The sequence below is a fragment of the Micromonospora jinlongensis genome (assembly GCF_013410645.1).
GTDB classification, from domain to species: Bacteria; Actinomycetota; Actinomycetes; order Mycobacteriales; family Micromonosporaceae; genus Micromonospora; species Micromonospora zamorensis.
The window spans coordinates 1,823,836-2,285,208 of sequence record NZ_JACCHK010000001.1 but is presented as its reverse complement, the minus strand read 5'-3'; the positions used below and the strand labels follow the sequence as shown (position 1 = coordinate 2,285,208).

The 461,373-nt window shown below is 70.2% G+C and carries 363 protein-coding genes, 4 tRNA genes and 8 pseudogenes (2 of these 375 cut by a window edge); 195 read left to right on the top strand and 180 right to left on the bottom strand.

Translation table 11 applies throughout. The annotated features are described in order from the left end of the window. On the bottom strand, positions 1-281 hold the 5' end (the start) of the coding sequence (locus HNR22_RS09660) for a TIGR04222 domain-containing membrane protein (protein ID WP_179780077.1). Its footprint begins 643 nt before the window's first position; the window shows 281 of its 924 coding nt (coding positions 1-281); the start codon lies at positions 279-281; its stop codon lies beyond the left edge, outside the window. Between the two features lie 81 nt (positions 282-362). Next, complete coding sequence (locus tag HNR22_RS09655) at positions 363-935, bottom strand: TetR/AcrR family transcriptional regulator (protein WP_088949222.1); 573 nt, start codon at positions 933-935, stop codon at positions 363-365. A 77-nt stretch (positions 936-1,012) separates the two neighbouring features. On the opposite strand from HNR22_RS09655, the gene HNR22_RS09650 reads away from it, so the two are divergent. The 3 genes from HNR22_RS09650 (at position 1,013) to HNR22_RS09640 (ending at position 3,714) form a co-directional block, all read left to right on the top strand. Next, on the top strand, positions 1,013-1,873 hold the full coding sequence (locus HNR22_RS09650; RefSeq protein WP_343059762.1) for a carbon-nitrogen hydrolase family protein: 861 nt from the start codon (positions 1,013-1,015) through the stop codon (positions 1,871-1,873). Between the two features lie 65 nt (positions 1,874-1,938). Further along, positions 1,939-2,583, top strand: a complete 645-nt coding sequence (locus HNR22_RS09645) for an HAD family hydrolase (RefSeq protein WP_179780075.1) — start codon at positions 1,939-1,941, stop codon at positions 2,581-2,583. Between the two features lie 198 nt (positions 2,584-2,781). After that, entirely contained in the window at positions 2,782-3,714 is a 933-nt protein-coding gene (locus HNR22_RS09640; protein ID WP_179780074.1) for an RIO1 family regulatory kinase/ATPase domain-containing protein, read from the top strand. Between the two features lie 44 nt (positions 3,715-3,758). Here the strand turns inward: HNR22_RS09640 and HNR22_RS09635 are convergent, their stop codons facing one another. Beyond that, on the bottom strand, positions 3,759-4,007 hold the full coding sequence (locus HNR22_RS09635) for a DUF2630 family protein (protein WP_179780073.1): 249 nt from the start codon (positions 4,005-4,007) through the stop codon (positions 3,759-3,761). Between the two features lie 371 nt (positions 4,008-4,378). On the opposite strand from HNR22_RS09635, the gene HNR22_RS09630 reads away from it, so the two are divergent. The 9 genes from HNR22_RS09630 (at position 4,379) to HNR22_RS09595 (ending at position 14,104) form a co-directional block, all read left to right on the top strand. Next, complete coding sequence (locus tag HNR22_RS09630; RefSeq protein ID WP_179780072.1) at positions 4,379-5,761, top strand: cytochrome P450; 1,383 nt, start codon at positions 4,379-4,381, stop codon at positions 5,759-5,761. A gap of 3 nt (positions 5,762-5,764) precedes the next feature. Continuing rightward, on the top strand, positions 5,765-6,667 hold the full coding sequence (locus tag HNR22_RS31305; protein WP_343059761.1) for a terpene synthase family protein: 903 nt from the start codon (positions 5,765-5,767) through the stop codon (positions 6,665-6,667). Then, a complete protein-coding gene (locus tag HNR22_RS31300) occupies positions 6,664-8,277 on the top strand; it encodes a prenyltransferase/squalene oxidase repeat-containing protein (protein WP_343059760.1) in 1,614 nt (537 codons plus the stop codon). The genes HNR22_RS31305 and HNR22_RS31300 overlap by 4 nt, the downstream gene beginning before the upstream one ends. Before the next feature lie 79 nt (positions 8,278-8,356). After that, positions 8,357-10,915, top strand: coding sequence for a nitrate- and nitrite sensing domain-containing protein (locus HNR22_RS09620; RefSeq protein WP_179780071.1), 2,559 nt, complete (start codon positions 8,357-8,359; stop codon positions 10,913-10,915). Positions 10,916-11,004: 89 nt separating this feature from the next. Next, positions 11,005-11,427 carry a roadblock/LC7 domain-containing protein gene (locus HNR22_RS09615; protein WP_179780070.1) on the top strand — a complete coding sequence of 141 codons (423 nt, stop codon included), beginning with the start codon at positions 11,005-11,007 and terminating at the stop codon, positions 11,425-11,427. Positions 11,428-11,431: 4 nt separating this feature from the next. Continuing rightward, on the top strand, positions 11,432-11,818 hold the full coding sequence (locus HNR22_RS09610; protein ID WP_179780069.1) for a DUF742 domain-containing protein: 387 nt from the start codon (positions 11,432-11,434) through the stop codon (positions 11,816-11,818). Further along, positions 11,799-12,410, top strand: a complete 612-nt coding sequence (locus HNR22_RS09605) for a GTP-binding protein (RefSeq protein ID WP_088949211.1) — start codon at positions 11,799-11,801, stop codon at positions 12,408-12,410. Before HNR22_RS09610 ends, HNR22_RS09605 begins: the two co-directional genes overlap by 20 nt. Positions 12,411-12,495: 85 nt before the next feature. After that, the gene (locus HNR22_RS09600) at positions 12,496-12,831 is read left to right on the top strand and encodes a YciI family protein (RefSeq protein WP_179780068.1); all 336 of its coding nucleotides are present in this window, start codon (positions 12,496-12,498) and stop codon (positions 12,829-12,831) included. 4 nt (positions 12,832-12,835) lie between these two features. Further along, positions 12,836-14,104, top strand: a complete 1,269-nt coding sequence (locus tag HNR22_RS09595; RefSeq protein WP_218906268.1) for an RNA polymerase sigma factor — start codon at positions 12,836-12,838, stop codon at positions 14,102-14,104. 10 nt (positions 14,105-14,114) lie between these two features. Here HNR22_RS09595 and HNR22_RS09590 read toward each other — a convergent pair whose 3' ends face one another. Together HNR22_RS09590 and HNR22_RS09585 are read right to left on the bottom strand one after the other, a co-directional pair. Further along, positions 14,115-14,303, bottom strand: coding sequence for a DUF397 domain-containing protein (locus HNR22_RS09590; RefSeq protein ID WP_179780067.1), 189 nt, complete (start codon positions 14,301-14,303; stop codon positions 14,115-14,117). Then, positions 14,294-15,061, bottom strand: coding sequence for a DUF5753 domain-containing protein (locus HNR22_RS09585; RefSeq protein ID WP_179780066.1), 768 nt, complete (start codon positions 15,059-15,061; stop codon positions 14,294-14,296). The genes HNR22_RS09590 and HNR22_RS09585 overlap by 10 nt, the downstream gene beginning before the upstream one ends. A 113-nt stretch (positions 15,062-15,174) precedes the next feature. Here HNR22_RS09585 and HNR22_RS31295 point away from each other — a divergent pair, with 113 nt between their 5' ends. Together HNR22_RS31295 and HNR22_RS09575 are read left to right on the top strand one after the other, a co-directional pair. Beyond that, positions 15,175-15,606, top strand: coding sequence for a hypothetical protein (locus HNR22_RS31295; protein WP_246380774.1), 432 nt, complete (start codon positions 15,175-15,177; stop codon positions 15,604-15,606). 59 nt (positions 15,607-15,665) lie between these two features. Further along, positions 15,666-15,911, top strand: coding sequence for a hypothetical protein (locus HNR22_RS09575; protein WP_179780065.1), 246 nt, complete (start codon positions 15,666-15,668; stop codon positions 15,909-15,911). Between the two features lie 121 nt (positions 15,912-16,032). On the opposite strand, the gene HNR22_RS09570 is transcribed toward HNR22_RS09575, so the two are convergent. Next, entirely contained in the window at positions 16,033-18,885 is a 2,853-nt protein-coding gene (locus HNR22_RS09570) for an aconitate hydratase AcnA (protein ID WP_179780064.1), read from the bottom strand. 277 nt (positions 18,886-19,162) lie between these two features. Between HNR22_RS09570 and HNR22_RS09565 the strand changes: the two genes are divergently transcribed. After that, entirely contained in the window at positions 19,163-19,822 is a 660-nt protein-coding gene (locus HNR22_RS09565) for a VTT domain-containing protein (protein WP_179780063.1), read from the top strand. Positions 19,823-19,883: 61 nt separating this feature from the next. Here HNR22_RS09565 and HNR22_RS09560 read toward each other — a convergent pair whose 3' ends face one another. From HNR22_RS09560 to HNR22_RS09550, 3 genes are all read right to left on the bottom strand, one after another. After that, the gene (locus tag HNR22_RS09560) at positions 19,884-20,546 is read right to left on the bottom strand and encodes a C39 family peptidase (protein ID WP_179780062.1); all 663 of its coding nucleotides are present in this window, start codon (positions 20,544-20,546) and stop codon (positions 19,884-19,886) included. Between the two features lie 1,230 nt (positions 20,547-21,776). Beyond that, positions 21,777-22,499 carry a dienelactone hydrolase family protein gene (locus HNR22_RS09555; RefSeq protein ID WP_179780061.1) on the bottom strand — a complete coding sequence of 241 codons (723 nt, stop codon included), beginning with the start codon at positions 22,497-22,499 and terminating at the stop codon, positions 21,777-21,779. Positions 22,500-22,563: 64 nt separating this feature from the next. Beyond that, positions 22,564-22,752: a hypothetical protein gene (locus HNR22_RS09550; protein ID WP_179778425.1), complete on the bottom strand. Its 189-nt coding sequence runs from the start codon at positions 22,750-22,752 to the stop codon at positions 22,564-22,566. A 19-nt stretch (positions 22,753-22,771) separates the two neighbouring features. On the opposite strand from HNR22_RS09550, the gene HNR22_RS09545 reads away from it, so the two are divergent. The 5 genes from HNR22_RS09545 (at position 22,772) to pulA (ending at position 31,107) form a co-directional block, all read left to right on the top strand. After that, positions 22,772-23,479, top strand: coding sequence for a hypothetical protein (locus HNR22_RS09545; RefSeq protein ID WP_179780060.1), 708 nt, complete (start codon positions 22,772-22,774; stop codon positions 23,477-23,479). Positions 23,480-23,516: 37 nt separating this feature from the next. Further along, entirely contained in the window at positions 23,517-23,906 is a 390-nt protein-coding gene (locus tag HNR22_RS09540; protein ID WP_179780059.1) for a hypothetical protein, read from the top strand. 135 nt (positions 23,907-24,041) lie between these two features. Further along, entirely contained in the window at positions 24,042-24,722 is a 681-nt protein-coding gene (locus HNR22_RS09535; protein WP_179780058.1) for a hypothetical protein, read from the top strand. 89 nt (positions 24,723-24,811) lie between these two features. Further along, positions 24,812-25,501: a cellulose binding domain-containing protein gene (locus HNR22_RS09530; protein ID WP_179780057.1), complete on the top strand. Its 690-nt coding sequence runs from the start codon at positions 24,812-24,814 to the stop codon at positions 25,499-25,501. A 110-nt stretch (positions 25,502-25,611) separates the two neighbouring features. Continuing rightward, a complete protein-coding gene (pulA, locus tag HNR22_RS09525; RefSeq protein WP_179780056.1) occupies positions 25,612-31,107 on the top strand; it encodes a pullulanase-type alpha-1,6-glucosidase in 5,496 nt (1,831 codons plus the stop codon). A gap of 81 nt (positions 31,108-31,188) precedes the next feature. On the opposite strand, the gene HNR22_RS09520 is transcribed toward pulA, so the two are convergent. The 3 genes from HNR22_RS09520 to HNR22_RS09510 all read right to left on the bottom strand — a co-directional run bounded on the left by HNR22_RS09520 (position 31,189) and on the right by HNR22_RS09510 (position 37,004). After that, complete coding sequence (locus HNR22_RS09520) at positions 31,189-32,835, bottom strand: hypothetical protein (protein WP_179780055.1); 1,647 nt, start codon at positions 32,833-32,835, stop codon at positions 31,189-31,191. A gap of 303 nt (positions 32,836-33,138) precedes the next feature. Then, entirely contained in the window at positions 33,139-34,992 is a 1,854-nt protein-coding gene (locus HNR22_RS09515; protein WP_179780054.1) for a right-handed parallel beta-helix repeat-containing protein, read from the bottom strand. Between the two features lie 530 nt (positions 34,993-35,522). Further along, complete coding sequence (locus HNR22_RS09510; protein ID WP_179780053.1) at positions 35,523-37,004, bottom strand: aminopeptidase P family protein; 1,482 nt, start codon at positions 37,002-37,004, stop codon at positions 35,523-35,525. 128 nt (positions 37,005-37,132) lie between these two features. On the opposite strand from HNR22_RS09510, the gene asnB reads away from it, so the two are divergent. Further along, complete coding sequence (gene asnB, locus HNR22_RS09505) at positions 37,133-39,094, top strand: asparagine synthase (glutamine-hydrolyzing) (protein ID WP_179780052.1); 1,962 nt, start codon at positions 37,133-37,135, stop codon at positions 39,092-39,094. Positions 39,095-39,184: 90 nt separating this feature from the next. On the opposite strand, the gene HNR22_RS09500 is transcribed toward asnB, so the two are convergent. Next, positions 39,185-40,282, bottom strand: coding sequence for a lytic polysaccharide monooxygenase (locus HNR22_RS09500; protein ID WP_179780051.1), 1,098 nt, complete (start codon positions 40,280-40,282; stop codon positions 39,185-39,187). A gap of 330 nt (positions 40,283-40,612) precedes the next feature. On the opposite strand from HNR22_RS09500, the gene HNR22_RS09495 reads away from it, so the two are divergent. Together HNR22_RS09495 and HNR22_RS09490 are read left to right on the top strand one after the other, a co-directional pair. Beyond that, on the top strand, positions 40,613-41,830 hold the full coding sequence (locus tag HNR22_RS09495; RefSeq protein ID WP_343059759.1) for an XdhC family protein: 1,218 nt from the start codon (positions 40,613-40,615) through the stop codon (positions 41,828-41,830). A gap of 113 nt (positions 41,831-41,943) precedes the next feature. Further along, positions 41,944-42,879, top strand: a complete 936-nt coding sequence (locus tag HNR22_RS09490) for a PfkB family carbohydrate kinase (RefSeq protein WP_179780050.1) — start codon at positions 41,944-41,946, stop codon at positions 42,877-42,879. Positions 42,880-42,901: 22 nt separating this feature from the next. Here the strand turns inward: HNR22_RS09490 and HNR22_RS09485 are convergent, their stop codons facing one another. Then, the gene (locus HNR22_RS09485; RefSeq protein WP_179780049.1) at positions 42,902-43,732 is read right to left on the bottom strand and encodes an MBL fold metallo-hydrolase; all 831 of its coding nucleotides are present in this window, start codon (positions 43,730-43,732) and stop codon (positions 42,902-42,904) included. After that, positions 43,729-44,133 (bottom strand): thioesterase family protein, encoded by a 405-nt coding sequence (locus tag HNR22_RS09480; RefSeq protein WP_179780048.1) that lies wholly within the window; start codon positions 44,131-44,133, stop codon positions 43,729-43,731. Before HNR22_RS09480 ends, HNR22_RS09485 begins: the two co-directional genes overlap by 4 nt. 138 nt (positions 44,134-44,271) lie before the next feature. Between HNR22_RS09480 and HNR22_RS09475 the strand changes: the two genes are divergently transcribed. Then, complete coding sequence (locus HNR22_RS09475; RefSeq protein ID WP_246380773.1) at positions 44,272-45,342, top strand: phosphatase PAP2 family protein; 1,071 nt, start codon at positions 44,272-44,274, stop codon at positions 45,340-45,342. 159 nt (positions 45,343-45,501) lie between these two features. Here HNR22_RS09475 and HNR22_RS09470 read toward each other — a convergent pair whose 3' ends face one another. From HNR22_RS09470 to HNR22_RS09460, 3 genes are all read right to left on the bottom strand, one after another. Continuing rightward, positions 45,502-46,983, bottom strand: a complete 1,482-nt coding sequence (locus HNR22_RS09470; RefSeq protein ID WP_179780047.1) for a PH domain-containing protein — start codon at positions 46,981-46,983, stop codon at positions 45,502-45,504. A 42-nt stretch (positions 46,984-47,025) separates the two neighbouring features. Then, positions 47,026-47,580 carry a PH domain-containing protein gene (locus HNR22_RS09465; RefSeq protein WP_425488097.1) on the bottom strand — a complete coding sequence of 185 codons (555 nt, stop codon included), beginning with the start codon at positions 47,578-47,580 and terminating at the stop codon, positions 47,026-47,028. 221 nt (positions 47,581-47,801) lie between these two features. Next, positions 47,802-48,032, bottom strand: a complete 231-nt coding sequence (locus tag HNR22_RS09460; protein ID WP_088949188.1) for a hypothetical protein — start codon at positions 48,030-48,032, stop codon at positions 47,802-47,804. A 240-nt stretch (positions 48,033-48,272) separates the two neighbouring features. On the opposite strand from HNR22_RS09460, the gene HNR22_RS09455 reads away from it, so the two are divergent. Genes HNR22_RS09455 through HNR22_RS09445 form a run of 3 tightly spaced genes read left to right on the top strand, consistent with a single transcriptional unit; the run spans position 48,273 to position 51,306 of the window. After that, complete coding sequence (locus tag HNR22_RS09455) at positions 48,273-49,379, top strand: AAA family ATPase (protein WP_179780046.1); 1,107 nt, start codon at positions 48,273-48,275, stop codon at positions 49,377-49,379. Beyond that, on the top strand, positions 49,358-50,359 hold the full coding sequence (locus HNR22_RS09450) for a DUF58 domain-containing protein (protein WP_179783477.1): 1,002 nt from the start codon (positions 49,358-49,360) through the stop codon (positions 50,357-50,359). Before HNR22_RS09455 ends, HNR22_RS09450 begins: the two co-directional genes overlap by 22 nt. Further along, positions 50,356-51,306 carry a VWA domain-containing protein gene (locus HNR22_RS09445; protein WP_179780045.1) on the top strand — a complete coding sequence of 317 codons (951 nt, stop codon included), beginning with the start codon at positions 50,356-50,358 and terminating at the stop codon, positions 51,304-51,306. Before HNR22_RS09450 ends, HNR22_RS09445 begins: the two co-directional genes overlap by 4 nt. A 376-nt stretch (positions 51,307-51,682) precedes the next feature. Here HNR22_RS09445 and HNR22_RS09440 read toward each other — a convergent pair whose 3' ends face one another. The 4 genes from HNR22_RS09440 to HNR22_RS31645 form a co-directional block, all read right to left on the bottom strand. Beyond that, positions 51,683-52,915, bottom strand: coding sequence for an acyltransferase family protein (locus tag HNR22_RS09440; protein ID WP_179780044.1), 1,233 nt, complete (start codon positions 52,913-52,915; stop codon positions 51,683-51,685). Next, the gene (locus tag HNR22_RS09435; RefSeq protein WP_179780043.1) at positions 52,912-53,814 is read right to left on the bottom strand and encodes an alpha/beta hydrolase; all 903 of its coding nucleotides are present in this window, start codon (positions 53,812-53,814) and stop codon (positions 52,912-52,914) included. Before HNR22_RS09435 ends, HNR22_RS09440 begins: the two co-directional genes overlap by 4 nt. 100 nt (positions 53,815-53,914) lie before the next feature. Continuing rightward, positions 53,915-54,577, bottom strand: coding sequence for a response regulator (locus tag HNR22_RS09430; RefSeq protein ID WP_179780042.1), 663 nt, complete (start codon positions 54,575-54,577; stop codon positions 53,915-53,917). Next, complete coding sequence (locus tag HNR22_RS31645; protein WP_179780041.1) at positions 54,574-55,803, bottom strand: histidine kinase; 1,230 nt, start codon at positions 55,801-55,803, stop codon at positions 54,574-54,576. Before HNR22_RS31645 ends, HNR22_RS09430 begins: the two co-directional genes overlap by 4 nt. A gap of 154 nt (positions 55,804-55,957) precedes the next feature. Between HNR22_RS31645 and fabG the strand changes: the two genes are divergently transcribed. The 4 genes from fabG to HNR22_RS09405 all read left to right on the top strand — a co-directional run bounded on the left by fabG (position 55,958) and on the right by HNR22_RS09405 (position 59,406). Next, a complete protein-coding gene (fabG, locus tag HNR22_RS09420) occupies positions 55,958-56,662 on the top strand; it encodes a 3-oxoacyl-ACP reductase FabG (RefSeq protein ID WP_179780040.1) in 705 nt (234 codons plus the stop codon). Positions 56,663-56,691: 29 nt separating this feature from the next. Beyond that, positions 56,692-57,459: an enoyl-ACP reductase FabI gene (gene fabI / locus HNR22_RS09415; RefSeq protein ID WP_179780039.1), complete on the top strand. Its 768-nt coding sequence runs from the start codon at positions 56,692-56,694 to the stop codon at positions 57,457-57,459. Between the two features lie 123 nt (positions 57,460-57,582). After that, on the top strand, positions 57,583-58,611 hold the full coding sequence (locus HNR22_RS09410; protein ID WP_179780038.1) for a ferrochelatase: 1,029 nt from the start codon (positions 57,583-57,585) through the stop codon (positions 58,609-58,611). 15 nt (positions 58,612-58,626) lie between these two features. Next, positions 58,627-59,406 carry an HAD-IIA family hydrolase gene (locus HNR22_RS09405; RefSeq protein WP_099855682.1) on the top strand — a complete coding sequence of 260 codons (780 nt, stop codon included), beginning with the start codon at positions 58,627-58,629 and terminating at the stop codon, positions 59,404-59,406. 38 nt (positions 59,407-59,444) lie between these two features. On the opposite strand, the gene HNR22_RS09400 is transcribed toward HNR22_RS09405, so the two are convergent. After that, positions 59,445-60,239 (bottom strand): hypothetical protein, encoded by a 795-nt coding sequence (locus tag HNR22_RS09400; protein WP_179780037.1) that lies wholly within the window; start codon positions 60,237-60,239, stop codon positions 59,445-59,447. Positions 60,240-60,366: 127 nt separating this feature from the next. After that, complete coding sequence (locus HNR22_RS09395) at positions 60,367-60,942, bottom strand: TetR/AcrR family transcriptional regulator (protein WP_343059758.1); 576 nt, start codon at positions 60,940-60,942, stop codon at positions 60,367-60,369. A gap of 122 nt (positions 60,943-61,064) precedes the next feature. On the opposite strand from HNR22_RS09395, the gene HNR22_RS09390 reads away from it, so the two are divergent. After that, positions 61,065-61,967, top strand: coding sequence for an alpha/beta hydrolase family protein (locus HNR22_RS09390; protein WP_179780035.1), 903 nt, complete (start codon positions 61,065-61,067; stop codon positions 61,965-61,967). Between the two features lie 75 nt (positions 61,968-62,042). Further along, positions 62,043-62,855 carry a DUF3097 domain-containing protein gene (locus HNR22_RS09385; RefSeq protein ID WP_099857766.1) on the top strand — a complete coding sequence of 271 codons (813 nt, stop codon included), beginning with the start codon at positions 62,043-62,045 and terminating at the stop codon, positions 62,853-62,855. Positions 62,856-62,877: 22 nt separating this feature from the next. On the opposite strand, the gene HNR22_RS09380 is transcribed toward HNR22_RS09385, so the two are convergent. Next, positions 62,878-64,179: a serine hydrolase domain-containing protein gene (locus HNR22_RS09380; protein WP_179780034.1), complete on the bottom strand. Its 1,302-nt coding sequence runs from the start codon at positions 64,177-64,179 to the stop codon at positions 62,878-62,880. Between the two features lie 132 nt (positions 64,180-64,311). Here HNR22_RS09380 and HNR22_RS09375 point away from each other — a divergent pair, with 132 nt between their 5' ends. From HNR22_RS09375 to HNR22_RS09360, 4 genes are all read left to right on the top strand, one after another. Next, positions 64,312-64,785, top strand: coding sequence for an NfeD family protein (locus tag HNR22_RS09375; RefSeq protein WP_088949171.1), 474 nt, complete (start codon positions 64,312-64,314; stop codon positions 64,783-64,785). A gap of 5 nt (positions 64,786-64,790) precedes the next feature. Further along, the gene (locus HNR22_RS09370) at positions 64,791-65,897 is read left to right on the top strand and encodes an SPFH domain-containing protein (RefSeq protein ID WP_099855674.1); all 1,107 of its coding nucleotides are present in this window, start codon (positions 64,791-64,793) and stop codon (positions 65,895-65,897) included. A gap of 133 nt (positions 65,898-66,030) precedes the next feature. Next, positions 66,031-66,798 carry a hypothetical protein gene (locus HNR22_RS09365; protein WP_179780033.1) on the top strand — a complete coding sequence of 256 codons (768 nt, stop codon included), beginning with the start codon at positions 66,031-66,033 and terminating at the stop codon, positions 66,796-66,798. A gap of 217 nt (positions 66,799-67,015) precedes the next feature. Continuing rightward, on the top strand, positions 67,016-69,214 hold the full coding sequence (locus HNR22_RS09360) for a transglycosylase domain-containing protein (RefSeq protein ID WP_246380772.1): 2,199 nt from the start codon (positions 67,016-67,018) through the stop codon (positions 69,212-69,214). Positions 69,215-69,284: 70 nt separating this feature from the next. On the opposite strand, the gene HNR22_RS09355 is transcribed toward HNR22_RS09360, so the two are convergent. Next, a complete protein-coding gene (locus tag HNR22_RS09355; protein ID WP_246380771.1) occupies positions 69,285-71,174 on the bottom strand; it encodes a thiamine pyrophosphate-requiring protein in 1,890 nt (629 codons plus the stop codon). Positions 71,175-71,251: 77 nt separating this feature from the next. Between HNR22_RS09355 and HNR22_RS09350 the strand changes: the two genes are divergently transcribed. The 3 genes from HNR22_RS09350 to HNR22_RS09340 all read left to right on the top strand — a co-directional run bounded on the left by HNR22_RS09350 (position 71,252) and on the right by HNR22_RS09340 (position 75,431). Beyond that, a complete protein-coding gene (locus HNR22_RS09350; protein ID WP_179780030.1) occupies positions 71,252-72,073 on the top strand; it encodes a TrmH family RNA methyltransferase in 822 nt (273 codons plus the stop codon). A gap of 47 nt (positions 72,074-72,120) precedes the next feature. After that, positions 72,121-73,572, top strand: coding sequence for an argininosuccinate synthase (gene argG, locus HNR22_RS09345; RefSeq protein ID WP_179780029.1), 1,452 nt, complete (start codon positions 72,121-72,123; stop codon positions 73,570-73,572). Positions 73,573-73,661: 89 nt separating this feature from the next. Next, positions 73,662-75,431 carry a PucR family transcriptional regulator gene (locus HNR22_RS09340; protein WP_484502652.1) on the top strand — a complete coding sequence of 590 codons (1,770 nt, stop codon included), beginning with the start codon at positions 73,662-73,664 and terminating at the stop codon, positions 75,429-75,431. A 111-nt stretch (positions 75,432-75,542) separates the two neighbouring features. On the opposite strand, the gene HNR22_RS09335 is transcribed toward HNR22_RS09340, so the two are convergent. Further along, positions 75,543-76,886, bottom strand: coding sequence for a MurL-like N-terminal domain-containing (locus HNR22_RS09335; RefSeq protein WP_179780027.1), 1,344 nt, complete (start codon positions 76,884-76,886; stop codon positions 75,543-75,545). Between the two features lie 82 nt (positions 76,887-76,968). Between HNR22_RS09335 and murD the strand changes: the two genes are divergently transcribed. Then, positions 76,969-78,315, top strand: coding sequence for a UDP-N-acetylmuramoyl-L-alanine--D-glutamate ligase (gene murD / locus HNR22_RS09330; RefSeq protein ID WP_179780026.1), 1,347 nt, complete (start codon positions 76,969-76,971; stop codon positions 78,313-78,315). 1 nt (position 78,316) lies between these two features. Here murD and HNR22_RS31285 read toward each other — a convergent pair whose 3' ends face one another. From HNR22_RS31285 to HNR22_RS09315, 3 genes are all read right to left on the bottom strand, one after another. Next, positions 78,317-78,895: a DUF6114 domain-containing protein gene (locus tag HNR22_RS31285; RefSeq protein WP_343059757.1), complete on the bottom strand. Its 579-nt coding sequence runs from the start codon at positions 78,893-78,895 to the stop codon at positions 78,317-78,319. Position 78,896: 1 nt separating this feature from the next. Next, positions 78,897-79,526, bottom strand: coding sequence for a DUF6230 family protein (locus HNR22_RS09320; protein ID WP_179780025.1), 630 nt, complete (start codon positions 79,524-79,526; stop codon positions 78,897-78,899). Between the two features lie 185 nt (positions 79,527-79,711). Further along, positions 79,712-80,362, bottom strand: a complete 651-nt coding sequence (locus HNR22_RS09315; RefSeq protein WP_343059756.1) for a TetR/AcrR family transcriptional regulator — start codon at positions 80,360-80,362, stop codon at positions 79,712-79,714. 539 nt (positions 80,363-80,901) lie between these two features. On the opposite strand from HNR22_RS09315, the gene HNR22_RS09310 reads away from it, so the two are divergent. Beyond that, on the top strand, positions 80,902-81,585 hold the full coding sequence (locus HNR22_RS09310) for a Tat pathway signal sequence domain protein (protein WP_179780023.1): 684 nt from the start codon (positions 80,902-80,904) through the stop codon (positions 81,583-81,585). A 62-nt stretch (positions 81,586-81,647) separates the two neighbouring features. Here the strand turns inward: HNR22_RS09310 and HNR22_RS09305 are convergent, their stop codons facing one another. Then, entirely contained in the window at positions 81,648-82,616 is a 969-nt protein-coding gene (locus HNR22_RS09305; protein ID WP_179780022.1) for a hypothetical protein, read from the bottom strand. Between the two features lie 86 nt (positions 82,617-82,702). Between HNR22_RS09305 and HNR22_RS09300 the strand changes: the two genes are divergently transcribed. Together HNR22_RS09300 and HNR22_RS09295 are read left to right on the top strand one after the other, a co-directional pair. Next, positions 82,703-83,578 (top strand): hypothetical protein, encoded by an 876-nt coding sequence (locus HNR22_RS09300; protein ID WP_179780021.1) that lies wholly within the window; start codon positions 82,703-82,705, stop codon positions 83,576-83,578. Positions 83,579-83,608: 30 nt separating this feature from the next. After that, the gene (locus tag HNR22_RS09295) at positions 83,609-84,586 is read left to right on the top strand and encodes a hypothetical protein (protein ID WP_179780020.1); all 978 of its coding nucleotides are present in this window, start codon (positions 83,609-83,611) and stop codon (positions 84,584-84,586) included. Positions 84,587-84,592: 6 nt separating this feature from the next. Here the strand turns inward: HNR22_RS09295 and HNR22_RS09290 are convergent, their stop codons facing one another. After that, positions 84,593-85,489 carry a glutamate cyclase domain-containing protein gene (locus HNR22_RS09290; protein WP_179780019.1) on the bottom strand — a complete coding sequence of 299 codons (897 nt, stop codon included), beginning with the start codon at positions 85,487-85,489 and terminating at the stop codon, positions 84,593-84,595. Positions 85,490-85,567: 78 nt separating this feature from the next. After that, on the bottom strand, positions 85,568-86,986 hold the full coding sequence (locus tag HNR22_RS09285) for an acyltransferase family protein (protein ID WP_179780018.1): 1,419 nt from the start codon (positions 86,984-86,986) through the stop codon (positions 85,568-85,570). 193 nt (positions 86,987-87,179) lie between these two features. On the opposite strand from HNR22_RS09285, the gene ngcE (HNR22_RS09280) reads away from it, so the two are divergent. The 3 genes from ngcE (HNR22_RS09280) to HNR22_RS09270 all read left to right on the top strand — a co-directional run bounded on the left by ngcE (HNR22_RS09280) (position 87,180) and on the right by HNR22_RS09270 (position 90,464). Next, positions 87,180-88,595: an N-acetylglucosamine/diacetylchitobiose ABC transporter substrate-binding protein gene (gene ngcE / locus HNR22_RS09280; RefSeq protein WP_179780017.1), complete on the top strand. Its 1,416-nt coding sequence runs from the start codon at positions 87,180-87,182 to the stop codon at positions 88,593-88,595. A 64-nt stretch (positions 88,596-88,659) separates the two neighbouring features. Next, positions 88,660-89,568, top strand: a complete 909-nt coding sequence (locus HNR22_RS09275) for an ABC transporter permease subunit (protein WP_179780016.1) — start codon at positions 88,660-88,662, stop codon at positions 89,566-89,568. Further along, positions 89,565-90,464: an ABC transporter permease subunit gene (locus HNR22_RS09270; RefSeq protein ID WP_179780015.1), complete on the top strand. Its 900-nt coding sequence runs from the start codon at positions 89,565-89,567 to the stop codon at positions 90,462-90,464. Before HNR22_RS09275 ends, HNR22_RS09270 begins: the two co-directional genes overlap by 4 nt. Positions 90,465-90,795: 331 nt before the next feature. Here the strand turns inward: HNR22_RS09270 and HNR22_RS09265 are convergent, their stop codons facing one another. Beyond that, complete coding sequence (locus HNR22_RS09265; RefSeq protein WP_343059755.1) at positions 90,796-91,788, bottom strand: N-acetylglucosamine kinase; 993 nt, start codon at positions 91,786-91,788, stop codon at positions 90,796-90,798. Between the two features lie 198 nt (positions 91,789-91,986). Here HNR22_RS09265 and HNR22_RS09260 point away from each other — a divergent pair, with 198 nt between their 5' ends. From HNR22_RS09260 to HNR22_RS09240, 5 genes are read left to right on the top strand one after another with little or no spacing between them, the layout of a single operon-like run. After that, positions 91,987-92,949 carry a MurR/RpiR family transcriptional regulator gene (locus tag HNR22_RS09260; protein ID WP_179780013.1) on the top strand — a complete coding sequence of 321 codons (963 nt, stop codon included), beginning with the start codon at positions 91,987-91,989 and terminating at the stop codon, positions 92,947-92,949. Next, positions 92,946-93,695, top strand: coding sequence for a sugar isomerase domain-containing protein (locus HNR22_RS09255; RefSeq protein ID WP_091403970.1), 750 nt, complete (start codon positions 92,946-92,948; stop codon positions 93,693-93,695). Before HNR22_RS09260 ends, HNR22_RS09255 begins: the two co-directional genes overlap by 4 nt. 26 nt (positions 93,696-93,721) lie before the next feature. Beyond that, on the top strand, positions 93,722-95,158 hold the full coding sequence (gene ngcE, locus HNR22_RS09250; RefSeq protein WP_179780012.1) for an N-acetylglucosamine/diacetylchitobiose ABC transporter substrate-binding protein: 1,437 nt from the start codon (positions 93,722-93,724) through the stop codon (positions 95,156-95,158). An 18-nt stretch (positions 95,159-95,176) separates the two neighbouring features. Further along, entirely contained in the window at positions 95,177-96,085 is a 909-nt protein-coding gene (locus tag HNR22_RS09245) for a carbohydrate ABC transporter permease (protein WP_088949149.1), read from the top strand. Beyond that, positions 96,085-97,014 carry a carbohydrate ABC transporter permease gene (locus HNR22_RS09240; protein WP_179780011.1) on the top strand — a complete coding sequence of 310 codons (930 nt, stop codon included), beginning with the start codon at positions 96,085-96,087 and terminating at the stop codon, positions 97,012-97,014. Before HNR22_RS09245 ends, HNR22_RS09240 begins: the two co-directional genes overlap by 1 nt. A 4-nt stretch (positions 97,015-97,018) precedes the next feature. Here HNR22_RS09240 and HNR22_RS09235 read toward each other — a convergent pair whose 3' ends face one another. Beyond that, positions 97,019-98,716 carry an ABC transporter ATP-binding protein gene (locus HNR22_RS09235; protein WP_246381813.1) on the bottom strand — a complete coding sequence of 566 codons (1,698 nt, stop codon included), beginning with the start codon at positions 98,714-98,716 and terminating at the stop codon, positions 97,019-97,021. Positions 98,717-98,766: 50 nt separating this feature from the next. Further along, the gene (locus HNR22_RS09230) at positions 98,767-100,503 is read right to left on the bottom strand and encodes an ABC transporter ATP-binding protein (protein WP_218906262.1); all 1,737 of its coding nucleotides are present in this window, start codon (positions 100,501-100,503) and stop codon (positions 98,767-98,769) included. A 150-nt stretch (positions 100,504-100,653) separates the two neighbouring features. On the opposite strand from HNR22_RS09230, the gene HNR22_RS09225 reads away from it, so the two are divergent. The 3 genes from HNR22_RS09225 to HNR22_RS09215 all read left to right on the top strand — a co-directional run bounded on the left by HNR22_RS09225 (position 100,654) and on the right by HNR22_RS09215 (position 104,757). Beyond that, positions 100,654-102,333 carry a bifunctional 3'-5' exonuclease/DNA polymerase gene (locus HNR22_RS09225; RefSeq protein WP_425488044.1) on the top strand — a complete coding sequence of 560 codons (1,680 nt, stop codon included), beginning with the start codon at positions 100,654-100,656 and terminating at the stop codon, positions 102,331-102,333. Positions 102,334-102,504: 171 nt separating this feature from the next. Continuing rightward, positions 102,505-103,098 carry a nucleotidyltransferase family protein gene (locus HNR22_RS09220; protein ID WP_179783475.1) on the top strand — a complete coding sequence of 198 codons (594 nt, stop codon included), beginning with the start codon at positions 102,505-102,507 and terminating at the stop codon, positions 103,096-103,098. Positions 103,099-103,320: 222 nt separating this feature from the next. Further along, the gene (locus HNR22_RS09215; protein ID WP_179780008.1) at positions 103,321-104,757 is read left to right on the top strand and encodes a S1 family peptidase; all 1,437 of its coding nucleotides are present in this window, start codon (positions 103,321-103,323) and stop codon (positions 104,755-104,757) included. Between the two features lie 84 nt (positions 104,758-104,841). On the opposite strand, the gene HNR22_RS09210 is transcribed toward HNR22_RS09215, so the two are convergent. The 12 genes and pseudogenes from HNR22_RS09210 to HNR22_RS09155 all read right to left on the bottom strand — a co-directional run bounded on the left by HNR22_RS09210 (position 104,842) and on the right by HNR22_RS09155 (position 121,855). Then, entirely contained in the window at positions 104,842-106,245 is a 1,404-nt protein-coding gene (locus HNR22_RS09210; RefSeq protein ID WP_179780007.1) for a GH1 family beta-glucosidase, read from the bottom strand. Continuing rightward, on the bottom strand, positions 106,242-108,473 hold the full coding sequence (gene yicI / locus HNR22_RS09205) for an alpha-xylosidase (protein ID WP_179780006.1): 2,232 nt from the start codon (positions 108,471-108,473) through the stop codon (positions 106,242-106,244). The genes HNR22_RS09210 and yicI overlap by 4 nt, the downstream gene beginning before the upstream one ends. Further along, the gene (locus tag HNR22_RS09200; protein WP_179780005.1) at positions 108,470-109,351 is read right to left on the bottom strand and encodes a carbohydrate ABC transporter permease; all 882 of its coding nucleotides are present in this window, start codon (positions 109,349-109,351) and stop codon (positions 108,470-108,472) included. Before HNR22_RS09200 ends, yicI begins: the two co-directional genes overlap by 4 nt. Position 109,352: 1 nt before the next feature. Next, positions 109,353-110,318: a carbohydrate ABC transporter permease gene (locus tag HNR22_RS09195; protein WP_179780004.1), complete on the bottom strand. Its 966-nt coding sequence runs from the start codon at positions 110,316-110,318 to the stop codon at positions 109,353-109,355. A 67-nt stretch (positions 110,319-110,385) separates the two neighbouring features. Then, positions 110,386-111,690, bottom strand: coding sequence for an ABC transporter substrate-binding protein (locus HNR22_RS09190; protein ID WP_179780003.1), 1,305 nt, complete (start codon positions 111,688-111,690; stop codon positions 110,386-110,388). 78 nt (positions 111,691-111,768) lie between these two features. Further along, a complete protein-coding gene (locus tag HNR22_RS09185; RefSeq protein ID WP_218907475.1) occupies positions 111,769-112,800 on the bottom strand; it encodes a LacI family DNA-binding transcriptional regulator in 1,032 nt (343 codons plus the stop codon). Positions 112,801-113,168: 368 nt separating this feature from the next. Continuing rightward, a pseudogene (locus HNR22_RS09180) lies at positions 113,169-114,076 on the bottom strand (amidohydrolase family protein). Beyond that, positions 114,073-114,882, bottom strand: a complete 810-nt coding sequence (locus HNR22_RS09175; protein WP_179780001.1) for a metal-dependent hydrolase — start codon at positions 114,880-114,882, stop codon at positions 114,073-114,075. Before HNR22_RS09175 ends, HNR22_RS09180 begins: the two are co-directional and overlap by 4 nt. A gap of 103 nt (positions 114,883-114,985) precedes the next feature. After that, on the bottom strand, positions 114,986-116,623 hold the full coding sequence (locus HNR22_RS30970; RefSeq protein WP_343059753.1) for a serine/threonine-protein kinase: 1,638 nt from the start codon (positions 116,621-116,623) through the stop codon (positions 114,986-114,988). Between the two features lie 119 nt (positions 116,624-116,742). Continuing rightward, the gene (locus HNR22_RS09165; RefSeq protein ID WP_343059752.1) at positions 116,743-118,356 is read right to left on the bottom strand and encodes a serine/threonine-protein kinase; all 1,614 of its coding nucleotides are present in this window, start codon (positions 118,354-118,356) and stop codon (positions 116,743-116,745) included. 83 nt (positions 118,357-118,439) lie between these two features. Then, complete coding sequence (locus HNR22_RS09160) at positions 118,440-119,774, bottom strand: glycosyltransferase family 4 protein (RefSeq protein ID WP_179780000.1); 1,335 nt, start codon at positions 119,772-119,774, stop codon at positions 118,440-118,442. A gap of 137 nt (positions 119,775-119,911) precedes the next feature. Then, positions 119,912-121,855, bottom strand: a complete 1,944-nt coding sequence (locus tag HNR22_RS09155) for an amylo-alpha-1,6-glucosidase (RefSeq protein ID WP_179779999.1) — start codon at positions 121,853-121,855, stop codon at positions 119,912-119,914. 42 nt (positions 121,856-121,897) lie between these two features. On the opposite strand from HNR22_RS09155, the gene HNR22_RS09150 reads away from it, so the two are divergent. Together HNR22_RS09150 and HNR22_RS09145 are read left to right on the top strand one after the other, a co-directional pair. Beyond that, positions 121,898-124,606, top strand: a complete 2,709-nt coding sequence (locus HNR22_RS09150) for an MGH1-like glycoside hydrolase domain-containing protein (RefSeq protein WP_179779998.1) — start codon at positions 121,898-121,900, stop codon at positions 124,604-124,606. Positions 124,607-124,934: 328 nt separating this feature from the next. Further along, a complete protein-coding gene (locus tag HNR22_RS09145; RefSeq protein WP_179779997.1) occupies positions 124,935-125,381 on the top strand; it encodes a hypothetical protein in 447 nt (148 codons plus the stop codon). A 21-nt stretch (positions 125,382-125,402) separates the two neighbouring features. Here the strand turns inward: HNR22_RS09145 and HNR22_RS09140 are convergent, their stop codons facing one another. Genes HNR22_RS09140 through HNR22_RS09130 form a run of 3 tightly spaced genes read right to left on the bottom strand, consistent with a single transcriptional unit; the run spans position 125,403 to position 126,870 of the window. Further along, positions 125,403-125,795, bottom strand: coding sequence for a hypothetical protein (locus HNR22_RS09140; RefSeq protein WP_179779996.1), 393 nt, complete (start codon positions 125,793-125,795; stop codon positions 125,403-125,405). A 38-nt stretch (positions 125,796-125,833) separates the two neighbouring features. Then, a complete protein-coding gene (locus HNR22_RS09135; protein ID WP_179779995.1) occupies positions 125,834-126,451 on the bottom strand; it encodes a DUF4291 family protein in 618 nt (205 codons plus the stop codon). Positions 126,452-126,492: 41 nt separating this feature from the next. Then, positions 126,493-126,870 (bottom strand): DoxX family protein, encoded by a 378-nt coding sequence (locus HNR22_RS09130; protein WP_179779994.1) that lies wholly within the window; start codon positions 126,868-126,870, stop codon positions 126,493-126,495. Between the two features lie 179 nt (positions 126,871-127,049). Here HNR22_RS09130 and HNR22_RS09125 point away from each other — a divergent pair. From HNR22_RS09125 to HNR22_RS09110, 4 genes and pseudogenes are all read left to right on the top strand, one after another. After that, positions 127,050-127,933, top strand: a pseudogene (locus HNR22_RS09125) (RNA polymerase sigma-70 factor). A gap of 175 nt (positions 127,934-128,108) precedes the next feature. Further along, positions 128,109-128,732 (top strand): TetR/AcrR family transcriptional regulator, encoded by a 624-nt coding sequence (locus HNR22_RS31640; protein WP_343059751.1) that lies wholly within the window; start codon positions 128,109-128,111, stop codon positions 128,730-128,732. A 43-nt stretch (positions 128,733-128,775) separates the two neighbouring features. Continuing rightward, positions 128,776-129,486, top strand: a complete 711-nt coding sequence (locus tag HNR22_RS09115; protein WP_088949128.1) for an HAD family hydrolase — start codon at positions 128,776-128,778, stop codon at positions 129,484-129,486. Between the two features lie 409 nt (positions 129,487-129,895). Then, the gene (locus HNR22_RS09110) at positions 129,896-130,681 is read left to right on the top strand and encodes a L,D-transpeptidase family protein (protein ID WP_179779992.1); all 786 of its coding nucleotides are present in this window, start codon (positions 129,896-129,898) and stop codon (positions 130,679-130,681) included. 134 nt (positions 130,682-130,815) lie between these two features. On the opposite strand, the gene HNR22_RS09105 is transcribed toward HNR22_RS09110, so the two are convergent. The 3 genes from HNR22_RS09105 to HNR22_RS31830 all read right to left on the bottom strand — a co-directional run bounded on the left by HNR22_RS09105 (position 130,816) and on the right by HNR22_RS31830 (position 132,464). Further along, positions 130,816-131,094 (bottom strand): hypothetical protein, encoded by a 279-nt coding sequence (locus HNR22_RS09105; protein ID WP_179779991.1) that lies wholly within the window; start codon positions 131,092-131,094, stop codon positions 130,816-130,818. 47 nt (positions 131,095-131,141) lie between these two features. Then, positions 131,142-131,573, bottom strand: a complete 432-nt coding sequence (locus HNR22_RS09100; protein WP_099855598.1) for a RusA family crossover junction endodeoxyribonuclease — start codon at positions 131,571-131,573, stop codon at positions 131,142-131,144. 186 nt (positions 131,574-131,759) lie between these two features. Then, positions 131,760-132,464: a VOC family protein gene (locus HNR22_RS31830; protein ID WP_179779990.1), complete on the bottom strand. Its 705-nt coding sequence runs from the start codon at positions 132,462-132,464 to the stop codon at positions 131,760-131,762. Positions 132,465-133,136: 672 nt separating this feature from the next. Between HNR22_RS31830 and HNR22_RS09090 the strand changes: the two genes are divergently transcribed. The 5 genes from HNR22_RS09090 (at position 133,137) to malQ (ending at position 139,604) form a co-directional block, all read left to right on the top strand. Next, a complete protein-coding gene (locus HNR22_RS09090) occupies positions 133,137-134,423 on the top strand; it encodes an extracellular solute-binding protein (protein ID WP_179779989.1) in 1,287 nt (428 codons plus the stop codon). Further along, a complete protein-coding gene (locus HNR22_RS09085) occupies positions 134,420-135,415 on the top strand; it encodes a carbohydrate ABC transporter permease (RefSeq protein WP_343059749.1) in 996 nt (331 codons plus the stop codon). Before HNR22_RS09090 ends, HNR22_RS09085 begins: the two co-directional genes overlap by 4 nt. A 1-nt stretch (position 135,416) precedes the next feature. Further along, on the top strand, positions 135,417-136,259 hold the full coding sequence (locus HNR22_RS09080; protein WP_099855591.1) for a carbohydrate ABC transporter permease: 843 nt from the start codon (positions 135,417-135,419) through the stop codon (positions 136,257-136,259). A gap of 10 nt (positions 136,260-136,269) precedes the next feature. After that, the gene (locus HNR22_RS09075) at positions 136,270-137,478 is read left to right on the top strand and encodes an ABC transporter ATP-binding protein (RefSeq protein ID WP_179779988.1); all 1,209 of its coding nucleotides are present in this window, start codon (positions 136,270-136,272) and stop codon (positions 137,476-137,478) included. A 119-nt stretch (positions 137,479-137,597) separates the two neighbouring features. Then, positions 137,598-139,604, top strand: coding sequence for a 4-alpha-glucanotransferase (gene malQ / locus HNR22_RS09070; protein ID WP_179779987.1), 2,007 nt, complete (start codon positions 137,598-137,600; stop codon positions 139,602-139,604). 10 nt (positions 139,605-139,614) lie between these two features. Here malQ and HNR22_RS09065 read toward each other — a convergent pair whose 3' ends face one another. Continuing rightward, positions 139,615-140,724 carry a winged helix DNA-binding domain-containing protein gene (locus tag HNR22_RS09065; RefSeq protein ID WP_179779986.1) on the bottom strand — a complete coding sequence of 370 codons (1,110 nt, stop codon included), beginning with the start codon at positions 140,722-140,724 and terminating at the stop codon, positions 139,615-139,617. A gap of 141 nt (positions 140,725-140,865) precedes the next feature. Between HNR22_RS09065 and HNR22_RS09060 the strand changes: the two genes are divergently transcribed. The 4 genes from HNR22_RS09060 (at position 140,866) to wrbA (ending at position 143,429) form a co-directional block, all read left to right on the top strand. After that, positions 140,866-141,258 (top strand): hypothetical protein, encoded by a 393-nt coding sequence (locus HNR22_RS09060; protein ID WP_179779985.1) that lies wholly within the window; start codon positions 140,866-140,868, stop codon positions 141,256-141,258. Between the two features lie 131 nt (positions 141,259-141,389). Next, a complete protein-coding gene (locus HNR22_RS09055; protein WP_179779984.1) occupies positions 141,390-142,148 on the top strand; it encodes a HipA family kinase in 759 nt (252 codons plus the stop codon). Continuing rightward, a complete protein-coding gene (locus HNR22_RS09050) occupies positions 142,145-142,513 on the top strand; it encodes a DUF3037 domain-containing protein (protein ID WP_179779983.1) in 369 nt (122 codons plus the stop codon). The genes HNR22_RS09055 and HNR22_RS09050 overlap by 4 nt, the downstream gene beginning before the upstream one ends. Positions 142,514-142,811: 298 nt before the next feature. Beyond that, entirely contained in the window at positions 142,812-143,429 is a 618-nt protein-coding gene (gene wrbA, locus HNR22_RS09045; RefSeq protein ID WP_179779982.1) for an NAD(P)H:quinone oxidoreductase, read from the top strand. Positions 143,430-143,514: 85 nt separating this feature from the next. Here the strand turns inward: wrbA and HNR22_RS09040 are convergent, their stop codons facing one another. Then, positions 143,515-145,437, bottom strand: coding sequence for an anthranilate synthase family protein (locus HNR22_RS09040; RefSeq protein WP_179779981.1), 1,923 nt, complete (start codon positions 145,435-145,437; stop codon positions 143,515-143,517). 205 nt (positions 145,438-145,642) lie between these two features. Between HNR22_RS09040 and HNR22_RS09035 the strand changes: the two genes are divergently transcribed. The 3 genes from HNR22_RS09035 (at position 145,643) to HNR22_RS09025 (ending at position 150,111) form a co-directional block, all read left to right on the top strand. Then, positions 145,643-147,055, top strand: a complete 1,413-nt coding sequence (locus HNR22_RS09035) for an FGGY family carbohydrate kinase (protein ID WP_179779980.1) — start codon at positions 145,643-145,645, stop codon at positions 147,053-147,055. Positions 147,056-147,154: 99 nt separating this feature from the next. Further along, complete coding sequence (locus HNR22_RS09030) at positions 147,155-149,692, top strand: nitrate- and nitrite sensing domain-containing protein (protein ID WP_179779979.1); 2,538 nt, start codon at positions 147,155-147,157, stop codon at positions 149,690-149,692. Further along, a complete protein-coding gene (locus HNR22_RS09025; RefSeq protein ID WP_039906528.1) occupies positions 149,689-150,111 on the top strand; it encodes a roadblock/LC7 domain-containing protein in 423 nt (140 codons plus the stop codon). Before HNR22_RS09030 ends, HNR22_RS09025 begins: the two co-directional genes overlap by 4 nt. A gap of 79 nt (positions 150,112-150,190) precedes the next feature. Here the strand turns inward: HNR22_RS09025 and HNR22_RS09020 are convergent, their stop codons facing one another. Further along, positions 150,191-151,534: a GH1 family beta-glucosidase gene (locus HNR22_RS09020; protein ID WP_179779978.1), complete on the bottom strand. Its 1,344-nt coding sequence runs from the start codon at positions 151,532-151,534 to the stop codon at positions 150,191-150,193. Positions 151,535-152,379: 845 nt separating this feature from the next. Here HNR22_RS09020 and HNR22_RS09015 point away from each other — a divergent pair. Next, on the top strand, positions 152,380-155,286 hold the full coding sequence (locus HNR22_RS09015) for a glycoside hydrolase family 48 protein (RefSeq protein WP_179779977.1): 2,907 nt from the start codon (positions 152,380-152,382) through the stop codon (positions 155,284-155,286). 334 nt (positions 155,287-155,620) lie between these two features. Here HNR22_RS09015 and HNR22_RS09010 read toward each other — a convergent pair whose 3' ends face one another. Next, on the bottom strand, positions 155,621-156,244 hold the full coding sequence (locus tag HNR22_RS09010; RefSeq protein ID WP_425488096.1) for a DUF3159 domain-containing protein: 624 nt from the start codon (positions 156,242-156,244) through the stop codon (positions 155,621-155,623). Positions 156,245-156,429: 185 nt separating this feature from the next. On the opposite strand from HNR22_RS09010, the gene HNR22_RS09005 reads away from it, so the two are divergent. Continuing rightward, positions 156,430-157,317 (top strand): phosphatase PAP2 family protein, encoded by an 888-nt coding sequence (locus HNR22_RS09005; protein WP_179779975.1) that lies wholly within the window; start codon positions 156,430-156,432, stop codon positions 157,315-157,317. 106 nt (positions 157,318-157,423) lie between these two features. Here the strand turns inward: HNR22_RS09005 and HNR22_RS09000 are convergent, their stop codons facing one another. From HNR22_RS09000 to HNR22_RS08985, 4 genes are all read right to left on the bottom strand, one after another. Further along, entirely contained in the window at positions 157,424-158,230 is an 807-nt protein-coding gene (locus HNR22_RS09000) for an SAM-dependent methyltransferase (protein WP_343059748.1), read from the bottom strand. Between the two features lie 112 nt (positions 158,231-158,342). Continuing rightward, on the bottom strand, positions 158,343-161,114 hold the full coding sequence (locus tag HNR22_RS08995; RefSeq protein WP_179779974.1) for a matrixin family metalloprotease: 2,772 nt from the start codon (positions 161,112-161,114) through the stop codon (positions 158,343-158,345). A gap of 266 nt (positions 161,115-161,380) precedes the next feature. Then, complete coding sequence (locus HNR22_RS08990; RefSeq protein WP_179779973.1) at positions 161,381-162,244, bottom strand: DUF1028 domain-containing protein; 864 nt, start codon at positions 162,242-162,244, stop codon at positions 161,381-161,383. A 51-nt stretch (positions 162,245-162,295) separates the two neighbouring features. Beyond that, a complete protein-coding gene (locus tag HNR22_RS08985; protein WP_179779972.1) occupies positions 162,296-163,516 on the bottom strand; it encodes a low temperature requirement protein A in 1,221 nt (406 codons plus the stop codon). Between the two features lie 154 nt (positions 163,517-163,670). Between HNR22_RS08985 and HNR22_RS08980 the strand changes: the two genes are divergently transcribed. Both HNR22_RS08980 and HNR22_RS08975 read left to right on the top strand, forming a co-directional pair. After that, positions 163,671-164,654 (top strand): LLM class F420-dependent oxidoreductase, encoded by a 984-nt coding sequence (locus tag HNR22_RS08980; protein ID WP_179779971.1) that lies wholly within the window; start codon positions 163,671-163,673, stop codon positions 164,652-164,654. Next, positions 164,651-165,442, top strand: coding sequence for an SDR family NAD(P)-dependent oxidoreductase (locus HNR22_RS08975; protein WP_179779970.1), 792 nt, complete (start codon positions 164,651-164,653; stop codon positions 165,440-165,442). Before HNR22_RS08980 ends, HNR22_RS08975 begins: the two co-directional genes overlap by 4 nt. Here the strand turns inward: HNR22_RS08975 and HNR22_RS08970 are convergent. Further along, positions 165,420-165,995 carry a methyltransferase domain-containing protein gene (locus HNR22_RS08970; RefSeq protein WP_343059747.1) on the bottom strand — a complete coding sequence of 192 codons (576 nt, stop codon included), beginning with the start codon at positions 165,993-165,995 and terminating at the stop codon, positions 165,420-165,422. The two genes, HNR22_RS08975 and HNR22_RS08970, sit on opposite strands and share 23 nt — an antisense overlap. A gap of 203 nt (positions 165,996-166,198) precedes the next feature. On the opposite strand from HNR22_RS08970, the gene HNR22_RS08965 reads away from it, so the two are divergent. Continuing rightward, positions 166,199-167,290 carry a hypothetical protein gene (locus HNR22_RS08965; RefSeq protein ID WP_179779969.1) on the top strand — a complete coding sequence of 364 codons (1,092 nt, stop codon included), beginning with the start codon at positions 166,199-166,201 and terminating at the stop codon, positions 167,288-167,290. Then, entirely contained in the window at positions 167,277-167,855 is a 579-nt protein-coding gene (locus HNR22_RS08960) for a hypothetical protein (RefSeq protein WP_179779968.1), read from the top strand. Before HNR22_RS08965 ends, HNR22_RS08960 begins: the two co-directional genes overlap by 14 nt. Positions 167,856-167,900: 45 nt before the next feature. On the opposite strand, the gene HNR22_RS08955 is transcribed toward HNR22_RS08960, so the two are convergent. The 5 genes from HNR22_RS08955 to HNR22_RS31825 form a co-directional block, all read right to left on the bottom strand. Next, a complete protein-coding gene (locus tag HNR22_RS08955; protein ID WP_179779967.1) occupies positions 167,901-170,309 on the bottom strand; it encodes a transglutaminase TgpA family protein in 2,409 nt (802 codons plus the stop codon). Continuing rightward, a complete protein-coding gene (locus tag HNR22_RS08950; RefSeq protein WP_179779966.1) occupies positions 170,285-171,454 on the bottom strand; it encodes a DUF58 domain-containing protein in 1,170 nt (389 codons plus the stop codon). The genes HNR22_RS08955 and HNR22_RS08950 overlap by 25 nt, the downstream gene beginning before the upstream one ends. 14 nt (positions 171,455-171,468) lie before the next feature. Beyond that, a complete protein-coding gene (locus HNR22_RS08945; protein WP_179779965.1) occupies positions 171,469-172,464 on the bottom strand; it encodes an AAA family ATPase in 996 nt (331 codons plus the stop codon). A gap of 27 nt (positions 172,465-172,491) precedes the next feature. Beyond that, positions 172,492-175,119 carry a fibronectin type III domain-containing protein gene (locus HNR22_RS08940; RefSeq protein ID WP_425488043.1) on the bottom strand — a complete coding sequence of 876 codons (2,628 nt, stop codon included), beginning with the start codon at positions 175,117-175,119 and terminating at the stop codon, positions 172,492-172,494. 161 nt (positions 175,120-175,280) lie between these two features. Further along, on the bottom strand, positions 175,281-177,941 hold the full coding sequence (locus tag HNR22_RS31825; protein ID WP_179779964.1) for a hypothetical protein: 2,661 nt from the start codon (positions 177,939-177,941) through the stop codon (positions 175,281-175,283). A gap of 230 nt (positions 177,942-178,171) precedes the next feature. Between HNR22_RS31825 and HNR22_RS08930 the strand changes: the two genes are divergently transcribed. Next, a tRNA-Leu gene (locus HNR22_RS08930) sits at positions 178,172-178,255 on the top strand. Here the strand turns inward: HNR22_RS08930 and HNR22_RS08925 are convergent. The 4 genes from HNR22_RS08925 to HNR22_RS08910 form a co-directional block, all read right to left on the bottom strand. Further along, the gene (locus HNR22_RS08925) at positions 178,237-179,979 is read right to left on the bottom strand and encodes a recombinase family protein (protein ID WP_343059745.1); all 1,743 of its coding nucleotides are present in this window, start codon (positions 179,977-179,979) and stop codon (positions 178,237-178,239) included. The genes HNR22_RS08930 and HNR22_RS08925 overlap by 19 nt on opposite strands. 109 nt (positions 179,980-180,088) lie before the next feature. After that, positions 180,089-180,265 (bottom strand): hypothetical protein, encoded by a 177-nt coding sequence (locus HNR22_RS08920; protein ID WP_179779962.1) that lies wholly within the window; start codon positions 180,263-180,265, stop codon positions 180,089-180,091. Next, a complete protein-coding gene (locus tag HNR22_RS08915) occupies positions 180,262-181,194 on the bottom strand; it encodes a TRM11 family SAM-dependent methyltransferase (RefSeq protein ID WP_179779961.1) in 933 nt (310 codons plus the stop codon). The genes HNR22_RS08920 and HNR22_RS08915 overlap by 4 nt, the downstream gene beginning before the upstream one ends. After that, positions 181,187-181,735: a hypothetical protein gene (locus HNR22_RS08910; protein ID WP_425488042.1), complete on the bottom strand. Its 549-nt coding sequence runs from the start codon at positions 181,733-181,735 to the stop codon at positions 181,187-181,189. Before HNR22_RS08910 ends, HNR22_RS08915 begins: the two co-directional genes overlap by 8 nt. A gap of 120 nt (positions 181,736-181,855) precedes the next feature. Here HNR22_RS08910 and HNR22_RS08905 point away from each other — a divergent pair, with 120 nt between their 5' ends. After that, positions 181,856-182,563, top strand: coding sequence for a hypothetical protein (locus tag HNR22_RS08905; protein ID WP_179779960.1), 708 nt, complete (start codon positions 181,856-181,858; stop codon positions 182,561-182,563). Positions 182,564-183,180: 617 nt separating this feature from the next. After that, positions 183,181-186,345 carry a hypothetical protein gene (locus tag HNR22_RS08900; protein ID WP_179779959.1) on the top strand — a complete coding sequence of 1,055 codons (3,165 nt, stop codon included), beginning with the start codon at positions 183,181-183,183 and terminating at the stop codon, positions 186,343-186,345. 707 nt (positions 186,346-187,052) lie between these two features. Here the strand turns inward: HNR22_RS08900 and HNR22_RS08895 are convergent. The 3 genes and pseudogenes from HNR22_RS08895 to HNR22_RS08885 form a co-directional block, all read right to left on the bottom strand. Then, positions 187,053-187,917 (bottom strand): annotated as a pseudogene (locus HNR22_RS08895) (IS5 family transposase). Between the two features lie 366 nt (positions 187,918-188,283). Then, on the bottom strand, positions 188,284-188,991 hold the full coding sequence (locus tag HNR22_RS08890) for an SDR family oxidoreductase (protein WP_179779958.1): 708 nt from the start codon (positions 188,989-188,991) through the stop codon (positions 188,284-188,286). Then, positions 188,988-190,295 (bottom strand): NsdA family TPR-like regulatory protein, encoded by a 1,308-nt coding sequence (locus HNR22_RS08885; RefSeq protein WP_343060033.1) that lies wholly within the window; start codon positions 190,293-190,295, stop codon positions 188,988-188,990. The genes HNR22_RS08890 and HNR22_RS08885 overlap by 4 nt, the downstream gene beginning before the upstream one ends. A 527-nt stretch (positions 190,296-190,822) precedes the next feature. Between HNR22_RS08885 and HNR22_RS08880 the strand changes: the two genes are divergently transcribed. Together HNR22_RS08880 and HNR22_RS08875 are read left to right on the top strand one after the other, a co-directional pair. Further along, positions 190,823-192,076, top strand: a complete 1,254-nt coding sequence (locus tag HNR22_RS08880) for an FAD-binding oxidoreductase (RefSeq protein WP_179779956.1) — start codon at positions 190,823-190,825, stop codon at positions 192,074-192,076. Then, entirely contained in the window at positions 192,021-192,734 is a 714-nt protein-coding gene (locus tag HNR22_RS08875; protein ID WP_246380767.1) for an N-acetyltransferase, read from the top strand. The genes HNR22_RS08880 and HNR22_RS08875 overlap by 56 nt, the downstream gene beginning before the upstream one ends. Before the next feature lie 605 nt (positions 192,735-193,339). Here the strand turns inward: HNR22_RS08875 and HNR22_RS08870 are convergent. Further along, positions 193,340-193,672 carry a hypothetical protein gene (locus HNR22_RS08870; RefSeq protein ID WP_179779955.1) on the bottom strand — a complete coding sequence of 111 codons (333 nt, stop codon included), beginning with the start codon at positions 193,670-193,672 and terminating at the stop codon, positions 193,340-193,342. Continuing rightward, a complete protein-coding gene (locus HNR22_RS08865; protein ID WP_179779954.1) occupies positions 193,669-194,565 on the bottom strand; it encodes a helix-turn-helix domain-containing protein in 897 nt (298 codons plus the stop codon). The genes HNR22_RS08870 and HNR22_RS08865 overlap by 4 nt, the downstream gene beginning before the upstream one ends. A 1,113-nt stretch (positions 194,566-195,678) precedes the next feature. Between HNR22_RS08865 and HNR22_RS08860 the strand changes: the two genes are divergently transcribed. Beyond that, entirely contained in the window at positions 195,679-198,885 is a 3,207-nt protein-coding gene (locus HNR22_RS08860; protein WP_179779953.1) for a hypothetical protein, read from the top strand. Positions 198,886-198,887: 2 nt separating this feature from the next. Next, positions 198,888-199,964: a 5'-methylthioadenosine/S-adenosylhomocysteine nucleosidase family protein gene (locus tag HNR22_RS08855; RefSeq protein WP_179779952.1), complete on the top strand. Its 1,077-nt coding sequence runs from the start codon at positions 198,888-198,890 to the stop codon at positions 199,962-199,964. A gap of 4 nt (positions 199,965-199,968) precedes the next feature. Here the strand turns inward: HNR22_RS08855 and HNR22_RS08850 are convergent. After that, positions 199,969-200,052 (bottom strand) — tRNA-Cys (locus HNR22_RS08850). A gap of 118 nt (positions 200,053-200,170) precedes the next feature. Here HNR22_RS08850 and HNR22_RS32000 point away from each other — a divergent pair. Together HNR22_RS32000 and HNR22_RS08840 are read left to right on the top strand one after the other, a co-directional pair. Then, entirely contained in the window at positions 200,171-200,455 is a 285-nt protein-coding gene (locus HNR22_RS32000; protein WP_179779951.1) for a transposase, read from the top strand. Between the two features lie 275 nt (positions 200,456-200,730). Next, on the top strand, positions 200,731-201,288 hold the full coding sequence (locus tag HNR22_RS08840; protein ID WP_179779950.1) for a hypothetical protein: 558 nt from the start codon (positions 200,731-200,733) through the stop codon (positions 201,286-201,288). Positions 201,289-201,861: 573 nt separating this feature from the next. On the opposite strand, the gene HNR22_RS31275 is transcribed toward HNR22_RS08840, so the two are convergent. From HNR22_RS31275 to HNR22_RS08820, 6 genes are all read right to left on the bottom strand, one after another. Further along, positions 201,862-202,644: a recombinase family protein gene (locus HNR22_RS31275; RefSeq protein ID WP_343059744.1), complete on the bottom strand. Its 783-nt coding sequence runs from the start codon at positions 202,642-202,644 to the stop codon at positions 201,862-201,864. Continuing rightward, positions 202,620-202,940: a hypothetical protein gene (locus HNR22_RS31270; protein ID WP_246380766.1), complete on the bottom strand. Its 321-nt coding sequence runs from the start codon at positions 202,938-202,940 to the stop codon at positions 202,620-202,622. The genes HNR22_RS31275 and HNR22_RS31270 overlap by 25 nt, the downstream gene beginning before the upstream one ends. Before the next feature lie 27 nt (positions 202,941-202,967). Then, on the bottom strand, positions 202,968-203,252 hold the full coding sequence (locus HNR22_RS31265) for a recombinase family protein (RefSeq protein ID WP_246380765.1): 285 nt from the start codon (positions 203,250-203,252) through the stop codon (positions 202,968-202,970). 125 nt (positions 203,253-203,377) lie between these two features. Beyond that, positions 203,378-203,698, bottom strand: a complete 321-nt coding sequence (locus HNR22_RS08830) for a hypothetical protein (RefSeq protein ID WP_179779949.1) — start codon at positions 203,696-203,698, stop codon at positions 203,378-203,380. A gap of 151 nt (positions 203,699-203,849) precedes the next feature. Next, positions 203,850-207,407 (bottom strand): P-loop domain-containing protein, encoded by a 3,558-nt coding sequence (locus HNR22_RS08825; protein ID WP_179779948.1) that lies wholly within the window; start codon positions 207,405-207,407, stop codon positions 203,850-203,852. A 12-nt stretch (positions 207,408-207,419) separates the two neighbouring features. Continuing rightward, a complete protein-coding gene (locus tag HNR22_RS08820) occupies positions 207,420-207,797 on the bottom strand; it encodes a hypothetical protein (protein ID WP_179779947.1) in 378 nt (125 codons plus the stop codon). A 335-nt stretch (positions 207,798-208,132) separates the two neighbouring features. Between HNR22_RS08820 and HNR22_RS31630 the strand changes: the two genes are divergently transcribed. From HNR22_RS31630 to HNR22_RS08790, 6 genes are all read left to right on the top strand, one after another. Further along, a complete protein-coding gene (locus HNR22_RS31630; RefSeq protein ID WP_179779946.1) occupies positions 208,133-208,570 on the top strand; it encodes an FtsX-like permease family protein in 438 nt (145 codons plus the stop codon). A 110-nt stretch (positions 208,571-208,680) separates the two neighbouring features. Continuing rightward, on the top strand, positions 208,681-209,352 hold the full coding sequence (locus HNR22_RS08810) for a cyclic nucleotide-binding domain-containing protein (RefSeq protein ID WP_179779945.1): 672 nt from the start codon (positions 208,681-208,683) through the stop codon (positions 209,350-209,352). A gap of 110 nt (positions 209,353-209,462) precedes the next feature. Continuing rightward, positions 209,463-210,284: a hypothetical protein gene (locus tag HNR22_RS08805; RefSeq protein ID WP_179779944.1), complete on the top strand. Its 822-nt coding sequence runs from the start codon at positions 209,463-209,465 to the stop codon at positions 210,282-210,284. Next, positions 210,281-212,335: a hypothetical protein gene (locus HNR22_RS08800; protein WP_179779943.1), complete on the top strand. Its 2,055-nt coding sequence runs from the start codon at positions 210,281-210,283 to the stop codon at positions 212,333-212,335. The genes HNR22_RS08805 and HNR22_RS08800 overlap by 4 nt, the downstream gene beginning before the upstream one ends. An 82-nt stretch (positions 212,336-212,417) precedes the next feature. Next, the gene (locus tag HNR22_RS08795) at positions 212,418-213,095 is read left to right on the top strand and encodes a hypothetical protein (protein ID WP_246380764.1); all 678 of its coding nucleotides are present in this window, start codon (positions 212,418-212,420) and stop codon (positions 213,093-213,095) included. Continuing rightward, entirely contained in the window at positions 213,092-213,601 is a 510-nt protein-coding gene (locus tag HNR22_RS08790) for a Pycsar system effector family protein (RefSeq protein WP_179779941.1), read from the top strand. Before HNR22_RS08795 ends, HNR22_RS08790 begins: the two co-directional genes overlap by 4 nt. Positions 213,602-213,701: 100 nt before the next feature. Here the strand turns inward: HNR22_RS08790 and HNR22_RS08785 are convergent, their stop codons facing one another. Beyond that, positions 213,702-213,983, bottom strand: a complete 282-nt coding sequence (locus tag HNR22_RS08785; protein ID WP_179779940.1) for a hypothetical protein — start codon at positions 213,981-213,983, stop codon at positions 213,702-213,704. 352 nt (positions 213,984-214,335) lie between these two features. On the opposite strand from HNR22_RS08785, the gene HNR22_RS08780 reads away from it, so the two are divergent. Next, a complete protein-coding gene (locus HNR22_RS08780) occupies positions 214,336-217,905 on the top strand; it encodes an NACHT and WD repeat domain-containing protein (protein ID WP_179779939.1) in 3,570 nt (1,189 codons plus the stop codon). 735 nt (positions 217,906-218,640) lie between these two features. Here the strand turns inward: HNR22_RS08780 and HNR22_RS08775 are convergent. Then, complete coding sequence (locus HNR22_RS08775) at positions 218,641-219,501, bottom strand: SDR family NAD(P)-dependent oxidoreductase (protein ID WP_179779938.1); 861 nt, start codon at positions 219,499-219,501, stop codon at positions 218,641-218,643. Positions 219,502-219,673: 172 nt separating this feature from the next. Here HNR22_RS08775 and HNR22_RS08770 point away from each other — a divergent pair, with 172 nt between their 5' ends. Both HNR22_RS08770 and HNR22_RS08765 read left to right on the top strand, forming a co-directional pair. Continuing rightward, positions 219,674-220,588: a helix-turn-helix transcriptional regulator gene (locus HNR22_RS08770; protein WP_179779937.1), complete on the top strand. Its 915-nt coding sequence runs from the start codon at positions 219,674-219,676 to the stop codon at positions 220,586-220,588. 756 nt (positions 220,589-221,344) lie between these two features. After that, on the top strand, positions 221,345-223,486 hold the full coding sequence (locus tag HNR22_RS08765; protein ID WP_179779936.1) for an MMPL family transporter: 2,142 nt from the start codon (positions 221,345-221,347) through the stop codon (positions 223,484-223,486). A 163-nt stretch (positions 223,487-223,649) separates the two neighbouring features. On the opposite strand, the gene HNR22_RS08760 is transcribed toward HNR22_RS08765, so the two are convergent. Next, complete coding sequence (locus HNR22_RS08760; RefSeq protein WP_343059743.1) at positions 223,650-225,023, bottom strand: HAMP domain-containing sensor histidine kinase; 1,374 nt, start codon at positions 225,021-225,023, stop codon at positions 223,650-223,652. Positions 225,024-225,097: 74 nt separating this feature from the next. After that, a complete protein-coding gene (locus HNR22_RS08755; protein ID WP_179783469.1) occupies positions 225,098-225,772 on the bottom strand; it encodes a response regulator transcription factor in 675 nt (224 codons plus the stop codon). A gap of 95 nt (positions 225,773-225,867) precedes the next feature. Here HNR22_RS08755 and HNR22_RS08750 point away from each other — a divergent pair, with 95 nt between their 5' ends. Continuing rightward, on the top strand, positions 225,868-226,404 hold the full coding sequence (locus HNR22_RS08750) for a hypothetical protein (protein WP_179779934.1): 537 nt from the start codon (positions 225,868-225,870) through the stop codon (positions 226,402-226,404). Between the two features lie 382 nt (positions 226,405-226,786). Here the strand turns inward: HNR22_RS08750 and HNR22_RS08745 are convergent, their stop codons facing one another. Continuing rightward, positions 226,787-226,966, bottom strand: coding sequence for a recombinase family protein (locus HNR22_RS08745; RefSeq protein WP_179779933.1), 180 nt, complete (start codon positions 226,964-226,966; stop codon positions 226,787-226,789). A 94-nt stretch (positions 226,967-227,060) separates the two neighbouring features. After that, on the bottom strand, positions 227,061-227,690 hold the full coding sequence (locus HNR22_RS08740) for a TetR/AcrR family transcriptional regulator (protein ID WP_179779932.1): 630 nt from the start codon (positions 227,688-227,690) through the stop codon (positions 227,061-227,063). A gap of 109 nt (positions 227,691-227,799) precedes the next feature. Between HNR22_RS08740 and HNR22_RS08735 the strand changes: the two genes are divergently transcribed. Together HNR22_RS08735 and HNR22_RS08730 are read left to right on the top strand one after the other, a co-directional pair. Next, positions 227,800-228,444 carry an O-methyltransferase gene (locus HNR22_RS08735; protein WP_179779931.1) on the top strand — a complete coding sequence of 215 codons (645 nt, stop codon included), beginning with the start codon at positions 227,800-227,802 and terminating at the stop codon, positions 228,442-228,444. A 196-nt stretch (positions 228,445-228,640) separates the two neighbouring features. After that, positions 228,641-229,186 carry a GNAT family N-acetyltransferase gene (locus tag HNR22_RS08730; RefSeq protein WP_179779930.1) on the top strand — a complete coding sequence of 182 codons (546 nt, stop codon included), beginning with the start codon at positions 228,641-228,643 and terminating at the stop codon, positions 229,184-229,186. Positions 229,187-229,245: 59 nt separating this feature from the next. Here HNR22_RS08730 and HNR22_RS08725 read toward each other — a convergent pair whose 3' ends face one another. From HNR22_RS08725 to HNR22_RS08700, 5 genes are all read right to left on the bottom strand, one after another. Further along, a complete protein-coding gene (locus tag HNR22_RS08725; protein ID WP_179779929.1) occupies positions 229,246-229,707 on the bottom strand; it encodes a barstar family protein in 462 nt (153 codons plus the stop codon). A 169-nt stretch (positions 229,708-229,876) separates the two neighbouring features. Further along, positions 229,877-231,139: a Gfo/Idh/MocA family protein gene (locus HNR22_RS08715; RefSeq protein ID WP_179779927.1), complete on the bottom strand. Its 1,263-nt coding sequence runs from the start codon at positions 231,137-231,139 to the stop codon at positions 229,877-229,879. Between the two features lie 10 nt (positions 231,140-231,149). Beyond that, positions 231,150-231,944, bottom strand: a complete 795-nt coding sequence (locus HNR22_RS08710) for a carbohydrate ABC transporter permease (protein ID WP_246380763.1) — start codon at positions 231,942-231,944, stop codon at positions 231,150-231,152. An 8-nt stretch (positions 231,945-231,952) separates the two neighbouring features. Continuing rightward, positions 231,953-232,870 (bottom strand): carbohydrate ABC transporter permease, encoded by a 918-nt coding sequence (locus HNR22_RS08705; protein WP_343059741.1) that lies wholly within the window; start codon positions 232,868-232,870, stop codon positions 231,953-231,955. A 16-nt stretch (positions 232,871-232,886) separates the two neighbouring features. Continuing rightward, positions 232,887-234,194: an ABC transporter substrate-binding protein gene (locus HNR22_RS08700; protein WP_179779924.1), complete on the bottom strand. Its 1,308-nt coding sequence runs from the start codon at positions 234,192-234,194 to the stop codon at positions 232,887-232,889. 96 nt (positions 234,195-234,290) lie between these two features. Between HNR22_RS08700 and HNR22_RS08695 the strand changes: the two genes are divergently transcribed. Both HNR22_RS08695 and HNR22_RS08690 read left to right on the top strand, forming a co-directional pair. Beyond that, positions 234,291-235,415 (top strand): ROK family transcriptional regulator, encoded by a 1,125-nt coding sequence (locus tag HNR22_RS08695; protein ID WP_179779923.1) that lies wholly within the window; start codon positions 234,291-234,293, stop codon positions 235,413-235,415. 64 nt (positions 235,416-235,479) lie between these two features. Further along, on the top strand, positions 235,480-236,766 hold the full coding sequence (locus tag HNR22_RS08690; RefSeq protein WP_179779922.1) for a family 16 glycosylhydrolase: 1,287 nt from the start codon (positions 235,480-235,482) through the stop codon (positions 236,764-236,766). A 185-nt stretch (positions 236,767-236,951) separates the two neighbouring features. On the opposite strand, the gene HNR22_RS08685 is transcribed toward HNR22_RS08690, so the two are convergent. Continuing rightward, a complete protein-coding gene (locus HNR22_RS08685; RefSeq protein ID WP_179779921.1) occupies positions 236,952-238,271 on the bottom strand; it encodes a hypothetical protein in 1,320 nt (439 codons plus the stop codon). 673 nt (positions 238,272-238,944) lie between these two features. Here HNR22_RS08685 and HNR22_RS08680 point away from each other — a divergent pair. The 10 genes and pseudogenes from HNR22_RS08680 to ptsP form a co-directional block, all read left to right on the top strand. Continuing rightward, the gene (locus tag HNR22_RS08680; RefSeq protein WP_179779920.1) at positions 238,945-239,982 is read left to right on the top strand and encodes a DUF808 domain-containing protein; all 1,038 of its coding nucleotides are present in this window, start codon (positions 238,945-238,947) and stop codon (positions 239,980-239,982) included. Between the two features lie 278 nt (positions 239,983-240,260). Then, entirely contained in the window at positions 240,261-241,022 is a 762-nt protein-coding gene (locus tag HNR22_RS08675) for a DUF4185 domain-containing protein (RefSeq protein ID WP_246380762.1), read from the top strand. A 265-nt stretch (positions 241,023-241,287) separates the two neighbouring features. Further along, entirely contained in the window at positions 241,288-242,049 is a 762-nt protein-coding gene (locus tag HNR22_RS08670) for a DeoR/GlpR family DNA-binding transcription regulator (RefSeq protein WP_179779919.1), read from the top strand. Positions 242,050-242,062: 13 nt separating this feature from the next. Beyond that, positions 242,063-242,971 carry a 1-phosphofructokinase gene (gene pfkB, locus HNR22_RS08665; protein ID WP_179783468.1) on the top strand — a complete coding sequence of 303 codons (909 nt, stop codon included), beginning with the start codon at positions 242,063-242,065 and terminating at the stop codon, positions 242,969-242,971. Positions 242,972-243,030: 59 nt separating this feature from the next. Continuing rightward, positions 243,031-244,191 carry a mannitol-specific PTS transporter subunit IIC gene (gene mtlA / locus HNR22_RS08660; protein ID WP_179779918.1) on the top strand — a complete coding sequence of 387 codons (1,161 nt, stop codon included), beginning with the start codon at positions 243,031-243,033 and terminating at the stop codon, positions 244,189-244,191. Positions 244,192-244,195: 4 nt separating this feature from the next. Then, on the top strand, positions 244,196-244,504 hold the full coding sequence (locus HNR22_RS08655) for a PTS sugar transporter subunit IIBC family protein (protein WP_179779917.1): 309 nt from the start codon (positions 244,196-244,198) through the stop codon (positions 244,502-244,504). Then, positions 244,497-244,931 carry a PTS sugar transporter subunit IIA gene (locus HNR22_RS08650; protein ID WP_179779916.1) on the top strand — a complete coding sequence of 145 codons (435 nt, stop codon included), beginning with the start codon at positions 244,497-244,499 and terminating at the stop codon, positions 244,929-244,931. Before HNR22_RS08655 ends, HNR22_RS08650 begins: the two co-directional genes overlap by 8 nt. After that, positions 244,928-245,968 (top strand): alcohol dehydrogenase catalytic domain-containing protein, encoded by a 1,041-nt coding sequence (locus HNR22_RS08645; RefSeq protein ID WP_179779915.1) that lies wholly within the window; start codon positions 244,928-244,930, stop codon positions 245,966-245,968. The genes HNR22_RS08650 and HNR22_RS08645 overlap by 4 nt, the downstream gene beginning before the upstream one ends. Positions 245,969-245,977: 9 nt before the next feature. Next, positions 245,978-246,253 carry an HPr family phosphocarrier protein gene (locus HNR22_RS08640; RefSeq protein ID WP_179779914.1) on the top strand — a complete coding sequence of 92 codons (276 nt, stop codon included), beginning with the start codon at positions 245,978-245,980 and terminating at the stop codon, positions 246,251-246,253. Continuing rightward, a pseudogene (gene ptsP, locus HNR22_RS08635) lies at positions 246,246-247,865 on the top strand (phosphoenolpyruvate--protein phosphotransferase); the annotation flags it as partial. The gene HNR22_RS08640 and the pseudogene ptsP, both read left to right, overlap by 8 nt. Positions 247,866-248,187: 322 nt before the next feature. On the opposite strand, the gene HNR22_RS08630 reads toward ptsP, so the two are convergent. The 3 genes from HNR22_RS08630 to HNR22_RS08620 form a co-directional block, all read right to left on the bottom strand. Continuing rightward, a complete protein-coding gene (locus HNR22_RS08630; protein WP_179779912.1) occupies positions 248,188-248,550 on the bottom strand; it encodes a cyclic-phosphate processing receiver domain-containing protein in 363 nt (120 codons plus the stop codon). Positions 248,551-248,765: 215 nt separating this feature from the next. Continuing rightward, positions 248,766-250,085 (bottom strand): glycoside hydrolase domain-containing protein, encoded by a 1,320-nt coding sequence (locus tag HNR22_RS08625; protein WP_343059740.1) that lies wholly within the window; start codon positions 250,083-250,085, stop codon positions 248,766-248,768. A gap of 449 nt (positions 250,086-250,534) precedes the next feature. Next, complete coding sequence (locus tag HNR22_RS08620) at positions 250,535-251,050, bottom strand: 2-thiouracil desulfurase family protein (RefSeq protein ID WP_246380761.1); 516 nt, start codon at positions 251,048-251,050, stop codon at positions 250,535-250,537. A 299-nt stretch (positions 251,051-251,349) separates the two neighbouring features. Here HNR22_RS08620 and HNR22_RS08615 point away from each other — a divergent pair, with 299 nt between their 5' ends. From HNR22_RS08615 to HNR22_RS08585, 7 genes are all read left to right on the top strand, one after another. Continuing rightward, positions 251,350-251,577 carry a hypothetical protein gene (locus HNR22_RS08615; RefSeq protein ID WP_179779911.1) on the top strand — a complete coding sequence of 76 codons (228 nt, stop codon included), beginning with the start codon at positions 251,350-251,352 and terminating at the stop codon, positions 251,575-251,577. 361 nt (positions 251,578-251,938) lie between these two features. Continuing rightward, positions 251,939-254,998 carry a M20/M25/M40 family metallo-hydrolase gene (locus tag HNR22_RS08610; protein ID WP_179779910.1) on the top strand — a complete coding sequence of 1,020 codons (3,060 nt, stop codon included), beginning with the start codon at positions 251,939-251,941 and terminating at the stop codon, positions 254,996-254,998. Positions 254,999-255,253: 255 nt separating this feature from the next. After that, positions 255,254-255,610 carry a nuclear transport factor 2 family protein gene (locus tag HNR22_RS08605; protein WP_179779909.1) on the top strand — a complete coding sequence of 119 codons (357 nt, stop codon included), beginning with the start codon at positions 255,254-255,256 and terminating at the stop codon, positions 255,608-255,610. Positions 255,611-255,750: 140 nt separating this feature from the next. Further along, positions 255,751-256,524 (top strand): golvesin C-terminal-like domain-containing protein, encoded by a 774-nt coding sequence (locus tag HNR22_RS08600; protein ID WP_179779908.1) that lies wholly within the window; start codon positions 255,751-255,753, stop codon positions 256,522-256,524. Further along, the gene (locus HNR22_RS31820) at positions 256,514-259,204 is read left to right on the top strand and encodes a right-handed parallel beta-helix repeat-containing protein (RefSeq protein WP_179779907.1); all 2,691 of its coding nucleotides are present in this window, start codon (positions 256,514-256,516) and stop codon (positions 259,202-259,204) included. The genes HNR22_RS08600 and HNR22_RS31820 overlap by 11 nt, the downstream gene beginning before the upstream one ends. A gap of 8 nt (positions 259,205-259,212) precedes the next feature. After that, positions 259,213-263,199 carry a type VII secretion protein EccCa gene (eccCa, locus tag HNR22_RS08590; RefSeq protein WP_179779906.1) on the top strand — a complete coding sequence of 1,329 codons (3,987 nt, stop codon included), beginning with the start codon at positions 259,213-259,215 and terminating at the stop codon, positions 263,197-263,199. Between the two features lie 11 nt (positions 263,200-263,210). Continuing rightward, positions 263,211-264,551, top strand: coding sequence for an EsaB/YukD family protein (locus tag HNR22_RS08585; protein WP_179779905.1), 1,341 nt, complete (start codon positions 263,211-263,213; stop codon positions 264,549-264,551). 5 nt (positions 264,552-264,556) lie between these two features. On the opposite strand, the gene HNR22_RS08580 is transcribed toward HNR22_RS08585, so the two are convergent. Further along, positions 264,557-265,180 (bottom strand): response regulator transcription factor, encoded by a 624-nt coding sequence (locus tag HNR22_RS08580; RefSeq protein WP_179779904.1) that lies wholly within the window; start codon positions 265,178-265,180, stop codon positions 264,557-264,559. A 177-nt stretch (positions 265,181-265,357) separates the two neighbouring features. Between HNR22_RS08580 and HNR22_RS08575 the strand changes: the two genes are divergently transcribed. The 5 genes from HNR22_RS08575 (at position 265,358) to HNR22_RS08555 (ending at position 273,629) form a co-directional block, all read left to right on the top strand. Further along, on the top strand, positions 265,358-271,849 hold the full coding sequence (locus tag HNR22_RS08575) for a beta strand repeat-containing protein (RefSeq protein WP_179779903.1): 6,492 nt from the start codon (positions 265,358-265,360) through the stop codon (positions 271,847-271,849). Between the two features lie 114 nt (positions 271,850-271,963). Then, entirely contained in the window at positions 271,964-272,284 is a 321-nt protein-coding gene (locus HNR22_RS08570) for a WXG100 family type VII secretion target (RefSeq protein ID WP_179779902.1), read from the top strand. A 27-nt stretch (positions 272,285-272,311) separates the two neighbouring features. Then, positions 272,312-272,626 carry a WXG100 family type VII secretion target gene (locus HNR22_RS08565; protein WP_179779901.1) on the top strand — a complete coding sequence of 105 codons (315 nt, stop codon included), beginning with the start codon at positions 272,312-272,314 and terminating at the stop codon, positions 272,624-272,626. A gap of 11 nt (positions 272,627-272,637) precedes the next feature. Continuing rightward, positions 272,638-272,946, top strand: coding sequence for a YbaB/EbfC family nucleoid-associated protein (locus tag HNR22_RS08560; protein ID WP_179779900.1), 309 nt, complete (start codon positions 272,638-272,640; stop codon positions 272,944-272,946). Between the two features lie 356 nt (positions 272,947-273,302). Further along, on the top strand, positions 273,303-273,629 hold the full coding sequence (locus tag HNR22_RS08555) for a hypothetical protein (RefSeq protein ID WP_179779899.1): 327 nt from the start codon (positions 273,303-273,305) through the stop codon (positions 273,627-273,629). Between the two features lie 90 nt (positions 273,630-273,719). Here HNR22_RS08555 and HNR22_RS08550 read toward each other — a convergent pair whose 3' ends face one another. Both HNR22_RS08550 and HNR22_RS08545 read right to left on the bottom strand, forming a co-directional pair. After that, on the bottom strand, positions 273,720-280,100 hold the full coding sequence (locus HNR22_RS08550; protein ID WP_179779898.1) for a hypothetical protein: 6,381 nt from the start codon (positions 280,098-280,100) through the stop codon (positions 273,720-273,722). A gap of 9 nt (positions 280,101-280,109) precedes the next feature. Further along, a complete protein-coding gene (locus HNR22_RS08545) occupies positions 280,110-280,598 on the bottom strand; it encodes a hypothetical protein (RefSeq protein WP_179779897.1) in 489 nt (162 codons plus the stop codon). A gap of 140 nt (positions 280,599-280,738) precedes the next feature. On the opposite strand from HNR22_RS08545, the gene HNR22_RS08540 reads away from it, so the two are divergent. Beyond that, a complete protein-coding gene (locus HNR22_RS08540) occupies positions 280,739-281,383 on the top strand; it encodes a hypothetical protein (protein ID WP_179779896.1) in 645 nt (214 codons plus the stop codon). Positions 281,384-281,386: 3 nt separating this feature from the next. Here the strand turns inward: HNR22_RS08540 and HNR22_RS08535 are convergent, their stop codons facing one another. After that, positions 281,387-282,625 (bottom strand): zf-HC2 domain-containing protein, encoded by a 1,239-nt coding sequence (locus HNR22_RS08535; protein ID WP_179779895.1) that lies wholly within the window; start codon positions 282,623-282,625, stop codon positions 281,387-281,389. Between the two features lie 259 nt (positions 282,626-282,884). Here HNR22_RS08535 and HNR22_RS08530 point away from each other — a divergent pair, with 259 nt between their 5' ends. From HNR22_RS08530 to HNR22_RS08520, 3 genes are all read left to right on the top strand, one after another. After that, a complete protein-coding gene (locus HNR22_RS08530; protein ID WP_179779894.1) occupies positions 282,885-283,517 on the top strand; it encodes a LuxR C-terminal-related transcriptional regulator in 633 nt (210 codons plus the stop codon). Between the two features lie 222 nt (positions 283,518-283,739). Continuing rightward, positions 283,740-285,980: a hypothetical protein gene (locus HNR22_RS08525; RefSeq protein WP_179779893.1), complete on the top strand. Its 2,241-nt coding sequence runs from the start codon at positions 283,740-283,742 to the stop codon at positions 285,978-285,980. After that, on the top strand, positions 285,980-295,108 hold the full coding sequence (locus tag HNR22_RS08520) for a hypothetical protein (protein ID WP_179779892.1): 9,129 nt from the start codon (positions 285,980-285,982) through the stop codon (positions 295,106-295,108). The genes HNR22_RS08525 and HNR22_RS08520 overlap by 1 nt, the downstream gene beginning before the upstream one ends. A 51-nt stretch (positions 295,109-295,159) precedes the next feature. Here the strand turns inward: HNR22_RS08520 and HNR22_RS08515 are convergent, their stop codons facing one another. The 6 genes from HNR22_RS08515 to HNR22_RS08490 all read right to left on the bottom strand — a co-directional run bounded on the left by HNR22_RS08515 (position 295,160) and on the right by HNR22_RS08490 (position 302,553). Continuing rightward, the gene (locus HNR22_RS08515; RefSeq protein ID WP_179779891.1) at positions 295,160-296,188 is read right to left on the bottom strand and encodes a CE1758 family FMN-dependent luciferase-like monooxygenase; all 1,029 of its coding nucleotides are present in this window, start codon (positions 296,186-296,188) and stop codon (positions 295,160-295,162) included. Positions 296,189-296,236: 48 nt separating this feature from the next. After that, positions 296,237-297,379 (bottom strand): hypothetical protein, encoded by a 1,143-nt coding sequence (locus HNR22_RS08510; RefSeq protein WP_179779890.1) that lies wholly within the window; start codon positions 297,377-297,379, stop codon positions 296,237-296,239. 107 nt (positions 297,380-297,486) lie between these two features. Continuing rightward, positions 297,487-299,292, bottom strand: a complete 1,806-nt coding sequence (locus HNR22_RS08505; RefSeq protein WP_179779889.1) for a S8 family serine peptidase — start codon at positions 299,290-299,292, stop codon at positions 297,487-297,489. Positions 299,293-299,447: 155 nt separating this feature from the next. Then, positions 299,448-300,197, bottom strand: a complete 750-nt coding sequence (locus HNR22_RS08500; RefSeq protein ID WP_179779888.1) for a zf-HC2 domain-containing protein — start codon at positions 300,195-300,197, stop codon at positions 299,448-299,450. A 37-nt stretch (positions 300,198-300,234) separates the two neighbouring features. Then, positions 300,235-301,890, bottom strand: coding sequence for an RICIN domain-containing protein (locus HNR22_RS08495; protein WP_179779887.1), 1,656 nt, complete (start codon positions 301,888-301,890; stop codon positions 300,235-300,237). Positions 301,891-301,959: 69 nt separating this feature from the next. Next, positions 301,960-302,553 carry a sigma-70 family RNA polymerase sigma factor gene (locus HNR22_RS08490; RefSeq protein ID WP_179779886.1) on the bottom strand — a complete coding sequence of 198 codons (594 nt, stop codon included), beginning with the start codon at positions 302,551-302,553 and terminating at the stop codon, positions 301,960-301,962. Positions 302,554-302,987: 434 nt separating this feature from the next. On the opposite strand from HNR22_RS08490, the gene HNR22_RS08485 reads away from it, so the two are divergent. From HNR22_RS08485 to HNR22_RS08465, 5 genes are all read left to right on the top strand, one after another. Continuing rightward, entirely contained in the window at positions 302,988-303,794 is an 807-nt protein-coding gene (locus HNR22_RS08485; RefSeq protein ID WP_179779885.1) for a sensor histidine kinase, read from the top strand. After that, positions 303,791-304,531: a response regulator transcription factor gene (locus HNR22_RS08480; protein WP_343059739.1), complete on the top strand. Its 741-nt coding sequence runs from the start codon at positions 303,791-303,793 to the stop codon at positions 304,529-304,531. Before HNR22_RS08485 ends, HNR22_RS08480 begins: the two co-directional genes overlap by 4 nt. A 114-nt stretch (positions 304,532-304,645) precedes the next feature. Beyond that, positions 304,646-305,713, top strand: a complete 1,068-nt coding sequence (locus tag HNR22_RS08475; protein WP_179779883.1) for an ABC transporter substrate-binding protein — start codon at positions 304,646-304,648, stop codon at positions 305,711-305,713. After that, positions 305,710-307,464, top strand: a complete 1,755-nt coding sequence (locus HNR22_RS08470; RefSeq protein WP_218906254.1) for an ABC transporter permease — start codon at positions 305,710-305,712, stop codon at positions 307,462-307,464. The genes HNR22_RS08475 and HNR22_RS08470 overlap by 4 nt, the downstream gene beginning before the upstream one ends. Next, a complete protein-coding gene (locus HNR22_RS08465) occupies positions 307,461-308,603 on the top strand; it encodes an ABC transporter ATP-binding protein (protein WP_179779882.1) in 1,143 nt (380 codons plus the stop codon). Before HNR22_RS08470 ends, HNR22_RS08465 begins: the two co-directional genes overlap by 4 nt. A 145-nt stretch (positions 308,604-308,748) precedes the next feature. Here the strand turns inward: HNR22_RS08465 and HNR22_RS08460 are convergent, their stop codons facing one another. Next, complete coding sequence (locus HNR22_RS08460; protein WP_246380760.1) at positions 308,749-309,018, bottom strand: DUF4127 family protein; 270 nt, start codon at positions 309,016-309,018, stop codon at positions 308,749-308,751. Between HNR22_RS08460 and HNR22_RS08455 the strand changes: the two genes are divergently transcribed. The 3 genes from HNR22_RS08455 (at position 308,995) to HNR22_RS08445 (ending at position 310,722) form a co-directional block, all read left to right on the top strand. Beyond that, positions 308,995-309,255, top strand: a complete 261-nt coding sequence (locus HNR22_RS08455) for a hypothetical protein (RefSeq protein WP_179778424.1) — start codon at positions 308,995-308,997, stop codon at positions 309,253-309,255. The two genes, HNR22_RS08460 and HNR22_RS08455, sit on opposite strands and share 24 nt — an antisense overlap. 62 nt (positions 309,256-309,317) lie before the next feature. Then, the gene (locus tag HNR22_RS08450; protein WP_179779881.1) at positions 309,318-309,617 is read left to right on the top strand and encodes a hypothetical protein; all 300 of its coding nucleotides are present in this window, start codon (positions 309,318-309,320) and stop codon (positions 309,615-309,617) included. Between the two features lie 331 nt (positions 309,618-309,948). After that, positions 309,949-310,722 (top strand): hypothetical protein, encoded by a 774-nt coding sequence (locus HNR22_RS08445; protein WP_179779880.1) that lies wholly within the window; start codon positions 309,949-309,951, stop codon positions 310,720-310,722. Between the two features lie 119 nt (positions 310,723-310,841). Here the strand turns inward: HNR22_RS08445 and HNR22_RS08440 are convergent, their stop codons facing one another. The 4 genes from HNR22_RS08440 to HNR22_RS08425 form a co-directional block, all read right to left on the bottom strand. Beyond that, on the bottom strand, positions 310,842-313,313 hold the full coding sequence (locus HNR22_RS08440; protein ID WP_179779879.1) for an ABC transporter permease: 2,472 nt from the start codon (positions 313,311-313,313) through the stop codon (positions 310,842-310,844). After that, positions 313,310-314,071 (bottom strand): ABC transporter ATP-binding protein, encoded by a 762-nt coding sequence (locus tag HNR22_RS08435; RefSeq protein WP_179783465.1) that lies wholly within the window; start codon positions 314,069-314,071, stop codon positions 313,310-313,312. The genes HNR22_RS08440 and HNR22_RS08435 overlap by 4 nt, the downstream gene beginning before the upstream one ends. 111 nt (positions 314,072-314,182) lie before the next feature. Further along, the gene (locus HNR22_RS08430) at positions 314,183-314,839 is read right to left on the bottom strand and encodes a response regulator transcription factor (RefSeq protein ID WP_091404623.1); all 657 of its coding nucleotides are present in this window, start codon (positions 314,837-314,839) and stop codon (positions 314,183-314,185) included. Continuing rightward, positions 314,827-316,050, bottom strand: coding sequence for a sensor histidine kinase (locus tag HNR22_RS08425; RefSeq protein WP_179779878.1), 1,224 nt, complete (start codon positions 316,048-316,050; stop codon positions 314,827-314,829). The genes HNR22_RS08430 and HNR22_RS08425 overlap by 13 nt, the downstream gene beginning before the upstream one ends. 169 nt (positions 316,051-316,219) lie before the next feature. Between HNR22_RS08425 and HNR22_RS08420 the strand changes: the two genes are divergently transcribed. Next, the gene (locus HNR22_RS08420; protein WP_179779877.1) at positions 316,220-316,447 is read left to right on the top strand and encodes a hypothetical protein; all 228 of its coding nucleotides are present in this window, start codon (positions 316,220-316,222) and stop codon (positions 316,445-316,447) included. 327 nt (positions 316,448-316,774) lie between these two features. Here the strand turns inward: HNR22_RS08420 and HNR22_RS08415 are convergent, their stop codons facing one another. Next, positions 316,775-318,022, bottom strand: coding sequence for a SpoIIE family protein phosphatase (locus HNR22_RS08415; RefSeq protein ID WP_179779876.1), 1,248 nt, complete (start codon positions 318,020-318,022; stop codon positions 316,775-316,777). 206 nt (positions 318,023-318,228) lie between these two features. Here HNR22_RS08415 and HNR22_RS08410 point away from each other — a divergent pair, with 206 nt between their 5' ends. The 5 genes from HNR22_RS08410 (at position 318,229) to HNR22_RS08390 (ending at position 326,331) form a co-directional block, all read left to right on the top strand. Then, complete coding sequence (locus tag HNR22_RS08410; RefSeq protein WP_179779875.1) at positions 318,229-319,710, top strand: gluconokinase; 1,482 nt, start codon at positions 318,229-318,231, stop codon at positions 319,708-319,710. 323 nt (positions 319,711-320,033) lie between these two features. Then, complete coding sequence (lanKC, locus tag HNR22_RS08405) at positions 320,034-322,631, top strand: class III lanthionine synthetase LanKC (RefSeq protein WP_179779874.1); 2,598 nt, start codon at positions 320,034-320,036, stop codon at positions 322,629-322,631. Positions 322,632-322,636: 5 nt separating this feature from the next. Then, positions 322,637-322,756 (top strand): SapB/AmfS family lanthipeptide, encoded by a 120-nt coding sequence (locus HNR22_RS08400; protein WP_013734295.1) that lies wholly within the window; start codon positions 322,637-322,639, stop codon positions 322,754-322,756. 72 nt (positions 322,757-322,828) lie between these two features. Beyond that, positions 322,829-324,556 (top strand): ABC transporter ATP-binding protein, encoded by a 1,728-nt coding sequence (locus HNR22_RS08395; RefSeq protein ID WP_179779873.1) that lies wholly within the window; start codon positions 322,829-322,831, stop codon positions 324,554-324,556. A gap of 20 nt (positions 324,557-324,576) precedes the next feature. Then, positions 324,577-326,331: an ATP-binding cassette domain-containing protein gene (locus HNR22_RS08390; RefSeq protein WP_343059738.1), complete on the top strand. Its 1,755-nt coding sequence runs from the start codon at positions 324,577-324,579 to the stop codon at positions 326,329-326,331. Between the two features lie 27 nt (positions 326,332-326,358). On the opposite strand, the gene HNR22_RS08385 is transcribed toward HNR22_RS08390, so the two are convergent. The 5 genes from HNR22_RS08385 to HNR22_RS08365 form a co-directional block, all read right to left on the bottom strand. Continuing rightward, positions 326,359-326,943, bottom strand: coding sequence for a LuxR C-terminal-related transcriptional regulator (locus HNR22_RS08385; RefSeq protein ID WP_179779871.1), 585 nt, complete (start codon positions 326,941-326,943; stop codon positions 326,359-326,361). A gap of 119 nt (positions 326,944-327,062) precedes the next feature. Continuing rightward, positions 327,063-327,668 (bottom strand): response regulator transcription factor, encoded by a 606-nt coding sequence (locus HNR22_RS31815; RefSeq protein ID WP_343059737.1) that lies wholly within the window; start codon positions 327,666-327,668, stop codon positions 327,063-327,065. Positions 327,669-327,870: 202 nt separating this feature from the next. Then, positions 327,871-329,037: a hypothetical protein gene (locus tag HNR22_RS08375; RefSeq protein WP_179779869.1), complete on the bottom strand. Its 1,167-nt coding sequence runs from the start codon at positions 329,035-329,037 to the stop codon at positions 327,871-327,873. Between the two features lie 726 nt (positions 329,038-329,763). Further along, entirely contained in the window at positions 329,764-330,237 is a 474-nt protein-coding gene (locus HNR22_RS31250) for a DUF3618 domain-containing protein (RefSeq protein ID WP_179779868.1), read from the bottom strand. Next, a complete protein-coding gene (locus HNR22_RS08365) occupies positions 330,234-330,662 on the bottom strand; it encodes a phage holin family protein (RefSeq protein ID WP_179779867.1) in 429 nt (142 codons plus the stop codon). The genes HNR22_RS31250 and HNR22_RS08365 overlap by 4 nt, the downstream gene beginning before the upstream one ends. A 560-nt stretch (positions 330,663-331,222) precedes the next feature. On the opposite strand from HNR22_RS08365, the gene HNR22_RS08360 reads away from it, so the two are divergent. Next, a complete protein-coding gene (locus tag HNR22_RS08360; RefSeq protein WP_179779866.1) occupies positions 331,223-332,269 on the top strand; it encodes a fatty acid desaturase in 1,047 nt (348 codons plus the stop codon). A gap of 229 nt (positions 332,270-332,498) precedes the next feature. On the opposite strand, the gene HNR22_RS08355 is transcribed toward HNR22_RS08360, so the two are convergent. Continuing rightward, entirely contained in the window at positions 332,499-333,992 is a 1,494-nt protein-coding gene (locus HNR22_RS08355) for a serine/threonine-protein kinase (RefSeq protein ID WP_246381716.1), read from the bottom strand. 331 nt (positions 333,993-334,323) lie between these two features. Between HNR22_RS08355 and HNR22_RS08350 the strand changes: the two genes are divergently transcribed. From HNR22_RS08350 to HNR22_RS08335, 4 genes are all read left to right on the top strand, one after another. Beyond that, on the top strand, positions 334,324-336,471 hold the full coding sequence (locus HNR22_RS08350) for a heavy metal translocating P-type ATPase (protein WP_246380758.1): 2,148 nt from the start codon (positions 334,324-334,326) through the stop codon (positions 336,469-336,471). Between the two features lie 396 nt (positions 336,472-336,867). After that, positions 336,868-337,563: a hypothetical protein gene (locus HNR22_RS08345; RefSeq protein ID WP_343059736.1), complete on the top strand. Its 696-nt coding sequence runs from the start codon at positions 336,868-336,870 to the stop codon at positions 337,561-337,563. A gap of 374 nt (positions 337,564-337,937) precedes the next feature. Continuing rightward, positions 337,938-338,010, top strand: a tRNA-Arg gene (locus tag HNR22_RS08340). A 9-nt stretch (positions 338,011-338,019) separates the two neighbouring features. Further along, a tRNA-Cys gene (locus HNR22_RS08335) sits at positions 338,020-338,090 on the top strand. A 199-nt stretch (positions 338,091-338,289) separates the two neighbouring features. Here the strand turns inward: HNR22_RS08335 and HNR22_RS08330 are convergent. Next, complete coding sequence (locus tag HNR22_RS08330; RefSeq protein ID WP_179779862.1) at positions 338,290-338,724, bottom strand: hypothetical protein; 435 nt, start codon at positions 338,722-338,724, stop codon at positions 338,290-338,292. A 149-nt stretch (positions 338,725-338,873) separates the two neighbouring features. Between HNR22_RS08330 and HNR22_RS08325 the strand changes: the two genes are divergently transcribed. The 3 genes and pseudogenes from HNR22_RS08325 to HNR22_RS31995 all read left to right on the top strand — a co-directional run. Next, positions 338,874-339,371 carry an LURP-one-related/scramblase family protein gene (locus HNR22_RS08325; RefSeq protein ID WP_179779861.1) on the top strand — a complete coding sequence of 166 codons (498 nt, stop codon included), beginning with the start codon at positions 338,874-338,876 and terminating at the stop codon, positions 339,369-339,371. Between the two features lie 73 nt (positions 339,372-339,444). Next, positions 339,445-339,741 (top strand): annotated as a pseudogene (locus tag HNR22_RS08320) (helix-turn-helix domain-containing protein); the annotation flags it as partial. Then, a pseudogene (locus HNR22_RS31995) lies at positions 339,718-339,837 on the top strand (IS481 family transposase); the annotation flags it as partial. The pseudogenes HNR22_RS08320 and HNR22_RS31995, both read left to right, overlap by 24 nt. 124 nt (positions 339,838-339,961) lie before the next feature. On the opposite strand, the gene HNR22_RS08315 reads toward HNR22_RS31995, so the two are convergent. Both HNR22_RS08315 and HNR22_RS08310 read right to left on the bottom strand, forming a co-directional pair. Beyond that, complete coding sequence (locus HNR22_RS08315) at positions 339,962-340,720, bottom strand: MerR family transcriptional regulator (protein ID WP_179779860.1); 759 nt, start codon at positions 340,718-340,720, stop codon at positions 339,962-339,964. Positions 340,721-340,722: 2 nt separating this feature from the next. Then, positions 340,723-341,607 (bottom strand): DUF2268 domain-containing putative Zn-dependent protease, encoded by an 885-nt coding sequence (locus tag HNR22_RS08310; RefSeq protein ID WP_179779859.1) that lies wholly within the window; start codon positions 341,605-341,607, stop codon positions 340,723-340,725. 706 nt (positions 341,608-342,313) lie between these two features. On the opposite strand from HNR22_RS08310, the gene HNR22_RS08305 reads away from it, so the two are divergent. Then, positions 342,314-342,616 (top strand): malectin domain-containing carbohydrate-binding protein, encoded by a 303-nt coding sequence (locus tag HNR22_RS08305; RefSeq protein ID WP_246380755.1) that lies wholly within the window; start codon positions 342,314-342,316, stop codon positions 342,614-342,616. A gap of 166 nt (positions 342,617-342,782) precedes the next feature. Here the strand turns inward: HNR22_RS08305 and HNR22_RS31615 are convergent, their stop codons facing one another. From HNR22_RS31615 to HNR22_RS31225, 11 genes and pseudogenes are all read right to left on the bottom strand, one after another. Further along, complete coding sequence (locus HNR22_RS31615; protein ID WP_179779858.1) at positions 342,783-345,377, bottom strand: RICIN domain-containing protein; 2,595 nt, start codon at positions 345,375-345,377, stop codon at positions 342,783-342,785. Positions 345,378-345,440: 63 nt separating this feature from the next. Continuing rightward, entirely contained in the window at positions 345,441-347,057 is a 1,617-nt protein-coding gene (locus tag HNR22_RS08295; RefSeq protein WP_179779857.1) for a beta-N-acetylhexosaminidase, read from the bottom strand. Between the two features lie 8 nt (positions 347,058-347,065). Continuing rightward, entirely contained in the window at positions 347,066-347,926 is an 861-nt protein-coding gene (locus tag HNR22_RS08290) for a carbohydrate ABC transporter permease (protein WP_343059735.1), read from the bottom strand. Beyond that, positions 347,923-348,765: a carbohydrate ABC transporter permease gene (locus HNR22_RS08285; protein WP_343059734.1), complete on the bottom strand. Its 843-nt coding sequence runs from the start codon at positions 348,763-348,765 to the stop codon at positions 347,923-347,925. Before HNR22_RS08285 ends, HNR22_RS08290 begins: the two co-directional genes overlap by 4 nt. A gap of 181 nt (positions 348,766-348,946) precedes the next feature. Beyond that, positions 348,947-350,272 (bottom strand): sugar ABC transporter substrate-binding protein, encoded by a 1,326-nt coding sequence (locus HNR22_RS08280; RefSeq protein WP_179779855.1) that lies wholly within the window; start codon positions 350,270-350,272, stop codon positions 348,947-348,949. Positions 350,273-350,448: 176 nt separating this feature from the next. Beyond that, positions 350,449-351,636, bottom strand: a complete 1,188-nt coding sequence (locus HNR22_RS08275; protein WP_179779854.1) for an ROK family protein — start codon at positions 351,634-351,636, stop codon at positions 350,449-350,451. 805 nt (positions 351,637-352,441) lie between these two features. Next, positions 352,442-354,433 carry an acyl-CoA dehydrogenase family protein gene (locus HNR22_RS08270; protein ID WP_179779853.1) on the bottom strand — a complete coding sequence of 664 codons (1,992 nt, stop codon included), beginning with the start codon at positions 354,431-354,433 and terminating at the stop codon, positions 352,442-352,444. Positions 354,434-354,687: 254 nt separating this feature from the next. Then, positions 354,688-354,876: a hypothetical protein gene (locus HNR22_RS08265; protein ID WP_179778423.1), complete on the bottom strand. Its 189-nt coding sequence runs from the start codon at positions 354,874-354,876 to the stop codon at positions 354,688-354,690. Between the two features lie 87 nt (positions 354,877-354,963). After that, the gene (locus HNR22_RS08260) at positions 354,964-355,500 is read right to left on the bottom strand and encodes an ATP-binding protein (RefSeq protein ID WP_179779852.1); all 537 of its coding nucleotides are present in this window, start codon (positions 355,498-355,500) and stop codon (positions 354,964-354,966) included. Positions 355,501-355,615: 115 nt separating this feature from the next. Further along, positions 355,616-356,242, bottom strand: a complete 627-nt coding sequence (locus HNR22_RS31230; RefSeq protein WP_246381688.1) for a hypothetical protein — start codon at positions 356,240-356,242, stop codon at positions 355,616-355,618. 672 nt (positions 356,243-356,914) lie between these two features. After that, positions 356,915-357,597: pseudogene (locus tag HNR22_RS31225) on the bottom strand (GTP-binding protein); the annotation flags it as partial. A gap of 301 nt (positions 357,598-357,898) precedes the next feature. On the opposite strand from HNR22_RS31225, the gene HNR22_RS08250 reads away from it, so the two are divergent. The 3 genes from HNR22_RS08250 (at position 357,899) to HNR22_RS08240 (ending at position 361,217) form a co-directional block, all read left to right on the top strand. Beyond that, a complete protein-coding gene (locus HNR22_RS08250) occupies positions 357,899-358,291 on the top strand; it encodes a nuclear transport factor 2 family protein (protein ID WP_179779851.1) in 393 nt (130 codons plus the stop codon). An 86-nt stretch (positions 358,292-358,377) separates the two neighbouring features. Continuing rightward, positions 358,378-359,562, top strand: coding sequence for a peptidase M23 (locus HNR22_RS08245; RefSeq protein WP_246380754.1), 1,185 nt, complete (start codon positions 358,378-358,380; stop codon positions 359,560-359,562). A 128-nt stretch (positions 359,563-359,690) separates the two neighbouring features. Further along, positions 359,691-361,217 (top strand): class I SAM-dependent methyltransferase, encoded by a 1,527-nt coding sequence (locus HNR22_RS08240; RefSeq protein WP_179779850.1) that lies wholly within the window; start codon positions 359,691-359,693, stop codon positions 361,215-361,217. Positions 361,218-361,227: 10 nt separating this feature from the next. Here HNR22_RS08240 and HNR22_RS08235 read toward each other — a convergent pair whose 3' ends face one another. Continuing rightward, positions 361,228-361,719, bottom strand: coding sequence for a MarR family transcriptional regulator (locus HNR22_RS08235; RefSeq protein WP_179779849.1), 492 nt, complete (start codon positions 361,717-361,719; stop codon positions 361,228-361,230). 18 nt (positions 361,720-361,737) lie between these two features. On the opposite strand from HNR22_RS08235, the gene HNR22_RS08230 reads away from it, so the two are divergent. The 6 genes from HNR22_RS08230 to HNR22_RS08205 all read left to right on the top strand — a co-directional run bounded on the left by HNR22_RS08230 (position 361,738) and on the right by HNR22_RS08205 (position 366,440). Beyond that, on the top strand, positions 361,738-362,379 hold the full coding sequence (locus HNR22_RS08230; protein WP_281374140.1) for a mycothiol-dependent nitroreductase Rv2466c family protein: 642 nt from the start codon (positions 361,738-361,740) through the stop codon (positions 362,377-362,379). A 53-nt stretch (positions 362,380-362,432) separates the two neighbouring features. Beyond that, on the top strand, positions 362,433-363,194 hold the full coding sequence (locus HNR22_RS08225) for a GNAT family N-acetyltransferase (RefSeq protein WP_179779848.1): 762 nt from the start codon (positions 362,433-362,435) through the stop codon (positions 363,192-363,194). Between the two features lie 120 nt (positions 363,195-363,314). Then, positions 363,315-364,202, top strand: a complete 888-nt coding sequence (locus HNR22_RS08220; RefSeq protein ID WP_179779847.1) for a hypothetical protein — start codon at positions 363,315-363,317, stop codon at positions 364,200-364,202. Then, entirely contained in the window at positions 364,195-364,695 is a 501-nt protein-coding gene (locus HNR22_RS08215; RefSeq protein WP_179779846.1) for a SigE family RNA polymerase sigma factor, read from the top strand. The genes HNR22_RS08220 and HNR22_RS08215 overlap by 8 nt, the downstream gene beginning before the upstream one ends. Positions 364,696-365,023: 328 nt before the next feature. Continuing rightward, entirely contained in the window at positions 365,024-365,524 is a 501-nt protein-coding gene (locus HNR22_RS08210; protein WP_179779845.1) for a hypothetical protein, read from the top strand. Continuing rightward, positions 365,517-366,440: a serine hydrolase gene (locus HNR22_RS08205; protein ID WP_179779844.1), complete on the top strand. Its 924-nt coding sequence runs from the start codon at positions 365,517-365,519 to the stop codon at positions 366,438-366,440. Before HNR22_RS08210 ends, HNR22_RS08205 begins: the two co-directional genes overlap by 8 nt. A 40-nt stretch (positions 366,441-366,480) precedes the next feature. Here the strand turns inward: HNR22_RS08205 and HNR22_RS08200 are convergent, their stop codons facing one another. Further along, positions 366,481-367,701 (bottom strand): PP2C family protein-serine/threonine phosphatase, encoded by a 1,221-nt coding sequence (locus tag HNR22_RS08200; protein WP_343059733.1) that lies wholly within the window; start codon positions 367,699-367,701, stop codon positions 366,481-366,483. Positions 367,702-367,895: 194 nt separating this feature from the next. On the opposite strand from HNR22_RS08200, the gene HNR22_RS08195 reads away from it, so the two are divergent. After that, complete coding sequence (locus HNR22_RS08195) at positions 367,896-368,333, top strand: ATP-binding protein (RefSeq protein ID WP_179779843.1); 438 nt, start codon at positions 367,896-367,898, stop codon at positions 368,331-368,333. Between the two features lie 162 nt (positions 368,334-368,495). Here HNR22_RS08195 and HNR22_RS08190 read toward each other — a convergent pair whose 3' ends face one another. Beyond that, positions 368,496-369,101: a lytic polysaccharide monooxygenase auxiliary activity family 9 protein gene (locus HNR22_RS08190; protein WP_179779842.1), complete on the bottom strand. Its 606-nt coding sequence runs from the start codon at positions 369,099-369,101 to the stop codon at positions 368,496-368,498. Between the two features lie 239 nt (positions 369,102-369,340). Continuing rightward, positions 369,341-369,916, bottom strand: coding sequence for a hypothetical protein (locus HNR22_RS08185; RefSeq protein WP_179779841.1), 576 nt, complete (start codon positions 369,914-369,916; stop codon positions 369,341-369,343). A 512-nt stretch (positions 369,917-370,428) separates the two neighbouring features. On the opposite strand from HNR22_RS08185, the gene HNR22_RS08180 reads away from it, so the two are divergent. Then, positions 370,429-371,772 carry a glycoside hydrolase family 6 protein gene (locus tag HNR22_RS08180; protein WP_179779840.1) on the top strand — a complete coding sequence of 448 codons (1,344 nt, stop codon included), beginning with the start codon at positions 370,429-370,431 and terminating at the stop codon, positions 371,770-371,772. Between the two features lie 116 nt (positions 371,773-371,888). Here the strand turns inward: HNR22_RS08180 and HNR22_RS08175 are convergent, their stop codons facing one another. Further along, complete coding sequence (locus HNR22_RS08175; RefSeq protein WP_179779839.1) at positions 371,889-372,419, bottom strand: GNAT family N-acetyltransferase; 531 nt, start codon at positions 372,417-372,419, stop codon at positions 371,889-371,891. Positions 372,420-372,442: 23 nt separating this feature from the next. On the opposite strand from HNR22_RS08175, the gene HNR22_RS08170 reads away from it, so the two are divergent. Genes HNR22_RS08170 through HNR22_RS08160 form a run of 3 tightly spaced genes read left to right on the top strand, consistent with a single transcriptional unit; the run spans position 372,443 to position 375,387 of the window. Continuing rightward, a complete protein-coding gene (locus tag HNR22_RS08170) occupies positions 372,443-372,919 on the top strand; it encodes a VOC family protein (RefSeq protein ID WP_179779838.1) in 477 nt (158 codons plus the stop codon). A 49-nt stretch (positions 372,920-372,968) separates the two neighbouring features. Next, positions 372,969-373,730, top strand: coding sequence for a cyclase family protein (locus HNR22_RS08165; protein ID WP_179779837.1), 762 nt, complete (start codon positions 372,969-372,971; stop codon positions 373,728-373,730). A 13-nt stretch (positions 373,731-373,743) separates the two neighbouring features. Next, positions 373,744-375,387, top strand: coding sequence for a thiamine pyrophosphate-binding protein (locus HNR22_RS08160; RefSeq protein WP_179779836.1), 1,644 nt, complete (start codon positions 373,744-373,746; stop codon positions 375,385-375,387). A 35-nt stretch (positions 375,388-375,422) separates the two neighbouring features. Here HNR22_RS08160 and HNR22_RS08155 read toward each other — a convergent pair whose 3' ends face one another. From HNR22_RS08155 to HNR22_RS08125, 7 genes are all read right to left on the bottom strand, one after another. Beyond that, positions 375,423-375,986: a dihydrofolate reductase family protein gene (locus HNR22_RS08155; RefSeq protein WP_179779835.1), complete on the bottom strand. Its 564-nt coding sequence runs from the start codon at positions 375,984-375,986 to the stop codon at positions 375,423-375,425. Beyond that, the gene (locus HNR22_RS08150) at positions 375,974-376,480 is read right to left on the bottom strand and encodes an SRPBCC family protein (RefSeq protein ID WP_179779834.1); all 507 of its coding nucleotides are present in this window, start codon (positions 376,478-376,480) and stop codon (positions 375,974-375,976) included. Before HNR22_RS08150 ends, HNR22_RS08155 begins: the two co-directional genes overlap by 13 nt. Further along, positions 376,477-376,851 carry an ArsR/SmtB family transcription factor gene (locus HNR22_RS08145; protein ID WP_179779833.1) on the bottom strand — a complete coding sequence of 125 codons (375 nt, stop codon included), beginning with the start codon at positions 376,849-376,851 and terminating at the stop codon, positions 376,477-376,479. The genes HNR22_RS08150 and HNR22_RS08145 overlap by 4 nt, the downstream gene beginning before the upstream one ends. Positions 376,852-376,997: 146 nt before the next feature. After that, the gene (locus HNR22_RS08140; protein ID WP_179779832.1) at positions 376,998-377,642 is read right to left on the bottom strand and encodes a methyltransferase domain-containing protein; all 645 of its coding nucleotides are present in this window, start codon (positions 377,640-377,642) and stop codon (positions 376,998-377,000) included. Between the two features lie 8 nt (positions 377,643-377,650). Further along, positions 377,651-378,076: an NUDIX domain-containing protein gene (locus tag HNR22_RS08135; protein WP_179779831.1), complete on the bottom strand. Its 426-nt coding sequence runs from the start codon at positions 378,074-378,076 to the stop codon at positions 377,651-377,653. Positions 378,077-378,154: 78 nt separating this feature from the next. Beyond that, positions 378,155-379,420, bottom strand: coding sequence for a prolyl oligopeptidase family serine peptidase (locus tag HNR22_RS08130; protein ID WP_179779830.1), 1,266 nt, complete (start codon positions 379,418-379,420; stop codon positions 378,155-378,157). A 94-nt stretch (positions 379,421-379,514) separates the two neighbouring features. Further along, positions 379,515-379,820 carry a hypothetical protein gene (locus HNR22_RS08125; protein ID WP_179779829.1) on the bottom strand — a complete coding sequence of 102 codons (306 nt, stop codon included), beginning with the start codon at positions 379,818-379,820 and terminating at the stop codon, positions 379,515-379,517. 476 nt (positions 379,821-380,296) lie between these two features. On the opposite strand from HNR22_RS08125, the gene HNR22_RS08120 reads away from it, so the two are divergent. The 6 genes from HNR22_RS08120 (at position 380,297) to HNR22_RS08095 (ending at position 386,090) form a co-directional block, all read left to right on the top strand. Next, on the top strand, positions 380,297-381,736 hold the full coding sequence (locus HNR22_RS08120; RefSeq protein ID WP_179779828.1) for a glycoside hydrolase family 43 protein: 1,440 nt from the start codon (positions 380,297-380,299) through the stop codon (positions 381,734-381,736). A gap of 85 nt (positions 381,737-381,821) precedes the next feature. After that, positions 381,822-383,288 carry an RICIN domain-containing protein gene (locus HNR22_RS08115; protein ID WP_246380745.1) on the top strand — a complete coding sequence of 489 codons (1,467 nt, stop codon included), beginning with the start codon at positions 381,822-381,824 and terminating at the stop codon, positions 383,286-383,288. Between the two features lie 20 nt (positions 383,289-383,308). Then, complete coding sequence (locus HNR22_RS08110) at positions 383,309-384,004, top strand: VOC family protein (RefSeq protein WP_179779826.1); 696 nt, start codon at positions 383,309-383,311, stop codon at positions 384,002-384,004. 59 nt (positions 384,005-384,063) lie between these two features. Beyond that, a complete protein-coding gene (locus HNR22_RS08105; protein WP_343059731.1) occupies positions 384,064-384,903 on the top strand; it encodes a helix-turn-helix domain-containing protein in 840 nt (279 codons plus the stop codon). Between the two features lie 65 nt (positions 384,904-384,968). Then, the gene (locus tag HNR22_RS08100; protein WP_179779825.1) at positions 384,969-385,550 is read left to right on the top strand and encodes a dihydrofolate reductase family protein; all 582 of its coding nucleotides are present in this window, start codon (positions 384,969-384,971) and stop codon (positions 385,548-385,550) included. 126 nt (positions 385,551-385,676) lie between these two features. After that, complete coding sequence (locus HNR22_RS08095; protein WP_179779824.1) at positions 385,677-386,090, top strand: VOC family protein; 414 nt, start codon at positions 385,677-385,679, stop codon at positions 386,088-386,090. Positions 386,091-386,136: 46 nt separating this feature from the next. On the opposite strand, the gene HNR22_RS08090 is transcribed toward HNR22_RS08095, so the two are convergent. The 10 genes from HNR22_RS08090 to HNR22_RS08045 all read right to left on the bottom strand — a co-directional run bounded on the left by HNR22_RS08090 (position 386,137) and on the right by HNR22_RS08045 (position 412,804). Then, positions 386,137-386,796 carry an MSMEG_1061 family FMN-dependent PPOX-type flavoprotein gene (locus HNR22_RS08090; protein ID WP_179779823.1) on the bottom strand — a complete coding sequence of 220 codons (660 nt, stop codon included), beginning with the start codon at positions 386,794-386,796 and terminating at the stop codon, positions 386,137-386,139. Between the two features lie 119 nt (positions 386,797-386,915). Next, positions 386,916-387,467 (bottom strand): RBBP9/YdeN family alpha/beta hydrolase, encoded by a 552-nt coding sequence (locus HNR22_RS08085; RefSeq protein ID WP_179779822.1) that lies wholly within the window; start codon positions 387,465-387,467, stop codon positions 386,916-386,918. 17 nt (positions 387,468-387,484) lie between these two features. Next, entirely contained in the window at positions 387,485-387,922 is a 438-nt protein-coding gene (locus tag HNR22_RS08080) for a hypothetical protein (protein WP_246380743.1), read from the bottom strand. A gap of 39 nt (positions 387,923-387,961) precedes the next feature. Continuing rightward, a complete protein-coding gene (locus tag HNR22_RS08075; RefSeq protein WP_246380741.1) occupies positions 387,962-388,825 on the bottom strand; it encodes an LLM class F420-dependent oxidoreductase in 864 nt (287 codons plus the stop codon). Positions 388,826-389,029: 204 nt separating this feature from the next. Beyond that, complete coding sequence (locus HNR22_RS08070; protein WP_179779820.1) at positions 389,030-390,208, bottom strand: trans-sulfuration enzyme family protein; 1,179 nt, start codon at positions 390,206-390,208, stop codon at positions 389,030-389,032. Continuing rightward, positions 390,205-395,493 carry an amino acid adenylation domain-containing protein gene (locus HNR22_RS08065; protein WP_179779819.1) on the bottom strand — a complete coding sequence of 1,763 codons (5,289 nt, stop codon included), beginning with the start codon at positions 395,491-395,493 and terminating at the stop codon, positions 390,205-390,207. The genes HNR22_RS08070 and HNR22_RS08065 overlap by 4 nt, the downstream gene beginning before the upstream one ends. Next, positions 395,490-396,506: a TauD/TfdA family dioxygenase gene (locus HNR22_RS08060; protein ID WP_179779818.1), complete on the bottom strand. Its 1,017-nt coding sequence runs from the start codon at positions 396,504-396,506 to the stop codon at positions 395,490-395,492. The genes HNR22_RS08065 and HNR22_RS08060 overlap by 4 nt, the downstream gene beginning before the upstream one ends. Beyond that, positions 396,503-397,570 (bottom strand): TauD/TfdA family dioxygenase, encoded by a 1,068-nt coding sequence (locus HNR22_RS08055; RefSeq protein WP_179779817.1) that lies wholly within the window; start codon positions 397,568-397,570, stop codon positions 396,503-396,505. Before HNR22_RS08055 ends, HNR22_RS08060 begins: the two co-directional genes overlap by 4 nt. After that, positions 397,563-400,730 (bottom strand): non-ribosomal peptide synthetase, encoded by a 3,168-nt coding sequence (locus HNR22_RS08050; RefSeq protein WP_179779816.1) that lies wholly within the window; start codon positions 400,728-400,730, stop codon positions 397,563-397,565. The genes HNR22_RS08055 and HNR22_RS08050 overlap by 8 nt, the downstream gene beginning before the upstream one ends. Further along, positions 400,727-412,804 (bottom strand): non-ribosomal peptide synthetase/type I polyketide synthase, encoded by a 12,078-nt coding sequence (locus tag HNR22_RS08045; protein WP_179779815.1) that lies wholly within the window; start codon positions 412,802-412,804, stop codon positions 400,727-400,729. The genes HNR22_RS08050 and HNR22_RS08045 overlap by 4 nt, the downstream gene beginning before the upstream one ends. Before the next feature lie 347 nt (positions 412,805-413,151). Here HNR22_RS08045 and HNR22_RS31220 point away from each other — a divergent pair, with 347 nt between their 5' ends. Next, positions 413,152-413,445, top strand: coding sequence for a hypothetical protein (locus HNR22_RS31220; RefSeq protein WP_246380739.1), 294 nt, complete (start codon positions 413,152-413,154; stop codon positions 413,443-413,445). Between the two features lie 9 nt (positions 413,446-413,454). On the opposite strand, the gene HNR22_RS08035 is transcribed toward HNR22_RS31220, so the two are convergent. Genes HNR22_RS08035 through HNR22_RS08025 form a run of 3 tightly spaced genes read right to left on the bottom strand, consistent with a single transcriptional unit; the run spans position 413,455 to position 419,111 of the window. Beyond that, on the bottom strand, positions 413,455-416,319 hold the full coding sequence (locus HNR22_RS08035; protein WP_179779814.1) for an FAD-binding and (Fe-S)-binding domain-containing protein: 2,865 nt from the start codon (positions 416,317-416,319) through the stop codon (positions 413,455-413,457). A 24-nt stretch (positions 416,320-416,343) separates the two neighbouring features. Then, positions 416,344-417,540 carry an anhydro-N-acetylmuramic acid kinase gene (locus HNR22_RS08030; protein ID WP_179779813.1) on the bottom strand — a complete coding sequence of 399 codons (1,197 nt, stop codon included), beginning with the start codon at positions 417,538-417,540 and terminating at the stop codon, positions 416,344-416,346. An 11-nt stretch (positions 417,541-417,551) separates the two neighbouring features. After that, positions 417,552-419,111, bottom strand: coding sequence for a sodium:solute symporter (locus HNR22_RS08025; protein ID WP_179779812.1), 1,560 nt, complete (start codon positions 419,109-419,111; stop codon positions 417,552-417,554). A gap of 184 nt (positions 419,112-419,295) precedes the next feature. Between HNR22_RS08025 and murQ the strand changes: the two genes are divergently transcribed. The 8 genes from murQ (at position 419,296) to HNR22_RS07985 (ending at position 426,069) form a co-directional block, all read left to right on the top strand. Next, complete coding sequence (gene murQ / locus HNR22_RS08020; protein WP_099857663.1) at positions 419,296-420,189, top strand: N-acetylmuramic acid 6-phosphate etherase; 894 nt, start codon at positions 419,296-419,298, stop codon at positions 420,187-420,189. A gap of 148 nt (positions 420,190-420,337) precedes the next feature. Then, positions 420,338-421,048, top strand: a complete 711-nt coding sequence (locus HNR22_RS08015) for a ThuA domain-containing protein (RefSeq protein ID WP_179779811.1) — start codon at positions 420,338-420,340, stop codon at positions 421,046-421,048. Then, complete coding sequence (locus HNR22_RS08010) at positions 421,018-422,118, top strand: Gfo/Idh/MocA family protein (protein ID WP_179779810.1); 1,101 nt, start codon at positions 421,018-421,020, stop codon at positions 422,116-422,118. The genes HNR22_RS08015 and HNR22_RS08010 overlap by 31 nt, the downstream gene beginning before the upstream one ends. A 168-nt stretch (positions 422,119-422,286) precedes the next feature. Beyond that, positions 422,287-422,694: a helix-turn-helix domain-containing protein gene (locus HNR22_RS08005; protein ID WP_179783458.1), complete on the top strand. Its 408-nt coding sequence runs from the start codon at positions 422,287-422,289 to the stop codon at positions 422,692-422,694. Positions 422,695-422,722: 28 nt separating this feature from the next. Then, positions 422,723-423,487 carry a class I SAM-dependent methyltransferase gene (locus tag HNR22_RS08000; protein ID WP_179779809.1) on the top strand — a complete coding sequence of 255 codons (765 nt, stop codon included), beginning with the start codon at positions 422,723-422,725 and terminating at the stop codon, positions 423,485-423,487. Positions 423,488-423,629: 142 nt separating this feature from the next. Continuing rightward, positions 423,630-424,511 carry an ABC transporter ATP-binding protein gene (locus tag HNR22_RS07995; RefSeq protein ID WP_179779808.1) on the top strand — a complete coding sequence of 294 codons (882 nt, stop codon included), beginning with the start codon at positions 423,630-423,632 and terminating at the stop codon, positions 424,509-424,511. Positions 424,512-424,555: 44 nt separating this feature from the next. Further along, positions 424,556-425,275: an ABC transporter permease gene (locus tag HNR22_RS07990; protein WP_179779807.1), complete on the top strand. Its 720-nt coding sequence runs from the start codon at positions 424,556-424,558 to the stop codon at positions 425,273-425,275. Between the two features lie 65 nt (positions 425,276-425,340). After that, entirely contained in the window at positions 425,341-426,069 is a 729-nt protein-coding gene (locus HNR22_RS07985) for a GOLPH3/VPS74 family protein (protein WP_179779806.1), read from the top strand. A gap of 125 nt (positions 426,070-426,194) precedes the next feature. Here the strand turns inward: HNR22_RS07985 and HNR22_RS07980 are convergent, their stop codons facing one another. Together HNR22_RS07980 and HNR22_RS07975 are read right to left on the bottom strand one after the other, a co-directional pair. After that, a complete protein-coding gene (locus HNR22_RS07980; protein ID WP_179779805.1) occupies positions 426,195-426,797 on the bottom strand; it encodes a response regulator transcription factor in 603 nt (200 codons plus the stop codon). Further along, entirely contained in the window at positions 426,794-427,948 is a 1,155-nt protein-coding gene (locus HNR22_RS07975; protein ID WP_218906246.1) for a histidine kinase, read from the bottom strand. Before HNR22_RS07975 ends, HNR22_RS07980 begins: the two co-directional genes overlap by 4 nt. Positions 427,949-428,171: 223 nt before the next feature. On the opposite strand from HNR22_RS07975, the gene HNR22_RS07970 reads away from it, so the two are divergent. Both HNR22_RS07970 and HNR22_RS07965 read left to right on the top strand, forming a co-directional pair. Next, complete coding sequence (locus HNR22_RS07970; RefSeq protein ID WP_179779804.1) at positions 428,172-429,374, top strand: low temperature requirement protein A; 1,203 nt, start codon at positions 428,172-428,174, stop codon at positions 429,372-429,374. 92 nt (positions 429,375-429,466) lie between these two features. Beyond that, entirely contained in the window at positions 429,467-429,835 is a 369-nt protein-coding gene (locus tag HNR22_RS07965) for a MerR family transcriptional regulator (protein ID WP_179783456.1), read from the top strand. A 35-nt stretch (positions 429,836-429,870) separates the two neighbouring features. On the opposite strand, the gene HNR22_RS07960 is transcribed toward HNR22_RS07965, so the two are convergent. Then, positions 429,871-430,578 (bottom strand): SDR family oxidoreductase, encoded by a 708-nt coding sequence (locus HNR22_RS07960; protein WP_179779803.1) that lies wholly within the window; start codon positions 430,576-430,578, stop codon positions 429,871-429,873. 432 nt (positions 430,579-431,010) lie between these two features. On the opposite strand from HNR22_RS07960, the gene HNR22_RS07955 reads away from it, so the two are divergent. Continuing rightward, the gene (locus tag HNR22_RS07955) at positions 431,011-432,714 is read left to right on the top strand and encodes a cellulose binding domain-containing protein (RefSeq protein ID WP_179779802.1); all 1,704 of its coding nucleotides are present in this window, start codon (positions 431,011-431,013) and stop codon (positions 432,712-432,714) included. Between the two features lie 68 nt (positions 432,715-432,782). Here the strand turns inward: HNR22_RS07955 and HNR22_RS07950 are convergent, their stop codons facing one another. Continuing rightward, on the bottom strand, positions 432,783-433,154 hold the full coding sequence (locus HNR22_RS07950) for a hypothetical protein (RefSeq protein WP_179779801.1): 372 nt from the start codon (positions 433,152-433,154) through the stop codon (positions 432,783-432,785). A gap of 336 nt (positions 433,155-433,490) precedes the next feature. Then, positions 433,491-433,658: pseudogene (locus tag HNR22_RS07945) on the bottom strand (DedA family protein); the annotation flags it as partial. A 224-nt stretch (positions 433,659-433,882) separates the two neighbouring features. Between HNR22_RS07945 and HNR22_RS07940 the strand changes: the two are divergent. Next, complete coding sequence (locus HNR22_RS07940; RefSeq protein WP_179779800.1) at positions 433,883-434,512, top strand: VOC family protein; 630 nt, start codon at positions 433,883-433,885, stop codon at positions 434,510-434,512. A 304-nt stretch (positions 434,513-434,816) separates the two neighbouring features. Then, on the top strand, positions 434,817-435,224 hold the full coding sequence (locus tag HNR22_RS07935) for a nitroreductase family deazaflavin-dependent oxidoreductase (protein WP_179779799.1): 408 nt from the start codon (positions 434,817-434,819) through the stop codon (positions 435,222-435,224). 338 nt (positions 435,225-435,562) lie between these two features. On the opposite strand, the gene HNR22_RS07930 is transcribed toward HNR22_RS07935, so the two are convergent. Continuing rightward, positions 435,563-436,798: an MFS transporter gene (locus HNR22_RS07930; RefSeq protein WP_343059730.1), complete on the bottom strand. Its 1,236-nt coding sequence runs from the start codon at positions 436,796-436,798 to the stop codon at positions 435,563-435,565. Positions 436,799-437,040: 242 nt separating this feature from the next. Here HNR22_RS07930 and HNR22_RS07925 point away from each other — a divergent pair, with 242 nt between their 5' ends. Next, positions 437,041-437,385, top strand: a complete 345-nt coding sequence (locus HNR22_RS07925) for a DUF1801 domain-containing protein (RefSeq protein ID WP_179779797.1) — start codon at positions 437,041-437,043, stop codon at positions 437,383-437,385. Positions 437,386-437,465: 80 nt separating this feature from the next. Here HNR22_RS07925 and HNR22_RS07920 read toward each other — a convergent pair whose 3' ends face one another. Continuing rightward, positions 437,466-438,551, bottom strand: coding sequence for a hypothetical protein (locus HNR22_RS07920; RefSeq protein ID WP_179779796.1), 1,086 nt, complete (start codon positions 438,549-438,551; stop codon positions 437,466-437,468). A 133-nt stretch (positions 438,552-438,684) separates the two neighbouring features. Beyond that, positions 438,685-439,428: an SDR family NAD(P)-dependent oxidoreductase gene (locus HNR22_RS07915; protein ID WP_179779795.1), complete on the bottom strand. Its 744-nt coding sequence runs from the start codon at positions 439,426-439,428 to the stop codon at positions 438,685-438,687. A gap of 284 nt (positions 439,429-439,712) precedes the next feature. Here HNR22_RS07915 and HNR22_RS07910 point away from each other — a divergent pair, with 284 nt between their 5' ends. After that, positions 439,713-442,193, top strand: a complete 2,481-nt coding sequence (locus HNR22_RS07910; protein ID WP_179779794.1) for a M14 family metallopeptidase — start codon at positions 439,713-439,715, stop codon at positions 442,191-442,193. Between the two features lie 69 nt (positions 442,194-442,262). Here HNR22_RS07910 and HNR22_RS07905 read toward each other — a convergent pair whose 3' ends face one another. Further along, positions 442,263-442,418, bottom strand: a complete 156-nt coding sequence (locus tag HNR22_RS07905; protein WP_218906243.1) for a hypothetical protein — start codon at positions 442,416-442,418, stop codon at positions 442,263-442,265. Between the two features lie 226 nt (positions 442,419-442,644). Between HNR22_RS07905 and HNR22_RS07900 the strand changes: the two genes are divergently transcribed. The 3 genes from HNR22_RS07900 to HNR22_RS07890 all read left to right on the top strand — a co-directional run bounded on the left by HNR22_RS07900 (position 442,645) and on the right by HNR22_RS07890 (position 445,387). Beyond that, positions 442,645-443,304 (top strand): hypothetical protein, encoded by a 660-nt coding sequence (locus HNR22_RS07900; protein WP_179779793.1) that lies wholly within the window; start codon positions 442,645-442,647, stop codon positions 443,302-443,304. 275 nt (positions 443,305-443,579) lie between these two features. After that, positions 443,580-444,818, top strand: a complete 1,239-nt coding sequence (locus HNR22_RS07895; RefSeq protein ID WP_179779792.1) for a cellulose-binding domain-containing protein — start codon at positions 443,580-443,582, stop codon at positions 444,816-444,818. A gap of 380 nt (positions 444,819-445,198) precedes the next feature. Then, the gene (locus tag HNR22_RS07890) at positions 445,199-445,387 is read left to right on the top strand and encodes a hypothetical protein (RefSeq protein ID WP_179779791.1); all 189 of its coding nucleotides are present in this window, start codon (positions 445,199-445,201) and stop codon (positions 445,385-445,387) included. Positions 445,388-445,445: 58 nt separating this feature from the next. Here HNR22_RS07890 and HNR22_RS07885 read toward each other — a convergent pair whose 3' ends face one another. Next, complete coding sequence (locus tag HNR22_RS07885) at positions 445,446-446,327, bottom strand: fructosamine kinase family protein (protein WP_179779790.1); 882 nt, start codon at positions 446,325-446,327, stop codon at positions 445,446-445,448. Positions 446,328-446,571: 244 nt separating this feature from the next. On the opposite strand from HNR22_RS07885, the gene HNR22_RS07880 reads away from it, so the two are divergent. Further along, on the top strand, positions 446,572-447,852 hold the full coding sequence (locus HNR22_RS07880) for a GAF domain-containing protein (RefSeq protein WP_179779789.1): 1,281 nt from the start codon (positions 446,572-446,574) through the stop codon (positions 447,850-447,852). 49 nt (positions 447,853-447,901) lie between these two features. On the opposite strand, the gene HNR22_RS07875 is transcribed toward HNR22_RS07880, so the two are convergent. The 4 genes from HNR22_RS07875 to HNR22_RS07860 all read right to left on the bottom strand — a co-directional run bounded on the left by HNR22_RS07875 (position 447,902) and on the right by HNR22_RS07860 (position 452,226). After that, a complete protein-coding gene (locus tag HNR22_RS07875; RefSeq protein ID WP_218906241.1) occupies positions 447,902-448,222 on the bottom strand; it encodes a VOC family protein in 321 nt (106 codons plus the stop codon). 188 nt (positions 448,223-448,410) lie between these two features. After that, complete coding sequence (locus HNR22_RS07870) at positions 448,411-450,057, bottom strand: RICIN domain-containing protein (RefSeq protein ID WP_179779787.1); 1,647 nt, start codon at positions 450,055-450,057, stop codon at positions 448,411-448,413. A gap of 36 nt (positions 450,058-450,093) precedes the next feature. Then, a complete protein-coding gene (locus HNR22_RS07865; RefSeq protein WP_343059729.1) occupies positions 450,094-451,512 on the bottom strand; it encodes a family 43 glycosylhydrolase in 1,419 nt (472 codons plus the stop codon). A gap of 276 nt (positions 451,513-451,788) precedes the next feature. Then, positions 451,789-452,226: a hypothetical protein gene (locus HNR22_RS07860; RefSeq protein WP_179779785.1), complete on the bottom strand. Its 438-nt coding sequence runs from the start codon at positions 452,224-452,226 to the stop codon at positions 451,789-451,791. Positions 452,227-452,346: 120 nt separating this feature from the next. Here HNR22_RS07860 and HNR22_RS07855 point away from each other — a divergent pair, with 120 nt between their 5' ends. Further along, a complete protein-coding gene (locus HNR22_RS07855) occupies positions 452,347-452,634 on the top strand; it encodes a hypothetical protein (RefSeq protein ID WP_218906239.1) in 288 nt (95 codons plus the stop codon). Positions 452,635-452,764: 130 nt separating this feature from the next. Here the strand turns inward: HNR22_RS07855 and HNR22_RS07850 are convergent, their stop codons facing one another. Then, positions 452,765-453,205, bottom strand: coding sequence for a hypothetical protein (locus HNR22_RS07850; RefSeq protein ID WP_179779784.1), 441 nt, complete (start codon positions 453,203-453,205; stop codon positions 452,765-452,767). A 121-nt stretch (positions 453,206-453,326) separates the two neighbouring features. Between HNR22_RS07850 and HNR22_RS07845 the strand changes: the two genes are divergently transcribed. Further along, a complete protein-coding gene (locus HNR22_RS07845) occupies positions 453,327-455,360 on the top strand; it encodes a hypothetical protein (RefSeq protein WP_179779783.1) in 2,034 nt (677 codons plus the stop codon). Positions 455,361-455,464: 104 nt separating this feature from the next. On the opposite strand, the gene HNR22_RS07840 is transcribed toward HNR22_RS07845, so the two are convergent. The 5 genes from HNR22_RS07840 to HNR22_RS07825 all read right to left on the bottom strand — a co-directional run bounded on the left by HNR22_RS07840 (position 455,465) and on the right by HNR22_RS07825 (position 459,346). Then, entirely contained in the window at positions 455,465-456,055 is a 591-nt protein-coding gene (locus HNR22_RS07840; RefSeq protein ID WP_179779782.1) for a DinB family protein, read from the bottom strand. Next, a complete protein-coding gene (locus tag HNR22_RS31610; RefSeq protein WP_281374138.1) occupies positions 456,048-456,170 on the bottom strand; it encodes a hypothetical protein in 123 nt (40 codons plus the stop codon). The genes HNR22_RS07840 and HNR22_RS31610 overlap by 8 nt, the downstream gene beginning before the upstream one ends. A gap of 84 nt (positions 456,171-456,254) precedes the next feature. Beyond that, positions 456,255-457,193: a phosphotransferase family protein gene (locus HNR22_RS07835; RefSeq protein ID WP_179779781.1), complete on the bottom strand. Its 939-nt coding sequence runs from the start codon at positions 457,191-457,193 to the stop codon at positions 456,255-456,257. A 175-nt stretch (positions 457,194-457,368) separates the two neighbouring features. Next, positions 457,369-458,196 carry an AfsR/SARP family transcriptional regulator gene (locus tag HNR22_RS07830; protein ID WP_218906235.1) on the bottom strand — a complete coding sequence of 276 codons (828 nt, stop codon included), beginning with the start codon at positions 458,194-458,196 and terminating at the stop codon, positions 457,369-457,371. Between the two features lie 628 nt (positions 458,197-458,824). Next, positions 458,825-459,346, bottom strand: coding sequence for a flavin reductase family protein (locus HNR22_RS07825; RefSeq protein WP_343059728.1), 522 nt, complete (start codon positions 459,344-459,346; stop codon positions 458,825-458,827). A 188-nt stretch (positions 459,347-459,534) separates the two neighbouring features. Between HNR22_RS07825 and HNR22_RS07820 the strand changes: the two genes are divergently transcribed. Further along, positions 459,535-461,244: an acetyl-CoA carboxylase carboxyltransferase subunit alpha gene (locus HNR22_RS07820; protein WP_179779779.1), complete on the top strand. Its 1,710-nt coding sequence runs from the start codon at positions 459,535-459,537 to the stop codon at positions 461,242-461,244. Continuing rightward, positions 461,241-461,373, top strand: the 5' portion of a protein-coding gene (locus HNR22_RS07815; RefSeq protein ID WP_179779778.1) for an acetyl-CoA carboxylase biotin carboxylase subunit. It continues 1,220 nt past the right edge of the window; the window shows 133 of its 1,353 coding nt (coding positions 1-133); it begins with the start codon at positions 461,241-461,243; the stop codon falls past the right edge of the window. The genes HNR22_RS07820 and HNR22_RS07815 overlap by 4 nt, the downstream gene beginning before the upstream one ends.

The window sequence follows — 461,373 nt, the reverse complement described above, 5'->3', positions numbered from 1 at the left end:
CCGATGGTGGTCAGTCGACGGTCCGGACGCACGCCGATCGCGCCGCTGCCGCGCAACCCGCCGAGTGCCGCGTGTACGGCGAGTCGGGGTCCACCGTTGAGGTACGCGACCTGCTGCGGCCCGAGTGGATCGGCGGTCATGGCAGCGTTCGACGCGGTCGCCAGACGGACCCGGTGGTACACCGCGACGGCCACCACCAGAGCGGCTGCCACCAGGTAGTACCGGAGGAAGGTCGGGCCGGAGATGCCCCAGGTGTCGCCGGACGCGGCGTGGACGTTCATCGACTGCTCCTGTCACCGGAGGGATGCGCGGCCCCATTGTGGAGCAGCCTCGCCACGGTCGGCAGTCGGGCGTACGGGCGGTCAGTGGCGGCGGACCGCCTCCTCGACCAGATCGAGCACCGGGCCCAGGTCGCCTGCCGGTCGGCCCATGGCCAGGTGCAGCACCAGACCGTCGTAGGCCAGCTCCAGGAACTGGGCCAGCACGTCGATGGGGACGTCTTCGCGCAGCACCCCGGCGTCGCGCTGGCGGGCCAGCCGGTCCCGGGTCGCCTCGGCGATCGCGGCGGACCGCTCGGCCCAGCGACGGGCGAACGCCGGGTCGGTGCGCAGGCGGCGGGAGACCTCCAGTTGGCTGCCCAGCCAGCCGGTGGTGTCCGGTGAGACGGCGCGGGCGAGCAGGTCGCGCATCACCTGCACCAGACCGTTGCGGGCCACCGTCTCGACCATGGCCGCGGCGTCGTCCTCGGCGACGGCCAGGAAGAGCGAGTCCTTGTCCCGGAAGTGGTGGAAGATGGCGCCGCGGGACAGGCCGGTGGCCTCCTCGAGGCGGCGTACGGTCGCCCCCTCGTAGCCGAGCCGGGCGAAACACGCCCGGGCAGCGGCGAGGATCTCCCGCCGACGCGCGTCGAGCTGGTCCTGGCTTACTCTGGGCACGCGTCGATCGTTGCAGGTCAACCCAGGGCATGCAAACCGTACGTACGGCTTGGGATATCGCCGACTACCCTCGCCTGGTGACCCCGCCGCACACCGTGCCCACCGCCCCGCTGACCGTGGCCACCGTTCAGGCCACCCCGACGCCGGGTGACGTCGCCGGCAACGCGGTCACCGCCGCCGACCTGGTCCGCCGAGCCGGTGACCAGGGCGCCCGGGTGGCCGTCCTGCCGGAGCTGTTCCTCTGCGCGTACCACCCGCCGAGCCTCGCTGCCGACCCGGTCGGCACGGACGTCGCGGCCGACCCGGCGGGTGAGGTCGCGGATCCCCGGCTCGACCCGCTGCGTGCCGCGGCGCGCAGGGCCGGTGTCACCGCGCTGGTCGGCGCCGCCGCCCGACACCCGGACGGCCGGCGGACCATTGCCGCGCTGGTGGTCGACCGGACCGGCGCGGTGCGGGTCGGGTACGACAAGCAGCAGCTCTGGGGCGACGAACGCGAGCTGTTCAGCGCCGGCGATCGGGGCGCCACGCTGCTCGTCGACGACTGGCGGCTCGGGCTGGGCATCTGCTACGACGGCTGTTTCCCGGAACACGGCCGGGCCGCCGCCCTCGACGGCGCACACGGCTACCTGTGCCCCAGCGGATACCTGGCCGGCTCCGAGCACCGCCGGGACCTCTACTACGCCGCGCGAGCCCTGGACAACACGATGTTCGTGGTCTTCGCCAACGCGGTCGGCGGCGTCGACCCGTGGCGGTTCAACGGCGGCGCGGCGATCTACGACCCGCAGGGACGGGTGCTGGCCCGGGGCGCCGACGACGGCACGGAGGTGCTCGTGGCGACCCTGGATCCCGCCGCGCTGGCGGCCACCCGGGCGGCCCATTCGATGCTCGCCGATCGGCTGCCGAACCAGGGCGGCACCCGGGTGTCGATGTCCGGCTGAACCCGTCGTCAGGTGGATACCCGCCGGATCTGTTGGTGAACACATCGGTCCCGTAGGGTGCCCGAGTGCCACTGCTCCTGCTGGACCTGGACAACACCCTGCTGGATCGGGCCGGGCCGTTCCGCCGCTGGGGTGAGCGCTTCCTGGACGGCATCGGCGCGCCCCACACCGACATCGACTGGCTGCTCTCGATCGACGCCGACGGTCTGACCGACCGCTGGGATCTCGCCGACGCCATCCGGGACCGCTACGAGCTGCGCATCCCCTCGATCGACCTGGTGGAGGAGCTGCACGACGGGGTGGTGGCGCAGACCCGGCTCGACCCGCTGACCGCCTGCGCGCTGCGGATCGCCGACGACGCCGGCTGGGTGCCGGTGGTGGTCTGCAACGGCACGGTACGCGTCGAGGACGCCAAGATCCGCCGTACCGGCCTGGACCAGTACGTCGCGGACTGGGTGATCTCCGAGGAAGCCGGCGTCAGCAAGCCCAACCCGCGGATCTTCGCGCTCGCCGCCCAGCGGGTCCGGATGCCGCTGCGGGGCGCCTGGGTGGTCGGCGACAGCCCGGAGGCGGACATCGGCGGTGCCGCCGCCGTCGGGCTGCCCAGCGTCTGGCTGCACCGGGGGCGCACCTGGACGGACGTCCGGTTCGCGCCGAGCCACACCGTGGACGGGTTGATCGCCGCGGTCGCCACAGTCCTGGCCCGCTGACGACCGCGGATCCTGGCCCGACAGCGCACACCGGCGGCTCGGTAATTCGGTTGACCGGCTGCCGTGGGGCCGCGAGCATTGTCAGCGCATCGTGCACCCGGGCGTGGGCCCGGTCGTGGAGAGGAGGTCGGTCATGGCCGTCTTCGCAGGTCGCTTCCAGCTGCCTATCTCAGCCTCGACCAAGGGAACCTCACCACAGTGCGCGATTACGACCTCCCGGCGCTTGAGCGCCGGAGCCGCGGCAAGAGCCGCTTTGACGACGACGAATCACAGTTTCTGAAGCGCGGGCGGCCCACCGAGCCGCCCGCCGACCCGGACACCGAGCCTGACTCGGACACCGGCGACCGCTGGTCGTCCTGGGACGACGCCGTGCACGGGCCCGAGCCGCACCCGGAATGGCTGGTCACCGAGCTGGCGGCCCGGGACACCGAGCTGGGTGTGCTGAAGACCGGCAAGGAGGCGGACGTCCACCTGGTGCGCCGGGCGGTGCCCGACACCGACCGGTCCTGCCTGCTGGCGGTCAAACGCTACCGCGACCCCGAGCACCGGCTGTTCCACCGGGACGCCGGCTACCTGGAGGGCCGCCGCGTGCGCCGGTCCCGGGAGAACCGGGCGATGGCCGGCCGGACGGCGTTCGGCCGACAGATGATCGCGGGGCAGTGGGCCGCGGCCGAGTTCGACGCCCTGGCCCGGCTCTGGGAAATCGGTGCCGGGCACGACCGGATCGCCGTGCCGTACCCGGTGCAGCTGCGGGGCACCGAGCTGATGTTGGAGTTCGTCGGCGACGCCGAGTCGGGGCAGGCGGCGCCCCGGCTGGCCCAGCTGCGACCCGGCCCGACCGAGCTGCGGGACCTGTGGGCCCAGCTGGTGGAGGCGCTGCGGGTGCTGGCCCGGGCCGGTTACGCGCACGGCGACCTGTCGCCGTACAACCTGCTCGTGCACCAGGGGCGGCTGGTCGTGATCGACCTGCCGCAGGTGGTCGACGTGGTGGCGAACCCGCAGGGGCCGGAGTTCCTGGCCCGCGATGTGCGGGTGGTCGGCGCCTGGTTCGCGGCGCGGGGTCTGCCTGCCGAGCAGCTCGACCCGGGCACGTTGACCGGGGAACTGCTACGCGAGGCGGGCATTCGCTGATCAGAGCGGGTCGGGCGGTCAGACCGCCCGACCCGCCGCGTCGGTCATTGCAGGTAGCGCTCCACCTCGGGCTTGGGGCGTTCGCCCTGTGCGTCGGGGTCGCCGTGGGTCTCCCGGGCGGCCCGCCGACGGCGCAGCAGGTCCCAGCACTGGTCGAGGGATTCCTCCAGGGCGCGCAGTCGCTCGCTGGCCTCGCCCTCGGTGCCCGACTCGTGGGCCTGGGCGTCCGAGCGCAGCTTGTGTTCCTCGTCGACCAGTTCGGAGATCCGGTTCAGGATGGTCTTGTCGTCCATGCTCCTGAGCCTGGCACAGCGCCCCACGACGCGCCTGGCTTCGTGCGCCGATAGTGGGGTCACACCACGATCGGTGAGTCCACCCACACTGACAGCAACATGTCAATGTGGCGTTTTTCACGCCTCACCCTGGGCCGGTCGGCACGCCGTCCCAGGCTGGGCGTCACCTGCGCGATCTTTTTGAGCCAGCCATCCGGGCCCGGGTCCGGCACGGACGCGTTCGCACAACGCGAGAAATACTCCGGATCCGTCCCATGGAAAAGAAGTCCCATGGATGACATGCTCGGCCGGATGGTTACGCGCCATCAACAGGGCGGCACGGAGCGCAACCCGCTGTGCCACCGGAGAGGACGGATCCGTGCAGGTGAAAAATGGCTGAGTCGAGCACCCCTGCCTACCGCGAGCCGTCCGTCGCCACCCTGCGCCACACGTTGCCCAAGCTGCTCAAGAACCCACTGGGCACCCTGGTCGGGCTCGCGGACGCCGCACCCGGGCAGGTCGTCCAGCTGAACCTGGGCACCATCCGGCCGTACCTGGTCGTCGAGCCCGCGCACGTCCAGCACGTCCTGCGCGACAACGCCGCCAACTACACGCGGGCCGGCGACAGCATGTTGTGGAAGTCGGTCAAGAAGATCGCCGGTGACGGCATCCTCGCCGAAGGCCCGGACTGGGAGGCGAGTCGCCGACGGCTCCAGCCGCACTTCACCGCGAAGCGGATCGACGCGGTGGTGGACGGTCTGAGCCGGGCGATCAGCGATGCGGTCGACGAGCTGAACGCCCCGGCGCGAAACGGCGAACCGGTCGACGCGGCCAGCGAGATCTCAAGGATCATCTGCCAGGCCGTCATCCGGGTCTTCTTCGGCGACAAGATCTCCGTCGCCGACGGTGTGCGGATCGTCGCGGAACAGAACACCGTGGCGACCGCACTGCGCTTCCGGCTGCTCATCCCGTTCCTGCCGGACGCCGTGCCGATGCCCGGCGACCGCGCACTGCGGCGGGCGGTCCGGAACATCGACACCATTGTCCTGCCGCTGGTCCGCGCCGAGCAAGCCCACGACGACGGAAGCGACGACTTCGTCGCGTCGCTGGCCCGGGGCCGTGACGCGCACGGCCACAAGCTCGACGAGCAGCGGGTACGCGACGACCTGGTGTCGATCTTCGTGACCGCCACCGAGACCACCTACACTGCGCTCACCTGGATCTTCCCGCTGCTGGAGCAACGGCCCGAGGTCGCCGCGCGGCTCTACGCGGAGATTGATCGTGTGGTCGGCCCCGGCGACGTGATCAGCCACCAACAGCTTGGCGAGCTGCGCTACACCCGGATGGTGCTGGACGAACTCGTCCGCGCCTACCCATCCGGCTGGCTGGTGCCGCGGACCGCGATCGCCGACGACCTCATCGGCGGCACCCGCGTCAGGGCCGGTGACACGATCATCCTGAGTCCGTACGTGACCCAGCGGCTGGCCCGCTTCTGGGATCGGCCGACGGTCTTCGACCCGGAGCGCTTCGCCCCCGACACCCCCCGGCGCGCCCACCGGTACGCCTACTATCCGTTCGGGGGCGGCGCCCACCAGTGCATCGGCCAGTACTTCTTCCAGGTCGAGGCGCCACTGATCGTGGCGACGCTGCTCAGCCGCTTCCGGTACCGGCTCTGCACGCCCGGGATGCCATCGCCGCGGCTCGCCGCGACGCTCCGACCAGGGGAACGGTTGCCGCTGCTGCTCACCCCCCATCGGCAACCGGCCCTGGCCTAGCGGGTGGCACAACGACAAGTGGTCGAGGACGCACTTCAGCAGGCCGCCGAGCACGGGCGCGTCTGTGCCCTGGCCGCTCAGGGCCAACGTGACCTGCAACGGTGCCTGGCCGCCCATCCGGACCTCTTCGCCGAAGGGCCCTTCGATGGCGCTCTGACCAGCAGCATCGCGTTGGCCATCGCGTTCAGCGCGCCCTGGTGCGAGGCAGCCGAGCTGCGTCTGACCAACCGGGCGGTGCTCTGGGGGTTCGCGCTGGACTGGCAGGTGGACCGACTGGCCACCTCCGCCGTCGAGCTCGACGGGCTGGTGCGCCAGCAGCTTCTCGTCGCGGACGGCGCGGCCGCGACGACGGACGACCCGCTGGGTCACCTCCTCGCCGATCTTCTCGCCGACCTGGCCGCCGAGCCGGCCTTCGCCGAACTGGGCGGGGCGTGGCGGGCGGCGGCCCGGCGGACCCTGCACGCGATGCGGCAGGAGTGGCAGTGGAAGACGGCGATGCGGGACGACCTCCAGCCGCGGCCCACCCTCACCGATTACCTGAACAACGCGGACAACCTGGCCTGCACCGTCGTGAACGTCGTGCACTGGATTCGCACCGGCGGGGCCGACACGGAGGCGGGGCTCGACCGGCTGGTCCTCGCCAGTGACGCGGTGCAACGCGCTCTTCGACTGGTCAACGACCTGAGCACCTACGAGCGGGACCTCCGCTGGGGCGACCTGAACGCGATCATGCTGGTGGAGGACCGGGCAGTGGTGGAGCAGGAGTTGGCGCGCCTGGTCACCGAGGCGACCGACCTGCTCGGCGAGTTGCGGGCCGACTGCCCGAGGGAGGCGGCATACCTGACCCGACAGCTCGGCTACACCACAGGCTTCTACCGGAGCACCGACTTCTGGGGTGTGTCGTGAGCACCGAGGCACTGCCCCGGGACGCCGGCGCGGCGAAGGATTCCGGGTCGACGCGCGCCGTCGACGAGCTGATTGCCGAGCTGAGCCGGCACCCGTCCGGTCGCACATCCGCGTCGCCGTACGAGACTGCCCGTCTGGTCTCCCTGGCACCCTGGCTGCCCCGACACGCCGACCGGATCCAGTACCTGCTCGCCGGGCAGCGCCCGGACGGAGGTTGGGGCGGGCCGGACGGGTACGCCCTGGTACCCACCCTGAGCGCCGTGGAGGGGCTGCTCGCGGCCTCGCTGCACGACGAGCCGGTGGGCTGGTCCCCGGCGGCGGTGCACGACGCGATCGACAGGGCGCTACGCCTGCTGTTCGACCGGCTGGCCGGCCCCTCGACCTGTCCCGTGCCGGACCTGCCGGCCGCGGACCTGATCGTCCCGGCACTGGTCGACCGGATCGCCGACCACCTCGCCGATCCGCCGGCGTGGTTGGTCCACTGGCGAGGCTTCGGCCCGCCGCCGATGCCCGCGGGCATGGATCGGCAGCGGCTCGACCGGGTGCGCCTGCTGGTCGGATCCGGTCGGCCGATTCCGCCCAAGCTGCTGCACGCGCTGGAGATCCTCGGGCCGGCCGCCCGGCGAGCGGCAGGTGTCACCGCCACCGCCGCCGGCCCGGTCGGAGCCTCGCCGGCCGCCACCGCCGCGTGGCTCGGTGACCCCGACGGCACTCAATCCGCCCCGCTGGACTACCTGACCCGGGCGCTCGGCGAGCACGGCGGAGCGGTTCCGTGTGCCACACCGATCGCCGTGTTCGAACGGTCGTGGGTGCTGAGCACCCTGGCACGGGCGGGTGTGCTCCCGACGGTGCCGGCGAAACTGGTTGCCGGGCTGCGCGACGCCCTTGGGCCGGACGGTGCGGCCACCGGGCCGGGGCTGCCCACCGACGCCGACACGACGGCGGTGACGCTCTACACGCTGGCCCTCCTGGGTCACCCGACCGATCCGACGTGCCTGTGGCGGTTCGACACCGGGGAGCACTTCGGCACCTGGCAGGGCGAGGACGGCGCGTCGGTGACCACGAACGCGCACGTGTTGGAGGCGTTCGGGCGATGCCTCGGCGGCGACGACCCGGCCACGGCACCGGTGCTGCGCCGGCTCACCGGCTGGCTGATCGACCACCAACACGCCGACGGTCGATGGACGGACCGTTGGCACGCCTCGCCCTACTACGCCACCTACTGCGCGGTGCTCGCACTGCGGGGGTACGGCGGTCCGTCGGCCGACGCGGCACTGCGGCGGGCCGTCTCGTGGGTGCTCGAGAATCAGCGGGCCGACGGTTCGTGGGGACGATGGCAGGGCACGGCGGAGGAGACCGCCTACGGCCTGCTGGTGTTGCTGGCAGTGCCGCCGTCATCCACGACTCGTGACGCAACGGTCGCCGCTGCTCACCGTCTGTCCACAATGCAAGATGGGGCCACTGAGAGTCCACTGTGGCATGACAAGGACCTCTACCATCCGGTACTGATCGTACGAGCGGCGGTGGTGGCTGCCCGGGCGGCGGCTGCGGTACGGGTGAACGGTTCCGCCCATATCCCAGCAAGCCGCTGGACTGCATCGCTTGAGTGAAATTCCGGACACTGCTAGCGTGCGCCGGGCCGGGGGCTGGGCTCATTCAGCCAATCGAAACGGTCGAGGGACGGGTGGGATGGCTTCCCGCAGTGCAAGTTTGCGCACCAAGATTGTGGCCCTGCTGGTCTCACTCGCCGCGCTCTGGGCGTTCGCGGCGTGGGTGACCCTGCGCGACGGGTTCAACGTGCTCGGTGTGCAGACGCTTGACGCGCAGGTCGCCCAACCCAGTGAATCGCTGCTCAGCGAGCTCCAGCAGGAGCGCCGGTTGTCGATGGCCTACCTTGGACGTCGCGACCCGGGCATGGTGCAGCAACTGCAGGCCCAACACGAGCGCAGCGAGAAGGAGTCCGCCGCCTTCGCCGAGGCGTCCCGCAACTGGCGCGCCCGATTCGCGTCGAGCGACGAACTGATCACGCGGATCGACGAGGTGATCACCCGGCTGGATGGGCTCGGCCAGATGCGGGAGGCCGTTGTCGCCGGCACGGTGGACCGGGCCGGCGCGGCGGCGGCGTACACCGGTGTCCTCGATGGGCTCTTCCGGGTCTACGGGGCCATGGGTCAGCTCGACGACGAGCAGATCGCCAAGGACACCGTCACCCTCACTCAGCTGTTCCGCGTGCGTGAGCTGATGTCGCAGGAGGACGCCCTCTTCGCTGGCGTCGCGGCGGCGGGTCGAATCAGCGACAAGGAGGCAGCCCAGTTCGCGCACCTGGTGGGCGCGCAGCGGTTCCTCGTCTCCGAGGCACTGGCCGAGCTGCCCGACGCCGACCGCCAGCGCTACGTCCAGATGACCGAGGGGCCAGCCTTCACCAAGCTCCGAGCGCTTGAGGACCGACTGGTCTCCAGCGCTCGACCGAACGCTCCTCTGCCGGTCAGCGCCGACGACTGGCAGGCGGCCCTCGCTCCCGCTCTGGAGGAGCAGGAGGCCGTCGTGCTGGCCGGTGGGGACGCGCTGGTCGAGCGGGCCACCCCGGTCGCGATCTGGGTTGTCATCCGGCTGGTGCTCGCCGCCGGCCTCGGTCTGCTCGCCGTCATCGCCTCCATCGTCGTCTCCATCACCACGGCCCGGGCCCTGCTGCGCCAGCTGGAGCGGTTGCGCCAGGCCGCCTGGCAGCTCGCCGACGAGCGGCTGCCCCGGGTGGTGGAGCGCCTCGGCCGCGGCGAGGAGGTCGACGTGGCCACCGAGGCGCCTCCCCTCGATTTCGGCAACGACGAGGTCGGCCAGGTGAGCAAGGCGTTCAACGCGGTGCAGGAGACCGCCCTGCGTACCGCCGTCGAGCAGGCCGAGCTGCGGCGCAACGTCCGCGAGGTCTTCCTCAGCCTGGCCCGACGTACCCAGGCGCTGGTGCACCGCCAGCTCACCCTGCTGGACGCGATGGAGCGGCGCGAGCACGACGCGGAGGAGCTGGAGGACCTGTTCCGGGTCGACCACCTGGCCACCCGGATGCGGCGTAACGCGGAGAACCTGATCGTCCTCTCCGGCTCGACCCCGGGCCGGGCCTGGCGGCGCAACGTGCCGATGGTGGACGTGGTGCGCGGAGCGGTGGCCGAGGTCGAGGACTACACCCGGGTCAACGTGCTGCCGCTCGGCCCGGTCTCGCTGGCCGGCCGTGCGGTCGGCGACGTCATCCACCTGCTCGCCGAGTTGATCGAGAACGGTCTGTCGTTCTCCCCGCCGCACACCACTGTGGAGGTCCGCGGTCAGCTGGTGGCCAACGGTTTCGCCATCGAGATCGAGGACCGGGGCCTCGGCATGAGCGAGGACGACCTGGCCGCCGCGAACGACCGCATCGTCGACCAGTCGGAGCTGAACCTCGCCAACGCCGCGCGGCTCGGGCTCTACGTGGTGAGCCGGCTGACCGAGCGGCACGGCGTGCGGGTCCGGCTCAAGGAGTCGGCGTACGGCGGCACCACGGCCGTCGTGCTGATCCCGGCGGAGCTGATCCCGCAGGCCGCGGACGCGGAGACCTCCGGCGGGATCCGGACGGGTTCGCCGGCGATCCCGCTGCCCGCGGGGCCGACCGCCCCCTCCGACAGTGTCCGCCCGGCCACCCTGGCGCTGGCCGCGCGGCCGACGGCACCGGGAACGCCCGACTCCGACACACCGCAGGTCACGACCGAGGCGCAGATCGCCACCGGGACGGATCAGGCCGACGGCACCGAGGCGGACGCGTTGCCCACCCGGCGGCGAACGACGCCGGCCACCGGGACGCCGGATCTGCCCACGCGGGTCCGTCGCACCCAGGGGCAGCCGGCCCTGGAGGGCCCGACGTTGCCCACCGGCCTGCCCGCGGTCAACGGCGCCCGGCCGACGGCCGGCACGGACCCCACGGAGTCGGACGTGAACGGTGACGACAGGCCCGGACCGGAGCGTGCCGAGGCGGACCGGACGAACACGGGCCTGCCGGTCCGGGTCCGGCAGGCGAGCATCGTGCCGGAGTTGCGCGACGAGCCCGCGACGGACAGCGACCACGACGACGTGGTACGCCAGCCGGAGCAGGTGCGCAAGATGATGAGTTCCTACCAGACCGGCACGCGGCGCGGTCGGACCGACGCGGCGCGGCTGCTGGGAGGCGCCTCCGACGCCCAACCGGCAGCGACGCCGGAGCCGGCCGAGGACCCGGACGTGACCTGACCGCGTGCCGGTGAGGCGGTCTCCGCGCAGCGTGACGGTCAACCCCAGACGAGTACGGCGACAACGCCGGGCGAGAAGAGGACGACGAAGTGGCCCAGAAGACGGCTTCGAGTGCCGACCTGACGTGGTTGCTGGATGACCTGGTGGGCCGGGTGAAGCAGGCGGAGCACGCGGTCGCCCTCTCCAGCGACGGTCTGCTGATGGCCGCCTCTGGAGGGCTGAGCCGGGACGACGGCGAGCACCTTGCAGCGATGGCGGCGGGGATCCAGAGCCTGGCCCGGGGTGCTGGTAAGCGCTTCGGTGGCGGGCAGGTGCAGCAGACCATCATCGAGATGCAGTCGTCGTTCCTGTTCGTCACCGCGGCCGGCCGCAACGCCTGTCTGGCGGTGCTGGCCAGCGAGGACGCCGACGTCGGCCTGATCGCCTACGAGATGGCGATGCTCGTCACCCGCGTCGGAAAGTACGTCGCATCCCCGTCCCGGGGAGCTGAGCAGCCGGCCAGCGAGAGGTAGCGGCATGACGGTGCAGGGTGAGGCAGCGGACCATCAGTGGGTGGACGACCATGCGGGTCCGGTCGTGCGCCCGTACGCCATGACGCGCGGTCGGGCCCGCCCCGTCACCGGCACGTTCGACCTGATCTCCCTGGTTACCGCGACCCGAGCCGAGGTCACGCCGGAGGTCGGTATCGGTCCGGAACATCTGGCGATCGTCGGGCTGTGCCAGCGCATACAGTCCGTCGCCGAGATCGCCGCCCATCTCGACCTGCCGGTGGGCACCATTCGGGTGCTCCTCGGTGATCTGGCGGCCCGCAGCCTGGTCCAGGTTCGCGAGCCGCAGACCACGGCCGGTCTTCCCGACAACAGCATCTTCGAGGCGGTAATCAATGGACTACGGGCACTCTGACCGGCCGGCGGGAGCCCCCCCACTGCCCACCGCGATCAAGATTCTGGTGGCAGGTGGGTTCGGCGTGGGTAAGACCACCATGGTCGGCGCGGTGAGCGAGACCCGGCCGTTGCGCACCGAGGAGGTGCTGACGGAGTCGGGGGTCGGCATCGACGACCTGTCCGGGGTGGAAGGCAAGACCACCACCACGGTGGCGATGGACTTCGGCCGCATCACCATCAGCGACGACCTGGTGCTGTACCTGTTCGGCACGCCCGGCCAGGACCGGTTCTGGTTCGTCTGGGACGAGTTGGCACTGGGGGCGATCGGCGCGGTGGTGCTGGCCGACACCCGTAGGCTCGCCGACTGCTTCCCGTCGATCGACTACTTCGAGGGTCGGGGCACGCCGTTCGTGGTCGCGGTGAACTGCTTCGAGGGCGCCCGGTCGTACCGGCTCGACGAGGTGCAGACCGCGCTGAACCTGGACCCGGGTGTGCCGGTGCTGCTCTGCGACGCCCGGCAGCGGGAGTCCAGCAAGGAGGTGCTCGTCACGCTGATGGAGCACGCCATGAAGACCCGCGAGGCCCGCCGCCGCGCCGCCGGAGGAAACTGACCGAGATTCTTGCGGAAGGGGTGTCCGGAACACTCCCGCCCGATCGTCATGCTGGCGACACCCCGAGAAACCAGGGAGCGACCAGATGAAGTACATGATGTTCGTTTGCAGCGACACCGAGCCGGACAACGACCCGACGGCACTCCCCGACATCCACAAGTGGGTGGCGGAGAACGACACCCGTGGTCGCCGCCTCGCCGGCAACGTGCTGGCACCGACCACGGCGGCCACCACGGTCCGGGTACGCGGCGGTGAACTGCTCGTCTCCGAGGGGCCGTTCGCGGAGACCATGGAGGTGATCGTGGGCTTCGACCTGCTCGACTGCGCGGACCTGGACGAGGCGATCGAGGTGGCACGGACGCACCCGATGGCTCGGGAAGGGCGCCTGGAACTGCGCCCGTTCGCGGACCTGTCCGCCTGACGAGTTGTCCACACCGCAGCGCCGGCCGGTACGCCCGCCCGCACCGGCCGGCGCGGTGGCGGCTGCGGCGGCGCAGGCCGTCGGCGACGCCAGCGTCGAGGCGTACCCCCGGATCGTCGCGACCCTGATCCGGGTGACCGGAGACTGGGCGCTGGCCGAGGACTGCGCCCAGGAGGCGCTGGCGGTCGCCCTGGAGCGCTGGCCCACCGACGGTGTGCCGGCCAACCCGGGCGGCTGGCTCATGACGGTGGCTCGCAACCGGGCGCTCGACGTGCTGCGACGGGCCACTGTGGAACGCCGCAAGCTGCACGACCTCGCGCTGCTCACGCCGCCCGAGGGGCAGCCCGGCCCGGCGGTCCCGGAGGACGTGGTGGACGACCGACTGCGCCTGATCTTCACCTGCTGCCACCCGGCGCTGGCGATCGACGCCCGGGTTGCGCTCACGCTGCGAACCGTCTGCGGTGTGCCGACCAGCGACATCGCCCGACTCCTGCTGGTCAACGAGTCGACAATGACCCGACGGCTGACCCGGGCCAGGACCCGCATCGCGCAGGCCGGCATCCCGTACCGGGTGCCCAGCGGGCCGGCGCTGACCGAGCGGCTGCCCGGCGTCCTCGCCGTGTTGTACCTGCTGTTCACCCGGGGCTACGTCGTCGACGGCGAGCCGGCCTTCGCCGACGAGGCGGTCCGGCTCGCTCGGCTGCTCGACCGGTTGATGCCGAAGCAGTCCGAGGTGGCCGCGCTGCTGGCGCTGTTCCTGCTCCAGCACTCCCGCCGCGATGCCCGTCGGGACACCGCAGGCAACCTGCTCACCCTGGAACGGCAGGATCGCGCGCGGTGGGACCGTGCGGCCATCGCCGAGGGCCTGGCCGCCCTCGATCGGGTACGCCACGACGGGCCGTACGCCTGGCAGGCCCGGATCGCCGCCTGCCACGCCACCGCACCGTCCGCCGACGCCACCGACTGGCTGGCGATCGCACGGGCCTACGACGCGCTGATCGGCATCCGGCCCTCACCGGTGATCGCGCTCAACCGCGCCGTCGCGCACGGCTACGCGTACGGGCCGTACGCCGGGTTGAGCCTGCTCGACGCGGCGCAGGCCGGGGGAGGGTTGAACGGCAACCCGCTCGCCGTGGCGGTGCGGGCCGATCTGGTCGCCCGGCAGGGTGACCGGCTGCGGGCCGCCGCGCTGTTCAAGGAGGCCGCGGCGATGGTCGGCTCGGACGCCGAACGCCGTGCGCTGCTCGACCGGGCCCACGAACTCGCCGGGTAGGACAGCGGGGTCAGCCGCGCTTGGCCATCGCCAGGAATCGGGCCCAGGCCGTCGGGCCGAAGGCGAGCGCCGGACCGGCCGGGTCCTTGGAGTCGCGTACGCCAATGACGCCCGCGAGGTTGTCGGCCACCTCGACACAGTCGCCGCCATTGTTTCCACTCTTGGTGCTCTTGCGCCAGCGAGCGCCGGTCAGGTCCATGATGCTGCCGCTTCTCTGATGAAATTGAGGGACTGGGCACCCGACAGGGCGCCATCGCGAATGCGCTCCCACCGTCGATCCAGCGTAGCAACGTCGGCCGCTCGGTCGATGAGTTGCGCCTGCGCCTGGCTGTCAACGTGCGCGACCCGCGCCCCGTCCGGCATTTCCGCGACGGTGAACGGCCCACCGAGGCCCGGGTACATGCCGACGTCGGCGGGCACGACGAACAGCGACACGTTCGGCAGGGCGGCCTGCTCGGCCAGCCGCTCGCACTGCTCCCGCATCATGGCTCGGTCGCCATTGAGGGTGCGCCGAAGGACTCCCTCGTCGAGGACCGCGACGAGCAGGGGCGGGCGCTCCCGTCGCAGGATGGCTTGCCGACTCAGCCGAGCCTCGGCGAGATTGTCGGCCTCGGCCGGTGTCAGCGCCTCGCCGACCAACGTTGCCAGCGCGTACGCCTTCGTCTGAAGAAGGCCAGGTATCCACGCGAGCTGAAACGACCGTAGCGACACCGCTTCACGCTCGATCTCGGCCCAAGGCCGGAACCAGGCCGGCGTCCGGCGCTTCAGCACGTCCGGCCACAGCTCTTCGACGTTTCGACCGAGCACCTCGGCGACCCGGGCGCGATGACGCGTCTGTGGAATTCGTCCCGTGCTTGCCCACTTCGCGGCCGTCTTGGGGTCGACACCGATCTGAGCAGCGAGACTGTCAGCCGTGTGGCCCCTTTCGGTCATCGCCGCCTGTACGGCTCGATTCATCTCCAGACCCTTCGGAACGTTCCAGACGTCGGAAGGAAATACTTCTACGCGGTGTGATTGTTTGGCAACTCTCGGCAGGGTGTGTTGAGACAGTGTCGAGGAGGGAGCACAGAATGCCCGAGGACACGCCCCGGAACCACCCGAAGCCGACGGGCGGCTCGCCACCGGTCAGGCCGAGCCTGCCCCGCCCGACCGGGCCTCGGCACCCTCCGTACCGTGGCCCGGGTCGCGCGCCGAACGCCGTACCCGAAGCTCGCTGGCGGTCCCGGTGCGGCCCGCCTGTCGCGCACACCGCCGACGGCCCTCTGTGGACGTGCGACGCCTGCGGTCAGGACTGGCCCTGCCCGGCGCTGCGCGCGATCCCGACCGACGCCGCCCGCCGCGCGACCCTGATCCCCGAGTTCTCGCGGATCACCCGCCGGGCGATCCGCGACCTGCGCGGCCAGCAGGGCGGCCCCGATCCGGTCGCCATCGTCCGCCGTTTCCTCTGGTTTCTGCCCCTCACCGACGAGGAGGCCCGCGCGGTCGCGCTGCGGCTGCGCTGAGCGTCCACCCGGTCGCGCATCCCTGTTGGACACTAGCCGGCGACCGATATGGTGGCCGCATGACATTGCCGTTCGAAACTGCTCTGCGCGGTTATGACATGCGTCAGGTCGAGAGTCTCTTTGCCGAGGTCGACGGGGCTCTGGCTACCGACAGCGCTGTGTCACGGGCTGCCGCGCGAGACGCGCTTCGGGCGGCCAGCCTGCGACGGCGGCTACGTGGCTACGAGATGCGGCAGGTGGATGCGGCGATAGACCAACGGCTGGCTGCCCTCGCGCTCCCGGACACCCGGAGCGGACCGGCGTGACCGGCCGGCATCCGGCCCGTGCCGTTCGCCGCCGGGCGCTCTGACCGCAAGCCTTCCTCGGCTCCAACGGCGAAGACCGCCCCCGCCGAAGCGGGAGCGGCCCTCAACCAGCCGTACGCGATCAGTTGGCGATCATGCGGCGCAGCACGTACTGCAGGATGCCGCCGTGCCGGTAGTAATCCGCCTCACCCGGGGTGTCGATCCGCACCACGGCGTCGAACTCCACGCCGGTGTCGGTGCTGACCTGCACGGTGCGCGGGGTCTCGCCGTCGTTGAGCGCGGTCACCCCGGTGATGGTGAACGTCTCGGTGCCGGTGAGGCCGAGCGACTCGGCGGTCACGTCCACCGGGAACTGCAGCGGCAGCACGCCCATGCCGATGAGGTTGGAGCGGTGGATCCGCTCGTACGACTCGGCGATGACAGCTCGGACGCCCAGCAGCATGGTGCCCTTGGCCGCCCAGTCCCGCGACGAGCCCGACCCGTACTCCTTGCCGGCCAGGATGACAAGCGGGATGCCGGCCTCCTGGTAGGCCATCGAGGCGTCGTAGATCGAGGTCTGCTCGCCGGTGAGGTGGTTGACGGTGAAACCGCCCTCCACCCCGGGCACCAGCTGGTTGCGCAGCCGGATGTTGGCGAAGGTGCCCCGGATCATCACCTCGTGGTTGCCCCGGCGGGAGCCGTACGAGTTGAACTCGTGGCGCGGCACGCCGTGCTCGGCGAGGTACGTGCCGGCCGGGGAGTCGGCCTTGATCGAGCCAGCCGGCGAGATGTGGTCGGTGGTCACCGAGTCACCCAGCTTGGCCAGCACCCGGGCACCGGCGATGTCGACGACCGGGCTCGGCTCCTGCTGCATGCCCTCGAAGTACGGGGGCTTGCGCACGTAGGTGGAGTCGTTCTCCCAGGCGAAGGTGTCACCGGTCGGGGTGGGCAGCGACTGCCACCGCTCGTCGCCGGCGAAGACGTCGGCGTACGCGGCGCTGAACCCGGTGGCGCCGATCGCCTGGGCGATGACGTCCTGGATCTCGGCGCTGTTCGGCCAGATCTCCCGCAGGTAGACCGGGTTGCCCTCGGTGTCCTCACCGATCGGCTCGTTGGCCAGGTCGATGTCCATCGTGCCGGCGAGGGCGTAGGCGACCACCAGCGGTGGGGACGCCAGGTAGTTCATCTTGACGTCCGGGTTGATCCGGCCCTCGAAGTTCCGGTTGCCGGAGAGCACCGAGACCACCGACAGGTCGTGCTCGTTGACCGCGGCGGACACCTCCTCGGGCAGCGGGCCCGAGTTGCCGATGCACGTGGTGCAGCCGTAGCCGACCAGGTTGAAGCCGAGCTTGTTCAGGTACGGCGTGAGACCGGCCCGCTCGTAGTAGTCCATGACGACCTTCGAGCCGGGCGCCAGGGTGGTCTTCACCCACGGCTTGCGGGTCAGGCCCTTGTCGACGGCGTTACGGGCCAGCAGCGCGGCACCGATCATCACCTGCGGGTTGGAGGTGTTGGTGCACGAGGTGATCGCGGCGATCACCACGGCGCCGTGGTCCAACTCGTACTCGACACCGTCGGCACCGGTGACCCGGACCGGGTTGCTGGCGCGACCGCCGGCACCGACAGCGGCGGTCTCCAGGTCGCGCGGCTCGTCGGCCGGGTCGCTGAACTCGTTGGCCGGCGGGTCACTGGCCGGGAACGACTCGGCGCTGGCCTCGTCGGCCGGGCCATTCGCGCCCCGCGGAAGCTCCTCGCGGGGTACGCCCGGCTTGAGGTCACGCTCACCGACGGAGTCGTCCGCGACGTAGTCGGTCAGCGCGCCGCGGAACAGCGTCTTCGCCGCGCCCAGCGGCACCCGGTCCTGCGGGCGCTTCGGGCCGGCGAGCGACGGCTCGATGGAGCCCAGGTCCAGCTCCAGGCGCTCCGAGTAGTCCGGCTCGGCGTCCGGGTCGTGCCAGAGGCCCTGCTCCTTGGCGTACGCCTCGACGAGCGCGACCTGCGCGGCGTCGCGGCCGGTCAGCTCCAGGTAGCGGATCGTCTCCGCGTCGATCGGGAAGATCGCCACGGTGGAGCCGTACTCCGGGGACATGTTGCCGATGGTGGCCCGGTTGGCCAGCGGCACGGCGCTCACGCCGGGGCCGTAGAACTCCACGAACTTGCCGACCACACCGTGCTTGCGCAGCATCTCGGTGATGGTCAGCACCAGGTCGGTGGCGGTGGTGCCGGCCGGCATCTCGCCGGACAGCTTGAAGCCCACCACCCGGGGGATCAGCATGCTGACCGGCTGGCCGAGCATCGCGGCCTCGGCCTCGATGCCGCCGACGCCCCAGCCCAGCACGCCCAGGCCGTTGACCATCGTGGTGTGCGAGTCGGTGCCGACCACGGTGTCCGGGTAGGCCTGGCCGTTGCGCTCCATGATGGTGCGGGCCAGATACTCGATGTTGACCTGGTGCACGATGCCGGTGCCCGGCGGGACGACCTTGAACTCGTTGAACGCGGTCTGGCCCCAGCGCAGGAACTGGTAACGCTCCTTGTTGCGCTCGTACTCCAGCTCGACGTTGCGGGCGAACGCGTCCTCGCGGCCGAACAGGTCGGCGATCACCGAGTGGTCGATGACCAGCTCGGCCGGGGCGAGGGGGTTGACCTTGCTGGCGTCACCGCCCAGGTCTCGCACCGCCTCGCGCATGGTGGCCAGGTCGACCACGCAGGGCACGCCGGTGAAGTCCTGCATGAGCACCCGCGCCGGGGTGAACTGGATCTCCACGCTCGGGGCGGCGGTGGAGTCCCACCCGCCGAGCTGACGGATGTGGTCGGCGGTGATGTTCGCGCCGTCCTCGGTCCGCAGCAGGTTTTCCAGCAGGACCTTCAAGCTGTACGGCAGCCGGGCGTGGCCGTCCACCTTGTCGATCTTGAAAATCTCGTAGCTCGCGTCTCCGACGCGTAGCTGGGTCTTCGCACCGAAGGTGTCGAGGCTCGCCACGTCGTACTCCTTCACACCAGCGACCGTGAGTAGTCCTGAGCAGTCTGTCGCACCGGTCGGGGGGCCGCCGAGGTTAGGTGACACTTACCGCCGATTCCGCTCTCAACAAAACCGTACGTCCGTCTTGCTAGTTGTGCAACCCAGCTGTCAGCTCCCGGTCCACCACCACCCCTAGCCTCCTAGGACGCCCTTCGGGGCGTGGGTCATGCCACCTGAACCTGGCGGCCGCCGCGGTGCGCCCTGCGATCGGATTGCCACGGGTAGGGTTCGAGGCCGGCCGGAAGGGGTCACCGTGTTCGATGTCCAGCACTGGCTCGAGTCGCTGCCGCCGATCGCGGTCTACCTGCTCGTCGGCGGGGTGATCGGCGTGGAGAGCATGGGTGTGCCTCTGCCGGGTGAGATCGTCCTGGTCAGCTCCGCCCTGCTCGCCGCCACCGGCGTGGTGGAACCGGAGTGGGTGGCCACCGCCGCGGCCACCGGCGCGATCGTCGGTGACTCCATCGGGTACGCGGTGGGCCGCCGGGGTGGCCGCCCACTTCTCGCCCGACTGGGTCGCCGCTTTCCCCGCCATCTTGGCCCCGCCCAACTTGCCCGCGCGGAACAGAGCTTCGCCCGGTACGGAGTCTGGGCCGTGTTCTTCGATCGCTTCGTGGCACTCCTGCGAATCCTGGCCGGGCCGCTCGCCGGGGCGCTGCACGTGCCGTACCGGCGGTTCCTGCTGGCCAACGCGGCCGGAGGCCTGGTCTGGGCGTTCGGCACCACCTACCTGCTGTTCACCGTGGGCCGGGCGGCCGAGCACTGGCTCAAGGACATCTCCTGGGCCGGGCTGGTCCTCGCCGTGATCGCCGGTCTCGCCAGCACCTGGTGGCTGCGCCGACGAGCCCATCGGCTGGAGGCCGCCGAGCCCTCGGCGCCCGACACCGAGCCGGCGCGCGCCCACAGCGACACCTGACCCAGGCATGACGAAGGGCCGGACCCCGTGGTGGGGTCCGGCCCTTCGTCGTGCGTGCCTCTTAGCTGGCGGCGTAGCCGCGGGTGGCGATCCAGTCGGCGAGGTGCTCGACGGTGACCTCGTAGGAGGCGGTGTTCGGGTCGGCGGAGTCGGCGATCTTGACGATGTTGCCGTTGTCGCGGTAGCCGACGACGCTGATGTAGTGCCCACCCTCGAAGGAGTGGATACCACCGTCGGTGTCAGTGGTGGTGCCGGCGATGTTGGCGACCACAGCACGGCCGTCGTCGACGGTCTTGACGATGTCGGCGCGCAGCTTGTCGGTCTGCTTGTCGTCTGCCGCGGGCGTGCTGATCTCGACGGAGTGGTAGGCGTCGTTCTTGCCGGTCTCCTTGTTCAGCACGGGGGTGATGTCGTTGATGGAGTTGGTGCCGGCCTCGGTGGTGCCCATCTCCTTGGCCATGGCGTCGACGCTGATGTCCTTGCCCTGTACGGACAGGGCGTTGCGGGCGGCGGCGGGGCCGCAGTAGTAGAAGTTCGGCTGCGCCTCGTAGCGCACGCCCAGCTGACGCTCACCGTGGCCCTTGCGGTCGGTCTGCGCCTGCGACGCCGGCTTGCTGGTGTTCGGGGCGGCGAAGGCGGTGGTGACAGGTCCAACGATCGCACCACCGGTGAAGGCGAGACCAGCAGCGGTCAGAGCGGTCTTACGAATCAGATCGGTACGCATGATGGCGTGCTCCTCTGCATCGGGGGTGCACGGCACGCCCGGGGGGTGGGCGTGCCGCACGTTCAAGGGGGGAAGCTTCGATGTTCTTGCCCGGCGGCCACGGGGGCCGGCGTCGGGTAAGGGTGTAACGGTGCGGGGCGGCGGGTGATTCCACCTGGCTCCCGGCTTGTGGTGCTCGGGGGTGCGGGGTGTGTAACCGGCCGGGCCGGCGAGTCATTCCGCCGGGCTCCCGGCCTGTGTGGCTCGGGGTGTAACCGGCCGGGCCGGCGAGTGATTCCGCCGGGCTCCCCGCCAGGGTGCTCCGGGGTGTAACCGGCCGGGCCGGCGACGCATTCCGCCCACTGGCGGCGGGTGCTCCGGGGGAGGTAACCAGGGCGGCCGGTCGGGTGTTCCCGGCGGCTGCCGCGCCCCACGACCCGAAGTCGCGGTGGCATGCCAGGTATAACGACCCCGCCCGGCCCACGATTCCGCCGTCAGGGTGGCCCCGACCACGAGACGCCCACGCCGAAACCGGACACTGACCCCAGGGTGGCATCCCGAAACCGGACACCGTGCCCCGGAACCCACGTCGTGGGCAATCCGAGATGCGCGCACTTTCCGGGAAAGTGCTGCCTCACGTCGCGGCGAGGCCGCAGTTTCCCTGATGTTGCGCGGATCTTGGACTGGGTGGGGATCCGGACACCGCCGCCGGGGACGCCAGACGCGACGCATCACCTCAAGGTCGCGCTCGATCCAGGAAATAGGCCCTATCCCGCGTCGATGAGGCCACTACAACCAGGATCGAGCACGATCATGCGGGGAGGCATGCCTCCACCGTCGACCGGTGAGGCCCGGGCGCGAGCAGGGTTGACCATCAAAGGGCGCGGCTGGGGCGACGTTCGGCGTTTCCGGCCCAGACCGCTCGGCATCGTCGTGATCTCCGCAGCTTCCGGGAAACTGCTGCCTCACGTCCCGGCGAGGCAGCAGTTTCCCTGATGTTGTTGACCGTGGTGGAGATCCGGACACCGCTGCCGGGGACGCCAAACGCGACGCACCACCTCAAGGTCACGCTCGATCCAGGAAACAGGCCCCATCCGGCGCCGACGAGGCCACTACAACCAGGATCGAGCACGATCATGGGCGACCCAGAGGACCGCGGACCGCGGACTGCGGACTGCGGACCGCGGACTGCGGACTGCGGACCGCGGACCGCCGGCCGCGGACCGCGGACCGCGCAAGCCCGAGAGTGGGTCAGGTCGCCTTCAGCAGGTCGAGGACTGCGTCTCGGGCGGTCACGACGGCGGCCTCCGACTGTGGGTTGTGGTCGAGGATGTCGAAGCTGTGCTGACCGTCCGGCACCTCGATCACCTGTATCGGCCAGCCGTGGGCGGTCGCCGCCGGGAGGAATGCTTCGATGCCGGCCAGGACCGGTGGGATGTCCCGTCCGGCCCGGGTCAGCACCAGAGGAACGTGCGCCCCCGAGTCGAGTGCGTCGACGGGCAGGAACCGGGGGGCGACCTCCCAGCCGGGGAAGGGGACGAGCAGCGGGTAGGTGAGCGCGATCCCGCGTAGCCATGTTGGTGCCGCGCGCAGCCAGTCGGCTGCGAAGAGGCCTCCGCCGGAGAAGAACCACAGCACTACCCGCTCGGGGTCGACGCGCGGGTCGGCGCGGACCTGCTCGACCATCGCGGCGATGTCGTCGGCTGCGGCGGGGAGGGCCGACAGGTCGGTTACCTGGTAGCTGATCACTGCGGTGACCACGCCGCTGTCGGCGAGCAGTGCGCCGTAGCCGCGGTAGAGAAGCCAGTCGCGGGGGTCGGCTGCGTCGGGCGGCAGCGGGGCGCCGTGCACCACCACGACGGCGGGTGCGGGGTCGGCGCGGGTGGGTAGGTGCAGGTCGACGTTGCCGTGCCGTTCGACCGGCGCGGCAGGGGAGGACAGGACGAAGGGCCGTTGTGCGACAGGCGTCGTCATGCCCCGATGATATCGATCATGTGCCTGCTCAGGTGCCCCGTCGACGATCCACAGAGGTGGGTGGTCAGGCGGGGTCGGTGGGCTTCGTGGCGTCGCCGGCCTGGGCGTGTCGTTCCAGCAGCCGCTGCCGGATCTCCTCCGGGGTGTACGCGCGTCGGCGCCGTTCAGCGCGCGCGATGACCACGCCGGAAGCCGCGACGCCGGCGAGGCCGGCGAGCCCGAGAACCTTCCACCACCGCATTCGTTGCCGCATCGGCCTAGGCTAGACCCTCATGAGCATCAGCCTGGATGAGGCCGTCGAGTTGACCCGCACCGGTGACGTGTGGGTGTTCCGGGGTCGCAGCGTGCCGGACCGGGCGATCCAGTTCACCACCAACAGCCCGGTCAACCACGTCGGGATGGCGGTGGTGCTCGACGACATGCCGCCGTTGATGTGGCACGCGGAGCTGGGCAGGTCGCTGCCCGATCTGTGGTCGGGCACCCACCAGCGTGGCGTCCAGTTGCACGACCTGCGGGACGCGGTCTCCGTGTGGGCCAACCGGTACGGCCAGCGGGCCTGGCTGCGGCAGCTCGATCCGCCGGCCGACGGGGAGATGGAGCGGGCGGTGCTGCGGACGATCGCGCGGTTGGACGGCACGCCGTTCCCGTCGACGGCCCAGTTGGCGTGGCGGTGGGTGCGTGGTCGGGTGCCGGCGCTGCCACGCCCCGGCCGGCTTGCGCTGCCACGCCCCGGCCGGTCGACACCACAGCCGACGCCGACCGGAGCGACCCCGTCCACTCCGGCGGAGCGGGACCGGGCACTGGAGACGGCGTACTGCGCCGAGGTGGTCGCGGTGACCTACGAGGCGATGGGGTTGTTGCCGGCGGGGCGGCGTCCGAACTGGTATGACCCGGGGCGGTTCTGGAGCGGGGACGACCTGGGTCTGGCCGACGATGCCCGGCTGGGTTCGGAGATTGAGGTACGTGTACCGCCGCGTTGAGGTTTGACCTGGCCGGTGACCGGCAATTGCCCTTGCCGTGAACGCTCCCACGAATCTCGACACGTTGGCCGACTTCTTCGACCGGTACGGGGTGGCGCTGACCTCCGGCGACCTGCCGGCTCTCGCTGGCTGTTACGCCCTCCCGGGGTTGGTGGTGGCCGACACCTACAGCTTCTCGTTCACGTCACCGGCGGCGGTGGCGTTGTCCTTCGTGGGCGCCACACCCGACTACCAGGAGCGGGAGCTGATCGCGGCGCATGCCCGGATCGAGGACGTGCAGCCGCTGTCCGCGCTGTTGACGATGGTGGCGGTGGAGTGGGAGTTCCTGGACAGCCGGGGGCAGTCGGTTCCGGGGGAGCGGTACCGCTATCTGCTGCGCACCTCGGACGAGGGGCCGCTCATCTGCACGGTCGTCCGGACGGCCTGACCGAGCGGGAACGTCCGCCGGGGCGGGCCGTTTTCCGTGGCGCGTCGGCCGGTCGGCCCGATCCGTACCCGCCTGGTTTCCGGTCTGGCTGGTGCTGGCTACGCTGTCGCGTCGGTGGGGACGAGGGGAGACCTGATGGCGGTGCGGCCGGATGGTGCGACGGGGACGCGGGCGGCTCGGGTGTTGGCATCGGTGCCGTGGATCGTGGTGCTGCTCGGTGTGTGTGCGCTGGTGGTGCTCCTGGTGATCGCGCTGTTGTCGTTCCGGACCAGGGAGCGCGACGCCAGACCGCAGGCCGCGCCTCCGGTGTTCCTGCCGACCGTGCCGGCTGCGGCGTCGGCGACGGGTGGGCCGACCCCGACTGGTGTGGAGCGGCGTTCGGTGTCGCCTCGGCCGTCGCGTAGCAGTCGGACGCCGTCGCCGCGAGCCAGCGTGACCGGCTCTCCGACGCCGGGGCGGACGAGCGCCTCGGCGGTGTCGACGCCCCTGGTGGCGGAGACGGTCAGCGCCCGGTACGAGGTCGGCACGAACGGCCGGGACGGGGACGCGGCGGTGCTGTCGATCGCGAACAAGTCGAGCCGGTCGGTGGACTGGGTGGTGGAGTTGACGTTCGACGACGACCTGTGGGCACTGCGCGTCGCTGACGACGAGGGGATCTCGGTGCGGGGGCGCGGCAACGGCGAGTTCGTGTTGCGGGGGACCCGTTCGCTGGACCCGGGTGGTTCGCGGACGCTGCGGCTGCGCCTCGGGTGGGGTGAGTCCGCGGAGCGGCCGCGCCGGTGCACGATCAACGGGATCGACTGTCGGCTCGGCTGAGCTGGTTTCGCGCCGTGGGTGCGGCGGCGGCGCTTCCCGGCCCGCCCGCCGGTCGCTACGCTGCCCGGACGGCCCGCTGAGGGAGGTACATGTCCGGCATGCGTCGCTTCCCGCGACTGTCGCCCGGTCCGGTTGCCATCGTGTCGTCGCCCTGGATCGTGGTGGGGGCTGGTGTCGTCGTGATGGTGGTCCTGCTCTTCGTGGCCCTGGGCACGTACCGGGGGCCTGATCCGGCCCCGGACGGCGCGTCGGCGCCGCCGGTGGTGCCGCTGCCGTCGGCGGAGGCCGCGCCGAGCGAACCCGCACCGGCGTCGTCGCCGGCAGGTGCGTTGCCGGGGTTGTCCGCGCGTGCGAGCGGGTTGCCGCCGAGCGCCGCGACGCCGTCACCGTCGGTGGCCCCGTCTGTCGGGTCGACGGGTGGGCCGACGGCGACGCGGTCGCCGAGTCGGGCGCCGCAGGTGCGGCCGGCGGTGACTGGCCGGTACCGGGTGGTGCAGAGCTTCGACGGCGGATTCATCGGCGAGGTGTCGATGGTCAACGCGTCTGCCCAGAGCCGTGGTTGGACGGTGCGGCTGGAGTTCTCCGGCGGACGGTTCGTGACCGCCTGGGTGGAGGGTGTTCCCCAGGGGACGGTGCGGCAGTCCGACGACGGCTTCACGTACGTCAGCGGGGTGGACGTGCGGGCCGGTGGGTCGGTGTCGTTGCGGTTCCACATGGAGCGGACGTCCAGTACGCCGCGACTGTGCACCGTCGACGGGGTGCGCTGCGGCGGGCTCTGAGCCGCGTTTCCGCAAGGACTCTGCTGTGTTGCGACTGTGTTTGCAAGGTATTGCAGAATGTTTCGGCAAGGGTTAGCGTGCGGCCAATCAGCGACCAGAGGAAGGCGTCGATGACACCCCCGCCGAAACCGCGCACCACCCTGGCCCTCGTCTCCCTGCTCACTTTGACGCTCGTCGGCACCTCGGTCGCCGTGCCCCCGGCCGCCAACGCGGCCCCTCGGACGTCCGCCGGTGTCCCCGTCGCCGTCGGCGGCGCCGCCCAGTGGAGCAACGAACCCTCCGCCGAGGCGCTGCTGAAGGCGGGCGACAGCTCGGCCCGGGCCGAGCAGTTCTACTTCGTCCTGCCGGACCGGTTCGCCAACGGTGACCCCCGCAACGACCGGGGCGGCCTCACCGGTGACCGGCTGCGGACCGGGCTCGACCCGGCCGACAAGGGCTTCTACCACGGCGGTGACCTCAAGGGCGTCATCGACAAGTTGGACTACATCCAGGGGATGGGCACCACTGCCATCTGGCTCGCCCCGATCTTCAAGAACCGGCCGGTGCAGGGCGCCGGCGACGACATCTCGGCCGGTTACCACGGCTACTGGATCACCGATTTCACCCAGGTGGACCCGCACTTCGGCACCAACGAGGAGATGAAGCGCCTGGTCAAGCTCGCCCACCAGCGCGGCATCAAGATCTACCTCGACGTGATCGTCAACCACACCGCCGATGTCATCAAGTACGCCGAGGACAAATACGCGTACGTGGACAAGGCGACCTCGCCGTACACCGACGCGCAGGGGCGGGCGTTCGAGGACCGCAACTACGCCGACGGCAGCCGCGCGTTCCCTCCGGTCGACCAGGAGTCGTTTCCGTACACCCCGACGTTCGCCGAGCCGAAGGACGCGACGGTCAAGGTCCCGGCGTGGCTGAACGACGCCACGATGTACCACAACCGGGGCGACTCCACCTTCGCCGGTGAGAACAGCGAGTACGGCGACTTCTTCGGCCTCGACGACCTGTGGACCGAGCGTCCCGAGGTGGTCCAGGGGCTGACCAGGGCGTACGGGGACTGGATCGGCGCGACCGGCGTCGACGGGTTCCGGCTGGACACCGTGAAGCACGTCAACATGGACTTCTGGCCGCAGTTCAGCCAGGGCATCGAGCGGGCCGCCGAGAAGGCCGGCAAGAAGGACTTCTTCATGTTCGGCGAGGTCTACAGCGCCGACCCGGAGATCAGCTCCAGCTACGTGCGGCAGGGTGGCCTGCCGGCGACGCTCGACTTCGCCTTCCAGGAGGCCGCGCGCGGTTACACCGCCGGTGCCGGGTCGGCGAAGGCGCTCGCCGACGTGTACGCCCGCGACGACCTCTACGCCGCCCGGGACACCGACGCCGGCCGGCTCACCACCTTCCTCGGCAACCACGACATGGGCCGGATCGGGTCGTTCGTCGCCGGTGGTGGCACCGACCCGGCCAGTCACCTGCGCCGCGACCAGCTCGCGCACCAGTTGATGTTCCTGACCCGCGGCCAACCGGTGGTCTACTCCGGCGACGAGCAGGGCTTCACCGGGCCCGGTGGGGACAAGGACGCCCGGCAGGACATGTTCGCCTCGAAGACCCCCGACTACCTGGACGACGACCTGCTCGGCACCGACCGCACCCACGCCAGCGACCAGTTCGACACCAGCCACCCGCTGTACCGGACGATCGCCGAGCTGGGCCGGCTGCGCCAGGCGCACCCCGCGCTGCGCGACGGTGTGCAGGTCACCCGGTACGCCGCCGACGGCCCGGGCGTCTTCGCCGCCTCCCGGATCTCCCCCGCCGACCGGACCGAGTACGTCGTGGCGGTGAACAACGCCGACACCGCGCAGACTGTCACCGTGGACACCTGGTCGGCCGGTGCCACCTTCACCGGCATCTACGGCGGCAGCCAGACCGCCACGGCCGGCGCCGACGGCAAGCTGAGCCTGACCGTGCCACCGCTGTCGGCGGTGGTGCACCGGGCCGGCACGCCCGTCGCGCGCCCGGCCGCCGCGCCGCGCATCACCATCACCAGCCCGGCTCCGGACGCGCTGGTCGCCACCCGGGCCGCGGTCACTGCCCAGGTGACCGGTGACCCGCTCGCCACCGTCACCGTCGCCGCCCGGGTCGCGGGTGGCCGGTGGACGTTGCTGGGCAGCGCCGACCGCGCGCCGTACACCGTGCAGCACGACCTGACCGGCCTGGCCGGCGGCACCCGCGTCGAGTACAAGGCGGTGGTCCGCGACGGTCGGGGCCGCACCGCGACCGCCCGGTCCACGGTGATCGTGGGTACGCCGGCACAGGGCAAGTCCCGGGAGTGGGCGGTGGTGCACTACCAGCGCCCCGCCGGTGGGTACGACGACTGGAGTCTGTACGCCTGGGGGGACATCGACCCGGCGTACGTCACCGAGTGGCCCAAGGGGCAGCCGTTCGCCGGGGAGGACTCCTACGGCCGGTTCGCCTGGGTGAAACTCAAGCCGGGCGCGAAGTCCGTGGGTTTCGTGGTGGTCGACTCCGACGGCAACAAGGACGTCGCGCAGGACCGCAGCATCGACGTCACGGCAACCGGCGAGGTGTGGCTCAAGCAGGGCGACCCGGCGGTCTACCCGAGTAGGCAGGCGGCCACCGGTCAACCGGATCCGGCGGTCGAGGAGGGCACCGCGGTGATCCATTATCGGAGGGCCGACGGCAACTACGACGGCTGGGGCCTGCACCTGTGGGACGGCGCGGCCAACCCGACCGAGTGGTCCGCGCCGCTGAAGCCCATCAGGATTGACGCGTTCGGGGCGGTGTTCCGGGTGCCGCTGGCCGCTGGCGCGACCGGGCTGAACTACATCATCCACCAGGGCGACACCAAGGACCTGCCCGACGACCAGCGGCTCGACTTCGCCAGCGCGGGCCGGGAGGTGTGGCTGCTCGCCGCCACGCCGGGCCGGTTGCTGCCGTCCACGGCCACCAGCGTCAACGCGGACACCGACATCAGCAAGCAGAAGGCACACTGGATCGACCGCTCCACAGTGGCGTGGCAGACCGCGCCGACCGACGGCAGGACGTACGCGCTCGTCGTCGCGCCCGAGGGCGGGGTCGGTGTGGTCGACGGGGAGCTGACCGGGACGTACACCACGTTGCCGCTGCGGGCGCAGCGCAACGGGCTCACCGAGGCCCAGCGCACGGCGTTCCCGCACCTGTGGTCGTACCGTAGCTTCGCCCTGGACCGGGCGGACCTGGCCAAGGTCCCGGCGGCGCTGCGCGGGCAGCTGCTGGTCACCGAGCGCGACGCCGAGGGTGCCCTGCTCGCGGCGACCGGCGTGCAGATCCCCGGTGTGCTCGACGACGTGTACGCGCGGGCCACCGACGCCACCCTCGGGCCGACGTTCGCGGGCCGGACGCCGAGCGTCGCGCTGTGGGCGCCGACCGCGCGCACTGTGACGTTGCAACTGTTCGACTCGCCCACCGCCGTGCCGAGGACCGTGCCGATGCGCCGCGACGACCGCACCGGCGTCTGGTCGGCGCGCGGCAACTCCAGTTGGGTCGGCAGGTACTACCGGTACCAGGTGCGGGCGTGGCAGCCGGCGGCGCAGAAGATGGTCACCGCGTCGGTGACCGACCCGTACTCGGTGGCCCTCGCCGCGGACTCCACGCACAGCCTGCTGGTCGACCTGAACGATGCGGCGCTGGCCCCGGCGGGTTGGCGGACGCTGCGCAAACCGGCGCCGGTGCCCCCGGCGAAGGCGCAGATCTCCGAACTGTCGGTCCGCGACTTCTCCATCGCCGACGAGACCGTGCCCGCCGAGCGGCGGGGGACTTTCCTCGCCTTCACCGACCCGAAGACCGCCGGCATGACCCACCTGAAGGCGCTCGGTGACGCCGGTGTCACCCACCTGCACCTGCTGCCGGCGTTCGACTTCGCGACGATCCCGGAGAAGCGGGCCGACCAGCGGCAGCCCGCCTGCGACCTGGCGGCGCTCCCGCCGGACTCCGCGGAACAGCAGAAGTGCGTGGCGGCGGTCGCCGAAACCGACGGCTACAACTGGGGGTACGACCCGCTGCACTACACCGTGCCGGAGGGCGGCTACGCCGTCGACCCGGTCGGTGCGGCGCGGACCACCGAGTTCCGGCGGATGGTCGCCGGGGTGAACGGCGCCGGGCTGCGGGTGGTCATGGACGTGGTCTACAACCACACCTCGGCGGCCGGTGTCGACGACAAGTCGGTGCTCGACCAGGTCGTGCCCGGCTACTACCACCGGTTGTTGGAGGACGGCACGGTAGCCAACTCCACCTGCTGCGCGAACACAGCGCCCGAGCACGCCATGATGGGCAAGCTGGTCGTCGACTCGCTGGTCACCTGGGCGAAGCAGTACAAGGTGGATGGTTTCCGGTTCGACCTGATGGGTCACCACCCGAAGGCGAACATCCTGGCCGTCCGCAGCGCCCTGGACCGGCTGACCATCGCCCGCGACGGCGTGGACGGCAAGGCGATCATGCTCTACGGCGAGGGCTGGAACTTCGGCGAGGTCGCGGGCGACGCCCGTTTCGTCCAGGCCACGCAGGCCAACATGGCCGGCACCGGCGTCGGCACCTTCAACGACCGGCTGCGCGACGCGGTACGCGGCGGCGGACCGTTCGACACCAACCCGCGCGTGCAGGGCTTCGCGTCCGGGCTCTACACCGACCCGAACGGCGACGCGGTCAACGGGTCAACGGCCGAGCAGAAGGCACGCCTGCTGCACGCCCACGACCTGATCAAGGTGGGGCTCACCGGCAACCTGCGCGGGTACCGGTTCACCGACACCGCCGGACGGCAGGTCACCGGCGCGCAGGTGGACTACAACGGCTCCCCGGCCGGCTACACCGCCGCTCCGGGGGAGGCCGTCACCTACGTCGACGCGCACGACAACGAGATCCTGTACGACGCGCTGGCGTACAAACTGCCGCAGGCCACCTCGGCGACCGACCGCCTCCGGATGCAGGTGCTGGCGCTGGGCACTGTGGTGCTGGGGCAGGGCACCGGGTTCGTCACCGCGGGCACCGAACGGCTGCGGTCGAAGTCACTGGACCGCAACTCGTACAACTCCGGAGACTGGTTCAACCAGATCCGGTGGGGCTGCGAGCGGGGCAACGGGTTCGGCGCCGGTCTGCCGCCCGCGCAGGACAACGAGGACAAGTGGTCGTACGCCAAGCCCCTGCTGGCGGACCCGGCGCTGGTGCCGGACTGCGCGGCCATCAACACCACCGACGCCCGCTACGCCGAGCTGCTGCGCATCCGGGCGTCGTCGCCGGTGTTCGGGCTGCCCACCGCCGAGCAGGTGCAGCAGCGGGTGGCGTTCCCGTTGTCCGGGGAGCAGGAGATGCCCGGCGTGCTGACCATGACGCTCGACGCCCGAGGGCTGGGCGGGTCGTGGAAGTCGCTGACCGTCGTCTTCAACAGCACCCCGGAGACGGCGAAGCAGACGGTGACCGACCTGCGCGGTGCGGACGTGGCACTGCACCCGGTGCTGGTCGACTCGGCCGATCCGGTGCTGCGTACCGCCTCGTTCGACCGGGCGGCCGGCACGTTCAGTGTCCCGGCGCGCAGCGTGGCGGTGTTCGTCCAGAGGTAGTGACGTGAACCGGCCCCCTTCCGCGTGGTGCGGAAGGGGGCCGGTCCGTTGTGCTGGAGTTGTGCTGTCACCCGAGGGTGATCAGGCGAAGCAGTTTTCGATGGTGCCGCCCGGGATGGCCAGGCAGTTGGTCGGACGGTTGGCGGTGATGGCGGACTTCTCGTCCACGTTCACCTCTCCGAAGAAGCTGAAGACACCGCCCGGCGCGAAGGTGGAGAAGTTGTGGGCGACCTTCGTCTTCGACAGGTTGACCTCGCCGAAGATGTTGAAGATGCCGCCGCCGACCCCGATCGGACCGATGGCCCGGTTACCGACGACCTCGCTGTCGCGCAGCGTGGTGACGCTGCCGGCGTTGAAGAGCCCGCCGCCGAAGAAGCCGGCGGTGTTGTCCTTGATGCTGCTCTTCTCGAACGTGACCGCGCTGTCGAAGGCGATGGCCACACCGCCACCGACACCGGCGGTGCTGTTCTTCTCGACCGTGACGTGGTGCAGGTTCAGCTGGCTGTCGGCCGCCGCGAGACCGCCACCGGCGAGGACCGCGGTGTTCGAGACGAACTTGGTCTCGTACGCCGTGGTGTTGCCCCCGATGTCGAGGTAGCCGCCGCCGAAGCCGAGCGTCTCGTTGTCGGTGATCTCGGCCTTCTTCAACTCGACCGTCCCGCCGTCGACGTCATCGGTGAAGATCGGCGCGGCACCGTTGGAGATACCGCCACCACCGATGATGGCCGTGTTGTCGGTGATCTTCGACTCCTCGACCTTGAGCAGGCCGGCGTTGAAGACACCGCCGCCGAAGAAGAAGGCGGTGTTGCGGGCGACGGTGCTGTGCCAGATCTTCGTGGTACCGAAGTTGGCCACGCCACCGCCGTTGCCGCCGGACTGGTTGAGGACGACCTCGGACTCCAGGATCTCGGCGGTACCACCCGGCTGGACCAGGATGCCGGCGCCGTCGTTCTCGTCCGGCTCCTGCACGAGCGGCGTGACGACGCCGCCCTGGGCCTTCGGCGCGGCCTTGGGTGCGGCCTTCGGTGCCGCCTTCAGACCTGCCTTCGGGTTCGCCTGCCGGGCGCTGAGCGCCTGGTCCAGCGGAACGCCCGCCTTCACCTGCGCCGCGATCGCCTCGGAGTCCGAGTAGGACGCCCAGACCGCCGCCGGCTCGACCGCGTCGAACAGTTCGAGGGTCTGGCCACCCTTGATGGTCAGGCCCTTGATGGTGAGGTGTCCACCGCTGCCGACGTTGAGGATCCGGAAGTAGTCCGCCGTGGCTTCCCGGGAGATCGTCGTGTGCTCACCCTTGAGCGTGATGTGCTCGGTGATCACCGGAAGGCCGTTGCCCTCGTAGTCGTTGCGGGTCAGGTTGTAGGTGCAGCCCTTGGCCAGCTCCAGCACACCGCCGTTCTTGTTGTTGGCGAACACGATCGCCTGGATCAGCTTGTCGGTGTCGCAGGGCACCTCCTTTCCGCGCTCGTGGTCCTTGTCCCTGTCCTTGTTCCGGTCCTCGCCCTTGTCCTTGTCCCAGTCGCGTCCCTCGTCACCCCGCTGGTCGCCGTCCTTGCTGACCTGCGCGGTGTTCCAGTCGAGGCCGACGGCTCCGGCGCTGCCCGCGACGCCAACCGCCGCGAGACTGATCACGCCCGTCAAACCGGCTACGCCACTGGCGAGCCAGAGCTTGCGGCGGCGCTTTGCCGTCGCCCGCCCGGAGGCTTCGTTGTTCGTTAGGTAGTTGGACATCGGAGCTCTCTGCCCTCTCCTCGTACCAGACAGGGTCGCCGCCGTCAGACGGGCGTCCCCTGCTACAAATCGGTTGTAGCTCCCAAAACCACCGTATGAGAAGGTTCCTCGCCTCGCGGGCTTATCCGAAAGAAGCCCACATTAGGTTCATCTTCCGTCCAGGGCCGTCCGGAGGCCTCGGTTCCGGCACACGAACCCCAACCCGACCGGGAGAGCCCTTGAGCTGCCCAAACAGGCACGCCCCTCCGGGCCGTGACCGGCTCGGAGGGGCGTGCCCTCTCTATGTGGTTCAGCCCCACCCGATCAGGCGAAGCAGTCCAGAACGTTGAAGCAGTTGGTCGGGCGGTTGGCAGTGACCGCCGACTCGTCGTCCAGCGTCACCGTGCCGCCGAGGCTGTTGAAGATTCCCCCCGGCGGGAGGGTGGAGAAGTTGTGCGCCACCTTCGTCCGGCGGAGCGTCACCTCGCTCCCCTCGGTGTTGAAGATGCCGCCGCCGCGGGCGAACGGACCGACGGCCCGGTTGCCCACCACCTCGCTGTCGCGCAGCGTGGTGACGCTGTCCTCGTTGTAGAGGCCGGCGCCGAAGAACCCGGCGGTGTTGTCGTTGATCTTGCTGTTCTCCACTGTTGCGGCGCTGTCGAAGGTGACCGCCACACCGCCACCCACACCGGCGGTGCTGTTCTTGAACACCGTGGCGTCCTTGAGGGTGAGCTGGCTGTCGGCCACGGCCACGCCGCCGCCCGCGAGGACAGCGGTGTTCCCGCTGACCGTCGTCTGGTGCAGGGTCGTGGTGCCTTCGACGTCCAGGACGCCACCGCCGAAGCCGAGCGTCTCGTTGTCGGTGATCTCGCTCTTGTAGACCCAGACCGAGCCACCGTCGACGCTGTCGGTGAAGATCCCGGCCGCGCCGTTGGCGATACCGCCGCCGCCGATGATCCCCGTGTTGTCCTTGACCTTCGACTCGTCGACCTGGAGCACTCCGGCATTGAAGATGCCGCCGCCGAAGAAGAAGGCGGTGTTGTGCGCCACGGTCGTCTTGCTGAGCCTGGTGCTGCCGAAGTTGGCCAGGCCGCCGCCGTTGCCACCGGACTGGTTGTAGAGCAACTCGCTGTCCAGGATCTCCGCGCGACCACCGGGCTGCACCAGCACCCCGGCGCCATCGGTGAACCCGGGCTGCTCGACCAAAGGCACCGCAGCCCCGGCCCCCGCCGGCTTCGCCTCCGCGGCGATCGGCTTGGCGGCTGCCGCCTTCGCCGTCGCTTTCGCTGCGGGCTTGGCCGCGGGCTTCGCTGCCGCCTTGGCTGCTGCGGGCTTCGCCGCCGTTGTCGCTGCGGGCTTGGCTCCGGCCTTGGCCGCCGTTGTCGCCGCGGGCTTGGCTGCCGCTGCCGGCTTCGCCGCCGTTGTTGCTGCCGGCTTCGCCGCCGTTGTTGCTGCCGGCTTCGCCGCCGGGCCGGCCACGGTGGACCGGACCACTGTCGAGTACGGCGCCCAGACCGTCGCGGGGTCGGCGGCCATCGGTGACTGAAGAGTCTGACCACCCCTGATGCTCAGACCCTTGAGGGTGAGATGCCCGCCAGGGCCGACGTTGAGGATGCGGAAGTAGTCGGCGGTGGCCTCACGGCCGATGGTGGTGTGCTCGCCCTTCAGGGTGATGGGCTGGGTGACCACCGGCAGGCCGTTGCCGTCCTGGTTGCGGGTCAGGGTGTAGGTGCAGCCCTTGGCCAGCTCCAGCACGCCACCATCTTCGTTGTTCGCGAACGTGATGGCCTGGATCAGCTTGTCCGTGTCGCACGGGACCTGCCTGGTGCGGTCCTTCTCGTCGCGCTTGTCGTCCTGGCGCTTGTCGTCCTTGCCGGACCGGTCGTCGAAGCCGCTCCAGTCGTCGCCGCTCCACTCGTCGTCCTGAGCGTCGGCTTCCTTGGCGCCGCCTTCGTCCGCGCCGCCAGCGTCGCTGACGTTCTGCCGGTTGGTCGACGGCTGCGCGTCGGAGACCTGGTCGGATTTGGGCTTGTCATCCCTGGCGGCCACGCCGCCGAGGGCCGCCAGACCGACCACACCGGTCAGCCCGGCCACGCCGGCGACCCACAGCGCCCGCCGTCGTCGTGTCGGCGGAGCTGTCGAGGCCCCGCCGTCGGTACTCGTTACGTCGTTGGACATCAGAGCCTTCCGCCCTTTCCTGCTACCAGACGGGGTCGCACCGCCTGAGGCGCCACGACCAGCTACAAATCGGTTGCAGCCTCTGATCCCCACCGTATGAGAACCATCTTCGCGATGCGGACGTATCCGAGATAACCCCGCATTCGGCGCAGGTCGGATGACGGCGGGCAAGCGGTCCGGGTTGGTGAAAAGGGTGTGAGCAGCGCAAACGCCGACTCGGGTGGGTGAACGTCACCACCGTCGCGGGAACGGACGTTGCCCACCTGGCCTGCGTGCCGCCCGCCGTCCACGCGGCAGGCGCGCCGAGGAGTTGATCCACTCGAGTTCACGGAAGACGCGGTAACCGCGCGGCCTGGACAGCGCGGTTTCCGTGAAAGGCGAGTGGATCACGAAGGGTGGGCGCCGGGACCGGCGCTTGGCCCGGCCGGAGGGCTTGGTTGACAACGGCACACCGGCGCCGCCGGGCCGTTGGTCGGCTGGCGGCGACGCCGGTGCGTGAAGGGCTGGTGCGGTGAGGGCTGGCGCGGTGGTCAGCCGGGCAGGCGGGGGCCCGCCTCGCGCTGCTCGGCCAGCCAGGTCTCGACCTCGTCGGAGGTGCGCGGCAGCCCGGCGGAGAGGTTCACCGCGCCGGTCGAGGTGACCAGCACGTCGTCCTCGATCCGGATGCCGACGCCGCGCAGCTCGGCGGGGACCAGCTCGTCCTCCGGCTGGAAGTACAGCCCCGGCTCGACGGTGAGCACGTAGCCCTCGCCGAGCGCGCCGTCGCGGTACGTCTCCTTGCGGGCGTTCGAGCAGTCGTGCACGTCGATGCCGAGCATGTGGCCGAAGCCGTGCAGCGTCCACCGCCGGTAGACCGTCGACTTCTCGTCCATCGCCTCGTCCACGCTCACCGGCAGCAGACCCAGCTCGGACAGGCCCTCGGCGAGCACCCGCATGCAGGTCAGGTGGACGTCCTTGAACTTCACCCCGGGGCGGATGGCCTCGATGCCGGCCTGCTGCGAGGCGTACACGATGTCGTAGACCTGGCGTTGCAGGGCGGTGAACCGCCCGCTCACCGGCAGCACCCGGGTCACGTCGGCGGTGTAGAGGTTGCGGCCCTCGACACCCATGTCCATCAGCAGCAGGTCACCCGGCCGGGTGGCGCCGTGGTTGTGCACCCAGTGCAGGATCGTGGCGTGCTCGCCCGCGCCGACGATCGAGCTGTACCCGACGTCGTTGCCGTCGTGTCGGGCCCGCAGCGCGAAGACACCTTCCAGGAGCCGCTCGGAGACCGCGCGGTCCGCCGGAAGGATCCGGGCGACGTCCTCGAAGCCGCGTACGGTGGCGTCGATCGCGTCCTGGAGTTGGCCCATCTCCCACTCGTCCTTGACCAGCTTCATCTCCGAGATGGCGATCGCCAGCTCCCGGTCGCGGGCCGGCTGCCCCCCGGCGCGCGGGCCGTCGTAGGCACGGACGGCCGCGTCCACGCCGGCGTCGAAGCCGCGCAGCACCCGGGTACGCCCCGGCGCCAGGTCGGCGAGAGTCGCCTCCAGGCCGGTCAGGTCGGCGGTGGGCAGGCCCAGCTCGGTCGACTTCTCGCTGAGCGTGTGCCGCCGGCCCACCCACAGCTCGCCGTTGCGGCTGCGGAAGAACTCGTCGGTCTCCCGGGACGACCGGGGCCGCATGTACAGCGTCGCGTCGTGCCCCGAGCCGTTCGGGCGCAGCACCAGAACGCTGTCGGCGTCGTGGTCGCCGGTCAGGTAGGCGAAGTCACTGCCCGGCCGGAACGGGTAGTCGGTGTCGTTGGCCCGGACCTTCTCGGTGCCGGTGGGGATGACCAGTGTCTCGCCGGGGAAGGCCGCGGAGAGCGCGGCACGCCTCTTGGCGTAGTTGGGCGTCTCCGGCCGGGGCGCCACGGGGAGCGCGGTGTCGCGCCAGCCCTGCCGCATGAAGGACAGGAACGCCTCCGGGAAGTCCGGATCGTGCGATTCCGTGCCGTCCGTCGGCGTACCGTCGGTTTGTCCCTCGGTCATTGCGCCGCTCCCTCCGCCTCGTTGCTGATCCCGACGGTACCGCGCGCCCGGTTCGCGGCGACGCCCCCGGCGGGCGGATCGACGGACGGCTGCGACGGGCCGACAGCGCGCGTGGAAAGATGACCACCATGTGCGGACTTCTGGCCTTCTTCAGCGCGAACGGTAACGCCGCCGCGCATCGCGACCACATCGCCGGAGCGTTGGAATGCCTGCACCACCGCGGCCCCGACGAGACCGGGGTCGAGGTGGTCGGCGACGCTTCCGGCCGGTACGCGGACGGCGTGTTCGCCCACAAGCGGCTGGCGATCATCGACGTCGCGTCGAGCCACGAGCCGCTGCCCTACGCGAACGGCCGTTACCTGCTCACCTTCAACGGCGAGATCTACAACTACATCGAGCTGCGCGAGGAGTTGATCAGGAACTTCGGCGCGCAGTTCGCCACCGCCGGCGACGGCGAGGTCATCGTGGCGGGCTACCACTTCTGGGGCGAGCAGGTGCTCACCCGGCTGCGGGGGATGTTCGCCTTCGTCATCTGGGACCGGCAGGAGCGGCGCGCGTTCGGTGCCCGCGACTATTTCGGCATCAAGCCCATGCACTACCTGGAGACCGCCGACGGCCTCTACCTGGCGTCGGAGAAGAAGGCGCTGCTGCCGTTCGCGCACAGCAACTACCAGGGCGACGCGGGCGTCGACCCGGCCAACCTGAGTCACTACCTGACGCTGCAGTACGTCCCGGAGCCCGGCACCCTGCACAAGGGCATCAGCCGGATCGGCTCGGGGGAGTACCTGAACTGGACGCCGGGTGGGCGCATCGACGTGCGCCGGTGGTACCGGCCGGTGTTCCGGCCGGCGCCGGTCGACGACGAGCAGAAGCTCTACCACGAGATCCGGGAGACGCTGCGGGAGAGCGTGCGCATGCACATGCGCTCGGATGTGCCGGTCGGCTCGTTCCTGTCCAGCGGCATCGACTCGACCGCGGTGGTGGCGTTGGCCCGCGAGTTCAACCCGAACATCCTCACCTTCACCGTCGGCTACGACGTACCGGGTTATTCGGAGATCGACGTCGCCCAGGAGTCGGCGCGGCACCTGGACGTCACCACCATCCCCACCAAGATCGGTCCGCAGGACATGATCGACGCGCTGCCGAAGATCGTCTGGCACCTGGACGACCCAGTGGCCGACCCGGCGCTGGTGCCGCTCTACTTCGTGGCCAAGAAGGCCGCGGAGCACGTCACTGTGGTGCTCTCCGGTGAGGGTGCCGACGAGTTCTTCGGCGGCTACACGATCTACCGTGAGCCGCTGTCGCTGGGGACCGTCAACGGCCTGCCCGGCGGTGTGCAGAAGGGTCTGCGCGCGGTCTCCAAGGCGATCCCGCAGGGGGTCAAGGGCAAGAGCTTCCTGGAGCGTGGCACCACCCCGATCGAGGAGCGCTACTACGGCAACGCCCGGATGTTCACCGAGGAGGAGAAGCAGCACCTGATGCGCCGCTACGACCCCTCGGTGCGCTACACCGACGTCACCGCCCCGATCTACGCCGAGTGCACCGAGCTGGACGACGTCACCAAGATGCAGTACGTCGACCTCTACACCTGGCTGCGCGGCGACATCCTGGTCAAGGCCGACCGGATCTCGATGTCGCACTCGCTGGAGGTGCGGGTGCCGTTCCTCGACCGCGAGGTGTTCGACGTCGCGGCGAAGATCCCGGTGGACCTGAAGCTGCCGCCGCGCTCCGACGCGACGAAGTACGCGATGCGTCAGGCGTTGCAGGGTGTCGTGCCGCCGGCCATCGTCAACCGCAAGAAGCTGGGCTTCCCGACCCCGACGCGGGTGTGGCTGCGCGGCGAGATGTACGAGTGGGCCCGGCACGTGCTGAGCACCTCGGGCGCGGGCGACCTGCTCGACCTGTCGTACGCGCTGCGGCTGCTCGACGAGCACAAGCGGGAGGAGGCCGACCACTCCCGCAAGGTGTGGACGGTGCTGATCTTCTGCATCTGGCACGCGATCTTCGTGGCGAAGACCCTCGACCCGGGCATCCAGCGCAACCAGTCCGCCCTGCTCACGAAGCCGGTGGTGGGTTCCATGGTCCGCTGACCCCGGCCCGACCCTGTTGATCAAGAGGTTTGCGTCATCCGGAGCGGTTCCGGTGACGCAAACCTCTTGATCATCTAGCGGGGGTGGGGGTTACCTGCGGGCGCAGGTGACTGTGGGGAGGCCGTTCGTTCCTGTGGTGCTGGCCAGGAAGCCGAACGTCGTGGTGCCTTCCGGTGCGACAGTGCCGTTGTAGGCCACGTTCGTCGCCGTCACCGACGAGCCGGACGACGTCTGTGTCGCCCCCCAGATCTGGCTGATCGACTGCCCGTTGGGCCAGGTCCAGCTCGCGGTCCAGCCGTTGAACGGCGTACTGCCGTGGTTCATGATCGTGACTTCGCCCTGGAAGCCACCCTGCCAGGCGCTGCTCACCTTGTAGACGGCCATGCAGTCGCCACCCGCCGGCGGCGGGGTGGTCGTCGGCGGCGGGTCGGTCGGCCCGGGCGTCGGGGTGGTCGGCGTCGGGGTCGGCGTCGAGCCGCCACCCTTCACCCCGGTCACCTGGCCGTTGCCGCCGTCGAAGACCACGTCGGAGCAGCCGAAGAAGTTCTCCTGCGAGTCCGAGCGGACCCAGCGGGAGTAGATGATGTGCTGGCCGCTCTTACCCGACGGCAGGTTGCCGCTGAAGTAGTAGTGCCCCTCGTTGGTGCCGACCGCCCCACGCTGCGGCGGGTTGGTCACCGTGAGGAACGGCTGCTCCTCCAGGTCACTCCAGGCCAGCGCCCGGGTCGGGCTCCAGCTGTTCTTGGTCACGTAGAAGTAGAACGTGCCCGGGTGGTGCGCCCAGTTGCTGTAGCGGAAGTCCAACCGTGCCCCGGCGGTCAGGTGGGTCAGCGGCCAGTCGGTGCGGGCCAGGTTGAAGCCGCTGTAGCCGGAGTTGCCGCCGCTGCAGAGCTGCCCGTCCGGGATGAAGCCGGTGGTCCGGCCGCCGGCGTCGGAGCGCAGCACGCTGAACCAGTTGTAGAGCGAGTTCGCACCGCTCTGCGCCACGGCAGCGGAACACGCGGGGTTGGTCGGCGTGATCTGACCGGTCGAACTGAGGCCGTCCTGCCAGCACAGGTAGGTCCGGCTGCCCGGGGTCATCGCCGCGCCATGCGCGGCGGCCGGCTGTGGACTGGACGCCAGGGCGACGGCGCCCAGCGCGAAGGTCAGGGCCGCGGTGAGCAGTGCGGCCGTACGGGAACGGTTCACGGGTTCTCCTGACTCGCGAGGCGCGCAGCCCAAGCCGCCCCGCCGAAATCGGGTGGATGTGGCGTGATCGCACCGCTGTCGTGCGGTGCGACGGTCACGGCGACCTGCCCCGGCGGGAATCGGCCGGTGGACGTGCGCCGTCGACGGTCCTGTCCTGGACCGTTGCCCTCGCGTCTGACGAACCCGGCAACCGGTGGTGCCGCAGCCCTCGCACCGCCCGGTACGCGTCATCCCATCACGCCGCGCCGCCGCAATGCAATAGTCGTTCCTCGATGCATCAAAAGACCCGTCGGCGGTCGGTGCGCGCCATATCCTGCGTACGGAAACGACGTGACGGAGAGGCGGCAGCGGGTGCCGGACGTGTTCGACGAGGCGCACCGCCGTTGCCGCGCCGGCGAGCCGGTCGCCCTGGCCACCGTCGTGGCCACCTGGCACTCCGCGCCGCAGCCGCCCGGCGCGACCATGCTGGTCGCGGCCGACGGCACGGTCACCGGCAGCGTGTCCGGCGGCTGCGTCGAGGCGGATCTCTACGAACGGGCCCGCCGGGTGCTCACCACCGGAGCGCCCGAGCTGATCCGGTACGGAATCAGCGACGACGACGCGTACGCGGTGGGCCTGACCTGCGGCGGTGTCCTCGACGTGTTCGTGGAGCGCGTCGACCCCGGCGCCCTGCCCGGGCTGAACGCGGTCGCCGCCGCCCGCCGGGCCGCCCAACCGGCGGCGGTGGTCACCTGCGTGGCGGCCGATGCCGACGGCGCACCACACGATGCCGGCAACTCACCGGCCGATGGCGGGGACTCACCGGATAGGCCGCAGACCGACCCGGCCCAGCGACTTGGCCGGCGGCTGGTGCTGACCGGCGGCCAGTCGCCGATCGGTTCGCTCGGCGACGACCGGCTCGACGACGCCGCCAGCGCCGACGCCCTCGGACTGCTCGCCGCCGGGCACAGCGGGATGCTCCGGTACGGATACTCCGGGCAGCGCCGGGGCTCCGGCGTCAGCCTCTTCGTGACCGCGTACGCCACCCCGCCTCGGATGATCGTCTTCGGGGCCATCGACTTCGCCGCTGCCGTCGCCCGGATCGGCGCGTTCCTCGGCTACCGGGTCACCGTCTGCGACGCCCGGCCGGTCTTCACCACCGCGCGACGCTTCCCCGAGGCGGACGAGGTGGTGGTGCAGTGGCCGCACCGCTACCTGCGTACCGAGTTGGACGCCGGTCGGGTCGACGAGCGGACGGTGGTGTGCGTGCTCACCCACGACCCGAGGTTCGACGTGCCGCTGCTGGAGTTGGCGCTGCGCCACCCGCTGGCGTACGTCGGCGCGATGGGCTCGCGGCGCACCCACGACGACCGGCTCAAGCTGCTGGGCGAGGCGGGGCTCACCGAGGCGCAGCTCGCCCGGCTCGCCTCCCCGATCGGGTTGGACCTCGGTGGTCGTACACCCGAGGAGACCGCGGTGAGTGTGGCCGCGCAGATCGTCGCGGCCCGGTGGGGCGGCACCGGCCGCCCGCTGGCGGCGCTCGACGGGCCGATCCACCGGCCGGGGTAGCCGTTGCGCCGCCTTCGCCGCCCGCCGAGCGGCCCGCTGTGCCAGCCTGATGCCACGGCGATCGGCCCGGCGGACGACGCCCGGTGGCGGTTGGCGACGACGAGAGGATCGGCATGGGATACGCGGTGGTGCTCGGCGAGGCGCTCGTCGACCTGCTCGACAGCGAGCGTGACGGGGAGCGCGTCTACCGGCAGGCTATCGGCGGTGGGCCGCTCAACGTCGCCGTGGGCGTGGCCCGCCTCGGTGGCGCGGCGCAGTTCGTCGGCTCGCTCGGCGACGACGTGCTGGGCGGCCGGATCCGCGCCTTCCTGAGCGCGGTCGACGTCGGGGTGGCCGGCGCGGTCACGGTGCCGGCGCCGACCACGCTCGCGGTGGTCACGTACGCCGGACCGGAACCCGACTTCCGCTTCTACGGCGAGCCGGTCTCCTACGGTCTGCTGGGCCCCGACGACCTGGATCTCGCGCAGTTGGAGGGCGCGGACGTGCTCTACTGCGGCTCCATCGTGCTGCTGCAACCCCGCACGCTCGCCGCCGCCCGACGCGCCTGGTCGCTCGCCACCGGTCTGCGGGTCTTCGACCCGAACGTGCGTCCCCGGCTGTTGGACGGGCCGGCCGCGTTGGAAGGGTTGCGCGAGGTGGTGGCCGAGTTCGCCGCCGGCGCGCACCTGGTCAAGCTGAGCGCCGCCGACGCCGGGCTGCTCTACCCGGGTGAACCGGTCGAGGGTGTGGCGGCGTACCTGCGTGAGTTGGGCGCCGCCACGGTGGTGGTGACCCTCGGCGCGGCCGGTGCGGTGCTGGCCGCCGCCGACGCCGACCCGGTAAGGGTGCCGGCCCCCAAGGTCGACGCGATCGACGCCACCGGTGCCGGTGACTCGGTCATGGCCGCGCTGATCGCCGACCTGCTCGTCGACGGCGAACCGGACTCCCCGGCGGGCTGGGTCGAGCGGGTCGCGTTCGCGCTGCGGGTGGCGGGCCTGGTCTGCGAATCACCCGGTGGCGCCACCGCCATGCCCACCCGCGCCGACGTCGAGCGCCGTTTCCCGAGCTAGGCCTCGCCGTCGAGTCTCGGAGCTAGGCCTCGCCGTCGAGCTCGCGGTAGCCGCGGCGGGCGGCGATCAGGGCGGCGCGCGCACCGAAGGGAGCCTCGGCGGCCACCCGCTCCGGAGGCGCGCTGCCGGTGTGCGCGGCCCGGATCAGCCAGGCCAGCTTCGCCAGCTCGGCGTGCTGGGCGCGGACGAAATCGACGTCCACCGGGTCGCCGTGACCCGGCACCACCACCGTGCGCGCGGTCGTCAGCCGCAGCAGGTCCGCGACCGCGTCCGGCCACCGCAGGGGGTACGAGTCCTCGAAGGCGGGCGGGCCACTCTGCTCCACCAGGTCCCCGGCGATCAACACGTCGGCGTCCGGCACGTGCACCACCAGGTCGGCCTCGGTGTGCCCCCGCCCCGGGTGCCGCAGCAGCACCCGCCGGCCACCCAGGTCGAGTGCCGTCTCCGTCTGCACGGTGTGCGTCGGGGCGAGCAGCGGGGTGTCGGCCAGCTCGGCGGCGAGCGCCGGGTGCTCCGTGCGCACCTCGTCGTACGCCTCCCGGCGCAGCCGCTCCGGCTCCTGGCGCAGGGCCGCGGCGGCCAGCTCGTGCGCGTACACCGGACGGGGTGGGTCGCCGGCCAGGACCGCGTTACCGAAGCAGTGGTCGTAGTGGTGGTGGGTGTTGACCAGCGTCAACGGGCGGTCGGTGACCGCCCGGACGGCGGCGGCCAGGTCGGTGGCCTGGGCGGCCGACGAGAGAGTGTCCACCAGGAGGGCCTCGTCATCGCCCACGACCAGGGTGACGTTGACCCGCAGCAGCGGCTCGCGGAGCACGTGCACCCGGTCGGCGACCTCGACGAAACCGGCGTTCACGACGCGCGCCCGGCGCGCTCGACGAAACGTTGCCGGTCCACCAGGATCCGGTCCACCCGGCCCCGGGCCACCGTCTGGTCGCCGTCACTGACCGTGACCTCGAATGACAGCCGGCGACCGTCGACGGTCGCCAACAGCGCCTGCGCCCGGACCGTCCGGCCGACCACGGTCGGCGCCAGGTGCTCCAGCTCGACCCGGGTGCCCACGGTCGTCGACCCGGACGGCATCCCGACAGCCGTCGCCGCGACGGTGGCCGCCTCGGCCAGCGCGAGCACCCGGGGAGTGCCCAGCACCGGTACGTCCCCGGAACCGACCGCCTGGGCGGTGTCCGCGTCGGTGACGGTCAACTCGACCTGGGCGGTCAGACCCGGCGCGAAGGCCGGCTCGGGCTGCTCCTGCATGGTCGTCAGCCTAGGTGCTCTCCGAGCCCGCCGAGCACCCGCCCGAGGATCCCGGCGCCGACCGCCACCCACCTGTGCGCGGCTTCGCCGGGTGGTCCCCGTCGGTCGATGCCGCGACCGTCGTTAACCTTGACGACGATGGCCGTCGTGACTGACCCCCAGCCCCCCGCCCGGACCGACCCGCCCGCGTCCCCGGACGGGGGTCGTCGTCGTGTCGTCGCGATGACCGTCTGGGCGGTCGCCTTCGTGGCCGCGTGGCTGGCCATCGGGCTGCCCACCGACCCCGCGTACGCCTTCGTCTGGATCTGGCTCGCGACCATCGCCTGGAACAGCGAACGGCCCTGGCGTAGTCACCTGCGCTTCGCCCGGGACTGGGTGCCGGTGGTGCTGCTGTTCGTCGTGTACAACCTCTCGCGCGGCTTCGCCGACAACGGGGCCACGCCGCACGCGATGGAGTTGATCGTCGCCGACCGGTTCATGTTCGGCTGGGCCACCGGCGGGGAGGTGCCGACGGTCTGGTTGCAGCAGCACCTGTACCACCCGCAGGTGCACTGGTGGGACGTCGCGGCGAGCTGGGTGTACTTCTCGCACTTCGTGGTGGCGTTGGCCGCCGCCGCGGTGCTCTGGCTACGGGACCGGCACCGCTGGGCCGCGTACATGCGGCGTTGGGGTTTCCTCTGCGCCGCCGGCCTGGTCACCTACTTCGTCTACCCGGCCGCCCCGCCGTGGTGGGCCGCACAGAACGGGCTGATCACCGAGGTCGCCCGGATCTCCACCCGGGGCTGGAAGGCGTTCGGCATGCACGGTGCCGGCAACGTCCTCAACGCCGGCCAGATCGCCTCCAACCCGGTCGCCGCGATGCCGTCGCTGCACACCGCGTGGGCGCTCTTCGTGGTGCTGTTCTTCCTGACCAGCACCCGCCGCCGCTGGTGGCCGCTGCTGCTCGCGTACCCGCTGGCGATGACCTTCACCCTGGTCTACTCGGGTGAGCACTACGTGATCGACGTGCTGGTCGGCTGGGCGTACGTGGGGCTGACCTTCCTGGTGGTCGGTCTGGCCGAGCGCGGCTGGGCCGCGTGGCGGATCCGCCACCCGAAGGCCGGACCCCCACCGCCCCGCACGGAACCACCACGGCAGGCCACCGCCCCCGACGAACACCCACCCACGACCCAACGCCCCCCACGCGAACCCACAAAGACCGACCACTGACCCACCCCCCCGGGGGTCGGCGTCCGCCCTTGCTCGCTCCCGTCGATCATGAAGTTAACGTCCGCCGCCACGGCGTGTCGCGGCGCTAACTTCATGATCAACGGAGGTGGAGGGCGGGGGTGGGACCCGGCCGGGGTGGATGGTGGGTTGGGATTGGGGTTAGGTGGGGTTGCGGGCCTGGTGTGCTCGGTTGGTCAGGTCTGCGGCCAGGACCCAGGCCTCTGCCAGGTCGCGGTCCTGGGCGGTGGCACCTGAACCGCCCGCGGTGTCCGCGTGCACGGAGGCCAACCCGAGTCGGCGTTGGATCGGCCCCTGCACCACCCGCACACTCTGGATCCGGGCGTACGGCACGATCACCACCTGCCGGGTGAGCCGCCCGGAGCGGGTGGCGAACACCTCGTCGAAGAGCCCCGCGCCGAACGCGCGACGGCCCAGCGGGTGCAGCCACCGGGTCCGGGTCGGCGGAGGGCTCAGCGCCAGCGCGTCGAGGCGTACCCCCGGAAGCACCTCGGCGACGATCATCGTCGCGGTCGGCAGGTCGCCGACCGGCAGCAGCCGGTCGGGCCGGTTGCGGTCGTCGGCCTCCGCGACGGAGTAGCCGGCCACCTCCAGGCGCAGCCGCAGCCAGCCGTTCATCCGCCAGAGCAGCGGCCAGGTGGCCCGTACGGTCTGCACCCGCGCCAGCGGCACGGTCTGCGCCCGCGTCTCCAGCAGGCCGTTGTGCACCCGCAGCGTGCCGCCGTCGCGGGCCAACCGGAAGTTCCAGTCGTCGAGCACCCGCCGCACCGGTTGCAGCAGCACGCCGGCCATCGCGGTCAGCGTGCTCGCCACCGCGACGAACGACCACGACCCCGCGGTGAGGAACTGCACCACGACGAAGGCCACACCGAACGGGAGCAGGAACGCCTGCGGGGTGAGCAGTTGGCTGATCAGCAGGCTCTGGTTGCGTACCGCGTGCAGTGGCCGGCCCGGCGCGGCCACCGTCGGCGCCGCCGCTCCCGGGAGCACCGCGGCGCCCGCGTGCTCCGGGGTGGGTGCCTGCGCGACCCGCCCGGCCAGTGCCAGCAGCCGCTCGCGCAGCCGGGCCGCGTCGGCCACCCCGAGGTACGCCAGCGGCGCCTCGGTCTTGCCCCCGCCCACCACCTCCAGGCGCAGCTCGGCCAGATTGGTGAGCTGGGCGAGTAGCGGTCGCACCACCTCCACGGCCTGCAGTCGCTCCAACGGGATGGCCCGGGTGCGCCGCCAGAGCAGCCCCTCGTACACCCGTAGCTCGCGGCCGACCACGTGGTAGCCGGTGTTGTACCAGCTCACCACCGACAGCACGGTCGCGCCGAGAGCCAACACCGCCACCATGGCGGCGAACCAGCCGAAGCCCACCCGGGACAGCGTCGACCAGGACAACCCGGCGATCACCACGACCAGTGACTTGGCGCCGTGCAGGACCGGGCTGAGCGGGTGCAGTCGCTGCCGGGGCTCGCCCTCGCCACCGCCCGCCGGTGCCGGCCACGGCGCGGGCGCCCCCGGCGGTGCCGCGCCAGCGACCGGCGCGCCAGTAGTTGGCGCGCCAGCGGGCAGCACCGGGCCCGGTGGCGTCGGGCCAGTGGGTGGCACGGTGCTCGGCTCGGCGGGCCCGTCACTCATCGGCGTAGCCTCGGCGCGGCCGGTGGCTACCCACGCGGGTGTTCACAGGCCCTCCGCCCGGTCCTCGCCGAGCGCGGTGAGCCGGTCGCGCAGCCGGGACGCCTCCGCCGGGCGTAGCCCGGGCACCCGGGCGTCGCTCGCCGCCGCGGCGGTGTGCAGTTGCACGGTGGCCAGGTCGAAGGCGCGTTCCAACGGCCCGGCGCTGACGTCGACGAACTGCATCCGCGAGTACGGGACGATGGAGAGCCGCCGGACCAGCAGCCCGTGCCGGACCAGCAGGTCGTTCTCCCGCTCGGCGTACCCCCAGGCCCGCACCGCCCGGACGATCGCGATGGCCCGCCACACGCCGAGCAGCGCGACGACGGCGACGGCGAGCCCGAACAGCCAGTGGCCGCTCAACGCCCAACCCACCGCCGTCACCGCCAGCCCGATGGCGACCACGACCCCCAGCCGGATCAGCTCCACCCAGATCAGGTCGGTGCAGATCGGCTGCCAGTTGACCGTGTCCGGCCAGGGCTCCAGCGGCCCTCGCCCCACCGGCGCACCAGTGGACAGTGGGCCGGAGGGCGCGGGTGGCAGGAGGCCGGGTGCCGGCAGGTCGGGCGCGCGCTGGTCGTCGGCGGGCGCCGGCCGGTGATCGGGTGGCAGCGCCGCCGGTGGCAGTGGGGCGGGCCAGGAGACGTCGGGCGCGGCGGGCTCCGGGCCGAGCGTGCCGGGTGCGGGGAACGCACCGGGCGGTGGCTCGACGCCGGGTGCGGGGGCCGGGGTGGGCGGCCAGGACGGGGAGGTGGGGCCGGGGGAAGCCGGTGGGTCGCCGCTCACACGTCGAGCGTAGGCGATCCGGGCACCGGAGTGACGGCACGCAGGAAGCCGCGAGCGTCCAGGAAGCCCCCGAGAGTGCTCCGGTGCTCGTCGCAGGCCAGCCAGGTCTTGCGCCGATCGGCGTCGTGCAGCCGCGGATTGTTCCACTCAAGGGCCCAGACGGCAGCGGCGCGGCAGCCCCGGGCCGAGCAGACCAGGGCCTCGTCGGCAGGGGAGGGGATGCTCATCCCGGCCAGTCTAGGGCGGCGGGAGAGAAAGTTTGAGCGCCGGGCGACCACGGGGGGAGCCGCCCGGCGACGGGGTGAATCGTACACGCGGTGGGCCGGTCCGTGCACGCCCGCGACGCACGATTCGGCCGCCGGGGACGGCGCGGCAAAAATCGGCTTCTCCCCACCTCGACACTCAGCAAGGCGTGCGAGTCTTGATACCGCACGAGCCGCGACGACGACCAACGCTGTGGAGGACCGGTGGCCCAGCCGACCATGCCCGACGCCCCGACGCCGAACGGGGCGGCACCGCAGACGCCTGCGCCGGTGACCACCCCCGCGCAGGACGCCACTCTGCTGGAGAAGGCGCTGTTCGAGATCAAACGCGTGATCGTCGGGCAGGACCGGATGGTGGAGCGGATGTTCGTCGCGTTGCTCGCCCGGGGCCACTGCCTGATCGAAGGGGTGCCCGGGGTCGCCAAGACGCTCGCCGTGGAGACTCTCGCCAAGGTCGTCGGCGGGTCCTTCGCCCGGGTGCAGTTCACCCCGGACCTGGTGCCGGCCGACATCATGGGCACCCGGATCTACCGGCAGTCGAGCGAGAAGTTCGACGTCGAGCTGGGCCCGGTCTTCGTCAACTTCCTCCTCGCGGACGAGATCAACCGGGCTCCGGCGAAGGTGCAGTCGGCGCTGCTGGAGGTGATGAGCGAGCGGCAGGTGTCCATCGGCGGGGAGACCCACCGGGTGCCCGACCCGTTCCTGGTGATGGCCACCCAGAACCCGATCGAGCAGGAGGGCGTCTATCCGCTGCCGGAGGCGCAGCGGGACCGGTTCCTCATGAAGATCGTGGTGGGCTACCCGACCGACGCGGAGGAACGGGAGATCGTCTACCGGATGGGCGTGGCCCCGCCCGAGCCGACCGCGGTGTTCGACACCCCCGAGCTGCTCGCCCTGCAACGCAAGGCCGACCAGGTCTTCGTGCACAACGCCCTGGTCGACTACGCGGTCCGGTTGGTGTTGGCCACCCGCGCCCCGGCCGAGCACGGGATGCCCGACGTCGCGCAGCTGATCCAGTACGGGGCCAGCCCCCGGGCCTCGCTGGGCCTGGTCCGGGCCACCCGCGCCCTGGCGCTGCTGCGCGGGCGTGACTACGCCCTGCCGCAGGACGTGCAGGACATCGCCCCGGACATCCTGCGGCACCGGTTGGTGCTCAGCTACGACGCGCTCGCCGACGACGTGCCCGCCGACCACATCGTGCACCGGGTGATGTCGACGATCCCTCTCCCGGCGGTCGCTCCCCGCCAGCAGGCCACCCCGTCGTCGACCGCGCCGCCGCCGGGCGCTGGCTGGCCCGGGCAGCGGCCGTGACCTCACCCACCCCTCGTCCCGCCCCCCTCGCCGACCGCAGCGAGGCCGTGCTGTCCCGGCTGCAACTGCTCGTCACCCGCAAGCTCGACGGTCTGCTCCAGGGCGACTACGCCGGCCTGCTGCCCGGGCCGGGCAGCGAGGCGGGGGAGTCCCGGGAGTACCGCCCCGGCGACGACGTGCGCCGGATGGACTGGCCGGTCACCGCACGCACCACGACTCCGCACGTCCGGCGCACGGTGGCCGACCGGGAGCTGGAGACCTGGCTGGCCCTGGACCTGTCCGCCAGCCTGGACTTCGGCACCGGGCAGTGGCTCAAGCGCGAGGTGGTGGTCGCCGCCGCGGCCGCCATCACCCACCTGACGGTGCGTGGCGGCAACCGGATCGGCGCCGTGATCGGCACCGGCGGCGGCGCGTCCGCCCCGGCCCGACGCTGGCGGGGCACGCCGCCGCCGGCCGGGCCCGGGGTGCTCACCCGCCTGCCGGCCCGTTCCGGTCGCAAGGAGGCGCAGGGCCTGTTGCGTACGGTCGCCGGCACCACCATCCAGCCCGGCCGTGGCGATCTGGGCGCCCTGATCGAGATGCTCAACCGTCCACCCCGTCGACGCGGGGTGGCCGTGGTGGTGTCGGACTTCCTCGCGCCGGCCGAGCAGTGGGCCCGTCCGTTGCGCAAGCTCCGGGTCCGCCACGACGTGCTGGCGATCGAGGTGATCGACCCGCGGGAGCTGGAGCTGCCCGACGTCGGCGTGCTGCCGGTGGTCGACCCGGAGACCGGCGAGCTGCACGAGGTGCAGACCGCCGACCCTCGACTACGGCAGCGTTACGCTGATGCCGCCGCCGCCCAACGGGCCACGATCGCCGCCGCACTGCGCGGTGCCGGCGCGGCCCACCTGCGTCTGCGTACCGACCGAGACTGGCTGCTGGACATGGTGCGATTCGTGGCCGCGCAGCGGCACGCCCGCACCCGGGGGACGACACGATGATCCGTTTCATGCAACCGTGGTGGCTGCTGGCTGTGCTCCCGGTGTTCGCCCTTGCCGCGTTCTACATCTGGCGGCAGCTGCACCGCCGGCAGTACGCGATGCGCTTCACCAACGTGGACCTGCTGCGTACGGTGGCGCCGAAGGGGCTCGGCTGGCGCCGGCACGTCCCGGCGACCGCGTTCCTGCTCTGCCTGCTGGTGCTGGCCACCGCGCTGGCCCGACCGGCGGTGGACACCAAGGAGCCGTTGGAGCGGGCCACAGTGATGCTCGCCATCGACGTGTCGTTGTCGATGCAGGCCGACGACGTGGCGCCGAACCGGTTGGAGGCGGCCCAGGAGGCGGCCAAGCAGTTCGTCAGCGAGTTGCCGGAGAGCTACAACCTGGGCCTCGTGTCGTTCGCCAAGGCGGCCAACGTGCTGGTGCCCCCGGGCAAGGACCGGGACGCGGTGACAAGTGCCATTGACGGGCTGGTGCTGGCCGAGGCGACCGCGACCGGCGAGGCGGTGTTCACCTGCCTGGAGGCGATCCGGTCGGTGCCGGCCGACGGCGCGGCGGGCATCCCGCCGGCACGGATCGTGCTGCTCTCCGACGGTTTCCGCACCTCCGGTCGCGCGGTGGAGGAGGCGGCGGCCGCGGCGCAGGCGGCCAACGTCCCGGTCTCCACCATCGCCTTCGGCACCGACACGGGCCAGGTCGACATCGGTGGGCAGTTGCAGCGGGTGCCGGTGGACCGGATGGCGCTCGCCGAGCTGGCCGAGACCACCGAGGGTTACTTCTACGAGGCGGCCTCGGTGAGCGAGCTGAAGCAGGTCTACCAGGACATGGGCAGCTCGATCGGGTTCCGCACCGAGCCGCGTGAGGTGACCCAGTGGTACGCGGGGTTCGCGCTGCTGTTGGCGCTCTGCGCCGGAGCGCTCAGCCTGCTGTGGTCGTCGCGGATGCTCTGAACGACGAGCCGGCGGTGGTCAGCGACTGCCGCCGGCCGGCACGGTTCAGCGATTGCCGCCGGCCGACGGGGTTGAGCGATCGCCGGCCGGGACGGTTCAGTGACCGCCGCCGGCCAGCACGAAGACGACGGCCACCCAGACGGCGGCGAGGGTGAAGCCCAGCGGGGCGACGTAGCGGCTCATGGACGGCTCCGGGTGGCGGCTGGACGGTCCGCGTGCGGGGGCGGACCGCAGGGGGTGGGGACGCGCACACGAAGTCGTGACCGGGCGGCTCCCGGCGACCGTCCGGAGTCGGACGGCGCGGCACACGCGCCTCGGCGTCGGCCGAAGCGGTGGGGGAGCAGAGCTGGGTCAGCTCACCAGACTGAGTCGTGGCTCAGCGGGGCTGACCATCGGCCCGGCCACGACTGGGAGGATCGCTATCTCGCACAGCGATCACCTCCTGCAAGTCGGGCGGGCCGGAACGTCGATGATCGTACACCCGCGCTGCCGGCCGGACGCACTCGGCCGACCGGCCGGCGAACCCTCCACCGCCCGGGTGGCGCCGCGCCCGCGGCTGGCCCGTTCGCACCACCGTGACCAGCACCGCAGCCAGCAGCGGCAACCAGCAGAGGCGCGCCAGCACCCAGCCCGGGCCGTCCGGAGGGGTGTGCAGACCCGGCAGGGTCAGGCCGCTGCGAGCGGTGAGCGCGGTCACCGCCACCAGCACCGGCTGGTGCCACAGGTAGATCCGGACCGCCTGCCGGTTCACCTCGACCGCCGCTCGGCCCGGTAGCGGCCGGTCCAGCAGCCGTTCCAGCGCCGGCCGGGCGAGCAGCCCCAGCCCGACCTGGGTGACCGCCAGCGCCACTGCCAGCAGCGACGGCGGGTTCAGATTGGACACACCCGCCCCGGGCACTCCGACCGCGCTCACCGGGTAGCCCAGCGCCAGCAGCGCCCCCAGCGCGACGGCTCCGCCGCCCGCCACCATGCCCGCCGCCCGGCGACCGTCCAGCCGCCCGTCGGCGTGCGCCACGCCCAGCAGGTAGGGCACCGCCCAGGCCGCCAGCACGGTGACCGGTGGCACGTCGATGCCGGCCGGCAGCAGGCGGACGGCCAGGTCGACCGCCGCGACCGCGGCCACCGCCGGCGCGACGCACCGGGCCACCCCCCAACGGCGTACGGCGGTGCGCAGTGGGCTGGTCACCGCGACCAGGAACACCAGCGGCACCAGGAACCACAGTGGACTGATCGCCAGCCGCAACGCCACCGTGAGCGTGTCGTCCGGGGTGCCGGCGACGGTGGCGGCGAGCAGCACGGCGGCACCCACCCCCAGCAGCGCCACGGTGGGCAGCAGCAGCCGGCGCAGCCGACGCGCCAGCCAACCGCCCGCGCCTTCCCAGTGGCGGGCCAGTGACCGGGTCGAGCCGAACCCGGCGGTGAAGAAGAACAATCCGAGCGTCTGCAACGCCCAGGTCAGCGGGGCCAGACCGGGCAGGGCGGTCAGCGGGCTGGCCTGGTGCAGCCCACCGTCGCCGGTCAGCACCAGCCCGGTGACCAGCCAGTGCCCCAGCACCACACCGCCGATGGCGTACGCCCGCAACGCGTCGACGGCACGGTCCCGGCTCATCGGGCATCCCCGACCCGGTCGGCGTCGACGCCCAGCACCACCGCCGCCACCGCGATGAGCGCGGCGCTGCCCGGCACCAGGTAGCCGTCGTGCCCGTCCACCCCACCCGCCGGTAGGGGGCGGGCACCGAATGCCGGGTCGCCGGGGCGACGGCCGAAGCCCAGGCCGAGCAGTCGCACCGACGGCACCCGACGAACCCAGTCGCTGGGCGCCTCGGCCGCCCAGAACCGCCGCCCGCCGGGCAGGGCGTCGGCGCGCTGCACCCCGGCGCCCACGCCACCGAGGCTGACCACGTCGGTGATCTGGGCCGGGGCGTCCGCCGCTGCCAGCGACACCACCAACGCCCCGTAGCTGTGCCCGACCAGCGTGATCGTCGCCGCCGGACGCCGTGCGGCCAACTCCCGCAGCAGCGCGGCCAGCCCCTCCGCGCCGCGCCGGGCGCTGACGTCACCGGCGGCGGTCAGCACCCCGTCGGGCGGGTCGTAGCCGAGCCAGGCCAGCACCGCGACCCGCGCCGCCGGCTCGGTCGCCCGCAGCTCCTGGTAGAGCTGCCCGGCCTGCACCGCTGGCGCCCGGCGGGTCACCCCGCCCAACCCCCGGTCGAAGTCGGCCAGGGTGCTCCCCACCCCCGGCACCAGCACCGCGATCCGGTCCGCGCCGGCCAGGTCGCCGAGCACCTCGACCGCCCGGCCGTCGCCGCGTGGGTCGAACGTCAGGAACCGGCGTCCGTCGGCCGCCCAGTCCGCGTACGGCGGCCCGGCCGCGCGCATCGCCGCCGCCATGACCGGGTACGCCTCGACGAATCCCGCCGCAGCAACCGGCTCGGGTCGGGTCGGCAGGACCAGGTTCGCGCCGAGCAGCGCGGCCACCGCCACCCGGCTGGCACCTCGTCGTCGCATCACGTTCTCCCTCCGGAATGTCGTCCAGGAGGGAGAGTGCGCGGGTGGGTGGCGCTCGGTCGTCGTCCCGGGGAGCCGTCTGCGGGCTGGCTCCGCGGGGCTACTCGCCGGCGGCCACCAGACCCGTCTCGTACGCCAGCACCACGGCCTGGGCCCGGTCGCGCAGCCCCAGCTTGGCCAGGATCCGCCCGATGTGCGTCTTCACGGTCTGCTCGGCCACCACCAGATCAGCGGCGATCTCCGCGTTGTTGCGACCCCGGGCGATCAACCGCAGCACCTCGGTCTCGCGTGGGGTGAGTCCGGCCAGGTCGGTGGGGCGCGGACGGTGGCGGTCCGGGCGGGCCGCGAACTCGGCGATCAGCCGGCGGGTCACCGCCGGGGCGAGCAGCGCGTCCCCGGCCGCCACCACCCGCACCGCCTGCACCAGATCGGCCGCCGGCGCGTCCTTGAGCAGGAAGCCGCTGGCCCCGGCGCGCAGCGCCTCGTACACGTAGTCGTCCAGGTCGAAGGTGGTGAGGATGAGCACCCGGGGCCGCTGCGCCGAACGGTCGCCGAGCAGCTTGCGGGTCGCGGTCAACCCGTCCATGACCGGCATCCGCACGTCCATCAGCACCACGTCCGGGTCGAGCCGGCGGGCGGCCGCGACGGCCTGCGCCCCGTCGGCGGCGTCACCCACCACCAGCAGGTCCGGTTGGGCGGCGAGCAGCGCGCCGAAGCCCTGCCGGACCATCGCCTGGTCGTCGGCGATCAGCACCCGGATCATCGGTCCCCACCCTCCGCGTCGTACGGCAGCTCGGCCGCCACCGCGTAACCCCCGTCGGGCAGCGGCCCGGCGGTGAACGTACCGCCCAGCGAGGTGGCCCGCTCCCGCATGCCGGTCAGCCCGTGCCCGGGGCCGCCGTCGGCGGTCGGTCGGGCGTCGGCCGGGGAGTTCTCGACGCGTACTTCCAGACCGGAGTGACCCGCGCGGACGGTGACCCGCACCGCGGCGCCGACGGCATGCCGGGCCGCGTTGGCGAGACCTTCCTGCACGATGCGGTACGCGGCCAGCCCGACCGGCGCGGGCACCTGCCCGTCGTCCACCGGCCCGGCGTCCAGGGTCACCGGCAGCCCGGCCCGGCGTGCCGCGTCCACCATGGCGTCCAGGTCGGCCAGGTCCGGCTGCGGCGCGGTCTGCGGCCCGGACGACTCGCTGCGCAACACCCCCAGCAACCGTCGCATGTCGGTCAGCGCGTCGCGGGCCGAGGCGGCGATGGCGACGAACTCCGCGGCGGCCGGCGCCGGCACGTCCGTCAGCCGGTACGGGGCGGTCTCCGCCTGCACCGCGATCAGCGACATGTGGTGCGCCACCACGTCGTGCATCTCCCGGGCGATCCGGGTGCGTTCCTCCAGCACCGCGCGGCGCTCCTGCTCCCGCTCGCTCTGCTCGGTCTGCGCGGCCAGCGCGTGCCGGGACAACCGGTTGCGTCGGAGCAGGTCGCCGACGATCGCCAGGGCGCCGAGCAGGAGCAGGACGGGGACCCGGTTGTCGGGGTCGACCAGGGTGAGCACCGGCACCGTGCTGATCGCCACCACCCAGAGCAGCACCGGTCGGTCGACCCGGGCGACGACCACCGCCAGCACCGCGATCGACCCGAGCGCCAGCGGCGGGGTCCACGGCCAGGCCTGGTCGGCCGGCGCGTTGAACGTGCAGATCAGCAGGGCCAGCACGGTCAGCCGCCAGGCCAGCAGCGGACGCCGCGGCAACGCCAGCAGCGGCGCCACGGTCATCGCTGCGAACAGCAGCGCGATCGGCGTCGACAGGCCCCACTCGCTCTCCACCGTCAGCGTGATCAGGAAGAGGCCGAGCGTGGCGAGCAACCCGACCGGGGTGGCGTACCGGTCCAGCCGGGGCCAGCGGGCCAGCAGCCGTCGGCTGGGCGGGGCGTCGCGGCCCAGCAGGGTGTGCCGCAGGGCCCGCAGGGCCACGGCGATCGGTTGCCGGTTCACCACCGGAAGGCTACGGTTCGGCCGCTTCCAGGGCGTGCCACCAGGGGTTGATCCCGGTGTCGTACCCCGGTGTGACGGGACTCCCGTTAGCGCTTACCTGCCGGTAACGCCTAGGCTCCGACGCGTCCGTGCTGACCATTCGCAAGGGGGAACAGTGGCCCGTACTGTGCTGGTGACCGGGGGCAACCGGGGAATCGGCCTGGCCATCGCGCAGGCCTTCGCCAAGCAGGGCGACCGGGTGGCGGTCACCCACCGCAGCGGCGACGCCCCCGACGGGCTGTTCGGCGTACGCGCCGACGTCACCGACGCCGCCTCGATCGACGCCGCGTTCACCGCCGTCGAGGCCGAGCTGGGGCCGGTCGAGGTGCTGGTCGCCAACGCCGGCATGACCGCCGACACGCTGCTGCTGCGGATGACCGAGGAGCAGTTCACCGATGTGCTGGACACCAACCTCACCGGCGCGTTCCGGGTCGCCAAGCGAGCCTCCGGCAAGATGCTCCGCGCCAAGTGGGGCCGCATGATCTTCATCTCCTCGGTGGTCGGCCTGGCCGGCGGCGCCGGGCAGGTCAACTACGCCGCCAGCAAGGCCGGTCTGGTCGGCGTGGCCCGCTCGATCACCCGGGAGTTGGGCAGCCGCAACATCACGGCGAACGTGGTGGCGCCCGGCTTCATCGACACGGACATGACCGCGGGTCTGTCCGAGGACCGCAAGGCGGAGATCCGCAAGTCGATCCCGGCCGGCCGGATGGCCAGCCCGGACGAGGTTGCCGGGGTGGTCACCTGGCTGGCCTCCGACAGCGCCGGGTACGTCTCCGGCGCCGTGATCCCGGTCGACGGCGGCCTCGGCATGGGCCACTGACCCTTATCTACGTACGGAGGAACCACTGCATGTCCGGACTGCTCGCCGGTAAGCGGCTGCTCGTCACCGGTGTCATCACCGACGCCTCGATCGCCTTCTCGGTGGCGAAGCTCGCCCAGGAGAACGGCGCGCAGGTCGTGCTCACCGGCTACGGCCGGCTCTCCCTGGTCGAGCGGATCGCCAAGCGGCTGCCCGAGCCCGCCCCGGTCATCGAGGTGGACGTCACGAACACCGAGCACCTGGCCGGCCTCGCCGACCGGGTACGCGAGCACGTCGACGGCCTCGACGGTGTGGTGCACTCGATCGGCTTCGCCCCGCAGAGCTGCCTGGGCGGCGGCTTCCTCGACGCCCCGTGGGAGGACGTGGCGACGGCCCTGCACGTCTCCACCTTCTCGTACAAGTCCCTCGCGATGGCCGCGCTGCCGCTGATGTCGCCCGGCGGCGCGGTGGTTGGTCTGACCTTCGACGCGACGAAGGCGTGGCCGGTCTACGACTGGATGGGCGTGGCCAAGGCCGGCCTGGAGTCTGCGTCGCGCTACCTGGCGCTGCACCTGGGCAAGCAGGGCATCCGCAGCAACCTGGTCGCCGCCGGACCGCTGCGGACCATCGCCGCCAAGTCGATCCCCGGCTTCGACCAGTTCGAGGACGCCTGGGCCGAGCGGGCCCCACTGGGCTGGAGCCTCACCGACCAGGAGCCCGCCGCCAAGGCCTGCCTGGCGCTGCTCTCCGACTGGTTCCCGGCCACCACCGGCGAGATCGTCCACGTCGACGGCGGTTACCACGCCATCGGCTCCTGACAATCCCTGCCGGCGTTTCCTGGTGCTCGACCGGCGACGCTCCCGACAGCCGTTCGCGTGATCTGCGCGTCCGGACCAGGGGGCGTCGCCGGGCGGCCCAGGCCGAGGGGCGAGAATGACCCCATGTCCTACGACGCGGTGGTGCTGGTGTCCTTCGGTGGGCCGGAGCGGCCCGAGGACGTGATGCCGTTCCTGCAGAACGTGACCCGCGGCCGAGGCGTGCCGCCCGAGCGGCTGGCCGAGGTCGCCGAGCACTACCAGCACTTCGGCGGGGTGTCCCCGATCAACCAGCAGTGCCGTGACCTGCTGGCCGCCGTCCGCGCCGACTTCGCCGCGCACGGTCTCGACCTGCCCGTCTACTGGGGCAACCGCAACTGGGACCCGATGCTCGCCGACACGGTGACCCAGATGCGCGACGACGGGATCACCCGGGCGCTGGCCTTCGTCACCAGCGCGTACGGCGGCTACTCCTCCTGCCGGCAGTACCAGGAGGACATCGCCGCCGCCCGGGCCGCCGTCGGCCCGGACGCGCCGGTGATCGAGAAGCTGCGCCAGTTCTGGGACCACCCCGGTTTCGTCGAGCCGCACACCGACGCGGTCCGGGCGGCCCTGGGCCAGCTCGACCCGGCGCAGCGGGACACCACCCGGCTGGTCTTCACCGCCCACTCCATCCCCAGCTCGATGGCGGCCAACGCCGGACCGCACGGCGGCCGGTACGAGGCGCAGCTGCGCGAGACCGCCCGGCTGGTGGCCGCTGCCGCCGCACCCGACCTGGAGTACGACCTGGTCTGGCAGAGCCGCTCCGGCCCTCCGCAGGTGCCGTGGCTGGAACCGGACATCAACGACCACCTGGCCACCCTCGCCCAGAGCGGCACCACCGGCGTGGTGGTCAGCCCGATCGGGTTCGTCTCCGATCACCTGGAGGTCGTGTGGGACCTGGACACCGAGGCACTGGAGACGGCCAAGCAGCTCGGCCTGGACTTCGTCCGGGCCGACACCCCCGGCACCGACCCGCGCTTCGTGACCATGGTGCGTGAGCTGGTCACCGAGCGGACGGACCCGGACGGTGCGCAGCTGCGCCGCCGCCTGGGCGAGCTGCCGATGTGGGACACCTGCGCCACCGTCTGTTGCGTGCCGACCCGCCGCCCCTGACCTCTGAGGATCATCATGCATGACCGCAAGCCCGTGCAGAGTTGGCTGACCGACATGGACGGCGTGCTGGTGCACGAGGGCCAGCCGGTCCCCGGCGCACCGGAGTTCATCAACCGGCTGCGCTCCTCCGGCAAGCCGTTCCTGGTGCTGACCAACAACTCGATCTACACCCCGCGTGACCTGACGGCCCGGCTGAGCCGGATGGGGTTGGACGTGCCGGAGGAGTCGATCTGGTCGTCGGCGCTGGCCACCGGGCAGTTCCTCGCCGACCAGCGGCCGGGCGGCACCGCGTACGTCATCGGTGAGGCCGGGCTGACCACGGCGCTGCACGCGGTCGGGTACGTGCTCACCGATTTCGCCCCCGACTACGTGGTGCTCGGCGAGACCCGCACCTACAGCTTCGAGGCGATCACCAAGGCCGTCCGACTGATCAACGACGGAGCCCGGTTCATCTGCACCAACCCCGACGTGACCGGCCCGTCCGTGGAGGGCGCCCTGCCCGCCGCCGGTTCGGTCGCCGCCATGATCTCCAAGGCGACGGGGGTGGAGCCGTACTTCGTCGGCAAGCCCAACCCGATGATGATGCGCTCGGCGCTCAACACGATCAACGCACACTCGGAGAGCACCGCGATGATCGGTGACCGGATGGACACCGACATCCTGTGCGGCCTGGAGGCCGGGCTGGAGACCATCCTGGTGCTCACCGGCATCAGCAGTCGCACCGAGGCGGAGCGCTACCCGTACCGCCCGTCCCGGATCATCAACTCCGTCGCGGACCTGCTCGACGAGGTCTGACCACCCCCGGCCGGGGCTGCGGTGTTGCGAGGTGCCGGTCAGAAGCGCAGGGGGGCGTTGCAGGCGGCCACCAGCGCCTGCCGGCAGGCCGCGGTCAACGGGCGAAGTGCCGCGTCCCGTTGCTGTGCCTCGTAGTTGTTGATCGCCCCGCCCGGGGCGGCGTGCCCGGCCAGCGCGAGCACCCGGTCGAGCACCGCGGCCCGGGCGAAGAGCCGCCGCGCCCGCGGGTCGAAGCCCGGTGGCAGGTCGGTGGCGCCGTCGGGCCGGCGCAGCGCGGCCAGCGCACCGGCCAGCTCGGGCCGCCACTGGGCCACGTCGAGGCGGGTCAGCGCGGCGGTCGTCTCGGCCAGCGCGGCGGCCAGCTCGGCCTCCGCCTCGGCGGCGCCGGGCAACGAGAGTGAGGCGGCCGGCGCGTTGGCCGGCAGCGGGTAGACCCGCCACAGCACCGTCTCGAAGCAGTCCCCGGAGCCGGAGGTGTGCGAGCGGACCTCCGGGATCAACCCGAGCCCGCCGGCCACCACCGCCTCACCCGTGACCAGCGCCGCGCCGGCGAAGTCACCGGGGCCGGGCAGCCCCCGGGGGTCGCCCGGCGCGGGCAGCACCAGGCGGATCTCGTCCGGTGAGAGCTTGGCCAGGGTGGGCAGCGCGGCGCCCAGCGGGACGTCGGTCCAGGTGCCCGGGGCGTCCGCAACGAGATGTTCCTCGTTGCCGGCGATGGCGTCGGCGACCTCGTCGTACGGCACCAACCCGGCGCGCCACGCGCGCACCCAGGCAACGAACCGGCTCGACCGGCGCGGCGCGAGTGTGGCCGCGCCCGTTGCGGGGGTGGACATGCCGAAAGGGTACGTGGTCACGACCGGCCCTGTCTCGGCTGCCGCTCGCGCCGCCCGGCCTGCCCCGAACTGCCCTCTTCGCCCGATCCCGCCCGCAGCGCGGCGCTGCGATCCCGGCCCGCTACCGCTACCGCAGCCGCAGGCCCGCGATGACCAGTCCGACCATGAGGCGCGCGTCGTAGACGGGGCTGTCGGCGCCGATGCAGAGGTTGCCGATGCCGTGCATCAGGACGAGGGCGTCCATGTCGGGAATGATCTCGCCCGCCGTGCTGGCGGCGTCGAGCAGCTCGGCGCAGACGGGGACGAGCCGGTCGAGGAAGTACGCGTGCAGTGTCTGGAAGGCGGCGTCGTCGGACCGCATCGCCTCGGCCAGGCCGTGCTTGGTGACCAGGAAGTCGACGAAGAGGTGGATCCAGCTCGCCAGGGCGGCGTGCGGCGTGGCGCTCTCCGCCAGGAGCACCGGGCCCGCCTCGGCGCACGCCTCGACCTGGTGTCGGTACACCGCGACGATCAGATCGGCCCGGGTCGGAAAGTGGCGGTAGATCGTCCCGACGCCGACGCCCGCCCTGGCGGCGATGTCGCGCACCGGCGCGTTGACTCCGGAGACGACGAATGCCGCGGCGGCCGCCTCCAGCAGTGCCGTCTCGTTGCGCCGCGAATCAGCCCGCTGCTTGCGCGGGGCACCCGACTCCGTGCCGGCCACCGTTACCCCCGTCACATCCCTTGGAAAAACGGAACCGTGTTCCGTATGTTTTAGCGGAACCAAGTTCCGCATATGCAGCATGCCAGAACGCCAGGCCAATCCCAAGTCACGGAGGCACGACCATGCACGCGATGCCAGAGCCCACGCCGGTCGTCACGGTCCACCCCATCACGTTGCCGACCCCGGATCGCGGCGACGATCTACACGTACGGGTCTCCGCACCCACGACCGGCCACGAGCTGCCCGTCATCGTCTTCTCGCACGGCTTCGGCTCTGCGGCCACCAACTACGGTCCGCTGGTCGACTTCTGGGCCTCGCACGGTTTCGTCGTCATCCAGCCCACCCACCTCGACTCACGGCGACTGAACCTTCCGCCCGACGACACCCGCACACCGCGGATCTGGCGCATCCGGGTGGACGACCTGAAGCGCACCCTCGACCAGCTCGACCTGCTGGAGTCGTCCGTCCCCAGCCTCGCTGGACGCCTCGACCGCACCCGAATCGCCGTGGCCGGCCACTCCTGGGGCGCCCAGACGGCGAGCACCCTGCTGGGGGCGCGAGTCCTCGACGCCGACGGGAACCCCGGAGAGGACATGTCCGACCCACGGATCAGGGCAGGCGTCCTGCTGGCCGTGACCGGCCGGGGCGGAGGCGATCTTTCCCCGTTCGCGGCCGAGCACTTCCCCTTCATGAGCCCGAGCTTCGCGGACATGGACACCCCGACCCTCGTCGTCGCGGGCGATCGGGACGACTCCCCGCTGTCGGTCCGTGGGCCGGACTGGTTCACCGACGCGTACCACCTGAGCCCGGGGAGCAAGAGCCTGCTCACGCTGTTCGGAGCGGAGCACTCGCTCGGCGGCATCTCCGACTACGAGGCCAGGGAGACGACTGACGAGAACCCCGAGAGGGTTGCTCTGATCCAGCGGCTCACGTGGGCCTACCTCCGGGACGCCCTCGGCCTCAAGGACTCCGTCTGGCCGGCACCGGTCGAGAGCACCCTGGGCCGCCTCGAATCCACTCCATGATCGACTGAGTGGTGCGGTGGGGTGGGGCGGTGTGTCGGGGCGCGGCGTGCTGGTGGGGGAGTTAGCGTGATCGACATGGCGGGGCGATACGGCGAGGACGTGTTGGCGGGGGACTGGCGGCGGCGGAAGGTCACCCCCGAGGTGGACGCCGAACCGGATCTCGTGGTCGAGGATGCCGACTCCGGGTTCTGCGGAGCGGTGGTGGGCTTCGAGGCCGGCGCGGTCGTGCTGGAGGACCGGCATGGCCGACGGCGCAACTTCCCGCTGCTGCCGGCGGCTTTCCTGCTCGACGGCCGCCCGGTGACGCTGCGCCGCCCCACCCGCGCGCCGGTACCGGCGGCCCGTCGACGCACCGCGTCCGGCTCGGTGGCGGTGGACAACGTCCGCGCCCAGGTGGCCAAGGCGAGCCGGATCTGGGTCGAGGGCATCCACGACGCCGCGCTGGTCGAGCGGATCTGGGGCGACGACCTGCGGATCGAGGGTGTCGTCGTGGAGCCGCTGGACGGCATCGACGCCCTCGACGCCGACGTACGCGACTTCGGCCCCGGCCCGACCCGGCGACTCGGCGTGCTCGTCGACCACCTCGTGCCGGGCAGCAAGGAGAGCCGGATCGTGGCCCGGGTGAACTCGCCCTACGTGCTGGTGACCGGCCACCCGTACGTGGACGTCTGGCAGGCGGTCAAACCGGCGGCGTTGGGCATCGCGGCGTGGCCGGTCGTGCCGCCGGGACGGCCGTGGAAGGAGGGGGTCTGCGCGGCCCTCGGCGTGGCCGAGCCGGCGGACATGTGGCGGCACATCCTGTCCCGGGTGAACAGCTTCGCCGACGTGGAAACTCCCCTGATCAACGCCATGGAACGCCTCATCGACTTCGTCACCGAAGCCCCCTGACCCGGCTGACCCGTCGGGTGGGTCAGGGGACCTCGTCGGGGCTGCGCGTGAAGACGAACGTGGCGATGTCGATCGCCACCGCCCGTCCGCTGTCGTCGCGCCGCACCGTCAGGATCTCGCCGTTCTCCGGGCCGGATCGTCCCCGCCAGCGGTCCGTTCCCTCGGCGGTGAACCGGCTCACCCGCTCACCGCGGACGTGGGCCACCAGGTCACCCGCGTCCCAGCTCAGGTCCAGCGAGGTGCCCATCCACCACCAGCGGCCGGTCAGCTCTGCCAGCTCGACCGGTGGCGTGGCGGCGGCCGGCCGCCACGGCTGCGGGAATCCCGGCTCGGCGTCCAGCACTGTGGTCAGCAGCCGGCGGCCGAGCCCGGTGATCGGGAAGCCGTACGAGTTGGCGAAGCCGACCACGGCGGTACGGGTCGGCCGGTGCACCGTGAGGGCGGCCACGTACCCGGGCATCGAGCCGCCGTGCCCGACGTACACGCGCTCGCCGTCGCGGTAGAGCTCCAGCCCCAGGCCGTGCCCGCCGGTCCAGGAGTCGAGATCGCTGATCACCACGGGCGCGCACATCTCGGTGAGCGTCCCGGCGGCGAGCACCGACGGGTCCGGGTCGGCGAGGAAGGCCGCCCAACGGCCCAGGTCCTCGATCGTCGACCAGAGCTGCCCGGCGGGGGCCATCGCGCCGGTGTCGGTGCGGGGCTCCTCGCGAAGCGTGCCGTGCCAGGGGTGCACGACGTAGCCGCGGGCGTACGGCTCGGTGGCCGCGTACGTGGTGCGGCGCATTCCGAGCGGGCCGAGCAGCCGTTCGTTGAGCAGGTCGGCCCAGGGCGTTCCGGTGAGCCGTTCGAGCACCCCGCCGAGCAGCCCGTACGCCAGGTTGGAGTAGTGGTACGCGGTGTGCGGCGGATAGGCGATCTTGTCGGCGGTCAGGCCGGCGAGCAGCGTGGCCAGGTCGGTGCCCGCCGCCCGTTCCCACCATTCGCCCTCGGGTTCGCGTTGCATGCCGCTCGCGTGCCCGAGCAGCTGACGCAGGGTGAGCGAGCCGACACTGGTGCCCGGCAGGTGCTTCTCCAGCTCGTCGTCGACGCTGAGCCGGCCGGCGTCGCGCAGCTGCATGACCAGGCTCGCGGTCATCGTCTTGCTGATCGAGCCGACCCGGTACTGCAGGTCGACGTCCGGGCGGGGGTGCTCGCCGGCGGCGGCCAGGTGGACCAGCGCGCCGTCGCGGACCACGCCCAGCACCAGTGACGGAGTATGACCGTCGATCTGCGCCTGGGCGACCTGGGTGTCGATCTGTCGGGCGGTCGCGGGCAGCAGGGTCAAGGGAATCTCTCCTCGATCGGTGGTTCGGACCGGACCCTAGCCGGGGGGTGTTTCGGCCGGCCAGTCCATTTCGGCGAGCGTGCTGATCATGAGAGGTGGGCTGTTAGTGCATTCGCGTGTCACGATCAGGGGGTGGACGCGGTGGTGTGGATCGTATTGGGTGTGGTGCTGGCGGTCGCCGAGATCTTCACGACGACGCTCTTTCTGATCATGTTCGGGGCCGGGGCGTTCGCTGCCGCCGGTGCCGCCGCCCTGGGTGCGCCGGTTGCGGTGCAGGCGCTGGTCTTCGCTGTGGTGTCGGCGTTGAGCGTGGTGGTGGTCCGGCCGGTCATCCGGCGGCACAGCCGTTCCGCGCTCGACAGCGGCGAGCAGCCGTTCGGCGTGGAGGCGATCGAGGGCTCCACGGCGCTGGTGCTGGAACGGGTCGACGCTGAGCACGGCCTCGTCAAGATCGACGGCGAGCTGTGGACCGCCCGCTCGTATGACACGACGCAATTTTACGAACCTGGTCAACGGGTTCGAGTGATCAAGGTTCGGGGCGCGACCGCCCTGGTCTGGCAGGACGACGTTTCTTCCGCCGGCGAGCTGCCGGAAGCGAGAGGGTGAACGGGATGACCGTAATCGGGGTGCTGGTGATCGCGGTGGCGCTGATCGCCGTGATAACGCTGGCGAAGGCGGTGCGGATCGTGCCGCAGCAGCGCCAGGACGTGGTGGAACGGCTCGGTAAGTACAAGCGCACGCTCAACCCCGGCCTCAACCTGCTGGTGCCGTTCGTCGACGCGGTGCGCACCAAGGTCGACATGCGCGAGCAGGTGGTCAGCTTCCCGCCGCAGCCGGTGATCACCTCGGACAACCTGGTGGTCTCGATCGACACCGTTCTCTACTTCAAGGTGGTCGACTCGGTCCGGGCGACCTACGAGATCTCCAGCTTCCTCCAGGCCATCGAGCAGCTGACCGTCACCACGCTGCGTAACGTGATCGGCTCGCTGGACCTGGAGCGCGCGTTGACCAGCCGGGACGAGATCAACCGGCACCTCTCCGGGGTGCTGGACGAGACCACCGGGCGCTGGGGCATCAAGGTGACCCGGGTCGAGATCAAGGCGATCGAGCCGCCGGCCAGCATCCGTGACTCTATGGAGAAGCAGATGCGCGCCGAGCGTGACCGTCGCGCGGCGATCCTCACCGCTGAGGGCCACAAGCAGTCGGTGATCCTCACCGCCGAGGGTGACAAGCAGTCGGCGGTGCTGCGGGCCGACGGTGACCGGCAGGCCCAGATCCTGCAGGCCGAGGGTCAGGCGAAGGCGATTCGGACGGTCTTCGACGCGATCCACCAGGCGAACCCGAGCCAGAAGGTGCTCGCCTACCAATACCTGCAGGCCCTGCCGCAGATCGCCCAGGGCAGCGCCAACAAGGTCTGGATCGTCCCGGCCGAGCTGACCAAGGCCCTGGAGGGCATGGGTGGCGCGCTCGGCGGGCTGAGCCAGATGGTGGGGGATCTGCCCGCACCGGAGGCGGCCGAACACGCGAGCCAGGTCCAGCGCGAGGCCGCGGAGGCGGCGCAGGCTGCGGCGGATGCCGCCCAACAGATCCACGACGAGGTACGCGTCGCGGAGGCGCAGGCCACCGGCGGCAACAAGCCGCAGGGGCTGCCCGCCCCGGAGCCGGTGTCGCCGGCCAGCCTGACCGAGGACCCGGCCGACCAGCGGGAACGCGGCTGATCAAGGCCTTAATGCGAGAAAGTCTCATGGGGCGCTCCGACGCCTGCCACGATCGGTCCTAGGACGGGTGGTGACCAGGCAATCGGGGCGCCCCGGCGCGTTCCGCACCGCTCGTGGACGAGCGAGGTGACGCATGAAGGATCCGGCGAATCGGATGTGGTCCTCGGCCCCGGTGCCCGGCGCGCACGACCCGGTCGCCCCGCTGGGCTCCCGGCGCAGCGGAGGCGGGTTCGGTGTACTGCCGTTCGTGGGCGAGCCCAGCCCGGGCGCCCCGGCCACGAACGCCACCTGGGCCTGGTCGATACGTCGGTTCGCGCGGGCCGCGGTGTGGCTGCTGCCCGCGTACGCCATCCTCTACGGCGCGGTGGCGATGGCCAGTGACGGAGGGGTGGGCAACGACCCCTACCCGGCCGACGGCCGGGCGGTGTACCTGATCGGTTGGGTGGCCGCGGTCTGGCTCGGCCTGCTCGCGCTGCTGGCCCTCACCGGTCTGCTGGCCGCGACCCGCAGCCGCCGGGTGGCCGCCGCTGGGCTGCTGGTCAGCATCGCCGGTACCGTGCTGATGCTGCCGTTCGCCGGGCTCGCCGAGCAGACGCCGGTCTTCGGCACCACCGCGCGGTCGCTGGTCCTGCTCGGCGCGACGTTCTACAGCGTCGGCTGGTTCCTCACCGGATGGGCGGTGGCCCGCTCGGGCACCTTCAGCCTCGGCGACGGCGTCATGTTGATCATCGCCGCGCCGCTGCTCGGCCTCGGTGGCGCCCTGATCGGTTCGCTGCAGACGTTCGGCGCGATCTTCGTACTGATCGCCGGCATCGGCATCGGCTACCGCTCCGGCCGCCTGATGCCCCGCGAAACCGCAAGAGACGCCGCCAGCGCCAGCCTGAGCACTCCAAACCCCTAACGCACCCACTGGGCCCTCGGCCCTCGCCCAGCTCCGGTGATCATGAGGTTGACGGGTGATTCCGTGATCAAACCTCCCGCTAACCCCATGATCACCGTGGCGGGCGGGCGGGTGGGCGGGCGGGCGGGGGCCTGGGGGTGGGACGAGGGCGTGAAGTTGCTGACAGTTGGCCTCCGGGGGTGGTCGGTTGGCGGCTTTCGTGGCAATCCTGGGAAGCATGGCCGCCCCCCGCTCGCCGCTGTCGCGGCTGTTCACCGTGCTGCTCGCCGGCGTGTTGGCCGGGCTTGTCCTGGCAGTCGCCGCGCTGCCGGGCAACCTGCTGCTCGGGCTCGGCGCCCGCGCCGCGCTCGGGTCGTACGCCGCGTTGCCGGCCTCGCTGAAGACCCCGGCCACGCCGCAGCGCTCGTACCTCTACGCCAACGACGGCAAGACGCTGATCACCACGTTCTACGACGTGAACCGCACCGACGTGCCGTTGTCGGAGATCGCCCCGGTGATGCGGCAGGCGATCGTGGCGGCCGAGGACCGGCGCTTCTACGACCACGGCGGCGCTGACCTGCGCGGCCTCGCCCGGGCACTGGTGGCCAACGTCAAGGGCGGCGGCACCGAGCAGGGCGGCTCGACGCTGACCATGCAGTACGTCCGTAACGTCCTCAAGACCGACCCCACCCGCACCGCTGAGGAGCGCGCCGCCGCCACCGACCCCACCGTCGGGCGCAAGATCCAGGAGATCCGGTACGCGAGTGCGCTGGACAAGAGCCTCGGCAAGGACGAGATCCTCGACCGGTACCTGAACATCGCCTACTTCGGCTCCGGCGCGTACGGGATCGCGGCGGCCAGCCAGCGGTACTTCGGCAAACCGCCGGCGCAGCTGACCCTCGCCGAGTCGGCCCTGCTCGCCGGCCTGGTGCAGTCCCCGGACGCATACAGCCCGATCAGCGGCGACAAGGGCGAGGCGCTGGCCCGCCGGTCGTACGTGCTGGACTCGATGGTCGCCACCAACGCGATCACCGCCGCGCAGGCCGCCCAGGCCAAGGCCGAGCCGCTGACCCTGCACCCCACCGCCCAGCCCAACGGCTGCACCGCGGTCTCCCAGGGCCACGACGACTGGGGCTACTTCTGTGACTACCTGCGTCAGTGGTGGCTGACCCAGCCCGCGTTCGGCGCCACCGTCGCGGAGCGCGAGCAGGCCCTGCGCTCCGGGGGCTACACCGTGGTCACCTCGCTGGACCCGAAGATCCAGGCCACCGCGCAGCAGCAGGCCACCAAGGTCTACTCCTACGACAACAAGCGCGCTCTGCCGATCGCGGCGGTCCAGCCGGGCACCGGGCAGGTGCTGGCCATGGCGGTCAACCGGCACTACAGCCTGGCCGACAACCCGAACGGGCAGGCGAACTACCCGAACACCGTGAATCCGTTGATCTCCGGCGGCGCCAGCGTGGACGGGTACCAGGCGGGTTCGACGTTCAAGCTGTTCACCATGCTCGCCGCGCTGGAGTCGGGCCGTACCCTCTCCACCGGCTTCGACGCGCCCGCCAAGCTGCCCACCCGCTACGCGGCCGAGGGGCCAGGCAGCTGTGAGGGCCGCTGGTGCCCGGCGAACGCCAACCCGGACTGGATGGACGGGTACCGGATGATGTGGGACGGCTTCGGTCGCTCGGTGAACACCTACTTCGTGTGGTTGGCCGAGCAGGTCGGCCAGGACAAGGTGGTCGAGATGGCGCAGCGCCTCGGCATCACCTTCCGGGCCGACACGGACGCCGCCTTCGCCAAGGACAACGCCGCGAACTGGGGGTCGTTCACCCTCGGCGTCGCCGCCACCACCCCCCTGGACCTGGCCAACGCGTACGCCACGGTGGCCGCCGAGGGCACCTACTGCACGCCGGTGCCGGTGGTCTCGGTGACCGACTCGGACGGTAAGAAGGTGCCGGTCGGTCAGCCGTCCTGCAAGCGGGTCCTCGACGTCGACGTCGCCCGCGCCGCGACCGATGCCGCTCGCTGCCCGGTGGGCCAGCAGTCGGCGTTCGGGCAGTGCAACGGCGGCACCGCGACCGGTGTGAACGACATCCTCGACGGCCGGCCGGTGGCCGGTAAGACGGGCAGCTCGGAGCAGAACTCGACCGAAACGTTCGTCGGTTTCACCCCGCAGGTCGCGGTCGCCGGCATCGCCGCCAACCCGGACGACCCGGCCGACTCGGTGGGCTCTGCGGTGCAGAGCAAGGTGATCGACGCGGTCGCCCGGGTCATCGCCACCGCCGTGAAGGGCCAGCCGGAGAAGGCGTTCGTCGCACCCAGCCGCGAGCTGGCCGGCGACGCGCGCCGCCCCGTGCAGCGCCCCGTGGTCCCGGAGCGTCAGCAGCAGCCCACCCAGGAGCCCCGCTCGGCCCTGCAACGCTGGCTGGACCGCCGCGGCTGACCCGTTGTACGGCTGCTCGCAGCATATGTCCACCACCGCAACTCCATGATCGACGGCACCAAGGGCGGCGTCAGCGTTCGCGGCGGCGGGGGCGGTAGCTGGCGAGGGTGGCCGGTAGGCCGCGTCGGACGATCCCGGCCCAGTCGGTGTCGCCGCGCAGCACCGCCGCCGCGGTCTTGCGGGCCTGCTCGGCGGTGAAGTGCGGCGGGAGCATCAGCTCGGCCGGGTCGACCAGGGCGTTGATGACCACCGGTCGGTCGGCGGACAGTGCCCGTTCCCAGACGCCCGGGATCTGCTCCGGCGAGTCGATCAGCTCGCCGCGCAGCCCGAGCACCTCCGCCCACTGGTGGTACGCGATGTCCGGCAACTGCTGGCTGTCCGGGAACATCGGCGTCCCCTCGCTGGAGCGCTGTTCCCAGCTGACGAACGCCAGGTCCCGGTTGTTGAGCACCAGCACCACGAACCGCGGGTCGGCCCAGCTTCGCCAGTACTTGGCCACGGTGATCAGCTCGTTGACGCCGTTCATCTGCATGGCGCCGTCGCCGATCAGCGCGACGAGCGGCCGGTCCGGGTGGGCGAACTTGGCGCTCAGCGAGTACGGCATGGCGCCACCCATGGACAGCAGCGTTCCGGACAGACTGGCCAGCATCCCGGGGCGGACCTGGATGTGCCGGGCGTACCAGGCGGTGGTGGTGCCGCAGTCGATGGCGAGCATCACGTCGTCGGGCAGGCGTTCATTGAGGGTGTGGAAGAGCAACTGCGGGTTGACCGGGTCCGCGGTCTGCTCGGCCAGGTCGCGTTGCACCCGCCGCCACGCCGAGGTGTTGTCGGCGATCTCCGCCCGCCAGGCGGTCGGCCCGGGGCCGGGGCCCAGCTCGTTCAGCAGGGCCCGCAGGGTGGGGCGGGCGTCGCCGGTCAGGTTCACCTCGGTCGGGTACCGCAACCCGAGCTGGGTGCCGTCCAGGTCGATCTGCACCGCGCGGGCCTGCCCGGGCGGCGGGTAGAACTCCGAGTACGGCATGTTGCTGCCCACGATCAGCAGCCTGTCGCAGCCGGTCATCAGCTGCCAGCTCGGTCGGGTGCCGAGCAGCCCGATCGCGCCGGTCACCCACGGTTCGCGGTGGTCGACGGCGGTGAAGCCGAGCAGTGCCGTGGCCACACCGGCCCCGAGTCGGTCGGCGATCTCGCGGACCTCGTCGCGCGCGCCCAGTGCGCCCTGCCCGACCAGCATCGCCACCCGCTGCCCGCCGCGCAGCACCTCGGCCGCCCGGCGCAGGTCCGCCGCCGGCGGCACGGTCGGTGTGCTGCTCGGCGCGTTGCTGGTCCGGTAGTAGCCTTGCGCGTGCGGCGGGTCCGGGACGGCCGGCTCGTCCTGGAGGTCCAGGGGGAGGATCAGGGCGGTGACGGTACGCCGGGCCAACGCCGTACGGCACGCCCGGTCGACCAGGTGGCGCACCTGCGCGGGGTGGTCGAGCTGGGCCAGGAACGCGGCCGCCACGTCCTTGTAGAGGGCGAGCAGGTCGACCTCCTGGTAGTAGCCGCCGCCCTCGGCGGTGGTCGCGGTGTGCCCGACCAGCGCGACCACCGGTTGGTGGTCGAGCTTGGCGTCGTACAGGCCGTTGAGCAGGTGGATGGCACCGGGCCCGCTGGTGACGAGGGCGCACCCCAGCGGTCCGCCGCCGTACTTGACGTGGGCGGAGGCGGCGAAACCGGCGGTCTCCTCGTGCCGTACCTGGATGAACTGGGCCCGCTCGTTGGTGCGTTGCAGCGCGGAGGTCATGCCGTTGATGCCGTCACCGGGATAGCCGAAGTAGCGGTACACACCCCAGCTGGCCAGCCGGGAGACGATGTGGTCCGCAACGGTCGGGTGCCGGGGCAGGGCACCGGCCTCGCTCGGGGCGGTGTGGTCTGCGCTCACCTGGCTGATCCTTCCCGCCCGGTCCGATACTCCGCCGGCCATTCCCCTTCTTCTTCGGACAAACCACCCCGCCGGGCGGGCGTCGGAGGGCAGGGCTCGCCGTCCGGCAGAATCGTCGGGTGCCCGTCCACCAGATCACCGACCCCGACGACGACCGGATCGCCGACTACCGCGCGCTCACCGACGTCGAACTGCGCACCCGCTGGGAGCCGCCGCACGGCCTGTTCATCGCCGAGGGGGAGCTGGTGCTGCGCCGGGCGCTGCGCGCGGGCTACCCGGCCCGGTCGTACCTGGTCGACGCCAAGCGGGTCGACCAACTCGCCGACCTGGACACCGGCGATGCGCCGGTCTACGCCGCGACACAGGACGTGCTGCAACAGGCCACCGGTTTCCACGTACACCGGGGGGTGCTGGCGTCGTTCCACCGCCGGCCGCTGCCGACGGCGGCCGAGGTGCTCGCCGCCGCGCGCCGGGTCCTGATCCTGGAGGACGTCAACAACCACACCAACCTCGGGGCGATCTTCCGGGGAGCCGCCGCGCTCGGCATCGACGCGGTGCTGCTGTCGCCGTCCTGCGCCGATCCGCTCTACCGGCGCAGCGTGCGGGTCAGCATGGGCGAGGTCTTCGCGATGCCGTACGCGAAGCTCGATCCCTGGCCCACGGGTCTGGACCAGGTGCGGGACGCGGGCTTCACGGTGCTCGCCATGACGCCGGCCCCGGACGCCGTACCCATCCAGCGGTTGACCCCGGCGCAGCGGGAGCGGGCGGCGCTGCTGCTCGGAGCCGAGGGCCCCGGCCTCACCGCGGCGGCCCAGGCGGCCAGCGACGTACGGGTGGTCATCCCGATGCGGCGCGGGGTGGACTCGCTCAACGTGGCCGCCGCCGCGGCCGTGGCGTTCTGGGAGCTGGGCCGCGACGATCCACCTTTCGACGGCGCGTAACCCGCTTCTATTTGCATGGCCATGCGTCTTGACGCATAATCTTCCCTGTGTCCAAGGTTCTCACCTCCCTGCCCACCGGCGAACGTGTCGGCATCGCCTTCTCCGGCGGCCTCGACACCTCGGTCGCGGTCGCGTGGATGCGCGACAAGGGCGCGATCCCCTGCGCCTACACCGCCGACATCGGCCAGTACGACGAGCCCGACATCGGTTCGGTGCCCGGTCGTGCGCTCAGCTACGGCGCCGAGGTCGCCCGACTCGTCGACTGCCGCGCCGCCCTGGTCGAGGAGGGCCTCGCCGCGTTGACCTGCGGCGCCTTCCACATCCGCTCGGGCGGTCGGGCGTACTTCAACACCACGCCGCTCGGCCGGGCCGTGACCGGGACCCTGCTGGTGCGGGCGATGATCTCCGACGACGTCCAGATCTGGGGCGACGGCTCGACGTTCAAGGGCAACGACATCGAGCGCTTCTACCGGTACGGCCTGCTGGCCAACCCGCAGCTGCGCATCTACAAGCCGTGGCTCGACACCGCCTTCGTCACCGAGTTGGGTGGGCGTAAGGAGATGTCGGAGTGGCTGCTCGAACGCGACCTGCCATACCGGGACAGCACCGAGAAGGCCTACTCGACCGACGCCAACATCTGGGGTGCCACGCACGAGGCGAAGACCCTCGAACACCTCGACACCGGCATCGAGACGGTCAACCCGATCATGGGCGTCCGGTTCTGGGACCCCTCGGTGGAGATCCCGACCGAGGACGTCACCATCGGCTTCGACCAGGGCCGCCCGGTGACGATCAACGGCAAGGAGTTCGGCAGCGCCGTCGACCTGGTGCTGGAGGCCAACGCCATCGGCGGCCGGCACGGCCTGGGCATGTCCGACCAGATCGAGAACCGGATCATCGAGGCCAAGAGCCGGGGCATCTACGAGGCACCCGGCATGGCGCTGCTCTTCGCCGCGTACGAGCGGCTGGTCAACGCCATCCACAACGAGGACACCCTGGCGAACTACCACAACGAGGGCCGCCGCCTCGGCCGGCTGATGTACGAGGGCCGCTGGCTGGACCCGCAGGCGCTGATGCTGCGGGAGTCGTTGCAGCGCTGGGTCGGCACGGCGGTCACCGGCGAGGTGACGTTGCGGCTGCGCCGGGGCGAGGACTACTCGATCCTGGACACCACCGGCCCCGCGTTCAGCTACCACCCGGACAAGCTGTCGATGGAGCGTACCGAGGACTCGGCGTTCGGCCCGTCGGACCGGATCGGCCAGCTCACCATGCGCAACCTGGACATCGCCGACTCGCGGGCGAAGCTGGAGCAGTACGCCTCCCTCGGCATGGTCGGCGGCGGAGCCCCGCAGCGGATGATCGGCGCCGCGCAGGCAGCCTCCACCGGGCTGATCGGCGCCATGCCGGAGGGTGGCGCGGAAGCCATCGCCTCCCGGGGCGTCGCCTCGCCCGAGGACGAGGCGCTCGACCGCGCCGCGATGGAGTTCGGCGTCGACTGAGCCGCTTACCCGCCTCGGCGACTGAGCCGCTGACCCGCCTCGGCGGCGGCGAGTCGAGATCCGGCGTCACGGACGGTAGCGTGTCGGCCGTGTTCCCTACCGTCCGTGAGGTCCTGGCCCTGGACCCCGTCCGCCACTTCGCGCCGCGCGTGGTGGCCGGAGACGCGGGGCTGGACCGACCCGTCCGCTGGGTGCACGTCGCCGAGGTGCCGGACATCGCCACCCTGCTCGGTGGTGGTGAGCTGGTGCTCACCACCGGCATCGGCCTGCCCGGGGACGACGCGGGGCTGCGCGCGTTCATCGGCGACCTCGCCGACGTCGGAGTCTCCGGGCTCGTCGTCGAGCTGGGCCGCCGCTACATCAGCGGCGTACCCCGGGTGATGGTCGCCGCCGCCGAGCGGCGCGGGCTGCCCCTGGTGGAGCTGCGCCGGGCCACCCCGTTCGTGCGGATCACCGAGGCGGTGCACGCGCTGATCGTCGACGCGCAGCTCACCGAGCTGCGCGCCACCGAGGAGATCCACCAGCGCTTCAACGACCTGTCCGTCGAGGGCGCCGACGCCGCCGAGGTCATCCGGCAGGCCGCCGAGCTGTCCGGTTGCCCGGTGGTCCTGGAGAACCTGTCCCGGCAGGTGCTCGGGTACGACCCGGCGGGCGAGAGCGCCGAACTGCTGCTGGACAGTTGGGAGCAGCACTCCCGGCGGATCCGGCCGGTCGGGCGCACCGCGTACGACCCGGACAACGGCTGGCTGGTCACCGCCGTCGGCGCGCGGGGGCAGGACTGGGGTCGGCTGCTGCTGCGCTGGCCGGCCAGCGGCGACGTTCCCGGCGCCCGGTCCAGCGATCCGGCCGTCGGCCCGCCCACCCGACTCACCATCCTGATCGAGCGGGCCGCGTCCACCCTCGCGCTGGGCCGGCTGATCCGCCGTGACGCCGAAGGGCTGGAACGGCAGATCCACCGCACCCTGCTCACCGCGCTGCTCGACCACTCCCGGCCGGTGGACGAGGTCGCGCTGCGTGCCAAGGCGCTCGGTGTGGTGCTCGACCGCCGGCATCTGGTCGGCGTGATGGTCCGACACCGGGTCGAGGAGCCGGTCGGGGAGAGCGGACCGGAGGCGGGTCAGGCCCGGCTGCGGGACCTGTCCGAGGCCGTCGGCCAGGCACTGCGGGAGGCGAAACTGACCGCGCTGACCAGCGCGGTCGACGACAACTCGGTGGGCGCGCTGCTGGCTTTGACCGACCCGGCCACCGAGGACCGCGCGCTGTCCGCGTTCGCCGGCGCACTCCGTCGGGTACGCCTCGACTCCGCCGCCAGCCGGGCGACCTCCGGTGGCGACGTGCCCCGGTCGACGGCCGGCACCGAATCGTCAGCTGCGCCGTTCGCTGTCGATGTGCACCGCGGTGCTGGTCCAGGTGCCGTGATCGTGGCCGCCGGGTCCGGGGTGGGGAGCCTGCGCGAGGCCCGACGGTCGTTGGTCGAGGCGCGGCAGATCGCCGAGGCCGCCCGGCAGGACCGGCGGGACCTGCCGATCTTCCGGCTGCCGCACGTCGGGCTGGCCGGGCTGCTGCACCTGCTCCGCGACGAGCCCCGGTTGCAGACCTTCGTGGAACGCGAACTTGGCGCCCTGCTGGAGTACGACGCCCGCCACCCCCGGGAGCAGTTGCTCGACACCCTGCGCGCGTACCTGGAGCAGGGGCGTAACAAGACCGCGGGCGCAGCCGCCGCCCACCTGTCCCGGCCGGCGTTCTACGAGCGCCTGGCCCGCATCGCCCGCATCCTCGACGTGGACCTGGATTCGGTAGAGGCCAGCCTGTCCCTACACGTAGCCCTACTAGCCCTGGAAGCAGTCCGAACCCCCTGACCAGCCATGTTGATCAAGAGGTTTGCGTCAGAAATTCCGGTCCTTTTGACGCAAACCTCTTGATCACCGGGGCGAAGGGGTGGGGCGGGTGGGGTGCGGCGGAGGCCGGGGTTAGAGGTTGAGGGTTTTTGCGTAGGTTGGGGGGATGTGGTTGGGGCCGCCGGGGGTGAAGACGTCCGAGTGCGCCACCGCCGACCAGGCTGTCGCCGGGACGGCGTCGACCAGGGCTCGGATCACCGGGGCGTCGCGCCACTGGTCCTGCTCGGCGAGCAGACCGAGAGCCACCACCGACTCCTCGACCTCGCCCACGCACTCGAACGGCTTGTGCCCGTCCACACCCAGCAGCTCGCGGTAGCCGGGGATCTGCTCCGGGTCGGCCAGCAGGTCACCGCCGAAGATGTGGGTGACCCGCTCCCGCGACATGAACGGTGCCATGGCCAGGAAGACGAACCGGCACTTCGGGCAGTTACGGCACCAGCGCTCGCTCGCGTCGCGCAGCTTGAACGCGGCGTTGCAACTGGTCACCACGTCGTCGTACCGGGTGATCTCGGCGAACAGCCGGGCGATGTGCAGCTCCGACAGTGAGCGCAGCAGCGAGAAGTACGGTTCGGTCAGGCCGGCGTGCTCGGCCAGCGCCGCCCGCAGCAGCCCCTCCGCCTCGACGCCCTTCGACCACTGGTGATTGATCTCGTGGCCGTCCCAGACCAGGTTCGGGTCGGACGCCGAGCGCTCGTTGGACATCACCACCGGGCCCAGCCCGTGCAGCACCGCCGTGGCGACCGCGATCAGTGAGTTGATCGCGGTGACCGGGATGTGCCCGTTCAGCGCGCCGGCCGCGTTCAGGTCGAACAGCACCGGGTCGAGCCGCCGTCGGGCGGCCAGCGGGGTCAGCCCGGACGCCTCGTTCACCGCGACGATCACGTGGTTCGGGTTGACCGAGAACGGCACCGGGTCCAGCTCGGCGCGGCGCAGCGCCTCCAGGCTGACGATCGAGTCCTTGCCGCCACCCACCGCCGAGAGGGGGCGACGGTCGGAGTCGTCGTACACGCGCGGGGGCTCCGGCGAGCCGGCCGGGACCTCCGGGCGCAGCTGGAGCACGTGCGGCAGTTGGTTGCGGTACGCATACTCCGCGAGGCCCTTGGTGTAGACGGCCGTGACGTAGTCGACGGTGGCCGCGCCCAGCGGCGCCGGCAGCACGAGCCGGGGTGGCGCGGCGGCCTTGTAGTAACTGACGCCGGCGACGAGGTGCAGCACCTCCAGCACCCGACCGAGGGTCGCCACCGTCTCGTCCGTGGGTGGCTCGGCCGGAAGCGGGAGAGTGATCACCTCGGTGAATCGCTGCTCGCCGGTCGGGCCGGTCAGGGCGTAGTCGAACAACACCTCGCCGGTGGCGAAGTCGATCGAGTAGGACGGAAAGGTGAAGGCGTCCATCCGCCGGAGCTGCTCGTTGGGCACACGCCATACTAGGCCCTGGTTCGTCCGGCCGTGTCCGGACCGGGCCTGCCCTGCCGCCGCCGCGACCCCCGAGGAGAGCCCAGTGCGCCTGTCTGACCTGCGCGGACGTACCGTCGCCGTCTGGGGCACCGGTCGGGAGGGCCGGGCCGCTGTGACCGCCATCGCGGCGCACGGCCCGGCCGAGCTGGTCGCCGTCGACGACAGCGCGAACTTCCTGTCGCTGCCCTGGGACGGCCCCCTGGCCGAGGCGGCGCCGCTGGTCACCGGTGAGGCGGGCTTCGTTCGGCTGGCCGCCGCCGACGTGGTGGTCCGCTCCCCGGGCGTGCCCCAGACCCACCCGTGGCTGGTCGAGCTGCGCCGACGCGGCGTCATGGTCACCCAGGGCACCGCGCTGTGGATGGCCGACCACGCCGTGCGCACCGTCGGGGTCACCGGCAGCAAGGGCAAGAGCACCACCTCCAGCCTGATCAGCCACCTGCTCACCGCGATGGGTCGGCCGAACGTCTTCGGCGGCAACATCGGGGTGCCGACCCTGGACCTGCCGGAGGCGGAGCTGTACGTGCTGGAGCTGTCCAGCTACCAGTGCAGCGATCTCACCGACTCGCCCCGGGTGGCGGTGGTCACCGCGCTCTTCCCCGAGCACCTGGACGCGCATGGTGGTGAGCGGGAGTACTACCGGGACAAGCTCAATCTGCTGGCCCACAACCCGCAGACGATCGTGGTCAACGGCGGCGACCCCCGGCTCGCCGCCGAGCTGGGTGAGTTGCCGGCGGTCCGGGCCGGTCACCCGGACACCACTCACATCGCCCCCGGCCTCGACGGCATGCCCTGGTTCCATCTCGGGGACCAGGCGCTGTTCCCGCGCGCCGTACTGCCGCTGGTCGGACGGCACAACGAGGGCAACCTCTGCGTCGCGCTCGCCGTGCTCGACGCGCTCGGCGTGGACGTGGTGGCCGGCAAGGACCACCTCGCCGTCGCGGTCGCCGAGTTCCAGGGACTGGCCCACCGGCTCACCGAGATCACCGACCCGTCCGGGCTGACCTTCGTCGATGACACCCTTGCCACCAGCCCGTACGCGGCCATGCACGCGATCGACGCGTACGAAGGTCGGCCGCTGACGGTGATCGTCGGGGGCAACGACCGGGGTCTGGACTACACCCCGTTGGCCGAGCACCTGGCCGAGCGGGAGCTGACGGTGATCGGCATTCCGGACAGCGGCGCCCGCATCGTCGAGGCGCTCGCCGGCCTGCCCAAGGTGCGTACCGAGCTGGTCGACGACCTGGTGGACGCGGTCCGGCTGTCCCGCGAGGTGACCCCGGCCGGTGGGGTGGTGCTGCTGTCCCCGGCGGCGCCCAGCTACGGCCGGTTCCGCAACTTCGAGCACCGCTCCGAGGTCTTCGCGCAGGCGGTCGCCGACACCGCCCGCTGAGTCAGCCCCGGTCGGCCGGCGTCGGGGCCGGTGTCTGCATGCCGGGCAGCAGCACGGTGTCGGCGTCGTTCTCGGGCTCCCTCGGCTCCGGTGCCTCGGGCTCCCTCGGCTCCGGTGCCTCGGGCTCCCTCGGCTCCGGTGCCTCGGGCTCCCTCGGTTCCAGTGCCTCGGGCTCCGCCGCGACGACTGGCGGACGATTCTTGTCCGGGGTCCAGGCGAATGCGAGCGCCCCACCGAGCAGGGCCAGCAGCATCCCGATCACGAAGCCGCCCAGGTTCGAGGTCAACCAGGAGACCAGCCCGAGCACCAGCGTGACAAGTGAGTAGAAGACCCTCTGCTGCGGGTTGGCGATCAGCAGCACCCCGCAGAGCACCAGGACGGTGGGCACCAGGTACGCGGCGAGCCCCTGCGGCCCGACGTGCAGCAGCACCCCGAGCGGCGCGCGCAGGGTCACCAGCATCTCCGCGCCGCCGAGGGCGATCAGCACCCCGGCGGTGAAGGGGCGGCCCCGCCGCCAGCGGCGCCACCGCCCGCGGGATCCGCGGGCGGCCGGCGCAGCCTGGTGTCGTTTTGCGCTCACGTCAGCACCCGTCTTGGGTGAACGCCATGCGCAGGTTGGGCAGGTTGAAAACGGCGGCCGTGGTGGCGTAGTTGTTCTGCCGCAGGTTTTCGATGACGATCGAGTCCGCCTGCTGGGAGAAGACGCCGGGGTTGCCCTTCACGCCGGGCACCTTGTCCAGGGTGCTGGCATCCTGGCCGATGTCGATGTTCTTGAAGGCGGCGTTGCCGGCGATCTCGTCACCGTCGACCACCAGGGTCCGGGCGCTGACCGGTTTGTCGCCGCTGCCGGCAGTGATCTTCAGGAAGACGCCGCCCAGGTTGATGCTCTGGCAGAGGTTCGTCAGCTCCGCCTTGTCGATCGCCGAGACCATCACCAGGACCTGCCCGCCGGTGTCGCCCTGGTTGGGGCTGTCCGGGATCATCTGGTCGAGGGTGGCGAACTGCTCGAACCCGGTGCCGGTGAGCTTGTCGGCGGTGACGGTGAACGGCATGCCCGAGATGGCGAACTGCGCGGCCAGCACGCCCTGGGCGGTGAGCACGATCATGCCGGCGGCACCCGCCGCCACGGTGCCGAACGCGGCGGCGAACCGCCGCCAGCGCACACCGCTGCGCGGCGGGGCGGGTTCAATGTGTGCGGTCTCCTCCGACATGGAGCTCTCCTTAGAGATCATTCATCGGCGACAATGGGAATTGCGACCCGGGATGGGACGTGTCCAGGCGCAGAGCCGAAGTTACCGCCGAGTAAAGGGCGGGTCAACAGCGTGTAGCAGCCAGTTGCGCGGTATCTGTGAAATGCGTCTAAAGTGAAAAACCGCTGCGGTTTCCGACCGTGTGGTCAGGGCTGGAGGGTCGGCACGCACGGCGCGGCCGTGCTCGGGCCGTCGTCCGGGTGTATCGGCCGGGTCGCCCGAGCCGCACCCTCGGTGCCAAGGAACGGCGCGGTGGAGGCGTAGGTGAGCACCGGCAGCAGTTGCGGCAACTCCGCCGCCCGACCCTGGGCCACGCCACCGCGGATGGTGGCGTAGACACCACCGACCACCGTGGACACCAGCGCGTCGCGGTCCACGCCGGTGACCGCCGGTCCCGGGCCGGCGTCGGCGAAGAACCGGCGGAAGCTGCCGAGCAGCGCGTCCCGCTCCCGGCGGGCGTCCGGGCCGGCGGCGTCCACCTCGACGAGCGCCATCCGGGCGAACGCGGGCACGCTCGCCAGCACCTCCAGCAGGGTGCGCAGTGCGGCGCGGGCGGCGTCCGGCCAGGCCGGGCCCGCCTCGTGGTAGGCGCTGTCCATCAGCTGTGACACCACGGCGATGCCGTGTCGGTACGCGGCGAGGAAGGCGTCCTCCTTGCCGGTGAAGAGAGCGTAGAAGGCTGGCCGCGTCACCCCGGCGGCGTGGCAGATGTCGCTGACCCGAGCGTTGTCGTAGCCCTTCGTCGCCACCTCGTGCACGAGCCCGTCGAAGAGGCGGTCGCGCTGGGTCGCGGCCACCGCCTCGGCCGACACTCGGCGTGGGCCGCGCTTGATCGCGCGGTCGGGGTCGCGACCGGGGCGAGCCCCCGGGAGGGGTACCGACGCTGGCTGGGGGTGGCTCTGCGTGGTCAACTCATTGACCCCCTTTGATGCGTTGACTTTACGACCCTCCGGGGTTTATAACTTTCTTCACGCTCGGTTGATGTCCAGTTACCTATGGTGATCTCCCCGGATGGTCACCCTGACTCCTCGAAGGAGGGCTCGATGGCTGTCATTATCGCCGAACGTGAGCGCCCTCCCAAGGCCGAAAAGGCGCAGGTGAGGCGACTCCGTCGCAGTGCGCCACGCTGGCCCGCCCACTGAACGGCGACGCCTCCACCACCGCCGGCCGGCCCTGACGCCGCCCGGCCTCCGCCACCACCGCCGGCCGATCCCGACGGCCGTCCACCACCGCCGTCCGCTATGGACGGCTCCCGAACCCCGCCCGGGCGTCCCCGCCCGGCGGTGACCGCCTGTGCGGTCCGCTCGTTCCCGTCCCACCGCCGGAAGGAAAAACCATGCTCAGGTACGGAAAAATCGGTGGGGGCCTCGCGGCCCTCGCGCTGCTGACCGGTCTCGTCGCCGCCACGCCAGCCTCCGCCGACCCGTCGGCCGCGCTCGCCGGCAACGTCCTGACCTACCCCACGGCCGGCGGCACCGCCGTCGCCGTCAACGACGTCATCCAGGCCAGCCTCAAGACCGGCACCAACGCCACCTTCTACAACTCCACCTCCGGGACCACCGGGATCAAGTGCGCCGCGTCCAGCTTCAGCGCCAAGGTGCTGACCAACCCGACCGCCCCGGGCACCGCCACCGAGAGCCTCACCGCTCAGAGCTTCGGCACCTGCACCACGAACGTGTTCGGCACCACCGGGGTGCAGAGCATCACCCTCAACAACCTCCCGTACGCCACCTCCGTCACCAGCGCCGGCGTCGTCACGATCTCCGGTACGGCGGCGGCCCCGATCCAGAGCACCGTCGTGCTGAACTCGCTGCTCGGTACGGTCAACTGCGTCTACCGGTCCAGCACCAACAGCCTCACCGGCGCGGCGGTCAACGCCACCAACTCCATCGTCTTCACCAACCAGCCGCTGACGAAGTTCTCCGGCTCGGCGCTCTGCTTCAACACCGCGTACTTCTCGGCGACCTACTCGCCGGTGCGCGACAGCACCAAGGGCAACGCCGCCGTCTATGTGAACTGACCACGGCCTACGGGGCCGGTGCGCGGCGAACCGCCGTGCGCCGGCCCTGCACGGCGTGCCGGTCAGCCGAGGGTCAGCTCGTGGTGCAGGGCGCGCATCGACCGGATCGCCGAGCGGATCTCCTGGAGGTAGCGGCCGGGGCTGAGCGTCGGCTCCGGCAGCCGATCAAGGTCGACCAGACCGGGGTCCACCCCGACCGTGTCGATCCCGCAGCCGTACGGCACGGCCAGGGTGCGCAGCGCGTCGCAGTGCTGGAACGGCACGTAGATCGGCGCGGTCACCAGCAGCACCGCGTCGTCGGGAGCGAGCCGGACGTGCCCCGCCCAGAACCGCTGGGTGTCCGCGGTGTGCGCGCGCCGTCGGTGCGGTTCGCTGGAGGGCGCGGCGAGCACCCGCACCGGTGGCAGACCCGCCGGGAGATAGGTGCGCGACGACCAGGAATGGTGCGGGTGATCCGCGTCGACCCCGTCCTCGACCGCCGGGGCGCTCACCCCGAACGCCAGCCGGACCGCCGCGTCCAGGGCGTCCACCTCGGTCACGCAGCCGTGCACCCCCGCCTCGGCCAACATTCGGTGCTCCCGGTCGGAGAGTGGTCGGAAGCTGCCCAGCACCGCCACCTCGCCGGTCACCCCCAGCCCACCGTCCAGCAGGTGTGCGGCGTACGCGACGCGGCGCAGGCAGGCGTGCGCCAGACCGCCCAGCACCACCAGATGGGCGTACGCGGGCCGGGCTGGTGGCACGGGTCGGACGAGCCCGAGCGCGGTGGCGGCGGCGTGTACCAGCTCGACGGTGCCCGGGTCGAGATCCGGCTCCCGGGCGTCGGGCCTCTCCCGGCCACCCCGGAAGTCCCAGTGCGCGGCGGAGAAGTCGTCCAGGAATCGGAGCAACTCGGTGAGGTCACCGTCGGGCCAGGTGCCGCCGAAGCGGGCAACCAGGCCGCGGAGCGGGGCGGAGCAGACCCAGGCGCCAACCTCGGCTGTGATCCGCTCGACGACCGAGTCGGTCGACGGCGTCTCGTCCGCTCTCCGCACCTGCCGGATGCTACCGCTCGCTGCGGCGGTACCGACGGTTGTGCCTGGTGTCTACGCTGGCGGCAGCAGCGGATTGGGGGAGCTCGATGGCCCGTGACGTGGCCCGTCGGCGGTCAGGGGAGCGGGGCGGCACCTCCGAGGGCGGCTTCGTCCGTCTGGTGGCACACACCGACCCGGTGGCGTTGGTCGGCATCACACTGTCGATCACCCTCAGCATCGCGCTCGACCTCAGCAATGCCGCCTCCGGGGTGGAGTCGCTGCTGGCCGGCCTGATGGGCATCACCATCTCGCTGCTGGTGGACTCGCTGGCCCGCGCGGAGCGCCGGTTTCACCTGCGCACCCTGCTGGACGGTCCGCCCTGGCTCGTCCGCACCACCACGGAACTCGCCGGCGCCATGCGGGACGCGGCCGAGCAGCACGCGGGCACCCGCGTCGCGGTGGAGGCGCAACGGCGGTACGAGCAGTTCCGGCTGGAGGCCGAGCAGCTCGCTGAGGGCCGGATCATCCGGCGCGGCGACGAGGACGAGGACCTGCTCGGCGCGACCCGCACCTGCGTACAACGGCTGGACGCCCTGACCAACGTGATGCCCCGGGCGAGCGGGGAGCTGAGCTGGTGGCGCAGTGAGATCGGCCGGCGCTACTGGGACGCCAACGTCGAAGCCCTGCAACGGGGCGTCCAGATCACCCGGGTCTTCGTCTACGCCAAACTGAGCGACGAGCTGTCCGCCCTGGTGGAGAAGCAGCGTGCGGCGGGGGCACGGGTGGGGTTGCTGCCCTACGGTGTGGTCAGTCCGCAGCTCCACGTCAATCTGGCACTCTGGGACGGGTCGAGCTGTTGGGAGGCCCACATGACCGCACACGGCGAGATCGGCGAGAACCAGTTCTCGGTCAATCGGACGGACGTCAACCGACTCACCCGCGTGTTCGACCTCTGCGCGAATGCCGCGACCTTCCAGGACTGACGGCCCCACCGGGGCGGAGACGGGTGAGTCATGACGTGGAGCGCGGTCCTGCTGGTGACGGCCGTTGTCTGGGCGGTCAGCGTGATCCGCTCCGTCCGGCTCCGAGCGCTGGTCTACAGCCTGCCGTTGCCGATGACGCTCGTCCTGGTCAGCACCGACAACAACCGGGTGGAGGGCGCGCAGTTGCTCGGCGTGCTCGGGCTCAACCTCTTCTTCGTCACGGTGGCGGTCACCCACCATCGGCTGCGCTGGCCGATCCTGCTCGCCGACGCTGCGGGGATCGCTGTATACGTGGCGCTCAGCGCCGGCCTGTTGGCCGTCGTCATCCCGTTCGAGGTGGCGCTCGCCGGCACGCTCGTGCTCTGGCTGGCGGCCATGCTGCTGCTGCGCCGTCGCGCGCGCCTGAACACCGCCGCCGCTGACGACCCGCCAGCCGCCGCCGAGACCTCGAACGGAGGTCGTCCGGACGGGCTGCCGCCGTTGCTCAAGCTGGTGGTGATCTTCGTCGGGGCGATCCTCACCGCGCTGCTCGGTGCCGTGCTGCGCGGCATGGTGGTGACATTCCCCTACTCGGGGGTGCTCGTCGCTGTCGAGGCCCGCCACCAGTTGCGCGAGTTCAGTCGACACTTCGCCCGCAACAGCCTCGCGCTGGTCGGCTTCCTCACCGCGTACCACTACCTTCAGGACGTCTCGTCAGCCGTGGCGCTGGGTGCCGGTTGGGCCGCCTTCGCGGTGGTCGCGGCTGCCCTGCATCTGCCGTTGCGCACCCGCCCGGCAGCGCCGGACCCGACGACGCCGGCCCCGACCATCGGGCCCCCACCCGGCCAGCCCTCGCCCGACCGGCGACCGGCCACGCCTCCCGCCGGCGATGCGACCCCCGGCGATGCCGCACGCCGCCGCGATCCCGCCACGTCGACCGGCGGCGGCCCGACGGTGGTCCGCAGAGCCGCGCAGGTACGCCCGCCGAGGCCACTCCGGCCGTCGGTCGAGCCGCCCTCGGTGCGATGAGGCCAGCTAAGGCGTGTTTCGGACCAGCTCGGCGATGCGGGTGAGGGGTTCGGCGTACGCGGGCCAGTCGAGGCCGTCGACGCTGAGCGTGGGCCGGCGGCGCACGCCGTCCACCGCGCCCGCGCGCACGATCGCGGCCAGCAGGTCGTACGACCACGCGGGCTCCAGCAGCGTTCGAAGCTCGGGCACGTCGGGGCGCAGCAGCGACAGTGCGCCGACGAGAGCGGCGGCGGCCCAGTTGGAGGTGCCGCCGACCAGCAGCGCGTCCGCGCCCACCACGCACCGGATCCGCTCGCCCGAGGCGACCACCCGTCCGATGAGTTCCGCCGGCAACAGGCCCATGCCCAGTTCGTTGCCGCCGTCGCCGATGCCGACGCGGAAGGCCGACCCGGAGGTGTAGAGCCGGTCCAGGGGCGCCGTGTGCGCGCCGATGTCCTCGCCGCGCATGTTGCGGGGCCGACCGTCCACCCCGGGCCCGACCCGTTCGCAGGCGATGAGGTGCGTCAGTCGGCCGTGCTCGGGCAGGAGGGCGGCTTCCCACTCGTCGTACCCCCGCAGTGGCGCGACATCCACCGGTAGGCCCGGTGCGCCGGCGGCGACGGCCGCCTCGACCACCGGGGCGCAGGGCTCGTCGGTGACGAGCCGGCACCCGCCGCCGAGAAGGCGCAGCGCGGCGGCGATCTGGACCGCGCCGAGCGGGCCGTCGGTCTCCGCGGCCGGCGGCTCGGCACCCGGAATGAAGAACCCGGTGAACACCGCCGCGTCCGGCGCGCTGGCGGCGGCGAGCGACCGGGCGGCGGCCAGCAGCCCGCCTGCGGCGGGCTCGGCCAACGCCTCGCTGCCCCGGCCCACCTCGCGCGCGGCGACGCGCTCCAGCTCGGCGATCGTCTGTTCGGTGCGCACCGTGTGCCTCCCCGGCGACAGTGGACCAACCCAGGGTAGCGGTGCCAGGCGACGCCGCCGGTCGAGCGGCGGACGGGGTCAACCCCGGGTTCCCCACCCCGACCTGAGCAGTCGCAGCACGCCCGCCCCGGCCGCGTACGCCAGGAGCGCCGGGACGGGTGTGCCGAGCGGCTCCGGGGCGCGGGCCGCCGTCGTGCTGTTGATCAGCAGCCCGGCCACCACGGCGGCGTAGCCGATGACGGTCCACGCGGCCCGGACCCGGCTGGCCCGACCAGCGGTGCGGTGTCGGCCACTGCGCGCCTCCACCGGCCCGAAGATGACGACCAGCACCGACAGGACGACGGTGAGCAGCAGCAGCCAGGGCAGCCGCAACGCCCACCAGCCGGCGGAGTCGACCGCCGGGGTGGGCAGCGTCCCGGTCGCGTCGAGCACCCCGATCAGCAGAATCACGGCGGTCAGGTGCCAGAGGAAGACGGTCAGCACCACCACGTTGACCCCGATCACCACCTGCCAGGGGCGGGTTCGGTGCAGCAGTCGTTCCGCCGGGTTCCGGAGCAGCAGGATCAGGCCCAGCTGAGCGGCGGCGACGGCCAGCAGCGCGAGGCTGGGTGGCGAGGCGTTGTCGAGCCGTTCGCCGGGCACCTTGAGCATGGCCACCGGCCACGGGCCGAGCACGGTGAGCAGCACCAGCGCGCCCAGCCCGCCGACGAGGAACACCAGGCCGGCCCGGCGGGAGATGGGCAGTGTTCGGCGTACTCCGGGACGCTCGTGCGTCGACGGCCCGGCTGCGTCGGTGTCAGCGTCGGCGGACGGCGGCGCGGTCTGACCGGCGGCCGGCGGTGCGGCGCGGGTGTCGTGCCAGGCGAAGCCGAGCTGGTGGACGGCCAGCCATCCGAAGAGGTAATTGCCGTAGCTCCACTCCTGCGGCCCGGTCAGCCGGCCGAGGTCGCCAAGGCCGACCAGGACGACCAGCACCAGCGGCACGGCCAAGCCGAAGCGGCGGTGCAGCGCGTACATCGGTGGGGTGAGCGCGACCACCGCCAGGTAGGCGACCAGGAACCACAGCGGGATGGTGGCGAACCAGAACACCTCGCGGATCCGGGTCGGGTCGGTGCCGGCCAGCCAGGCGACCGCCGCCGCGGCGGTGAGGACCAGCAGCAGCACGCTGGTGGGGCGGACCAGCCGGGCGCTGCGGTCGAGCAGCCAGCCGGCCGCGTCGCCACCGCGGGCCCGCAGCCGGGTGAGCGAGGCCGCGTTGGCATAGCCACCGACCAGGAAGAAGACGGGCATCACCTGGGCCAGCCAGGTCAACGGGTACGCCCACCGTAGATCGCCGAGCGCGGAGTGCCCGGTGGCCTGGCCGTCGGCGTCGCGCTCGATGACCGTGACAACCCAGTGTCCGATAATGACCATGGTGATGGCGAGCGCGCGGAGCAGGTCGACGTACCGTTCCCGCCCGGCCGGGGTGCGCTCGGCCAGCTCGCGCAGACGGCGCATCGCCCCAGGCTAGGCGACCCGACCGCCACCGGTGGCGATAACGGTTCGACCGTCAGGACTTGAAGTCCGGGGCCGGCTGTCGTAGAAATTCTTCAGTAACAGAGCATGAACTGAAGAGAATCAACGTGCCTCGCGCGGCGGCCGCCTTCCCCCTGACATCGGCGGTCCGCCCGACCCGACCCGAGGAGACTCGATGAACAGGCGTGACATTCTGCGGCGCACCGCCGCCGCCGGCCTGCTGGCCACCCCCGCCGCCGGTCTGCTGACCGGCTGCGCCACCGGAGGCGGTGGTGACAAGAAGGACGCCGGCACCTACCAGGGCACCAAGAGCGCCCAGAACCCGCTCGGCGTGAAGGAGGACGCCCCACTCGAGGTGGTGATCTTCGGCGGCGGGTTCGGCGAGGAGTACGCCAAGGCCCACGAGGCCATGTACACCGAGAAGTACCCGAAGGCCAAGGTCAAGCACTCCGTCACCCAGGAGATCAGCAAGACCCTCCAGCCGCGTTTCGTCGACGGCACCCCGCCGGACGTGGTCAACAACTCCGGTGCGGGCCAGATCGACTTCAACGGTCTGGTCAGTCAGAACGCGATCGCCGACCTCGGTGAACTGCTCGCCGCGCCGAGCCTCGACGTCCCCGGCAAGACGGTCCGGGACACCCTGCTGCCCGGCGCGGTCGAGGTCGGCTCGTACGACGGCAAGTTCCTGGTGCTCAACTACACGTACACCGCCTACGGCATCTGGCACTCCAGCAAGCTGTTCACCGAGCGCTCCTGGGAGTACGCGAAGACCTGGGACCAGCACATCGCGCTCTGCAAGGAGATCAAGGCCGCCGGCATCGCCCCCTGGACGTACGCCGGCCTGCACCCGCGCTACATGAGCTGGCCGGTGATCGCCACCGCGATCAAGCTCGGCGGCCCCTCGGTGGCGACCGCCATCGACAACCTGGAACCGAACGCCTGGAAGTCCGAATCGATGCGGACCGCCGCAGACGCCTGGCACCAGATCGTCAAGGACAAGTACATCCTCGACGGCTCGTCCGGTCTGGATCACAAGCAGTCGCAGACCGCCTGGTGCCAGGGCAAGGCCGCCTTCATCTCCTGCGGCTCCTGGCTGGAGAGCGAGCAGAAGGACGTCACCCCGGCCGGGTTCAACATGACCATCGCGCCGACCCCCAGCCTGGGCAGCGGCGACAAGCTGCCGTTCGAGGCGATCCGGGGCACCGCCGGTGAGCCGTTCATGGTGCCCGCCAAGGCCCGCAACCTCGCCGGCGGCCTGGAGTACTTCCGCACGATGCTCTCCAAGAAGGGCGCCCAGGACTTCACGAAGAAGGTCGCCAGCCTCACCGTGGTCGCCGGCGCCACCGAGGGCATCGAGCTGCCGTACGGACTGACCACCGTGGTCAAGGCGCTCGACGCGTCCGGCGCCAACGGCTTCAACTGGGTCTACAACAACTACTACCGGAAGCTGGAGCGCAACCTCGTCGACGCCGCGTGCGGCGAGTTCTTCAGCGGCCGGATCGGCCCCGCCGAGTTCCTCGACCAGTGTCAGAAGGGCGCCGACTCGATCGCCCAGGACAGCTCGATCAAGAAGTACAAGCGAGCGGCCTGACCGCCCGGCCGGTGGGGGAGAGGTGCACCCCCACCGGCCGCACCCCCTTCGGAAAGGTCCCCTCGTGAGACATGGCAAGTGGCCGCTGATCGTCACGTTCCTGGTGCCGCCGGTGCTGCTGTACGTGTTCTTCGTCGTCTCGCCGTACCTGCAGGCGTTCCAGATCTCGACCACAGACTGGCTTGGCTACTCGGCCGACGCCAATTCGGTGGGGCTGGCGAACTTCAAGGCCCTGTGGAACGACGACTACGTGTGGAACGCGCTGAAGAACAACGCGATACTGCTGGGCCTGGTGCCGGTGCTGACCATCGTGCTCGGGCTCTTCTTCGCCAGCATGCTCGCCCTCGGCGGGCGCAAGGGCCGCGCCGGGGTGACCGGGGTACGCGGCGGGGCGCTCTACCGCACTGTGTACTTCTTCCCACAGGTGCTCTCCGTGGTGATCATCGCGCTGCTCTGGAAAGAGGTGTACCACCCCAACCAGGGTCTGCTCAGCGGCGTCGTGCGCGCGGTCGGCCTGCCCGCGCCGACCTGGCTCGGCGACCCGGCGACCGCGTTCTGGTGCGTGCTGGCGGTGATGGTCTGGAGCAACGTCGGCTTCTACGTCGTGCTGTTCGGGGCCGCCATGTCGGCAGTGCCGAAGGAGATCTACGAGGCCGTGCTGCTCGACGGCGCGTCCCGGTTCACCACCCTGCGCCGGGTCACGCTGCCACTGCTCTGGGACACCATCCAGGTCGCCTGGGTCTACCTCGCCATCTTCGCCCTGGACGGGTTCATCCTCGTACAGCTGATGACCAACGGCGGCCCGAACTTCTCCACCGACGTGATCGGCGTACGGATGTACGACACCGCCTTCGGCAGCGAGACCAAGTTCGGCTACGCCTCGGCGATCGGCGTGGTGATGTTCTTCCTGACCCTCACGGTGGCGGTGCTGTCGCTGCGGGTCGGCCGGCGCGAACGGATCGAGTACTCGTGACCACTCTGGATCAGCCCACCGTGAACGCCCCGGCCCCGGTTGTCAGACGAGACCGCCCGGTGCGGCGGGACATCGGCCTGGCCAACGTCTTCTCGCACGGCTTCCTGCTGTTCTGGGGCCTGCTCACCGTACTGCCGCTGCTGTGGATGTTCATCAGCTCGTTCAAGACCAACGGTGAGATCCTGTCCGACCCCTGGGGGCTCCCCGGCGCGCTGCACTGGGACAACTGGGCGCGGGCCTGGACGGGCGCGCACATCGGCCGGTACTTCCTCAACAGCCTGGTGGTGGTGGCCGGCTCGGTCAGCCTCACCATGCTGATGGGCGCGACCGCCGCGTACGTCTTCGCCCGGTACGAGTTCCGCGGCCGTCAGGTCGTCTACTACCTGTTCGTCGGCGGCCTGATGTTCCCGGTGTTCCTCGCCCTGGTGCCGCTCTTCTTCGTGGTCCGCAACGCCGGGCTCTTCGGCACCTGGAAGGGCCTGATCCTGGTGTACGCGGCCTACTCGCTGCCGTTCACGGTGTTCTTCCTGACCGCGTTCTTCCGGACCCTGCCGACCACTGTGGCGGAGGCCGCGATGGTCGACGGCTGCGGTCACTTCCGGCTCTTTTTCCGGGTGATGCTGCCGATGGCGCGTCCGGGAATGATCAGTGTGGCGATCTTCAATTTCCTGAGCCACTGGAATCAGTTCCTGTTGCCGCAGGTGCTGATGCAGGGCGACGACTCCAAGTGGATGCTCGCGCAGGGGTTGTTCGCGCTCTCCGTCAGCCAGGGGTATGCCGGCGACTACGCGCGGCTCTTCGCCGGGCTGAGCATCGCGGTGCTGCCGGTGCTCGCGATCTACGTGGCGTTCCAACGACAGGTGCAGGCCGGCCTCACCGCAGGCCAGCTCAAGTAGGGCCCAGACCCACTCGACGCTGACCGTCGCATCCCGTCCCGTCGCGTCCGTCCAGCCCAAGATCCGCGCAACTTCGGTGAAACTGCTGCCTCACGGCGCGCTGAGGCAGCAACGTCACCGAAAGTGCGCGGATCTTGCGCGTCCGGCCGGGCGCGGGGTGCACGGGGGCGGGGTGACCCACGCCTTGATCGTGCTCGATCCAGGATGTAGTGGCTTTGCGGCGTGAGGTGGGGACTATTTCCTGGATCGAGCGTGATCATGGCGCGGCGCACGGCGCGCAGCGGGCCCCGCGCGCGGGGTGCACGGGTGGGGCGGGGTGCGGCGGGGGTGGTCAGGGGGCGGGGAAGAGGCGGGCGTGCAGGGCGGCCGGGTCGGTGACCTCGGGGAGGTCGCGGGCGGCGAGCCAGGCTGCGGCGGCGGCGCCGTCACCGGCGGTCCGTAGCGGCGCGTCCGGCCACTGGCGGGCGATCTCCACCCGGACGGCGGCGGCGAGCGGGGTGTCGGCGGTGAGCAGCCCGCCGCCGAGCACGACCGGTGTCACCGCGCCGGCCGCGCGGATGCGGCCCACGCTCTCGGCCAGGTGAGCGGCGGCCTCGGTGATCAGCGCGGTGGCGACCGGCTCGCCGTGGGTGGCGGCGTCGACGACCAGCGGCGCGAGCCGGGCCAGCTCGACGGGGGCTCGTCGGGTCACGGCCTGGATCGTGGCGTCCACGGTGGCCCGCGGGCGGGAGGCGATCTCGGCACTGCCCAGCAGCTCGGTGAGCACCGCTGTGGCGAGCGTGCCGGGTGTACGCCCGGCGTCCAGGTCGGCGAGCAGCCGGCGTACCGCTTCGCGACCGAGCCAGAAGCCTGAGCCGGCGTCGCCGAGGAGCCAGCCGTGGCCGTCGGCGATCCGGTCGAGCCGCAGGTCGCGAACCTGCGCGGTGATCGCACCGGTGCCGGCGATGAGCACGGTGCCGTCCGGGGCGGCGGTGCCGGAGGCGTAGGCAACCAGGGCGTCGCCGTGCACCGCGTACGGGCAGCGCAGGCCCGCGTCCTGCCAGGCCTGGTCGAAGGCGGCCCGTCCGGCCGGGTCGGCGAGCAGTCGGCCGGCGCCGGCCAGGCCGATGGTGCCGGCGACGACCCGCGCCGGGTCGAAGTCGCTGAGCGCCTCGCGGAGCGCGGTCAGCAGCTCGACGGCGGCACGTTCCGCGCCGTGACTGGTGGGGTTGCCGCCGCCGGCGCGACCGCTGCCGAGGCGTTGCCCGGTGAGGGTCAGGACGGTCGCCCGGGTGGACGTACCGCCGATGTCGAGACCGACCACGGCGGTGTCGAGCTTCGGCACGGGTCTCCTTGCGCTGAACGGCGATCGGGACTGTTCATGCTGGTCGGCGACGTCGTGGAGGGCAAATCCTGGGGGGCGCGGCGGGCTGTGCGCCAGGTAACAGTTTGAAAACTTCGCCCACGGTCTTGACATAGACGGTCGTTCAGTAAGAAATTTTACCACTAACAGTTAACAGTCCTTCGAAAATGCGAGGCGTCGATGGTTGATCAAGAGGTGGACACCGCTGCGGGGACCGCGGTGGTCGACGCCGACGCGATCGACCGGCGCAACGCCCTTGGATCGACGTCCGACGGGGTGCTGGCCCGGGTCCGCAACGGGCTCGCCGAACTGACCGGCGCCCTGCGCCGCGTCGCCGAGCACGTGCTGAGCGACCCGGAGGCCGCCGCCCGCTCCACGATCGTCGAGCTGGCCGAGCGGAGCGGCACCTCACCCGCGACCATCACCCGCTTCTGCCGGGCCATGGGCTTCGAGGGATACGCCGACCTGCGGCTGGGCATCGCCTCCGAGACCGGCCGGGCCCGCTCGGCCGGCTGGACCGTCGACATCGGACGCGAAATCCAACCGAGCGACCCGCTCGCCCGGGTGCTCGACCAGATCATGGCCGCCGACACCCGGGCCATGCACGACACGGCCACCCTTCTAGATCTCGCCGAGGTCGAGCGGGCCGCGGTGGCGATCGCCGGTGCCAACCGGGTGAACATCTTCGGCGCCAGCGGTAGCGCCCTGGTCGGTGAGGAGATGCAGTTCAGCCTGCACCGCATCGGGGTGGCCGCGTGGGCGTGGAACGACGTGCACGAAGGGCTGGCCAGCGCCGCGCTGCTGCGCACCGGGGACGTGGCACTGGGCATCTCGCACACCGGGCAGACCCGCGAGACGATCGAGATGCTCGCCGAGGCGGGCAGCCGGGGTGCCACCACTGTCGCGCTCACCGGCTTCCCCCGTTCCCCGTTGGCCGAGCTGGCCGACATCGTGCTGCTCACGGCCAGCCAGGCAACCACCTTCCGACCGGATGCGCTCTCCGCGCGCCACCCCCAGCTCGTGGTGCTCGACCTGCTCTACATCGCCGTCGCCCAACGCACGCACGACCGCGCGCACGCGGCCTTCCGGCGCACCGCGCAGGCCGTCGACGGGCACAAGGCGGCGAAGGGAGCCCTCTCATGATCAGCGCCCAGGGGTACGCCGACGCCGTCCGCCCCGTACTCGACCGGCTGCTCGACTCGGAGGCCGACGGGATCACCCGCGCGGCCGACCTGATCGCCGACAGCCTGCGCGACGGCGGGGTGCTCCAGGCGTTCGGCGCGGGGCACTCCGAGGCGTTCGCCGCCGAGCTGGTGGCCCGGGCCGGTGGGCTGGTCCCCACCAATCGACTCTCGGTACGGGACCTGGTGATGCACGGCGACGCCCCGCGCGACGTGCTCGCCGACCCCAAGCTGGAACGCGACCCCTCCATCGCCCACCAGATCTACGCGCTCGCGGCACCCCAGCCGCGCGACGTGTTCGTGGTGGCGTCCCAGTCCGGCATCAACGGCTCGGTGGTCGAGCTGGCGGCGCTGGTCACCGAGCGCGGTCACCCGTTGATCGCGGTCACCTCGGTCGAGCACACCGCGCGGGTCGCACCACGGCACCCGTCCGGGCATCGGCTCGCCGACCTCGCCGACGTCGTGCTGGACAACGGCGCGCCGTACGGCGATGCACTGCTGCCGCTCGAGGGCGGCGGCGCGGTCTGTGCGGTCTCCTCGGTCACCACGGCGCTGCTGGCGCAGCTGCTGACCGCGGAGGTCGTACGACGGTTCCACCAGGCAGGGGAGGTACCCCCTATTTACCTCTCCGCCAACGTCCCCGGCGGGGACGAGCACAACCTCGCCCTCGAGTCGCGGTACGCCGGGCGCCTCCGGCGCACGGCATGACCCGAATTTCACAAGGAGACACGACGATGTCGTTTACCCCCGAACACCCGGCCGCACTCGACCGTCGCACGGTTCTGCGTCGCGCCGCCGCCGTGGGCATGCTCGCCACTCCGGCCATCGGCCTGCTTGGCGCCTGCGCCACCAGCGGCAGCGACAACGACAACGAGCAGGTCGCCGGCGGCACCAAGAGCGAGAAGAACCCGCTGGGCGTCAAGGAGGACGCGCCGATCGAGGTGATCATCTTCAACGGCGGCTACGGCGAGAAGTACGCCACCGACGTGCACGAGCCGCTGTACAAGAAGGCGTTCCCCAAGGCGGAGGTCAAGCACCAGGCCACCCAGGCCGTCTCCACCGTGCTCCAGCCGCGGTTCGCCTCCGGCAACCCGCCGGAGTTCGTGAACAACTCGGGCGAGAAGCTGATGGACTTCGGCGCGCTGGTCGCCGACGGTCAGCTCCAGGACCTCACCGAGCTGTGGGACGCCCCGTCGGTCGACGACCCGTCCAAGAAGGTCCGCGACACCGTGGTGCCGGGCACCATCGAGGCGGGTTCGTTCAACGGCAAGCCGTACGTCCTGTACTACGTCTCCACCGTCTTCGGCATCTGGTACTCGGCCAAGCTGTTCAAGGACAACGGCTGGGCGCCGGCGAAGACGTGGGACGACTTCATCGCCCTGCTCACCGCCATCAAGGCCAAGGGCATCACCCCGTACGGCTACGCCGGGGCGAACGCGGCCTACTACCAGTGGAACGTGATCCTCACCCAGGCCGCCAAGATCGGTGGCGTCGACGTTCTCAAGAACATCGACAACCTGGAGGATGGCGCCTGGAAGCAGGACGCGATCAAGCAGGCGGCCACGGCGTGGGCCGAGGTCGGCGCGAAGTTCAGCGACAAGAGCTTCGAGGGGCTCAAGCACACCGACGTGCAGCTGCGCCAGAACCAGTACAAGGTGGCCCTGTACCCCAGCGGTGACTGGCTGGAGGGCGAGCAGAAGCAGGACACCCCGCCCGGCTTCGACTACCAGCTCATGCCGGTGCCGAGCCTGACCGCATCGGACAAGATGCCGGCCACGGCGCTGCGCGCCACCGCGGGTGAGGGCTACTTCGTCTCGGCGAAGAGCAAGAACCCCAAGGGTGGCCTGGAGTACATGCGCCAGATGCTGTCCAAGGCGGGCGCGAAGGGCTTCACCGAGGTGGTCAAGGCCCCGACCGTGGTCACCGCCGGCTCGGAGGGCTTCGCCTTCCCGCCCGGTGTGGCCAGCTCGCAGGCCGCGCTCAAGGCGGCCGGCCAGGACGTGTTCAACCTGTACTTCGACGGCTGGTACAAGGAGCTCGACACGGAGGCGCGGACCGCCACCAACGAGCTGATGTTCGGCCGGATCAACGCGGACGCCTTCGTGGAGCGGATCCAGAAGCGCGCCGACGCGATCAAGAAGGACAGCTCCGTAGCCAAGTTCAAGCGCTGATCGATCGGAGCTAGGGTCATGCGGCACGGCAAGTATCCATTCGTGATCGGGTTCCTCTTCGCCCCGGTCGCGCTGTACGTGACATTCGTGATCTGGCCATACGCGCAGGCGTTCCAGATCTCGATGACCAACTGGCGAGGGCTGTCCGCCCCGCAGTGGGTGGGGTTCGACAACTACCGGAGGCTGCTCGACGACGGGGCCTTCTGGAAGGCGGTCCAGCACCACGGCGTACTGCTGCTTGCCCTGCCGCTGATCACCGTTGCCATCGCCCTGTTCTTCGCCTTCCTGCTGAACGTGGGCGGCAAGAGCAGCGGCGGGCAACGCCAGGGGGTCTGGGGGGCGAAGTTCTACCGGGTGGTGTTCTTCTTCCCCCAGGTCCTCGCGGTGGCCATCATCGCGGTGTTGTTCCAGATGGTGTACCGACCGAACGAGTCCGGCCTGATCAACGGCGTGCTGATGGAGTTCGGCCTGGAGCCGGTCCTCTTCCTGGTCAAGCCGAACCTGGCGCTCTGGTCGATCATCGCGGTCCTCGTCTGGCAGGCCGTCGGGTTCTACGTGGTGCTCTTCTCGGCCGGGATGGCCTCCATCCCGGGTGAGATCTACGAGGCCGCGGAGATGGACGGGGCGACCAAGGTGACCCTGTTCTTCCGGGTCACCCTGCCGCTGCTGTGGGACACCCTCCAGGTGGCCTGGGTGTACCTCGGCATCGCGGCGTTCGACGCGTTCGCCATCGTGGCGGTGCTCTCGGTGGACGGTGGTGGCCCGGACGGCGCCACCACCGTGCTGGCGATGGAGATCTACCGCAACGCGTTCGTCTACTCGAAGTACGGCTACGCCTCGGCGATGGGCGTGGCGCTGTTCTTCCTCACCCTCACGTTCGCGGCGCTGACGCTGCGGCTCACCAAGCGGGAAAGCGTGGAGTACTGATGAATCCGCAGTCGACGCTGCCGCCGACCCCGGCGGCGCTACCGCCGAAGACCGGTGATCCGTCCGCCCCCGCCGGGCCGGGGCGTAAGGGCCCCCGCTCGGAGGTACGGCTCTTCGCCGGCCTGGGGCACATCGCGCTCGCCGTCTGGGCGGTGATCGTGATCGTGCCGATCCTCTGGACCTTCCTCGCCGCGTTCAAGAACACGAGCGAGATCTTCAGCAGCCCGTGGACGCTCCCGGCCGAGCTGCGCTGGGAGAACTTCGGGCGGGCCTGGACCAAGGCGAACGTCGGCAGGTACTTCCTGAACAGCGTCATCGTGGTCTCGTGCAGCACGTTCCTCACCATGCTGCTCGGCTCGATGGCCGCGTACGTGCTGGCCCGCTACAAGTTCTGGGGCAACCGGGCGGTCTACTACCTCTTCGTCTCCGGGTTGGCGTTCCCGGTGTTCCTGGCCCTGGTGCCGCTCTTCTTCGTGGTGAAGAACCTGGGCCTGCTGGACACCCACACCGGTGTGGTGCTGGTCTACACCGCGTACTCGTTGCCGTTCACGGTGTTCTTCCTGGCCGCGTTCTTCAAGACGCTGCCGTCCTCGGTGGCCGAGGCGGGCATGATCGACGGCTGTGGGCACAGCCGGCTGTTCTTCCAGGTCATGATGCCGATGGCGAAGCCGGGTCTGATCAGTGTCGCGATCTTCAACATCATCGGTCAGTGGGCGCAGTATCAACTTCCGCTGGTGCTGCTCTCCAACGCCAAGGACAAGTGGGTGCTCACCCAGGGCATCGCCGACATCTCGGTCAACGCCGGCTACGAGGCGGACTGGTCCGGGTTGTTCGCCGCGCTGACCATCGCCATCCTTCCGATGATCATCGTGTACGCGGTCTTCCAACGTCAGATCCAGGCCGGCCTCACCTCCGGCGCGGTCAAGTAGTCGGTCACCGCAGCCGCTCGTCGGCCTGCGTGTGCCAGGAGCGCCACAAATCCGCGTACGCCCCGTCGGCAGCCACGAGATCATCGTGGCTGCCGATCTCGGTGATCCGGCCGTCGGCCAGCACGGCCACCCGGTCGGCGTCGTGCGCGGTGTTGAGCCGGTGCGCGATCGCGATGACGGTCCGCCCGGCCAGCACGGCGGCCAACGCCCGCTCGGTCCGACGCGCGGTGCTCGGATCGAGCGCGGCGGTCGCCTCGTCCAGGATCAGCGTGTGCGGGTCGGCGAGCACCAACCGGGCCAGCGCGAGCTGCTGGGCCTCCGCGGCGCCGAGCTGCCGTGCGCCGTCGCCGATCGCGGTGTCCAGCCCCGCCGGCAGGTCGTCGTACCAGTCGGCGCCCACGGTGACCAGCGCGGCCCGCATCTGCTCGTCCGACGCGTCCGGCGCGGCGAACGAGAGGTTGTCCCGCACCGAGCCGATGAAGACGTGGTGCTCCTGGGTGACCAGGGCGATGCGGCGGCGCCGCTCGGCGGGGTCGAGGTCGGTGATCGGGCAGCCACCGATGCTCACGACGCCCTGCCGTGGCGCGTCGATCCCGGCCAGCAGCCGGGCCAGGGTGGACTTGCCGGCGCCCGACGGACCGACGACGGCCAGCCGCTCACCGGGCTGCACCTCCAGGTCGATGCCGTGCAGGACGTCCGTGCCGCCGGAGTAGGAGAACCGCGCCCCGCGTACGACGAGCCGCTCTCCCCGCGACGTGGACGTGCGGCCCGGCGGCTCCGCCGGGACCATGCCGACGCCGAGCACCCGGGCGTACGACGCGAAACCGCGCTGCGCCTGCTCCGTCCACTGCAACAGCCGGTCCAACGGTTCGATCGCCTGTTGCAGGTAGAGCGCGGCGGCGACCACCGCGCCGAGCGTGACCATGTCCCTGGAGAACAGGTAACCGCCGACGAGCAGGACCAGGGCGACCGGCAGCGGATAGCTGGCCTCGACGACCGAGAAGAACACCGTCCGCAGCGCGAGCGTCGCCCGCCGGGCCCGCCACACCTGGGTGATGCGGCCGGTGCCGTGCCGAATCCGGTCGTCGGTCAGCCGCAGCGCCTCCACAGTGCGGGCACCCTCGGCGGTGGTGGTCAGCGTGTCGGTCAGCTCGGCTGCGGCGGCGCCCTCGGTGAGGTACGCGGCGCTGGCCCGGCGCAGGTACCAGCGGGTCACCACCACGATCGACGGGAGCCCGGCCAGCGCTGCCAGCCCGAGCAGCGGATGCAGCAGGAAGACCGCCCCGAACAGCAACGTCAACTGCACCCCGGCGATGACGATGGTGGGCACCACGTCCCGGACGGTGGTGCCGACCGTCGCCACGTCGACCGAGCTGCGGGTGGCCAGGTCCCCGGAGCCGGCGCGCTCGACGACCGAGACCGGCAGCCCGAGAGTCCGGGAGACGAACTCCTCGCGCAGTTCGGCGACGGCCCGTTCACCGAAGCGGTGACCGGCGTACTGGGCGTATCGGGAGAGCAACGCGCTGACCAGGACGCAACCGGCGATGGCCAGCGCCAACCGGTCCACAGTGGCCACTCCCGCGCCCGCGGTGACCCGGTCGACGATGGTGCCCAGCAGCCACGGCGGAGCGAGCCCGGCGACCGCGGCGGCGCTGTGCAGCGCCAGCACGATCCCGACCGCGCGGCGGTGCCGGTTGATCATGTCCCGCAAGGCCCGGCGTACGGTGCGGCGGTCGGCCACCGGCAGTCGGCTCACCGGTACGCCTCCTCGGTGTCGGTGGCCTCGATGTCGGGATCGTCGCTGCCACGGGCCACCAGGTGCCGGTAGCCGGTGTCGGAGTCGAGCAGGTCGGTGTGGCTGCCGGTGGCGGTGATCCGGCCGCCGCGCAGGTGTGCGACCAGGTCGGTCCGGCCCAGCAGCAGCGGCGACGTGGCGATCACCACTGTCGTCCGCCCGGCCCGCGCGGCGCGCAGCCGTTCGGCGATCCGCGCCTCGGTGTGCGCGTCCACCGCCGAGGTCGGGTCGACGAGGATGAGCACCTCCGGCTCGGCGAGCAGCGCCCGGGCCAGGCGTATCCGTTGGCGCTGACCACCGGAGAGCGTCCGGGCCCGGGCGTCGATCGGGGTGTCCAGACCGGCGGGCAGCGCGTCGACGACGTCCTCGGCGGAGGCGGCCCGCAGGGCCGCGTCGATCCGGTGGTCATCGTCGTCGGCCAGGGGGCGCAGGATGTCGCGCAGAGTCCCGGCGAAGAGGTACGAGTCGTGGTCGGCGACCATGATCCGGGAACGGACCTCGTCCAGGGCGACCCCGGTCAGCGGCACACCACCCCAGGTGGTGTCACTCGCGACGTACCGGCCGAGCCGGTCCGCCAGCGCCAGCGCTTCCGCCGGATCGTCGGCGGCCACACCGGTCAGCCAACCCGTGCGTACGGTCAGCCCGGTCAGCGGGTCGTGCAGGTCGGCGGGGCCGGCCGGCGCGGCCAGGGCTCCCGGCTGGCGAGGGTCGGGCACCGAGCCCGACCACCGACGGCCCGGACCGCCGACGTCGTCCGACGTAACGTTGAGCAGGTCGGCGATCCGCCGGGCCGCGACCCGCCCCCGGATCAGCTGGTGACTGCCCTCCAGCAGGAACCAGACCGGCACGATCAGGGTCGCGACGTAGCCGTAGACGGCAACCAACTCGCCGATCGTGACCTCACCGGTCACCGCCATCCGCGCCGTCAGCCACACCACCGCCGCCAGGAACAGCCCGGGGATGGCGACGGTCGCCGCGTCGATCCAGCTGTAGACCGCGCCCACCCGGTAGCCCTCGGCGCGCAGCTCCTGGGACCTGGCCGCGTACCGTCGGGCGAACAGGTCCCGGCCGCCCACCCCGGCGAGCACCCGCAGGCCGGCCACGATGTCGCCGGACCGGGCGGTGAGCGCGCCCTGCTGTTTGCGGTAGACCGACTCGGCCCGCTCCAGGCGGCGCAGCAGGGGCCCGACGACCAGCCCGACCACCGGCACTCCGACCAGCACGCAGAGCGCGAGCATCGGGGAGATCGACCAGAGCACCACGGCGATGACCCCGTACGCGACGACCGCCCCGACGCCCGGCCCGGTCAGCGTCAGCACCTGCGCCGTCCAGTCGATGTCGGAGCCGCCGATGGTGGACACCTCGCCCGCGGCGACCCGGCGCGGGAGCACGGCGCCGATCCGGGACAGGTGGCGCAGCAGGACCTCCGCCGAGCGGGCCTTGGCGTCCTCCCGGATGAAGGTCATTGTGCGGTGCCGCATGATGCCCAGGTAGGACAGGCCCAGCCCCGCGACGACGATCGCCACGACCCAGAGCGCCAGGGCGCGCGTGTCGCGGGCGCGCAACCCGTCGTCGACGGCGCGGGCGATGAGGTAGGGCCGAGCCGCGAGCCCCATCATCCAGGCCGTGCCGAACAGGCTGCCGCGCAGCACCCGCCAGGGTTGACGGCGGACCAGCCACCACAGGTATCGCATTGGTCCGCGGGTGTCCGGAGTGCCAGGATCGGGATGAGGGATCTGCGGAGGCACCTGGTCACGCTACCGACCGACCCCGACACCCCACCGACCCGCTCACGGTGAGGTGCGCCTCCGTTTCTGTCGGACGGGAGAGGCAGAATCGCGTTCGTGCTGGTGGCGGTGGTGTCCGACGAGCGGGGTGGGGGAGTGCTGTGCCCGCTGGACGCCGTCGGCCGGCCGGCCGGCCCGGCCGAGGCCGTCACCGACCTTGTCGACGCGGTCGCCGCGCGGGAGGCCGCCGAGCACCCGCGCTGGGTGTGGGCCAGCGCCGCAACCGTCTATCCGACGTTGCTGCGCGCCGGCGTCCGGGTCGATCGCTGTCACGACGTGGAGTTGACCGAGGCGTTGCTGCTGGGGCACGCGGGCCGCTGGGGCGAGCCGCGCTCGCTGGCCGCGGCCTGGGCCCGGCTGACCGGCGCGGCGGTGCCGCCCGACCCACCGCCGCGCGCCGCCGCGCCGCCCGGGCACGGCCAGGGCGCGCTCTTCGACACCCTGCCCGGCCCGTCGGGCCCGGGCGTCGAGGCACTGACCCAGGTGTACGCCGACCAGCTCGCCCGCATCGCGACGACCGAGCACCCGGGCCGGTTCCGGTTGCTGGTGGCCGCCGAGTCCGCCGGCGCGCTGATCGCGGTGGAGATGGGCATGGCCGGGCTGCCCTGGCGGGCCGACGTGCACGACGAAATCCTGCACGAGCTGCTCGGCGAGGCGTCCCCGGTCGGTGGCCCGCCGCGACGGCTCGCCGAGCTGGCCGCCCAGATCGCCGACGCGCTCGGCGTACGCCGCCTGCACGCCGACTCCCCGGCGGAGCTGCTGAAGGCCTTCGCCCGGGTCGGCGTGGAGCTGCCCAACACCCGGGCCTGGGTGTTGCGCGGGGTCGACCACCCGGCGGTGCCGCTGGTGCTCGAATACAAGGAGCTCTACCGGATCTGGACGGCTCACGGCTGGGCCTGGCGCGAGCAGTGGGTGCAGGGCGGCCGGTTCCAGTCGGAGTACGTCCCGGGCGGGGTCGTCTCCGGCCGTTGGGCCACCCGGGGCGGTGGCGCGTTGCAGATCCCCAAGGTGATCCGGCGGGCGGTGGTGGCCGATCCGGGCTGGCGGCTGGTGGTCGCCGACGCCGGCCAGTTGGAGCCTCGGGTGCTCGCGGCGGTGTCCGGCGACGCGCGGCTGGCGGCGGCGGGCGGAGCCGGCGACCTCTATGCCGCGCTGGCGCGTGACTCGTTCGGCGGCGACCGGGCCAAGGCCAAGGTGGCCCTGCTCGGGGCGATGTACGGGCAGACCGGGGGGGCCGCGGTGCCCGCGTTGGCAGTGTTGAAGCGCAGCTACCCGACGGCGTTCGCTTATGTGGAGTCGGCGGCGCGCACCGGTGAGGCGGGCGGGCTGGTGCGGTCGTGGCTGGGGCGGACGTGCCCGCCGGGTTCGGCCGGGTTCGGTGATCCTGACGACGTCCCATCCGATCCGGAGGAGGCGGCCGACCCGCGCGGTCCACGGGCCCGTGCGGCCCGGTCCCGAGGTCGCTTCACCCGCAACTTCGTCATCCAGGCCACCGCCGCGGAGTGGGCCTCCACGTTGCTGGCCACGCTGCGCACACAGTTGTCCGGCACCGACGCCGAGTTGGTCTTCTTCCAGCACGACGAGGTGGTCGTGCATGCGCCCGCTGATCAGGCGTCGGCGGTCGCCGAGGCGGTCACCCGGTCCGGCGAGCGGGCCTCTGCGCTGCTCTTCGGTGCGACGCCGGTCCGGTTTCCGCTCGACCTGTCCATCGTCGACTGCTACGCGGACGCGGCCTGACCGACGGAGTGTCCGTGCCGGCAGGTGCCGGTCGTGTAACGGTTGTGCTATTTCTCCTTTTCGCCCCGCCACCCACGGCTGTCGGTCCTCGTTGCAGTGTCCGTAGGAAGGGAAGGGCCGGTCACGGTCCGTCCCGTGCTGGAGGGGGCGCAGCTGAACCGGATCGCAGGAATGATCATCGCGGCGGGTGGTGGACGACGGATCGGTGGTCCGGAGGCACTGCTGCACCAGGGTGACAAGCCCCTGGTGAATCAGATGATCGACACGATGACCGAGGCGGGCTGCGAGCAGATCGTGGTCGTGCTGGGCGCCGCCGCGGAACAGGTCCAGGAGACCGCCGACCTGGGCAAGGCCACCGTTGTGATCAACAAGGCGTGGGGCACCGGGGTCGGCTCGTCCATCCGGGCTGGCCTGGCCGCCATGGACGACGACGGGATCGAGGCGGTGGTGGTGGTCCCGGTCGACATGCCGGGTCTGACCGTCACGGCGGTCAGCCGGGTGGCCGCGCTGCCGTACCCGGACGTGCTGGTCTGCGCCACCTACGACGGGTTGCGCGGCTACCCGATGCTGTTCGGCCGCCGGCACTGGCCCGGCATTGCCACCCTGGCCAGCGCGGACGTGGGCGCCCGACCGTACCTGCTGGCGCACAAGGACCAGATCGTCGACATCGCCTGCGACTCGGTGGCCGACGGCAGCCGGGCTGACACCCCCGAGCTGATGGAGCTTTACGGGCTCACCGTCCCGCCGCAGCGCGTCGGGGTCTAGGTGCTCATTCCTGTCAGGTGACATCTGTTCCTTGGCTCTGCCGACGCCGATATCGCGCACCGTCAATTCGATCTTGTGCTGGCGGCTGCCTCCCACTAACCTGTGGCTGCGCGGTCTCGCTTCCACGGGGGTTGATGTGGCATCGCCGTCGTCGCTTGCCCTTGCGCGTATGGCTGTCCATTCCGACAGTCAAATCAAGGTTCGTGCCAGGGGAGGCAATGCATGAGTTTTGTCAAAGTCGGGTGGCGGGCGGGTTTATCGCTCGTCCTGGTGGCGGCGGGATTGACGTCGTCAGGCCTGCCGGCGCAGTCAGCTGGCGGTGTCGCAGCCGCTGACGGCACGTACCGGTTCGTCGCGAAATTGACGATCGGGGATCCAGGTCAGGTGGGAAGCACCTCCTGTTCTGGTGCGCTTGTAGCTCCGCAATGGGTGATCACCGCCAAGAATTGTTTCGGATCGTCCGGTGTGGGCTCCGGGCCACCACCACGCCCCACTACGGCAACCGTCGGCCGCGCGAGCCTGAGCACGTCTGCTGGCACGGTTTCCGTGGTCGACAGACTGGTGCCGCACCCAGGGCGCAACGTGGTCCTTGCCCGGCTGGTGACGCCGGCCAGTGGCATCACGCCGATCAGGCTCGCCTGGGCCGAGCCGCGATATGGGCAGGTGCTCCGCGTCGCGGGCTACGGCCGGACCGCCACCGAGTGGGTGCCCGACCGGATGCACACGGCGCAGTTCACGATCGGATGGTGGGACGACCAGACGGCGACGACCTTCGACGTGAAGGCCCGTGTTCCGGCGAACGCGAGCATCTGCAAGGGCGACGCCGGTGGGCCGGCCTTCCGGGAGCTCGAAACCGGCCCTCAGTTGGTGGCCATCAACGGTTCGTCATGGCAGGCCGGATGTATTGGTGAGACCCAGACTCGGCAGGGTGCTGTCGAGATCCGTGTCGACGACCTCGCCGACTGGGTGCGTGGAACCATTGTCGACTTCCCGCTCGCGGACGGATCGGTGTATCGCGAACCGGCAGGGACAATCTCAGTCATCGCTGGTGGAGCACCCATCTGGTTCGACAGCGTTGACGAGATTTCGGCAACGGGCTACCCCCAGTCATGGACAGCCGTTCCCGACGGCACGTTCGGGTTGCTGCCGGCCGTTCCGCGCAACGGCACAGTGGTAGCAGCACCGCATCACGGCATCTATGTGGTTGCGGGTGGCGCGAAAATATGGTTCAACAGCCCGCAGGAGATGGTCGATACCGGATATGGCGGGATTGGGCCCACCATTGTGCCGACCCGCTACCTCGACACTTTCCCCGATGTTCCACGCGACGGCACGGTGGTGCAGAATCCGCAGGGCGGCGTCTGGGTGTTCGCCGGTGGCGCGAAGGTCTGGTTCGCCTACCCGCAGGAGATCACTGACACCGGGTATGGCCCCGCACGTGTTGTTCTGCCGACCCGGTATCTCGACAATGTTTCCGACGTTCCCCGTGACGGCACGTTGGTGAGGAATCCGCAGGGCGACGTTTACCTGATCGTCGGTGGCGCCAAGAAGTACTTCCACTCATGGGACGAGATCGTGGAAGGTGGGTACGCCGACGCGCCGCTCACGGTTCTGCCGGCCCGCTACCTTGAGGGACTGCCGACGGCGCCCTCTGACTGACGACCGCTGAACCGGTGACCGTCGACAAGCTGGATGCGCTCGGCTGTGGCCGAGCGCATCCAGCGCGTCGTGGTCGTCTGGCCGTCAGGCGTCCGGCAGCTGGCCGGTGGCGGCCAGGCGCTGGTACCAGTGGGCGCTGTCCTTCCAGGTGCGGACCTGGGTGTCGTAGTCGACCCGGATGATGCCGAAGCGGCGGTCGTAGCCGTAGCCCCACTCGAAGTTGTCCAGCAGCGACCAGACGAAGTAACCGCGCACGTCGGCGCCCTGTTCGCGGGCGTCGGCCATCGCGCCGATGTGCCGACGCAGGTAGTCGATCCGCCGGTCGTCGTGGATCCGCCCGTCGGCCTCCACCACGTCGTCGAACGCCGCGCCGTTCTCGGTGATCATCATGGGCTGGCTGGGGTACGCCTGGTGCAGGCGAAGCAGCAGCTCGGTCAGGGCCGGCGGGTCGATGTTCCAACCCATCGCCGTGTACGGGCCGGGCTGCGGCAGGAAGTCGACGTTGTCCGCGGCGACCCACGGCGTCGACGTCGACGCACCGTGCCCGTCGGCGTCGGAGCGGGGCGAAACCCCGTCCCAGGCCCGGACCAGGGTGCTGGAGTAGTAGTTGACCCCGAGCACGTCCAGCGGCACCGCGATCACCTTCTCGTCGCCCTCGCGGACGAACGACCAGTCGGTGACCGACGCGGTGTCGGCCAGCAGGTCGGCCGGGTACGCGCCGTCGAGCATCGGGCCGAGGAACGCCCGGTTGGCCAACGCGTCGATCCGTCGTACAGCGTCCTGGTCCGCGTCGGAGTCGGACGCCCCCCGGATCACGTGCAGGTTGAGCGTCACCGACAGCTCGGCGGCCGGGGCCAGCTCCCGGACCACCCGGCCGGCCAGACCGTGCGCGAGGTTGAGGTGGTGCACCGCGGCCAGTGCCGCCGCCGGCTCGGTCCGACCCGGCGCGTGCACGCCGGAGGCGTAGCCCAGGTAGGCCGAGCACCAGGGCTCGTTGAGCGTCGTCCAGGTGTGCACCCGGTCGCCCAGCGCGCCGACGATGCCCGCCGCGTACTCCTGGAAGCGCAGCGCGGTCTCCCGCGTGGCCCAGCCGCCGGCGTCCTCCAACTCCTGCGGCAGGTCCCAGTGGTACATCGTCGCCACCGGGCGGACGCCCCGCTCCAGCAGCCCGTCCACCAGCCGCGAATAGAAGTCGATGCCCGCCTGGTTGAACCGGCCCGAGCCGCCGGGCTGCACCCGTGGCCAGGAGATGGAGAACCGGTACGCGCTGAGGCCCAGGTCGGCGATGTGTCCGAGGTCGTCGGCCCACCGGTGGTAGTGGTCGGCGGCCACGTCGCCGGTGTCGCCGTTGAGCGTACGACCGGGTGTGTGGCTGTAGGTGTCCCAGATTGACGGCCCTCGCCCGTCCTCGGTGGCCGCGCCCTCGATCTGGTACGCGGCCGTCGCCGAGCCCCAGACGAAGCTCTCCGGGAAGTGGTGTCGCGTCATCGTTCAGTCCCCTGGATCTCGCAGATGTAGCCCGTCGAGGTGCCGGCGACCAGTGCGGCACTGGCCGTTCCGTCCTCGTAGCGCACGTCGAACTCGGCGCCCGGCCCGTCCCCGGGTGACGGTACCCGTACGCGGGTCCGCTGCCCCTCGGCCGGTGCGTACAGCCGCAGGCGCACATCGTCGGCCCACTCGTAGTCCGGCCGGTCGTCACGGGAGCCGAACGGGATGACCGCGCCGGGCCGGGCCAGCACCGGCAGGCTGTCGAACCCGTGCTTCTCGGTGACCCACGCCGGGCCGTTGACCTGCGCGCCGCTGACCAGGTGCGTCCAGGTGCCGGCGGGCACGTAGTAGGTGACGTCACCGTCGGCGCTGAACACCGGGGCGACCAGCACGTCCGGGCCGAGCATGTACTGCCGGTCCAGGTGCGTCGTCGCCGGGTCGTCCGGGAACTCCACGACCATCGGCCGCATCATCGGCGTCCCGTCGCGGTGGGCCTCCTCGGCGGCGGCCGCCAGGTACGGCATCAGGCGGAGCTTGAGCTGGGTGAAGTGCCGCAGCACGTCGACGGCCTCGTCGTCGAACGCCCACGGCACCCGGTACGACCCCGAGCCGTGCAACCGGGAGTGCGAGGAGAGCAATCCGAAGGCGACCCACCGCTTGAACACCACCGGGTCGGGAGTGCCCTCGAAGCCGCCGATGTCGTGGCTCCAGTAGCCGAAGCCGGAAGCGGCCAGGGACAACCCTCCGCGCAGCGACTCCGCCATCGCGGCGAACGTCGACTCGCAGTCACCGCCCCAGTGCACCGGGAACTGCTGCCCGCCGGTGGTGGCCGAGCGGGCGAACAGGACCGCGTCGCCCTTGCCCCGCTCGGCCTCCAGCAGCTCGAAGACCGCCTTGTTGTAGAGGTACGAGTAGTAGTTGTGCATCCGCTGCGGGTCCGAACCGTCGTGCCACACCACGTCGGTCGGGATGCGCTCACCGAAGTCGGTCTTGAAACAGTCGACGCCCATGTCGAGCAGCGCCTTGAGCTTGCCGGTGAACCAGCGGACCGCGTCCGGGTTGGTGAAGTCGACAAGCGCCATGCCGGCCTGCCACTTGTCCCACTGCCAGACCGAACCGTCGGGGTTGCGCACCAGGTAACCGGCCTCGCGGCCCTCCTCGAAGAGGTACGAACGCTGCGCGATGTACGGGTTGATCCAGACGCACACCTTCAGGTCGCGCTCGTGCAGCCGGCGCAGCATCCCCTCCGGGTCGGGGAAGGTCGCCGGATCCCACACGAAGTCGACCCAGTGGAACTGGCGCATCCAGAAGCAGTCGAAGTGGAACACCGACAGCGGCAGCCCGCGCTCGGCCATCCCGTCGACGAACTCGGTCACGGTCTTCTCGTCGTACGCCGTGGTGAACGACGTGGACAGCCACAACCCGTACGACCAGGCGGGGATCCGGGCCGGACGGCCGGTGAGCGCGGTGTAGCGGCGCAGCACGTCCTTCGGGTTGGGCCCGTCGATGACGTAGTAGGTGAGCGACTGCCCCTCGACGCTGAACTGGGTCTGCGTGACGACCTCGGAGCCGACCTCGAACGACACGTGCTCCGGGTGGTCCACGAACACGCCGTAACCGGCGCTGCTGAGATAGAACGGCACGTTCTTGTACGCCTGCTCGCTGGCGGTGCCACCGTCGGCGTTCCAGATGTCGACGGTCTGCCCGTTCTTCACGAACGGACCGAAGCGCTCGCCCAACCCGTACACCGTCTCGCCGACCCCCAGCGCGAGCCGCTCGTGCACGTGCCGGCGGCCCTCGGCGTCGGTGACGACGCCGATGCTGCGCCCGGTGGACGCGGTGACCAGCCGGTCGCCGTGCAGGAAGTCGACCCGCCACCCGTCGACGAGCGCGACCCGCGCGGTCAGCTCACCGGTGGTCAGCGTCGCGCTGATCCCGGTGACGTCGACGGTGACCGGGTGCGTGTCGCCGGTGCTCAGCCCGAAGTGCGGCTCGCGGGGCAGCCCGCCGGTGTGGTGGGCGATGGTCACCCCGATGACGCCGGGGGCGGGGGAGAAGAACCGGACGGTGACCAGGGGCCGGTTGAGGGTGTCGCCGCGTCCGTTGATCTGGCCGGTCGGTGCGAAGACGGTGAAGCCCCGCTCGTCCGGCTCGACCGACTCCACGACGCCGGGGCGCAGGACGCTGACGCCGGGGCGCAGCTGCCAGTACCCGTCGGTGAACTTCACTTCTCGGCTCCTGCCGTGATGCCGCGCGCCAGAGTGCGCTGGAAGATGAGGAAGAAGAGGATGGCCGGCACGAGGCTGATCAGCGCGCCGGCGTTGGTGGTCGGAGCGTCCATCAGCCGGTCGCCCTGCAACGACGCGAGCGCGACAGGGATGGTCTGCGTCTGGTTGTCGATCAGCATGACCAGCGGGATGAGGAACTCGTTCCAGGTCCAGATGAAGAAGAAGATGAGCAGCACCGCGAGGGTGGGCCGCAGGTTGGGGAAGACCACCCGCCACAGCACCGTCCACTTGCCGGCGCCGTCCAGCGCCGCGGCCTCCAGCAGCGAGCGCGGGAACGTGCCCATCACCGAGGCGAGCAGGTAGGTGCCGAACGCGCTCTGGATGACGGTGAAGATGATGATCACCGCGAGTCGGGTGTTGTAGAGCCCGACCTCCTTGGCCACGTAGTACAGCGGGTAGATCAGGGCCTCCTGCGGCAGCATGTTGGCCAGCAGGAACAACCCGACGATCCAGAGCCGGCCACGGACCCGACCGATGCCCAGGGCGTACGCGTTGAGCAGTGACACGGCGACGCCGAGCACCGCCACCGACCCGGCGATGAGCGCCGAGTTCCAGAGCTTGAGCGGGAAGTTCACCTCGGTCCAGTACGTGCGCAGACCCTTGGTGTAGAACTCGCTCGGCCAGCTCAGCGGCCCGCCCGACGAGTAGTCACCGGGCGACTTGAACGCGTTGAGCAGCATGAACGCGAACGGCACCAGCATGACCAGCGCGCCGATGATGACCAGGGTGAGCACCACCCAGCGGCTGACGCCCCGGTGGTGGCGGTCGGGTACGGGCCGGCGGACCGGCGCGGGGGCTCCAACGATTGTCACGGCCATCTCAGAACCCCCGGTCCCGGCGCTCGCTGCGGGCCTGCATCCAGATGAAGACCACGGCCACCACAACGATGATCAGTGTCAGCACGGTGGAGATCGCGGAGCCGTAGCCGACCTGCAGTTTCTTGAAGAACGTGTAGTAGGCGAAGTACGACGGGACGTTGGTGGCGTTGTCCGGGCCACCCCGGGTCAGGGCGAAGATCGGCCCGAACACCTTCAGCGCGGCGATGGTGCAGGTCAGAGCCACCACGAAGGTTTCCGGCCGGATCTGCGGGAGGGTGATCGCCCGGAACCGGTGCAGCCAGTTCGCGCCGTCGACCTCGGCCGCCTCGTACAACTCGGGGTCGACCCGCTGAAGCGCCGCCATGAAGACGACCACCGGGTAGCCGATCTGCACCCAGATCATCACCGCCATCACGGCGGGCAGGGCCGTGCCGGGGTCGCCGAGCCAGTCGTGGCGTAACGCGCCGAGACCCACCGCGTCGAGCAGGCTGTTGAACGCGCCGTCGGGGCGGAGGATCCAGCCCCAGACGATGCCGGCCACCACGACGGGCAGCACCTGCGGAAGGTAGAAGGCGGCCCGCAGCGCGGCGGCGGTGCGGGGCTTGAACCGGCGGCCGATGACGTCGAAGAGCACCGCGGCGAGCAACAGACCGAGCACTGTGGGCACCACCACCATCGCGACGATCATCCAGACGGTGTTGCGGAACGACGCCCAGAACACGTCGTCGTGCAGCAACTGCTGGTAGTTGTCCAAGCCGACCCAGCGGGGGTCGCCGATGCCGGACCACTTGGTCAGCGACAGGTAGAGCGTGCCGACCAGCGGTGCGCCGATGACCAGGAGGAAGAGCACCGCTCCGGGGAGCAGGTAGAGCCAGTACGCCGCGTTGCGGCCGCGGCGTCTGCGGCCGGGTGACGGTGGGGTCGGGGTCGCCGCCGGTTGGGTGGCGAGGGTCTCGGAGACTGCCATGGAAGATCCTTCCCGGCGGGGCGGGCGGGCGCGTCGGTGGTGTCGGTCGCGCCCGCCGCTCGCCGTGTCACTTGCCGGTGATCTCCTTGACGCCATCGGCGTACGGCTTGGCGATCGTGTCGAGGACCTGGTCGGGCGACTTGGACCCGTTGATCAGGCCCTGGAAGCCGGAGACCAGCACGTCGTAGTAGCCGGGGACCGGCCAGTCCGGGTAGAACGCGAGCCCGTCGGACTTGCTGACCGTGTTGAAGTCCTCGATCAGCTTGCGGTCCTTCGGGTCGGTGATCTTCGAGGCGTCGGCGGCGACCGGAACTCCACCGTTGTTGCCGATCAGGTCCTGGATCTCCGGACGCAGGGTGATGTCGATGAAGTCGTACGCCAGGCTCTTGGCCTTGCTGTTCTCCGGGACCACCCAGAGGTTGCCGGAGGAGCCGGCCTGAAGGGTGTTGCCGGGGAAGAGGAAGGTGTCCCAGTTGGCCTTCATCTCGGCCTTGAACCGGCCGTACCACCAGCTACCCGACACGATCATCGGAACCTTGCCGCCGATGAAGGCGGTGCCCATGTCCTCGGCCTTGAGGCTGGCCGAGTTCTTCGCGACGTAGCCCTTGCGCACCCAGTCGGCGAAGGTGTCCGCGCCGTACTTGAGCGGGTCGGCCTTGAAGTCGACCGGGTTCTTGTAGAGCTGGTAGTTGTCGACGAACTGCCGGTCGCCCTTGGACAGGGCGAGCTGGTAGAAGAGTTGTCCGGCTGGGTACTCGGCGCCGGCCATGCCCAGCGGGGTAATGCCCTTACCGACGAAGGTGTCCATCGCGGCGGTCATCTCGGCCATGCTGGTCGGCACCTTGACGCCGTTGCTCTGGAACAGGTCCTTGTTGTAGTAGACCGTGACGTACTCGCCGTAGTTCGGCACGCCGAACCACTTGCCCGACCCCATCACGCCCTTGTCGCTGTAGCGGGCGGTGGTCTGCAGGCTGGGGCTGAGCTTGCCGGCCCAGCCGCGCTTGTCGGCCTCGGCGCTCAGATCGGTGAGCAGGCCCTGCGAGGAGAGCAGGCCGGCGGTCGCGTTGCCCTTGTTGTACTCCATGATGTCCGGGCCTTCGGACGAGTTGATGATCATGCCCGCGTTCTGCTGGATCTGCTCGAACGCCTTGCGCTCGAAGCGCACCTCGACGCCCGGGTGCTCGGCCTTGAACAGCTCGATGGCCCGGTTCCAGCCGACCCCCATGGCGCTGTTCTCGCTCTCGTAGTGCCAGAGCTTGAGGGTCTTGGCGTCGCTGTCGTCCCCGTTGTCGTCGCCGCCGCAGGCGGCCATGGCGGTCGTCGCGGTCGCCGCTATGGCGATCGCGGCGACGAGCCGGCGGAATCGCTGCATTACGATCCTCCTCGTCGAGTATCTAGCCGGTACTTCACTGGGCCCGTCGTCGCGTTGCAGCGCGGCGGCGGGCTGTTCCTACTGGTCAGCCCCCATGGGTTGGCGGCGTCGTGGTGCGGCGGTCGAGCCCCGGATCTCCAACGCGCACGGCAGCAGTTGCTGGTGACGATGGTCGCCGGGGTCATCCAGGTGGCGCGTCAACGCCTCGATCGCGATCCGACCGAGCGCCGAACCGGGTGAGGTCATCGCCGTCAGCGCCGGGGTGGCCAACTCGGCGACCTGCGGCGAGGTGACCATCGAGACGACGGAGACGTCGTCCGGCACCGACAGCCCGCGGCCGCTCAGCTCACCGAGGATGCCGAAGATCGCGGACTCGTTCATCGCCAGCACGGCGGTCAGCTCCGGGGCCCGCGCGAACGCGGCGGCCAGGGCCGCGCGCCCTCCCGCGGCGCTGTCCTCGGCCGCGATCATGACCGGGTCCAGGCCGTGCCCGGTCATCGCCGCGGCAAAGGCGTCACGGGTACGCAGCGCGGGCCCGTAACCGCTGGCCAGCGTCGCGGCCGAGTGGTTGACGTAGACGATCTGCCGGTGCCCGAGGCCGACCAGGTGCGCGACGGCCTCCCGGACGGTCTGGTCGAAGTCGATGTCGACGTAGGAGAGCGTGCTGGCGTCACCGGTGCGGCCGATCAACACCAGTGGCACGCCGGCCTCCTGGAGCACGGTGACCCGCTCGTCGGCCAGCTGGACCTCCATCAGCACGACGCCGTCGAGCATCCGCTGGCTGGCCAGTCGACGCAGGTCGCCGGGGTCACCCCCGCCCACCGGCGAGAGGACCAGGTGATAGCCGGCGGCGCTGGCCGCCGCGGCGGCGCCGGTGACGAAGGCCGTTTCGGTGGCGCCGAGCCCGCGTTCGTCCATCGGCATCAGCAGGCCGAGGATCCGGCTGCGCCGGCTGGCCAGACCGCGGGCCATCGCGTTGGGCTGGTAGTCGAGCTCGGCCATCGCGGCGAGCACCTTGTTGCGGGTGGCCTGCGAGATCGGCCGGGTGCCGGTGAGCACGTACGAGACGGTGCTGACCGAGACCTGCGCGAGGCGGGCGACGTCGTGCATGGTGGCCACCGCGTTGCCTCCTCCGGTCGGGGGTTGGGATCGCTCCCAATTCACCGTCGAAACGCTTCGACTAAGCGGTTCGACAGGACGCTAGGCCACCTGTTACGGCGACGTCAATAGCCGATGTCGAAAAGAATTCGGGTGCCGCCTGGGGTGCCCTGCAGCCTGCCCGCGTCGCGCCATCCGGTGCGCAAGATCCGAGCAACATCAGGGATGTTGCTGCCTCGCGCGAGCCGGAGGCAGCAACATCCGGGAAGTTGCTCGGATCTTGGTGCGGGGTGCGGGGTGCGGGGTGCGGGGTGCGGGGTGCGGGGTGCGGGGGTGCGGGGGTGCGGGGCGTCGAGGGCGAGAGCCGGGGCGTCGCCGGGTCAGGTCAGGTCGAACATCGCGGCGGCGTTGTTCCAGCAGACCGCGCGCAGCCAGTCGTCGCCCAGGTCGAGCCGGGCCAGCCCGGTGAGCTGGTCGGCGTACGGGTAGGGGATGTTGGGGAAGTCGCTGCCGAGCAGCACCTTGCCGGACAGTCCCAACTCGCGCAGCCGGGGCAGCTCGTCGTCGGGGAAGGGGACGAACTGGTCGAAGAAGGGCGTGAAGGCCATCGTGGTGTCCAGCCGGACCCGCTCGTACGCCTGCGCCAGATCCAGGAACGCCCGATAGTCCGGGGCGCCCAGGTGTGCCACCACGGCGGTCAGCCGAGGATGGCGGGCCAGCAGCTCGCCGAACTGCTCGGGGCCGGTGTGCGCGGTGCCCACGGGTGCGTGCCCGGCGTGGACCACCACCGGCACACCCGCGTCGGACAGCATCCCCCACACCTGGTCCAGCGCCGGATCCGTCGGCGAGAAGCCGCCGACCTGGACGTGCACCTTGAACACCCGGGCCCCGTCGGCCAGCGCCGCCTCGACGTACCGGGCGCGTCCGGTTCGGGGAAGAAGGTGGCCGAGGGCAGGCAGCCCGGGGTGACCCGGGCGAAGTCCAGCGACCACCGGTTGAGGTCCGCGGCCATGCCCGGCCGGTGGGCGTACGCCAGGGCGCTGAACGCCCGCACCCCCAGACGGTGCAGGTACGCGACCCGCTCGGCGTCGCTCCACCGGTACCGGATCGGCCACTCGGTGCCGACCAGCGGCCCGGCCGCGTCGAAGTACGCCCAGACCCGGCGCAGCAGGCGCGGCGGTAGGAAGTGCACGTGCACGTCGGCCAGCCCGGGCAGCCCCAGTCCGCGCCAGAACTCCGGCACCCGCGCGTCGGCGGCTGGCGGCGGCTCCGGTGCCGGATCGGTCATATCTCGATGTCGAACCGGCTCAGCACCGAGGGCGCGATCAGGCCGACGGTGGCGAGCGCCGAGACGACGGTCAGGGCGATGCGCATGCCGACCACCTCGGCCTTGCTGCCGACCCGCAGGGCGATGCTGTTCGGCAGACCGATCATCATCCACATCCGCCGTTTGATCGGGATCGGCCAGAGGATCGGCACGCCGGCTCGGGTGATCATGTCGCCGAGGATGTGCACGAAGCAGCCCACCCCCAGGGCCGTGCCGATCAGCGGATAGCCGCGACCGCCCGGCAGATTGGCGAAGGTGAACCAGGCCGCCCCGGCCGACGCGAGGGTGATGATCACCCAGCCGGCGCGTTCCGCCCACTCGTCGAACAGCCCGCGCAGCGCCAGGCCGAACATGAAGAACAGGATGGTGATGACCGCCCACTTGCCGTACGCGGCGCAGAGGGCGGTGGTGCCCCAGCCGACCAGCACGGTGAACGGCAGGGTGTGGGTCAGGGTCCGGTGCCCGTTGTTGCGACGCGGGTCCTTGCTGAGCTTCGTGGCGTAGTAGACCCCGAGCGAGATCTTCTCCATCACCTCGGCGGCGAAGAGCGAGAAGACCCCGAAGGTACGGGCCACGGTGGCCCCACCCTGGTTCCTGGTCACCTTGCCCGACATGTCGAGGTCGGGAAAGAGCGCGCCGCCGGCGCACACCGCGGTGCCCACCGCCAACGCGAGCGGCGACTGGTGGTAGTCGGCGAAATGGTCCAGTGCCCAGGACCCCGCCAACCACACCGCCGCGCCGGACAGCGCGTGCTGTGGTCCCATCATTTCGGCTCACCCTCCCCAGGGATCTTGAGCGCCCAAAACTACGCCACTGTAGTCAGCCTCGGCGTCGCAGGGGCATCACCCGGAAGGTCCACATAGGACGGGGTCAGAGAGTGGGGGTGAAGCTCTGCCGGATCATCGGCAAGTATGCCGCGTTGACCTGCCAGTCGAACTCTTTTGTCAACCACGAGACGGTGTAGGAACGCTCGGCCGAGGTGTTGGCCAGCAACCGGAAACTGTGCACCTGTTCGCCGGCGGCGTTCTCCCAGCCGCACTCCCAGACGGCGCCACCCTCGAAGATGTCCATCGCGGAGATGTCCACCTTGCGATAGCCCGGGAGCAGCCCGTCACCGGTGGTGAGTCGTGCCTCCTCGGCCTTCCAGTACGCCACCGGGTCGGCCCGCACCGGCCCGGACTCGACGCTGAGCACCCGGGCCCCGCCCGTCTCCCGGAAGCAGGTCACCGACCCCTCGGTCCAGCGCGCCCAGCCCACCGGCGCGGCGATCCGGAAGCCGGTCGGGTCGTCGTGCCAGGTCCAGCCGTCGCGTAGCCGGTACCGTGCCTCGGTCGGCGGCGCGACCGACGCCACCGGAGTGGACGTCGGCGGCGGTGGCGGTGGGCTCGCGCAGGCGAACGCGGCCGGCCGGGCGCTCGACGCGCCCCCACCGGAACCGGACGGCGGCGTCCGCCCGTCGTTGCGGTAGACCAGACCCACAGTGACGCCGCCGGCGACGAGGAGAGCGGTGACCACGCCGCCGAGAGCGATCAGGCGTCGTCGGCGTCTACGGGGGCGGCTCGCCGGCCGATCGGCCGACGTCGGCGGATGGTCGGGCGGACCGGCCGTGTCCACCGGGGCGGGCGACCTGGTACGGCCCGCGCTCCGCAGCGCCGCCACCGCCGAGGACATCGGCGGCGCGGCCGGCTGGTCGGGCTCCGCCGCCGCCTGCCGCAGCAGGGCCTCCGCCTCCGCGGCGGTCAACCGCCGCCAGGGATCGCGTTGCAACAGACCGATGAGCACGGGACGCAACGGCCCGGCCCGCCGCATCGGGTCCGGCGGCTCGGTGGCCAGCGCGCTGAGCGTCGCCATCGCGCTCGACCGGGCGTACGGGGACTGGCCCTCGACCGTCGCGTAGAGCGTCGCGCCCAGCGACCACAGGTCGGTGCGTGGATCCGACACGCCTTCGCGGGCCCGCTCGGGGGCGACGAACTGCGGTGAGCCGAGCACGGTGCCCGGCCCGGTCATCGCACCCTCACCACCGTCGAAGGTGGCCAGCCCGAAGTCGGTGAGCACCACCCGGCCGTCGTCGGCCACCAGCACGTTGTGCGGCTTCACGTCGCGGTGCAGCACCCCGGCGGTGTGCGCGGCCCGCAACGCGGCCAGCACCGCCAGCCCGATCCGGGCGGTGCGCTGCGGGCTCAGTGGCCCCTCGGCGCTGATGATCTGCTGCACCGACCGGGACTGCACGTACTCCATCACGATCCAGGGGCTCTCCCGGTCGTGCACCACGTCGTAGATGCGGACCACGTTGGGGTGGTTGAGCCGCGCGGCGGTGCGCGCCTCGCGCAGCGTCCGTAGTCGCAGCTCCGCGCGCTCGGCCTCGGCCAGCCAGGACGGTGGCACGACCTCCTTCACCGCCACGTCGCGATGCAGCATCTCATCGCGAGCAAGCCACACCCGGCCCATTCCGCCGGTGCCGACCAGGTCGAGCAGCCGGTACCGACCCGCGATCAGCAACTGCTGCACGGTCGCTCCCCCTCGGTCACCCCGGGTTACACGATAGCTACCGTGCCCGCTCTTTTCATCCGCTGAGCGGCCTCGATCCACGCCGGACGGTAGTCCGGATCATGACCATACGGTGCAGGTCAGGGGGGTGGTCGGAAACTGTTTCGCACTGCCGTCCAGTCTGCGCCGGCCGTGGTCCAGTCCCTGTCGTCGGTGATCCAGGCCAGCGTCCAGCGACCCGCGCCGACGACCTGTTGCCGGGCGTGCAGCCATGCGCCGTACGGGGCCTGCCAGCGGCACTCCCACTCCGCCCCACCGTCGGCCGCGGCGAGCCGGATCTCGTCGTACCCCGGCAGGGCACCGGCCTGGGCCGCCGCGTCGCGGACCGTGCGGAGTCGGACCAGCGGGTCGGTGTCGTCGCCGCTGGCGACGCTGAAGGCCCGGCCGGTCCTCGGGTCCTGGAAGCAGGCCACCGCGCCCTCGCGGGAGTAGTACCAGGTAGCCGGCACCGCAACCCGGAACCCGATGGTGTCGGCGTGCCAGACCCAGCCGGATGGCGGGCGGAACCGTTCGCCCGCCACGGGGGCGCCGGCCAGCACCGGCGCACCGGCCGCCTCCGGGCGGACACACGGGAAGGGTGGCGGAGGAAAGTTCCGGCCTCCCGGCGGTGGGCCGGCGCGGTCGGGGACGTAACCGGGGCCCGGCCCGCCACCACCGTCCGGTGGCCGTGCGGTGGGCCGGCCGGCAGTGTCCCTGGGCCCGTCACCGGTGACAGCCATCGCGGTGCCCACGCCGGCGGCGGCGGCCACCACCAGCGCCACGGCGATCAACGCCGCCCGGCGGACGGTGCGCCGCCGAGCCGGTGGGGTGGAGGCCGGTGGCGTGTCAGCCGGCGCGTTCAGGGCCCGGTCGCCGGAGCCTGTCGACCCTTCTGCGGTCGGTTCGGTGCGCCCGGTCGCCGCGGCGGTGAGCAGCCGACGGGCCGCGTCGTGGTCGAGGCGGTCGCGCGGGTCGCGACGCAGCAACCCGGCGAGGACCGGCGCGAGCTGCCCGGCGTGTGGAGCCGGGTCCGGCGGTCCGGCGGCCAGCGCGCTCAGGGTGGCCATGGCCGTGCTGCGGGCGTACGGGGAGCGGCCCTCCACCGCGGCGTGCAGGGTCGCACCGAGCGACCACAGGTCCGCGGCCACCGTGGACACTCCCTCGGCGGCACGCTCCGGGGCCACGTACTGCGGGGAGCCGAGGACCAGGCCGGGGCGGGTCATCGCACTGTCGCCGCCGTCGAAGGTGGCCAGCCCGAAGTCGGTGAGCATCACCCGACCGTCGTGCGCCACGAGCACGTTCTGCGGTTTGATGTCGCGGTGCAGCACCCCGGCGGTGTGCGCGGCGTGCAGCGCGTCGAGCACGGCCAGGCCGATCCGGGCCGCGTGGGCCGGCTCCAGCGGCCCCTCGGCGTCCACCACGTCCGCAAGGGTGCGGGACGGGACGTACTCCATCACGATCCATGGGCTGCCGCCGACCGCGACGACGTCGTAGAGCCGGACCACGGCGGGGTGGTTGAGTCGAGCCGCGGCGCGCGCCTCCCGCAGGGTGCGCGAGCGCAACTCGTCCCGTTCGCGATCGGCCAGCCAACTGGGCGGCACGATCTCCTTGACCGCGACCTCGCGATGCAGCATCTCGTCGCGGGCACGCCACACCCGGCCCATGCCCCCGCGACCCACCAGGTCGAGCAGCCGGTACCGATCCGCGATCAGCACCTGCGCACGCACCTCCTCAGCCGCTGTCCGGGCTACACCCTAACCAGCGGATCGGAAGTCACCAATCAGTCGTCCGACTCGGCTCAGCAGGCGGCGTGGCCGTCGCGCGCCAGAAGGTTGCCCTCGGGGATGGCGATCCGGGTGCGTCCACCGGCCAGTTGGGCTGCCGCCCGGCGTGCCTGCAACGGGCCGTGTTCCCTGCGTGCGGCTGTGTAGCTGGCAGCCGTACGGGCCGCGATGGTGGCCCACCCGTAGCGCTCGCCGACCATGGTGCGGGCCCGGCGGGCCACCCGCCGGGCGAAGACCTCGTCGCCGAGTAGTTGACCGACCGCTCCGGCGAGCGCGTCCGGGTCGCTGTGCGGGAACGTCACCCCGGTGACACCGGGCTCGACGATCTCGGCGAGACCGCCGGTGCGGGCCACGGCGAGGGGCGCCCCGGCGGCTGCTGCCTCCAGCGCCACCATGCCGAACGGCTCGTAGAGGCTGGGCACCACTGTCGCGTCGGTGGCACCGAGCATCGCCGGCAACTGGGTGGAGTCGAGGAAACCGGTGAACCGTACGGTCGAGTTGAGCGCCAGCCGCCGGGCCTCCGCCTCCAACTCGGCGCGGTACGGGCCGTCGCCGGCGATCACCACCCGCAGGCCCGGGTGCCGCTCGCGGAGCCGGGGCACCGCGTGCACCAGGTGTTGGACGCCCTTCTCGTAGACCAGCCGCCCGGCGTACCCGACCAGCGGGCCGTCCCCGGCGAACCGTGCGCGGGCCGACGCGACCGCCCTCGGCCGGGCCCGCCAGGCCCGGTCGTCGACCCCGTTGGGCACCACGTCGACCTGCGCGGTCGGTACGTCGAACAGCGCGGTGACCTGGTCGCGCATGTACCCCGAGCAGGTGATCACCCGGATGGAGGAGCCGCTGAGCCAGTGCTCGACGCCGTGGATGGTGCGGTTCATCTCCTCCGGGAGCCAGCCCTGGTGTCGGCCGGCCTCGGTGGCGTGGATGGTGGTGACCAGTGGCAGGTCCAGGTGCTCGGCCAGGGTGATGGCGGTGTGGGCGACGAGCCAGTCGTGGGCGTGGATGACGTCGTACGAGCCGGCTTCGGTGGCGCGCAGGGCGGTGCGGGTCAGGGTGTGGTTGAAGGCCATCGTCCAGGCCAGCAGCGAGCCGGTGGCGAGGGGGAAGGCGACCGGGTCCTCGGGGGCGCGCAGGATGCGCACGCCGTCGGCGTACTCCTCCAGGGGCGCGCCGTCGGCATGACGGGTGACGACGGTGACCTCGTGGCCGGCGGCGGCGAGGGCGACGGAGAGCGCGTGCACGTGTCGGCCGAGGCCGCCGACGAGCACCGGCGGGTACTCCCAGGACAGCATCAGCACCCGCAGTTGCCGGGCGGCGTGGATGTCGATCACGTGGGCGTCGGGTGACATGCGGCCCCCTTTGAGTTGTCCCCGGGCGCGCGCCGACCGACACCGGAGTCGATGTCGCCGTCGCGTCTGGATCGGGGCCAATCCTGCCGGGATCGAGATAACCAGCGGAGACACCACCGTTGCGGTCGTGTAAAGCGCTACTGGCCCTTTCGGCGTACCCGCAGCAGCTCGGCCACCGACCACGCCTGGAATGGGCAGCCGGTCGCGGCGTGCGGCGCGAGGCCGTCGGCCGTCTCGCTTACCGAGCCTAGCCCATATTCGGTCAGATGAGCCTCAATGCCGATGAATACGTCATCGACCGACATCTTGCTCCGGCGGCACGCGTCCACGTACGGCCCGAGCAGCCACGGCCAGACCGTGCCCTGGTGGTAGCCACCGTCGCGCTCGGCGGGACCACCCCGGTGCCGGCCCACGAACTCCGCCGAATCCGGGGCCAGGCTGCGCGGCCCGAGCGGCGTGAGCAGACCGTTTCCGACGCGGCGCAGCGTCGCCTCGTCCGGCTCCATCGGGGCGTACGGCAACGACCAGGCCAGCAGTTGGTTGGGGCGCAGCGCGTCGTCGTCGTGCAGGGCGGCCCCACCGAGCGGGTACGCCGGCGCGGGCGCGTCCAGCACGTCGTGCAGCCAGCCGGTCGGCGACGGAAAACGCTCCCGGAACGAGGCGGTCGCCTGCCCGTGCCGTCGCCACAGCTCGTCGGCGTCCTGCCCGGCCAACTCGGTCAGCTCCGCGAGCCCGGCCAGCCCGTTGATCCACAACGCGTTGACCTCGACCGGCTTGCCGGTACGCGGAGTGACCGGCACCCCGTAGACCCGGGCGTCCATCCAGGTGAGCGCGGTGCCGGGGGCACCCTGGGCGAGCAGCCCGTCGGCCGGGTCGACGGAGATCCCGTACCGGGTGCCCGCCACGTGGGCGTCGATCACGGCACGCAGCGCGGGCAGCAACTCGTCACCGAGGTCGGTGTCACCGGTGACGGTGACGTGCTGGCTCACCGCGTGCAGGAACCACAGCGTGCCGTCGACGGTGTTGTACTCCACCCGACCGGTGTCGGCCGTGTTGGCGAGCATCCCCTCGGACAGCGTCGCCGCGTACGCCCGCAGCAGCTCCCGGCCCTCGTCGGCGCGAGCCGTGCAGAGGAACAACCCCTCGTACGAGATCATCGTGTCCCGGGACCACGCCCCGAACCACGGGTAGCCGGCGACCACGTCGACGGACCTGCCCCCGGGCCGCACCACGAACGCGTCGGCGGCCAGCGTGAGGGTGGCGTCCACGTCGTCGGCCGGCTTCGCCGCCGCCACCACCTGCCGGTTGCGCCGTCGGGCCGCCTCCACGATCTCGGCGGCCGGCGGCGGCTCCTCGTCGAGTCGACCGGCCCAGGCCCGCACCGACACCGTGTCGCCGGGGCGTTCCAGCTCGCCGACGAAGCGTCCCGCGTACCAGAGGTCCTCGTCCGCGTTCAGACCACGGTTGGCCTCCTCGCGGTGGTGCACGCCCAACCACCACTGCCCCTCGGGCGCCCAGCCCGGGCCGGCCAGTCGGTACGCGCCCTCGACCACAGCGCCGTCGGCCACCGCCTCGACCTGCGGGGTCGGGCCGTCGGCCCGCCGTTCGCCGTGCGCGTCCCGCCACGTGCAGGCGGCCGACAACTCCAGCCGAACGGGCCCGCCCGCGACCAGCCGGTGCACCACCGCCACGCAGGAGCGGCCGGGCAGCATGGCCAGCTCCCGTTCGATCACCACCGCGCCGATCCGCCACCGCCACCGGGGCAGCCCGTCGACCAGGTCGAAGCGCTCCAGCAACTCGAAACCGCGCGGGTCCACGACGCCGGAGGACCACTCGTGCGCGCCGAGCCGCACCCGCGCGCCGGACGGCAGCGTGACCGCCGGGTCGAGACTGACCAGTCCCACCTGGCGGGAGGCCGGAGTTTCGCCGGGAACCACCAGCAGACCGTGGTAGCGGCGCGTCCGGAGCCCGCCGACGGTGCCCATCGCATATCCGCCGAGGCCGTCGGGGACCAGCCACTCCCGGCTCGCGGCGCTGGTCAGATCGCCGCAGACCTGGGGGCCGAAGCGCATGTCGATCAACTTTCCTCCACCTGCCACGAGGTGTAACACACCACGACGAGAATGGCCGCTGTGGTCAAGTACCGCGGCGACGTCAAAGATGTGCACGTGATCACTGACCGATCGTCCTCCGACGCCTCGCCACCCGACGCTGAGCGGCTCCGGCTCGCCCAGGCCGACTCGGGGGAGCAGGACTGGCGCGCATGGGGTCCCTATCTGTCCGAACGGGCGTGGGGGACGGTACGGGAGGACTACAGCGAGCACGGTACGGCCTGGGACTACTTCCCGCATGACCACGCGCGGTCCAGAGCCTACCGGTGGAATGAAGACGGGATGGCCGGCGTCTGCGACGAACGACAGACCTTCGCCTTCGCCCTCGCGCTGTGGAACGGCAAGGACCCGATCCTCAAGGAGCGGATGTTCGGCCTCGGCGGCGACGGCGGCAACCACGGCGAGGACGTCAAGGAGTACTGGTGGTACGAGGACTCCACGCCCACCCACTCCTGGATGCGCTGGCGCTACCACTACCCCCAGGCCGCCTTCCCGTACGACGAACTCGTCGCGGTGAACGCGTTGCGCGGCCGCGACGACACCGAGTACGAGCTGGTGGACACGGGGATCTTCGACGACGACCGGTACTGGGCGGTGACCGTCGACTACGCCAAGGCGTCCCCGACCGACCTCTGCATGGTGGTGACCGTCGCCAACCGGGGCGACCGGGCGGCGACCCTGCACGTGCTGCCCACCCTGTGGTTCCGCAACACCTGGGCCTGGGGCCTGCCCGGCGGCGACCGGATCCCGCGACTGACCGGCCAGGGCACCCGGCTCGTCGGCGAGCACCGGGTGCTCGGCCAACTGCTGCTGGAGGGCGACGGCGGGCCGGTGCCGCTGCTCTGTGACAACGACACCAACGCCGAACGGCTCTGGGGCCTGCCCGGCCGCTCGCCGTACCCGAAGGACGGCATCAACGACCACGTCGTCAACGGCGCGGCCACTGTCAACCCCGCGCGGGAGGGCACCAAGGGCGCGCTGCACTACGTGCTCGACGTGCCGGCCGGCGGGCAACGCCAGATCCGGCTGCGGCTGTCCCGCACCGCGTCACCACCGGCCGCCGCGCCGCCGCCCCCGGCCGACCTCAGTGACGGCTTCGAGGCCGTGGTCTGGGCGCGGCGGGCCGAGGCGAACCGGTTCTTCGCCGGGGTGATCCCACCCGCCGCCACCCCCGACGAGGCGCTGGTGGCACGGCAGGCCATCGCCGGGCTGATGTGGGGCAAGCAGTTCTACCACTTCGACGTCAAACGCTGGCTCGAAGGCGACCCGGGCTCCACGCCGCCGCCGGCCGGACGCCGGCACGGGCGTAACAGCGCCTGGTGGCACATGACCAGCTTCGACGTCATCTCCATGCCAGACCCCTGGGAATACCCGTGGTACGCGGCCTGGGACCTCGCCTTCCACTGCGTGAGCATCGCCCGGGTCGACCCGGGCTTCGCCAAGGAACAACTGCTGCTCCTGCTCCGCGAGTGGTACCTGCACCCCAACGGGCAGATCCCGGCGTACGAGTGGGCGTTCGGCGACGTGAACCCGCCGGTGCACGCGTGGGCGGCGCTGAAGGTGTTCGAGATCGACGGCGGCCGGGACTACGACTTCCTGGCCCGGGTGATGCACAAGCTGCTGCTCAACTTCACCTGGTGGGTCAACCGCAAGGACACCGGAGGCAACAACGTCTTCGAGGGCGGCTTCCTCGGTCTGGACAACGTCGGGCCGTTCGACCGCTCGGCGGCGCTGCCGGTGGCCGGTGTGCTGGAGCAGTCCGACGGCACCGGCTGGATGGCCATGTACGCGCTCAACCTGCTGGACATGGCCATCGTCCTCGCCGAACACGACCGGACCTGGGTGGACACCGCCACCAAGTTCTTCGAGCACTTCGCGTACATCGCCGCAGCCGCGTACGAGCAGGGACTGTGGGACGACGAGGACGCCTTCTTCTACGACGTGCTGCGCCTCGCCGACGGCACGAAGGTGCCGCTGAAGGTCCGTTCGGTGGTCGGGCTGCTGCCGTTGGCCGCCACCACCCGGCTCACCGCGAAGACCCTGCACCGCCTGCCGGAGCTGGGTGCGCGGTTACGCTGGTTCCTCACCAACCGCCCGGAGTACGCCCAGGTGATCGGCACCCGCAGGCTCGGCCCCGACGGCCGGCAGCAGCGGCTGCTGTCCATGGTGGGCCCGGAGCAGGTGGTCCGGCTGCTCGCCCGGATGCTGGACCCCGACGAGTTCCTCTCCGACTTCGGCCTGCGTACGCTGTCCCGCGCGCACCTGGACAAGCCATTCTCGGTCAGCCTCGGCGGGCAGGAGTTCTCCGTCGGCTACGAACCGGCCGAGTCAACCAGCGGCCTGTTCGGCGGCAACTCGAACTGGCGTGGGCCGATCTGGATGCCGACGAACTTCCTGCTGATCAGCGCGCTGCGCGACTACGCCGCGTTCTTCGGCGACGACCTCCAGGTGGAGTACCCGACCCGCTCCGGGGTGAAGCGGACTCTGGACGAGATCGCCGACGACCTCTCCGCCCGGCTGATCTCGCTCTTCACCCAGGACGACTGGGGGCGGCGGCCCATCTACGGCGCGTGCCAGCTCTTCCAGACCCACCCCGACTGGCGGGACCTGGTGGCGTTTCCCGAGTATTTCCACGGCGACAACGGTGCCGGTCTGGGCGCCTGGCACCAGACCGGCTGGACAGCACTGGTCGCCGACCTGATCCTCACCCTGCGCCGCTGACCCGCCGTGCCGCGCCCGCCCGCCCGTCCGCAAGATCCGCGCAACTTCTCTGATGTTGCTGTCTCGGGGCCGCCGGAGGCAGCAACATCAGGGAAAGTGCGCCGATCTTGCAGGTACGCCCGAGCCCTGCCACATTTTGGAATGGTCGCGGCGGTGGGGCGGTGGGGCGGTGGGGTGGTGGGGTCGTGGGGCCGGTGATCGACTCGATTTCCTGAAAACCGGGCAATCCATGCCGCCGGATACCGCGGAAGTTGTTGCGGCCCGCTCACGGCGCGAATATGCGCTTCCTTCACTATCGTCATCGGCTGTGGGGGAGTCGGTGAAACCGGTGGGTGAGGTCCACGTCCTCGGGCAGTCCCGGGCCTGGCCCGCCATCGCGATCCCGAGCGCGGCCCTGGTCGTGATGATCGTCGTCGGGGTGCTCTTCGAAGTGGTCAACTGGACCGCGCTGATGTTCGGCGTGGCTTCGATCATCCTCGCCTTCACCCGGTGGCGAAACGCGGTGTTCGCTGACGACCTGGGGCTGCTGGTCCGCGATCGCGGTGGCCTGCGCCGCTCGTACGCCTGGGATGAGATCGAACGCATGGGCTGGGTGGACGCGGGGATGTGGGGGAGCAGCCTGTCGGTCTATCCCCGAGGCGGTCCCTACGACGTGCCGGGGCCCAACGCGTCGATCAACGTCGGGCGCATCTGGCGCCCCAGGCGTCGGCACCTCGCGGACCCGCTGCCCACGTTGCTCGAAACCCACGGCATCAAGACACTGCTCGACCGCTGACCCCCACTCACCCCCGCAGGCTCATCGATAGCCGACGTGGATGATCAGCTTGCCCTCCTTGGCGCGGGCTCCCACGTAGACGAACCCGGGGTCGAACAACGTCGGAGACAGGCTCTGCTCCTCGGTGAGGCCCATCTCGTGTGCCAGGTCCTCCGGGGTCTGCCCCGCCGCGGGCGCCACGGTGATCTGCCGCCAGCATCCACCGGAGGCGCATTCCATGCCTTCGTCGATGACGCTCGCCCCGGACGGCACCTTCGGTATCCGTGAATCCGGCGGTAACGCTCCCTCGGTGCCGAGCACCCGCAACGACAGGAACCCCAGAACCCACAGACACGACAGCAGGCCCACCGTGACGGACACGGCCACGAGGAGGTGCTTCGTACGGCGTCTCCTCGGCGCGGTCCGCGGCGTCATGCCGCCAGGGTAGCGAGACAAGAGCGGACGTCTGAGGCTCAGGTCTCCGCGGCGGCGTCCTGGCTGGCGTCCACCCGGGCGCCGATCCGCCCCGGCAGTGGGTAGACCTTTTCGGCGGGAAGCAGCGCTGCCGCCGCTGGCTCATCGTTGACGACGAGCAGCTCGCGGATGCGGTGGACGGTGGGAGTGATGTCGGTGACCGCGACGATCCAGTCGTCGACATACCGGTCGACAGCCTCGCCGGACAGGCCGACCTGTAGCGAACGGTACGGCAGCGCGCTCAGACGCAGTGTCCGTTCCGGATCCCACTGCACCCGCACCGGGCTGGCCTTCAGATGCCGCGACCAGGTGGCCTTGTCCGCGTGCAGCCTGCGGTCGAAATGACTCAGGCAGGCTCGCTCCAGTGCCCACTCGAAGCCCTCCCGAGTGATGTCCAGGGCCAGCACGCGTTCCTGCCCCGGCTTCGTGGCCCAGCCGCAGCGGTACATCATCCACAGGAAGGACGGCTTGATCCAGGTCATGCGATCCCGCTTGAAAGGCGCCACGAAGCCGCCAGCAGTCACCGCCGGCAGCGCGATCTCCGGGGGATACGCCTGGTAGACGGTGATCGTGTCGGCTGAGAAACGGGCACGGATCTGACGGGCGGGAACGGACACGACCCCGATCATCACAGGTTCTCCCGGGCCAGGTCATTCCGTTAAAAGGGCTCGGGTCCCAGTCGGCCCCAGGCCACGAAGGCGGCCAGGGCGAGGTAGAACAGATTCAGCGCGATGAACTTCGCCTCGTTGTGACGCAGGTGGGTGATCATCGCGCCGATCATCAGCAGCACCCAGCAGACGGCGGTCACCGGCACCAGCACCGGTGCGATGTCCAGCACGGCGGGCAGGATCAGACCGACAGCGGCCAGGATTTCGAGGACTCCGAGGGTCTTGACGAAGCCGACACTCGCGGTCTCCGTCCACCCTCCACCATTGGCCCGGGCCAGCTTCTCCTTAGGTACGAACGTCTTGGTGATGCCGCCGGCCAGGGCGACTGCGGCCAACAGTCCGGCCGCGATCCACAGAGCCAGGTTCATGATCTTCCTTCCGCGTCGGGTCGAACACGAGACACCGCCGGCCCGCTCGCTGTGACGGCTCGACACGTGACGTGGCGCACGGCGCAGCGGTGTCACACCAGGTGGGGGAGCGGTGTCCTGTGGGCGGCGCAGCCGAGATCGACGAGACTGGAGGCGGCATGGAAGCCAGGGGAGAAATGATGAGTGAGGGCGGCCCTGCTGTCGACGCGTTCGTCGCACACCGGAACCTGCTCTTCACAGTCGCCTACGAGATGCTCGGCTCGGCCGCCGACGCTGAGGACGTACTCCAGGAAACCTGGCTGCGGTGGGCGGACGCCGACCTCGCGACGGTGCGGGATCAGCGCGCCTACCTGGTCCGGATCACCACCCGCCAGTCGCTCAACCGGCTGCGGACGGTCGGCAGGCGCAGGGAGTCCTACGTCGGCTCGTGGTTGCCCGAGCCGCTGCTGACCGCGCCCGACGTCGCCGACGACGTCGAACTGGCCGAGAGCGTCTCGATGGCCATGATGCTGGTGCTGGAGACGCTCGCACCGATCGAGCGGGCGGTGTTCGTACTCCGTGAGGTCTTCGACCTGGCCTACGACGAGATCGCCCAAGCGGTCGACAAGAGCCCGGCCGCGGTCCGCCAGATCGCCCACCGGGCGCGGGCGCATGTCGCCGCGCGCCGACCCCGGGGGGTGGTTTCGGCGGCCGACACCCGGCGTGTGCTCACGCGTTCCAGCGGGCGATCGAGACCGGCGACGTGCAGGGCCTGCTCGACGTCCTCGCGCCGGATGTCGTGCTCGTGGGCGACGGCGGCGGTATCAGACAGGCGCTGCTGCGGCCGGTCGCCGGGGCTGACAAGGTGGCCCGCCTGTTGGCCAGCAGGCAGTTCCAGGCCGCTGCCATGTCGCTGCACCCGGCCCAGGTGAATGGTTTCCCGGCGCTGGTGTTCCGGTCTGACGGCGAGATCGACACGGTCGTGGCGCTGCGTATCGACGACGGCCTCGTCAGCGGGCTCTACGCCGTGCGTAATCCGGAGAAGTTGTCGCACATGCAGAGTGAGAACGCCCTGCGTCGGTGAGCCGCGCCCCTCGGTCCGGGTTGCCCTCCCGTCCCGGGGATCTCCTCGCCTAACGAGCAAGGGGTCGGCTGTGGCGCGTGGCGAAAGGGACCGCCCGCAGGGGCTTTCCATCCCCGACAGTCACCAATCCGTCACCGGGCAGCTACGGGAGGTGTGCGCCCTTACGCTCGTGGGCGTGCCCGGACCTGCCGAGAAGGCCACCGAACAGGACCGGCGCGACCTCATCGTCGCGGTCGCGCGAGAGCTGGCCGAGGCGGAGGGCTGGGCGGGGGTGACCACCCGACGGTTGGCCGAGCGGGCCGAGGTCGACGTCGGTGACCTCTACCGGCACTTCGCGGATCTGGAGGCGTTGCTCGCCGCCGTCGCCGTGTGCGCCTTCGCCGACCTGGCCGCCGACCTGGCGGAGGCGCACGCGGAAGCCGTCGAGGGTCCCGAGGGGGCCTGGCCGGCGGTGGCGAGCGCGTACCTCGACTTCGCGTACACGAATCCCGAGGTCTACGACGCGATGCTCGCGCTGACCCCCGACCTGGCCCTCGGCGTCGATGGCGTGCCGGCCGCGCCCCGGGCGGTCTTCGCCGAGCTGCGGGCGGCCCTGACCCCGCTGGCCGAGGGGCGTGACCCGGACGTGCTGGCCGAGATGGGCTGGAGCCTGCTGCACGGCGTGGTGATGCTGACCAGGGGTGGGCGACTGCGCCCCGACGCGCAGGAGGAGCGGGAGACGATGATCGCGGAACGGTTGCTGCGGTGGCCCCGACCGGTGGGCGGAAAGTCGTTGGGTACGACGGACGATATGCCCTAAAGTCCCCGATCGTCGGAGGAGTTGATCACGAGGAGCTGGCGGCATGACGGTGGACGCGACGGCGCGGCGGCAGGCGAAAGTGCTGATCTTCGATGCGGACGACACGTTGTGGGAGAACAACGTCGTCTTCGAGCGGGTGATCGACGACTTCCTGGCCTGGCTGGACCACCCCACCCTGGACCGGGCCGAGTTGCGGGCCGTTCTCGACGACATCGAGCGAGCCAACGCGGTGGCGCACGGCTACGGCAGCAAGGTGTTCCTGCGCAGTCTGGCGGAGTGCCTGGAGCGGCTGCGCGAACGCCCGGCGACCGAGTTCGAGCGTCAGGAGATCGACCGGCTGGCCGTGGCACTCGTCGAACACCGGGTGGAGCTGATGCCCGGCGTGGCCGAGGCGCTCGACGAGCTGGCCGTCCGGCACGAGCTGCTGCTGCTGACCAAGGGGGATCAGGCGGAGCAGCAGCGCAAACTCGACGCCTGTGGCCTGCTGCACCACTTCCGGGCCGCGCACATCGTCGCCGAGAAGAACGTCGAGACCTACCGGTGGCTGGTGCGGGAGCACGGCTTCGACCCGTCCGGTGCCTGGATGATCGGCAACTCCCCGAAGTCGGACATCCTGCCGGCACGGGCTGCCGGGCTGAACGCGGTGTTCATCCCGAACGAGAACACCTGGGTGCTGGAGGACGACGAACTGGACCCGACCGACACCGGCGTCCTGCGGCTGGCGTCGTTCCGCGACCTGCTGCGGCACTTCTGACCCCACCGAAGCCGAACAGCGTTCGAGATCATGATCGCGTTACGCCCACATGCCGGTTTTTCACCCTGGGGTCAGTCACGCACCGGGTCGCCCGGCACGGCTTGTCCGGCCGTCGCGGCCCCGCCTAGCCTGGGCCCGCGCTCACGACCCTTCGAGGTGTGTCGGGGGCGCACCGGCGTTCGGCGGGTGGGCACCGTGGAGCTGAGTGCAGAGCGGCCGGCTATCCCCGTTGCAGCGCATGGCCCCGTGCCACGCCCGAGCGGCGGGGCGCCGTAGCTGTCCGCTCCTCTGCCGGACAGCCGGGGGTCAGGGCCGGGTAGTTGCGGACCCGGTCCTGATCCGGCCCACGAATCGATCATCCCCGGTGAGCGGGGCAGACCGTGAGCCGGCCGACTGTCAGGATGACGGAATGAAGCGTAGATCCCTCCTGCTCGGCACTGCTGTGGGCCTGGCGGCACCGGCCGTGCTCGCCCCGACGGCTCCCGCGCTCGGCGCGACCCGGCCGCCGCCGGCCTGGGGCACGGCGCCGGTTCCGCACTCCACCAGGCCGACCGTGCCGCGCCGTAACCTGGCCGCCCGGCTGACCACCCTGCCGGCGCAGACGAAGCAGGTCATCGTCGTCGGCTCCACCAGCTACACCACCACCTACGCCACCCTGGAGGCGTACGTGAAGGTCAGGGGCCGCTGGCAGCCCGCCTCGGCGTCGTTGCCCGCCCGGATCGGCTCGAAGGGCTTCAGCGACAACCACGTCGAGGGTGTGCCGACCACGCCCACCGGGGTCTACTCCATCGGCCCGACCATGTACGGCATCGCCGCGAACCCGGGCGTCCGCTACCCGTACCACCGTCTGGTCAGTGGCGACTGGTGGAACGAGAACCCGGCGTCCGCGCAGTACAACTCCTTCCAGCACACCTCGACCAACCCCGGCGGGGCCAGTGAGGCGCTGTGGACGGAGGTGCCGGCGTACACCCACTTCGCGGTGATCACCTACAACATGGTGCCGAACGTGGCGAAGCCGGTGCCGAACGCGGGCAGCGGCATCTTCCTGCACCAGTTCAGCACCAGCGCCGGCAACGCCACCGCCGGCTGCGTGTCCCTCTCCCACGACAACCTGGTCGACGTGCTGAGCTGGCTGGACCCGACGCTGTCGCCGCGCATCGTGCTCAGCCCCTACGCCGAGCTCGGCCGCTACTGAGGTCCACCGCCTCCCGACGGGGTCGCCCGCGCCGCGGCGCCGGGCGGCCCTCGTGCCGACAGAACCCCGCTCCGGGGTCGAGAGAGGGTTTCGTGGCCGGTCCGCCGACCATCATCGCGTCGCGACGCACCAGCTCAGGAAACCTCGCCTCCCCGGACGATCGCCACCGCCACCCGGCAGAACTCGTCCATGTCCGGGTTGAACCCGGCCGCGATGTCGGGATGCAACCCGGAGCGGGTCTCCTCCAACAGTCGCTGGCAGACCTGCTCGACCGGCTCACCGGCGTAACCGCCGCGGATCCGGTCGATGGCCGCCTGAAGCGCCGAGGTCAGCTGGTCCTCCAGCGGGCCCCGCAGCTTCTGCTGCACAGGGTCGAGCCCGCGGGGGTCGAGCGTGACATGTGGCTCCGACATCGGTGCTCCCTTCGTCGGCGTCCGCGGTACCCCACCGCGGACGTCGGTCAAACCCCGGTCGGTACGGCGGCGACCCGCACCTGGTACGAAAAGTCCTCCGCCGGCTCCTCGTGGTACGACAATCGGCGGATCTGCCGGTCGTCGGCGTAGAGGGCGACGTCCACCAGGACGCCGAGGTGGGTGAGGCCGATGGACGACACCCGCTTCTTGTCCTGCAAGACGGCGCAGACGCCGCCGAGCAGGGTGCTGGCGTCGGCCGTACGGTGCCCGGGCGGGCAGCGCAGGACCAGGTCCACCTCGATCGGCCCGGGCAACGGCGTCCAGCCGGTGCGCTGGGCCGCGGTGAGTGCGGCCTGGAGCAGGGTGCGGACCCTCGTCGCCTGCCGGTGCCCGGCGGCGAAGATGGACAACGCTTCGGTCTTGACCGGTGGCAGGCCGCTCACCTCGAACGTCAGGGCGAGAGCGCGGGTGTCCTGCACGACGGCACCTCCTCGTTGGGACGATCCTGCCGAACCGGGGCAGCGGCGGTGGGACGTTCCCGCGATTACCAACCGATCGGGCAGGCTGGGGGTCGGCCGGAGGCGTGTCGACGGCGGCGGCGAACGCGCCGGCTGCGGCGCTAGGAAAACGCTAGCTGACGTCGCCCGCGCTCGGTAGTCGGTCGTTCACCCGGTTGAGCGCGGCGCGAAGGCACAGAACTCGTTGCCCTCGGGGTCGGTTAGCACCCACCAGTTGTGGGCCTTGTCGACCGGCTCCCGCAGCAGGGCCGCACCCGCGGCCAGCAGCGCGGTCGGCTCCGGGTCGACCAGGTCGACGTCCCAGTGCAGCCGGTTCTTGACCGTCTTGGGCTCGGGCACCCCGTCGAACACCCAGTAGTCCCAGGGGAACCCGGACGCGCCGACCACCGACGCGTGGGTTCCCTCGTCCTCGACGGTGCCGCCGAGGACCCCCGCCCACCAGGTTGCCTGCGCGGCCGGATCGGTCGAGTCGACGACCAGCTCGAACGGACCCGGCCGGGTGCCGTCGCGGGCCGGGAACGCGCAGAACGGGTTGCCCTCCGGGTCTTCCAGCACCCACCAGGTCGCCTCGCCGCTCGGCTCGCGGACCAGTCGGGCGCCGTCCGCGAGCAGCGCCGCCGGGTCCGCGTCGGCCAACCGCAGATCCAGGTGTACGCGGGTCTTGCCGACCCTCGGCTCGGGCACCCGGTTCACCCAGATGGACTCGGCGTTCGAGCGCGCCGAGCGCGGGTCCACCCGGGTGTCGTCGTCACCGGCATCGGCCACGTCGCCGTCGAGCATCCGGGCCCAGAAGGCGCCCAGGGCGAGCGGGTCGGCGGCGTCCAGACAGAGGTCCTTGAAGCGTGCGATCACCGTCCCAGCATGCCTGGTCCGGGCGGACCTGTCCGCGCAGGAGGCACCTCGACATTGAACGTTGCCGGTTCCGCGGCCGGCCGTGTTCCGAGGTCTGCGGTGTTCCGGGGTCTGCGGTGTTCCGGGGTCTGCGGTGGTCGGGGCCGGCCGGTTCGGGGCCTTGCGGTGTTCGGGGCCGGCGTCTTCCTGGCCGGCCCGTTCCGGGCGGCCGTCTTCCGGGCGGCGGTCCCGGCGCGTGATCGACTCGGGTTCCTGAAAGGCGGGGCTTCCCGGGCGTGGTGTTAGCGCAGTTTTCAGGAAGTCGAGTGGATCACGCCCGGTGGGGCGGCTGGTCGGGTCCGGGGCAGGCAGGCCGGGGGTGGTCGGTTGGTCGCGTTGCGGGTGATCGACTCGGGTTCCTGAAAGGCGGGGCATCCCGGGCACGGTGACAGCCCGACTTTCAGGAAGTCGAGTCGATCACGCACCGGCTTCCGCGCCACGGCGAGGACGCCACGTCGTCGCGCCGACCCCTGCTGTGACAGTCAGGTTTCGCGACTCCGCAGGTGGGGCAGAGTAGCCGCACGGAGCATCCGGGTCGGGGTGTTTCCGCAGCTCCCTGGCCCGGGATCGTCTCGCCGTGCGCCGGGGCACGGATGCCCCTCCCCGGTTTTCGCCGAAGAGAGGGGGAGGGCGATGACGGACCCCGAAACGGCTCGACACCGACGCCGACCGATTGTGCGGCTTGGGGCGGCGGCTGCCACGATGGCGCTGGTCGCACCGCTGGCCGCGTGCGGCGCCGACGACGCTGGTGGCCCACCGACGATCAACCTGTACTACCCGCCGGAGCAGAACCTGCAGAAGGTGGTCGACGACTGCAACGCGCAGGCCCAGGGGCGCTACGAGATCGCCTACCGGGTGCTGCCCCGCCAAGCCGACGACCAGCGGGTGCAGATGGTGCGCCGGTTGGCCGCCGAGGACAGCGGCATGGACCTGCTCGGCCTGGACGTCACCTGGACCCAGGAGTTCGCCAGCGCCGACTGGATCCGTGAGTGGACCGGCCAGGACAAGGCCGAGGTCGAGCAGGGCACCCTCGCCGGGCCGTTGGACACCGCCCGCTACGAGGACAAGCTGTACGCGGCACCGAAGAACACCAACGTGCAGTTGCTCTGGTACCGCAAGGACCTCGTGCCGCAGCCGCCGACCACCTGGGACCAGATGATCAGCGCGGCCCAGCAGCTCAAGGACCAGGGCAAGCCGTACCGGGTGCTCACCATGGGCGCCCAGTATGAGGGTCTGGTCGTCCTCTACAACACCCTGGCCGAGAGCGCCGGCGGAAAGATCCTCAGCGACGACGGTAAGCAGGCCGTGATGGACGACGGCACGGTGCGGGCGTTGGAGCAGTTGAAGAAGTTCGCCACGTCGGGCGTGACCTCGCCGTCGTTCAGCAACGCCACCGAGGACCCGGTCCGGTTGGAGTTCCAGTCCGGCTCGGGCGCGTTCCAGGTGAACTGGCCGTTCGTCTACCCGGCCATGCAGGAGGCCAACCCGGAGCTGGCCAAGCAGGTCGGCTGGGCGCGGATCCCCGGCATCGACGAGGGCACCCCCAGCAAGGTCACCATCGGTGGGGTCAACCTGGCGGTCAGCTCCTACTCCAAGCACCCGGAGATGTCCTTCGAGGCGGCCCGGTGCATCCGCAGCGCCGAGCACCAGAAGTTCTCCGCCATCAACGATGGTGTGCCTCCCACGATCGAAGCGGTGTACGAGGAGCCGGAGATGACCGAGGCGTACCCGATGAAGGACACCATCCTGGAGGAGCTGAAGGACCCGGCCACCCGGCCGTTGACCCCCGCCTACCAGAGCATCTCCACCGTGATGTCGGCGGTCCTGTCGCCGCCGTCGGCGATCAACGCGCAGAAGACCGCCGACGAGCTGCGCGGCGCCATCGCCGATGCCCTCCAGTCGAAGGGGGTGCTGCCGTGAGCATCAACGCCACACCGACCGGCGCCGATGTCGCCGCCGAGGAGACCGAACGGTCCACCGGCCGGCCCGCCACCGTCCCGAAGCAACGCGGCGGCCGTGGCAAGGGACCGTTGAGTGAGAACAAGAAGGCCGAACGCCGGTTGGGTCTGCTCCTCTGCGCACCCGCCGCGCTGGTCATGGTCCTGGTGACCGCGTACCCGATCATCTATTCGGTCTGGTTGTCGTTGCAGCGTTTCGACCTGCGCTTCCCCGACCAGCGCGAGTTCATCGGGCTGGAGAACTACGTCACGGTGCTCACCAACGAGTTCTGGTGGACCGCGTTCGGGGTGACCGCGCTGATCACGGTGGTCACCGTGGCCGTCGAGCTGGTGCTCGGCATGGGCCTGGCGATCATCATGCACCGCACCCTGATCGGGCGCGGCCTGGTCCGGACCTCGGCGCTCATTCCCTACGGGATCGTCACCGTGGTCGCCGCGTTCTCCTGGCGGTACGCCTGGACGCCCGAGACCGGTTACCTGGCCAACCTGTTCAGCGACGGCGCACCGCTCACCGAGCGGGCCAGCTCCTTGGCGATCATCATGCTGGCGGAGATCTGGAAGACCACCCCGTTCATGGCGCTGCTGCTGATGGCGGGGCTGGCGCTGGTGCCGGAGGACCTGCTCAAGGCCGCCTCGACTGACGGCGCGACCGCCTGGCAGAAGTTCACCAAGGTCATGTTGCCGGTGATGAAGCCGGCGATCCTGGTCGCTCTGCTGTTCCGCACTTTGGACGCGTTCCGGGTCTTCGACAACATCTTCGTGCTGACCGCCGGCGGCAACGAGACGTCCTCGGTGTCGATGCTCGCCTACAACAACCTGATCCGGGGTCTCAACCTCGGCATCGGCTCGACGATGTCGGTGCTGATCTTCATCACCGTGGCGATCATCGCCTTCGTCTTCGTGAAGCTGTTCGGCACCGCTGCCCCCGGCAGCGACGACGGGGAGAGGCGCTGACATGGCCACCGGTACCGAAACCACCACCCGGGCGAAGCTGCGCTGGGGGCTGCTGGACGTCCTGGTGGTCGTCTTCGCGCTCGTCCCGGTGCTGTGGATCGCGTCGCTGTCGTTCAAGACGCCGGCCACCCTCACCGACGGGAAGTTCATCCCCCGGGAGTGGACGCTGGACAACTACAAGACCATCTTCGACACCGACCAGTTCGTCCGGGCCCTGGTCAACTCTATCGGCATCGCGCTGATCGCCACGTTGATCGCGGTGGTGCTCGGGGCGATGGCCGCGTACGCGATCAGCCGACTGGACTTCCCGGGCAAGAAGCTGCTGGTCGGCGTCTCCCTGCTGATCGCGATGTTCCCGCAGGTGTCGCTGGTGTCGCCGCTGTTCGAGATCGAGCGGCAACTCGGCCTCTTCGACACCTGGCCCGGGCTGATCCTGCCCTACATCACCTTCGCGCTGCCGCTGGCGATCTACACGCTGTCGGCGTTCTTCAAGCAGATCCCGTGGGACCTGGAGAAGGCCGCGAAGATGGACGGCGCCACGCAGGGGCAGGCGTTCCGGCGGGTGATCGCCCCGCTGGCCGCGCCCGGGCTGTTCACCACGGCGATTCTGGTCTTCATCTTCTGCTGGAACGACTTCCTCTTCGCCATCACGCTGACCTCCACCGAACGCGCCCGTACGGTGCCGGTCGCCCTGTCGTTCTTCACCGGCGAGTCGCAGTTCGAGGACCCCACCGGGGCGATCTGCGCCGCCGCCGTGGTGATCACCGTTCCGATCATCCTGTTCGTTCTCTTCTTCCAGCGCCGCATCGTGTCCGGTCTGACCTCCGGCGCAGTCAAGGGATAGGTGAGTAGTCATGGCTGACATCGTGCTGGACAAGGTGAGCAAGAGTTTCCCGGACGGGACCGTCGCCGTGCAGGACGTCGACCTGGAAATCGCCGACGGCGAGTTCGTGATCCTGGTCGGCCCCTCGGGCTGCGGAAAGTCCACCACCCTCAACATGATCGCCGGGTTGGAGGACATCAGCTCCGGTGAGCTGCGCATCGCCGGGCAGCGGGTCAACGACAAGGCACCCCGGGACCGGGACATCGCCATGGTGTTCCAGTCGTACGCGCTGTACCCGAACATGACCGTGCGGGAGAACATGGCGTTCCCGCTGCGGCTGGCGAAGCTGGACAAGGAGACCATCAACTCCAAGGTCGACGAGGCGGCGAAGGTGCTGGAGTTGACCTCCCTGCTGGACCGCAAGCCGGCCAACCTCTCCGGCGGCCAGCGCCAGCGGGTCGCGATGGGTCGTGCGATCGTCCGCCAGCCCAAGGCGTTCCTGATGGACGAGCCGCTGTCCAACCTCGACGCCAAGCTGCGGGTGCAGATGCGCACTGTGGTGTCCCGGTTGCAGAAGCAGCTCGGCACCACCACCGTCTACGTCACCCACGACCAGACCGAGGCGATGACCCTCGGCGACCGCGTGGTGATCATGCGCGGTGGCGCGGTGCAGCAGGTCGGGCCACCACAGGAGCTGTACGACCACCCGCGCAACCTGTTCGTCGCCGGGTTCATCGGCTCGCCGTCGATGAACTTCCTGCACGCCGCCGTGCAGGACGGCAGCCTGCACACCGCCCTCGGTGACGTGCCGCTCGGCGACCGGGTCCGCCGGGAACTGGAGGCGGCCGACGCACCCCGCGAGCTGATCCTCGGCATCCGCCCCGAGCACTTCGAGGACGCGGAGCTGGTCGACGACGACACCCGCCGCCGGGGCATGGAGTTCGAGGCGCCGGTCGACATCGTCGAGTCGATGGGCTCGGACAAGTACGTCTACTTCACCGTGGAGGGCGAGAAGGCCAGCGCTGCCGAGTTGGAGGAGTTGGCCGCGGACGCCGGTGCCGCCGACTTCGCCGGAGGTGGCGGCAACCTGGTGACGCGGCTGTCCGCGGAGTCGGCGGTCGCCGAGGGGCAGTCGCGACGGGTCTGGTTCAACCTGGAGAAGATTCACCTGTTCGACCCGGCCACCGGGCGCAACCTGACCCTGCGCGACGGTCGGGCGGCCGGGGCGCTCGACGACTGACAGCGTCCAGCGAGGTGGGGCCGGCGGGTTCGTCCGCCGGCCCCACCTCGCCGTGTCCTGCGCCGCGCGCCCGGTCGTGGCAAGGTGGTCGGAGGTCGCGTCGTGAGGCGGGGGGCGGGATGAACCGACGACTGGCCGCGCTGGCGAACGCGCACGGCGTGTCCACCTGGTACGAGGACTGGCGGCACCGCCGTGTGGAGGTCGCACCGGAGACCGTCGTGGGCGTGCTCGGGCTGCTCGGTGTGGACGCCACCAGCCCCGCCGCCATCGCCGACGCGCTCACCGCCGCCCGTGCGGTCGACCGGGGCGCACTGCCGGAGACGGTGGTGCTCGCCCACGGCACGACCCGGGCACTGCCCGGCCCGGGTGTCGTCACCCTTGAGGACGGCGGCCGCCGGGCGGTCGACAGCGAGCTGCCGGGGGACCTTCCGTTGGGCTGGCACCGGTTGGCCTGCGCCGGCCGCGAGGCGACGCTGGTGGTGGTGCCCCGTCGGCTGCCTGTGCCGCCACGCACCTGGGGTTGGATGCTCCAGCTCTACGCGCTGACCTCGGAACGCTCGTGGGGCATGGGCGACCTCGGCGATCTCGCCGAGTTCACCGGTTGGGCCGGTGACACGGGCGCGGGGCTGGTGCTGCTCAACCCGCTGCACGCGGTCGGGCCGGCGCACCCGGTCGCCGCCTCGCCCTATTCGCCCGCCAGTCGACGCTTCGTCAACCCGCTGTACCTGCGGGTCAGCGACACCGCTGCGTACCGTGCCGCGGACCCGGCCACCCGGGCGGTGGTCGACGCCCTGCGCCCCGACCGTGGGGATCTGATCGACTACGACCAGGTGTGGGCCGCCAAGCGGCACGCCCTGGAGCTGCTGCACCCGTACGCCCAGCCGGTCGACCTTGCCGCGGACCCGGCGCTGGCCAGCTTCGCCACCTGGTGCGCGCTCGCCGAGCGGCACGGCAACGACTGGCGTGCCTGGCCGGAGGACCTGCACCACCCGGACGCCCCGGCGGTCGCCGAGCAGCGTCGGCAGCTCGCCGACCGGGTGGCCTTCCACGCCTGGTTGCAGCACCTGTGTGACGAGCAACTGGACGCGGTGACGGCGGCGGCCCGGGCGGCCGGAATGCCGGTCGGCGTGGTGCACGACCTGGCCGTCGGCATCGACCCCGGCGGCGCCGACGGCTGGCAGCTCGCCGACGTGCTGGCCCAGGGTGTGCGGGTCGGCGCGCCGCCGGACGACTTCAACCAGCTCGGCCAGGACTGGGGGCTCGCCGCCTGGCGTCCCGACCGGCTCGCCGCCACCGGGTACGCGGCCTACCGGGACATGCTGCGCCGGACCCTGCGACACGCGGGTGGCCTGCGGGTCGACCACGTCGCCGGCCTGTGGCGGCTGTGGTGGGTGCCGCCGGGCGCCGGCGCGGCCGAGGGCACCTACGTGCGCTACGACGCCGAGGCGATGCTCGGCATCCTCGCGCTGGAGGCGCTCCGGGCCGGCGCGGTGGTGGTCGGGGAGGATCTCGGCACCGTCCAACCTGCGGTGACCAGTGGGCTGCGCGGGCGCAACATGCTCGGCTCGACAGTGCTGTGGTTCGCTCGCGACGACGACGGCGGGTTCGTCCCGCCGGCCCGTTGGCCGCGCAACGCCCTCGCCACGATCTCCACACACGACCTGCCCACCGCGCCCGGCTTCCTGACCGGCGAGCACGTCCGGGTGCGCGACGAGTTGAAGCTGCTCGGCACCGACGTGGCGGTGGAGCAGGCCCGGGCCGCCACCGACCGGGAGCGGCTGCTGGACATGCTGCGCGCCGAGAGCCTGCTGCCCGACCCGGCGCCGACCGCCCAACCAGCGTCGCCCGGCACGGCTGCGGCACCCGACGACGGCGAGGTAGTGGTGGCGATGCACGCCGCGCTCGCGGCCAGCCCGACCCGGTTGCTCGGCGTCTCCCTCTACGACGTGCTGGGCGAGGTACGCCAACCCAACATGCCGGGCACGGTGGACGAGTATCCGAACTGGCGGCTGCCACTGCCGAACACCGTGGCGGAGATCCGTTCGGATCCTCGGGTGACCCGGATCGTCGACCTGCTCAGCGCCGCCCGCCCACGACACGCCACCCCGGCCCCGACCGAGGATTGACGCCGCGCGGTCAGGTCAGCCAGTCGAAGCGGGGAGGCAGCCCGAGGAAGTCCGCGTACCGTCCGAGCGCCTGCTCCACCCGGGCCCGCGCCGCGGCGTCGAGCGTCGTCAGCGGCTGGACCGTCACGGTGACCGCGGTGCGGCCGACCTTGCGCTTCCACACGCCCACCACCCGTCCGGAGCGGACCACTGTGGCCTGGAAAATGCCGTTGTTACCCGGCACCACGGCCGCCTGGTGCGCGGGGTCGAGTATCAACGAGCGGTCCCGGTAGCCCAGCAGGTATTCGTCGAAGCCCGGCAGCACGATCATGTCGTCCAGCGGGGGAGGGGCGGTGTCGGCCAGCGCCGCGTCGACGTGCATCGGCTCGCCGTCGACCCGTACCGTGCTCAGCAGGTCATCGGCGGCGGCCAGGCCGCGCCGCGCGTCGGTCAGGGTGAGCCCGGTCCAGCCGGCGAACTCGCGGGCGGTGACCGGCCCGTGCCCGCGGACGTAGCGGTGTGCGAGCAGGGCCAGCGCCTCGTCCCGTTCCAGTTGGCGTGACCCGGGCGCCCACTCGTCCAGCAGCGCGAAGGTCTGTTCGGTGCCCAGGTTCGGTGCCACGCAGGTCACCCCGCGGACACTCGCATACCACAGCAGGTGGTAGCCGCGCTGGCCGTCGGTCCCGATGCCGGCGGCGCGCAGGGCGGCGAGGCACTGCGCGCGGGTGAGCCGGCCGCCACCGGCCAGAGCGCTGCCGAGGACGTCCACCGCCCGGTCCGCGTCGGTCTCGGTGAGCCCGAGCTGCGCGCGCCGGGTCGCCGCGCCAGCCAGCGAGCGTACGCCGGTCAGCTCCAGCATCCAGCGGGCGTCGGCGGGAGGGACGAGGTGAACGGTGCCCCGCATCGGCCAGGTGCGTAGTGCCTCGCGTCGCTCCAGCGCCGCCTGCACGTCGACGACGCTCTGCCCGGGCAGCCGCGCGCCCAACGACCACAGACCGCTCGCCAGATCCTGCGCCTGCATCGCGCCGAACCACTGGACCACCTCGGCGACGGTGCCCGGTCGGAGGCTGGGGTGCGTGCGCAGCAGCAGACTCGTCATCCGCAGCGCCAGCGCGTCGGCCGCGCTGAGATCGTCGGGCATCGGGCGCCCCCTCTCCGGTGGCCGGGCTGCCAGCCTAGGGCCGACCACCGACACCCCTGCTTACGCGAGGCGTAACGGCGGCCGTCGTGGGAAAGCGGCCCGCTGGAGTGCGCGCGCCGCGCGTGCGGAAGGGGAAATGTCATGACTGCCGCAAGCGAGCCGGCCCGGGGTGCCGGCGCATCGGCCGGATCCCGGGGTCATCGGGGGGACGCCCGCGCGAAGACGAGCGCCGCCGCGACCTTTGCCCTGGTGTTCGGGGTGGCCGGTCTTTTCAGCGTGTTGACGGCGATCCTCGCCTGGCTGGGGCTGGTACTCGGCATCATCGGGATCATCCTCGGCATCGTCGGCCTGAAAATGGCGCGCCGACCCGGCGTCACCGGCCGGGGCGTGTCGATCGGTGGCCTGGTGCTCAGCATCCTGGCCGTGCTGATCGGTCTCGGTCTGGCCGCGGGCATCACCACGTTCGTCAACAACGAGAACGCGGTGGACCGCCTCCAGACGCAGGTCGACAAGCTGCGCGACAAGCTCGACTGACACCCGCGTCGGCTCGGTCACGCACCGTGAGCGTGATGGCTCTGAGGTGTTTTCCCGGCTCGGAGGTGTCGCGCTCACCGGTGTAGGCAGGGCCGCGGCCCGTCCCGGGCGGTCACAGTAGGGTGGGCGTCGTGCTCCGCCAGGTCACCGCGATCCGCTACGTCACCCCGCTGCGCGAGGGTGGGTCGCTGCCTGGCGTGGTGGAGGCCGACGACCTGGGCACGTACGTGGCGAAGTTCCGAGGCGCCGGCCAGGGGCCCAAGGCGCTGATCGCCGAGGTGATCTGCGGTGAGCTGGCCCGCCGCCTGGAGCTGCGGGTGCCCCCGCTGGTGGTGCTCGACATCGACCCGGTCATCGGGCGGGCCGAGCCCGACCAGGAGGTGCAGGAGCTGCTGCGCAACAGCGGCGGCGCCAACCTGGGGATGGACTTCCTGCCCGGGGCGCTCGGCTTCGACCCGATGGCGCATCCCGTCGACGCGGCGCTGGCCTCCCGAGTGCTCTGGTTCGACGCGTACGTGGAGAACGTCGACCGGAGTTGGCGTAACCCGAACCTGCTGGTCTGGCACCGGAAGCTGTGGTTGATCGACCACGGGGCCTCGCTGTACTTCCACCACAACTGGCCCCGGGCGGAGGCGGCAGTGCACCGGGCCTACCGAGCTGAGGACCACGTGCTCGCCCCGTACGCGTCACGGTTGGCCGAGGCCGACGCCGAGCTGGCCCCCCGGGTCACCCCGGAGCTGCTCACCGAAGTGCTCGCCCTGGTGCCGGCGGACTGGCTGACCGCTGCCGATTTCGAGACGGCCGACGCCGCGCGGGCCGCGTACCTGGAGCACCTGTCCCGCCGGGTCGCCCGCACGGCCGACTGGCTGCCGCAGGGGAGCGCGGCATGAGGCATCCCTTCGAGTACGCGCTGATCCGGCTGGTGCCCCGCATCGAGCGCGGCGAGCAGATCAACGTCGGGGTGTTGCTCTACTGCCAGCAACGTGACTTCCTGGCGGCGCGCACGCACCTCGACGCCGACCGGGTCAGCGCACTGGCACCCGACGTGGACCTGCCGGCGGTGGCTGCAGTGCTCGACTCCCTTAACCGGACGTGCGCCGGCGACGGGCCGGCGACCCGGATGCGACTCGGCGAGCGGTTCCACTGGCTGGCGGCACCGCGCAGCACGATGATCCAGACAGGGCCGGTGCACACCGGGCTCACCGCCGACCCGGCGGCCGAGCTGGACCGGCTGATGGCAGCCCTGGTCCACTGAGCGTCGTCCGCACCTGGTGAGCACGCTGCACGGCCCCTGATCGCGCTACGCCAGCGTCGTTGGTGGCGGAGCGCGATCCCCCGTTCAGGTGCCCGGTGCGGGGCGGCGGCTGGTTCCCGCCGGCACCGATGGCATCAGGATCGCCGTCGATGCGGGGCACAGGGAGAAAGCCACCGGGAAGTTGCGGAAAATTTGAGCCCGCGGACCGGTGGGTGGGAGCGTCCGGGCGCTGCCGTTAGAGGTCGCGCGCGACGGGTAGTCGCGAGAGCTGACCCGAGACGAGATAGGGGAACATCTGATGGCTGCCCAGACCAAGGTAGCGGTGATCTACTACAGCGCCACCGGCATCACGTACCAGATGGCTCAGGCGGCCTGCGAGGCCGCCGGGGACGCCGGCGCCGAGGTGCGCCTGCGCAAGGTGCGCGAGCTGGCGCCGGACGAGGCGATCCGCTCCAACTCCGGCTGGCAGGCGCACCGTCTGGAGACCCAGGACGTGCCCGAGGCGATGGTCGACGACCTGTCCTGGGCCGACGTGGTGATCATGGGCGCGCCGACCCGGTACGGGATGGTCGCGGCCCAGCTCAAGCAGTTCATCGACACCACCGGCCCGCTGTGGGCGCAGGGCGCGCTGGCCAACAAGGTCTATTCCGCCTTCACCTCCACGGCGACCTCGCACGGCGGGCAGGAGACCACGCTGACCTCGCTCTTCAACGTCTTCTACCACTGGGGCGGTGTCGTGGTCACCCCCGGCTACACCGACACCAGCCAGTTCATCGCCGGCAACCCGTACGGCGCTTCGCACACGAGCAACAACGGGGAGATCGCCCCGGACGCCGTGGCACTCGGCGCCTGCGCGCTCACCGCGCGGCGTGCGGTGCTGCTGGGCACCGCGCTGAAGGCGGGCATGGCCGGCTGACGGCGGAAACGACCGGTGGCGCGGGCGGGGGCTCTCGGCCCGTCCGTGCCACCGGTCGATCCAGCCCTACCCTCCGGCGGAGCGACTATGCGCGTCCGCCGGTGGGGGACAGCTCGTCGGCGCGCGGTGCCGGCAGCAGGTCGGTCAGCAACTCGGTCAGCACAGCGAGCCCGTCCGGGCTGAGCACCGACTCGGGGTGAAACTGCACCCCGGCGAAGCCACGTCCCCGAAGGGCGTGCACGGCCCCGTCACCCGGATCCCGGGCCAACTCCACCGGCCCGTACGCGGTGTCCAGCCGGTCCGCCTCCGCGCGGGCGGTGAACGTCGAGTAGAACCCCACCCGCCGGGTCCTGCCGAACAGCGGCACCTCCCGCTGCAACCCCTGATAGGGGGCGTCCCTGCGGTGCAGCGGCAGCCCCAACTGACCGGCCAGCACCTGGTGACCGAGGCAGACGGCGAGGGTGGGGCGGCCGGTCGCCAGCAGCCCTCCCAGCAGCTCCCGCAACGCCACCATCTTCGGCTCGTCGGTGCTGCCCGGGTCACCCGGCCCGGGACCCGCCACCACCAGGTCGTAGCCGTCGACCGAGCCGCTCGCGTGCCACGGTCGGGTGGTCACCGCGAGACCCAACGCGCCCAGCTGGTGGGCCAGCATGCCGGTGAAGGTGTCCTCGGCGTCCACGATCAACGCCCGACGGCCCACCAACCCGGGCAGCCCGGGTGCGTCCGGTGCCCGCTGGTCCAACCAGAACCGCGCCAGCGGTGCGTTGCGCGTGGCCAGCGCGTCGCGTACCGCAGGGTCGTCGGCCAGCCGCGCGACCGGCTCGCGCCCACGGTCGGGCGCCGCCGGCCCGAGGCCGAGGGCGGCCAGCACACCGGCGGCCTTGGCGTGCGTCTCGGCCACCTCGCCGGCCGCCGTCGAGTGCCGGACCAGGGTGGCACCCACCGGGACCCGTAGCCGGCCGGTGGGGGAGATCTCGGCGGTGCGGATCAGGATCGGGGCGTCGAGCGTCTGTCGGCCGGCCTCGTCGTGGCCGAGCAGGGCCAGCACGCCGGAGTAGTAGCCGCGGCCCCGGCGCTCGTGTCGGGCGATCACCCGGCAGGCGTTCTCCATCGGGCTGCCCGTCACGGTGGGGGCGAACATCGTCTCGCGCAGCACCTCCCGCACGTCCCGGGTGCCCCGCCCGGCGAGCAGGTACTCGGTGTGCGCCAGGTGCGACATCTCCTTCAGGTACGGGCCGATGACCTGGCCGCCGTGCTCGGCGACGGTGGCCATCATCTTCAGCTCCTCGTCGAGCACCATGTACAGCTCCTCGACCTCCTTCGGGTCGTCGAGGAACCGCAGCAGCGCCTCCCGGTCCGGAGTGTCACCCGCGCGCCGGAAGGTGCCGCTGATCGGGTTCATCATGACCAGGCCGTCGTCGACGCTGACGTGTCGCTCCGGGCTCGCCCCGACCATCGTCCGGGTGCCGGTGTGCACCACGAACGTCCAGTACGCGCCGCGCTCGGCGACCAGCAGCCGGCGCAGCGCGGCAAGCGCCGCCATCAGCGGTGGGCCCTGCACGGTGGCGTGCATGGTGCGGTGGATGACGAAGTTGGCGCCCTCGCCGCGGCCGATCTCCTCGGCGAGCACCCGGTGCACGGTCCGTGCGTACTCCTCGTCGGTGATGTCGAAGGCCGCGTCGATCGTGCGGACCTGCTCGTCGGGCAGGATGGCCAGGGCGTCGGCCAGAGCGATCTGTCGATGGTCGCGGACCTGGAGGCATTCCAGCGGGGCGCCGTCGTCGACGCAGGCGAAACCGCGTTCGGAGATCTGCCGGAACGGCACCAGGGCCAGCGTCTGCGCACCGGGTGCGCCCGGCGTCAGCGGGATGTCCGCGAGCCGTTCGACAGTGTCGACCGGGCCGGTGAACAGCTCCAGCTCGTCCGCGCCCTCACGGCGTAGCAGGGCGAAGGGACCAGGGTCGACACCGCGGGCAATGGCGGCGAGCAGGTCGGTCAGGTGGGTCATCGGGGTCTCCGTCAGGCTGGGCGCCGCCATTGAGGCGACCATCCGGCCGGGAGATCCGGCGGCCGCCTGGAGGGCGGCCGCGTGGATGGAGCTACGCGCGGAGGGTGGCCGCCGGGTCGGCGGGCCACCAACTGGTCAGATGCGCGAGCATGTGATCCACCCTACGCGCCCGTTGCCCGGTTCGCACCGGGTAACTTGACCGGCGATGAACATTCTCGCGCTCGATCTGGGTACCTCCTCGGTCCGGGGGTTGGTGCTGGACGGGGACACCCAGCCGCTGCCCGGTGCCCTGGCCCGGCGCAAGGTCGACCTCGCTATCGGCGACGACGGCACCGGCACGCTGTCCGGTCCCGACTATCTCGCCTCCCTGGTCGAGTGCCTGGACGAGTTGGCCGACGCGGGGCACCTGCACGACGTCGGCCTGGTGGCGGTCTCCGCGCAGTGGCACTCGGTGCTCCCGCTGGACCGCGCCGGCGCCCCGATGGGCCCGGTGGTCACCTGGCTGGACACCCGGCCCGCGCCGGTCGGCGGCACGGCGGGGCCGGCCGACCCGGACGGCTTCCACCAACGCACCGGCTGCTGGTGGCACCGCTCGTACTGGTCGATGCGGTTGCCCTGGTTGCGGGAACAGTCCGGCAGCCCGATCGCCCGGTTCGTCGGTCTGCCCGAGTACGTGCTGGGCGAGCTGCTCGACTCGGCACCCATGTCGATCTCCCAGGCCTCCGGGACCGGCCTGCTGGACCTGCGCACCCTGCGTTGGGACGAGGAGGCGCTGACGCTGGCCGGGGCGCGAGCGCAGGATCTGCCGTCCCTCGGCGAGCTGAACTGGCACGGCCGGCTGCGGGCCGACCTGGCCGGCCGCTGGCCGCAGCTGGCGCAGGCCCGGTGGTCACCGCCGGTCGGCGACGGCGGCGCGTCGAACGTCGGTTCGGGCTGCGTCGACCCGAGCCGGGCGGCCGTCACCGTGGGCACCTCCGCGGCCGTACGGCTGATGCAGCGGATCCCGGCCGGCGACCCGATGCCCCGGCTCCCCGAACGGTTGTGGCGTTACCGGGTCGACCACGACCACGTGGTGACGGGTGCGGCGTACGCCTGCGGGGGCAACCTGTTCGCCTGGGCGGACCGGGAGCTGCGGTTGCCCCGGGGCGCGGAGCTGGACGCGGCGTTGGCGCTGGTGCCGACGGGCGGTGGCCGACCGGCCGACCCCCGATTCGGTGGCGACCGGGCACCCGGCCTGGCGCCGGCGGGCAGCGGCGAGCTGCGCGGCCTCAGCTTCAGCACCACCTCGGTGGACATTCTGGCCGGGCTGATGCAGGGGCTGTGTGACCTGGTCACAGAGGATCTCGCAGTGCTGGAGTCCACCATCGACAAGCCGGTCGGTGTGGTGCTGGGCGGCGGTGCCGTGGCAGCGTCGGTGTGGTGGCGGCAGGCCTTCGCCGCCGCGCTCGCACCGCGGCCGGTGTCGCACCAACGCAACCCGGAGATCGGCGCCACCGGCGCGGCGTTGGTGGCACTTGGCCGGTTCGGTGACGCGATCGGCCTCGCCGACATCGGCCGGACGGACGAGCTGGTCCTGCCGACCACGGCAGGACGGTCCCACCCGCAGTATCCTTCCTGAACCTCCGCGTTGCCCGGGCCGTTGACAGCGGTCCCGAGCCTGGTTGGATGGACTGCGCTCCCCGGACCGCGGTGGACGCGGTAGGACGGAGGAGGCAGGGTGGCGGTAGGTCCCGAGCCGGCGAACGGCGCGGTGTCGAACCATCGCCGGCGACGCTTCGACGTCCGGGTGGTGCCGCACCGGCGGCGCTCGCCGTTCCGCCTGCGGGACTGGCGGATGAGCACCAAGCTCGCCACCGTGCTGGTGGTGCCCTCGATGGCGTTCCTGCTGCTCGCCGGTGTGCAGACCAGCGCGCTGGTGGGGCGGACGACGGTGTTGAACGACTTCTCCAGCCAGGTCGGCATCGGCCGGCAGATCACCGCCGCCGTGCACCAGCTCCAGCAGGAGCGCGACCGCTCGGCGGGTGAGTTGGGCGAGCGGCGCGGGGGCAGCGAGCGGGAGACCACGGCGACCGACCTGAAGCCGTTGCAGACCGCCACCGACCGGGCCTTCGCGGACCTGCGCCGGGCCGCCGAGCCGCTGGCCGACGCCGACGCGTCCTGGCGGGTCGCCTTCTCCGAGGCGCTGGAGGCGTACGACCAGGTGGTCGACATCCGTCCGGCCATCCCACCGGCGGTGCTCGGCAGCGAGACCATCCTGAGCAACTACCACCGGGCCATCGGCGCGCTGATCGACCTGCTCGCCGAGCCGACCCCTGGTCAGGACCAGCCGGCGTTGAACGACGCGGTGCTGCGCTACGTCCAGCTGGCCCGGGTCAAGGAACTCTCCTCCCGGGTGCGGGCCCAGCTCTACGCCGCCGCCCGCGCCGGCGGGTACGGCACCGAGGACCGGGTGCTCCTCGCCGACCTGCGCGCCCAGCAGCTGACCGCGCTCGGCGCGTTCCGGGTGGCCGCGACGTCCGACCAGATCCGCCGGTACGACGAGACGTCGGTGGCTCCGATGTTCGCCGTCGCCACCCGGCTCGAGGAGCGCAGCCTGCCAGCCGGCGACAAGGCGCCTGAGGTGCTGCCGTCGGAGCAGTGGTGGGGGGCCAGCCAGCAGCGTCAGGAGCTGCTGCGCCAGCTTGAGGCGGGTGTGCTCGACGACGCCGTGCGGCAGGCCGACGACGCCAGCAACGGGCAGTTGCGGGCCACCCTGCTGGTCGTCGGCGGGATCGTCGCGGTCCTGCTGGTCGCTCTGCTGATCTCGTTGCTCGTCGGGCGTTCGGTCGCCCGGTCGATGCGGTTGCTGCGGAGCCAGGCGCTCCGGATCGCCCAGGTCGAGCTGCCGGAGGCGCTGGACCGTCTGAAGACCGTCCGAGGTGGAGTGCCGGACATCGATGTCGCGCCGGCCGTGGTCCGCTCGCTCGACGAGATCGGCGAGCTGGCCGAGGCGTTCGTGGCGGTGCACCGCAGTGCCGTCACCGTCGCCGTCGAGCAGGCGCTCATGCGGCGTAACGTCAACGCGATGTTCGTCAACCTGGCCCGCCGGAGCCAGGTGCTGGTGGAGCGCCAACTGGAGCTGCTGGACGACCTGGAACGCGAGGAGAGCGACCCGGACCAGCTGGAAAACCTGTTCAAGCTCGATCACCTGGCCGCTCGTATGCGTCGTAACGACGAGAGCCTGCTGGTGCTCGCCGGCACGGACTCCACCCGCCGGTGGAACCGGCCGGTCGGTCTCGGTGCGGTGCTGCTGGCCGCCGCGGCGGAGATCGAGCAGTACCAGCGGGTCCGGATCGAGGCGGTGGCCGACGTGCACGTGGTCGGGCACGCCGTGGGCGAGCTGGTGCACCTGCTGGCCGAGCTGCTGGAGAACGCCACCGCCTTCTCGCGCCCGGACACCAGCGTGGTGGTGACCGCCCGGGTCGACGCCGGGGGTGCGCTGATCGAGATCGCCGACCGTGGCCTGGGCATGAGCCCGACGGCGCTGTCCGAGGCGAACGCGGTGCTGGCCAGCCCTCCGGCCGCGGACGTCGCGGCGGTGGAGCGGATGGGTCTCTTCGTCGTCAGCCACCTGGCGTCCCGGCTGGGCGTACGGGTGCGGTTGGACGATCACCAGGGCGGCCTGGTCGCTCGACTCGCGTTGCCCGCGGTGTTGCTGGCCCCGGCGGGCTCGGTGGAGCTGGATCCGCCGGCGCCGGCCCGAATGCTGGCGACGAGCGCCGCCCGGGGAGTGGCCCGGCAGCCCGGGGCGGTGCGGGAGGCCGTCGCCCCCGGGCCGGGCATCGAGGCACGGAATCTGCCGGTGGCCGGTCGGCCACCGGGTGTCGCCGTGCCGCGCCAGGCCCGCCCGGTGCCGGTGCGCGCCGAGGACGTGTTGACCCCGGCCGGCGTTCGCGACAGCGGCGGGGGCTGGTGGTCGCGGCAGGATCCGTCCGCGCCGGTCGTTCCCACGCCGCCGGTGCCACCGGCGATCCCGGTCACCGCGGGCACCAATGAGCGAGGACTGCCGATGCGGGTGCCGATGGCACAGTTGAGCGCGGTCACCCGTTCGGCACAACCGACGTCGGCACCGACCCGCACCGACCCGGACCCGGAGGCGGTCGGCGGCATGCTCTCCCGGCTCTACAGCGGAGTGCGGCGCGCCGAGGCTGAGGACACCACCGAGATACCCGTGCCACCGTCCGGGGGGCACGACGAAGGGGGACGACGACAGTGACGACGTTGAGCCAGGAGGCGCGTGACCTGAGCTGGCTGGTGAGCGCGTTCGCGGAGCGGGTGCCGGGCGTGGCGCACGCGGTGGTGGTCTCCTCCGACGGGCTGCTCGTGGCGATCTCCGACCACCTGCCCCGCGACAACGCGGACAAGCTCGCCGCGGTGACCTCCGGGCTGATGAGCATCACCGCGGGCGCGGCCCAGATGTTCGACGGCGACATCGTCAAGCAGACGGTGGTCGAGATGGGCCGCGGCTACTTCCTGGTGATGCAGGTGCGCGACGGTTCGATCCTGGCCACGCTGGCCGCCGGTGACGCGGACATCGGTGTGGTGGGTTACGAGATGGCCCGGCTTGCCAAGCAGGCGGGGGAGATGCTCACCCCGGCGCTGCGGGCGGAGTTGCAGCAGGCGCTGCCCCGCTGACCGACCCGGCTGGGTCCCGGACGGTCACCGGCTCACCGGAGCCGAGCCGTCCGGGCCCGGCTGTCCGGGACGCGGCCGTTCAGAAGCCGCCGTCAGCGATCACGGAGCGGTACCAGGTGGCGCTGCTCTTGAGCACCCGCCGCTGGGTCGGGTAGTCCACGTAGACCAGTCCCCACCGCTGGTCGTACCCCTCGTTCCACTCGAAATTGTCGAGCAGTGACCAGACGTGGAAGCTCTCCAGCGGCACGCCTGCGGCGATGGCCCGGTGTGCGGCGGCGAGGTGGTCCCGGAGGAAGTTGATCCGGCCGGCGTCGTGGACGGTGCCGTCCACGGCCAGTGTGTCCGGTGTGGGCAGCCCGTTCTCGGTGACGGTGAGCGGGATAGGGCCGTAGTCGCGGGTGACCCGGGTCAGGATGTCGTACATGCCCTCGGGGTAGATCTGCTGCCACTCGGCTTCCGAGGTCGCCCAGCGGTGCTCGGTGCCGCCGTCGGCGGTGACGTAGATGGGCGTGTAGTACTGCACGGCCAGCAGGTCGATCGGTGCGGAGATGATGGCCAGGTCGCCGTCGCGGATGCCCTGGACCATCCGGCTCTGCGGGCCCAGGTCGGCAAGCACGTCCTCCGGGTAGCTGCCCTTGAACAGGGAGTCGAGGTAGAGGCGGTTCTCGTAGCCGTCGTAGAGGCGGGAGGCCGCTGCGGCCTGGGGCGAGTCGTCGGCGGGGTAGCAGGGGTGCAGGTTGAGCGCGGGGCCGATCCGGCTGGCGCTGCCGGTGGCGCGCAGCGCGCTGACCGCGAGCCCGTGCGCGAGTTGCAGGTGGTGGGCGACCAGGTAGGCCGCATCCGGGTCCTGCCGGCCGGGGGCGTGGTGGCCGACGAGGTAGCCGTTCTGCACCACGGTCTTGGGCTCGTTGATGGTGAGCCAGGCCGGCACCCGGTCGCCGAGGGCCTCGAAGACCGCGTCGGCGTAGTCGGCGAAGCGGAGGGCGGTCTCGCGCGACTCCCACCCGTCGGCGTCCTGCAGGGCCTGCGGGAGGTCCCAGTGGAACAGAGTGGCCATCGGGGTGATGCCACGCTCGAGGAGGCCGTCGACGAGGCGGCGGTAGAAGTCGAGCCCGCGCTGGTTGGGTGCGCCGGTGCCGTCGGGCTGGATCCGTGGCCAGGAGATGGAGAAGCGGTAGCTGCGCAGCCCGAGGTCGCGCATGAGGTCGAGGTCCTCGGCGTACCGGTGGTAGTGGTCGGCGGCCACGTCGCCGGTGTCGCCGTTACGGGTGCGCCCTGGGACGCGGCTGAAGGTGTCCCAGACCGACTCGCCGCGCCCATCCTCCTTGGCAGCGCCCTCGATCTGGTACGCGGAGGTGGCCGCGCCCCAGCCGAAGTTGTCCGGGAAGCGCAGCGGGCCGGCGGGCCCAGTAGGTATCGACATGGATTCTCCTCATGGATACGGGGCCACCGCCGAAGGGTTCGGGAGCGCTCCCATGATAGGGCAGGCGCGGCCGGCCGGTCATCCGGCCGTCGAGGCGGCCGGTGCTGGCGTGGTGGAGGCGGGTCTGGCCCCGAGCAGCGAACGAGGCCGTCCGGGCGGCGCAACGCGCCTGTCCCGTCGGCCTCTTTTCCTATCGTGTACGGGGGTTTAGTGTGGGGACGGGGGAGGGCAACCCCCGTCCCCACCGTAACTGCACACACACGGGCGAGATTTGGGTCCTGCCGTGCGTGTCGCGCGGGAGCCGGGCCACGCGAGTGGCTCTGGTTCCACCTCCCTCCATGTGGCGGGACGATGGCTGACGACGGCGTCCGGGCTGGCCCGTCGTCGGCCCTCGGTTCGGGTTCCCCGGGCCCGTCAGAGACGGCCCCGGCGATCTTCTACTTGGAACCTTGTCGATGGAAGCGCTCCCATCGACCGATGTTGCGACTGTAACGCCCGTCACGCCTTTGTGAAAGACCCAAAACGAGATCGAAACAACGAGCTGGTCCGCCGCCGCGCGCGCTTGTTGTGGGAGCGCTTCCATGGCACACTGTCGATTCGACGCGACAGGAGCCACATCGCGTGAGTGCGGGTCCACCGAGGGCAGCCGGCAGCACCACCTCCGGTCACGGTCACCCGAGCGCAGCCGGCGGGACCCCCTCCCGTGCGGGCCGCACCGCCCTACCCCGGCCGGGCCCGGGGAAGACCACCTTCCCGGCGCCTCGAATCCCCCGCGGACCACCACCCTCGCGGGCAGGCGCCACGCCGGGGACCACCCCGGCCTGGTCCGAGGAGACACCGCGCACATGAGACAACTGGCACGACGCCGTCGAGTGGCGATCATCGCCGCCGCCGCGCTCGCCGTCGGCGGGGTGACCCTGCCTGCCGGCGCCGCGCAGGCCGCGCCCGCCTGCGATGTGGTCTACGCGACCAACGACTGGAACGCCGGCTTCACCGCGAACGTCACCATCAAGAACCTGGGTGACCCGGTGAGCAACTGGACGCTCAAGTGGACCTTCCCGAACAGCAGTCAGCGGGTCACCCAGGGCTGGTCGGCCAGATTCAGCCAGTCCGGCAGTGAGGTCACCGCGACCAACGAGTCGTACAACGGCAACCTTGCCACCGGGGCCTCCACCACCATCGGCTTCAACGGCTCCCACTCGGGCAGCAACCCGAAGCCCACCTCGTTCACCCTGAACGGGACCCCCTGCAACGGCACCCCGGCCAATCAGCCGCCGACGGTCTCACTCGGCCTGCCGACCGGGCCGTTCACCGCTCCGGCCGACGTGCCGCTGACCGCCACCGCCAGCGACCCGGACGGGACGATCAGCAAGGTCGAGTTCTACCGCAACGGTCTGCTGGTCAACACCGACACCTCCGCCCCGTACGCGTACACCCAGGAGGACCTGCCGGCCGGCAGCTACACCGTCCAGGCCAAGGCGTACGACAACGCCAACGGCATCGGGGTCGACGAGAAGGCGTTCACCGTCGGTGCCGCCACGGGCCCGACGCTGGTCGCCACGCCGTCGGCGGTGAGCGTCGCCGAGGGTGGCACCGCCACCTTCAACCTGAAGCTCAGCGCCGCGCCGACGGCCAACGTGCCGGTCACTCTCACCCGCACCGGCGACACCGATGTCACGGTCTCGCCGGCCACCGCCACGCTGACCCCGAGCAACTGGAACACCGGGGTCACCGTCACGGTCGCCGCGGCGGAGGACACCGACACCGCCGGCGGTGCCGCCACCATCACCGCCTCCGCCACCGGTCTCGCCTCGCTGGCGGTCACCGCCACCGAGATCGACAACGACACCCCCGGCGGCGACAACACCTACATCGCGAAGTTCCTCGACCAGTACGGCAAGATCAAGAACTCGGGCTACTTCAGCCCCGAGGGCGTGCCGTACCACTCGGTGGAGACGCTGATCGTCGAGGCGCCCGACCACGGGCACGAGACCACCTCGGAGGCGTTCAGCTTCTGGCTCTGGCTGGAGGCCTACTACGGCAAGGTCACCCAGAACTGGGCCCCGTTCAACAACGCCTGGACGGTGATGGAGAAGTACATCATCCCCACGCACGCCGACCAGCCAACCGCCGGCTCCGCGGGAACGCCGCAGTACGCCGCGGAGTACAACCTGCCCAGCCAGTACCCGTCGGCGCTGAACCCGAACGTGCCGGTCGGTCAGGACCCGCTGCGCTCGGAGTTGCAGTCCACCTACGGCACCGGCGACATCTACGGCATGCACTGGTTGATGGACGTCGACAACACCTACGGCTTCGGCCGCTGCGGTGACGGCACCACCAAGCCGGCCTACATCAACACCTTCCAGCGGGGCACCCAGGAGTCGGTGTGGGAGACCGTCCCGCAGCCCTCCTGCGACACCTTCAAGCACGGCGGTCAGTACGGTTACCTCGACCTGTTCGTCAAGGACACCGGCGCCCCCGCCAAGCAGTGGAAGTACACCAACGCCCCGGACGCCGACGCCCGCGCCGTGCAGGCCGCGTACTGGGCGCTGACCTGGGCCAAGGCGCAGAACAAGCAGGCCGACGTCGCAGCCACCATCGCCAAGGCCGCCAAGATGGGCGACTACCTGCGGTACGCGATGTTCGACAAGTACTTCAAGAAGATCGGCAACTGCGTCGGGGCGAGCACCTGCCCCGCCGGCAGCGGCAAGGACTCGGCGCACTACCTGCTGTCCTGGTACTACGCCTGGGGCGGCGCGTACGACGCCAGCCAGAACTGGTCCTGGCGGATCGGCTCCAGCCACAACCACTTCGGCTACCAGAACCCGTTCGCGGCCTGGGCGCTGACCAACACCCCGGAGCTCAAGCCGCAGTCGTCGACCGCGGTCGCCGACTGGACCAAGAGCTTCGAGCGGCAGCTGGAGTTCTACACCTGGTTGCAGTCCGCCGAGGGCGGCATCGCCGGTGGCGCCACCAACAGTTGGGACGGTAGCTACGCCCAGCCGCCGGCCGGCACCAGCACCTTCTACGGCATGTTCTACGACGTCGACCCGGTCTACAACGACCCGCCGTCGAACCAGTGGTTCGGCATGCAGGCCTGGTCGATGCAGCGCATCGCCGAGCTGTACCAGCAGACCGGCAACGCGAAGGCCAAGGCCTTGCTGGACAAGTGGGTGCCCTGGGCGATCGCCAACACCACCCTCGGCACCAACTGGTCGATCCCGTCGGACATGGCGTGGACCGGCCAGCCGACCACCTGGAACCCGTCCAACCCGCAGCCCAACACCGGCCTGCACGTAGAGGTCATCAGCAAGGGTCAGGACGTCGGTGTCACCGCCGCCTACGCCCGGATCCTGATCGCGTACGCGGCCAAGTCGGGCAACGTGGCGGCCAAGGACACCGCCAAGGGGCTGCTCGACGCGCTGTCCGCCGCCAGCGACGCCAAGGGTGTCTCCACCACCGAGAAGCGTGGCGACTACCGGCGCTTCGACGACGTCTACAACGCGTCCACCGGTCAGGGCCTCTACGTCCCGCCGGGCTGGACCGGGAAGATGCCGAACGGCGACACCATCGCCGCCGGCAAGAGCTTCCTCGACATCCGGTCCTTCTACAAGAACGACCCGGACTGGCCCAAGGTGCAGGCGTACCTGGACGGTGGCCCGGAGCCCAGCTTCAACTACCACCGGTTCTGGGCACAGGCTGACGTCGCCATGGCGTACGCCGACTACGGCAGCCTGTTCCCGAACGGCTGAGGCGACCCGGGGTGGGTGGCGTGGACCGCCCACCCCAGGATCCGCCCGGGTCCGGGGAACGCCGGACCCGGGCCGGCGGACGGCCTGACACCCACGGTCAGGCCGGGGTGGGCCGGCCATCTGGCCGACGCAGCGGATCGGCTGGCCCACCCCACCGCCCGGACTGGAGCCAGCCGCGAAAAAGCCCAGAAATTCGGGCCGTCACGGGATCACGCCGAAGCACACGACGGAGTAACGTACGTCACCGGAGAGGCCGCTCCCCCCGTGGCGGCCTCTCCACTTTTTTGCCCCGCCACCGCCCACTCCGGACCGTCCCCGACCGATCCCCTTCGGGTCAGCGGGGCGGTGCGACCGGGTCCACGGTGACCGGATGACGCAGACCCGGGTGCCCGGCCGGCAACGACCGCCGCAGCACCACCCAGCTCAACCCCAGCGCCGCGGCGACCAGCGGCCAGGTCAGAGCCACCCGGGCCACCACCAGCGCGAGCACCTGCCCGCCAAGGTAGAGCGGCACGAACACCGCGACCCGCAACACGTAGGTCGCCGTCCACACCCAACTGGCCCGGCCGTACCCGCGCAGCAGCGCCGGGTCCCGCCGCCACCGGGCACGCTGGCCCAGCACCACCCCGACCAGCACACCGAGCAGCGGCCAACGCACCACGATGCTGACCGCCCACGCGAGCGCGCTGGCGGCGTTGGAGAGCACCTGGAGAAGGAAGAAGTTCTCGGCCCGGCCGGTGCGCACCGCGATCAACGCCGCGACACAGACCGCCAGCAACCCGATCAGCACCGAGCGTGGGCGGTCACCGCGACGCAGCCGTACGCCGGCAACCACCGCGCCCACGACGAGCGCCGCGCCGACCCCACCCCACAGCGACTCGCCACCCAGCAGCCAGCCCACCGCGAACGCCAGCGGCGGGAGCGTGGCGTCGATGGCGCCGCGTCGCCCGCCCAGCAGATCCGTCAGCGACTCCGGCCGGGCCGGCCCCGGGTCGGCACCCGCCCGCTGGTCCGGGCCGGGTACGGCCTGCCCGCTGTCGCCCTCCGGTGCACCGCCCACCACCGCCTCCTCGTCTCAGGCACAACCTAACCGGCGGCGGCCGGCGGGCCACCGGTCGGTCGGCCGCGACCGGCCGCTACGGTGTGCGGATGCGCGCGACGGCACGGGGTTGGACCGCGGTCTGGTTGGTCGTACTGGCCCTCGTCCAGGCGGCCGCCTTCCTCGCCGTCTGGCGGGTGGCCGTGCACACCGAGATCGGTCAGTGGGTGGACACTGTCGCGCTGACCGGCAACCGGATCGGGCAGGACACCATCGACGGACCCGTCGACCGGATCCTCAACGCGATGTCGGTGGTCTCCCTGGTGGCCGCCACCGCGATGATCGGGTTCATCGCGCTGATCCGGGGGCGGATCGCCCTCGCCATCACCGCGACCCTGCTGATCGCCGGGGCGAACGTCTCGACCCAACTGCTGAAGCACGGGCTGAGCCGGCCCGACTTCGGCCTCGACCCGGAGCGCGCCGCGGTGGGCAACAGCCTGCCCAGCGGGCACACCACGGTGGCCGCGTCGGTGGCGATCGCGCTGATGCTCGTCCTGCCCCGCAAGGTGCGGGCGGTCGGCGCCTTCATCGGTGCCGGCTACGCCGCCGTCGCCGGGGTGGCCACCCTCTCCGCCGGTTGGCACCGGCCCAGCGACGCGGTCGCCGCGTACCTGGTGGTGGGTGTCTGGGCGGCGCTGGCCGGGCTGGTCCTGCTGGTCACCCAACGGGAACAGGCCGAGGTGGCGCCCGGCGACGCGCACCGGGTCGCCGCGCTGGTGCTCGGGCTGGGCGGTGTGCTCGCCCTGGTCGCCTCTGGGCTGGCCCTGGCCTGGCTGATCGAGCTGCGTGACACCGGGCCGGACGAGTTGAGCCGGCGGCCCCTGTTCATCGGGTACGCGGGCAGCGCCGCCGGGATCGCCGGCACGATGGCGGTGGTGATGGCGCTGGCACTCACCGTCGTGCACCGGCTGGTGCCCCGGGTCAAGGGCTGAGCCGGCCGGTGGACCCGGTTCGCGCGGCGTTCTCCGTCGAGTGCGCGCGGCTCACCGAGAGCTTGTCGAGTTCGGATGGGCTGCCCGGTGGTGCGGCGGCTGCCGATCAGGGTTTGCGGCCGACCGCGCAGTAGCCGTCCAAGTCCGTCGGCGCGCCGTCGTGCTCGGGTCGCCAGTGGGTGAACGGCACCAGACCGGGCTCGACCAGCTCCAAGCCCTCGAAGAAGCGGGCGAGCCGCTGCGGGCTGCGCAGGTGGTACGGCAGCGCGCCGCTCTCGTTGTACTGCCGGTGCGACTCGACCACGCCCGCGCTGGTGTCGGTGCCGTCGGAGAGCGCGACGTAGCTGCCGGACGGCATGGCGTCGAGCAGCGTGCGGATGATGGCGACCGCCTCGTCGTCGTCGCCGACGTGGCCCATGACGCCGAACAGCAGCACCGCGACGGGCCGGGTGAGGTCGAGGTGCTCGGCGGCCTGCCGGAGCACCGCCGCGGGCTCTCGCAGATCGGCGTGGATGTAGCGGGTCAGGCCCTCCGGGCTGCCAACGAGCAGCGCCCGCGCGTGCGCCAGCACCATCGGGTCGTTGTCCACGTAGACCACGCGGCTGCGCGGGTTGACCCGCTGGGCGACCTCGTGGGTGTTGTCGGCGGTGGGCAGCCCCGTGCCGACGTCGAGGAACTGCCCGATGCCCGCCTCGCCAGCGAGGAACCGCACCGCGCGGGACAGGAACGCCCGGGACTCGCGCGCCGTCTCGATCATCGCCGGGAAGAGCTGGCGTACCTGCTCACCGGCCTGGCGGTCGATCTCGAAGTTGTCCTTGCCGCCCAGCCAGTAGTTCCAGATCCGGGCCGAGTGCGGAACGGTGGTGTCGATCTTGGCGGGCTCGGTGGACGGGTGGGGTGCCGTCTCTGCCACGGGGATCCTTCCATCGGGGAAGACACAGGGGACGACAATGCTCGCACAACTCAGCGGTACGGAAAACGGGCGCGCACCCACCCGTGCCCGGGTCCGGGCCTGACCGCCCCGGTCAGACCGCCCCGGTCAGCACGGTGAGGTTCCGTGCCCGCCACTCGTCGGCCACCACGTCGCTGAGTGAGCGGGACAGCAGCTGGATGGTGCCGTTCGCGGCGAGTTGAGCGACGTGCCGCTCGGTGTCGCTCAGCCACACCGACACCAGGTGCAGCCCGGCGGGCGTCATGCCCTCGGCCTGGATCTGGTGCACCGTCCAGCCGTCGCCGGAGGAGCGCACCTCCCACAGCCGCCCGTCGAAGTCGGCGAAGACCAGCACCCAGGCCAACTCGACGTCGTCGACGCTGAAGATGCGCTGCACCGCCAGGGCGCTGGCCGGCGGCAGGCCCAGCTCCGCCGTGAGCGACCGGGTGTGCCAGCCGTCGGCGCCGAGGAAGTACAGCCGGATGTCCTGCCGGTGGTCCAGGGCGAAGAGCCGGTGCTGTTCACCGGCGCCGGCCATGCCCCACACCGGGTGGCCGGTCAACGGCAGCGGGTTCTCCTGCTGTGTGGCCCAGGTCAGCGAGAGGTTCGTCCACTGTGCCGGGCCCTCCTGGAGGATCCGCAGACCCTCCTCGTTGTCCCGGTACGCGATGACGTCCAGACCGGTGCCGTGGTCGACGTACCCGAAGGGGGCGCCGATCGGGTGGCCGGCGCCAGGCTGCGAGACGTCCTCCCACGACCAGCCCTGCCCCGGCGGCTGCGACAGCCGGATCACCCTTCCGTCGTCGGCGGCGTACACGACCCGCTGGGTGTCGCCGTTGCGGTAGGCGTGCGGCTGCCCGCCGACCGGCGGCGCGCCACCGCTCTCGGCGTTCAGGTCGTTCCACCACCACGAGCCGTCGGCGAACCAGAGCTGGTGCGCCCGGTCGTCGGTGCCCCGGTACACGTAGGACGGCACCCCGTCGTGGGCGAAGAAGGCGCTGACCGCGTGACCGCGCTCCAGTCGCGGCGCGCCCAGGTCGGCGGTGAGACGGGTGTACGCCCAGTCCTCGCCGTCCCCGAAGTACACCAGCAGGTGCTGCTCGCAGTCCGGACCGGCGACGTGGTTGTGGCCGGGCAGGACCTGCGTACCGATGCCGGACACGAACGGCAGGCGGCCGTACATGTAACGGAAGCCGGCCTGGTCGTCGGACTTCGGCACCCGGTACCAGGTGGCGTTGCGGTACATCACGTTCTTCTTCTTGCCGTGGTGCATGCCCAGCGCGTGGCCGATCTCGTGCGTCGCGACGTGCCGGAAGTCGCTGTTGTGCCAGACCTGGTCGAAGTAGCCGGGCGCGTCCCAGGCGATCTCCCGGTTGAAGATCACCGGAAGCTGGCCGCCCACCCCCGGCCAGCCCTGCGACGCCCCCCACTTGGTCACTGCGTAGACGGTGCGGAACCAGTTGCTGTCGTCGAAGACCGGGTCGTAGCCGACGGAGAAGAGGATGTCCGCCCTCGACGGGTCGTCCACCCGGGTGAACGTCAGGGGGCCGTACCAGTTCTCCCCGAGGATCCGCCGCCACTCGTCGAACGACACCCGGATCAGCTCCTCCTTGAGCTCGTCGGTGAACCCGGGCCGGGCGTTGGGCATGTGCATGTTCCCCAGGTGGTAGGTCAGGTTCGTGTGCTGGAAATGGTGCCCCTCCACGGCGAAGCCGGCGGTCGGCGCGCCCGGGTCGGCGTTTCCGCAGCCGGGCGCGGTCAGGTGGGCGACCGTCGTCGCGTCGGGCCGCCCGGTCCGGGGCAGTTCGTGGACCGTCTGGTAGGACCGGATCGCCGCGCCCAGTCCAGCGGTGCTCGGGTAGCCGGCGTGATCGAGCAGGGTGGTGACGGCCGTCAGGGGCAGCTCGGTCAGGTCGGGTTCGAGCAGCGACACCGTGCCGTCGCGGTCGTCGCCGACGTAGACCGTGCCGTCCCCGGCCACCGCGATGCCGTAGGGGCTGCGGCCGGTCAGGATCGGGTCGAGGACCTGCGGCAGGTACGGGTTGCTCGCGTCGACGAGCTGCGCGCCGCGGTCGGTCGCCGCCCAGGCCCGGGGCAGGTGCGGGTGCGCCGCGAGACCCCGCACCCCGGCCGCGGTGCCGACGGAGCCGAGCCGTACGCCGGTGTCCGGGTCGTGCACGCCGGCCAGCGGGTGCACCGTGCCGCCGCCGAGCGAGCCGACGTGGACCAGGCCGTCGGCCCCGATCGCCACCGGCCCGGGTTGCAGGCGTGCGGGCTCGATCGGTGCCACCTGGAGCGAACCGTCCGGGTGTACCACGGCCAGGGCGTCCACCGGCGGCTGCACCGATTGCAGGGACAGCGTCACGAGTACGTCGCCACCGGCGCCCACCGCCAGCCGGACCGGCGCCGACGGCAGCTCGACCATCCGCCGGCTCGAGGGGTCGGCGATGTCGACGACGATCAGCCGCTTGTGCGCCCAGTCGGCGACGTACAGCAGGTCGGCGGCAGGGTCGACGGTGATGGCGATGATGCCGAAGCCGATCGGGATGTCCGTGACCCGACCGGTGTCCAGCTCGCACTGCGACACGCTGTAGCTCTGCACCCCGCGGTTCATCACGTACGCGGCCCGCCGGCCCGGGTGCCAGGCCACCGCCCGGGGCTGGTGGCCGACCGGGAGGGGATCGGCCACCGGCGCCAGGGTGCGCGGGTCCAGCCGGTGCAGCCGTCCCCACCCGGCGGCGGGGTAGTGGGCCACCAGCAGCGTCGACCCGGCGACGGCGAGGCCGTGGATCGAGCCCGGATCGTCCGGGGTGCCGAGCGGCACCTGTCGCTGCGGGGAATCGCTGCGGATCGGCTCCTCGGTCATCGGGGCTCCCTTCCCACGTCCGGCCGGGATGACTGGACGCAACGCTAGGAAGCAGCATGGATAGATCGGTATCGGTAAGCCGTCACTGCCGTATGCGGGACGGATCCCGGGGCCGTGGGGTCGGGCAGCGAGCGCAGCGAGGGCCTGTTCCTCTGCGAGTGCGGCGAGGTCGGGGCGGCGGGTGGCCGCGGCGCCTGTGAGCCTCGCTGTCGGGCCGCGGTCGACGCGGCGGGCTTCCGCTGGCTCGCCTTCGGTCGCTGACCCGGTCAGCTCGCGGAGCGGGGCGCGGGGACGTGCGGGGCGACGCCGCGCAGGTGCGTCAGGACGACCGGGTCGATCCGCCCCGGCACCAGCCGCTCCTCCAGGTTCTCCAGCCCCGCCCAGGAGATCAACGCTGCCTCCGTCCCGTCGTCGGTCACCGGGTGGCCCAGCGCCGTGAGCAACGCCGCCACCTCCTCGGCCACCGCGCCGCTGAGGTCGAGCAGGGTGGCCGGGTCCGGACGGCTGAACAGCATGGTGTGCACGGCGAGCAGTCGACCCAGCTCGGCGACCGGATCCGGGTGGTCGTCCACGCGAAGGTCGACCACCACGTCGCTGGTGCCGCCGTACCCGCCGCCTCGCTCGACCACCAGCAGACCGGCGCTCTGCCGGCCCCGCCGGTCGCCGCCGGCCTGGTCGCCGGCCCGCAACGCGGCCACCAACCGCTCGGCGAACGGTAGCGTCGACCCGGCCAGCCAGGCGTCGCCGAGGGCGTCGACGACCTCCGGGCCGGTGAGCACGTTGCCCTGCGCGGCCCAGCCTTCGCCGGTGCGCCCGCCGGCCCACGGATGGCAGGCCGGCCCGGTCCAGCTGGCGCCCGCACCGCTGACCCCCACCACGCCGAGCTGGCGGTGCTGCCGCTCCGGGTCGGCGGCGACCAGCCCGGCCACCACGTCGGCGGCGGCCACACCGGTGCGCAGCAGGGTGAGGCCCTGCGGGCGGTACGCGAGGTTGACGTGCGCCTGGGTGGCCAGTGCGCCGACCTCGGCGGCCGCGGCCGGCACCAGTGCCCCGGCGGCGAGGAACTTGCTGGCGACGGCGACGCCATGCAGGCGGCCGTCGGCGGAACGGGCGACGAGCGAGAAGGTCACCCGCCGAGACTATCCGGCCTCGCCGGCTTGACATCGCCGTGTGCCGATGGTTCAGAACGGTGGTGCGGCGGCCTCCGGCGGGGCGCCTCGTGCCCGGCGGGCGTCGATCACCGCGACCGTCGCCAACACCACCACCCCGAACGCCGTGGCGATCACACCGGGCAGGTGAAGCAGAGGCACCGACGACGCCACCAGCACGGTGAGGGCGATCCACCGGGACGGGGAGACCCGTCCGAACACCTCGTACTCCAGGCGGGCCCGGCCGGCCAGGAACAGCGCCGGCCCACCGAGCACCATGGCCAGCCACGCTCCCGGGATCCGCTCCAGCGGATGCTCGATGATCAGCTCGTAGCCGATCGCGGTGGCGGCGAGACCGATCACCATCAGCAGGTGGGTGTCGGCCGCCGAGCGGCCGATGTTGGCGGGGTGCCGGGCCTTCACCACCGCCTCGCCCAGGATCCGCCCGGCCCGCTGGACGTAGATCCGCCACAGCATGATCGAGGTCGCCAGCGCCAGCGCGAACGCCCACACGTGCCCCGACTCGTACGGCCCCGCGCTGTACGCGAAACCCGCCACCAGGATGGTCTCGCCCAGCGCGACGAGGAAGAACTGCTGGTACCGCTCGGCCAGGTGCTCCCCGGCGATCTCCCACTTGGAGACCGTCGAGCGGCCCAGCCCCGGCACCGGCCAGCCACAGCGGGCGGCCAGGTACTCGATGACGAGCGCCACCGACCAGAGCACCACCTGCGCGTTGGTGGTCAACATCGCGCCACTGATCCAGAACACCCCGCTGAACGCGAACACGACCGCCATGCGCACCTTCAACCGGCGGTACGGGTGGGGTCCCAACGCGATCGACAGGATCAACGGCCGGGTCACCTGCGCGATCACGTACGCCACCGCGAACAGCAGCGCGGTCTCGCTGAACGCCCGGGGAATCGCCACCCCCATCAGCATGCTGCACACCAACGCGGTGATCACCACGGTCTGCAGGGGCACCTTGTACGGGTCGTAGCGGCTGGTCGTCCACGCGGTGCCCTGCCAGACCGCCCAGAGCGCGAGCAGCAACAGCAGTGTCTTGCCGGCGCCGGTGATCGTGCCCCAGCCGTGCTCCCGACCCGGATCCTGGGTCAGGTCCTCGAACGCGCGTGCCGAGATCCGGGTGAGTGCGAAGACGTACACCAGGTCGAAGAAGAGTTCCAGGAAGGTGGCCCGGCCGGGAGTGGCCGCCGCAGGGACCGGCTCCAGGCGTCCCGCTGCCCTGGAACCCATGGTCAGCGGCCTGTGCCGTTGGTTCGGTCCACCTCGAAGTGGTAGCACCATCGGCGGTGGGCACGGCCGGAAACCGGCGATTCTGCCCAGTACGGGGATCTTGCTCGCGTGCCCCGTCAACGGGCACGATCGACCGGTGACGAATCGATGGGGCATGACGGTACCGCTGGGCGGCATCCCGCTGGCCGACCACGCCGCGGTCTACGCGACGCTCGACCGGGCCGGGTTCACCGACGTCTGGTCGTCCGAGGTCGCCGGGGCCGACGCGTTCACCCCGCTGGCCCTCGCCGCCGCCTGGCAACCTCGGCTGCGGCTCGGCACCGCCATCACGCCGGTCTTCACCCGGGGCCCCGGGCTGCTGGCGATGAGCGCGGCGGCGTTGGCCGAGGCTGCGCCGGGTCGGTTCTCGCTCGGCATCGGCGCGTCCTCGCCGGTGCTCGTACGGGACTGGAACGCGGTGCGGTTCGACGAGCCGTTCCGGCGCACCCGCGACGTCCTGCGTTTCCTGCGCGCCGCGCTGCGCGGCGAGACCGTCGACGAGGTCTACGAGACGTTCACCGTGCGCCGGTTCACGCTGGAACGACCGCCGGCCGTGCCGCCGCCGGTCCTGCTCGCCGCGTTGCGCCCGGGGATGCTCCGGCTGGCCGGCGCGGAGGCCGACGGGGTCATCCTCAACTGGCTCAGCGCCGACGACGTGCCGCGTGCCCTCGCCGAGCTGGGCGAGCGGCGCCCCGGCTTCGAGGTCGCCGCCCGGATCTTCGTCTGCCCCACCGAGGACGCGACGTACGCCCGCGCGTTGGGCCGCCGGCTGATCACCAGCTACCTCACCGTCCCCGCGTACGCCGAGTTCCACCGCTGGCTCGGCCGCGACGAGGCGCTGGCGCCGATGTGGGAGGCCTGGGCCGCCGGTGACCGGCGCGGCGCCAGCGCGGCGGTGCCGGACGACGTGGTCGACGCCCTGGTGCTGCACGGCTCGCCGGAGCGGTGCCGCGCCCAGGTGCGCCGCTACGCCGACGCGGGCGTGGACGTACCGATCTTCGCGCTGCTGCCCACCCCCGAGGTGACCGCCGGCGGCGCGAGCGCGCTGACCACCCTCATCGCCCAGCTGGGCACCGACCCCGTAGGAGCGTCCGCGTGAACCTCACCGACCGGATCGTGGTGGTCACCGGCGGCGCCGGCGGCATCGGGGCCGCGCTGTCGCGCCGCTTCGCCGCGGAGGGGGCCGCCGCCGTGGTGGTCGCCGACCTGGACGCCGACGCGGCGGACGCGGTGGCCGAGGGCATCGGCCCGGTCGCGCATCCCATCGCCCTCGACGTCACCGACGAGGAGCAGGTACGCGAGCTGGTCGCCGACACCGAGGAGCGCTACGGCCGGATCGACCTGTTCTGCGCCAACGCGGGGGTGACCACCGGCGGGGGAGTGGAGGTCGACGACGCCGGTTGGGACCGGGCGTGGCGGGTCAACGTGCTCGCCCACGTCTACTCGGCCCGTGCGGTGCTGCCCGGGATGCTCGCCCGGGGCGGTGGGCACCTGCTGCACACCTGCTCGGCGGCGGGCGTGCTGACGGCGGTGGGCGACGCCGCGTACACCGCGACGAAGCACGCCTCGGTGGGGTTCGCGGAGTGGCTGGCCATCACCTACCGGGACCGCGGCATCCGGGTCAGCGCGCTCTGCCCGCAGGGCGTGGACACTCCGATGCTCGCCGGAGGAATCGTCGAGGGCCACCTCGGCGCCCGGGTGATCGCCGCGTCCGGTGCGGTGCTCACCCCGGACCAGGTCGCCGACGCGGCGATCGCCGGGTTGGCCGAGGAACGTTTCCTGATCCTGCCGCACCCGGAGGTCGCCGACTACGCTCGCCGCCGCGCCGAGGACCCGGACGGTTGGCAGGCCGGCATGCGCAAACTTATCCGCCGCCTGACCGCCTGACCGCCTGGCGCGGCCGGACGCGCCCGGCGGCCAGGAGGTGTGCGCTCGCTCCGATCAGTGCCGGCTCGGTGCTGTAGAGCCGGGCGAGATCCAACGCCGCGGCGAAGACCGCGTCCTGCGCCGGCCCACCGGCCGCCGCCTCCGCTGCCGGCCACGCCGGACCTTCCACCCCGTGTACGACGACATCGGTCAGCCCTGCCGCCAGGCACTCGTCGGTGATCTCCTCGACCCGGTGGAAGTAGGCGTGGGTGAAGCCGGTCCGCAAATCGTTGGTGCCGTCGGTCAGCAGGGTCCTGGCCTCGTCGAGCAGGTGCTCGTCGAGGCGTCCGGTGGCGGCGAAGTCCAGCGGGCCGGCGAACCGGGAGATGGCAGCGGCCACAACGTGACCACCGGGGCGCGTGACCCGGACGGCCTCCCGCAGCGCCCGTAGCCGGTCGGCGCGGCGCACCAGGTGGTAGAGGGGCCCCAGGAGCAGCGCGGCGTCGTACCCGCCGTCGGTGTCGGGGAGCGCACGTGCGTCGGCGACCCGTGCGTCGCTCGTGTGCTGGTCCACCCCCTGATGCTCATCGTTGCGCGGACGAACCGCCAGCGTGTTTCGGCTCCAGCGCAACGGTCCATCCCCCGGCTGCGGGAGCGCATTCACCTCCGCCGGGGAAGAGGAACGCGTCCATCGCCGCAGATCATCGGTTCATGAATGTCAGTGGCTGGTCGTCAGGGTCCGGTGTTCGCGGGGGCCGATACGGCCGCGGGTCCGCAGTGCCGACCGCAGGGGCGGCCGACCCGACCAGACGGTGGTCGGCGGCCTGCGTCGTCTTCGTCGTCGCTGCGATGGCCCTGCGGCTGTACTGGATCGCGGGTGGTCGGTGGGCGTACACCGCCTGCGACCGCACCGCCCTTGTCGACCCGGTGGGCGGGTGCGGCGCCGACCGCGTCGAAGCTCTGCCGTTCTGGGCGGGCTGGGGAGCGGTGGGGGTCGGCGTCGCGCTCGCGGTGGCGGTCGTGTGTGCGGTCCGCTTCGCTGGCCGCCGCGTCGCGGCCACACCCAGTTGGGCAGCCGCCGCGCTGCTGCTGGTGGTCGCGTTTCCGCTGCACCTGCTCTTCGAGATTCCGGCGGCGGTGGCGGGGCGCCCCTCGGACTGGCGGGACCTCGGCGCCCGGCTCGCGTTGGTGGCCGGTGGCGTGCTGTTCGCCGGGCTGGCGAACGCGTCCGGTCCGCCGCGCCCACCGCTGGCCGCTGGCTACCGGCCGGTGCCAAGGTGGACGCGCCTCTGGGCGTACGTGACTGTCGCTCTGCCGGTGGTCGGGTGGGCCGTGCCGCACGCGCTCTGGGTGCTCGACGTTCCGTTCGGCATCTCCGAGCGGGAACTGGACGACATCCAGCAGAACCTCTCGACACCGGCGGGCGTGGCGATCACCCTCGTCCCACCGCTCGCCGGTCTGCTCGTTCTCGGGTTGGTGCAGCGGTGGGGGCAGCAGTTCCCGCGCTGGGTGCCGGGACTGCGCGGTCGACCCGTTCCCCGGTTGCTGGCGCTGATCCCGGCCGGGGTGGTGGCGCTCGCGCTGGTCACCTACGGCGTGCTGAGCGTCGCGGTGTTCGTCGGCCGACTGGTCACGGGTGAGCTGCGCTGGGCCGACGTGGGGGAGGGGTGGGCGGTAGCCGCCACGCTGCTGGTGTTCCTCGGCTGGGGAGTGTCGCTGGGTGTCACGACGACCGGCTATGCCCTCGCCACCGGCCGCGTCAGGAACGCGGACGCCGCCGTTCGGCGTGAACCGCCGGCCGGACCAACCACGGCCGACGCCTCGATGACCTCGACCTTCGACGATCGGAGCGCTCATGAAACACACTGACCCCGGCCCTGACTGGGCTGCCGCCCCCTCACCCTGGGCGGTCGCTGCCGCCTACGCCGTCCCGTTCTGCGTCCTGCCGTCGGCGATCTGGCGACTGTCCCTCGTGTTCACCGACGATTCGGCCACCACCTGGTACATGGTCTTCCTGTCCGTCCTGTCGATGGGGTTGGCCCTGTCGACACTCGGGCTGGTGTACCGCTGGGGGCAACGGGTGCCACACTGGGTGCCGCTGCTCGGCAGGCGTTCGATCCCGGCCCGCCCCGTCGTGCTCGTCGCGCTGATCGGCGGCTCGTTGCTCGTTGCCGTCTGTCTGTATCTGTTGCTGAACAGCATGTTCCATGTCGTGGACCGCGGCTGGGTGGGGATAGGGCGCGACGAACCGGCACATCCGGCTCCGGGCTGGGAGGTGCTGCGGTACTACGCCCCGTTGGTCGCCTGGGGTCCCCTCGTCATAGCCGTGGCCGTCGACTACGGCCGCCGCCCCCTGCGCCGATCCCCCAACCCGCCACCGGTGATCAAGAGGTTCGCGTCAGGAACGGGCCCCGAAGTGACGCAAACCTCTTGATCACCGTGGGAGGCCGCGGGGGCGGCCGGGGGTGGGGGTGGGGGACTAGTTGGGGTGGCGGGACTGGTGGGCTCGGTGGAGGGGGGAGGGGTGGACGGACCAGAGCAGGCGGCGCCACCAGGGGCGGGCGGAGCGCAGGTTGGCCACATAGGCCGTGGCCAACTCGGCGGCGCGGGCCGCCTGGTCGGCCGCCGCGGCGTCGGGGGCGAAGCCCACCCGATTGAGCAGGGCCGCCAGCTCGTCGACGGCCGGCTCATCGGCGGGTGCGCCGCTGCCGGTTGCGCGGTCGCCGGTGGCACTGCCGTCGGTTGCGTCGCCGCCGCTTGCGCTCGCGTTTGCCCGGGCTTCGGCGAGGGCCTGGCGGGCATGTCTGGCCACCTCGGTGGCGGCCAGGTCGTCGCCGACCGGTCGGCCGGCCAGCCGGAGCGCGTCGGTGACCTCCCGCCAGGCGCCGGCGATGCGTTGGCCGGGGTCACCCTGGATGAGCCGGGTGCGGGTGAGCGAGCGGCGCATCGCCAGCAGGGTGAGCAGCAGCGCCCCCACCAGCAGCAGCAGGCCACCGCTGCCGGCGCCGACGAGCACCACTGTCGACGGCCGGCCAGAGCTGGGCGGCCCGTTCGGGGCGGCCACCGGCTCCGGTGAGGCGCTCGGCTCCACAGTGGGTGCAGGCGCCTCCGACGGTGGCGGATCCTCCGGCGTCGGCCGGAAGTCCTCCTCGACCGGCCTCGGTTCGCTCTTCGGACGCGGCAGCGGGTCGAACGACACCCACCCCAACCCGTCGAAGAGCACCTCGGGCCACGCGTACGCGTCACCGGCCAGCACCGGCCCCTGCCCACCGGCGCGGAAGCCCACCACCACCCGGGTCGGCAGCCCGGAGAGCCGGCCGAGCACCGCGAACGCCGCCGCGAACTGCTCCGAGGTGCCCTCCTGCCCGCCGCCGTTACGCGGTCCGAAGAGGAAGAAACTCAGATTCGGGTACGCGTGCCCGCTCGGCGCGTCCGCCGCCACCCGGTAGTGCTCGGCCAGGAACTGCTCGATCGCCAACGCCCGCGCGAACGGCGCGCCGTTCTCCTCGGCGAGTTGCGTGGCCAGCCGGCGCATCGGGTCGGGCACACCGTCGGCGACCCGCAGCACCCGGGCCACCTCGTCACCGGCGGGCACGTTGGCGGTGGCCAACAGGTTCGAGTCCGGGTGTTCCTCGGCAGAGGTCACCGCGTACCGCAGCCCCGGCGTCAGCCCTTCCGGCCGGATCAGCGTCCCGCTCGCCGGGTCGTACGCCACCCGTGCGCCAGTGACCTCCTGAGGCGTCGCCACGGCGGGCAACAGCCGACCGCTCAGCTCCGCCACGGTGATCTGCTGACGGACCGTTCCCACAGTGCTGTCCCGGGGTGGCGTGGCAGCCGGCAGGATTCGGCCGGCGTTGCGGTACGTCGCGCCGACCCGCCAGGTCACCCCGTCGTAGTCGCTGAGCACCGCCAACCGGATCCGCACACCGCCGCCGGTGTCCGCCGGCCCCGGGGAGGCGTCCGGCTCCGGCTCCGGCGAGGCGCCGCCGGACGGCGGGACCGGGGCGCCGGAGCGTTCCGTGCTCACGTCGAGGAGCTTCTGCTCCGGGTGCAGCGCCCAGCCGGAGATCCGGATCAGCGGGTTCTCGTCGAGCGTCTGCACCTGCGGCGGCTCCACGTACCGGCGCGGGTCCACCGGCCGGCCGTCGACCTGACCGGCGACGACCGGACCGAGCACCGCGACCAACCCGACCACCAGGGCCACCCCGAGCGCCGCGCTGGCGGCCAGCCGAAGCCGCACCGCCGCGCGTACCCGGGGAGTCAGGCTGGCGGCCGGGTCCTCGCCGGCCGTTGCCGTGCCGGGCGGGCTCGCCAGGCCGAGTGCGGCGACCGCGACGAACGCCACCGTCGCCCCGACTGCCGGTTCGGCGTTCGGGCCGACCACGTAGAGGGCGGCGGCGTAGAGCCCGGCCGGCGGCAGGTAACCCAGCAGCACCCGGCCGGCGCGCAGCGCCACCTCCGCTCCGGCCAGCCCGGCCAGCCAGGCGGCGACGACGGGCACCAGCACGGTGTCCGGTGCGGGCTCCACCGGAATCATCGCGGTGAGCAGCCGCGGGATGCCGTTGCGAGCGGCGTCGGCGGTGACCTCCAGCAGGCCACCAGGAAGCTCGGCGTGGTTGGCGGCCAGCCGCAGCGACCAGAGCGTCCAACCGGCCATCGCGGCCACCGACACCGGCGCCACCAGCCAGGACGGCAACCGCCGGGTGGCGACACTGACCAGCACCGAACCGGCCGCCGCGCCGATGACCAGCCGGGTCAGCAGGTCACCCGCGTACACCCGGCCCAGCACCACCCCGGCGAGCGCGGTCAGCCCGATCAGCGCCACCGGGACGGCGGCCGCCCGCAGCACCCGCACGACGCGCGTCACCACCGGCGTACCCCGTCCCACTCGGCGGCGAACTGCGCGCCGTCCGCCGCGTCGACCACCACCAGGCCGGCCGCGCCCGGCGGCGTCGGCTCGGCCCCGCCGAACACCCCGACCACCACCGACGGGTACGCCCCCCGCAGCGCCCCCACGTGCCCCAACTCGCCCCGGCCACCCGGCCCGGTCAGGAAGATCAGCGTGTCGCCGAGCCGGTCCTGACGCAGCCGGGTGGTGGCCGCGCGGACCGCGTCGTCGTCGCTCGACAACTCGGCGGCGGCGAGTCGGTCCAACGGCCCGAGCGCGCCGCCCCCATCCACCTCCCCGCCGGGTGTCACCGGCTCCGCGGCGGCGAACAGCAACACCACCGGCAGGTCCGCGCGGTGCGCGGCGGTGACGATCGACGCCGCCGCCTCGCAGGCCGACTCGAACGACTCCACCACCCCACCCACCCGCTCCGGATGGGCGGTGGCGCGATTGTCCAGCAGGACGACCAGGCGGGGCAGGCTGGTGTCCACGTTCTCCCGCACCATCAGCTCACCCACCCGCGCGCTGGTCCGCCAGTGCACCCGACGCAACTCGTCACCGACCACGTACTCCCGCAGCGAGTCGAACGTGATCGACCCGTGGGGGACCCCGTCCACCCGGCCGTCGAGGCTGCGCCCCGCTCCGGTGGGCACCGCCGACAGAGGGTGGACCCGGGGGTACACCCAGACCGGCACCGTCGCGCCGTACGGGCGGGCCAGCGCCACCAACCCCAGCGGGTCGCGCCTGGTCACGCGCAGTGGCCCGACCGGCACCACCCCACGTCGGTGGGTCGGCACGTCGTAGCGGACCTCGGTGTCCCGGCCCGGACGCAGGCGCAGCACCGGCACCGGCACAGTGCGGTCCCCACACCGGTCCTCGGCCAGCAGGTTCGCCGACCGCAACCGGCCCGAGTTGCGCACTGTCAACGTCATGCTCGCCGGCTCTCCGCGCGCCACCCGATCCGGGTCGGCCAGGCGGGTCACCGTCAACCGGGGCCGCCAGGCCGCGACCAGTGCGGCGTAGCCGACGGCCGCGCCGGCCGCCGCGCCGAGCATCGTCAACTCGGGGTACGCGAACCGGAAACCCACCCCCAGCAGGACGACGGCGGCCACGATCAGCCCGACCCCGCGGGCGGTGATCCCCATGCCGCTGCTGCCGGTCAGCCCTGCACCGGAGCCGGCTGCCCCGACGGCAGAGGCACCGGCACCGAGGCGATGGCCTGGCGCAGCACCTCCCCGGCGGTCACACCGCGCACCTGGGCGTCCGGGGTGAGCAGCAGCCGATGTGCGAACACCGCCTCGGCGAGCGCCTTCAGATCCTCCGGCATGATCCAGCCCCGCCCGTCGATCAGCGCGTACGAGCACGCCGCGCGGGTCAACGCGATCACACCCCGGGGACTGACCCCGACCCGCACCTGCGGGTGGGTGCGGGTCGCGGCGGCCAGCCGGACCGCGTACGCGTAGAGCGGCTCGGCGATGTGCACCCGGCGGGCCATCCGGACCATCTCCCCGACGGTGGCGGTGTCGGTGACCGGGGCGAGCGCTTCGGGGGAGCGCACGGTCGCGCCGCGCAGCACCTCGACCTCCACCGCCTCGTCCGGGTAGCCCACGGACAGCTTCACCAGGAAACGGTCCAACTGCGCCTCGGGAAGCCGGTAGGTGCCGTCCATCTCCACCGGGTTCTGGGTGGCCACCACCAGGAACGGCGACGGCACCGGGTGCCGGACCCCGTCAACGGTGACGGTGCGTTCCTCCATCACCTCCAGCAGCGCCGACTGGGTCTTCGGTGAAGCCCGGTTGATCTCGTCGGCGATGACGATGTTGGCGAAGACCGGCCCCGGATGGAACTCGAAGTCCCGGGTCGCCTGGTTGAAGATCGTCACTCCGGACACGTCCGAGGGGAGCAGATCGGGCGTGAACTGGATGCGCCGCCACTCACCCTTCACCGTGGCGGCGATGGCCCGCGCCAGGGTCGTCTTACCGACCCCGGGCACGTCCTCCAGAAGCACGTGACCCTGCGCGAAGAGCGCGGTCAGCGCCAGCCGGACCACCTGCGGCTTGCCGAGCACCACCGCGTTGACGTTCTCGGCCAGCCGGGCGGCCAGGGCCGCGAAGCCCTGGACCTCCGGTTGGGTGAGCGGCTCGTGGGTGTTCACGGTCGGCGGAGCTCCTTGCCTGGTGGTTCAGCAGGTGGGCAGGACATTGATGTTGTCGCCGCCCTCCAGGTTGAGCCAGGCCCACGGGATGTAGTTCTTCTTCCCGTTGAAGTCGACCTGCACCCACCAGGTGCTGCGCTTGTGGTTGTTGTAGACGTAGGAGTCGACGTCCTCGCCGGACTTCTTGCAGTACGCCTTCAGCCGGGTGCCGGGCTTCGCCCAACCGGCCTGCTGGTCGTTGTCCTGCCGGGTCACCTTGAAGACCTCGTTGCCGTTGCGGCCGTCAACTTCCTTGTTGCAGTAGGTGCGCTGGTCACCGTCGGGCCCGTTGTTGCAGGTCGCGATTCCGTACAGCGACGGGGTGGCCTGCGCCCTGGTCGCCGTGCCCTTACCGGCGGCGTTGCTCGCCGTCACCGTGAACGTGTAGTTGGTGCCCGGCGTCAGCCCCGTCATCGTGATGCTGGAACACGCCCCGGCCTTCGCCGGCTCTCCCGTCGTGCTCAGCGAGCAGGTGGCCTGACCGCCGCCGGCGTCCACGGTGAACGTCACCGTCGCCCCGGTGGCGGTCGCCGACGAGCCGGTCACCGTGACGCGTGGTTCGGCGACCGTACGCGCGGTGGCGGTGGCCTCCGGACCGGGCCCCGCCTCGTTGACCGCCTTCACCTTCACCGTCACGTTCTGGCCGTTGCCCAGCCCGGTGACGGTCGTGCGGGTGTCGGTCACCTCGCTGACGCGCCCGCCGACGTCCACCAGGTACTTCGTCACCGGCCGACCGTTGGCCTCGGCTGGCGCCCACTGCACCGTGACCGCACCCGGCTGGTTGGCGACGGTGCCCGCCCGCAGGTTGAGCGGCCGACCGGGCGCCGCGAAAGGCACCACCGTGTTGCTGACCGGCGACGCCGCCGACCCCGCGCCCTTGTCGTTGACCGCCACCACGGTGAACGCGTACTGCGTGCCGAACTCCAGCTCACCGGCCGGCACCACCAGCTCCGTCTTCGTCGACTCGCCAGCGGGGGCGTTCGTCCCCGCCGAACTGGCCGTCACCGCGTACCTCGCGATCTTGTTGCCCTGCCCGTTCGCGGCCGGCCACTTCACCAGGACCGTGCCGTCCGGTCGCTCCTGGGCGGTGACGCTCGCTGGCGGATCGGGCACCGCGGCGGTCGGGGTCACCGGGTTGCTGTTGCGTGGCGGACCGTCGCCCTTGGCGTTGACGGCGTGCACCGCGAACCGGTACGTCTCACCGTTGGTGAGGCCCTTGACCTCCACCGCACGCTGGTTGGCACCCACCTGAAGGCGCTGGCCGGCGCCCTCCACCACGTACTTGATGATCTCGGCGCCGTTGGCGGCCGCTGGCCGCCAGCTCACCCGCGCCTGCGCGTTACCGGCGGCGGCGGTGACGCTGCGCGGCGCGCTCGGCTTGCCCACCCGGGGCTTCTTCGGCGGGGGCGGCGGCGGGGCAACCGGAGGCGGATCGCCGCCGAGCACGTCGTTGGCGTACTTGTTGACCTCGCGCACCTGGTGCTTGTCGTCCACTACCCGGGCGGTCGCCGAGTCGGGGGAGTTGATGAACAGGTGATTCTCCCGGACCTCCAGCTCCAGCGGGCCGTTCGCCCGCCCGCCGATGGTCTCGACCAGCTGACCGCCCCCGTCGAAGGCGTAGATGGTGCCGGTGGCCTCGTCGGCGCAGTAGAACCGGTCCGCCCAGGCCACCGCCGGGCTGAGTCGGTCGCCCTCGCCCGGCACGGTGAACGCCCTCTCCTCACCACCGTCACCCACCACCAGCACCCGCCGGTCGGCGGGCACGGTGACCGGGACCCGGGAGCCACTGGTCCGCGAGGGCAGCGCCGCCGGACCGGACAGCGTCAACGGCGTCGGGTGGACCTTGCCGCTCTGCACCCGCACCAGCTTGCCGGCCGTACGGTCGAGCACCGCCACCCCGTCGTCCAGGGTGGAAACCACCAACTCGTGGCTGGCCTCGGCGACGTCGTACGAGTCGACACGCTCCGGGCTGAGACCGGCGCCTGGTGAGGCCGCCGAGGCGGGAGCGGACGGCAGCTTTGCGGCGGTGATCGCCGAGACGGTGCCCTGGCTGGGGACCGCGATCCATAACCGGCCCGTGCCGTCGAAGGTGCCGCCGGTGATGCCCGGCGGGTAGTGCACCGGCTCACCGATCGGAGACAGCGACCGCGGGTCGAGCTGCCGAACGATGCCCTGCACAGCGTCGACGATGAACGCCGCGTCCTCGTGCAGGGCCACGCTCACGCCCAGGCCAGGGGTCGTGCGGGTGGTCGCGGTCAGTTGCAGGGTCGCCAGGTCCAGTGAGCTGACCTGCCCGGTCTGCAGGTCACGCAGGATCAGCAGCCGATCGGTCTGGGTCACCTGCATCGGGTGCTGGCGGGCGGCGGGGATCTCGGTGCGGGTGTCCACCCGGGCGGTGACCCCGTTGACCCGGGCCAGCTCACTGCGCGCCGCGCTCCACAGCCAGGAACTCGCGTCGTAGTTGGCCACCGCGTTGTCCGCCGCGCCCAACCCGAGGACGGTCAACCCCATGGCGGCCAGCAGCGCGGTCACCGTGCCGATGGTCACCAGCCCGCCGCGAAACCGGGACCGGAAGCGGGGGGCGTCGGTCCGTACGGCGTCGTCCATGCTGGCCACAGCCGGCTGCCTTCCCTGAGTCGTGGCAGGTGGCGCGCCTCGCGGCGACCCCTCCCCTGAGCCGGGTGCCATCATATGGCGCTGCTGGTGGCGGGGGAACCCGCACGGTCACCCCTGTGGATACCGAGCGTGTGCGTTGTGGACGCCCAGCTCAGCTCGGCTCAGCTCGGCGACGGCCGCCCTGAGGGCTTTCCGCTCGACGGGGTGGTGCGCTCCCGCGCCGTGCAGACCTGCCCCGAAGTCGCGAAGCTGTCAGTGGAGTAGACCGCCAACACGGTGAAGCAGTGGTCCACTCGCGAGTTCAACCCGTTGACCGTGTAGCTGGTCCTGCCCGGGTCCACGGTGGCCATCACGCCCAAGGCCTGCCCGGCACGTCCGGCAGCGACCATGAACGGCACCGCACCGCCGGACGGATCCGTCCAGGTCAGCGTGATCGTGGTCGAGTCGTCCCGGAGCTTCAGATCCCCCGGAGGAGGCCCGGCCGCCGTCGGTGCGACCCCCGTCGGCGCCACCGCCGTCGGTGCGCCGCCGCCGGGCGGCGGGTCGTCGCGGGTCAGCACGACCGCACCCAGCCCGGCCACCACCACGACAGCCACCCCGGCCGCGACCACCGCGCCGATCAGCGTCGCCCGGTTGCGGCCCGCCGAGTCGCTCTCGTCGGCGTACGCCGGCCGGTACGCGTCCGGCCCGGGGTGGTGGTACTGCTGACCCGGGTACGGCGCCTGGTACGGGCGGTGCTCCTGCGTCGGGTAGTGGTCCTGCTCCGTCTGGGTCGGCTGCTGACCTGGTTGGTACTGCGGGGCCGCTCGCGGCGCGGTCGGCGGCGGGCTGCCCCCACCCGGTGACCAGGCAGCCGGAGACGGTTCGACGGGGTGTGATTGGGGGGCACCCAGCAGCGGCTGGGCCGTGACGGGCTGGGCCGAACTGGCGAACTCCCTGGCCGGGCCACTGCCAGGTGCGACGGCCGGGAGCACCTCGGTCTGGTCGGATGCCGCGGCCCGGGCCCGCTGCGTCGGCACCACCGCGGCGTCGAGGATGTCCAGCCCGAACTCACCGCCGTCCGCGCCGGTGCGCTCCGCGTCCGTCTGGAGCGGCTCAGCGTCGTCGGCACCGGCACCGGCACCGGCAGTTGGCGGTGGGCCGGTGCGGCTCCACGGCGGCGCGGTCAACCCCCAGGGCGGTGCGGGTGGTGCGCTGACCGGCGGAGCGGAGACGGGTGGCGCGCTCAGCGGGCGCGCGAGGAAGGGTGGCGCGCTCATCGGCGGCGCCGACATCTGCTGGCCGAACGCGGGTGGTGCGGAAACGGGGTAGGCGTGCCCGGGTGGTGCGGAAACCGGGTGGGCCGGTGGCGCCGAGACGGGGTGGCTCGGTGGTGCGGAGACCGGGTGCGTCGGCGGTCCCGAAATCGGATGGGGGAGGGCCGGTGGTGCGGAGACTGGGTGCGGGGGGATGGGCGGCGCGCTGACCGGGTGGGCTGGTGCTCCGCTGACCGGCTGCGTTGACCCTGGGTGACTCCTGCTCGGGGATTGGCTACTCGGAGAACCCGGCTGGGCAGCGGACGCGTCGACCGGCCCGCTCGCCCCGGTGGCTCCGACTCCCGTTCGGGCAGCCTCCTCGGCGAGTAGCGGTTCGATCTGCCGTACCTGGATCGTCGGGTCGTCCCAGCGCGGCGCCGGCAGCCCGGTTGCTGGCGTCGAGGAGGTCGGGGTCGGGGCGGTTGCGCTCGATGGCCGGTGGGAAGCGTCGACCGCCGGGTCGTCGCCGACCCGTTGACGGGGCGCTACGGCGGGTCCGGACGATGATCGGTGTGGTGGCCGCTGACCGGACGCCGGCATCGGCTGGCTCTCGGCCCTCGGCCGGGGTGGCTGGTTCTCGACCCTCTGCCCGGGTGGCTGGCCTGCCGCCTTCGGCCCTGGCTGGCTGTCGACCGCTGACAGGGACGGCCCGGGCGGCTGCTGGTCGGGGGCTCGGCGGGGCGCCACCGTGGGCACCGCGGTCTCGGGCGGCTGCTGGTCGGCTGGCCGAAGTGCCGGTCGCGCCGGCCCTGGCGCGGCAGGCGCCGTCGGGGCGGCGGGTGGACTGGATTGCGCCCGCGTGATCGAGGAGGGTGCGGGCTGCACCCGAGACACCTGAGGCGGCACTGTGGCGGCGCTATGGGGCGGGGTGGGTGCGGCGGGTACGCGTACCCCTGGGGGGGTTGACCGGGGTGTGGCCGGCGGAGCCCAGGGTGAGCTGGTGGCGGCCTGGCCATCAGCGGAGGGCCGCATCGCGGCCAGGGTCGCCAGCGACAGCGTCGGCCCGGACAGCGCCGACCGGGCGCCGGCGTCGGCCGCCGCACCCACCGGCTCCGCGCTGCGCGTCGGCGGTGGGTCGTGCTGCTCGGTCGGGGCCGAGGCGGGTGGGCCGAGGTAGGCGCGGGCGGCGCGTACCGCCGGGTGGTCCTCCCCGAGCACGGCGGGCCCGGCGGTGGCGACGCGGGTGTAGTTGCGGCGGGCCTCGTGCCGGTTGCCCAGCTCTTCGGCTACCTCGGCGAGCTCGAAAGCGAGCGCGAGCAGCACCGGGTCGGAGTGCTCCCACCGCCGCTCGCCCGCGGCGAACGCCTCCTCCAACACCCGGCGGGAGGCGAGCGGATCGTCCGCCTCGCGGTGCAGCCGTGCCAGCAGGTGCGCGGTGTGCAGCATCTCCGGGTGATCGTCGGTGTACGGAGGGGGAGGGGAACCGACAGCCTCCGCGAGCAGCTGCCGGGCGGCGCTGAGGTCGCCGGCAGCGCGCAGGGCGAGGGCCCGGTGCTGGGCGGCTGCCAGAGGGGAGGGATGGGACACAGGGCAATGCTGCCGTCAGAGGGCCACCGGACGCTACCCGGACACGCCTGGGTGCCGTGTCGGTGAGGCGTTTCAGGCGGCCTGAACAGGGGCGGAAGCGTCGGAACGGAGGCGCCGGAAGGCGATGTGCATGATCCACGAGCGGCGTGTACAGTAACTCCCCGTGCGGCCCGCCGTGCCGAACACCGGATGCAAGATCATCTGGTCGGCGAGGTAGGCTGAACGTGTAGGTCCGGGTGGCGGAATGGCAGACGCGCTAGCTTGAGGTGCTAGTGCCCGTATAGGGCGTGGGGGTTCAAGTCCCCCCTCGGACACGTACAGTTACCCCACAGTAATCAGCGTCGGGCTTAGCCTCGACGCTGATTTTGTTTTCACCAGGGTTGTAGGTGAGGGCGAGCCGCAACTCGCGGTAGACGTTGCCTTTGTCCTCGCTGTGGGCGTCGCGCAAAGTGTTGCGCATGACATCGAGACCGCCGACGAGGCGTCGGATGTCGTCCTCGCTGAGGTGCCGGGGAGCCTGGTCTTGTGCTGATGCGGTGTCGCGTTGGGCGATGGCAGCGGCGCGTTTGGCGTTGACCTCGGTCATCCAGGCAGCGACGGTGGCGGGGTCGCCTCCGGCGTCGGCGACGGCGCGATACTGGAGGAGTTTGGTGTCGCACGCGGCAATGATCTTGTTTGCGGCGATGATCTCTGGCGCGATGGTGCCGGGCCCGGCGTTGGGTTGGGCGGCGTGGAGTCGGCGGATCGTCTCGGTGAGCCGGTGCGGGGCGAACGCCTTGAGGAGCCAGTTGTCGAGGGCGGGGACGATGTCTTGTTCCGCGACGTAGACGTTGCGCGGGTGCTGGACGTGGTTGGCGAGGGCGTACTCGTTGGGATAGCGGCACCGGTAGTAGGCGGTCTCGTGTGCTTGGTGGCTTTGCATCTTGCGTCCGCATAGCCCGCAGAGCATGAGTCCGCGTAGGACGTAGTGGCGGCGGACCTTGCGTTGTTGGGTGCCTGTGCGACCTCGGCCGCTGGCCGCCATGATCGTTTGAACCAGTTCGAAGTCGTTGACGGTGACGAGCGGCGGATGCGCGATCGTGTCGGACCATACCCAGGAACCCTTGTCGTTCCAGCGCATCCTGGTTTCGTAGCCGAGGGCGACGTCGTTGACGTCGAGGAGCACCTCGTCCTTGCGCTGTTTGTTCCACACTTGCCGGCCGGTGTAGCGGGGGTTGGACAGGATGTTCTTGACGGCGCTGTTGGCCCAGCCTTCGCCGGTGCGGTGAGGGTTGCGGGCGGGGTCGGCGGCGGAGGGTGAGGGGACGCTGTCGCGGGTGAGTGCCTCGGCGATGGCGAAGTAGCCGTTGTTGGCGAGGTACATGGCGAAGATCCGGCGTACGACGGGGGCGGTGGTCGGGTCGGGTTCGAGCTTGTGTAGGCGGCGGCCGTCGGCGGCCTTGCCCGGGTTGGGGTGCGGTCCCGCGTCGGCGAGGCGGTACCCGTAGGGCGGGCGTCCGCCGAGGAATCGGCCTTCGATCTTTGCTTGTGAGGTCATGGCGGTGCGGACGCGGATCTTCACGCGGGTTCGTTCGCCTTTGGACATGCCGCCGAACACACTCATGATGAGGTCGTGGGCTTCGGATTCAGGGTCGATCGCGCCACCGACCTCCGGTACCCAAAGTCCGACGCCATAGTGTGAGAAGACGGGCATGGTCAGGCTGTACTGGTTGCCGTAGAACGCGCGTTGGGGCTCGCCGATTACGACTGCGTCGAACCCACGGTTCGGGTCGGCGAGGGCGTCGAGCAGCCTGGCGGCGTTAGGCCGTCGCTTCCATGGCAGGGAGCGGGACAGGCCAATATCGAAGAACTCGGCGACGATGATGCCGCCGATCGGTTCGATAAGGCCGGTAGCGCGGGTGACCTGCCAATTCCTCGACGCCACGGGGTCTTGCTGGTCCTCCGTGGAGACGCGGCCGTAGAACGCAAAGCGCTCGTATTCGCGGCGGGTGAGCAGGGCGGCGGCAGTGTCTTCGATACGGGTTATGTCGATGGTCACCGAACGTGCCTTCCGGGTGTAGTGGGCACGTGTTCGCCGGCCACCCAAGGGATTAGGTGACCGGCGGGACGCGTGGTTGCACGGATTCACGCATACCGGCATGAATTGATCAAGCGTCGGTGGATTCGACCGGACCCGGATTACTACTGGCTGACGAGCGTTGCAGCAAGGTCAGCAGCGCACGAGCCACGGCTTCAGTCAGCTCCGGTTCGGTATGAAACTCGACGGTCGGCTCAGGGCTCGTCGCGGAGGTCTCGGCAGGTGTGTCCGACGTGCGGTCGCTCATCGGTGCGACGCCTTAAAGATCACCACGTCTTCGTGCTGAACGAGCCATTGCGGGTCACCTGTGGCGATGGCGTCGCGGGTGTTCTTCTGCTGGAAGAACGAGGCTCGGGGGATGATCAGGCCGTCACGGACGCCGCAGATGAGGGCGATGCATTCCTCGACCAGTTCAAGGTCGGCGTTGATGCCGGCGGCGGCGACCATGCCGGGGATGTCGATGAGTTCGCCGTGGCGGCGGTAGGGCCGGGCGGTGACGACGACATGCCCGCCGGGCCGCAGCAGAGCCCGGCAGCCGGCAAGGATCGCGGTGAACCCGTCGGCGAGCTGGCCGTGGCTGCGGTAGGCGAGGTTGTCCGCGCCGCCGTACTTGTGGTTGATCTTGCGGATCTTGCCGCGTCTTGCGCCAGGGGTACGGACGTGGCCGTGGGTGGACGACCCGTAGGGCGGTGAGGTGATTACGAGGGAGACCTGGCCGTGCAGGCTGGCCGGCAGCAGTGCCGGCAGCGCGGTCGAGTCTCCGTGGTAGATCTCGCCCCGGCCCGGCGCCCCGGTCTGGACGGTGTGGCGGATGTTGTCGGCTGCCTTGGCGACCCATTCGGCTTCGTACTCGACGCCGACGCCGTGACGGCCGAGGTGCATGGCCTCGATGACGGCGGTGCCGATGCCGGCCATGGGGTCGAGCACCACGTCACCGGGGCTGGTGTAGGTGCGGATGGCGTAGCGGGGGATGGTCGGCAGCATCTTGCCGGGGTGGGTCAACGACTCCGGGGTGTATCGGCCGCGCCGCAGGTCGCGCGACGCGGTTTGACCGGTGAGCCAGACCGCACCGAGGTAGCCCTCGGTGAGCAGTGCCGCGAGGTCGGACGCGCTGGGGTACGGCGATTCGGAGTCGTGGGGGTTGCCGGTGTGGGACGGCGGACGGGACTCAGGCATGGGCGCTCTCCTCACCGGTGGCGGTGGTCCCGAGCACGACCAGATCCCGGAACGTCGGAAGGTGGCGGCCAGCGAGCAGACGGCGGCCGTCGTCGGCCTCGTCGGGGTGTTCCGGGGCGGTGCGTGGCTCGTGCTCGGGCAGTGGGACGAGGACGGCGGGTATGTGCTGGTGGTAGAAGAACCCGGCGGCGCGGGCGGCGGCGATGACTGTGGCTCGGCGGCTGACCTCACCCGGCTGAGGCCGCAAGGCGGCGAGTCCAACAAGCAGGAACCCGCCGGGGCGCAGCAGAGGCCGCCAGATACTCATTGCTGCGGCGATGCCGTCTCGTGCGAGGCCCTGCGCGCCCTGCGGCAGGGTCGCCAGGATCAGGTCGACACGTGGGCCGGGACGTCGCATGGCGCGTCGCGTCCGGTGTTCGGGGGCGGGCGGCATGAGCCGCACGTGCAGGCCATGGCGACCGGTGACCAGCCGGGCCGGTACCCGGTCCAGGTAGGCGGTCGCAGCGATGGCGGCGGGGTGCGCGTCGAGGTCGAGCACCACGTCTTGGGCGCCTTTGTCACGCTTGGGTCTCGCCCTCATCAATCCGGCACCAGGCGTACCCGCCGAAACAGGCACGATCAGGACGGGCGAGATTCCCTGCCGCCAGGGTAGGGCGCTACGGTGCTCATCCGACCGAAACCTGAACGTCTCGGTATCAGATTGGTGAATATTTTGAACAAGATGAGCATTTTGAAAAATGAGCCGCAATCCAGCCGGGTTCGCCGAACGTTCTGGGTCGTCACCACTCTCCTATTGCTCGCAATGATCGGGATACTTGTGCCGGTTCTGCGCAGTGGGGACGGTTCCCAAACCATGAGCGCGGGCGAAGAACTCAGAACGGACCAAGCACCGTATGGCTGGCAGACCTCCAAGGACGTCGGCACACGATTCACCGATGGACTGAATCTAATAACAGTGACGCCGCAGGCGCGCGGGCCGTTACGCCTTATCTCGGCGACGCCGATCATGGACGACGAGGGAAGGGCTGTGCGGGTGATCGGGGTTCGAGCTCGGGTCAATCCCGACATGCTTCCGCCGGGTTCCGACGTCGGGTCGTTTCAGGAGGCGCCAGGTTTTCCGCCTGCATTGCCCTACACGGTTGGTGCCGTGCCTGTCGAGGGTCTCATTGTTGAAGCACCGCAGCAGGGCGAGGATCGCTGGATCGAGATCCAGATTGGTTACGAAGTTGTCGCGCCGGGTCGCTCCGCACGTCGAGGCGTAGAACTTATCTATGAGTATGAAGGCGCTCGTCACAAGGCGCTTATTCCGAGCTACGTGGCAGTCTGTGCACCTTCCACCGCCACATGTGAACCAGAACATGACAGGTAGCTCAGCGCTCAATTAGAAGGTTCGATCCAATTTTCAACCCCACTTTTTCGTGCCCGGACCCGGACTTATTGCGTTGCGGTGCCACGATCCGGGCCCACGGCGCGTCACGCTGCTATCGAAATACTCGCACCCGGTGACGCGGCGGTCCCTCGCGCGACCAGCGGGCAGCTGAGCGGTGGGGCGCGAATTTCTGCCGCTACTGACTAGGGATGGGCCCTTCACGCAGCGTCATCCCCGGTGCCCCGGTGCCCCGGTGCCCGGTGCCCGGTGCCCAGTGCACCAGGATCTCCATATGCGCCGCGGGCCTTGCAGGAACCGGGTTTGACCTGGAAGGTCCTGCTGGCGGGAGAACAGTAACGTCTGTCCCGCCTTCGAAGGAGCTGACTCTGCCCGTTAGGCCAGCCCCATGGTGTCTGTCAGCCGTGCATGAAACGCCACCTGTTGTGCAGAGAGTGACGTTCTTGACACTCATTGACAGCCGTATTACTTTGAGCCATCAAATTCGTTTGCGGGGGAGGATCAGCTTGAGACAGGTCATGCTCTGGAGAGGTCGCGGAGCGAGTGGGACCAGGCGGATTGCTCGTTCGATAGCATGGTCTCTAGCTATCGTGCTGGTAGTGACAATCTTCGGACAAAACCCCGTCTACGCGGGCGGCAAGGCCAGCAGCGCCTCAGTGTCACCGGCACGAGGCAGCAACGTGGCTACTGCGAACAGCGACCCTGCTCGTGCCAGCACATCCTTCCCGATTTCGGGGAACCTGGTCGACCAGGATGGATCGCCGATTCGTAATGCAGATCTGGCAGTCTATCTCGACCCAGGCCCGGCCATGCTGGCCGGATCTGCCTCAGTTCCAGGTCTCCAAATCGCGGCTACACAAACCGAGCAGAATGGGCAATTTCAGCTGCAGGTGCCGGCGCTCAAGAATCTAGGCTCGTACCTTGATCCGAAGGGCCAGGTCACCCTGCAGTTCGTCAGTTTTGGTGGCCGGCACTCGATGCTCTACCAGCAGAAGGTGAAACTTCCTTCTACGGTTGGTGAGCCCGCACTCGCGAGAGTTGATGATAAGCGAGTGTTTTCAGACCGGTCCCGAACCTTCGGGATGCGTACTCAAGACGGTCGCGTGTCACCCGAGTTGGCCGGCATGAGGCTGACCGCCACTACGAGTGCAACCGACACGATGAGCCAAGCCGGGCCGGCCGCAGGAGCCCAGTCGCTGGAGGATAGTGAATGTGCCCGCACCTGGGAAGGGCATCCGTGGGCCCAGTATTGGTGGATCAGAGAAGGTGGTCCAATCAAAACCTGGGTTCCCGTTCAGCGCGCACAAACGGGCAAGAAGACGACCATGAAATACGAGTGGAGTAGCAGCACGGAATCGTCGACTGAAGTCGCCGTTAACTATGAATATAAGGTAGTCGCGGCGGGTGGTGGCTACACCGATCTAACCGAAGCCGGCAATGGCGTACCTTTCAGTGTTGGGCAGAACGTTATCCGCGACCTTGAGGCGGAGTACGACTACTATAGTTTCCGACTTTGGTGTGGCCTTTCGGGTGATGCGACGCAAAAGAGGGACGCCAAAGTGACGAAGGCGTTGCCGGTTTCCTTTACTGGGGGCAGCCGCAATTCGTCATACTCGGGCTATTATACGTGCACGAATAATAATTTCAAAACTGAGATTAACAATCCGCTCTGGGTGTCCAAGGCCAGCACGACGACGCTCCAGACCAGTACCTCCATTTACGGCATTAGCCTCTCGACGAAGCAAGTAAACACAAGCCTTCACAAAAAGACCTACACCCCGGTTACTGGACCTGCATACCTTTGCGGCGAGGACGGGAATCCAGTCGATACTGAGAAGGTTGGCGAGGTAAATGCTGACAGTAGCGTCGGATTTGCCAAGCCGAATAGCTCGCTCAATTCCCTGTTTAACAATTACGGCAACAGTGCTAGCTGCTCCGACTGGAGTGGAGCGGATGCCACCCAGTCAGTTTCCTTGCCGAGTGGCAAGCGGGCTTGGTTCTTTGCTGACTCATTTCTGAACTCACCGACTGCCCGGGTGAACGGATTCAATCGAAGTACGTTGCGTAACTCAATCGTCATCCAGAATGGCAGTAGCATGCGTACCATTACCGGGGGGAACACATGCCGCGAAAATGACAGCTCGCTATCTTTCTGGGACCGTTTCGCAAAGACGCCGTTCTCTGAGCCGACTGGCAGTGCGTACTACTGGCCCGGTGATGCGATGGTGGTCGGGAACAATGTGGTGAAGTTTTTCTATCGCAATGTGCCGCAGGGAGGGTGGTGGACGGACACGCACAGTGCGGTGGCAGCAATTCCGATCAGCTCCTTGGAAAGCAGTAGCGTTATTAATATGCAGCCGACCCTGTTGCCGCCGGTTTACTCGTATGGGCAACATCCAATTAACTGGGGGCTCGCGCTGCTGCCTCAAGGCTCCGAGGTCTACATTTACGGCGCCGGAATAGTTAATGCGCAAAACAGTCGACGGCTCTACGTCGCCAAGGCCACGCCTAACGATCTGACCAACCCCAGCCGCTGGACTTTCTGGACGGGTTCCACGTGGTCGGCGGTCGGGAATCAATCAGCGGCTCGGGCTGTCTCGCCGGATCTTAAAGTCGAGAACGGCTTTAGCGTTGCACAGGTTAAGGGGTCGTACTGGTTGGTCCAGCACGAGCCCGGCCTCGACGGCGGCGATATCATCGCGCATCCCGCTGCTACACCGTACGGTTTCGGAGCATCCAGAATATCGCTATATACGCCACCTGAGGGGCCTCGGGATGCGGCCCATAAGTACCAGTTCTACTACGAAGCCCGAGTACACGCTGGTTTGGGAGCATCGGACAAAGTCGTCGTTTCGTACAACGTAAACACCTCCGCAGTGAGCGTCGGCTGCCGCAGCCGCAATAACCACGATGCCGGCATCTATCGTCCTCGGTTTTTGGACGTTCCTGTGGACATGTTCCAACCTGGATCGGCGACTGTGCCTTCCACAGCAGGCTCGTCCGACTCGGGCTCGTACCAACGCGGAATCCGTGATCACAGTCTCGAGGCCCAAGGCAACGAACTGTCCAAGCCGGCTGCAGCGGTAACGCCCGCTTCGGCAGTCGCGATGGCTGCTGATTACGGCTGGTACGACGGCTGGGCCCCGCCCCAGGAGGGCAACGGCGGATGCCCGCCGTTGAACCAGGCCACAAACCTCACGGGCGTGGCTGGGCCCGACGGCCGCGTCACCCTAAACTGGACCGACTACGGCCGGGACATGTGGTATTGGGTCTACTCGCGGGACGCCACCGCCAACGAACCATTCACCCGGCGAGAATTGTGGACAACTGGCCCGTCCGTCGTCGCAGCGCCGGTCATGGTCCCGGAACGGCAAGGGCACCATTTTGAATGGTACGTCGTGCCATGGGCGAGCGGGAACGAGGCCGAGGCCTCGCGCTCGAACATCCTCGGGCTTACGGTGAATATCCAGCCGCCGGCGAAGGTCGCGGGCGTCACCGCCACTAACATCGCAAACGGCGCAATACAGATCTCCTGGAATTCGGTTTCATATCCCTCACCCAACGTCTACTACTACGTCGACTATTGGAACGTGCTGGAACAGTCGGAGGCCCAGGCTGTGCGGATCGGTCCCTTCACGGGGCCCACGACCCTTAAGACCGTTCTGCTATTCGATGCCGGCGACACAATCGCATTCCGAGTGCGGGCAAAGAACATTGGTGGCCTGGGTCAGCCATCCGATGTCGTAACGAGAACCGCCACCTAGACCCGTTGATAGTAGGGGCCGGCATGGTGTGACTCACCGCGCCGGCCCCTGCGGCCCGGCTGTGCGCATAGCGCACGCTGGCGGGAAGCAAGCTACCGCCATGCTCAACTGCTAGTCGGTCGTTGGTTGACCCTTCAACCACACCGTCCGCCAAATAGGCAAGAGGATCTCGCCCGAACAAGTCGGCGTTGCTCTGCACCTCGGGGCTGTGGTAGTTCAATATGCTCCGCTGTAGCCGCTCCTTGGTCGCCTCGTACGACAACTGCAGCAGTCCTGCGGGAGACCCTCGGCATCGCAAGGTCCGGGAGTAGCTTGCGTGTAGCGGGCGCGGCAGCACACCAGAATTTCCCGCGCCTCCGGGCCAGCGACGGACCTGGCAGTGAGCAACTGCGCGATAACCAGCACGTTGACCTCGACCTGCGCCTTGAACAGTGGATCTGCCGAAGCCGACACCGGAGGTGAGCGCTTCGGGGCACCTCTGCCGCGTGCCTCGGCTTCAGAAGCTGACGATCTGCCCCCCGGATAGTCGCGTCCAACTCCTAGGCGATGACCAGCACCCGGGGCCGGAGTCTGACATCAGTTCGGTAGGCACGTTTTAGGCAGCACCCGTGCGGCGCTCAAAGCGATGTGGGCGAGTCGAGCGCAGCGACGACGTAACAGGGCGAAGCCCTGCAACTGCCCGACTTAGAGCGCGTTTGACATTGGTGTCAGTCGGGTGTGTTGAAGGTGAGGCGTTGTTGGCGGGTGGCGGGTTCGTCTCGGGTGAGGCAGCGGAGCATGCCACCGAGGGCGGCCCATCGGATCATGGCCTCTGACGTGGCGCGGTGGGTTTCGTAGTCGCGGGCCAGGCGGCGGTGGGCGGTGAGCCAGGCCAGGGTCCGCTCCACGACCCAGCGGCGCGGGTGCACGACGAAACCTTGCTGGTCGGCGGGTTTGCGGACGATCTCGACGGTGGTGCGCAGCAGGTCGCGGGCCCAGTCGACGAGGCGGCCGGCGAAGCCGGAGTCGGCGAAGACATGCCGGATGGGCGTCGCCGCGTAGGTGGCGAGCAGAGCTCCCTTGGCGCCGTCGCGGTCCTGCCAGGACGCGGCCAGGACCCAGACGGTGACCAGCAAGCTGAGAGTGTCGGTGACGATGAACCGTTTCCGGCCGTTGATCTTCTTGCCGGCGTCGTAGCCGCGGGTGGCGCGGGGCACGGTGTCGGCACCCTTCACGCTCTGCGAGTCGATGATCCCCGCCGTCGGCTCGGGCTCACGGCCGTGAGCCACCCGAATCTGCTCACGTAGCTCGGTCAGGATCCGCTCGGTCACGCCCCGACTGTTCAGCCGGGTGAAGTGCGCGTACACGGTCTGCCACGGTGGGAAATCGACCGGCAGGTACCGCCACGCACAGCCGGTACGCACCACGTACAAGATGGCGTCGATGATGGCCCGGCGGGCGTGTTTTTCTGGTCTGCCCGTCCACTGCGGAGACGGCAGCATCGGCTCGATGATCTCCCACTCGGCGTCGGTCAGGTCAGGCGGGTACCACCGCACTCGATCCATGCCTGTCTACCGACCGAGCTACATCCATCGACCGGACCCACTGTGCGACACACCCGACCGACCCATAACCAAACGCGCTCTTAGGGCTCGTATTCGGTCAAATAGGCGGAGGTTGGTGGCAACCCACTCGGCACCGACGGCAGGGGACCGCTTGCACACGGCCCACCCTGGGGTTACCTGGGCGGGACCCCGGTGGCTGGGCACTGCTCCGCCTTGTCAGCGGTCGGCAGAGCCGCGCCGCTACGCCCTACCGGGTCTGTACGAGGGTGACTGCGGGTTGGGGTTGGGATTCTTGAGCTGGATCCAGCCACACCCAGTCGTGTGCGTTGGCGCGATTCGTCTTCGATTCGCCTTCACCATTCTTCAGGTGATCCCTGTCTGTCTGTCGATACCGCTACCAGCCGAGTGGTCGTCGCTGGAAGTAGAGTCCACCGGTCGGCCCGTTTGGTGGCAGTGTGGCAAGCCATACGAAGGTGTCCGCTGCTTCGTCGGGCGTGGAGCTCGCCTTCCCGTAGGCCAGGCGGGTGTCGACCTTTCCCGGGGACGCCGCGTTCACCAAGATGCCGTCGTCCTTGAGCTCAGCTGCGAGGATGCAGGTCAGGGCGTTCACCCCAGCTTTCGACACGCGGTAGGAGACGCTTCCGGTTCCCATCTCGCCAAACGTGCCCATGTGGCTGGTGACGTTGACGATCCGGCCGTACCCGTTCTTTCTCATCTCGGGAATGGCTGCGGTGCAGCAGCGCCAGGTCCCCATGATGTTGGTATCCAGGGTGGCTCGCACCTTCTCGATGTCGGCGCTAGCCGCTGCTTGACCTCGGTCGATGGCGATGCCAGCGTTGTTGACGAGAATGTCTAGCCGGCCGTACTGGTAGCCCACGTCCGCCATGGCACGAGCGACGCTGGCCGGATCGGCGATGTCTAGTTGCTGGCCGGATGCAGAGAGTTTATCCGCGAGAAGCTCGTCGGCGGCCCGATGTGCGGCCTCCTCGGTGCGGGCCGTGACGATCACGTGGGCACCGGTCTCGGCTAAGCCGCGGGCGATGGCTTTGCCGAGACCGCGGTTGGAGCCGGTGACAACTGCGACCCTATTGGCCTCACTCATGTCAGCAGACTACGCACGCATTCATCCAACTCTCCTGCGGCGGGGTGTCGATGCGCCAGGAGACGACCATGGATGTCGAGCAAGCGGCGATGGTTGCGCACGGATCGGGTGGCGACGACATCGGGGGCAGCCTGGGCGACGAGGCTGCACGCCTGCTCGACATCTCCGAGATTGAGTACAGAGTCAGCGCGCCAGATCAGATAGGTTGCGCGGTCGCGGCTGCGCTCGGCTGGTTGGAGTGCGAGGGTCTGCTGAAGCCAGTAGTCGCTGGCTTGGTGGCGCTGCAGGAGCAGGTAGCAGGCCGCAACCTGGGCGGAGTACTCCGCCTGATCAAAGTAGCTGGCCCAGGCCGGGCTTGCTTCCTCATCAGCGCGTGACATCTCTGTCTCGGCCTCTGCGAGTCGGCGCTCGCACGCTACCGATTCACCAAGCACTGCATGTGTGCGAGCCAAACGCGTGGTGAGCATCGCTCGTACACGGGCGGGCGCATCCTTCGCCCCAGCCCGCGCAGCGTCGGCCAAACGGAGAGCCTCGGTGGGACGTTCAGTGTCGACCCGCTGAAGGCTCATGCACTTCAGGATGTTCGCGCCTGCCGCGCGGTCGGCTGCGGAGTGGGCAGCATGTAGGGCGGCGAACCAGTAACGCTCGGCTGCCGCGTGGAATCCTGCATCGAAACTGGCCCAGCCAGCGATTCGCCCCAACTCGGCGGCGACAACGAGCAGGCGATTGCCGGCAAGCTCCGAGTAGCTGCTGTGGCGCAGGAGATCCGTTACCAGCCGAAGCTCGGCGTCAACCAGCGACCGCACGCTCCCGCCGCCGAGGCTGGCGTCCATGCGGCGCAGGGCCGGCAGCCGCTGTTCGAAGCAATCTAGGAGATCTGCGTCGACGCGGCCTCCCTCAAGCGCTGCGTTGATCTTCGGCGGCTCGGTTGCGAGCCACCGTTCGGCTATCGCGGCAGCTAACCCGGCCTGCATGATCAGAAACCCTCGGCGATCTAGCACTGCTGGTCCTGCAGTGTCATCAAGCAAGGTCACTGCTCCCTTGACGGTCCAAGGCGCTGACGCGCTGATCGCGGGACCGGTAGGGAGCCAGTGAGGCCATCCGAGCGCCTTAACTGTTTGCCTATCAACGCCGAGTTCGTCGGCCAATGCGACCTGTGAATCCTCATCCGGCACCACGCCCCATCGCTCCCAGCGCCAAGCCTTCTCGCGCCGGGCGGCGGTGTTTAGACGGCGCGCGATGACATCGACGAGATCTTGCTGCGTCCAGCTTCGCTGTTCTCGAAGGTAGCTCAACGGATGCACCAAGAGCTGACTCCGTGGCGATGGTGCCCGCGTCATCCTGCCTCCCCGATCGTCGCCGTCACTCTAGTCCGATCCGGTCAAAGAAACGTGCTCTCAACTGCGGAAACTGCTCGGATTTGGCATGAGACAACAGCGAGACAACAAGCTAAGCGTCGATTTGCTCTGGCCGTTCGGCTTTCCTGAACAGACCAATCCGTTTCGGTGCCAACCAGTCGCTGTCGGTGATTGGACCGCACAGAACCTAGGTCACCCGGCTCGGCGGTGAGCAGGGGTTGACCGCCCCCGAGGCGCTGGCGCCTTTCCTGCACGGAGGTGTCAAGTCGGGGGCCGAGAGAAGGGTGGCATAGAGATGCGCCGGAGAAAGTGGTTTGTTCCGGCCGACGATCGGTCGTTCGACCCCGTGGGCAGCAACGCGACGCGGCACAGGGCTATCGAGGCGCGGGTAGGGACGTGTGCGCAGGGTCCGACGCCCAGTCGGGTGGGCCTTAGCGTTCATAGTGTCCGCGTACCCAGGACCAGTCGGCGCGATGACTGATCTAGGACTCTCACTGGCGGTCGCCCTCGCCTCGCACGGCCGAGCTGCCGATCACTTCTGGTCGTTCATGGAGGACCGCAGCGTGCGGCTGCTTCCGTACCAGGTCGCGCCGGTGTTCTTCTCGACGCTAGGACAGTTGGTCGTGGGTCGGCGTGATCCGGCTGGTCGACGTGCGGCGTTGGCGGTGTTGGGTCGGATGTACCGGCGTTTTGATCTTCAGCCGTATCACGGGACGGCCGTCGTGGCTGCGTTGGTCGATACGGTGCGCCGGTTTGCGGGCGAGGGTTGGGAGCCCGAGCTTGCGGGTGATTGGGAGCGGGGGTGTCGTCGGGCGCTTCGGCTCGCGGAACGGGCGGCGGGGGCGTTGGGCGATGGTCCGCACGTGACCTTCGGCGAGGTGGAGGCGTGCGAAGTCGCCGCTGATGGTGTCGCGGTGTTGACTGTCCGGCCGATGCGGAGGTTTCGGTATCTGCCTGGTCAGGCGATGCCGGTGTGTACGCCTCGGCTGCCGGGGCTGTGGCGGTGGTATTCGCCGGCGAGCGCTCCGCGGCCGGACGGGCGGGTGGAGATCCACGTTCGTGCCGTACAGGAGGGTGTGGTTTCGCCTGTTCTGGTCGAGCGGGTGGCTGCGGGGGAGCTGCTGTGGCTGGGGCCGGCATCTGACGTCGGGTTGTCGCTGGAGGCCGCTGATGACGCCGATCTGCTCTTGGCGGCCGGGGGTACTGGCCTTGCACCCTTGCGGGCGCTGGTGGAACAAGTTGCCGCGTCGCCGAATGGTCGGCGGGTGACGTTGGTGGTGGGCGCACCCGCGCTGCCGGACCTTTACGACGCGGTCGCGTTGGACAAGCTTCAGCAGGCGCATAGCGAGTGGCTCACGGTCGTGCTGGCTTTCTCGAACGACCGTGATGTGGAGCCCGCAGCGCAGGGCGACCTGCTCAGCATGGCTCTGTATCACTATCGGCCGGGGCAGGCGGTCTATGTCTGCGGCTCACCGCGGTTGATCGAGGCAGCGCGGAAGCGGCTCCCCCTCGCCGGGGTCGCTGCGGACAGCCTGCATCTCGCCGCGACTTTCCATCGCGCGCTCGATTCGGCGCCGTGGGTGTCTCGCCCACGCGCAGTGCCCGCTGCCCGCTTGGGGCCCGCGCTCGAGAGGGCCGGCGGCGGTAGTGGGCTCGGCCAATTCGGGGGGGATGCGCCAGAGCTTGATGGAGACGGCGGTCCGTCGCGCGACCGACGAGGACGTTGACGCTCTGTCCTCGGTGATGGCTGACGCGCTGATGGCCCGGCCCCTGGGTGTCTGGCTGGTACCGGACGTGGTCAATCGTGCGGTGGTCATGCGCCGCTACGCGCGGCTCGTGCTGCTCCAAGGGCTGGAGCACGGCCGAGTCGAAACGACCGACGATCGCGCGGCGGTGGCGGTGTGGTACGCACGGGTGGAGCCGCCTCCGCCGGCTGCGCCGTGGATGTACGACCTGCACAGGCTCCTCGGCCGGCACGCGGCCCGGTTCGCCCTGCTGCACGCCTGTGTCGATGGGCTGCGCCCCCACCGTCCGCATCACCAGCTCGCCCACGTCGGGGTCCGTCCCGGGCACGGGGATGCCGCGCAGGCGTTGCTGGCCACCCATCACCAGACCCTGGACCTTGCGGGGCTGCCGTCGTGTGCGGAGCACAGTAGCGACCGGCCCGGAGACGGACTGCTCGCGGAAGTCGGTTATCGACCGCGCTCGCCGGTCCTGCTCGCGCCAGGAGGCCCGGCCCTGTGGCGGATGTGGCGTCCTCAACCTTGTGACGAGCAGCCCTGCGGATCGGCTGGCGGTGGGCTGCCGCGACGAGTCCGCCTGGACCGCACCGCGACTCCGTTCCTTGGCCGCCTCCTCCCGGCGGCACCGCCGCGTTCGCCCTGACCACCCAGTAAGGCACCGATTCATCACCTGCTGGCGGCGACGTCTCGGCCAGCGGGCCACGTCATCACACCCTTATACCGAAGGACGGCACCCCCCATGCTGACCCGAGTCACACAGCCCACCACCGCACTGCGACCACGCAGTCCCGACTTGGGGCGCTGGTTGAGGTTGCCAGCACGGATCGCGACTGCCGGCACCGGTACCGACCTCACGCTCGCAGGCGACGAGACGTCGACGGAGTACGCGTGGGGGCATGCGATCCGGCGCGAGTGGCCAGACGGGACGCACGACCTGTTCGGATTCACGCCTGATACCGACACCGCGATTCGCCGGCTCGACCGTGACCGGAGCTTTTGGCGCGGCGGTCCGGTACGGCCGACGGCGGTTTACCTCGTGCCCGTCAACGCCGCAGAGGTGGGCTCGCATCCGGTGGATGGCTGCCGCAGGTCGGGGTGCCCGGACTCGCCGCAGCGGGGGCAGCGGTGAAGGCGGCGCAGGTGCAGGTGGGGCTCGCGCGGCGCCATCTGGGAAAGAGGTTGAACGAGATAGGCTCCGGCGCCTTGGCGGTGGGCTGGCATATTGGTGGCGCCGGCCCGGACCGCTCATCAGGGTGGATGGTGCCGAGCACGCTGCAGACTTGCTTTGCTCCTGCGGCTTCGAGGTATGACAGGTGTTGGCGTCACGCCTCGGGGCGGCGCGGTCAGCGCCGTTGCCACAGCTCGGGTACGGCGCCGGGCCCGGTATTTGATCACGGTGTCCCACATCTGAAGTTTGTGCTGCGACTCCTGCGGCACCAGGAGCTGAACCAGTGCGATCACCGTGGTGCTGATGATGATGAGGATGGCGACCGCGAGTAACGCACCCCAAGGCACGCCCACCATGTTGCCGAAAAACGACAAGACACTGGTGAAGCCGAGTCCACCGAGCACGCTTCTCATGATGCCCCCACGGTGTTTTTGTAGTCGGGAGCAGACTGCACGCGCTTGCGGAAACTGCTGAGCCGGCCTTCAACCGCCTTGACCGTCAGATTCAGTTCGGCGGCGATCTGGATCTGGGTCTTGCCGGCTGCGATCATCCCGAGGATCAGCTTGGTCATCGGCTGCGCCGTGTTGATCATCCGCTGCAGGTCTACGCGGAGGACTGCAAGGTCGGCGATGCTGGCCGTAAGCCGAGCGCCCACCTGGTCGAAGTCGATCTCTTCGGTCACCGCGAGCCGTTCCAGCTGACCCATGTGCTGCTTGGACCAGGTCTTGTAGGCCCGGGGAAACTCATAGGCGCACGCGCCGATGAAGTAAGTACGCAGGGATGCGCCTCGTACCCACGGTTTCCACCTGCCCTGGCCAATGGCTCGCTCGCGGAAGTCCTTCACTGCTCTGCTGATGATGTCCAACGCCAGTTCGTCGCGAGCAGCCTCGGAGTTGGCCAGCAGGAACATGTCCTCAGGAAGCATCGAGACTCCGCGCTCCGGAGCGAAGCGTTTGAGGACACGCCGTAGCTGGTTGGTCCGCAGGAACGCTTTGATCACCGGTAGCGCGTAGGTCCACAGATCATCGAATAGTTCGTGGTAGGCCACGCCGTCCCACTTGTGGCCGGGGCGGATCTCCGTGCGGACGTACTCGGAGAGGCCGGCTTCGAAACGGACCTGCTCCGCCAGGCGGGCGTCGGTGAGGCGCGCCTCAGCACACCGGCGCTCGGGCGAGTCGAGCTCGTACTCGTGCTCGATCGCTTCCAGGAGGTCAGCGATCGGGTTGTGCGGACTCCAACGGCGAGGCGACATCAAACCCGCCCTACCCTTCGGTTCCACGGCGGTGTTGTACGCGGCGAAAGACATGTCTGGGGATTAGGCACTCTCGAGCTGATTTCCCCTGACCCTATTTTAGTGAAATGGGTCACACCGCTGGTCTGTTAGGCGCGAGGGGTCGCAGCGCGAGGTGCACGCAAGGTCAGACTGTCCTGCGCGCGACTTGGTCGGGGCGCGAACATGCAGGCCGAGCCTCGCACCGCAGCAGTTCGGGGATCCCGACCTACTGCGGTCGCCCTGCCTAACAGGATGGCCAACCGTTGGTGCTGGCTGCAGATCCAAAGGACCACGGCTTGATCGCCGCGCTGCGGACTGCGAAGCCCGAGGCACTGGCAGCGGCAGTCAATAATCATGGCGTGACGTCATCACCTCAGGATCGTCGCCGGCGGTGGAGGCGAGCACGGTCCGCAACTGCTGTGACAGCAGCACGGTGCACAGTGCTGCTCGTCGTGTGGTTCATGCCTGTGATTGATTGCCGGAACCGACGCGGGCTCCTATGAGGCGACCGCGATCGCTGCGGTCGCGGCGATCACGGCGGCGCTGCTGGTCGTAGTACCCGCCGTGCTCGTGGTCGCGATTCAGGCGCTGTCCCAGTTCTCGTGGCACACCGTCCGAGTCCTCGCGAACCGGCGGATGGCGGCATGGGTCGTCATCGCAGCAATAGTCGGGGTCTGCGTGCCGCTGGGCCTGGCCGTCAACCCGAACCCTCTCACAACACGGATTGCCTTACCTGCTTCATAGCGTCGATCGTCATCGTCGCCTGGGTAACCTGGAACGGCGCTCGTCACGCCACACCCAAATGGCTCGTCCACCACGTGTCCACGAGCGTTCTACGGCCGCGCGGTCGCTGGACGGAAGGACGTCAGAGACTCATGCGGCGCGTCGCCGTACTCGGCGGTGGTGATGATCAGGTGTGCCACCCTGAGGTGAGCCGCCTGTCGGCGCACCCTCTGCGCCAGCAGACTCGCGACGAGCCGGCTGGCCGAGCCGTCGGCCCGCGGGCGTCCCATGAGGAGAAGGTCGTCGACGGTGGCGTCTTGAGGGATCGACGCGATAGCCGTCTCTCATCTACCCAACACGCCCATCACGGGCAAGTCGTGTACTACTCCCGTGGACGCAACCGCCTGGGCATAATCGGATCCGATGATCAGCAATAGCTCCGGCATACAGGTCGGCGACGGCAACACTCAGTACAACCACTACTACGGGCTCTCTTCACCCGGCGTGCCGCTGGCGGAGTGGTGGAATGACACGTGGTTGCCGTTCACCGAGCCTCCCCTCGGCCCGGAGATCGTGTTGGCGGGGCGCCAGTCGCAGGCCGCCGCCCTGCGAGCCGCCTTCGACGCCGATCCGCCGGTCGTCGAGATCAAGGGCGACCTGGGCGCGCTGGAATTGAAGGCGTTCGCCGCGGCGGCCCTGATCGGGACCGAGCTCGGCGATCGCACCTTGCTGGTCGACAATGAGGCGGCGCTCCGTGTCCATCTGGCGGACAGGGAACCTCGGATCATCGCCGTGCCGACCGGATTGCCGGTCGACGGGATTTCGCTCAACGGTCCGCACACGATCCTGGTCTACGGGCGGCTGGCGCAGAGTCCGTCGGTGATCGTGCCTCCGCTCGACGAGGCGGAGGTCGGGCAGCTCCTGTCCGCGGCCGCGATCGATCCGGACCGGGCCCGCTCACTCGGCGTCCAGGCGCGACGCGGCCTGAGTCAGGTGCGGCGTGCCCTGGCCCGGCACGCCACGTTCGCCATCCCGCCCTGGATCCGATCCCCGGACGTCCGGCTCCGGCGGCTGGCCCTGCTCGGCGGCTGGCACGGCGATCGCGTGGGCGACCAGGCGATCGTCAGCGAGTTCGCCGGAGCCGGGTATGCCGAGATCGCCGCCCGGTCGGCCGCGGACCCGGACACGGCGATGCTCGGGCACCTGGGGCAGCGATGGTACGTGCAGGCGCCCGAGGACACCGTTGTCCTGATGGGACCCAGCCTGACCAACGATGACCTGACGGCGTTCGCCGAACTGGCGGTGCGGGTCCTGACCACCGGCACCGGTTCGGTGGCGATCCGGCGAGGTATCGCGGAGTCGCTGACCATCCTCGCGGTGCGCGGCGGCGACGTCCGCACCGGTGCTCCCGGGGACACCGCGGCCGACCTCGCGCGCCGGGTGGTGCGCGAGGTTCTGGCTCAGGCAAGCGCCGACCCGGCCTTCGAGCTGTGGTCCTCGCTCACCGACGTGCTGACGTACCTGGCCGAGGCCCATCCCGCTGCCTTCCTCGACGCCCTGCGGGCAGTCACCGACTTCGCGGGCGTGTTCGAGGCCGGCCGAACCCGTGCCTACTTCCAGGGTGCTTTGGAACTCGTCGCCCGGCCGGCCGAGTATTTCGACGGCGCGGTCGAGATCCTGGCCCGGATGGCCGCCGCGGATCCGGGGGGCGATCAGTACGACCGGCCCGCCGTCTCGCTCGCCGAGCTCTTCGATGTCCTCCTCGCGCAGACCGGCGCACCCAGGCCGGTCCGGCTGCGCGCCCTGCGCCGGATGTCCCGCGATCATCCCGAGGTCGCCCGGGCGCTACTGCTCGACCTGCTCCACTCGGCCAAGCACGGCAGAGTCGGCACGTTCCACCTGACGCCGCTGCTGCGGGACTGGCCGGTGCCCGGGAGGTTGCCTCCGGCCGAGACGTACGCCGCCTTCCAGGACATCACAGGGCTGGTCCTGAGCGACCTCGGCGACGATCCTGAGCGTTTCCTGGCGCTCGTCCCGCTGTCCGACAACCTGCTCGAGGAGCAGCGCACCGAGTTCGTGGAGCGGCTGATTTCCCTGGCCGGTGCGATCGACGACGAGGACATGCGGCGGCTTCTGTCCAACGCGCTCCGCGAACTGGTCGCCATGCATACCGAGGTCCCTGACGCGCAGTGGGCACTGTCCGCGGACGATCTCACGCCGTTTCGGCAGGCCGCCGAAGCGCTCGCGCCCTCGCAACCGGCTGACCAGACGCTCTGGTTGTTCAGCGACCGGTGGCCGCAGTACGCGGGCATCGGGCGCCGACGGTCCAGCCCGGACTACTTCACCGAGGTGTGGCGTTTACGGGCCGAGGCCGTGGCGCGGATCCTGGATTCCGGTGGTCTTGACGCGCTGGTGGCGCTGGCCGACCGGACCGGGAACGGGGACCTGGTCGGGCCCGCCCTCGCTCAGTTGTCGTCCACCGAGCACGACGACGTGTTGCTGACCTGGCTGTCCCTCGAGCGGCCGGCGAGCCGTGCGGACATCGCGTTCGAGTACTTCGCGGTGCGGATCCGGGGCGGCGCGGACTACCTCGACCGCACCGCGGATCCGACCGCGCGGGCGAGGCTGCTGCTGGCGCGGCGCGATCCGGAGCACACCGATCCCGATCCCGAGGTGGCTGGCGTCTACTGGCGCGAGTTCGAGATCAACGGCCTCGGTCAGGAGTTCACCGGTCTCGCGAAGGCGGCGGCCGGCCTGATCAGCGTGGGCCGGGTCTCGGCGGCCCTGGATCTGATCGCGATGTACGCCGAAGAGATCGACACGCCGGAGGTCGCCGTCCAAGCTGCCACGGCCTGCGAGAGTCTCGTCTCGTCGGCCACGGGCGATCCGGAACACCGCCGGCTCTCCGGATACGAGTTCCAGGTCATCGTCGATCTGCTCGAACGTCACCGGGACGCGGTCGAGGCGCAGCGGGTGACCGAGATCGAATTGAAGCTGACTCCGCTCATGCGCTATGACGCCCGGACGCCGACGATCCACGCCCGCCTGGCCGAGGATCCGGCCTTCTTCGCCGAGTTCGTCGAGACTGCCTACCTAGCCGAGGGCTCCGACGAGCGTGTCGACGACCCGGACCAGGTAGCCCGGATCCGCGCGATCACCCAGGTCCTGCGCTCGTGGCGCCGCTCTCCGGGCACAGGCCCGGACGGGAGCATCGACGCGAAGGCCCTCAGTGCCTGGGTCGAGGAGGCGAGGCGACTGTTGTCCGCCTCCGGTCGGTTGCGCCTCGCCGACGGGATGATCGGCGCCGTCTTCGCCTTCGCCGAGCCCGGCCCGGACGGCTCGGTTCCGCCGCCGGCCGTGCGCGAGGTGCTGGAAGACTGCGACAGCGACGCCATGGAAGATGGCCTCTGGAGGGGTCTCTACAACCGGCGCGGGGTGACGATGCGCGGGGCCCGGGACGGCGGCGATCAGGAACGGACGCTGGTCGAGCGCTATCGGGAGTACGAACGCCAGGCCGACGAATGGCCTCGATCTCAGCGGATCCTCCGGCAGCTGGCCGACACGTACGAGCGGGAGAGCCGGCAGCAGGACGACGACGCCGAGGTCCGTCGACGCGGAATCGAGTGGTGACGATGGCTGACATGGACCCGATCGACGTGCTGATCGTCGCGGCGATTTCGCTGGAGCACGAGGCCGCCCGTGCCGGCATCGACGACTGGACACCGTGCGACCAGGACGACCCGCATCCGTTCCTTCGGGGTGAATACCGGTGCGCCGACGGCCGCCGGTTGTCGGTCGCGCTGGCCCGCCCGGTCCGGATGAGCGGCCGCCCGACCAGTGTGGCGGCCACCGCGCTGGTTGACCGGCTGCGTCCGGGCTGCCTGGCCATGCCGGGCGTGTGCGCGGGCAATCCGGGTGAGGTCGCGCTGGGCGATGTGGTGGTCGCTGAGATGACCTACGAGTACGACGAGGGCAAGCAGACAAGAAAAGGCTTCGTCGGCGACCACCGCCCGTACCAGCTCGACCAGCAGTTGATCCGCGCCGCACAGGAACTGGATCCGAGCACACTGCCCAGCTACGGCCCGGCGACCGAGGACGAGGCCGCCCTCTGGCTGCTGGAGCGGCTGCTGCTCGACCAGAATCCGGTGAAGCACCCGGCGTTCGAACGCTACTTCCCGCCGGGCACATGGCCGGGGCGACCGGCGGCGATCGAGGCTCGGGGGCACATCATCCGGCCCGGGGTGGAGTGGACGCTGACCGAGGAGGGCCGCATCTTCATCGAGCGCGCCCGCTACGACGATGTGTACGGGCCTGCGAAGCTGCCGTTCGCGGTGAAGGTGGCGCCCGTGGCCAGTGGGAGCTATGTGGCCAAGGACGGTGAGGCCTGGGCGAGGCTGGCGGCGATGGGCATCCGCAGCGTCGCCGGCCTGGACATGGAGGCCGCGACCATCGCCACCGTGGCCGAGACCCAGGGTGTGCCGCATTGGCTGGTGGTTAAGGGCGTCATGGACCACGCCGACCCGGCCAAGGACGATCGCTACAAGCGGTTCGCCGCCCGCGCCTCGGCCGAGGTCCTCTACGCCCTGCTTGACCGGCTGACCGGACGCTCACCGAACCCGGCCGCGACCAGGCAGAACGTCCGGCTGGAGAATGTCCTTGGCGCGCAGATCGGCGACCACAACGTTCAGCACAACATCTACAACGGCTGACCGGTGCGGGTGGAGGGAGCCGAACCCCCCTAGGCGCGAAGCAGGCGGTTTGCAGCCGCTGTCGACCTTCCCGAGTCGGCGCACCCGCATGAGGACTGGCAGCCCACCGTGACGACGGCCAGTCTGTGGACCGTCGGGAACTCGACCCTGGCCCTTTGGGTCTCAGGCGGTGTTTCAAAGGATCTTGGTGTCGGATGATGTAGCGCGTGGGTCGTCGCTACGAGTTGTCTGACGTCGACTGGGATGCGCTGTCGAGGTATCTGCCGTCGGCGGTGACGGGTGGTCGGCCGCGGGTCGATGACCGGCGGGTGCTCAACGGGATCGTGTGGAAGATCCGGGCTGGGGCGGCGCGGCGGGACGTGCCCGCCCGGTATGGGTCGTGGCAATCATCTACAGGCATTTCCGTAGGTGGGCCGTGGACGGGACGTTCGAGCGGATGCTCGCTGGGATCCAGGCCGACGCGGAGGCGGCCGGGGACATCGATTGGCTGATGTCTCGCTGGCCGCATTCGCCCGCACCGCAGCCAGCGTCGATCCGGTGGTGGCGACTCGACCCGGGCCGACAGGCGTGGCCATAGTGGTGTTACGCCAGCCAGGTTGGCGAACGCGGCCTTGGCTCACCGCACCCGCCCCGATCTACAAGATCGGTTTGGAGCGGCTCAGTGGGCGAGGCGTGGAATCATGGCTGCGCGGCTCTCCACGAATCGGACGGCAGCGGTCCTATACGCGAGTGAGAAGGGCAAAACTTGACACGCCACAATCGACGGGTGGCCGACAGCTCGGTGACGACCGAGAAGCTGCTCCTTGTCGAGTACGAACGGTTAAAGGACGAGCAGAAGACCCGCATCGGTTTCCGGGACAACCTGATCTATGCGACGCTCGGCTCGATGGCTGGCGTCGTCGGGGCAACCTTGACTCCCAAAGGAAATCTCGGCCTGCTTCTCCTCCTCCCGCCGGTGTGCCTGGTGCTGGGATGGACCTATCTGGTGAACGACGAGAAGGTCTCAGCGATCGGGCGCTATCTGCGGCTCACGGTGGCGCCGAGGCTGTCCGAACTGGCCGGGGCGACCGGCGACGAGGCGGCTGCGGTATTCGGGTGGGAGGTGGCACATCGCTCCGATTCTGACCGACTCATACGGAAATATTCCCAGCTTGCCATCGATCTAGGCACGTTCTGTGTGCCGGCGCTGACAGCCCTGGTGATCTACTGGGTTGCCGGGCCGCACCGCGTCGATCTCATGACCGTGTCCGTGATGGAGACGCTGGCGATAGCCGCGCTCGCCGTCCAAATGATTCGCTATGCCGATCTGGCCCGCGAGAGATGAGCGAGGGGCGCCCTGGCAGCGCTATGCCGGGCGACGCATCGGGACGATAGCCCGTACGCCTTGGTACTAACTCGGGACCGGGCCCGCGAGCTGCGCGGCGGCGAATCGGAGGTCGGGACGGCTAGGCCGAGCACGGCAACGGACGAGATGATCGAGCGGGGTCGGACCGAGGGTCGGCCGTGGCGGATGCTCGACGAGGGCGACGTCGACGCGGGCAGACGGGCGTCAAGTCGGACGAGCGCAGTGTGGTGTATGAGGAGGCTGATCTGGACGGCGGGGGAGCCCGGCGGCGAGGATGACTTCGGGCCGCTGTACGACTTCGGGCAGCCGAACTGGGGATTCGTCGAGATCCAGTACCGCGAGCTTCGGTGATGTGGTCGAGCGGTGCGGCGTGCCTTCGTTCCATCATCCGAGACGCCGATTCAGAAGGGGAACGCCTGACCAGGCCCTTCAGGCTGGTGACCTCTTCGGCGAATCCGAAGAGGTCACCACCATGGCTAGGCCTGCGTGAGCTTCAGAGTTGCGTTGAGGGTCAACGGCAGTGGGGCAATGATTCGTGTGGCCTCGGACACGTTATTTCCCCACGAAGCGTGCTTTCTCTTCGCGTTTCGTGCGATCCCCGTCCCGTTGGGCGGGGATTTTTGCTGTGCGGGTCAGGACGCTCGTCGGGGCGGTGAGCGGGAAGACCGCCGTGTCGGTCTCGATGGTCAAGGCGTCGTGGTCGCAAACGATGATCATGTAGTTGAGCCGCAGGTAGCCCGCGACGCTGTCTGGATCCTGGTCGCGCATCGCCGGGTGGTGCCGACGCAGGCTGCTGTCGTGTCGAATCCTGTCCAGGAGATGGTCCTCCCGGACGTAGAGGGTCTTCTGTCGTCTCGATGAGGTGGGTCGGACGCTGGTGTTGCCGTGTCGGCATCGGTAGCCGGCACGGTCGTGGACCCAGTGGGAGTCCATGATCCGGCCGCACACGCCGCAGCAGGTCACTCCGGCCAACACATAGCAGCGGGGGATGCCGCCGGCTGGGGTCGGCGCGCTATGGATTGCCTGGACGGCGACGAAGTGTTCTTCGCTGACCAGCGGAGTATGCGCGACCTCGCGGGAGATGACCCAGTCAGTGGAGGCGCTCCACCGTTGGATCTCGTGGTGTCGATCGAAGGCCCCCTCGTCAGGGAGGGCATCACGGTCGGTGCGTTGACGGTTCCAGACCTGCCGCCCGGTGTAACGGGGGTTCGCCAGGATCGCCGCGGCAGTGGTGAGCATCCACTGAAGGCCGCTGCGGTGGGGGTTACGCGCTGGGTCGGCGCCGGACGGGCACGGGACGCCGTTGTCGTTCAGGGCGCAGGCGATGCTGGCCACGCTCTGGCCGACACAAGCCGCTGCTCGCAGATCCACCGGACGTGGGGTGCGGTGGCAGGGTCGGGCTCCAAGCGGTGCAGGCGTCGTCCCCAGGCGGCGTGGGCGCGGTTCGGATGAGGGCCGGCGTCGGCGAGCCGGTAGCCGTAGGGTGGCCGGCCGCCGAGATGTCGGCCCTGCAACTCTGCCTGAGCGCGCATGGCCGCGGTGCTGCGATGCCGGGCCCGGGACACGTCCCGCTGGGAGTGCACACCCAGCAGGTCCAGCAACGCCAGCTGCCGCGGGTTGTCGAAGGCCACCGGCCCGTAGGTTTCCGGCAGCCGTAACTACACGCCCTGCCTGAGCAAGGTGGGGGTCGACTGTTCAAGCTGCTGGTCGTGGAAGGCGCGTCCGTACTTCCCGACGACGATCGCGTCGAAACCGCGTGCCGCGTCCATCACCGCCGCGAGCAGCCGTGCCGCCTGCGGCCGGTCCGGCCAGGGCACTCGGCGGGAGACGCCCTCGTCGAAGAACTCCACCACGATCCGACCATGACCGGCGACCATGTCGCCGGCGTAGTCGCGTTGCCACCGGCACGACGACGCCCGATCCTGAAAGTCGACAGTGGACATCCGTCCCTAGAACGCGAACCGCGGTCCCTTCGCAGCCGGGGTGAACCGTTGTGGCCGTAGCTTCTGCTGCCCGGCGGCCCACGACGAAAAGGGGTCCCGTTCCGCGGCTGCCGTCATTCTCGTCGTCATAGGACCGCCACGATCGGCGCACCTACCCCCGTCATGGTTCCCACCTCCAGAGTAGTAGGAGCGGTTGAGACACGCAGCTCTGTCACTGTCTCGGGTGGTATCGAGCCAATCCAGCCGTCCGGCTGACCAAAGTTGGGTCCGCTGGTGGTGTAAATGACGCCATTGCGGGATCCGGTGCGATTTTGCGTCGCGATCGGGGTGAGGGCGGACTGATCGGTGTCGGCGGTGGTCAGAGGGCTGAGAAATGGCGCATCCTGGGCCGCCACCACAGCCGACGCCAGCAGCTCGATGCCACCATCCGTGCCGTTGTCAGCCAACCAACAGAAAATCAACGCACGGACCGAACCGAGAACAGTTCCTAACAATTAGGGCACCACCAGCCTCCCCTAGCACCCCATGAAGAACCGCTCTTCATCAACAGCCAATCCGTGCACGAGGTGGTTAGAGAAGGCGAATCGGCGAGGCTTCTTACTCACCATGATGCTCACCTGGATGGGACCCGGCTCGGGCAGTTCTGTCACCCAGCATGTGATCGGCGATGGCCTCGACAGCCGCCGGGCAGACCATGGCGAGCAGGTCGAGAATCTCGGACAGGCGCCTATGGCGGATGGGTGATACAAGGAATGGTTTGGCCCTTGAGGGCTCGATCTTGCGAGCGGCCGCGATTGATGCCCGGGCCTGGCTGAACCCGTCCTCTATACTTCGAATGACCAGCTCGGCCGCGCCGACGGCTCCCTGATCGACGAAGACCTCAGCGAGCTGCTGGAGACTTTGGCCCCGCTGATAGGAAGTGCCGCCGGTGCGGGCAAGCGCGTCAGCGCGGTCACCATGGCCAGCCCGTGCCAAGGCTACAACGAGCCGCGTTCGCGCCTCAGCCTGACGATAAGCGTCCACAATCAAGTTGACCAGCGTCTCGGCGCGAGTGAAGTTCCCGGCCTGGGCCACAGCATCGACCGCCTCGGCAAGGCCTTCGTCACGTGCTTGAGCCGCGTGCGAGGTCTCTCGCCCAGTGGTGCTACTGAACGTCGGCCAGATGACCGGCGTGGTGATTGAAGACGGCGACTTGTTGGCGTCCTCGTTGTCGGCCATCCAGTTTGCCAATGATTCCGCACGTTCGTCCTCGCCGAGCACCCACCACGCGGCCAAGACCTTTTGCATCGTGCGTTGCGGTAGGCTACGTACGGTCTTGACGGCCTCCTCTGTGGCGGCCAGTGGTCCGATAGCGAGCCGGAGCTTGTCCGAACCTTCGGCGGATGACGCTAGTTCGATCAACATTGCCGCACGGCGATGCGGATCATCAATCAGTCCAGCGACTTCCACGGCCGTCTCGAGATCCTCTGCCAAGGCTGCCCCGCGGGCGAGCTTTTCGAGATTCGAGATCTTCGGGTCCGTCTTCTGATCCGTCTGGTAGAGCAAGGTGGCCCGCCGAGCGGCTTTGCGGGCGCACTCGAGATCGCCCAGGGTCACGAGTGCCAAGACCAAGGGCACGAGAAGCTCGAGTTCCGTCAGGGAGTCCGTGATCGAACGGCTGATCGTCTCAGCACGTCCAGCAAGATCGGCCGCGGTTTGCCTGTCGCCGTGCCGTGCTAAGCGATAGCCCAAACTGGTCAGCGCGGCTGCGAGTTCCCGGGGACCGACGATCGCGTCTATCAATCCGGCCAGGTAATTGTCGTCGGCTTCCTCAGCTGCTCGGCCGATGATCCCGCCGTACGCCCGGTCTCTGTCCCCGGCGTCTGGAAGGGAGTCAGCGAGGTGTCTGGCGTAATCGAGGTCGCCCGCTGCGGCAGCGGATCCGATCACCTCGCGCATGGCCTTTGCTTGTTCAGACTTCTTGGCTATGGAGCTAACTATCGCTGCAGCACGTTGGGGGTCGCCTGCCACGTACCAAGCCGATCCGATGGCGGCGACATGCCGCGTCAACACGTAATCCGGAGAGGCATCCTCCTTGTTTCGGACGTCGGTCAGTGCCGCATCGGCAAGGCTGGCAAGACTCGCCAAATCGGCGCGGTCAACAATGGCAGCCAGACGCGGACCGAGCTTCGTCAGCGCATCGATTCGCTGCCGTGGTTCATGCACACGTGCGGCTTCCCGAATGGCGTGGTCCGCCAGTCGGCGAACCCGCTCCGGGCGACCCGAGCGGTTGAGCCCGTCCGCCAGGTAGCCGTAGAGGAGGGACTTGTCGCCGCTGTTTGTCATTGCGTCGACTTCAGCCACAGCGCTGTCGGCCAGACGATCCGCGAGGCCGGGTTCGCCACGGCGGGCAGCCTCCTGTGCTAGGGCGCCTAGCGCCTGACCCCGCCAGTATGGCATCGGAATCTGCCAGGCCAGTTCTTCCGCCTCAGCCAGGCCTACGCCGGCGCGGGCAACACCGATGGCGACTCCGGCGAGTGCCCGCGATTGCCAGAAAGGCGCCGGTGCGGTGCGTGCCACCCGGAGTGCTCGCTCAATTTCACCGCCTTCTGCGATGCATCGGGCGACTTCGCTAATCGCCTTACCAGGCTCATCCTCGGCTATAAAGACACGAGGTGGTATCAGGCCGACGAGCCGTTCGGCATGGGCGTGGTGACCTGCCGCCGCCATTTTAGGCGCGAGAAGTGAGAGCGCGCCACCGCGCATCCCACCGTCTTCGGATATCGACCGGACCAGTGCCTCGGCACGCGTCACATTGCCAACGGCGACCCAGAGGCGTGGCAGGTCAAGGGGTATGTGACTGTTGCGCCTCTCAAGGTCGGCGCGGTGCAGCACCAGCCGGCACAGCGTAACCAGGTCACAGTCGCCGGTCGCCGACAACGCCTCCTCAGCGAGCGCGACCTCGTCCAAGGCGACGGCATCACCGCCGGTGTAGTCCAGCATCCGGTCGTGCCGGCCTGCGTCGGTGGCTTGCTGCACCATCCGCGTGTGGTCGCCCTGGTCGGAGAGCATCCGGAAGTAGCCGAGCAGGAGGTACTCCGGCGTGTCGGCGGGCCAGCCTTGTTCGCGGTAACGGTCAGCCCACTCGTGCAGCCGCTGGCGGTAGTCGCGTAGGCGCGACGGGCCGAGAAGCTTCATCGCCGTGGACTGCAACTCCTCGTGAGCAAGCACGTAGGAATCACCCGCCCGGCTGAAGGTACGTCCAGTGAAACTGGTCAGATAATCTTCCACCAACCACTGGTCCTCGTCGGCCAGCTCTGCAAGGTCCGCCACGGACAGACCGCTCGACGCGGCGGTGATCAACCCGAGGATGACCCGTTCGGTGCCATCGGCTTGCACGATCCTCTTCAGTTCCCGTTCGGCATCGGCCCGGACCACCTCCGCGTGGGCTGAGTGCCCAAGTTCACGGACTAGGCATCGAACCCGTAACGGGTGGTCGGACGACACATCAGGTGGCAGAGGCGGATCCGGCCGACTGGACACGACGACACGCAGGCCGGTCGGTGGGTGCCGTGGAAGGGTCGCGGCGATGCTGTACGAATCAGGCCTGCCCGTGACCCCCCGATCCTCGTCCAGCCCGTCGACCAGAAGGATCAGCCGTTCATCCGCTGCTTGGCAGGCGGCCGCAGCTGAACTGAGCATGTTCAACAGGTGCGCTTCCTGCGTCGATTCGGTCATGCCGACGGGAAGTCCTCGATGTTCGAGCAGGTCGGCGAGCTGTTCGAGGGCGTTGTCGAGGAACGCCTTGCGGTCGTTCTGCTGGTGATGGCGTGCGGTCACGAAGAAGGAGACGACTCGGACTCCGGCCGGTGGGTGCAGCACGAACCACGACATCAGCGCAGACTTGCCAGCCCAAGCCGGGGCACGCCACCACGAATACCGGTAGTCAGAGTCGCCTGTGCAGAAGGCTTCTAGCTCCGCCAGTTCGGCGTCCCGACCCTTCAAATCAGGCGGGACTATCCGGCGTACCTGCTCGACGTAGGCGGAGCGGACGACCGGCGGCACGTAGCCAAACGAGTTGTACTGCCTATTGTTCGCGCCAACCTGAATGCCGCGGGCGTGATCCGCTTCCAACCTGACGCCCGTGCTGTTCTCCCAATCGGGTGCCATGTCCATCGTGGCGGTGGCTCAGCTGAATGTGTAGGTCTGGGTGTTGTGGCTACCAAACTGAACGCCTTTGGCAGAGTCAGCTGACATCTGGTAACTAGCCGCCGTTGCCCGGTCCGGCTCTGCCAGGCTCAACAAGCGGCGCGCCGCGGTGATCACTTGCTTATCAGCGGCAGCCCCGGATTCTGCCAGGTCTTCACTGAGCAGTGCCTGCCATTGATCGGCTCCGACCCCCACCGCGTCGAGTGCTTCCTGTGCCCGGTCCCGGCCACTCAGGCGCTGTTGCAGCAGGTTCTTCAATCCGATGTAAGCATCCAAGATTGCGGATTTCGTCACGTCCGTCGAGCCTGCCGCCGCACCGGCAGCAAGCGCTGCGACAATCATCTCCGCACCCGTCACAGCGCTCATCCTATGACAGCAGTGCCTCACGCGCGTAAGACCTGATTATGCGCAATTTGTGGTCAAGCGCAGTCTGTGCTCGGACTACGAGCAGGAGCTTCAAGGTCTTGAGCGTGGCGAGCGCTCGTTCAAGGCGGGGCGCGGATCTTCGCCTAGACCCGAGTGACCGTCCTCTGTAGGCACGACAGGGCGTCCTGCTCGACCCGGCAGAGCTGGACCAGAATGGTGTGCCGGCGCAACCCACTGGCCTCTTGGCCGACCTGGTCATCGACGGGCAGGATGCCTGTACGGCGGCACTGAAGACCTTGCGTCGCCTGGGCGGAACGTGGAGGTAGGTGCTCGCCGACGCTCGCGACGACGCCGAGGGCGACTTGCGGGAGGTCCTCCAGGTGCTGCTGGCCCTGCTCGGGCTGACCGTGATCGTCCCCGTGGTCGGGGTCGGCACCACCGCCGTGCTCTCGCTGGTGGAACCAATCCGGAAGTCCGGCCTGCTGCGAGCGGTCGGGATATCCCGGGACCGGCTCCGGGCGATGCTCAACCTCGAGGCCGGCCTGTACGGGCTGCTCGGCGCGGTTATCGGCCTGGTGCTGGCGCTGCCGTACTTCTGGCTGACGATGGCTGCGCTCCGCGATAGCGTGCCGGTCGAATTCCCGGCCGGACGGCTCGCACTCGTGGTGCTGACGTTGGCAGCGGCGGCCGCGCTCGCCGGCCCGCTACCGGCCCGCCGCGCCGCCCGGATCAGCCCGGTCGCCGACCTCGGCGCCGACGACTGACCACCTCCGACCAGTCCCCAGAACTTCGGTGCCGCCTCAGCGTGATGCCGCACTCCCGGCCGGGCGGCTTGAGGGTAGGCCGGAGGGAATCCACTCGTTACCTTCTGTGTGTGGACGTTGACGACCTGTCCGCCAGCAGTGGCGGTCTCGCTTCCTTGCTCTCGACGACCGACTGGGCCGCGATGTGCTCGCTCGGAACCCGGTGCCTCATGGCCGCCGACTACCCGCTATTCCGACAGGGCGACGAGGGGGAGCACGCTTACGTGATCCTCAGCGGCGCGGTCAAGGTAGTTCGTGGCGAAGCAGCGGGAAAGAGGGCGATCCTGACGATTCGCGGGGCTGGCGACGTTGTGGGTGACCTGGCCGTGATGGACGGTGGCCGCCGCTCCGGAACGGTTTCGACGCTGACCCCCATGGTGGTCCGGGTGGTCCCAGGGGCGAGCTTCAAACGGTTCATCGAACGATCCTCCGTCACCGCCGCCTACGCCCGGTACACCGTCAACCGCCTCCGACAGTCTGACGTCCAGCGGACCGAGATCGCCGTCCTTCCGGTACGGCAGCGCCTAGCCCGGGCACTGCTCCGGCTGTACGTGACGGCTGACGCCGCCGGTGGCCAACGCGCCTTCGAGCTGCCGCAACAGGATCTGGCAGAGCTAATCGGCGCGTCCCGGAACGCCGTCGTTCTCGCGCTCGGGGTTCTCCGCGCCGAAGGCGTGCTGGACACCCATCGCATGCGGGTATCGATCCTCGACGTCGATGCACTGTACCGGCAGGCCGGATGACGCAGTGATTGATAACCGCGTCACCTCTGCGGTGCACAGTGGTGGGCAGCGCTACCCAAGCGGGCCGGACACGATTGCCTTCATTCGGCCGCCTGCGAAGGGAACGCGACATGGAGCAGTCACCCCCGTTCGAGCAGTCCCGCCCACTACCGCCGTACCGCGCGGTGCTGGCGGTCGACGCTAAGGGCTTCACAGACCTGCCCGGCTGTACGCACGAGAACGTCTCCCGCACCATTCACCGGCTCGTAGGGGACGCGATGCGGGATGCCGGGCTGGACGCGGAGTGGTCGAGTCCCGACTTCTACGGCCCAACCGGGGACGGCCTGGCCGTGGGCTTGCCCACCCGGATACTCCCGTATCTCGTCCATCCCTTCCCGGCAATGCTCCAGAACCATCTGGACGACCACCGGCGCCAACACCCAGGGGAGGAGCCTCTGCGGTTGCGGGTGAGCCTGCACGTGGGTCCCCTGCCGACTGACTCGGCAGCCGTTGGGCAGGGGGGCAATGGGACAGCACGTAACGAGACGCACCGACTACTGGACTCCGGGGTGGTCAAGAGCGCGCTCACGGAAGCCAAACCGCGCATCACCCTGGTTGCCATGATCGTCTCGGACCGGGTCTTCCACGACGTGATCAGTGCTGGTTACTCCGGTCTGCACCCGGACCACTTCGTCGACGTGGAGGCCCGGGTGGAGGGCAAGGCGTTCGCGCAGCGTGCGTGGCTGCACCTACCCACCCCGTCGGGCGCCTGGCCGGTGGGTCGAACGAACGAACCGGAACCCGCATCTGAGTCTCAGTCCCCGCCAGGGCCCGCCTACCAGCCGTCGCAGCAGCCAGTGGGCACCAACTACGGGCAGGTGGTCGGGGGTGGGACCGTGCACGGCGGGATGCACCAGTCCTTCGGCGGTAACCCCCTCGGGAGCCGATCGTGAGCCCCGAAGAGACCGTGGCTCTCGCCGAGGACGACCGGCTCGAGGAGGACCTCTACGCGGAGGCTGTCAGCGGCATCAACGTCGGGCAGGTGGTCACCGGCGGCACCGTGTACGGCGGGGTGCACCAGACCTTCGTCGAGAACAAGCTGATCAACGAAGCCATTCGTCGGCATTATCTGCTACGGGCCTATGTCGAGCAGGTAGTGCAGTCACTCGCGACACGCAGCTACCGATTGGCCAGCCAGGATCAGGATCTCGCTCTCGACCGAGCCGCCGCAGCCCGCCTCGTCGGCGACCAGCCATGGGTGGTGGTGCTGGGCCCGGCCAACTCCGGGCTGCGGACCGCTGCGGTCGCGCTGCTGTACGAGTCGAGCCAGGCGGGGCGGCGATTGGAGGAAATTCTGATCGACGAGGAGCGGGGGCGCCTGTTCGCTGCGGCGGAGCTTCCGGCGGAACGGGGGGTGACATACCTGTTATGTCTTCCGGACCAGCGGGAACGGGTGAGCCCCGACCTGGGCCGCCGGTTGCAGGCCCACGCCGCGCACCTGGCGACCCTGGACGCAAGTCTGGTGGTCGCGGCAACCCCAGCCGTCTGGGCCGCCGCCGGCGGCGTCGGGACCGTCTCCATCTTTCAGGTCCCGCCCCCAGACCTTGCAGAGGTGGTACGTCGCGAGTGCGCAGTGCACGTCGTCGACGCTTCCTCCATCATCGCGAATCCCACCATCGGCGACTTGTTGACCCGAGCCACGGTGATGGACGCTATGCGGCTTACCGGAATCATCGTGACCGCCCTCCGTAACCATCCCGAGCATGACCTGACGAAGCTCGTCGAGGAGGTGTGCGGGGCCTACGGTGACTGGGACGACGTCCTGGCCAACTGGTTCAGCGTAGCCAGAAGTGTCCGGCATCGGCTGTTCCTCGTCGCAGCCGCCCTGCTCGAGGGAGAGCCACCGGCAGAGGTGCTGGACGCGGTCAACTCGCTCGGGCAGACCCTCGGTGACCTGCCCTCCGCCCGCTCCGACGGACTGGCGGAAATCGGACTACGGGCGCTGATGAGCGAGATCAAAGCCGAGGTGATGGACGGTGGGCTCCGGTTCGAGCGGGCGAACTACAGCACGGCAGTACTGACCTTTCTGCACGGTGACCGCTCTGCCTGGTTCCACAAGAAGCTATGGGAGTGGGCCATGGACCTGCCGTTACGGCGGAACGACCATCGGCAGACCCGGCTGGCGGAACGGATTGTCGGGAATCTGGTGGCGATCGTGCTGCGGAGCCGGGACACCCGCCCGCTGGTGTGGCTGAATCGCTGGACCGGACGGCCGAATCTGCGGCCTCACGTGGTGCAGGCCCTGACGGCCACTGCCGTGAGCGACGAGGTCGGGGCTGACGTGCGGAGCCTGCTCTACCGCTGGTCGCGCTTGGAGCGTGCGAGTGACCAGTCCCTCTGCACCATCGCCGAGGTCTGCTCAGGTGAACTCGCCCGGCTCTATCCCCGGGTGTCGCTGACCCGTCTGAGCCACATTGCCCACCGCGACTCTCCCGTGGTCCGGGATGCCATCGTGGCGGCGGTGAGTCGGCTCTGGGAGATACCCCGGCTACGCCCTCGGATCGTCGAGGTGGTCACCAACTGGTCCGAGGGCGAACCTGGTGGTCGTACGAAAACGGCATGGGCGGTGTTCGCAGCGCTCGCCCGTAGTGAAGCTCATCCCGTGTTGCTGACCTGGCATGACGAGTCGTCGCGCATCGGGCTCGTCGGGGCCGTGGCCCGACTCTTCGATCAGACCGAGGTCGATGAGGCCCGTAGGGAGTTCGGCGAGAGTCTGCTCGACGCGGCGCTCTTGTCCGAGGCTAGTCGGATCCGGATTGTCGAGTTCCTCGGGGACGTGGTGCGTCGTGGCGACGGCGGGACCCGCCGTCTCGTGCGCCTCTCCAAGCTGACGTTCGCGTGGCAGCCGGTCGATCGCGACGTGACCAGCCCGGATCGGCGTGACGTGCGTGACCACGTCGTCGAGAGCCTGCACCAGGTCGATCCACTCACTCTAGGAGCATGAGATGCGTGATCTCTGGCGGGGTTTCTCCCGGGAGTGGGCGTCCGGGAATGAGAAGCACCCCCCTTTCCCGTCCCCGTCACACATGTTCGAGGCCACGCTGGCTAGCGCGCTGCCCGGCGCGATCTTTCAGGCGGAGGTGACCGTTGAGTGGCGGGGACGTGAGCCGGAGGCCGAGGCCAAGGTTCGTGCCTTTGCCTGGGATCACCTCGCCCGCTGGGCTGCCACCCGGCGCGTCACGGTTGCGAGTCACCTGGCTGATCTAATCAATGCCAGGGGCGTCACCGAGATTGCCGTGCCGCGGACCAGTCTGGTGCTCACCCATTTGCGTGTCCGGATCACCGTGCCTGCCGAGGCGCTTGCCGTGACCACCGCCTGGGAGGAGGCCGAACGACGCGCGACTCTGGAGAGGCAGCGTCGCGGCGACGAATTGCGTCAGCTTCGGTGGCTGCGTGACGAGATCTTTGGCAGGCCGGACATAGCTCGGATGTACTGGCATCTTCACCACCCGGCCGATCTTCGGTCCTTGACGGACCCTCTCTTCGATACGATCGCCGCTCAACTTGGCGGTGGTGAGGGTGTGACTGCGTCCGCGCAGGTCGAGGAGGATCCGATCAGTGTGCTCATCGGAAAGTTCGTCGCCGGGCTCAGTGCAGACGAGCGCCGGCACCTAATCGGCCAGCTCGATCGGGTGTTCCGTAGCTTCGACCGCACGGACCTCGCCAGCCAGCTGGGGGATCCGAGTGACCGGGTCGGGTCGTGACGGGGACGCTCTGGTCCTCCGGTTTGCAGAGCGAAGCGGGATGGAACGCCCTCCAGCAACTACACGAGACAATTCGTTTCGCCGACGTGAAGGCGGCTGCGGTCCTAGCGGCCGCCGGGCTCCTGGGCGGCAGCCTGTGGTCTGGCCAGGACTCTCTGACCGTGACGGGCCCGGCCTGGTCGCCGGTGCTCCCGGTGTTATCTGCGGTAGCGGCCGCGACGAGTGCGCTCCTCGCGTTGCACACGCTGATGCCGCGACGACAGGCGGCTGCGTCGGAGCCTCTGCACCACTTCGCGTACGTAGCCGAGCATTACGGTCGCAACAGCCAGGGATTCGTCGATGCATGGTTGGCAACCACAGTCGATGAAGACGCCACCGCCAGGATGCTGGCGGGACACGTCTGGGCGGCGCACATGGTGGCGAGTCGCAAGTTCGCCTATGTCACGTGGTCGATCCGACTTCTGGTGCTCGGTGTGTTGGCGTGGCTCGTGGCCGGGCTGGTCTGAGGGGTCGGCCGGTGTCGCCGAACATGGTGGCGGGATGCGTCTCGTCCCGTCACCATGTCGAAAGCCGTACGTTGGATGCTCGGCACCTGGGCGGCCCGGATCAGTCGGCCTCGACGCCGTTGGCTCGAAGGATCTGCCGAACGCGTTCGCGGGTGTACCCAGTCGCCCGCACGATGTCTACCTGGCGCATTCCGTTGCGGGTCGCTGCAACGGTCGCATTGGCGAGACGTTTCCGGGCCGCGACCACGCCGGTCTTCGCGGCGGCGACGATCCGGGCGGCTTCCCCCTGCCCGTCGGTGACTGCTGACCGCGCGACCTCATGCCCGGACTGCTGCCTCCAGGTCGTCTGCCACCCGATGATCGTTCCATCGGCCTGGGTCATTGAAGCAGGCCGTTGCGGTCTGAATCAGCTGTGGCGCTCGTCTTCTCGGCGCACCGAGGACAACGGGTGGGGCAAGGAGTCAGCGGCGTGGCTTTGCCCAGGCCGCTGATGTGCAGGATCGTCGCGACAGCTTCGTCGATCGGTCACATCATTCATGTCGCGGTCATCACGGCACCCCTCCTCGCCAGGCGCATCGCCCGGCAGGTCAGGCCGGACACACCCATAGATCCACAGACCCAGATCCGAGCTTGGCTACGTCCGGGTGTGAGTCCAGTCCCGGCCTTGGTTGGTGTCTCTGTCGGCTATCCGCCACGCGCTGGCGAGCAGTGCCTTCTCGTAGTGCGATGACCATGTGGGGCGGGCACTAAGGGAGTACCGTCGCGAGTCCGGTGCCCTGCTGGGCACGATTGCCGTCGGTCTGGCTATCAACATCGTCACGGCGCGAACGGACAGCTGGCGTGGGCCGTGGCGGTTTGCCCTTGACTACGCCTACCTGTGGCTCCCACTCTGCGTCGTCCTGTGGCTCAGCTGGCGCTTCTTCGTCCATCGCCGCACAGCGGTGACGTGGCGCGGCGCGGAAAGCCCATACCCTGGTCTCGCGCCGTTCACGGCAGAGCGCGCGGGTGTCTTCTTTGGGCGCGACCGCGAAGCAAGGGACGTACTGAACCGACTGGAGCGCTCGGGGCCGGCGCCGGCGACCCGGATAGTTACGGTCGTCGGCCCGTCGGGGGTGGGCAAGTCCTCGCTGATCCGCGCGGGTGTTCTCGCTCGACTACCACGGCGTTGGACCGTAGTGGGTCCATTACGTCCGGCCGCCGACCCGTTTATGAGCCTCGCCGCGGCTCTAGCGGATGGCCCAAAGGCTGTGCTGGAGACGGCGCGACTGCTGCGCGAGGAGGCCGCCTCTCCGGAAGCTCCACTCCAGGTTGTGCCAAGCTTCCTCGCCGCCGCCCGCGGCCCTGTGCTGCTCGTTGTCGACCAGGCCGAAGACCTGTACACGATGACCGGCGAGCACGACCGAGCCCAGGGGTGGAGCCTGCTGACCCGAACGCTGACGGTGCTGCCGGAACTGCGCCTGCTGGTGGCTATCCGGCCCGAGTTCCGCCGCCGGCTCACCGATCAGCAGGCCGGCTTCATCACCCGGCCGGTGGCCATCGGTCTGCTGGATCCGGCCCGCATCCGACAGGCCATCGCGGGACCTGCCCGGGCTGCCGGACTCACGTTCGAGGACGACCTCATCGACCGCATGACCGCCGACGCCACGGTCGGTGACGCGCTTCCCCTGCTCAGTCACCTGCTGCAACGTCTGCACCTGCAGTCCGATCGCCAACACATCACGGTGGCTCAGTACGAACAGGCGGGGGAGGTGGGTGGTGCCATCGCAGCTCACGCGGAGCAGATCTACGAATCCCTCACCGAGCGGTACCCCCAACACGCCGTCGACTCTGCTCTGCTGCACGCCGTCGGCTTGGAAGGTAAAGAAACCGTACGACGGACGATCCGCCGAGCCGACCTCGATACCACCGCCGCCCACATCCTTGAAGAGTTCAGGGCGGCCCGTCTGATCATCGACGTCGAGGACGGCACCTGCCTCGAATTGACCCACGACGCCCTGTTCCGCCAGTGGCGCCGACTCGCCTCGCTGATCAGCGCCAACGAGGAGCGCCTGCACCGCATCACCCGGCTCGAGCACCGCGCGACAGCATGGCAAGCGGACCCACACACCGACGACCTCTTGCGCGGCCGAACCCTCGCCGATGCCCTCGCGCTGGCAGCCGAGGCACCCCTCTCCACCACAGCCCGACACCTGCTCGACGCCTCCCGAGAGTCCGACCACCAGGACCGCGTCCGACAGTCCGAACGGATCGCCGAGCTGGCGCAACAGGTGCGCCGGCAGGATCCTGAGTTGGCCGTGGCACTGGCCCACACCGCGCTACACGAGTTGCCACCCACCCCGGCAGCAACGACGACGCGCTGGGCCCTGACCGCAACCTCGCGAACACGGCACCTCACCATAGGGCACACCACCGGCATCACCTCCGGAGTCTGGTTGCCCGACAATCAGGGCCTGCGCACCGCCGACAAGACGGGACGCGTCTGCACCTGGGACGACGCCGGTTGCCTTGCCGAGGTCACCTTTGCCGCTGACCGGGATGGGTACGGGCACACACTGCTGAGTGCCAGCGGCACCCTCGCCCTCACCGGGCACGATCGAGGTGCCACGCTCTGGCGCGTCGCGGATGGCTGCACCCTGGGCAGCCGAAGGGGGAGTTTTGCAGCATCGCTCGACTCATTCTCGTGGCGCGACGATGTCTGTTTCGCGGGCCAGTTCGACTACCGGACCGTTGACGTCTGCCGCTTAGACGACGACGTCCCACAGTTGGTCACCAGCATCCCGGCCGCACACGTTCGCGCCACAGCATGGTCCCCGCAGGGTGACCGGCTGGCCATCGCCTCTGATGACCTGCTGCTCGTGGTCAGCATCGGCGAGCAGGTGTTTGAGGTCCTGCGACAGCAGGTAGCTTGGTCGGACGCGGTGTTGTGTTGGGCGCCCGACGGAATCCGACTCGCCGTTTCAGCCGCTCCGGCGTTCACAATGCGCCGCACTGAGATCCTCGCATCGAAACGTCGCACGCTGTGGATCTACAACACTGACACCGGCCAGGCCGCCGAAAGCGCACCGCCCGGCTTGACCGAAGCCATGGCATGGTCACCCGTCGAGGATGTCATCGCGTACGCCTTGCGTCGGACACGAGACCATAACCGCGTGGCTCTGATCGACGTCGGCAGCGGCCGGACCGTTGAGCGGCGGGCACGCCCACATCAGATCAGCACAATTGCCTGGTCCTCGGATGGTAAACGAATAGGCTTGGGAACTTCATTTCACAACGTCGAGATCTGGGACGTCACTGGCCGAAACTTCCGCCGCCTGCCCACCGGAAGCCTGCGAGAGATTTCTTGGTCGCCGGACCTCAAACGCGCCGCTGTAAAGCGGACCGGAACGACGCCAGAGATCATCGAAGCGGATGAGGTGACGCCGCCACTGCGGCTCGGGGACGACGATTGCCTGTCGATCGCGTTTTCACCACTAGGTGACCTGGTTGCCACCGCGATGCAAGAGCAGGTCACCGTGTGGGACGCGCGGTCAGGTGTCTCTCGGATTCAGTGGGGCGCGCAACCGCGACAAACTCCGAGACACGTAACGACATCGATGCCACTTCCGTGGGTTTATGGACTCGCCTGGTCCGGCGACGGCTCACGGCTGACTGTCCATACGCATTGCTTCTTCGGCAGAACACCACCCGCTCTCTCAGTCTGGGACGTGGCCAAAGCGCAGCGCCTAGCAGTTCTCGACGGAGGCGAAGACAGCACAGGAACGATTGCCTGGTCCCCGGATTCAAGCCTCATAGCTGCAGTCGCCGGCAAACACAACGTGAGCTTGTGGCGAGGAGACGACTACACCCTCGTCCACCAATGGCGAACCGAAGGGCCCGACGAGTTCGCAGCCCTGGCCTGGTCGGATGACTCCACCAGACTCGCCGCCGCCGTCGGCAACCACGTTCAAATCTGGAACGTAGCGCAGAAGCAAGTCCGCTCGCGCTGTCTCGGCCATACGGGCAACATCGAACACCTCACCTGGGCAACCGACGGGCACCGTCTCGCGACCATCAGCGATGACTACATGCTCTACATCTGGCGCGCTCAGGAGGGACGGCCTCTTGGCGTACTTGACATACCTCGTTGGGTAGTGCGCAGCCTGTCGTGGCAAGACGCCCTCATCATCGCCTACGACGACGGCACGATCATGAGCTGGGATGTATGCAATAACCCTGCGCAGGTTCCGGCTGAAGGCAGTGAGCCCCGTGCGCTCAACAGTGAAGAACGCGAACGATATGGCTTGCCACGAAAGCCAGTCGACTGAGAGTTCGCCAGCGTGCAAAACGGCTCTCGTGGTGGCCCGCCGATGTCAGACAGTGAGGCCGTGGCGGACTGAGTCCAACTTGTCGGCTGTACACTTACACATGGTTATGGCGGCCAGTATTGAGCTAGTCCTAGCCGTACCGTAACCTATGAGCATGTGCACCCCAGAATGGTGCGCATGTGATGCGTACAAGAGTTCGAATCCCCCCTCGGACACAAACCATTGCCCCACGGTGCGCGCTGAGATCCACTGCAGCGCGCACCGTTTGCGTTTCAGGCTGGTAGTACAGCCGAAGGCCGAGTTGCCGGTAGACCTCGGCTTTGTCGGCGGGGTCGGCGTCGCGGAGCACGGTGACGATGTTCCCGAGCGCCTGCACCGGCGACGAGGCGGTGGGGCGGACCGGGTGGCCACCTGTAGGGCCGTGGTGCCACGTCCGCTGCCGATTTCGAGTACCACCGCACCGGCTCGGATCCGCGCGCCGAGCAGGTCGGCGATCGTGGCGGCAGCAGCGGCGCGATCTCGGCCCGGAGGCCGTCCGAGACGATCCACGGCGGCTGCTCACCCCTCCTCACGTTCGGAGAGAACGACTCTCACATCCCGGGTTACGCCCAACATCATGTCGTTGGGAGTTGTAAGTGGGAGAAGTTTGACCTCGTCACCGGCTGAACGGCGGCGGCGGGCCCGGCCTGGACGGTGAGACCAGGCCGGGCAACGCCAAGAGGCCGCGGAGAGCCCTCAGCTGTGCTGCGGGATGTCCGTCGTGTACGCCAGCTCGCGGCCCGCCTCCACGTCGGAGGTCAGCGCATCGATCCGGGCCTTGACCAGCGAGTAGGAGTCCGAGCCGAGCAGTTGGTGCAGAGGAGCCTTACCCGAGACCGCCACCTCGATGATGGCGGTTGCGGCTCGGACGGGGTCACCGAGCTGGGTGCCCGGCATCGCCAGGTGCGCCTCGGTCATCTCCCGGATCGACTCGTAGCCGGACACGGTGGTCGGCGGCAGGCCAAGGGAGTGCGTACGCAGAAAATCGGTCTGCATGTAGCCGGGCTCCACGAGGTTGACCTGCACGCCGAAATCGCCGACTTCCGCAGCCAGTGACTCGGTCAGCCCTTCGAGGGCGTACTTTCCGGCGCAGTAGAGACCCCAGCCCGGGAAGGAGGTCAGACCGAGGACCGAGGAGATGTTGATGATGTGACCACTGCGCTGGGCGCGCAGGGACGGCAGCACCGCACGAAGAACGTTCCAGAGCCCAAAGATCTGCACGTCGAACATCTGCCGGGCGTCGGCGTCGGTGACCTCCTCGATGGCGGCGAGGAAGCCGTAGCCGGCGTTGTTCACGACCACGTCGATCGCGCCGAAACGGTCGGTGGTGGAGCGGATCGCCGCCGCGACCGCCGGCTCGTCCGCGAGGTTCAACTCAAGTGGCAGCAGCCGGGCCCGGTCCACGGATCCGAGGGCCGCGTCGAGACGCTCAGCCGACCTGGTCGTCGCCGCGACGTTGTCACCGCGCTCGAGGAGCTGCTTGACCAACTCCAGCCCGAGGCCCCGGGAGGTGCCCGTGACGAACCAGGTGGCGGGTCGGGTGGTGGGGTACGACATCGGTGTTCTCCTTGTGACTGGAGTGGCAGCGCTCGCGCCCTGCCGGAAACGCATTTCATGCTGCTGCCGGGCGGTCGAGCCGAACACCTCTGGCCAGGCCCAGCCGTACCTGGGAACGACATGCCCACCCAACCCCTGGGCGCGGCCCGCCGCGCGCGCCATCATTGGCGACATGGTGCGACGCACAGAACTGGCCGTCTTCCTGCGCAAATGCCGGGCTGACACGACGCCGGAGGCAGCGGGAATCCTCCCCTTGCCGGGGCGACGCGTCCGCGGCCTGCGCCGGGAGGAGGTGGCTCAGCTCGCCGGGGTGAGCGTCGACTACTACAGCCGACTCGAACAGGGTCGCCACAGCAGTCCGTCGGAGGCGGTCATCGACGCGTTGGGCCGTGTCTTCCAACTCGACGCGGCCGCCCGGGCTCACCTTGTCGACCTGGCCCGGCCGGCCCGGCACCGCGCCGGGCAGGTGCCGGGCCAGCGGGTCCGGCCGGCGATGCACCAGATGATCGCCTCGATGGTGGACCACCCGGCCTTCATCGTCGGGCGCCGCACCGACATCCTCGCGTCGAACCTGCTGGCCCGCGCCCTCCTCACCGACTGGACCCAACTGCCACCCCGCGAGCGCAACTACACGCGCTGGGTCCTCCTCGACCCCGGCGCCCGCGAGGTCTACCCCGAATGGGCCACCGTGGCGGCTGACGTCGTGGGCACGCTGCGCCTCTACGCCGGCCGTAACCCCGACGACCCGCAGCTCAACGAACTCGTCGGCGAGCTGACCATCAAGAGCCCGCAGTTCCGTACGTGGTGGCACAACCACCGGGTGCACGAGCGGACCCACGGCACCAAGCACATGGTCCACCCCGCAGTGGGACCGATGACCATCCGATACGAGGCGCTGGCACTACCCGGCGACGATGACCAGACGCTCTTCATCTACACCACGGATCCCGGCAGCAGCTCACACGACAACCTGCGCCTGCTCGCGCTCTGGGCGACACAGCAGCGGTACGCCCCAACGACCGGCGCATCCAAGGCCGCTCCCGCCCAGATCGAGGACAGTCCAACCAGGTCTCCGGGCTCAGCCTGATTCTGACGGGCGGGCGCGGACGATCTCACCGCGGAGAAGCGGTTCCTGTTGAGCCGTGGGCTGGTGAGTGGGGTGGACCCGCGAGCGCAACGGGTGGTTTTGCGCGGGCCGCGGGGTTCGACAGCAAGGACGAACACCTTGCCGTGGTGTGCTCATCCCAGGCGATGTCGGCGTTACTCCGGCGGGAGGTCGCCGAACCCGAGCCCGTTCTCGTCCAGGGCGTTGTAGACGGTCAGCCAGCCGTCCGTGAATCTCAGGCCCACGGTCACGGTACCGGCCGCCAGGTCGTCGCCGGCCCACTCGAGGAGCTCTACCGCCTCAAGCCGCTGCCCGCACCGGGCCGCCAACACGGCGGGGACGTCATCGCGCCACCGCAGCAGGAAGCCGTCCGATGTCGGCCCCGTTGAGCCAACCCGGCTGGTAACCCGCGATACCGAAGTCGAACACCACCGAGGGATTGTGCCCGGTGGTGTTCGACTTCGGGCGACTCTGGCAACCCGGGCTTGGCGTTCGCCGGCCACCTTCGGTGGGCGACAAGAGCGCAGCTCCGCGCGGACGATCCCGTGGATGCTCATCCACCGACCCCAACGGCACCACGCTGCCGCGTCGGAGAGCCACATCAGTTCGGCGCTGTCGATCAGCAGAAGCCGTGGTGTTGGCCACCCGGCCTGAGCGGCGCATTAACGGTCGTCTCAGATTCGCTCGGTACGAAGTCGGCATCGGATGAGCGAACTGACCGTATGGAGGAAGCTAGTGATGGCAGTCAAGGCAGCGCCGCCCGGGGAAGCGCCGGCCGGTCGCTTGGCAGGCCGGTGGGTGCCGTGGTTGGTGATCGGGTTGTGGGTGGCGCTGGCGGCGGTCATGGTGCCGTTGAGTGGGAAGTTGAGCTCGGTAACCACCGACAGAGCCGTGGACACCCTGCCGGCCAGCGCCGAGTCCACCAAGGTGGCGGTGCTGGAGGACAGCCTCCCCGGCGGTGAGGACAACACGTTCGTCTTCGTGTACCACCGCTCCGGCGGCATGACCGACGCCGACCGCGCGTCGGTCGAGCGCCACCACAACACCCTTGCCAAGCGGTACGCGCCGAAGGCGACGGCGGCGGGCGGCGAGGACGACGCTGGCCCACCGACGAGACCCTCCGCCGACGGCACGGCGATGATGTTCACCCTCGACGTGAGCACGACCTACGGCGTACCGGAGACCCTCGTCGGCCCATTGCGCGAGGCTGCGAAGGACCGCCCCGCTGGCCTGGAACTCGACGTGACCGGACCCGCCGCGGTCGACGGCGACATGGACGCCGTCTTCGACGGCATCGACCTGCAGGTCTTCCTCACCACCGTCGTCGTCGTCACGCTCCTGCTGATCCTCACCTACCGCAGCCCGGTGTTGTGGTTCATCCCGCTGATGGCTGTGGGCGCGGCCGCACTGACCGCGATGGCGACCGTCTACCTGCTCGTCAAGGGCTTCGGCATCGTGATCAACGACCAGAACTCGGCGCTGCTGACGATCCTGGTATTCGGCGTCGGCACGGATTACGCGCTGTTACTCATCGCCCGGTATCGCGAGACACTGCACCACCACGAGAACGTGCGGGTCGCGATGGTCCACGCGCTGCGCGGCGCGGCGCCGGCCATCGTCGCGTCCGCGGCCACCGTGATCGCCGGCCTGCTCTGCCTGCTCGTCGCCGACCTGAACAGCACCAGCGGGTTGGGCCCGATCGGCGCGGCCGGCATCCTGTGCGCGCTGGTGGCCATGCTGACGCTGTTCCCGGCGGTGCTCGTGGTGCTCGGCAGGCGGATCTTCTGGCCGGCCATCCCGCGGTTCAACACGGCCGTCCAGGAGAAGCCGGGGCTGTGGGGACGGCTCGGCACCGCCATCAGTCGCCGCCGGTGGGTGGCGACGCTCGGCTCGCTCGGAGTCCTCGGCGTGCTCGCCATCGGCCTGGCGGGCAACACCGGCGCCCTGCGGGAGCAGGACCAGTTCCTGTCCGCGCCGGAGTCGGTCACCGGCTTCACCGTCCTCCGCCAGCACTTCCCGGAGCTCGGCGGCCAGCCGATGACGATCTTCACACGGCCGGCGCACCAGGAACGGGTGCTCGACATCGTCCAGGGCACTCGCGGTGTGGCCCTGGCCGTCCCGGGGCAGACCAGCGGAGGCTGGGCCGACATCTCCGTGTTCCCGACCGACGCGCCGGACACCGCCGCGGAGTACGACACGATCAAGCGGGTGCGTACCGCCGTGCACGCGGTGAACGGGGCGGAGGCGATCGTCGGCGGGCCGAGCGCGGAGAACCTGGACACCGAGGTCACCACCACTCGCGACGAGAAGCTGGTGATCCCGCTGGTGCTCACCGTCGTCCTGATCGTCCTCGGGCTCCTGCTCCGAGCGATCGTGGCCCCGCTGGTCCTGATGGCGACCGTGATCGTCTCATTCGCGGCAGCCTTCGGCGGCAGCGTTTTCGTCTTCGACACGATCCTCGGGTTCAAGGGCGTCGACTATTCGGTGCCGCTGCTGGCATTCCTGTTCCTGGTGGCGCTCGGCATCGACTACAACATTTTCCTGGCCAGCCGGGCACGGGAGGAGACCGTACGCCTCGGCACCCGAGCGGGCATGCTCAAAGCCCTCTCCGCCACCGGTGGTGTCATCACCTCGGCAGGCCTGGTCCTGGCGGCCACGTTCGCGGTCCTCGCCTCACTTCCGCTGGTGATGCTGATCGAGGTCGGGTTCCTGGTCGCCTTCGGCGTGCTGCTCGACGCCTTGCTGGTGCGGTCGGTCCTGGTGCCCGCCCTCACCCTGCTGATCGGCCGGCGGATGTGGTGGCCGAGCCGGTTGTCCCGACCGGTGGAGCTGCCGGACGATCAACGGCCGCTCGTGGAGGGGCCCGCGCCGCAACGGTGAGCGCGGCGGCACAGTCGAGATCCGGGACGGGCTCCTGCCCGTCCCGGATCTGTGTCATGGCCCGGCGGCCGTCACCGTGTCCGACGCCCTTGTCCCGCGCCGCCCGCGGCGGCGGGTCCGGGCATCGCGCGCTGTGGCGGTCCCGGCGCCGTACCGCAGCGGGTCAGCGCGCCACCGTGTCCACCCCCGCGATGGCCAGCGTGATCCGAGCGGGCGGGGCGGCGGCCGGAAGGATGATCCGCAGCAGCGCGCCACCGCGTGCGGACCGGGCGACGGTGACCCGGCCGGCGTGGGCGTCGACGACCCGCTGCACGATCGACAGCCCCAGACCTGATCCCGGCAGCGCCCGGGCGCTTTCGGCACGGTAGAACCGGTCGAACACCCGCGGTACGTCGGCGGCGTCGATGCCCGGCCCGGCGTCGTCGACCTCGAGGACCGCCGACGCGCCCTCGGCACGCAACCGGACCTGGACCGGCTGGTCAGCGGGGGACCACTTGCCGGCGTTGTCGATGAGGTTGAGCACCGCCCGCTGCAGCGCAGCGGGACGCCCGCCCACCCACACGGAGGTCACGTCGAGCGCGACCTCGATGTCGGGCACGCGGGAACGCGCCCGGGTCGCGGCGGCCACCACCACGTCGGCGACATCGAGCAGCTCGGTGCTCTCGTCGCTGACGTCGCCGCGCGCCAGGTCGGTCAGCTCGGCGGCAAGGGTGCTCAACTCGGCCACCTGGGCGCCCAGATCGTTGAGCAGCCGGGTCCGGCTCTCCGCCGGCAGTGCGCTGTCCAGGGTGCCGCGCCGATCGAGCCGGATCAGCAGCTCAACGTTGAGGCGCAGGCTGGTGAGCGGGGTCTTGAGTTCGTGGGCGGCGTCCTCGGCGAGCAGCCGCTGGGCCCGCCGGGAGTCCCGGAGCGCGGCGAGCATGTCGTTGATTGACTGGATCAGCCGTCGGATCTCCCCGCCGCCCTCGTCCGGGATGTCGGCGTCGAGGTCCCTGGTCTGCGCGACACGAACCGCGGCGGCAGTCAGCCGGTCGATCGGCGCCAGCCCGGTCCGCGCCACGGTCCGCCCGACGAGGGCGCCCCCGGCCACGCAGAGCAGTCCGATCAGCAGCATGCCCAAACCGAACCGGTTGATCGGGCTGTCGTCGTTGTTGCGGGCCACCTGGACCGCGCCGTCGCCCGCCCGCAGCGTGTAGATGAGGTAGCCGTCGTCGTCGCTGTCGTTCGACTCCATCAGGTCGGCTGACGCGCCCTGCGCCACGCGCCACGCGTGCCCGCTGACGGGGGGCAGCGCGGGTTGGCCGGCCGGCGTCCGGGTCGAACCGTCGGGCAGGATGACCCGCACCAGCCGACCGGATCCGGGATACGGCGGTAGCTGGACCTGCGCCAGACCGGTGTGCTCCATCGTCGTCGCCAGGACGCGGGAGTCCGCGCGTAGCTGATCCTCGGCGTTGTCCTGCAGCTCCGAGTCCAGCAGCTCGCTGGCCACCTGGAAGGCCAGGAACACGCTGACCGCGATGGCCGTTGCCGCGATCACCGTCAGCCTGGTCCGCAGGGACCGCCGACGCCACCATCGGATCAGCCGACGCGGTTCCCAGCAGGCGGGCCTGTTCACGGAGGAGTCTCCCGCAGCGTGTACCCCAGGCCGCGCAGCGTGTAAATCAATCGCGGCTCACCCTCGGCCTCCATCTTGCGGCGCAGATAGCTCACGTACACCTGAAGGTTGTTGGCGGTGGTGCTCATGTCGAACCCCCAGATCGCCTCGAACAGCGCGTCGCGGGTCAACACCCGGGTCGCGTTGCGCACGAGAACCTGTAGCAGGGAGAACTCGGTCCGGGTCAGATGCAGCGGCCGCCCACCGCGCCACGCCTCGAACCTGTCCGGATCGAGCCGGACGTCGGCGAACGAAAGGATCTGCGACTCGTCGTCGCCCGGCGCGCGGCGGCGCAGCAGAGCCCGGACCCGGGCCAGCAACTCCTCGGTGGCGAACGGCTTGGGCAGGTAGTCGTCGGCGCCCGCGTCCAGCCCCGCGACCCGGTCGGAGACCTGATCCCGGGCGGTCAGCATCAGCACTGGCAGATCCCGACCCGCCGCCCGCAACCGCCGGCAGGTCTCCAACCCGCCGAGGCGGGGCATCATCACGTCGAGGATCAGCAGATCCGGCGTTGCGGCACCGATCCCGTCGAGCACGGCGAGACCGTTGGCGGCGGTGCTGGTGCCGTAACCCTCGACCTGAAGTACCCGCTCCAGCGACTCACGGATGGCCGCCTCGTCATCGGCGATCATGATCCGCACGCCGGCCAGCTCCCTCCAGTTGATGCTTTTGCGCTCATCCTCCCCGATCAACCTGAGGGCAGGATTAATACTGCGCCCAGGGCGCCATGCTGGGCACCCGCTTCCTGGCCGCAGCCGAAGCCGCCACCCACGAGGTCTATCGGCAGCATCTGATCGCGGCCACCGTACACACCCTCTGCTTCGACGGCGGATGGCCGAACGCCACGCATCGCGCGCTGCGCAACACGACCCTCCACCGTTGGCAGGAGGCCGGCTCGCCGCCCGCCCCACTACGGCCCGGCGAGGGTGATGTCGTCGCCACCGACGCGCTTCATTGGGGGTGGGGCATTGGTTCGTGTCGCCCCTCGGACACCAACAATTTGCCCACGGTGTGCGCTGAGATTCACTGCGGCGCGCACCGTTTGCGTTTCGGTCTGGCAGGTGAGTCGGAGGCCGAGTTGCCGGTAGACCTCGGCCTTATCGGCCCGGTCGGCGTCGCGGAGCACGGTGGTGATGTCGCCGAGCGCGGTCACCAGGGCCGAAATCTCTGCTCGGCTCATCCGGCGCGGGTGGTGCCCGAGATGGTGCCTAGTTCGGCTTCCGCGCGGGCGCGTTCGGCCTGTGTCTGGGCGATCCAACAGTGACGACCGCGGGATCGGCACCAGCGTCGAGGGCGGCGCGGTATCGCTCCAGCTTGGCGTCGCACTCGGTGATGATCGTCTGGGCTTCTGTGCCGGTTGCGGGCGGGTGATCTAAGGGCTGGGCGTCGGCCATCGCTGTGATCGTTTCTGTTCGATGAGGTGGGGTGCGAAGGCGGAGGCCAGCCAGGTGTCGAGCGGGTCGGTGAGGGCGTCCTCGCGCAGGTACACGTTGCTCGGATGCTCAAGTTGGTTGGCGAGGGCGTACTCCTGCGGGAAGCGGCGCGGTAGTAGGCGTCGCCGTGGTTGTACTGGCTCTGCATCCGTCGGTCACAGGCGGCGCAGTAATTCAGTCCGCGGAAGACGTACGGGTTGCGGGTGCGCTGCCTTACGTGTTGTCCACCGGTTCCCCGGCCCGCTGTTGCAGGATGGCTTGGGCCTGCTCGAAGGTCGCGTCGTCGATGAGTGGCTCATGGGTGATCTCCTTGGAGACCACCCATTTGTCGCGGGCGTTCCAGCGCATCACACAGGTGTGGCCCATCCCCACGTCGTCGACGCCGAGCAGCACCTCATCGGTGCGTTGCTTGTTCCAGGCCGGGCCGACAGCGACCCGGACATGGCCGTCGCGCCGATCCTTGCGCTGCTCGGCGGCGACGTCGCCCTCAACGGTCGAGTTCCGCGTCTGCCGCGCCCGGCTGTTCCTGGCTGGGTGGTGTCCCCGGCTGTCCCTGGCCTGCCCTGGTGACCAGCGCGTCCAGCAGTGCGGGTGTCACAGGTTCACCCGTCACGAGCACCCGGAAGTGGATCGGCCCGACCGCCTGGTCGACGAGGAGGTCGACGTCGGCCTCGGCGGGCAGCTCGCCCCGTGCCGCTGCCCGGTCGAACGGCACTCGGTCGCGGGCGCGCAGCTGCGGCAGAACCTCCGCGCGCAGCCGGGCGGCCAGCTCCGGATCATGCTGGGCCTGACCGACCAGGGCCCGGAACACCGCGCCTGAGTCGGACACCTCGAGGAAGCGGACCAGCTCGTCGAGGTGGGCGCGCAGGTCGGTACGGAAGGCGCCGGTGTCGCGCAGCGTGAGCTCCTGGGCGCTGTCGGCGGTGAATGCGTCGACCAGGATGTCGGTCTTGGAACGCCACCACCGGTAGATCGTTTGCTTGGCGACGCCGGCCCGGGATGCGATGCCCTCGATGGTGACCTTGGCGTAGCCGATCTCTGCGACGAGGTCGTCCGCCGCCTGGAGCACGGCCTCGCGGGCCGCCTCGCTCCGGCCGTGCCGGTTGCCGCGATGCATCAGGCGCTCCTTCCCGTGAGACGTCTTTCCCGTGAGGAGTCCAAGTCTTCCGAGACATTACAAGAATCGAGTCTTTACTAGACGCAACGTTGCGTCTAGCCTATCCGTCATGACGACGACACTGCACGACCCCGCCGTCCGCGACCTGATCGCCCGGCTGTTCACCGAGGCCGAGCGCGACGATGAGCGCTCGCCGGGCCGACCCGCACCGACGGCCACCCCCCAGGAACGCTCCGACCTGCTCGAAGACGTCTACATGCCGATCTCGGCTCGCGGCGGCGACCTGCTCTACGCCCTGGTCCGCGCGGCCCGACCCCAGACGGTGGTCGAGTTCGGCACCTCGCACGGAATCTCGACGCTCTACCTCGCCGCAGCCGTGCGCGACAACGGGATCGGGCACGTCACCACGACCGAGCTCAGCGCGACCAAGGTCAAGGCGGCCCGCTCCAATATCGAGGCGGCCGGGTTCAGCCACCTCGTGACAGTGCTCGAGGGAGACGCGCTGACCACCCTCGGCACGGTCGACGGCCCGATCGGCCTGGCGCTGCTCGACGGCTGGAAGGAGATGTGCCTGCCCGTCCTGCGCCTGATCGAGGACCGGCTAGCCCCGGGCGCCCTGGTCGTCGGCGACGACTCCACGTTCGCGTCGATGAGCGACTACGTGACCTACGTCCGAGACCCGGGCAACGGCTACGTCAGCATCGACTTTCCGGTCGAGGATGGCATGGAGCTCAGCTGCTGGACGGGCCGCTGAACTGCTGGCCCCTCCAAGACGACGTGGTCGCCGTCCCCGTCATCGACGCCCCACGGGTCACCACAGTCATCGCCTGGCCACCACACAGCCGATCCCGAGCTGCCGCCCACCTCGTCCAGACCGCGACGCTTCTCTAGCTTGCTTCCCGGCCAGGCGACCCATCGCCCGGTGGGTGCCGAGGTGCTACTAAGGAACCGTGTCTGACCTGACAAGCTCCCTCGACGCCACGTCCCTGGAGACTCCGCGCCTGCTCTTGCGCCCTTGCCGGGACGACGACCTGGACGGGTTCGCCGCGATCAACGCGCAGCCCGAGGTGATGCGCTACATCCATGACGGCAACACCCTGGACCGCGCCGCTACCGCGAGGCGCCTGGCCGTCTATCAGCGGCATTGGGACGAGCACGGCTTCGGCTTGTACGCGGTTCAGATCAAGGAGACCGGTGAGCTGGCCGGTTTCACCGGACTGGCGGTGCCGACCTTCCTGCCCGAGATCATGCCGGCGGTGGAGATCGGTTGGCGGCTCGGCCGTACACACTGGGGTCGGGGCCTGGCCACCGAGGCGGCCCAGGCGGTTGTCGCCCGTACTCGTGCCGAACTCGACCTCCGGCGGCTGGTCAGCATTCACGTCGTCGGCAACGAGGCGTCCGCTCGGGTGATGGTCAAGCTGGGCATGTCGTTGGATCGCGAGACGGTGCAGCCGGACACCGGCCGCCGGGTCCGGGTGTACGCGATGGGCCTGTAGCGCGGCATCGAGGCGTGAGCCCGGCTGTCAGCGTTGGCCGGGCCGGCCTGCCAAGCGCGTCACGATTGACGAAGCGCCTGAGCGATCTCCTGCCGCAACAGCGCGGCCTCGTCGTCGCTGTCGCACAGCAGCAGCACCGTGAACTCTGGCTGACCGGCCGGAAACGCCCAGTGCCGCACGGCCTGCGACAGGACCCGGAACAGCGTGTTCCGGTCGTCTGCACTGCTCGACAGCATCCGGGACACGTTGTCGACGACCACCAGGTACCCGTCCGCGGGCAGCCAGTTCAGATCAGGAAGACAGTCGGACAACGCGTCCCAGTTCCAGCCGAAGTAGGCGGGGAAGAGCAGCGCGTCGGAGAACTCGTAGAAGGCGAGGTCCGCGTCCGCCATCCTCGTTCCGTCAAGTCGGGCGACGACGAACCTGCCCGTTGCCGGTAACACCGCCGCCAGCTCGACCAGGGCAGTGCGTGAGCAGACCACGAGGTGATCGGCGGAGTCGTTCCGCCCGCTGCTCGTCATTCAGCCCAAGCTACGCGACGGCGTTCGATGAGGCTCGTGAGCATGCCGGTCACGCCGACATCCTGCGGGAGCTGATCGACGGTTCCACCGGTCGGTAGAGGCCCCCAGCTCCCGGGGCGACCGCGAGTCGATCGCCCCGGGTTGTCGTTCGGCGGTTTGCGGCGTACCCCTAGACCGGGTTTGCGGGAATGAGCTCGACGACGCTGCCGGTGGCGCGGGACTGCTCTGCCGCCCACACGACCCGGTGTGAGGAGATGCTCTCCTCAGGCCCGGAGGTGACCAGTGAGCGGTCACCGGTGGTGACCGCCGCGATGAACGCCTCGATGAGTGCCGCGTCGGCGCCGCCGTGCCCGTCGGCGGCGGAGGCGTCGCCGTCGGGATCCAGGTCGATGGTCTCGACGGTGTCGGTGAGGAAGTCGTGGACCCGCAGGGTGCGGCCGTCTCCCTCGATGCTGCCGAGCGTGCCGAAGATTCGCGTCTTGCGGAAGTCGAGCGCCGTGAAGGCCGTCATCGTGAAGGCGACGGTGGTGCCGCCCTCATATTCGAGGTTGACCACCTGGTGGTCGACGACGTCGTTGCGACCTGTGTAGACGCAGACGCCGTACGGGCCGTCCTCCAGGGCTTTGCGGACGCCGTCGGCGCTGACATCGTCGGTGAGCACGCCCAGCGGCCATGCCTCGTGGACGGGGTCACCGAGGAACCGTTCGTAGATCCGGATCGCGGAGTAGGCACAGGATCGTTCCACCGGGCAGTCGACGCAGCGTTCGGTCGCTCCAGCCGGACGGTTCTCCGGCCGGAAGTGGGCGAGGCCGCCGAAGGAGGAGACCCTTCGGACCGGCCGGCCAATGAGGTGGCCGAGCCAGTCGATGTCGTGGCAGGACTTGGCGAGCAGCATCGAGGAGGATTCGGCCTCCACCGCCCAGTTGCCGCGCACGTAGCTGTGGGCGTGGTGCCACCAGCCGACGGGCTCCAGGTGGTCGATGCTGACGATCGCACCGACCCGCCCGGCGTCGAGCAGCCGCTTGAGCGTCCGGGAGTAGGGCGTGTACCGGAGTACGTGACAGACGGCGAGGAGGACGTCGTTGTCGACGGCCGCGGCGACGATGCGTTCCGCCTGCTCGGGCAGCGGCGCCATCGGCTTCTCCAGCAGGATCGCGTAGCCGCGTTCGGCGAAGGCCACCACCGGCTCGACGTGCGCGCGGTCGGGGGTCGCGACGATCACCGCGTCGGCGAGCCGGGGCTGTGCGGCGAGGTCTTCCCACGATGCGAACCGGCGCTCCGCGGGTACGTCGAACTCGTCTGCCAAGGCGATGCGACGGGCGGGGTCGGGATCGGCGACAGCTGCGATCGTGGCCCTGGTGGTGGCTGCGGCGAGGCGTGCGTAGGCCGCGCCGCGCGCTCCGGCACCGACGATCGCCAGTTTGATGGACATCAGGTGTCTCCTATTTGATGGCGCCGGAAAGGATGCCTTTGACGAAGTGGCGCTGGAAGAAGAGGTAGAGGATGACCACTGGCACGATGACGATGATCGTTCCGGCGCTGAGCAGCGGGATGTTGCGGCCGTAGGCCTGGATGAACTTGCCGAGCCCGGACGGCGCCGTACGCATCGCCGGGTCCTGGATGAGGATCAGCGCGAGCAGGAACTGGTTCCACGCCCACATGAAGTAGAGAAGGCCGAGGGTGGTGAGCGCCGGCCGGGCGGTGGGCAGCAGGACCTGGCGCAGGATCTGCCTGCTGGACGCGCCGTCCATCTCGGCGGCCTCGGTGAGTTCCGGCGGCAGCGACTCGAAGTGGCTACGCATCCAGAACACCCCGAACGGCATGAACGCCCCGATGAGCGGCAGGATGACCGCCCAGTAGGTGTTGAGGAGTCCGATCGACTTGAGGTCGTAGTAGAGCGGGATGACGATCGACTCGTACGGCAGGGCCAGACCCAGCATGAGCAACGCGAAGATCGGCCCTCGGACGGGGAGCCGCATCATCGCCAGCCCGTATCCGGCGAGCGTCGCGAGCACCAGTGCGAGGGGTACGACGCCGAGCGCGATGATCAGGCTGGACCGCATGAGGTCTGCGAAGCCGCCGGTCGACCAGGCGTCGACGTAGTTGTGCCACTGCGGGTCCGACGGCCAGGCCAGGCCCGGGCTGAGGTTGTCCTGTGGTTGCAGGGACGCGGCGAGGATCGCGTAGAAGGGGACGAGCACCGAGGCTGTGGCAGCCAGCAGCGACAACCGGGTCATCGACCGGATCATGTCTTCTCCCGGGTGAGGCGGTTCAGGGCGAACATGACCGCGCAGGTCAACAGGGACAGGACGACGGCGAGTGCACAGGCGGTGCCGACCTCCCCCGCGGTGAAGGTCAGCCGGTAGATGGCGACACCGGGCACCATCGTCGACTCGCCGGGGCCGCCGCCGGTCATCACGTAGACGACGTCGAAACTGGCCAGGGCGGCGATCACGGTGACCGTCGCCGCCACCGACAACTCCCGGCGCAGACCCGGCACTGTGACGTGCCAGAACTCGTGGATCGCGCGGGCGCCGTCGAGCCGGGCGGCTTCGTACAGAGCCGGATCGATCTTGCCGATTCCGGAGTACAGCAGCAGGAAACAGAGCCCGGTCGAGACCCAGGTCCCGACGACTCCGACCGCCGGGTACGCCCAGGTGAAGTCACCCAACCAGGCCCTGGTGAAGCCGGACAGGCCGACCGTGCGCAGCAGCGCGTTGAACGGTCCGTCGTCGTCGAAGAACAGCTTCCAGACGCTGCCGACCGCGACCAGCGGGAGGATCTGCGGCAGGAATATCACGGTACGGACGAAGGGCATTCCCTTCCAGGGCACGTTCGCGACGAGTGCCGCCAGCACCAGGCCGAAACAGATCGGGATGACCGAGTAGAAGAGGATCAGCCCGAAGGCGTGGACCAGGGAGAGCCGCAGCGCCGGGTCTGCGAGGATCTCCCGGTAGTTGTCGAGCCCCGCCCAGGTGGCGACGCCGATTCCGTTCCAGTCCCAGAACGAGATCCACAGGCTGTGCAGCCAGGGCGCGATCACGAAGGCCGCGTAGAAGAGCAGTGCCGGTGCGGTGTAGAGCAGCGGTACGAGGCGCGCCCGCGACCGCCGGGTCCGCACCGGCGTCGCGGATGCGACGACGGTACGGTCCCGGACGGTCACGCGATTCGCGAGGCTGTCAGCCATGCGTCTTGGCCCAGTCGGACTGGACGGCCCGGATGAAGGTGGCGGCGTCGACCTTGCCGGCTATCAGCTTCTGGGTCTCGGCGACCAGCGTGTCGTTCATGGTCGCGGTGGCGTTGTTGTTGAACCCGATGAGCCCGTCATCGGCGTTGACCTTGTTCCAGGCGGCGATCAGTTCGGCGGAGATGGTGCCCGGCTCGGCGGTCACCGTCGAGGTGTCCGAGGGCAGGAAACCCTGCGCGAACGAGGCTTTGGCAGCCTCCGGGCCGCGCAGGAAGTCCAGGAAGGCGGCGGCGGCCTGCGCGTTCTTCGACTTCCGCGAGATCCCGTACGCGACCGAGGTGCCGATCGCGGTGGCCTTGGGGCCGGGGAAGGGCACGAAGCCGGCGTCGCCCTTCAGTGCGTCGCCGATCTTCTTCGAGTCCCAGGAACCGTCCACGAAGAAGACGCCGTCGCCCTTGGTGAACTTGTCCACCGCACCCTGCAGGTCGATGCCGTTGGCGTCCTTGGAGTAGTACCCCTTGGTACCCCAGTCGGTGATGCTCTGGGCGCCCTTGGCGTTCCCGGCGGTGTCGAAGGTGGCGCCGCCCTCTCCGAAGACCCACTTGGCGTAGGCGGCCGGACCGTCCGTGGACTGGCCGATGAGCTGGATCGGGAAGGAGGCGTGGCCCTCCTTGTTACCGAGTTGCAGGGGGGTCTCACCGCCGGCCTTGGCCTTGGCCAGGGCGGCCTCCAGGTCCTCCAGGGTGGCCGGAGCCGTGTCGATACCCAGCTTCTTCAACTTGGCCTTGTTGTAGTAGAGACCGACCTGGGAGAAGGACGCGGGTGCCGCGTACAGGTTGCCCGACCCGAGGGTGGTGCCGTCCTTGGCGACCCGCCACTGGTTGAGCTGTCCGGCCGGGTACGCCGACTCCCAGCCGTACGCCTTGGCGTAGGGCTGGAGGTTGAGGATCAGTTGGTCCTTGACCGTGGTGCCCACCGCGTTGAGCAGCACGATGTCGGGCGAGGTGTCGCTGGACAACGCAAGGTTGAGCGACTTGTTGTAGTCGTCGTACGTGGTGTCGACGTAATTGATCTTGACGTTGGGGTGCATGCCCTGGAACGCCGGGATGATGTCCTTCATGGCGGCGCCCGACTCGGGGGTGGCGATGAGGTTGAGTTCCACCTGTCCGGCCGGTACGCCGGTCTGGACCGCCGCGTTGGCGTCGGCGGCCGGTTCGCCGTCCGACGAACTGCCCGGCGCGCACGCTCCGAGCGCGAGGAGCACGGCGGCCGCGCTGAGCGCACTCTTCGCTGATGTCATCGATTTCATGGGGGTCTCCCTGGGCAGGAGTAGTTTCGAAGGAAACTTGCGTTCGCTATAGTGGGCCGTCGACGAACGCACGTCAAGGGGCAGCGAATGACCGTGGGAGATGCTCTTCCAGGCGGGGACCAGAGCGCCTTACGGCACCTGAACACGCGTCGTGTGCTGCGGCTGCTCTACGAGGGGCCGTCGCTGACCATCAGCGGTGTCGCCCGCGAGACCGGGCTGTCCCGCCCCACCGTGCAGGGCATCCTGACCTCACTGGTGGAGTCCCGACACCTGGTCCTGGACGGATTCGACAACGCTCCGACCGGAGGGCGACCGGCGCAGCGGTACCGCTTCGCCGCGGACGCGGGCGTCGTGGCCGGCCTCGACATCGGGGCGCACGCGGTGTCGGTGCGGATCGCCGACCTCGCCGGCGCGCAGGTGGCGGCCGCTCGGGCCGCCATCCACCCGGACCTGGACCCGGCCGGACGCATCGACGCCGCTGTCCACCTGCTGCGACGGACGATGCCGGCCGACGCGCCGCGGTTGTGGGCGGCCTGCGCCGGCTCCCCGGGCATCATCGCCGACGGTGTCGTGCGGCTGAGCGTGGCCATTCCGGACTGGACCGGCACGGCGCTGGCCAAGGAACTCACCGCCCGTCTGGGCTGCCCGGTGAGCGCCGTCAAGGACGCCAACCTCGCGGTGCTGGCCGAGCACCGGGTCGGCGCCGCGCAGGGGGTCGACCACGTCCTGTACGTGCATGCCGGGCACCGCCTCGGCGTCGGCGTCCTGGTGGACGGCAGACCGTTCGGCGGTGGCCGGGGGGCGGCCGGAGAGATCGGCCGGCACCCGGGCCTGGGCTGGGAGGCGGCACCCCGCAAGCTGCTCTCCGACGCGGGGGTCGCTCCCGGCATGAACTCCCGCGAGTGGGTCTTCGCACAGGCCAGGAGGGGGGACAGGCGCGCGGTCGAGGCCGTCGACGACTACGCGCGGGCACTCGCCGAAGGGGTGGGCGCCATGGTTCTCGCGATGGACCCGCAGTTGGTCGTGGTGGGCGGCGGCGTCGCGCGCGCCGGTGAGACGGTGATGGAGCCGGTGCGGCGTCACCTCGCCGAGATCCTGTACGAGTTGCCAGGTCTGGCGATCTCCGCGCTGGGCGATGACGCGGTGGCCATCGGCGCGGTCGAGACCGCCCGGGACGCGGTCCGCGGGGAGCTCTTCACCGACGGCTCTTGACAGCGGTAGCACCCACCGGCATATTCCGAAAGAACTTTTCTTTCGTTACCCCCGGGAGTGCCTCATGGCGCATCGCTTTCGAAAAGTTCTAGCCGCAGCCACCTCGATGATCCTCGGCGTCACCCTCGCTGGCATCGTCACCGCCCCGCCGGCGCAGGCCGACGACACCCCGCCCAGCCCGCTCGCCAAGCCGGGCTACACCCTCGACTTCGCCGAAGAGTTCGACGTCAACACCCTCAACACGAACCGCTGGCTGCCCTACTACCTGCCGCACTGGACCTCCCCGGCCAATCGGGAGCTCGGTGCCAAGGCGCGCTACACCATCGCCGACGGCGTGCTCACCCAGCGGCTCGACGCCGACACCCCGGCGTGGAACCCGCAGTACGACGGCACGGTCAAGATCTCCTCGATCCAGACCTACAACAAGGACTACTGGCACAAGTTCAACGGCTCGATGCCGTTGAACCACCACGAGCCCGACTTCAATGGCTACACGTTCCAGTACGGCTACGTCGAGCTGCGCGCCAAGAAGTCGAACGTCGGCGGAGGCGGCCACCAGGCGCTCTGGCTGGTCGGCACCGGGGACACCTCCAGCGCCTCGCGCAACCCCGAGGTCGACATGGTCGAGACGTTCTTCAACGAGCCGAACAACTGGCGGATCGCCGCCCACGGCTGGGGCGACCCGAACTTCCTGTCCAGCTCGTACGCGTCGATCGCCCCCGTTCCCAGCGGGTCACCGACCACCGAGTTCCACACGTACGGCATGGAGTGGTCGCCCACCGACATCAAGTTCTACTACGACGGCCAGCTCTACCGAACGATCAACGACGCCCCCAACATGCCAATGGGGCTCATCATGGGCATCTACACCGATGCCGGCTCCGGTCGGCACAACGACGTCTGGCCCAAGACCTGGAGCGTCGACTACCTGCGCGTCTACAAGAAGGACGGCGGCTACCCGATGTCCTACCAGCGGTTGAAGAACCGGCAGACCGGCCAGTACGTCAAGGACGACGGAAGCGGCACCGCCAGGTACGTCGCCGCTGCCAGCACCGACCAGTCCGCCCAGTGGGCAGTCGAGAACGTCGACGGTTACGTCCGGCTCAAGAACCGTGCCACCGGCAACTATCTGCACGTGGAGAACCAGACCGGCAACGTGCAGACCGGTGCGGTACCCGGCACCTACTGGTCGGCGCAGTGGGCCCAGGAGCCCGTCGACGGCCGCCTGCGCCTGAAGAACCGTTGGAAGGGCACCTACGCCCATACCGAAAACCTGACCGGCAGCATCCAGTACGGCGCCGCGCCCGCCAACTGGTGGACCAGTCAGTGGAGTCTCGAACCCGTCTCCTGACGAACCGTCACCCACCTGTCCATCAGTGGGATCGACGAGGGCCGCACACCAGCCTCGCCCACTGTCGGGTCTCGCAGTTCACACGCCGCCTCCGGGATATTGGAGGCGGCCTTCTGCTGCCGATTGAAATCGGCTGGCTGAGTGGGATCGTCGGGTTGTGAAGCGAGATAAGGGTGTGGGCGGCTTCAGTCTCCGGTGAGGCGTGCGGCTGCGGCCTGACGCACGGATGCTTCCTCGACAGGATCCTCGCGTAGCGTGAGCAGCCAGCGCCGGGTCTGATCGGTGAGCGGGGTGTGCTGAGCGGCTAACAGCCGGACGTCCGGCTCACAGTCGAGGAGATAAGACGGCAGCACGGCAGTTGTCTTGTCCGGATCGAGAAGCAGCAGGCTTTGCAGGTAGCTGCGTCGCTCGTAACTGTGTGGCGATGCGATGGTCAATCGGCGCAGCCGGCGGATCACTGTTGTCCGCAGGTCGGCCTGGGAGGCTGATGGGGAAGTGGTGAGGATCCTGGCCAGGCCTTCGGTGAGTCGGTCGTGGCCGCACCATTCGTCGGTGAGCCGGTCGAGTGCGGCGAGGATCGACGGGATGTCCTGCTCGTCGCCGTGCTGGGCGAGGAGGTGTGCGGCGGCGTCGAACAGCGGGTGTTCGGGGTCGGCAGCCCAGACTCGTGCAGCCGGGAGGACCTGCGGGCCGAGGACGCGCAGCGCACCGAACAGTCCGGCTTGCCGTTCGGCGGCCAATTGCTCGACTGCGTCGAGCAATTCCGGTACGGGCCGTGCTCTGCGACGGATCTGGTGCAGTGCGGTCACCTTCACGGCCCGGCCGGTGTCCGGCGCCTGGAGGAGCGCGATCAGTTCGGCGTCACTGGTGGTCGAGAGGTCGACCCGGCGACCTTGAGCATCCTTTCGGCTGCGCTGCGCGGCGTTCAACACGCTGTCGATCCTCGGATCCCGACCCCGCCAACGCAGCCAGGGCTCAGCGGCTGGCAGTACCTCGGCCACATCTTCGGGCCTGATACGCATGGCTGCGGTCTCCCAAAGGTCGTCCCACCACTCCGCCGGCCAACTGGAGGCCAGCGTTGTCAGTGCATCGATCCAGCGGATGCCGTCGCGAACGTATCCGCGCAGTGTGTCGTGTGCCTGCCTGTTCCCCTTGCGGGCGAGCGCCTCCAAGACGCCGACAGCAAGGTTGAACTGATTGTCATCATCGGTCGAATCCGTTTGGGGCCAGGGGCGGTACGGGCCGCAGGCGTGAAGCTGCGCGACCAGTGGGGCTGTGTCGAGGCGCAGGTCGTGCAGCAGCCGAGCCAGGTACGTGTAGCGGTCGTCGACCTGCCAGTCCCACCGGGTGTCGCGAGCGGTACAGGTGTAAACCTTGTGCCCGTGATCCGGCTGACCCTGCAGCCAGGCCACTGCGGAACCCTGGCCGCGCTGCAGCGCGCCCAGCCCGGTGCGGTACGGCGCGTAGTGCCACTCGTGCGAGCAGCCGTCGTTTTCACAGCCCATCGCGAGACAGAATGAACCCGCGGGGTCTCCCGCTCCAGCGAATTTGTTGCGATAGCAGGGTGCGCAGCACAGTTCCCACCGTGGGGACCACGCCAGCGCACCGACCGCTGCTGGCGCTGATGGAGATCGTGCCCGTCATCAACTCAACCCGGACGAGTTTGCGAGACCGACGGGGTTGACCGATTGGGTTAGAAGGCGCATGCATCTGTACGGATTCGCATCCATCGACTCCGATCTGGATCTGCGGGCTGCCCCAGCCCGATTAACCTCCCGGGACAGCCTGGCCACGCTCATCCGTACCCACCTGGGACACGAACTCGTAGCTACTGCGATGGCTGTGAATCTTTGAAGACACGGCCTATGCGCATGATCTGCCTACCTCACTGGCTACCACCTGGGCCGGCAATGACCAAACGGCTCGGCCGATGCGGAGCAGAAACACCAGGTCATCACCGACGGGGCGGCATTGGCTAACGGTGACTGCGGCGGACGGGTTCGGCCTGAGCTGGCGCAAGGTGATGACCCGGGCGCGGTGGTGGCGGATCGTCGGCCGAGCGCGATAGTCGCTCTCCTCGGGCTCTCGCCCGATATACGGCCGGGCGGTGGCGTGCCGCGCGCAGAGACCTGAGCGAGAATGGGCCAGTTCGAACCGCAACCCTGGAAGGACCCTCCCTTGGCCGGTGGACTCGTAGCCCTGCTGGATGACGTGGCGGTGCTGGCCCGGGCCGCTGCCGCGTCTATCGATGACATCGGGGCGGCCGCCGCGAAGGCCGGCGCCAAGGCGGCGGGCGTGGTCGTCGACGATGCTGCCGTCACGCCGCAGTACGTGCGGAGCCTGGCGGCCGAGCGCGAGTTGCCGATTATCAAGCGCATTGCCGTGGGGTCGCTGCGCAACAAGTTCTTCATCATCCTGCCGGCGGTGCTGCTGCTCAGTCAGTTCGTGCCTTGGCTGCTCACTCCGATCCTCATGCTCGGCGGCGCCTACCTCTGTTACGAAGGCGCGGAGAAGGTGTGGGCCAAGATCGCCCATCATGGTGCCTCCGGCGCGGGCGAGGAGAAGGTGCAGGACGAGACGACACTGGTGTCTGGGGCGGTACGAACCGACCTGATCCTCTCGGCGGAGATCATGGTCATCAGCCTTAACGAGGTGATCGATGAGGCGTTCTGGTCCCGCCTGGCAATCCTGGCTGTCGTCGCCGTCGTCATAACCGTCCTGGTGTACGGCGTGGTGGCCCTGATCGTGAAGATGGACGACGCCGGGCTGCGCCTGTCGCAACGTTCCGGCGCCGTCGCCACGTTCGGCCGCGGTCTGGTGAGGGCGATGCCGGTGGTCCTCACCGTGCTGACGGTAGTCGGCACCGCGGCGATGCTGTGGGTGGGCGGGCATATCCTGCTGCTAGGCACGAACGAGCTGAACCTGCACTTCCTGTACGAGGCCGTGCACCACGTGGAGGTCGCCGCCCACGACGCCACGGGTGTTCTCGGCGGGCTCGTCGGCTGGCTCGTCAACACGGTGGCCAGCGCGATCCTCGGGCTGATCGTCGGAGCGCTGGTCGTGCTGGTCATGACTCTCACGCTCCACCGCCGCACATCCAAGGCTGCGGCGGCGACTGCGGCGGCCACGACTCGTACTGACGGCACCATCCCCGCGCCGCAGAGCCGTGCAGCTCGGCGTCGCGACGCCCCTGCGGATCGAGCGCCGCGCGGTTGACCGCGAAATCACCGCAACTCGACCACGGGGGTCAGGCGTTCTGGTGCTCAACCCCTTTGGCGCTCCAGCCGCACCCGGTGGAGTCGGAGTCTTCGCTGGTAGTGGGCCGTGTGGGCGCGACGATGCGGCCTCTGTGGGGCTGAATGAGTGCTGTCGCCCGGGTGAGTTGCCACCCTCGCGACGAGTCCTGATCTTGGTTGTTCTCGGTGGAGACACGGCCGTAGTACGTCACTTCCCGGACTCCAGAGGGCGGCACCGCCGGGGCGCCTCGGGCGTTGATGCCGCCGTCCGAGCCCGGCAAGTGGTACTGGGTCGGTGACGGCCACCTCTCGGGCGGACAACTTCAAGTGGTGTACCAGGAGTACGAGCGTTTCGGCTCGGGCGCCTGGGACTGGCGGTTCAACCGCAACGTCGTCGCCAACTTCGCCCTGTCCAACCTGCGGACCCCGGTCAGCGTCCGGGAGTTGCCCTCTGCCAGCGGGGTCGCCTGGGGCTCGGGGCTGCTGCCGGCCAGCCGCAGCGGCGACGGCTACACCTACGTCTACGGCGTCGACGACTCCCCGATCAACAAGCAGATGCGCATCGCCCGGGTGTACGGCAGCGACCTCGCCAACGGCACCTGGCAGTACCACACGCCGTGGGGCTGGACGCTGCGCGAGCAGAACTCCCGCAACCTGCTGACCGGCATCGCCAACGAGTACAGCGTCAGCCCCTGGGGCGGACAGTTCCTCCTGCTCAGCCAGGACAGCACCGAGGCGTTCAGCGGGCAGATCAACGCCTGGACGTCCTGCTCACCGTACGGCCCCTTCACCCAGAAGACCCCGGTCTACCGCATGCCGGAACCCGGCCCCTACGGCAGCTACTGGAATCCCAACGTCATCTCCTACAACGCACACGTGCACCAGGCGCTCAGCTCCGGTGACACCTTCATCGCGTCCTACAACGTCAACAGCATGGACACCCGCGTCTCCCCGGACGCGGACCACTACCGCGATCCTGGCATCTACCGCCCCCGCTTCTTCCGGTTCGTCCTCGGATAACTACCGCGGTTCCGCCGGGCGTGTCCTACGCCCGGCGGAACCGTCTGGCATCCCCGGTAGCGGTGGGTGCCTCCAATAGCGCGACAGCGACGTGGTCGCCGCCCATCGCCAGAGCTGGCGAAGGGCGGCGACCATTCGGCATTCGTCCAGGTGACGGTAGAAAGCCATCCGTCCAATGTGGCTTCTTGTGGCTTACCCCTTGACTTGGCCGGAAGGCGGGCGTAAACAAAGCACAAGCAAAACGAAACGGCGGTGAAACAACACGATGTACGCCGAAGAACGACAGCAGGAGATCCTTCGCATCGCCCGGGATGTGGGCCGGGTCGAGGTGGCCGGCTTGGCCGATGGGCTGAACGTGACGTCGGAGACCATCCGCCGCGATCTCACCATCCTGGAGCGGGCCGGGGTGCTACGCCGGGTCCATGGTGGAGCTATTCCGATCGAACGGCTCGGGTTCGAGCCCGCGCTGGCGGCGCGTGACGCGGTGCTCATCGAGGAGAAGGAGCGGATCGCCAAGCTCGCCCTGAGCGAGGTGCCGGAGGAGGGCGCGATCATCCTCGACGCCGGCACCACGACCGCCCGGCTGGCCCAGCTGCTGCCGGTCGACCGGGAGCTGACAGTCGTGGTCAACTCGCCGGTCATCGCCACGACCCTCGGTACCTATGCCAACCTCAACGTCCTGCTGTTGGGTGGGCGGGTCCGCGGGAAGACCCTGGCAACCGTCGACGACTGGGCGCTGTCGCCGTTGGCGGGCCTCTACGTCGACGTCGCGTTCGTCGGGACCAACGGCATCTCGGTCGAGCGCGGACTGACCACCCCGGACCCGTCCGAGGCGGCGGTGAAGCGGGCGATGGTTCGTGCGGCCCGCCGCACGGTGGTGCTCGCCGATCACACCAAGCTCGGCAACGACTATCTGGCCCGGTTCGCTGAGCTGGCCGACGTCGACCTGCTCATCACCGACAGCCGTGCCGACCGCGACCTGGTCGGTGACCTGGAGTCGGCAGGCGTTCGGGTGGTACGCGGATGAGAGCGGGCCGGGCATGATCGTCACCGTCACCCTCAACCCCAGCCTCGATCGGGCCGTGGAGGTCGACTCGCTCACCCGGGGCGAGGTCATCCGGGCTGCCACGGCTCACCTCGACCCGGGCGGCAAGGGCGTCAACGTGTCCCGTGCCCTGCTGGCCAACGGGGTGCCGTCGGTAGCGGTGTTGCCGTCCGGCGGTGACGAGGGCAACCAGCTCATCCGCCTACTCCAGGCGGAGGGTGTGGAGGTCCTCGCCGTGTCGATCTCCGGAAGGACCCGCTCCAACATCACCCTGGCCGAGCCCGACGGCACGGTCACCAAGATCAACGAGCCTGGCCCGGCCATGTCCCGCGCTGAGTTCGACGAGGTGATCGACAAGGTGCTCGCGCGCGCCGGCGGTGCCGACTGGGTCGTGCTGTGCGGCAGCGTCCCGCCCGGCCTGCCCGCTGACGCTTACGCTCAGTTGTGCCGCAAGCTGCGCGCTGCCGGCATCAGGGTCGCCGTCGACACCAGCGGTCCTGCCCTGCGCGAGGCCGCCCTCGCCGGGGCGACAGTGCTCAAGCCCAACCGCGACGAACTGGCCGATGTGGTCGGCACCCCGCTGGCGGACCTCGACGATGTGGTCGACGCCGCTCAGTGCCTGCGGAAATGGGGAGCCCGCACCGTCGTGGCCAGCCTCGGCGCTGACGGCGCTGTCCTGGTCGACGCCGACGGCGTCCGCACCGGCACCTGCCCGGTCGCCCGGCCCCGCAGCACAGTCGGTGCCGGCGACGCGCTGCTGGCCGGGTTCCTCGCTGCGGGCGCCCAGGGTGCCACCGCTCTCGCCGAGGGCCTCGCCTGGGGCGCGGCCGCGGTGAGCCTGCCCGGCAGCCGGATGCCCGGCCCCGCCGACCTGTTCCGCCACCACGTCACCATCCACCCCTAGCCGGACGGGCTCTTTCCCCGCGGCCGTCTGGTCCGCCCCCTCAAGAAGGAGATACCCCCGTGACCTCCTCCTCCTACACACCAGAGGTACAGGGCCAGGGCCTCAGGGCCACTGTGCAACGCCTCGGCGGCTACCTGGCCGCGATGGTCATGCCCAACATCGGCGCGTTCATCGCCTGGGGCCTGATCACCGCGATGTTCATCCCGACCGGCTGGATCCCCAACAAGACGCTTGCCGAACTGGTCGGCCCGATGATCAGCATCCTGCTGCCGGTGCTCATCGGCTACACCGGCGGCCGGCTGGTCCACGGCCAACGCGGTGCCGTCGTGGGCGCGGTGGCGACGATGGGCCTCGTCGTCGGCGCGGACGTGCCGATGATCCTCGGCGCGATGATCATCGGGCCGCTCACGGCGTACGTCCTCAAGCTGTTCGACGGCCTGGTCGAGAACAGGATCCGTCCCGGCTTCGAAATGCTCGTGGACAACTTCAGCGCCGGCATCATCGGCGCCGCGATGGCCATCGGCGGTGTCTACGGCATCGGTCCGGTGGTCGAATGGCTCACCAAGCAGGCCGGCTCGGGCGTCGACTGGCTCGTCGGCAGGGACCTGCTGCCGCTGACCTCGGTGCTCGTCGAACCCGCCAAGGTCCTCTTCCTCAACAACGCCATCAACCACGGCGTGTTCGGCCCGCTGGGCATCGCCGAGGCGGCCGACAAGGGCAAGTCGATCCTGTTCATGATCGAGTCGAACCCCGGCCCCGGCCTCGGTCTGCTGCTCGCCTTCATGGTCTTCGGCCCCCGCGCACTGCGCCCCAGCGCCCCGGCCGCGATCATCGTGCAGTTCCTCGGCGGCATCCACGAGATCTACTTCCCGTACGTGCTGATGAAGCCGAAGCTGATCCTTGCCATGATCGCCGGCGGCGCGGCCGGCGTCGGCACCTTCGTGATCACCGGTGCGGGCCTGGTCGCCACCCCCTCGCCGGGCAGCATCTTCGCGTACCTCGCGGTGACCCCCAAGGGCGGCCACTTCGGGGTCATTCTCGGCGTGGTGGTCGCCGCCGCCGTCACCTTCGCGGTCGCCTCGGCCCTGCTCGGCTTCGGGCGCGGCGAGCCCGTCGAGGACGCTGTCGGCCCTGACGAGACGACGGCTGACCACCCAGATGAGGACAAGGCAGTCGACCCCGACGGGACCCTCGACAAGTCGGCGAAGCAGGAGGTCTGAACACATGTCCACAATCAACGGCACCGAGATCAAGAAGGTGGTCGTGGCCTGCGACGCCGGCATGGGCAGCAGCGTGATGCTGGCCAGCCAACTTCGGCGGCAACTGGCGAAGAACGCGGTGACGGTCGAGCACACGCCGGTCAACTCGATCCCCGCCGACGCGGACGTGGTCATCTGCCACCAGGGGCTCGCCGCCCGGGCCCGGGTCAGCGCACCCGACACGGTGATCGTGCCGATCCAGGTGTTCATCGGCGACCCGGCAGTCACCAGGGTCGTGAACGCGGTGCAGCGCGGTGGTGAGCTCAGTGGCTGAGCTGCTGGCCCGTGACGCGATCCGGCTCGACGAGCGGGCCGGGTCGCGGGACGAGGCGATCAGCCGCTGCGGCGCGGTACTCGTCGAGGTCGGCGCGGTCGCCCCGGCGTACGTGGACGCGATGCTCGCCCGCGAGCGGAGCGTCTCCACCTACATCGGGGAGGGTGTCGCCATCCCGCACGGCACGCTGAACAGCAAGGAGTCGGTCCAGCGCGACGCCCTCGCGGTGCTGCGCTTCCCGGACGGCGTCGACTGGGACGGCTTCGACGTGCGGGTCTGCGTCGCCATCGCCGCGGCCGGAGACGGGCACGTGGACATCCTCGCCCAGCTCGCTTCGGTGCTGATGGACCCGACCCAGGCGCAGCGGCTACGAGAGTCGACGAGCCCCGATGACGTGATCACTATCCTCGAAGGGAAGCCCTCGTGAAGGTTGTCCGATTCCACGCACCCGGTGACGTCCGCATCGAGGACGCGCCCGAGCCCACGGCGGGCCCCACCGACGTGAAGATCCGTGTCCGGGCATGCTCCACCTGCGGCACCGACGTGAAGATCTCCCGCTTCGGCCACCACCACATCGCCCCGCCGCGCGTCATGGGCCACGAGATCGCCGGGGAGATCACCGAGGTCGGTGGCGACGTCACCGACTGGCGGCCGGGGGACCGGGTCCAGGTCATCGCCGCCATCCCCTGCGGTACGTGCGCCGAGTGCCGGCGCGGCCGGATGACCGTGTGCCCCAACCAGGTGTCGATGGGGTACCACTTCGACGGCGGGTTCGCCGAATACATGGTCGTACCGCACAACGTCCTCGCCGTCGACGGGCTCAACCGGATCCCCGAGGGGCTCACCTTCGCCGAGGCGTCCGTCGCCGAGCCCCTCGCCTGCGTCCTCAACGGCCAGAACCTCGCCGGTGTGGGGGAGGGCGACGACGTGGTCGTCGTGGGCTCCGGGCCGATCGGTTGCCTGCACGTCCGCCTGGCCCGGGCACGCGGCGCCGCCCGGGTGTTCCTCGTCGACCTCAACCGCGAACGCCTCGACCTGGCCGCCAACCTGGTGCAGCCGGACACGGCGATCTGCGGCGCCGATACCGACGTCGTCGACGCGGTGCTCAAGCTCACCGAGGGCCGGGGTGCCGACGTCGTCATCACCGCCACGGCCGCCGGCGCCGCCCAGGAGCAGGCGGTGCAGATGACCGCGCGGCAGGGCCGGATCAGCTTCTTCGGCGGCCTGCCGAAGGACAAGCCGGTCATCTCCCTGGACTCCAACCTCGTGCACTACCGCGAACTGACAATCGTCGGTGCCAACGGTTCCAGCCCGGAACACAACAAGGAGGCGCTGCGACTCATCGCTGACGGCTCCGTGCCGGTCGCCGATCTCATCACCCACCGCCTGCCGCTCGACCGCGCCCTCGACGCCTTCGGCATCGTGGCGCGCGGCGAAGCGATCAAGGTGACGATCGAACCGTAGGAGGATGCGTTGCCCACCAGAACAGTCCTCGTCGGCTCCGCCAGCGGGCTGCACGCCCGCCCGGCGGCGCTGTTCGTCGCCGAGGCGGCGAAGCAGCCGGTGCTGGTCACCATCCGCACCGGCGACAAGAAACCCGTGCCGGCCCGCAGCATGCTCGGCGTGCTGTCGCTCGGCGCCAAGAAGGGCACCGAGGTCACGCTGGAGGCCGACGGCGACGGCGCGCAGGCCGCCCTCGACACCCTGGCCGACCTCCTCGAACGTGATCTGGACGCTGTCGATGCGTGAACTTCGGGGAATCGGGGCCAGCCCCGGTGGTGCGGCGGGGCCGGTCTACCGGCTGGCCCCGCCGCCGGCCCTGCCGCCGTTGGCGGAGACCGTCGATCCCGCGGCCGAGAAGACGGCCGTGCGGGAAGCGGTCCTCGCCGTCGCCGCCGATCTGACCCGTCGCGCGGACACCGCAGTGGACGCGACCGCCGCCGAGGTCCTGCGCGCCCAGGTCATGATGGCGCAGGACGAGACGCTGATCGACGCGGCCGACACCGCCATCGACGGCGGCGCGGACGCGCCGCACGCGATCACCGACGTGCTCGCCGGGCACCGGGCCGCCTTCGAAGCCGCGGGCGGGTACCTCGCCGAACGGGTCAGTGACCTCGACGACCTGCGGGACCGCCTCGTCGCGGCGTGCCTCGGGCAGCCGATGCCGGGCGTGCCGGACCCCGGCCACCCGTACCTGCTCATCGCCCGTGACCTGGCGCCCGCCGACACCGCGGGTCTCCAACCGGGTCTGGTGCTGGGCCTGGTCACGGCCGAGGGCGGGCCGACCAGCCACACCGCGATCCTGGCCCGGACCCTCGGCATCCCGGCCGTGGTCCGCTGCGCGGGCATCCTGGACGTAACCGACGGCGCGCTGGTCAGTCTCGACGGCGCGAGCGGCGTCGTGGTGGCCGGCGTCTCCGCCGACACGGTACGCACCGTCAACGCGAACCGGCTCGCGGAGATCGAACGCCGCGCCCGCTCCCACGGCCCCGGGCGGACCAGGGACGGCCATCCCGTCGCGCTCCTGGCCAACATCGGCTCGGCCCGCGACCTCACCGGCGAGGTCGAAGGCGTCGGCCTGTTCCGCACCGAGCTGCTCTACCTCGACCGCAGCGACGCGCCGTCGCACGACGAGCAGGTCGCCGCGTACCGCGATGTCTTCGCCGCCCTGCCCGGCCGCAAGGTCGTCGTGCGCACCCTCGACGCCGGGGCCGACAAGCCGCTGCCGTTCCTGCGTCTGGCCGATGAACCCAACCCCGCGCTGGGTGTCCGCGGTCTGCGGGTCGCACGGCAGGCACCCACCGTGCTCACCACGCAGCTGGCCGCGATCGCGGCGGCGGCCGCGGCGACGGACGCCGACGTGTGGGTGATGGCGCCGATGGTCGCCACCGCGGCGGAGGCGGCCGCGTTCGCCGAGTCCTGCCGCGAGTACGGCCTGCCGACCGCCGGCGTGATGATCGAGGTGCCGGCCGCTGCCCTGCGCGCCGGCCAGGTGCTGCGCCACGTGGACTTCCTCAGCGTCGGCACCAACGACCTCAGCCAGTACACGTTCGCCGCTGACCGCATGTGCGGCGACCTCGCTGACCTGCTCGACCCGTGGCAGCCCGCGCTGATCGCGCTCCTCGCCGCCTGCGCGACGGCCGGCGTCGCGGCGGGCAAGCCAGTCGGCGTGTGTGGAGAGTCCGCAGCGGATCCCAGTTTCGCTCTGGTGCTGGCAGGCCTGGGCATCACCAGCTTGTCCATGGCGCCCCGCAGCATCCCGGCGGTGCGCGAGTCCCTGGCCGCGCACACCCTAAACGAGTGCCGCCAGATCGCCGAGGCGGCCCTTGCTGCCCCCAGCCCGGAGGCAGCCCGGGCGGCGGTGGCCGTGCTTCGCGTCAGCTACGGGTGGGCGACGGCTGCACCTGACGAGGGCATCCGGATCTGCGGCTGACAAGGCGTGGCGATTGTAGGTGTGCTCCACGACCGACCGACCGACCGACCGACGCGGCTGCGGGAGCCGACCTGGCCGGCGTCATAGCCTTCCCCGGCTTCACCCTGCCGGACCTCGCAACCCGCCTGCGCGGCGTCAACGACGCTCACCGCTCGGCGATCTGAAGGGCTTGCATGAGTGATCTCGCATGCGCGCATCTGGCGCTGTCCGAGCGTGCCAGCCGTTGGGCGCCGCGTTTGTGCCGGTCAGCTCACGCGGGGCCGTCGAGATAGCCGACGGCTGTGAAGCCCGACGCGACGCGGACGCGATACCCCCAGTGTCGTAGGACCTGGGCGATCTTCGCGGCGCCGGCCGGGTTGGCGGAGTGGACGTTGATGACGCCGATGTCGAAGGGGCGCTTGTCGAAGGCGGTTCGTTCCAGGACCTCCACGACCGGCCAGATCGTGTCGTCCCCGCCGAGGTCGTGGTCCAGCCACAGCTCGTCCAGGCGCCGGTGCCGGTATCGATCGAGGAGTTCAATCCCGGCGGCACTGGTGCGGGCCACCTCGGCGCTATGGCCATCCACGAACGAACGGAGGTCATCGACCAGGACGATCGTTCGGCGGGCATCCATCCGAAGATGATGCCTGGCACCGTCAGGACTCAAAATCCGAATTTGGTCGCTGTCCGTGCTGGTGAGCCCACGTGCCCTGCGACCTGGGCCACGTGGGCTCGCGCAGCCGAACCTTCGACGTTGCGCAGCTCCGCGCCCGGCTGGGTTATGCCGATGTCGTCCAGTTCCAAGAGCCGGTCACCGGATAGGGGTGCACTCGGCAGCCGCGAGGGGGTTCAGACCCGGGTGATCCGCACCGCGTCGGCGACCACGAGTCCGGTGCCGCTGGTCCAGCGACTCACGCCGACCTTGTTGCTCGTGCCCGCAGCCAGGGTGAACACGCCGATCGAGACCCACCTACCGCCGTTGACCCGCTGATTGACGGAGACGGACCTGCTGCCTGTGGTGGTCTCCACAAGGTATGGCGTCTGGTTGTTGTAGCCCGCGTCGGACGGGTACCAGACTGAGATCTCATAGCTTCCGGTCGCCGGGATGGTCGACCGGAACCAGGCGACGTCGCTCGACGACATCGGACTGGTGAACCGATAGTCGGTGCCGAACCGTTGGCCGGAGTAGGCCGACGTGCCCCATTCGGTGCTCGCGGTGAACCCGCCCGAGGCGCTGTTGTCGATGGTCGTGGTCCACTGCTGCGGCGGGGTCTGCGTAACCCTCAGGTCGAGGTAGTTGCGGTCGATCTTCATGGTGACGCCGCCCCACGTCTCGGTGACCTCCCCGGCGTACTGGTGCACGCGCTGCTGGTTCGCGTAGTAGGCATCGGCGCAGTAACTTCCAGCGTCCGTGTCAGCCACCCCGTTCCACCAGGCGATCCAGATCTGGTCGAGTCGCGTGTAGCTCGGGTTGTCGTATGCCTCGCAGACGTCCTTGATGCCGGACGAGCCGCTGGAGTACATGCCGGCGAGGTAGCCCCGTACGTGCAACTGCTCGGTCCAACCGGACAGGAACGACAGCACGGCGGCCCGGCACGACGCGTTCGACGGGTACTGCTCGATGTCGTTGTAGATGGTGCTCGCAGTGCCGATGCCCAGCGCCTGGGCGGCATTCGCGGCGCTGTTGGCCGCGGAGACGCCTTGCGACCGGGCGGTGGTGGGATCGGCGGACATCTTCGGCGTGCGGGTGCCGCATGGCGCCTGGTAACCCAGTTCGATGGGGATCAGCCGCCATCCGTTACTGGTCTGGTCGGCCACCCAGCTTGCGGTGAGATTGGGCTGGGAACAGGAGCGGCTCGCCCCGCTGATGTAGATGCCGACCGCGCCGTAGGGCGAACTGGCCCGCCACGCGTTCATCGTGGCCTGTGACGGAGCGGCGCAGGTGTCGAATCCCCGGCCGGTGAAGGTGCCGGGTTGCGGGCCGGTGGCCAGCGGCGTCACTGCAGTCGGTGCTTGTGTGGGTGTTGCGGCCACAGCAATCGACTCGGCGGGCGCCACGACTACTGCGACAAGGGTAAGACTCGCCAGCCACCCGGCAGTGAACCTCACGATGCCTCCGTCTGAAGAAATTCTTGCCTGGGAACGGGCAGTGCGAAAGATTTCTACCACGAATCGATGAGTAGCAATAGAGGGTCGCCGCCGACCCGGCCCCGAGGTCAGCTGAGGGGTAGGCCAGGTAGTTCTCGGCCAGGCTGGTGGCGTACGCGCGGGAGCCGGCCAGGTATCGCAGCGTTGTGGTCTGCAGCTTCGTCTCGTACGGGTCGTCGCCGTCCAGCCGGTGCAGCATCGAGGTCATCCACCAGGAGAAGTGCTGCGCCCGCCATAGTCGGCGCAGCGCGGTCGTCGAGTAGCTCTCCAGCAGGTCCGTCCGCCCCTCGCCGTACCAGGCCGCGAATGCCTCGCCGAGCAACGTCACGTCGGCTAGGAACTGGTTCCGTCAGCTGAGACACCGATCCCACCCGCGACGCGGTGGCCAGGGCCTCCTCTGTGGTGACATCTTCGGCGAATCCGAAGGGGTCAGCGCTGGCCTCCGGCGGAGGGGGTAGGGCGGCCTCCGCTCATGCCGATGTGAGTGCGTCAGGTGATGCCGCACTCTGCGACGAGCGGGCGTCAGCCGTTGCCGTGCTGCCGTTCCTGCCAGAGCAGCCGCTGCCCTGTCCAGGTCGTAGTGAGGAAACACAGGGATGCCCAGCGGCGGTGACGCCGGTGAAGATTCCGTCGTGAACGTAGGTGCTACCGCAGGTAGGGCTGCCCTCGACCAGGATGGCGAGCCCGACACCGGCCTGCAGTGCCTTGTCGACCGCCCGCTGCGCCGCCGCCTGGAACAGTTCGGTGACGTCATGGCCCGATGCTTCGTGTACGTGGGCGCGGCCGTCGAGGACGTCGGCCGGGCTGCCGCCGACGATCTCGGCTGGCGGGCGCGGCACCGGGAATCCGACGGCCAGTTCTGGACAAAGCGACACGAGGCGCCCTTCAGACGCCCAGTGCTGCCAGATCGAAGAGGCGACCGGCACGCCGGCCTCGTTGAACCGGATCGGTGCGCCGCCCAGGCAGCCGCTGACCAGGATCTTCATCGGCAGTTGCCCCTGTGGGTGCACGCTGGACTACCGGGAAGTGCTGGAGATCGCCGCGATCCCTGCCTCGCCGGACGGCCCGCCCGTGACCTCTGCCGCTACTACCGCTGAGCTGGCACACACCGCAAACCGCATGCCATCTGTACTATTTTGACCGTATGTCCTTATGGGCATGGGAATCTCATCGCCGTCTTCCCATTCGCATATTCTCATTGCTGACTGTCTACTTAGTAGAGCGAGTGGCGGCAGACATCCGGTCGGACACGACCGACTGGCGAAACGCGGACAAGGGGACTGCGATGAATCTCCCGAACGACACGGGCGACAGGGACGGCCGGGAGGGCGTCATGGAGCGCTGGATCTGGCTCACCGCCGGCAGTGGTCTCGTGACCGTGGTGCTGCTGACGGTACTCGCAGGCTGGGGTGAGGCGGATGCGACCGCCACGTCGGGCATCGCCGCCGTCGGCACCATCACGACTGCGGCGTTCGGCGTCCTGGCGCTGCTTGTACGCAGACGAGGCAGGTGACGGGAGCCACGGCAGCACCTGTCGGGCCGAAGGAGCAGCTGGGAGGCCCGATGGTCCATCTCAGCTTGGCCGTAGCAGCCGGTCACGAGCCCAGGATCGGGGGAGCAGGTTGGTGGCAACGGCGGCTCAACCTTGACCCCTCTGTTCCGGCCGAACTTTGGCCCTTGGCGGCCCGGCACTGGGCTAGCTTCTGCGTCACAGGCCGACATCGTGGCCCGGGCTAGCCGCGGTAGTGGAGTTAGTTGATCACTGGCTGGGCGTCGGCCACGGGGGGTGATCGTCTGGTCGAGGTGGTCCGGGGCGAACGCGGAGGCCAGCCACTCGTCAAGCGGCTCGGTGGGGGCATCCTGGCGCTGCGGCTGTGCTGACGGCACCGTCCGATTCTCAGATGATCCTCAAGATATCCCACCTCAACGGCCACTGGCGGCACGGCTGGTGTGTGCTGTCGCTACTGATCATCCCCCTGTTCCTGGAGTTTTCCATGAAAGATAGACCGGCGTTGACATTATCCGTCCTGCTCGCCGTGACCCTCGTGGCGACCGTTGCACCCCCGGCCAACGCGTCCCCGACCAGCTCCGGCGAGGAGCGTTTCCAGCCCAGTGTCACCTACGACCTGTCGGTGACCGACGCCGAGCGCGACGCGATCCACGCGGAGGTCGAGGCGTTGGCTGGACGCGTCAGCAGCGCGCGGGCGGGGGACGGCACCTACAACCCGCTCAGTCTGGTGGGGGCGATGCTGGACGGGTCGAGCTACGACTCCATTTCCCGAGGCGGCACGGCCGCGACGGAGTACCCCTTCCCGGTCAGCAACAACGAAGCCAACCAGAACGAGTACGACCGCAAGGTCGCCAAGCTCGCCTGGGTGGTCAAGCTGGCCACCGACCTTGGTTTCCCGGTGGTCGTCCAACGCCAACCCGACAAGTACGTCTACGCAGAGATCGGTGACCCGGACGCCCCGGAAATGGTCATGGCGTTGAGCCACCTCGACTCGCCGACGGCTTCCGTTTCACCGGCCCAGCTGGCGCGCTGGCGGGACGCCGACGGCAACCTCGGCAGTCCTGGTGCGTACCACTCGCCCTATGTCCAGGACGGCTGGGTCTACGGGGCGGGCATACAGGACGACAGCGGCCCGACGCTGGCGACGCTGCTCGCGGCCAAGGCGCTGCTCAAGGCGGGGTTGCCCCTCGACCGACGCATCCGCATCGTCATGGGAATCTACGAAGACGGCGGTCCCGGCACGCCCTCGACGACGAACACCGCCAACTTCCAGTCCATCCCGTACAACTCGAACCCGAGCTTCTACGACAACTGGGCCTACAAGAATCTCAACCGGGAGGAGATGCCGATCGCGGCCTACACCTCCGATTCGCGGTTCCCGGTGATCGTTGGTAACTCGGGATCGGTGACCCCGTCGGTGTCGATGAGCTTGTCCGCAGACAGCGCCAGGGCCTTCCGGCTGACGGATGCCACGGCCGGCGTCACCCTGCGCGAAGGCGACCCGACGCTCAAGGACATCGCCTACGGCAGCACCACGCAGATCGCCTCGCGGGCCATTTTCACCCTCGACGTGGCGGGGGCCGGCTCCGCCGAGCGCGACCGGTTCGTGTCGGCGATCGTCGCTGCCGCGACCACGAAGGGTTGGCTCCCGGCTGCTCCCCGCACCACGCCCAAGGTGCAGACCACGATCAGCGGCGACTCGCTGACGCTGGAGATCAACACCGATGTGGCGATGGAGATGCCGACCCCGCAGTACGGCAAGAATGCCGTCGTGTGGGGAATGTTCCTCCTCTCCAAGGGGCTGGGCGCATTGGGAAACCCGGCTGACGACATGGAGTTGAAGAAGGCCGCCGACGGCATTGCCGACCTCTTCTTCCGCGACGGTGTCGAAGGCGAGGCCTATATCGGGAAGTACATGGGCATCCCGGCGAGCCTGTTGCGCAACACGAGCAACGGCACGCCGAACCTGACCTTTGCCCTCATGGGAGGCATCAATTCGGAGACCCCGACGAGGTTCTACACGGACGCCTCCGGCAGCCTCAGCATGCCGATGTATGTGCGCAGCATGCACATCAACGCGGCTGACTCCGGCCAGGCGACGGCGGCGGTCACGGCCGCCTTCCAGTCGAAGGGGTTCACCATCGGCAACCTTGGCTCGCCCATCGGCGCCGGGTTGTACGTCACTCACGACAACCCGCTGACGGCTCTTCAGTTCGGGAGCTACCAGGCCTCTATCGACCGCAGCCCGCAGGAGTTCGCGGATCCATATTCACTCAAGGACGTGGTGTATCCGCAGGGCACCACCGGTGGCACCCTCGCCAGCAGCTTCCGCAACAAGATGACTGCCTTCGGTGCCGTCATCCCGGGTAACGAGCGCTGGTGGCACACGGCCAACGAGCGGATGAAGGTCGACTCGGCAGTGCAGATGACCAAGATCATGGCCGATGGCATGTTGGAGATGGCCCGGTACTCCGGGCCTGCCGGCGCCAAGTTCATGTGGGCGGACATGCCGGGGCTGAACGCCGACCGGGCGGACCTCGACCTGCTCGACGTCACGATCGGAACCTACAAGGACGCGTCGCCGGCTGTCGGCGCGGACCAGTTGGGCAACCAGGCACTGCTCGGCGCCACGTCGTTCAACATCCCGATGTGGAACGGGCGCGGCAACTCGGCTCCCACGCAGGCGGCTTTCGCGCTGGGCCACGAACCGGGAGGGGTCTACCTGCCCCTGAACGACGCCGAGTACCTGAACAACTCGTACGTGGCGCCGATGCGTCTGGAGTTCAAGGTGGAGCGCCCCGACCACATGTCGGACGCGGCTTGGGCGAAGTTCGTCGCCGGAGGCTACGGCAACTTCCAGTTCAACATTCTCGTCGGCGGCGCGGTTGTGCCGCTGGCCGTTCCTGCGGGGCAGAGCGCGGAGAAGTACTTCTCCTCGCGCATTTCGGCCAACAACCCCGACGCCATCTACCTGTCGGTCAACCTCGCGATCACCGATGCGCCGTACACCGGGGTGAAGCCCACCCTCGCGGATTCCAAGACGGACCTGTACACGGTCAATCCGGCGTACCTGGCCGCGAACCCGGATCCCTTCCCCGGGCGCGGGGCCATCGAACAACGGGGCTTCTTCGTGTTCGGTGATGGGCAGAAGAACGCGGAGTTCTCGTCACCCGACGCGGTCTACGTGACGGTCGCCAACGCGGCCGTCGACGCGAAGCCGTCGGCGGTGGTGAAGAAGCTGAAGGGCAACACCAACGAGTTGACCATCACGGTGAAGCAGACCCGCATCGACGGCAGCGAGTCCGCTGTGACGGGCACGTTCACCATCAACAACAACGCTGCTGGCACTTACACCGTCGGCGATTACCAGGTGTACGTCGACACCAAGGGCAACACCCAGGTGCGGTCGATCTCCATCGTCTGAGGCACATTGACAACGGAGTGGAACCATTGCCGTCGGTGATGGTTCCACTCCGTTGTGCGCCATCGAGCACTTCCAACTGGTTCGCACAGCACGGATGGTTCCCCGTTTCGGAGCAAGGTGGAGGACCGTCTCGGGTGGCCGATCGGGTCATGCCGAAGTTCGGTTGTGCCGCGAACGCCGTACTGGGGTGACGTCGCCGTTCTGCCGCGAGCGAACCCGCTTGTCTTGTTGCGGGGCCCTGCGGAGGATCGGTGGATGGATCTCCATACTGCGGAACGGCAGCTCCAAGCCGCTCAGCGTGCCGCCGATGTCGAGTCCCTCGACGCGCTTCTGCACCCTCAGGTCGTGGGTGCTGGACCGGATGGCACGGTTTTTACGAAGGAAGATGACCTGGAAAGCTACCGCTCGGGGGCTCTGCGAATCACGAACCTGGTGGAGGAGTCGCTCGACGTCCAGGTAGACGGTGAGACCGGGGTGACCCGCACTGTCGCTGCGGTGGATGCCGTTCAGGGCGGTGCCGTTATGTCCGCGCGGTTGCGCTACACCCGGCTGTGGGTGCGTGAGGACGGCAAGTGGCGGGTGTTGGCCGCCACCTTCGTCCCGGTCCAGTGAGCGCCTGGACCTTCGCTGCTTGACCCTGCCACGCGGGTGGACCGGGCTCCTGTCCCCTGTTCGCGGGGCTTGGCCGCGTCCCCGCAGTGTGCGCGATGATCCGTGCCAGCTACACACCGGCAAGCCGAGCGCGGAGCAGCATGACTGGGGCAACGAGAACTGAACATCCGGCCGGGCCGGACGTCGAGCACCGGGCGTCCGAGGAGCTCAGTCGGCGCAGCCAGTTCGTCCGGGCCTTCGTCGAACACGCGGCCGAGCGCCCGGCGAGTGAGCGGATGACCGTCCGGCTGCCGACGCTGATCACCGTGACCGCGCTGGTAGCGGTGGGTGCCGTCGTCGTCGGGGTGTTCTGGAACCTGGTCAAGCCGATGAGCCCCGCCCAGAAGGCGGCTTTCAAGGGCAAGGCGCCGGCCAGCTCGGCCCCGCCGGTCGCGGGCTTCACCGCGGTCGCCGGCTGGGACTGCGAGGCGCGTGCCGACCGCGGGTTCGACGCCCAGGGCCGCACCGCGCAGTGGCGGACGATCGGCACCGGTGGCTGGAAGCAGGACGGCTGCCGCGGCACGTTCGGGACGCTGCCCCTGCCCACCGAAGAGCGGACCCAGGCGCAGACGTCGACATGGTCGTTCAGCACTGGCGAGCGCATCACCTCCTGCCAGGTCAGCGTCTATGTGCCGGCGGTGTCCGGAACCACACTCGCCGACGGCGTCAAGTACACGATCACCACCGGGACCTCCGGCACGCCGTACGCCAACTTCACTGTCGACCAGCACAAGGCCGCCGGCACCTGGGTCGGTGTCGGGACCTACCCGGTACACCGCAACGAGATCGCCGTGCGGCTCGACGCGAAGGATGCCTCCGGAGCCAGACAGGCGCGGATCGTCCTTGCCCAGGTGCGGGTGAACTGTGCGTCCTGAGGTGGCCGCGGCCAAGATCGAACGGGTCTCCACCCGGGCGTGGAGCCGGCACCGCACGATCGGTGCGGCCGTGCGCGCCGCCAAGCCGGGCACGGTCGTCGCGGTGGCCGCCGGCACCTATCGCGAGTGCCTCGTGCTGGACGGCACGGTCACCGTCATGGCCGAGAACGAGGACGGTCTGGTCGAGTTGGTCGCGGCCGAAGGGCCCGCCCTGCTGGTGCGCGCCGGCACGGTCACCGCGCGTGGCCTGACGATCCGCGGCGATGTCACCGCCACCTCCGGGCACCTGAACCTGGAGGACAGCCGGATCGCCGCCGGGTCGGTGCAGCTCACCGGCCGTGCCACGGCCCGGCTGACCGGCTGCTCGGTGGACGGCGCCGAGGACGTGGCGGTGGGCGTGGCCGACGGGGCCAGACTCGATGCCGAACGGCTGCGGGTGACCGGAGCCGCGGTGTCCGCGACCGGGTCGGCCGTACTCACCCTCACCGACGCCGTGCTCACCGACGCCCCCGGGGTCGCGGTCCGCCTCGCGGGGACCGCCTCGGCCGTGCTCACCGGTTGCGACATCGGCGGAGCCGCCGACGCCGGCGTCGAGGTCCGCGACGCCAGCGTGCTGCGCCTGTCCGGCAGCCAGGTGCACGACGTCGGCGGCGACGGCGTCCGCGTGCTCGGCAACCTGCCCGGAGACCGCGCCTGGTGGGCGTCCGTGCGGCCCGGCCGAGCCGACGACCACGAGATCGCCGAGCCGCCGGAGGGCGCCGGCGTCATCGTGCGTGACTGCGAGATCAGCCGCACCGGCGCGGCCGGGCTCGTCACCGGTGGCACCTCCAGCACGCTGCTGGTGGACACCACCGTCAACCGGGCTGGCACCGCCGGGGTGCTGGCCGCTCAGCACAGCCGGCTGGGCGTACGCAATTCCACAGTGACCGACAGCGTGCAGACCGGGCTTGCCCTGCGCGACGACGCCGAGGTTCGCTGGACCGGCGGCGCGCTGAGCACCGCTGCCGCCAACGGCGTCTTCGCGGTCGGCGCCAGCCGGCTGCTGATGCGCGACAGCGCCGTGACCACCTGCGGATTCACCGCCGTGCACCTGACCGGCGCGGCCGCGGTCACCCTGCTCGACGTCACCGTCGAGGGCACCTCCGAGCTGGGCGTGCGCGCCTCCGGCGCGGCGATCCTGAATGTGCGCGGCGGCCGGGTCGAGCGGGCCGAGTTGGGCGGCATCCAGATCGACGAGACCGCCGACGCCCAGCTGCGCGGGCTGACCGTGGCCAGGTGCCACACCGGCGTACGGATCGACACCCCGCACCGGCCGCTGCTGCAGGACTGCGTCATCCGCGACATCGCCCAGACCGGAGTGGAGGTCGCGGCCGGCGCGGCGCCGTCGATCACGCGGACCGCCGTACGCGGCTGCGGCGCCGCCGGCATCTTCGTCGATGTCGACGCCGAGCCGCTGCTCGACGACTGCGAGGTCGCCGAGATCGGTGGCAGCGGGATAGCCGTCTGGACCGGCGCGCGCCCATCGGTGCGGCGGCTGACGGTCACCGACACGAAGAAGAACGGCATCTATTTCGGAACGGGCGCGCACGGCAGCATCGCCGACTCGACGTTCTCCCGGACCGGGTATCCCGCCATATACATCGGCGACGACGCCGACCCGGCGTTCCACCGGTGTGCCGTACGCGAAACGGACGAGGACGTCAGCCAGGGCGACCGGGCGTCGGCGACCTTCACCGAATGCCACAGCTCGGGGGTCGGCGCGGCGCGCTGGCCCTCGGTCGCCGTGCCGGTGGCGGTCGGTGCCCCGGCGGCGGTCGTCACCTCGGCGGCTGGCTTCGCGCTCCAGCCCGACACCGTCGAGCTGCAGCCGCTGCTCGACCAACTCGACGAGCTGATCGGGCTCACCAGGGTCAAGCGGGACGTCGGGACGATGGTCAAGCTGATGCACCTGGTGAAGCGGCGCCGCGAGGCCGGCCTGGCGCCTCCGCCGATGTCCCGGCACCTGGTGTTCGCCGGCAACCCCGGCACCGGCAAGACGACCGTCGCCCGGCTCTACGGTCAACTGCTCGCCGCGCTGGGCATGCTCGGCAGCGGCCACCTCGTCGAGGTCGACCGCGGCATGCTCGTCGGCGAGTACGTCGGACACACCGCACCCAAGACCCAGGCCGCGTTCGAGCGCGCGCTCGGCGGGGTGCTGTTCATCGACGAGGCGTACGCGCTGGTGCCCGAGGACCAGGGCGGCGACTTCGGCCGCGAGGCGATCTCCACGCTGGTCAAGCTCATGGAGGACCACCGCGAGGAGGTCGTCGTCATCGTGGCCGGCTACCCCGACCAGATGCGCCACTTCATCGCCGCCAACCCGGGCCTGTCGTCCCGGTTCTCGCGCACCCTGACCTTCGACGACTACTCCGAGGCCGACATGGTCCGAATCGTCGCGAAACAGGCCAAGGACCATGACTACCGGCTCTCCGACGGCGCCCAGGACCGATTGGCCGAGTTCTTTGCCACCATCGACCGCGGCGAAGGCTTCGGCAACGGTCGGTACGCGCGCAAGGTCTTCCAGGAGATGACCGAGCAGCACGCCGGGCGCATCAGCGCCCTCGACGATCCCACTGACGAACAGCTCAGCACGCTGGAAGCCGCCGACCTGACCGACGTCGACTTCGACGTCCGAGGCTGAGGAGCCTGATGAGCCGCCTGGCCTTCCACCGCCCCGCCCGGATGTTGTTGCCGCAGCTGCCGGCGCAGACGGTGACCCTGCCCAGCCCGCCGGAACCGCCCAACGACAACCAGGCGAACTCCGCGTGGACGCTGATTCTGCCCCTGTTGAGCAGCGTCGGCATGGCCGCGTACATGATCACGTTTGGCAAACCCGCGCTGATCATCATCGGTGTGCTGTTCTTCCTCACCTCCACCGGCGCGGTCATCGCGATGCGGATGCAGCAGCGCAGCACCAGCGGCCGCACCGCCCGCAAGCAGCGCATCCGCTATCGCCGGCACCTCGCGCTGGCCCGCGACCAGGCCCGCGGGGTCGCCCAGGCCCAGCGGACTGTCGCGGCGCTGGCCGACCCCGATCCGCAGCGACTCTGGTCGATCAGCATCAACCGGCACCGCGTGTGGGAACGACGCCAGGACGACGCCGACTTCCTGCGGGTCCGGGTCGGGCGCGGGGCGGTACGGCTGGCCACCCCGATCGAGCTCGACCCCAAGATGGACCCGCTGGGCGAATACGACTGGGACTCCATGCAGGCGGCGCACCGGCTGATCGACCGGATGGGCCACCTCGACGACCAGCCGATGATCATCGACGTCGGCAACGCCGGAGTCATCAGCGTCGTCGGCGAGGCGGCCCGCACCGACCTGCTCACCCGAGCCCTGCTGTGCCAGATCGCCGTCCTGCACGCACCCGACGACGTCACCCTGGTGGTCGAGACCGCCAGATCTGAACACTGGGAATGGACCAAGTGGTTGCCGCACACCTTCGAGCCGGACGCCCGCAGTGACAGCGGATCGGTGTCGCTGGTCGCCGAGGACCCCGACGTCCTGGCCACCTTCCTGCAGGCCGAACTCACCCGACGCACCGAACTGCAGACCACCCGGCGCAATGGGTTCAGTGGCGATCGTCCCGCCGCCAAGCAGCGGCGGTTGGTCGTGCTCTTCACCGGATTCGCGCCGTTCTCCGAATGGGGCCGCTCCGACCTGATGGCCGCCCTGCTCGCCGGGGCCGGACCCCAGCTCGGCCTCACTCTGATCTTCTGTGGCGACCGGGAACTGGACGAACCCAGCCGGGTCGACCTGCGGATCCGCTTCGACGACGCCGGGCACGTGGTCACCGAAGGACGCGGCGAACTGGTCGTCACCCCGGCGATGCGCTGCCGCCCCGACGACGTGTCGCCGTTGCTGGCCGAGCTCATCGCGCGCAACCTCGCGCCGCTGCGGCTCAGCGACGAACGCGACCAGGTACTCACCCGCACCCGCTCGCTCAGCGAGATGATCCTCGGCACCGACCCCGGTCGCGGCGACGTCACCAGTCGATGGGTCACCGCCGGCGACCCGCGGATGCTGCGCGCCCCGATCGGGGTGGACGGCGACGGCCAGACCGTCGTGCTCGACATCAAGGAATCCGCACAGGGCGGCTCCGGGCCGCATGGCCTGATCGTCGGTGCCACCGGCTCCGGCAAGAGCGAACTGCTGCGTACGCTGGTCACCGGCCTCGCGCTGACCCACTCGCCGGAGCTTCTCAGCTTCGTCCTCATCGACTTCAAGGGCGGCGCGGCGTTCGCGCCGCTGCAGGGCCTGCCCCACGTCTCCGGGCTGATCACCAACCTCGCCGACGACGCCGCCATGATCGACCGGGTGCTCGCCGCCCTCATGGGCGAACAGCAGCGCCGTCAGCGGATCCTGCGTGACGCCGGCAACGTCGACACCGTCCGCGAATACCAGATGCGCCGCGCGGCCGGCGCCAGCGCAGCCGACGGCACCCCGCTCGAACCGCTTCCCACGCTGCTCATCGTGGTCGACGAGTTCGGCGAGCTGCTCTCCGGGCGCCCCGAGTTCGCCGAGCTGTTCGTCCAGATCGGCCGGGTCGGCCGCAGCCTCGGCATGCACCTGCTCATGGCCACCCAACGGCTCGAGGAGGGCAAGCTGCGCGGACTGGACTCGCACCTGTCCTACCGGATCTGCCTGCGCACCTTCAGCGCCGCCGAGAGCCGAACGGTCATCGGCACCACCGACGCATACAAACTCCCCCCTATCCCCGGCTCGGCGTACCTGAAAGTGGACGAGTCGATCTACCAGCGATTCCGCGTCGCCCACGTCTCCGCCCCCTACGTCAGCGCGGAGGAACGGTTCAGCGCCGGCCGTGGCGACGGCGCGCTGCTGCCGTTCGACCTGCGCACCTACACCTCGATCGCGCAGGAGACCGACGAGTCGCAGCTGACCGCCCGGCCCGGCCCGACCGAGCTGAAGATCCTGGTGGACCGGCTGACCTCGGTCACCAGCCCCGCGCACCAGGTGTGGCTGCCGCCGCTGCCCGCTGCGCTCGCCCTCGACCACCTGATCGGCCGGCCCTCCGTTCAGGAGAAACGCGGCTACTCCGCGCACGTCTGGCCGCTGTCCGGGCGCCTCGCCGTGCCGATCGGCCTGCTCGACCTGCCAGTCAAACAGGACCAGGAAACGCTGGTCATGGACTTCGGCGGCGCTCACGGACACCTCGCCGCCGTCGGCGCGCCACGGACCGGGCGCAGCTCGCTCCTGCGCACGATCATGCTCGCCGCAATGCTCACCCACACCCCCGAGGAGATGCGGTTCTACTGCATCGACTTCGGCGGTGGGACACTTCACCCGTACGCGGCGGCGCCACACGTCGGCACGGTCGCCGGTCGTGCCGAACCCGACCTGGTCAGCCGCACCTTCGCCGAGATGCGCGCACTGATCGTCGAACGGGAACGCACCATGCGCGCCAAGGGCATCGAGACCTTTGCTGACCTCGGCGCCCCGCACGTCTTCCTGATGATCGACAACTGGGGTGCGCTGCGCACCGAGTTCGAGGGCGCCGAAGCCGCGGTCAACGAGATCGCCGCGCGCGGCCTGGGCGCCGGAGTCCACCTGGTGATCACCTCTGGACGCTGGAACGACATCCGGCCCGCCCTGCGCGACAGCATCGGCACCCGCATGGAGCTGCGCCTCAACGACCCGAGCGAATCCGACGTCAACCGCCGCATCGCCGCCCGGGTGCCCGCCGGGGTGCCGGGCCGCGGCATCAGCGCACCGGGCATCTACTTCCAGCTCGTGCTGCCCCGCCTCGACGGCGTCGACTCCGCGGACGGGCTGCGCGAAGCCCAGGAGGACATCATCGCCCGGATCGCCGAGCACTGGACCGGTCCTTCGGCACCCCCGATCCGGCTGCTGCCACAGCGCATCACCGTCACCGAGCTGCCCGCCCTGGCCGCCGCCACCCCCGCGACCGTGCCGATCGGCGTCGCCGAGAACGACCTGCGCACCGTCGGGCTCGACCTCACCAACGGCGACCCGCACTTCCTCATCTACGGCGACGCCGGGTCCGGCAAGAGCACCCTCTTGCGTACGTGGCTGACCGGGCTCACCGAACGCATTTCCCCGTACGACATGCGGGTGGTCCTCTTCGACTACCGCCACTCGCTCATGGACGCCGTGGGACCCGACCACCTCGGCGCGTACGCCGGTGACGCCGACAGCGCACAGGTCTACGTTCAGAACGTCGTCGACAAACTCAAGGAACGAATCCCGCCGCCCGGCATCACCCCCGCCCAGCTCAAAGCCCGCGACTGGTGGGAAGGCACGGAAATCTACGTCGTCGTCGACGACTACGACCTGCTCGCCGGCGGCCCGCAGGCCGTGCTCGCCCCGCTCATACCGTTCGTCCCGCAGGCCCGCGAGGTCGGCCTGCACCTCGTCCTCGCCCGCCGGGTCGCCGGCATGGTCCGCTCCGGCATGTCCGACCAGCTCGCCAGCCGCATCCGCGACATGGGCTGCGGCGGCCTGGTGCTCTCCGGCGACCACCGCGAAGGCGTCATCCTCGGCGACGAACGCGCCGTCCAGCGCCCGCCCGGCCGCGGTGTCCTGGTCCGGCGCGGCCACCCCAACCAGCTCATCCAGACCGCCGTTCCCGTGCCGGCGCTCGAACCCGTCAACTGAAAGGCCGTCGCATGGCGAACGAACACACCCGTGTCACAGTGGTGGGCACCTATCGCAGCGTCGACATCGCCCTGCCGTCGCTCAGCCCGCTGGGGGAATACACCCCCCGCCTCGCCGAGCTCTGCGGCCAGGGCGGCTCCGACCAGCTGCCACCCGTCTGGTCACTGGCCCGCGCCGACACCGGGCCGTTCGCTCTCGACATCGGACTGCTGCAGGCCGGCGTCGTCGACGGCGAGGTGCTCTACCTGTACGACCTCGCAGGGAGCCCGATCGACGTCCTCGACGTCAAAGACATCGACGAGGCCGTCGCCGAGGAAACCGAACAGCTACGCCGCAACACCGTCCACCCCGGGCCCGTCGTGCTCGCCCTCGGGCTCATCCTACTGATCGCGGCGGCCGTCCTGCTCTCGCTGCGTTACCGCGCCGACACCGGCGCGGCTGTGGGACTCACCGTCGCCAGCATGGCTCTGCTCGGGACCGCCTGGGGGTTGCGCCAACGCCAGACCGCGGTGCCGGTCGGCCTCGTGCTGACCGTCGCGCTCACCGCCGTACCCGGCCTCGCTGGCGCCGGTCTGCTCATCGCCCGTGGCCTCGGCGGCAGCGACTGGGCCTGGGGCGGCGCCGCCATCGGCGCCAACACCGCGATGCTCATGGCGATCGCGATATTGCCCGAAACGATCTTCGTCGCGGCCGAGGTCTCTCTGCTCGCGGGCGGTCTGACCGTCGCACTCACCGCCGGACTGGAAGCCGACAGCGTCGAATCCGCCGCGATCGCCGCCACGGTCGCCACCGGGATGCTGGCCCTCGGCCGCCGCCTCGCCGCCCTCATCACGGCCTGGACGCCCGTGCGGCCCGTCCCCGAGCTCGTGCACACCTCGGCCCGGATCCTGCCCATCGTGCTGGCCGGTCCGGTCCTCACCCTCGCCGTGGCCATGCCCCTGCTGGCCCTCTCCGGACGTTCGTTCGCCGTGATCCTCGCCGTCTTCATCTGCATCGCCGTCGCCGTCAGGGCACGTGGGGCGGCGTTCACCACCGAGCTCTACCTGCTCGGCGGGGCGGCAACCATCGGCGTCTTCGGGCTGCTGGTCGCGGCAGCGCGCGCGTTCGCCACCTCCGGCGGTGCGGCAGCCGTCATCCTGCTCGGGGCGGGACTGCTCGTCATCGCGGCCGGAGTGGCGATGAGCGTGTTCATCCCGCCGGCCAAGCCACACGGACCCGGCCCCAAACCGCCGACTCGCCGCAGCCGCGCCGAAGCGCTCGGCGTCCTCGCGGCGATCATTATCGCGCCGCTGACCATGGGCGTCTTCGGCGTCTTCAGCCACCTGATGATGGTGGGACGCACGATCTTCTAGCGCCTCTAGCTCTTCATGGACGTCAAGTGGCCGAGCTCGATCGCGCGGCGGGTCAGCTCGGCCTTGTTGTTGGCGTTCAGCTTCGCGCGGATCCGCTTCGCGTACGTGTTGACCGTCGCCTGGGAAAGGCCCATCCGCGTGGCGATCTGCGAGTGCGTGAAGCCGGACGCAATCCACCGCAACGTCTCCACCTCCCGCGGTGCGAGCCCGCCCTGCTCGTCGGCGGGAGAACCCGGCAACTCGGCCGGGAACCGGTCCGCCAGCCGCGGGCACAGGTAGAAGCCACCCTGCGCGGTCACCCGCATAGCCTCCCGCACCGCCTCCTGCTCCGCGAGTCGGCTCACGCAGCCGCGCGCCCCCGCTCGGATCGCCGCCATCAGCTTCGGACGGCCCGTCCAGTCCGCGCTGATGAGCAGATGCCCGAACGGCGTGGCCCCACGGACCAGCCCCAACGTCGACGCATCCGGCTCCGCCGCATCCAGAACCACCAGGTCGTACGTCGCACCGGCCGGCAGATCCGTCAGCGCAGCCACCGCCGCGACCATCCGCAATTCCGGATCGTCGGCGGCCAGCTTTTCCAGGCCGGCTCGCCAGATCGGCTGATCTGCCACGACAGCGACTTCAAACATTGCTACCTCCCAGACCAGGTCCCGCCATAGAACGGTTGGAAGCCCGTGCCGGTTCGAGGACGTCGCAAAGTTCCTCCCGAAACAGCCTCCGACGTCCCCGAACAAGTGTCTTGCCGTCTGCTCTGTCGTCGCTCCTAGTCTCGAACCGCATCCCCGCCGCCAGTCGAGGAGACCGACGTGCCCACCGAGACCAGCGCCGACGGCACCGTCGTCGACTACGACAGCAACGGCAATCCCGTGCGCCAGCAACTCCCCGACGGAACCGTCTTCGATGGCTTCACCGCCGATGGCAAACCCACCCACGCGATCCTCCCGGGAAACCAGGACGTCTCCATCACCTACGGCGGTGATGGGTCGAGTACGTGGTCGTATGCCGATGGCACGAAGGTTTCCCGAGACTCGTCGGGGGCGTTGACGCACCAGAGCACGTCTGATGGGGCGTCGTTCGATCGGTTCACGGCTGATGGTAGGCCGACGCATGGCAGTGTGCCGGGGGCCGATGGGCAGCCGCCGCAGAGCGTGGACATCGCCTACGGCGGTGATGGCAGTAGCAGTTGGACCTACGCCGATGGCACGAAGGTTGATCGGGATGCCGCTGGTGACATCACGCGTGAGGCGACCTCGGACGGTGCGTCGTTCGACCGGTTCACGGCCGATGGCAGGCCGACGCATGGCAGTGTGCCGGGCGCCGATGGGCAGCCGGCGCAGGCGGTGGACATCACGTACGGCGGTGACGGCAGCAGTACGTGGACCTATGCCGACGGTACGAAGGTTTCCCGAGACTCGTCGGGGGCGTTGACGCACCAGAGCACGTCTGATGGGGCGTCGTTCGATCGGTTCACGGCTGATGGTAGGCCGACGCATGGCAGTGTGCCGGGGGCCGATGGGCAGCCGCCGCAGAGCGTGGACATCGCCTATGGCGGTGACGGCAGCAGTACCTGGACGTATGGCGATGGCACGACGGTGGACCGTAATGCGGCTGGTGACATTACCCGTGAGGTGACTGCGGATGGGGCGTTGTTCGACAGGTTCACCGCCGATGGCAAGCCGACGCATGGCACTGTGCCGGGGTCGGATGGGCAGCCGGCGCAGGACGTGTCGATCGCCTATGGCGGTGACGGCAGCAGTACCTGGACGTATGGCGATGGCACGACCGTGGACCGCAATGCGGCTGGTGACATCACGCGCGAGGTGACTGCGGATGGGGCGTTGTTCGACAGGTTCACCGCCGATGGCAGGCTGACGCATGGCACTGTGCCGGGGTCGGATGGGCAGCCGGCGCAGGCGGTGGACATCACGTACGGCGGTGACGGGTCGAGTACGTGGACGTACGCGGACGGTACGACGGTGGACCGTAATGCGGTTGGTGACATTACCCGTGAGGTGACTGCGGATGGGGCGTTGTTCGACCGGTTCACCGCCGACGGCAGGCCGACGCATGGCACTGTGCCGGGGTCGGATGGGCAGCCGGCGCAGGCGGTGGACATCACGTACGGCGCTGACGGGTCGAGTACGTGGACGTACGCCGACGGTACGACGGTGGACCGTAATGCGGTTGGTGACATTACCCGTGAGGTGACTGCGGATGGGGCGTTGTTCGACCGGTTCACCGCCGACGGCAGGCCGACGCATGGCACTGTGCCGGGGTCGGATGGGCAGCCGGCGCAGGCGGTGGACATCACGTACGGCGCTGACGGGTCGAGTACGTGGACGTACGCCGACGGTACGACGGTGGACCGTAATGCGGTTGGTGACATTACCCGTGAGGTGACTGCGGATGGGGCGTTGTTCGACCGGTTCACCGCCGACGGCAGGCCGACGCATGGCACTGTGCCGGGGTCGGATGGGCAGCCGGCGCAGGCGGTGGACATCACGTACGGCGCTGACGGGTCGAGTACGTGGACGTACGCCGACGGTACGACCGTGGACCGCAATGCGGCTGGTGACATCACCCGCGAGGTGACTGCGGACGGCGCGTTGTTCGACCGGTTCACCGCCGACGGCAGGCCGACGCATGGCACTGTGCCGGGGTCGGATGGGCAGCCGGCGCAGGCGGTGGACATCACGTACGGCGGTGACGGCAGCAGCACCTGGACGTATAGCGATGGCACGACCGTCGACCGCAATGCGGCCGGTGACATCACCCGCGAGATGACCGCGGATGGGGCGTCCTTCGACAGGTTCACCCCCGACGGCAAACCGACCCACGGCACGATGCCAGGGGCGGATGGGCAGCCGGCACAGGCGGTGGACATCGCTTACGGCGGTGATGGCAGCAGTACGTGGACCTATGCCGACGGTACGACGGTGGACCGTAATGCGGTTGGTGACATTACCCGTGAGGTGACTGCGGATGGGGCGTTGTTCGACCGGTTCACCGCCGACGGCAAGCCCACGCACGGCACGGTGCCGGGGGTCGATGGGCAGCCGGCGCAGGCGGTGGACATCGCTCACGGCGGTGATGGCAGCAGTACGTGGACCTATGCCGACGGTACGACGGTGGACCGTAATGCGGCCGGTGACATCACCCGTGAGGTGACTGCGGATGGGGCCTCGTTCGACAGGTTCACCCCCGACGGCAAGCCCACGCATGGCACCCTGCCGGGGGTCGATGGGCAGCCGGCGCAGGCGGTGGACATCACGTACGGCGGTGACGGCAGCAGCACCTGGACGTATAGCGATGGCACGACCGTCGACCGCAATGCGGCTGGTGACATCACCCGCGAGATGACCGCGGATGGCGCCTCGTTCGACAGGTTCACCCCCGACGGCAAACCGACCCACGGCACGGTGCCAGGGGCGGATGGGCAGCCGGCGCAGGCGGTGGACATCGCCTATGGCGGTGACGGGTCGAGTACGTGGACCTACGCCGACGGTACGACCGTGGACCGCAATGCGGCCGGTGACATTACCCGTGAGGTCACTGCGGATGGGGCCTCGTTCGACAGGTTCACCGCCGACGGCAAGCCCACGCACGGCACCGTGCCGGGAGCCGATGGGCAGCCCGCGCAGGCGGTGGACATCACGTACGGCGGTGATGGCAGCAGTACGTGGACCTATGGCGATGGCACGACAGTGGACCGCAACGCCGCTGGTGACATTACCCGTGAGGTGACTGCGGATGGGGCGTCCTTTGACAGGTTCACCCCCGACGGCAAACCGACCCATGGCACGGTGCCGGGGTCGGAGGGGCAGCCGGCGCAGGACGTGTCGATCGCCTATGGCGGTGACGGGTCGAGCACCTGGACCTACGCGGACGGTACGACCGTCGACCGCAATGCGGCTGGTGACATTACCCGTGAGGTGACTGCGGATGGGGCGTCCTTTGACAGGTTCACCCCCGATGGCAAACCGACCCATGGCACGGTGCCGGGGTCGGAGGGGCAGCCGGCGCAGGACGTGTCGATCGCCTATGGCGGTGACGGGTCGAGCACCTGGACCTACGCGGACGGTACGACCGTCGACCGCAATGCGGCTGGTGACATTACCCGTGAGGTGACTGCGGATGGGGCGTCCTTTGACAGGTTCACCCCCGATGGCAAACCGACCCATGGCACGGTGCCGGGGTCGGAGGGGCAGCCGGCGCAGGACGTGTCGATCGCCTATGGCGGTGACGGGTCGAGCACCTGGACCTACGCGGACGGTACGACCGTCGACCGCAATGCGGCTGGTGACATTACCCGTGAGGTGACTGCGGATGGGGCGTCCTTTGACAGGTTCACCCCCGATGGCAAACCGACCCATGGCACGGTGCCGGGGTCGGAGGGGCAGCCGGCACAGGACGTGTCGATCGCCTATGGCGGTGACGGCAGCAGTACCTGGACGTATGGCGATGGCACGACAGTGGACCGCAATGCGGCTGGTGACATCACCCGCGAGGTGACCGCGGATGGCGCCTCGTTCGACCGGTTCACCGTCGACGGCAGGCCCACGCATGGCACGGTGCCGGGGTCGGAGGGGCAGCCGGCACAGGACGTGTCGATCGCCTATGGCGGCGATGGCAGCAGTACCTGGACGTATGGCGATGGCACGACAGTGGACCGCAATGCGGCTGGTGACATCACCCGCGAGGTGACCGCGGATGGCGCCTCGTTCGACCGGTTCACCGTCGACGGCAGGCCCACGCATGGCACGGTGCCGGGGTCGGAGGGGCAGCCGGCACAGGACGTGTCGATCGCCTATGGCGGCGATGGCAGCAGTACCTGGACGTATGGCGATGGCACGACAGTGGACCGCAATGCGGCTGGTGACATCACCCGCGAGGTAACCGCGGATGGCGCCTCGTTCGACCGGTTCACCGCCGACGGCAAGCCGACCCATGGCACTGTGCCGGGGTCGGAGGGGCAGCCGGCGCAGGCGGTGGACATCACGTACGGCGGTGACGGCAGCAGTACCTGGACGTATGCCGACGGTACGACCGTCGACCGCAATGCGGCTGGTGACATCACGCGCGAGGTGACTGCGGATGGGGCGTTGTTCGACAGGTTCACCGCCGATGGCAAGCCCACGCATGGCACTGTGCCGGGGTCGGAGGGGCAGCCGGCGCAGGAGGTGTCGATCGCCTATGGCGGTGACGGGTCGAGCACCTGGACGTATGCCGACGGTACGACCGTCGACCGCAACGCGGCTGGTGACATCACCCGCGAGGTGACCGCGGATGGGGCCTCGTTCGACCGGTTCACCGCCGACGGCAAACCGACGCATGGCACGGTGCCGGGGGTCGATGGGCAGCCCGCTCAGGCGGTGGACATCACCTACGGCAGTGACGGCAGCAGCACCTGGACGTACGCCGACGGCACAACCGTTGACCGCAACGCCGCTGGTGACATCACCCGCGAGGTGACCGCGGATGGGGCCTCGTTCGACCGGTTCACCGCCGACGGCAAACCGACCCACGGCACGGTGCCAGGGGCCGATGGGCAGCCCGCTCAGGCGGTGGACATCACCTACGGCAGTGACGGCAGCAGCACCTGGACGTACGCCGACGGCACGACCGTCGACCGCAACGCCGCTGGTGACATCACCCGCGAGGTCACTGCGGATGGCGCCTCGTTCGACCGGTTCACCGCCGACGGCAAGCCCACGCACGGCACCGTACCCGGCCAGAACGGGCAGCCGGCCCAGACCGTGGACATCGTCTACCAGGGCGACGGGTCGAGTACGTGGACCTACGCCGACGGCACGACAGTGGACCGGAACCCTGCCGGCGCGGTGGTTCGGCAGACCACCCCCGAGGGCGTGGTCTACGACGCGTTCAGCCAGGACGGCAGGCCCACCCATGGGACGGTTCCCGGCCAGGACGGCAGGCCGGCGCAGCAGGTCGACATCGTCTACAACGGTGACGGGTCGAGTGTCTGGAGCTACCAGGGCGACGGCTCGAAGGTCTTCCGCGCTGCGGACGGGACGGTGACCCGGCAGGAGCTGAAGGACGGCAGCGTCCTCGACCGGTTCAACGGCGACGGCAGGCCCACCCACGGAACCGTGCCGGGGCAGGACGGTCAGCCGGCGCAGCAGGTCGACATCACCTACGGCGCCGACGGGTCGAGTGTCTGGAGCTACCAGGGCGACGGCTCGAAGGTCTTCCGCGCTGCGGACGGGACGGTGACCCGGCAGGAGCTGAAGGACGGCAGCGTCTACGACCGGTTCAACGGCGACGGCAGGCCCACCCACGGAACCGTGCCGGGGCAGGACGGTCAGCCGGCGCAGCAGGTCGACATCACCTACGGCGCCGACGGGTCGAGCATCTGGAGCTACCAGGGCGACGGCACCAAGGTCTACCGCAACGCCGAGGGCGACACCACCCGGCAGGTGCTGAGGGACGGCACGACCTTCGACCAGTTCGACGGGAAGGGCAACCCCACGCACGGCACCGTGCCGAGCAACAACGGGGGGCCGGCCCAGCAGGTCACCATCACGTACGCCCCGGACGGGTCGAGCACTTGGAAGTACGGCGACGGCACGACGATCCAGAGGGACCCGGCGGGAGCCGTGACGGGGATGCAGGCCAGCGGGTGGACCTTCGACACGTTCGACGAGCAGGGACGGCCCACGCACGCCACCGAGGACGGCAAGAACAACGCCGTGGACATCAAGTACGCCGGCGACGGTTCGAGTGTGTGGACGTACCGGGACGGGACAGTCGTTAGCCGTAACCCCGACGGGGACGTCGTACTGATGCAGGCCGACGGGTGGATCTACGACGCGTTCGACGGTCAGGGGCGCCCGACGCGCGGGGTCAAGGACGGCAAGGCCATCACCATTTCGTACGGGGCTGACGGGCTCACCACCATCATGTACGACTCCAAGAACGGGGTGGTCACCGACGACAGGGGCCAGCCGGTCGCCGTCATCGTGGACGGCAAGCGCTACGAGTACGCCGTGCAGATCCCGCTGCTCGGAGAGTCGATCGGCAGTGTGCGTAAGCAGCGTGACTCGATCGAGAGCAGCCTCAATGCGATGGCGATCCACCTGGAGTCGATCTGCGAATCGTGGAACAGCCCGGCGGGGGACAGGTACGAGGTCCTCACCACCGACCTGAAGAAGCTCACCACCGACACCCGCGGGCTGCTCGATGACGCCCTCACGGCGATGCAGAAGTCGTACGACACCTACGTCGCGGCCGAGGGCGCGAACCTGAAGAGCATGACCGCCGAGACGCGGCAGCGCTGACCCCGGGGACTGTCGCGGTGTCCCGCAAAGAGGTCACTCGCGCTGTCCGCGCGGCCACCACCATCCTGATGAAGGCATAACAGCTGTCGACGGCAGCGGAAGGAAGAAGTTGCGATGGACCACATTCTCGTAACACCGGAAATGATCATGGACGCCGCGGCCAGCTGTGACGTAACCGCGACGGATATCGACGGTGAACTGGCCAACCTGCGGACGACTGTGGTGCAGATGCAGTCGATCTGGCACGGCGTCGCGGCCGGGCAGTTCGAGATCCTCATGCACGACTTCGACGTGTTCGGCCGGATGCTGCACAACGCGCTGACCGACATCGGCAGTGGCCTGCGGGGCAACTTCCACAACTACGTCGATGCCGAGCAGGCCAACATCAACAGCCTCGTCGCCGTCAACCAGGACATCCCCGGCGCGAACCTCTAGCCCTCCGCCACGAGACAGGAGAGATCCATGCCAGATCCCACCACCAGTAACCTGCGCGTCCCGGCGGAACTGGAGATGGCTGGGCAGACGCTCAACGCCAAAGCCGCCGAAATCGAAGAGCAACTCGCGGCGCTGATCAACAAGCTGATGCCCCTGCAGGACCAGTGGCAGGGCCCGGCCCAGTCCTATTACCAAGGTCTGCAGCAGGAGTGGAACATCGCCGCCAATGGCCTGTTCGGCGAGACCGGTGTGCTCGGCAAGATCGCGTCCGCGATGAACCTGTCGTGGAACAACTACGCCGAGGGCGAATGGGCCAACGTGCGTACCTGGTCAGGGCGCTGAGGGAGGATCCCATGTCGGACTTGGACCGGATGTTGGAGCAGGCGCAGGCGGTGCAGGAGCAGATGGCCGCCATGCGCGATCGGCTGTCGGCCACCGAGGTCACCGGCACGGCCGCCAACGGTGCGGTACGGGTCTCGATGACTGCGGCCGGCACCTTCACCGCCGTACACCTGAATCCGAACCTGTTCACCGACACCGACCCGGAGGAGATGGAGGAGCTGATGCTCACCGCCCTTCAGGACGCCGGCGCACAGCTGCGCGAGATGACCGAGCGCCGGATGGGCTCGCTCAACGAGATCTTCCAGTCGATCCAGCAGTAGCCGGGTAGACAAGCGGGGCCGACAGCATGCCGACGTAATTCGCCGCACAGGGGGCGTTGCTGCACCGACTGCTGCCGCGTGTCGCCGGCGGCGTACCCGACGAGTTGCGCGCGCAGGCCCGGATGGCCCTGACGGACGACCCGCGCCGCAGCTTCCACGCCCGCGGACCCGCGCTCGGGGTGGGCGGCGCACATGGCACCGGTGCTCGATCTGACGACCGCCCGCGCCGCTGCGCACGGCGACCGCCGACGATGCTGGCGCGGGGTCCCCGCCGGCCTGCGCGATGCGCTGTATCGACGCGTGCGTCGGCGTCCCGGAGACCACCGAGCTCATGGCGGACGTCGTCGATGCGTGGCATGTCGCGTCCAGCAGCAATGCGCGCGTCGTCGCGTTCCAGCACCGCGGTGCGCCGGTCCTGGCTCCCGTCGGCGTTGAACGCGGACGTGCCGGTGGTCCTGGGATCGTGGCAGGCGCGGGTGCCGGAATCGTCGGACGCCAGCCAGCGCACCTGCTCGTTCGCGCTGCGCTGCACCCAGGTGGTGAACCGGACCAGACCCTCGTTGAAGGACGGTGGGCGTGTCCGGCAGCGAGACGGCGTCACTCAGCGCGACCCCTTGCGCCGCCGCGGCGACCGGCAGGACCAGGCGGGCGCGTCCAGCTCAGCGGTGGCGCTGATCAAGTAGGCGTTGACCTACGCGTCGGTCGCCTCGACAAGATGGAAGAAGCCTTCCCGGCGACGGGCAGTGGTGGACATGTCGGTTCCTCTCGCCCGCTCAGCAGTCCATGGCCAGTGCGCCGAGGGTGTGCAGCACCGACTGCCGTGCCGGGTTGGCGACGGCCAGCAGGCGCAAACCGTCCATCAGCGCCAGCTTCGACTCGAGGTGCAGACTCCTGGCCGCGGCGCGCACCTCGGTGACCGGCAGCGGCTCATCCCGGGTGGCGTCGTGGGCGTATCCCAGCAACCGCGCCATCGCCGCGTCCGAGGTCGTCACGACCGGCAGGCCGGTGTGCAGCGCGGGCAGGGCGCTCAGCACCGCGTCGCTCTCGCCGAGCAGCCCGGCGAGCAGCGTGTTCCGGCGGACCGGGTCGGCCTCGGTAAGGAAGGCGTCGCGGATCTCAGCGTGCCCGTTCGCGGCCAGGGTATCGGCCGCCTCGTCCGCCGCCGTCCGCGTATCGGGCGCCGGAGCGGTCAGCTCGGAGTCGCTGATCGGGAGCACCTGGACCTGCTCACCCGGCACCCTGGGTACCCGGCCGAGCAGCTCCGGTCCGGCCGTGGCCAGCTGCACGGTCTCCGGCAGCTCGTGCGACTCGGTGGTCGCCACCTCCTCGCCGCGGAACAGCTCGTCGTACGCGGTCAGCCAGTCCAGCGTGAACGACCGGCCCAGCGCTTCGCTGACCGGCGTCGGCAGGTCGATGGTGGGCAGGTCGTCGAAGGCGGAACCGGCGGCGCGCATCTGCTCGCCGAGCAGGGCACGGTGCAGCAGCAGGACGGGTATCGAACGCACCAGGTCGCTGAGCGTGTCCCGCAGCCCATCCACTGCGGCGGCTACCACCGCCGGGGTGTCACCACCACGTTCGGCCCAGATCTGCGCGGCGGTGCTGGCCTCCCGGATACTGGCATCGAGTTGGCGGGTGATCCGTTGCCGGGTGGCGTCGTCGATGTCCCGGCCCGGCCGGTGCAGGGCAGCGTGGATGTCCGCATGAGCCTGGTCGACCACCGGGCGCGCGGCGCTCTCGTACGCCGTCGACGTCGCCTCCAGCAGCGGCGTGGTGTCGTCCGTGCGCAGCCTGGCCTGGGCGTCGTCGTGGAAGGCCTGCGCGGCCGACTCCGGCACGTCCCGGTCCGCGTCGCCTGCCTCGATCACGGCGGCCTGCACGGTCGCCTCGTGGCGTTGCGCCTGCAGATAGCGGAACGCGGTGCCGCGTACGGCGGTCAGCAGCTGCTCGTAGCGCACCTGCCACTCGTGCTCGGCCGCCTGGAATGCCGGGTCGTCGCCGCGGGTGCCCGCGGCGATCACCGGCGCCCACACCTGGTCGAACAGGTGACGCCCGGCGGCGACGAATTCCGTCCGGAACCGGTCGGCCACCTCGGCGGGCAGCCGGTCGAGCGACGCTGGTTGCGGGCTCCGCTCGGTCCGGGCGGCCGCGTCGGTCATCGCGTTGCCAAAGGCGCCGACGAGATCGGGCCGGAACTGCTCGACGCGCCGCGCGGTGTCGATCCGCGCGGCGTAGTCGGTACGCAGTGCGTCCTGCCGCGCCGTCCACTGCTGCGTCCGCGCGGCCTGGTTCAGGGTGGAGTCTCCGGGCGGGTTCGTCGAAGTGCCGTTGCTGGTGCCGAACCGGTACGACGTCGCGGCCGGCGCTTCGGCCGGGGCGTCGGTGAGGGCGGACGCGAGCAGGCTGATCTGCGGGTTGCCGGGCAGGCCGGCGAGTAGCCGGTCCGCGATCTGCTGTGCCCGCTCCGGCGTGACCGGTTGGCGGGTGCCGACGAACTCGACGGTTGACACGGGCGGCTGCGACGGGTGCAGCTCAGCCAGCGCCGCGCGGATGGCCGGCAGGCTGGTCACCGAGCCGTCGACGACGACGGTCAGGCCCGGGCCGGGGCGTAGCACCAGCCTGGCGGGTTCCATCCCGGCGTGGAGGTGTAGGACGTTGCCCTGTCCGGTCAACGAGAGGCCACTGGGCATCGCGGTGACGTAGGGCGCTTCGTGGGCAAGCGGTGGGCGCATCGGTACGGTCGGTGCCGGCGGCGGCGTCGGGTCCAGCACGACCGGCGGCGCCTGCGGTTTCGCCGCTACCTGCGGTGTCGCCACTGCGTCCACCGGCGTGGCGGAGGCCGCGTCGTGGGCCGGGGCAGCCGGGAGGTCGTGGCCTGGGGTCGGGTTCGTCGATGCGTCGTTGCCGGCGTCGAACCGGTACGACGTCGCGGCTGGTGCCCCGGCCGGGGCGTCGGTGAGGGCGGACGCGAGCAGGCTGATCTGCGGGTTGCCGGGCAGGCCGGTGAGTAGCCGGTCGGCGATCTGCTGTGCCCGCTCCGGTGTGATCGGTTGGCGGGTGCCGACGAACTCGACGGTTGACACGGGTGGCTGCGACGGGTGCAGCTCAGCCAGCGCCGCGCGGATGGCCGGCAGGCTGGTCACCGAGCCGTCGACGACGACGGTCAGGCCCGGGCCGGGGCGTAGCACCAGCCTGGTGGGCGCCGCCCCGGCGTGGAGGTGTACGACGTTGTCCTGCGCGGTCATCGAGAGGCCGTCGGGCATCGCGGCGATGTACGGCGCCTCATGGGTGAGTGGCGCGCGCATCGGTACGGCGGGTGCCGGTGGCGGTGTCGGGTCCAGCACGACCGGCGGCGCCTGCGGTGTCGCCACTGCCTGCGGTTTCGCCACTGCCTGCGGTTTCGCCTTGGCGTCGGTCGGCGTGCCCGGCACCGGGTCGTGCGCCGGTGCGGCCGGCGTGGTCTTCGCCGGATGTCCACCGGGCACGGGGTCGGCAGTCCGCACCTCGGTGCCAGGCGTCTGTTCGGGCCGCGGCTTGCGAAGCACGTTGCGCGGCGTCTCGGCGGGGGTGCCGAGCACGACCTGACCGTCATCGCCCCTGGTCATGGTGCGGGCGGCCGCCGCGTCCGCCGGACCACCGATTCCGGCACCGGGACCCGTGGCGGGCTTGCCACTGCCCAGCGTGCGACCCGGATCGGGCCGCTCACCGGGCGCGCCGGCGTTGGTGCGGGCATCCCGCGCCATCGCGGCGGCGCTGCTCTGCGCGGTGCTGGGTTGCTTGACGAAGGTCAGCGGGCCGTCGTCGGTCTGCGTTACCGATCCGCGAGACGGGCCGCGGCTGGACAGGCCGCCACCCGGCGAACCCGGAGCACCGCCGCCCCCACCGGACGAGTGACCACCGGTGGGCCGGGCACCATCCATGGTGATCGTGCCGGACGCGGTGTCCAATCTGATCTGGTCGGAGGTGATCGCTCGAGGGTTCGCCGGAACGAGAGTGCCGTCCGGCAACACGCGCAGCGAGTCGATCCCGCTGCCGCCGCCCCCGCCGCCGGTGGCCGTGTATCGGCCGATGGTCACCGACCGGGTCTGCGTGCCGATCTCGGCCACCTCAAGCGACGTGGCCCGCACATTCACCGGCTCTGCCGTGGCGTTCGCCTCGTTCCAGCGGTAGTAGGCGCTGTCCGGCGGCGTGCCCTGGCCGGTGCCCTCCCTGCTGAACGACGGGTTGTCGGCCGGCTTGGCAACCGTGACGGGCGGGGCGTCGGGGGCCCGGCCCCAGCCCTTCGGCGGCGCCGCCACGCCTTCGGTCCTCCCCAGCGGCGTCCAGTGGTGGCTCTGTTGGTCCTTGACCAGCAGTGACGTGGGCTCACGCTGGAAGAACACCTCCTTGCCGTCGAGCCGTTGCCCGGTCGACTGCGGCTTGCTGATCTGCTCGGCCGTGAACCTCTCACCCGGGCCGATCGAGCGCGACTGCCAGCCTCGGTTCACCCCCGGCCCGTCCAGATCGTGGAAGCTTGCCTCGCCGGGCTGCGGCTTCACCGGCGGCCCCGACGCGAGCGCTGGCGGCTTCTGGAACGTCAGAAGGTCCACGGTGCCGTCCGGGTTCTGCCGGAGCATCTGCGTGGGTCGGGCGGCGGCGGCCGGTTGGGCCGCCGGTGCGATCGGGTTGACGTCCCACGCCCTGCCGTCGGCGGAGTAGCTGAGGATCTGCTCCTGCGGCTTGCCGCTCAACGGCTTTGAGTGCAGGACGTTCTCGCCCGGGCGCAGCGTGGTCGGGCCCATGGTGCCGTCGGCGCGCAGCTCGGTGTAGGAGAAGGACGTGTCCGGGCCGGTGGCGGGTCGCTCGGGGGCCGGGTCCGCCGCCGGCCGGCCGGGGCCCGCCACCGGATGGGCATCCCCGCCGAGCCGTCGCCCCTCACCCGCGAACATCGGCTCCGCCGAAACCCGCACCAGGTCGGTACGTCCGTCGGGGCCGGTCTGCAGCAGCTGACGCCCGGGCGTCGGGGTGCTGGCCCGGGGCGTGGCCGTAGGCACCGGAGCGTCGGCCCGGGGGGCCGCCGGGTCCGGCCGCAGCGGCACGGCGCCGTGCTCGGTCTGGGCGCCTCCCGCGTCCGCCCGCGCCGGTGCGGGTGGAGCCGACACGTCCAGCAGTCGCGAGTCGACCCTCGTCGCGGCCGACCGGTCGGAATGCCCGGCCACCGCTGTGTCCACCTCACCCGGCCGCGGCGTGGGCCCGGCGAGGTCCTGGGGGCGGGCTGGGCCGGCGGTGGTGTCGCGGGGTGTTTCGAGGATCTTGACGCGTTGGTCGCGTAGTTGCTGGGTGGTGGGGTGTGTGGCGCTGGTGGCGGTGTCGTCGAGTACGTGCCCGCGTCCGTGCGGCGCGGATGGCGTGACGGTGTGCTGTGGTGCCGCGACTTCTGTGGTACGGGGAGGGGCGACGGGTCCGGTGGTGGTGTCGCGGGGTGTTTCGAGGATCTTGACGCGTTGGTCGCGTAGTTGCTGGGTGGTGGGGTGTGTGGCGCTGGTGGCGGTGTCGTCGAGCACGTGGCCGCGTCCGTGCGGCGCGGATGGCGTGACGGTGTGCTGTGGTGCCGCGACTTCTGTGGTACGGGGAGGGGCGACGGGTCCGGTGGTGGTGTCGCGGGGTGTTTCGAGGAACTTGACGCGTTGGTCGCGTAGTTGCTGGGTGGTGGGGTGTGTGGCGCTGGTGGCGGTGTCGTCGAGTACGTGCCCGCGTCCGTGCGGCACGGATGGCGTGACGGTGTGCGAGGTACCGGTGGGGGGCGCGTAGTCCGCGACGACGGGCCGGCCGGTCGGCGGCATCAGGTGGTTGCCGCCGTTCAGCACCGACGTCTCGGGCAGGCCGCCGGGGCGCATGGCGGGCGGCAGCGACGTCCCGTGCGGCACGGTGGCTGGGCCGGTCGAGGGGGTGGAGTGCATCGTCGGGCCGGTGATCGGCGACTCGGGACGGTTGGCGCCAACCTTGGCCGTCCCGATTGGCCCCTGGCCGGTCACGTTGGGGTGGGCCGGTTGGTGGACGACGTTCGCCGCCCGGGTGTTGACCTGCGGGGAGACGTCGCCACGCGCGCCGAGGGCGGGAACGGTGCGGTCGAGGTTCGCCGTCTGTGGCCCGTCGCGGCGCGCGCCACCCTGCGGTGCGGCAGTCGTCGTGGTGGTGTGCGGTGTGGCGAGCGGCTGGTTGACGTGGCCGGTGCCCTGCTGGGTGGACGGACTCACCGATTTCCCGCCACCCGGCACACCGACCGCCAGGCGGCGTGCGTCGCCGGCGGACGATGCCGACGCGGTTGGTGCCGTGTGGCTGCCGGTCGGCACCACCGGCGCGGCCGCGATGTCGCTGGCGCTCACCGCCGGCGTGGCGTCGTTGATGCGGGGTGTGTTGGCGACCCCCGTGCCCTTGATCGGCGCCGGGCTGGTGAGCTGCGCGCCGGCGCCGTCCGGCATGGTGGCCGTCGACGCCTTCGGCAGTGCCTGCATCTTCGGGACCGGCGGGGGAGTGGCGCCGCGGGAACCCCGCAGCGGCACCGCGTTGACGCCCCGGATCGAGAACAGACCGCCCAACGAGCCCGCGAGCAGGATGTTCAGCAGCTCCATGCCGCCCACCTCCAGCGGCAGGCCCATCGCCGCGGAGACGATCCCCCGGGTGCCGAACTCCATCGCGACCTGCATGGAACCGAACGTCAGGAAGCCCAGCGCGAAGTCGATCAGCATGGTGGCGATCCGGCCGGCCACTGCGCTCATGGCCGGCAGCAGGCTGGCGAGCAGGCTCGACAGGGCGGCGAGGGCGGGTGCCAGCACGAACGCGAGGCCGATCGTGAGCAGACCGAGGACGGCCAACACGATCTGGACGATCGCGGCCGCCTTCTCCCGCTTGATCTGCTCCTCGACCTTGCTGGCGTACTCGTCGAGGAAGTCCGCGAACTCCCGCGCCGCATCGGCCATCTTGCCCAGCTTGACGTGCACGGCGTTCGCCGCGGCCGTCGCCGAGAAGTACGCGAACCCCGTCCACTTGATGCCGTTGTAGGCCGACATCACCGTGCCGCCCAGCGACTCCAGTCGATCGGCCTGCGCACGCCACTCGGCCGCGAGCGTACGCAGCTCCTCAGGGCTCGCGCGCCCGTTCCAAACTGTCTTCGGCACGGTGCGTCGTCAGCCGTCGGTCTTCGGGGCGGGGAACGGGTTGGTGTTGTAGTCCACGGTGATCGGCGGCATCGTGCTGTCCTGCGGTCCCCCCTCGCCCTCGCCCTCGCCGGCGATGGCGTGGACGAAAGCGTCGAACATGTCTGTCACGGCGTGCTCGGCGGCGTTGTAGTTCGCCGCCGCCACCACGGCGCCGTAACGGACCCGGTCGAGGATGCCCGGGGTCTCCACCTTGGTGGTGTCGGCTGGGTCGGGGGTGCCGAACAGGCGGTTCTGCACGTCCCGGAGGCGCTCGTTGAACGCGTCGGCCGCCTCGGAACTCTCCCCGACCCAACCGATCTTGAGCTGATCCCAGGTGTCGCCGATTTCCCTCCAGTCGTCCTGCAGGCTGGAGATCAGCGAAGCCATGTAGACGCTCGCGGACCGGTGCATGTAGTACATGTCCACGTTGATCCGCACGGCGGAGGCGTCATAGTTGGTCGCACCGTCACTCACCATGCACGCTCCGTACGTTGGACTCCACCCTCCCGCCGACCGTAGCCACCCGGCAGGGCAGCGCCCCAGACCCCGTTCCGGCGCCGGCGGGTCGTACCAAGAGGGACGTTGCCGCCACCCCGACGCGCGCGCAGGGTTGAGGTATGAGTGATCCCAACACCTCTGTCGTCCCGGCCGATCTGACCCAGGAATGGCCGAGCGGCCGCCACGTCAGCGGGAAGAACGAGGATCTCATCGGCTTCGAGGCGCCCACTTCGGACGGCCACGGAGGCTACACGAACACCGACGGTGAACCCGTCGATGAGCACGGCAACCTGCTGCCCGACCCGAACGCGCCCAAGGGTGACCCGGGCGAACCGGACCTGCGCAGCTACGACGTCAGCCCCGGCCAGATGTACGACGCCGAGACAACGATCCTCCAGGCGACGACGGGCCAGATCGCCGACTTCGAGCGCTTCCGCGACGCCGCGATCGCCAAGTCGAGCTGGATCTTCTGGGCCGGCAAGGAGTCGGACGCGGCCGAGGTCTGGCACGAGGGGGCACCGCTCAACAACAACGTCAAGTGGATCGGCCCCTACGACGACGGCAGCGGCTGGTACGCCAATTACCGGGACCCGCACCCGGAGCAGACCGCGGAGATCCAGTACAGCCAGTTCCAACTGCTGCAGGGCTGCGCCGGCGTGCTCGATCTGGTCGGCCAGTTTGTCGGGAGGCTCAACAACGCCGCCCAGATCTACGCCGGCGCGGACATCAACTCCACCGTCCCGGACGGCACCAGCACCGCCTGAGCCTCAGCCGCCGTTGGGGCCCATCTCAGCTTCGGCGTCGTGCGAGAAGTACACGGTCACCACGGTCTTGCGGTCGCTGCGCAGCACCGTCACGTGCGAGATGCCGGCGATCGCGGCGGGCACCGCGCCGGACACCTCCTGCTCCTTGCCAGTCCCGCCGGTCCAGTTCACGACCGCCCATCGGTTGTCGTCCGGGCCGTAGCCGTACAGCCGGTAACCGGTTCCCTTGGTCAGACCGGTCAGCTTCGCGCGCACCTCGGTCGACCCGTCCTTGGCGGTCAGCGCCACCGTCATGTGCACCCCGCTGTCCACGTCGGTCGTCGAGGCCGCCGCGCTCACGGCGGCCCGGGCCGTCGGTGTGCTGGGCTCGCCGTCGTGCTCGCGCAGGAGCGCTGTCGCGGCGGTTCCGCCGAGCGTGACGGTCGCGGCCAGCAACCCGATCGACACGATCAGCGACCGGGTAGGCCGGACCGGTCGCGTCTGCCCGGCCGGTTGCGTGGTCAGGGGCACCGGAGCAGGCACGGTCGACGGTGCCGGCCGGTTCACGGGCTTGGTGCGCACGCCCGGCGCGATCGTCGGCAGCACCGGCGTGGCAGCCGGCTCGGCGGCGGCAACCGTAGGCGCGATGATCGGCACGACAGGCGCGACGGTCGGCGCCGTGAGCGATACGGCCGGCAGGGCAGGTGCAGCAGCCGGCACAGCATGCCCAGCGGGCGCGGCGGGCTTGGCGGGCGGCGCAGCGGGCGCGGCGGGCGGCACCGTGGGCCCAACGGGCGGCACGGAGGGCGCGGCAGTTGGCGCGGCGGGCGGCACCGTGGGAGCGGAGGTTTCCTTGGCCGGCGCGGCGGCTGTGCGGGTCGTCGGAGGGGGCGGCGCTGGTTCGGGCGCCGGCGCATCAGTCACGGCTGCGGACTCCGTGGGGCGGCTGCGGCCGGACCGGCGTGATCGGTGCGTCCAGCCGATTCGGGACCGCGGCGCCTCGGGCTCCTCGATCGGCGCGAACCGGGCCGGGAACGCCGGTGGCACCGACGTGCCGAGCGCGCCGTACATACTGGCCAGCCCTTCCCGGTCGTCGAGGAGCAGGGCCATCGCCGCGAGCGCCTCGCACACCTGCGCCGCCTCGTCGCGGCAGGTCACGCACGCGTCGAGGTGGGCGCGCACCCGCTGGGCCGACGCCGCGTCGAGCTCGTCGAGGTAGTAGAGCCCGAGCAACTCCTCGACGTGCTCGGTGCCGTCCGCCACAGATATCAATCCCCGGTCCGCTTCGCTGGTCCGAGCCCTCGTCGGGCTCCCTGCCCATCCTCGTCGAACGCCGGGGCGCCGCGAGACACCAGGCGAGCATGCTTGATGCGTACGGGAAACGGAAAGTCCCTCATCGGGGGCATCGCCACCGCAACCGACCGGGACGCTGGCGGATTTCCGCGGTTCGTGAACCGGGCGGGGCCGGGATCCGTCTCAGTGGCGCCCGTGAACACGGGCCCGACAGCTTGGAGGAGCCCCGGTGTTGACAGTGGCCATCGTCTCCGATCAGCCCATCTCCCGGGCTGGCCTGGAAAAGCTGGCATCCGACGATGGCGGTCTGCGCGTCGCGGCCACCGTGGCGAACGTCGGCGAGCTGCTGGCCGGCGGTCAGACGTTCGACGCGGTGGTGCTGGAGCTGCCGCCGGGCGGGACGGACAGCATCGCGCGGGTGGCCACGGTGGGCCGGCCGCTGGTGAGCGCGGCGTGGGACCGGTCACCGAGCCTGCTCGCCGCCGTCCGGGCCGGGGCACGAGGTTGTTTCAGCAGGCTCAGCGAACAGCGTGACGTGCGGGAGGCGGTGCGGGTGATCGTCCGCGGTGGCTTCTACGTCTGCCCGCGGCTGGTCGATCAGTTTCAGGGTGAGCTTGCCCGCGGCGGGGGCGAGGAGCAGAACGGCCTGGCACCGCGGGAAGTCGAGACGCTGCGGCTCATCGCCTCCGGCTTCACGCACGCGCAGATCGCGACCCGCATGGGCCTCTCGCAGGCGACGGTCAACACGTACGCGAAGCGGATCCGCGCGAAGCTGAACGTCAGCAACAAGGCGGAGCTGACCCGGATGGCGATCGAGCTGGGCCACCTCAGCCACCCTCGCCGGCTGAGCCGCGCGGCCTGAGCATCGTCGCCAGCGGGCGGCTCGGTGCTCTCCTGCTCGGGCGGCGCAACGTGTGCTTGACCGGGTTTCTCAGTCTCGGTGGCTTCCGCCGGGCGGCGGCCTCTCGGCGCCACTGACGCTGGTCGACTGCCGCGGCCCGGTGTCGTTTGAAGAGATGACTTGCTGGTGCCCCCGTGGCAGGACGACCGTTGACCATGAGTGGCAAAGCGGAGGAGGCGCGGCGTGGGAGTGCTGGCGGACTGCCTTGAAGCGATCAGCACGGAAGGGCCCGGCGTGTTCCGGTACAAAGATGCTGCCTCGGACTCGGTGGTGGTCGACGATCGGGTGTACGACCTGGCGAGGAAAATGGTGGCGCCGGGTACCACCGCGTTGCTCGTTCCCGATTCGGCCTCCAACTCCACGAACCTTCGTGCCTATCTACACGGTTTGGTAGCCACCGATGTCCGGGTGGTGGTGGTCCCGTTCAGCTCCAGAACCTCCGGGCCCCTGGACCTGGACAGCGCACTTCGGCTTCAGGACACGTTGGGCGTGGAGTTGGCCCTGCCGGGTGATGTCGCCCAGGAGGGCGTGCCGCCGGGCCTGCAGGACCGTCTCACGTCGCTCGAATCGACAGCGGAGCTTGCGAGGACCGGTGAGCACGCTAGCGCCTACCGTCTGCTGCCCGAAACGCTGGCGGCGAACCTCCGACAGCTTGCCGAGTTGACCACGGCGCGCCAACCGGTGTCCGTGGGCGAACTCGTCAGCAATTCCGCGGCCGGTGGGCGCCGGACAACCGGCGGTGCCGGCTTTGTAGCCGGCGATCTCTTGCCCTTGGCCGCCGTGTACTACGCGACCTTCGGCGATCTGCCCGGACTGTCCCTTGCGGAGCTGCGCGCGCTCGCGAGGCCGCTGTCTCGACGGCGCCTGAATCACGCCCTCGGTCAGACTCCGGTGCCCATGCCTTTGGCGAACGTGCTGCAGGAGTTCAATTCGGGCCGGGCGGTCGCCGCACTGGTTCACGCTCCTGCCGGGTCTCCTACGCCCGGGTCGTTCTGGATGGTGAAGGGCGACGACGGGCAGTTGCGGTGGGAGACCGGAACCGAGCCGGCCGTTCCGGTGGTCCTGGACGGGGCCGTCGACCGGAGAACGGCCGTCCTGGAAGACCCGCGCAGCGAAATCGTGGTCGTCGGTTCGGATGGGGTGCCGTACCCGCCGGAACTGCCGGCCGAGCCGACGTGGGCGCCATGGGTGTCGACCAATGCCCGACGGATCGGCAAGAACACGATTCTGCTCGGCCCGGACTCGTCATCGACCGCGATCGACGAGATCGTGACGGTTCTCAACCACCATGACGGCCTGATTGCCCTGGTCGACGTACGCCGCGGCGCTCCGAGCAGGCATGGAACCACTCTGGACGCACTGATAGCCGAGAGTCTGCACCGGACCTTGGCGAAGAATCCCGCGATCAGCGTGGTGGTCGCCACGGAGCGCAACGATGAGCTGGAGTTCATCGTCGCTGAGCAGCACGGCCGGTCATCGGTGCAACCGACGATGGTCGGGTTCGAGAAGTTCTGGGACGTGCAGGGGGCCGGGTCGGCCCACCGGGAGCGATACCGCAGCCTCACCGACGGTGCGTTGGCGCGAGCTGAGGCACTTGCCGCTCCGCCGAAGTCTGGTCCCTCGGATCTGGTAGCGGAATTTATCAACCAGCCGACGTGGAAGGACGTCGAGTCATACCTCCAGGAGCACGCAGATGATTTGCTCACGGGGGACGTCGTGCAGGAGTTGGCTGATCTGGAATCAGCGAGCGTGGCCAACGGCGAGCGGATCTCCCGGTATGACGACACGCAGATCAGAGACAGTCCCTTCTTCCGAGAAGATCGGGTCCTGGCGGCTTTTCGGGTCTTGATCAAGCAGGAAATGCTGGCGCGGAAGGACCCGGAACTTGTCGGCAAGCGTCCGCTGGAACCGCAGCGCCGCTGGCTCACTGATCCGGTTGAACCGCACACCCAGACGGCCGACTCCAGTTTGTTCCTCGGCTATCTCACCTCGCGCCCCCTGGACGAGGCCCGCCTCGGCGAAAAGGTCGGCGACTATGAGGGAGGCCTCCTGTGGTTGCGGGAGTTGCTGCAGGCCATGAGTAACGCGGAAGCGACGAAGGTTAGTCTCGCTGACCTCGTGGCAGTGGTGAGAGCCAAGGGCGAACTGGAGGAGGAACGAGCCGCCCGCCGCCCGGGCCAGGCCGAGATCTTCCGTGCGCACGCCGCCATCGTGGAGGCAATCCTCGATATCGTAGGCGGCAAGGGGGACGCAGGAAGATGGCTCGAGCGGCTCAACGCCACCGACTGTCTCACCGGCGCGGATCGTGTCTTCTGGCATTTCGTGCTCCGCGATATCATCATGCCGGCTTTTCCGGAGCACAAAGCAGAATTAGAAAGAATGCAAAACCGCATTAACGCCTGTTACGACAAGGCTGGTCTGTGATGCCCGGCGCTCCCGCTCCGTCGATCTGCCTCGACGGTTTCGTGCTGCTCCCTTCCGGCTTTGCCCTCCAACTCGGTGACACCACTGCAGAGGTGCCGGTTCACGTTCGAGATGCGCCGCTGATCGACGGCGTGGTGCAAGTGCACCTGCCCGAAGACGCGCCGGGTTCGATGAGGGTGCGACACGTACTGGAGCGCGAGGAGCCGACGACTGCCGCTCGTCTGTCGGTAAGCCTTGCCGTCGAGCGCAGCAGAACCATCAGCCGCGATGAGGCGTTGTCCGTAGCCAACCAACTCGGCGTGTACCTCGATCTGCCGGAGCGTGTCGACCTGGTGGACCCGGCCGACGACCGGTTCCTACCCATCACCAGCGATCGTGGTGTCACCAGTTCGGCTTCCGCGACCGGTGTCCGGGTGATACCCGAGAAGCACCTGCTGGGGGATCTCGCCACGGCTGCCGATACGCGGACACTCAACAACTACGCGGCGATGCGCGGCCAACTGCGACTGACGTCGAACAACGTCGAGATCGGCGTACCGCGCGCAGTGGTCGACGCGCTGCCCAGCCGGGCTGCGGAACCGCAGGCCAAGCTCGCCGCGCCGGTGGTCGTCAACGGCTACGCCGAGGTGATGTCGCATCTCGACGGTTTGGCGCAGGGGCAGCAGGCCAAGGTCACCGCGATTGCCGCAAACAGCACCCACGAAGTGCTCGCGACAATGCACAGCTGGGGTCTTGCGGTATCCGGACCACTGCCTCGGCGTCCGGACTCCATCTCCGTGTCACTTCCGGTCCCCGCCCGCCCGGTGGGCAGGGTCGAGATCGACACCGAGCGGTGGCGTCCGGTGGACGAGCCGTTCCGCTTCGATGACGGGCGGATAACCGCCGTGCCCGGTGGCGGCGAGCAGGTCGCCGTTCGTTATGAACTGATTCGGGCCGACGACGAGTGGCTGTTCGTCGTGCGAGTGCACCTGACCGGCGACCCCGACGCCGTGGCCCAGGTGCAACAGTTGGCCACCGAGGGCGTGCAGACGTACCTCAACGACCCCCGGCACGTACTACCAATGGTGAACCTACCGATGCGGGTCGAGGTGCAGTTCGTCGACGCCTCTCGAGCGCACCTCACCGTCGCGGTCACCGCCCCCGACACCCAGATGGACCAGGCCCACTGGGCGCAGGACCGGCCTCCTGCGTTCTACGCCCACGAGGTGCTGCACGCCCTCGGGGCCATCGACCACCAACCTCCCTCGCGGCGCACTGGCGGCGATCTACCGGCCGACCCCAGGACCTCGTTGATGAGCCCCCGCACCCCGGGCTCGCCGGTGGCGGTCCTCGACGAGGACCTGCAACAGATCATGGACACCCTGGCCCCGATCTACGCGGGCGTCGCCGGCGACCACGGTCCCCTCGTCCGCCCCGACGGCGCCGCCACCGCCGCCCAGGGCCCGAGCAGCGTCTCCGAATCCTGGAACGAAGGGCTCAGCAGGCCACCACGGATGCCCGACCCAGCGGAAACGCCAGGTCCAGCAGGCCCTTCGCTCGCGCCCGGTCCCGACGCGATCGTCGATCTGCTCTACGTCGAAGCCATGCTCCCCGTCCTCCAAATGCGACTTGAACAAGCCGAGCGACAACTCTCCCCGGACCACCCCGAGGTGGTGCAGACAGACAGGGCGTTCCAGGAGCTCAAAGGACTGGTCGACGAAGCCAGGAACAACGGCGAGCTGCCGGACAAGCCCCTCAGTCAGGCCCTGCTCACGTCGTCCTTCGAGGATGTCCTGCGCTGGGAGAAGGACGCGCGTGACAAGGTGAGCACCCTCGCCGACCAGGCGTCGGAGGGCGAGGGTACGCAGCAGGCCCGGCGCTGGCTCGAGAACGTGTTGTACCGGGACTTTCTGATTGAGACCAGCGCGCTGGGTCTCAAGCCGGAGGATCCGGGCAACGCGCAGTTCCTGCCGATAGTCAGGAAGGCGTTCGACCCGGCGGCGTCGGCGGTGACCGACGAGCAGATGCAGAAGTTGACCGAGTATGTCACCGACCTGATCAAGGGTGATCAGCCAGTCACGATGGAGGCGCTGACCCGACGTGCCGAGTTCGACCGGCTGCGCCAACGACTCGGTTCTCACCCCGCCGCAGAGATCGACGTCGCCGTCGCAGGTTGGCGGACGTCGTCGCCTGATCAGGACCTGAAGCAGCGCGATCGCAAGCTCGAGGTACGCGAATTCGCCAGAATCCTCGTGCAGCGAGAAGGGACCTTCGACCCGACGACCGCAAACCTGGACAGCCTGGACCGGGTGATCGAGTCGGCCTACCGGCGGTACGCCAAGGACAATGACGGTGCCCGGCCCCACGGGCCGATGCCGGTGGAGGGCCTGAAGGCTCTGTTCCTCCACAAGCTCGGCCGGGAGACTCTGAGCTGGAAAAATGTGCAGCTCGTCGCTAGCCAGGACAGCGCGCGCGAGCGCTATCGGAAAGATCGCCCGATTCGGGTGGAGACGGCCAAGAAACTCGCCGCGGCGCCCGGGCTCGGCGCAATCAGCACGACGGTCAACGCCCGGCACACCAGAATGATTCAAAGTGGGCCGGAACAGGCGGACTCGCCCGAAGAACGTCTGGCCGAGCAGAAGGCGCTGTGGGCGCTGGTGAGGCCGAGCGTCCCGGGGGCATCATCGCCCCCTGTGCAGCCGGCGGAGCTGGCTGGCGCCACTGAGCTCGCGCGTCTCGGCGGCTCACAGGCAGTATCGCCGGCTGCGCAGGCAGCTCGGCCGCCGACGGTCGCGGTGGCCCCCGTCACCCGTGATGACCTCAGCAAACTGGTCCTGGTCCGACGTCGGCTCTACGCCGACCCGCGGGATCGCCAATACACCGGCCCGTCCGACTACCAGCAAATGGCACTCGAGCTGCTCGGCGCAGAGGGGGCGGTGGGCGCGGCCGAGCTGCGCGACCTGGCCATCATGATGCGCCGCCTGCCTCGGCCCCGCACCCTCACCATGGACAGGTTCGACGACCGGGCCGCACGGCAGTGGCTTACCGAGCAGGCGATCTCGAACTGGAGGCCCGGGCCGCCGGGTCATCGCCCGGATCCGCAGAATCCGCAGGAAGCGCCGGATGCGAGAACCGACCGCAGCCGAATGGTCACCGCCTTCCACGCCATCGACGAGATGCCGTTCGTGGCGGACCTGACCGCCTGGATCAACCGGGCGGTGCCGTTCGGCGCAGGGCAGATCACCGAGGAGATCGTCCAGCGCAAGATCGCCTCCCTGTTCGGTCAGGTGCTCGACGACGGCGCGGCGCTGGAGGTCACGGTCGGCGAGAACACCTACGACATTCGGTTGTGGGCCGTGCCGACCAGAGGGCCGGCAGTGGAAGCGGACAGCCTCCCCGGCGCGGAGCGCAGCAACCGGTTCAGCGGCAAGCAGGAGAACCGGATCTACGGTTACCACGATCTGGCCTCCTGGCGGACGTGGGCGACGGCGGCCAGCGCCGATGGCGGGTTGGTCTACCGCGCCGCGCTCGGGCAGGCGGAAGCGCTCAGCGGCGCCCGGATCGACCTGATGACCACTCTCGGCCGGGTGTCTGGCAAGGGCCAGCGGGAGCTCAGCGCAAACGCTCCCGCCGAATTTCAGCAGCTGCGGATCAAGGAGCCCTTGGGCTGGGTCAACCTGCCGGTCAACTGGGCGTTACGGGTGGAGGCGCGCGGGACCGGGAAGTGGCGGGAGCTCACCTTCCGGAACGGGGATGGCGCGTTGCGCGAAGACAAAGTGCGCTACGCGGTGGCGGAGTTCCAGCTGCCTTACTCCGCGAAGGAGAGCGGTGCTCCACAGCTGAAAGAGTTTACTGACCCCGATTATCTGAAACCGGTGGACATCAGGACGCCCGAGCAGTTTCCGGTGTGGAAACTGGATCACGGGGTTTCGCGCCTGCAGCTCTCCGGTGCGGTGCTCAGCGAAGTGCAGAAGGCGCTCACCCCTGAGGATTATGCGTTCTGGAAGCCGTACGTCGAGGGGCACCTGTCCAACGACCAGCTCGCCCTCAACCTGGGCGACATCCTGCGGCCCCGTGCGGACCGCAACTACCAGCAGGTGTTCCGCCTGAACCTGGACGCCAAGGGCCGGCAGTTGAGCCTGAGCCTCACCGCCGGCGACCGGGCCCAGCCGGTCAACTCAGTGACAAAGGTCAGTGAGGTGAGTCAGAGCGGGGAGACCCGGTTTGACCGGGTGCAGGCCGTCGTGGCCAAGACCCTGCTCAGCGAGGACGCCATCCTGACGCGCCGCACAACGCTGACGATGGCTTTCCGGGCGGTCGAGCGGTACCTGCGGCTCGGGTTCCGCGGCCAGCTCAGCTGGCAGAAGGGCGATCAACTCATCCGCCATCACCGTGCCCTGCTGACCCGGGCCGAGCGGGTGGTCGGGAAATTGCAAGTCGCGTTGGCCGACTTCACCGTCCGGTTGGATGTCCACCACGAGCGCGAAGGTCGGCAGCTTGCCAACGGCCGGCATGAGCGTGTGGTGACAGACCCCGGCCCGATCGACATCCGTGGCTTTGCGCACTTCATGGTCCACAAGGACGCGCTGGCGGGACTGGCATCCGCTGGCCCGGTGGGTGCCCCCGGCCGAGCCGGGGAAGCAAGCGGCACAGCGGCGTCGTCCACCGCCACGCAGCCTGCCACCGCGCAGACCGCACCGAAGTGGTGGACCCCGGGTGCCGACTGGGGACCGACAATGGACTACGTCAAGAACCTTGGCGGCGTAGCGGAGCTCTACAACCAGATCGCCACGCGTATGGCCACCGAGGGGTATCTGCCGAAGGCGGCGGCGGGCGTCGGGAGCACAACGCCGTGGGACGCGTTGCAGGGATTGCCGGTAACGGGCGCGGACGTCAACAAGCCGGGCGTGGAGTACGCGAACTGGCAGCTGCTCCTCAGCAAGTTGTCCGAACGCTCCCTGCGGGCCGGGGTCGACAACGTGCTGAACATCGACCCGGCACAACCGGGCGTCGCCTGGGTCTTCTCGCACCCCAAGCACCCGGTCTCACCCGCCCATGTGCTCACCATCGGCCTGTCGGCCGAGACCACCGGCGGCACCACGTTCGTCGCCGAGAGCGATAAGCAGGTGCAGTACGGCCACACGAGCATCGACACCATGACCGCCAAGCGCGCCAAGGGCAAGGTCAAGGAACTCTCCGGGTACGGCGGAGTCGGCGGAAACGAGGCGAGCAGCTTCTGGCAGGGGCAGGTGGGGGCCCAGCGCTCGTGGACGAACAAGAAAAAGGCCGGCGACACCCAGTCCACCGCGCTGACGTCCGACACGGACGGTCAGAAGATGAGCAGCCCGATCTTCGAGGTGGACATCCGGTGGACGTGGGTCGCCCTGCGCAACGAGACGCCCGTGGGGCCGCCCGGGACTGTTGACGCGACGGCGACGATCCTGCAACCGAATGCCCTGAATGACGTCGCCAGCTCAACGACCGCACCACCGCTCCAATTCGTCCCGCCTGCCGATCGGTCGCCGGCACAGATCAGAATCGACAGCGACCCGCCGGAACATTTCGGCACCAATCCGCAACTGCGCTCGGTGTTGACCGAGATCGGGGCATCGGTCTACACCACACTCGGTGTTCGAGGCGTCGGGCAGCTACAGGAGAAGCTGATCCAGAACGTGCGCGGCCTGCCGGCGGTCGCCGTCTGGAACGGACTCAACCGTGCCGCTTACAGGAGCAACCTGATAAGGGCTCTCGCCGCAGCGGCGACGCTTCCTGTCGGGAATCAGTTGGTGGGTCTGTCCGTCCGTCCGGTCGGTCGCCCGGAGATCGTGAAGGTCTGGTTCCCCTACACCCAGCAGCTCCTCGAGAGTCAGGTAGGCCGCGAGGAGGGTGCGGAGGAACTCGGTGAGAAGGGCTTCCTGGGCGGCGCATATCTGGGCAAGGAGTCCGCCTCGGCCGCCGGCAACGAGTTGGCGTTGGGCGGCGGCACCGTCACCACGTCGACGGGCCAGGGGACGGGTTCCGTGGCCGTGCAGACGGTGGGCAGCTACCGGGGCCTCTACCAGGACCAAAAGATGGCTGTTGTGCGTACCGTTGTCGTCAACCGGGCCGAGGTCGGCGATGTCGTGGTCCAAACCTTCGGTGAGGTGATGCTCAATGTGCTTCTGAGTGATGTCATCGCCAACCGAAACGCCTTCGACGGTGCTGCGCTGCTGGACGAGCACCTCGTCGACTCGAGCCCGGATACACCGCCCAAACCGTCGCCGGCCCTGGCGCTGATCACCGACCTGCGGCCTCCGGTCAGCCTGCAGCACGGCCTCTCCTGGGCCGTGATGTGGCCGATGCTCTACGGCACGGCGAGCCCCGAGGCGACGACCTCCAATCAGCCGACAGGTTTCGGAAAGCTGAGCGAGAGCCTGGCCGCAGCTGCCGAAGAGTTCCAGGCGCCTGGGCTGGTCGCCCAGCTCAGGGCGCTACCGTCCTGGTTGAGTCCGTACATGGCGAAAATGCGCGACGGGGGCGCGCTCTGGAGGTTCAAGGCCGACGGCCGGATGTTCGAGGTGTCGATGTCGGCCGAGTTGGTCGGGCCGGCCTGGGGCAGCCGCCCTGGTGGAAACGGCATCAAGGTCTACGAACGGGGCAACGCCTATCGCGACGCCAGCCGTCGCTTTACGACGATGCTCGCCGTGGGCGGCGGTGCCACCGGAACGGGTCGTCCGGACAGCCTGGACGGCGGTTTCGCGTCGGGATCACTGGTCGGCGGGCGGACCCGCGGAGAGGAGCAGAGCGACACGCGTGGCTCGAACCTGCTCTTCATGAACGGGCTACGAGCAAACAAGCTGACGGACTTCAACCAGATGGTCCAGTTCCACGTGACGATCAATGAGACCACCCCGCTCTCTGCGAAAAAACAGTTGAAGAAGACGTTCGGCAGTCAGAACCTGGGGCACCGGTCCTCGAAGATCACAGTCGTGGAGGAGCACGTCCTCAGCGTGCCCACGGAGGGCACGATGCCCCTGGGAGCACCCAGGCCGACCATCACGTTCGGCCTCAGGAGGACGCTACCGCCGAAGGTTCTGATCGAGGGAGTTCTCGGCGTAAAGAAGATCCACGAGGCAGTGGCATCCGCCGGTATGGGAAAAGCGGTGGATGGGCCGACCGCCGACGGCCATCTCAACTTCGAGACGATGCGGACGAGCCTGGGCGAGATGCTCAGCGAGCAGGGTGCCCGGTTCACCGCGGTGTCGATCCCCGGTGCGGTGCTGAACCCCGGGCCGGGCGGCCTCCGCGTGAAGGCTCGTTTCAGTGACGTCCTCCAGCTCTACTACATGGAGAAGGCCGAGAAGGAAAAGTACGATCACGGCACCGATCTCGTCGCTGACACCGACGTCTCGACCAGGAAGGAGCACGGGGCCTTCACCGTCGCCGCCACCGGGCCGGTGGCACCCGGTCAGTCGCTCGGGGCTCAGGTTTCCGGCGGCTTCCAACGGAGCCGGGCCAGCGGCATCGACCACACCGCGTGGATCGAGCACCGGGCCTGGCTCCGCGAGGACAGCTCGGTCTTCTTCGTCTTCGCCCTGCTTGAGTACGAGGTCACGGTGCCGGGCACCAGCACCCGCACGAAGGTGCCGGGTAGCGTCGAAATGGTGGTCACGAAGCAGGAGGCCATCGATTGGGGCATCCCCGTCGACGCACTCTGGTTCGCCGTGCCGGCAGGCAAACGGAACAAGGAGTTCCCGGGCTACCACGGAGCGGGCGAGTCGACATCGGCTGCGCCGCCCACCGGCACCGTCTCGGACGATCGGCGACTTGCCGCGGCGTTCCGTAAGGCGGTCGAAGCTTTGAACACCACCACCACCACCGCCACCGCGTTGCCGACCAATACGGGAGTGGCCGGACCGTCAGATTCGGCCGCGACGACCGCCGGGCCGGCCGGGGATCTTGGCGCCACCGGACAAGCGACGGACCCCCGCGCGGGCGACAGCAACCTCAGCAACCCGGAGCCGGAGTGGCTGCGGACGTCTCTCGGCCGGATCAAGCGGCCGGACGAGCAGCTACCGAACCTGCTCAGTGACATGTCGGTGCCCGGTGTCCGGACGCAGCCACCGCCGGTCGACCTCCGGGCCACCGCTCGCCAGCAACCGAACCAGTACTTTGTATGGCTCAGCACGGCGCCTGGCGCGGCGGTGGACCGACAGGTGTTCGAGTGGCTGAACGAGCGGTTGGAACAACTCGCCCAAGCCGGAAGGACACCCATCGTGGTGACCCGCGGCCAGCTCGACCTCGACGATGTGCCCGGCAAATCGAAGAGCGTGCCAGGGTCCGAGAAGCGAAGCCTGATCCCGCTGCTCAGCAGGTACGGCGTCGCTGTGATTCACCAGGTGCCACGGAGTTCCGGCGGACTCGGTGGGTTGAACCTCAGCAACAGCTGGAAGGTCCGCGGATCCAGCTCTGCGGCAGCGAGCGGCCGGAAGGTGGACGACACCTGGTCGAAGATCGACCTGGCTGTGGTGAACGCCGCACGCCGCCTGACCCGATCGACCGTCCGCCCGGTATCCGAGGCGCTCGGCGAGCTGGTGTGGGGCGCGCAGGGCGTCGACGGGCAGCTCGCAGTGCTGCGGTCGCGCTGGGAGGATCTACGGGCAACGAAACACCTGGTGGAACAGGCCAGCCGGATGGCCGAGCGGGTTCCGGACAGCATGAACATCGCACTGGTCAAACCCCTGCTGCGCTTCGGTCCGAACGAGAACGTGGTGGTCCAGTTCACGAAGTCCACTCCAGAGCAGCGGCCGAGCACGATGCTGGAGGCGGTCGCCCGGCTGGAGCTGGACGCCGCAGGCAAGCTGAAGGACCCGCAGGACTCCGGCGGCGTCACCGACGACCTCGTCGATCTGGTCCAGGCGGTCCGACTGGGCGCGGACAAAGCGGAGCACAGCCCCTTTGACTTCACCGTCTCTCTGCTCAAGGCCATCGGCCAGGTCAAGGCCGGCAGGTTCGACGACGCGGAGCGGTTCGTCGCCGAGAACCAGGGACGGCTCAACGATGAGCAGAAGAAGGCCTGGGTCAACGCGCTCAGCGACCTTCAACGCAGTATGGACCACACCGAACGCGGCCGCCTCCAGCCGGTGCTGGCGGCGGTCCTGGCTTGCTGATCGGGCGCCCCGCGGCCGGCGCGGGAGCGGGGCGCCCCTACGAGCGGCTGATCAGGCGGGCCGGGAGCCGCCGGCAAGCTCGCGCCGCAGGACGGGCAGCACCTCGGCGCCGAGGATGTCCAGTTGCTCCAGCACCGTGTCCACCGGCAGCCCGGCGTGGTCGATCAGGAAAAGCTGACGGGAATAGTCACCGACGTACTCCCGGTAGCCGAGAACCGCGTCGATGACCTGCTGCGGGCTGCCCACCGTCATCGGTGTGGTGTTCATGTGCTCCTCCAGCGAGGGCCCGCGGCCGTAGAGGGGCGCGTTGTCGAAGTACGGCCGGAACTCCCGGACCGCATCCTGTGAGCTCGGCCGGACGAAGACGTGCCCGCCGAGCCCGACGACCGCCTGCTCGGCGGTGCCGTGGCCGTGCGCGGCGTACCGCTCGCGAAACGTCCGGACCAGCCGGGCCGTGTGCTGCCAGGGCCACATGATGTGGTTGGCGAAGAAGCCGTCACCGTGGGCGGCGGCCAGCTCCGCGGTCTCCTCGCTGGACACCGATGCGTGCCAGACGAACGGCGGATGGCCCGCGAGCGGCCGCGGCACCGCCGTGAAACCCCGCAACGGCGTACGGAAATCGCCGGACCAGTCGACGGTGTCCTCGTCCCACAGCCGGCGCAACAGCCGATAGTTCTCGGTTGCCAGCCGGCGACTGTCGTCCGGGTCCCGACCGAACCACGCATACACCGGGCCGAAGATGCCCCGGCCGAGCATGAGGTCCAGCCGGCCGCCGCACAGATGCTGCACCGTCGCGTAATCTTCGGCAACCCGGACCGGATCGTTCGTGGTGATCAGAGCCGTTGCCGTGGAGAGCAGTATCCGGCTCGTCCGTGCGGCCAGGTAGCCGAGCAGCACGGCCGGCGCGGACACGGCGTACGACGAGGTGTGGTGCTCTCCGACGGCGAAGACATCGAACCCGGCCGCCTCGGCGTGCTCGGCGATCCGTGCCGTGTTGAGTAGCCGCTCGTGATCCGTTGGCGCCCGGCCCGTCACCGGGTCGGGAGTGCGGTCGCCGAGACTGTAGACACCGATCTGCATACCCCCCAGACGAACGGGGCCGGCGACCGGTTCAGATCGTGGCCCGGCTCATCTGCCGGGGGCGGCCGGCGCACCGGTGTCGCGGGGCAGGTACGCCGTGACGACGATCCGGGTGCCGCGGGTGACGGCGAAGTGGGAGAGATCGGCGATGCCGACCGGTAGTTCACCGTCAAGTTCCTGTACGCCGGCGCGGCCGGTCCAGTTGACCAGCGGCCGCTGCCGGCCGTCGAAGGTGTAGCCGTAGAGCCGGTAGCCGACGCCCTCGGCCAGGCCGCTCAGGGTGACTCGCACGGTGACCTTGTCGCGCTCCTCGGTGAGGAAGACCGACAGGTTCGCGCCAGAGTCCCGGTCCGTCGCGGAGGCGACGGCGGTACGGACGGTGACCGTCTGCACTCCCGAGGCCGGCGGGGCGAGCAGCGCCCTCACGGAGACACCGGCCACCGTGAGGGTGAGCGCCAGCAGGGCGCCCAGGCCCGCGAAGGTAACGGCACGCCGGGACAGGAAGCGCTTCCGTGGGGAGACACGCTGACCGTCGTCCGGATGCGCGATGCCCGGCGCGCGGTCGAAGCCGGGTTGGGCGGGGTGTCGGGCGGCCCGCGTCGGCGAGGGTACGTCCGTCGTTGTGGTCTGCTCCTGAATGGGCGAGGGCTTCTCCACCAGCGCGACCGATGGGGGTGCGGCCGGTGGCGGTGCGACCCGTGGCAGCGCGCCGGGCGGGGGTGCGGCCCCTGGCGGTGCGACGGGTGGGGGTGTGAACGGTGCCGGTGCCACGCGCTGCTGCGGTGGTTCCCCGCGCCCGAGGTCGGGCCCAGCGGCGGCAGGCGCCTCGCCGGTGGCCGACTCGGCGCCCGTACCGCCGCGCCGCAGTCGAAACCGGCGTCGCTCGGTCTCCTGGGCCTCGTTGCGCGGCTGGACTGCCGGCTCCTGCGGCGCGAACCGGGCCGGGAAGGCCGGCGGCGCCGCCGTTCCCAGCGCCCCGTAGCGGTTGAGCAGGTGCTCCCTGTCGTCGTTGAGCAGGGCCAGCGCGGCGAGCGCTTCGCACACCTCGGTCGCCGCCGCCCGGCACTGCTGGCACGACTGGAGATGGCGGCCGACCTGCTCCCCGCTACGCTGGTCGAGCGCGTCGAGGTGGTAAAGAGCCAGCAGGTCCGCCACATGGGCGTCCGTACCGGAGACATCTTCCGCCCGCATCAGACCCTCGGTTCACCGACTTTCCACCAGTAATGCTTGAAACGTGCCCTGCCGACGCGCGGTTCACGTCGGCAACATCACCACCGGCGGCCCGGGGCGGGGTGTCGTCATGGCGCGTCTGGACGCTGCCGGGACGACTTGGCTCCGATCGACGCCTTCGGCAGTGCCACGGTCTCGGCCCGGGTTCCCGGCCCGTCGCTGGCCGCGGACGCCGTGCTGTCGGCTTGCTCGTCGTCCGGGTTCAGCTTCCCGCCGTCCGAGGGCGGTGGGTCGCCGACCGTCCGCCGGGAGACCGACGGCGCCCGGGGCGCGGAGGCCGGAGGAAGAGCGCCGCTGCGAACCGGCGGCGCGGCGGTCACCGGCAGGGGGTCGTCGTCATCACCGTCGTCCTCAGTGTCGTCGCGCAGCAGCCGGCGGATCCGGAACACGAGCAGCACCGCCGCCGCGAGCGCGACCAGCGCCACGATGGCCAGCAACGCCGACCGTCCGCCGGAGCTGCCGGAGGTGAGCCGTCCGCCCGACTCCCGCCCCGACGAGACCGCCTTGGCCTCCTCGGGCAGCACCTTCGTGACTGCAGCGGCGGCATTGATCATGCCCCAGCCGTACCGGCCGTCGGGCTGTGCGCCGTCGCCCATCTTGTCCGACGTCACCTGGAGACGATGGGCGACCTGCTCCGGGCTCAGGTCCGGGTACGCGGCCCGCACCAGCGCGACGGCGCCGGCGACAAAGGCCACCGCGTACTGGGTACCGCTGCCTGCGACGGCGCCGACCCCGGTGATCCCGACACTGCTCACGTTGACACCCGGGGCGACCACGTCGATGCCGCCACCGCGATAGTCGGCGGCTCGCTGGCCGTCGACGGCCACACCACCCACCCGCAGCACGCCGGGGCCGATCTCCGCGCCCGGGTTGACCGGTACCGAAGCACGTGCGGCGCCGATCACCACAACGACGTCCCGTGCCACCGCCTCCATGATCGCCTTGGCCACCTCGGGCTTGCTCGTGTCGACGAAGTTGCCCAGCGCGATGACTGTCGCGCCCGCCTCGACGGTGGCCTCGATGGCCGCCGCAGAGTCGGCGGGCTGAGCCTTGGCGTCGTTGCCCACGACCCGGACCGGCATCACCGTGGCGTCGGGGGCGACGCCCTTGACATCGCTGCCGTTGGTGGACTGCCCGACCACCAGACCGGCCATCGCGGTGCCCGAGCCGAGGCAGTCCGTGTCGCCGCGACCGCTGCCGCTGGTGATGTCCATGCCGACGGCCACGTGACCACTGAGCGTCGGCAGGCTGCCGTCCACACCGGAGTCGACGATCGCCACGAGCTGCCCCTTGCCGCGGCTCTGCGGCCAGGCCTGGTCGGCGGCCAGGCGCAGGCTCGCCCAGTCGGAGCGACTGCTCGACGCCGCCGTGGTCGCACACTGCCCCGCCTTCGCGCGGGGCTGTGTCGGTGCCTTGCTCGGGACCGCGGCCGCGCCGGAGACCCGCTCGGGCGGGACGGTGGGCCGCGCCTTGGCGGTGGGCGTGGGCTGGGCCTTGCCGGGCAGTGGTTTGACCGGCGCGGCCGGTGCCTTGTCGGGCAGCACTCCGTACTTGACGCCCTCGCCGACGGCGTCCCAGGGCAGCACCAGCAGCCACCCGGCTCGCAACTGGCCCGGTTCCTTGAGGGTGCCACCGTCAGGTTGCCGGCGGCCGGTGTTGAGGTTGCGGATCTCGACGGACCGCGCCCCGTCGCCGAGGAACCGGGCGGCGATGCTGGTGAGGTTCTCCGGTTCTCCCTGGTACGACGACGTGACGGCGTAGAACTTGACGTATTCGTCGGCGGCCGAAGCCGGGCTCACGGCTCCGACGATCAGAGCCACCATGACGAACACCGCGAGGCAGGCACCACGTGCCGACCGGGTGATCCAGAACATTCTCTACTTCCCTTTGTCGTCGCCCAGGGCTGATCTGCACACACGACGGCCGAGACGGCATCGTGGTTCACGGCCGGACGCAATCTGCGGCGGCATCGTGATCCCGTCGTGCCACGCCGCCAACCGGCGCTCGCCAGGTGCGAAGGCGGCGTACCTCAGCGCGGTGTCGCGGACGTGGCTCGGGGAAGATGCACCGTGACCGACGGCGCGCCGTTCGCCACGCTGATCGTCACGAAGGCCAGGTCGCCAAGGGCCACCGGCAGATCACCGGAGACCTCCTGCACCGTGTCGGTGCTGGTCCACGACGCGATCTCGCGCGTCTGGCCGTCGAGCGTCACCGCGTACAGCTGGTAGCCGGTGCCGGCGCGCAGGCCGGTGACCGTGACCCGCACGTGCACTCCGCTGTCGGTCTCCGACGCGAACACCGAGGCCGTCGCGCCGGTGCGGGGCTCACTCCCGCTCGCCGCGACCGTCACCACCTCCGGCCCGGCCTCGTCACTCACCTGATCCAGAACGAAGAGGGCGCCGAAGCCGACGAACAGCACCACCGCAAGCGCAAGACCGGCCCGCACCAGCGCGAGCCGCTGCCGCCGGGGGCGCGGCTGCCGCCCGGGCCTGGCGGACACCGGATGCCCGCCGGCCGGACGAACCGTGCCGGAGCCGCCACGGCGGGCAGCGGGCGCCGCCGGTCGGGTGACCGGCGACGCCTCCTCGACAGCCACATCGCCGCTGAGCAGCGCGAGGGCGGCGACGACTTCGCACACCTCGCGGGCCGTCAACCGGCACTGCGCGCAGTCGCGCAGGTGCCGGTCGACGGCGTCGCTGTCGGCGCGATCGAGGACACCCATGTAGTGCGGACCCAGCAGGTCCGTCACATGGTCGCCCAGGGCGGGTAGGTCCGGCACGCCGCTCAGCTTCCCGGCTCGCCGTGCCCGGCTGGCGTCACTGCTTTACAAATCGCCACTTCTGGTCTCTCTGGGTGTCCTGGCGGTCAAACTGTTGGATCCAGTATCCGTTCCAGGTGGTGCCGTTGTCCCTCGTCGGCCCGATGTCCACGCCCAGCAGCTCCATCACAAAGCCGGAGCGGCGGTTGGTCATGACCACGTTCCCGGCGCCGACGTCCTCCAGCAGCCACTGCTGATTCTCGTCGTTGTCGTCGCGTTCGTACACCGCCATCTTCGACCCCTTCTGCAGGGAACGGTCCTGCACGGACAGGGCCATGTTGTTCCACGCGTTCGTGATGATGACATGCCGCCTGTCCGGTGCCGGGTAGAGCTTCCAGCGCTGGTCCTTGTACCCTTCGTCCTTCCACAGATGGACCCGGCTACCGGGCTGCGTGTTCTGGTTGATGCCGGGGAGCTCCACGATCGACTGGGCCCACGGGCTCTCCAGGCGGTACGTGGCACCCGCCTCGTACGCGAACAACTTCGGGCCCTGGGGCTTCTCGCTGGGCTTCGCAGACGGGCTGGTGCTCGGCGAGGCCTGGACGCCCCGGCTCGCCGACGGCGTGGGGCTCGGCTTCACGGTGGGGCTCGGCTTCGTCACGGGGACGGAAAGCCGGCTGTCCTTCTCGTACTCGGTGACGTGCGCCGGAACCTGGTCGGCCAGCTGGGTGACGTTGACGCGGGGCAGACCGGCCGCCCGCCGCACCGGGTCGATTCCCCACTGGTACGCGCTCAGCGCGAGCCGGTACGGGTCCTCGCCGTTGAGATCGGACAGCTGCTGGGCCATGTCGCACATGGCGACGCCGAGCGCCGGGATCGCGTCCGCGGGTCGCCACACGGACGTGTCTGTGCCCGGCTGGTACTTCTCCCACAGGGCGGGCGTGAACTGGGCGACGCCCTGGCGGTCCGCCGTTCGCTTGTTCACGTCGAAACCGGACAGCGTCCGCAACTGTGCGGCGATCTTCGCCGGCGTGACCTGCGGGCACAACTTTCCGGCGATCTGGATCGGCTGTACGAGAGAGTCGGGCACCTTGAGTTCACCGTTCGCCGCGGCGACGACCGGCTGGGTGGTCGCCTTCTCGGAGAACTGCGGCTGCTCGGCGTACCAGGCCGCGTACGCCTTCACCTTGTCGACGTATGGCTTGGCGTCTTTCGGGACGCCGCGGGCGTCGAGCACCGCCTTGACTCCGGTCTGCTCCGCGGCGATGGCGGCCGGCCAGAGGTCCCCATCGATGTCGGCGGAGCGCAGGCGGCCCACGTTCTCACAGGTCCGGTGACCCAGCGCGATGATGTTTGCCCGCCGGTCGGCGCGACTGGCATCGGACGAGGGCCGCCACTTCTCCCACGCCGCCTGGTCGAGACCGGCGATCATGTCGGGGCTGCTCTTGAAGCCGGACGCCGCCATGATCTGCGCGGCGAGCTTCGGCGGGTTGAGGGCGGGGCAGGACAGGGCTGCCTCCACGATGGCGGGCACGTCACCGTCCGGAACCGGCTCGCCGACCAGCTTGTCCGGGTCCGCAGTGGCGGCCAGTTCGAAACCGACGGCCCCGGACGCCAGGATGACGCCGACCAGGGCGACGATCTCGACGCGCTTACGCGTCGACGAGATGAGCCGTCGCCACGGGCGGCGCTGGCCACTTGCGGTTGCTTTCATCGACTCACTCTTACGCTCAGTGGGTGTGGGCACGTGTCGTGCACATGACGGCCGGGCAGCTACCCCGGTTCACAGCTGATCGGATTTTCTTGGGCGTGCCTCGCCCGCATCGCCGTTGCCGGTTGGCCGTCTCTCGCCTGCGGTCCCGAAATCGAAGCCGCGGCTGACGAGGGCCTCCCGCATGGCCCGCAGCGCATAGAAGGTGCGTGACTTGACGGTGCCGGCCGGGACGTCGAGCGCGTCGGCGGCCTCGGACACCGACCGTTCCCGGAAGAAGATCTCGACCAGCGTGATGCGCAGCCGCTCGGGCAGGGAGTCGAGCGCGGCCCGGACCTCACGCGCGTCGAGGAGGCGCTCGATGGCGTCGTCGGGCTGCGCGTGATCGTCGATGTAGTCGACCGGCAGCTCGGCCGGCCGGACGTCAGCGGAGCGCATCTGGTCGATCAGGATTCGCTTGGCCACGGTGAACAGCCAGGCTCGGTTCCAGTTTCCCTCGGCGTTACGCGCCTCTGGATTCCGCCAGGCGCGCAGCACCGTTTCCTGCACGATGTCCTCGGCGCGGTGGACGTCCCCCCTGGTCAGGCGGGTCAGGAAGCTCAGCAGCACGGGCGCGTGGACCTGCTGCAGATGCCGCAGGGCTGCGACATCTTCGGGGTTGTCCATACCCGGGCCCGGACCGTCCGCAGGGGACTGGGTGCCAGCTGCCGTGCCGCTGGCACCGCTGACTTCTGGGGAGGGTCGCACGCGGCAAAGACTTGCACCGAGATTGCGGATTGTCTACTCAGTGACACTGACGGTGACAGTCTGGCCGGTGGTTGTCTGGGCTGTTCGTCGGCCGCCGATCACTGATGGAGCGTGACGACCATGTCGGGGCGTTCGGTTGATTGGCAGCCCGCCGAGACGGCACCCGACCAGCGTGAACTGTGCCGGGGCACGCGCCCGCGAAGTGGTTGCCCGGGGCAAGCTAACCTACGTCCACTGTCCACTCGGCTGTAACGTCGACTGTTCACTCGGCGGTTAACACGGTCCCGACATCTGCCGCGTCCCTGCCGGACCGCGACCGTTTCGGCGGGCCACCGATGGGAGGAGGACCGAGCATGGACACCGCTTGGGTGGTGGCGGTGGCCTCCGTGGTCGGCGGTGTCGTCGGCGCTTCGATCATGGCGCTGAGCATGCGTCGCACGGCCGCCGCGAGGAGCAACGAGCTGGCACAGCTCGAACAGTTGGTGGAGCGGCGGGCGGAGCAGGTGACCGCGTTGAGCCATGAGCTGCGGACCCCGTTGAGCATGATCAAGGGGGCGGTCGATCTGTTGCGGGAGGGCACCCCCGGGCCGCTCACCGCTGCGCAGGCCCGCTTCCTGCAGGTCCTGGACCAGCAGTCCACGCAGGTCATTGGGCTGTGCGAGAGCCTGCTGATCCAAGCCAAGATCGAGGCGGGGCTGTTCACGCCACACCTGGAGAGGGTGGACGTGTCGGTGGTGGTGCGTGAGGTGGTGACCGCGATGCGGCCGTTGTGTGCGCAGCGGCAGCAACGGATCAGCCTCGACATGCCGCAGGTGATGCCGCGCATCCGGGCGGACCCGATGCTGCTGACCCAGGCGCTGACCAACCTGCTGTCGAACGCGAGCCGATTCACCACGACCGGCGGGAATCTCGACGTGCGGGTCATGCTGATCGACAATGGCGTGGCGGTGTACGTATCCGACGACGGTGCGGGCATGAGTCAGGCGGAGCGGCAACGCCTGTTCCACCGCTTCGCCACGGGTCGCCCGTTGGCCGACGGCACCGGCCTCGGCCTGGTGATCACGAAGACGATCGTGGAGCTGCACGGAGGCGAAATCATGGTGCACACGGCGTCGTCCCGGGGGACCACCATCCTCCTGACCCTGCCGGACCGGTCGTGACGCGCGCCGGCGAGCAGCCCGGGAGCGGGCCCACCGCGCTGGTGGTCGACGATGAGCCGCAGATGACGATCATCGTGGAGTTCGCTCTGCAGACCCAGGGCTTCACCGTCCTCACCGCCCACGACGGCGCTACCGCCCTGCACCTGCTGCGGACGCATTCGGTGGACCTCGTGGTGCTGGACGTCATGATGCCCACGATGGACGGGCTGGCCCTGTGCCAGCGGATTCGCGCGCGCTCGGAGGCGCCCATCATGTTCCTCACCGCGCTGGCCCAGCGTGACGACATCATCGCTGGGCTGGAGCACGGTGCCGACGACTACGTCACCAAGCCGTTCCACCCCCGGGAGGTGGCGCTGCGGGCGCAGGCGCTGGTGCGTCGCCGCCGGGGGGCGGGCACCACGGTCCGGGTCGGTGAGCTGGTCATCGAGCCGGCCACCCAGACCGCGACGTTGGCGCAGCACCGGCTCGACCTGCCGTTCACGGAGTTCAAGCTGCTGCACCACCTGGCGGTGCGCCGCGGCGTGCCGCAGTCGTGGCAGGACCTGCTGCGGGAGGTCTGGGGCACCACGGACCTGATCGGCGGACGAGACGTGGTGAAGTCCGCGGTGTACCGGCTGCGCTCCCGGCTCGCCGGGACACCGAACGGATCGGCGTACGTGCGCACCCTGCGGGGGGTCGGCTACCTGATGCCCGAGATGGCCACCGAGGACGGGGACGCCTCCCCGGCGGCCAGGTGACAGCGGCGTCACCATTACTTACACCGCCGTCACCGGGGCACCGTTCACACGCCCTTAACGTGGCCGTCACACCACTCGCATTGATTCGGGCGGCTAAGTAGGGGAGACCACGTCATGGCGACGAACAGGATACGGGGCAACCGCGCACTGCTGGCGACAGCGATGGCGGCCTCGCTGCTGCTGGGTGCGGCCGGCTGCGCCCGCGAGGGTGGCGCCGAGGCCAGCAAGGACGGCGGTGTGGTGCACGTGGTGTGCGGCGCCACCGAGGACTGGTGCGCGGCGACCACGAAGAAGTTCACCGAGTCCACGGGGGTGAAGGCCGACTTCGTGCGGCTCTCCAGCGGCGAGGCGCTGGCGCGCATCAAGGCCGGCAAGGGCAACGCGGAGTTCGACGTCTGGTACGGCGGGCCCGCCGACGGGTACGCCTCCGCCGGCGACGAGGGGCTCCTGGAGCCCTACGTCTCGCCGAACGCGGGTGTCATCCCGGCCAAGTACAAGGACCCGCAGGGCGTCTGGACCGGCGTCTACGTCGGTGCCCTGGGCTTCTGCAGCAACAGCAAGCTGCTGACGGAGCGGGGAATCGGGCTTCCCGACTCGTGGACGGCCCTGCTCAACCAGAAGCTCGCCAAGGACATCGGCATCGCGCACCCATCGACCTCGGGCACCGCGTACACGACGCTCTGGACCCAGGTGCAGCTGGCCGCCGGCGACGAGGGCAAGGCGCTGGACTACATGCGCAAGCTGCACCCGAACGTCCTGCAGTACACCAAGTCCGGCTCGGCGCCTGCTCAGATGACCGCCCGTGGTGAGGTCGCGGTGGGCGTCATCTTCGCGCACGACTGCGTGGCCACCATGGAGGCAGGCTTCCCCGACCTGAGGCTGAGTTTTCCAGCGGAGGGGACCGGTTACGAGACCGGCGGTGTCGCCCTGGTGAAGAACGCCAAGAACCCGACCAGCGCCCGCAAGTTCGTCGACTGGGCCCTCACCACCGAGGCGCAGGAGGTCGGCCCGAGCGTCAAGGCGTACCAGTTCCCGACGAACCCGGGCGCGAAGGTGTCGGAGAAGGTCATCCCGCTCTCCGGCATCAAGATGGTGGATTACGACGCGGTGGCGGCAGGTAAGGCGAAGTCGGCGCTCAACAAGCGGTTCGACACCGAGGTCGCGCAGGCGCCGAAGTCATGACCACGTTGTTGTCCGATCCCGGGGTGATCACCCCGACCCCACCCGAGGCGGTCGCGCCGCGGCGGCGCCGCCGCCTCGGCGCGGGGCTGCGGGTCCTGGTCGGGATCTGTGCGGCGGTGGTGGTGATCGGTGCGGCGGTCCCGCTCGTGGCGGTGCTGGCCACTGCCTTCGCGCCGGACGCGCTGCCCCGGTACGTCGAGTTCTTCAGCTCCTCCGTCGATCTCGGCATCCTGCGCAACACGTTGGTGCTCGGGGCGCTGGTCGGGTTGTGCGGCACCGCCCTGGGGTTCCTGTTCGCGTTCGTCCAGGCCCGACTGGACGTGCCGGGTAAGAAGATCCTGCACCTCATCGCCCTCATGCCGATCGTCAGCCCGCCGTTCGCGGTCGCCACCGCCACGGTGGTGCTCTACGGCCGGCGCGGTGTGATCAGCAACGGCGTGTTCGGGCTGGAGTACGACATCTACGGCCTCGACGGCCTGGTGATCGTGCTGTCGCTGTCGCTGTTTCCGGTGGCGTACCTGGGCCTGCTCGGCATGATGCGGGGCCTGGATCCGGCACTGGAGGAGGCGGCGATGAACATGGGTGCCAGCCGCTGGCAGATCATGCGCCGCGTGATCCTGCCGCTGTTGGCCCCCGGGCTCGTCGCCCCGTTCCTGCTGCTGTTCGTGGAGGCGATCGCCGACCTGGCCAATCCGCTGGTGCTCGGTGGCGACTACACGGTGCTGGCCAGCCGCGCCTACCTGGCGGTCACCGGTGAGTACGACACCACCAGCGCCGCCGTCTACTGCGTGATCCTGCTGGTGCCTTCCCTGGCGATGTACTTCGGCCAGCGGTGGTGGCTCAACCGCAAGGTGCGCACCACCATCACCGGGCGACCGTCCGGCTCCGTGCACCTGGTAACCGGCTGGAGCCGGTGGCCGGTGTACGCCCTGGCGCTGTTCGCCGCCGCGGTCATCGTGAGTATCTACAGCACGGTCATCCTGGGTTCGGTGACCAAGGTGTTCGGCGTGGACAACACCTTCACCCTCGAGTACCTCAAGGAGGTACTGCTCGGGGTGGGAGTGGAGGCCGTCCTCGACACGTTGACGTTCGCGGTCATCGCCACTCCGATCGCCGCCCTCCTCGGTCTGCTCATCGCCTGGCTGGTGGTTCGTCACCTGCGACGTACCGCCTGGTTGCTTGACCTCGGCGGCACGTTGGGTGTCGCCGTGCCGGGCACCGTGCTGGGCATCGGCTTCGTCCTCGCCTACCGGCCGGAGCGGTACATCGGCGACTACCTGGTGTTCCCCAGCCTGGTGGGCGGCAGCGCCGTCGCCGCTGGCGCGATGGCCATCGTGGTGGCGTACGTGATCCGTAGCGTGCCGGCGGGGCAACGGACGGCTGTCGGTGCGCTGACCCAGCTGCATCCGCAGATCGAGCAGGCGTCGACCGACCTCGGGGCCAACTCGCTGCAGACGTTCCGTTGGGTGACCCTGCCGTTGATCAAGCCGGCCCTGCTCACCGGGCTGAGCTACAGCTTCGCCCGCAGCATGACCTCAGTGTCGACCATCGTGCTGCTGGTCACGCCGGAGACGAAGATCATCACTTCGCAGGTGCTCAGCGCCGCGAGCACCGGCCGGTACGGGGTGGCATTCGCCTACTGCACGGTGCTGACCGTGCTCGTCCTGGTCGCCTTCGCGATCATCCGACTGCTCGTCGGCGGGGGCGCCGCACTGCACCGCACCGCCAAGTCTGAAAGGCCGAAACGATGACCGTCGCCGCGCCCACCGAGGCCGCTGCGCTCGCACCCGCCGGACGTGGTGAGGCCAGCACCGGACGCCTGCAACTCGAGGCCCTGACCAAGCGTTTCCGGAGCCGTCCCGGGGACGTCACCGCAGTCGACAGCGTCTCGCTCGACGTCCTGCCGGGGGAGTTCATCACCCTGCTGGGCCCGTCGGGCTGCGGCAAGACCACCACGCTGCGCATGGTGGCGGGTTTCGAGGACGCCACGAGCGGCAGCATCCTGCTCGACGGCAAGACCATCGACGACATGCCACCGCAGCGTCGACCGATGGCGATGGTGTTCCAGAGCTACGCCCTGTTCCCGCACATGACCGTCGCGCAGAACATCGCGTACGGGCTGAAGCTGCAGCGGCGTACCAAGGCCGACATCGCCGAGGGCATGCGGATGGCGGTGACCAGCATGAACCTCGTCGGTCTGGAGGATCGTAGCCCGCACGAGCTCTCCGGCGGCCAGCAGCAGCGGGTCGCGTTGGCCCGGGCGCTCGTGGTGCAGCCGAAGGTGCTCCTGTTCGACGAGCCGCTGTCGAATCTGGACGCGAAGCTGCGCGACGCCATGCGGACCGAGATCCGTCGCATCCAGAAGATGTTCGGGATCACCAGCATCTACGTCACCCACGACCAGGACGAAGCGATGAGCATGTCCGACCGGGTCGTGGTGATGAACAAGGGCAAGGTCGAGCAGGTGGCGACGCCCGGCGAGATCTACGCCCGCCCGGCCAGTGTCTTCGTGGCGGACTTCATCGGTCGGGCCAACTTCATCGAGACGGTGCCGGAGAGCATCGCCGACGGTAAGGCGACGGTGACGGTGCTCGGCCGGCGGCTGACTGTGCCCGCCCACTCGACGGTGGTGGCCGGATCGGGGGACGCGTACCTCATGGTCCGTCCCGAGACGGTGACGTTGTCCCCGGTCACCGACGGTGGGACCGGCCTGGGTGTGGTGCTGCGGTCGACGTTCCACGGGCCGAGCATCGACTACGAGGTGGAGACGACCGGCGGCACCGTCACGGTGACCGAGGCGGGCAAGGACCCACGGGATGCGCTGGCCGAGGGAACCAACGTGGACGTGGCCATCGACGCGGACCGGGCTTACCTGCTGAACCGGGAATGAACCTGGTGGCGGCCCGCCGGCCTTCACACCGATTGTCGGCGGGCCGCCACCAGTCATCGTCGGCACATCCCGACGGGCAGACCGGGATGGCCAGGTGTTCTGCTCGGAGGTCGCCCTCGAGGCCGCGATCGACGCGATGAAGGTGTCAGGACAGTCGCAGCCGAGGTTCGAGGACCACTTCGAAGAGCCGGTCCCACGGCAGCTCGACACGCGCCGACTCGAAGCGAGTCAAGGTCGCCGTGAACGTCTTCGCGCCTCGCCGTCCCAGCACGATGCGGTGCCCCGCGAAGTACCGCTCGGTCAACGGCACCAGCCGTTCGCTCACCCAGCCGTCGAAGTAGCTCTTCTGCTCGGAGGTGAGCGCGAGCGGGTCCCGGCCCTGCGCCCGTGCGTGCGCGTACGCCTCGACCTGCACGACGGGGTGCTCGGCCCGAACGCGTTCACCCTGGCCAGCGTGACCGGGAGTGACGCCGCGGACGTCAGCGGATTCGCCATCGGCACGCCGGACACGAGTGGCAAGCTGCGGGCCGAACGAGCCGGCAACGCGGGGGACCGGGTGTACCACCTCACGTACACCGGCCACGACGAGATCGGACGGCCGGTCGGCTGCACCGTCACCGTCACCGTCCCACACGACCAGGGCGGCAACTAGCTGGGACCAGCGTCAGCTTCTACGGCTGGTGCCGGCCGGCTGGTGCGGAGTCGCCGCACGAGTTGCGCGGCTCGCTGACCGGGCGGTGGCGGGCCGATCACCCCGACGCCGGCATGGCGAAACACCGGTACGACACGGAGGAGGGATGGGGCGGCGGCTGGTACCGCTCGAACGGGATCACCTTCGCGATCGGTGCCGACTCGTTGCCATTGGCCAGGGCGAGCTGGCGGGACAAGCGCGGCAACACCGGGACGGTCGCGTTCACCGGCCCTGGCGACGCATTCGTCGGCACCTACCAGCGGGTGGGCGAGGGCGCCATCGGCTACCGCGGCCGCTCGCCCGCACCGACCAAGGGCGAATAGCGTCGTCGCACGTTGCGACTGCTCGCCCTGCTGTGGGGATCGACCGACCTTTCTCTGGATCGAGCTGGCCATGGACGCACCGACTCCGGTCCAGGTCACCCTCAGCCGGGGTCGGTCTGACCCGCCTACGCAGCCGGGACCGAAGTCAACCTCATCACATATGATGATGCTCATCGATGCGATGTGGCCGTGCCGGAATAGCTCGGATCGTCGCAGCGCGGAGGCACCCCGCACCGCAGCGGTGCGAGCGGGAGCGCCTCAGCGTCGGATGGCCGGAAAATCCTGCTGGCCCGGCCCCTGTGGTGGGGCACAGCCGTCATGGAGGATGACGATGCGCAGTGTTCTCGCGGTGTTCAGCGCCGCCCTGATCCTCGGCGCCGCAGTCGGCAGCAATCCGGCCGGCGCATCGGGGGCCTCCCCGCCCTCGTGCCCCCGTGGCCTTCTCTTCTGCGAGGACTTCGAGCGACTGCCTCCCGGGGGGCCCAACACGTTGAACTGGGGCATCGACACACGCCACGGCACGCTCACCGTCGAACGTGCCCGTCGCGGTAACCAGGTGCTGCACATCCACACGGTTGACAACGGCCGCGCCTTCCTGCGCGTCGACGACTTCGCCGCACCGGGCAACCGCTTCTACGGCCGGATGCGTCTGCGCGTCGATGCCTTCCCCACGGCCCCGGACTGGGCGCACTTCACGCTGGTGGAAGCAACCGGCACCGGCAGCGCGGAGGTCGTCCGTCCGGTCGGTGGCCAGTACGCGCCCACGGTCCCCGGAACCTTCTGGGGGGTCGGGGCCGACGGCGGTCCGACCGGCGACTGGACCAACTGGCGGGAGTCCGCCCCGGTCGCTGAGGACACCTGGCAGTGCTTCGAGTGGAAGATGGACGCGGCGGACAACCGCGTCGCGGTGTGGATCAATGGCGTGGCGAACCCGGAGCTGACAGCCTCCACGAGTGACCACGGTGGCAATGATGTTCCCTTCGTCCTGCCGACGGTCGACACGGTGAAGATCGGCTGGCAGCTTTACCAGGGCGGCACGACACCGGGGGAGTTCGACCTCTGGGTTGACGACATCGCCCTCTCGAGTGAGCGGCTCGGCTGCTGATCTGGAGCCCCGCTCGCTCGGAGGCTCTCGACACATGTGGTCGTGATGTCAGTCCCGACCGTGCCGCCTCAGCGATGTACGCCGAGGCGGCACGGTCGCCGATGTTCGAGCCGCGACGCCTACTCCTTCACACCGATGTTGTCGATCGGGGGAGCGCCGAGCAGCCGTCGGACCGGCCACACGGTGGTTGCCAACGCCAGCAGTGTCGTGCCGCCGAGCACCGCCACCCAACCGAGCGGCGGGACGTACGGGATCGGGCTGCCGGTCAGTCCGTTGACGATCGCGCTCAGGGTCAGCGCCGCGATCGTCACGCCGATCAGCACCGCGCTGCCAAGGAGCCCGGCCTGTTCGGCCTGCACCATCCGCCGAATCTGACGGCGGGTGACCCCGACCAGTTGCAGCAACGCCAACTCGCGGCGGCGGGCCAGCGCGGCCATCACCATCGTGGTGGCCGCCGCCAGCGCCGCGTACCCCACCATCACGCCGATCAGCAGCCGGTTCAGCCAGGCGCCGAGCGCCAGATCGGTGCTGATCAGGCGCGTACGGGTGGCGGCGTCGAGAACCTCGGTGCCCGGCCGCCCAGCCGACCACGTGGCCAACGCGGTGTCGGCCTCCGGGCCGGCGCTGACCAGGATCTCGTCGTCGGTATCCCCGGCCGTGTGCCCGGCGACCGTCTCGGCGGCCAGCGTGACGTCGCCGAAGCCGAGGCCGCGGTCGTAGATCGCGACGACGTCCAACGTGACGGGGGTGCCGTCGCCCAGCCAGAGTTCCGCCTGATCGCCGACGTCCCAGCCGGACGAGGACGCTTGCGTCGCAGACAGGGCGACAGTGCCCGCGCGCAGGTCGGCCAGGTTGCCCTCCCGCACGGCCAGGTCCATCGTCGACGCGATGCCCGCCGGGTCGACCGACTGCGCGCTGACCGGCTCGATTCCGTCGAGCCCCCGCACCACCACCTGCGTACGGTGCACACCGGTGGCCGCCTGCACCCCGGCCAACACGCGGATCTCCCGCGCCGCGTCCGCCGGCAGCCCACCCGGAGCGACAAGCACCCGCTCGGCGAGGGTCCCCGCGCTGCTCTGCGTGGCGGTCTGCCGTTCCAGGTTGGTCTGCAGGAACCAGACCGAGCCGCCGAACCCCACGGACAGCACGAGGGCGGTCAGGACGGTCGCCATGCCCTGCGCGTTGGCCCGCAGATTGGCCGCGGCCAGGTAGCCGCTGACCCTCCACATTCGCGGCAACAACGGTGTGAGCAGGCGTGCCGCGTACGCGTTGATCCTCGGCGCGAGCAGCGCCACCGCGATGACGAACAGGTACAGCATGCCGACCGCGCCGGCCAGTGCCCCGGTCGACCCGCCGGCGCTGAGCGTGAACGCCCCGGAGGTGCCGGCCGCCGCCAGCGTCAGCACGCCGGCGATCAGCCGCACCCGGCCGCTACGCCGAGGCTCGACAGCGATCTCGCCGAGCGCCTCGATCGGCTTGATCCCGGTGACCCGGCGTGCGGCGACCAGCGCGGCGAGCACCGCCACGAGGACCGCCGTACCGACCGCGGCCGGCACCGCGAACAGGCCGCCGACCATCGGGAAGCTGGCCGGCACGAACCCCCGCCCGACCAGCTCGCCGTGCACCCAGCGGGCCGCCAGCAGACCGGCCGGGCCGCCGATCGCCGAGCCGATCAGGGCGAGCAGCGCGGCCTCGGCGACCAGCATGCGGCGCACCTGCCCCGGCGTGGCCGCGACGGCACGTAGTAACGCCAGGTCACGTCGACGGTGCCGGACGGACAGCCCGATGGTGCCGGCCACCACGAAGACGATCAGCAGGACGACGTACCCCCCGAAAGCCGATCCGGCCCCGACCAGCAACGTCTGGGCGGCCTGGTTCTCCGACTGCTCGACGTTCCCACGGTCTTTTCCGACGTACGTCGTGGCGCCGGCCGCCGACGCGATGTCGCGGACCGCGCCGACGTCGGCGCCGGGCGCCATCCGCACGCCGATCGCATCCACCCGGCCCGGGTGGGCGGACAACCGGGCGGCCTGCGCGTCGGTGAAGAACACCGCCGCCGAGCCGGTCTCGGCGGTTCCGCTCACCCGGTACGACCGCCTGACCCCGCCGACGACCAGGTCGATGCCGTCGCCGGGTGCCACGCCGAGACGGGTGTCGACAAGCACCTCGTCGTCGGCCCGGGGCGCGGCACCCGCGGCGATGGGACGACTGGTGAAGGCGTACGTGTCCCAGCCGTGTCCCAGGGCAGCCGGTGAGCCGATCAGCACCCCTTCGTCGCCGGTGACGGCCGCGACACCCGGCACCTGGCGGATTCGATCCACCAGGGCCGCGTCCACCGTGCCGCCCTCGGGCAGCGCGACGGTGCTCGTGGTGGTCTCGCCGTCGAACTCCCTGAACGTGTGGCTGACCGTGCGGTTGGCGACGACCACGTCGGCCGCGGCCCAGAGCCGTGGCTCCGGGCGGAAACGCAGCCCGGACTCGACGAGGGTGCCCATCGCTACGAGGATCAGGACGCCGGCGATCAGGGCCAGCAGGGTCGCGGCGGCGGGGCCGGCACGGTGCCGCAGCAGGCGGGCGGCGAGCCCGATCATCGGAGGACCCGCCGATCCAGCGACGCCAGGTGCTCGGCGATACGGGCGGCTCCGAGCTGCGGAAGGTCGCCGACAATCGCACCGTCGGCCAACACGAGCACACGGTCCGCGTACGACGCGGCGATCGGATCGTGGGTCACCATCACCACGGTCAGCCCGTGTTCGTCCACGACCGCGCGAAGCAGCGTCAGCACCTCCGCCGCGGTCCGCGAGTCGAGGGCGCCGGTGGGCTCGTCTGAGAAGATCACCTCGGGGCGGGTGGCCAGCGCCCGGGCGATCGCCACCCGCTGCTGCTGGCCACCGGAGAGCGCGGCCGGCCGGTGGTGCAGTCGGTCGGCGAGGCCGACCCGCTCGACCACCTGGGTCAGCCAGGCCCGGTCCGGACGGACGCCGGCCAGGCGCAGGGGCAGCACGATGTTCTCCTCGACGGTGAGCGCGCCGATCAGGTTGAATGCCTGGAAGACAAACCCGATCCGTGTACGACGCAGCTCGGTCAGGCGGGTCTCGGACAACCCCGACAGGTCGGTGCCGCCGATGACCACCCGACCGGAGGTGGGCCGGTCGAGCCCGGCCGCGGTCTGCAGCAGCGTGCTCTTGCCGGAGCCCGACGGCCCCATCACCGCGGTGAAGGTCCCCCGGTCGAAGCCGACATCGATGCCCGCAAGCGCAGCCACCTGGTTACGGCCGGCGCCGTACACGCGGGTGAGTTGTTCGACGCGTACCGCCGATTCGATGGTCTGTCCCGGATAGTCCGGCATTCTGGTGGCCTCTCTCCGTGTCATCGGCAAGAACTGCGCGCACCAGAAACGCTATTGACGTGAGAGAACGGCGACCATCCCGCGGGCTGCCAGGTCCGGGTACAGCAGGCGCTACCGCCGACCGCCGTCCAGGTAGCGCAGCACCGCGGTGACCCGGCGGTCGGCCTGGTCGTCCGGTGGAAGCTGAAGCTTCGAGAAGATACTGCGGATGTGCTTGTGCACCGCGCCGTCGGTGACGAACAGCCGCTCGGCGATCGCGCTGTTACCGAGCCCTTCGGCCATCAGCCCCAGCACCTCACGCTCACGCGGCGACAGCTCGCTCAGCGCCGTGTCCGTCCGACGGTTGCGGGCGAGCAACTGCGCCACCACCTCCGGGTCGATCACGCTGCCGCCGTCCGCGACCCGGTGCAGCGCGGCGAGGAACTCCTCGACCCGGCCCACCCGCTCCTTCAACAGATAACCAAGCCCGACGGCGCCGACCGAGAACAGGTCGGTGGCGAATGCCTGCTCCACGTACGCCGACAGGACCAGCACCGCGAGGCCGGGGCGCCGCCGCCGGGCCTCCACCGCGGCCACGATGCCCTCGTCGGTGTGGGTCGGCGGCATCCGTACGTCCACGATCGCGACGTCCGGCGCATGTTCGTCGACGGCGACCAGGAACTCGCCCGGAGTACCGGCCGTGGCGACCACGTCCAGATCCTCCGCCCGCAGCAGCAGAGCCAGCCCCTCACGCAGCAGCGGGTCGTCCTCGGCGATCACGATCCGCATGGCAGCTCCACGTCCATTCTCGTCGGCCCTCCCGGAGGGCTCGTCAGTGTCATCCGGCCGTCGTACGCCTCGACCCGCCGGCGGATGCCGGTGAGCCCTGAACCACGTGTCTCGTCCGCGTCGCCGTGCCCGTCGTCCTCAATGCACACCAGCAGCCGCCCGCGCTCGCGGCGCACGGCCACGTCCACTCGGCTCGCACCGCTGTGCCGGACGACGTTGGTCAGCGCCTCCGCCACCACGAAGTACGCGGTGGCCTCGACCGAGGCCGCGCACCGCACAGCCACGTCCACCTCGAGTCGGCAGGGCACCACGCAGCTGCCGGCCAGGCCCGCCAACGCGCCCGCGAGACCCCGGTCGTCCAGCACGGGCGGCAGGATCCCGCGCACCACCGTACGCAGCTCGCCCAGTGCCTGTTCCGCAGCGTCCTGCGCCTGCCCGAGGATCTCGTCGGCGCGATCCGGATTGCGGCGCACGGCCCGCCGCGCGGCACCCAGCAACACGTTGACCGCCACCAACCGGTTCTGGGTGCCGTCGTGCAGCGACCGCTCGATCCGGCGCAGTTCGACAGCGTGGGCGTCCAGCGCCGCAGCGCGGGTGGCGGTCAGCTCGGCCACCCGCAGCGACAGGTCGACGCCCGGCGGCGGAGGCAGCAGCAACCGGCCCGGCCACGCCTGGAGACGGGCCAGGACCGGGCTGAACCAGATCGCGGCGGCCAGCCAGCCCACCCCGAGCAACCCGACCGCGAGTGCATCGGACAAGCCGTCGATGCGCCACCAGACGATCCCCGGCGCGGCGTCGGGGGGGACCAGCCGGTACCACAGCGGGAAGGTGGCGTCCTGCACCGCATAGAGCGGCAGCGCGAGGCCGACCAGCCCGGTCACCAGGCCGATGAGTGAGTACAGCGCGACCCAGCCGAGCTCCCGGCGCACGAACGGATCCCGCATCGCCGTCCGCAAACCGGTCGGCACCGGCCCCGGCGTGGGGATCGGCTCGCCCCAGCGGGACAGCCGGGCCCGCTCACGGTCGGCCACCCAGCGCACCGCCCGCAACGCGCCGGGCGCCGCCAGCAGCCCCACCCCGCCCAAGCAGGTCACCGCCACGATCGCCGCCCAGAGCAGCGCGCCCAGCGCCAGCGTGGCCGTGCCCAGCCCTCCGACCAGGTGCTCCAGGGCGTCGACCGAGGCGCGAACCCGGCCCCGCACGTACGCCATCGACCCACCTCCCCCCGCCAACATAGGCCACCACGGGCCGCGCCCGGCAACGCCTGGCGCGGAAGGTACAGCCTGCTGTACCACGGTCGTCGAGCTGGCGGGATCGTCCCCGCCGCGCGCCCCGCCTAGCGTTGACGGCATCGAGAAACGTTCACCCAAGGAGGCAGTCATGACCGATCCGTACCGCATCACCGAGGCGCCGGTCGCCGCACCGAAGAAGCCGGGCGGCCTGCTACGCCCGCTGCTGTGGCTGGTGCTCTTCATCAGCGCGGCGGCCAACGTGGTGCTGTCGACCGCGGCGGACAACCAGTGGATCAGCTCGGCGTTCGGCCTGGTGGCGGTGCTCTGCGCGGTCGCGCTGCTCGTCCACCACCGCCGTAACCGCCCGCGGAAGTAGTAGGGACACAAACCGCACTCCGTCGCGCTCGATCACCCTCGCCACTCCGCTCAGGTCGTCGTTCAACTGGTGCTCACGCCGGGCAGCAGCTGTAGCGCAGTTCGTCGCGAGGCCCATTGAGCTGAATGCGCTGCGACAGGTCGGTGGCCTGAGTCTCCCGGGCGGTACGGGCGATGGCCTCCGGCCCTGCCAGCGAGCTCGGCCAGGGCTCCGCCGGTGTAGGCATCCGTAGTGCTGCCAGCTCACACCTCCGCGGGGCATCGGCAGCAGGTTCACCCGTCCTGCCAGACGTTCAGGCGCACACCCGGGCCCGCTCGCTCGATGAGGTTACGACTGCGTTTGTAGTGGATGGTGGGTCGGTGCGTTGATCGTTTCCTGGTCCGAGTGTGGGGGTGCGGGGCTGCGCCATTCGGCGAGCAGGACGGTGGCGTCGTCCTGCAGGCGGTCGTCCTGATGGTCGAGGATGGCGTGCACGAGTCGGCGGGCGGTCTCGGGCAGGGGCAGTTGATCGGCGACTGCTCTGGTGGCGAACTCGACGAGCCGTTCCATTCCGAACGTCTCGCCGTCGGATGTGCGGGCTTCGATGATGCCGTCGGTGTACAGCAGTACCTGGTCGCCGGGTTCGAGGGCTTCCTCGACGACCACCGGCGGGCGTCGGTCACCGAGGGTGACCGGAAGGGCGGTCGGGGTGGGCAGAACCTTGACGACGTGGCCGTCGCGCAGCACGATCCCACTCGGGTGGCCGGCGGAGATGACCTGCAGGATTCCGGTGCGCTGGTCGAGCTCGGCGAGCACTGCCGTGATCATCCCGTACCGGTCGTGGTCGCGCACTGCAGCATCGATGTGATGGTAAGTGGCGGTCAGGTCCAGGCCGGTGCGCCGGGCGTTGCGGTAGGCGGCGAGGGCGATGGAAGCGAGCACCACGGCCCGCATCCCGCCAATGGAGCCATGACCGGCCGCGTCGAACAACGCCAAGTGCGCGGTGTCACCGTTGACCGCGTAGTCGAACGCGTCACCGCCCACGTCGTAGCACGGTTCGAGGATGCCGCTGATGATCAGATGCCCGGTCGAGAACGTCAACGGCGGCAGCTGCGCACGCAACATCTCCGCGGCCAGCTGCATCGGTGCCCGGCGCCGGAGCCGCTCGATCGTGTCGCTGTACGAACTTCGCGTCACCACCAGCTCGGCGAGGAGGGACGCGACAGCGGCGCAATCGTCAACGCTGTCGTCAGCCAGCGGGCCGTCGGCGACAACTTCCAGCACGCCCATGCGTTCGCTGCCGTCGACCACCGGCACCCACACCCGCACACCGTCCTCGCCGCTGGCGCCGACGCAGGTCGACGCGGTGCTGAACGCTCGTCCGGCGAGGGTGCCGTCAATGTCGATCGGTACGCGGTCCGGCGCGCTGCCGCCCAGCAGCGGAAGCAGCAACCGCTGCTGATGGTCCACCAGGTAGATCACCAGGGCACGCGCGTCCAGCAGAGGCGCCGCGCGCATCGCCATTTCCGGCAGATCATCCGGACGCGCATGGTGTGACTGCTGCAGCAACTGCCGCAGCGACTCCAAACTACTCACGCTCATCCTCTCCTGCACCGGCCCATGGATTGTCGCCCAGAAACTGTCAACTGGCCCTGGCTGCCAGAGTCACGTCACAACCGAGGCTTCCCGAGCTTGGCGTGAAGCGGCGGTCGCGTCGTGTCCTGACCAGGCCACGACGGGCGTCCTGGCCTAGGGTTGGCTAATCTTGCCGGAGATTCGCGCCGACAATGACGAGGACAACGATGACTCGGACCGACGACGACGTCGCCCTCGACTCGGCGTTGGACCCGCTGGTCCTCGCGGTGGACATCGGTTCCACCGCCACCCGGGGCGGCGTGCACGACGCGTCGGGCCGGCGGGTCCGCGGCCTGCAGTACAAGGTGCCGCACGCCTTCACGGTCGCGCCTGACGGCACCTCGGTCATCGACCCCGATCAGGTGACCGGGGAGGTCGAGCAGGTCCTCGACGCGGTGACCGGGGACCTGCGGCTCGGGACCCGCATCGCCGGCGTCGCGATGGACACCTTCGCCGCCTCTCTGATCGCGGTCGACGCCGCCGGACGCGCGCTCACCCCGTGCCTGACCTATGCCGACTCCCGCAGCGCCGACGCGGTCACGGCGTTGCGGGAGGAACTCGACGAGCAGGCGGTGCAGCAGCGCACCGGCGCCCGCCTGCACACGAGCTACCACGCCCCGCGCCTGCGTTGGCTCGCGGCTGCGCAGCCCCGCGTCGTCGCTACGGCCGCGGCCTGGTGGTCCCTGGGCGAGTACGTCCTGGCTCGGCTGGTCGGGTACCCGCTCGCCGGAACGTCCACGGTGGCGTGGACCGGCCTGCTCGACCGTCGCACCGGCGGGCTCGACGCCGAGCTGCTCGCTGCCGTAGGCATCGACCCCGAGCAGCTTTCCCCGCCGCGGGACATGACCGAGCCGGCACCTTCCGCGGCCCCGGCGCGCTGGCCCGCCCTCGCTCGGGCCGCGTGGTTCCCTGTCATCACCGACGGCTTCGCCAGCAACATCGGGTCCGGGGCGACCGACACGACAGTGCTCACCGCAGCGACAGCGACCAGCGGTGCGCTACGGGTGCTGCTCGACGGCCCTGCCGATCCCCTGCCGACCGGGCTCTGGAACTATCGGGTCGACGCAGGGCGCACGCTGCTCGGCGGGGCGATCAACGATGTCGGTCGTGCCGTCAGTTGGGCGCAGGGTACGTTGCGCCTCAGCTCTGCGCTCGCTGTCGCCCTCACCGCGCCGCCGAGCCACGCCACACCGCTGGTGCTGCCGTACCTCACCGGCGAACGCGCGCCCGGCTGGGTCGGTGGGGCACGCGCCGTGTTCGGCGGGGTGTCGGCGGCCACGGACGCCGACGCCCTGTTCCGCGGGATCGTCGAGGGCGTGGCCATGACCTACGCGCGCGTCGCCGACGAACTGCACCCAGCCGCCCCGCAGGTCGTGGAGGTCGCGGCGGCGGGACGGGTCAGCAACGACCACCCTGAATGGCTCCAGATCCTTGCTGACGTGCTCGGGCGACCCGTCACGCATGTGACCCGGCGGCGCGCGACGCAGCGTGGCACGGCACTGCTCGCGCTCGACGTGCTGGCACCGGACGTCCCGCGCGCTCCCCGGGCCACCGGAGCGACGTACGAGCCCCGGCCCGCGCACGTCGAGCACTACGCGGGACGGCGCGCGCGGTTCGCCAAGGTGTACGACGCGCTCGTGGGCGGTTGAGGGACCTCGTGGCGGTTCCCCAGCCCGGGCGTTGACTTCGCCTGGGTCGAGGGCACCGGAATCTTCCGGGAACAACTCGGCCCGCTGTTGGACGCCTCCGTGTAGGTGCAGGGCAATCTCGATGAACAGGAGCGTTCTGACGGCGGTACCGCTCCGCCGACACGACCTGACTGCGGCCGTGCGGGTCTGACTTTTGTCATGAGTACCTGTGCGCCCCGCATCGAACGTGGTGACTAAGCGCACTGGAGCCCGCCACGTCCTGTCGATGAGACTCGATTCAACGCCGGAACAACAGCCGGCCGAGTTCGAGGGGCGGCGGGACGGTGGACGAACGTTACGACAGCTACTGCGCCGCAGATCGGCTGTTCTACGACTCGCTCGGCAGCGCCGTCGCGCAGCCCGTCTTCCCGGCCGCCGAACGACCGATGCCGACCGGCTGGCGCCGCGAGCCGCTCGACGACTGGCTGATCTATGCGCCCGACGGCGGCTCGCTGCCGCAGCAGGGCTGGAAGATTCATGTGTCGGCGGGTCTGGCGAACGCCGAGCGGGTGCTGGACGCCGTCTGGAACTACTGCGTCCCTCGCGGCCTGTCCTTCAAGTTCCTGCGCGGACCCCGCACGCTGCTGCTGCGCAACTCCAAGTACGCCGCCCGAGCCGCCAGTGGCAAGTTCATCACGGTCTATCCCCGCGACGACGCGGAGCTGGAACTGGCCTGCAAGGAGCTCGACGAACTGCTGACCGGCGAGCTTGGGCCGTACATCCTCAGTGATCTCCGCTACGGCACCGGACCGGTCTACGTGCGCTACGGCGGCTTCGCCGCCCGCTACTGCCACTCTTCCGACGGTCAGGTGGTGCCGGCGATCGAGGACGACTCCGGCACGCTGGTGCCGGACCGCCGTGAGCCCGTCTTTCACGTACCGTCCTGGGTCACCCTGCCCGACTTCCTCGGCCCCCACCTGGCCGCCCGGAGCGGAACCAGCACGGACCAGGTGCCGTACCGGATCGAGCGAGTGATCCACTTTTCGAACGGCGGCGGGCTGTACGTGGGCAGGGACCTGCGCACCGACACCGAGGTGGTGCTGAAGGAGGCCCGACCGCACGCCGGCCTGGACGCCGACGGTACCGACGCCGTCGCCCGGCTGGCCCGCGAGGCGGAGGCTCTGCGGCAACTCGCCGACCTGCCGCAGGTGCCGCGGGTGCACGACGAGTTCGTCCTCGGCGAGCACCGGTTTCTCGCGCTCGAGTTCATCGAGGGCCGACCGTTGAACAAGGTGCTGGTCGACCGGTACCCGCTGATCGACGCCGACGCGACGGACGGTGACCGGGCGGCGTACGCCCGATGGGCCCGCAAGATCTACGAGCAGGTCGAATCCGTCGTCGCGGCGATCCACGAGCGCGGCCTGGTCTACGGGGACCTGCACCTGTTCAACATCATGATCCGGCCGGACGACCGGGTCGCCCTGGTCGACTTCGAGGTGGCCGCCCCGATTGCCGGGCACCGCCGACCCGGGCTGCGCAACCAGGGCTTCGCGGCACCGAGGGACCGGACCGGGCCGGCGGTCGACCGGTACGCCCTGGCGTGCCTGCGGTTGGCGCTGTTCCTGCCACTGACCCAGCTGGTCCGGCTCGCCCCGGCGAAGGTGACCCATCTGGCCGACATCATCGCCGCGAACTTCCCGGTGCCGAGGTCCTTCCTCGACCCGGCGGTCGAGGAGATCACCGGTGACCCGCGGGTCACCCCGGACCCGCGAGCGGCCCTTGGCGCGGACGACTGGCGCACCATGCGGGACCGGCTGACGACGGCGATCATGGCCAGCGCCACCCCCGAGCGGAACGACCGGCTCTTTCCCGGTGACATCGAACAGTTCCGCAGCGGCGGCCTCAACCTCGCCCACGGGGCGGCGGGAGTGCTGTACGCGCTCGACAAGAGCGGTGCCGGGCGGTGGCCCGAGCACGAGGACTGGCTGGTGCGGCGGGCGACAGCGCCCCCGTCTGGCACCCGCTGCGGCTTCTACGACGGGCTGCACGGCGTCGCCTACGCGCTCGTTCACCTCGGACGCCGGCAGGACGCGCTGGACGTTGTCGACATCTGCCTGCGGGAACCCTTGGACGGGCTCGACCACAGCCTGGCGAGCGGACTGTCCGGGATCGCGCTCAACCTGGCCGAGTTGGCCGCGCGTACCGGGGAGGTGTCGTTGCGCGACGCCGCGTGGCGGACCGCTGAGCGAGTGATCGGGCAACTGGTCGACGACCCGGGCCCGGACATCAGCGGCGGACGTAACCCGTACGCCGGGCTGCTGCGCGGCCGGACCGGACCGGCGCTGATGCTGTTGCGGCTCTACGAACTCAGCGGCGACGACGAGCTGTTGGGGCACGCCGCCACGGCGCTGCGCCAGGATCTGCGCCGGTGTGTGCTGCGCCCGGACGGTGCCCTGGAGGTCAACGAGGGCTGGCGCACCATGCCGTACCTGGCGCACGGCAGCGTCGGTATCGGGCTGGTCCTCGACCAGTACCTGCGCCACCGCGCCGACGACCGGTTCGCCGCGGCGAGCGCGGGAGTCCGCCGGGCGGCGCGGTCACCGTTCTACGCACAGTCCGGGCTCTTCGCCGGCCGGGCCGGCATCATCGCCTACCTCGCCGCCTCGGCCGACGACGCCGACCGCCGGGAACTCGGCGCGCAGCTGGATCGGCTGACCTGGCACGCGCTGCCCTACCGGGAGGGGACCGCGTTCCCCGGTGAGCAGTTGCTGAGGCTCTCCATGGACTTCGGCACCGGCACCGCTGGCGTGCTGTACGCGCTGGCCAGCGCGCAGCACGACCAGCCGCCGGTGCTGCCCTTCCTCGCGCCCCTGCCGGGCGCGAAGAGACTCCCTCGCGACAGCGGGGGCGACCTGATCGGCGAACGGATGGAAGGGAGGTGAACGACATGGCGCTTCTGGACCTCCAGGGCCTGGAGATGGCTCCGGCCGACCGCACGGGTGGCGGTAGCCGGGCGAGCCTGCTGCTCTGCGGCGACAGCTCGCTCTCCGTCACGACCTGCAACTGATCCACGGACACGTGGGGCCCTGGGTGGGTAGACGTGCCCACCCAGGGCATCCGCGTACCAACGGGAGGACCGATGCCGACGTTCGCCATGGGGGACAGGCTGCTCCGGCAGACGGTCCGGGCGGGCGGCGGCTGGACCGGGGGACTCGCGGCGGTCGCGCTTCTCGGCGCTGCCGCCGAACTGTTGCTGCCCGCGGCCCTCGGCCGCGCCGTCGACGCCGCCCTCGCCGGCGGCTCCGGCTGGTGGGCGGTGTCCGCCTGTGGCCTGGTCGTCGTCCTCATCTGCGTCGACACCCTTACGGACCTGGCCAGCGGGTTCGGCGCGGCACGCGCTACCGCCGGACTGCGCCGACACCTGCTGCGTCACCTGTTCGCCTTAGACGTCCGCGCCACCCGCCGGCACCCGGTGGGTGATCTCGTCGGCCGGTTGGTCGGCCAGGCCGCCGACGCGGGACAGGCCGGCAACGCCGTGGTCTTGGCCATCGTGGCGGTGCTTCCGCCGCTCGGCAGCGTCGTCGCGCTCGCCATCATGGAACCGGTCCTGGGCGTCACCATGCTCGTCGGCCTCGGCCTGCTCACCGTCCTCATGCGCGCCTTCGTGGCCGACGCCTCCGCCGCGACCGCCGGGTACCAACGGGTGCTCGGCAGCATCGCCGGTCGACTGCTGGAATCGCTGACCGGTGCGCGGACCATCGCCGCCGCCGGCACCACCCATCGCGAGGAGGACCGGGTGCTGGCGGCCCTGCCGGAGTTGGGCCTGCACGGCCGGCGCACCTGGGAACTGCTGGCCCGGGCGAGTGCACGCACCTCGGCCGTCGCGCCGCTGCTGAACCTGAGCGTCATAGCGGTCGGCGGATACGCCCTGACCGCGGGCTGGCTCACGCCGGGGCAACTCGTCGCCGCGGTCCGATACGCGGCCATGGGCGCCGGGCTCGGTGGAGTGCTCGCCACCCTGAATCACCTGGTCCGCAGCCGCGCGGGAGCACACCGGGTCGCCGAGCTGCTGACGCAGCCCGCCACGCCGGCGGGCGATCGGCCCCTTCCACCCGGCGGCGGCGCCCTGCGACTGCGGGGGGTGTGCGTGCACGCCGACGACGGCCGGCCCATCCTGGACGGCATCGACCTGGACGTGCCGGCCGGCGCCACCGTGGCAGTCGTCGGAGCGTCCGGTGCCGGCAAGTCGACTCTGGCTGCCGTGGCGGGACGGCTGCACGACCCCGACGGCGGTGAGGTGCGACTGGATGGTGTGCCGCTGCGGGACCTCGACGGGGTGGCGCTGCGCCGAGCCGTCGGCTACGCCTTCGACCGGCCGGTGCTGATCGGCGCGACCGTCCACGACGCGATCGGTCTGGCGCTGCCGGCCGACTCCGCGGCGCCACCGGTCGATCGGAGCCCGGCCACGCCGGCGGTTCTGCGGGCGGCCCGGATGGCGGCGGTCGCCGACGTGATCGACCGCCTGCCCGGCGGCTACCGCACCCCCCTGGTGGACACACCGCTCTCCGGGGGCGAGGCCCAACGCCTCGGCCTGGCCAGAGCGTTCGCCGCCGAACGGCTGCTCATCCTGGACGACGCGACGTCCAGCCTCGACACCGCGACCGAACACCGGATCACCGAAGCGGTGCTCGGGCGCGCCGGGGAGCGTACCCGACTGGTGGTCACCCACCGGACCGCGGCGGCTGCGGCGGCCGACCTCGTCGCCTGGCTGGACGGCGGACGGCTGCGCGGCCTGGCACCGCACCGGCAACTCTGGGCCGACCCGGACTACAGGGCCGTCTTCCAGCCGGCCGGCGGTGGGTTGTGAGCCGTGCTGGCGTACGCCGTGTGACCTGGCGGGCACTGCGGGCCCGCCGGCGGGAGCTCGCCGGGCTCGGCGGCTGGTCGCTTGTCGAGTCGCTGCCCGCGCTGCTCGCCGGCTATCTGGTCGCTCGCGCCGTCGATGAGGGTTTTCTGGCCGGACGTCTCCTCAACGGCCTGGCCTGGTTGGGGGCCCTGGCCGTGGTCGTGGTGGTCGGCGCGGCGGCCACCGGTCGAACGTACCGGAGCCTCGGCGCCGTGGTCGAGCCGTTCCGTGACGATGTGGCCGCTCAGGTGGTCCGGGGTGCGCTACGCGACGCCACCCGGGCGGGTGGTCGCCCGGACAGCGCCGCCGTGACCCGGCTGACCCACCAGATGGAGATCGTCCGCGACACCTTCGCCGGTCTGCTGATGGTGACCCGCGGTTTCTTCTTCTCCGCTGGCGCGGCCCTGCTCGGCCTGCTCGCCCTGGCGCCGGTGGTGGCGGCGCTGGCCGCCGCGCCGCTGGTCGCCGGCCTGGTCGTGTTCCTCGCCGCGCTGCCGGCCATGGTCACGCACCAGCGCGCGTACGTCCGGGCCGGTGAGCAGCTCGGCCAGTCGGCGGCGGCCGCGCTGGCCGGTCACCGCGACGTGCTGGCCTGCGGCGCCCAGACACGCGTGACGGCCGACGTCGAACGCTGGGTGTCGGCGCAGGCCGCCGCCGAACGCATGCTCGCCCGGATGGCGGCGATCCGTAGTCTCAGCCTCGGCATCGGCGGCTGGCTGCCGTTGCTGGTGCTGATGTTGGCCGCCCCGTGGCTGGTCGAGCGTGGCCTGACCGCTGGCGCGGTGCTGGGCGCGCTGATCTACGTCTCCACCGGCCTGCAACCCGCCCTGCACACCCTGGTGCAGGGCCTCGGCGGCGGCGGGCTCCGCTACGCGGTCACCCTGGAGAACATCCTGCGTACCTATCCGCTGTCCGACGACCAGCACCCGTCGGGCCCCGCCACCCGGACACCCCACTCCCGGCCGCCCACCGGTCCGGCCGACCGCTCGCCAGCCGTCGAGGTCCGGGGACTGACCTTCGGCTACGGCCCGCGCGCCCGGCCCGTCCTGCAAAACTTCACGCTGACACTGGCCGACAGGGACCATCTCGCCGTGGTGGGCCCGAGCGGTGCGGGCAAGTCCACACTGGCCGTCCTGATGACCGGTCTGGTGCCGCCGCAGGCAGGAACGGTCCACCTGGCCGGCGCCACTGTCGCCCAGATCGAGCCGGCCGTTCTCGCCCGGATGCGGGTGCTGGTGCCCCAGGAGGCGTACGTCTTCACCGGCAGTCTCGCCGACAACCTCCGCTACCTCCGGCCGGACGCCGACGACCACACGCTGGAGGTCGCCCTCGACGCGCTCGGTGCGGGACCCCTGGCGACCCGCCTGGGCGGCCTGGACGCGCCGGTCGCGCCGGCTCTGCTCTCCGCCGGCGAGCGGCAGCTCATCGCGGCCGTCCGCGCCTGGCTGGCACCCGCCCCGCTAGTGGTCCTCGACGAGGCGACCTGTCACCTCGACCCGGCGCTGGAGGCGACGGTCGAGGCCGCCTTCGCCCGACGACCCGGCAGCCTCGTGGTGATCGCGCACCGGATCAGTTCGGCGCTGCGGGCCGGTCGGGTGCTGGTTCTCGACGGCGACGAGCCCGTGGTGGGGACGCACGAGCAGTTGATGGCCCGCTCGGCCACCTACCGGTCGCTCGTCGGCTGCTGGGACGACTCGGTGGTGCCGTCCCGGGCGGCGTCGGCGCGGCACGGCTGAGCCCCGCGCCCGAGCGGACGGCGCCGGTCAGATCCAGCCCGCCTCGCCTGCCATCCGCACGGCCTCCACCCGGGTACGCGCGCCCACCTTGCGGGCGATCCGACCGAGGTGGTTGCGGACGGTGCCACGGGTGAGCCCGAGCGACACCGCCACCTCCGCGACCGGCGCCCCCGCCGCCGTCAGCCTCAACACCTCCGTTTCGCGGTCGGTCAGTGGGCCGTCCGAGCGCAGCGCCGCGACGACGAGATCGGCGTCGAGCACGGGCTCCCGGCGGGCGAGCCGGCGGATCCCGTCGATGACCCGCTGGGGGGCGACATCGCTGCGCAGGATGCCGACCGTCCTGGTCGGGCAGAACATGCCTCGCAGTCGCCGGGCCCGACGCGGGTGGGCCAGCACCAGGACGGGGCACGGGCCGAGGCGGCCGGGATCGACTCCCTCGAAAAAATCGAGGTCGGCCACCACCACGTCGGGGCGTTGGGCGCGGACGGCTGCGGAGACCGCGTCGCCGCGATCCACCTCCGCCACGACACGGATGTCCTCCTCGGCGGCGAGGACGAGCGACAGCGCGCCCAGAACCAGGGTGCCGTCCAAAGCGAGCAGGGTACGGATCACGATGAACCTTCCCGCACTCCGATGGCGATCACAGAACGTCAACATTCAAACACGGTTGCGGCGGGTTCGCATGGCGACGGGGCGGGCCGGACACATGCGCCGGGCCCGCCCCCCGACGGCTACAACCAGCCGTTACACCGCGCGCGCCACACCGCCTCCAGTCGGTTGCGAGCCCCGGTCTTGCGTAGGATCACCGACAGATGGTTGCGCACCGTCCCATGTGCCAGATATAGACGGACGGCGATCTCCTTCAGGGGCAGACCCTCGGCCGCCATCCGCAGCACGTCCATTTCCCGAGGCGTCAACGGGATCTCCGGTGGACTCAGCACCGCCACCGCGGCGGCCGGGTCGATCGCCCGCTCCCCGGCGGCGAGCGCGCGGATCGCCCGCACCAACTCCGCCAACGTGCTGTCCTTCCCGACCAGGCCGCGCGCGCCGGCCGCCAGCGCCGCCTCCACCAGGGTTGGGCTCCACCGAGGGCTCATCGCCAGCACGGCGGCGTGCGGCGCCTCGACGCCGATCAGCGCGACCACCTCCACCGGGTTGGGCAGTTCCGGCGTCAGTGCCAGCACCACCACCTGCGGTCGGCACCGCCGGACCACCGTCAACAGCTCGCCAACACTCTCGACGTCGGCGACCACCTCCATGTCCTCCTCACGTGACAGCGCGGCGCAGAGTGCCCCGCGGAGCAAACCCATGTCCTCAGCGACGACAACGTGGATCACCACGTTTCTCCGATCTCAGGTACGCGGCACGACGGCCACCGGTCCCGGAACATCCACGGGTTGGCCGGGGCGGTTGTGCGCGACAGACGGATAGGCGTCGGCCCGCAGCACCGTCACGGGGGGCGGGCACGGGCTCCGATTGACCAGGCCGGCGGGTGGAATGGGCCACGAGGGCCAGCCACCCGGGGTCGGTCGACCCGGCTCAGCCTGGACGGGCGATCGCAGACGGAGTTCGGCTCTCGACGAGAAGCGGCACGAAATCGCCGGGCTGCCCAGCACCCAGGTGCGACTGCCGGTCGACCGGCCGGACCAGCCCGGGCCCGGGCGTCGATCGATCGTCGACACCTGCGGCATCCTGGTCGACGGGCGCGACGGGTCGGCCCGGAAGGTCGGCCCCGGCGGCCACCGGACCGGGGCGTGCGGCGAGGTGCCCCGTCGAGGCCGTGGGAGGCGCAGGTCCGACGAGGGACATCGGGGGTGGCGCGGCCGGGGTCGGCTGCGCTGCGGCGGGTACGGGCGCCAGCGCCGAATCCGTCGGTGGCGTTGGCACTGTCGGTACGAGGGCCGGGTCGGTCACCGGCACGACGGCCGGCCCGAGCGCTGGGGGAGCGGGCAGTGGAGGTGTCGCCGCCGGAACGATCACCGCGCCGAGAGCGGGTGGTAGAGCGGCATCGACGACGCGGAGAAGCGCCACGACGACGGGCCGGATCGGCACTGTGCTCAGGATGTCGACGACGTACGGCAGCGGGGCGGCGATCAGGCCCACCGTCGGCGAATCGGCCGGCCCGCGCACCGCGGGTAGGTCGGGCGCGGCGATGGCTGGCTGTCGCGGTGGATCAGCGGCCCGCCGTGACGGGTCGGCACGTTGAGCTGGACGATGAGCCGCGCGAGCCACGGAGGCCGGCCGAAGCCTTTCGCGCTCCGCCGCGTCGGGTGCGCCGACACGGGGCAGCGGCACGGACACGGGCGACGCGCCCGTCGGCCGTCGAGGTCCCGTCGAGGGTGTCGCGTCGAGGGGGCCGACGATGGCACCGATGGTTCCTGCCAGCGGTGCGCGGGGCCCATCGTGGCGGCGGTCGTCGGCACCCGCGGCTTGCTGGCGCTCATGGCTGGGGCGCTCCGCGACCGTGAGCCGCGCGACCGGCTCGGCCAGCCCGCCGACCCGCCGATGAGGCTCGTCACCGGATCCGCTGCGCATCCCGTCGGCGGCGGCCGGCCCCTGGAACAGGGCGGCCACGAGGAAACCGGCCCCGACGGCGGCCGCGATCAGCACCGTCCGCTGGGCGAGCCTGCGCAGCCGGTCGGCCACAAGCGGCGCGGATCGGTCCGGCGCGGACGTCGGCGCGGTTCCGGTGACGGGACTTCGCACGCGGGCACGACCCCTTCCTCTGGGTTGCTGACCCATAGTAGCCATGCACTCACGTAGTCGCATCCGGTGATGTGTGCGCTCGTCGGCCGGGCGCGGCCGCCGCCCTCACTCCGCACAAGCTGGAGAGATCAACCGGGCCGCCCACAGCGGCGGCAACGACGTCGTCCTCGACACCCGGCAGTTACCTCACCACGATCCTCGGCCGTCTCGACCTGCGTAACGGGGTGTGCGCGCTGCTCAACGCCGCCAGCCTGGATCTACCGACCATGCTGCGGTCGATCCCTCATTTGCACCCGCGTGAGGCCGTCCGGGCGTTGGCCGACGCCGTGCTCGAGGTCAGCGGACCGACTCTGCCACGCTGTTCATCCTGGACTGGCACGGCGGGCACAGCGAGGACCGGCGGAGCAGCGCCGGCGCCGACCAGGCGCGTGCCAGCACGGCGGGCTGCACCGCGGAAGGCGCAACCGGCCGCCGACATCACGCATCGCCTTGACCATCACCACCAGCACCCAGTGCGCTGGAATCCATGAAACCCACCCCGGCCAGATCCACCACTACCTGTTGATGGGAAGCCGAGGTTCTGAGGCCGGTGGCGCAGCGTCTGGCAGGCGACGGGCTGTCCTCGAGCCGCCCGGGGGGCCATACATGGGACGGGTTCGAGTTAGGCACTGGTAGTGCCTGGCGCGGCAACCACTCCCAGAGGCTCCCGCCCGTACGTAGGGCTGCCTATCGGGACCAGCGGCGTCGGGAGGCGATGACCACGAGGGTGGCCGCAGTGCCAGCAACGGCGAGGACCGGTACGGGTTTCGTGCGCACCGAGCTGCCGATCTTGGTGATCGCGGCGCGAGCGGAGGTGATCAGGGCCGACTCGGCCTTGCCGGTGGCCTGCGCGCCGGCTCTCGCCGAATCGTGTATCGCGGTGGTGGCCTGCTGAGCTTTCTGCGCGACCGGCTTGGCGCGCTGAGAGGCCTTCTGGCTCATCGTTTGGGCCAGCTGTCTCGCCGTGGTCTTCGCCGACTGGCCGGCCTGGGTGACCCGCTGGCGGAGCCCGCCCACGGCGGTGGTGGCCTTGGTACGCGCCCGGGTCTTGACGTCGGTCTTGGCGGTCAGTGCGGCCACGGTTTCGCCGAGTTCGGCGCGGGTCTGTTGGATGTTCCGTCGCGTCTGCTCCGGGTCGCTGCCCTCGGCTGGCGTGCTCATGGCTGCCTCCGACTTGCTGCGCCGCGTATCGTCTCGGCGTCGGCTCGCACGCTGTCTCTGGTAGCTGTAGGTGTGGCGGGCATGGCCGCACTGACCTGCTTCTTACCGCGACGGGCCGCGATCGCGGCGGCGATGGCAAGGATCACCGTGACAATCAGGGCGGCCACGGCGTCGGGCATGATCGCGGCCAGGGTCAGCACGATCGTGGCGACGGCCGTCGCGCCAGCGAAGAGCCCGAGCATCGCACCGCCGCCGAGTAGCCCGGCGCCGACACCGGCGCGTTTGCCCTTGGCGGTCATCTCCGCCCGCGCCATCGTCAACTCGTCGCGCACCAGCCGGGTGATCTGTTCGGTGGCGCGCTGCACCAACTCGGCAACCGGAGTGTCAGCAGTGGCACCGGGGGTGCCGCTAGGTCGTTCTGGCATCAGTACTTACATCTCTCTCGCAGAGGAGTGGTCCGAACGCTGGCCGAGGGTCAGCTGCGCGGCGCCGCGGGCGATCTGACAGGCGTACCTTGCGGCGAGGCCTCGATACGCCCGCCGAGCGATGGAGTGGCGACGTCATCGAGCTGGCCGGTGACATCGCCCGTTGCGAAGTCACCCTCCTGGCGGTGACGCCGGAGAGTGAGCGTGCCCGCCGCTCCGGTCAGCGCCCCTGCCGCGAAGGCAAGGATGAGTGCTCGCCGCGCGGTGGGCTTCCTTTTTCGTGCCATGACTGCTCCCTGAATCCAACGTGCCTGCATAGTCCTGATTGTCGGACTCGACCGACGGAGCCGTGTGCTTAATCGGCAGACACGCATGGAGCGAGTCTCACTCGGGTGCGGGGCGTCGTGGGCTGGTTTTCGACGTGCGAGAGGCGGCTTTGAGGAAGACTGAGGCCATCAGCGGCGGTTCGCTTGTCGATTTCTGCAGGACCTCGCTTGAGTGCGTGCCCCGATCACGGCTGACGGTGGAGTCGGTGAGCTGATTGGCGTGGCTGACGAGGAGTGGCGACGGTGAGCGAAACAGATCTTGGTGCCCGCAGTGACCGTGGCAGTGATTACGCCGACCTGTCCCGCCTGGTCCGAGGCGCGGGTCTCCTCGACCGACGGCCCCGCCGCTACGCGGCGAGGATGACGGTGGTGTTGGTTGGTCTCGCGCTGATGGGCGTCGTGTTCGTCCGGCTCGGGTCGTCGTGGTGGCAGACGGCTACCGCAGCCGGCGTCGCAGTGCTGTTCGCGCAGTTGGCGTTTCTCGGTCACGACGCCGGGCATCGGCAGATCTTCCGTTCCCGCCGGGCGAACGACGTGATCGGCTTTGTCTGTGCCAACCTGGTGAACGGGATCAGTTACGGCTGGTGGGTTGACAAGCACAATCGCCACCACGCACATCCCAACACCGAGGGCCGCGACCCTGACCTCGTGGTGGCTCCGCTGTCCTTCACCCCGGGTCAGGCCGCGACGCAGCGCGGCCTGCGCGCGCTGTTCGTTCGGCACCAGGCGGCGCTGTTCTTCCCCCTGTTGATGCTGGAGGGTCTGCATCTGCATGCCGCCAGCTTCCGGGCGGTCGTCTTCCGCCGCGGACTCAGGCGCCGACGAGCGGAGGCCGGACTGCTCGTCCTGCACTCCGCCGGCTACCTCGCGGTCGTGTTCTTGGTCCTGAGCGTCCCGCAGGCAATCGTGTTCGTCCTGGTCAATCAGGCACTCTTCGGCCTCTATCTGGGCAGCTCCTTCGCCCCGAACCACAAGGGGATGCCGATCCTGGCCGCAGCCGACGACGTCGACTACCTACGCCGTCAGGTCCTCACCTCCCGCAACGTACGCGGCGGTCGGCTCCTCGACGCACTCCTCGGCGGGCTCAACTACCAGATCGAACACCACCTCTTCCCCAGCATGCCCCGGCCGAACCTGCGCCGCGCCCAGCCACTGGTCCGCCAGTTCTGCACCGAACATGGCATCACCTACCACGAGACCACCCTGATCCAGTCCTGGGCCCAGGGGCTGGCACACCTGCGGACAGTCGGGGCCGGATCAACCCGACCCGGCAACGACTGAAACCGTGTCCGCGCATGCTCTGGATCATGCCGGCCTGCCATCGAGGCGGAAGTCGTCATGCGGTCGGGGCGGCTCTGCACCGAGCGCACCGGCGGTGGTGCCTTCGGCCCAACTCGACGGCGACACTCGCCGCGCCGCCGGTCACTTGGTCGGCCCGGAGTTGGTGCGCAACATTGTCACCTCTTGACCAGCACACTGTCGTCGCCGCCGCGCTCGGATGGCGGGGTGCTCAGGGCTGAGGGCTCTCCTTTATCTTCGGTAATGGCGTACCGTCTTCGCACCGTGCCTTGATCTCGCTCTTGTTGCCTGCGGACAGCAGCACCACCTGGATCTCCTTGACGGGCCCGGAGTTGTAATCCCTGAGGCTGTAGCCCGGGGCAGGAGCGACGTTGACAACGTGAGCCTGGTCGCCGGTGCAGAGCACAGTCACCACGCCACCGAGCGCCCGAAGGGGTGTACCCGGCTTCGGGGAGGTCGGCGCCGGCGCGGCACTGGACGGCCCCGTCAGCTGCTCGGCACTGGGTGACGTTGTAGGGCCAGGGCCGGCCGAGGAACCGGCTCTGGCCGTCGGTTCAGCCGGCCCAGCCGGAGCGGCCAGCGTGCGGCTTGGTCGTGGGAATGGTGCGGGCTCCGCAGAAGTCTGCCGAGGTGCAGGTGGCTCAGTGGCAGACGCATCGAAGGCGGCGCCGGGTGGGGTGGCACCGTCACGTGTGGCGGCCCCGCCCGATCTGCCATCGACCGGTGTGAACTGGGAGAGCAGGAGCGAAATGGTCGCTGCTGTCGCCAGCAGAGCGGGGATCAACACGGCGGGTGGGATGCGGCGACGCCGACTGGCAGAGGAACCGACGGTAGTCGGTGCCGGCTCGGGCACCTGCTGCTCCGCCCGTTCCACCCGCCGCTCGGCCTCATCGGTCAGACCGTGCAGGGCCGTCGCCACGCCCGCGGCGTCCGGCCGATCCGCGGGATCCCTGGCGAGGCAACGGTCGAGGAGACGGTGAACCTCGGGGGACACTCCCTCGATATCAGGCAGCGGTGCCGGATCGACGTACACGTGAGCACTCAACATCTGCGTGGGGGTCTCCGCCGACCAGGGCAGCTCATTGGTCAGCGTTCGGTACAGCAACAGTCCCAGCGCATAGACGTCGGAGGCAGGCAGGACGGTGCCACCGGCGAGTCGTTCGGGCGCGAGGTAGGCCGCGGTGCCCAAGAGTTGTCCGTCCGCCTCCAGCTCCGGCCGGCCGACAGTGGTGGCGATACCGAAATCGACCACCTTCACTCCGGCGGGCGTCAGCATCACGTTGGACGGCTTGATGTCCCGGTGCACCAGTTTGCGTTCATGCGCGGCGGCGAGCGCCTCGGCGACCTGCGCGCACGTCCGCATCGCGGAGGCCGGCGGCAGCGGACCGGCGGCAAGTCGCTGGGACAGGGTCTGGCCGGGCAGCAGTTCCATCACCACGTACGAGACTTGACGGCCGGCGGCATCGGTGTGCTCGCCATAGTCGTACACACTCGTCACGTGCGGGTGCCAGAGGCCCGCTGCGGCCCTGGCCTCAGCCTGGATGCGTTGCCGTGCGCCTCGGGCGGCGGCCTGCGCGCCGGCCAGGACCTTGACGGCCACCGCACGTTCGAGGACACGGTCCCACGCCCGCCAGACAACCGACATGCCACCAGCGCCGAGACGGCTCTCGACCTGATACCTGTCGTCCAACAGATCACCGACCATCACTGGGACAGCTTGCCAGAGTGGACTCGCAGCGGCATGGCGACCAAGGTCCGACGCGTTCACCGGCGGCAGACCATGACCGGCCCACCCACTCTTGTCGGAGTCGACGGGTCTGACTGCAGCCTCGTCGCGGTTGACCTCGCCGTTCGTGAGGCCGCGCTACGGGGACGTCCGGTACGCACCGTGTACTGCGACCCCGTCACCGTCAGCGCCCGCGCCCACTCGTCCTGCAAGGCCTGAGGCGACGCATACGCCGCCGTGCCGTGTCGCACCAGCCCTGCTGGACTGTCATACCCCCCGGGGGTATTCTGGAGGCGAGGAGGCGATGAGGATGTCGCACGAGGACGAGCACCACCGGATGCAGACCCCGGGTGAGGCGGTGGACCGACACAGCGGCCACGGTGATCACCGGAGCCGCCGAGGCGACCCGGGCGGACAGCCTGGCACCCACGACAGCCATGCCGGGCACGGCGGGCATGACAAGCACGCCGGGCACGACCCGGAGATGTTCCGCCGTAAGTTCTGGCTGAGCCTGGTCTTGACAGTGCCGATCGTCGCGACCAGTCACATGGTGATGGACTGGTTCGGCTATCGGCTGGACTTCCCGGGCGCCGACTGGGTGGGTCCGGTGCTCGGCACGGTGGTGTTCGTCTACGGCGGGTGGCCGTTCCTGCAGGGCGCGGTGCGGGAGCTCCGCGAGCGGGCGCCGGGGATGATGCTGCTGATCGCGATGGCCATCACCGTCGCGTACGTCGCCTCGGCGGCGACCGCGCTGGGCGCGTTCGACCTGGACTTCTGGTGGGAGCTGGCCGCTCTGGTCACGATCATGCTGCTCGGGCACTGGCAGGAGATGAAGGCCATCGGCCAGGCCCAGGGCGCCCTGTCGGCCCTGGCCGCGCTGCTGCCCGACGACGCCGAACGCCTCGACGGTGACGGACAGCCCGAAGGGGTGCGGGTGAGCGACCTGCGCGTCGGCGACGTCGTCCTGGTACGCCCGGGCGGGCGGGTGCCGGCTGACGGGCGCATCATCGACGGCCGCGCGGAGCTGGACGAGTCGATGATCACCGGCGAGTCGCGGCCGGTCGGCCGCGAACACGGGGACCGCGTTGTAGCCGGCACCGTCGCCACCGACGCGGCCATCCGCGTGCGGGTCGAGGCCGTCGGCGAGGACACCGCCCTGGCCGGCATCCAACGCCTGGTCGCGCAGGCCCAGCAGTCCAGCGGCCGGGCACAAGTCCTCGCCGACCGGTTCGCCGCCTGGCTGTTCTACGTCGCCACCGCCACCGCCACCGCCACCATGCTGGTCTGGACGCTGATCGGCGACCTCGACGAGGCCGTCGTACGCACCGTCACGGTGCTGGTGATCGCCTGCCCGCACGCGCTCGGCCTGGCCATCCCGCTGGTGATCGCCCTGTCCACCGCAGTGGCCGCGAAGGGCGGCATCCTGGTCAAGGACCGCCTCGCGTTGGAGCGGATGCGCACCATCGACGCGGTGCTGTTCGACAAGACCGGCACCCTGACCCGCGGTGAGCATGTTGTGGCCGGTGTCGCCGCCACCGGCGGCGTCAGCGAGACCGAGATTCTGTCCATCGCGGCGGCGGTGGAGTCCGACAGCGAGCACCCCCTCGCGCGGGCCGTCGTCACCGCCGCCGCCCAGCAGGGCGCCCGGCGCACCGGGACCGGTTTCCAGTCGCTGACCGGCCGCGGGGTGCGCGCCGACGTCGACGGCGTCAGCTACGCCGTCGGCGGACCCGCGCTGCTGCGCGAACTCGACGCCACGGTGCCCGCTGACCTCGACGAGCACCGGGCCGAGTGGTCCCGGCGGGGGGCGGCGGTGCTGCACCTGCTGCGCCTGGAGGGCGAACGGGCCAGTGTCGTCGGAGTCCTCGCCCTGGAAGACCAGGTCCGCCCCGAAGCGCGCCAGGCCATCGCCGAGCTGCGTCAGCAGGGCATCGGTAAGATCGTGATGATCACTGGAGACGCGCGGCCAGTGGCCGAGGCGGTCGCCGCCGAACTGGGCTTCCGGCGCGGCGAGGACGAGGTGTTCGCCGAGGTGTTGCCCGCGGACAAGGACGAGGCGGTCGGCGAGTTGCAACGCCGAGGGCTGCGGGTGGCGATGGTCGGCGACGGCGTGAACGATGCTCCCGCCCTGGCCCGCGCCGACGTCGGCATCGCCATCGGCGCCGGCACCGACGTCGCCATCGAATCCGCGGGCGTGGTGCTCGCCTCCTCCGACCCACGGGGGGTAACCGGCGTCATCCGGCTCTCGCGCGCCTCCTACCGCAAGATGATCCAGAATTTGGCCTGGGCCGCAGGCTACAACGTCGTCGCTCTGCCTCTGGCCGCCGGTGTTCTTGCCTGGGCCGGGGTGAGCCTGAGTCCGGCGGTCGGGGCGGTGCTGATGTCCGCCTCCACCATCGTGGTCGCGCTCAACGCCCAACTGCTGCGCCGCGTGCAGCTACGCCACCCGGATCGTTGAGACCCGGATCGCAGGTTCGTCTCGAGGCTGCCGACGCTGGCACGCTGGCGTGGAGCGCGTGACACAGCCAGCAGCACGGACCGGGCTCCTCGTCCGGTTCGGCCGGGCTTCAGGGTTCGGGCCTCTGGCCAGTTGGACCAGTGCGTGTTGGGCGGCATGTCTGGTGCGAACCGACCAGTTCCGACCCCGCTCGGCGGCTACCGCGATTTCCGGGCCACTGTCCGTCGGCGAGGGTTTCGCGGAACTCGGGGTCGCCGGACCGGCACCGACCGGGCATGATTCTCTACGCACCGAATCCGGCGGGTCCTTCACACCGTGCGACGAGATGTGCGATACCCAGCTCAACTGGCCTGGCGAAGCCTCGGCCGCGCCGCTCAGGAGAACACTTTGCACTGCGTGAAATGCGGAGCCGGTCTCGAATATCCCGGCCAAGGCCACACGTGCCGGTCCTCGACACCGCCGCCCGCGCCGCCCAGGACAGCAGGTTGGGACGTCGCGACCTGGTTCGTAGTCGGGTTCGCCATCCTCTTCGCCCTGGCCGCGATCGCCGCGGCCGTCCTCGGCAGCATCCCGAGCGGCCGGGCCCGGCCGCTGCCCCCGAACGGCACCGGCGCAGCGATCGGTTTCGTCCTGGCCAACCTCACCCTGTTCGTCGCCATCATCGGCCTGGTGATCAGCGGGCTGATCTGGGGACGCGGCACCCGCCAACTCGCCGAGGCGCACGGCTCATCCGGCCGCTCGTACAGCCGCCACTGGGGCACGCGCGTCTTCCCCGCCTGTGTCGTCTCCAGCGCCGCGATCGCCTGGCTGGCCACCGACCGAACCGCCCCTGTCGTCCTGTTCGGCCAGGCGGCCCTGCGCACCCTCGGAGCCGCGGCGTTGGTCGGGGGCGTGCTGCACAGCCGGACGCGGGTCCTGCGGTTGATCGCCCACGTCAACCGAGTCGTCGCCGGACACTGCTCGCCGGTCGCCAGCCAAGGCCCGGCGTGGCCGCTGTCGCCCACTCCGACCAGCGACGACTGGAACGCCGGCCAATGGGACCCGGACGTGCTGCGCGACATCGAAGCTCGCCGTCACCGCGACAGAACCTGATTCGAGGTGCGGCCGGTCCCAGCACGACGACTGCTACGGCAGGGCAACATCGAACCGGCGATCGTCTCAGCCCGCCAGGCTATGGAGCCGGTCCCCGACGCGTACGGCACGAAGAAGCCGCTCTCCGTACCAAAGGAGAAGGCCCCGCGTCAGCGGAGCCTCGACGAGCGTTGGGCATTCATGGTCGAGAACAGGGTCCTCGACCATGAGCGGTGCCGGCCACAAGGACGAGGTGACGAAGGACTTCGAGTACACCCGCGAGGACGCCGAACTGCTGATCGTCTCGACCGCCGGGGCGCTCAAGTGGCTGTGGGCCGGGCTGTAACCCGGTGCGTTCGCGCTCAGGGAGTTCGAATCTCTCCACTCCCACGCATGCCCGCGTAGCTCAGGGGACAGAGCACCAGCTTCCGGAGCTGGGTGTCGGGGGTTCGATTCCCTCCGCGGGCGCTTCTGCCTGGTCGTGTGCCCGAGTGGTGAGGGAACGGTCTGCAAAACCGCGTACGCCGGTTCAATCTCGGCCACGGCCTCGAATGCCATCCACTGCGGATAGTGAGCGGCATGCTGTTCCCGATAGGGGAACCGACCCCCGAAGAGGTCGGCTGGGTCGGCAGTGAACCGCACCACCTCCTCGCGTGCCCGCAACCAAACCGTGGCAATTCCGACATCCTCCTGGCCTTCCTTGAGGTGAGCGGCACCATGACACGCCGGTCCGACGGAACCGTTCGGTCAGCCGCCCGGGCAGCGGGTGTCACCGCCGCTGTGTTCCACGCAGTGCCCCGGCGGGCCGGGCGTCGTCGCTGCCGGCGCCGGATCGAGGCCCCGGCCGGCGGAGGCAGCGAGCGGTACGGCGGGCACGGCGATCACAACGGTCAGCACCAGGAAGACGACTGCGGTGCGTACGAGCCGCAGGTGGTACGCGACGAGCGCGATGAGGGCCGGCCCGGCCGTCGCGACCAACGCGGCAATCAGCAGGGCCAGGCTGGCGCGACGTTTGATGTTCTCGAGCTCGTTGGGCTGGTCGTCGTAGCTGACGCTCCATTGCTCCAGGCTGATGCCCATCAACCACACGGCCGCCGCGATCAGTCCGCAGACCCAGACCAGGACCAGGAATCCCACGATCGGACCACCCCGTCGACCTGTGCCGACCGCCTCCGACGTCATGCGGTCCAGCGTGGATGGCTCAACTCGGCCGGGCATGAGTCGGCGTACTCAGGTGTCATTTCTGCGGAGTGGACCCATGAAGGCGGCGGTGCCGAGCGGTCGCGCCCGGCCGACCGGCGCTTCCGGGCAAGGTGGGGGAGAATCGAATCATGTTTGTCATCAAGGAGCGGTTCTTCTCGATCGGCGACGACTTCGACGTGCTCGACGAGCACGGCACCAAGGTCTTCCACGTCGACGGCAAGGTGCTCAGCGTCCGCAACAAGGTCGTCATCGAGGACGCCTCCGGCCATGAGGTCGCCACGCTGCACCGGCACCTGGTGGCGCTGCGTCCCACGTACGAGATCCGGATCGGCGGCGAGAAGGCCGCAGAGGTCCGCAAGAATCTGCTCACGCCGTTCCGCGACAAGTTCACCATCGACGTGCCAGGGCCCGACGACCTGGAGATGAAGGGTGACCTGCTCGACCACGAGTACGTGATCGAACGTGACGGCACCGAGGTGGCCGCGGTCTCGAAGCGGTGGCTGACGATCCGGGACACCTACGCCGTGCAGGTCACTGCCGGCGTCGACCCGCTGCTCATCATCGGCAGCGTCCTCGCGCTCGACCTGGCCATGGACCGCGACAAGAAGAAGAGCGACGACGACTGACCCCCTAGGTGTTCTGTCCATGGACGTTGGTGACGCGTCCGGGATGTCGAAAGGGTGAGGACCTCCCGGGTAGGTGTGGAGCTACCAGACAGTCGCACCTGACCCGAGGAGGTTTTGCCCACCTAATGCCCCGTTGTCGGAGACCGGCAGGCGGCGTCTGGCCCGGTGCGTGGTGGATGATGAATGGCCGCTGCATCGGGCTGCGGAACGCTTCCAGGTCAGCCCGAACACGGCGAAGCGGTGGGCGGACCGCTACCGCCTTGAAGGACCGGCGGGAATGGTTGACCGGTCCAGCCGGCCGCGGCGCACCCGGCACCGGTGGAACGTAAGGCGCTGCACCACCCACGGCATCACCGTGCGCCGGGTCATCACCGACAACGGCTCCTGCTACAAGTCGTTCCTCTGGCGCGACACCTTCGGCGAGCTAGGAATCACCATGAAGAAGGCCCGCCCCTTCCGACCTCAGAAGTGCCTCGCACAACACGTCCGTTCTGAGGGGATTCTTGCGAACGCCGACCTGCGGAAACGTGATCGCTATCAGGGGCTGCCGAAGAACTCTCACAGCTGGTCATTTCTGCGAACCACACGAGCTACATCCGGGTACGCGCGTACGTTTGCAGCGCGTCGCGGACGAACGTCGCCCCCGCCTCGTCGTCGTACATGGCGGCGAAGCGAGGGTCGTCGACGAACATGTCCCCAATGCCGTTCACCATCTCGATTGAGCGCTCCCGGTCGCCCTCGGCGGTGGGGGTGCCCGGGATCTGGCTCAGCCACTGAACGTGCCGGGCGGCCAGTGACTGAGCGTGTTCCGATGCCGGCGAATCCCCGGCTTTCACCGCGGCGATCCATGCCGCAACGAGGTCTTCGGTGTCCTGCTTCCAGGCCCGCTGTTGCTCGAGACTCTTACCATGCCACCAGTTGTTGCTCACTTGGAACGCGCGCTCGCCCCAACGTGAGATCACCTCGTCCTTGTAGCGGTCGTTGAACCCCGCCAACATGACATCCATCCGCGGTTCCACCCCCGCCTGTATGGCCTCCAGCGTTTGACGCGCAGAGTGGATCTGCTGTTCGATGCGGTCCCGTTCCTCTTCCAACGCGGCAATGTGGGCGCGGAGTCCGTCGAGTGGGTCCACCTCCTCGGCCAAGACTTCGGCGATGGCTGGCAAGCCCATGCCGAGCCGACGCATGAGGAGGATCCGCTGAAGCCGGGCGACCGCGGCGGCGTTGTAGTAGCGGTACCCGTTCGCGCCGACCCGGGATGGGGCCAAGAGCCCGGAACTGTCGTAGTGACGCAGGGTCCGGCTGGTGATGCCAGCCCTCGCCGCGAGCTCCTGGATCGTCCACTCCATTGTCAACCGCGGCGCAGCGTGGTCGCGATGATCTCCGAGGCGTCGGCGAGCAGGGCCTGCGCCGCCGTCTGCCCGGTCACCGCCAGGTAGGTGTCGACCAGCCGGTTGCCCGCGGCGTAGCCCGCGCCCATCGGCAATCCCACCGGGTCGACGCCGAGGTGCTCCGCGCCGGGGTCGCCGTGCACCCAGGCGGTGAAGTTCTGCATGCCTGTCACGTCGAGCCCGGTGAGCACCTTGGCAAAGACCTCGTCGTCGTGCAGGTGCGGCACGCCGATGCGGGCGTGGCCAAGCTCGTCGCCGTAGAGCTGTCGGGCGAAGGCGTCGGCCAGGCCCTCGCCGACGATGTGCTCGCCGACCGTGACGGTCATCGGGTCCCACATGACCCCGCCCGGGCTCCACCGCAGGTTGTGATTGAGCTCGTGCACGGCGGTGGCCTCCAGCCGTTCCACGTTCTCGGGGAAGGGCCAGAACGTGATGGCGATGTTGCCCGAGATGCCGCCGAACCCGGTCAATCCTTGGCAGGGACCCATGAAGTGTTCGTCACCCGGATCGCCGAGGACGAACAGCACGGTGATGTCCGGGGCCTCCAGCCCCGGCGTAGCCTCCAGCAGTACGGCGAGAGCGTTGTCGAGTGCGCGTTGCATCCGCTCCCAGGCCTCGGCCGCCGCCAGGGTCTCGAGCGCGTCGAGGCAACGCTCCTCGTCGCGGTCAATGGGGAACCCGGACGATTGGAGATGTACGGCTACCAGGTCGAGCTCGCCTGGGTGGTAGCGGTACATGCCCGCGTTGGCCTCCAGCATCGAACGCAGCAGGTCAACGCGGTCCGCAACCGGGGCCAGCAGGATCTGCCGCATGGCGGAGTAGGTGTCAAGAACAGTGATCGACATGGCCCCGATGCTAGAAGTTGACGCAGCGTCAAGGTCAAACCAGCGAAGCTCCTCGTCGAGATGCAGCCGAGCGTGCCCCCCAGGCCCGGCGCGACCGGCTGTTCGCCGCTGCGATTGGCTCACACAACTTGGTCAGCCGCTGTTCCAGCCTGCGCAGCTCTCGGTCTTGCGGTCTGCGGTGAACAGCGTCCACCACTGCGCCCCGCCGTCGCCAAGACGCGCTGCTGCCACGTGCCCTTCGGTAGCGCAGCGCGATTACCTGCACAGAGAACCGCTAGGGGGTCCTCCAGGAACAGCCCGATGTAGCGGACCGTGCACATTGTCTCGTCCCGGGTTTGATGGAGACCATCAAGCCTGGAGGACGATCGACCAATGGTCGCCCCGAGGAAGTGCGGGCGCTCGTCCAAGCCGGGAGCAGAGCGCGCAGAGTGTCCGGTGCGTGACCTCCGCCCTGGCAAGCAAGCTATCGATCATCAAACATGACGAACTTTCCCCTTGATTGACTAGAGGATTGAACCGCAAAGATCGTGTGGACAACAGCCCAAAATCCAGCGACTTCTATCTAGCTCATTCGGATTTAGCCTCTGATGAATAGTGTGAACCACGCGATCGTCAGTCAGCTCTCCGACAGGGAGAAGAATCTGATCCGGCGATGTCGGCGGCAACCCCATAGCCAAATACATGCCACCCGCGCTGACGAACATAAATGAGCCGGGTGCTCAGCTACGTGTTCGGGAACGCCCCAGCCGGGACGTACCGAATCGCCCTCGACTTCGCGGAGATCGAGAAGGTCAAGGCCGGCGAGCGTGTCCTCGATGTTCTGGTCGACGGCAAGGTCGCGCTCTACGACCACGACGTGCAGGCGAAGGTGGGTGCGCTGACCGCGGACATGAACACAGTCACCGTCGAGCACGCCGGTGGCGATCTGAAGATCGAGCTTCGCCGCGATAAGGGCGAGGGCGACCCGATCCTCAACGCCCTCAAGGTTCAGCAGGACCCTCGTCTGTGAAATAGCTGAACCTGTCTGCCAACAGTGGTCAGAGCCTCCGCGGGAAGGATTGCCGTGGAGGCTCTGACCGCGGCTTTGGCCCGTATTCCCGCACTTGGTGTCGAGCCGGTTGCGGTCGTCGGGCGGTGGCAGTGCCACCACCGCCCGACGGTCCCCGATCGGGTAATCAGCTGCCGTAGGCCTGCAAGGATCGCAGAGAGTACCCGTACCCGGTCCCCCGGGCGGTGGTGTAGATCCGGAGGTAGCGGCCGGCTCCGGTCAGGCCGGTGAGATCCTGAACGCCTCCGGTGCCGGCGGTGGTGGAATAGATGGTGGACCAGCTTGTGCCGTTGGTCGAGGTCTGGATCTGGAAGGCCTTGGCGTAGGCGGCCTCCCAGGACAGTTTCACCTCGGTGATTGTGCGGCTGGTGCCGAAGTCGACCTGGAGCCATTGGATGTCGGAGTAGCCACTGGACCACCTCGTGTTGAGGTTGCCGTCGGTGGCCAGGATCGCGGTGTAGGTGGTCCCCGGCTCCACGGACGAGGCGGTGGTGGGCTTGTTCAGTGCCAGGTCGGTGCCGTTGCTCCCTCCAGCCGCTGAGAAGCTGAGGGTCTGGGCCGCTGCCGGTCGGGTGTCACCCGCTGTCCCGGCGTTGTCCCAGTTGCGCTGGGGCGCGGTGACCGCCCCGGGTGCGCTGGAGGTCAGGCTCAGGGCCAGGCCGCTGTAGCGGTTGACGAGCCGGTAGGTGCCCGTAGCCGTGGAAGCGCCGCTGGTGGCGGGGCTGCGCACGACGGTCTGCAGATACCACTGTTGGCCGGTTGTGGGGCTGCCGGAGCCGAGGGTGGTCATGGTCGTCGGTGCCGCCCAGGCGCGCCCGGCGTTGCTGCTCGAGTCGACGCTGAGCGCTTGGCCGGAGGCCGCGTTGGTGACGGTGAAGAAGCCGTCGCCGGTGGCATTGAACATCCATTGCTGGGATGCCGACGTGCTACCGGATCCGCTGGTCGTCAGGGTGGTGCCGTTCTGGACCAGGTAACGGTTGGTGGAGGCCAGGATCTGGTAACCGGTACCCGCGGCCACGGGGGCGGTGGGCAGCGCGGATGCCGAGGTGGGTTGCAGGGTGATGGGCGTGTACTCGGCGCCGTAGGTCGAGCAGGCCACGACGCAGTAGGACCGGAACGTCTTGCCCACGACGGTGGAGCTGGTCAGGTTGCCGGAGTCGAGGAACCACCGGTACCACGCCCCGTTGAGGTTCCCGTTGGTCAGCCCGAGGTCGAACCACTGCTGCGTGGCAAGGTCCCTGGTGGCGTAGAAGTGCAGCGGGGTGTTGACGCCGGTGTTCTGGGCGACGTTGTTCTGCGGGGTCCCGATGTACAGGCCGAGGTAGGCGTTCCAGGCCACGTTCATGACGGCGAGTTGGGAGCTGTCGGGCATCGTGCCGGCGGCGACCTGCGCCGCCACGGTGCCGGTGGCGGTGGGGGAATAGTCCTTGTTCGGCGGGGTGTAACCGCTGCCCAGACCCTCGGCCGGAATGATGTTGCTCTCGGCGCCGCCGACCCCGGGGGTCTGCCAGGCGCCGTCGTACCACTTGGTCCAGGAACTGGAGGCCATCTTCTGGGCGATCGGAGCCCGGGCGACGTGCTGCAGCCACACGGCGCCGCCGGTCTTGCCGACCGCGCGCGTGGCGTAGAAGACGTAGAAGTATCCCGAGGCGTAGTCGACGAACAGGCGCGGGTCGCCGTCGCCGTAGTAGTAGGTGGACTGGGGGAAGGCGGCGGTGTCCCCCCGGGTGGTGCTGTACGGGGAGGTCAGGGCGTGGCCCGGGATGGCCCAGGTGTTGCCCTTGTCCTTGGAGACGGCGTAGTCGATGGCGTCAAAATGCAGGCCGTCGCCGAAGGGCTGGCCGGTGAACTCGTTGTGGACCAGGCCGTACCACCAGCCGGTGTCCGGGTCGACCCACACACCGGTCAGGTCGCAGTAGTTCGGCAGGGGGTACCCCGAGCTGGGGGTGGCGTTCACCCCGGTCGGGCTGGTGTTGCAGCGCGTGGTGGTGTCGGCGTTGTCGGCCACCGAGGTGATCGCGGCGGTGGTGACGTTGTCGAAGTTTGCGCCGGTGAAGAACGACCATTTGCGCTTGTCGTTAACCCCGTAGAGCGCGTGCGCCGACTGGTAGTAGAACTGACCGTTCGAGTCGATGTAGGGAAAGCTCGGGGTGTCGTCAGCGTTGTTGAAGGGGACGGCCGGGCCGGAGGAGATGGTGTACGCCGACTTGGGGGCGGTGGCGGCGGTCCATCGCTGCGTGGCCTGGGCCGGGTCGCAGGGGGCCAGGCCGACCCGGGCGTTGTTGACGATCGAGCCGCCCACGACGCCCAGACACTTACCGGACTGGACGCTGTAGATGGTGCCGTCGGGCAACGCCTTGAACTTCTGCGCGGCGTTGGCGACGCAGTCGTACAGCTGGATCAGGGCGCCGGTGGCGTGCGAACCTCCCGTGACGTCCAGGCATTTGGTGGTCCCGGTGGCCGGCGTGACCGCGACGGTGCCGTCGGTGCGCCAGGTCCAACTCTGCGCGGCCGAGCCGTTGCAGGTGAAGACCTGGATGGCGTTGCCGTTGGCGGTGCCGAAGTCGGCGTCGTCGAGGCACTTGCCACCGATGGTGACGGCACCGCCGGCATCCACGGCGCTGGCTGCGGGTGCGGTGATCACGCCGAGGGTGAGCAGCAGAGCAAGGATCAGGAGTGTCGCGAGTGTGGTGCGGGACGGGGGTGGGGGAATCCGTTTCACCGTTTCTCCGATCTTCGGACGTCCTTGCGGGGGATGACGCCCTTCGCGTGCCGGGTGGCGCGCTCAGGTCTTGATGCCGGCGACGAGGTCCTCGATGAACGTCGCCCATTCGTCCCGGGTCGCGGGTTTGCCGTCGACTCCGGGCCGGGTCTGCCAGGGCAGGGGTCCCTGGTGGGGGCGGTACTCGACGCCAATGGCGTCCAGCCTCCGCAGGTGGGCTTCGAGCCGCGGCAGGAAGTCCTCGTAGGAGCGTTCCTTCGGGCTCCACAGGGCTTCGGCGATGGCGCACAGCCGCGGGAAGGCGTAGTAGTCGACGATTCGCGGTGCGTCCATGTGCTCGGTCCAGATGTTCGCCTGACCGCCGAGCACCCGTGCCGCCTGGTCGGGCGTGAGCTCCTCGGGCACCGGGTCGAAGGCGTACGCATCGCGCAGGGTGAGCGGGACGGCGAAGGGGATGGGTTCGCGGGGATCCTCGGACTGGCGGTAGTCCAGATAGACCTGGTCGTCGGGACAGGAGACGACGTCGAAGCCGCGCCGGGCCGCGGTGACGGCCCCGGTCATGCCCCGCCAGGAGGCCACCACGGCCCCGGACGGCGCGTCGCCTTCGAGGATGTCGTCCCACCCGAACACGCGGCGTCCCCGGGCGGCGACGTGCTCGCCGATCCGGCTGATGAACCAGGACTGCAACTCGTTCTCGTCGCGCAACCCCCGCAGGCGCATCAGCTCCTGGGTACGCGCGTCGGTGTGCCACTGCTCCTTCGGGCACTCGTCGCCGCCGATGCCGATGTACGGGCTGGGAAACAGATCCATCACCTCGTCCATCACCTCGCAGAAGAACGCGACGGTGGTGTCCTCGGTGTTCAGCACGTTGGTGTTGATCCCCCACCGGGTCCAGGTCTGCAGTGCATTCCCGGTGACGCCAAGCTGCGGGTAGGCGGCGATGGCGGCCTGGGTGTGCCCCGGCAGGTCGATCTCGGGCACCACGGTGATGTGGCGCTGGGCGGCGTAGGCGACGATCTCCCGGATGTCGTCCTGGGTGTAGAAGCCGCCGTGCGGGCGCCCGTCGCCGGGGGCGTCGGGCGTGGCGCCGAGCTGGGACTCGCGGCGCCACGCCCCAACCTCGGTCAGGGCGGGGTGGCGCCGGATCTCGACCCGCCAGCCCTGGTCGTCGGACAGGTGCAGGTGCAGGGTGTTCAGCCGGTGCATGGCGAGCAGGTCGACGAACCGCAGCACGTCGTGCTTGGGCATGAAGTGCCGGGCCACGTCGAGCATCGCTCCGCGCCAGCCGAAGCGTGGGGCGTCGGTGATGGTGACGGCGGGCACCGCCCAGAGGGCGGGCCCGACCGGCGATCTGCGGTAGATCGCGGGCGGCAGCAGTTGCAGCAGCACCTGGCAGCCGTAGAAGACGCCGGCGCTGTCACCGCCCTCGATCGTGGTGCCGGCCGGGCCGGAGACCAGGCGGTACGCCTCGGCGGCCAGCTCCGGGCGGATGCGCAGGACGATCGCCTGCTCGGCCCGACCCTCGGTGATCGGCAGCGGGAGCCCGGTGGCCGGGCGCAGAGCGTCCTGCAACCACTGCGCGACGGCGGCGAGGCCGGCGGGGGCGTCGATGGCGGTGGAGGCGGTCAGCTGGAACACGCCGTCGCCGTCCAGGAACGAGGCGGGAAGTGGCAGCGGCATCGAGCGGGTCACCCTTTCACGGCGCCAGCGGAGATGCCGGTCACCAGCTTGCGTTGGATGATGAGGAAGAAGACCACCACGGGCAGCGAGAAGATGACCGAGCCGGCCATCTGGCCACCGAAGTCGGTGCCGGTCAGCGGTGTGCTGAACGAGGCCAGCCACACCGGCAGGGTGTAGTGGTCCTGGTCCTGCATGAACGTGTAGGCGATCAGGTAGTCGTTCCACGCGGTGATGAACGCGAAGACGCTCGTCGCCACGACCCCGGGCACCACCAACGGGAACAGGACCCGGACCAGGATCTGCCAGGTCGAGGCGCCGTCGATCCGCGCGGCCTCCTCGACCTCGACCGGGATCGCGATGAAGAAGCCGCGCATCACCCAGATCGAGAACGGCAACACCAGCGCGACGTAGGCCAGCACCAGGCCGAGGAAGGTGCCGAGCAGACCGATCTGGTTGAACACCAGGAACGTGGGGATCAACAGGGCCGTGCCCGGCAGCATCTGGAAGATCAGGATCGCGACCATGATGGTGCGCCGCCCACGGAACCGGAACCTCGACAGGGCTGCGGCCGCGAGCATCCCCAGCACCAGGGCCAGTACGACCGATCCGCCGACCACGATCAGGCTGTTGCGCAGGTTCAGCAGGAAGTCGGTCTGGCTGATCGCGGCGTCGAAATTGCCGAGCGTGGGTGCCTTCGGGACGAACAGCGGGGTCGAGGTCATCGCCTCGGAACGGGGTTTGAAGGCGGTGTTCACCATCCAGTAGACCGGGAACACCCAGATCAGGCTGAAGATGATCGCGGCGGTGTTGTTCCACCAGCCGCCCACCGGGTTCCCGGCGTGATCACGGCGCGGCCGACGGTTGGTCACAGGTCCTCCCCCGAGCGCAGCATGCTGCGGATGTAGAAGGCGGTGATCGCCACCAGGATCGCGGTGGTGATGACGGAAAGGGCCGCGCCCTGGCCGATGCGGAAGGTCACGAAGGCGGTGCGGTAGGCAAAGATCCCCAGCGTGGTGGTCGCGGAGTCAGGTCCGCCGGCGGAGACCAGCCAGATCTGGTTGAAGACGTTGAAGTCCCAGATCACCGACATCAAGGTGACCAGCAGCAGGGTAGGGCGCAGGAACGGCAGGGTGATCGACCACCACACGCGCCACTCGCCGGCGCCGTCCATGCGGGCGGCCGCCTGCAGTTCGGCCGGCATCTGGGTCAGCGCCGCGTACAGGGTCAGGGCGATGAACGGCACCGCCTGCCACACCACGAGCAGCCAGATCGCCAAATAGGCCAGGGAGGGGTTGTTGGCCCAGTCGGTGTTGGTCAGGTCGCCGAACAATCCGGTCTGCGTCAGCAGCCAGTTGATCACGCCGTAACCGGGCTGGAACAACCATTTCCAGACCAGCGAGGAGGCCACGGTCGGCATCGCCCAGGCCAGGATCAGCACCAGGGTGACCACCGTACGCATGACAGCCGTCAGCCGAGTCAGCAGCCTGGCCACGCCCGTGCCGACCACGATGCTGCCCGCGACCATGGCCGTGGTGAACAGCACGCTGCGCAGCAGCGCCCACCAGAATTCCGGATCGACGACGAGGGTCGAATACTGCTCGGCTCCGACGAACTCATAGCGCCCGGTGAACAGGGTCCGTTGGCTGTAGTCGGTGAACGAGGTGAAGATCAGGAAGGCGATCGGGGCGACGGTGAAGGCCAGCAGCACGATCCCGGCGGGGGAGACCAGCAGCCAGGCCGCTCGGCTTCGCCGATCCTCACGCCGCGGCCGACCGGTGGTGGCCGGGCGGGTCACCGGCAGGGCTGCGGCCCCGAGAGCGGGGGAGGGGGAGGGGCGCCCCGCCCGGGCCGGGCCGCGGTCTGCGGCCAGGTCCGGGCGGGGTGGGCTGTCACTGCGCCGCATTCAGGGCCTTGCCCACCGCGGCGTCGAACGCGCCGGCCGCGTCCTGGGGGGTCTTGGTGCCCGAGGCGATGGCGGAGAACAGGGTGTTGATGTCCTTGTTCCCCTCGACCCGGGCCCAGTTGGCACTGGCGGGGGTGGCCTTGGAGTTCAGCGCCGCGCCGAAGAACGCCTTCTGCAGCGGGGGCAGGGTGCTGTCCGCCGCCTTGATGGCCTCGGTGCTGTTCGGGATCCAGCCGTCGTGGCCCGCGACCCAGGTTTTCTGGACCTCGGGGCTGGCGGCGATCTTGACCCACTGCAGGGCGAGGTCGGCGTTGGCGCTCTTGGCGGCGATGCCCCAGTCGGAGCCGCCGATCATCACCGGCTGGGTCTTGCCCGAGGAGCCCGGCATGGGGAACGTGCCGAGGTCGGCATCGGTGATCTTCGGGTTGGCCTTCTTGATCATCGCGATCTTGCCGTTGGTGTCCAGCATGGCCGAAGCCTTGCCGTCGGCGAAGATCTGGGTCTGGTCCGGGGACACGTTGTCGACCGTCCGGGAGGCCGGGACCGAGTACGTGTTCTGGAAGGACTTGTAGGCGGCCAGCCCGGTCTGCGACGCGGGCGATCCCAGGCCTGCGGTCCAGGTGGAGCCGGACCTCGTGGCGATGTCACCACCGGCGTCCCAGACGAACTGCATGCCCGCGTACCAGCTCTGGCCGGGCAGGTAGAACGGCGAGAAGTCCGGAGCCGGGTTGGCCGCGCGGACCTTGTCGAGGTCGGCGGTCAGTTCGGCGAAGGTGGTCGGGGCGCTGGTGATGCCGGCCTTGGCCCACATGGTCTTGTTGTAGATCACCGCGCGGGCGCCGGCGAAGCCCGGCACCGCGTAGAGGTTGCCGTCGACGGTGGCCGGGTCGGCGAGGCCGGCAACCCAGGTCTGGCCCTGCTTGAGGTCCGCGGCGTACGGGGTGAGGTCCTTGAGGCCTCCGGTGGCGGCGAAGCTGGCAACCTGGGTGTTGCCCAGGTCCAGCACGTCGGGCGGAGTCGAGGTTGCCAGCGCCGTCGTGATCTTGGTGGTGATGCCGTCCCACGCCTGCACCTGGACGTCGACCTTGGCGCCGGTCTGCTTGGTGAACTCCGTGTTGATCGCATCGAGGGTCTCGGTGGTGTAGTCATCGGTCATCACCCAGACCGTGACGGTCTTGCCGGCGCCGTTGACCGTGCTCACGGCCTGCGGCTCGGTGCTGCCGGCTGATCCGGAACCGGCCCCGCAAGCGGTCATGGACGCCGTTGCCGCGAGTAGCAGCGCGACGGCGACGCAGGTGCGCGATTGCTTCATCGAGATTCTCCTGAAAGGGGGGTGGGAGATACATTGGGGGAAAGCGGTACTCGTCTTCGTACGCCCAGGACCCGCGTCGGTAGCGGTGGGCCTTCGAAGCGTTCAGGGCAGCCCCGAATCCGGTGGTGGCCGGCAGGTCGGGACGTGCAGGATGCGGACGTCAGCGGTGCGCCGGACTACAGCACGCCCAGTTCCGCCGACAGCACCATGCAGGCACTTCCGATCAGGGTCAGGTCGGTGTCACCGGCCAGTGAGCGGATCCGCAGTGAGGCGCTGACGGCCGGAAGCGTGCGCGCCTGCGCGGTCTCGATCACCGCCTCCAGCAGAGTTCCTTCGATGAGGTCGGGCGGACCGGTCAGCACCACGTCGTTGAGGTTCAGCACACTGACGATCGGAGCGAGGACGACCCCCAGTGCCCTTCCGGCTTTCGCGAGCACCGCGGGGCGTTGCGCCTCGTCCGTACGCGCCAGGCGACCTCGCAGGTGCGCCGCGCTGATCAGCATGTCCAGGCAGCCGCGGCGCCCGCAGACACAGGCATCCCCGTCCTCATCGACCGTGACATGCCCTATCTCACCCGCGGCGAACTGCTCTCCTTCGACCAGCTTGCCGCCCACGACCAGGCCCGCACCCACACCGTGGTCGATCGTCACGACCATCAGGTTCTGTACGCCCTTCGCGCGCTCGTGCAGGACCGCCAGCGCAGCCAGGTTGACATCGTTGCCCAGGTGAGCGGCGACCCCGAACCGCTCGGTCAGCCGCTGCGCGAGAGGTAGGTCGCTCCATCCCAGATGCGCGGCATGGCGTATGACACCGGTGTCGTCGATGATGCCTGGTGAGCCAACCCCGATGCCCAGCACCCGCCGGTGCGCCAGGGCGAACAGCTTCTGGACCAGTGTCAGCACCAGCTCGTAGGCCTCGACGCCAAGGGAGGCGCCGAGCTCCACTTCGGCCCGGTCCAGGATGTCGCCACGCAGGTTGACCACCGCACCGGTGAACCGGTCGCTGTGCGACAGGTCCAGCACCAGTACGTTCGTCCCATCCTCGTCGATGCGTACCAGCTTCGCCGGCTTGCCGACCCGGCCCTCCTGACGGGGGCCGATCTCGACCACCAGGCCGTCCTGCTCCAGCTCCGCGACCAGCGCGGAGATCGTCGGGGCCGTGAGCTTCGAGGCCCGCGCCAGCTCGGATCGGCTCATCTCGCCCTCGTTGTACAGCCGAGCCAGCACCAGCGAGCGGTTGTGTGCCCGACTGTCCTGCGTGCTGGCCTTCGTGCGCTCCGGCGGAGTGCGCCGCTGCGGGGACACCTGGAACAGCCCTCGCTGCGGCAACCCGGCCCTGGCGCCGAAATCCGCCGTCCCCTGCACTGGCGATCACCAAGTCTCACTGTCTCGGAGATTTATAAAACGTCTTTACTTAATGTGGCTTAGATATTCATCTTCCTGACGGGTGGCTGTCAAGAGCTCCGCAGCCCGGAGTTTCGGCAGGGGCGACCGGCAGTGCCTCGGAGCGGGCCGACCCGGCGAGCATCGCCGACGCGAGCAAGGCCGTCGCGACCTCACGGGTCGCGCCGCCCAAGAGCATCTGTGACACGGTGTACGCGCAGCCGGGCTACGAAACCTCAGTCGCCAACCTGGCTCGGGTCACCCTGCAGGACAACAACGTCTTCGGCGACGGTGCTCACGACGACCGTGGTGTTCCCGGCGGCGCAGGGAGGCGTACGCAACGTCAATGAGCGACTGTGACCTGTCGATGCGCGGCGGGCAGGCCGCGCTCGAGTTGGGTATCCCGGATGACGGTGCGGCGCTGCCGAAAGTCGACGGCTTCGGCCTGCCGGCAGACGGCTCGCTGCTGTTTTTCCTGGACCATGAGGAGGACTACCTGGCCGCTCCCGACGGGGAGCGGAAGCACGCGCGAGTCGTGTGTGTACCGACCGGCATCGATACACCGAAGGCGGCCGCGGGTCCGCACTGCCCGCGGCCGCCGATGCCAGGTGCTGGGCATCCGCTCATAGCCGCGAGACGCGCCGGGCATGGGCGCTGCGGCAACCCGCCGGCCGAGTCCCGGGCGTCTACGCAGCCCACGGTCACGATCACGTCGCTCGCACCCCAGGACTTCCGAGGTCAGGGGGTTGGGTACGCCCGATTGATCGGCGAGCGGGACGGCGTCCGCCTACGCTCGTACCACCTGCCGGTCGCCGGCGGCGTCATGGGCGGACATCGTTTCCTGCCTGCGGGGTTCCTCCCGCAGGATGGCGCAGTGCAACCACGTGTCCGGGATGGCGAAACCGTCCACGAGCGTTCGCATGTGCGGGCGCAGTTCTTTGAGCAATCCGTTCACCACGCCGGTGATCGCCTTCGAGCGGGCCGGTGTGAGCCGGCCGTGCTCCAGGAACCACCCCTTGTTGGCCTCGATGACACTGAGCGCGTACAGGTCACAGACGCGGGAGAGGAGCGCCTGGACCGCCGGGTCGGCGGTGTCCGCGATGCCGGCGACGAACGCCTCCAGGGTGACCCGGTCGATGTGCGCGGCGGCGACGGCCAGGACGTGGTCCTGAACGTCGTTGAAGATGTCGAAGGGGCGGTCCTTCTTGGTGGCCGCGCCGCCGCGAAGGCGACGGACAGCGCCGTCGAGAAGATGCCGCTCACGGTCCTCGAAAACCTTCAGCTGCCAGCCGCGGTCGGTGACGGCTACTTCCTCGTCGCGGCCGGGCACCGCGCTGACCAGCCGTTCGATGAGCGACCGTGCGGCGGTGCGCTCGAGCACCATCTCGCGGACCTGCTCAACTACGAAGGAGGCGCGCCCCCAGCCGTCCAACGAGCCGAACTCGTCGCGGAAGCCGGTGAGCAGCCCCTTGGCCACCAGTTGCAGCAGCACCGTGTTGTCGCCCTCGAAGGTGGTGAAGACGTCGGTGTCGGCCTTGAGACTGGGTAGCCGGTTTTCCGCCAGGTAGCCGGCGCCGCCGCACGCCTCGCGGCACATCTGGATGGTGCGGGTCGCGTGCCAGGTCTGCGCGGCCTTGAGGCCGGCGGCCCGGGACTCCAGCTCCCGCTGCCGGTGCTCGTCGACCGGCCCGTCGCCGCCCTGCACCTCATTCAGCGCGGCTACCAGCTCGGTCTGGGCGAAGTGCAGCGCGTACGTGGTGGCCAGGGCCGGCAGCAGCTTGCGCTGGTGGGCCAGGTAGTCGTTGATCAGCACCTCCCGGTCGGCGCCGGGAGTATCGAACTGGCGGCGGATGTCGCCGTAGCGCACTGCGATGGTCAGCGCGGACTTGGTGGCCGCCGACGCGGCGCCGCCCACGCTCACCCGGCCACGGACCAGGGTGCCGAGCATGGTGAAGAAGCGCCGGGAGTCGTTCTCGATCGGGCTGGAGTACGTGCCGTCCTCGGCGACCTGACCGTAACGGTCCAGCAGCATGTCGCGGGGCACCTGCACGTGGTCGAAGCTGAGCCGCCCGTTGTCCACGCCGAGCAGGCCGGCCTTGGGCCCGGCGTCGCCGATGGTCACGCCGGGCAGCGGGTTGCCCTGTGCGTCGCGGATGGGCACCAACCAGGCGTGTACGCCGTGCCGTTGACCGTTCGTGATCAGCTGCGCGAAGACGACCGCCATGCGTCCGTCCCGGGCGGCGTTGCCGATGTAGTCCTTGCGGGCCGCCTCGTGCGGGGTGTGCAGGTCGAAGGTCTGCGTCTGCGGGTCGTACGTGCAGGTGGTGCGCAGTTGCTGGACGTCGGAGCCGTGGCCGGTCTCGGTCATCGCGAAGCAGCCGAAAATGGTGCCCGAGATGATGTCCCGCAGATAGACGTCGTGGTGGCGCTGGGTGCCCAGGGCTTGGACTGCGCCGCCGAACAGGCCCCACTGCACGCCCGCCTTGACCATCAGCGACAGGTCGACCTGCGCCAGCATCTCGCTGGCGATGATCGAGCCGCCGACGTCGGAGCTGCCGCCGTACTCGGTGGGGAAGGCCGACGCGATCCCCAGTTCGACGGGGAGTTCGGTGAGTAGCCGGGAGATCCGCTCACGTGCCTGGTCACCGGTCTCGCCGTACACCGGGAGGAAACGCTCGTCGAGGTGCTCCCGGTGCGCGTTGCGCACCTTTGCCCACGGTCCGTCGAGCACGTCCCGCAGGCGAGCGAGGTCGATGTGGCCGGACGCGTGATCGTGCATGGTCACCCCTCGGCTGGTGGACATATGGGTACAGTCCGTACTCGATCAAGAGTACCGGCGGGCTGTGGTGACCTGGCGAACGAGATCGCGGTGAGACGGGACACCATCGCCGAACTCTCACCGTGCTCACGGCGGAGGGTCTGCTGCACCGATTGGTCGGGCGCGGCGGCACGCAGGCCCCTCCTCGACCTGATCATCGAGGTGCGGCCGACGGGCTGGCCGGGCCTTCTCCCGACCAGCCCGCCGCTCGTGCCTCAGTCTGTGTTCTCGGTCTCGGCCAACCGGTCGGCCGGGGCCTGCGCCACCGGGTGGCCGGTGTCGTCGACCAGCCCCGGCGCCATGCTGCCGCCGTGGGCGTCCTGCGCCGCCCGGGTTCTGCGGGCCCCCTCGTCCTGCGGCACCCCGGTCTGCTCCCCATCGCGTCGCTCGTCCCGCTCGGTCATGTGTGTTCCTCCCTCGGTCCTGACCAGCGGCGGTACCCGAACGACCGGCCGGGAAACCGATCAACGACCTGTCCTGGCCGCCCGGCGTCAGGAGACCGACGGCGGCCAGCGATGTGCGCGCCATTCGTTCCATGTCGCGAAACCAGCCGGTGGCTCATCAATGGGTTCGCTGCCGTCGAGTTCGCCTGGCGTCGGGATGTCGATGCTGGCGGCCCACTCGACGAGCTCCTCGTCGGACATCGGCCACGTCGTGTGCGGCGCTTCGGCTTGGCGCCGGTCGAGTCGTCTGCGCTGCTCGGCAGGGGTGAGCGCGAAGTAGCACATCTCCACCAGCGCGCCGAGGTCTGCTGCTGCCTGCCGCAGGGCGGAGCGCTCGTCTCGACTCCAGAGCCCGTAGTCGATCACAACGTTGTTGCCGAGTTCGAGGGCGCGCAGCCCGATCTCGATGAGTCGTCCTTCGATCACGTCCTGAGCCGATGGCGGATTCTCGTGCCCGTAGAGAGCCTTCACCCATTCGTCCTTCGTCAGACGAAGCGCTGTCCGCTCGTTTTCGATACGCCGAGCGGCAGTGGTCTTCCCGGTGCACGGGAGGCCGACCGTCAGGAACAGTGTCGGTCGCGTCATCAACACCCACTTCCGATCGAACGAGCCGTCAACGCGACTCCAACCACCGCGCTCGGCCCGCGCGGCTGGCGCTGATCGCATTCTGAAAGGGCCTCCGCATCTCGCGCGGGCCCTTTCAGTTTCGGTTCCTCGGCTGGGCGAGGAAGCGCAGGTATTCCACCCGGTCGAACGGGTTTCCGTCGGTGCGGGGCCGGTGCGGCGGGTCACCGGACACCACGCGATCGCCGCCGGGCACCGACGACCACAGCCCTTCCCCGCTGGACAGGTCCGGCAGCCGCCGTTGCGCCTCCGGTTCGAGCCGTGCCGGCAGCACCCCGCCGATCCGCCAACCGGCGGCAATCTCGTCGGTGCCGTCGATGCGGGCGCCGAGCCGACCCAGGTACGACGTGACCGCGCCGAGCCGGTCGGCCGGTACCTCCGCCTCGAACCGGCGGCACGGCTCGTAGACCCGGGTACCGGCCCGGGCGAGCGCCTGCATGAGGACGTACGGCGCCAGGTCCCGGAAGTGCCCGGCCGTGGTGATCGGCGACCAGTAGCCGCTGTGCGTCAGGGTCACCCGGATGTCGGTGACCGGCCATCCGTGACAACCCTGGTCGAGGGCGGCCCGGGTGGCCTCCTCGATGGCCTTGTGGAACGACAGCGGCAGCGAGCCGAGCTCGACCTCCAGCCGGTAGTCCACCGCGGAGCCGGGCTCGACCCGGAACCCGACAGTGCCGAAGAAGCCGTGCCCGATGATCTCCATCGCCGAGCCGGTGCCGGTTGGCCGCTCGACGTGCATGAGGCGGCCCGCCCCGAACTCGGCCTCGATCCCGTACGCCTCGGCCAGCGTGGCGGCCAGCACCTCGCGCTGCACCTCGCCGTAGAGCAGGACGCTCGTGCCGCCATCCGGGGCCACCCGGGTCCGGATGAACGGGTTGGTGTCCGCGATGTCCAGCAACGCGGCGTGCAGCGCCAGCGTCCGGGCCGGGTCGCGGGGTCGCACCACCGCCTCCAGGGTCGGTGCGGGAAAGTACGACCTCCCGTCGAGGCCGGCCGAGCTGCCGAGCTGGTCACCGAGGCTTACCCCGGTCAGGCCGGTGACCCGGGCGATGTACCCGGCGGTCAGCGCGGCCGGCCCGTCGTCCCGGCCGGTCGGCTCGGCCTGTTCGGTGGGCGCGCCGATCACGTCGAGCCGGGTGATCCGGGCGCGGGTCGCGGTGATCTGACCGTCCGGCTCCCGGCGGTACGCGATGACCCGCTGGCGGGCCCGGAACTCCCCGCCGTACGACCGCAGGTACGCCACCCGTTCGCCGGCGGGGTCGCGTTCGATGGCGAAGACCCGGGCCCGCGGCTCGGGTTCCGCCGGTGGCGACGCCGGGAGCAGGGCCGCGATGGCGTCCAGCAGTTCCGGTACGCCGGCTCCGGACAGCGCCGAGCCGAACAGCAGGGGGTGGACCTGCCCGGCCGCTACCTGGACCCGAAGCGCCTTGTCGATCCGATCGGGGTCGGGTGGCAGGTCGTCCACGAGGGTGGCCAGCAGCTCGTCGTCGTGTTCGGCGAGGGCCTCGGCGAGCCAATGGGCGGCGTTGCGGTCGTACCGTGGATCGTCGAGCCGGAAGGCGGCCTCGGGGGTGCCGGGCGCGCGGACCGTGCCCAGCGGGGCGACGGCCGGGGTGAGCAGCCGGCGTACGTCCGCGACCAGCTCGTCGGTGCGGGCGCCCGTCCGGTCGATCTTGTTGACGAAGATCAGGGTGGGTAGCCGGAGTGACCGGAGGATCCGCATGATCCGCCGGCTGTGCGGTTGCACCCCCTCGACGGCCGACAGCACCAGGATCGCCGCGTCGAGCACCCCGAGCGCGCGTTCGACCTCGGCCACGAAGTCGCTGTGCCCGGGGGTGTCGAGCAGGTTGACCTGGCGGTCGGGTAGTCCGAACGCGGCGACCGCGCTGCGGATGGTGATGCCCCGGCGGCGCTCGATCTCGCCGGTGTCGGTCTGGTGGTGCCCGCGTCGACACTGCCGAGCCGGTCGGTGACGCCGGTGGCGTGCAGCAGTCGTTCGGTCAGACTGGTCTTACCGGCGTCAACGTGGGCGACGATGCCAAGGTTGATGGTCTGCATTGGCTGACGGGTCCTCGAAAGCTCGCGTCCGGATGGGCGGGAAGGTTTCGAGTCCTCGCATCGCCGTGCTCCCGTCGGTCGGTTCGATCCCGTCATGGCACCGGGCCGGTGGTGGCGGCTTCCGGTCAGGCTGACACAGCCGGTCCAGGCCGTCCACCAAATATGACCGGCTTGGTTCCAGGCAGCAGCGACGTTGAGGGCGCGGTGCCTGTGGGCTCCACGGACCGTGGCCGCTACAACGGGTGCCGGCTCGACGAGAACTGGGTGACCGGTGGCCGGGGAAACCCCGTACGCTGGCGTGGTGATCGACTTTCGCGCGGCGGTTGAGGCACGCGATCCCGATGCCATCACGGCGGCGCTGGCCGACGACGTGGTTTTTCGCAGCCCGATGGCGTTCAAGCCGTATCCGGGCAAGGCAATCACCGCGGCGATCCTGCGCGGCGTGCTGCGGGTGTTCGAGGACTTCCGGTACGTCCGTGAGCTGAGCGGTGACGACGATCGCGATCACGCGCTGGTGTTCGAGGCGCGGATGGGCGACGTCGCCGTCGAAGGTTGCGACTTCCTGCACCTGGACGAGAACGGCCTGATCGACGAGTTCACCGTCATGGTTCGCCCGCTGTCCGCCGCGCAGGCCCTGTCCGCCGCGATGGCCGCCCAGTTCGCGCAGATCCAGCGTGAGGCCACCGCCGGCTAGCGCGTCCGGCAACTCATAGACAAAGATCGATCTTCGGTATAGCGTCCTGCGGTATACATCAGCCTCTCAACCTCTCTGGAGAGGACATGATCAGTACTCAACGCTGGCTCGGTACCGCCACGGCGATGCTGCTCGCTGCCACCATGGTCAGCACCGTGCCGAGCGGCGCCCACGCCGCGCCGGCCGGTGACGTCACGGTCGCCGTGCAGAACAAGCTGCTCGAGGAGGCCGCGGTCGCGGCGGGCCAGGGAGCCCGCGCCGCCGGACTGGCGGACACCCGGGTGACCGTCACCCGCCGGGACGGCCGTGCCTGGGCATTCGGCACCGCCGTGCTCGTCGCTCCGCAGGAGGAAGGGCTCTATCCGTCCGGTTGGATCTTCGTCGCCCGCCACCAGCGCGGCGACTGGCAGGTCGCCTTCGAGGGGGAGGCCACCTTCACCGAACTGGCCGCGGCCGCGCCCGCCTCCGTCGTCGCCCAACAGGAAATGGCCGCTCTCACGGCCCCCGGCACCCTGGCTGCCAACGGAGACTTCCGCACCGGCATGCGCCTGCCGTTCACCGTCGGCCAGTCCTGGACTCTGCGGGGCGGCCCGCACGGCTGGTCGGGCTCTCCGCGACCGTTCAGCTCGATTGACCTCCAAGGCGGTGACCAGCGGGTGCTGGCCGTGCGCGCCGGTACCGCTTACACGATGTGCAAGGGCTGGATCCGGGTGATCCACGACCGGGGGTACGCCACGGACTACTACCACCTCTGGAACAACATCAACGTCGACGGCGCGTCCGTCTCGGCGGGCACCTACCTCGGCGACACCGGCACCGACATCACCTGCGGCGGGAGCGCGAGCAGCCGGCACGTGCACCTGGGGCTCCGGCAGAACAGCGCGTACGTGGCGATCGCGACCCACAACCTGGGCAAGTGGGTGCCGAGAGAGGGCAGCACGGCCTACGAGGGCTCAGCGCTGCACGGCTCGAAACGCGTCTACGTCGGCGGGGCGCTCTACAACTACGGCGCGCTCGGCTTCACCCAGGGAATCGTCGACAGCAACGGCGGCACGTCGATCAGCCGGCGGTCCGGGCCGGGCACCGGGTACGGCGTCGTCGGCTCGCTCGCGGACGGTGCCACAGCGAGCATCGCCTGCTCGTCGAACGGCACCAGTCTGACCGGCCGCTGGGGTGCCAGCACGCTGTGGAACAAGCTCACCGACGGCACCTGGGTCCCCGACGCCTACCTGTACACCGGATCGGCCAGCCAGGTCAACGGCTGGTGCTGACGCACCACCCCGCGCCACGTCGGCCACAGCTCCCCAAGGACGTCGTCGCCGTCCCGGTCGGATAACCGCAACAAGCCTCCCGTTATGATCGCGGGCCGCACACAGGCTCGGAACAACGTGGGGTGACCATGGCTGGCCCGTCCACCCGCTTCGTGCTGTTTCCAGGGCGCCATCACCTGCTGACCTGCTTCCAGGCTGACTACCTGCGGCGGCTCGCCGAGGAGGGCGCTGTCACGATCGTCTGGGCGGTGACCTCCGCCAACCACGAGAACACCAAGCGCAATCCGGTCCCGTACCACCGGCGGGAGGCCGCGATCGAGCGATTCAGCGTGCTGAGCGGGCTGCGGTCGGTGGTCGTGCCGATCTTCGACACCGCGTACACCGACGCCTTCGCCGAGGTGACCCTCAAGAACATCGCGGTAGCCACCGGACTCGAACTCACTCCTGCCGACACCCTGGTGGCATGCTCGACGCCGCAGGTCGCCAAGCTGTACGAGCGGCTCGGTTTCACTGTCGCGCAGGTCGAGGCCGACCCCGAGCTGCGTACCACGCCCGAACGGCCCTGGGACGTCCTGCTGCGCCTGGCCGCGGGCGACGACACGTGGCGCAAGCTGACGCACCCGGCGACGATCGACGTCTTCGAGCGCTACCGCCTGGTCGACGAGATCCGGATGGTGGTCAACGACCCCCTCGTCGGCGACGAGGGTGGCCTTACCGTCACCCGCGACTACCGGACCTACGTGGAGGCCTTCGCCGGCGCCGCCGAGCGTAAGTGGGACGCCGTCCGGCAGTACGTGCAACCCGGCCGGATCGTGGATATCGGCTGTGGTGCCGGGGCGGTCCTGGAGTTGGCCGACCGGGAAACCGGCCTGCACGAGAGTGACCTCATCGGCGTCGAGGTCGCCCGGCACCTCTTCCAGGAGTGTCTGCACAAGAAGGCGCAGGGCGTGTTCCGCAACGCCAACGTGTACTTCTTCCACCGAAACGTCCTTGGCGGCGCGGTCTTCAAGGACCGGTCGGTGGACAGCACCCTCACCTTCGCGCTGACCCATGAGATCTGGTCGTACGGGCGGCAGCGGGAGTCACTGTTGCAGTTCGCCCGCCGCATCCACGACCACACCGTGCCCGGTGGCGTCTGGATCAACAGCGACGTGTGCGGCCCGGACGACCCCCACCGCCCGGTGATCCTGCGACTCGTGACGGATGACGGCGACAACCCGGCATCGCCGCACCGGGACCTCGCCAGCCTCGACTCCGCCGAGGTCAGGCGTTATGTCGGCGGACTGTCGACGCGGGCACGGCTGGAACAGTTCGCTGTCGACTTCGCGTTCCCCTTCGACTACGAGGCGCTGCCCGACGGCTCGGTGCGGCTCGAACTGGGCTCCGCGATGGACTACCTGACCCGCAAGGACTACACCGACAACTGGCTCTCCGAGACGAAGGAACAGTTCTGTGGCCTCAGTTTCGCCGAGTGGACGACACTGCTGACGGAGGCGGGCTTCGAGATCGGTCCTGCCTCCACCGCCGTCCGCAACGAGTGGGTGATCGACAACCGGATCGCGCCGGTCGCCTCTCTCGTCGACCTCGAGGGCCAGCCCCTCGACTGGCCGACGACCCACATCCTCACCGTCGCCCACCGACCCTGGAACGAGTGAACGCTCGCACTCAGGCACCCAGCGCGCGGGTCAGCGTCGCCAGTAGGCGCTCGAGCGCTGCGCGGTCGCTGTCGGTGAGGCCACGCAGGATGCGCGCCTCGTTGGCCAGATGCTCCTCGATCAGCTGGTCGATCAACGTCATTCCGGCGGGTGTCAACGCCACCACCCTGCCGCGCGCGTCGGATTCGAACACGGAGCGTGACACGAGCCCCCGGGCGATCAACCGGTCCACCCGCTTGGTCACCGCCCCGGTGGTGACGAGCATCCGTTGGCTCAGCTGCCCCGCCGTGAGCGCGTACGGATCACCCTCCCGACGCAGCGCCGCGAGCACGTCGAACTCACCGTTGCCGAGGTCCGCCGCGGCGAACGGCGGCCGCAGGGCTGCGTCGAGTACGACGGCCAGCTGCTGGATCCGACCGATGATCAGCAGCGGGCTGGGGTCGAGGTCTGGTCGCTCGCGTCGCCACTGGCCAACGATCTGGGTGATGCGGTCGTCATCCACCGTTGCATCTTACCTTCCATGGAAGGTAACTTCCCTTCCATGGAAGATAATTCTGGCCGCGCGTCGGCGGTGACGGCCTACGTGGACCCGTCCTGTCCGTTCGCCTGGATCACCTCGCGCTGGCTGGTGGAGGTGGCACGGATGCGTCCGGTCGATCTGCGGTTCGAGGTGATGAGCCTCGCGGTGATCAACGAGCATCGCGATCTGGAGCCCTGGTACCGCGAATTCAACGACCGCGCGTGGGGGCCGGCGCGGGTGTGCACGGCGGCACACGCCGAACACGGCGCCACCGCCCTCGCGAGTCTGTACACGGCGCTCGGTCGCCGGATCCACGACGAGGGCGACAAGGATTTCGACGCCGTCGTCCCCGCGGCCCTGGCCGAGGCGGGCCTTCCCGCCGACCTGGCCGGGGCCGCCCATCGCAGCGATGTCGACCCGCGGATGCGGGCGAGCACCGCCCGCGCGCAGCAACTCGTGGGCGAGGACCTCGGCACCCCGACGGTCGTGGTCGACAACGTGGCGTTCTTCGGCCCCGTACTGACCTCGATCCCGCGCGGGGAAGAGGCCCTGCGGGTCTTCGACGGTGCCCGTCTGCTCGCCGCCTGTGGGGCCTTCTCCGAACTCAAACGCGTCCGGGCCGGCGGCCTCAGTTTTGCCTAGCTCCGCCGTATCACGCGCCGAGTCGAGACCCCTCCGAAGGGACAACTGCCGCCATGACGACAGAAGCGAACGAACGCGGCTGGTCCCTGTCCGCCTCCGACGCGCCGCTGCGCCAGGCCCGCAATTCCGCTGCGTTCTGGGCCACCACCGGGCGGGTCCGCGGCCACGAGGTGCTCCGCCGCCGAGGCTTCCTCGCCGTCGTCGGCGACAGGCGCGCGGGCCTGCGCATCCTGATCCAGGAGCCCGACCTCCGTCGTGAGGAACTGGCCGAGATCACCGAACTGGCAGCCCGGGCGACCGGGCCGGTGGACGCCGAGGACCCGTTCAGCTCGACGGATCTGCGTCACCTCGACATGCGTTCCTGGCAGATGCCGGTCATGCTGCGCCAGCCCGACGTCGTGGCCGAGCCGGCGATGGCGGTCATCCGGCTGCGAAGCGAGGAGGACCTGCGGGCCGCGGAGCGTACCGTGATCGCCGCTTTCGAGCTGGCCAGGTTCGTGCCCTACCGGGCCGGCGAGATAATCCCGACGGCGTTGATCCACGAACCAGGTGTGGACGTGTTCATCGCCAGCCTGGATGGCGAGACCGCCGGGGTGTGCGTCACCGTCGTGCACGGTGGGCTCGGCAGTCACTACTGGGTCGGCACCGCACCGGCGTTCCGGTCCCGTGGTGTCGGGCGGGCGATCATGCTGGGGTCCCTGGCTCCGATGGCGGACCTGCCGGTCACACTGACCGCCTCTCGGCTGGGCCGGCCGCTGTACGAGTCCCTGGGGTTCGCCGTCACCGCCGTCTCGACCTGGTGGTCGTCCCGGTAGGAGTCCGTTCGCCCAGCTGAGAATTCGCGCCGAAAGGCGGTAACCAAATCGGCTGGCCAACCCGTCAGGTCAGGTGACGGATCGCCACCGCGGGCGGCCGGCCGAGGAGGAGCACGGGACATGGGTGACGTTCATGGGCGTTTGAGGGACGACCTGGCCCGACACCCCGCCCCGCCGTTGGGTGACCTGGTCCAGCAGTCGATCGTGCAGGGCCGCCGGCTGCGCCGCCAGCGCCGACAGGCGCAGTTCGGCGCCGGCGGATCGGCGTTGGCGATGCTGCTCGTGATCGGCCTGGCCGCCGGGCCGCTCGGCGTCGGTGCCGATGACGCCGGTCAGCCCGGCGGGCCGAACCTGGGCTTGCCGAGCGGGTCGGTCGACACCGCCACGCCGTCCCCGGCCGAGCCGCCGGCTGGCGCACCTGTCGGGTCCGAGGAGGGCGACAACGAGGAGCGAGGAGACCCCTTTCGGCCAGCGCCGCCGAGACCATCGACCACGGTGATCGACACCGTGAGGATGGGGCCGGGGCCGGACGGTGACCTGCTGACCACCACACCGCAGGGCGCTCTGGAACTGCTGACCCGACTGCTGCCGAGGGGGAAGACCAGCGGTTATGCGAACCTGCAGAGCAGCGGGACAGCCCCCGGCATGCCGTACGTCCAGGTCTACCTGGACCGAGGCGATGGGCCGGGCATGCTGAGGCTTGCCATCTCCCGTGACAACCTCGACGGCGATCCGCCCCTGGGGACGGTGGAGCTGACCGAGGCACCCGATGACTGCGTGCAGAACAAGGTGGTAACCGTGCACCATCGCGGTGGCATCCGGGTTGATCTGATGGTCTCCACCTGTCTGGTGTGGGACGCCAAGGGGACCGTGCCGGCACGGCCCGTCCTCTCGGTGAAAGAGGCGACCGAGATCGCCGCCAACCCGACCTGGGGGACGAAACTGCCCGCCGAACTCGTCGTCACCGGTGCCAAGAACTTCCCGACGCTGGCCCGGTCGAATGGCTGACGAAGACTTCGTGGAGTTCGCGCAGGCGGCCGCCGGCCGCCTGCGCGACGCCGCGTTCCTGATGTGCCGCGACTGGCATCTCGCCCAGGACCTCACCCAGACGACCCTGGCCAAGGTGTACGCCAACTGGAGGCGGGTCCGTCGGGCCGACGAGCCCCACGCGTACGCCCGCAAGATACTTCTGCGCTGCATGATCGACCAGCAGCGGCGTCGCTCCAGCCGGGAGTTGGCGATGTCGGCGCCGCCGGATCGGGGCGAGGAACATCCGGCCGAGCTGCGCATGACGTTGCTGGACGCGGTCGCCACGCTGCCGTTACGGGATCGGGCGATCATCGTCCTGCGCTACTGGGACGACCTGAGCGTGGAGACAACTGCCGAGGTCGTGGGCGTCTCCACGGCGGTCGTCAAGAGCCAGAGCATGCGTTCGCTCAACCGCCTGCGCGAGTTGCTCGGCGAGACCCGTTCCGAACTGTTCGCCGAGGAACGCCATTGACCGGTCCCGGCCGCGGCCGGTCGCGGCGGATCCCGGTGGTGTCGGGCCGCCGGTCGGCAGCGGCCGCGCCTGTGGTGAGGCGAGGAGCATGCCGCCACGCATCGTCGCCGGAAGCGCGACCTGCGGTGGCAAATGTCTGCGTTGGGGGAGGTCCAGGGTGTCCGTATCGAGCAACAGGACGTGCCGAGGCTGGATTCGCGGCAGAGGCCGAGGTTCGGTCGCGGTCCTGTCGGCGTTGGTGATGATGGCCGCAGGGTGTCATCAGTCGAAGCCCGGCGTCGGCCCCGATGAGCGACACACCGCAAACCCGGAACGGGGCGATCCGAGCATGCTGCTTGGGGCGGGCGATCTGGGCCCGGACTGGCACGAGGACGACGCTCGAACCGGTCTGCCGCCCTGGCCATGGGAGCAGAGCAACTGCCCCGGTTATCGGAGCAGCGACTACCCGGCCAAGTCGCATCGGCGCACTGCCGTGCAGCGCTACTACCGGCTGTCTGGCGGCTCGTCGCCGGCCCACCACGTCGTGGAGACGTACGAACCTGGATGGGCCGAGCGGAATGTCGACGACGTCCGGCGGGTCCTGCTGCGGTGCGCGAGCTACCTGGTCCTCGGATCGCAGGTCTCGTTCGACGTCGTTGATCCACACTATTTCGAGGGCCCCGGGATGCTCATTCGAGGCCGCATCGAGCATGCCGACATCCCGAACACCGTCACGTACTTCGTGATGCTGAGACGAGGCGAGACGGTCTCGACGGTCAGCCTGCCCGACCCGGGCAGCCAGGCCGCGGTGGACTCGATCGCGGCGAGGGCGGTGGCCCGCCTTGGCTGAACGGGAACGTCGGCAGCTGTCACGCCGCTGGGTCGTCTCCGCGGTCACCATGTCCCTCGCTGGCGTCGCGACGGCCGCCTTCGGTGCAACCCGCGCTCGCGAAGGCGACTCAGCCGGCCCAGCGCACGGTCCTTCCCCTGCCGATCCGATCCCCACGACGCCGGCCATCGACCGACTTGCGCAGGCCAGAACGCGCATCAAGACCTACGTGGAGCGGTATGGCGGCCACCTGGCAATCGCGGCGCTGGATCGACAAGGATCGGCTGCGGTGACGGTCGGCACCAGACGGTTCCAGACCGCCAGCATCGTCAAGGTCAACATCCTCGCCGCCCTTCTGCTGCGTCAGAAACCGTCGGGCAAGGCACTGGGGTCTGACGCTCGACGGTTGGCCGAGGCCATGATCACGTCCAGCGACAACGCCGCGGCGGTGGCCCTGTGGCAGAGGATCGAGGGCTCGCGCGGCCTTACGGCCGCGAACCGGGCACTCGGTCTGCGGGAGACCAGGCCCAACTCCCACTGGGGCCTCACCACCACCACGGCTGCCGACCAGCTCCGTCTGCTGACCGCGCTGACGTCGCCGACGGGACCCCTGACCCCGCAGGACCGTACGTTCATCATGGGCCTCATGAACAAGGTGATCCCCGAGCAACGATGGGGAGTGACTGCCGCGCGGGAACCCGGCAATGGCTCCGTCTACGTCAAGAACGGCTGGGACACCGTTGATGTCGACGGGGGTCGCTGGCTGGTCAACAGCATCGGACGGATCGTCGAGGCCCGTCATGACTGGCTGATCGCCGTGCTGTCCGACCATCACGTGAGCCAGGAAGAGGGCGTCCGCGTCGTCGAGAAGGCGACCACGTACGTGCTCAAGGAGATGCGCGCCGCCACCGCGGGCGACCGTCCTTCACAGGGGTAGGCCCCGCGTCCCGCGATCTCGGCCATGAGCACCGAGCGGCTCAATCCGGCGGTGGTTGGCGCCGGATGACCAGGAGGGCGATGTCGTCGTTGGGGTGCTCCTCCGCGGTTGTGGCCATGATGTGGTCGCACAACGCCTCGGCTGGCCCGGACCGCACGGCGTCGGCGAGGCGCTCGATCCCGGTGTCGATCAGTTCGCTGCGGCGTTCGATCAGTCCGTCGGTGTAGAAGATGAGCGCCGCACCCGGCGGTAGGTCCAGCACGGTGTTGCGGCGAGTGGCTGATGGTCGCCCCACACCGAGTGGCCGGTCCACCGTCAGGTTGACGAGCGCGGTGGGGTGGCCGGGGACAGCCAGCAGCGGCGGCAGGTGGCCGGCGGAGGAGAGGTGCACCCTCGTGCGATCGGGTGTGATCAGGGCGTAGACGGCGGTGGTGAGGGTGCCCGCTTCGAAATGGTGGATCTTGCGATCGAGGGAGGTCAGCGCTTGGGCGGGATCGTCGGCGTCGAGGGCGTAGGCGCGTAGCGCGCTGCGGATGCGTCCCATGACGACGGCGGACGGCAGTCCGTGGCCCGAGACGTCGCCGATGACGGCGCCCAGCCAACCCGAGGGCAACGTGAACACGTCGTACCAGTCGCCACCAATGCCCAGGTCGTGGCCGGGCACGTACCGGGCGGCCAGGTCCAGGCCGGGGATATCGGGTAGCCGGCCGGGCAGCAGGCTACGTTGCAGGGCCAGGGCTGCCTGCCGGTCGAGGACCTGCGCTCGGGCCCGACCCGCGAGGCTGGCACGATCGGCAACCAGCTGCAACAGCCGCACGTCGTCGGGACCGAACCGCCGCAGGGCCAGGGAGCCGACGTGCAGTACGCCGACGAGGTCGCCGTTGACGAGCATGGGCACGCCCAGCAGAGCGCGTACGCCCGTGGCGAGCAGGACGGGATTGACCACGTCGTCGGGCGTGACGTCATGGATCGTGACCGGTGCGCGTGTCGCCGCCACTCGCCCGGCGAAGCCGCGTCCAACCCGGAGGCGGAAACCGCGACGCACCTCCTCCTCCAGGCCCTTGGCCGCTGTCGCGACGAGCTCACCGGTGTGTTCGTCCAGCAGCAGGATGGTGGCGGTATCGACCTTGAGCAGGTCCCGCACCCGTTCCAACAGCTCGTCGAGCAACTCGGCGACGTGCAGTCCCGACAGGGCGGCATCGGTGATCGCCTCGATACGACGCAGCCGCTCGTCATTCGTCATCAGCTCGGCGTCTGCCACCCAGGCAGCCTAGACGCCGGCACGCCGCCGACAGCATGCCAGCAGCGAGATCAACAGTGTTGCGCCGCCGAGGTGGGGTATCTTCCCATGTCATATCAATGCGTTGATCGTCCGGCGAACCCGTTCCGGAGAGCTGTCCTCCCTCGTGCCATCGACAAGCTCGCCGGTTCCACGTCCGACAGGGAGGGGAAGCAGTGGCCAATCCACCGCTCGGCCACCATGCTCCCGCCGCCAGGAAGCCCCTGCTCTCGACGTCGTTCACCCTCGCCGACCTGACCCGCGTCCGACGCGAGGTTGAGGCCGCCAGTCGCCGGTGCGGCCTTGGCCAGGACGAGATCGAGAACTGGGTCACTGCGGTCAACGAACTGATGATCAACGTGATTCGGCACGGGGGCGGCAGAGGTGGCCTGCTCCTGCTCCTGGATGGCCAGCTCACCTGTGAAGTCACCGACCACGGGCCGGGCTTCAACGCCGCGCAGTACCTTCCGCGCACCGAGCGACCACCCCTGTCCGAAACGGGAGGTATGGGCCTATGGGTGGTCGGGCAGATGGCCGACTATCTCCTCGTCGTCAGCGGACCCGCAGGCACCACCATCCGCATCGCGGCACGCACCCGCGGCACTTTCGCATAACCGTCACCGGCGGGGCCCCGGACTGCCGAGAAGGGCGGTAGGCAACGGCGGCAACCCATGATGCCGGTGTTCGACGCGCGTGGGGCGCTGCCGGAAGAGCGAGCCGGCCCAGGACGCCAACGCCCTGGGCCGGGATGGTGCCGCGGCTGTCGGTCTTGCCGATCAGGTGATGTTGATGTCGCTGCACCACATGTAGGTCTGGTCCATGTGGGACGCCTTCCAGATCACGAACAGGACGTGGTTTCCGGTGCGTCCAGAGACCGAGACGTTGAACGAGATGTTCTGCGCTGGCGCGTAGCGCCCGGTCGTCGTGATCACGTCGAGGTTGCCCCACCCGAGCCGCTGGGTGGCCGGGTTGAATCCCTGCTTGGTGACGTAGACCCGGAAGTAGTCAGCGCCGTGGCTGGCCTGGTCGTACATCTGGACCGTGAAGTTGCGGCTGACGGTGGTCGTCTTCCATGCTCCGGGCTGGTTCACCGTGTCGTTCCTGGAGAGGGCGTTGCTGCACAGTTGCCCGTCCGGGGTGCGCGCCTGGAACTGGCCGGCGAGGCCGTCGCGCAGCTGGCTCATCCAGTTCCACATGGTGTCGGGATTGGCCTGGAACGCCCGCCAGCACATGGGGTCCTGTTGCTGCATGGCTGGGTTCGTGTGCTGGTTGCCCCAGGTCTTCCAGCACTGGTAGGCGCGACTGGCCGGGTTGATGACGGTGCCGTGTGCCTGGGCTGCGCCGGCCCAGGGCAGCATGCCGACCGCTATCGCGAACAGCATGACGAGCGCTCGGAGGGACTGACGGACGGTTGACCGGGATCGCCCGCCGGATTGCTCGAACTTGTGTGGACGCACTGTTCATCCTCCGTTCTTCGGGACTGAAGATCACAATGGGAACGCTCCCAGACAACTGTTGCACCTATTGGCATAGATATCAATGCTTATCGATCTATGGTCGGATGTGGATCAAATAGCCGGATAGGTGTGGGTGCGACCGCGCCGTCGGCCGCCCGGCAGGGTCAGAGCCCGGCTGCGGCGTCGTACCGGCGGCGCTGGTCGGCCATTTCCGAGTCGGTCAGCGCCTCCTTGAGCGCCAACTCCGCGTACTTCTCCGGGAACATCTCGCGCAGCCGGTCGGTGAACATCACGTCGGCCGTCGCCTCGACCACCTGGATGCCCGGAGGTTCGGTGGACATGTCCATGATCACGGGGCCGGCCAGCTTGACCGCCACGTCCCAGGGGCGCTTCTGCTCGGCGACCCCGCAGAGGTGGAAGCCGTAGACCGTCCGCACGTCGGCGAGCGCGGTGACCTCGGCCGGCTCGTAGCCGTAGACGCGGACCCCGCAGATCACCGCCGGCTTCCCTGTGGTCACCTGCTGGGCAGTGTGTCCGGCATGGTTGTGCTGCCCCGGGTCCGCCTGTTCGAGCGTGGTACGCATCCGGGCCATGATCTGCCCTTGCAGATCGGCCGGCTCCGACTCCGGGTCGGCCCGGTTGAGCAGCGCGAACGCGCCGGCCGACACTGCCAGCAGGATCACCGTCACCCACACGAAGCGGTTTCGGTACCAACCCGCGAAACGCTCTCGGGAAATCATATTGCTTCTCACCTCGTCGCCGGTTCTGGTGCGCTGGCGGACCGGATCGGACGCACGGCGTGTCAGGCGTCGAACGCGTCGCCCGTCGGGGGATACGCACTGGGGGAATACGTACGGCGGGCGAGGATGCCTGCCCGGCACGATGCCCGTCGTCCTGGAGATGGCCCGGCGATGCGGCATGCGAGCGTCCGCCAAAGCGGCGCGCTGCCGGCACTGCGATGCTCCCGCGCTGGCCGTTCCCAGCGCGGTTGCCCCCGCGCTGCGGCGATGTGAGTCATTCCAGCACGCCTGAACCCGTTCTGGCAACATCGAAAAGCATCAGTGTGCATTCGTCCCGCCTTGACGGATGACGAGGCCATGCTCATCGACGGGTCTCCACGTCTTGGCAGGGCCGCGCGCCTCCGCTACCGTCCTGGGAACGCTCCCATGAACGTGGAAACATCTATGTGATCAGGAGGCAACACGTCGTGCCTACCCTCTCCTCGCTTCGCCGCAGATCGGCGGCCATCAGCATGGCGGCCGTCGCGGCCGCCACCGTCGTGGGCGTCTGCCTGACCGTCGGCAGCGCCTCCGCCGGCACACTGTCGGGATCGCTCTACCGCGACCCGAGTTCGGCCGTCGTCCGTTGGGTCGCCGCGAACCCCGGCGACTCGCGTACCGCCGTCATCCGCGACAAGATCGCGAGCCAGCCGCAGGCCCGCTGGTTCGCCAACTTCAACCCGTCGACAGTGCAGTCCGAGGTCTCCGGGCACATCGGCGCCGCCAACGCGGCGCAGCAGATCCCGGTGCTGGCGGTGTACGAGATCACCAACCGGGACTGCGGCGGGGCCAGCGCCGGTGGGGCGCCGGACCTCAACCAGTACCAGACGTGGGTGTCCAACTTCGCCAGGGGACTGGGCAACCAGACCGTCATCATCATCCTGGAAACCGACTCGCTCGCCCTGCTGACGTGCCTGAGCAGCGGCGAGATCAGCGCGCGCAACGAGGCGATCTCGACGGCCACCCGGACCATCAAGTCGGCCAACCCCAACGCCAAGGTGTATCTCGACGGCGGTCACTCCACCTGGAACAGCGCGGGGGAGACGGCCAACCGGCTCCGGGCGGCCGGCGTGCAGTACGCCGACGGCTTCTTCACCAACGTGTCGAACTACAACTCCACCTCCGGCGAGGCGAACTTCGGCCGGAACGTCATCTCCGCCCTCACCGGCATGGGCATCTCGGGCAAGCGCCAGGTCATCGACACCAGCCGTAACGGAGGCGCCAGCGGGGACTGGTGCGGCGACGACAACACCGACCGGCGGATCGGGCAGTACCCGACGACCAACACCGGTGACAGCAACATCGACGCGTACCTCTGGGTCAAGCCGCCGGGGGAGGCGGACGGCTGCCGCTACACGGCCGGCTCGTTCCAGCCCGACCTGGCCTTCAGCCTGGCCAACGGCGCGCCCAACCCGCCCACCACCGCCCCTCCGACGACCACTCCGCCGACGACCACCCCTCCGACCACCACCCCGCCGACGACCACCCCGCCGACCACCCCTCCGCCGAACAGCTCGCCGCCGGCCGGTGACGGCTGCTACGCGGATGTGGCGGTCAACCAGTGGGCCGAGGGCTTCACGGCGAACGTGACGGTCACCGCCGGCAAGTCGGACATCAACGGCTGGAAGGTGACCGTCGAACTGCCCGCCGGCGCCGCCGTCACCGGCACCTGGAACGCCCAGGCCAGCGGCACCAGCGGCACCGTCCAGTTCACCAACGTGAGCTACAACGGACGCGTCCTCGGCCGCCAGTCGACCACCTTCGGCTTCCAGGGCACCGGCACCGGCCCGGGCAGGATCGCCGTCTGCGTCGGCTGACCCCACCCGGGTGCTACGGCCCGGCGCGGAGAGAGCACTCTCCGCGCCGGGCCCGTCCCCGTCCTGCGCCAAGGGCCGGACCGGCCGGCGCCCAGGCCCCGGCGAAGAAGTGCGGTTCAGTCGACCCGCTGGGCCAGCACCTGGCCCGGCCAGGACCCAGACAGGAAGGTGTGGGTGGAGGTGAACCCGTGGCGCTCGTAGAACGCCACCAACTCGCCACCGCCGCCCGCCCAGCAATCGACCCGTAGCAACCGCACGCCCGCTCGCCGGGTCTCGTTCACGGCGTGTGCCAACAGGGCCGACCCCAGTTTCCGGCCGGCGAATCGTCGGTCGGAAACCAGGAGGCGGACGTAGCGCTCCGGTTCTGCCGCAGGCACGATCGGTGCTTTCGGATCGGGCCCGGAGTCCAACACCAATGCCGCGGCCGGCGTTCTGTCCACTTCCGCGATGAACGGAAGGTTCTCGGTCAGATACCGATCGACCAGCTCGGCCCCTCCGGGTTTTTCCGAGAACGGCGTCGTGCCCCACTGCTCGGTGTTGCCGCGATCATTCATCCAGGTCACCGCGGAGTCGAGCATGGTCAGCACTGCGGGTGCGTCGGCCGGGCCACCGCGTCTGATTCGTACGCCGCGGATGGGGTCGTCCATGGCGGAATTGTAATCTGTGGCTCATGGAAGACGCCGACCAGCGGGACCCACAACCTGGGCGGGGGACGATCCAGCGGATGGACAACATCGCCATCGTCGTCGACGACCTCGCGGCGGCCGGGGCGTTCTTCGTCGGACTCGGCCTGGAGGTCGAAGGCGAGGCGACAGTCGAGGGCAGCGCGGTGGATCGCCTCGTCGGGATCGAGGGAGTCCGCTCAGACATCGTGGTGATGCGCACCCCGGACGGCCACGGACGGCTCGAGCTGACCCGGTACCACACGCCGCCGAGCCCAGACGGTGACCCGCGCGCCCCGGCGAACACGCTGGGCGCGCATCGCGTCATGTTCGCCGTCGAGGACATGGACGACATCCTCGACCGCCTGCGGCCACACGGAGCGGAACTCGTCGGCGAAGTGGTGCGGTACGAGAACAGCTACCGGCTCTGTTACCTCCGCGGCCCCGCAGGCATCATCGTCGCGCTGGCCGAGCAGATCACGTGACCGGTCCGGGCATCCATCGTGGATCGTGAGTGCGGTGTACCGTCGCCGCATGACGGTGCTGCAGGAGTTTGTCGCCGCTCTTTCCAGCGGCCGGATCCAGGTTGTCGACCTCACCGCCCCGCTCTCGGACCAGACCCCGATCCTGGGTCTGCCCGAGCAGTTCGGCCAGACCTGGCCGTTCCGGCTCAGCGAGATCAGCCGGTACGACGACCGTGGTCCGGCCTGGTACTGGAACAACTTCTCCACCGGGGAGCACACCGGCACCCACTTCGACGCGCCGGTGCACTGGGTCTCCGGTCAACAGGGCGCGGACGTCTCGCAGGTCCCGGTGAACCAGTTGATCGCCCCGGCGGTGGTGATCGACCACGCGGCCGACGCCGCCGACAACACTGACTTCCTGCTCGAGGTCGAGCACATCAAGGCGTGGGAGGCGGAACATGGTGCTCTGCCCACCGGTGGCTGGCTGCTCTACCGCACTGGTTGGGACGCGTACGGCGACGACCCGGAGCGGTACGCCAACGCCGGGCATACCCCCGGCATCTCCGTCGAGTGCGCCCGCTGGCTGGCCGAGGAGTCGCCGATCCAGGGCGTCGGGGTGGAGACGGTCGGCACCGACGCGGGCGCCGCGCACTCGTTCGACCCGCCGTTCCCGTGCCACTCGTTCCTGCTCGGCCAGGAGAAGTACGGCCTGACCCAGCTACGCAATCTGGCGCAGTTGCCGACGACCGGCGCGGTGGTGATCGCCGGACCGCTGCCGATCGTCTCCGGGTCCGGCAGCCCGTGCCGGGTCCTCGCGCTGGTCGAACGGTAGGACCGGGCCACAGATGCGGGTCGCCGAGGTGGTCGGCCGGGTTCTGTACGAACACGGCGCACGGTACGTCTTCGGGGTGGTCGGCAGCGGCAACTTCCATGTCACGAACGCGCTCGTGGCGGCCGGCGCCCGGTTCGTGGCGGCGGCCCACGAGGGCGGCGCGGCGAGCATGGCGGACGGGTACGCCCGCACCTCCGGGACGGTGGGCCTACTCTCGGTGCACCAGGGTCCGGGCGTCACCAACGCGCTGACCGGCCTCACCGAGGCCGCGAAGAGCCGTACACCGATGGTGGTCCTGGCCCCGGAGGCGACCGCACCGCGGTCGAACTTCTTCATCGACCTGCCGGCGCTCGCCGCCGCGGTCGGGGCCGACTTCCATCGGGTACGCGCGACACACGCGGCCGAGGACGCGGGCGCGGCGTACCGGGCCGCCGCCCGGGGTGCGACGGTGGTGCTGGGCCTCCCGTTGGACGTGCAGCTCACCGTGACCGAACCGTGGTCCGGCCCGGTCCCTGCGGTCGCGCCCACCCCGGCCACCGTCCCGCAGGTCGAACCGTTGCTGGCCGCGCTCCAGGCCGCACGTCGACCGGTCTTCATCGCGGGGCGGGGCGCCCGGGCGGCCCGGGAACCGCTGACCCGGCTCGCCGACGCGTGCGGGGCACTGCTCGCGGTCTCCGCCGCGGCGAAGGGCCTGTTCGCCGGGAACCCGTGGTACATCGACGTGGCCGGCGGCTTCGCCACCCCACTCGCCGCCGAGCTGATCGGCGCGGCGGACCTGGTCGTCGCGTGGGGCAGCACGCTGAACATGTGGACCACCCGGCACGGTGAACTGATCCCGCCCTCCGCCGTCGTCGTCCAGGTGGACCACGACCCCGCCGCGTTCGGGGTGAATCGCCCGGTTGACCTGACGGTGGCGGGCGAGGTGTCGGCGGTCGCCGAGGCGGCACTCGGCCGGTTGGGCTCCACGGGGCCCGTGGACCGCGGCTGGCGTACGCCGGAACTGGCACAACGGCTTCGCGAGCACGGCCGGTGGCGGACGGTCCCGTACTCAGACGAGGGTGGGCCGGCGCGGGCCGGCACCCCGGCGACGATCGACCCGAGGACGCTGTCGGCAGCCCTGGACGATTTGCTGCCACCCGACCGGACGGTGGTGGTCGATTCGGGCAACTTCATGGGCTATCCATCGATGTGGCTCGACGTGCCGGACGTGGCCGGGTTCTGTTTCACCCAGGCGTTCCAGTCGGTCGGGCTCGGCCTGGCCAGTGCGCTCGGCGCGGCGGTCGCCCGGCCGGACCGGCTCACCGTCGCGGCGGTGGGCGACGGTGGCTTCGTCATGTCCGCGACCGAACTGGTCAGCGCCGTCCGGCTGGCGGCACCCCTCGTCGTGGTGATCTACAACGACGCGGCGTACGGCGCCGAGGTGCACCACTTCGGCCCGGACGGGCACCCGTTGGAGACGGTCACCTTCCCCGAAACGGACCTGGCCGCGATCGCCCGCGGATACGGCTGCGACGGGTTGACCGTCCGGACCGTCGACGATCTTGGACCGGTACGCCACTGGCTCGCTGGTCCCCGCACCCGTCCACTGGTGGTCGACGCCAAGGTCAGCGCGGCGCGAGGCTCATGGTGGCTGGAGGAGGCGTTCCGTGGCCACTGAGCCACCGCCGTCATCCAACCGGGCAGGGCTGTCGTTCACCGCCCTCGAGTGCGGTAGCGCAGGTGCACGACGCCGTTCGGGAATCGGCGCTCATCGAGGAGCTCAAGGTCGGTGCGCATGCCGGTCGGCAGCCCTGGCTTGCCGCCGCCGACGACAACGGGCAGGATCATCAGCTGGCACTCGTCGACCAGCCCGGCCTTGAAAGCCTGCGCCGCGAGGTCGGCACCTCCAATGGTGAGATCGCTGCTGGCCGTGGCCTTCAGTTCGCGTACTGCGGCGGGGTCGAAACGGCGTTCGAGTCGGGTGTCGGCAGTTGACGCCGCGTCGAGGGTCGTGGAATAGACGACCTTGCTCGCCGCCTGCCAGGCGTTCGCGAAGTCGGCCGTGAGGTCGGATTGCGCCGCCAGAGCGGGGTCGGTCTCCCAGACGGCCATCGTCTCGTACAGGCGCCGCCCGTAGAGAAACGTGCCCACGGATCGCAGGAGGTCGGTGTGGAACGCGAAGACCTCGTCGCCGAGTGGAAACCAGTCGATCGCGCCGCGTTCGTCCTCGATGTAGCCGTCAAGCGACACGTTCGTCACGTAGATCAGTTTTGCCATGCCTCTACCTCTCGATGATGTGTCGCAACGGCCTGAGCATTCATCAGCGTGGCGTCCAGCTTGGTGAACGCCTGGCGCCAACCCTCCTCGCTGGGGCGCGCCAGGCGTTGGGGGAGCCACTGGCGGATCTCGAGTCGCGTCCGTCCGACTGCCTCGTCGTGGAACTCGACCCGGAGTCTCGTCTCGAACGGCTCGAGGCCCTCCTGCAGCCGGCCACCGACGTGCATGATGCCTTGGAGCAGTTCGCCGTCGGTGACGTCCGTGAGGTCGACGTGGACGTGCACCCGAAGCTCGGGTTGGGCTGCACTGACCTCCGTCCACCGTTGAAAGCCGCCGGGGCGTACGTCGAACTCGATCTCGTCGCGCGGTAGTGAGTTGCCGGTCGGGCCCCACCACGCCGCCAGATGGTCGGGATCGGTGAAGGCTCGGTAGACGAGCTCCCGCGGCGCGTCGAACACGCGAGAGATGACGAGCTGCGGAGTTTCGGTGGTCATTCGGGCTCCCTGGGGTCGTCGGCCATCCGGTCCGTCGCCGGTCCGGCGGCCTGCACCGCGGCGAGGTGGGCATCGAGGCGAGTGAGGGACGAGTCCCAGAACCGCCGGTAGCGCTCGATCCAGTCGGCTGCCTCGCGCAGCGGGGCAGCTTCGAGGTGACTCGCGCGCCACTTGCCCGACCGTGACCGCGAGATGAGCGCGGCGCGTTCAAGCACCTTCAGGTGCCGTGACACCGCCGGCATCGAGATGGACAGAGGAGCGGTGAGTTCGGTGACCGTGGCGTCGCGTTCGGCCAACTCGGCGACGATTGCCCGTCGAGTCGGGTCGGCGAGCGCCGAGAACACCGCGCTGAGCTGATCGGTCCCAGCCATGGTGAGCTCCTTCACTTAACCAGTGTGTTAAGCGTATTGGGATGCGGGTGATGTTGTCAACGGGATGCGTTCGTTCGGGCCTTGCCTTCAAGGCCTGGTGCGGTCTGCCGAGTTGAGGGGTCCGGCGTCACGGCGGGGGATCGGCATCAGGCTTTCTGGGCGAGCAGATACCCCTGGGCGGGGCTGTCCGGCCCATCGGCGGGCACGCCGCCCCAGAACACTGTCGTGAAGCCAGCGTCCGTGACGCTTCGTTCCATCTCCTGCGGGGTCTGCCAGTAGAGGTCGAACTCGACGCCAAGGTTGGTGCTGCCGCCCGCGCGTCGGACCTGACTCGCTCCGGCCTTGAAGGCGGTCACCAGATACCCACCCGGCTTGACGACGCGACACAGCTCGCCGTAGGCCGCCGGTCGATCGGCCGGGGCCAGGAAAATGAGGGAGTACCAGCAGACCACGCCTACCAGCGATGCGTCCTCGAAGGGCAGCTCACGCAGGTCGGCAACATCGAACCGGAAGGTCGCATGGTCACGCCGAGCCACGCGGATCATCTCGGGTGAGAGGTCGACTCCCCAGGGTGTCAGGCCCCTGGTCGCCAGATAGGGCTCAAGGCGTCCCGTCCCGCAACCGATGTCACCGACGCTGGTCCCCAGACCGACGGCAAGCGTCAGGTCGCAGAACAGGTCGAGGACGGCTCGCTCCGCCGGCAGGCGATCCAGAGCGTCGGCAAGGCGTTCGGCATAGAACTCGGCGAGGACGTCATGCGCGGCTCTCAACTCTTCGGTCCTGGCGTCCACGCAAGGGACTATAGGAGCCCACCCGGCAGCCGGTCAGGCTCAGGCAGAGGACGAAGCAGCGCCGCCAGGTCGCCGAACACCAGGGGAAGACCGCCCAACTCGTTGATCCCGACCCATGCGATGTCGTCATGCTCCTCGGGTGCGCGGTTGGTGGGAGAGCCGACCCAGTCTCCAATTTTCCAGACGCCCACGTGAACGGCGTCCTCGCCACTGCCGGCATGCCAGTCGCCCAACCGTGAGGCGGACTCCGCCACGATGTGAACACCCAACTCCTCGTGCATCTCCCGCGCGAGTGCTTGTAGTTCGGACTCGCCCGTGTCGACATGGCCCCCGGGCACATCCCAGAGATCCGGGTATGCCCGGCGGGTCGGGCTGCGGTGTACCAGCAGGACCGCGCCGTTCTCAACGAGTGCACCTGTGACGACGACATGCATGACGGGATTGGAGCACAGGGATGGGACAAGCTGGCTCCAGCCGACGGTGCGCCCGCCCGCTTGACCCCGGACGGCGGATCACCGACGACGGCGGGCCATCCACTGCCAGATGTGGGTGCCGTTGCGGCTCGGGTCGTTGCGGGCCACGTAGATCCAGGACCAGTGACCGGGGAACTGGTAGCCGTTCCAGACGACGTGGTCGTACAGGGTGATCAGTGACCCCGGGATGAGGTCGTGTGCGTGGATCGTGTTGGTCTGGGGTGGCACCGTGTCGTCGTCGAGCGAAGTGACCAGCCAGGTCGGGGTCTGGATATTCGCCAGCTCCGCGTCGGTGATCAGCGGCGGGCCCTCCCCGCTGAGCGGCTCGACGACGCCGCAGATCGGCACCGACGCGGCGAACAGGTCGGGATAGGCAACGGTCATCTCCAGGGACATGTAGCCGCCGTTGCTGCAACCGGCAACGTAGATCCGGTCGGGGTCGACGCGCTTGCGGCGGACGAGGTCCTGGACGATCTCGCGGATCAGCGGGGCGAACCGGGGGCCGTCCTCCATCCAGTAGGAGGTGCTCTGCGGAGCGACGACGTACGCGCCGGCAAAGATCCGTTGAGCCTCCGGGGTGGTGAAGCCCAGCGCGCCGCGATTGGCGCGCAGCGTGGTCTCGTTGTCGTAGTAGTCGTCGGGCAGTGAGGCACCCTCGCCACCGCCGTGCAGCCAGAGGATCAACGGCCGCCGACCGTGGCGGGGCGAACGCTCCGGGGAGTACAACCGGTATTTCAGGCCCGAGTCGGAGACGTGGTGGCTGAACGCGTCCGCCTCGGGGTTCGACAGCCGCCCCTGCACGAAGCGCGTGATGGTGACCGGCGAGCCGTGGCGCCGGACGAGTGGGGTGTTCTGCCTGATGGTGTAGACGAGGTCCAGCCGGACGTTGCGGCCCCTGCTCACGATGTAGCCGAGGGTGCCACCGCCGGGTTGACCTTCGGCGTGGCTCAGCTCCAGCACGATGTTTCCGTGCCGGTCGAGGTGGGCCGCGGTCACCGTGCGGTCCAGGTCGTACTCGCTGAAGATCAGGTCACCGGGAGCGATCGGGATCGGGCTGGTGGCCTTGGCATGCACGGTGAACGTGCCGGTGGTGAGCCCGGCGGGGTCGATCGGCCCGAGCCGACCGGTCTCGAGGGTGACCGAGGTGACCTGCTCACCGCCGTCAAGGGTCCTCGCGTCGAGGGTGAATCTCACGCTGGTGGGGTGGTGGCCACCGGCGTGGGCGGCGGGGCCGGGCAGCGCGAGGCCGATGGCGGCACCGGCACCACCGGCCAGGACCGTGCGGCGAGTGACAGACGTGGACATGCGGGCCCCCGTACCTGTGCCTAATAAAGATGCCTATCAATGACGTTTCAACCTAGCGCCGCGGGTCAGGCATGTCCAGGTTCGTACGAAGTGCTCAGACGGCACGTTGGCGCCATTGCTTGATCCGGCGCGCGGAGATATCGCCGGCAGACGACCAGAGCTGCACCCGCCACCTGTCCCCGCGGGTGGTCGAGCCGGGCCAGCCCCGGTTGACGAACCCCCGACCCGATATTCGTGCGGCGTACCGGCCGCTCGGCACCTCGAAGGTATCGATCGTTTCCGTGGGGCTGAAATACCCGAGCGTGTCGTCGACCACCAGGAGGCTGGCCTCGAAGGCCTCCTCCCAGTCCTGGCGATCATCAGGCGGCGGGTCGTCCCACACCTCCAGACGGAACGGCATCTCGAAGTTGTTCTGATGAGGGGAGATGACGACGATCCCGTTGTCGTCTGCCGCGATGCCTGAGCCGTGCGGTTCAAGCTGGACGCCTGCGGCCTTTCCAGGTTCGTCGCGCCGCTGACCGTGGCGTGGGACCTCAATCGAACGAAGATACTCGATGCCTTGACACTCCGAATGCGATCGCTAACACTGGTCTGCAACGCGACGTTAACGAGGTGGACACACCCCCTGACGTCAACCGGAAGCGCCAGATTCGCCCGTTCCGCAAGGTCAATGGGCCGGCAGAAGACCGCGAAACCCAGAGCCTCGGCCACGTCGTAGCTGTTAGCGCTAACAGGCGCGCCGTCTCCCGGGGGGATCGTGATCGTGGTCCCACGGCGAGCAGCAACGGCCTCGGCCGCCGGTACGCCCACACGTCCCGCGTCGTCACCTGGTGCAGTGGCCCCGAAATGGGCCGACGCCGCAAAGGAGAGAGACCCATGTCGAGAGTCCTCGCCCGGCTCTGCGCGGTGGCGGTCGCCGCGTGCCTGCTGTTCACCACCTGGTCGGCGGCGACGCCGAAGGAGGCAGCAGCGCTGGATCCGACCGTCGGCTACCTGATGGCGCACTTCACCGGCGAGTCGTCGACCAACCAACAGATCTACCTCGCCCACAGCACCGACGGCCTACGCTGGACCGACCTCAACAACGGCGGGCTCGTGCTGCGTTCCACCGTCGGCACCCGTGGCGTGCGCGACCCCGCCCTGGTCCGCTCGCCCGCCGGTGACCGCTACTGGATCATCGCCACGGACCTGTGCATCGGCTGCGGGCAGGACTGGTCGACCGCGATCAACAACGGCAGCCGCAACCTGGTGGTGTGGGAGTCCACCGACCTGGTCAACTGGTCGGCGCCGTGGCTGCTGAACGTCGCCGGCCCGATCCCGGACGGACGGAACGCCTGGGCGCCGGAGGCGATCTGGAACCCGGCCACCGGCGACTACGTCCTCTACTGGGCGACGAACGTACCGCTCAACGGGGCGGCCAAGCACCGCGTCTACTACTCGCGTACTGCGGACTTCCGCAGCATCACCACGCCGCAGGTCTACCTCAGCCGGCCCGGCAGCCAGGAGATCATCGACACCCAGATCGTCGAGGTGCCGACCGGCGTCGGCGCCTACCGCTACGTCCGGGCCTCCCGGGACGACCAGATCACCATCGAGGGCAGCAACTCCCTGCTCGGCACCTGGACGACCCTCGGGAACCTGTCCGGCATCGGGCTGACCGGGGCGCAGGTCGAGGGCCCGATGTGGATGAAGGTCAACTCCCGCAACGAGTGGGTTCTCTACCTTGACCAGTACGCCAGCGGGCGCGGCTACCTGCCCGTCCTGACCACCAACCCGTCGAGCCCGGGCGCCTTCCGGCTGCCGGCGTCCGGCTCGTACGCCATGGGTGGCACCAAGAAGCGGCACGGTTCGGTCCTCAACCTGACCGCCGCGGAGCAGAGCCGCGTGCTCGCCCGCTGGCCCGCCACCGCGATCAGCCGGGTCCAGTCGTACAACGTCCAGGACCGGTTCGTGCGGCACGCCGACTACGACGTCCGCATCGACCCCAACGTCAGCCCCGCCCAGGACGGCCAGTGGCGGCTGGTGCCCGGTCTGGTCGGCTCCGGCACGGTCTCCATCCAGTCGGTCAACTTCCCGGGCCACTACCTGCGCCACTACGGGTTCGACTTCCGGCTGGAAGCCAACGACGGCACCGCCACCTTCGCCGCCGACTCCACCTTCCGGCAGGTCGCGGGCCTCGCCAACTCCTCGTGGACGTCGTTCCAGTCCTACAGCCATCCGGACCGCTACATCCGGCACTACGCCTACCTGCTCCGGCTCGACCCGGTCGCCGATGCGCAGAGCCGCGCCGACGCCACCTTCCGCGTGACGAGCTGAACCCCGACTGCGGGCCACACCGATTGGACAGGTCATGACACGTACCAGCGTGCCCCTGGATCACGTATCGCGGAGCCTCCGGTCGATGCGCCGGCTACTGATCGCCCTGGTGGCCGCGATGACCGCGATGGTCGGCGTCGTCGTCGTCACGTCGTCGCCGGCCACTGCCGCCACCAACCAGTTCCGCGGCATGAACTGGGCAGTGCTGGGTGACAACTTCAGCACCGGCCCGCTCGTCGTGCAGGGCCTGAGCTCGTCCGACAGCAACGCGACCGTGCGGGCCAAGGCCAATGCCCTCTACGACGACATGGCCTCCACCATGGGAGTCAACACCGTGCGGCTGCCCATCAACACCCACACCGTGGGTACGGCGTGGTGGGAGGCCTATCGCGGCGCCATCGACGCCGCCACCGCCCGCGGATTCAAGGTCATCCTGGCCTACTGGGAGGACGGCGCCGCCTCCGGCGGCAGGATCACCAACCTCGCCGCCTGGAACGCGATGTGGTCCACGGTGACCAACACGTACGGCTCGAACACCAACGTCTACTTCGAGCCGATGAACGAGCCGCACGGTTACAGCTCGGCGGAGTGGCGCACGGTTGCGGCCAACTGGCTCAGCTACCACTACTCGGCCGTGCCCGGTCGGGTGCTCATCGGCGGCACCGGCTTCAGCCAGGACCTGCGGGACATCTGCAACGACAGCCGCTTCAACGCGACGCTGCTGTCCTTCCACCACTACGCCTTCTTCTACGGCGCGATGACCTACGACGCCTTCCGAAGCCACATGCAGACCCGTCTCGGCAACTGCGCCTCACGGGCGGTCGCGACCGAGTTCGGCGCGCCCATGAACGACGGCCGCAACTACGCCGACGCCAGCAGCACCGACAACTTCGTGCGACACATCCGCGCCATGGCCCAGGTCATGCGCGACAACCAGATGGGCGGCACCTACTGGCCCGCCCTCGGCGGCAAACCGGGCAGCATCGGTTACGACTGGTACTCGATGTTCTCCCTCAGCGGCAGCGGCACCGACCTCAACCTGACGGTCCGCAACACCTCCGGAGCTGACCAGATCCGGTACGCGTGGGGCGACACCGTCGAGGGAGGCCCCACGACGCCTCCGCCGGCGACGGGCACGTTCTACCGGATCACAGTGCGGCACAGCGGCAAAGCCATGGGCGTCCAGTCGCCGAACACCGACAACGGTGCGCGCGTCGGCCAGTACACCTACGGCGGCAATGCGTGGCAGCAGTGGCAGTTCCAGGACGCCGGCAGCGGCTACTGGCGCATCATCAGCCGGAACAGCGGAAAGTGCCTCGACGTGGTGAGCGCTTCCACCGCCGACGGTGCCGAACTCGTCCAGTACACCTGTGGCACCGGCACCAACCAGCAGTTCCAGATGGTCGCCAGCGGTAGCTACTTCCAGCTCCGCGCACGCCACAGCGGCAAATGCGTGGACGTACCGGCTCTGTCGACCGCGGACGGCGTGGTCCTCAAGCAGTATCCGTGCAACACCGGCGCCAACCAGCAGTGGTCGCGGGCGGCCGCCTGACGATCTGTGAGGATGCCTGAATGGAAAAGACACTGAGTCGGCGGGCGGCCTCGGACGCGATCAGCGACCAGGGATGGCGCTATTTGCTAGGCGCGTTGCGCACGCCGGTCCCCGTCGGCTCATCGGTCCAGGCAGCCGAGGTGGCGGCGCGCGTGGTGGCGGCGTGCGGTAGCAACGCCGATGGGCACCTACGCGCTGATATCCGACCAGACCGGGTCGTCCTGACCCTGCAGTCGTTGGATCGGGCGGCGCTCACCGCTTGCGATATTGACCTTGCACATCGGATTTCCGCCGCCATGCGGAACGTCGGGCTACGGACGGAGCCTGAGATTGGTACGGAAGCGCCGCGGTCGGTTCAGCTCGTGGAGATCGCTATCGACGCGCTCGACATCGCAGCGGTCCGGCCGTTCTGGAAGGCCGTGCTGGGCTACACGGACGAGGCGGGAGCCGCCGGTCCCAAGGATCCGATCGTCGACCCGGTCGGGCAGGGTCCGGCGATCTGGTTTCAGCAGATGGATCAGCCACGCCCGGACCGCAATCGCATCCACTTCGACATCTGTGTCCCGCACGACGAGGCACCACGGCGGATCGAAGCCGCGCTGACGGCCGGTGGCCGACTTGTATCCGCGTCCGATGCTCCCGCCTTCTGGGTTCTCGCCGATATCGAGGGTAACGAGGCTTGTGTGACGACCTGGCAGGGCCGAGACGACTCGTAGACCGGGCTGACCGGCCAGTCAAAGGTTGCGGCCGTTGGCGCCTCGGCGATGCTGTGGACGTGGAGTACGTGTCCAGAGTGCCGCGACCGCCGCTGGACGGTCTGATCGACGACCTCTACTACCTGGAGGGTGCGCCGCCGTACGCCCGGCTGACGCTGCCGGCAAGTCCGGCGGCGTTCCTCATCGTCAACCTCGGGGCACCATTCCGCATTCGTGCCGGCACCGACATCGAGACGGCCGAGTACGCCGACGGCTGCGTGGTCACCACGCCCACCCGCGCCTTCGAGTTCAGCTATCCGCCGGAGACCCGGTCCGTCGGCGTGCACTTCAAGCCCTGGGGGCCGGCACCGTTCCTGCCGATGCCCGCGGCCGAGCTGTGTGACCGGCCGGTGACGGTGGAGCAGGTGTGGGGTCGGCCCGCCATTGCTGAGCTGCGAGACCGGCTGAACACGGCGGACCGACCTCACGAGATGCTGACGCTGCTCGAGGAGGAGCTGATGCGACGGCTGGGCGACGCGACCGGCCTGGGGCTGGTCCGCCATACGAGCAGCGTGATCGCGGCGACCAGCGGGGCGGTCACGATCGGCGACCTGAGGGTTTCAGCCGGTGTCAGCAGCACTCACCTGGCACAGCGGTTCAAGGAGCTCATCGGCGTCACGCCGAAGCGGCTGGCCCGCACCTACCGCTTCGCCGCCACCGTGTTCTCGATCAACCCCGCCGAACCGATCGACTGGGCCGACCTCGCCAGTGGCGCAGGCTACTTCGACCAGGCCCACTTCGGCCACGAGTTCCGCGCGTTCACCGGGCTCACACCGACACGGTACGTCGAAGTCCGGCGCCGGTTCCTGCGCGAACATCCCGGCCACGTGCTGGACGGCTGGCCGCTACCGGCCGATTGATTTCTTACAAGAGCGGCAGCTCACGAGACTCTAACCTGAGGGCATCCCCTATCAGAGGAGCGCCCATGGGCAAAGTGGTCATGTACAGCTCGGTGTCGGTGGACGGCTACATCGCGGACGACAACGACCAGCCCGGGCCGCTGTTCGACTGGTTGCTCAGCGGTGACGTGCCGTTGGACGAGAGCGGCGCGTTGAAGGTGTCGCAGACGTCCTACGACTACACCCGGTCCTACTGGGACCAGATCGGGGCGACAATCGCCGGCCGCCACGTCTTCGACATGACGGACGGCTGGGACGGGAAGCCTCCGAGCGGGATCGACCACGTGGTCGTCGTGACTCACCGGCCGCAGCCCGAGGGCTGGGACCCCGAGGCGCCGTTCCATTTCGTCGACGGCGTCGAGGCAGCCGTGGCCAAGGCGCAGGAGCTTGCGGGTGACCGCATCGTCGAGGTCGCCGCTGGCGACGTCGGTGGCCAGGTGCTTGCCGCGGGCCTGGTCGACGAGGTGCGCATGGACGTCGTACCCGTCGTGTTCGGGTCGGGCAAGCGCTACTTCGGGTCCGTCGACGCACAGCACCTGTTGGAGGACCCTGAGGTGGTGATTCAGGGCAACCGGGTGCTTCACCTGCGCTACCGGGTGCGCCGCTGACCGATGACGCCAAGCCCTCGGGCGACGTGAGCGTGGTGCTGCCCCGGGCCGGGACCGCCCAGCCCTCGGCATGTTTCCGGCCCCCGGGTTCGGGTAGCAAGCGGAACCTGCTTGTGGGAGGTAAGCATGAGCGATACCGCACCTGACTATTTCAAGCCTGAGGGCGGGATCTTTCTTGCCACCCTGTTGATCGTCCGCGATATCGACCGGTCGCGGGAGTACTACGAACGGGTTTTCGGTGCGACCTGCGTACACGAAAGTGCGCCGTTGATCATGCGCTTTCACAACAGTTACATCATCATCAACGTCGAAGGTGGCCCGACCGACGACAAACCCACAGTGCAGGCCAAGGCGCCGGTCGACTCCAATACGCTGAGCTGCGCGATGAACGTGCGCGTGACCGATATCCGGGCCCTCTACACGGAGTGGAAGTCGCGCGGTGCGGAGTTCCTCACCGAGCCAAAGGACCACGGCACGGAAATTCGATGCTATCTGCGTGACCCCGACGGCTATCTGGTGGAGATCGGTCAGGGCCTGTGACCGCTGCCCCCGAACACGGGCATCACGGCCTGAGACGCGAGTCCAGTCACTCGTACCGGTACTTCAGCGAGTCCGCCTCCGCCTGTTCGATGTCGGCGATGGTCAGCTCCGGCATCCGCAGTTGGGCCAGCGTCACCTCGGCCGAGGTCGGCTGGGCGTCCGCCGGCAGCCACTGCTCCGGCTTCCAGGCCCCACTGCGCAGCAGCGCCTTGGGGCAGTGCGGGTAGACCTCCTCGATCCCGAGCACCAGCGCGCTGGCCGGTGGCTTGCCCACGGCGGTCAGCTGCGACAGCAGCTCGGGCCGGGTGGAGACGCAGGCCCGGCCGTTCACCCTGAGCGTCGTGGTGCGCCCGGGGATGACGAACATGAGCCCGGCCCGCCCGGTGGCGATGACGTTCTGCAGGGTGTCCAGACGCTTGTTGCCGGTCGCGTCCGGTATCGCCACCGTGCGTGCGTCCAGGACGGCGACGAACCCGGCGGGGCCGCCGCGCGGAGTGACGTCGCAGTTGCCCTCGGCGTCCACGCTGGCCACCAGGACCAGCGACGAGCAGGCGATCAGCCTCCGGGTCTGCTCGGTGAGCTCGGTCATCTGCTTTCGCACGGCCGCGTCGCTGGGGAGTTCGTAGACCCGGCGCAGCGTCTCCTGGTCGGGTACGGCGTCGAGGCGCAGCGAGTCGAAGGCTGTGGCGGCAGGGGCTGACGTCATATCGCCCGACCCTAGTGGACCGCCCCGACCGACGGCTCGACCAGACCAGCCACCTGCCAGAACCTCGGCGCGGTGGCGTTATGGGAACTACGGGCGACGCCCGCGCCGCGGGGGAGGTGTCATGGCTGTGCGGGCTGGGTCAGGGATTGGACCAGGCGCTGGCCGTCGGGCCACGCGCCGAACCCGGTCTTGGAGTCCAGGTGCCCGACCGTGCCCGCGTCGAACAGCTCCGAGCCCCAGTCTCGGGCGTACGCTTCGAATTGCTCGAACGTGGCGAATGGGTCGTTGTGACTGGCGACCAGGATCGAGCGGAAGGGCAGTGGCTCGCGTGGCACGTGGCCGATGAACACATCGACGGCCTCGTGAGGGTCGGGAGTCCAGTCCGGATCCAGGTACGGCGGTGTGACCAGCAGAGCGGCCCGGACGGGACCGACGTGTTGGCTGGCCCAGATGGCGACGGTCAGGCATCCCGCACTGTGCGCCACGAGGATCGCCGGCTCCCTGTCGGCGCTGATGGCAGCGTGCAGCGCGGCGACCCGTTCGGCGGCGACGTACGGTGGCCCGGGAGGTTCCGGCGCCCACTGGTACTCCGGATGGTCCCTGACCCAGGTGCGCGACCAGTGGTCGGGGAATGGAACTCCTCGACCGGGCACGACAAGGTAACGCGTCATCCCGGGAGGGTAGCTATCTATGCCCAAGGCGGGGTGAATCGGCCAACATACCGGCGAGCACGGGGCAGTGGGTCGCGCCAGAACTGGTCCGGCATACGGTGGTGGTGCTCCGCACAGAATTCAGCGAGATCGACCGTGATCCCGACGCGCTCCAGCGGATGGCCCTCGAAGTCGGCGTTGACGGCCAACAGTTGCGTCTCCGGATTCCAGCCCGAATGGTCGAACGCCCAGCCATTCCAGCTGGCGTAGGCGTGAAAGATTTGCGGGTCGCCTGCCAGACGCACTGCCGACACGTCGATCGACCGGGCCGGGTATGCGTCTCGACAGGCCCAGGCGAGGATGTGACACGCTCCGGCAGCGAAGAAGGCCTGGTCCGCCCGAGCCCAGGCGACCTGCTGATCTGCTCGCTCGAGCGCGCTCCGGCGGAAGGCTCCCGCTGCCTCTGCTGTCACCACCCCATCACCTCACACCGGACACGCGGGCCTGCTGGACGGTCAGATCAGGATCGCGGCGAGAGCGCGGAACGCGTCGGCGGGGAAGGCCGTGGCGTCACCGCCGTTGAGCACCTGGACCGCCACCTCGTCGGCACCGGCCTGGTAGTGCTTTTCCAGCCCGGCCGCGACCTGCTCGGCCGTGCCCCAGGGGACCAGGGTGTCGACGAGGCGGTCGCTGCCGCCGCCAGCGAAGTCCTCGTCGGTCCAGCCGAATCGCCGCAGATTGTTGGTGTAGTTCGGCAGTGCGAGGTATCCGCTGGTGTATTGCCGGGCCGTGGCGCGCGCGGTGGTGGGGTCCGCGTCGAGGACCACCGCGACCTCGGGCGCGAGCAGCCGGTCTGGTCCGATTGCCGCGCGGGCCTCTGCGGTGTGTTCGGCAGGGACGAAGTACGGGTGCGCCCCGGCTGAACGGTCGCGGGCCAGTTCGAGCATCCGTGGGCCGAGTGCGGCCAGGATCCGCCGCTCGGGTGGGAGCCCGGCAGCGTCGAGACCGTCGAGGTAATCCACCATCTTCGAATACGGCTTGCGGTAGGCGGTGCCGCTGCCCTCCAGCAGCACGGCGTGGCTGGCGCCGAGGCCGAGCAGGAAACGGCCGGGATGAGTCCGCTCCGCGTCCTGGGCAAATGCCGCCGCCTCGGGGGGCGACGAGTGCCAGATGCTCACGATCCCCGACGCGACCCCGATGCGCGTGGTCCCGTCCAGGATCTCCCGGAAGCGGGGGGCGACGTTCTCCCCGAAACCGCCCGAGAACCAGAGCCGTGTATAGCCGAGCTCCTCCAGCTCGGTCGCGGCATCGATGGCCGCGCCCCGACTTTCGCTGGCGAGGAAGAACGGTTGCCACACGCTGACGAGTCGTTGTGCCATACCCGGAACACTAGTCATGCCGAGCGTCATCGGTGGTGCCGTTCTCCGTGCCCGCCAGGCTCCAAGCGCAGAGCCCTCGCCGGTTGGTGACCGAGGCCCGCAGACTCGCCGCCGCGCTGGCCGCCTGAGCCGCCGGCTCACCCACCACCGGGACGTCTCCGTCCCGGTGGTGGTGAGCCGGCGGCCCGGGTCGCCTGTTCGAGCTCAGTCGGCAGCGGTCGCCTTGTCCGCCGCGGCGAGGAAGTCGTCCACCAGGTCGGCGGTGTCCTCGATGCCGGTGGCGACGCGCACCAGCCCGTCCCCGATGCCGGTCGCGGCCAACTGCTCGGGGTCCACGATGCCCGCCCACATCGACCGGGGGTGCACCACCAGCGTGCTGACGCTGCCGAGGCTGGCCGCCCGTCTGGCCAGCCGCAGCCCGTCCAGCAGTGCTGCGGCTCCGGCCCGGCCGGCCCTCAGGTCGACGCTGAGGACCCCGCCGAAGCCGGTCATCTGCCGCCGCGCAAGCGCGTGCTGCGGATGCGACGGCAGCCCGGGGTAACGGACCCGGGCCACCGCCGGATGCTCTTCCAACGCACGGGCCAGGGCCAGGGCGTTGGCGTTGTGCCGCTCCACCCGCAGCGGCAGCGTACGGATGCCGCGCAGCAGCAGCCACGCGTCCACCGGATTGAGGGTGGCGCCGGTGACGATGGCCGTCTGCCACACCCGCTCGACCAGCTCGGCGGAGCCGACGACCACTCCCGCCGACACGTCGGAGTGGCCGCCGAGGAACTTGGTGCCGCTGTGCCAGACCAGGTCCGCGCCGGCGGCCACCGGACGTTGGTTGACCGGTGTGGCGAAGGTGTTGTCGACCACCACCAGCGCGCCGGCCGCGTGGGCGAGCTCGACCACGGCGGTCAGGTCGGTCAGCTCCAGCAGCGGATTGCTCGGCGTCTCCACCAGCACGAGTCGCGTCCGTGGCCGGATCGCCCGTGCGAACGCATCGGTGTCGGTCTGGTCGACCTGGGTGTACGACACTCCGAACCGGGACAGCAGGCCGGTGGCGAGCGAGGTGGTGCCGCCGTACGTGCTGCGCTGCACCACCACGTGGTCGCCGGCGGAGAGCAGGGCCAGCGCGATGGTGCTGATCGCTCCCATCCCGGAGGCGGTGACCAACCCCGTCTCCGTGCCTTCCAGCTCGGCGACGACGGCGGCCACCTGGGCGTGGTTCGGGTTGCCGTAGCGGGTGTAGAAGGCGCTGCCCCGCGTCTCGGTGGCGATCGCGGTGAACTGCTCGTCGGAGTCGGCGCTGAAGGTGACGCTCTGCACGATCGGCGGCGCCACGGCTCCGCCCGGGATCAGTCCGTCGTCGCCGTGCACGGCGGAGGTGCTGAGACCGGTCATGACCGGGCCACCCGGTCCACCAGTGCACCGTAACTGCCCAGCGTCACGAACTCGGGCAGTGTGAGGTCGCTGCCGTGACGCTGCCGCAGCATGGTGACCAGTCGCAGCGCGCGCAGCGAGTCACCGCCGGCGGCCGACCAGCCGGTCGCCGGATCATCCGGCGCGACCCCGAGCACCTCCTGCCAGGCCGCCGCCACCCGGGTCGCCCACGCGTCGCCGGCCGCCTGCCCACCGGTGGCGACGGCGGGCAGCGGCGCGTGCGGGTCGGCCGCCAGCAGGCGACGGAAGCCGTCGGCGAACGCGTCGACCCGGTCCCCGGCGACGGTGCGGTGGTCGTACTGGAGGGTGAGGGCGAGGCGGCCGGTGTCCGCGTCCAGCTCGGCGTCGACGGCGAGGCTGAACGCCACGTCCACCGTGACGCCCCGACTGTCCAGGATGCGGGGTCCGCCACCGGCCGGGTCGTTGGCGAAGTGGGTCCAGTTGAAGAAGTGGTCGAAGCGGGGCCCGACCCCTCCGGCCCGGACGATCTCCGCCAGCGGAAAGCGGTGGTGTCCCATCATGTCGCGTTCGACCCGCCACACGTCGGCGGCCAGCTCGGCCAGTGAACGGGTGCCCAGCTCCACGCTGACCGGCAGGGTGTTGAGGAACAGCCCGAGGGTGGCGTCGCTGCCCTCGCCCTCCGGCCGCCCACCGACCACCAGTCCGCTGACCACGTCGTCACGGCCGGTGAGTTCGCCGAGCATCCGCAGGTGGATGGCGAGCAGCCAGGATTTGACGGGTACGCCGGCGGCCCGGGCCGCCTCGGTGACCGCGTCGGTGGTGCCGGCTCGCAATGGCACCTGCTGGGTGGTGGTGGTTCGTGGGGCTGCCCCGCCGAGCAGCAGCGGCGGCACCGCGCCGGGACCGTCCAGCCAGAACCGGCGGGTGGCCTCATCGGTGCGGGCCCGTCGCTCGGCGGCCACGTACTCGCGGAACGGCAGGCCGGGGCGGGCGGGATGAGAGACGCCGTCGCGCTCCCGGTCGTACGCGGCGAGCAGGTCGGTGCGGAACAGGTGCAGACTCCAGCCGTCGAGGATGGCGTGGTACTCGGCGATGATCAGGGTGAACGCGTCGGCGTCCTCCCGGACGGCGTGCAGCCGCAGCAGCGGCGGTCGGGCCAGGTCGAAGGGGCGTACCCGTTCGGCCGCCACGAGCTCGTCGATCCGGGCCCGGCGGGTCTGTGCGTCGACGCCGGTCAGATCCGTCACCGGCACCTCGACCGGCACGTCGGCGTGCACGAGCTGCAACGGCTCGGAGTACGCGCCCAGCGCGAACCCGGTCCGCAGCACCGGATGGGCGGCCACCAGACCGGCCAGCGCGCGCCGCAGCGCAGGCACGTCCAACGGCGCGGCGATCCGGTGGGCGGTGACGTTGTGGTACATCGCCGGGTCGCCGGTCAGCTCACAGTGGTAGACCATGCCCTGCTGAAGGGTCGTCATCGGGTACGCGTCGGCCAGCCCGGCGGGCAGCAGCGCCCGGTCGGCGGCGGTCACCAGCGTGAAGCGCCCGGCCGCCGGGACCGACGCCGAGCCGGCCACCGCGCTGGCACCGGCGGAGTCGATGGTGATCTCGCCGTGCGTGACCAGCTCGCGGATCGTCTGGTACGTGAAGATGTCGCTGAGCCGGAAGGACAGCCCTCGCTTGTTCGCGGCGACCTGCATCTGGATGCTGCGGATGGAGTCGCCGCCGAGCGCGAAGAAGCTGTCCGTGACGCCGACGGTCGACTCCCCGAGCACCTCGCGCCACGCCTCGACCAGGATCTCCTCGGCCCGGTCGGCCGGCGCCACCACAGTGCCGCCCCGCGGCCGGTCGAGGCGGGGCGCGGGCAGCGCCGCCCGGTCGAGCTTGCCGTTGCGGGTCAGCGGCAGCTCGTCGAGGAGCACCACCGCCGCCGGGACGAGGTGGGCCGGGAGCCGGTCGGCCAGCCAGCCGGTGAGCCGCTCGTCGAGGGGCCCTGCCGTCGGCCCGGCCGCGACGACCACGGCCGGGCGTGGATCGGCGGCGTATTCGGGGCGCACGGCGTGCAGGGTGTGCCGGTCGGTGCCGACCAGCAGGTCGTCCTGCCGGGTCACCACGTCGAAGCCACGCGCCTCGAAGGTGGCGACCAGCTCGGCCAGTCGGCCCTCGGTGTCGGTGCCGGGCGCGTCGTGCACCTCCATGGCGACCTGTGCGACCAGCGGCCAGTGCCGATCCTCCAGCCCGGCGAGCACGTCCGCCTCGGCCCGCTGTACGTCGATCTTCAGCAGGTCGATCCGTCCCGGGGCGAGTTCGTCGAGGAACGCCGACAGCGGCCGGACCGGCACTGTGAGCTCCTGGCCGGCGAAGCGTTCCGCGAGCAGTTCGTCGGCCCGGTCGAGCAGCACCTCGCGGTCGGCGCCGGCGTCGCGTTCGTTGGCGAGGAACCGTTTGATCACCGCCACCTCTGCGTCCGGGTCGGCGTACGCGGCGTGGCCGGACATCATCGAGTAGCCCGGGTAGTAGGTGAAGGACACCTCCCCGGCAGCCCGGGACAACCCGACCGCGTGCACGGTAGCCGGCACGTCGAACTCGGCGACGTTGCGGCGCAGCAGGTCGGCCACCGACGGCACCGGCTCGAACGCGTGGATCGTGGCGTCCGGGCAGACGGCGTTCACGAACAGCGAGAACATGCCGATGTTCGCGCCCACGTCGAGGACGGTGGCTCCGGGCCGCAGCACGATGCCGTCGCGCAGGTAGACCTGCTGGACGAAGATCTCGTCGTACAGGTAGCGGGTCTCGTGGGGGTTGACCCCGGCCACCCGGCCGACGTCCACAGTGGCCGGTGCGTCACTCGGGCGGACGTAGGCGACGAGCCGGTCGCCGTGCCCGTCGTCGTCACGGGCCACCACCGCGGCGTCGGCGACCTCCGGGTGCTCGCGAAGAGCGGCCGCGATCTCGCCCGGCTCCACCCGGAACCCGTGGATCTTCACCTGGTCGTCGAGCCGGCCCAGGTAGCGCAGCCGCCGGTCGGCGTCGAAGCGGACCCGGTCGCCGGTGCGGTACACCCGCTCGGTGCGCCCCGACGGCAGCGCCACGGTCACGAACCGCCGCGCGGTGGCCTCCGGATCGCCCCGGTAACCGTCGGCGAGCTGCGGGCCGCTGACGCAGAGTTCACCGGCCACGCCCGGCGGCACCGGGCGCAGCTGCTCGTCGAGCACCCACACCGCGACACCGGGCAGGGGCCGGCCGATCGTCGGGGCCTCCCCGGCACACACCTGCGCCGCGCTGGTGTCCACCGTGCACTCGGTTGGGCCGTACAGGTTGACCGCCCGGACGTCGGGCAGCGCGGCGAGGGTCTCCCACAGGTCGGGTGCGATCGCCTCACCGCCGAGCAGCAGCAGGCCGGGCAGCCGGATGTCGCCCGCCCCGGCGAGCAGGATGCGCAGCTGAGAGGGGGTCAGGTCGAGCACGTCGACGTCGTGGTCGGCCAGCGTGGCGGCCAGTGCGGCCCCGTCCCGGCGGACCTGCTCGGGCACCAGGTAGAGGCTGCGGCCGTGTCCGAGCTGCACGAGCTGCTTCACGCTGGCATCGAAGGTGAGCGGGGCGTTCACCGCCACCCGCAGACCGGGGAGGCTGTCCGCGTACACGGCTTGCTCCAGGGCGTCGGCCAGGTGCGCGGCGGCGCCGTGCGACACCTGCACCGGCCGGGGCGTGCCGGTGGAGCCGGACGTGAAGATCACGTACGCCGGGTCGGTCGGGGTCGGCACCGCGGAGGACGGGCGGTCGCCGGCCGCGACGAGGTCGCCGACCGTCACGGTCGCCGCACCGCCGTCGCCCACGACGACCTCCGCGCCGACCGCGCGGATCTGCGCGGCGAGCCACCGGGACGGGGCGTCCGGGTCCAACGGCACGAAGACCGCCCCCGCGCGCAGCACGCCGAGGAACGCCACGACGGTGTCCCGGGACCGGTCGGCCAGCACGCCGACCGGGGCGCCGGACAGGCCGCGCGCGGCCAGGGCCCCGGCCACCCGCGCGGCCCGTTCCCGCAGCTCACCGACCGTGTACGCGCCCTCCGCGTCGACCACCGCCACGGCCTGCTCGTCCATCCCCGCCAGGCCCGCGTCGAAAAGGTCCACGAGGGTACGCGCCGACGCCTGCGACGGTGTTCCTGCCGCGTCGGTCAGCCAGCGGCCCTCGGCGTCGCCGAGCACCGACGGCGCGTCGGCGCTGGAGAGCGCGGCGGGCAGGGTTCGCAGGACCGCCAGCAGCGCGTCGAGCAGCCACTGGCCGCCGACCACGTCCAAGGTGACCTGGTCTCCGTCGGCCAGCACTGTCAGCTGCGGACCGGCCGCCGCCGGTGGGGTGCCGACGTGCACGGCGACGCCACGGAGCCCGGCCACCGTGGTCGGGGCGGCAGCCGGGGGCACCGCGAAGCCCGCCACCGCCCCGGACTGCTCGTCCACCGGGTCGACCAGGTGGAACGTGTCGTCGGCGGTGGTCACGGCGGCGCGGACGAGGGCCAGCAGGTCGGCGGGCGCGGTGGGCAGCGGCAGGGCCAACCGGAACGGGCCGTACCCGCCCAGCGGGCCCACCACCTCGGCGGTCCCAGCGGCATGGCGGCCGTCGCTCCACCGGGCCAGCACCAGGTCCACCTCGTCGGCGCCCTCCGGCGCCTCGGCGCGGCGGGACACCGCGAGTGCCCACGCGGCCAGCAGCACGGTCTCCGGCTCGACACCGGCGGCCCGCGCCACGTCGGTCAGCTCGGCGGCGGAAACGGTCGCGGACACCACGGCCGTCGGGTCGTCCCCGTGCGGGGTGACCAGCCGGGCGGTCGTCGCGGTCGGCGCGGCGGTGGCCGGTGCCTGCTCGCGCTCCTCAAGCTGCCACTCGGCGACGTCGAGGAACTGCAACGCCTCCGGATCCTGCGCCAACGCCTCGCCGGCGTACGCCCGGGCCAGGTCGGCGAGGACCAGACGCAGGCTGGCCGGGTCGGCGATCAGTGGGGTGGCGGTCAGCTCCAGCGCATCGTCGGTGAGGGTCACCGACAGCTCGCCCTGCGCGCCGACGGTGACACTGCGGTCGTCGTCGACGTCCTGCATCGGCACCCGCAGACCCGGGTGGTGCACCAGGGTCAGACGCAGCGCCTCGTGCCGGGCCACCACCGCGTCCACGGCGCTCTGCAACCGGGCCCGGTCCAGCGGGCGGTCCAGCCGCACCCGCGCCCGGACCAGATCCTGCTTGGCCGACCAGGCGAGCCGCTGGACAGGGGACAGACGGTAACCGTTCACAGAACGCTCCGGTTGACGTAGAGGTCGGACATGGCGACCAGGATCTGCCGGTCACCGCTGAAGGGTTCGCGACCGTGGGTCGCCAGGAAGTTGTCCACCACCAGCACGTCGCCGCGCTGCCAGGGAACCGACACCGCGTGTTCCCGATACAGCTCGCGCAGCCCGGCGACCACCTCGTCGGGGATCGGCTGCCCGTCACCGAGATACGCGTTGCGGGGCAATCCGTCCGGGCCGTACTCGCGCAGCAGAGCGCCGGACACCTCGGTCGGCATGTTCGACACGTGGAACAGGTGGGCGTGGTTGAACCACACCGTCTCCCCGGTACGCGGATGCGTGGCGACCGCCTGCCGCCGGGCCCTGGTCCGCAGGCTGTCGGAGCCGAGCCAGGTGAACTCGGTCGCCGAGGCGTGGCAGTACGCCTCCACCTCGGCCCGGTCGGTGGTCTGGAACGCCTCCTGCCAGGGCAGGTCCAGGTGCGGGCCGTAGTTGCGCACGTAGCAGACCCCGGAGCGGAGGAAGAGTTCCCGCACGTCGGCGGGGATCAGCGGGGTGATGACCCGTTCGCTGGCCAGCGGGGTGGCCCCGCCGCTGCCGGTGGCCGGCTGCGCGCACCAGAAGTAGAGGTAGCTGGGCCAGTTGTGCGAGTACGACATCTCGTGGTGCAGCGGGATCCACTGCTCGGCGTTGAACTCGGTGGAGGTGAAGACCCGGTCGGCGACCTCGTGCCGGGGCGCGGCCCGTTCCAGGTAGCCGAGCAGGTCCGGGCTGACCGCCCGGGCGGCCTGGCTGAAGTCGTCGGGGGTGCGCACCTCGAAGCCGCGGAAGAACACCGCCCCGTACTGGTCCAGGTCCCGGAGCAGCTCCTCGCGCCTGCAGGCGAGCCAACCGGCCAGGTCGAGGTCGGGCACGGCGGCCTCGACGAGCAGCACGAACCGGTCGTCCACGAGCACCCGCCGGGACACCGGCGAACTGACCGTGCCGGTACCGCGTCGACGCGGCGCCGGCCCGCTCATGCCCGATCCCCGGTCGGCGCCGGCACCGCGCGGCTCGCCTCGGTCAGTTCGGGCGCGGCGGTCGGATCGGACATGGCGGTGAGGATCCGCCGGGGCGGGGTGAACGGATCCCGGGCGTGCGCGGCCAGCATGTTCTCCACCAGCAGCACGTCCCCGCGCTGCCAGTCGAAGGATCGGGTCTCGGCGGCGTACGCGGCCCGCAGCTCGGCCAGCACCTCGTCGGAGATGGGCGTGCCGTCGCCGTACGCGGTCTGGTAGGGCAGGTCCTCCTCGCCCAGGGCGGCCCGCAGCCCCGCGCTGACGTCGTCGGGCAGGGAGGTGACGTGGAAGAACAGCGCGTGGTTGAACCAGGTCCGCTCGCCGGTGACCGGGTGGCGGCGTACCGCCGGGCGGACCTGCCGGGTGCGCAACTGCCGCTCGCCGACCCACTCCACGTCGATCAGCGCGCGGGCGCAGTACGCTTCGACGTCCTCCCGTCTCTCGGTCTGGAACGCGGTCTGCCAGGTCAGGCTGATGCCGGGCAGATAGTTGCGCCGGTAGAGCACCCCGCGCTGCTCGAACTCGGCGACGGTCTCCGGGCGGAGCCGGGCGAGCACCCGGCGGCTGTCCGCGAGGGGGGTACGCCCGCCCCCGCCCGGCGCCACCTCGCAGTGAAACACGATCCGCAGGGGCCAGTTCACCGTGTACGACTGCTCGTTGTGCAGCACGATCGGCTGGTCGGCGGGGTGTTCGGTGGAGGTGTACACCCCCTCGGTGACCTGGCTGCGCGGCGAGGACCGTTCGCCGTAGCTGAGGACCTCGTCGGAGAGCGCGGCCATCACGGTGCGGAAGTCGTCGGCGCCGGCCACGGCGAAGCCACGGAACAGCACAGCCCCGTGCCGGCGGGCCAGCTCGTCGATCTCGTCGCGGCGTCCGGCCAGCCAGCCGGCCAGATCCACGTCGGGTGTGTTGGCCCGGACCAGCGCCGGCAGCGGGCCGCCGGGCCACTCGGGGTGCACGTCCACCAGGTTCCGCTCACGGCCGCGACGGGGAATGCTCCGCGCGACCCGGGTCTGCTCAGTCATCTCTCGCTCCCAGGGTGTCGACGCAGTCGGCCAGACTGCGTCGGGGGTCGGCGGCGGCGGTCCGCAGCAACGCCGTGAAACGGCGGTGCCAGGTGACCACCCCGTCGTGGTCGAACAGGTCGGTGCGGTACGTCCACAGCGCCGCCAGCCCGTCCCGCCGCTCGTCGAGCCAGAGGGTCAGGTCGAGGCGGGCGGTGTCGGGGGTCAGTTCCACGCCGGTGAACTCGACGCCGGCCGAGGTGCGGTGCCGGGCCGGTGGGGCGTTCTGCACCCCGAAGGCGACCTGCACCAGCGGCGTGCGGTGCGGCCGGCGGGTGGGCCGCAGCCGTTCCACCAGCAGGTCGAACGGCACGTCCTGGTGGGCGGCGGCGAACAGGGTGACCCGGCGGGCCTCGGCGAGCAGGTCGGCGAAACCGCGCTCCGGCGCGGGGCGCAGCCGCAGCGGCACGGTGTTGACGTGGCAGCCGACGCTTCGTTCGGCGGCGACACTGGTCCGGCCGGCGAAGGCCACGCCGATCAGCAGGTCGTGCCGGCCGGTGGCGGCGCCGAGCACTGTCGCGAAGGCGGCCAGCCCGACCATGTGCAGGCTGACCCGTTCGGCCCGGGCCAGCTCGCGTACCGCGTCGGCGGTGGCGGGGTCCACTGTGGTCCGCAGGGCCGCGCCGGTCCGCGACCGGTCCGGTCCGGCCTGCGCCGCACGTCGGCCCGTCGTGGGCAGGTCGAGCAGGTCGGGTGCGCCACGAAGCTCGTCGAGCTGTTCGGCCAGCGCCCGCCGTCCTGCGGGCCCGGCCAGCCAGTCCCGCTGAGCCAGGGCGAACGCCGCCGGCCCGACCACCGGGGGCTCCGGGGCCGCCACGACGGCGTCCCCCTCGGTGTCGTACGCCTGGGCCAGCTCCCGCACGATCAGGCCGAACGACCAGTCGTCGCAGACGATGTGATGCACGACGAGCAGCAGCGCCGCCGCACGGCCGGTGGTGTCCGGCACCAGGTGGGCGCGGAGCAACGGTCCGGTGGCCAGGTCCATGGGGGCTCGGGTGGCCTCGACGCTGAGTTGGGTGAGCCGCTCGTCGAGCGGGGTGCCCGGTTCGGGCGGCGCGACGAGCGGCGGCGGCCCGGCGCTGGGGAGGACGTGCTGCACCGGCCCGTCCGGCCCGACCGGAAACACTGTGCGCAGAGCCGGATGCTTCTCGACCACCCGACGCAGCGCCCGGGCCAGCCGGTCGGGGTCCACCGGGGCGTCAAACCGCACCGCGAAGGCCAGCAGGTAAGAGGTGTCCGCCGGGTCGAGCCGGTGCAGGAACCACAGCCGGGTCTGCGCGGCCGACAGCGGCGCGGGGCCGGCCGGTGCCCCGAGTGCACGGCCCGGCCAGCGAGCGCGTGTCGGGTCGACGGCCAGCCCTTCGAGGTGGGCCGCCAGCACGCCGACGGTCGGGTGCGCGAAGAGGTCGCCGGCGTGGACCGGCCGGCCGGTCGCGGCGGCCAGCCGGGTGGCGCAGCGGACGGCGAGGAGGGAGTCTCCGCCGAGGGTGAGGAAGTCGTCGGCGGCGGTGGTCACCGGCACGCCGAGCACCTCGCGCCACACCGCCGCCACCGTGGCGAGCATGCCGTCGAACGACCCGCCGCCAGGCCCGGCGTCGTCGCCGTGGGCGGGGGAGGGCAGTGCCGAGCGGTCCACCTTGCCGTTGGGCAGGGTGGGCAGCCGGTCCAACCAGACCACTGTCGCGGGGACCAGCGGCGCGGGCAGCACCCCGGCCAGCCGGGCGCGGACGTCGTCGCGCCGCTCGCCGACCAGGTAGCCGACCAGCAGCGGGTCTCCGCTCGGCCCTTCCCGGACGGAGGCGGTCGCCTCGCGTACGCCGGGCAGGGCCGCGAGGCGGGCGGAGACCTCACCCAGTTCGATCCGGTAGCCCCGCAGTTTCACCTGGTCGTCGAGTCGGCCCAGGTAGGCCAGTTGCCCGTCCGGGCGCAGTCGGACCCGGTCGCCGGTGCGGTACATCCGCTCGCCGGGGCGGAACGGGTCGGGCAGGAACCGGGCCCGCGTCTCTTCCGGCCGGTCGAGGTAGCCCCGGGCCAGACCCGCCCCGGCCAGGTGGAGTTCGCCCGGATCGCCCGGCGGGACCGGCCGCCCCTCGGGGTCGAGGACGTAGGCCCGGGTCTGCGGCAGGGGCCGGCCGATCGGCGGGTCCCCGCTGTCCGGCGGCACCTCCGCCCAGGTGGAGTAGGTGGTGTCCTCCGACGGGCCGTAGAGGTTGCAGAGCCGGCGGACGTGCGGGCGCGACCACACCCGGGCGGCCAGCGCGGCGGTGAGCGGCTCGCCGGCGAGGCAGACCGTGCGCACGCTCGCCGGCAGGGCGTCGGCGGTGAGCAGTTCCCCCATCGCGGAGGGCACGGTGTTGACCACTGTGACGGGCAGCCGGTCCGCGCCGAGGGCGGCGAGGGCCAGCACGTCGTCGACGAGCAGCACCCGCCCGCCCCAGCAGAGCGGGCCGAAGATCTCGAAGACGGACAGGTCGAAGCAGACCGAGGTGGCGGCGAGCAGGCCGCCCAGTTCGGCGTCGTCGAAGGTCTGCCGGATCCAGTGCATGAGCACCGACGCCGAGCGGTGCTCGATGGCCACGCCCTTGGGTCGCCCGGTGGAGCCGGAGGTGTAGATGACGTACGCCAGGTCGGCCGGGGTTGTCGGCACCGCCGGATCGGTGTCGTCCCCGGGCAGGTCCAGTCGGTCGATCGGGACGGCCAGGTCGGGGAACCGGTCGGCGAGGTCGGCGTGGGTGAGCACCAGCCGGGCCCCGGAGTCGGCGGCCATGAAGGCCACCCGGGCCGGCGGGTACGCCGGGTCCAGCGGGACGTAACAGGCGCCGGCCTTGAGTACGGCGAGCAGGGCGACCACCAGTTCGGGTGTCCGGGGCAGGCAGACGCCGACGCGGTCCTCCCGGCTCACCCCGCGCGCGAGCAGGACCCGGGCCAGCCGGTTCGCCGCCTCGTCGAGGTCCCGGTACGACCACGTGCGGTCGATGTGCCGTACCGCCTCCGCCTGCGGGGTCCGGGCGGCCTGCGCGGCCACCATCCGGTGCAGACAGTCGACGTCGGCTGGTACGCCGGTGGCGCGTCGGCCGACGGTTCGGCGGGTCGGGCCGGCGGGCCGGGCGGGGGCGCTCATCGACGACCACCGCGCCCGCCCACCGGGACCGGCTCGGCCCGTTGCGCGCCCGCGGCGCGGTACGCCGCGAGCCGGCGGTCGGCCTCGGCCTGGAGGTGGTCCTTGTCGGCGACGATGACCGTGCCGGGGTCGTTGTCGGGCAGCTCGTCCTCGACGTGGCGGATCGGTCGGTAGGCGATGCCGACGGCGGCCAGGGCGAGCGAGCAGAGGCCGGCGACGATCGCCGCGAGGGCCATGCCGCGGCCCGGACCGGTGCCGACGACAGCGGACAGCAGGCCGCCGGGCGACACCATCGGGGCGAACACGTGCTCGGCGAGCGGACCGGCGGTGAGGAAACCGGCCGGCACCATCAGCCAGGACAGCATCTGGCCCATCGAGAGCACCCGGCCCTGCAGCTCCAGCCCGACCTTGGCCTGCACGATGGCCAACCAGTGCGTGTTCACCAGGGCCGTGGCCAGGCCCATGCCGAACAGGCCGAGTGCGGGGAACAGTGGGTTCGGGCGCAGGCCGACAGTGAGCAGCGACGCGCCGAGGAGCACGACGCTCGCCAGAATGCCGGTGGTCCGTCGGGCCGTGCCGCCCCACACTCCCATGAGGACCGAGCCGACGAGCATGCCGACGCCGCTGGCGGCGAGCACCCGGCCGAGCACCGCCGGGTCACCGAACGACAGGGTCAGCGGGGTGACCAGGACCTCGACCATGGCGAAGAAGTAGTTGAGCGACGCGGTCAGCACGACCAGGGCCACCAGGCCGTGCCGGCGGACGATGAACCGCCAACCGCCCAGGACCGCCCGTCGGAAGGTCTCCTCGCGACGGACGAACAGGGTGTCCGGGAACCGGACCGACAGGGTGACGGTGACCGCGACGGCGAAGGTGAGCAGGTCGATGAGCACGATCCCGCGCAGCCCGACCGCGATGACCAGCGCACCGCCGAGCAGCGGCGCCAGCACGGTGCTCGTCGCGGTGCCGAGGGAGACGATGCCGTTGGCGCGCCCGTAGTACCGCTTCGGCACGAGTTGCGTGACGGCCGCCAGGTAGGCGGGTAGTTGGAAGGCGGTCGCCACGGCGGTGACGGTGATGGCGGTGAAGACGTGCCAGAGCTGGAGTTGCCCGAGCCACAGCAGCAGGGCGAGGCTCACCGTGCCGGTGGCGGCCACGCAGTCCGCGACGATCATGATGAGTCGCCGGTCCCACCGGTCGGCCAGTGCCCCCGCGATGGGGGACAGCACGACAGCGGGCAGCAGCGCCAGGACGGTGGCCGTGGCGAACAACGAGACCGAGCCGGTCCGCTGGTACACCCACAGGCCCATACCGAAGCCGGTCAGTCCGCTGCCGATCAGCGAGACGAGTTGACCCAGGGCGATCAGGTAGAACACGGTGAGGCTGGGCATCGCCCGGCGCACGGCGGGTGGGGTGGCCGGCTGCCCGCCCGCCGGCGCGGCCACGACGGCCTCGGCCGGCGGGAGCGCGGCGTCGGCCGGTGGGGTCGCCGCGTCGGCCGGCGGTTGGACGGGCGTCGCGTTCGACGGATCGCAGGTCGCCTGGATGATGCGCGCCACCTCGCCGGGTTGGTGCTTGGCGAAGTAGTGGCCGGCGCCCTCGATGACCTCCAGGGACACCCGGTCGGAGAAGAACTCCCACTCCAGGTAGCGCTCCTGGTACAGCTCGGTGGCCCGGTCTCCGCCACCGACCACGCAGACGATCGGGGCCGACAGTTTCCTGGGCAGGCCGTTGTCGTAGACGTCGGTGTAGTAGTCCTCGCCCATCGCGGCGTCGGCCAGGACCACGCGCATCACGAAGTCCTTCTCCCGCTCGTCGAAGACCTCGGTGAAGAAGCCCATCGCCCGCAGCGACTCCAGGGTCCGCCGCTTCGACGTCCACCGCTCCGTCGGAAACCACTGCCGTAGCCAGCGGAACACCCGGCCGGGCAGCCGAGGGGCGGGGAAGTGGGCGCCGATGACCACGCCGGTCAGCTCCACACCGGCCGCCTCCAGCCGACGGCCCAGCTCCACCGCCTCGGCGCCGCCCATGCAGTGCCCGTACACCGCCACCGGACCGCTGATCCCCGCCACGACCTCGGCCACGCAGCCGTCCACCAGCTCGTTCATGCCCAGCAGGGGCTCGTCCGGGCGGTTCACGTCGTGCCCGGGGCGCTCCAGGGCGTACAGCCGCACGCCGGGCGGGAGGGCGTCCGCCAGCGGCTGGAAGGTGATCGCGCTACCGGCGGCGAAGGGTACGCAGACCAGCGTCAGCCGTGTCGGCGTCGCCGGTCGCGCCGGGGTCAGCTCGTGCAGCAGCCGCCCGGCGGAACCCCCGGTCGCGTCCAGGTGCTCGGTCAACGAGCGGATCGTCGGGTGGCGGAACAGGTCGAGGACGCTGATCGCCGGGTCGTTGCCGGCCAACGCCTTGATCGCCTTGAAGGAGTCGCCGCCGAGGTCGAAGAAGTCGTCGTCGATGCCGACGGTGTCGTAGCCGAGCACCGCCGCCCACCGCTTGGCCAGCGCCGCGCGCAGCGGGGTGTCGGGCGGTGCCGCGCCGACGCCGGCCCCGCCGCGTACCGGTGCCGGCAGGGCGGCCCGGTCGACCTTGCGGTTGGCGCTGAGCGGCATCCGGTCGAGCACCACGAACGCGGACGGGACCATGTAGTCGGGCAGGTAGGTGCGGGCGAACGCCCGCCAGGGCGTGGGGTCGGCGTCGAAGTCGGGTACGGGCTGCCCTGGCACCCCGCCGTCCGGTCCTTCCTCGTCGGCGGCCGTTGCGGTGGTCAGCGTCAGGTAGGCCACGACGCTCTTCTCGCCGTCGTCCTCGCGGACCACCACGGCGGTGTCGCGGACCTCCGGGTGGCGGCGCAGCACCGCCTCGATCTCGCCCAGTTCGATGCGGAATCCGCGAACCTTCACCTGCGAGTCGCTGCGGCCGACGAACTCGATCCGGCCGTCGGCCAGCCACCGGCCGAGGTCCCCGGTGCGGTAGAGCCGGCCGGCGGAGAACGGGTCCGACACGAACCGCTGCGCCGTGAGGTCGGGGTCGCCGTGGTAGTCACGCGCCAGCCCCGCGCCGCCGAGGTACAGCTCACCCAGCACGCCCACCGGGGCGGGACGCATTCGCGGGTCGAGCACGTAGGCGCGCACGTTGCCGATCGGGCGACCGATGGTGAGGTGGGTGAGGTCGGGTTCGAGGCGTTCCATGGTGGACCACACGGCGGCCTCGGTGGGGCCGTAGAGGTTCCACAACGCGCCGACGCGTTCGGCGAGCTGCCGGGCCAGCGGCGCGGACACCGCCTCGCCGCCGCACACCGCCGTCAGGCCGGGCAGCCCGGCCCAGCCGGACTCGATCAGCAGCCGCCAGGTCGCCGGGGTGCCCTGGGCCAGGGTGACTCCCTCCGCGGCGAGCAGCGCGGCCAGTCGCGGCGCGTCGTAGCCGACGTCGCGGCCCACCAGCAGCATCCGCGCGCCGACTACCAGGGGCAGGAACAGCTCCGGTACGGACATGTCGAAGGCGAAGCTGGCCATCGCGAGCATCGTGCCGTCGCTGGTCAGGCCGGGCCGCTCCCGCATGGCCGCAAGGGTGTTGACGATCGCGCCGTGCGTCACCCGGACGCCCTTGGGGTGGCCCGTGGATCCGGACGTGTAGATCACGTAGGCGAGGTGGTCCGGCCCGGCCAGCGGCTCCGGGTCGGTCTCCGGCCCGGTGCCCGCACTCGCGTCGGTGCGCAGTACCTCACCCGCGTACCCGGTGAAGCGGTCGCCGAGACCCGGTTCGGTGATCAGGACGCTCGCGCCGCTGTGCGTCAGCACGTACCGCTGCCGCTCGATCGGATAGTCGGGGTCCACCGGGACGTACGCCCCGCCGGCCTTGAGCACACCGAGCAGCGTGACCGGCAGTTCCTCGGAGCGGTGCAGGCAGACGGCGACGGTGCCGTCGGGGCCGATGCCGGCCCGGCGGAGCCGGTGCGCGAGCCGGTTGGCCCGGGCGTTGAGCTGGGCGTAGGTGAGCGTGGTCGCCCCGAACGTCACGGCCGGCCGGTCGGGGTTCGTGGCGACCTGGTGTGCGATCAGCTCGACCAGGGTCGGCGTCCCCCCGTCCCGACCGGGCGTGGCCCAGCCGAGCGGGGTGGCGGTGTCGTTCCACTCGTCGACGCGGGTCAGCTCGGCGGGGGCGAGGACGGCCAGATCCGCCAACCGGACGTCCGGGTCGGCGACGGCGGCCGCGAGCAGCGTCTCCAGGTGCCCCATCATCCGCTCGGCGGTGGCCGCGTCGAACAGGTCGGTGTTGTACTCCAACCGGAGCCGCAGCCCCTCGGTCACCTCGTACGCGTACAGGGCGAGGTCCTGCTGGGCGATGCCCGGCTCGACGGCGAACTGGACCATCCGCAGCCCGGCGGTCCCCAGGTCCCGCCGCTCGGGCAGGTTCAGCAGGTTGAACATCACCTGGAACAGCGGGTTGCGGCTGAGGTCGCGGGGCGCGTCGACGAGATCCACCAGCCGCTCGAACGGCACCTCCTGGTGGTCGTACGCGCCCAGGGCGGTGTGCCGGACCTGCTGGAGCAGCTCCTCGAACGTCCACTCGCCGTCGATCGAGGTCCGCAACGGCAGCATGTTGACGAAGAAGCCGACCATCGGTTCGAGCTCGGCGCGGACCCGTCCGGCGACCGGCGTGCCGATGCAGATGTCCCGCTGGCCGGTGTAGCGCCACAGCAGCGCCTTCAGGGCGGACAGCACCGTCATGGCCAGGGTGGCGCCCCGGGTCTGACTGAACCGGCGCAGCTCGTCGGCGGCGTGCGGGGACAGGACCCGGGTGTGCACCGCGCCGTGGAAGGTCTGCACGGGCGGCCGGGGCCGGTCGGTGGGCACCTCCAGGACGCTCGCCACCCCGTCGAGCTGCTCGCGCCAGTACCGCATGTCGTCGCTGTCGTCGTCTGCCAGCCGGCTGCGTTGCCACCGGGCGTAGTCGCCGTACTGGACGGCCAGTTCGGGCAGCGGTGCGGCGCGACCGTCCAGGGCGGCGCCGTACAGGGTGGCCACCTCACCGGCGACGATGCCGAGTGACCAGCCGTCGGAGACGGCGTGGTGCATGGTCATCGACAGCACGTGCCGGTCGTCGGCGATGCGCAGGAGCACGGCCCGGAACAGCGGCCCGTGGGCCAGGTCGAACGGGCGTCCGACGTCGGCGGCCAGGGCGGCGTGGGCCCACGGCGGCACCGCGTCGGCGACCGCCGGCTCCACGATGCTGCGGGCGGCCGGGGACATGTCGTCCGCGCCGGTCGGTGCGGACACGATCGGCAGGTCGACCGGGCCGGGCGGCAGCACCTGCTGCACCGGGTCGCCGTCGGGTCCGAGCGGGAAGACGGTACGCAGCGACTCGTGCCGCCGGGTCAGCTCCGCGAGTGCCCCGCGCAGCGCGTCGACGTCGAGGGTGCCGTCGAGCAGCAGTGCCGTGCCGACGGTGTAGGTGCTCTGCTCGTACGCCTGGTCGAGGAACCACAGCCGGTGCTGCCCGGAGGAGAGCGGCGCCGGCCCGGCGTCGCGGTCGGCGCGGGGGATGGTCGGCGCGTCGCTGGGCTGCGGTGCGACGGTGGTGGTGGGTACGGGGCGGGTCTGCGGCAGCGTGGCCGCGATCCCGGCGACGGTCGGCGTCGCGAATACCGTCTCCAGCGGCAGCGCGACGCCGAGTCGGGCCCGCAGCCGCACGACGAACTGGGTGGCGAGCAGCGAGTGCCCGCCCAGCTCGAAGAGGTTGTCGAGCGCCCCGATCGGCCGAATCCCGAGCAGCTCGCTCCACAGCTCCGCCACGATCTCCTGCCCGGGCGTGCCCGGGGCGACGTAGGCGGTGCTGACCGGTGGGCGGTTGCCGGCCTCGACCTGCCCGGATGCCTCCGGAGCGGTCGGGGAGGCGCTCGGCGGGACGGGTGCGGGCTGCGCGGTGTCGGGCCGCGACACCGCATCCAGCCAGTGGCGGCGCCGCTCGAAGGGATAGCCGGGCAGGGCCAGGCGGCGACGTGGGCCACCGTGGAACGCCTGCCAGTCGACCTGCCCGCCGGACAGCCACAGCCGGCCCACCGCGTCGAGCATCGTGGTGAGGTCGTCGGCGTCACTGCGCGGATGCCGCATCGCCGCCACCACCTGACCGGGCCGCACCCCCGCCAACCGGGCGAGGCCGCCGAGGGCGTGCCCGGGGCCCAGCTCCGCGAGGACGACGTCCTGCTCGGCGAGCAGAGCGGCCGACTCCGCGAACCGGACCGGCTCCCGCATGTGCCGCACCCAGTACGCCGGATCGGTGACCTGCCCGGGGGCGACCGGGCCGCCGGTCAGGTTGGACAGGTACGGGCGTTGCGGCTCCTGGTAGGTCACCCGGCGCGTGTGGTCGGCGAACTCGTCGAGCACCGGGTCGAGCAGGGCCGAGTGGTAGCCCCGGGTGACCCGCAGCGGCCGGCACCCGACCCCGTCGGCGGTCAGCCGCAGGCGCAGCTCCTCGATCGCCTCCGGTGCGCCGGACAGCACGCACAGCTCGGGCGCGTTGACGGCGGCCAGCGACAGACCGTCCACCGCCAGCCCCGCCGCCGCCGTTTCCGGCAGGCTCACCGCGAGCATCGCCCCGGCCGGGGTCCGTTCGACCAACTCACCGCGGGCACGCACCAGCCGCAGCGCGTCGGTCAGGGAGAAGACGCCGGCGAGGCACGCCGCGACGTACTCGCCGAGGCTGTGTCCCACCATCAGGTCCGGGGTCACACCGCGGGCGAGCAGCGACCGGGCGAGGGCGTACTCGGTGACGAACAGAGCGGGTTGGATCAACCCGGGCCGCGCGAGCAGCCGCTCCGCCTCGGGGTGGCCGTCGGGGGCTGGGCTCAGCAGCGTACGCAGGTCGAGGCCGAGATCGTCGCGGAGCAGTTCGGCGCACTCGTCCACCACCGCCCGGTAGGTCGCCTCCGCGCGGTACAGACCGGCGCCCATCGCCACGTGCTGCGCGCCGTGCCCCGGGAAGGCGAACACCAGGGTCCGGTGGCCACCGGGATGAACGCCGGTGAACTGCCGTTGCGGGGCGTCGAGGGCGACCAGCGCGTCGGCGTGGTCCGCCGCGACGAGAAAACGGCGGTGGGTCATCGGCTGGCGCCGGCCCAGGTTCGCCGCCACGTCGGCGACATCCACCTCGGGGTGCGCGCCGACCCAGTCGCCGAGCTGGCGCGTCTGCCGATCCAGCGACTCGACCGTACGCGCCGACAGGACCAGCAGGTGCGGCCCGGTGGCCGGCGTGGCCGGCGGTGCGGCGGCCGTGGCCGGCGGCTCCTCCAGCACGACGTGGGCGTTCGTGCCACCCATGCCGAACGAGCTGACGCCCGCCCGGCGCGGGCCGTCGTCGCCGGGCCACGGCCGGGCGGTGTCGTTCAGGTAGAACGGGCTGCTCTCGAAGTCGATCGCCGGGTTGGGGCGGCTCACGTTGATGGTGGGCGGCAGCGTACGGCTGTGCAGCGCCATGATCGTCTTGAGCAGCCCGGCCACGCCGGCGGCGGCGTCGGTGTGGCCGATGTTGGCCTTGGCCGAGCCGAGGGCACAGAAGCCCTGTTCGTCGGTGCCCTGCCGGAACGCCTCGGTCAGGGCCGTCACCTCGATGGGGTCGCCCAGGCTGGTGCCGGTGCCGTGCGCCTCCACATAGCTCACCGAGCGAGGCTGCACGCCGGCGGACGCGAGGGCGCTGCTGATCACCGCGACCTGGCCGTCGACGCCGGGCGCGGTGTAGCCGGTGCGGCGGGCGCCGTCGTTGTTGATCGCGGAACCGCGGATCACGGCGTAGACGGTGTCGTTGTCCGCGACCGCGTCCTCCAGCCGCTTGAGCGCGACGATGCCGACCCCGCTGGAAGCGATGCTGCCCCGCGCGTCGGCGCTGAACGGGCGGCAGTGTCCGTCGGGGGAGTAGACCCCGCCGTCGTGGTAGAGGTAGCCGCGTCGCTGCGCCGGGAAGACGCTGACCCCACCGGCCAGGACCAGGTCGGACTCGCCGGTCAGCAGGCTCTGCCGGCCGAGGTGCACGGCCACCAGGGAGGTCGAGCAGGCCGTGGCCACGGTGACGGCGGGGCCGGTCAGATCGAGTTTGTATGCGACCCGGCTGAGCAGGAAGTCCTTGTCGTTGTTGATGGACAACTGGTGTTCGCCGATGGTGTGCATCAGCTCCGGATGGCTGCTCAGGTTGTCCAGCAGGTACGTGCTGCGACCCGACCCGGCGAACAGGCCGATCCGGCCGGCGTGGCCTGCCGGGTCGTAGCCGGCGTGCTCCAGCGCGTGCCAGGCGCACTCCAGCAGCAGCCGGTGCTGCGGGTCGAGGGTCTGCGCCTCCCGGGGCGTGACGCCGAAGAAGGCGGCGTCGAACTCGTCGATCCCGGGCAGCCAGGTGCCGGAGCGGACGTACGCGGGATCGTCGAGCCGCGTCGGGTCGGCCCCGTCGGCCAGCATCTCCTCGACGCTGAACTCCCGCACCGACTCCACGCCGGCGTGGATGTTGTGCCAGTACTCGTCGATGGTCCGCGCGCCGGGGAAGCGGCAGGCCATGCCGACGACGGCGATCAGGCCGCCGGGCTCGGCCGTGGTGCCCGTCCGTGGCCGGGTGACGCGGGCCGTCGTGGCCGGGGCGGCCGGGGCTTGCGTGCCGGTGGTGGCGGTGGTCAGGAACGTCGCCAGGGACTCGACAGTGGGGTTGCGGAACAGGTCGGTGACCGTGACGACGTCACCGAGCCGTTCGTGCAGTCGCTTGAGGACGGCCAGCAGGCGCATCGAGTGGCCGCCGAGGTCGAAGAAGTTGTCCCGCGTCCCGACCTGCGCGACGCCGAGCACGTCACGCCACACCTCGACGACCAGTCGTTCGAGCCCGATCCGGGCGGCGTCCCAGTTGGCCGGTCCGGGCTCGGCGGGGGCGGTCGCCGGCTGTTCGGTCGTCGGTCGATCCGGGGCCGCCTCGGCGCGCTGCCGGGGCACCTCCCGACCGGCGGCGGGCAGCGCGGCGACGTCCACCTTGCCGTTGCGGGTCAGCGGCAGCGCGTCGAGGAAGACGACGGCGGCGGGCACCAGGTAGGACGGCAGTTCGGCGGCGAGCGCCGCCCGCAGGGCCGCCGCGTCGGTCTCCGCCCCAACGGCTCCCTTAGCCACGTACGCGACGAGGCGCGGGTCGTCGGGGTCGTCCCGGCGCAGCTGCACCGTCACGTCGCTGTCCGGCCGGCATCGTCGGATGGCGGCCTCGATCTCGCCGCACTCCACCCGGTACCCGTGCAGCTTGACCTGGCTGTCGGTGCGGCCCAGGTATTCCAGGTTCCCGTCGGGACGCAGCCGTACGAGATCGCCGGTGCGGTACAGCCGCGCCCCGGGGACGGACGAGAACGGATGGGGAACGAACCGCGCCGCCGTCAGCGTGGGCTGGTGCAGGTAGCCGCGCGCCACGCCGGCTCCGCCGACGTACAGCTCGCCGATGACGCCGACCGGGACCGGGTTGCCCCAGGCGTCGAGCACGTACAGCTCGGTGTTGGCGATCGGCCGACCGATGGGCACCGAGCCGTCGACGGGGGTGGAGGGGTCGACCTCGTACGCGGCGCACCCGACCACGGTCTCCGTCGGCCCGTACTCGTTGACCAGCGCGGTGTCGTGGGCGTGCGCCCGCCACGGCGCCACCTGGTCGGCGCGCAGATTCTCGCCGCCGATGACGAAGCACCGGGTGCGGCCGGCCATCTCGGTGGGACTGAGCTGATGGTTGACGAGGTCGAGCTGAGCCGGGGTGATCTTGACCAGGCCGAAGGCCGGTTGCTGGTGGCGCAGGGCCTCGCCGAGCGCCTCCGGGCCGAGGTGTTCTCCGAGCATCAGCACGGTGGCTCCGCTGACCAGCGGGACGAGCAGGCTCGTGACGGTCAGGTCGAACCCGACCGACGAGTGCAGCGGGACGGTGTCCCCGGGCCGCAGCCGGTAGGCCTGGGCGGCCCAGCGCACGTAGTTGCAGACCCCGCGGTGGGTGACCATCACCCCCTTCGGGCGGCCGGTGGACCCGGAGGTGTGAATGACGTACGCGAGGTCGTCCGTCGAGGGTTCCGGTCGCCGTCGCGGTCGTCGCCGGGGCCCGGCCCCCGCGCCACCGGCCTCCCGGCCGGGTGGGGCCGCAGCGACCGGCGTGTGCTGGTCGGGCACCAGCAGTGCCAGGCCGTCGGGCACCAGGTGCGCCAGCTCCGCGCAGGTGAGGACGACCGGCGCGGCCGTGTCCTCGATCAGATACCGCAGCCGGGCGGGTGGGTTCGCCACATCCATGGGTACGTAGGCCGCGCCGGCCCGGAGTGCGGCGAGCACCGCCACCGCGAACGGGACCGCACGCGGCAGCAGCACTCCGACGAGGGTGCCGATGCCCACGCCCCGCCCGCGCAGCGTCTCCGCCAGCGCGTCGGCGGCCGTGTGCAGCTCGTGGTAGCTCAGCGCGGTGTCCCCGTCGGTCACCGCCACGCCGTCGGGGTTGCGGCGCGCCTGCCGCTCGATGAGCAGGTGGACCAGGTCGTCCGGCTCGGCGGGGGTGGCGGTGGCGTTCGCCGCCACGACGAGCTGCCGGTACTCGTCGGCGGTGAGCATCGCGGCCGAGCCGACCGGTGCGCCGGGCTCGGCAACCAGCGAGCACAGCAACGTCTGGAAGTGCCCGGCGAGGCGGGCCATCGCGTCGTCGTCGAACAGGTCGGTGCGGTATTCCAGCACGGTCCGCACACCGTCGGCGTTCTCCCGTACCGAGACGGTCAGGTCGAACTTCGCGGTGGTGCCGGGTACGTCGATCGGGCTGACCTCGATGCCGTCGAGGTTGGGCGGTGCCGTCTCGCGGCCGTACACGAACATCACCTGGAACAGCGGGGCGAAGCCGGGCCGGCGGACCGGGCGCAGCGACTCCAGCAGTGTCCCGAAGGGAAGCTCGCCGTTGTCCAGGGCGTCGCCGGCGGCGGTGCGCACCCGTGCGAGCAGCGTCTCGAACGACGGGTCATCGTCCAGCCGGGCCCGGACCGCGACGGTGTTGAGCAGCAGCCCGACGAGTTGCTGCGCCTCGGGGCGCCGGCGGTTCGCCACCGGCGTGCCCACCACGATGTCGCGTTGCCCGGTCCAGCGCGCCAACAGGACGTGCAGCGCGGCGAGCATGACCATGTACGGGGAGACGCCGAGTCGTCGGCACAGCACCAGCAGCGCGTCGGTGGGCACGTCCAGCGGGAACGACACTGTGGCCCCCGCGCCGGACGGCACCGCGGGCCGGGGCCCGCGGGTGGGCAGCTCCAGGACGGCGGGCGCGTCGGCGAGTTGCGCGTGCCAGTGGTCGCGTTGCGCCGCCGCCTCGGCCCCGTGGAGCCAGTCGCGTTGCCACGCCGCATGATCGCGTTGGTCGACGACGACCGGGCCGAGGTCGGCCGGTCGTCCGGTGCGGTGCGCGGCGTAGAGCCGTTCCCACTCGTCGTGCAGGATGCCGAGGGACCATTCGTCGACGGCGACGTGGTGGAACGTCAGCAGGAGCACGTGCTCCTCGGCAGCGAAGCGCAGCAGGCTGGCCCGCAGCACCGGTCCGCGATTCAGGTCGAGCGGGACACGCGTCTCCGCGTACATCCGGGCCTGCATCTCCTGGTCGCGTTGCCACGCGGGCAGCCCGCCCAGATCGTGCACCCGCAACAGTCCTGGTTGCGGCTCACCGACCACCTGGACCAGACGCGGCGCGACGTCGTCGGCCTCGGCTGGCCCCGAGGCGGGGCCGCCGGGTGCCAGCGTGGTGCGCAGGGCGGTGTGCCGGGCCACCAGCGCGTCGAGCGCCCCGGCCAGTGCCGGCACGTCCAGCGGCCCGACCAGCCGGTACGCCAACGGCACCAGGTAGCTGGCCGGATCGGGGTCGAGACGGCTCAACGACCACATCTGGCGTTGCTCGTGGGTGGCCGCGACCAGGGCGCCGGCACTGTCGCGGCGGCGCGGCACGACCGGCATCGCCTGCCGGGGCCGCATGACGTCGGTCATCGCGTCCGTCTCCTTCGTGATGCCAGCAACGGCCGGATCCGCCCACGCGGCGGCCCGGTCCAGCAATGGCTCCTGACTTCGCATCCGAGCCTGCTGTGACGGTTTGTCGACCTGGGTCGGCGGCACCGATGGAGCGGCTGCGGCGCGGGGATGCTGTGACACGACGATCGGTCGCCCCCACGGCTCGGAAGCTACCCACGCCGGTGAAGGTGCTCAGTCGTTCATGCGACAGCTGTCGTTCTTCCGATGCGCTTCCCTGTCACATCATCACACTCGTGATCTTTGATGGGATCCACAGATCGTGTCGGCCGTCGATGCTTTCGGTGTGGGGCCGGTGCGCGTTCGTCTATTGCCGTCGGTCGCTCGGGTCGAACACGTGACCGGTTCTCGACTGAATGGTGGAACTCCGGTACGCGAGGGCTTTCGCAGCCATGCCGTTCCCATTTCATGGCGAACCGGATTGCGCCGATGATCGGCCATTAAATTGCGGCATTCACGCCAGTGACCGTTTGTTGCTGCGGCCGGAGGGTATCTGGGCGTTCATGACCACCCCTGAGCAGAGTCAGCAGGAGAGAGCCCTCGAAACCGGTGAGGTGTATCAGGATGCCGAGGGGCGCCGCACGACGGACCCGGGCGCCGGCGCCGCGAACGCCGACAGCGAGGCCGACCGCAACGAGGAGCACCTGAGGCGCGGTGAGGTGGGCCCGCGCGTCCCGGAGGAGTAGCCCGTCCGGCTACGCCAGCGGCTCGACCGCCTCGACGAGCACCTGGAGCACGTGCCGGTACGGCTGCCCGGTGGCCCGGCTCATGCCCATCTCGCAGGTGCGGTTGCAGGAGGCGTACGCGTCGTAGCCGCGCTGATTGATCTCGATGGCCTGAGCCGCGGTGGCGCCGGCGGTCACCTCGGGATGCAGCAGCCCCCGGTCGCCGGCGAAGGCGCAGCACCCCCAGCTGTCCGGCACGGTCACGGTGTCGGCGACCGCCCGGGCCACGGCGCGCAGGTCCTCGATGCCGCCCAGGTGCACTGTGGAGCAGGTGGGGTGCAGGGCCAGCGAGCCCAGACGCCGGGGCTCCGGCAGCGCCGGCAGGAGGTGCTCGGCGGTGAACGTCACGCTGTCGACGAAGCGCAGGTCGGGGTAACGCGCCTGGTCCTCCTCGGCCAGCGCGGCGGTCAGCTGGGCCAGCCCGTGGGTGCAGGACGAGGCGTCACACACGATGGGCAGGCGGCCCTCGTCGCTGGCCGTCCAGAGCGCGGCGAGGGTCCGCTCGGCCATCTCGCGGTGGCCGGCGGGGTAACCCTTGGACTGCCAGGGCGTTCCGCAGCACAGGCCTGCCGTCGCGGGCACGACGAGCGGCACGCCCGCCAGGTCGCACAGGCGCAGGAACGCTGCCGCCGAGCCGCCGGCCGGGCCGTCCTCCGGCGCGAAGAGGCTGCCGACGCAGGCCGCGAAGAACACCGCCTGCGCGTCCGGCGCGCTGCGGGGGGCGGGGCGGGGAGCGCCGGCGCGTGGCATGTCGTCGCTCCACAGCGGCACGAGTTCGCCGGCACCGAGCCCTCGGATCACCCCGGTGGCGGCGCTGGTCACCGGCGTCGGCACAGCGTGGGCGGCGCTCAGGCCCATCCGGACGCCGGCCACGGCGCCCTTCCAGTGCCGCGCGGCGGCGCGGGCGGTGCGCTGGGCGAGCGGGCCGTGCCGTTCGGCGCGCAGTCGTTTCATCGCCGCGCCGGTGTCGATGCCGACCGGGCAGGCGGTGACGCAGAGGCTGTCCGCGGCGCAACTGTCCACCGCCGCGTACTCGTAGTCGGCGGTCAGCTCCCGGCGGCGCTCCTCGTCGCCGGCGGCGGTGGCGAGGGCGATCTGTCGTTGCAGGACGATGCGCTGCCGGGGCGTGGTGGTCACGTCGGCGGTGGGGCACACCGGCTCGCAGTAGCCACACTCGACGCAGGCGTCCAGCTCGGGGTCGACCGTCGGGACGGCCTTGAGCTGGCGCAGGTGCACTGTCGGGTCGTCGTTGAGCAGCACACCGGGGTTGAGCAGGCCACTCGGGTCGCACAGCCGCTTGAGTTCGCGCATCACGTCGTACAGCTCGTCGCCGTACTGGCGGCGGACGAAGGGTGCCATGGCCCGACCGGTGCCGTGCTCCGCCTTGAGTGTTCCCCCCTCGGCCAGCACGAGGTCGACCATGTCGTCGGTGAACCGGGCGTAGCGGTCGATCTCGGCCGCTGTGTCGAAGGACTGCGTCAGCATGAAGTGCAGGTTGCCGTCCCGGGCGTGCCCGAAGATCACCGCGTCGGAGTAGCCGTGCCTGTCGAACAGGCCGATCAGGCCGTCGCAGGTGCCGGTCAGGCGCGGCAGTGGCACCGCGACGTCCTCCAGCAGGGCGGTGGTGCCGGGCGGGCGGGCACCGGCGACCGCCGTGTAGAGGCCCTTGCGCAGGTGCCAGAGTCGGGCCCGCTCGCGCGGGTCGCGGGTCAGCTCGGTGCCGGTGACGGCGGGCAGCCGATCGAGCACTCCTCGCGCGTCGGCCAGCGTCGCGGCCAACCGCTCCGCGCTGTCCTCGGCGAACTCCACCAGCAGCGCTGCGTGCCCGGCAACCGTCAGGCCGCGCAGGGTCGGGCTCGCACCAGGGTCGCGCTGGCTGACCCGCAGGGCGGCCGCGTCGAGCAGTTCGGCGGTACGGGCACCGGCGGCGAGCAGGGCGGGCAGCGCGTCGGTGGCGTCGGTGAGGCCGGGCAGGATCAGCAGGCCGGTGGCGGCGTGCTCGTGGATCTCGACGGTACGGAAGACGGCCTCGGCCACGAAGCCGAGCGTGCCCTCGCTGCCGATCATCAGGTGGGCCAGCATCTCGACCGGGCTGCTGTGGTCGAGCAGGGAGTTCAGCCCGTACCCCATGGTGTTCTTCATGGCGAACAGCCGCTCGATGGTGGCGCGCGACCCCGGTGCCGAGCGCACCCGGTCGCGTAGGCGCAGCAGCCCGGCGTGCAGCTCGGGCTCGTCGGCGCGCAGCCGGTCGTCGGCGTCGCGTGCGGCGGAGTCGACGACGGTGCCGGACGGGAGGACGAAGCGCAGCGACTCCATGGTGCGGTACGCGTTGTCGGTGGTGCCGCAGGTCATCCCACTGGAGTTGTTGGCCACCATGCCGCCCACAGTGCACGCGGCCTCGCTGGCCGGGTCCGGGCCGAGTCGGCGTCGGTAGCGGGCCAGCCGGGCGTTGGCCTGCCGGATCGTCAGGCCGGGCTGGAGCCGGATGCGACGACCGTCGTCGAGCACCTCGGCATGCCGCCAGTCGGTGCGGACGTCGACCAGCACCCCCGCGCCGCCGGCCTGCCCGGCGAGGCTGGTGCCACCGCCGCGCAGGGTCAGCGGTACGCCGGCCTCCCGTGCACCGGCCATCAGCGCCCCCACCTCGGCCGCCGAGGCGGCGCGAACGACGGCCTGCGGCTCGAACAGGTACGGCGAGGCGTCGTGCGCCGCCGCCAACCGTCGGGGCAGCTCGGCGCTGGCCCGGGTCGGGTCGTCGAGGCGCGAGCGCAGCAGCTCGGCGACCTCGCGGGCGCGAGCTGCGGTCGGTGCGGGTGGTCCTACGACGGGGTGCATGGGCGGATCCTCCCGGGAACGTGGTCAGCCGGCCACCGGTGGCACGGCGGGACGGCCGGCGATCAGCAGGCGGCGGGGAGCGGTGTCGACCGGCGCCGGCAACCGCAGCGGCTGCCGGCCGGGGGTGATGCTGCCGAGCACGGAGGCGTGCCGCGCGCCGGTGCCCGACGGTAGGGCGCCGGGCAGCCCGTGCACGGTCAGGTAGCCCAGTAGCGCGAAGGCCAGCGCCTCCTTGGCGTCCGACGCGACACCCATGTCGTCGCTGGACGACAGGTCGACGCCCGGCAGTTCCTCGGCGATCTCGCGCATCAGCGTCGGGTTGCGTGCGCCGCCGCCGGAGACGATCAGCCGGGTGACGCCATGGTCGCGGCAGGCCTCGGCCACCGTGACCGCGGTCAGGCGGGTGAGCGTGGCCAGCACGTCCTGCGGATCCGGCGTGGGCGCGTCGGCGAGGGCGGCGAGCAGGTAGGGAAGGTGGAACAGCTCCTTGCCGGTGCTCTTCGGGCCGGGCAGCCGGTAGTACGGCTCGTCGAGCAGCCGCCGCAGCAGGACCGGGTCCACCTGCCCGGCGGCAGCCCCGCGCCCGTCCCGGTCGTATTCCTCGGTGCCCCCGCTGAAGTGGCGGGCGGCGGCGTCGAGCAGCGCGTTCGCCGGCCCGGTGTCGAACGCGAGGGGGTCCGCGTCGGGCGCGACGACGGTGATGTTGGCGATGCCGCCCAGGTTCAGCGCGGCGGGGAGGCCGGGCAGGCCACCCAGCAGCAGCGCGTCGAAGAGGGCGACCAGGGGAGCGCCCTGGCCGCCGGCGGCGACGTCGCGGCTGCGCAGGTCGGCCACGACCGGAAGGCCGGTGGCCTCCGCGATCCAGGCCGGCTGACCCAGTTGGAGCGTGCCCCGGACCACTCCGGCCTCGACCCAGTGGTGCATCGTCTGGCCGTGCGAGACGACCAGGTCGGCCCGACCGTCGCACAGCTCCGCGAGAGCCCGCACGCCGGCCTCGGCGAAGGCCTGGCCGACGCCGGTGTCCAGCACGCAGATCGCCTCGGTGCTGGTCGCCGCGGGCGGAAGGGCAGCGGCGATCTGGGCGCGCAGCCGGTCGGGGTACGGGTGGCTGAGCCGGCCCAGCGTTCGCATCCGCAGGGTGTCGCCGCTCAGGTCGAACTCGGCCGCGGCGGCTTCGATGCCGTCGTAGGAGGTCCCGGACATCAGGCCGATCACGCGCATCACGTCCTCCTTCATGCCCGGCCGGCGGGCGCTGCCGCGTCGTCGACCTCGTCGGTGCGTCCATGGTCGTAGAACGTCGTCGGGGCCGGGTGGAACCGGCTCGACACCGCGCCGACGACCAGGGTGATCAGAACGCCGATCGGGACCAGCCACTGCGCGGCGATGGCGGTGGCGGTGGTGGTCCCGGCCGTCGTGACGTCGATCTTGACGTAGCGGACGATGTAGGTCATCACCACCACGGTGACGAGGAAGGCGATCACCGCGTCGACCTGGTTCGCCCGCTTGACGAGACGGCCGAGCAGGAAGGCCCCGAGCAGCGCCCCGTAGGTGTAGCCGGCGATGGTCAGGCCGGTCAGGTAGACGTTCCCGGTGCTGGAGCTGAACGCGCAGGCGAAGATCGCCATCAGCACCGCCCACACCAGGGTCATCACGCGGGCGAGCCGGAGCATCGCGTCGTCCGACGGGACCTTGCGGAAGAAGCTGTGGATGAAGTCGGCGACGGTGGAGTTCGACATCGAGTTCAGCGCCGACGACAGCGAACCCATCGCCGCGCCGAGGATGCCGGCCACCAGCAGACCCGAGATGCCCACCGGCAGGGCGTGCAGGATGAAGTTCGGGTAGAGGTTGTCGCTGCTGTCCAGGCCGAGTTCCTTGAAGGTCTGACCCTTGTTGTACGACCACAGCAGCGCGCCGACCAGGGAGAACGCCGCGAACTGGATGACGACGAAGATGCCCGAGGAGATCATCGCCTTCTGGCCGTCACGCAGGGTGCGGGTGGACAGGATGCGCTGGACGATCAGCTGGTCCGAGCCGTGGCTGGCCATCGCGAAGATCGCACCGCCGATGATCGCGGTCGGCAGGGCGAACGGGCTGGTGAGCACGTGCGCGAGGTCGAAGTTGGTGTCGAAGAGGTGGAACTTGCCGGCGTCGAGCGCCTGCGCGTAGCCGTCGCCGCCGACGGCGTGGCTGAGCACCGCGATGGCCAGGATCGCCCCGCCCAGGTAGAGCCCCATCTGGATGGCATCGGTCCAGATGACCGCCTTGATGCCACCGAGGTAGGTGTAGATCACCGTGATGAGGGTGAGGACGACGATGATGGCCTGGTAGCCGACGTTCAGGCCGAGCTCGTCGAGGAGAAGCTTGATCGGGATGGCCGAGGCGAACAGTCGTACGCCCTCGGCGAGCAGCCGGGTGAAGACGAACGTGACCGACGCCAGACCCTGGAGTTTCAGGCCAAACCGTTCACCAAGGTACTGATAGGCACTGACGAAGCCACCGCGCTTGTAGAGCGGGATGAGCACCGCGGCCACGACGACGCGACCGATGACGTAACCCAGGGCGAGCTCGACGTTGCCGAACCCCTGACCGCTGTAGGCACCACCGGGCACGCTGATCACGGTCAGGACGCTGGTCTCGGTGGCGACCACGGAGAACGAAACGGTCCACCAGGGCAGTCGACCCTCGCCCACGAAGTAGTCCTTGGCGGACTTCTGTCTGCCGGACAGGCGAAGTCCGACGAAGGCGATCACCACGAGGTACAGCACGATCACGACAAGGTCGAGTTGACGCACGGCTCGCTCCCTACCAGCGGTTGTCAATAAGCGACGTTAGCCGAGAGTAACGCGAAACTTTTTGCCAGAGCGGGCCCGGGCTGGCTACGCTGAGCCTCCAGCCTGCTGATATGGGGAACGCGCGCCGGTGAGCCGCCTCCCGTCGGCCGGCGATGTGTTCACCAGCGAGAGGAACGACCACCCCGTGGACCTCAGCACCCTCGGCACCGAGACTCGCAACGACCGCACCAGCGACCTCGACCAGATGTCCCCCACCGAGCTGCTCCTCGCGATGAACGACGAGGACCGCTCGGTCGCGGAGGCCGTCCGCCGGGCCGTGCCGGACATCGCGGCCGCCGTCGACGTCGTCGTGGCGTCGCTCCGACAGGGCGGGCGACTCATCTATCTCGGTGCCGGCACCAGCGGCCGGATCGGCATGCTCGACGCCGTCGAGTGCCCACCCACCTTCGGTACGCCGCCCGACCGGGTTCTCGGCCTGCTCGCCGGAGGGGCCGGGGCCTTCGGTGTCGCCGTCGAGGGCGCCGAGGACGACCCGGCCGGTGCCGTCGCCGACCTCGACGCGGTCGGCCTGACCGCCCGCGACACGGTGGTCGGGCTCGCCGCCAGCGGCCGTACCCCGTACGTGGTCGGCGGCTTGGCCCACGCCCGCGCGCTCGGAGCGACGACCGTCTCCGTCGCCTGCAACTCCGACGCGGTGATCAGCCGGCACGCCGACGTCGCCATCGAGGTGCCCACCGGCCCCGAGGTCCTCACCGGCTCCACCCGACTCAAGGCCGGCACCGCCGAGAAGCTGGTCTGCAACATGCTCTCGACCGCCACGATGGCCCGGCTCGGCAAGGTCTACGGCAACCTGATGGTGGACATGAACGCCACCAACGAGAAGCTCGTCGACCGGGCGCGTCGGATCGTCGCCGAAGCCGCCCACACCGATCTCGACACCGCCACGCAGGCGCTCGCGGCGGCACACGGGCACGCCAAGACAGCCATCGTGCTGCTGCTCGCGCACTGCACCGCCGAGGAGGCCGCCGCACGGCTGCGCGCCGCCGACGACGACGTCCGGGCGGCCGTAGCGGCCTGAGCCACTGCAACCGGCCGAACCCGGCCACTGTCCCCAGTGGTGTCCTCCGAGTACGGTTTCGGTGCCCGCAAGGCACACGAATCGGCGGCTCGTCACCGGGGCGGGAGCGGCCAGCCCGGTGGCGACGGGCCCGGGGGAGGGAGCGACTGTGACGCAGCGCAGAGCACTGGTGGTTCGAGGTGGCTGGGAGGGGCACCAACCGGTCGAGGCGACGGAGCTGTTCATTCCCTTCCTCGAACGCAGCGGCTACGCCGTACGGGTCGAGGAGTCGACGGAGATCTACGCCGATGCCGCCGAGATGGCCGACACCGACCTCGTCGTGCAGTGCGTGACGATGTCGCAGATCACCTCGGACCAGCTGGCGGGTCTCAGCGCGGCGGTCATCGCCGGCACGGGCCTCACCGGGTGGCACGGCGGCATCGTGGACTCGTTCCGCGCGTCGTCCGACTACCTCCAGCTGGTGGGCGGGCAGTTCGCGACGCATCCGGGCAAGGAGCCGTGTGAGCGCCGCGGTGGCCCGGAGGACAACTTCCTGCCGCACACGGTGCGCATCACCGACCTCGGCCGGGAGCATCCCATCACCGCCGGGATCGAGGACTTCGACCTGGTCACCGAGCAGTACTGGGTGCTGCACGACGACCTGATCGACGTACTGGCCGTCACCACCCATCCCACGCAGGCGTGGCATCCGTGGCACCGCCCGGTCACCTCGCCGGCGATCTGGACCCGACTCTGGGGTGCCGGGCGCATCGTTGTGACGACCCCGGGACACAGCCTCGACGTGCTGGAGCACGCGGGCGTCCGTACCGTCATCGAGAGGGGGATGGTGTGGGCGACCCGCACCGCGTCGGCGTCGTAGGTCTCGGGGTCATCTCCCGCGCCTACCTGGACACGCTCGCGAACCACCCCGCGGTGAGCATCGCCGCGCTGGCCGACCTCGACGCCTCCCGGTCGGCCGCGGTCGCCGCCACGATTCCCGGGGCCGAGGCGTTGAGCGTCGAGCGCCTGCTCGCCCGCCCGGACGTGCAGACGGTACTCAACCTCACGATTCCCGCGGCGCACGCCGACATCTCGCTCGGCGCGAGCGAGGCGGGCAAGAACGTGTATGTCGAGAAGCCGCTCGCCGTGACCTTTCCGGACGGCCGCTCGATCATCGAACGGGCCGCGTCGGCCGGCGTCCGCGTCGGCTGCGCGCCGGACACCGTCCTGGGCACGGGTACGCAGACAGCGCGGGCGGCGATCGACGGCGGGCTCATCGGACGCCCGCTGTCCGCGTCGGCCGTCATGGTCACGGCGGGGCACGAGCGCTGGCACCCCAACCCCGACTTCTACTACGTCCCGGGCGGTGGCCCGTTGCTGGACATGGGGCCGTACTACATCTCGGCGCTCATCCACCTGCTCGGCCCGGTTCGCGCGGTGGTCGGAGCCGCCAGCCGCCTGCGCGCCGAGCGCGTCATCGGCTCGGGCCCGCGCACCGGCCAGCGGGTCCCGGTGGAGGTGGACACCCACGTCAGCGGCGTGCTGGAGCACGCCAACGGCGCTCTCTCCACCATTACGACGAGCTTCGACGGCGTCGCGACGACGGCCGCACCGATCGAGGTGCACGGGGAGACCGGCACGCTCGCCGTGCCGGATCCGAACTACTTCGACGGCGAGGTCCGCCTCTTCGCGCTCGGCGGCACCGAGTGGCGCGTCCTCGAACCCCGCGCCGGTTACGCCCATGCCTCCCGAGGCATCGGTCTGATCGACCTGGTCAGGGCCGACGGTCAGCGTCCGCCGCGGGCGGGCGGCGACGTCGCGCTGCACGTACTCGAAACGATGACCACCCTGCTCCGGTCGGCCGCCGAGGGACGGCGGATCGAGCTGACGACGGTGGCGGAGCGGCCCGAACCGGTGCCGCTCACCGCGGTCGAGTCCTGGAATGCGTAAAGGTGTTCCGCGCTGTTCGCCACACGGACGACCGGTGTGAGGTCCCGGTCAGATCGATTGACACCGATTACTGTAACGGTGATGCGACACGTCCGCGGAGGAAAGCGGACGCACCACGACGCACCGGCCCGGCCGGGTGTCGACCGCGGGGGAGGCGACGGCCGGGACATGGGTGACACCCGACGGGCCGCGCAGGACGCGTTCGCTCGATTCGTGCGCGGTGCTGTCGACGCCGCCAGCGACGAGCGTGGCTGGTCCATAACAGAAGTGGCGGCTCGTAGCGGCGTCGGTCGCTCCACCGTCTTCCGGTGGCTGTCCGGTGACTGGCAGCACCACCCGGAGCTTCCCAAGGTGCGAGCGTTCTGCGCGGCCCTGGACCTCCCGCTCGGCGCCGCCCTGCGCGCTCTCACCCCCCTGTCGTACGACACATCGGCGCCGGAGGTGCCGTCGGCGGAGGCGCTCTTCGTGGCCGTCCGGGACCGACTGGTCGATCCCCGCACCACCGCCGCCGAACGAGAGCACATTCTGGCCGCCCTACGCCGCCTCGGGCACCGAAGGTCGTCCCGGGCCAGCTGACAGGCATCGAGAGGATCCGGTGACGGTGATGTCCGACCTGTTCGACTACGACGCTGAACTGCGCCTGCACAACGAACTGTTCCGCGCCGCTGCCCGAGTCGGATCCCACGACCGTGTGCTCGACATCGGCTGTGGCACCGGCCAGTCCACCCGCGACGCCGCCCGCGCCGCGGTGAACGGAAGCGCGACAGGCGTTGACATCTCCGGGCCGATGCTCGAACGGGCCCGTCAGCTCAGCGACGACGAGGGCTTGCCGAACATCACCTTCCAACAGGCGGACGCCCAGGTTCACCGCTTCCCGCCGACGCATTTCGACCTCTGCATCAGCAGGTTCGGAACGATGTTCTTCGCCGACCCGGTCGCCGCGTTCACCAACATCGGCCGCGCGCTGCGCCCCGGCGCGCGCCTGGTGCTGCTGGTGTGGCAGGACCGCGACCGCAACGAATGGGCCACCGCGATCCGCCGGACCTTCACCGACGAGCCAGCCACGCCCCGCGGTCCGAACCCGTTCTCCCTCGCCGACCAGACCGTGACGGAAGACCTTCTGGTGGCGGCCGGCTTCGCGAACGTCGACTTCACCGACGTGCACGTACCCGTCTACTACGGTCCGGACAGCGCGACCGCCTTCGATGCAGTGTTCCGTCTGTGGGAATTCAAGGATCTGCTCGCCGACCTGGACGCCACGGCCGCCGAGCAGGCCCGCAGGCGGCTGCGCACCACCCTCGACGCCCACCACACCGACGGCGGCGTGTACTTCGACTCGCGCGCCTGGATCGTCACAGCTCGTCGCTGACCGGCATCGCCAGGAGTCCGTCAGTCGCGGGGTGCGGGCGTGCGCCGGCGCCAGGACCGGCCACGACCAGTGACGCCACGTCACATGCGGTGGTGACGTGGTGCCACTGACGGATCGGGGCGGGCGGCGGTGTCATTGGTGCATGTCCACCACACCTGTCATCGAAGTTGAACGGCTGAACGTCACATACGGCGACTTCCACGCCGTCAGGGATCTTTCCTTCGAGGTGCGGCGCGGGGAGCTCTACGCGCTGATCGGCACGAACGGGGCGGGAAAGACCTCGACCCTCGAGACCATCGAGGGGCACCGCACGCCGACCTCCGGAACTGTGCGGGTCTTCGGGCACAGCCCACGGGACCGCCGAGTCGTCCGTCCCCGGGTGGGCGTGATGCTCCAGGAAAGTGGTTTCTCCCCGGACCTCACGGTTCACGAGTCGGTGCGCCTGATCGGCCGGCTCACCCGGCGTACGGACGACGTCGACCGGGTGCTCGACATCGTCGACCTCACCCGCAGGTCGGGTCGGAAGGTATCGCAGCTCTCCGGCGGCGAGAAGAGACGCCTGGACTTCGCCACCGCTGTCTACGGAACCCCCGAACTGGTCTTCCTGGACGAGCCGACCACCGGCCTGGACATCCAGTCCCGCGACGCCCTGTGGGCGACGGTGGATCGGCTGCGCGAGAACGGCGCCACCATCGTGCTCACCACCCACTACCTGGAAGAGGCACAGCAGCGCGCCGACCGTATCGGGCTGATGCACCAGGGCACCTTCCACCGGGAGGGCACCGTCTCCGAACTGACCCGAACGCTTCCGGCCGTCATCCGGTTCTCGCTACCGCCGGTGGCACCGGCGCTGCCCCTGCAGGCGGTCGTCGATGCCCACGGGAAGGTCGTGGTCGAGACCTTCGGACTGCAGAAGGACCTGCACATCCTGCTCGGGTGGGCGCAGGACCATGCCGTGGAGTTGCGGGACCTCCAGGCCGGGCCGACCCGGCTCGACGACGTCTTCCGGGCCATCGGCAACTGACCCGCACCGGTCACCGACTCGTTTCCCCGAAAGGAAACTCCACCATGTTTTCCATCGCTTTCAGCGAACTGATCCAGATCTTCCGGAACCGGCTGGTGCTGATCACCAGCCTCATCATTCCGGTGGCTGTCAGCGCGCTCTTCGTCCGTCAGCACGAGACCTTCGCGGCCGTCGGAAGCCTCGGCTACATCGCTGCGATCGTGATGTTCACCGTGGCCGCGTTCGGGCTCTACGCCACTGCCGTCACCACCCTGGCATCGCGGCGGCAGAACCTCTTCCTCAAGCGGCTGCGATCCACCGTGGCGAGTGACCGCAGCATCCTCGCCGGTCTGCTGCTGCCCGTCACCATCCTCGCCGTGGTCCAGGTCACCGCGATCCTGACCGCACTGGCCGTGGTCGCCGGTGGGCCTGCCAACGTCGTCCTGCTCGTGGTGGCGGTCCTCGCGACCCTGGCCATGATGATCGGCCTCGGGCTGGCCACGGCAGGGCTGACGAACTCGCCCGAGCACGCCCAGGTCACCACTCTGCCCGTCACCCTCGGCGTCGTCGCCGTGTCCAGTTGGGTGGGCATCAGCGGCACCGAGGACCTCACCGTGCTCAAGCGGCTGCTGCCCGGCGGCTCGGCCACCGAGATGGCCATGAACGCCTGGAACGGCGGCGTCGCCGTGACCGATTCCCTCCTCCTGCTCGCACCGACGTTCGGCTGGGTCGTTATCGCCATAGCTCTCGCCACCAGGCTCTTCCGCTGGGAGCCCCGCCGATGATCCAGGCCAGCGACGGCAACAACCAGGCGACCGTGAGCAGAACGACGAGATGAGAGGTGGACCCGATGGCTCAGCAACCCGAGGAACCCCAGACCGACCGCCGCACCGAGGCGGGGCCCGCGACCCTGGCGGAGGATCTCCTGCTGCTCCTGTTCCAGCCGGATGCCGGCCTCCGGGGCACCGGGGCCATCGCCGGTGAGAACACGCTCTTCTACGTTCTCGCGGGGGCGGTGCTCGCCGATCTCGGGCTCGGCGAGCACGTGCGTACCGTTCCCGGTCGGGGAGGGGTGCGGGTGGAGGCCGTCGCGGAACGCCCGCCGTCGGACGACATCCTGCGATCCGCGTGGGACTACCTCGCGGAGAAGCCCCGCGGCGTCCAGAGCGTGCTCGCGGCGATCGGGCCGACGCTGCGTGGCCCGCTGCTCGACCGGCTCGTCGAACGGGGCGACATTCGCCGTTCCACTCGTAAAACCCTCGGCCTGTTCACCACGGAGGTCCTCAAGGCCGGCGGGACGGGACGTCGGGCGGGCCTCCTCCGGGACGTACGCGACGTGCTCGTCGAGGGCGTGGAACCGCAACCCCGGGTCGCGGCTCTCGGCGCTCTGCTCTCGGGCAGCGGGACGCTTCCCCAGCTCGACCGGGAGATCCCCTGGACCACTCCGGTGATCACCCGCGCCAAGGACCTGGAACGGGGCAACTGGGGCGCCGGGGCCGCCGCCGAAGCGGTCACCCGCACCGTCACCGCGACCATCGTCAACAACGTCGTCGTCGCGGCGGCCGTGCTTCCCCGCTAGTGCCGCAATGGGCCCCTCGTCCCGCCGTAGGGAGGTGCTGACGCTGCTCGGCTCAACTGTTGCCCGGCTCCACAGAGGCCCGCCGCTTCGGGGGGAGCGCGCTTTCGCGCGGTCACGTCCGTTGCTCAGAGCCAGTCGTGTTCGCGGGCGTAGCGCGCCGCCTCGTGGCGGGTGCGGGTCTGGGTCTTCTGCATGGCGTTGGAGAGGTAGTTGCGGACGGTGCCCTGCGCGAGGTGCAGGCGGGCGGCGATGTCGGCGACCGAGTAACCCTCGCTGGTCACCCGCAGTACGTCGAGTTCGCGCTCGGTCAGTGGGCAGTCGTCGATGACGGCGAGTGCGGACACGTCCGGGTCGATCCAACGTTTGCCGGCGTGCAGGCCGGTGATGACCGAGGTGATGTGCGCCGGCTCGGCGGACTTGCTGACGAAGCCCTGGACGCCGAGCTTCAACGCCTTGCGCAGCACGCCGGGGCGGGCATGGCGGGTCAGCATGAGGATCACCTGTTCGGGTCGTGTCCGGTGGATCTGCTCGACGGCGCCGAGGCCGTCCATGCCCGGCATCTCCAGGTCGATGACCAGTACGTCAGGTTGGTGCCGCAGGGTGGCGTCGACGGCCGACTCGCCGTCCTGCGCCTCGGCGAGGACGGTGATGTCGCCCTCCAGGGGGAGCAGCGCGGCCAGGGCCTTGCGGAGCAGCACCTCGTCGTCAGCGAGCACGATGGTGATCATTGACGTGCCTCCCGCGCTGCCGCCGGGATCGCGTCGACACGAGCGGGCGGGAACGTCGCGGCGGTCAGGAACTGGCCGTTCGCCTGTTCCACGGTCAGCTCACCTCCGTCGGCGGCGACCCGTTGCCGCAGCGCGGACAGCCCCCTGAGCTCGGGAACGGTGTCGCCGGTCACGCCGTCGTTGAGGATGCTGATGCCCGACTCGGAGAGAGTGATCTGCACCCGTGTGGCCTGGGCGTGCCGCAGGATGTTGGTCGTCGTCTCACGCAGGACCTGGCCGAGTAGCTCGCTGGCGCGGGTGTCGACCTCGGCCTCCCGGGTCACCCGGACCCGGATGCCTGCCGCCTCGAACAGGTTCTTCGCGTTCTCGACTTCCGCGGAGATGTTGAGTCGCCGTTGGGCGTACGCGAGTTCCTTGGTCTGGGCGATGGTGTCGCTGACCAGGGCGTACGTCTCCTGCAGCTCCTTTTCTGCCCGGCCGGCGTCGCTGAGCAGCAGCTTCTGCGCGAGCGCGATCTTCAGTTTGACCACGTGCAGGGTGTGGCCCTGGATGTCGTGCAGGTCGCTGGCGAACCGGACGCGTTCCCGGAAGACGGCCAGCTCGGCTTCGCGCTCCCGGGTGTGTTCCAGTTCCCGGATGAGGTCGTAGAACCGCTCGCCCAGAACCGTCAGGACGATCACGAGGGTGGTGAGGGCGGTCGGGATGAGGACGTAGGTGACCAGGACGTCCCGTAAGTCGTCCTGCTGCACCACGAGCCGCGCCGTCCCGACGACGGCGACGTAGATGATCAACCCGGCCACCGCCAGAGCACGACGTCGCCGCACCTCGCGCAGGGCGAGGGAACCGACGGAGCAGAAGCCCCAGTACGCGTTGGGGCTGCCGGTCAGCAGTACCCCGAGCGGCCAGACCGCTCCGGTCACGAGCATGCAGGGCAGGGCGACCCGGGCGAGGTCGTTCGCCGTCCACCGCTCGAAGGCCACGAGGGCCGCCACGACACCCGGCACCAGAACGATGAGGTGCCACCAGGCGTGTGTGTCGGCGTACAGGAGCACCGCCGCGGCGAGCACGACCAACGGCAGTGAGGTGATGAGGCTGAGCCTGCGCAGCCGTCTCTGCGTTGGCTCGGTGATGCGCAGCGAGGTCGCGGTCACCCCCTCAGTATTCCGCCGGGCCGCCGCACAGACAGTGACACCACGTCACATCTCCGCAGGACGTGGTGTCACCAACGAGGAGGGGTTTGTGGTCGCCGCTGGCACCGCGACACGATTACACACCGGAGAATGCCATGCCGGCATTCGTTCGGTATCGACTCGACGACCTGCCCGGCGTGGTACCAATACCCAGATAGGCAAAGCCGGCAGAAACGGGCGGCCCATGTCGACAAGGGCAGCAGAGCTGCTCCGTAAGCCGGGGCAGCCGCAGCGACCGAGCCTTCTGGAACTCTTCTTCGACCTGGTTTTCATCTTTGCCCTCAACCGGGTCTCCCACCGGCTGGTCGAGGACCTCACCGAGCGCCGGGTGGTCCTTGTCGAAGCCGGGGAGACGTTGCTGTTGCTGTTGGCTTTCCTGGTGCTCTGGTTGGTCACGGCGTGGGTCACCGATCTCTACGATCCGCAGCGGCCGCAGCTTCAGTTGTTGGTCTACACGGCCATGCTCGGCGCGCTGATAATGGCGGTCGCGGTGCCGCAGGCGTTCGGCGACCGGAGCCTGGCCTTCGCTGGCGCGTACGTTGCGGTCCACATCGTTCGTGGGCTGGTCATCGTGCCAGCGTTGCGCGGCCATGAAGCGCAGCGTCGAGCGGCTGGGGTGTTCCTCTGGTTCACGATCTCCGCCGTGCCGTGGATCGGTGGAGCCATCGTGCCGGGTCCGGCGCGTGGGTTGTTGTGGACGCTGGCGCTCGCCATCGACTGCGCGGCGCTGCTGCTGTTCTATCCCGCGCCATGGACCCGCCCCGCCCAACGTCAGTGGCCCGTCCTGGCCGAATATCTGTCCGAGCGCTACCGGCAGTTCTTCATCATCGCCCTCGGTGAGCTGATTCTGACGACGGGATCGGCCTACAGCGACACATCCTTTCGGCAGGGCGGGGCCGCGGTAGCCTTCGGGGTCTCGTTCATCACGACCGTGCTGCTGTTTCGGGTCTACCTTTTCAAGGCGGGCCAGTTGTTGCCCGAAGCGATCAGAGCCTCCGTTGGGCCCGCCCGCCTCGTCCGGGAGGCGTTCCTCGCCCACGTCCTCATGGTGGCCGGCATCGTCGCCGTCGCCGTCGGGTACGAAATCGTGATCGATCACCCGTTCGGACACACCGAGACGGCGTGGATTCTCGTCGTCCTTGGCGGACCGATACTGTTCCTGAGTGGGCGAGCCCTGGCCGAACATGCCGTATTCGATCGGGTATCCCGCTCCCGTACAATCGGCGCGCTGGTCCTCGTCGGCGCCGCGCCGGCCATGGTGCTCCTGCCGCCACTAGCTGCGGCCGTCACCGCCGTTGTCGTCCTTGGCTGCATTGCCATTTCCGATACGAAGCGCGCCAGGGATAACCCTGCCGAACGGCCGCACCCACACCGTTTCGAACGCTGATCAGGCCGGCCGTCACGCAACTGTGAGGCGGTGGATACACTGAATCTGACATCCATGTCAGGTGCGGTGTGGGGGTAGCGATGACGGTCAGCATCCGGATCGGCGAAATCGCCGCCCGTGCCGGGGTGAGCGTGCGATCTCTGCGCTACTACGAGGAGCAGGGGTTGCTCACCAGCCTCCGCAGCCCCAGGGGCCACCGCCGCTACAGCGAGAATCAGGTCGAGCGCATCGTCCTCATCCAGCGTCTGTTCGCCGCCGGGCTGAGCAGCCGGACGATTGTCGACCTGCTGCCGTGTGTCGACTCCCCGAGCGAGGACACCTCCGAGGCTGCCCTGGAGCGCATGCGCCACGAGCGCGACCGACTCGATCGGCACATCGAGGACCTGGTCCACACCCGCGGGGTGCTCGACGAGCTGATCGCTGCCAACCGCGCCCACCGCACGGTGCTCGCCCGCACCTGACGGGCCGGCAGGCCGGAAGGCCGCGGGCGTCACCGTCAGGCTGCGGAGAGCTGGGAGTAGAAGTCGCGTGGGTCGCGAGCCAGTGCGGCCTTGATGTCGGCGCTCCACGTGTCGACGAGGACCTCCAGGGCGTCTGAAGCCAGACCGTCGAGGGTGGCCCGAGCGACGTCCGCTGGGTCGATCTTCGCGCCGTCGTAGTTCGCGCTGAAGTCGGTGTCCACCGCGCCCACGTGGACGCCGGTGACGTGCGTGCCCTGTGCCGCCAGTTCCAGGCGGATGCTGTTGGTCAACGACCAGGCCGCCGCCTTCGCGGCCGCGTACGCCCCCTCACCGGGCCAGGAGAACCAGGACAGCGCCGAGAGGACGTTGACGATCGCGCCGCCGCCGTTGCGGGCCAGCACCGGGGCGAACGCTCGCACCACGGAGAGGGTGCCGAAATAGTTGACCTCCATGTCACGACGGACGGCGTCGAGGTCGCCGGCCACCAGGTCGACATGCGAGTCGACGCCGGCGTTGTTGACCAGCACCGTCACATCCGCCGCGACCTCGGCCGCCGCGCGGACGGCAGCGGGGTCGGTGAGTTCAAGGGACAGCGGTACGGCGCCCGGCAGGTCCACGGGCTGCCCGTTGCGTGACGCCGCGTAGACCTTCGCCGCGCCGCGGTCGAGGAGCTGCGCGACGTACTGCCGTCCGATGCCGCGGTTCGAGCCGGTGACGAGAGCGATGGAACCCTGGATCTGCACGATGAACTCCTTCGGTAAGGGGCGACGCCAGGTGTGCCGCCACCGAAACGCTAGAACCTGTCATTGGTGTCAGATTCAAGGCGCTGGCCGGTGACTTCGGTCACCCTCGGTCCGGCCCGAATGTTCACGACAACATTTCGCGCGCGAGTTGTGCCGGCGGAGCGCCTTGGGGCGAGGGACGTTCGGAAACTTTCGCGAAAGCTCGCCGTCGCGGCTTGACGGGCACGGTAACCATCTACCAGAGTCGATGTGGGCGTAGGTGGCGTGCCGTCGGGAGCTCGGGCGCCAGCAGTGCATCGACATGACTCGGTCGTGGGCGCGGTGGGCGGCGCTTGTTAACGCTAACGATGTTCTGCACCGCTGACCTGGCTGCGGTGGCGGCGTGGCCCGACGGCGACGGATCAGTGTCCCCCCGATCCAGGAGAATGATCGATGAGAAGACCCAGAGTGATCAGAACCGCGTTGATGTCGGCCAGCGCCATGCTGCTGGCATCGACAGCGGTCGCCTTGGCCGTGCCGGCAGGGGCAGCAGCCGCCGGCTGTTCGGTGAACTACAGCGTGTCATCGCAGTGGCAGGGTGGCTTCGGGGCCAACGTCACGATCACCAACCTCGGTGACGCGGTGTCGAGTTGGACGCTGACCTGGTCCTACGACGCCGGACAGACTGTCACGCAGGCGTGGAACACGACGTTGACCCAGAGCGGCGCCACCGTCACCGCCAAGAACGTCAGCTACAACGGGGGCATCGCGGCCAATGGGACGGTGTCGTTCGGCTTCAACGGCTCGTGGAGCGGCAGCAACCCTGATCCGACCACCTTCGCGTTGAACGGGGTGGCCTGCACCGGTGGCACGACGCCGACCACCTCGCCGCCCACCACCCCGCCGCCGACGACACCACCCCCGAACGGGCCGGCGGACATCACCGTGAACAGTGCGACCAGATACCAGACCGTCGACGGGTTCGGGGCTGCCCAGTCCATCTGGGGTAGCGCATGGTCCACAGCCGAGACGCAGACACTGGTCGGGATGGGCGCCAACCAGTTGGGTCTGTCCATCGTGCGTACCGGTTTGTCACCTGTGTCCAGCGAGTGGGCGACACACGTGAACTCGCTGAAGGCGGCGAAGACCACCGGGTCCAATGTGAAGATCCTCGCCTCGCCGTGGACCGCGCCAGCGGCGTGGAAGACGAACAACAGTCGGGTCAACGGCGGCAAGCTGAAGACCGACTACTACGACGACTACGCCAACCACCTGAACAGCTACGTCCAGTACATGCGTGGCCAGGGCGTGTCGATCGACGTCACCTCGGTGCAGAACGAGCCGGACTGGCACCCGGACTACGACTCGATGGACTGGAGCGGCACGGAGCTGCGCACCTTCGTCCGCGACCAGGGCACGAAGGTGCAGAACACCAAACTGATGGTCGCCGAGGCGGTGAACCTGAACTACGGCTACACCGATCCAACCCTCAACGACGCGGCCGCCCGCAACAACATCGGTTACATCGGCGGCCACCTGTACGGCACCGAGGACGCGGGCCGGCTCAAGCCGTACACCCTGGCCGAGCAGCACAACAAGCCGGTGTGGATGACCGAATGGAACCTGCACGCGGCCGACGGCGGCGGCTCCAACATCTGGGGCAATCCCGCCAACGTGGCGGTCTGGAACGAGACGCTCGACGACATCATGCGCACCGTGCACAAGTCGATGGAAGCCAACTGGAACGCCTACATCTGGTGGTACGGCAAGCGTTACTACTCGTTCATCGGTGACGGCGAAGCGGCGTACGGCACCGTCGCGGGCGCCCCGCTCAAGCGCGGCTACGCGTTCTCGCAGTACGCCAAGTACGTCCGCCCCGGCTACCAGCGGGTCGCCCTGACGAAGAGTTCCAAGGCGTCGCCGCTGGAGGTGACCGCCTACCAGGGCGACGGGAAGATCAGCCTGGTCATCCTCAACCGGTCGAACAACGCGGTCAACAACGCAGTGGTCCAGGCCCCGCAGAACGTCAGCAGGGCCGAGCACTTCCTCACCTCGCAGACCGCCAACGCGGCCAGCCAGCCGACCACCGTGAACGGAGGTCAGGCCACCATCAACGTCGGCCCGCGCAGCATCTCCACGCTCGTGTTCACCCTCTGAGACTTCGTCGGTGGGGCGTGTGGGTGTGATCGAGCGACCACATCCGCACGCCCCACCGGGTGGCGCTTCTATTCGCCCCAATCGAGCTGATGGCTCGGTACGCCGGCGCTCCGGCCGTACTCCACGGCGGCGTGTCGTCCCGCGCGATCACCTTTGGTATAGCGGAACACGCGACCGGGGAACACGACGACGTGATCGTCGCCGACCTCGAAGTCCGCGTACCAGCCTTGATCGCTGACCAGGGATTCGGCGAGCGCCGCTGCCACTTCGTCGGCTACCTCGTCGGGCGCCTCGAAATCCAGGAACGTCCACACCTTCGGCTGGTCGGCCGAGGTCGAAGCCGATACATCGTGCCGGCCGACTCTGACGACGCGCAGCGAAGGTACGCGCACGTCGGCACCAACACGCAGGCTCTCCGTCAGTAGTCGTCCACGTAACATCAACCGACTCTTTCATGGACCGGGCGATCCATGTCAGCGCCGGCGACGGCACCGACCACAATGCCCACCACCGTCCGGCCCCACCGGGTCACGGTGTCGATCCACGACCGCCCACCAGGCACCGCGCGTCCCTCCATCGCTCATGTCGTCTCGGAACCACGTCGTCACCGGGCACCCATCGCCTCCGGCGTATCGTGATCAGGCGGGAGACGATGAAGTACGCGACAGCGAGCGCGCAGACCACGATGACGACGGCCTGGAACGTCCCGAAGAAGACTCATCCTGCCCTGACTGGCGGTGAACCCCGCCGCGAGGGGATGTGCGCCTGGCGTGGTTTCCGCTCAGCGGCAGGATCACCTCATTCGGAATCGGCGGGAACAGGTTCTCCAACGCGACCGCCACGCCGGCCCCCGGCGCACCGAGCCGTTCCATCAGCTCGGTCACCAGATCGACGAGGCTGCCCTGCGACGGATCGGAGCCCTGAGCGAACGAGCCAGCGTGCATCGGCGCGTGCCAAACGGATCATGCCAAAGACTATGAACCCGCCGCGGCCCGAACCATGAGGTCGACCGCCGACCTCAGTGGGCCGACCACAACCACCGGGGTGTGGAAAACCGCACCACCCACCGAACGAAGCGCCGCTAGCAGCGTGGGGCCGGCGAGGTACTCCCCGTCGACGCCAGACGTGCCCCCTCGAACGTCTCCCTGTCGATGTAACGTTCGCCGGCATGACCGAGCACATCACCGCCGGGCAGTTCCACGCGGCCGATGGTGTCGAAGACTGGCGCTGCCTCTATCACCTGGTCTCGGCGCACTTCCGAACCGGCTCGCTGGCCAACGGCATCACGCTCGTGGATGAAATCGAGCGGCTCGCCCACGGCCCCGAGCAGCAACATCTCACCGTCGACCTGCGACACTCCGGTGTCACGGTGTCCATGACCCGGCGCGACATCGCCCTGGCCCGCCGGATCTCGGCCGCCGCGAAGGCACTGAACTTCTCCGCCGACCCGACAGCCGTCCAACTCGTCAACGTCACTCTCGACGCACTCGTCGGCGCGAACGTGCTGCCGTTCTGGCAGGCACTGCTCGGCTACCAGCGTGTCGGAGACGACTACCTGGCTGACCCGTCACGCCGAGGCCCGGGTCTCGGGTTGCAGCAGATGGACACGGCGCGCTCAGAGCGCAACCGCATGCACCTCGACGTCGCCGTTCCCCACGACCAGGCTGAGGCACGCATCGCTGCCGCCCTGGCCGCAGGCGGCCACCTCGTCTCCGACGCACACGCGCCAAGGTGGTGGATTCTGGCCGACGCCGAAGGCAACGAGGCGTGCGTCGCCACCTGGATCGCCCGCGAATAACGCCACATCCGGGAGCGCGGCCATCATTCCGACTGTCGTCTCACCCGGGAAGGCTGGTGTCCACAACCGTGTATCCACCAGCTCGCACCGTGTGGAACGGCGCCGGCGCCATGCATCGCCGAAGCACCGGAACGTCCGGGTGCCCGGGTACGCCCCGCACCCGCGGGCCGGACCATCCGATCCGATCGACGTGGCCACCGCCGTTGTCGGCGACGCTCGTTGGTGTGTGGTCGCAGTGTCACGCTCCGGCCGGGACTGTCAGAATCGTGTTCAAGGAGTCGGTTCGTGGAGGCAAGGAGAGAGCATGAGCGACTGGAACGACAAGATCATCGTTGAGTTTCGCGCCAACGGTGGGCAGGTCGGCGGTCAGTTCGCTGGCGCGCCGCTGCTGCTGTTGCACACGGTCGGCGCAAAGAGCGGCCAGCCTCGCGTGAACCCGATGATGTACCAGAAGGTGGACGGCGGCTACGCCGTGTTCGCGTCCAAGGGCGGTGCGCCCACCAATCCCGACTGGTACTACAACCTGCTCGCTCACCCGCAGACCCAAGCGGAGATCGGTACGGACAAGGTCGAGTTGGTCGCCAGAGTTGCCGCCGGCAACGAGCGGGAACGGATCTGGAGCGCGCAGAAGGCCGCGTATCCAGGCTTCGCCGACTACGAGCGGAAGACCACCCGCGAGATCCCAGTCGTCGTACTGGAACCTGCGCCGTAGGCAGAGACGGTGCAACCCCATGGCGCGGCGGTGCGGGCAGCGCCGCTGATCCGGCGCGTGTCCGCTCATGCCGATGAGCGGGTGTCCGGTGACCGGGGGATGAGTAGGACGCTCATACTGGACGCATGGCGCGGGATGCTTCATCGGCTGCCGCCGTCCGGCGGTTCGCCGCTGATTTGCGCGATATACGTGGTCGGCTACTTGCCGACCTGCTGCCCATCGCGGACATCGCGGATCTTCTGGCAGCGGTTCGCTCGCGCCGGGAACTGCCCCGGGAGGGCCTCACCCACAGCGGGAGAGCAGAGTGCGTCGTTCCGCGCGATCCGTGACGCGCTCTGTCAGTCGTGCAACGCCGTTCCCGTCCGGGCCGGAGTGATCTCCTGCCCAGCCGCTGGGCTGCCAGGGTTGGAGGCCGGCGCTGACCCGGCGGTGCGGCTCCGCCACGCGTCCACGGCGAGCAACGCGAAGGCGGCCAGCGTCAGCAGCCCGCCGGCGAGCGCCAGCGGGCGTGGCCCGAGGGTGGGCAGGAGGCCGCCGCCGAGCAGCGATCCGCCGGCGATGCCGGCGTTGAAGGCGGTGCTGACGCCGGCCGACGCGATGTCGGTGCTGCCCGGGGCCAGTTGCAGCATGCGGCTCTGCACGGCGGAGCCGAACGCCGCGTAGGCGAGGCCGACGCCGGCGAGGAGGGCGACCACGCCGGGACGGAGCGCGCCGAGCGCGTACAGGCCGAACAGGGAGGCCGCGCCGATGCTCAGCGGCGTCAGCAGGGAGGCGGTCGGCCGGCTGTCCAGGGTGCGGGCGGCGGCCAGGGTGCCGATGACGCCGGCCGCGCCGGAGACGAACAGCAGTGGTGCCAGCACCGCGTCGGCGAAGCCGCTGACGTCGAGCAGGAACGGTGTGACGTAGGTCTGCAGGGTCATGAAGCCGCCGATGCCGAGGGCGGTCGCGACCAGCAGGAGGACGAAGCGCCGCCCGTCGGGTGCGGTGCCACGGGCGGCGCCGCCGGCAGCCGGGGGATAAGAGGGAAGGAGGATGAACACCGCGACGGCGATCGCCAGTCCGACTCCGGCCAGCGCCCCGAACGCCGTACGCCAACCGGCCTGCTGCCCGAGCCAGGTGCCGAGGGGTACGCCGAGCACGGGTGCGAGCGTCGCTCCGGTCGCGAACAGCGCGACCACCCGACCCCGAACCGCGGCCGGGAAGGGGCCGGTCACTGTCGCCGTGGCGATGGACCAGAACAGCGCCTGGGCGAGCGCCGTCACGACGCGGGAGCCGGCCAGCACCGCGTACGTCGACGCGAGCGCGGCCAGGGCGTTCGCGGCGGCGAACAGGAGCATCGTGACGCCGAGCAGTTGGCGTCGGGGTATCCGCTGGGTCAGCCGGGCCAGTGGCACGGACGCCAGCACGACCACGATGGCGTACCCGCTGACCAGCAGACCCACCTGCGAGCGGGAGCGGTCGAGGTCGGGCGCGATGTGGGTCAGCAGCCCGACGGGCAGCAGCTCGGTCGTGATGAACGCGAACGCCGCGAGGGAGAGTGCGACGAGCACGGCCCAGGCCCTTCGCGGTGACACCTGCGGCACCATGATCCACCCACCTTTCCTGGTCACCGTAATCCAGGGCTCCGACGCCGCTGCACCCGACCGGTGCGGCGGGGCCGACATCCCAGGGTCACGGGGCCCTCCGAGGTGCGGATTCGTCGTACGATCCTGCCCGGGCGAGGGCGGCTCCGGCGGCGACCGGATCGGGTCGGGTCGGGCTGCGGGTGCACCGTCGCGGTCGACCATCCTTGGCAACGACAATGAAGGAGATGGCCATGAGTGACGACGTCACCCAGTACATCAACAAGACGCAGCCGTGGCAGATCGACGTGTGTGAGAAGTTGCGCGCGATGGTCCTCCAGACCATTCCTGATGTCGAGGAGCGCCTCCAGTACGGCAAGCCGCACTACCTCAAGAACGGGCACTACGCGGCCGTCATCGCGGTGGCCAAGGACAAGATCTCCTTCATGGTGTTCAATGCGACGGACGTTCCCGAGGTCAAGGGCTTCCTCCGGTCCCTGGGCAAGGGTGAACGCAAAGCCGTCGACATCAAGGCCGGGCAGACCGTCGACTACGACGCCCTTGCCGGCATCCTCAAAGAGACCACGGCCGCCCTGTAGCTGCGTACACCTCCGGGCGGTGGTGATGGACGCGGTCACCGGCGGTGGCCTGAGGGCTGCCACCGCCGGTGGTGGCGGCGTCAGAGCCGCGAGGTGAAGGTGGCCAGGAAGCGGTGCGGGGTGACCACGCCGGCGTTGTCGAAGCAGATCACGTCGACGTCGGCGTTGGTGGTGTACGTCCAGGGTTGGGTGAGGTGGCAGTAGTTGCTGCCCGCACCCTGCGCGACCACCTGGGCGTGGGTCTCCTTGATGCCGATCTGCGGGAAGGTCGCCAGGTAGCGGCCGGCGGGGGCCAGCGGTGCCACCGTGTTCGCACCGACACCGAGCACCGAGTTGTCGTTGGTGGGCCCACCGACGGCGGTACCCAGGTAACCGAAGTACGACGGCGGGCCGAGGGAGCCGATCACCGGCCGGCGGCGGTGGTACGAGAGGGCGAAGTCGGTGTCGGTGAGCGCACCGGCCTGGTTGTAGCAGAAGACGTACACCTGCACGTCGGTGCCGACCGCGTTCCAGGAATTGACCTTGCACCGGCGGGGGCCGGCGTTCGGCTGCACCGCGGTGACCTGCACGTTACCGGCGAGCAGCCCGGCCAGACCCACTCCGGGCAGCCGCACCAGGTACTGGCCGACGCCCAGCGGTCCGACGGTGTTCACCACGCCGGTGGAGTTGTACGACTGCACCAGCACGCCGCTGCCCCACTGCGTGTACGCGTGGGAGGTGCCGGCCGGCAGCACGCCGGAGCTGGTCGTCCAGAGCACCGTGAACGGGGTGTCCTCGCGCGTGCCGCCGGGCTTGTGGCACTGCACGTCGACGATCTCGTCGGCGCCGGACTGGAACCAGCGGACCACCTCGCAGTAGTGCCCGGTCCGGTTCACCGGGGTCACGTGCGGCACCCCGCGCGAGCTGGCACCCACCTGCGGGAAACGGACCTGGAACCGGCCGGGCGCGAGCTTGACACCGTCGGCCCAGGCGGCGGGGAACGCGGTCTTCCAGCTACCCCACTGCCGGCTGGTGTCCAGCACGGTCCAGACCGGCACGGTGGGGTCCTTGACGTACGCGAACCCCCAGCGGTCGGCGGTGGCCGCCGCTGCCGGGGTCACTGGCGCGAGCGCGCTGACCGCCAGGACGGCGGCCAGCGCTGCGGTGACGAACGATCGGAGACGCATGTGTTCCTCCAGTCGACGGGAACATGTCGGTGAGGAGTGTGCGCCCAGTGACGGATTGGTCACAGTCAGCTAACCTCGCGCTCCGGTGTCGGGTCTCCGCCACCGGCCGGACCGCGCGACGGCGAGCCGACGGTCAGATGGTGAAGCCGCCGTCGACGTTGACCGTTGCCCCGGTGATGTAACGGCCGTCCGGGCTGGCGAGGAATGCCACCGCGGCAGCCACGTCAGTTGGCTCGGCATAGTGGCCGAGGGCGGTGAACCCCCTGATCGTGTCGGCGTTGGGGCCGTCCGCCGGGTTCAGTTCGGTGTCGGTGGCCCCCGGATTCACCAGGTTCACGGTGATCGCCCGGTCGCCCAGTTCGCGTCCAAGCGCCTTGGTCAGACCGATCAGTGCGGTCTTGCTCATCGCGTACAGCGAGAAGCCCGGGAAGACGGCCCGTTCGGCCGTGTTGCTGCCGATGTTGATGATCCGCCCGCCGGCCGGCATGTGGCGTACCGCTGCCTGTGCGGCGACGAACGGTGCCCGGACATTGACCGCGACGGTCTGTTCGAAGTCCTCCAGGGTCAACTGCTCCAGCGGTCCGAGCAGGAACGCGCCGGCGTTGTTGACCAGGATGTCCAGCCGGCCCAGCTCACCGATGACCCGGTCGACTGCGGCTACCACCGCTGCGGTGTCGGAGCTGTCCGCCTGGATGGCGACGGCCCGCCGTCCTGCGGCCTTGATCTGGTCCACCACCTCGTCCGCGCGATGCTGATTCTGCTGGTACGTCAGCGCCACGTCGGCGCCCTCCCGGGCCAGGCGCGTCGCCACCGCGGCGCCAATGCCACGTCCACCGCCGGTCACCAGAGCTACCTTGCCGTCAAGTGCGTTGTTCATGAGAGCAAGCCTGCTGGACAGAGGGTCGACCGTCTGGCGGTGATCGGACGTCGCGTTCGTGGCAGGCACCGCCCACCGTGGACACGGTCGCGCCATCCACGGTGCTGATCGCCTCAAGGAATGCTCAAATTCGATCGAGGCGATCCACTGCGGCCGCAAACGCACATACGCTCACCGGACCCAGCGGGCTCCCGTCCTCCCGTTCCTTCTCGCAACGGCGATCGTCCACGAGCACGGAGTCCTGCCACCACCTCAACCATCCGTCGTAAATAGAAGGAGGGGGAATGCGGCACATACAACGGCGCATCGCGCTTCTGGCGCTGCCCGCCCTGGTGGGCAGCATCCTCGTGGCGACCGGGCCTGCGGGCGCGGATCCCACCGGGCCGTCAGCCACCACCAGCCGATCCCAACCTGACGATCGCGAATCGGTACGCCTCGTACAGATCAGGCTGACCGGCGCCGACATGCTGGACAAGGTGGCCGCCGCCGGCTTCGACCTCGAGCACGGCCTCCGACGCGTGCCGACCGGCATCGAAGGCGAGGCGGTGGTGACCGCCGAGCAGGTCACCGAACTCACGGCGATGGGCGTCGAGGTGCTCGCCGACGATGCCGGCTTCGCCTGGAGCGACCAGGCCGACGGCGGCATCGCCGTCGACGCCGCCGCCGCGCGGGCGGTCCAGCCATCAGACCACCAGGCGACGGTACGCATCGCCCGCGCCGACTGGTTCACCACCAAGGGCCAGGGCTTCCTGTACGTCGAGGCGCGGACCACCGAGGGTCAGCAGGCGGACCCGATCGTCGGGATGCAGGTCGAGAACGACTCGGGCAAGGGCACGCCGTTCGGCTTCGCCCGGACGATGAGCCGGTTCGTCGACTCCGGGCAGTACATGTTCCACCGGAACCTGTTCAAGCTCGACACCCGCCCGACCAGGATCCAGGTGACGAGTTCCACCGGTGGGGTCGCCACCGGTGTCGTCTCGAACTGGTTGGAAAACGCTCCGCCGCCGCTGACGGCGAACCCGTCCTACAAGTCGGACTTCGTGGACGGCTACAAGCACCCGCAGCAGCTCTACAGTCGCGCCAAGGAGATCGCCCGCCAGTACCCGGACATCGCCGAGATCGTCTACCTGCCGAACCAGACCAACGGGTACCAGCGCAAGGCGCAGGCTCAGCTCGGCGGCACCGGGCAGGCGGCGGTCGTCGTCACCTCCGCGGCGTGGGGCCACGAGGGCGGCAACGACATCACCGTGGAGTTCGTGGACCGGCCCGATGCGAACCTCCCGCTCGCGGTGGAGGTCACGGGCAAGGCGGTTCGCGTCCTGCTCGCCACGGACGCCGCCGGGGCGCCGGCGAGTACGGCCACCGAGGTGGCGGACGCACTGCGGACCCGGTCCGCGGGCCTCATCGACCGGGCGCACCCGTACCGCACCAACGAGGGCACCGGCATCGTCGCTCCGACGGCCGGCCCGGTCGCGCTGACCGACTTCCTCGACCAGAAGCGCGTCGGCGCACCGGAGGGTGAGGTGCCGCGAGGCCCCGCGACGATCCCGGTCCTGCGGATCGGCAAGCACCGTGACGGCAAGAAGCCTGGTGTCCTGATCCAGGCGCAGGACCACGCCCGCGAGTGGGTGCCGGCGACGACCAGCCTGGAGTCGGCCGAGCGCCTGGTGCACAACTACCGGTCGGACCGGGAGACGAAGAAGATCGTCGAGAACACCGACATCTTCTTCATCCTGTCCAACAACCCCGACGGGGCGAACTACAGCTTCTACAACTTCGCCTCGCAGCGTAAGAACATGACGAACCACTGCCCGGACGCGAGCGCCGATCCGGCCCAGCGGAACTCCTGGGGCGTCGACCTGAACCGGAACTACCGGGTCGGGTCGGGCCACGACGGCTACGCGGGAGGGTCGACCAACTGCGTCAGCGGCACCTACCAGGGGCCGGAGGAGCTGTCCGAGCCCGAGTCGAAGAACATCATCTGGCTGGTCGAGAAGTACTCGAACATCAAGTTCATGATGTCGGTGCACTCCAACGGCGGTCAGCTGTTCTGGCAGCCCGGCGCCTACATCGCCGACGGACGGATCACCACGCCGCGCCCGCCGCTGGGTGACGAGGCGTTCTACTGGCAGTCGGCCGCCCGGATCCTGTCGCAGGTCAAGGCGCACCGGGAAACCGTCGTCACACCGGAGAACGTCGGCGGCTCGTCGGACGTCCTCTACTCCTCGGCGGGCAACGTGCGCGAGGACCTGTACTACACCTACGGGATCTACGCTTTCGGCTGGGAGGTCGGCGGCTCCGTCTACAACCCCGCCACCGGCGAGTGGCAGGGCGGTTCGTTCCAACCGGAGTGGACGGGAAACCCGGAGCTGGTCAGTGGCCACGCCGAAACGATGGAGTACGCCAACGGGATCATGGAGATGTTCCGGGTCGCGGCGGACTGGGGCAGGGACAACAAGAACCCGACGTCGCGGCTGGTCCCCGGTGCGGGTCGCTACTCCCAGCCTGTCGACGTGCGCTTCGAGACCAGCGAGCCGGCCACCATCTACTACACGACCGACGGCAGCCGGCCCACACTTGAATCGCCCCGCTACGCGGCTACCGAGTTCCGCGAGCCGGGGCAGGTGTTCCACGTGACCGAGACGACGACGTTCCGCTGGTTCTCGGTCGACAGCGCCGGCAACATCGAGAAGAACTACGACCCGACGAAGAAGGACAAGCGCAACAACTACCGCACGGCGACGATCACCATCGCCAAGAGGTAGCGCCCCTCCCGAGGATCGTTGCCCTGTCGGTGTGGTCCAACCGCGCCGACGGGGCAACGTCGGGGATGGTCAGGGCTTGAGGAGCACCTTGATGGCGCGGCGCTCGTCCATCGCCCGGTACCCTTCGGCGGCCTCGTCGAGGGGGAGGGTGAGGTCGAAGACCTTGCCGGGGTCGATCTGCCGGGTCGCGATCAGGTCGATCAGCTCGGGCAGGATCCGGCGCACCGGGGCCCCACGGCGCCGGCGTGAAGAAGTACCGTCACCCCATCGTGGGGGACCTGACGCTCGCCTACGAGGGGCTGGAGATGGCGGCCGAGCCGGGGTGACGCGGCGACGACCGTCCACCGGTCCGACGAACCGGCGGCCATGACCGACAGGACCCACAGTGGACAGATCCATCAACCGAATCTCGATCCGGGTCACGGTGGCTGACCCCGCGCATGCCGATGCGATGGAGACGAAGATCCTGATCGACGACCGGCCCATCGTCCGGGAGAGCTTCACCGCCGGGCCGGCCGCGCCGCCCGAGCACCTGCTGGGAATCGACCACCGACTCCACGCCGATCCCGAGCCGCACGAGGTTCGGCTGGCCGAGGCCGAGTGCACCGAAGGCTGCTGTGGCGCTCTCTACGTCACCATCCAGCGGTGTGGCGATGAGGTCGTGTGGCGCGACTGGCGCGACCCGGACGACTTCCACCTCAGCGTGCCGACCTTCACCTTCGACGCCGCTCAGTACGACGCCGAGATCACCCGCGCCGAATCCGACCGCAGCTGGGAGTGGCACGAGAGCACCGTGGCCCGCCTCGTGCGTGAGCGCCTGAAGAGCGAACCTGACCTGCTGGGCAGATGGGACTGCCACCCGGTGTGGGTGGAAGCCCGTCCGGGTGAACGTGGACGTATCCACGTGTCGTACTTCTTTCCGCAGTTCCCGAGCGTCGGCGACGGCCCTTGGCTCCAGTTCGTGGCCGTTCTCGACGTGCCGGCGGGGGAGCCGACGACCGTCGCTGACGCTCTCGCCGGAAACCTCTGTGCCAGTGACCCGCGCAGGTATGACCGGGTGGCCGGCGGCAGCCCGGGAGCCGCGGAAGAGCTCGGCCACCAATGGCCCTAGCAACGGAGTCGTCACCGCCTTGATCCACCGGAACGCCGACGCTTGATTAAATCGAGAGTGGTAAATAGATTGGCGATGGACACCGCCGTGGTCCGGGCGACCGGGCCGTCGGCGGCTGACAGGTCCACCCCGAGCCGGGCACTTCGGTCGTACGCGCCGACCAGCCGCTGTGGCGCACCGCCGCGCCGCACCCAGGGCGCGTTGTCGCGCCGCGTCCGTCCCGGACGCGCGCCGCCGCGTCGCCTCCGTTCAGCTCGATGGCAGAAGGACCTCTCATGACGATCTTCCGTGCCCGCCCCGCTCCGACCCTGGTGGTCGTCGCCGCGCTGGCCGCCGCCGTCACCGTGACCGGAACGGCCCTGCTCACCGGCCCGGCCGCAGCCGCCCAGGGCTGCCGGGTCGACTACACGCCCAACCAGTGGTCCGGCGGATTCACCGCCAACATCAAGGTCGCCCCGGGCGACACCGCCGTGTCCAGTTGGACCGTCACCTGGACGTACGCCGGGGACGAGCGCGTCACGAACGGCTGGAACGCCACGGTCAGCCAGTCCGGATCGACGGTGACCGCCCGCAACGCGTCGTACAACGGCAGCATCCCGGCCGGCGGCGCGACCGAGTTCGGCGTGCAGGGCACGTTCGGCGCCAGCGGCGGCGCGCCGACCGGGTTCAGCCTGAACGGCGTGCCGTGCAACGGCGCCGCGCCGACGACGCCCCCGCCGACGACGCCCCCGCCCACGACGCCCCCGCCCACGACGCCCCCGCCCACGACGCCCCCGCCCACGACGCCCCCGCCCACGACGCCCCCGCCGACCACCGAGCCGCCGGTCGGGTGCGCCGGGGCGGTGCTCTGCGACGGCTTCGAGAACCAGACCGGCTCGACGCCGTCCGGTGACTGGACCGTGGTGAGCCCGGACTGTTCCGGGGCCGGCACGGCCACCATCGACACGACCACCACGCACAGCGGCAGCCGGGCGGTCCGGATCAACGGTGCCGCCGGGTACTGCAACCACGTCTTCATCAGGTCGACGAAGAACTCCGGCAGCGTGGGCAGTGTCCGGTACGGACGGATCTGGGTGCGGCACACCACCGCCCAGCCCACCGATCACACCACCATGGTGACGATGGCCGACGCCGCCGACGGCAACAAGGACCTGCGGTTGGGCGGCCAGAACGGCGCCCTGCAGTGGAACCGCGCCTCCGACGACGCGACCCTGCCCGAGCAGAGCCCGGCGGGGGTGGCGCAGAGCCTGCCACTACCGGTCAACCGGTGGGCCTGTGTGGAGTTCATGGTGGACGGCTCGGCCGGTCAGACTCGTACCTGGCTGGACGGCACCGCCGTCACCGGACTGACCGCGGACGGCGTCCCGACGCACGACATCGACGGCCAGTGGTACAACCGCACCTGGCGACCGCAACTCACCGACCTGAAGCTGGGATGGGAGAGCTACGGCGGCGGAGCCGACACTCTCTGGTACGACGACGTCGCGGTCGGGTCCAGCCGAATCGGCTGCTGACCCGTCGAGATCCTGCGCGGTGAACCGTCAGCGGTGAATCGTCGCGTCCCGGCAGATGAGCAAGGGTGTGTCGCGATGGATGTGGCACACCCTTGCTCATCATCGACGGTCTGGTCCAGCACAGGAGGACATCGTCGCCCGAAAGAGGCTCGGTCTGGTCGAGCCTCAGCGTTCGATCACCCGCATCTGCTCGTCGGTGTGGTGACCGCCCATTTCCGGGCGTGACAGGCGGCGTCGATCTTGGGGTGGACGTTTGGCGGCAGCACATCGCCCGACCAGGTGCACACCTTCCTCGGCTGTGCGGGAGGGTGCCACAATGGCAGCGGCGTCCAAGCGGTTACCGCTGGGCCCGGGGGAGGGCCTTCCGCAGGAAGCGGACGGTGGGCACGAACCCGGAGGCCGCGATGCACCTTGTTCCCGACGCTGGCGCCATCTCCAGCCTGGTCGATCTGCTCGGTGGTGTGCTGCAGTTGACCGCTGCGGTCGTCACCCTGGTGGCCGCCGTCAACGTCCGTGGGCGTCGCCATGGTCGCGGTCGGGGCGGCGATGATGACGACGCCCGTCCGTGAGACCCCGCTCCGGAACGGCTGCTCGCGAGGTTGCGGCGGTCAACTGCCGGGCCTCTGGTCAGGATCGCGTCCGGAACGGGGCAAGGGTGGCGCGGATCTGCTCGCCGGCACCCCAGTCGTCGTCGAACTGGGCCAGCACGGCGAGGTGTTGTCGCAGCTGGATGACCGGCATGCGAGCCTGCCAGCCATCGTCCAGCGAGGTCAGGTGCGCGTAGACCTCGAAGAACCGTTGCGCCTCGGGCGGGGGCGAGGTGGACCACACGTGGGCGAGGTCGACCTCGGCCCACATGTACGACACGGCCGGGTCGATCAACGCGGGCTGCCCGTCCGGGGTGGCCATGATGTTCTGCGTCCACAGGTCACCGTGTGTCAGGCACGCGGGCCGGTCCGGCAGCAGGTCGGGCAGTCGGCGACACAGCCGCTCCAGTGCCGCCCGGTCCGCCGCGTCGAGCGCCGCCTCGACGCGGGGCTCCCCGAGCCACCGAAGCAGCCGGTGCTCTGCGAAGAACGCAAACCCGTCGTCATGCCACGTGTTGACCTGGCGCCGGCGGCCCAGCCAGTTGTCGTGGTGCCATCCGAAGCGAGGATGGGTCGTGCTCGTGTGCATGCGGGCGAGCAGGTGCGCCAGCTGCTCCCAGAAGCTCTCGGTGTGCGGCCTCGGACGCAGCACCGACAACACGAGCAGTTCCGGGTCCGCCAGGAGCACCTCGGGTGTGGCCATGCCGCCGAGTTCGCGTAGGGCGGCCAGCCCTTCGGCCTCCGCGACGAAGACCCCAAGGGCGGGCGCGTCGGCGAAGCCCTTGACGAACACCGACGGGGCGTCCCGACGGGTGGCGATGCCCGCGAGCGCGGCGACCCCGCCCGTCACCGGCTCCACTGTGACGACCTCGCTCATCCCGGCCTGGAGCAGGCGTTCCAGCAGCACCGTCGTCGAGCTCATCAGGACACACCCCTCATCTGCGTGCACCCCTGCCAGCGGCTGCACGCCCCCGACGGCGACCAGTAACCGCCGTCAGCCCGGCCTTCACGTCGATGTCAGCGTAGGCGGCCACGGTCCTGTGGACACCTGTGCGGTGTCCCGTAGGTTGGTGGTGCGCGCACGTGGTCGACGGCGGCGGTTGCCCTCCGCCACCGGCCAGTGGGTCACGGACCATCGACGCATACGAGGAGAGGCGGACCACGACATGACGGCGGTGCCTGCCGCGGATCCGGCGGTTGCCGGGCGAGGAGCGGTTGAGGAGGATCTGCGGGCGTTGTTCGGGCAGTCCACGGCCGTCTTCGCGTCGTTGACCGGCCCGGCGCATGTGGTGGAGACGGCGAACCGGGCCTTCTTCGAGACCATCGGTGAGGAACGGGTCCGTACCGGAGTCGCGCTCGTGGACGTGTTGCCCGAGTTGGCCGATCAGGGCCTCATCGCTCTGCTGGACCAGGTCTACCGCACGGGCGAGGCCTACGTCGGCCGTGACGTCCGGGTCGTGCTGGGCGTCGGCCCGCAGGCCCGTGAGGCCTTCTTCGATGTCTCCTACGAGCCGCGTCGAGACGCGGCCGGCACGGTGACCGGGATCCGTGTGCTCGGCGTGGAGACCACCCAGGTCAAGCACGCCCAACGGTTGATGACCGAACACCGCGCCCTGCTGGAGCAGATCGCCCGCCAGGCGCCCCTGACCGAGGTGCTCGACGGGATGGCCCGCTGTATCGAGAATCTGGCACCGCAGGAGGTGCTCGTCTCGGTGCTGCTCGCCGATCCAGACGGCCGGCACCTGCGCCACGGTGCCGCTCCCAGCCTGCCCGCCTTCTACAACCAGGCCATCGACGGCATCGCCACCGGCGAGGGCGTCGGCTCCTGCGGCACCGCCGCCCACCGCCGGGAGCCGGTGATCGTCACCGACATCACCACCGACCCGTTCTGGAACGACTTTCGGGATCTGGCCGACCGGGCCGGTCTGGCGGCCTGCTGGTCCACTCCCATCCTGGCTCGCGACGGCGGCCTGCTGGGCACCTTCGCCATGTACCACCGCACCCCGCGCGTCCCACAGGACTCGGACCTCGCTCTCACCCGGGTCTTCGCCGGCACCGCGGCCCTGGCCATCGAACGCCACCACATCGAACAGGCGAAGATGGCCGCCGAAGCACGCGCCAGGGCGGCTCACGACGAGCTGGCCAGGGTGCTACGCGTGGAGCGGGAACTGCGCGCCGAGGCCGAGCAGCGCGCCGCCGCCTCCGTGGAACTCGCCGCGCGGATGCGTGCCGCCGCAGCCGCGCAGGCGGCTCTGCCGCATCCCGAGCACTGCCAGCTCGGCGATGCTCCCGGATGCACGGCACCCGCCGAGATCAAGATCGCCGATTCGTGGGGTGACTCGGCGTGGGGCTGCACCGCGCACGTCGAGGAGGCTCTTCTCAACGTGCGCTCGGTGTTCATCGCCAGCGAGGAGCTCGGCGGCCTGGCCGCCTACCTCAACCGCTGACGAGCCACAGCCGGCACCTGGCTCACCTGGCCGGCGCCCTGATCCCTGGTCAGGAACTATGGGCTGCCACGTTGATGACGTTGCCGTCCGGAGCGCGGACGAAGAACCGCCGCACTCCCCAGGGCTCAGTGGTCAGCGGGTGCACGATCGCGTAACCGAGGCGCTGTGCCTCCGCGTAGGCGCCGTCCACGTCGTCCACCTGCACCGAGATGACCGAATCCTCGGGTGCGGACGCGTCGCCGGTGACGAGCTGCACGCTCGCGCCGCTGTCGGGCGAGGTGTAGCGGGCCACCCAGCCCAGGTTGAACTCCTCGTTGCTCAACCCGAGGTAGTCGCTGTAGAAGCCCTTGGCGGCGCTGATGTCAGGCACCGGAAGGTTTGTCAGGACGCGGACGACGCGCACGCGGACCTCCTGCTTCGAGTTGTGGAATCTGCTCATCATCCTGCGTCGTGCGTCCACTGCTCATCGCCGCGCGGGGAGTCGGGAGGCAGTGCCGCGGTAGGCCCGCCACGTGCGCGGACCCACCGCCCTTTGTCGAGTACGCGAGGGCCAGCCTCTCAACACCAGGTCAACGTCGAGTTGACCCGGGTGACGTTGCTGATCGTGTTGTTCGCGCCACCACAGGGACTCTGGGTGATGTTGGTGCCGCTCACGGTCAGGTTCTGCAACCGGATGCCGGAGGAGATCGGGAACTCCGTCCGCGACGCGATCCTGATCTCGCCGCCGCCCGTCACCGTCCCGGACACCCCGGCGATGACGACGTTGTAGCAGTTCTCCACCAGGATCGAGTTGTTCCCCGTGTTCGAGATCGTCACCCGGTCGATGACCGCGCCACCGGACTCGGAGACGCAGAAGATCCCGCGGCCACCCCCGGACGCGATCACGTTTCCGACCCGGATGTTGGTCGGATACGAGCTGCCCACCCGGCCGTTGCGGTTGGCCATCCGGAACGCCGCGTACCCCGTGCCGGCCCCGGCGCCCTGCGCGTCGACCGTGCCGACAGTGGCGTTGATCGTGTCGTTGAGCAGCAGGCCGGAGTCCCGGGTGTTCCGCGCCGTGACAGTTCCGATGGTCAGACCGTCGACGCCGTACGTCTCCACCCCGTGCGAACCGGTGCCTGACACGTACACGGTGTCGATGCGAACGTTGCGTACCTTGACCGCCCGATCTCCGCCGTGGTTGTCGATGCGCACTCCCAGGCCGGCGGAGAGCCGCATGTCGATCTGCCCGAGGGTCAGGTTGTTCACGTTGCGTATGAAGATGCCGTACAACGGCGACCCGGTCAGCGTCAGGTTCTGCACCTCCACATCCGTGGTTCCCCGCGAGTAGACCGGCGCCTGGTCGCCCGAGCCCGATCCGGTCACGTTGATCGTGCCGCACACCGCCAGCGTCGTGTACGACGGCAGCGACAGCCGCGAACCCGCGCTCATCGACCCGGAGCCGCGCACCACCACCCGCTGCTTCGCCGTCCGACCGGCCGACAGTGAATTGACCGCCGCCTGCATGGCGGACAACATGCTCGTACCCGAATAGACAGTCGACGAGCCGTTACGGGCCGTCCAGGTGCTCCCGCTCAGCACGGCCTCGGCGTTCGTTGACCCGCTGCCACAGCCGGCGCTTCCGCCACCGACCGCAATCATCTGCCACTGCTGGTTCGTACCGCCGACATCGGTGTACTGGCTGATGCGGCCGCCGTCGGCGGTGGACCGCTCCCAGACCTCGAGTGCCTTGGCGGAGTGGCGGTTGATCAGCCGGACATGGCCGCCGTCGGAGTCGAGCACCTGGAACTGCTGGTTGGCGGCGTTGAGATCCGGCCACTGGCGGTACTCGGCGCCGTCGGCGGTGTTCCACTCCCAGAGGTCGACGACCTTGCCGCTGTGCCGAGCCTTGAGGCGGTAGTAGCCGCTGCCGGACGAGACGAACTGGAACTGTTGCCATTCGCCGTCGTTGCGGGACCACTGCTGCATCACCGCGCCGTCTGCCGTCGAGGTGTCCCGGACGTCCAGCACCTTGCCGCTGTGTCGGTTGACCAGGACGTAGTAGGCGTTGGTGTCGATGGTGGCCGCCGCTGCCGGCGGCACGCCGACCACCACAGCGCCGGCGGCGCCGACCAGCGCGGTGATCATGGCCAGAACCAGGCTGGTACGCCGGCCGCGGCGGATCGGGCCGTGGCTGGACGGTCTTCTCGTGGTGGTGGGGGTCATCGGTGCTCCTGGCTCGATGGGGGAGTGGTCCCGCGGCTATTCCAGGTGGAAGGTGGCGGAGGCACGCTCGGCACTCGTGGTCACCGCTTCCAGGTAGAGCAGTCCGTCGCGGTGGCGCACGTACCGGCCGGGGAAGTTCTGTGACTCCAGGGAGACCCCGGTGCTGGCAGCCAGGCCGGATTGGCGGTAGAAGCTCGCGTCGCCGCCGAAGAGCGACGAGCCGTCGCTCCGTTCGACGTACAGGGCGTAGCCACGGTGACGCAGGTAGTACCCCGGGAAGTTGGTCGACTCCAACGACACCGTCCCGCCCCCGGCGAGACCACTGACGATGCGGAACTGGGAGTCGGCCAGGTTGGCCACGTTGGGCTCGACCCGGGCCCGATAGTCGTAGTGCCGGATGTAGCTGCTGGTCAGATCGTGTGAACGCAGCCGCACCGGTGTGGCCCCGTCGGGCACCGGGATGCCGAAGTTCGGGGTGCCGTCGGCGTTCCAGTACAGCTTCTGCAGCCTCGTCCGCCGGTTCGGGTCGTTGAGCGGATCGCCGCTGATGTCACGGTAGTTGCGGTCGTGATAGACCAGGATGTCGCTCTGCCCATCCTCGGAGACGGTGAACGAGTTGTGGCCGGGGCCGTACTGACCGGTGGCGGTGTTGCTGGCGAACACCGGGTTGGGGCTCTTGCTCCAGGCGGCGGCGTCGAGCAGGTTGGCGGTGGCCGAGGCGCTCAGCATCCCGAGGCAGTAGTTGGCGTCCGTGGCGCTGGCCGAGTAGGTCAGGAAGATACGGCCGTTGCGCTGGATCACCGCCGGCCCCTCGGCGACCCGGTAGCCGCGGGTCTCCCAGTCGTACGTCGGCACGACGAGCCGGGTCACCGTGCCGGTGATCTGCCACGGGTTGGCACCCATCCTGGCGAGGTAGACGTTGGAGTTGTTGGAGATGCCCGGCTCCTGCTGCGCCCAGGTCAGATAGCGCACCCCGTTGGCGACGAAGGTCGACGCGTCCAGGCTGAACGTGTCCCACGGTGTCATGATCCGACCACGTTCGGTCCACGACCCGGTCAGCGGATTCGCGCTGGAGTTCTCCAGCACGTACATGCGGATCCGCCACACGTCATCGGTGCGGCCCGCGGCGAAGTAGACGTACCACCGGTTGTTGATGAAATGGATCTCCGGCGCCCAGATGTGGGCGCCCATCTCGCCGCTGGTGTGCCGGTTCCAGATCGTCGTTTCCGCCGCCGTCGCCAGGCCTTGGAGGGTGGTCGCACGTCGCAGCACGATCCGGTCGTACTGCGGCACCGTCGCGGTCATGTAGTAGTAGCCGTCGGTGTGCCGGACGATGTGCGGGTCGGCCCGCTGGTTCGCCAGCGGGTTGGTGTAGTTGACCGCCGGTGCGGCGTGCGCCGGCCCCGCCGCCGGCAGGCCGGCTGCCACGGCGAGCACCACCAACACCGCGGCCACGACCGACCGTAGGCGTCGGCGGCCGGCAGGCCCCCGGCCGGTGGCCGGGCGGGCAACCGGATCGGTTGGGTGGAGTGGCAGCGGCATCTGTCCTCCGTACGGTTGGTGAGCGACTCATCGGCGCAGGTGGCGTCGTGGCCGATCAGGTCGACGCCGAGCAGCACGTGGGACCGAAGCGGTCGCGACGCCAGGGCGACGGCGTCGCGGATCGCGAGATATGACGGTGGCGTTGCGTCCAGGTTACGGTCTCAGTGTTGGCGCTAACATCGACAGGTGTCAAGGTCTTGGATCGGTGCCGGAGACGTACGCGTCGAACGCGGCGACCTCTTCGTCGGTCGCCGACGGGGCGAAGTCGAGGTGCTCGCTGGGATGGAGACCGGTGCCGGAGCCGGTCACCGTCACGAACCACGCGGCCTCGTGATCGAACCAGTAAGCCCTGCCCAGCAGGCCGATCTCGCTGGCCTCGGAAGGGTCGTCGGGGTCCTCCACCGCGACGACGCGGACCCACTGCCCGTCCGACCCGTAGGGCGGTCGCGCGAATGTGAGGGCGATGTCGTTGAGGTCGAAACCACCCTCCGGCACACCAAGCGCACGTGCGGCCCCGGCTCGCGCCATGGTCAGCACCTCACGGGTCCGGCGGGTACGACCGACCTCCACCTCGCCATCGGGCCCGTCGATCAGCACGGCGTAGGAACGGTCCGCCAGGTGGCGCACCCATGCACGTACTCTTTTCGGTTGGTCGACCATCCGCTGATAGTGCCCTTTGCGCACCAACCGCGTCGCGGGGAGTCGCGGTGGCGCAAATGAGCGCGGTCCGGGATAGCCTTGGCGCATATGGCTACCTTTCGCAGCGCCTCAGTGCTCCTTTCGTCGGATGGCACCAGGACCCCCGGCACCGCCGCTCTCTTCGCCGAGCCCGCCCGCAGGGGCGGGGTCCCGCCGTGGGCAGGTGACTTCCGACCTGCCAACAGCGCCGGCAACGGCCCCAAGAACGCGGTCGGGAAGACCTTCACGTTGGAGCTGCCCGACGGCAGCACCGGCAAGGTCGTCGTCCAGGGCCTCAAGAGCGGAAAGGGAGGCGTCGTGCTGGCGCTGATGGGCCAGGACGCACCCCCTTTCTGAGCAAGACTGCTACCCACCGGCCGGTCAGCGACCTGCCGATGTCAATGCGTCCGGACAGCGTCCGGACGCATTGCCGTACCCGTGCCGGGGCGGTCCTGTTCGGTGACGTTCCGCCGCGCAGGGTCGCCAGTCAGCGGCGGCCGGTGGCCAGGGCGACGAGATACTGGCCGCCGCCCGCGTCGACGCTCGCGGTCACCGGCAGCCCGGGCGTCAGCCGGGAAAACCGGTCGACCAGCCAGTCCGCCGCCTCCTGGGCGTCCTTCCTGCTCGGGCAACGGGCCACCAACTCGCGGCCGCCCTTGCGCTCAAGCCTCTCGGCGACGGTGATCAGGGGCGCGGGCTCCACCACGTGCAGACGGTCCGGCCAGGCGATGACCACCTTGACGGCACCTTTGCGGGTGTTGCAGGCGCGGTGCGCAAGCCGCTCGACGACCTTGGCCTTCTTGTCGGCGGTGCGGCTGTCGACACTGGGCCCACGCGGGTCGTTCACCGACATGTCAGCGTCGACCGGCTCGTCGCACACCCAGCATCGCCAGTTGTCACGCCGCGCGACGTCATCGAGAAGACTCATCCGAGCAAACTAGCCTGTCAGCCCCCGGCCAACGACAGTCGGCATCTACGGGCGTCGCGTTGGTTGCTGAGATTCCTTCACGAGCGTAGGAAGAACACCACCTGCGTCGAAGGAGATGCGTGTGACCACAACCAGAGGGCTCCGTCTCGCCGTGTCCGTGCTGGTGACCGCGGGCACCGTCCTGTTCGGGGCGTCGGCCGCTGCGGCACCGCCCGCCACTCCTGCACCAACCGGGCGGCAGGCCTGCGACCCGATCGACCCGACGGCCTGCCTGCTGCCCTTCCCGAACGACTACTTCACCGTGCCGGACCGGACCAGCCCCACCGGTAAGCGGGTGCGGCTCGCGGCCGCCGCGATGCCCGCCAACGTGCAGGGGGCCCCGATCGACCCGACGGAATGGAACCGGCAGGACGGGTTCAGCCCGGGCTCGCCGATCCTGGTGCGCGTACCCGGCCTCGACGCCACGGCGACCGGGATCGCGCCGGTCACCGACATCGGCCGCTCGCTGGCGCCGGACGCGCCGATCGTGCTGATCAACGCGCGGACCGGTGAGCGCACGCCGTACTGGGCCGAGCTGGACGCGCACGCGACCGGCCAGCCCGACCGGCAGGTGCTGATCATCCGACCTGCGGTGGCGCTGACCGAGGGCACCCGCTACGTCGTCGGCCTGCGCGGCATGCGCGACGGCAACGGGGCGTCGATCCCGGCGCCGAAGGCGTTCAGGGCGTACGTGACCGGTGCTGGCCTCAGCCATCGGGACAGTCGTGTGCCGCAGATGAAACGGATCCTCGCCGACCTGACCCGGACCGGGGTCAAGCGGCACAGCCTTTACCTGGCCTGGGACTTCACGGTGGCCAGCCGGCAGGGTCTGACCGGGCGGATGCTGGCGGTCCGGGACAGCGCGTTCGCCACCCTCCGCCGGGCCGCACCGTCGTTCACCGTCACCCAGGTGACCGACTACCCACCGGAGCAGGAGCCGCTGATCGCCCGGCAGGTGACCGGCACCATCGGCGTACCGTCCTACCTGACCGGCGACGGCGGGCCGGGCTCCCGGCTGCACTACGGGCCGGCCGGCGGCGCCGGGACGCCGCAGACGCCGAACGCCCTGCCCACGCCGTCCGGCGCGACGATCGCGGCGGACTTCGTCTGCAACATCCCGCGCAGCGCCTCCGCCGCGAAGCCGGCACACCTCTCGCTCTACGGTCATGGCCTGCTCGGCAAGCCGACCGAGATCAACGCCGGCAACGTCAGGACGATGTCGAACACCCACAACTTCACCTTCTGCGCGACCAGTTGGATCGGCATGGCCGCCGGCGACGTCCCCTATGTGGCCGGTGCCTTCACCGACCTCAGCGCCTTCCCCGCCGTCGCGGACCGGTTGCAGCAGAGCTTCCTGAACTTCCTGTTCCTGGGCCGCGCGATGATCCACCCGGGCGGGTTCGCCGCCCACCCGGCGTTCCGGGACGCCACCGCACGACCGCTGATCAACCTGGCCGGCGGGCTGCACTACGACGGCAACAGCCAGGGTGGCATCAACGGTGGTGCCGTCACCGCCATCGCTCAGGACTGGACCCGCTCGGTGCTCGGCGTACCGGCGATGAACTACTCCACGCTGCTGCAACGCAGCGTGGACTTCGCCCCATTCCAGTCGGTCATGGACGGCTACTACCCGGACAAGGTCGACCAACAGTTGATCCTCGCGCTGCTGCAGATGTTGTGGGACCGGTCCGAGGCCAACGGGTACGCCCAGCACATGACCGACCGACCATTGCCCGGCACCCCACCGCACCAGGTGCTGATGCACGTGGCCTTCGGTGACCAGCAGGTCTCGCCCGCCGCAGCGGAGGTCCAGGCGCGCACCATCGGGGCTCGCCTGCACACCCCCGCGCTCGCCGACGGCTGGTCATCGGACGTGCGTCCGTACTGGGGCATCGCGCCGATCCGCCGCTACCCGTACACCGGTTCGGCGCTCGTGATCTGGAACAGCGGCGCGGCGTACGCGCCGCCGCCGACGAACCTCGCCCCGGCCGGCCCGGAGTACGGGGAGGATCCGCACGAGTTCCCACGTGCCCAGGCCGGGGCCCAGAGACAGAAGGCCGTCTTCCTGCTCACCGGCAAGGTCATCGACGTCTGCGCGCGAACGCCCTGCCCGTGATTCGCTCTGCCGCCCCGCGGGGCGCGAACCTTTCCTGACGTCACGCGCCGCCCGCCGCAGATTCGCGGCGGGCGGCGCGCTCACGGGTGCCTACGAAACGCGCCCTAGGCGAAGCGGTCCGCGAGCTTCGTCAGCTTGGCGACGTACGCCGACCAGTCGTAGTCGTCCGGGATGTTGGTGTTGTCCTGCCGCAGGCCGATCGCCGAGTCGTGCTGCTCGCGGATGATGTCGGCATGACCCGCGTGACGCGCGAGGTCGCAGGTCACGTGGATGATGATCCGCTGCAGCGTCACGTCCTGTCGGCCCGGGCGCCACCACGGCACCTGCCCCGGCGCGTCGAGCGGCAGCTGGTCGATCGTCTGGTCGGCGAACACCCCGACCCGGCGATACAGATCGATCAGGCCGTCCTTCGTCTCGTCCTCGTTCGCGTACCAGTCCGCCTGTGGGTCCTCGTCGAACGCCTGCATGGGGACGAGTTCCTCCGGCGTCGGGAACTCGCGCCCGAAGGTGGGCCCGAAGTAACCGGCTTCGACATTGAGGCAGTGCTTGATGATGCCCAGCAGGTTGGTGCCGGTCGCGGTGCGGGGCATTCTGGCATCGCGTTCGCTGAGCCCGTCGAGCTTCCAGATCAGGTCGTCGCGATTTTCCTTCAGATAGAGGTGCAGCGCGGCTTTCGCATCGCTCAAGTCAGCCATGCCCGCCAGTCTTCCTCAGGGCCGCGCCATCGTGGGTGTCGATCTTGATGAACAGGTCACCGACACGCATGGTCACGCGCTCGTGGTGGGCTAGAACGACCTCGACCTGCTGCACGTTCGGCATTATCGCGGGGGTTGACCAGCGAGGTCACCGGCTTTATCGGGTACGCCTGACCACGTCGCCGTCCGGTGGTGGTGCTCAGCCCAGGAGCGCTCGGACGACGTCGGACCGGTTCAGGGCCGCGACGCACCACGCGAAGTGACCGTCCCCGCCGTCGGCGTCGTAGGCGTTCGCGGTGATCAGCGAGTAGGCCGCGCGGTAGACGAGAAGCGCCTGCCGCTGGTAGCCCAGGCGCTCCTCGATCTGCGTGTAGTGGCCACGTTCGGTGTCCAGGGCCTGCTCGCCGTACATGTCGAAGATCGAGGCTGCGACGGAGGCGTCGAACGCCGGGTCACCCTCGGTCGTGAGGAAGCCCCAGTCGAGTACGGCGGCAGGGCTGCCGGCGTCGTTCACGAGGATGTTGCCGGGGGTCATGTCACCGTGGACGACCGATCGTCGTCCGCTGTCGACGTCCCGCAGCCGGTCCTGCAACGCGTCCAGCTTCCTGTCGAGGTCCTCGACCGCCGGGTCGAGCACCTGCCGGAATCGGGCGACGCGACGCGTGGCCAGTGCGTGGAGGGCGTCAGGGAACGCGTCGGCGGCCTCGTAGAGCGGCATCGCCTCGTCCAGGACCGACAGCTTCCGTGCCTCGGGCAGGGGCCCGCTTGCCCCCAGTTGGGTCAACACGTCGACGAACGCCGACCTGGCCTCGTCGAGGGTGAGGCGGCCCTCTTCCCGCGCTTCGGTCATGGTCCTGCCGGCCAGCCGTTGTTCGACGGTGACGCAGCGACCTTCGATCAGGTGGACCTCGTGGATCCGTGGGACCGCGATCCGCGCAGGTTTTCCGGCCAGCGCGTCGTAGAACACCCGAACCCGCTGCAAGGCGGTCTCCGACCCGTCGAACCACACCTTGGCGACCCGCTCCTGGCCGATCTCGTAGACGACACCCTCCATTCCCCGCCCCAGCAGCCGGGGAGCCGCCCCGCCCGTCCAGTGGTGCAGGAGTCGGGTCAGTTCGACGTCGGTCGGGCTGTGCATCAGGTTGCCATCGCTAACTGTCGCCGGGTCGGACGCTGCTCGAGACGGGGATGTTCGCACAGGCTGGGCGAGGCGGTGGTCCGGCGAGGGCGGTCCGTTTCGGACGTCGCTCAGCACCGCGACGTGCGGCGCTGAGCGACACCGAGGCGTTCGTCCAGGAAGGCTCGGTCGAGCGTCACCCGGGTCCGGCCCCCAGCTCCACCAGCCGGTCCTCCAGACCGTACGCGATCCGCAGCTCCCGGAAGCTGGCGGCCGTCTCCGGCGCGCGCTGGGGGACCGGCTCCAGCATGACCCGGTGCAGCCGCTGGACCTCAGCGCTGGGCTCGACGCCCAGTTCGTCCCGGACCACCCGGCGCAGCCGCTGGTAGACCTCAAGCGCCTCGGCCCGCCGGCCACAGCGGTGCAGCGCCACCATGAGTTGTCCGTAGAACCATTCGTTGAGAGGGCGGGCGATCACCAGCGACTGCAACTCGGGGACCATTTCGCGGTGTCGTCCCAGCCGGGCCTGCGCCTCGATGCGCAGCTCGATCGCCCGGGTCCGCAACTCCTCGAGATTGGCCGCGTGCGCCGACAGGACCGTGCCCATGCTCACGCTCGCGAAGGCCGAGCCGCGGAACAGGGCAAGGGCGTCGCGCAACTGCTCGCTAGCCTCCTCCCACCGCTCGGCGTGCAGGCTCTCCGTGCCCTGGCGCAGCAGGCGTTGGAACCGGGTGGCGTCGGTCTCGTCCACACTGGCGTCGAGCAGGTAACCGGGCGGTCGGGTGAGCAGGACGTTGCGGTCCGAGTCGGTGAGCCGGTTCTGCGCGAACATCCGCCGAGCGTGGTAGACGTACGTCTGAAGGGTGGTCAGGGCGCTCTTGGGTGGGCGGTCGCCCCACAGTTCCTCCACCAGCGTATCGACGCTGACGACCTCACCGGCTCGGGCGACGAGAAGCGCCAGAACCTGACTGATCTTGGAGGTGCCGAGCGGTATCGACGTGCCGCTGTCGGTGATTATCTCCATTGATCCGAGAACATTGAATTCCATTCTTCCCCCCGATGACCTGCTCTGCTCTGCCTGGCTTGCCGGAATTCGGCGTGCGTCAGTGCCGCTGAAAACCCTGGGTCGGCCTTTTTGAGGTGCTACCGTCGCGTGCCCCCCGGCACTGGCGAGATCGCACTGGTTGTTCTGTGGGCTCTCCCCGCCCCGTGGCGTGGCGGGAGGTGCTTCCCAGTGCTCGGTTGGCGCTGATGGCCCCCCATCGACGTCGACCCTTACCGTGCGTACACAATCACTACTACCTACCGCTGTCAATGGTTCTGTTGGTGCCTTCAATCGGACAGCTCGCAGGTGATGATTGGTTTCCGAATGACCATCGCCGGGCTTGTGTGAGTCACGACACAGGTCCTTATAGCTCAATGTCCGATTAGGCGTGATGACCCCCCTTTGTCGTTGGGCAACAGCTATTACCGGCAATTATTGCGTCGGTAACAATATCGTGGGTGGGTGGATCGGGTGCGGTAAATGCCTTGACGCCGCTCGCAGCGGCGGTGCGGTTTCGGACACCACGCACCGAAATCCGGGAGCCGCTCCGCGTGCCGTACGGCGGCGGGGCTCCCGGTTCGGCTCGACCGGCACTTCCGACGATCGCCTATGGGTTGGCCAGGGTGCCGAAGGCCCGGTTGAAATAGATCGCCGGTCTGCCGTCGTCCACCCGGGCCTGGCGTACGCGACCCAGCAGGATGACGTGGTCGCCGGCCTCGTCGACACGCTCGGTGGTGCACTCCACCAGCGCGAGCGCCCCGTCGACCACTGTCACGCCCCCGGCACCGGGCACGAACCGGCCCTGGGCGAACTTGTCGGCGCCCTTGCGGGCGAACCGCACCGCCAGGTCGGCCTGCTCGGCGCGCAGCACACTCACGGCGAACCGGTCGCAGCCGGCGAAGGCGGGGTAGGAGTTCGCCGAGCGCGCCAGGCAGACCAGGACCAGCGGCGGCTCCAGGGAGACGGAGCAGAACGAACTGGCGGTGAAGCCGTGCGCGACACCGGCGGAGTCGACGGTGGTCACGATGGTCACCCCCGAGGCGAACCGCGACATGGCCGCCGTGAAGGCCGACCGGTCGAGGTCGCACCGCGTGGTCTCATCCAGGTCCGAGGAATGCACTGGCGTCACGGCACGGCCCTTCGTAGGCGGGTGGACACCGTCCACCGTGCTCCCGCGCCCTCGAAGACCACTCGATGCCGCCTCGACGTCCCCGTCGACGGGGTCCGACCCGAATCCGGCCGATGTTCGAGCGGCGGACCGCATCGTTGGCGACCAGCCGCGTCCGCACGAAACGACGTGTCTGCCGAGGAGGACCGATGACCCTATTGACGACCCGGGGCGCCGAAGAGGCGCAGTGGGTGCTCTGCCAGGGCTGTACGACACCGTTGTACCGCAAGCGGTGGGCGCGTGGCCGGAAGGTCTGCCCCGAGTGCGGGTACCACGCGCGGCTTACCGCGCCCGAACGGCTCGACCAGATCGTCGATCCCGGCACCCTCGAACCGCTGCCGTTCCCCGCCGTGACCGAGGACATCCTCGGCTTCGTCGACACCATTCCGTACCCTCGCCGGCTGGCGGACGCGCGGGCCCGAACCGGCCTGGACGAGGCCGTCGTCTGCGCCCGGGGCGCCATCGACGGCCACCCGGTCGTCGTCGCCGCGATGGACTTCCGGTTCCTGGGCGGCAGCCTCGGCGTCGGCGTCGGTCAACTGATCGCGCTGGCCGCGGAGACCGCGCTGGTCGAGCGGATCCCGCTGCTCATCGTCACCGCCTCGGGTGGCGCCCGGATGCAGGAGGGGACGCTCGCGCTCATGCAGATGGCCCGCACCAGCGCGGCGCTCGGGCAGCTCGACGACGCCGGTATCCTGACCATCTCTCTGATCACCGATCCGACGTACGGCGGTGTCGCCGCCTCCTTCGCGACCCTGGCCGACGTCATCGTCGCCGAGCCGGGCGCCCGGCTCGGCTTCGCCGGCCGCCGGGTCATCGAGCAGACCATCCACCAGGTGCTCCCGCAGCGGTTCCAGACGGCGGAGTTCCTGCTGGAACGGGGCTTCGTGGACCGGGTCGTCCCGCGGGACCGGCTGCGTACCGAGCTGTCCCGGCTGCTGGCGGCGGCCGTTGCGCCGTCCCCCGGAGCGACCGGTGACGAGCCTCCGGCGCCCACGGTCAGCGACCCGGGCCTGCTGCCGGAGTCCGACCCGTGGGAGCAGGTGCGGCTCGCCCGCAAGCTGGACCGACCCACCACCCTGGACTACCTGTCGATGGCGTTCACCGACTTCCAGGAGCTGCACGGCGACCGGCTGAGTGGCGACAGCCCGGCCGTGGTCGGTGGCACGGCGCGGCTCGCCGGCCGACCGGTCATGGTGATCGGTCACCAGAAGGGACACACGGCGGCCGAACTGAACCAGCGCAACTTCGGCATGCCCGGCCCGGACGGCTACCGCAAGGCGGCCCGCCTGATGCGTCTCGCCGACAAACTGGGCCTGCCCGTGGTGACCCTGGTCGACACGCCGGGCGCCTATCCGGGCGCGGACGCCGAGGAACGCGGTCAGGCGGTGGCCATCGCCGAGAACCTGCGGCTGATGGCCGGGCTGCGGGTGCCCATCGTCACGGTGATCATCGGTGAGGGCGGCAGTGGCGGCGCACTGGCCCTGGCCGTGGCGAACCGAGTGCTGATCTTCGGCAACGGCGTCTACTCGGTGATCAGCCCCGAGGGGTGCGCGGCGATCCTGTGGCAGGACCCGGCCGCCGCACCCCGGGCCGCCGCCGCGCTGGGCGGCTCCGCCCGGGACCTGCTGCGGCTCGGAATCGTCGACGGCGTCATTCCCGAGCCGGACGGCGGCACGGGCGCCGACCCGCTGCGCTCCGCCGACCGGCTTCGGGCGGCACTGGCCCCGCTCGTCGACGAGCTGTCTGGCCGGACACCGCAGGCCCTCGTCGCCGACCGGCGGGAACGGTTCGGCGCGTTCGGCACGGCGCTCACCGTCGAGTCGGGGCTGCGGCCGCTCCGGGAGGGGGTCTCGTGACGGGCCGACTCTTCCACAAGATCCTTATCGCGAACCGGGGTGAGATCGCGGTCCGGGTCGCCCGGGCGTGCCGGGAACTGGGCGTCGCGAGCGTCGCGGTGCACTCCACGGTCGACCGGGATTCGCGGG

Excerpts from the sequence above, each read along its gene's own strand:
- HNR22_RS09635 (WP_179780073.1), bottom strand. The coding sequence starts at position 4,007 with ATGGACGACAAGACCATCCTGAACCGGATCTCCGAACTGGTCGACGAG.
- HNR22_RS09630 (WP_179780072.1), top strand. The coding sequence starts at position 4,379 with ATGGCTGAGTCGAGCACCCCTGCCTACCGCGAGCCGTCCGTCGCCACC.
- HNR22_RS09620 (WP_179780071.1), top strand. The coding sequence starts at position 8,357 with ATGGCTTCCCGCAGTGCAAGTTTGCGCACCAAGATTGTGGCCCTGCTG.
- HNR22_RS09610 (WP_179780069.1), top strand. The coding sequence starts at position 11,432 with ATGACGGTGCAGGGTGAGGCAGCGGACCATCAGTGGGTGGACGACCAT.
- HNR22_RS09605 (WP_088949211.1), top strand. The coding sequence starts at position 11,799 with ATGGACTACGGGCACTCTGACCGGCCGGCGGGAGCCCCCCCACTGCCC.
- HNR22_RS09600 (WP_179780068.1), top strand. The coding sequence starts at position 12,496 with ATGAAGTACATGATGTTCGTTTGCAGCGACACCGAGCCGGACAACGAC.
- HNR22_RS09590 (WP_179780067.1), bottom strand. The coding sequence starts at position 14,303 with ATGGACCTGACCGGCGCTCGCTGGCGCAAGAGCACCAAGAGTGGAAAC.
- HNR22_RS09585 (WP_179780066.1), bottom strand. The coding sequence starts at position 15,061 with ATGAATCGAGCCGTACAGGCGGCGATGACCGAAAGGGGCCACACGGCT.
- HNR22_RS31295 (WP_246380774.1), top strand. The coding sequence starts at position 15,175 with ATGCCCGAGGACACGCCCCGGAACCACCCGAAGCCGACGGGCGGCTCG.
- HNR22_RS09575 (WP_179780065.1), top strand. The coding sequence starts at position 15,666 with ATGACATTGCCGTTCGAAACTGCTCTGCGCGGTTATGACATGCGTCAG.
- HNR22_RS09560 (WP_179780062.1), bottom strand. The coding sequence starts at position 20,546 with ATGCGTACCGATCTGATTCGTAAGACCGCTCTGACCGCTGCTGGTCTC.
- HNR22_RS09555 (WP_179780061.1), bottom strand. The coding sequence starts at position 22,499 with ATGACGACGCCTGTCGCACAACGGCCCTTCGTCCTGTCCTCCCCTGCC.
- HNR22_RS09550 (WP_179778425.1), bottom strand. The coding sequence starts at position 22,752 with ATGCGGCAACGAATGCGGTGGTGGAAGGTTCTCGGGCTCGCCGGCCTC.
- HNR22_RS09545 (WP_179780060.1), top strand. The coding sequence starts at position 22,772 with ATGAGCATCAGCCTGGATGAGGCCGTCGAGTTGACCCGCACCGGTGAC.
- HNR22_RS09535 (WP_179780058.1), top strand. The coding sequence starts at position 24,042 with ATGGCGGTGCGGCCGGATGGTGCGACGGGGACGCGGGCGGCTCGGGTG.
- HNR22_RS09530 (WP_179780057.1), top strand. The coding sequence starts at position 24,812 with ATGTCCGGCATGCGTCGCTTCCCGCGACTGTCGCCCGGTCCGGTTGCC.
- pulA (WP_179780056.1), top strand. The coding sequence starts at position 25,612 with ATGACACCCCCGCCGAAACCGCGCACCACCCTGGCCCTCGTCTCCCTG.
- HNR22_RS09520 (WP_179780055.1), bottom strand. The coding sequence starts at position 32,835 with ATGTCCAACTACCTAACGAACAACGAAGCCTCCGGGCGGGCGACGGCA.
- HNR22_RS09515 (WP_179780054.1), bottom strand. The coding sequence starts at position 34,992 with ATGTCCAACGACGTAACGAGTACCGACGGCGGGGCCTCGACAGCTCCG.
- HNR22_RS09510 (WP_179780053.1), bottom strand. The coding sequence starts at position 37,004 with ATGACCGAGGGACAAACCGACGGTACGCCGACGGACGGCACGGAATCG.
- asnB (WP_179780052.1), top strand. The coding sequence starts at position 37,133 with ATGTGCGGACTTCTGGCCTTCTTCAGCGCGAACGGTAACGCCGCCGCG.
- HNR22_RS09490 (WP_179780050.1), top strand. The coding sequence starts at position 41,944 with ATGGGATACGCGGTGGTGCTCGGCGAGGCGCTCGTCGACCTGCTCGAC.
- HNR22_RS09480 (WP_179780048.1), bottom strand. The coding sequence starts at position 44,133 with ATGCAGGAGCAGCCCGAGCCGGCCTTCGCGCCGGGTCTGACCGCCCAG.
- HNR22_RS09475 (WP_246380773.1), top strand. The coding sequence starts at position 44,272 with ATGGCCGTCGTGACTGACCCCCAGCCCCCCGCCCGGACCGACCCGCCC.
- HNR22_RS09470 (WP_179780047.1), bottom strand. The coding sequence starts at position 46,983 with ATGAGTGACGGGCCCGCCGAGCCGAGCACCGTGCCACCCACTGGCCCG.
- HNR22_RS09460 (WP_088949188.1), bottom strand. The coding sequence starts at position 48,032 with ATGAGCATCCCCTCCCCTGCCGACGAGGCCCTGGTCTGCTCGGCCCGG.
- HNR22_RS09445 (WP_179780045.1), top strand. The coding sequence starts at position 50,356 with ATGATCCGTTTCATGCAACCGTGGTGGCTGCTGGCTGTGCTCCCGGTG.
- HNR22_RS09440 (WP_179780044.1), bottom strand. The coding sequence starts at position 52,915 with ATGAGCCGGGACCGTGCCGTCGACGCGTTGCGGGCGTACGCCATCGGC.
- HNR22_RS09435 (WP_179780043.1), bottom strand. The coding sequence starts at position 53,814 with ATGCGACGACGAGGTGCCAGCCGGGTGGCGGTGGCCGCGCTGCTCGGC.
- HNR22_RS09430 (WP_179780042.1), bottom strand. The coding sequence starts at position 54,577 with ATGATCCGGGTGCTGATCGCCGACGACCAGGCGATGGTCCGGCAGGGC.
- fabI (WP_179780039.1), top strand. The coding sequence starts at position 56,692 with ATGTCCGGACTGCTCGCCGGTAAGCGGCTGCTCGTCACCGGTGTCATC.
- HNR22_RS09410 (WP_179780038.1), top strand. The coding sequence starts at position 57,583 with ATGTCCTACGACGCGGTGGTGCTGGTGTCCTTCGGTGGGCCGGAGCGG.
- HNR22_RS09405 (WP_099855682.1), top strand. The coding sequence starts at position 58,627 with ATGCATGACCGCAAGCCCGTGCAGAGTTGGCTGACCGACATGGACGGC.
- HNR22_RS09400 (WP_179780037.1), bottom strand. The coding sequence starts at position 60,239 with ATGTCCACCCCCGCAACGGGCGCGGCCACACTCGCGCCGCGCCGGTCG.
- HNR22_RS09390 (WP_179780035.1), top strand. The coding sequence starts at position 61,065 with ATGCACGCGATGCCAGAGCCCACGCCGGTCGTCACGGTCCACCCCATC.
- HNR22_RS09385 (WP_099857766.1), top strand. The coding sequence starts at position 62,043 with ATGGCGGGGCGATACGGCGAGGACGTGTTGGCGGGGGACTGGCGGCGG.
- HNR22_RS09370 (WP_099855674.1), top strand. The coding sequence starts at position 64,791 with ATGACCGTAATCGGGGTGCTGGTGATCGCGGTGGCGCTGATCGCCGTG.
- HNR22_RS09365 (WP_179780033.1), top strand. The coding sequence starts at position 66,031 with ATGAAGGATCCGGCGAATCGGATGTGGTCCTCGGCCCCGGTGCCCGGC.
- HNR22_RS09360 (WP_246380772.1), top strand. The coding sequence starts at position 67,016 with ATGGCCGCCCCCCGCTCGCCGCTGTCGCGGCTGTTCACCGTGCTGCTC.
- HNR22_RS09355 (WP_246380771.1), bottom strand. The coding sequence starts at position 71,174 with ATGGCCGGCGGAGTATCGGACCGGGCGGGAAGGATCAGCCAGGTGAGC.
- HNR22_RS09320 (WP_179780025.1), bottom strand. The coding sequence starts at position 79,526 with ATGTCGGAGGAGACCGCACACATTGAACCCGCCCCGCCGCGCAGCGGT.
- HNR22_RS09310 (WP_179780023.1), top strand. The coding sequence starts at position 80,902 with ATGCTCAGGTACGGAAAAATCGGTGGGGGCCTCGCGGCCCTCGCGCTG.
- HNR22_RS09300 (WP_179780021.1), top strand. The coding sequence starts at position 82,703 with ATGGCCCGTGACGTGGCCCGTCGGCGGTCAGGGGAGCGGGGCGGCACC.
- HNR22_RS09295 (WP_179780020.1), top strand. The coding sequence starts at position 83,609 with ATGACGTGGAGCGCGGTCCTGCTGGTGACGGCCGTTGTCTGGGCGGTC.
- HNR22_RS09285 (WP_179780018.1), bottom strand. The coding sequence starts at position 86,986 with ATGCGCCGTCTGCGCGAGCTGGCCGAGCGCACCCCGGCCGGGCGGGAA.
- ngcE (WP_179780017.1), top strand. The coding sequence starts at position 87,180 with ATGAACAGGCGTGACATTCTGCGGCGCACCGCCGCCGCCGGCCTGCTG.
- HNR22_RS09260 (WP_179780013.1), top strand. The coding sequence starts at position 91,987 with ATGGTTGATCAAGAGGTGGACACCGCTGCGGGGACCGCGGTGGTCGAC.
- HNR22_RS09255 (WP_091403970.1), top strand. The coding sequence starts at position 92,946 with ATGATCAGCGCCCAGGGGTACGCCGACGCCGTCCGCCCCGTACTCGAC.
- ngcE (WP_179780012.1), top strand. The coding sequence starts at position 93,722 with ATGTCGTTTACCCCCGAACACCCGGCCGCACTCGACCGTCGCACGGTT.
- HNR22_RS09245 (WP_088949149.1), top strand. The coding sequence starts at position 95,177 with ATGCGGCACGGCAAGTATCCATTCGTGATCGGGTTCCTCTTCGCCCCG.
- HNR22_RS09240 (WP_179780011.1), top strand. The coding sequence starts at position 96,085 with ATGAATCCGCAGTCGACGCTGCCGCCGACCCCGGCGGCGCTACCGCCG.
- HNR22_RS09235 (WP_246381813.1), bottom strand. The coding sequence starts at position 98,716 with ATGATCAACCGGCACCGCCGCGCGGTCGGGATCGTGCTGGCGCTGCAC.
- HNR22_RS09230 (WP_218906262.1), bottom strand. The coding sequence starts at position 100,503 with ATGCGATACCTGTGGTGGCTGGTCCGCCGTCAACCCTGGCGGGTGCTG.
- HNR22_RS09220 (WP_179783475.1), top strand. The coding sequence starts at position 102,505 with ATGATCATCGCGGCGGGTGGTGGACGACGGATCGGTGGTCCGGAGGCA.
- HNR22_RS09215 (WP_179780008.1), top strand. The coding sequence starts at position 103,321 with ATGAGTTTTGTCAAAGTCGGGTGGCGGGCGGGTTTATCGCTCGTCCTG.
- HNR22_RS09210 (WP_179780007.1), bottom strand. The coding sequence starts at position 106,245 with ATGACGCGACACCACTTCCCGGAGAGCTTCGTCTGGGGCTCGGCGACG.
- HNR22_RS09200 (WP_179780005.1), bottom strand. The coding sequence starts at position 109,351 with ATGGCCGTGACAATCGTTGGAGCCCCCGCGCCGGTCCGCCGGCCCGTA.
- HNR22_RS09195 (WP_179780004.1), bottom strand. The coding sequence starts at position 110,318 with ATGGCAGTCTCCGAGACCCTCGCCACCCAACCGGCGGCGACCCCGACC.
- HNR22_RS09190 (WP_179780003.1), bottom strand. The coding sequence starts at position 111,690 with ATGCAGCGATTCCGCCGGCTCGTCGCCGCGATCGCCATAGCGGCGACC.
- HNR22_RS09185 (WP_218907475.1), bottom strand. The coding sequence starts at position 112,800 with ATGCACGACGTCGCCCGCCTCGCGCAGGTCTCGGTCAGCACCGTCTCG.
- HNR22_RS09175 (WP_179780001.1), bottom strand. The coding sequence starts at position 114,882 with ATGATGGGACCACAGCACGCGCTGTCCGGCGCGGCGGTGTGGTTGGCG.
- HNR22_RS09160 (WP_179780000.1), bottom strand. The coding sequence starts at position 119,774 with ATGTCACCCGACGCCCACGTGATCGACATCCACGCCGCCCGGCAACTG.
- HNR22_RS09150 (WP_179779998.1), top strand. The coding sequence starts at position 121,898 with ATGGCCGCTGTGGTCAAGTACCGCGGCGACGTCAAAGATGTGCACGTG.
- HNR22_RS09140 (WP_179779996.1), bottom strand. The coding sequence starts at position 125,795 with ATGACGCCGCGGACCGCGCCGAGGAGACGCCGTACGAAGCACCTCCTC.
- HNR22_RS09130 (WP_179779994.1), bottom strand. The coding sequence starts at position 126,870 with ATGAACCTGGCTCTGTGGATCGCGGCCGGACTGTTGGCCGCAGTCGCC.
- HNR22_RS09115 (WP_088949128.1), top strand. The coding sequence starts at position 128,776 with ATGACGGTGGACGCGACGGCGCGGCGGCAGGCGAAAGTGCTGATCTTC.
- HNR22_RS09110 (WP_179779992.1), top strand. The coding sequence starts at position 129,896 with ATGAAGCGTAGATCCCTCCTGCTCGGCACTGCTGTGGGCCTGGCGGCA.
- HNR22_RS09105 (WP_179779991.1), bottom strand. The coding sequence starts at position 131,094 with ATGTCGGAGCCACATGTCACGCTCGACCCCCGCGGGCTCGACCCTGTG.
- HNR22_RS09090 (WP_179779989.1), top strand. The coding sequence starts at position 133,137 with ATGACGGACCCCGAAACGGCTCGACACCGACGCCGACCGATTGTGCGG.
- HNR22_RS09080 (WP_099855591.1), top strand. The coding sequence starts at position 135,417 with ATGGCCACCGGTACCGAAACCACCACCCGGGCGAAGCTGCGCTGGGGG.
- HNR22_RS09075 (WP_179779988.1), top strand. The coding sequence starts at position 136,270 with ATGGCTGACATCGTGCTGGACAAGGTGAGCAAGAGTTTCCCGGACGGG.
- malQ (WP_179779987.1), top strand. The coding sequence starts at position 137,598 with ATGAACCGACGACTGGCCGCGCTGGCGAACGCGCACGGCGTGTCCACC.
- HNR22_RS09065 (WP_179779986.1), bottom strand. The coding sequence starts at position 140,724 with ATGCCCGACGATCTCAGCGCGGCCGACGCGCTGGCGCTGCGGATGACG.
- HNR22_RS09060 (WP_179779985.1), top strand. The coding sequence starts at position 140,866 with ATGACTGCCGCAAGCGAGCCGGCCCGGGGTGCCGGCGCATCGGCCGGA.
- HNR22_RS09050 (WP_179779983.1), top strand. The coding sequence starts at position 142,145 with ATGAGGCATCCCTTCGAGTACGCGCTGATCCGGCTGGTGCCCCGCATC.
- wrbA (WP_179779982.1), top strand. The coding sequence starts at position 142,812 with ATGGCTGCCCAGACCAAGGTAGCGGTGATCTACTACAGCGCCACCGGC.
- HNR22_RS09040 (WP_179779981.1), bottom strand. The coding sequence starts at position 145,437 with ATGACCCACCTGACCGACCTGCTCGCCGCCATTGCCCGCGGTGTCGAC.
- HNR22_RS09035 (WP_179779980.1), top strand. The coding sequence starts at position 145,643 with ATGAACATTCTCGCGCTCGATCTGGGTACCTCCTCGGTCCGGGGGTTG.
- HNR22_RS09020 (WP_179779978.1), bottom strand. The coding sequence starts at position 151,534 with ATGTCGATACCTACTGGGCCCGCCGGCCCGCTGCGCTTCCCGGACAAC.
- HNR22_RS09015 (WP_179779977.1), top strand. The coding sequence starts at position 152,380 with ATGAGACAACTGGCACGACGCCGTCGAGTGGCGATCATCGCCGCCGCC.
- HNR22_RS08995 (WP_179779974.1), bottom strand. The coding sequence starts at position 161,114 with ATGACCGAGGAGCCGATCCGCAGCGATTCCCCGCAGCGACAGGTGCCG.
- HNR22_RS08985 (WP_179779972.1), bottom strand. The coding sequence starts at position 163,516 with ATGGGTTCCAGGGCAGCGGGACGCCTGGAGCCGGTCCCTGCGGCGGCC.
- HNR22_RS08980 (WP_179779971.1), top strand. The coding sequence starts at position 163,671 with ATGACGGTACCGCTGGGCGGCATCCCGCTGGCCGACCACGCCGCGGTC.
- HNR22_RS08960 (WP_179779968.1), top strand. The coding sequence starts at position 167,277 with ATGAAACACACTGACCCCGGCCCTGACTGGGCTGCCGCCCCCTCACCC.
- HNR22_RS08950 (WP_179779966.1), bottom strand. The coding sequence starts at position 171,454 with ATGGGGATCACCGCCCGCGGGGTCGGGCTGATCGTGGCCGCCGTCGTC.
- HNR22_RS08920 (WP_179779962.1), bottom strand. The coding sequence starts at position 180,265 with ATGAGCGACCGCACGTCGGACACACCTGCCGAGACCTCCGCGACGAGC.
- HNR22_RS08915 (WP_179779961.1), bottom strand. The coding sequence starts at position 181,194 with ATGCCTGAGTCCCGTCCGCCGTCCCACACCGGCAACCCCCACGACTCC.
- HNR22_RS08890 (WP_179779958.1), bottom strand. The coding sequence starts at position 188,991 with ATGAGTGAGGCCAATAGGGTCGCAGTTGTCACCGGCTCCAACCGCGGT.
- HNR22_RS08880 (WP_179779956.1), top strand. The coding sequence starts at position 190,823 with ATGACTGATCTAGGACTCTCACTGGCGGTCGCCCTCGCCTCGCACGGC.
- HNR22_RS08875 (WP_246380767.1), top strand. The coding sequence starts at position 192,021 with ATGCGCCAGAGCTTGATGGAGACGGCGGTCCGTCGCGCGACCGACGAG.
- HNR22_RS08870 (WP_179779955.1), bottom strand. The coding sequence starts at position 193,672 with ATGAGAAGCGTGCTCGGTGGACTCGGCTTCACCAGTGTCTTGTCGTTT.
- HNR22_RS08865 (WP_179779954.1), bottom strand. The coding sequence starts at position 194,565 with ATGTCTTTCGCCGCGTACAACACCGCCGTGGAACCGAAGGGTAGGGCG.
- HNR22_RS08860 (WP_179779953.1), top strand. The coding sequence starts at position 195,679 with ATGATCAGCAATAGCTCCGGCATACAGGTCGGCGACGGCAACACTCAG.
- HNR22_RS08855 (WP_179779952.1), top strand. The coding sequence starts at position 198,888 with ATGGCTGACATGGACCCGATCGACGTGCTGATCGTCGCGGCGATTTCG.
- HNR22_RS31265 (WP_246380765.1), bottom strand. The coding sequence starts at position 203,252 with ATGTCCACTGTCGACTTTCAGGATCGGGCGTCGTCGTGCCGGTGGCAA.
- HNR22_RS08825 (WP_179779948.1), bottom strand. The coding sequence starts at position 207,407 with ATGGACATGGCACCCGATTGGGAGAACAGCACGGGCGTCAGGTTGGAA.
- HNR22_RS08805 (WP_179779944.1), top strand. The coding sequence starts at position 209,463 with ATGGAGCAGTCACCCCCGTTCGAGCAGTCCCGCCCACTACCGCCGTAC.
- HNR22_RS08795 (WP_246380764.1), top strand. The coding sequence starts at position 212,418 with ATGTTCGAGGCCACGCTGGCTAGCGCGCTGCCCGGCGCGATCTTTCAG.
- HNR22_RS08785 (WP_179779940.1), bottom strand. The coding sequence starts at position 213,983 with ATGACCCAGGCCGATGGAACGATCATCGGGTGGCAGACGACCTGGAGG.
- HNR22_RS08775 (WP_179779938.1), bottom strand. The coding sequence starts at position 219,501 with ATGTCGTACCCCACCACCCGACCCGCCACCTGGTTCGTCACGGGCACC.
- HNR22_RS08770 (WP_179779937.1), top strand. The coding sequence starts at position 219,674 with ATGGTGCGACGCACAGAACTGGCCGTCTTCCTGCGCAAATGCCGGGCT.
- HNR22_RS08765 (WP_179779936.1), top strand. The coding sequence starts at position 221,345 with ATGGCAGTCAAGGCAGCGCCGCCCGGGGAAGCGCCGGCCGGTCGCTTG.
- HNR22_RS08755 (WP_179783469.1), bottom strand. The coding sequence starts at position 225,772 with ATGATCGCCGATGACGAGGCGGCCATCCGTGAGTCGCTGGAGCGGGTA.
- HNR22_RS08750 (WP_179779934.1), top strand. The coding sequence starts at position 225,868 with ATGCTGGGCACCCGCTTCCTGGCCGCAGCCGAAGCCGCCACCCACGAG.
- HNR22_RS08740 (WP_179779932.1), bottom strand. The coding sequence starts at position 227,690 with ATGCATCGCGGCAACCGGCACGGCCGGAGCGAGGCGGCCCGCGAGGCC.
- HNR22_RS08735 (WP_179779931.1), top strand. The coding sequence starts at position 227,800 with ATGACGACGACACTGCACGACCCCGCCGTCCGCGACCTGATCGCCCGG.
- HNR22_RS08725 (WP_179779929.1), bottom strand. The coding sequence starts at position 229,707 with ATGACGAGCAGCGGGCGGAACGACTCCGCCGATCACCTCGTGGTCTGC.
- HNR22_RS08715 (WP_179779927.1), bottom strand. The coding sequence starts at position 231,139 with ATGTCCATCAAACTGGCGATCGTCGGTGCCGGAGCGCGCGGCGCGGCC.
- HNR22_RS08710 (WP_246380763.1), bottom strand. The coding sequence starts at position 231,944 with ATGACCCGGTTGTCGCTGCTGGCTGCCACAGCCTCGGTGCTCGTCCCC.
- HNR22_RS08700 (WP_179779924.1), bottom strand. The coding sequence starts at position 234,194 with ATGACATCAGCGAAGAGTGCGCTCAGCGCGGCCGCCGTGCTCCTCGCG.
- HNR22_RS08695 (WP_179779923.1), top strand. The coding sequence starts at position 234,291 with ATGACCGTGGGAGATGCTCTTCCAGGCGGGGACCAGAGCGCCTTACGG.
- HNR22_RS08690 (WP_179779922.1), top strand. The coding sequence starts at position 235,480 with ATGGCGCATCGCTTTCGAAAAGTTCTAGCCGCAGCCACCTCGATGATC.
- HNR22_RS08685 (WP_179779921.1), bottom strand. The coding sequence starts at position 238,271 with ATGGGCTGTGAAAACGACGGCTGCTCGCACGAGTGGCACTACGCGCCG.
- HNR22_RS08675 (WP_246380762.1), top strand. The coding sequence starts at position 240,261 with ATGCCGCCGTCCGAGCCCGGCAAGTGGTACTGGGTCGGTGACGGCCAC.
- HNR22_RS08670 (WP_179779919.1), top strand. The coding sequence starts at position 241,288 with ATGTACGCCGAAGAACGACAGCAGGAGATCCTTCGCATCGCCCGGGAT.
- pfkB (WP_179783468.1), top strand. The coding sequence starts at position 242,063 with ATGATCGTCACCGTCACCCTCAACCCCAGCCTCGATCGGGCCGTGGAG.
- HNR22_RS08655 (WP_179779917.1), top strand. The coding sequence starts at position 244,196 with ATGTCCACAATCAACGGCACCGAGATCAAGAAGGTGGTCGTGGCCTGC.
- HNR22_RS08630 (WP_179779912.1), bottom strand. The coding sequence starts at position 248,550 with ATGGATGCCCGCCGAACGATCGTCCTGGTCGATGACCTCCGTTCGTTC.
- HNR22_RS08620 (WP_246380761.1), bottom strand. The coding sequence starts at position 251,050 with ATGAAGATCCTGGTCAGCGGCTGCCTGGGCGGCGCACCGATCCGGTTC.
- HNR22_RS08615 (WP_179779911.1), top strand. The coding sequence starts at position 251,350 with ATGAATCTCCCGAACGACACGGGCGACAGGGACGGCCGGGAGGGCGTC.
- HNR22_RS08605 (WP_179779909.1), top strand. The coding sequence starts at position 255,254 with ATGGATCTCCATACTGCGGAACGGCAGCTCCAAGCCGCTCAGCGTGCC.
- HNR22_RS08600 (WP_179779908.1), top strand. The coding sequence starts at position 255,751 with ATGACTGGGGCAACGAGAACTGAACATCCGGCCGGGCCGGACGTCGAG.
- eccCa (WP_179779906.1), top strand. The coding sequence starts at position 259,213 with ATGAGCCGCCTGGCCTTCCACCGCCCCGCCCGGATGTTGTTGCCGCAG.
- HNR22_RS08585 (WP_179779905.1), top strand. The coding sequence starts at position 263,211 with ATGGCGAACGAACACACCCGTGTCACAGTGGTGGGCACCTATCGCAGC.
- HNR22_RS08580 (WP_179779904.1), bottom strand. The coding sequence starts at position 265,180 with ATGTTTGAAGTCGCTGTCGTGGCAGATCAGCCGATCTGGCGAGCCGGC.
- HNR22_RS08570 (WP_179779902.1), top strand. The coding sequence starts at position 271,964 with ATGGACCACATTCTCGTAACACCGGAAATGATCATGGACGCCGCGGCC.
- HNR22_RS08565 (WP_179779901.1), top strand. The coding sequence starts at position 272,312 with ATGCCAGATCCCACCACCAGTAACCTGCGCGTCCCGGCGGAACTGGAG.
- HNR22_RS08560 (WP_179779900.1), top strand. The coding sequence starts at position 272,638 with ATGTCGGACTTGGACCGGATGTTGGAGCAGGCGCAGGCGGTGCAGGAG.
- HNR22_RS08555 (WP_179779899.1), top strand. The coding sequence starts at position 273,303 with ATGTCGCGTCCAGCAGCAATGCGCGCGTCGTCGCGTTCCAGCACCGCG.
- HNR22_RS08545 (WP_179779897.1), bottom strand. The coding sequence starts at position 280,598 with ATGGTGAGTGACGGTGCGACCAACTATGACGCCTCCGCCGTGCGGATC.
- HNR22_RS08540 (WP_179779896.1), top strand. The coding sequence starts at position 280,739 with ATGAGTGATCCCAACACCTCTGTCGTCCCGGCCGATCTGACCCAGGAA.
- HNR22_RS08520 (WP_179779892.1), top strand. The coding sequence starts at position 285,980 with ATGCCCGGCGCTCCCGCTCCGTCGATCTGCCTCGACGGTTTCGTGCTG.
- HNR22_RS08515 (WP_179779891.1), bottom strand. The coding sequence starts at position 296,188 with ATGCAGATCGGTGTCTACAGTCTCGGCGACCGCACTCCCGACCCGGTG.
- HNR22_RS08510 (WP_179779890.1), bottom strand. The coding sequence starts at position 297,379 with ATGCGGGCGGAAGATGTCTCCGGTACGGACGCCCATGTGGCGGACCTG.
- HNR22_RS08505 (WP_179779889.1), bottom strand. The coding sequence starts at position 299,292 with ATGTTCTGGATCACCCGGTCGGCACGTGGTGCCTGCCTCGCGGTGTTC.
- HNR22_RS08495 (WP_179779887.1), bottom strand. The coding sequence starts at position 301,890 with ATGAAAGCAACCGCAAGTGGCCAGCGCCGCCCGTGGCGACGGCTCATC.
- HNR22_RS08490 (WP_179779886.1), bottom strand. The coding sequence starts at position 302,553 with ATGGACAACCCCGAAGATGTCGCAGCCCTGCGGCATCTGCAGCAGGTC.
- HNR22_RS08485 (WP_179779885.1), top strand. The coding sequence starts at position 302,988 with ATGGACACCGCTTGGGTGGTGGCGGTGGCCTCCGTGGTCGGCGGTGTC.
- HNR22_RS08475 (WP_179779883.1), top strand. The coding sequence starts at position 304,646 with ATGGCGACGAACAGGATACGGGGCAACCGCGCACTGCTGGCGACAGCG.
- HNR22_RS08470 (WP_218906254.1), top strand. The coding sequence starts at position 305,710 with ATGACCACGTTGTTGTCCGATCCCGGGGTGATCACCCCGACCCCACCC.
- HNR22_RS08465 (WP_179779882.1), top strand. The coding sequence starts at position 307,461 with ATGACCGTCGCCGCGCCCACCGAGGCCGCTGCGCTCGCACCCGCCGGA.
- HNR22_RS08445 (WP_179779880.1), top strand. The coding sequence starts at position 309,949 with ATGCGCAGTGTTCTCGCGGTGTTCAGCGCCGCCCTGATCCTCGGCGCC.
- HNR22_RS08440 (WP_179779879.1), bottom strand. The coding sequence starts at position 313,313 with ATGATCGGGCTCGCCGCCCGCCTGCTGCGGCACCGTGCCGGCCCCGCC.
- HNR22_RS08435 (WP_179783465.1), bottom strand. The coding sequence starts at position 314,071 with ATGCCGGACTATCCGGGACAGACCATCGAATCGGCGGTACGCGTCGAA.
- HNR22_RS08430 (WP_091404623.1), bottom strand. The coding sequence starts at position 314,839 with ATGCGGATCGTGATCGCCGAGGACGACCCGCTGCTGCGTGAGGGGCTG.
- HNR22_RS08425 (WP_179779878.1), bottom strand. The coding sequence starts at position 316,050 with ATGGCGTACGTGCGGGGCCGGGTTCGCGCCTCGGTCGACGCCCTGGAG.
- HNR22_RS08420 (WP_179779877.1), top strand. The coding sequence starts at position 316,220 with ATGACCGATCCGTACCGCATCACCGAGGCGCCGGTCGCCGCACCGAAG.
- HNR22_RS08410 (WP_179779875.1), top strand. The coding sequence starts at position 318,229 with ATGACTCGGACCGACGACGACGTCGCCCTCGACTCGGCGTTGGACCCG.
- HNR22_RS08400 (WP_013734295.1), top strand. The coding sequence starts at position 322,637 with ATGGCGCTTCTGGACCTCCAGGGCCTGGAGATGGCTCCGGCCGACCGC.
- HNR22_RS08395 (WP_179779873.1), top strand. The coding sequence starts at position 322,829 with ATGCCGACGTTCGCCATGGGGGACAGGCTGCTCCGGCAGACGGTCCGG.
- HNR22_RS31250 (WP_179779868.1), bottom strand. The coding sequence starts at position 330,237 with ATGAGCACGCCAGCCGAGGGCAGCGACCCGGAGCAGACGCGACGGAAC.
- HNR22_RS08365 (WP_179779867.1), bottom strand. The coding sequence starts at position 330,662 with ATGCCAGAACGACCTAGCGGCACCCCCGGTGCCACTGCTGACACTCCG.
- HNR22_RS08355 (WP_246381716.1), bottom strand. The coding sequence starts at position 333,992 with ATGGTCGGTGATCTGTTGGACGACAGGTATCAGGTCGAGAGCCGTCTC.
- HNR22_RS08350 (WP_246380758.1), top strand. The coding sequence starts at position 334,324 with ATGTCGCACGAGGACGAGCACCACCGGATGCAGACCCCGGGTGAGGCG.
- HNR22_RS08330 (WP_179779862.1), bottom strand. The coding sequence starts at position 338,724 with ATGACGTCGGAGGCGGTCGGCACAGGTCGACGGGGTGGTCCGATCGTG.
- HNR22_RS08325 (WP_179779861.1), top strand. The coding sequence starts at position 338,874 with ATGTTTGTCATCAAGGAGCGGTTCTTCTCGATCGGCGACGACTTCGAC.
- HNR22_RS08315 (WP_179779860.1), bottom strand. The coding sequence starts at position 340,720 with ATGGAGTGGACGATCCAGGAGCTCGCGGCGAGGGCTGGCATCACCAGC.
- HNR22_RS08310 (WP_179779859.1), bottom strand. The coding sequence starts at position 341,607 with ATGTCGATCACTGTTCTTGACACCTACTCCGCCATGCGGCAGATCCTG.
- HNR22_RS08305 (WP_246380755.1), top strand. The coding sequence starts at position 342,314 with ATGAGCCGGGTGCTCAGCTACGTGTTCGGGAACGCCCCAGCCGGGACG.
- HNR22_RS08295 (WP_179779857.1), bottom strand. The coding sequence starts at position 347,057 with ATGCCGCTGCCACTTCCCGCCTCGTTCCTGGACGGCGACGGCGTGTTC.
- HNR22_RS08280 (WP_179779855.1), bottom strand. The coding sequence starts at position 350,272 with ATGAAGCAATCGCGCACCTGCGTCGCCGTCGCGCTGCTACTCGCGGCA.
- HNR22_RS08270 (WP_179779853.1), bottom strand. The coding sequence starts at position 354,433 with ATGCACGATCACGCGTCCGGCCACATCGACCTCGCTCGCCTGCGGGAC.
- HNR22_RS08265 (WP_179778423.1), bottom strand. The coding sequence starts at position 354,876 with ATGACCGAGCGGGACGAGCGACGCGATGGGGAGCAGACCGGGGTGCCG.
- HNR22_RS08260 (WP_179779852.1), bottom strand. The coding sequence starts at position 355,500 with ATGACGCGACCGACACTGTTCCTGACGGTCGGCCTCCCGTGCACCGGG.
- HNR22_RS31230 (WP_246381688.1), bottom strand. The coding sequence starts at position 356,242 with ATGGAGATCATCGGGCACGGCTTCTTCGGCACTGTCGGGTTCCGGGTC.
- HNR22_RS08245 (WP_246380754.1), top strand. The coding sequence starts at position 358,378 with ATGATCAGTACTCAACGCTGGCTCGGTACCGCCACGGCGATGCTGCTC.
- HNR22_RS08240 (WP_179779850.1), top strand. The coding sequence starts at position 359,691 with ATGGCTGGCCCGTCCACCCGCTTCGTGCTGTTTCCAGGGCGCCATCAC.
- HNR22_RS08230 (WP_281374140.1), top strand. The coding sequence starts at position 361,738 with ATGGAAGGTAACTTCCCTTCCATGGAAGATAATTCTGGCCGCGCGTCG.
- HNR22_RS08225 (WP_179779848.1), top strand. The coding sequence starts at position 362,433 with ATGACGACAGAAGCGAACGAACGCGGCTGGTCCCTGTCCGCCTCCGAC.
- HNR22_RS08220 (WP_179779847.1), top strand. The coding sequence starts at position 363,315 with ATGGGTGACGTTCATGGGCGTTTGAGGGACGACCTGGCCCGACACCCC.
- HNR22_RS08215 (WP_179779846.1), top strand. The coding sequence starts at position 364,195 with ATGGCTGACGAAGACTTCGTGGAGTTCGCGCAGGCGGCCGCCGGCCGC.
- HNR22_RS08210 (WP_179779845.1), top strand. The coding sequence starts at position 365,024 with ATGCTGCTTGGGGCGGGCGATCTGGGCCCGGACTGGCACGAGGACGAC.
- HNR22_RS08190 (WP_179779842.1), bottom strand. The coding sequence starts at position 369,101 with ATGCTGTTCGCGATAGCGGTCGGCATGCTGCCCTGGGCCGGCGCAGCC.
- HNR22_RS08185 (WP_179779841.1), bottom strand. The coding sequence starts at position 369,916 with ATGATTTCCCGAGAGCGTTTCGCGGGTTGGTACCGAAACCGCTTCGTG.
- HNR22_RS08180 (WP_179779840.1), top strand. The coding sequence starts at position 370,429 with ATGGCGGCCGTCGCGGCCGCCACCGTCGTGGGCGTCTGCCTGACCGTC.
- HNR22_RS08175 (WP_179779839.1), bottom strand. The coding sequence starts at position 372,419 with ATGGACGACCCCATCCGCGGCGTACGAATCAGACGCGGTGGCCCGGCC.
- HNR22_RS08170 (WP_179779838.1), top strand. The coding sequence starts at position 372,443 with ATGGAAGACGCCGACCAGCGGGACCCACAACCTGGGCGGGGGACGATC.
- HNR22_RS08165 (WP_179779837.1), top strand. The coding sequence starts at position 372,969 with ATGACGGTGCTGCAGGAGTTTGTCGCCGCTCTTTCCAGCGGCCGGATC.
- HNR22_RS08160 (WP_179779836.1), top strand. The coding sequence starts at position 373,744 with ATGCGGGTCGCCGAGGTGGTCGGCCGGGTTCTGTACGAACACGGCGCA.
- HNR22_RS08155 (WP_179779835.1), bottom strand. The coding sequence starts at position 375,986 with ATGGCAAAACTGATCTACGTGACGAACGTGTCGCTTGACGGCTACATC.
- HNR22_RS08150 (WP_179779834.1), bottom strand. The coding sequence starts at position 376,480 with ATGACCACCGAAACTCCGCAGCTCGTCATCTCTCGCGTGTTCGACGCG.
- HNR22_RS08145 (WP_179779833.1), bottom strand. The coding sequence starts at position 376,851 with ATGGCTGGGACCGATCAGCTCAGCGCGGTGTTCTCGGCGCTCGCCGAC.
- HNR22_RS08135 (WP_179779831.1), bottom strand. The coding sequence starts at position 378,076 with ATGCATGTCGTCGTCACAGGTGCACTCGTTGAGAACGGCGCGGTCCTG.
- HNR22_RS08130 (WP_179779830.1), bottom strand. The coding sequence starts at position 379,420 with ATGTCCACGTCTGTCACTCGCCGCACGGTCCTGGCCGGTGGTGCCGGT.
- HNR22_RS08125 (WP_179779829.1), bottom strand. The coding sequence starts at position 379,820 with ATGCCGTTCCGTCTGGAGGTGTGGGACGACCCGCCGCCTGATGATCGC.
- HNR22_RS08120 (WP_179779828.1), top strand. The coding sequence starts at position 380,297 with ATGTCGAGAGTCCTCGCCCGGCTCTGCGCGGTGGCGGTCGCCGCGTGC.
- HNR22_RS08115 (WP_246380745.1), top strand. The coding sequence starts at position 381,822 with ATGCGCCGGCTACTGATCGCCCTGGTGGCCGCGATGACCGCGATGGTC.
- HNR22_RS08110 (WP_179779826.1), top strand. The coding sequence starts at position 383,309 with ATGGAAAAGACACTGAGTCGGCGGGCGGCCTCGGACGCGATCAGCGAC.
- HNR22_RS08100 (WP_179779825.1), top strand. The coding sequence starts at position 384,969 with ATGGGCAAAGTGGTCATGTACAGCTCGGTGTCGGTGGACGGCTACATC.
- HNR22_RS08095 (WP_179779824.1), top strand. The coding sequence starts at position 385,677 with ATGAGCGATACCGCACCTGACTATTTCAAGCCTGAGGGCGGGATCTTT.
- HNR22_RS08090 (WP_179779823.1), bottom strand. The coding sequence starts at position 386,796 with ATGACGTCAGCCCCTGCCGCCACAGCCTTCGACTCGCTGCGCCTCGAC.
- HNR22_RS08085 (WP_179779822.1), bottom strand. The coding sequence starts at position 387,467 with ATGACGCGTTACCTTGTCGTGCCCGGTCGAGGAGTTCCATTCCCCGAC.
- HNR22_RS08075 (WP_246380741.1), bottom strand. The coding sequence starts at position 388,825 with ATGGCACAACGACTCGTCAGCGTGTGGCAACCGTTCTTCCTCGCCAGC.
- HNR22_RS08070 (WP_179779820.1), bottom strand. The coding sequence starts at position 390,208 with ATGACCGGTCTCAGCACCTCCGCCGTGCACGGCGACGACGGACTGATC.
- HNR22_RS08060 (WP_179779818.1), bottom strand. The coding sequence starts at position 396,506 with ATGAGCGGGCCGGCGCCGCGTCGACGCGGTACCGGCACGGTCAGTTCG.
- HNR22_RS08055 (WP_179779817.1), bottom strand. The coding sequence starts at position 397,570 with ATGACTGAGCAGACCCGGGTCGCGCGGAGCATTCCCCGTCGCGGCCGT.
- HNR22_RS08050 (WP_179779816.1), bottom strand. The coding sequence starts at position 400,730 with ATGAGCGCCCCCGCCCGGCCCGCCGGCCCGACCCGCCGAACCGTCGGC.
- HNR22_RS08045 (WP_179779815.1), bottom strand. The coding sequence starts at position 412,804 with ATGCGAAGTCAGGAGCCATTGCTGGACCGGGCCGCCGCGTGGGCGGAT.
- HNR22_RS31220 (WP_246380739.1), top strand. The coding sequence starts at position 413,152 with ATGCCGTTCCCATTTCATGGCGAACCGGATTGCGCCGATGATCGGCCA.
- HNR22_RS08035 (WP_179779814.1), bottom strand. The coding sequence starts at position 416,319 with ATGCACCCCGTCGTAGGACCACCCGCACCGACCGCAGCTCGCGCCCGC.
- HNR22_RS08030 (WP_179779813.1), bottom strand. The coding sequence starts at position 417,540 with ATGCGCGTGATCGGCCTGATGTCCGGGACCTCCTACGACGGCATCGAA.
- HNR22_RS08005 (WP_179783458.1), top strand. The coding sequence starts at position 422,287 with ATGGGTGACACCCGACGGGCCGCGCAGGACGCGTTCGCTCGATTCGTG.
- HNR22_RS08000 (WP_179779809.1), top strand. The coding sequence starts at position 422,723 with ATGTCCGACCTGTTCGACTACGACGCTGAACTGCGCCTGCACAACGAA.
- HNR22_RS07995 (WP_179779808.1), top strand. The coding sequence starts at position 423,630 with ATGTCCACCACACCTGTCATCGAAGTTGAACGGCTGAACGTCACATAC.
- HNR22_RS07990 (WP_179779807.1), top strand. The coding sequence starts at position 424,556 with ATGTTTTCCATCGCTTTCAGCGAACTGATCCAGATCTTCCGGAACCGG.
- HNR22_RS07985 (WP_179779806.1), top strand. The coding sequence starts at position 425,341 with ATGGCTCAGCAACCCGAGGAACCCCAGACCGACCGCCGCACCGAGGCG.
- HNR22_RS07980 (WP_179779805.1), bottom strand. The coding sequence starts at position 426,797 with ATGATCACCATCGTGCTCGCTGACGACGAGGTGCTGCTCCGCAAGGCC.
- HNR22_RS07970 (WP_179779804.1), top strand. The coding sequence starts at position 428,172 with ATGTCGACAAGGGCAGCAGAGCTGCTCCGTAAGCCGGGGCAGCCGCAG.
- HNR22_RS07955 (WP_179779802.1), top strand. The coding sequence starts at position 431,011 with ATGAGAAGACCCAGAGTGATCAGAACCGCGTTGATGTCGGCCAGCGCC.
- HNR22_RS07950 (WP_179779801.1), bottom strand. The coding sequence starts at position 433,154 with ATGTTACGTGGACGACTACTGACGGAGAGCCTGCGTGTTGGTGCCGAC.
- HNR22_RS07940 (WP_179779800.1), top strand. The coding sequence starts at position 433,883 with ATGACCGAGCACATCACCGCCGGGCAGTTCCACGCGGCCGATGGTGTC.
- HNR22_RS07935 (WP_179779799.1), top strand. The coding sequence starts at position 434,817 with ATGAGCGACTGGAACGACAAGATCATCGTTGAGTTTCGCGCCAACGGT.
- HNR22_RS07925 (WP_179779797.1), top strand. The coding sequence starts at position 437,041 with ATGAGTGACGACGTCACCCAGTACATCAACAAGACGCAGCCGTGGCAG.
- HNR22_RS07920 (WP_179779796.1), bottom strand. The coding sequence starts at position 438,551 with ATGCGTCTCCGATCGTTCGTCACCGCAGCGCTGGCCGCCGTCCTGGCG.
- HNR22_RS07915 (WP_179779795.1), bottom strand. The coding sequence starts at position 439,428 with ATGAACAACGCACTTGACGGCAAGGTAGCTCTGGTGACCGGCGGTGGA.
- HNR22_RS07910 (WP_179779794.1), top strand. The coding sequence starts at position 439,713 with ATGCGGCACATACAACGGCGCATCGCGCTTCTGGCGCTGCCCGCCCTG.
- HNR22_RS07900 (WP_179779793.1), top strand. The coding sequence starts at position 442,645 with ATGGAGACGAAGATCCTGATCGACGACCGGCCCATCGTCCGGGAGAGC.
- HNR22_RS07895 (WP_179779792.1), top strand. The coding sequence starts at position 443,580 with ATGACGATCTTCCGTGCCCGCCCCGCTCCGACCCTGGTGGTCGTCGCC.
- HNR22_RS07885 (WP_179779790.1), bottom strand. The coding sequence starts at position 446,327 with ATGAGCTCGACGACGGTGCTGCTGGAACGCCTGCTCCAGGCCGGGATG.
- HNR22_RS07880 (WP_179779789.1), top strand. The coding sequence starts at position 446,572 with ATGACGGCGGTGCCTGCCGCGGATCCGGCGGTTGCCGGGCGAGGAGCG.
- HNR22_RS07870 (WP_179779787.1), bottom strand. The coding sequence starts at position 450,057 with ATGACCCCCACCACCACGAGAAGACCGTCCAGCCACGGCCCGATCCGC.
- HNR22_RS07855 (WP_218906239.1), top strand. The coding sequence starts at position 452,347 with ATGGCTACCTTTCGCAGCGCCTCAGTGCTCCTTTCGTCGGATGGCACC.
- HNR22_RS07850 (WP_179779784.1), bottom strand. The coding sequence starts at position 453,205 with ATGAGTCTTCTCGATGACGTCGCGCGGCGTGACAACTGGCGATGCTGG.
- HNR22_RS07840 (WP_179779782.1), bottom strand. The coding sequence starts at position 456,055 with ATGGCTGACTTGAGCGATGCGAAAGCCGCGCTGCACCTCTATCTGAAG.
- HNR22_RS07835 (WP_179779781.1), bottom strand. The coding sequence starts at position 457,193 with ATGCACAGCCCGACCGACGTCGAACTGACCCGACTCCTGCACCACTGG.
- HNR22_RS07830 (WP_218906235.1), bottom strand. The coding sequence starts at position 458,196 with ATGGAGATAATCACCGACAGCGGCACGTCGATACCGCTCGGCACCTCC.
- HNR22_RS07820 (WP_179779779.1), top strand. The coding sequence starts at position 459,535 with ATGACCCTATTGACGACCCGGGGCGCCGAAGAGGCGCAGTGGGTGCTC.